This window comes from Planctobacterium marinum (assembly GCF_020687805.1).
GTDB classification, from domain to species: Bacteria; Pseudomonadota; Gammaproteobacteria; order Enterobacterales; family Alteromonadaceae; genus Planctobacterium; species Planctobacterium marinum.
In genome coordinates, this window is record NZ_JAJEWQ010000003.1 from 468,421 (window position 1) to 877,771 (window position 409,351).

Genomic DNA, 409,351 nt, shown 5'->3' on the forward strand with positions numbered 1-409,351 from the left:
TCTCAATTAATTAGCGTTTTTACTAACTTCTTCAATCACTTTTTGTGACACATTGTACTGATCATCAATGAAGGCAATCGCACCGGCATTTAAAATCACATCGTAATTTTCAGCTTCGGCTACCTTGTTGATGCCCTGCTGGATCATTCCCAATAAACGGTTGCGCTCTTCGTTAGAACGACGCTCCAGCTCGCGTTGCAACGGTTGTGCTTTGCCAACATACTCATCTCTTAAGCTGGTAATTTTTTGTTCTAACTCAGTGATTTCCTGCTGGCTCATTGTCGCCGTATCACGCTTTTGCTTTTCCAAATAATATTGCAGATCTTTTTCCATGCGATTGACTTCTTCGATACGGTCCTTGAACTCAGCATTGATACTTTGCTGGATCGTGGCCGCCTGAGGAAGACTTTGAAAAATCGCCTGTACATTGGCGGCACCAATTTTTTGTTGTGCATAGGCACTGCCACTGGCTACTGAGGCAGCTAAGGTCATTGCAACGGCGGTTAGTTTTAATGCTTTCACAGATTACTCCTTAAATTCTTATGCTAATTATCTTTGCAATTTAAAATATGATTAAAATGTTTGACCAATGTTGAACGAGAAGAACTTCACTTCATCACCGCTTTGCTCTTTCAATGCGCGCGAGAAGCTAAATACCATTGGTCCCATGGGTGACAACCACTGTACAGACAAGCCATAGGAAGCCCGATACAGACTGGGGTCAGCGAAATCCAGCAGGCGATCAGCACTGACGGAGTTCATGTTTAAATTTCTAAATTCATCGTAGTCAAATTCAGTATCCCAAACGGTACCCACATCCAGGAAGATACTGGAACGCACCTGGGAGTCGTATTCTTCACCGATAAATGGCGTAGGGACAATCAGCTCTACCCCACCGACAGCAATGGCATTACCACCTATGGAACGCTCGGTTACAAAGAGGGTATCGGATAATTCACCATTACCCACTGAACTGCCATCTGGTCCATTGTCAGTGGTGATACTTCTTTGTACTGCTCTTGGGCCGACGGTATTGTTTTCAAAGCCGCGTAACGTCCCCGAACCACCGGCTGTAAAGTTCTGTGTAAAGGGCAGGATCTGGTCACTACCGTTAATCGTGCCGTAACCGTTACCATACCCTAAACGCAGGCGGGTTAATACCGTCCAACGTTGATCATCAGATATTGGGAAGTAGAAACGCGTATTGAACTCAGCCTTGAAATAATTGGCATCGGAATTCGGCGTTGTGGCGGTCAGTGACAAGGTCTGATTAGAACCCGCTGTCGGATACAAACCACGGTTCAGGGTGCTCCGAATCCAGGCTGCGGACAATACAAAGGAATCGTAATTAATCGGCGCATCCGGGTTATTCTCGTCCACAAACAAATTGTAAAAACGGGCTGTTTGCTCATAGGTATCGCGTTGCGCCAGTTCTTCATTTTCATAGGTTAACCCAAAACGCAAACGGTTGTATTCATTGATTGGGAAACCAAAAGTACCACCAACACGATAGGTTTTGGTGTTGTATTGCACCAGACCAAAATCACCAGCATCCAGTTCGCTGTAGGATAAGGTGCCCCCCAGGCTGATACCATCAATGGTAAAATAGGGATCATTGTAAGTTATCGCAGCCTGCTTTTGGTAACGGTTGGTATTGATGTTAAAGCCCACCTGTTTACCGGTACCCAGGAAGTTATCCTGTGATACACCTGCCTGCAGACTCAGACCAGTGCGGTCACCAAAACCGATACCGGCATTAAACGATCCGGACGGCTGTTCTTTTAAGCTGAAGTCAACGTCAACCTTATCGTCTTCACCTGGAATGCGCACGGTTTCGAATTCCACTTCATCCACAAAGGTCAGTCGTCGGGAAATATTCGCTTTAGACACTTCCAACGCCTGGTTAGACAGGAAGCTACCTTCCATCTGTGTGACCTCACGGCGCAACACTTCGTCCTTAGTGATGTCGTTGCCCACAAAGTTAATGCGGCGCACATAAATACGCTTGCCCGGATCAACCGCTATCGTCAGTTTTACCGTTTTGTCGTCTTCATTAATGTCCGGGATAGTCGTTACTGAGGGATAGGCGTAGCCAAACCGCCCCAAATACTTGCTGATGAATTCTTCGGTGTATGTCACCAGAGCCTGGTTGTACAGGGTGTCACTTTTCAGCGGCAATAAAGCGCGAATGGTATCGCCATGTCCTAATAATTCACCGGTGACTTCAATTTCAGAGATATTGAACTGTTCCCCTTCGGTGACGTTGATGGCAACATAAATACCCTTTTTATCCGGCGTCATCGACACCTGAGTGGAATTGACATTGAACTGCAGATAGCCTCTGTCCAGATAGTGACTGCGCAGTGTTTCCATATCCCCTTCCAGGGTTTGCTTCTGATAGCGGGTCTCTGCCAGAAAGTCCCACCAGGGGGCATCAAAACCCAACTCAAAACCTTCCAGTAATTCAGCGTCACTGAATAACTCATTGCCCACAATATTGATTTGCGCAATTTTTGCAGCGTCGCCTTCTTCAAATAAAAACTTTAAATCCACACGGTTACGAGGTAGCGGCGTGACAATCGCAGATACATCAGCGTTGTATTTACCCACGCTGTAATAGAAATCTTTAAGGCCACTTTCAAGACCAGTCAATACAGTACGGTCTAAAGGTTCACCGATGCGAATGTTGCTGCCATCCAGACTTTCCTGCAATTGCTCATCTTTAATATCATCGTTACCTTCAAAAATGATATTACTGATAGTGGGTCTCTCTTTTACCCTGACCACCAGAGTATTGCCATCCCGCAAGACTTTTATGCTCTCAAAGTGAGTAGAGGAATACAGCGACTTAATGACCTGAGCGATCCTGAAACCGTTCATCGTGTCACCTACCTGCACCGGCATGTAGGTCAGGGCTGCACCTAATGCAACTCTTTGTAACCCTTCAATTTTGATATCATCGATGACAAATTCTTTGGCTGTATTTGCACTTACTGCTCCCGTGCAAAACACAAAAAGCAATGCAAAAAGTATCTGATTCAACTTCATTTATTTATATTCTTCCTGACTGAAACTTATTCAGCATTGTTAAAAAAAGCGTGAGTCCTACAAACGCCCGATGTCGTTTACAATCGCCACTGCCATCAACATAAAGAGTAAAATGCCACCTATGCGAAACCCAATTTCCTGAACCGATTCTGGTACAGGCTTTCCGGTCACCAGCTCTATGAAGTAATAAAGCAAATGTCCGCCGTCCAGGACGGGTAACGGAAGCAGATTAATGATCCCTAAATTAACACTAATGAGCGCTAAAAAGCTCAGGAAATACACCAGGCCATAACCTGCACTGGCACCTGCGCCCTGCGCAATAGAAATAGGGCCACTTAAATTTTTAACCGATACATCACCGGTTAACAATTTGCCGATCATCTCGACACTCAATGTCATTAAGCGCCATGTATTATCCATAGCAGCCCCCATGGCTGCAACCAATCCATATTGTTGGTTAAATATGTACTCCTCAGGCCAGGGTTCCTGTTGGGGTACCACGCCCAGATAACCCACATTCGGATTATCTTCACGAAAGCCCACCTGCACCATAACCGGGGTTTCCCGCCCCTCTCTGAGCACCATAACGCCCACGGTATCACCACCGCGCCCGGTGAGATACTCCCCTATTTGTTCCCATTTATCGATGGGAGTTCCGTCAATACTTAAAATTTTGTCATCTTTTTGTATCCCGGCTCGCGCTGCTGGCGAATCTTCGGCCACCAATCCTATAGTGGTGGTAATGGCCGGTCTGAAGGGTTCGATACCCAAAGCGCGAATCGCTGACTGAGTTTCGGGATCAAATTGCCAGCTTGACAGGTCAAGCTGATAACGCTTTTCCGTCATATTGGAGGCCGTATAGGTACCAATATCCATTGACGACTTGCCAATATGAGACACCAGTTCCAGATTGATCGCATTCCAGTCCCTTACTTCGCGCTCACCAATGCGATTAATTTGCGCATCTTTGGGCAACCCCGCCTGTGCAGCAATACTGCCCGAGGTAACATTACCAATGACCGGACGCACGGTTTCAACGCCCATCAGATACATCAGGTACAAGGCAAAAATAGCAAATACAAAATTGGTGAGGGGACCTGCGGCAATAATGGCGATGCGCTTTAGCACATGTTGGCTGTTGAAGGTAACGGCCTGATCTTGCTCATTAACATCATCCACCCGACTATCCAGCATGCGCACGTAACCGCCTAACGGGATCATGGCCACCACATATTCGGTGCCCTGCTTGTCGTGCGTTCGCCACAATGGCTTGCCAAACCCAACAGAGAACCTGAGTACCTTCACACCACAAAGCCGGGCAACGTAAAAATGCCCCCATTCGTGAACTGCCACCAGAATCCCAAGCGCCACGATAAACGCGGTCAGGTTTTGCAAAAAATCCAACATTAAAGCAGAGTCTCCATATAGTTCGTCGCAAACAAACGACTATGTTTATCACACTCAAGGATATCTGCAAGTGATGACAACTTGTTGTCAGGGGTTTGTTCTACCGTCGCTAAACACAGTTTAAAAATATCGGTATAGCGAATTTTTCTGGCCAAAAAAGCGGCCACAGCAACTTCGTTGGCGGCATTCAGGGCAGTCGTAGCAGCCTGGCCTTTATAAGCACAATCTATCGCTAATTGCAGACAGGGAAAACGCGCAAAGTCAGGCTTGAGAAACTGTAAGTCTGTCAGTTGTGAGAAATCCAGCGATGCCACCCCCGATTCAATACGTTCAGGCCAGGCCAGCGTATGCGCTATGGGAGTGCGCATGTCCGGCTGACCCATTTGCGCCAACACAGAGCCATCGGCATATTGCACCATCGAATGCACAATGCTCTGAGGATGAATAACCACCTCAATGTCATCTCCCGCCACACCAAACAGATAACAGGCTTCAATAAACTCCAGACCCTTATTCATCATGGTCGCGGAATCAACAGATATTTTTTGTCCCATAGACCAGTTAGGGTGCTTACAGGCTTGTTCCGGCGTAATATCGGCAAACGTTGCCAGGTCGCGTTGTAAAAACGGACCACCGGAGCCTGTTAACAAAATCTTGCGAATCGACTTTTGGCAAAAACCCTGTTGTGGCAGACATTGAAAAATTGCGTTGTGTTCACTGTCCACCGGCAGTAATACAGCACCGCTTTGCTGTACTGCATCCATAAATAAATTGCCGGACATCACTAAGGACTCTTTATTCGCTAACAATACGCGTTTACCCGCCTGCACAGCTGCATGAGTCGGCAATAACCCTGCCGCGCCCACAATAGCCGCCATGACCACCTGGACTTCTTCGTCTGCAGCGATCATGCAAAGTGCGTCATTTCCTAAATGTACCTGGCAGGCTAATCCCGTCTCTTCACTGTAGGCTTTTAATTTCGGATAATCGGCCTTACTACTGGTCACCAGGTGTTTCGGCTGATGTATCTTAGCCAGTTCCACCAGCTCTTTTACCCGGGAATGGCAACTCAATGCGAATACCCGGTATTTTTCGGGATGGCGTGACACCACATCCAGCGTGCTTAACCCGATAGAGCCGGTAGCACCTAAGACGGTGATATTTTGCGTCGTATTAGCGTTTGACTGGATCATGGCAAGAAGTTCAGCTTAGGCCATCCACATGACATAACACAGGGCGAAAATCGGAAAAGCCGCGGTTAAGCTATCGATCCGATCCAGAATACCGCCATGCCCGGGTAACAGGTTCCCGCTATCCTTACAACCGGCGCAGCGTTTGAACATGCTTTCATTGAGATCACCCAGGGCACTGACCGCCACTGTAAGACCGCCCACCAGGACATGCAACCAGATGCGCGATGGGTCGACGTGATAATGCATTGCCGCAAAAGCAATGATAGCAAAGGAGGCACCAACACCACCCAGTAAGCCTTCGATAGTTTTACCCGGGGACACATTGGGTCTGAGCTTGTGACGTCCGAATTTAACGCCCACAAAAAAGGCGCCCACATCAGCGGCCCAAACAATGCCTAAAACGTAAAAAATCAGAGACGCGCCATAAAGCGGATCGACGTCGAACAGGCTGGTGCGCAAGACCACCACGGCAACCCAGGTGGGTATCAGAGTCAGTAACCCAAAAATGCCTCGCAGTAATACACTGGAGCGCCAAACCAGACTGTATCTCGGGTAGGCAATGATCAAAAAGAGTGATAACGCCCACCAGACACCGGCGGCAATAAGAATATTTTTATATAAGGGAACCAACTCCCCCTGCACCCAGACGGCATCCACCGGCACCACAAAACTCAGAGCAATGCATAGCCCTGCCACAATAGCGGTGTAAATCGATTTTAATAAAGGAATGGTGAGGCCGGTCAGATTAGCCCATTCCCAGGCGCCCAACGCAATTACTGCCGCAAAAACCAGTTCAAATCCCCGGATTGGCAAAAACAGGATTGCCCCAAGCGCGAGTGGAGCCAATATCAAGGCGGTTATAATTCGTTGTTTTAACATAACCTGGAGTTCCTAGTTTTGACTCTCAATTTGTTCACCGGTCATACCAAAGCGCCTTTGCCTGCCGCAAAACTCAGTCACAGCCTTGGTAAACTCTGCGTCATCAAAATCAGGCCACAAGGCAGGGGTAAAGTACAACTCAGCGTAGGCCAACTGCCATATTAAAAAATTAGAAATGCGTTGTTCACCACCGGTACGGATCAACAAATCCACCTGCGGTAAATTCGATAACTGAATATGTTTGTTGAGATCCGCTTCGGTAATCTGGTTGATATCGCCGTTTTGCGCGCTAACTTCCTGATACAAAGCTTTGCAGGCATTGGCTATATCCCACTTACCACCGTAGTTAGCAGCAATATTGAGGACCATTGCTGTGTTGTCGGCAGTCAGCGCTTCAGCTTCCTGAATTTTGGCGAATAATTTTTTATCGAAGCGGCTTAAATCACCAATGACCTGCAACTTGACATTATTCTTATTGAGTTTTTTGGCTTCACTGCCCAGTGCCCAGACGAATAGCTCCATCAGGGCTTTAACTTCATCAGCCGGACGCAGCCAGTTTTCACTGCTAAAGGCAAACAACGTCAGGGCTTTGATATTGTTTTTCAGACAATAGCCCACCGCAGAACGCACCGCTTCGGCGCCTGCTTTGTGTCCAAAAGTCCGAAGCTTGCCTTTTTGTTTGGCCCAACGCCCGTTGCCATCCATAATAATGGCAACGTGCTGCGGCATAATGCCGTTTGGTTTATTTAGATCTGCCATTAAGCCAGCTTCTAAATTTCCATTAATTCAGCTTCTTTGGTTTTCAGCAACTCATCAACTTGTTTTACAAAACGGTCAGTAGCTTGCTGAATGTTGTCTTCTGCTGCGCGTGCTTCGTCTTCGGAGATCTCTTTTTCTTTCAGCAGATCTTTTACGTCGCCATTAGCATCACGACGGATGTTGCGAATGCTGATACGGCCCTGTTCTGCTTCTCCACGTACAACTTTAATGAGGTCTTTACGGCGCTCTTCCGTTAGAGGCGGCAGAGGAATTCGCATAGTGGTACCGGCAGTGATAGGGTTCAGTCCCAAATCAGATTGCAAAATGCCTTTTTCGACGGCCTGAATTGCACTTTTATCAAACACGGTCAATGCCAGAGTGCGTGAATCTTCAACCACTACGTTAGCCAGTTGGCGCAACGGTGTCGCTGCACCATAGTAAGATACCATCACGTTATCCAGTAAGCTTGGATGGGCACGACCGGTTCTGATTTTACTGAAGTTTACCTTTAGCGCGGAAATGCTTTTTTCCATGCGCTCTTTTGCATCTGCAAAAATTTCATCAATCATTTTCTTAACCTTAAATATTTTAGTTGTTGTCTATCAACGTACCTTCGTCTTCACCCATCACCACAGCTTTCAGACAGCCGGTTTTATTCATGTTAAAGACTTTAATCGGAATATTGTGATCTCGCGCCAGGGTAAATGCCGCCAGATCCATCACTTTTAATTCTTTTTCCAGCACTTCGCTGTAATTCAGGTGCTTGTGCAAAACCGCTTCGGGATTCTTATTAGGATCGTCATTATAGACGCCATCGACCTTGGTACCTTTTAATACTACATCGGCTTCGATTTCAATGCCGCGTAAACAGGCAGCCGAATCAGTGGTAAAAAACGGATTTCCCGTACCGGCAGAAAAGATAACCACACGACCGGATTTCAACAGGCTGATGGCCTCAGTCCAGTTGTAAGCATCACATACGCCGTTGAGGGGAATTGCGGACATCAGTCGGGCATTTACAAAGGCGCGATGTAAGGCGTCGCGCATTGCCAGGCCATTCATAACCGTGGCCAACATACCCATATGGTCGCCTACCACCCGGTTCATGCCCGCTTTAGCCAGCCCTTCACCACGAAACAGGTTACCACCACCGATAACCAGTCCAACCTGGATACCCAGTTCCACCAGCTCTTTAATTTCCGCGGCCATGCGGTCCAGGACTTTGGCGTCGATGCCAAAGGACTCATTACCCATCAGGGCTTCACCACTTAATTTTAACAGTATTCTTCGATAGGCTGGCTTAGAGCTGATACTCATGAAAACTTCTCATCCTCAATGATTGTCAGGGGATTGGGGAACAAAAACCGTTTCAGTAAACATTACCTGAAAAGCACCACAAAAGTGTTAATCATGCTTTAAAAACAACGTACTTAAAAAAAAGCACCTCTTTTGAGGTGCCTGTAGTTTATATGACAATGCTTTAATGCAAAAGCTTTTGTCAGATTTATTTACAAACAGCTTACTGCTTAGCAGCCGCCATTTGTGCCTGAACTTCGGCTGCGAAGTCTTCGGTCTTCTTCTCGATACCTTCACCCACTTCAAAACGGATGAAGTTGATAACGTCTGCACTGTTGTCTTTCAGCAACTGACCAACGCTCATGGAAGGATCTTTAACGAAAGGCTGACCAGTCAGGCTGATTTCGCCAGTGAATTTCTTCATGCGGCCCATAACCATTTTTTCTGCGATTTCAGCAGGCTTGCCGCTTTGCATCGCGATGTCGATTTGGATCGCTTTTTCTTTCTCAACAACGTCAGCTGGTACATCGTCAGGCTTAACGAATTGTGGGCTGCTGGCAGCAACGTGCATAGCAACGTCTTTAGACAAGTCTTCTGAACCGCCAGTTAGTACCGCGATAACACCGATACGTGCGCCGTGAACATAGGCGCCCAGGTTGTCACCTTCAACAGTAACAACGCGACGTACGTTGATGTTTTCACCAATTTTTGCAACCAGAGTATCACGCAGGTCAGAAACCGCAGCACCGTCGATTTCAGATGCATTCAGAGTTTCTACGTCACTGATCTTGTTAGCTGCAGCGAATTCTACCAATTTGTTACCAAACGCCAGGAAGCTTTCGTCACGCGCTACGAAGTCAGTTTCGCAGTTCAGTTCCATCATAGTGGCAACACCGGCGTTCACAGAAGTCAGGATCACACCTTCTGCAGCAATACGACCTGCTTTCTTAGCCGCTTTTGCCTGGCCAGATTTGCGCATGTTCTCGATCGCCGCTTCGATGTCACCATCAGTCGCTTGCAATGCTTTTTTACAATCCAGCATACCGGCGCCGGTACGCTCGCGAAGTTCTTTTACTTGAGCAGCAGTTACAGCCATCTGTATATCCTCAGGAATAAGTTTTAAATTTCATCGTAGAAAACAAGACCAGACGTCGGTCTCATTTTAAAAATATGGGGTAAATTCTATTTACCAGATTATTTTAAAACAGGGGCATAGCCCCTGTTTTCATCAAGTCTTACGACTTGTAACATGCATTTATGAATGCTGTGTTAAATCTTACTCAGCAGCTTCAACGAAGTCGTCGTTTTCAGCAATTGCTTCAAGATTTTGCTCACGACCTTCAAGAGTCGCATCAGCAGCAGCGTTCAAATATAGCTGAACCGCACGGATCGCATCGTCGTTACCTGGGATGATGTAATCAATACCGTCTGGGTCAGTGTTAGTATCAACAACAGAAACCACAGGGATACCCAGGCTACGCGCTTCCGCGATAGCAATGTGCTCGTGGTTAGCGTCAATAACAAACAGACAATCTGGTAAACCGCCCATGTCTTTGATACCACCCAGGCTGCTTTCCAGCTTTTCCATTTCACGAGTCAGCATCAATACTTCTTTCTTAGTCAGCTTGTCGAAAGTACCGTCCTGAGATTGTTGCTCAAGATCTTTCAGACGCTTGATTGACTGACGAACTGTTTTCCAGTTAGTCAACATACCACCTAACCAACGCTTGTTTACGTAGTATTGGTCGCATTTCAATGCAGCTTCTTTTACAGCTTCGCCAGCAGCGCGCTTAGTACCTACGAAAAGGATTTTACCTTTACGAGCAGAAACAGAAGACAAGTAAGACAGTGCATCATTGAACAAAGGAACTGTTTTTTCCAGGTTAATGATGTGAACTTTGTTACGAGCGCCAAAAATGAAAGGCTTCATTTTTGGGTTCCAGTAGCGAGTTTGGTGACCGAAGTGAACACCAGCTTGCAGCATGTCACGCATAGACACGTTTGCCATAATTAATTTCCTCAATTGGGGTTAGGCCTCCATACATCCCAATTTTCGATCCTGTTTCCCGTGAGAAAAGCCAGACACCCCGAAAATCGTGTCGATGTATGTGTGTTTTAAATAAAATTATACGCTGGAACACAACTCAGATTTTGAGCACATGTTTCAGGCGCGGCGCTTTATACCATTTATCAGCCCCTAACTCAACGTTTTTAAGGCTTTTATCTGGATATGGTGGCGACCTGGCTGTCCGCCTGGCTATACATCTAATGCCAGACCAGGTAAACTTACCGGCTTAAAATGTAATAAACCTTCTATCAGGAAAGAATCTTGACGATAACTATCAAAACCCCGGAAGAAATTGAAAAAATGCGAGTGGCCGGAAAACTTGCATCAGAAGTCCTGGAAATGATCGGTGAGCACGTCAAAAAAGGTGTGACCACAGACCAACTCAATACAATTTGTCATGACTATATAGTCAACGTGCAGGGGGGAATTCCTGCACCGTTAAATTATGGCAACCCGCCTTTTCCAAAATCTATCTGCACTTCGGTGAATCACGTTATTTGTCATGGCATCCCGTCGGACAAAAAACTGAAAGATGGCGACATTGTTAATATCGATGTCACCGTAATTAAAGACGGCTACCACGGCGACACGTCTAAGATGTTTGTGGTGGGCAAACCCAGTATTTTGGCAGAACGACTCATCACCATTACGCAGGAATGTCTGTACAAAGGTATCGAAATTGTCAAACCAGGTACACGTATTGGTGACATCGGCGCAGTGATCCAGGAACACGCAGAAAAACACCATTACTCAGTAGTGCGGGAATATTGTGGTCATGGCATAGGCGCCAGTTTCCACGAAGAACCGCAAATCCTGCACTACGGCAAAGCGGGAACCGGAGAAGTACTCAAGGAAGGCATGTGTTTTACCATCGAACCCATGATCAACGCCGGAAAGCGCTACAGCAAACTATTACCAGATGACTGGACCGTGGTCACCAAAGACCGAAGCCTGAGTGCACAGTGGGAACATACCCTGCTGGTAACCAGTGATGGTTGCGAAATTCTCACGCTTCGCTCTGACGAAACCATCGACAGAGTCATTAAAGCCGCTTAACTCATTCGCCACCATATTATTGCAGGGGACACAGCATTGGCATTTCAAAGTCTACTCAGCCAGGTGCGGTTAATCACCAGCCCCGGCAATACTCAGGCATTTAAAGAATGTATTAGTAACTCCTACGAGTGGTTGGAAAAGGAATTCGAAACCACCGATGTAAATACCCTGGTGACAGGGCGTGCGGCCTTTGTTGATACCGTTTTAAGCCATATCTGGCGCTTGTTGGATTTACAGGATGTGCCGCAACTGGCCCTGGTGGCCGTGGGCGGATATGGGCGCGGTCACCTGCAACCACATTCGGATGTTGACCTGCTTATTCTGTCTCACAAAGCGTTAGATAAAACCATCCAGGAAAAGGTGACGCAATTTATCACCATACTCTGGGACATCGGACTGGACATAGGTCAATCGGTCAGAACAGTAAAAGAAACCATCAAACTGGCCAAAGAAGATGTCACCATTGCCACCAATCTGATTGAATCCAGAGTGCTGGCCGGTAGCAAAACCGTTTTTGAAGATTTACACGACAAGATGCAGTCGAGGGCGTTTTGGCCCAGCAAATTGTTCTACACCGCCAAATACGATGAGCAGCAAATCAGGCATGCCAAATTCAATGGCACCAGTTATAACCTGGAACCCAATATTAAAGAGAACCCCGGATGTTTGCGGGACATCCAATGTATTGGTTGGGTCGCTAAAAAGCATTTTAGCGTGCTCAAAGGAAAAGACCTGGTAGATTACGGTTATTTTACCCGCGAAGAGTTAGATGAACTGACCGAATGTCGCACCCAATTATGGCGTATTCGCTTCGTACTGCACATTATCGCTGGTCGCAGTGAAAACCGTTTGTTATTCGATTATCAGCCAGAGGTGGCCCGTCGACTTGGCTACGGTGATGATGGCAAAGCCTCTGTCGAAAAAATGATGAAAGCCTTTTTCCGTGTAGTGCGCCGGGTACGGGAGCTGAATGAAATGCTGCTGGGCCATTTCCGCCATGAAATGTTGCGGGAAAAGCTCAAGGTTACCGCTGACATTTCAGCTGATTTTAATGTGTTAGGCGGCCTGATCCACGCCAAACACGATAAAGTTTTTGACAGTCCGGTCAAAATTATGGATTTCTTTCACATTATTTCTGACTATTCTGACATCACAGGACTGCACGCCACTACTTTGCGACTTTTACGCAATGCACGTCGGGTATATCAGGAGCAGGACATTTTTTTGTGTCAGTACCCGGAATGTCGCACGGTCTTTTTAGAGTTAGTCAAAAAACCAGAGTTCTTTGAGCTGGCCTGGGATCTGATGCATAAGCACGGCATCATGCAGAGTTATATTTCGCAGTGGAACCACATCGTTGGCATGATGCAATTCGACTTGTTTCACGCCTACACAGTAGACGAACATACTCACCGCCTGATTAAAAACCTGGCCCGTTACAACCGCAAAGAAAATGATCATGAATTTCCTCGCTGTGGCCGCATTATGCGCAACGCAGATAAACCTGAATTATTGTTTTTAGCCGGAATATTTCACGATATTGCCAAAGGCCGCAATGGTGATCATTCCAAATTAGGGGCGCAAGATGTTGAGCAATTTTGCCAGTTGCATGACATTCCCGAAAAAGACAAGAATCTGATTAAATGGCTGGTAGAACACCACCTGTTGATGTCGGTGGTTGCCCAGCGCCGTGATATTTATGATCCGGAAGTTATCCAGGAGTTTGCTGCGACAGTAAGAACCCAGGAACATCTGGAGCACTTATACGCCTTGACCCTGGCAGATATCAGAGCCACGAACAGTAACTTGTGGAATGAATGGAAGTCTTCGTTGTTGAGAGAGCTGTTCATCATGACCCAAAAAGCCCTGGAGAACGGCCTGGAAAACAAAGTGGACCTGCAGTCCCGGGAAGATGAGCACAAAGCCAGCGCTATGAAATCGCTGCTGGAAGACTATGAAGAGTCAGCGGTCCTGAAAGCCTGGGAAAACTTTCCGCCAGACTACTTTGCCCGCTTTAAACCGGAACAAATCGCCTGGCACACGCATATTGTCCTGCACAACCAATACAATGAACAATACCCATTAGTGGTCGCCGTAACCGATGGCACCGCAAAAAGTGGCACCGAGCTGATGTTATACGGCGCAGACCGCCCTCGCCTGTTTGCACAGGTGGCCTCTGTTTTAGACAGTCGCAACTGCTCGATTCAGGACGCCCAACTAATGACCACCAAAGATGGTTATATCTTTGACAGTTTTATTATTTTGGAACAGGACGGAAAACGCATAAGCTCCCCCAGCAGATTGAAAAGCCTGCAAGACGCTATTGTGACACAATTACAAAAACCTGGCGTAGAACACGTGAATAAACGCCGCATCCCCAGGCAGCTTAAACAACTCGCAGTACCCACCAAAGTACGCTTTTTTGGTAATCAGGATGACGTTACCATGATGGAGTTAGAAGCCTTAGATGCGCCAGGGTTACTGGCCAAATTGGGGCACATTTTTGTCGAACAGGATCTCTCGTTACACCACGCTAAGATCACCACCATCGGTGAACGAGCAGAAGATCTCTTTATTCTCAGCAATGGCGAAGGAAAATGCCTGAGCAATGAGCAACAGGTGGAATTAAAACGAAAAGTCACTGAGCGACTGTCAGACAATCACTAATTATTGAACCAACAGGAACTAAACACCGCATGAGCAATTTGTCAGACTTGCAAACCATCATCGAAGCAGCATTTGAAAAGCGCGCCAATATCACTCCGGCTACAGCAGATGACGCTGTTAAACTGGCCGTGCAACAATCCATCGCCCTACTGAATTCAGGTGAAGCGCGCGTAGCCGAAAAAATTGCCGGTGAATGGGTGGTTCATCAATGGCTTAAAAAGGCCGTATTACTGTTTTTCCGACTGCATGACAACGCCGTCATGGACGGTGCAGAAAGCCGCTTTTACGACAAAGTCCCGTTAAAATTCTCCGATTACAGCGCCGAACAATTTCAACAGGAAGGTATGCGCGTCGTACCTCCGGCCACAGTACGTACCGGCAGTTACATAGGTAAAAATGTGGTACTGATGCCCTCCTACGTCAATATCGGCGCCTTTGTGGATGAAGGCACCATGGTTGACACCTGGGCGACCGTAGGCTCCTGTGCACAGATTGGCAAAAACGTGCACCTATCTGGCGGTGTGGGAATCGGTGGCGTACTGGAGCCACTGCAGGCCAACCCCACCATTATCGAAGACAATTGCTTTATCGGTGCCCGATCTGAGATTGTTGAGGGCGTGATCGTTGAAGAAGGCGCCGTGATTTCAATGGGTGTTTATATAGGTCAAAGCACAAGAATTTACGACCGTGAAACCGGCGAAGTTCACTATGGTCGCGTACCGGCTGGCGCCGTTGTGGTACCGGGTAACCTGCCTTCAAAAGATGGCAAGTACAGCCTGTATGCCGCCATTATTGTGAAAAAAGTAGATGCGCAAACCCGCTCGAAAGTCGGCATTAATGCGCTACTTCGCGGCGCGGAATAACACCGCCAAAACACCGCTTAATGTGGGGCGGAATGACTTTCCTCCTGCCCCACCCATTTCTGCAGTCTGTTGATTTTTGCTATGGGATTCGATAGCAGTTCAACAGGCTTTAATTAATCTTAAACAACTGCTCCACCCAGGGCACGACTTCAGCTTCTGGCTCAAAGGTTTCCATGGCATCGACAATAAACAAGTCCGCCAGTGGGCTGCCCTGTAGCTCGGTGAGGATATCAAACATAGTGCGACCAGCACCGCCAAAGGTATCGCCATAACTGCTATCACCCAAAGCTGCGACTGCAAAGGATTTACCGGTCATTAATGGCATCTGATCGCGCAAATCCTGGGCAAAAAATTCAATGTTAGGTGGTAAGTCTCCTTGCCCGGTTGTAGAGGTGATGACCACCACATTTTCTGCGTCTTTAAAATCGCCAATTTCAGGCTCGCCAAACAGGGTGACATCGTGCCCCATCTCAACCAATTTCTCTTCACATTGTTCAGCAACATGCTGGGCGTTGCCGTATACCGAGCCGACAAAAATACTTACACTGGCCACCAGGTTCTCCATAAATGATTAATCGTTGTCTCGTCCAAGCCCCATTGCGTCCATAATTTCTCAAAACGGTCAGACAAACTGCAATTAAGTGTTATCTGTTCACCGCTATGGGGATGACTGAATTTAATTTGGTGGGACCATAATGCCAGACCGGGGAAATTACAAGACTCTCTTAAAAAACGATTGTGTTTATTGTCACCATAATTCACATCACCCACAATCGGATGTCGCAAATGGGACATATGGCGACGCAATTGATGTTTGCGTCCGGTCTGCGGCCCCAATAGTACCAGGCTGTAACGGGCGGTAGGATACTTACCCACCGAATGCGGTAATTCCACCTGTTGTAAACAACGAAATGCCGATATCGCCTCCTGTGCAGGCTTGTCCTGTCGGGCCTTTTTATCGGCAATCTTATCCAGCTTTTCCTGCAGAGGATGATCAACGATACCTTGCTCTGCGATATATCCACGTACCACCGCCAGATAGCGCTTTTCCATCAAATGTTGCGCCAGTTGCTCGCTGAGTAAGCGGGCGGTTTCTGAATTCAAAGCAAATACCAGGATGCCGGCCGTCGGTTTATCCAGGCGATGTACCGGAAATACATGTTGACCAATCTGATCACGCACCATCTGCATGGCAAACCGGGTTTCATGCCGGTCAATCATACTGCGATGCACCAGGAGTCCGGCGGGTTTGTCCACCACGACCATGCACTCATCCTGATACAACAGGGGCAACTGTTCCGGAATATGTAATTCAGGGCAGGACATAGGTTCAGAGGACAGGTTCATGGCACTTCGCAGACAGATTATCCAGGCTGGCTAAGATGCGCAAAAGCGCAGTCCTTACCTCATGTCCGGCCAACACTTCTTCAGCGTAGGGAGTGATATTGGCCACTGGTACGGTTTGCCCTGATGTAATAAGCAAACGCATTTTTGGCAAATAAATAAACTGCAGCCACTGCGAAAAGCTGATCTGGCCGACGCCAAAAGGATTGGTTACCTGAGCAACTGACAACTTATTGTATTGCCACAGGTTGAATTTTTTCAGTGTCGCCTCCAGTTCCTGCAACTGGTTTGACAGAGCCAGTTGAGCGCATTTGGCGTTTGAGTCTGTGCCAGTCAGAAACCACCTCCATTTACACGATAACAAATAGATTAGCATTACCCAGGTAAGCTTAATTCACAGTTGCGAATTTGAAGCTGTCGCCTGCGTGAAAAAGGGGCCAACGATCCCGGCCGCATACGCAGCACAATAACGCCGTCGACAGGATGCGCCCAGGGACTTGAGTAAAAAGCGTTTAGTTTGGGTATAATACCGCGATTTGCAATTAATTTCAGAGAGCTACATGACCAGAATCACTACGATAAGCGAGTTTTTATTAGAAGCCGGTACCGAATATCGCATCGTAGATATGGGCCGGGCTTTCAGATTGCTGGACAACCAGGCATTTTTGAATATCGAAACGGCAGCCGCACCGGCACCGTTGCCCAGGCAACAAATGATGTGGCTGGGCATTTTATTCTGGAATAAAAGTTTGTCCAGCCAACATTATATCTGGTTTATCAAACTGCCACTGGATGAACGAGGCAATGTTATTACTGCACAGCGCGACCAGTTTCTCAGCATAGTGGTTGAGGCCCTGGGCACGGAACTGTTAAACGACGACAGCGAAAAATCGCTACCCGATAATCCTTTTCTGTTTACCCCTAATCAGGCACAACTGGCTGACTTCAATAGTTTCGCAAAAAAAAGGCTGGGTCTGCCCCCCGGGCAATTTTATAACGATGCCAAAAACTATATCGCCCGGCCTGACTTGCATGACTGGCAAATCATTGCAGTTCAAGGTTTAAGTGACGTGGTGTTTAATCTCAATCTGGACCACAACGCCAAACACATCGAGCAAAACTTTGCCAGTTATGACCAGGTGGTTCAGCATTCATTGCTGGCATCAATGGAAAACACGGCATTGCCCGAAGCATTAAGCCAATTCTTGTTTCAGCAGCTAAAAGCCGCCAGGCCAGAAGAAAAAATCTTTAATCACCTGCTGCGAGCGTTAACTCATTTTGATGGTTTAACAGAGCTTCGCGCTAACCTGAAGGTTATCCTGGAACAATCTCTGAGTACTGCTGATACCCTGATTGTAATCGCCGGTCGCCACTGGCAGTTACTGGAAGATTACCCGTTTTTAACTGCGTACATGCAGGAAGCGGCCCGACTGGATTTACTGCCCGCCTTGTATTCCGACCTGGTACAAATTCCCGGACTCAGAGACATCATGCTGCAACGCCTCAGGGATCCTGAGCGCAGTGAGCTGCTGGCAAAAGGTATAAATCAATTATTTGGACGTAGCAATTAATGATATCCCTTGTCGATATTCTGTTTATCTTAATTATTGTGGTTGTCATCGCGCAATTTTGGCGGATAAGAGCCATCAGTGAAGCCGCCAATCGCTATCTGAGTAACTATTGTGAAAAACAAGGACTGCAGTTGATCAGTGTTGCCAGAGATAAAACCCGCTTCGGCCTGGTGCGTGGAAAGCCCGACTGGAAAACCCAATTTATTTTTGAGTTTTCCGGTAACGGAGAAGACAAATATCAGGGGATACTGGAAATGGAAGGGCTTCGCGCCTTGTCGGCCACAGTGCCTCCCTATCGCATGAATTAGCCCCGACGACTATTGCCCGGGACGGTCTCTGAACATCAGATGTCCGCTGATATGACCCACCTCAAGTTCTTTTACCAGGCGGTAGCCGGTGTCTTCAAAGAAGTGCATGTACTTAGGTAAGGTGGCATAGACAGCAACGCCGCTGCTGTTGGCATTGTCCAGCATAACCGACTCCACAGCTGACATCAGTAAATGACCCAGGCCGTGATGCTGTTCATCGGGATGAACACCAATAAACGACAATAAATGATAATGTTCTGCGGGCACATTCTGTTGAATTTTCTGGTCTTTTTCGATCATTTGTCTGGTAGAAAAAAAGCCTGCTGTTAACAACATTTTTAACCGCCAATGCCAAAAGCGCCCTGGCTCAAACGCCGAATCAGAATGAGTCAGGCAGGCAACCGCCAGCAACCGTTCTTTTTGAAATAACCCCACCATGGGTTGTTTTGCCATCCAGAACGCATTGAGCTCCTCCCGAATCGCTGAACGCAGGCGCTGTTCATAACCTTCTTTTTGAGCCTGAAAAATATCGATAAAAAGCGGATCATCATGATAGGCCTGATATAAGATAGAGCCTGCCACTTTGAGATCTTCCGCAGTCAGAAATACCGCTTTGATATTTTTATTGAGCGCCTGTGCTTCGCTGGTATTCATCACATTTCCTGTTACCGGTTTATTTGAATGTACAATAAGACACAACATTTGTTAACAAAGCGTTAACAATAAATCACAGTTTCGGGCAGTGGTCTGACAAGTGGACGTGACGAGCCTCAATAAAGGAAAAAGCTGGCTAAGCCAGCTTGATACCAGTGCCATTACATAATGGAACTGGTATTGTGTCATCAGGGAGAGATGGGGGGGCACTACTCTCCCATCAAAACATGCGGATAACTAAATAATCAGATTCGGTCTAATGCGGTTTCACCCCAACCTATCAGTAAACCGTTTTTGAACACTAACGGTGTGCATTCGTCTTTGGTGGTTTTTCCGTCACCGTGCATGCGTTGTGTGCGATAGAACAATACGGTGAAAGTTTCACCATCACGACGTAATGTTTCATTAAAGTCCGGCACACCTAATCGCGACTTGACCTGTTCAGTACCCAGATCCAACTCAAGGTTAGCAATGGTTTTACGGTTTTTGTATTCGCGGTCTTCCCAATCGACGTTATGACCGTCCCAACCATCACCGTCCACTGAAATCACACAACCGCCTAGTCCAAAGGCTAAAGGGGCGGCAACAACCAGTGCTAATAAATGCTTTTTCATTTTTATTTCTCCATTAAGGTGTGTTCTATTAACGCTGCAGTCACGGTATGTAGCGTCGCTTTTGAAACTGGAATTCAATATGCAGACCAGGTTTTCAAACCTTTGATTTATATAGAGTTATAGCTTGATTGTATGAATTTTGGCTTAATCAAAAGTGAATCAAATACCAAAACTTAGTGAATATCACCAAAAAAGAGTGAATTTATTAATTACAAAAAAGGCCGCTTATGCGGCCATTGTCGAATATGCGTGGCTTATCGCCATTGTCGAAGACGATATCCCACCAATGCATAAAACAGGATAAACAGATAACAGGGCAGCATGATCACATAGGCGGACTGACTGTCCCAACTGTCTGACAGCAAACCATACCCCAAAGGCATTACCGCGCCGCCGGCAATCCCCATAATTAAGATTGCGGAGCCTTTCGAGGTCAGTTTACCTAACCCCGCCAACGCCAGTGGCCATAGTGCCGGCCAAACCATAGCATTGGCCAAACCCAACAGTGCCACGCAGGTGATGACATCTGGTACGCCTTCAAAGCCTGCCCACGCCCATAGGAATGAAAAGTTTTGTTGTTCAACATCCGCGAATAAGATCATGGCCGTTAGCACTAATCCCAGTATGGCCGAAATCAACAATGCCTGTTGTTGCTTAAGAAACCTGGGGATCAATACCAGCCCTGCCAGGTAACCAGCTACCATACCAAACATGGTCAAAGAGGTCAGTGACGTGGCATTGGCGATCCCCAGTTTAGAACCGTACAGACCAATTGTATCACCGGCAATAACCTCAACACCGACGTAGAAAAACAAAGCCACAGCCCCTAAAACCAATTGCGGATAGTGCAATACTGAATCGGTGCTTGTGCTGCTTTCTTCCTGGGCATCATTAAGTGAAATTTCAGGCAAAGAAGACATCTTTAACCCGATAGCGAGCAATACCAATACCACTGCCATACCGATGTAAGGTGTCACCAGCCCGGTAGACATCATTTCGATCTGTGACAAGCGGTCAGCTTCACTCATACTCTCCAGTGCAGAACTGGTGATGTGGGCAAAGTCACCCAATACCAAAGCGGTAAATAATAGCGGAGCCAATACACCTGCCGCTTTATTCAACAAGCCCATAACAGCGATACGGGCAGCTGCACTTTCTTCCGGGCCGATTTTAACAATGTATGGATTGGAAGCGGTTTGCAAAATAGTCAGACCAGAGCCCATGATAAACTGCGCACCTAAAAACAGCGCAAACTCTCTGGAAAGTGCCGCCGGTACAAACAGTAACGCCCCTAGTGCAATCAACCCCAGACCGATCACCATGCCCATGCGGTAACCGGTTTTTTCCAACACCATGGCCATCGGTAAAGCCATGACGACGTAGGCCACATAGAAGCAAAAAGCCACCATCAGCGCCTGAGTCTCTGACAACTGACAGACCATTTGCAAAAAGGGGATCAGTGCTCCGTTTAACCAGGTTACAAAGCCAAACACAAAAAACAGGGTACCTATGATTAACATAGGGATAAGACTACTTTTTGTTTCTGGCATACTTTGAGTTTCACAATTACTGGTCATTTTTAGGCTCCTGCTCCGTTATATCTAATGTCGCCTGCTACAAACACTTTATCAATAGCAAGATCCTGATTGATTAAAATAAAATCGGCACGGTTTCCAGGTTTGATACTGCCAACGACATTATCAAGTCCAAGGTAACTGGCTGGCGTTTTTGCGGCCATAATAACGGCATCTTGCAATGACAACCCAAGATCTCGATGGGCATTCAATACCGCCTGCCACATGTCCAGACAGGAGCCCGCAAGCGTGCCATCCGGCGTTGTCAGCTTATTGTTCTGGCGTCGAATGACACTATCAAAATACGGGAGTTCGTCAGACTGGCTGCCTACGTGTGCCATGGCATCGGTCACTAAAAATACCTTGTCAATGCCTTTGCAATCGATCGCGAATCGGCTGGCGGCAGGATGTACGTGGTAGTGATCCAGCACCAACCCGGCAAATGACGATTTGTCAGCCAATGCCGCGCCTACCATGCCAGGTGCACGAGATTGCAATGGTGACATTGCATTATAAATGTGCGTGAATCCCGTCGCTCCGGCTTCCAGAGCAGCACAAGTTTGTTCATAAGTGGCATTGGAGTGACCCAGACACACGTGAATACCCTGCCCCACCAAATCTTTAATAACGTCCGCAGAGACATTATCGGGTGCCAGTGTAACCAGAACTTTGCCAAGATCTTTGCGACAAAACAGCGTCAGCTCTCTATCTGATATGGACCGGATGAAGTGCTCAGGATGCACACCCTTCTTCTTTTGGTTTAAGAAGGGTCCTTCAAAATGCACCCCCAGCACTTCTTCCAATCCGCTATCCAGGGCCTCAGCGACGGCATCTGCACTGCTTTGCATCACCGAATATTGATCCGTTATCAGGGTGGGCAACATCGCCGTCGTGCCAAACTGCCGGTGAGCGGCCACCATCTGTTCAATGGTCTGTAATGTCGGTGACAGATTCAGTAACTGACCGCCACCGCCATTGACCTGTAAATCGAATAAACCTGGCAATAACGTACCTGTAAAATGTTCCGCCTGCTTTTGTTGTGCAGGCTCAATTGCCACAATTTTTCCCGCACTGATCGAAACCAACGGCTGTTGTATCCAACCGCTGTCGGTGAGTGCGTTGTCTACGGTAAACTGCCTGTCTGTCATCTGATACAATCCTGTTTAGTGAGTTTCCGTTACTTTTTTCAGCCCGGGAGGCGCATCAGGGTTCATCCCCATAGTTTGTGCCACCTGTTCAACGTCAAGGTAAAAACGCAACATAACCAACAAAGGTAAAAGACGCGGTGACAAAGCGGAAGCATGGTGTGTCAAAGTCGCCATTCTCGCACCGCGATGACTGACATTGTTTACCTGCTCCTGATGCACCTGATGGGACTCATCCTGAATATCAACACTGATCACGGCAAGTTCGTTTTCTACCAGCGTCACCGGTCCGTGAATGAACTCAGCACTACTAAAAGCTTCAGCGTGAATACTACACACCTCTTTAAGTTTCAGCGCGATTTCTCTGGCAATAGCATAACCAAATCCTCGACCCAGTACGACACAGTGACGCAAGCCCCGTAAAAATTCGGATTTCAGTTGCCCCTGACCTTCACACACGTGACCCAAGGCTTCAGGTAGTTTGTGCAAATCATTGAGCAAGATCTCATCTTGCTTCCACACGGCTGTCAGATGTAACAAGGCAGACAGGGTTGCCAGATAACTTTTCGTGGCAGCCACGGCCAGCTCTTCTTCCGCTCTGACCGGCAACACCGCGTCGGCCATCGCGGCCAATGGTGAAAAACCGTCATTTACCAGTGCTACACAATAGGCGCCCGCCGCCTGGATTGCCCTGGTCTGATTCAGCAAATCAGGACTTTTACCAGACTGAGAAATGATAATTGCCAGCGTATTTTCCAGGGTTAAGGTTTTTTTGTATACCCCCCCTACCGACGGAGCCGCAAAACAAACGGGAATTCCCAATTCCACTTCAAATAAGTACTTTGCAAACACCCCGGCATGATCCGACGAGCCACGCCCTACCATCATGATCATCTTAATGTCCCTGGCTTTTATTTCCTGTACCAGGTTTTCAATAACAGGCTGGTTCGCTCGTATTTGATGCTGAATGATTGCTGGTGTTGATAACGCTTCACGCGCCATGATACTGCTCATAATAAGTGCTCTCTTTAAGTTTCAGAATAGGTGTTTGTGGTGTCTGAAGCCTGGCATTGCTTCGACAGGTGCAAGGCTTGTTTGGCGTATAGAATCGCGCCGACTTCCGGATCGTTTAACGCCGGTGACAGACGCTGCTGCAGATCAGCCGACAACTGCTGGGCAACCAGAGGAGATAACCCGCCAATCAGACTGAATCGGCAAGGGCCTTTGTCCAGTAATTTTAAACAGAGACTTTCAATATAGCCGACACCTTCCTGCAATAACTTTTTGGCTGCCGGTTCACCCAACTGCGCTTGTTTGAAGACCAGTGGCGCCAATACCGCAAACTCTTTGGGCATAGCATTGGCATAACGGGTGATTAGATCAGATTCATCCTGGCAACCGGTCAGTGCCATCACGGCAGACGCCAGTTCACCTTTGGGTTGTAAACCATCAATCGCTTCCAGACAGTGCTGCATCGCTTTCAGGCCATACCAGGCTCCGCTGCCCTTATCACCCAATAAAAAGCCATGCCCTCCCAGCGCATAATTTTGCTGCTCGGCAATCACTAATCCACAACTTCCGGTACCTATGATCACTACCCCGCCAGGCTCGCCTTTGTGTGCGCCAAGGCAGGCAATCTCTAAATCGGTGGTTAAATATACTCCGGCAAAGTCTACTTGCCATTGACTCAAAAACGCCTGCTTCAGGTGTTCAATATTCGCCCCGGCCAGCCCCAGGCCGGCAATGACCCGATGGTCATCCTTACTTTCCAGTCCCGCCTGCTCACGGGCCTGATAATAGGCAGTCATGACGGCATTTTGTGAGGCTTTCACTCCGCGCAACAAATTAGCAGCTCCGGATAATCCCTCTCCCAATGTTCTGCCCTGAGCATCTTGTAGGATGACACGGCACTTGCTGCCACCGCCATCAACACCCAAAAACAGAGTTTCTTCGGTAATCAATTTTTCTCTCCTGCTGCTGTTTATCGCTTAGATAGCGCACACAAACATGACAACGCTGTCATTTTTGGTCATGAAAACATCAGTTTCCCGATGCTAAAGGCAAGCTCGCAATGCGGCTGCGCTTTTGGATTTCAGGCAATACCGTCTGGCATTCAATCTGAGATTCGCCCTGCTTTAACGGTATCGTGTTATTCACTGGCAACCATTCCTCACCCTGCCAACGACACTGGACTTCCAGCCCTGGCCACGCCGTATTGACCTTCACCTGTTCGCCTTCAACCTGTATTCCCGGAGGGCCTAATCTGAAGGGCACATTCGCTAACAATGGACTGCTGAAATAGTTTGTTAGTGTCGCACTAAATCCCGCCCAGTCCTGAAGTTGCAGTTGGCGAAACGTTGCGGTTTCCTGAAACTCGAATGACTGTTGATATTGTGCCGGCATCTCCCAGCCAGCCTGGTGCCATGCACGTTCAGCAAAAGCCTGTAATCTTGGATACATCAAATAATTAAAAGTTCCCGGTGTACGCACTGCCTCAGTCCAGATTTGACTTTGCATTCCGGCAACGCGGGAACTGTTTTTGAATTCATTGACAGCCTGATAAGGTTGACCCATACGATCCAGCCACTGACTGGCGTTGGCGGCCAGATTCTCCGGCATAAACTGGAATACCTTGAATTCATCGGTATTCTTTGATGCCCAGTAATAGCCGGTTTCCTGCGGGTGATTCGCATAGGGGAAATCGAAGTACAGCACATCCGGGTTTGACAACACCGTGGTCCAGCCTTTTTCACTAAACTCATTGGTTATCTTGTGCCCACCCCAGAATAAAGTATCCCAGACATTCACCTGATGGCCTTGTTGTGCCTGCGAATCGATAACCTTATGCATTCCGTCGCTCCAGCCAGCGGCCTTTAAACCGTGCTGCGCGACGATATCAATCACTCTTGCCAGAAACATTGGCTTGATATCCTGTACGCCAGTTAAATCTTCACGTTCGGCAATCAGCTGACGGCACGCGGGAGAATTTATCCAGGCACCCGCGGTTTCATCAGCGCCAATATGGTAGGTTGTTAAAGGCGCATTCACTTGCTGATGCAACTGCTTTACTTTACCGATGACGGTATCAATGAAATGATAGGTCGAATCAATGCAAGGATTCACGGTATTGTCGTGATAAAACTGCACCGAACTGTATTTAGTATCGTCACCAAAATCCGACAGCAAAAACTCTTCTGCAGCGGCAATATCTTCACTGGCTTTGAATTTCCGGTAGCGAGACTCCATCGCTTTAACCGCGGCTCTGGCATGGCCAGGTAAATCAAAGGAGGGGATAATTTCGATATGCCGTGCGTGGGCATATTCCAGTAATTGTTGATAATCCTGTACCGTCAGATAACCATTCACCGTATTTTCACGGTGTGGACCACTGCCCAGTTGCGGCAACAAACACTGATCTTCCGCCGGGTCAAAACACCTGAATGCGCCTACATCAGTTAATTCCGGTAGTCCAGGAATTTGCAGTCTCCAGCCCTCATCGTCGGCCAGATGTAAATGTAGCTTATTCAGTTTCAACAGAAACATCTGCTCTAACAGCTGATACAGCGGTTTTTTACCCAAAAAGTTGCGTGACAAATCAACGTGCACACCGCGATAGTGATAACGTGGTGCATCGTCAATCGCGCCCAATGGCAATTGCAAACCGTGCAATGCAAGTAACTGAAACAAACTGACAAACCCGTACTGCAACGCCGTTTCATCAGCAGCGGACAACAAGATTTTATTCTCAAACAAGCTCAGTCGGTACTGAGACGGCAATAAACTATCATCTTTGTTAAGCACCAGTTGGGTTGCCTCTGCGTTAGCGCTTACCCCCGCCTGCGCCAATAACTCAGTTAGCAGGCTATTCTCAACAAAGCTCCCCCAACTTATCGCCACACCGTCTTGCAAAGACACTAGCCCTTGTGAAGACCAGTTCGCCTGTTTCATAGCCGGGATTATTCGGGGCGTAGCATCAGGTTGCGGGTTATTGCCCAACATGGCCTGGTAATGCCGGTAGTGCCAGTTTGCATCCGCCAAGGCTAATTTGTCATCAGCATGGCGACGATATTGCTCAGGTTTGATGTGAGGTACCAAATGAGGTAAGCGTTGCAATCCGGTTTCAGTGTCTGATTCTGGTTCAGTAGACTTTACCAGCAAGGCCTCACCGGTTTCCGACACCACAAAATAATTGGGCATAACGTCGGAGTGTGACGCATGCCAGAAGGCAGCTTTAAAACCAATGGTCTGTTCTGCTAACTGACTGAACTCCGTGCCGGTAAAGCGGATCTGATGTAAATCACCATTGATATGCTGAATATCCAATTGCTCATGATCATCCCACTTTATAGGTGCAATATGACTGAAATACAGAGCAAAGGGCGCAACTGAATTCCGCTGGGGTAATGACAGGCGAATTTGCCCGGTAAAACAGGGGCCTTTGAACAAGGTTTCACAATCGGTGTCATCCAGGTTAGACAGTACCTGGTATTGCACCTGTAAATTTTCAGATAAATCGGCTAATGACATTGCTCTGGCAGTTGCAGCACTTGAAGCTATCGCCCAAATACTCATGACAATCAACGTTTTACTTAGCAATCTCATTAACCAACACCTTACTTTCAGAATGTTTGTAAAAGCTGGCTCTGCGACATCAGCAACAGAGCCAGTAACACACTATGCCAGTTTTCTACATCCTTGTAGATATTACCCGATTAAGCGTACAATACGGGTAATTGACATACACACACTTTATTAAAACTTAAAGCTGGCTCCGGCAAAGAAGCGTCTGCCGTTAGAGCTTTGGGTACCACCTACGCGATGTCCGTCAGTAGCGCGCTCGTAGTAGTTTTCCCAGATCTCATCAGTGATATTCAACGCCTCAAACTTCAGCGTAATATCCTCGGTCACGTTCCAGCTAAACTGCGCATCCAACTGCGATTGTTCGTCGCGATAACGATTACCAAACTCAGTTAAGGCCAGGAAATACTCGGAGCGATGCGTATAGTTCAGACGCGCACTGTACAAATCGTTTTCATAGTACACACCCAGGTTATAAGACTCTTTTGAGTTGTAAGGCAAGTCAATCAGAGTATCACCGTCTTTTAATTCACTGACATCGTTATAGGTAACATTGAAGTAACCACCAAAACCGTTGTCCCAGGCGTGTTGCAATTGAATTTCAATACCTTCAACCGTTGCCGTACCCGTATTGATTGGGGTATTCAACTGATTGATCAGAACCCCATTCACTTCTTTGGCGATGATCTTATCAACAATAATGTCTGAGCGGTCTTTGGTGAATGCCGTTACAGCAAAGACAGACGCATCAGTGAAATACCATTCGGCACCAATTTCAAAGCTGGTTGCGCGCTCGGCTTTCAGATTCGGGTTACCGGCACTACCTGAACTGGTTTCCGGTGTCAGGTTGTAAGACGCTGACAATTGAAACGGTGAAGGACGTGCAATGGTTTTACCAGCAGCAGCACGTAATACCACGTCACTGGTTAAATCATAAGATACGTTGACGCTGGGCAACCAGGCTGAATAATCATCAGATTCGGAAGTGGGTGTGCCAGTGGCAAGATCATAACCTTGCGAATCCTGATCAGTAGTAACATAACGCAAACCGATGTTACCGCGAATGTTCTCATCTTCGAAATTAGCCATGGTGTACAGGGCAGTGATGTCTTCGTCAATGGCATAAGAAGCTTCGCTCAGGAACACGTTGTCGGTGCGGCAAAGTTCGGTTTCACCACCCACACACTCTGCCACAGCATACATTGCGTTGTACATAGCGTCTTTGTCAGGCATGAAGTAAGAAGCCGCAACACCATTAGTATTACTGTGCGATACATCAACCATATCACCTGACCAGAATTGGCTGGCCGGGCCAAGGCTACCCTCACCAACTGGGGCCAGGTTGTTTAGTGTAGTCCGGTAACGATTCTGTTCAAACGAGCGATTGCGAATTTTAAGACCCGATTTAATGCTGTTGACTGCGCCCCAACTGACGTCGTGGGTGTAATCCAACTGCAGATATGTTTCTTCGTCTTCAGACACGTTACTTTGGTCGAAGATGCCGCCTAACCACATTTCGTCGCCAGGGTTTTGTAACCAGGGGCTGGGGCCTACGAAATCAATATAAGGATTGGTGCTGTCGGGGTTGTAGTAGTTAAAGGCAGCACGTGGATCGGTGTGGTCTACCCAAAACTCTGTGAAGAAGTCGTTGTTGATACCTTCACCCACTGTGCGACCGATTTGCCAATGCAACTTACCTGACTCAGTATTGTAGTTACCTTCAAAATCAAGCAACTCAGTGGAGGCTTCTGAACCATCGCGGAAGATATTATCGTAAGCCATATGGCGCGCCCAACCTGGACGGTTGTCAACACCGAAAACCTGAATACTGTCAATCACTGCATCGCTGTTGACTGTACCAGGATTGGGGTTATCGCCCATCGCGAACACACCACGGAACGGGATACCGATCAGGTTAGAGTTCACATTGGACGCTTTTAATGTCGAGCTAAGATAATGCAGTGTCATGTCCAGATCATCACTGGGGGCCCACTGCGCCGTAATATCATAACCGATGCGTTCACGTTCCTGCTGGAATAATGCTGACCCCATACCCCAGGCAACCGCACCTTTTTGCGATGCTCCGGCGGGAGCTTCTAATGCCTCTTCAATACGGGCAACAGACGGGCCAAACCAACCAAAGTCTTCATTCGTTTCACGACGTACATTGCGCTCCTGGAAAGAAGCAGACACTAACACACCAAAGGTTTCGTCCTCGTTTTTCCAGCTGTAAAGGCCGGATAAAGACGGGTCAGTGTCTTCTGACAAATCATTGTATTGGGCTTCAACAGAGGCCTGCATGGTACCTGATTCAAGATCTAACGGCTTGCGCGTCCGTAAAATCACCGTACCACCGATTGCGCCTTCATCAATATCGGCCTGCGCTGACTTGTAGACTTCCAGACCTGCCACCATTTCAGACGCCAGCATTTCAAAGTTAAAGTTACGACCTGCTGAATCTAATACAAACCACTGTGCAGTACCTACTGCCTGGCCATTCAGCAATGTCAGGTTTTTATCAGGTTGAATACCACGAATCGTTACCCCCTGCCCTTCACCGAAATCACGGTCAATGGTGATCCCCGGAATGCGCGACAAAGATTCAGCCACGTTTTTATCCGGAAACTTGCCGATATCTTCTGCGTTGATGGCATCCACGATGGCGTTAGAAAAACGCTTCGCATTGATGTTGGCTTTTTGACTGCCACGAATACCGGTTACTTCGATAGTTTCGACATTATCAGCAGTCTCCTCTTGTGCCAGTGCAGGTTGAGCCAAAAGACTCAGTGCACCTGAAGCGAGAGCGACCTTAATGCCACGAGACAGCCTGGTAAGATTTGTTGTGTTCATGTTCCCATTTTCCTCAGTTTGCCGTTTTGACAACGTTGTCATTTTACTTCAAAAAATTTTGACTCGGTCGTCAGGTTTTCATTATTTCAGGTTAAAAAATGAAATGACAACGTTGTCAATTTCCCGTAACATTAATCTAACAAATTTTGCAATGCAACCATTTAATTGCTTTTTTTTTAGCTAAGTCGTTACAATCCATTCACAAGAGTGCGTTAAAACTGAGCAATATCAGCCGTTTCAGGGGATTTTTTGAAAGCAACAATAAAAGACGTCGCAAAATTAGCCGGCGTATCAATCAAAACCGTGTCGCGAGTCATCAATAAAGAAGACTCGGTTAAGCCCGACACCGAACTCAAGGTACAGGCCGCGATAGATGAATTGAGTTACCGACCGAATAGCTCGGCCCGTAACCTGGCCGCCACGCAGTCATTTGCCATCGGGTATATTTACGATAACCCAAATGCCTATTATGTCATTGATATGCAAAACGGTATCCTCAAGGAATGCCTGAGCAATGGCTTTGAACTTATCATTCACCCCTGCAATGCATCTGATGAGAACATTGTTTCTGAGGTCAAAGACATGGTTCGTCGCTCTCAGTTGGCCGGTCTGGTGTTGTCTCCCCCTTTGTCTGAAATGCCGGAAGTACTGGCGGCTCTGGACGAAATCAATATGAATTATGTGAGAATCTTGTCCGGCGCAGGTGACAAACAAACTACCGGCCCTTGCGTACTGGTTAATGACCGCAGTGCCAGTGAAAAGATCACAGAACACCTGATTACCCTGGCTCATCAGCGCATAGCCTTTATCACCGGAGACAAAGATCACCAGTCTACCGATGAGCGCTTACAGGGTTATAAAACCGCACTGCTGAAACACCAGTTAGCGGTGGAAGAACAATTAATTATCGACGGCCACTATTCGTTTGAGGCCGGCGTAGAAGGGGCAAAAACCTTACTGAGTCTGAACAATCCCCCGACGGCCATATTTGCCTGTAACGATGAAATCGCCGCTGGAGCATTATTCGCTGCGCGTCTGATGAGTTTTGATGTACCAAAAGACGTTGCTATCGCCGGTTTCGAGGATAACCCCTTTTCCCGCCAAACCTGGCCCAAGCTGACGACAGCAGCCCAGCCCACCAGCTTAATTGCCCGCAAAGCGACTTCACTGTTAATTCGCACTATAAAAAACAAGCGCAAAGGCGATAAAGAAGATATTCACAATCAATATTTTGAACCGGAGTTAGTGGTGCGTGAGTCAACGCACCTCAGTGATTAGTATGGCAAATTCAATTCTCATCGTAGGTGGTGGTACCGCAGGCTGGATGACAGCCCTGTACCTTTCACACAAACTGTCCAGCAATGTCAATATTTCCCTGGTGGAGTCTCAGGACATAGGCACAGTGGGTGTTGGCGAAGGTTCAACACCTTATTTAAAACAGTATTTCGAGGCCTTAAACATTGATGAAGCGCAATGGATGCAGGCCACAGATGCCACCTATAAATCGGGAATTCGCTTTGATGACTGGAGTCACGAATCAGGGTATGAAAGCTATTTTCACCCTTTTTTCAACGCATTTGATAAAAAGCCCGCTGAAATGTTTTTCTACAACTGTGGCCTTCGCCGCAGAGGCTTTGACGCTGACGCCAATCCGGACAACTATTTCACAGCCGCATACATTGCAGAGCAATTTAAAAGCCCCAAATTGATAAATCCGCAAGACACTTATGTGGACTATGCCTACCACTTTGATGCCACCAAACTCGGACACTTTTTACGGGACAAAGCCAAAGCCAACGGCGTCAAACATCATATTGCTAATGTCACCAGCGTTGGTACAGATCCATCCGGACAGATTAAAAGTGTCATGACAGACACCGGGCTAAAATTAACCGGTAACCTGTTTATTGACTGTTCCGGATTTAAGTCACTGCTAACGCAAAAAACCTTAAAGCGGGAATTTACCAGCTATCAGGACACCCTGTTTAACGATGCCGCCGTGGCTATTCAGACTCCACCTGACACGCCTCACAAATTTAAAACCCAAACCCGTTCGAAAGCACTGAAAAATGGCTGGATGTGGCAAATTCCATTAACCAGCCGTTGGGGAAATGGCTATGTTTACAGTTCCCGTCACACTACTGCGCTGCATGCAGAACACGAATTAAAAGCAGAATTGGGCTTAGCGCCTGATGCAGATGTGCAGGTCAGGCACCTGAACATGAAAGTGGGTCGCGTCAGCGAACACTGGTCCGGGAACTGCATTGCCATTGGATTGTCTCAGGGATTTATTGAGCCGCTGGAAGCAACGGCGTTGATGCTGGTTCAATTTGCGATACAAAACCTATCGGAAATCCTGGAAACCGGTAACTTTTCCAATGTCGATATTCGCCATTACAATAGCGAAATGAACCGCCTGTTTGACGGCGTCAAAGACTACGTATCCCTACATTACCTATTGAATACCCGCAAAGACAGTCAGTACTGGATTGATGCCAGAGAAGAAATTCAGGTGTCTGAGAACCTGAAGTTTTTGATCAAAGCCTGGGACAGAGGGGAAGACTTTGAAGCCGCACTGAAGAAAGTAGAATCTGAGTTAGTGTATTTGCGGCCGTCATGGTATTGCATATTGTCCGGTATGGGACGTCATCCGGAGCGATTACAAGCCACCAGCAAAGCAGGTCCGGTAAAAATATCTAAAGACTACTGTAATCGCATTACGCAAAAATACTTTAGTGATAATATTGTGCTTTAATTCAGGTACGTTACACAGAGTAGGATCATGTCCCCAGAAGTCATTGCTATTTGCCAACAACTTATCCGCGAAGGTAAGACGGTCTCCACCGGTATGTTGAAATCCCGTTTACCTGGCAACACGCCCTATTCCGAAATAATCAGGGCGGTGCAATATTGTAAACAAAACCCGGAGGCCATTTCTGAGATTAAGGCGACCCCAAAAGCTCAGACTGTGACAGCCCCACTCTCCGATGCTGAACGTATCAGCCAACTGGAAAACCGCATTGCTGCGATGGAACAGCGAATCGCGCAACTGGAACTATCTCACTGAGCCTCATAAGCCACGGGCTGCAGCGTATCCAGAAATTCTGCCAGGCTATTGGCCAGTATTTCCTGAGGCTCCTTGCCCACCTGCTCCAGGGCAACCTCGCCGGTGTCGTTAAGCACAGATAAAATAAAATCTTCTTCATCAGTAACCGCAAAAAACAAGGTTTCAGCCTGCCTTAAGCGACGCTTCATCATAACGTGTGCTATCAGGTTTTCCTGCAACCTTATAAAATCATCCTGATTCCAGGGCACCAGTAATTGCAGATCTCCGCGAGTTGTTCGGGCATTCAGGTTGTCACCGTAATAACGCGTGTAATAGCTTTCCAACTGCTTATCCGGTTGTAACCCCAACCCATCTACCAGCGCCTGTAAATCGTGGTTTTGATTTTGCCGAACAGGTTGCCACCGGACTTTGCCTGATTCATCCGGTTGTCCATCTTCGGCCGGAGAAGGCCATTGCGCATCACTGTCGAGCAGTAAATGGATGTTTTCCTGCGCCTGATATCTCAGCCATCGGTTAACAAATTTATCGAAAGAATCGTTGATGTCTGTTGTCATTCCCGGGTCACAATCTTAAAATTAGCGAATTAGTGGCAAGATTAACAAATAATGAAAGAAAATCCCTACCAAGATTCACTCAACAGCCTGTCATTGGGCAAAAGCGTTGACTATCCGGATTGCTACGATCCCACGCTGTTACAACCGGTAGCGCGCAGCCTGAACCGCATCCCTCTGGGCATTGAGACAACATTGCCATTTCACGGTGAAGACTTGTGGAACGGTTATGAATTTTCCTGGTTAAATACTAAAGGCAAGCCTTTGGTAGCACTACTGGAATGTCGTGTGCCGGTCACCTCCCCTAACATTATCGAATCAAAGTCCTTTAAGTTGTATCTCAATAGCTTTAACCAAAGTCGTTTTGAATCACAGGACCAGGTTCTTGCATTGCTGCAAAAAGATTTAAGCGCAACGGCGGGCTGCGAAGTGTCGGTTACACTTAACGATCTCGCTTCGAACAACTTACCGGTGGTAGAATTAGACGGAAAATGCATTGACCATCTGGATGTGGAGATTACCACTTACCAACCAGATAGTGGGTTACTGCGCTCAGACCCTGAGCAAATTATCGAGGAAAAGCTGGTCAGCCACCTGTTAAAGTCGAACTGTTTAATTACCAACCAACCGGATTGGGGTAGCTTATACATCCATTACAAGGGCCCCAGGATAGACGAAGCCACTTTGCTGCAATACATTGTGTCGTTCCGTGAACACAATGAATTCCACGAACAGTGTGTCGAGCGAATCTTTTGTGATCTGATGACAACCTGTAACCCCACGACGCTGTCTGTATTAGCCCGTTACACACGCCGTGGTGGATTGGATATCAATCCATTTCGCAGTACCTGCTTAGAGCAAATCGGCAATTTTCGCTTGGTACGGCAATAATTCGTCACATAATCATCAGGCTATACCTGTCAAGATATAAGAAATTGTGCTAACAATAAGTAATCAGGGATATTTGTTGCGTAAAAAGCGACAGCAATGCTGCAGAACACCAATGTAAACCCATCCGGTTTAGTTCAACTGTGCAAAGGTGCCCCTGAAGTATTACGGGAAAAAGAGTGGAAAACCAGCAAAAGCAAATCAAGCTGCTGAAACATCAGGTCGCTAACTTAAGCGAATTTATAATCCGACTTACCAAGGTGTACGACGGAGGCTTTCCTGAAATAGATACCAAGCTTCACACCTTGCGCAATCATTTAAAATCGTCTGCCAACTGGTTATACGCGGAAAATACGATCAGTGAATTAACCGGCCCGGTTTTAAAACACGCCGATGCTCTGCGCGCCTTCAATCATGATACGATCAGCCAGTTAGAGATATTTGCTAATCACTTGCTCAATAGCGACGCAACTGACGTTGAGTTTAAGCAGTTAGTCAACGACTACATCAGTGAGATTAATGGCAATAGTCTGAATATCGAATTTATTTCTGCGCGATTAAGACAGGGCATCGATCTGTTCAATGACCTGGTGGATAAACAATCTGATGAAACCGATACCAGTGTTCTGACCGATGATGAGATCACCCGGCAATTACACGACAAAATTTGTCTGGAATTTAAAGAGCTTATCAATCAGCTACTGTCTACCACGCCAGATGATCAAACTCTGAGAGACATAGCAATACAACTGAACAGCGGTCTGAGTCGTCAGGAATTAATGCAGTGTTGCCTGGTGATATTGCGCACCTTAACCGACGAACTCCTGCAAGAGCGAAAACAAGCCGAGCGTTATGTGGTGGGTTTACAAAAGTCCCTGACCGGTGTCGGCCAAAAAGTGGAGTCGTCCATTAAAGCCTCCCAGGAGCAATATCAGATAAAACTGGATCATTCGCGACAGTTACGGGCGCAAATCGATGACTTCGGCATTGAAGTACACAACGCTCTGGATCTGGCAATTTTGAAACAACAGGCCAACGAAATGTTGGATAAAATGGCCTCAACTTTGACCAAAAGAGAAGCCTGCGACAAAGATGAGCAGGTGTCATTGATGGAATTATTGTCTGGCCTGAAGTCTCAACTTACAACGCTGGAACGGGAAACCGAATCCTACAAGCAACGATTACTGGAGCAAAAATATCACAGCTATCGGGATTCTCTTACTCAGGTGCCCAACCGCAATGCTTACAACGAACGTGTTGAACTCGAGTATCGACGCTGGAAGCGGCATCAACATCCACTTTGCCTGGCAGTTGTAGACATAGATCATTTTAAAAATATCAACGACAACTTTGGCCACTCTGCAGGTGATAAAACATTGCAGGTTATCGCCAAAAATATAAGTAAGTGCTTACGCACAACGGATTTCTTTGCCCGGTGGGGAGGTGAAGAGTTTGTCGTGTTATTACCACAAACCCCATTAGACCAAATCAGAAAACCGCTCGAAACTATTCGCAAGCAAATCCAAAAAATCCCGTTTAAATTCAGGGAGCGGGCGGTCACAATCACGGCGTCTATCGGCGCCACCGATTTCGTCTCAGGTGACTCCATTGTTACCGCTTTTGAACGTGCCGATAAAGCACTTTATGAAGCCAAAAATAGTGGTCGAAATCGCTGTATCATCATCGAAGGATAAAAATGAATTCAGTTCAGTTAAATGCACTTGGCCCTATGAGCCAATTGTCCCAATTAGAAGTTGATCGTCTTAATTTTACCAATAACCGGGAGTTGCACACCCTGTTCAGAAACTGCTGTCTGGCCGTGCTTAACAGCGGTGCTGAGATTGACGATTTTAAACAAATGTTTGAACCCTACAAAGATTTTGAAGTAAACCTGATCCGTCGTGAGCGGGGGGTAAAAATAGAACTGATTAATCCCCCCCAATTGGCCTTTGTTGATGGCCACCTTATTCAGGGTGTCCACGAACATTTGTTCGCCGTACTGCGCGATCTACTTTACATGGGTGTTAAGCTGGAAAGTCATGAGTTAGATTTTACTGACTCATCCCATGTTACCCACGCGGTATTTGATATGTTGCGCAATGCCAGAGCACTTCCCTCGACCAACGAGCCCAACATGGTGGTGTGTTGGGGTGGCCACTCTATCGGCGATATTGAGTACAAATACACTAAAGAAGTCGGTTATCAGTTAGGCCTGCGCGGTCAAAACATTTGTACCGGTTGCGGCCCTGGTGCCATGAAAGGCCCCATGAAGGGGGCTACCATCGGTCACGCAAAACAGCGTATCACAACGGGCCGGTACCTGGGTTTAACCGAACCCAGTATTATCGCCGCAGAGCCTCCCAACCCGATTGTTGACGAACTGGTGATAATGCCGGATATCGAAAAACGTCTCGAAGCCTTTGTTCGTATGGCGCATGCGATAGTCATCTTCCCGGGCGGCGTTGGAACTTCCGAGGAGTTACTTTACCTACTGGGCATCATGTTACATGAGAAAAACAAGCAACAGGTGTTGCCAATCGTCCTGACAGGTCCGAAAGAAAGTGCCGGTTATTTTGAAGCCATTGACAATTTTGTCGCCCGTACTTTAGGCCCGGAAGCACAATCGTTGTATCGAATCATAGTCGATGATCCGGTGGAAGTAGCCCGTTATATCAAAGAGCAACAAGCCAATGTAAAGGAGTTTCGCAAAAATATCGGTGACTCTTATCATTTCAACTGGGCGTTAAAAATAGAGCCTGATTTCCAACAACCTTTTGTACCTAATCACGCTAACATGGCATCGCTGGATTTGCACTATGACCAGCCAAAAGCGTCACTGGCAGCCGCACTCAGACGCGCGTTTTCCGGTATCGTTGCCGGGAATGTAAAAGCTGAAGGTGTTGCAGAAATAGAAAAGCACGGGCCTTTTAAGCTCAATGGTGACAAAGATCTGATGGCGATGATAGATAAATTGCTGATCTCTTTTGTACAGCAACACCGGATGAAGATCCCCGGTGGCGATCCCTATGTTCCCTGTTATCAGGTGGTTGCGGAATCATAAAGCATCGGGTTTAACGGTACGAAATGTACGATTAACAGCGTTCATTTTATTGTCATTTTTGTTTAAAATCTCAACCAAATAGTAAGTTAATGGTAATACATGGCAAACAAGATCATTAAAGGTGTCGCTGTGAGCTTAGCGGTTTATACCGCCTTTTTTACAGGGGTAGTAATGTATTACCCTGACAAGCCTGAAAAAATGGATTGGGAAGATCGTCAGGATTTTAATAAGGTGCAGATAGAAAAAATATCAGATTCCGGGCTGGAAAATGGTATATCTCATAAAGAAATCCTGACTATGCTGGGTGGACCTGACATCAGCGAGGCTAAGATGTCGGGCGCCGATAAGATTCAGGTCATGTATTACCGCACCCAGCACAAGCGGGCGGATGGCATTACCTCGCAAGATGAATGTACACCGCTCTTGTTTAAAAATGATAAATTGGTAGCCTTAGGGGAAAAAGCAGAAAAACAATTTGAGAATGAGTACTGAGGCTGACACTACAGGCACTGCGATACCCGCTGAACCAATATCTCAGGTTATTTCTGCACTTTATAAAAAGCTGATCCGCCTTAACACCCGGTTTGACACGCAAACAGTATCAGCGCAACACATTGAGCTGACCGAGCAACTGGCTGAGCAGATTCTGGAATCATTGATCGCATCACCCAATCCCCTGCTGGCACAATTACACTTTAATAAACCTAACCTGCCGTATTTTTTTAATTTTCAGTTTAACAGCATTATTTTTGCAGCGCTGCTGGTGCTCAGGAATAATCTGAACCTCACCACCGCACAACAAATTTTGTGTGGCATCATTACCTGGACGATTACCGCTAAGGCTCAGATTGATGATGCACATACAAACGCCTCTGCCGCTCAGAACAATCAGGTCAAGGCACAGACAATTCGGGTTTTAAATCACTTTCAGCGTCAGATATGGGTTTCGCTGTTAACCAGTATCAGCGCCAGTGAACTGCCCAAATTAAGTGGCTTTATGCAGGCCAGAAATACCACCAGCCCACATTCTAATTTCCTGATCCTGGCGCTTTACTTTGCCACCTTAATAACCCGAAAATCCCATAAACCCGGATTGAGTTATACCCATGCGTTGCAAAAGATGGTGCAAAACAGTCACAGTATCGGGCTGGGACAACTGGAGCCTTTGCTGGATTATCCGGGGATATTTTTACCTGGCAGCGCGTTAACCATCAGCGGACATCAGCATGCTTTGTATCTGGGAAAACACCAAAGCGAATTCTATACCCTGGCCTACAATGCAGCGGAAAAGCGCTACAGCGATGATATCAGCGTCATCAGCGAAGCTCAGATCCAGAAAGTCGCGCCACCAATTAACCTGAATCACATTAAACTGGTAGAAAAATGGTGGGGACCTCAGTGGACGGAGGTGCAGGCCCTGAATAAAAGTCCGGATAGCCGTAAATTGTATCCCAAAGGATTTCGACCAGACCGCCCGCCCGAGTCACTGGTCGGTATTATCGAACACCTCAACCAACAGGATATTGAGGTGGATAAACTCATCCGTTTAATTCAGAACGAAGCCAGCTTTGCCGATCATATTCAAATGACCGCAACCCAACAATCCAGAGAAAACATAAAAATTAAAAGTGTGAAACACGGTTTGCTGATGAATGGCTTTGAACGCAGCCGCAGTGTGCTGGTTGAACGAGCACTGATAACCCGCCTGACGCAACATCATTTTCCGCTGCAAGATGTCATTTATCAGTTTGTTAAACTCTGGGCGTCTTTTGCTTCTGCGATAGCGCAGTATCATCCCCGTATGTTGCCCGAGCAGGCCAGCTGCTGGGTTTATTTTGCGGCATCCGGATTGTTCACACATGCCGAGCTGAAACTGAAACAAAACTGGCAGTTTGTCGACAGTGAAGCCAAGCGGGATAATCACAGAATAAAATTGAAAGAAGCGCAACTATTGTGGCATCACGCATACAAATTGGCGGCCTGCTGGGCACAGGATAAAGAACTGCGCGACGCACTGCGGGATATTCCGGTAAAACAGCCATTTCCCCCTACAGCACCTCGCACACTGGCCCATACCTTGTTAAACCTCAGCCTCAATCTGGCATCTTCTATATTCTTCAAAGGCGAAATCCCGGATTATGATTCTGACGAATATTTACAACATTATTGTACCAGGCTTCGCCTTGACGCCGCTGAATATGCAACAGTTATCGAAGAAACGATGAAAAATTCCCACACATACTGGCCTATATCCAATAAGTGCGTGTTCGAAAATGGCTAAATACTCAAAAAAGTGGTATAAAGGCGCAGATTTATTCTTTTCAAATTTCGTCAGTTTTAAGTCTACACTTCAAGTAGCTTAACCTTAATTAATCGGGAAAATTTAGATGACGCAACGAATTACTGTTATTCGCGGTGACGGTATTGGTCCGGATATCGTAGATGCCACCATTCAGGTGTTAGAAAAATTAGGCTGTGATTTTACCTACGACTACGCAGATGCCGGTCTGATGGCATTAGAGAACCACGGCGAATTGCTGCCTCAGGAAACACTGGATCTGATCGCCAAAAACAAAGTCACACTGAAAGGTCCGTTAACCACACCTGTGGGTGAAGGCTTTACATCAATCAATGTAAGCTTGCGCAAACAATTTAATTTGTATGCCAATGTCCGTCCGGTGCGCTCTTTTAAAGGCACCAAAGCACGTTACGAAGACATTGACATTATTACGATTCGCGAGAATACCGAAGGCATGTATTCAGGTCTGGGCCAGATAGTTTCTGCAGATGGTTCAGAAGCCGAAGCCATGAGCAAGATCACCCGTAAAGGCGCTGAACAAATCGTGCGCTTTGCCTATGAACTGGCACGTCGGGAAGGTCGCAAAAAAGTCACCGCTGTACACAAAGCCAACATACTTAAATCCACTTCAGGCCTGTTTCTGAAAGTTGCGCGGGAAATCGGTGAGCAATATCCGGATATCGAGTCTGCTGAGATGATCGTAGACAATACCTGCATGCAATTAGTGATGAATCCTCATCAGTTTGACGTTATGGTCACCACTAACCTGTTTGGTGACATTTTGTCTGACCTGTGCGCTGGTCTGGTAGGCGGTCTGGGTATGGCACCGGGTGCCAATATTGGGCAGGATTGTGCGATTTTTGAAGCGGTACACGGTTCAGCGCCTGATATTGCCGGCAAAAACCTGGCAAACCCCACGTCTGTCATGTTAGCGGCAGCCCAGATGTTAGATTATCTGGAAATGGGTGATAAGGCAGAGAAACTGCGCAATGCTCTGAAAGAAGTGATTGAAACCGGAGATCGTACGACGCGAGATCTGGGTGGTAGCCATGGTACTACTGATTTCACCCAGGCGGTTTTAGACAGAGTTTAACCGGCAACACACATTCGAAGGCCAGCTCGCATCTAATGCGTCGCTGGCCTTTTTTATGCTAGTCGTTTGCTGAAAAACTGTACTTTAGTACAGTTGCACCTGAAGCCAAAAAGGCGTGTAATTTTCTCCGAAGACTGAACGAGCAGTTTTCAACACGGAATTTAATCTTAAGGAGAAAAGCATGAAAGATATGTTCAAGAAAACCACCAGCGCACTACTGTTAACCGGTGCCATGTTAAGCAATCCAACCCTTGCAGCAATCGAGTCTGAAACCCATACGGCTGCTGTAATGCCGCAGGAACAACTAATCAACCTAAACACTGCCACTGTTGAGCAGTTGCAATCGTTGCCAGGTATTGGGCAGAAAAAAGCACAGGCGATCGTAGACTACCGTGATCAACACGGCGAGTTCCTGATCACTGAAGACATTCAGAATGTCAAAGGTATTGGTAAAAAAGCCTATCAGCGTCTCGAAACACTGATCAAGGTGTAGATGAGCGGTGCGCGCCGTCAGGCGCGCAATTTAACACAGCGGATTTTAGTTGCAGGCAAGGGAAGCCAAGAATTGTTTGAATTCGCCAGCAAGCTCTGGGTGCCTGAGTGCATATTCCACATTCGCCTTCATATAACCCATCTTACTGCCACAGTCATGGCTTTTGCCCTTCATAAAATACGCTTCCACGGTTTGCAGTTCCATCAGAGCCGCTATGGCATCGGTAAGCTGTATTTCCCCGCCAGCACCTGGTGCGGTACGCTCAAGTTGGTGCCAAATTTCAGCGGTTAAGACATAACGCCCCACAATAGCCAGATTAGAAGGCTCTTCGCCTTTTGGTGGCTTTTCTACCATCTGCGTAATTTTAGCGGTTTCACCCTCCTGCAGATCCACCCCATTAAGGTCAACCACACCAAACTTGTGTACCTGTTCTTGCGGTACGGCTTCTACCATTATCTGGCTGGCGTTAGTTTCATCAAAACGTTTTACCATATCGGCCAGGTTATCCACCCGCAAATCACTGCTGGCATCGTCTATGATGACATCCGGAAGTACCACGGCAAACGGCGCGTCTCCCACCAGAGGCCTGGCACACAATATGGCATGGCCTAGTCCTTTGGCGTGTCCCTGGCGTACGTGCATTATAGTGACACCAGGCGGGCAAATGGACTGCACATCAGCCAACAACTGTCGCTTAACCCGTTGCTCCAGCGTCGCTTCTAATTCAAAACTGGTGTCGAAGTGGTTCTCTATGCTGTTTTTACTGGCGTGGGTTACCAAAACAATATCTTTAATTCCAGCCTGAACACATTCATTAACAACATACTGAATAAGCGGCTTATCCACGATGGGTAGCATTTCTTTTGGAATTGCCTTTGTGGCGGGTAACATTCTGGTTCCCAATCCCGCAACAGGAATTACCGCTTTAGTCACTTTAGTCATATTAACTGAACCTTTTAACTGATTTTCCTCTGCCGATGGCATAATAATCTATACCCTGTGCCGCCATAGATTCCGGGTCGTATAGGTTACGCCCATCAAATATCACCGGATGATTTAAGCCTGCCTTAATTTGATTAAAGTCAGGGGCTTTGAACATTTTCCATTCAGTACAAATCATTAGGCCATCGGTACCTTGTAACGCTGCCATTGGGTCCTCAAACGTGAAGAGTCCCTCCGGTGAACCCAACTTCGACTTCAGAGCCTCATTGGCAATTGGATCAAACAAATGAATCTTTGCTCCTTTTTCCAATAATGCGCTCATCGCCACCAGGCTTGGCGCTTCTCTGATATCGTCAGTATTGGGTTTAAACGTCCCTCCCCATACAGCAATTGACATGCCAGTGAGGTTTTCACCGTAATGGCGATATACCATTTCTTCCAGTTTTATCTTTTGTCTGGCATTGACCGATTCGACACTTTGCAGAATGGCTGGGGTGTGACCGTAGTCCAATGAGGTTTTAATTAATGCGTTGACATCCTTAGGAAAACAAGAGCCGCCATAGCCACAACCAGGATAAATAAAGTGGTAACCAATGCGCGGATCCGAGCCGATGCCATTGCGTACCATTTCAATGTCGGCCCCAACCTGCTCTGCAATATTCGCCATTTCATTCATAAAACTGATCTTAGTGGCCAACATGCAGTTTGCAGCATATTTGGTCAACTCTGCACTACGACGATCCATTACAATGGTTCTTTTATGATTTCGGTTGAATGGTGCATAAAGATTGTGCATAACAGCCAAGCCTCTTGCACTATCAGAGCCCAAAATGATGCGATCGGGTTTTGAACAATCTGCGATCGCGGCTCCTTCTTTTAAAAATTCAGGGTTGGATACCACATCAAAGGCAATATCGGCATTGCGTGTTTGCAATTGAATGCGGATGGCCTCTTCCACTTTATCTCCGGTTCCCACCGGTACAGTAGATTTATTAACAATTACCGAATAATCAGTAAGATTGCGTCCAATGGTGTCAGCCACGTTAAGTACATATTGCAAATCTGCCGAGCCATCCTGGTCCATGGGTGTTCCAACAGCAATAAAAATGACTTCAGCCCCGGCTACAGCCTGACTGGCATCAGTAGTAAACAGCAATCTCTTCCCGCGAAAATTGTCTTTCACCAAAGATTCAAGGCCCGGCTCATAAATCGGGATTATCCCCTGCTTTAACGCATCGACCTTATTTTGGTCGATATCAACGCACGTGACAGTATTCCCTAAATCTGCCAGCACCGCAGCCTGAACCAACCCAACATATCCAATTCCAAAAACGGTGACTTTCATGCAGTTCTCCTGATATCCCCTGGTTGCCCAATCCCCGGCAACATCGAAACATTCACTTTATTCATTAACTTTGCCAATCTGTAACTACGCATTGCGTTACAAGCATTTCTGGCGCTATATGGCTATTCTGCTTTACGCCTCAAAACGCTCAATTTTACCGGATGAATATGTCAGAAAGGTTATCTCACGCTTCAACCTGGCATTAATTTAAAAAGGGTATTTAATAAGTCTTCTAAATTGACGCAATTTTTTGCGTCAGACTTTTGTTTACCTGCTCACTATCAAAGGCTTTTGAAGATGTCACCGCATTGTGACTCAGTTCGGCGTATTGTTCATTATTGTTACCTGCCGCCCTTTGAATTTTTTCTGCCAGATCGCTGACACTCCCGCAGCTAAACAAGTAGCCATTGTGGCAGTCGTCTATGTAGCCCTTCGGTCCTGCGATATCAGCAGCGATAACAGGAGTGCCACAAGCCAGTGCCTCAAGCCCCACCAGGCCCAGGCTTTCTGTATCTCGCTCTGTCGGAAAAATAAAGAAATCTAAATCAGAATATACTGATTTTAACTGCGCCTGTGGCACGTTGCCGGAAAAGCGAACCCGTTGTTCAATCCCAAACTCAGTCACCATTGCATTGAGCTTAGACGCCAGTTCACCTTCACCGACAATATTCAAAGAATACAGAGTGCCTTGTTCTGATAATTGCTGACAGGCTTGCAGGAGCGTTTCCAGTCCTTTGCCCGGGTCCAGCCGTCCCACAGAACCAATTTTAAGCACTCCGTCATGTTTGAATTGATGCTGTTGCTTACTTTCAGGATTAAAAATCTGTAAATTGACCCCACCAGACGGACTGACAAATATTTTACTTTCATCAAGCGGAAATACCTGCATTGCAACTTCTGCGAAATACTTAGAAGGCACAATAATCAGATCAGCTTTGAGCAACAAGGTTTTTGCCAGCCAGTTTTTTACCCGGTAATAAAACCTGGATTCAAACTCCTGCAAAATATCTCCCCCGTGAATATGCGCGATTAATTTACGCTTCACCAGCAGGTTGGCTAACAAAAAAGGAATGGCAGACTGAGCGACATAATGCACGTAAACGGTGGCTTGCGGCTTTGACAATACCACCCAGGTACCTTGTACTATGTACTTAATGTATTTCCAGATTTTTTCAAAGACATTTCGTCCCTGACCTGCGATCACCCCCAGGAATACCTCAAATCCGGCATTGCGCAATCCGGTCACGCAATTTTTAACGAAAATACCATACTGGGGAGAATGGGATTTCGGGTACATATTGGACAGAATGACCACTTGTTGTTTTGTATTTTTTTTCATGGTGAACCTGATGTTCGCGTATTGATGAGTTTAATTTGAAGCGCTTTTTTCACTGGCTTTCTGCCATTGTAATGCTTGTTTTCTGGATATCACCCGGGTTAACACATATTTACCTGTTATTGCAGCGGCAATCAGCTTTATCCAGCTTTTCAACGCTCCAGGTGCAATTTTGATAGCTTTGAAATAGCCGCGCAACGCAGCCCATCTGTGATCCAGTAATAACTTGAAGTCCGCTTGTTTTTGATGCAGTTCGGCGAGGCCCGCCGGAAAGTTAATGCTCTCGTATTCAGCACCATATTTGTCGATAATAAACTGCAAACCCTGCACTTTTTTCGATGGATTTCTGGAAATTCCCTGCAGGCTGATTTGATAATCCATTAAAATTTCCGTCTGAACCTGCCCCTTGAAGGATTTTGCCAAAGCCAGTAAGTAATCGAAATCCTGAAAGCTCTGCAAGCTCACATCAAATGGACTTTGCAGCGCAACAGCTCTCTTTACCATTATGGCCGAAGTACAAATACCATCCCCTTTGCGCAACAACGCACTATACAAATCAGGCTCACCGCGGAACTCGATAACTTTTCGATAACCGTTATAAAGTTCATTCATCCAACAAAACGTAAAATCCAACTCATGTTCACGCATGAAATCAAGTTGCCGTTCCAACTTGTTGGCAAACCAGACATCATCGTCATCATAGAAGGCAATGATATCGCCGTTGGCATTTTCTACGCCGGTATTTCTGGCAGCACAGGCGCCTAAATTATCTGCGTGGGCGACATAGCGGATACGGTGTTCTTCGGCTAAACCAGCAAAAAATGCCTGATTTTTATTGCGTTGTTCAGACTCCATGGGGTTGTCATCAACAACGATGACTTCCCAGTTTAGATAGGTTTGCGACCGAATGCAGTCAATAGTGTTATGCAGGGCGTCATTGCGTCCGTAAGTAGGAATAACGACCGTTACCAGAGGATGTTCTGTCATGAACTAAGTACTTCTTCAAAAACATTGAATTGCTGTCGGACTTTGCTCATTTCTCCGGCTAATACCTGATTTTCTTGTGTAAATGCCGCATTGAGCTTTTCCAGTTTGCTCATCACTACATCACCGGCGACAGCTTGCGTTAAATCAACACAATATTCCTGCTGTTTCACCAGGGCAGTTAATTCCTGATATTTCACTGCCCAACCTAACACTAAACAAGGAATATTTTGACGGTAAGCATGCACGACGGCATGGTATCTGGATGCGATAATATACTGCATTTGCGCTATTATATGTTCCAGTTGCAGCGCATTCATATCCTCTACCAGCGAAATCACTTTGTCATTTTCAGCAAAGCGTGATTTCAACGTATCAATAAATGTTTTATCTTCAAATGAATGCCGCAGTAAGTAAACAGTCTTTCCCTTGTCCAGCAAGCGTTGAATTAAGTCGCTAAACATCTGCTCCACACTATTCGCCGAACCATGCAACTTTACCTTTTGATTAGGCACTACCGCCACAGACGCGTCATTCGCTTTAAAATCAAATACAGGTGGCTGCTTAAAGACTCGCTTAGCGTCTATCTCTTCTGACTGCAACACTAAGTCTACGGATTTGCTAACGGACTGCAGCGGCGCCAGGTTTTGCAGATGTTTAATACCATCCATTTCCCGTGCAAATATGCGTTTAGGGTACTTAATCAGGGTGGGCGCAAACAGATTAAACAAGATTTTGGAAACGCCACTGAAATTAAAGGGGCCAAAAGATTGCGGCATTAATACAACCGGCACCTTCTTGCGTTTTGCCAAAGCCAAATCTAATAAATATTGCGCAATGCGCTGCGCTTCAAATACGGAAGACAAACCAAAGCCACTGATATCCATCAATAAATCCGCAGAACTGAACCGCTGCCAGGCCTGTTGTTCTAATTCTGTAGAATAATATTTGGTTTTAATCAGCGACTTAAAAATGCCATAACGTCGCAGCTTAAAACGCAAATCCCATGGCAAAATATCAAAGTTGTAAGTTTGTTTTTCCTGTTCACTGCGTACAAAATCCGGTGTGGAAAGCAATGTGATCTGAGCCTCGGGCATGCGTCGTCTGATTTCGTTAACCACTGTGAAAGTCATGGATTGAGCCCCTTTATTAAACAGCTCTCCACCGGTAATCACGACATTCATAAATATTCTAAATCCTTATTAATCAAGTTCTTTTATCCATTCAACAATCTCTTGTGCTGCATGGAATTCTGTCTTTTTGTAGGGTTCGGCACTGAAAGTAGCAGCTTTGTGCAGGGTCTCATCTAACCTGGCCAGGTCATAACAAACGAGGCCATACTGGCTATCGTCTACAAATTGCGCCAACTCTTTTTGATGATCGTCTTCGCGTTCGAGATTTGGTACTACCAGGATACGTTGCCCCGCTTCCAGTAATCGAAACACGCTGCCAGCACCGGCGTGCGTAACGATCAGATCCGCCTGCTGGTAGGCAGCATCGATATCTTCAATAAATTCGGTGCAATCAAAGTTTTTGCTCTTTTGTCCGTTTGCACATTGCACTGTGACCTCGTGTGATTGCAAAAACTGGCTTGTTTCTACCGCGGTAATCAGTGAATCAAAGCGGGTGGTGCCTACCGTTACCAGGATGTTCACAGGCGACCACTCCATCTTCCCTTGGGATACAGCGACTGCATCGACTTGTTTTGATAGTAAAACCGGTCAGCCATAAATCGACAAACATTACCGGAAAAAGAGCGTTGATAAAAACGACACCAACTCTCAACAAACAAGGTTTTAATACCAATTATCTTGCACCAAAAAAAGGCAGGAATTGCCAAACCAGGTCCGGTACTGATCGCCAGGCTCACACGGTATTGACGTCTTAGTTTGAGCAACTGACGCAAAACGCAAACAGAGCAACGAAGCATATCAAACAAGCTTAACAGTGGCCTGACGTCTTTTTTCCTGAATTCAGGGACATACCAGGTTTCCAGGACATTTGCAGAAGGCTTAACGCCTTCTTCACACAACGCAATCAGTTTAAGCGGCTTGCCATTGGCTTGATGCAGCTTGTCCATCAGTCGTTCTGCTTCTTCTTTGTGACCACCTACGCCGTATATAACCAGTACCGCCGAATCCATTGTTTATCCTAAAAAAATCCCACAAATGGTATTAAATTGATGATGATTTAACAATCAAAGGTCTTAAATCATCCATCTACTTTTTTTTGTACCTGGCTAACAGGTCGTAAACTTTGACTGTACGCAAAAATCGCACCAGCAAGAATTTCCAGCCGCTAAGTCGCAAATCATGCATTTCTTCCATCAGGGGTAACAGGTGCTTTTTCAGGTAAGACAGGTCATTTAGTTCTTTCGCTTTGGCAAATAGTTCATGACTTTTATCTGAAATCTGACTGCGCAATACCACAATGCGCTTTTGATTCCGGGTCAGGTGCGCGTCTGCTGGTAGTACCCGCTTAAGTGGTGCCCAATGACCAGCCTGCTGTTTTAGTAACAAGCGGTAACTCAAATATTCTCTTCGATGTCTCAATCCAGCTGCCTGAGAGTTGGCCGCATCGGTATCAGTGAGTTCATCTAATTGCACTTCAATATCGCGATATTGCGCTAAAATTTCAGTAATACGTTTATTTCGGGTAACAACCAAACTGGTTCCGCCATGCATATACTGAGGTAACCATGCATCTCCCACAGCAACATCGGCGGTTTCTGCCAGAACATCATCACAAAAATCACATGCGTTGTATTTAAACAAGCCATGCCCATAATTGGTACCAAACAAGTTTTGCACTATCTCGCTGTCTGACTGACTGCCATCAAGTCGGGTAGCCCTGACTCCTTTTTGATTAGCCTTTTTACCCGGAAGTTTTTCACGAAAATCCACCGTGGCCAACTCATCAGGTTTAACGCCTAATTGCCATCCGATCAATTCGGCAAAGGCCTTGGTTTTTAAATGCCCACAGACCACGCCAAGTGTAAACTTTATACGCTGTTTAAGCTCAGAATCTTGCTCACACAATCGCCTGATAGTCTTGATAAAACAGGGAATACCGGTAATGGCGTAGCGCCCCGGGTTTTGTCTGACAAAGTCCAGCACTTCGCTCAATTCAATAGGATAATATGCTGATTTTGAACCGGTTTTAATTTCTTCAGTCTTGCTGAACACTTTGTAAAAATAACTCAGTCCGCGTTCATTGGGTCGCTGATCTTCGGTGACCTGAATAACATAATCCACGTCACCCAATTCCAGCAAACGGGTTAATAACCACTTTCCAATACCACCCGAGCTGGCTTTTTGATAGAACTCCCCCGTAGTTACTTTACCGGCAAACACTTTGTCGAAGTGGCCGATACGGGAATTCCTGGGTAATGTGCCAAAATGTAGTTCAGCAATCTGATCTTCATTTAATCCTGCCGGCCCTGAGGGGCAAACCTTGGCTATCGTATCGTTCTCTGTATTTGACAAACCGTCTTCGGTTACCACCGGGATAAGTTGCCCGTAGCGATTAGCCTGCATTGATACAGCGGTGGACAAATGCGCGCACGCACCACACCCTATACAATAACCCCCCTGGGTAACTTTGCTGACAACATCCTGTTGCTTATTCGCTTCAGACACCTTACTTCTCCGCTCTTATTAACTGATAAAATCCTCTGGCCACCCAAGGCAGTCTCGGCCAGACAAAAAATGCTTTCAGCATCATCCAAAATACAACTCGGGTTTTATTGTGTACCACTAAGCACAAAAATGACGCACTACCATAAGACAACAAAGTCGCCCACGCTGCGCCCAAAGCGCCGTATAAGGGAATTAACCAAAGATTCAAAGCCACATTCGCCAGTGCCCCAATGCCCTGGGTAATGAGCGAAAACATCAGTACCTGTTCTATGTGGATCCACTTGCTAAACAGTGCCCGGTAAAACACGAACACACAGCTCCAGATATGAATTTGCAACACATAACCTGCCCCTGCATATTGCTCACCAAACAAAAGTAATATCAGTGGCTCAGCAATAACACTGAGCACGATAGCCAGTCCCATAGATAACAAGGCCAGGAAATCAAAAATCTGCTGTAATCTCTGCTGATAGCACTTTTCGTCGCGATCCTTCATTTTAATCAAGGACGGAAACAAACTGGCCACGATAGCCACAGGAATAAATCCCCAAATTTCAGATATCTGAGCCCCAACGGCATAAATACCGACTTCCGCAGCGGAATCCATCCACATCAACATGGTTTGGTCTATTTTGCGATAAATGGCGGCAAAAATAGCGCCAAACATTACCATCCAACCTTGTGACATCAAGGTTTTAGCTAACCCGGCATTATAAAATTTCGCCGAATAGGACAAGGATGAGCGCTTAATTATCAAAATGACTAAGGCCACAGCGCTTAACAGAGCTTCCAACGCAAACGCCGCACCAAACACAACAACACTGGCACCCGCTGCAATTAAACCCAGTTTAATAATGGCTACAGTGAGCAGACCGATGGTTTTTGCTATTGCGGTGTACTTACCCTGAACCTGGGATTCAAACCAGAAACAACTCACCAGAATGGGCTCAGCAAAAATATACAAGCCGGCGACGATGAGCAGCCAAAAGGACGGACTGTTAACCTGCTCGGTTAAAAACACAAAAACCAGTAAAACAGAGTAAGCGAAAATCGCTCCGAATAATTTGAGCAAAATTGCAGTACTGAAGGTTTCCTGTGTGGATTCCGGAAATTTGACAAAATGCCTGACCGTCAATCCTTCCAGCCCTAGGTGGCAGAGCATAGCCAGGATAGTAACCAGAGAAATGGTGTAAGATAGCTGACCGAACTTTTCTGGCCCGAGGTATCTGGATACCATGATACCAACAAACAGCGCTGCAAATATCCTTAATACTTTTTCCATCAATAACCACCCTGTATTGGTGGCTAATTTTTTAGCGCTTAAATTAAACATCTTCTATCTATATCAAAGCCGATTTTAGCATTTTTGCACCGCCACCGGATGGCTGCCCGGATAACCGAATAAATGCATGTGCAAAAGGCGCGAAATTATAGGCTAATCCGCTCAGGCTGTCACTTACAATGCTGTGAAATACTGTACCAAATTGCAATTCAGTGGCATAATCCGGCCCCCTCGGCGAGGAATACATTGCTCCTCACAATCAACAACCACTTCCATCAGGATAGATTTACAGAAAATGATGCCGGAAATACTGAAAAAAGCCATTAAGCAGCCTAAAAAAGCCGCTCGCGTGCTACATCACCGCATTCTGCAAAGAGTAAATGGTCAATCACAATTCAAGAAAGTCATTGTCATCGGCAGGGCCAGAACCGGATCGAACCTCTTATTGTCTTACCTGAATTCGCATCCCGCTATCCACATGGAAGGCGAAATTTTCGCCCATCAGCGCCACAAGACAGAACAACAAATTTTGAAAATGGTGTTCAACAAGCAACCTCAGGGAATAGAGGCAGCAGGCTTTAAAATTTTCTACCATCACCCGATGGACAATAAAGAACAGAGTAAAATTTGGGACATATTAAAAGCCGATCCCAGCATCCATGTTATTCAGTTACAGCGAACTAACATGCTGCGTATGCATATCTCCCGTAAAATCGCGATGCAATCCGATGTCTGGACAGCGTCAAAGAAAAGTGAAGTAGACAAGGTAAAGGTAAAAACCATCAGCTTTACCAAAGCAGAGCTGGAAGAAGGGTTCAACAAAACCAAAAACTGGGAGGCAAATGCCCAGGTGGATTTTGCCAACCACCCAATGCTGCAAATAGAATACGAAAAAATGATCAGTAATCCGGAACAGGAATTCCGTCGTCTTACTGACTTTCTGAGGGTTGAAGCTATGGCACCTGAAACGAAGTTACGAAAACAAAACCCGGAATCATTAAGTAACCTGATAGAAAACTACGCTGAACTCAAAGCGGCTTTTGCAGACACGGAATGGGCCGTATTCTTCGACGAGTAAGTCAGTCTTTAGTGTCCCTGATAAATGGCACGAGATCACGAGTGGTTTGCACTGAGTCCGCTTCAAGCCAGACTCAGTGACACTCATTGCCATACAATATGCTAAAAGCAGTTGTTGTCGTTATCCGTATACTTGCGCACTAAATAATCCCGTGCAGTGGCAGAGAATTGCAGTTGATATTCAGACAAACCAGTGCGATATTTTTGATTGATATACGTGTTAATATCCTGCTGTAAATCAAAGTAAATTTTACAGGGCTTGTCTGACAAACGCTGCTGCACCACATCCATTTCGTAGCGCCGCTGATAGGGCAGATCTGGTAGAAAAACCACATGCCCATCACGCCACGTATCAAAAACGCCTTTAACGGCCACCTCCGGATGAATCCACTGGCGATCAGTTACCACCAACGCGTAATCTTTCGGTTTATTGTCCTGCTTTTTCAAGCGAATAGTATTATTTAACGCCTGTTTTACCTCGGCAGTAACCATTGGATGACGAAACACTGATGCTTCAGTAACGGCAAGATACATGAGTACAATGCCCACAATAACCAGCGGAAGTCGCACTTTATTCACTTCTTTTTGCAACATCAGCAGTACTGCAGCCAGGATTAGCCCATAGCCCAAACCAACGAACCGGATGCCAAAAAAGTCAAACTGGAACATTGACCTCAAGGTTAAAATCATAACCAGATAGGCCAGGCCAACCGCGCCAAAAAACCAACTCCAGCGCTGTTGGTAATCGAGTTTATACCCGGATTTTTTCCAGCACCACAACCCAATCAAGACGGGTGGCAACATAAACGCAACGGCTTTTATACTACTTTTGATAAACTGAAAAAATATTAGTAGTTGAGATTCAGGGGCAGGAATACGCTCCATATCAAAGTCGCGTAAATAATAGCGATACAGGACAAACAACGCGGCGGCCAGAACAAATGCCGGTAGCAGTTTCCAGTTTTTTTGCTTCAGCAGTAAAAAACTACACAGAAATAACAAAACGCTAAAAGGTGCAAACATGTATCGGGAAAAACAACCGATGACAATGGCTATCAGGACGCCCAGGAAGTACTGAACTTTCACTTCGTCCTTTTCTTTGATGAGGTGTACCATCAGGCAATACAGGGCAAAAGCAAACAAAAAGCCAATTTCAGCACCGGACTCAATAGCAGACTGGATGGTAAAGGGGTTAAATGCCAACACCAGTGCTAAATTAACAGACCTGACCACCTGATGAAAACAATAAAAGGTCGCTACCAGCAAAGCCAGGTTTAGTATTTTACTGGCATAAAACAAATCCAGTCCCGTCAGCCAATGAACCGCATTTATTGCCAGTGGATAGGCGCATGGAAACAACCCGAATGGCTGCCCCCCCACATGGCATATCTGGCCAAACTGGGTATCAGCCATGGTCAAATAATTGATGTTATCTGGCGGCAAAAAACCATGAGTTAAGCCCGTCAGCAAAACCAGCAAAAAGGGAATGGCTAACAGTAAATAGCGCGAATAAATCATAATTTTAATTTGTTAAAAATGGCTGTGGGTATGAACCGGATTATGGTCATAATAAAAAACCAAAAGAATGGCGTGTGACTTTCATGGCTTTTTTTAGCGATCCGCTTGTAAATAATCTCGGCGACTTTTTCTGGTTGAGCCCAAAGTGCGCCTTTTTCAATATGAGCGGTCATTGGTGTATCGACAAAGCCGGGTTTAATATCCAAAACATGGACGCCGGATTTCGCCAATCGTTGCCCCAGTCCTTGCAAAAACACCGATACCAGCCCTTTGGCGGCGCCATACACATAGTTTGACTGACGACCGCGGATTCCGGCAACACTGGTAATTACAGCAATTGCACCATTTTTTTGCTGCTCCATGCGATTGGCGACCAGGGTCAGAATACCGATCGCACTGGTACCATTGACCTGAATCTCCGACAAGGTTTTTTGCACATCCTCCTGACATTCACCTTGATCCGGCAAACTGCCATGGGCAATAACACAAATATCAATAGGATCGGCGATATCCGCCAATTGCCGCTGTAACTTTGCGATACAATCATCCGCGCCGGCATCAAAGGAAACACAGGCGACCCCGGAAGCTCCCCGTACGCGTAAGTCCTGTTCAATTAACGCCAATTTGTCTTCGTTGCGGGCAAACAGCGTTAACTGATGTCCGTCATTGGCATACTGCTTCGCCAATGCTTCAGCGATAGCGGACGTGGCACCAAAAATCAGTATATTTTTCATCTGGATATCCCTAGTCGTTGTGATTGCAACGACGAATATAATTGCGTTGCTCCATATTTATCCCGAATGGCATTGAACTCTTGCCAGCGGGGGTAAGTGGCTTTGAAAAAGCGCTCTGTCATTCTCGCGTCTTTGGTCAAATAAAGACGGCCACCATAGTGTATAACCACCTCGTCCAGTTGGTTCAGTAACGACCAGATTCTGGCGTTAATTTTAAAATCCAGGGCCAACGTGTACCCCTCGACAGGAAATGACAGAGGATTATTATTATGCTTTCCAAACGCCTTTAATACTGCCAAAAAAGAACCTTGTTTTGATTTTGCAATCCTATCTAAAATGGCACTCAACCCCTCAAGGCCTGCGGTTTTAGGTAAGGCAAACTGATATTGGGTAAACCCGCCTCTGCCATACATTCGATTCCAGTTTGCGATGCCGTCCAGGGGGTAAAAATACGGATTGTAGTGCAACAGCTGTTCTTCCGGGCCGGCTTTTTCTTTACCGTAATACAAAAAATTAAATGCCTGCACACTTAAGGGGTTTAAGACAAAGTCCGGAAAGTGGCAAGGTATACTCAATTTGGGAGCCTGATGAGGCTCAAGCGCCCCCTGGTCTGCATGCTCACCCACCGAGATAATTGAGCGCCCTAACGCTTCTCCCGTTGCCAGGCAATCTATCCAGGCAACCGAATACTGGCTATCGACGTATTCGTCAAAGACCCGAAGCGATTCCGCAAGACAGGAGGTTTTGATGTTCTTTTGGCGAATATAAGCACTTTTAATGGGCTTTAGAGAAAAACTCACCTGAGTAATCAGGCCAGTAAGCCCCATGCCACCACAGGTAGCATGAAATAAATCGGCGTACTGCTGACGACTACACTGATAAACCTGATCCCCAATTTGCACGATGATTTCTGTAACAAATTCCGAAAAACAGCCGTCCAGGTGGTGGTTTTTACCATGCACGTCACTGGCGACAGCGCCACCGACAGTGATAAATTTTGTTCCCGGGGTGACTGGTAAAAACCAGCCTTTGGGTACGAAAGTGGTGAGTATTTCACCCAGCGTAACCCCGGCATCACAGGTGAGCAGTCCCGAATCATTATCAAAGCTGATAAATCGGTTTAAACAGCGACTACTCAGTACGCGATGGGCCAAAGCACTATCACCATAGCTGCGGGCTGCTCCCCTCGGAATAAAACCATACCCCGAAGGCAGTGCGATTCCTTGCTGAAGTGATTGCCTGGCCGGTGTGTGAATTTCAGCGGCTATCTCCGGATAATTACCCCACCCTGAAATTTGACTAATAGTCGCCATGTTTGATCAAACCTTTGCCATGGCCGGCTGGACAAAAACATATTTTTTATCCAGGTGATATTTAACGACATAACCGATGGATAGCCCTAATACCGCTCCCAGGTAGCGCATAAATTTGCTACCGTACATCATGTCAAACAGGATTTCGGTTCCCCAGAATATCAATGTGGTGATAACCCCCATGCTACTGTATAACAGGAAAGCTTGTGCATCTTTGGATTTGTTTTGCGCCTGAAACTGAAAAATGTATTTTTTATCCAGACAGTATTTCACTACCAAACCGATAAGTGTTCCGCAAAAAATGCTGAAATATAGCGAATAACTGCCACCGTAGGCTTGGCTCACTGCCTCCTGGCTGATAAGGTTGGCAGCCGTCGCGATCACGGCAAAAATGATATAAAGTGCGGCAATTTTCATCAGTTATTTTTCAACACAAAAAGAGTGATAGTAACAAACATGCAAAACAAAGTCTCAGTATTAGCCATGCTGAAATTAATGCGTCCCAAACAGTGGATTAAAAACTCGTTTGTCATCGCACCATTAATTTTTTCCGGCCTTTTTACCCAAACTGATGCGATTTTACAAGCTGCAATCGCGATGCTTTTGTTTTGCTTAGGCTCATCGGCCACTTACGTGTTAAACGACTACAATGATATTGAAAGCGACAGGAAACATCCCTCTAAGTCTAAAACTCGCCCTTTAGCATCAGGAACTGTCAGCCCGGGCCAGGCAAAGGTATTGATGGCCTTACTTTATGGGTCCGTCGCCCTTGCTTACTTTTGGCAACCAGCTGTAGTCATGGTAATTGTTGCTTATTTACTGCTCAATATGGCCTATACCTTTTATCTCAAATACCAACCTGTGCTGGATATATTCACCATCGCCATCGGCTTTGTATTAAGAGTCTACGCTGGCGCAGTGGCCCTTGCTGTCCCCTTATCTTCCTGGATGTTTATTACCACGCTGTCACTGGCCCTTTATCTTGCTGCCATTAAGCGACGCCAGGAGCTGGCTAAAAGCGGTGAGAAGGCGCGCTCAGTACTGCGCTTTTACAATACCCAATTAATTGATAAATATGCTGAAATGTCCGCCACCTGCGCGTTGTTGTTTTATAGTCTTTACGTTATTTCAGATCAACCCGACATGGTGTTCACCATCCCTTTTGTTTTGTTTGGTTTGTTCCGGTACTGGTATGTGGTGGAGTTAAACGAAGAAGGTGAATCCCCCACAGACGCCCTGTTTAAAGATACTCAAATTCAGCTGACGATCATTGCCTGGGTTATTGCTTGTGCATATGCGCTGATGGGAGCGAGCGCATGATTGATCTAAGTTATCTGATTACGCCTTTTTTTGCCTGGCTGTGTGCCGGATGTCTCAAATTTGCCATCAATACCATTAAAGCAAAACGCCTGGCGTTTGACCTGATTGGTTATGGTGGACTGCCCAGCAATCACTCATCGATTGTCAGTAGTGCGGTCTTTATTATTTGGTTTAAAGAAGGGCTGCAATCCCCGGCGCTGGTAGTTGCAGTAGCGCTGGCGTTCATCGTCATGCTGGATGCAAACAGTTTGCGACAACAGGTGGGTAAACAGGCGCAAGCCATTAATCAACTACTCAACGAGCAAGATGATATACCGAAAGTCAGAGAACGGATGGGACATAGCCGCATTGAAATTCTGGCGGGTGTTTTCACCGGAGCCCTGGCTGCCGGGCTTAGTTTTGTATTTTTTGAGACATTTGCCGGTTAAGCCCCGGGTTAAATGCGGCCGCAGTTAACATTGCCCAAAGCGGGGTCACCATACCGTTGTACAACACATGCCCCGCAATGGCCGATACCAGGATCAATACAATAAAGGCAATAAGGGCAGCGACCACCACAGCATTTTTAGGCTGAGTCAGCATTCGGGTAAACAATATTAAATAACCGCTATATACGGTCAGGGATAACAAGATCCCGAAGTTGATTTGCATATCCATCCAGTCGAATTCAACACGCCATATCCCAGCGCGTTGCATCGCCTGCATATCCAGCCCCAATAACCATTGCCAAATATCCGCAGACACAAACAAAGGCCAAATTTCCATTAACTTTTGATCGCGCCCGGAAAACATCACCCGCGTAATACCACCGTTTTCATAAAAAAACAGCACACGTTGAAACAATGGCTGCTCCTGAAGTTGCTCGCCCAAAATGACAATACCGGCAATCACAATTGACAGCAGCAGAAATCCATACGCCAATGCCCTGGCATCCAGATTAAATAAAATGATCAGGCAGGCACACACTATCACCCCTAAAAAACCACTTTTAGTACCAATCAATAAGGCAAGTGCCGACAAAAACAGAATTAACAAGACAAATTGCAGTAACGATCGTTTAAACGCTGTGGTCAACAGCCACGCAGCGCAAATGACAATAACCCCTGATACCGCGTTTCCTGAATAAAAGAACCCCTTAGCCCCAAAGCTTTGATAGGTAGATTGTCCAATTCCCACCAACGCAAACAACACATTCAACAAAATAATGCCGATACTAAATACCAGAATAAGATTGAGTTTATTTAGGGAAAGGTGTCTGAAGGAGCTGATCACCAATACCATAACAAACAAATAAATTACTTTTATGGCCTCCTGGAATGCCAGAAAAAACCAGACATTGTCCACCAGAAAAAAGCGCAATATAGCCCAACAGAAAATCAAAGCGGTACAGACCAGGCACCAAAAAAAACGACGTGGCTCAAACTGGAATGCAAACAATAGCATCAGGCCAAACAGGAACTGCTTGTAGCCGGCAGAAAGTAAGTTAGGTAAGCCCAGGGTTTTGACAAATAAACCATTGACGGTATCAATAAACAGGTAGATACCCAGTAAAAACAGCAAAACGTTCTCAAACAAATGCCGTCGCTCAGACTCGCTGTTTTGACCAGAGACATACCTCGCCTGAACATCAGATCCAGACGAGAAAAATTGATTAAGCCGACTCATACAAACCCGAAAGCAGGCAATTTATCGACGAGGAGTTATAAGGAATATCAGGGTAAACCAGGCGATGACCAAAAAACCACTCAGGAAGGCCGCCGCGATACAAATCAAAGCACGACGCGGAGCATGTTTCAGTTCAGGCGTATAAGGGGGATCGATGATGGTAAACACAAAATCAGTTCTGACTTCCGCCAACATTAACTGCTTGGTTTGTTCCTGAATGAGCTGATAAAACACCGTTTTCATTTCGATATCACCAATTTGCTGCACTTTGGCTTCCAGGTATTCAATGTTTTCCTTGGCAGATTGAATCTCTCTGCGGCGCATGTCACTGTTTAACTGATTGACCAGCAACGTTAACCATTCCTGTGCCAGGTGAGGAGAATAAAACTCCAGCGCCAGCTTTATGAGTCCGGTATTGGGATCACGCTCGACAGTCAGTCTCTGTAAAAAGCTTTCATATACTTCAAGATTAGTCGGCTCTGGCGGGCGACCATTGATAGACGGGCGAGTCCATGTTTGCGATTGCTCATCGTAGAGATCGGGATCTATCACCAACAGATTATTTTCAGCATTATACTCAGACGACGCCATCAAATCCTTTTTAATGTTGTATTTTGAGACAAAGTTGGCAATAAACTGTCGAGACTTAATAATCTCCAGAGCTACCGTCACCTGATCAGTAGATTCGCCCCCCAGAGAAATACCGGCTAAAGATGCTAAACCACCCAACTGCCCGGATAAGTTACTCAATCCACCACCACTGGCTTCCTCTGTTGGAGAGAGTGTAGTTTCGCTTAGGTAAGTGTTAGATATGGTTAATGTCCATAATGCTGTCAGCAACACCACACCAAAAGGAATTAAAACAATGAGCAGCTTTTTAGCTAAAAGAAACTTAAGCAGACTGTGTAAGCTATAATCCAATTGTGAGTTTTCCATTTATTGCTTTTCCTGTGAACTTGCCAAACTTTCTTCCAATCTTGATTCTAGTATTGCGACTTTTTGAATAAGACGAGTGACTGACATTTGTAATTTTGCCCTTTCTATGTCTGCAATCAATAGCTTTATCAATGTGACTGCAAGTGCAATCAGCACAACGATGATCGGCGGGTAACCTATACCCAGAGCATTACCAATAGAATCGTTGAGGGCGGGATTTATTCCATACAGCAAAACGCCCAGAGCAATCACAATCCATTTAATACCATCGCGCTGAATTAAATAATCTCTTCGAATCAGCCAAAAGATAGACATTGCGATACTCAATGCCAGAACGGCAGAGACGATTTGAGGATTAAAAAAAGTCATGTAATTGGTCCAGGTTGTCTGCTTACTATTTCTTATGAAATATTTTCGAGAAGCTTATTAATAGCGTACTGACCAGATAATAAAGAATTTTAAACCAAGAAGAAAAAATTCTGGAATTACCGTCATATCTTTTATCCATTGACACCTGTACTTCAATAACCTTTAGCCCTGATGCTTTTAACAACAGTAGAACGCCAACATCCTGATATTCCAGCAAACTTGCCCGTTGAGATATCAAAAGCGCCAACGCACTTCGATTGTACAATCTAAATCCAGACGTGATATCGCCAATCTTTATTCCAGAGATTTTACGAAAAATATTCCACACTACTTTTTTTGCAAAACTTGCTCTTCCCTGGCACGCCCCTATTACCACGTCTGGTGCCTCGAAGTCGCTAACAACCGCAACTAACTTTTCAATCTCAGAGCTAAGATGTTGACCATCAGCATCCATCGTAACAACAGCGGTATAGCCTTGCGTCTGTGCATAAATAAGGCCTGTCTGCGTAGCTTGCCAGGCCCCAAGGCTTTCCATATGGTTAAGGCAAATTACACCAGACTTCTTTACAATTTCTGCTGTACAGTCAGTGCTCGCATCATTTACAACTATAATATGAGGCTTGATACTTAAAGTTCTAATACCATCAATAACAGCTTGAATACTGTTTGCTTCATTTTTAGCCGGGATTACAATTGCCAGTCTAAAATCCACAGTACACCTCTATATTCCCAGGCACAGAATTATACTGAAATACCGAAGATTAGCGATTGAAAACTGAAGATAATGGAGACCAATAAGCATGTTAATTAAAGTATCCCTTCATTTTGTTAATAAACACTTGTGAATCAAACCTTTTAGCAAATTCAATACAGTCTTTTTTCATCTTACGCAATACCGACACATCAATGTTATTCAACTGTGTTTTGAGATCCTGAATAGTGGGGTTCTTCGGTAATAAAAAGCCATTATAGCCTTCAAGAACAGTTTCCTTAACACCTCCTTCAGCGACGCCAAACACTGGTTTGCCAGCAGCCATTGATTCAACGGGCGACATGCCAAAATCTTCATCCATTGGAATGTATATTGTCGCCAAAGACCTACCGATCAAAGCCTTTAACTTTTCTGCGCTTGTCCAGCCTGTAAATGAAATATTACGACTTTCTTTGGCCATATTTTGCAACTCACGCAATTGACTACCGCCGGATGCCACAACCAGTTTTTTATCAGGCATTTGCATAAACGCTTTGACAATTAGGTCAACCCTTTTATATGGCTCCAATCTCGCTGTTGAAAGATAGTAATCTCCGTCTTCCTGCCACTGAAATTCGGATGTTTTAATAGGTGGATACACAACCACAGCGTCCTTTTGTAAAAATCGCTGGAGTCTACCTCTCACATTTTCTGAGTTCGCAATTATTACATCCATACGCTCTATTGCTAACTCGAATTTCGGTTGAAACCAATTTACTAACGCATTAAAAGCGGGTTGTTGCCAAACTGGAATTTCTGCCAGGTAATGCTGCTTCAGGTCGTAAACGAATCTCGGAGGCGTGTGACAATACATGAAATTTTGGCCAATATTTCTGTTAGCTACTGCCAGAGGAGCATAACTACCACTGAACATAACTTTGTGATACTGATTAATATCATGTTTTAGGTTTGAAAACGCTCTAATGCCCCAAATTGCCTGCAAAACAGGGTGTCGAGCGGAGAGACCCAACGACTTAATTTCCCCATTAGCGATAGTTACGTCAGGAAAGTTGTGTAAATCAATATAACTGACTAACAAATCCGTCTCTGTTATATTGTTACATAACTCCAAAGACAGGGCTTCAGCTCCCCCTCTTGCCTGTAAATAGTCATACATCAGGAGCTTTTTCATATTCTTCTCCTAATGCCAATGAGATTTCTTTATAAAAGACCTTTTCATCAAATTTCAATGCATAATCTTTTCTATACTTTACATCTAAGGTGTTTTCTTTCTTACCATGATATAGTGCTACTGCACGTGCCAGCTTTTGTGTAGTTAATGGCAATTGGATTAGAGTACCAAGTCGCTTGTCTGTAATCGTTTCTAACAGTCCACCTTCAGCTACCCCAATAATGGGTTTTCCCGCCGCCAACGCTTCTATAGGGGCAATGCCAAATGCCTCGTTTTCAGGTACATAAATTAAACACTGCGCACGGCTGTAAAAATACCTAACCTGTTGCATCGACACCCAACCGACAAACTGGATATTATGAAAAGATTTATACTTTTGCTTAAACTCTTCGAGCAGCGTTCCTCCTCCAATAAATATGACTTTTATATTGGGTAATTGGCAAAACGTATCTGCAATCATTCTGACCCGTTTAGATTCCTCTAGTCGAGCGGTAGAAAGGAAAAAGTTCTCTCCAACGTTATCCTCAAATCCACTCAATGAAACTGGTGGGTACAACACTTCAGAATCAATTCCAATCTTCGAGAATTTATTTTTGGCCTGAATTGAATTGCTATAAACCCGCGAAGTTCCCCTGGTAGCCCTGATCAGCAATATTCGATAGAGCTTGATTACACTAATTGCCACCAATGCCTTGAACTTGCCATATCGCCTTTGTAACTCTTCAAAGGACCATTCTAAAAACACGGGAAACATGTGAAAGTAAATAATACTTTTACCCACATCCTGAGTTCTTAGTAAGCAAAGTGGAGCATATAATCCAGACAAAACCGCTGCATCACATTTTGGCAAGCAATAACGCATTGAGTAAAAACACAACAAACGGAGTGAATTTACTGGTCCAAGCCTAGATTTAAAACTACCCGCTATCAGTTTTCCACTTCGAATTTCCTCAAAGAAAAGTGTCGAATCAGCGTAGGCAGATTCAATATGAGCCTGATCTAAGGATTTTTGCAAAAGCAATGAAACATTTTCAGCCCCACCCCGCGCTATAAAGTGATCATAAACAATAGTTACAGACAACGATTCTTTCCTTTAACGATAAACGTAAATAGCAACATTATTGTCAAAAAACACTCTACACCAATCCGACTGTAAATTGCGCCCACACTGCCAAATGCAGGGACAAGTAAAAAACTAACAACCAAATAAAATAACAACCCCGCTATACACACTGAAGCATAGGAAGTTTCTGAATTCCATTGAATAAGTAGACTGGACAAAATTAGGTTAATCGCCAGAGGATATAAAGCCCAAAGGAATAATGAAATATTATGAAAGGAACTGACGTAACTAGCCGCAAAATATGCGAGAAACTGTAAACCTATATTGGACCATATTAACTGCCCCAAAGCCACCAAACCAAGTAAAATCAATATATACCGAAATACGAAGCCTGAATCGGTCGAATTTGTAAGAGAAAACCTTGAAGCAAGCTGGTTGAAGAAGAAGTAACTAATAGGGGTCAGAATCAGAACTGCCGCGTCAAATATTTGCACCGCAATATAGTAGTCTGCTACCTCGCTTTTAACAATTTCGAAAGAGTTCAGAATGGGAACGTCAACTCTTGTATATAACAAAATGGAAGCTTCAACGAAAAAGAATCTGAATACGATATTTGATGGGGGTTTCAGTTTAAATTTGAAGTTTTTGGTGTACCCTCTATCCAATGACATTAGTACAACCACTAAAGAGGCAATCAAGCTGGCAATAAATACCTCGAAAAAATCAATAGACTCAAAAAAGTAAATAGCCAATAAAATGAACATCAACCACAAACATCGCTGTATTGGCCAACAAAAAGCGTCTCTCAAATACCGTGATTGACCCCGATACATTGCGGAAAGTACCAACATCCAAGAGAACAGTACAAAACTCACAGCAATTACAGCTAATTTAGGATGCCAATAGCAAAGAACAAGTATGCTTATCAAAAATATTAACTGTAAACTCAAATACCAGTGAAAAAGTAGCTGTAATGCGTCGGTTTCCCCCCTGCTAGCTAACTTAAATGCGGTTTCTTTTACACCAAAGTTAAACAATACAAGTAATAACGAGAAGACTGAGTTGTAATATCCGTACTCAGCATAACTTTCTTTCGACAAATAGTTGGTTAATAGAAATAATACGGCATAACTACAAAGTATGTTGATAGCAGTTGACGAAGTATATAGCCAGAAATTTCTGATATTATTCACTTCTCATAACACTCCAGTTGTACAACTTGGCTTTTTTTGTATACAGATCACGGAAACATTATTCCGCTTGTAAAGAAAACCGTTGAAAAACACCTTGGTTAATATTGGCATTGAGTCAATGGGAACGTTATTTTTTCAGGTATTAAACAAATCTCGTCTATGTCGGAACAGGCTTGAATTTGCATTTGAGCTACCCCTGAGCCACCTTCACCAATAATACTTAGCCTGTTACTGAATACGGAAACTTCTTTTTGATCAACACCAAACGCTATCACCCCAGGAACAGGATAATGAACTTGTTTAAAGGGTTCTTTCGTAGCTTGTAAATCAGTTGGAATAAGCTCTGAGTCCCATGGTTGTTCTGAGTTAATATGCCAACCGGGAGCCATTTCAACCTTGAACAGCCGGGTACAATCAGGTTGTGTTACCATGGACACCTTTCCATTAGATTGTGCAAAATAATGTATGGTATCAGGTAGCCCTTTTTGTGTAGATTGCAGCACTTTTGCGGCATAAAACTGTCGTTGGTGCTGGGCTGAAACCAATTTGAGCATTGCCCCCTTTAATGCATTAGTATCATCGCGAAAGCCTAAATCACCAGTTCTTTGCCATAGCAAATACGCCACTTCATACATAACTGCCAGCGGGTTGAATATTTCGCCATCAATGTATTCTGGCTGAATTTTAACATTAAACGGTGACAACTGCTTTGACGAATTCACCATCTCCATTGCTTTCGGGTAAAGAGTCATAGCTTCTGATAACCAATTCTCATTTGAAGATATGTCATAAAGAGCGATCAAGGCGCGAACTAAAAATGCGTAATCTTCAAAAACAGCGCTGCCAGCAAGCAGAGTACCAAGACTGGCGCGATACAATTGCTCACTATCGCGATTTCGTCTAAGTAGTTCACTGGCAAGCTCTTGCGCCATAACTATAAAACGAGCATCGTTAAAAATCTTATAAGATTCAGACAAAGCCCAAATCAACAACGCATTCCATGAGGTTATCGCTTTATCATCGATGATTAAGGCAGTTTTTTCGTGAGTTTTAGAAAGTGAGAGTCTTATCTCTTTGAATTCAGAATTATAGGGGCGTTTAACATGTAAACCAAATAGCCCGTTTTTACGATATAAACTGACCCCGGCCTTACGCAAATTTGCTACTTTATCCACCGCTAATTGCTCTTCGGAATACAGATAATACCCTCCTTCACTCCCTTGAAATGCAGCATCGATTGCACTCGCGAACAGGCCATTTTCTGTCTTCATATTTGAATACAAAAAGTTGAAAATGTCTAACGCCACGTGCCTATAGTGCTTACCCTCTTCTAATTGTGAAGCCTTGCTATACACAAGGAGCATCAACGCTTGAGTATATAGCATTTTCTCGTAGTGCGGGACCGTCCACTCCTCATCGCTAACATATCTGTGAAACCCACCATTAACATGGTCATATAAGCCTCTGGATGCCATATTCTGTAATTGTAGATGCAGCATACCTTGTACATCTGGAGCTTGTGTTCTCCAAAACTCATCAATCATCAATAATAGCATGGCAGCTTCAGGAAACTTAGGCTGACCATTCAACCCACCATTAGCTTTATCAATCCTCGCTTTTAATTCTTCGCGATACTTTTTCCAGTCTGGCGTTGCAACTGTTTCAACTTTTTGGAATTCATACATTGTTCCTACAATTTTTAACATTAACGCTACATGGTTTTGCAATTGTTGTGGATACTCGCGAGCAGTATCAGCATAGCGTTGTAGTACTTTCATCAACTCTTCTGTATTTAAAAAAGAATCGATGTACAACAATTCAGCCTTGGTAGTCAGAACTGCAGTCACAGGCCAACCAGCGGTCCCTTTTGTTTTCTCGAGTGCGCTAACAAAATAACTGTCCAAATCAGGTTGCAACTCGCGATCCACCTTGACAGGTAAAAAACGGCTATTTAAAAGTCTGGCTACTTGCGGATTGTGAAATGATTCGTTCTTCATTACCTGGCACCAATAGCAAGTAGAAAACCCAATTGACAGAAAAATTAATTTCTCTTGCTGATGTGCCTTTGCCAAGTTTTCATCCGACCAACTATGCCAATTCACTGGATCTGAAGCATGTTGTAACAAATAAGGGGAGCCCTCTTTTATAAGTTGATTTACAAAGGGCCAGCTTTTTCGTTCGACACCAGAAATCTCAGGACCATTTAATATACGCTGTTGATAGAGCTCCAATAAGTTAGCATGCTCAGCCAAACTAATATCACTTTCCGGCGGGATATCAGGATAGGCCATTAGATTACTGCTATTTGAAAAAACCAATAACAGCCAAAAGACTAATTTAAGTAATGGTACTCTAAACAATAAAGAGCAGCTTAGCCAAAATTGAGCCTTCATTTCAGCCAACTACTCATTAACAGCATTAACTACCGGCTTTTTCTCCACATAAGACAGTCTAAGGGTCTGATTGCTCGCAATATTGCTGAATGTGGTACGATTACCGTTGGGCCATATTACTGTTACATTCGCTTTTTCATGGTTCAACAAACCAAAATGCAACAATTTACTGTGTACTGACATGTAACCTATGCTACCGCTGAGCTCTCGTGTCCTGGACCAGTTATCAGGCGTTGTTACAATTACTTTCGCGCCGATCGCGTCCAGGTTTACTCCCTCACCTGGCGCCCCTGTTAAATTTATTTTTAACCAATTTCGTTGATAACTTTCAGAGTTATTTATAAAAACTCGCGCCTTTTGGTGATAATCATTGGTCACAATATCAAGGTCACCGTCATTATCAATATCCAGATAAACAGCACTTCTCCCATTACTCATAAAGTCCAGTCCGCTTCCTTTACTTGCGTTATTTAACATCCCATTTTCGTTGATAAAAAATACGTTTTTTTCTTTATTTGATTTAGGAAACAACACATCCATGTTTTGGTTTTCAATGGGATCCTGATAATACGGATTCTCCCGACTGTATACCAAATAGTCATTCATGCCATTCAACACATACAGATCGTCATCACCATCGTTATCAAAATCAAAAAAGTCGGCATCCCATGACCATCCTGTTGAGGAGTATCCCCTTCCAACCTTATCACTCAATTCAAATTGAAGTTCGGGCTTCTTTCTAGACAAAAACAAATCATTGGCCTCAACCACCCGCATTCGAGCCAGTTTTTCAGGATTAAACTTCATTTCAGTATCGGCTGATGGTAATACATACTTTTCGTCTTTATTCATAGTAACAATGTTTGAGATATAAACATCTGACAAGGAATCCTGGTTTAAGTCACCAAGACCAATCCCCATAGTATAAGAAGGTTTATCGGTCCCCAACTTGGTGGCGACATCGACGAACTTGCCGTTACCCAGATTTTGATAGTAAGCATTCACTCCGAAATCGTTACCAACAATGAGATCCTGTAAGCCATCAGAGTTAAAGTCAGTATGCGTAACTGCCTGGCCCCAACCACGATTGTCAAGACCACTACCCTTAGTGACATCCAGAAATTTAAACCCACCCAGATTGCGAAATAGTTTGTTAGGCAAACCATTAATATTGCGGCGCCTTAAAGTTGGCAGAACGCCATTTAAGTAATTTCCGAAATAAGTAATGTAGATATCCAGCAACCCATCGCCGTCGTAATCAAAAACGGTTGCAGGCCCTCCCACTAATCCTTTTCCTCCCAGGTTTGCATCAATAGTTATATCTTCAAACGTGCCATCTCCCCGGTTGCGATAAACGCGATGCAAATCGTCGACATAGGTGATTAGCAGGTCTTGCCAACCGTCGTTATCAAGGTCAGCAATTATTGGTTGTCGCGGTTCTCCGGGAGTGTTGTCTTCTCTCGCCCACTCGATGCCTGAAGAAGCAGTTACATCATCGAAAGTACCATCACCACCATTGAGGTATAATTTATTCCCCAACCCGCCCAAAATGAGGATATCGTCGAAACCGTCATTATTGACATCACCGGCAGCAACTCCTGCACCACCAAATGCCGGCGGTATCACGATGGTACCCTTGCCCTCTTCTGTTTTTAAATAGCTGCGCAGTAATCGATTGAGCCAATCCGATGAGCGATGCATATAATCTACCCCACTTCTTGAGCTAATATCTGTAAATAGCAGCGTATCAGCCTGCACTTTCACTGCATCGCTTTTTACACTTAACAGCCCCTGAGAAATAGGAGCCAAGTCCTTCTTTTGGTTGTTTTCTCTGGCCAGGTACAGAACTTCATTAACAGCATCATTAAAGTGCTGTAGTTTTATCCGATCACTATTTCCTCGAGCACCAATATCACCTGTAACTCTGAGGAGCAAAACGCCATACTGTGCAATGTTTTCAACAATCAATTCTGCAGCAAACGGATCAGGCTCCAGGTATATTGGAAAACGCTTATCCTGCAGTGCATACTGTAAATATTGCCAATGAATACCGCTATCCCGGAACGCATCCATGTCATATGCCTCTACATGTACTTGTTGTTCACGTGGTAGTTGAGGAAAAAACAACGCATCTTCATATTCGTTGATCACATGAGGTAATATTTTCTGCGTATAAGCATACACGTCTGCTTCACGAATGAATTGACGATGATTTTCGAGCGCCAACTTCTGAGCACCGCGATAAATCTCAGAGGCAAATGTGATGACGTTTTCAGTAAAGCTCTGTCGAAACTGTCGGGCCTCACTACTGTTTTCAGGCCATCGATTTCGTGCAAAAAAAACCTGCAAATTTCTAATGAATAATTGATTGTTTAACTCATTATATTGCTGGTAAGAACGCAATTTCTGAGCCACTGTACGAATGAGGACCTCAGGTACAATAACTTCTCTTGCTGTTTGAGCGGGAGTTTTAGGCGTAATATTCGGCTCAGCTAATTGCGCCAGCAAAGCCCAGACGCTGGTTAAGGTGTTTTCATTAATTTCTTGCTGATTTTCTTGGCGTGTCTGTTTATCTGAAACCTGCAGTACACTAAGCAGGTAAAAATCCAGAGCTTCTGCCAGGGTGTCTGTAGCAGGTCCACTCAATGTTAAATACTCAAAATCCGATTCAGCCAAAAACAATTCTTGTTGAACTGCCAATAAAGATCTCAATGAATAGGCGATAGTGCTGTATTGGCGTTTGTCGTCTTTATGAATTGTCAAGTTTTGACCATTGCTTAGCGTCACTCTCCAATGGCCATCACTCAGCGCTTCCCACTTAAGTACTCTGTTGACAGCCAGGATTGCATCGTCTTTCGATACCTCGTCCCGACCAGCGATTTTTGCAGATTTTGATGCTGCTTGCCATGCGTCTTTCAACCACTCTTTTTGTAACAAGTTCTTTTTAAAACGAGCTTCATTGGATAGCGGCGTACCATAGATAAAATTCTCCAGTCGCGAAGCTGTTGCATAACACTTTGGATCACGAACATTTTCCAGTTCTTCAATATGACCAATGATACTATCAATATCTAACGTACCTTGTGCATACCCAAAAGTACTCACAATTAGAGCCTGAATTAGAATGAATATTGATCTAAAATTCAAAGTCAGCATACCTTTTCCTCACGCCTATTATCCATCATTGTTACACATTTAATTGGTAGCTACGTCGTCTAGCTCCGCAGCCATTTTTGCAATAGCTTCAACATCGTCTAAATTTTCTGTCGCCAGCTCCAGAAATCTCCTTGCCTCATTTTTGTATCCGCTTTGATAAAGAAGAGGAATAAGGTGTTTGTAAGCCCTTTCATTATTAGGTTCAATCTGAAGCGAACGAATAAACCAATGTTTAGCCTTTTTTAGTTCACCCAATTCTTCTTTCACTAATGCCATGTAGGTTACCGCATTGGCGAAATTTTGTTTGAGTTGGTAAGCTTTCTCAAATAGTTCAAATGCCGCCGGATATGCACCCTGCTGGTATTTCAACAAGCCAAAGTTAAAATGCAAATCAGCGTTTTCCGAATCAACACCGAGTAACCATTGCAATGCTTCAGCCGCTTCTTTATCTTCCCCCAGCCCGATAAGGGACAACGCAATTAGTTCTTCGATTCTCAAATTCGAGCCGAATTTGTTTCGAATGAAATGCAGTAAAGCTTTCGCTTCTCGATAGTTTTTAAACTTTAGGTAGGTTTCGGCCAATATAATATAAGGTCGCTCGTGAGGGTAGTTGCTTGTTTGCAATCTGGATTTTAAGTATTCAGCATATTTTAATGAGGGTGTACTCTGTAGAATTGATGTCAGTTTGTATACGTCTTTTTCCATTTTATCCATATCTGCTTTTTTATCCCACAGAGACATATCTATTAAACTGGGGGTTTTTCGGGTCAGTGGTTCCAATAATTTATTACGGTCACTGAATAGACCAATTTTGTGGTCTGTCATAACCACATTAATGACATCTTGTGTGCGACGTTGGGGCATATGACAACTGACACAAGATACTTCACTGTTATGGTGTTCTTTAGCTATCTCTACCTGATGACAAGTCAAACATTGATTATCGACATGTTTTATGAATTCAGACTCCGACGGCTTTTTGTGAGGATTATGGCAACTTATACATGTCAATTGACTATCGGATTCATTAAAACACTTGCTCTGAGCTAAACGATATGCGTGGTGGTTAATCTCAAATCGCTCCTCCTGCGCCATATTCTCATCGACAATATCAACATGCAGTAGATAACTGCCAAGTTCCTCTCCTGGTCTGAATGAATAGTCTGTTCGAGAGAAGTTTCGCATGCCAATCATGGAAGCTGAGGGTAATAAGTGGCATTGAAAACAAACTGAATCTCGTTTACTAGCGGGTAGTTTGGCTGGATTTACAACACTATTTTGAATTGCCGCTAAATTGGTATTTTCACTGTAGACCTGATTGATATGCGCTTGCCCCGGGCCGTGGCAACGCTGACAACCAATACCACTTTTCAACGCTTTTGGAAAGGTGTCTCGCTGCCAGTACTTGTCGACTTCCATTTCTTCCGCAGGAAATGCGTTATGACAGAACATACACTCTCGTTTAACTTGCCGGGAAAGGCCATAATGGTGTTTACTTTCATAGCCAGGTGACATTCCCCAAAATGCCCCGTCAGTATACCAATTAATGGGTAACAGATAGAGTTCATCGTTTTCATTGCGAAAGAGAAAACTCGTTGCTTTATTTCCGGAACCGAGCAGATAATCTACCTGCACCGAAATTTCATTAATTTTCTGCTTTTTCTCATCCAACTGGTATCGTTGAAATACCAGAGCCTCACCTTCCGAAACGAGGTTGTAATAGCGTTTCGAAGGAGCGTGGTAAAATGGCAGAGTTCGGCGCTTTTCTTCATTTAACCACCCCGAAGTCGCAAATGTAAAAGATTGAGACATACCAACATGTTGAAAGCCTTCGTACTGCTCTTTGTGACAATCGGCACATAAAACATCGTCTACATAACCCTCAAGGTTCGCTTCAACCTTTGGAGCAGCGAACGTACAACAGGTAAAAAAGTAGAGTAATAAAAAAGTGGCAACCTTTAACACGCCTGCCCTGCGCACACTAACTTTTTCTACAATACAGTACACCAAATTAAAACCCTGGCTACCAATCAGACTTAGCAGTGAGGTTATCACTGCTATATTTCAACGCCAGTAAAAGTGTTACTTTTTTCTAACTAAACCATGTGAACATCTCCACATGACAGTAATGAAAAGTAAAAATAGGAGTATGAGGTTAACCGTTCCACCTCCTGAACGACTTATGACATCAACAACCTCTATTTGTTCTTCTGCTACTGTCACCCTGACAATTGCTGTGGATGTTAACACACCATCACTTACTGAATATGTAATGATATCTTCTCCACTAAAGCTTGTAGCAGGAGTATAAGTTAGCGAATAATCGTCGTTGATTTGGACATTGCCATATTGAGCTTCTGCACTCAGTACAAACAACGTATCACCATCTGGATCTGAATCATTAGCTAACACGTTGACGGTTATGCTGGTTTCAAATTCGGTTAAAATACTGTCATCACTGGCAACAGGGTTTTCATTTCCATCGACAAAAACCGACACTACTGCGGTATCTGAAGCCCCCTGAGAATCAGTCACTTCATAAATAACAGTGTCGAGACCGCTATAAGATGGTTCAGGTACATATTTGACCAGATTGTTAGTCAATACGAAAACTCTACCGGAATTGGCTGTAGCACTGATAACAGTCAACACATCACCATCTACGTCTATATCGTTCGCCAGTACATCAATCTCAATTGCTGTTATATTATCCGTCTCAGCAAAATCGTCAAAAGCCCCAGGCGCACGATTACCTTTTATCTGAATAGTGACTACGGCATTTGCTCGTCCACCATTGCCATCACCTATAATGTAATTAACCATATCTCTGCCAGCAAAGCCTATTTTTGCAGTGTAGAGCAATCCGGTAGAAGTAATCTCGACATCTCCAATTTTAGCCTGTGCACTGCGAATAATTAAATCATCGCCATCGGCATCGCTATCGTTTTGTAACACATCAATTTCAATATCAGAATTCCAGGCTAACTGAACGCTATCGTCAACTGCAATCGGTTTAGTATTGTCGCTTATGAAAACAGCCACGCCACCGGGATCCGAGATTGCAGCGTTAGCGACACCGTCCTGGTCATTTGGCCCACCATCGCTAATAAGCAATTGCACGCACCAATGGCCTGCGGTTAATCCTGCCTTATAGTTACTTGCTCCAGGAGGAGGACAATTGCCTTCCGTACCTGCCGCAGAGAAAACTGCATTATTATCGTTGCTAACAAAAGCCCGCCAAAGTTCAGTTTTGGCATTGTACTTTCGGTATACGGCATTCTCCGGTATCGGCTGCGACTGAGGAAGTACAACACGGACGACCTGCCCTATCTTTTGTAAATCATATAGGACAAAATCAAATACCCCCCCAACGTTTTCATAGTTCCTGTCTTCTGGCAAATTATTGGCCAACAGTTCAACTCGCTCACCATGCTGATTTATTCGAGATTGGCGCTGAGCTATATCATCCACGACCACTTGAACACCATTAGAATCATTTGCCGAGGCAGTTTCACCCAGTCGCATGCATACACCCGGTTCAGACTCAACCAGAAACTCAGACTGGTTGCCAACCTGCGAAGCGATAACATTGCAGTCATCAATAGCATCTAAATAGTCTGGTATGCCATCACCGTCGCTATCGCCATACCCTTCCTGAGCATCCGGGATTAGATCACCATCAGTGTCGTCTGTTTCACTCAAAACATTGAGACTTTCCACAACTTCAAATACCACGCTTTCCGTAGCATCGAGAATCGGATCACCATCATCATTGACATACAGCGATACCTCATAACGCCCAATTTCCATTTGTGCTGCATTAAACTCAAAGCGCTCATCTACAGTACTCATATTGCTTATATCATCTGCTGTCCAATCAAACGATAGGGTATTCTGAGGATTGGGATCGCTGACATCTGCAACAATTGTTGTGGCTCCCGCATCTTTGGCTACAACGAATGTAGGAATATCGTCCTGCAACACTGAAAGGGATATAGACGGAGCAATATTATCTTCTGAAATGGTAACAATTGCGGAATGATTGGCACCAGTATTCTGATCATTATTCAGGCTTATGATTATTGTCTCATTAGCTTCAATATCGCCATCAAGGTGAACCTCAAAACTAGCTTGAGCTGATTGACCTTCAGTAAAGACTACGGTTCCTGTACCCATCGATGAATAATCAACACCATTGCCTTCAGCTGTTCCAGATAGTGTATAGTTCACCATATAGGGGTAAAAAGGAGCTTCGCCATTGAGCAGAAACTGAACTTCAAAGGTGCTTCCCTCTGCAGTTGTATCTATCGAACTCAATGAAATAATTGGCAAGATTGTAATCAATTGTTCTGCTGTTGAAGGAGTGCCATAACTGTCTTCTGTTTGCCAGTACAAAGTATGTACGCCGGGCGCAAAGTCCAAATCATCGTCCACAAGACTTACAGGTAGCAGATTGCCTTCGGCATCCACCGCAGATGCGGTTCCCGGATTAACTCGAGTAATAAGCCCGGTGGCGTCTGCTACGATATCCTCAGGTACAGTGATCACTGGCGCATTGATATCTTCGACGCCATTGATAGTCAAACTGACTCGAGCAGTATCATTTTTAGCTTCTATATCGCGAATAGAATAAGTCAACTTTACAGTACCAATAAAACTCGCCCCCAGCGCAACCTGGATCTGGTTGTCGACGACTTGTGCTGTTCCCAATGTTGTAGAAACACGTTGTAGCGTTAACTCATCCGCGTTCGTAGTAATATCGGGATCGATGTCATTAACCAATACATCCAGGGTATAAACCCCCGACTCCACTTGATCCAAAGTAATTTCGTCATTGATTGCATCTGGTTTGTCGTTAACTGCACCAACGTTGATGGTAACGGTAGCCAGTTCTGATGTTAACTCACCGTCACTAACACTAAAGTCAAATGCATCAACTCCATTAAAATCAGCAGAAGGGCTATAGACCCACCCATTATTATCCGCACTTATTGTGCCATTCGAAGGTGGATTAACAATAGTGAAGGTCAAATCATCCTGATTTTCATCAGTTGCATTCGCCTTGATAGTGACTGAGTTGTCCTCTTTGGTACTTACTTCTGAGCTAGTTGCCACAGGCGCTGTGTTGCTGTTAACAACTCGGATACTAAAAGACGGCAAGTCTGTCTGGTCCGTGCCATCAGAAGCACTGACTTGAATATCTGCATACTCCCCTATGTCTTCTTGCAGCGGTGTTCCGTTGAGAACCCCAGTTTGCTCATCAAAGCTCAGCCACCCCGGTAAATTTACAACACTAAACAACAGCAAATCACCATCAGCATCGCTGGCAGAAGGGGAGAAGCGATACACTTTCCCCTGCGTCACTGTCGTACGAGGACGACCACTTATCACTGGAGCGGAGTTCTGTGCTATAACCTCAATACTGAATTTAGGTAGAGCTACACTGTCATTAACATTATCTGTCACTTTGATTTCAATCTCAGAAAAGACGCCCACATCATCGGTGCCTGGTGTCCCCCGCAATCGCCCAGAATTGGGATTAAATGACGCCCATGAAGGTTTATTGACGACAGAGAATACTAAATCATCTCCATCGGCATCAGACACTGATGGTGTAAAACTATACTGTTCTCCATTGGCAACCGAAGTAATAGGGCTGCCAGAGATCGTTGGTGCGCTATTGAACGACAAAACTTCCACTGAAAAACTTGCCAGGGAAACACTATCTTGTCCATCACTTACTGAAATTACGATATTGCGGTACACACCAACATCAGACTGTAATGGTGTTCCCGACAACCTTCCAGTTAATGGATCAAACGATAACCAGCCTGGAGCATTGGCAACACTAAACAGTAGCGTGTCATCATTTTCATCAGAAGCTACGGGGATAAACTCATAGCTATTACCTGTTGTAACAGTTGTTTCTGGAGTACCTGAAATCTCTGGCGGCATATTATCGCAGATCTCACAGACCCTGATGCTAAAGGTGGGCAGTGATACGGTATTTAACCCATCAGTTACGGAAACAATGATCCCGGGAAAAGTACCAATATTCGCAGGACCAGGCGAGCCAGATAGTGCGCCTGACAAAACGTCAAAGCTTGCCCAAGAGGGTAAGTTACTAATTGAAAAGCGCAAATCGTCACCATCTTGATCGAGCGCTTCAGGGACAAAACTGTAAGCTTCACCCACTGGCGCAACCACTTTAGGTGCTCCCAGTATCTCAGGTGCACTATTGACTAAAACTTCAATTTCGAATGGTGCCAATTCAGCAGATAGCTCTCCGTCTGATACCTTGACTATTATTCCACCGTATATGCCTGCGTCTTCAGAGGATGGCGTTCCTGAAAGATTACCGGTACTGACATCAAAAGCTGTCCAGTTAGGGCGATTTTCAATACTGAAAGTCAAAACTTCAGAATCAATATCTGAAGCTTGAGGTTCAAAATTATAGCCTTTTAATACTTTCACTCGTCCCAATGGTATGCCAGATATCTCAGGTGCATCATTTACCGGCGTAACGTTGATAGTTACGTTGGCAATGTTTGAATCAGATTCACCGTCATTTGCAACATAACTAAAGCTATCGGTAATACCGGAAACATCTTGATTTGGTACATAGGTTGCTGTATTTCCATCAAGTAGAATTGTCCCATAGCTCACTGATTCAATAATACTGAATGTAACTGAATCACCGTCAGCGTCAGATGCCTCCAAAATTATTCCAACGCTCGCATCTTCAGCCACCGAAACAGTTTGATTATCTGCAACAGGAGCACTGTTAGCGTTTATCACTTCAATCACAAATGCTGGTAAACTGGCGCTCAGCTCTCCATCTGAAACGGAAATAACAATTCCCGGATATTCACCAACATCACCATTTCCCGGCACCCCAGACAGTACCCCCGTTTGTGTATCGAAAGCTAACCAGCCCGGTTGATTAGCTATCATAAACGTTAAGGAATCACCATTCGGGTCTGTGGCCGATGGTACAAATTGGTACGATTGATTCTCAATTGCAACCGTTGTAGGGTTGCCGCTAATCGACGGAGCGTCATTAATTTCGGTAACTTCAATCGAAAACGCAGCAAGCGAATCTGCCAATTGTCCATCTGAAACAGTTATAACAATATTTGAAAATATTCCAACATCTGAACTCGATGGTGTTCCAGTTAACACTCCTGTTGTGGTATCAAAAGCAGCCCATTCAGGTGAATTCACAATTGACCAAGTGAAAGAGTTACTATCTACATCTGAAACCTCTGGGTTAAACTCATAGCGACTTCCTTGAATCACCCTTGTTGCAGGAGTACCAGAAATTGCCGGCGCATCATTAACCGGGCTAACAATGATGCCAAACGATGGAAGTGAGATGGTTTCTAAACCATCAGTTACCGAAATCACAATACCACTGTAAGTGCCGACATCGTCGTTCCCAGGCACGCCAGCAAGGTTTCCGGTGTTTATATTGAAATTCGCCCAGGCTGGTAAATTAAGAATACTAAATGTCAGTGAATCTCCATCAATATCTAATGCCGACGGAGTAAAGCTGTAATTTTCATCCTCATTTACCTGAGTCGCAGGCAAACCCGAAATTGCGGGAGCATCATTAACATTGGTCACGGTAATACTAAAACCGGTTAAGTTAGCAGAATACGTACCATCTGAAACTGAAATCTGAACATCATTATAGATACCAACATTATCATTGCCGGGTATTCCTGATAGTTCACCGGATGTATCATCAAAAACGGTCCATTCAGGTTGATTTTGAATAGAGAAAGATAGGGCGTCACCGTCAACATCAAAAGAGACTGGCGTAAAACTATATTGCCCCCCTTGCTCCACTGTATCCACGGCGATACCAGAAATAGTCGGTTGATCGTTTACAGGAATAATAGCCAGACTAATATTGCTTGCTGCACCGTCCACCAGCCCATCGTTGGCTACAATGGTCAAGGTATCGTCAGAGTCGTCATTATGCGCGGAGAGGTACGACAACTCTGATGGTGAGCTTAACAAGGTAGTTAAATCAGCTACATCACCCATTAGCTTGAGTGTTCTACTCTCATCCCCAGAGATTGTCACATTATTATGACTCCCATCTCCACTTGCGATAAACAACGTGCCCTTTGTCACATTGAAGGTCAACGTCAATTCATCGTTCTCGGAGTCGGACAAAACCATACCAGTCAAATCCAGGTTGCTTCGCTGGTCTTCAACAACACTAATTTCAACAGGTGTACCTTCCAATGAAGGTAAATCGTTAACCGAAATTGAAGTACTGGTTGCAGATGATAAATTGCCACTAGTGGCGAGCAGGTTGAATGTTTCATTACCTGAATCAGAAACGGTGTAAGTAACATTTAGTCCGTCAGCGGCAGCCAGTCCAGCATTGAAATTTAGTGTCACTGTTGCAATATCAAAGTCAGAGTCATTGTCTGCACTTAGTTGCGCAGTGCCCTGTCCGTTGGTTTCACTCAGAACAACGCTTCCGTTGTAATCTTCATCTACAAGTCCCTGTGCATCAACTGCTGCCAGTACCGGTACAGTAGTAAAATCGGTGGAAGTTTTGGCGTTAATAGCGACGGGACTAGGTTCGGTCTGGAAGGATACACGTGTTGCGACAACATCTGAAATCACTTGTGACGATGCAGGTTGCATACTTGTCCGACTATCTAAGCTGACAGCTGCCTGCAAAACAAACGATTCGTTATCCTCAGTTGCCGTGTAAACCAGGTTGCTAAATGTTGCGATACCACCCGAAGCCATTGTGGAGTTGCCGGTTAAAGTACCGTCACTGGACTCAGATAGACTCACCTGGTTGTCAAAATCTGTATCAAGATTACCATAGGTATCCTGAGCACGAAGTACCGGCTGATTAGTAAGCGCGAGACCAGAAACCGAACCCGCTGGCTCGGTACTGAAAACCAACTCAGTGGCGCTGATATCAAGGGTCAGTGGGAAATTTGATGTGGATAACACACCAGTACTACCAATTCCTGAACTGTAATTCGCAACCTGAATGTCCTGTGTAGGATCAACGGACACTATCAAGGTTGAATTATCTACTAGCTCTGAGGTTTGATTAAGGAAAACATTTAACGTCAAAACGCCACTAGTTTCACCGTTGGCCACAACGATAGGCGACGAGAATGTAACCACTCCGTTATTATAAGCCCCTGATTGAGTTTCTCCTAAGGTATTTGATGACGTGGCATAAGTTAACAAGAAACTTACTGAGCTAACATCCATCGTGCCAGTTACGTCAAATGCAATACTGTTTATGGTTGTATCAACGCCATCATCACCCGAATCTTTCAGCCGCAAAGTATAGTAGCTTGCAGCGTTAGAAGTCGTGTTATTGGTCACTTCTAAATTGCCATTGATACTAAAAAAGGTAATGGTAGAGTCAAGGTCAAGCGCCGTAAAGCTCAACGTAATCTGAGCCACACTGGAATCGTCTTCACCGTCATTCAATGTAATGCCTATAGTGCGATTACCCTCCGTGGGGGAATTACTATTGGTATTGTTATATGTCAAAGCATTGAGCAAACTGGAAACGCGACTCAGGGTCGCTTTACTGTTGAAGTTCACGATAAAATCATTGCCCTCTGACACAGCGCTACCCAAGGTACCAATTACTGTGTTGTCTACGGTAACATTGGCGCCGCTATTTAAGCTGGCCAGGGTAACGGTATTGCTTACCGACAATAAATCTTCTGTGGATGCCCCTCCTGCCGTAATAGCGACGGTTAGACTCCCGCCATCGAGGTTGCCATCATCCACATCTGTAGCAACAGCATTGCTACTGGCATCTATTAATACCACTCCACCATTTTGCACAAAGCTAACAGTATCACCATCTAAATTGCTAATCACTGGCGCATCATTGACCGCTGTGACGTCTACACTAATCGACTGCAATTCCACATCACCACTTCCGTCATTATCATTGACTGTAATAGTAATGGTGGCCAAATCGGAACCACTCTGATCAGAGCTGGGAGCGTATTGAATGTTTGTTGAGCCTGACAAATAAGTATTTATTTCAGCTATGGTACCTGAAAGAGTTATAACATTATTGCTAATGGACACAGACACATTGCTGGGAACAGCAGTAAAATTGCTTGCGGGACGGCCCGCCGGTAAAGACAAGGTTCCTGAATCAGTTGAAATTTTCAGTATCAGGGACGCACTGTCTTCATCAGAAAGTGATAGTGAAGAAAGATCCAAATTACCCGGCTGATCTTCCTGGAAACTAAAATCAGTGGGAGGCAACGAGAAAACAATGCTGTCCAGCCCCGGCGCAAAATGGCCAGAACTACTTGTAATTGTAAAGCTGGTAATGCCTAACCACCCCCTAAGATCCACCAATGCTCCGGCGTCGTCAGCTGTAAAATCACTTGATGATAGAGTTATCGTCTCGCCTCTTTGCCCTGTAGGAGTCAATGTCAGACTCTGTGGTGCACTTCCAACTTTGAAAAAATACACCAAAGATTCCAGATTCACTTTCTGGTCAAACGATACAGTCACCAAGCTAGTTGCAGAATCTGCATTAGAATAAAGGGCTTCTTCTGTACTACCGCCAAAGGTGTCCAGGTCACTATTCACCCAATTCCCTGTATCCAGGGTCACGTTCATGGTTCTACTATCAACTGTCTCTGTATACACCAATGCAGAACCGATGCTACCGTCGGTCATATCAAATTCAGCAATCGTACCGGTGATCAGGCGCGGAGCATCATTTACCGACGTAATATTCACCGCAATATTCTGAGTATCAGCCTGCTCTGTGCCGTCACTTAATAGCAATGACAAAATCATTGCGGATACATGATTTTTGGGTGGTAAAATCGCAATGGCATCAGGGAAATCTAAATAATTGGTTAACGCCGCTGCCTGACCGCTTAATCGGATAGAGGTTGGCCCTAACGGTGTGACTGTGACATTATCGGCACTGCCCTTAGGAGAAACTACTCGACCTGTATTCATTGAAACCGTTAAAGTTAATGTATCATCTTCCGCGTCAGCAATAACAACTTCACTGAAATCGACTTGCCCTTTAACATCCTCCGACAAACTTGTTGATGCAGGTACCCCGGTTATAGAGGGTACGGCATTCTCAACAATAGCAATACTGATAGCCTGCGGAGTTATTTCACTGGCATTATTGGTTGTCACTGATTCAACGGCTATAGCAACCGTTTCGTTATCATCAGCCACAGAGTCACTAACTGCAGTCACAGTAAAACTACTACTGCTAGCGTTCGCCGAGATAGTGAGTGAATTCGAGGTAAGTCCGTTAATGCTGTAATCAGAATTCTCAGTTGCTGTCGAGCCGGCAAAAGACATTGCCAAAGTAACATCTGCAGGAGTCGTAAATGGTTGATTCTGTGCATCTGTCAAAGCAAGGGTAACCGTGGCCTGTTCCGCTGATTCTTCGGTGAGGTTCGATTGATCACTCGACAGTCTGATCCCTGGCAAGGTGACAAAGTTCCAGGTAGTGTTATTGGAAATCCCAGTAAAATTATTACCCGCCGTATCCTGTAACAGTCCAGAACTAACCTGCACCGCATAGTAGGTACCAACTTTTAAATCTGAATCTAATTCAATAGTCAGGGAATTAACACTAAAACTTGCGGTTCCAGGACCTGTCAAATTCCCTGCTGACACACTAAATGTCAATGTGTCGACTATATTCCCGTTTGGCGAGAGTTCGTATACCAATAGGCTGCCGGCAGAAGCACTGTTAAGCTGAACATTCTCACTAAACGTTAAAATCAAATTACTGTTATATGCAACCCCAATCGCGTCGTCCATTGGTGTCGTACTGGATAGCACAGGGCTAGTAGAGTCAGAAGTAAAACTCAGTTGCGTAGCTGCTGAATTATTATTCCCGGCAGAATCGGTAGCTATTGCGGAGGGTACATCGACGGTCACAGCGCCATCGGTCGAGGCAGCGATAGCCGCAGTATAGACCGAAGCACTAGTACTGGAAAAGTTACTCGCAGAACCATTTCCAATGCTGATATCATTGACGGTGAACCCTGAAACAGCTTCAGTGAATGTGAATGTGACGATAGTATTGCCTTGCGCCAGTGAGTCCTGAGCACTCAAAGAAAGACCAGGTGCTGTCGTATCGTAGTTAACAGAATATTGTGTTGCTGCACTGCTGGAATTACCCGCAGAATCCGTGCCCGCATCAGCTGCAACATCAATAGTAACCTGCCCTTCGGTGGTCGGAGTAATTGTTGCTGTATAGACCGCCCCACTATTCTGATTAAAATTACTGACAGTACCATTATTCACCGAAATATCACCGCTACCAAAGCCTGTCACTGTCTCAGAGAAGGTAAAAGTGGTAATAAAGGCGGCATTAACATCCGTGGACGGACTGCTAATAGTAACGGTTGGCTTTGTTGCATCGTACACCATACCATAGCCAGGTGCTGCCGTGTTGCCATTACCCGCAGAGTCCTGTGCAGAATTCTCAGCCAGATTACCGGTAACATCACCATCATTGCTGGGCGACACTGTTACGGTATAAACACTAGCACTATTGGCACTAAAATTACTTAGCGAAGCATTGGTAAACGTCAGATCATCAATGGTAAATCCGGTCACATCTTCACTAAAGGTAACAGTGACAGGAAATGATGAGTTGTAGGGGTTTGCCACGAAGTCAACGATACTGACAGTTGGTGCAGTATTGTCTACACTGAATGTGGGGGACGGTCCGGCTGAGCCTGCCTGCCTATCACCATTACGTGCTGTACCAGCCTCAATACTTATACCTAAAGTCCCGTCACCCGCGATGTTAGTCAGGTTCACAACCGGGCTGTTAGTTGTACCGTCAGTAACCGTAATAGTTGCACTGGCATCACCTGTTGCATTCAATGCAATACTCGTTGGTGTAAGGCTGGTTTGTTCTGAATTACTATACGTAATATCAAAAGTAACAGGACCGCTATTTACAATACCAGTACTGGGTGACCCGATAACTAAACTAGGTGTCGGAATTTCAGGTGACGATTCGTATACAATTGACAATTGTGTCGCCGCTGGATTTTTCACTGAACCATCAACCGCATCATCCACAACATTAGCAGGCAAATCGACCGTTACCGTGCCGTCAGCACTCGGAGAGAGTGTCGCTGAATAATTGCTTCCAGACCCAGCCAAATTACTGATTGTACCATTGCTTACAGACAGATCAGATTCAATGAAATTAACAACATCTCGGCTAAAGGATATAAACAAAGGGATATCAGAGGACGATGTTGGCGATGACTCGCTTGTACTAAGTAGTACAGTCAGCGGCACGACATTTAAAAAAGTACTTGAAGCACTAAATGTGGTATTTGCACTATTCACAGTGGCTGAGCCTTGGGACGTACTGCTATTGTATATACCGTCAGTATTGGCAGGTATTGCTACAGTGACATCAAAGCTACAGTTTGAGCCGGTCTGAAGTTCACCTCCAGAAAAACTCAAATTTGTCGTCCCTGTCACAGTACTAGAACCATTACATGGCGTAGATGGCAATGCTCCATTAACGACTGTACCGCTAATAATTGCCGACAGATCATGAGAAAACTGAATTGCCGTCGCAGCAGAGGCATTAGCATCATTGCTAATAGTATATCTGATAACCACATCAGAAGATGGTAGTGCAGGATCTGAGAGAAATTGGTGACTAATGCTCAGGCCAGTAACTGCAAAGTTACCGGAAACAGAAGCAGAGGTAACATTTGAACTTGAAACGGTTGCATTTACAATGGAGGTGGAGATCGTCACGGAACCGGCTCCAGCGCTGGACGGAACAAGTGCAGTGACAGTGATATTACATGATTCTCCTGCCGACATCGTAATGCCCGTTGCCGAAAGGTTGGATGTACCAGAAATTGATGAGCCGCTGCCACAAACATCATTTTGTGCACTGCTAACAGCCGCCAGCCCTGCAAGCGCTGTGTCTAAGTTAACCGTAAATCCAACATTTGTGGCATCAGCTGTAGCATTTTCACTGTAATTTAACGAAAAGTTTAATGTAATCGTTCCACCTGGAACGACGTTTCCTTCTGCGACAGAAAAGCTCATAGACGGAGCTGCTACTACAGACAATTGAGTACTCGCTTCGCCAATCCCCAAACTGGTTCCAGACACCGTTGCTGTACCACTTGACGACGAAAAACTGTAAGTTCCAGACTGAGCGTTGTCTGGCACAGTTAGCACCACATCAAATGTGCAATTCGCACCAGCACTAAGACTACCACTATTCATAGAAAAACCCGTAATCGTCCCAGAACTTTCACTTATTGTAGAAGAGGAAGAGCCTGAGCCACAATAGTTAGCAGTAGGTAAGGTTTTGGCAACGAAGCCAGCCAACCCATCCGTCGTAAGTACAGAAAAAGTGATGTCGGAAACAGGGTTTGCAGAATCGGTATTTGTAACGTTAAACCGCAATGTTACATCCTCTTCAGGTGCTACTGATGAAGACAAAAATTGCATAGACAGCAATGGCGCTTTTCTCACCCTGAGCGTTGCGCTTGCTGCTGTGGACGTAGTGGCAACACCTCGGGTCAAATTAATAGTACTGGAGGTAAATGTATAATCGCCCGCAGCAGCATTTGAAGGAACCAATACAGTTACAGAAAAAGTACATGTATCTTCAGACGCCAGACTAACATTGGTCACACTTAAATTAGATGAACCGGAGATTGTTGACCCTGCACCACAGAACCCTGAGGAAGGTAACACGGTTGCGACGAGGCCGGAAAGTGTTGCATTTAAATCAGCGGTGAAGTTCAACCCATCTATATTGTTTTCTCGGTCAATATTAACCAACTCAAAATCAAGTGTTATTGTCTCACCCGGGGAGGCCTCTTCAGAAAAACTCGCGGCCATTACTGAACCGTTGGTTATTGAATTTTCCACCGCTACCAAAGTACTTGCAGGACCACTTGTACCGGCCGAAGAAGATAGTGTACCGGTTTCAAGGTGATAACTACCAATTTCAGCAGGCGCTTTAACATTCACCGTTGCTGTACAGGATGCACCAGCATTCACTTCCACATCATTGGCCGTAACCGACTGGCCACTGGTAGAAATAGCAAACGATCCTAAGACGAAAGTGGAAATGGTTCTCAATGGACAATTGTGTGAAAACTCAGGACTCGTAGCTAATTCAAAGCCATTATTTAGAAGATGAGTAAAATCGACAAATGTTGCATTGGAACCACTATGGGAGTTGTCAATTGTATATGTAAGAGTGGTTATATCGCCCGGAGATACAGAGACCGGAGAGGCAGACAACGACAGTGAAGGAAGTGAGCTGGAGACAGTGATATCAGCATTAGCAGTAGTGTGGCTTCCTGCACCAGAAGTCAAAGTACCTGTCGTCAGGCTATGTGTTCCTACTGTTGTGCTTGTCACTACCAGTGAATAGGTACAGGAAACACCCGTTCCTATGCGACCACCTGAGAGGGAAATACTGGTGCCGCCCCCGGGTGCAGATATTTGAGCCGAGTGGCAATCGGTAGTCGCATTGGGTGATGCCGAAATTGATACTCCTGCCGGTAAGGTTGCACTGAATGCGGCTTCACTTAACGCAGTATCATTAGAGGTATTGTCTATTGTAAATGTCAGTGTAGAGCTGGCACCGGGCGCAATCGTTGAGGGAGAAAATGCTGCCGTAAAATTTGGATCTCCAGCCAAAACCTCACCTGGTTTCACCAAGCTCAGAAATAACACAAGCGCTGCTATAAAATTGCGATAGAATCGAGATTGCAGTGACATAATGATTTTAATTGTAATTCGAATATAAGATGGATTGCTGATTACTATAGAAAATAACCAGTGTTCACGCTACGATTTTGAAGTAAAAACTACAAATTTCATACTAATTACTCTGCACAGGTGTTTCTAAAATGACTAATTCCACAGTGTTCACATTATTTGCCTTTATTTTTAGTGGGTATTGTCACGCTGAGAGACTCATTCAGTATAACGGTAGTCTTATTTACGCTAATATATCGAATACCCTGAATTTAAAGGCAACTGTTGATCAATATTTGTGGCAAAACAATGAAGAGTTCATCAAATTCAGATTTGAGGAAAAAGATATTCCGGCGGCTCAATTAAATCAACTCGCACAAGCTCGTGCTCTGAACAGTATAAATATGACAACCATCCCAAAGCCTGATTCATTGAGATTGAATGAAAAGGTTTTAGTTGTCAGAGAGCTTATTGCCGACTCCAATTTTTTACGGTTTCACCTGGTGGATGGGCAAGGAGCAACCAGTTTTCAACTACAACTTAGTTTACCGGAGAGACTCTTTATAAAACACGAGCGAGAGATTGCCTATATGTTTGAAAGTGTTGAATGGCAACTATCTGAATTACTAACGTTATCGACTTCCCCTTGCATCAAAATTGAGAATATGCGCGGATTTAAAATTACGCAGAAACACGAAAATTCACTGGTACTGCGCAGCAACAATCAACATGAATACCTTAATGATGTGCTATTGATTATCAGCCTATTGCCACACACCTCAGGTAAACATAATCTTGAGGAACGCAGTAAAAGCGAACTAATGAACTCTAAATCTCTCGTTGAACTTAATTTACTAAAGACCTCGAACACCACTACAGAATCTGGAGAAAATACTAAAATCTTCGCTACTGCAGTCATGGCTAAAGAAAATACTAGTATAGATCTAATCCAATCTTCTAAAGTTATAGCCAATCGGGTAATTTTAACGCAACTAATCGCAGTAAAAGGGTTGCACAGCTTTTTAAGGTTGGAAGAGGAAATAGATAAAGTCATAGAGTATATTTATGTCGATGCGCCTCACTTTAGGCCGTAACTAAGTAGAAAAAATTCCATCTTTTTTGATAATAAAAATGGAAAATTATCTAAAACTGTTTATATTGACGGCATGAGCTTTACTCCAGACGTCACGTTGACATAATTCAAGAATACCGCAGGTCTTTTATATGCTTAGGTTATCATCAACTATCATTTTGTTGCTTGTTTGTACCTCGACGCTAGGCTCTGATTTGTTTGAGCTAAGCAAATCGGAACAACCAGATAAAGAATTAATCAAAGCGTCTATGTCGAGTTCGATGATTTCCTTTCAAATTGGCACCACCAGCCACGGAGGTACGGTTTCGATTTCAGGTCCTGACGGTATTTTCATGACCGAAGCGTTTGAAGGTCAGTCAACAACCATAAACTTACTTAATAGCTTGAAAAAATTGCCCCCGGGTCGATACACCTACACAATTAAGGCCCATGTTGGAAACCTTAGACTAGTGCAAGACACTATCGACAATGGCAGAGGGGAAGATAATTTCACTTATGCTGGTACCCCAATTTCTCATAGCGGCAGTTTTGTGGTGAATTCAGGTAGTATTCAATCCTTCTCGCAAATTAAAGAGGCAAGTAATAATGATGAGTGGTAATCGGAGTGTGAGAATATCCAAAATTATTGCTTACTTGCAGAGCGTAGTTGTAAGTTCACTACTGTTAAACAGTCAAACTATTCTGGCCGATCAGTTATTCAATGACGATATAGTAGTCAAAGGTAGTATTTGTGTAGGTGTCGATTGTAACTCCGGTGAGAACTTTAACTTCGACACTATCCGAATGAAAGAAAATAACCTCAGAATCAGGTTTATTGACACCAGTAGTTCTGGGGGGTTCCCTACCAGGGATTGGCAAATCACCGCAAATGACTCTGCAAATGGTGGATTGAATAAATTTTCAATTGAAAACATTGACGGTCAGACTGTCCCTTTTACAATTTTGGATGGTGCAGAGTCAAACTCCTTGTATATCCATATGAACAACCGTATTGGGTTAGGAACAACATCGCCAGCGATGCAGTTGCACTCCGTCACAGGAAATAGCCCAACAATAAGACTTGAACAGGATGGCTCTTCAGGTTTTGCTGCGCAGGCTTGGGATATTGGAAGTAACGAAACCAATTTTTTTGTGAGAGATGTAAGTAATAATTCCCAGTTACCTTTCAGAATCAGGGCTGGTGCACCAAATGGTGCGTTGTATGTAGATACTGATGGTGACATAGGGTTAGGCACCCTCTCTCCTGATGGCATTTTCGACCTTGCCCATCCATCAGATGCTAATAATCATGCTGTGTTGGTGTCCTCCTCAGGAAATTTTGGGATCAACATCGACAATAGTTTTTCCCCCAGAGGCTTGCTTGATGTGCAAACAACTGGGGTCTATCGCGCCTGATGGTTCAAAGCGATGGTAAAGTAGCAGTTGGACTAAGCACTGCCGGAACAGCAAATGGAATATTTGATGTGCAAACGTCAGGTGTGTCAAAGTTTTTGGTGGCTGACGACGGTGATATTGCAATTGGAAAGTCCTCTGTTTCAGGCTCGAACCGGCTAGAAGTTCGCAATAGTGGTAATACTAAAGATCTAATGGCCTTAACAGATACTGGTGAACTTGCGCTCGGTACGTTGTCATTTCCCACTGTTTCTTTGATTGAGCCGACACTTATATTAAAAGGGAAAGAAAGCACACATCACGGAATTTTAGTAGATACACCTACCACTGATTATACGGGTTCACTTATATTCGCAAAGAACGGTACTGCAAATTGGTTCTTAAGCTCGCGCAATAATTTTACCAACGGCAACGACAGGTTTGTGATATTTAACAAAAGTATTGTTGAGGTCATGTCATTTGAGCAAAGTGGAAAGATTGGACTTGGGGTGGTTTCAGTATCAGCAGGAAATGCAATTGAGCACAGCAATGGAGCAGCGCTCACGACTGGTGGCGCATGGACAAACGGGTCCAGCAGGGAAACTAAGAATCATGTTGTTGCATTGGCTTATGAAGATGCATATAAGGCCCTTGAGGAACTAGAGCCTGTTACCTTTGAATATAAAAAAGAACCTGGCGAAACATATGTTGGTTTTATCGCTGAAGACGCACCTGAGTTAGTTGCTACAAATAACAGAAAAGGGATAGCATCGATGGACGTCGTGGCCGTTTTGACTAAAGTCGTGCAGGATCAAAACAAGACAATTAGAGAATTAAATGAGCGACTTGCCAAACTAGAACGGGGCAGTAATTAAAATAAACAGGGCAACGTTCATGTTAATCATTGACAAAATACTTTGTAACTCCTAGAGATACTATCGCAAAGTTAAATTGTCCACTTCCCTCTAAACTGAAACAGACTTAATTGGAGTTTTCTGCAATAACTAATGCTGGAGACAACAATGAAAAAATCACGTGTTAGCGAGTCACAAATCATCGCGGTGCTTAAAGAATCCGATGCGAGCATGAAATTTGAGGATATCTTTCGTAAGCACGGGATAAGCAATGAGACCTATAACAACTGGAAGTCGAAGTATGGTGGTATGGAAGCTTCTGATGTGAAACAACTTTAAGAGCCTGAAGAAGAGAATGCTAAGCTCAAGAAAATGTATGCTGATGTGAGCCTTGAGAATCATGCGATTAAGGAGTTGTTCGAAAAAAGGGGTGGTGGCAGCAGTAAAACGCGAGTGTGCCCAATCGTTGATAACGTCTGGATAAAGCATACTCAAAGCCTGTCTATTTGTGGGCATTAGTCGTTCAACTTTTTACCGATAATAACGAGACTGGCGCAAAGTTGATGCTGCTGTCATTGATGCAATAATCGCTGAACTGAAAAATCCCCCAGAACTGGCTTCTGGAAGTTTTTCGGGCGCATGCGATTTAAAGGCTACCCGTTTAACCATAAGCCTGTTTATCGCGTATACTGTCAGATAGGACTGAATTTTAAAGCGCAGAACCAGGAGAGTACTGCCAAAGCGCATCACACAGCCATTGGAAGTGTTGGACCAGGTTAATCACCAATGGGCCAGTACTGATTTCGGATCGGGTAACAGACTGGTAGAGCATAATATTAAACTGCTCTACATTCAGCCAGGAAAGCCTCAATAAAATGGATTTGTAGAGAGGTTTAATGGCTCGTTCCGAAGAGAATTCCTCAACGCTTATCTGTTTGAAAGTATCAATTAAGTAAAGAAGATGGTCTGGTTCTGGTGGCTGAATTATAACGAATAAAGAACACATGTAAGTCTTGGTAACCTGCCTCCGGCAGCATACCGAGCAAATCTGGAAAACTTTAATTTAGAACTGTGTCATTAACGAGGAAGTGGACAAAATGTCTTCCTGCTCTTCAGAGAGACTTCCCAAGCTTATATCTAAAGCAGATGTTAAGATATAAGCTTGGGTGGACAGTAGTCTTACCGATGAAATTTAATTCAGCACAAATATTTAACTTTATCCGCTATTAATATAATGTACCTCTTTTATATCAAACTAATAAACTAAATAACTTGAATTTAACCGCTTTCGACTCTTATGAATTCAGAAAATCACCTTGACCTTTTTAGTGAAGCCTATACTAGCAATTTTGCTTACGACCTTGACAATCAGTTGATGTTACATTGGTACCCCACCAGAATAGCACCGAAATTAAATAGTGGCTCATTACTGGAGTTAGGGCTTGGACACGGTTACAGTACCAAAGTGTTCTCTAACCTGATAGATGATTACTCTGTTATTGATGGGTCAAGCTCAGTTATACAGCAGTTTAGAACTAAATATCCAGAGTTGCACAGCGTCAAAATTATCCACAGTTTTTTTGAGGATTTCGAATCAACAGATAAGTTTGACAATATTGTTATGGGATTCGTCCTTGAGCACGTGAACGATCCGACAGCAATATTAAAACAATTTCAGCGAATGCTATCCGAGAACGGTAAATTATTCATTGCGGTTCCAAACGCCACGTCTCTTCATCGGCAGTTAGGATTGGGCGCCGGATTAATTGAGGATATGTACCAACTATCAGCGGCGGATTTAGAGTTGGGCCATAAGCGTATTTTCGATGTTAATTCATTAACAGATACTATTGTTCAAAGTGGACTAAAAATAAAATCTATGGAAGGAATTTTTTTAAAACCTCTGACAACAGACCAACTATTAAAACTATTGTTACCTAAAGAAGTGTTAAATTCAATGATGCAATTAGGTGTTGAATATCCAGAACTGTCTAATGCTTTACTGGTTGAATGCACTGTATGAGGGTTGTTATAACTGGTCATACAGGATTCCTGGGAGCAGAATTATACAATGCATTTGTGCAATCTTTTGATACTTTTGGATTTGCTACTAGTAATGGCTTTTCTCTCACAGACGCCAATACTTTAGAAATACTCCCGGATAAATGTGACCTTGTCATTCATTGTGCAGCCAGAATGGATGTAGATGTCAACAATTTTGTTAATAGTATTGACGTTAATGTCAGAGGTTCTTTGCATATGGCCGAATATGCATTGGACAAAGGGGCAAAGTTAATTCACATCTCATCTATTTTTGCGATAGAGCACAATGATAATCAATACTATGATGGTTATGGAGCGTCAAAAAAGATTGCTGAAGATGTGTTACTACAGTACGCGAAACTAACCAAACTAGACCTATTAATTTTACGACTACCACAACTATATGACCTTGAAGGTAGAGCAAAGAAATCTCAAGCAATGCTTTATCGGCTCATAGACCAGGTTACCCTGCAACATAAAGCTGTAATTTACGGTGAATTGGATCCTCAGCGTAACTATTTGTATATCAAAGATATCCAAGAATTGATTTTAGAACTAAGCAGTTCACCACTATCCGGTTGCTACAATTGCCCTCACCCTAATTCAGTGAGCGCCACAAAATTAGTTAGGCGCATAGCTAAGGTACATAAAATAGAAGTTCCCATTGAGTTTTTGCAGCACAAAGAAAACCTGAAAACCATTCACGTTCCAACCACAAATTTAATTTGGGAACATGTTCGTAGTCTCCCCAAAAATAATATTCTTGATGATATGTCTATTATAATTGGGCGTTATCGTGAAAAATAAGTGTACAGTATTGGTTACTGGAGTCGGTGCAATAATTGGCTATGGAATTGTTAAGTCACTTAGGGCGAGCCTATATCAGTGCTATATTGTCGGTATAGACATTTATAGCGATGCCGTCGGCAAAGTCTGGTGTGATAGCTTTGTAGCAGGTGTTAAAGCCGATTCAAAAGATTTTCAGGATCATATCCAAAGAGTGGTTAAACAATACAGTATTGACCTAATCATACCTGGTATTGAACAAGATCTTCAGGCACTGGCTATAATACGGGATACGTTATCAGAACTGGGAGTCGTCGTAGCGCTTAACAGTTCCTACTGTTTAAACACATTTGGCAGTAAGCTGAATACCAGGCAGTTTTTGCTCGATAACTGTTTACCCGTACTTGAAACGCTGAGCGCCAAAAATGCGAACTCGATTGAAGTATCAAAGTCCCTGGGATACCCCTGCATAGCTAAATTAGACAAATCAACGGCAGGAAAGGGACAGCGAATAATTCATGATGAAACGGATCTAGCCCCCTTTTTAGGCCAAAGTGAGTATCTACTGCAACGATATGTAAACAGCAGTATTGTAAAGGAGTTTACGGCATCAGCATTCGGATTAGGTAACGGTGATTTCGTTAATTTAATTACTCTTGAGCGCACCTTGGGCTCTGACGGTGCGACGCATAAAGCGAAAGTAACCAGCAATGAACCATTTATTCAACAAATTAGAATAATCTGTAATAATAGTAGACCTGTTGGACCGACAAACTTTCAATTTATTTACGATGATAGTCAAAATGAGTACTTCCTCCTCGAGATAAACCCCAGAATCTCTTCAAGTTCATCATTAAGGACTGCGTTCGGAGTTAATGAAGCACAAATGTGTATCGACTACTATTTACATAAATGCATTCCTGAGACCTCAGTAATCAGGTCGGGAAAAGCACAAAGATATATAGCGGATAACGTTGAGTATGATAGCTCTGATTTCTGATGTCCATGGTAATTTACCAGCACTAGAGGCTGTTCTGGAAGATATACAACGTTATCCGGTGAAAGAAATCATTTCACTTGGCGATGTTGTTGGATACTACCCCATGATAAATGAGTGTATTGAACTATTGCGTGCGCAAAACGTTTCCAATGTAATGGGCAATCACGACTATTATTTAATTCACAATGAAAGCTGTAAACGATCAAAGACCGTTGATCAATTGATCAGCTTTCAAAGCGAGCTTATTAAGAACGAAAACTTATCTTGGCTAAGTCAGAGTCCACTGAAAATTGAACGTGAGAATAGCTCCTTTGTTCACGGTGGGTGGAAGCGAGGCTTCGAAGAATACCTATACCGCGTAGATCATGCATATTTTGAAAAGTTCGATTATCGCTATTTTTTTGCCGGACACACCCATGTTCAGTGTCTTTACCAATTTGAAAATGGTCAAACCTTCTGTAACCCTGGCTCAGTTGGTCAACCTAGAGACGGTAATCCTTGTAGCGCTTGGGCACTATTTGATAATGAAAAAATAACTCTACGACGAGTTCCGTACGACATTACTCCAGTGAAAAAAAGTATGGCTGCATTGGGCTTCGATGATAAACTTACAAAACACCTTCATATTGGTGGCAGGATTAATGGCAGCATTGATAAAATCACAGTGACTTAGTCAATAATCATTTACTATAAATATTACGAACAATGTAGTTTGGCCTCAGTTTGACTTCGCTATAAACTTTAGACAAATAAATACCGATTATTCCTTGACTACATAAAAGCACTCCGCCAATAAACCAAATAGACACCATCAGCGATGTCCATCCGGCTTCTATTGCATCTCCAAAAAATATCTTGCTAGACACTAAATAAAGGCCAAACACAAAAGCGGAAAAAGCCATTATAAATCCACTGTAAAAACTAATATGCAGTGGTACTGAGGAAAATGAAGTAATCCCCCGGCTCATAAGTCCTAATTTATGTCGCAGTGTATAAGTCGACTGCTCATTACTATTTTTATTTACTCTTAAAACGCGCTGTGTAAATCCAGTTATATGAAATATACCTGCGAGGAATAGCTCGTTTTCTTGATGCAACAGCAACGCATCAACATATCTCCTACTCATCAATCGAACTGTAAGTGGGCTTTCTTCCATGTTAATGCCAGACAAACGATTAAATAATTTATAGAATAGCGATCCTGTAGAGCGCTCTATCAATCCGCCTTTTCGATTTTGCTGTACGCCATAAATAGAGTCTATTTGCTCTTCTTTTTCCAAGAAAGCTTGATAAAAATCCGTTAGCAGTTCCGGAGGTTCTTCAAGATCGGCATCAATAAGAAAAATTAACTCACCGCTAGCATGAGCCAAACCTGCCTGTATCGCTTTGTGATGACCAAAATTGCGACTCAAATCAATAACTCGAACGCGAGAATCTGTTTGGTGCAAATCAATAGCAAGCTTCAACGTGTTGTCAGGTGAGCCGTCATTTACAAAAACGAGCTCAAAATCATCAGTTATTTTTTTAGCTGAATCTGTAATTCGCCGATAAAACTCTAATAAAAAGTGCTCGGAATAATAAAGTGTTGTAACTATGGACAGCTTTGCCATTGGGTTAGAGGCTCCATTAAGTTAAAAAACAGCCAAAAGGGTTACGTGTTCTAAATCGCAAAATAGCGCTTATATGCAACCCTCAATTAGTTTTTACATAAGTTGAGTAGCACCTAAAGAAAATAGTATGCGTTTTCTGTAAACGTTATCCGGGGGACAATTTCATTAGTAATGTAAAGCAATTTGCGCTTCTTTAAAATCAGATTAACGCATCTATTTTGTGTGGCGGAGAAATTCCCTTGCGTTAGAACCGCAATGAAATAGCAAATCAAGAATAGTTACTTGATGTTGGAACTCTCCGTGTAATTGAGGATAAAGGGGATAATTAGAATAATCCATCCACTGAACTTCCACGCCTGCTCGTTGAAACATGGAAACATCAAGGTAGTCTTTCGCAGCAGGTCCGCTCAAATAAACCTGACCTCCATTAGCTTTAACTATTTCCAATAGTCGTTGACTACTCCCTAAATTATTTGAAAAACGCCCACTGTCAGTAAGCTTAGTTTCGATCGAAAGAAACTCCCGAGCTATAGTCTTCGTTAGATATTGATTCAAATCAGATAAATTTCGCCATGATTTTTCGAAGTAGACGGTTTTCAAAAACTCAACGTAACGTCCAAAATAGGGGGCTTTTGAATAAGCGTGATAGATACTATTAAAGTGCTTTTTTTGCCACTGTTTATCACTAATTTCTACCTCACAAATCAATCGGCTCACATTACTCCCACAAGGCACTGTTAACCATTGCATTCCATTGCTAGTCTTTATCTTGTTGCGATTTCGCCAATCTCTGTTGGTATACTGAACGTTATCCATGAATACAAAGACATCCGAGGCAGCAATGATATCAAAGTATCCCTTCCATGGCAGATAATTAGATTGTACGATCGATACAACCGTTTTCATAATATGACCTTCTACACAGCTTAAAATGCGAACTGAAAAAAATTAACTATAAACTTACAATACCAGCTCGTGTTTCGATCCTCATCCCACCCTGACCATTTTTTGACCTTCGCCCTACACCATCTACTATTATCTGAGATAAGGTTTTTAACTGATTAAATGCAATTTCAATGATAGCTTTGCAATATTACAATCTTCATCAATTTCACAGGCGTTAAATAATTGTATCACCTTCTATTGTGTAGGGTAATGAACGCAAGTAAGTGGATGGTTAAATCAACAATCTGTAACCGACAACAGTTCTAAACCATAAAAGCAATGCATTAATATATAAAACATGAAACAGGCAACCGCTCTCTACCCCCATACTACACTCATATAGGCATTATGGTTGCCAAGCTAACTTTCACTATAAGAACGGCTACCAGACAAAAAACCGATTTATTACTATCAGGAGCAGCTTAACGTTGACATAAAAAAAGCATCACTACCAAAATAACCAAACACGACACTTTGCCCCTTTGTAAAACTTAAAGTAGTTGAATAGATTAAGACCCGGTAAAGTCATTGCTGACAATATCAACACATCATATTAAATAACGAATTTCCAGATACTCATGATGGATATTGATATTAATGATGGATCGTATTACAACCTACTTTTAAATGGTTTGGAACTTGTGTTAAACCTTTTCGCATATAGAATATATCTACTATTTCGGATACAGGGCTATATCCCAGTTGAGCCGTCATTAACACCTCTCGTAAGGTCGCCATATCACCACAATTCAAAAGTTCCTGAATCTGCACCAACAAATCATCCAATTTTTTCTGTGACAACTTTACTTCTTTGGCTTTCATAATCCTAGAGTGTGAAGTCGTTTCTACTGCGTTGCCAATAAGTAATTCTTCGAAGAGCTTTTCACCGGGCCGTAAGCCGGAATATGTTATTTCAATATCACCATCAGGATTAGAATCGGATTTAACATCGAGGCCCATTAAATTGATCATGTTTTCTGCCAAGTCTCTTATCTTTACCGGCTCCCCCATATCCAACACAAATACTTCTCCTCCGGTAGCCATAGCACCAGCCTGTATAACAAGAGAGGCAGCTTCAGGGATTGTCATAAAATAACGAGTTATTTCTGGATGGGTAACTGTAACCGGTCCGCCCAGGTTAATTTGTCTTTTGAACAGTGGAACCACTGATCCCGATGAGCCTAATACATTTCCAAACCTCACCATCGAAAAAACTGTCGTGTTGGAACTTTCTGCTAGCGTTTGCACGACCAGCTCAGCGAGCCGTTTGGAAGCCCCCATAATATTAGTCGGCCGAACAGCTTTATCTGTAGAAACAAGCACAAAGTGACCAATATTGTGCTTTTTCGCCAATTCTGCCACGTTTCTCGTCCCGATTACATTATTAACTAAACCGGCCTTTGTATTTTTTTCAACTAATGGAACATGTTTGTAAGCTGCTGCATGATAAACTGTATTGACCTTGTATACTTGGAACAGTTCCTCTAGTAATACTGTGTCCAGTACCGAACCTAATATTGGGATAAGATTGATCCCCGGGAACTTGTTCGTTATTTCATGCTCTACCGCATACAAATTATACTCCGCAACATCTAATAGAATTAAAGACTTAGGCTGTAATGCAGCAATTTGGCGACAAAGTTCAGAGCCTATAGAACCTCCGGCTCCTGTAACAATTACGTTATTATCAGAAATACACTTTTCCAATAATTCTGATTGAACTGGCACAGCCTCTCTTCCTAGCAAGTCGTTTATTTCAACCTCCCTTAGGCTAGCGTAATTGTATTTACCACTGACCAAGTCTGCACTACCCGGTATCGTTAACAGCTTTATCTTTAAAGACTCGACAGACTTTATGATTGACTTTCTTTGAGTCATTGTTGCACTTGGAATAGCTAGCAACACTTTTTTAACGTGATGAGTCTTTACCAACCCACTTAACATCTCCGGCGAATGCACTTTTACACCGGCAACTTCTGATGACTGCAAATATTTGGAATGATCAACAAAAGCTATCGGAAGATACTCTCCGCCATGCTGTAAAGATAAACATAATTGCCTGCCAGCAGAACCTGCACCATAAATAATGACTTTTTCCTTCTGCTGTTTCCCGCGCGAATTAATTAGGCCTCTAACGAATAAACGACTACCCGCTGTAAGTATTAAAATCAATGCAAGATAAATAAATGGGACCGAACGAGGCATTTCAGCTTTGAGCAAATAACTGGTGACGAGTAGTATAGTCGCTGAAAAGATGGCGCTCATCGCCAAGTTAGTTAATACCTTCACGTCTAGGTATCTAATTACGGCTCGATAGAGCCCAAGGTTTATCCAGACCCCCAGTGACAATAGGCTGGTAACAAACAGAACTATAAAATGCTCATTGGAAATCCAACGTTCCAAGGCCCCTTCGCCAACACGAACATAAAATGCTAAAAAATATGCGATACTGATGAACGCTACATCAACTGTTAATGTAACAAGCCGCTTCCAGACTCTTGGTATCTCAAAAAATTTAAAAAACAGATTCATGAAGAGTTTTCACAGTAAAAATAAAAAAGTCATAACAGTTACAGCATATGAGCACACACTAATATCGGTTTAGATTATGCTGGAATCGGTTACTCTGATTGTAATATCGAGCATAGCAGAATCACCCAAGCTCTTCGATTATATCTTATTAACCAAACAAGAAACAAACAATTGAATATCTGTTTTCCACACTTTACACCGAGATTTGTTGATCGAAATAGTAATGTTGTCCTCAATAATTAAAAGCCAAGCGATTATCGTTGAAGTCGATGTACAAACTTTAAAGTTTTGCACCCTATCGGTTTATTTACCATCATCATGATACCGTTAACGGGAGTAATTGGTAGTTTCTTATCCTCGCAAAATGCCGACCAATAAGGCGTGTAAACCTGGTTATAAACAACGGCGCCGGGAGCTTCGTTGACACTGATATTTACTCCACTATTGGTCAATTCAAATCCATACAGCAGTACTTCACTATTGTTAAATGACTGCCACCTATCCTCCTGAGCAATGATCACCGCGTGATACTGGACTTCGCGAAGTTCCTCATAGAAATCTACAGTTTTATAGGAATGATCTGATTCCGCTATCGCTTTTGGAATGAACACTCTATGCCACGGAGTTTGTAGCTCAAACACCCTGAGTCCTTTAACCAAATTTAAACCTGCGTGACTTTCTGTAATATAATTTGTAAAAAGTTCAGCGCTTGTAAAATCACCATCAAGGGTTAGTGAGGGTATGCTTAAGACAAGAGACATATTAGTCATCGTTCTAATTGCCTCGTCACCAGTTAACATAAACCTAACATTTGCCAAAGCCAGCATATTTAAGTCGTATGATGCCTTATCTTGATAAAAATTAAAAAAGTGGCTTTTTGGATAGTATGGTAATTTTTTTCTCTCCACCCCATAAGCCAGAAAATATGTCCTGCGCGCGGGAAACGCTGGCTGTAAACCATCAAACGTATCCATATCAAAATAAATAGGAGTCGCCCAGGTTATTGTTTTAGAATCAGTAACCGTTCGAAAGTGCTCATGCGGTAATTCCCGCAAGACAGAATAATGCTCTAAAAACGCAAAAGAGTTGTACTTTTGTGTGTATGACACACTGATTTGAGTGAGAAATACCCCACCTTTCCAGCCAAACCAAAGCAAACCGATGAATATAACTGCGTTAGTACAAAAACCAACACCACGTATCAGTGCATCATGCTTCTGAAGTGGTTTAACAAATCGCAAATACGTCCACCCCGACTTTTCCGTTGCAGCACTTGCCATCACAAAAGCAGTAAAGACTGAATTCATTGTCCAAATAATAGTCCATTGATAAGAAGCAACGACAGGGACATCTATTGCTCGAGCGGCAGCCTGCACAACAATTGGAAATAGAATGATCAATAGGAAGATAACAATAAGAGGTTTAAAACGCAGCTTTAAAACACAAATCAGCACTGCAAAAACAGCGACCGGGAACAGAAATGTTTTAATATGGGCGTAATCTCTTACATAGAGTAATGATCGAATTGCCCGCTCAAGGTGAAATAAAAAATCTGTGATAAAATCTACTTCTGGGTGGGTTCTTGCAAAAGTACCCAGTAACCGAGTAGAAAAATCAACAGCACCCAACACCGGATAGTATATTGCAGATGAGTTTACGAGAAATACGGCTATAGTGAAGATCATTAAAGTAAACCAGAGCTTATAACGAGCTTTCACAACAGTGATAAAGTTGGGCATAAGGAATAAAACAAATAGAACCGTGAAGCCAATTAAATAAAATACGAAAACAGGTTGTGACAACGTAGATCCGAGCAACACCGTAGTGAACCCAATCAAGTAGTTAGTAACCATTTTGTTAAAGTTCCCGAGACATGCAAGCGTGAGCCATACCGCAATAGAAAAGTCCCATCCCATTCCTCCGATAGTCCAGCCATAAGCACTTTCATGCACCACAACTGAAAACAGTGCCAAACTAAAGCTCAAGAACAAGTTAGCTTTTAAACAATTGGAAATGACCAAATAAATTCCCATAAAAAGACTCATCAATGAGAACAGTCTTATTACTAAATTGGTACTATAAATATCACAAAAACTAAGTAACCATCGATATACGGAAAAATGTTCATAACCATAACCAAAAACAACGCCGGCACCACCAGCAAACTGATGATTAAAATCACCATAATTCAGGTTTTTAACTGAATAATGCCAAGGTATAGTGCCTCTAATTTCATCCAACCAGCCTACAGCTGACATATCTCCTAAAAACCAATAGGGGTAAAGCAACAATCCAATACACAAAAAAGCCAAAATAACGAACAAAAAATGTGAAGGAAAAGAATTTGTCATTAGAAACGTTCGTTTAGGCATGATCCAGATAAATAGCAGAAGCAAAGAATAAAGTATCGCACACCCAACGCAGTAAAAAAATAAATTGTTCATTACGCCCGAGAGATGTCACAATTATCCGCTCACAAACAAACCCAATAATGTTCTACTTACTTTACCTCCAAAATCATTGCTATTGATTGGAATCTGAGAATAATCCCTATGAGTAAATGCGCTATTCCGTTTAATCAACCCTATCTAACCGGGAATGAAATAGCTTACATACAACAAGCTCTCAAAGAAAAACACTTGAAGGGGAATGGTTACTTCACTCACCAATGCCAGAAATTGCTATCTCAACTATTTAATAAAAATGATGTGTTGCTGACTCATTCTTGCACTGCAGCACTAGAAATGGCAGCGCTACTTGCTAATATTCAGCCAGGAGATGAAGTAATTATGCCCTCTTACACCTTTGTCTCAACTGCTAATGCGTTTGTGTTGAGAGGGGCCACACCGGTTTTTGTAGATATTCGACCTGATACATTAAATATTGATGAAAGTAAGATTGAAGCAGCAATAACCGACAGAACCAAAGCAATAGTGCCAGTTCACTACGCAGGTGTAAGCTGTGACATGGATTCGATTATGGCAACCGCCCAAGAATTCAATCTGATAGTCATCGAAGATGCCGCACAAGCGATCATGAGCTCTGCTGCAGGTTCCCCGGTAGGTACAAGAGGTGATTTAGCCGCCGTTAGTTTTCACGAAACTAAAAACATTCAATGCGGTGAAGGTGGAGCCTTGATAATAAATAACCAGAAATTTTTAGAAAGAGCAGAAATAATCAGAGAGAAGGGTACCAATCGCAAGCAATTTATACAGCGCAAAGTTGACAAGTACACTTGGTGTGATGTTGGCTCCTCTTATATTCCTTCAGATTTAAACGCTGCCTTCTTACTAGCTCAGTTGGAAAATGCTCAACACATTACCAACAAAAGACTAAAAATATGGAGCCAGTACAATGAGTTACTTTCTCCCTATGCTTCAGTTATACCTATTGAGTGCCAGCACAATGCACATATGTTTTATATGTTGCTTCAAAGCCCAATACAACGTGACGCCTATATAAGGTTTATGCAACGCCACAATGTATCTTGCAGCTTTCACTACACCCCATTGCATCAATCACATATGGCTAAAGGTTACCTCCTCCCCTCATCAGAGTTAAAATACACAGAAAAAATGAGCAATAACATAGTTCGTCTCCCACTTTGGCCCGGAATGACGGAAGAAATGGTGTCCTTTGTAGCTGAAGTGACTCTGAAATTCTTTGACGCCAATTACGCTATTTAGCTTATAAACCATTAATGTATGCCAGAAACACAATCTATCAATATGTGTTTAGAATACTTAGTAAAATCAGACTACATTTCAAAATGGATATAAACTATAAGAAAGTGTTCCACAACTTGAAGACTTTCGCGTCATTGATGTTGGCTAAGTTAAATTTTGGATTTTAATGTAACTCCTGTTTATTGGATCATTGTGCTTATATAAGTTCAAATCTTCCTTTTCATCGAAGCAATGAAAGGAATAATCTACAGCGGAAAAAGCTCAATCTTGCTTTTGATATAGGGATCTATATTATAGCGAGCAATCGGTTTTGCAGTATTGAAGTTATGTCACCTTAAAGTCAACATTGACATAACAGCACACAGTTTTGAACAATCATATATGAATAAAATGCGTAGTTAACGACATTTTTTCGTTTACTGCATTTGACAATTCAAAATACATTCAAATACGGAAGATATAATGACGCTAAGAATCATTGCAAAGTTGGACGTGAAACCACCTTACGTGGTGAAACCTGTCCATTTTGAAGGTTTGCGAAAAGTAGGAAAGCCGGCAGACCTTGCCCGAAAATACTTTGAACAAGGTGCTGATGAAATCATCTACATAGATATTGTTTCCTCCCTTTATCAAAGAGAAATTCTAATTCCTCACATTGAAGAAACCGCTGGAAAAATATTGGTACCCCTTGGTGTTGGAGGCGGTGTAAAGTCTTTAGCTGACTTTTCTAATTTGTTCCATTCTGGTGCAGATAAAGTTCTGATAAATACCGAGGTAGTACAAAATAATCCACAACTCATTGATGAGGCTTCTCACACATTTGGTGCACAATCGGTAGTACTGAGCGTAGAGGCTAAAAAACTGCCAACAGGCACGTGGGAATGCTATACCGACTGTGGGCGCATCCGCTCTAACAAAAATGTGCTTGACTGGGTAGTGGAAGCACAAGAAAGAGGCGCAGGAGAGATAGTGCTTCAGTCGGTAGACTGCGATGGTCGAAGAAGAGGTTTCGATCTTGAACTCATCGAAAAGGTAGTAAACCTGGTAGAGATTCCGGTAATAGCCGCAAGTGGTGCAGGTAGCCTGGAAGATATACTAAGGGTAGCTTCAATACCTAACCTGGGCGGTGTTGCAATAGCATCATTATTACATTACGACGAATACTCTGTCGAAGATATAAAGACTTTTCTTAGAGAAAACGGAATAGAGGTTTAAACATGTCAGAGCTAATTGGCATTGTAAGCAGCGGTAAAGCGGGAAACACATTTAGCATAAAGCAGTGCATAAAATACGCAGGGGGAGAATGCATAGACGTAACTGATGCAAAGACCTTGGACAGTGTTGACAAAATTGTTCTTCCCGGTGTTGGTGCATTTCATGATGCGATGGAGCAACTCGAAAGCTTGGGTCTTGTGGCTCCACTTCAGCAACAAATTAAGCAAAAGCCTACTCTTGGTATCTGTTTAGGAATGCAAATAATGGCCCGTGTCGGGTTTGAGCACGGTAAAACCGCCGGCCTTGGAATATTTGACGCAGAGGTAAAACCAATGATTTGTGAGGGCAAAGTCCCTCACATGGGTTTTAATAAACTTAAAATTGTGGGTGACCAAAAGATTTTAAAGGGTGTAGAAAACGAAACGTTTTACTTTATGCACTCATTTGAGCTGGTTAACTATACGGATATCATGAGCCTTTCAATTCACCAGGAGCACCAATTTGTATCCTCGATCGCTCAGAACGATGTTTTCGGAGTACAGTTTCACCCCGAAAAAAGTAGAGATGCTGGTGTGCAAGTATTCAAGAACTTTATTAACTATTAAACAAATTGGACAGGACAATGACCGAAACCACTGGTAAATATGGACTGCCTCTTAAGGTAGAGTTTTGCAAGCGTTGTACAATGAACAACCAGCGCCCCTCGTCTACCGTCGAGTTCAAACAAAAAGCAAACGAAAAAAAGAGAACCTTAGCATTTGATGAAGAAGGGGTTTGTGAAGCTTGTAGATACGCAGAGAAAAAGCGCTCAATAAACTGGGAAGAACGCCACAAGGAGTTACAAGAACTTTGTGACAGATTTAGGCGAAACGATGGCAGATACGACGTTGTTGTTCCCGGTAGTGGCGGAAAAGATAGTGTTCAAGCTGCACATATGTTGAAGTACAAATATAACATGAACCCGATTCTGATTACCTGGCCACCAGCGCTTTACACGCGAATTGGTCGACAGAACTTTGAGTCTTGGCTCAATGCAGGGTTTGCCAACTATACATACAATCAAAATCGGAAACTCCATAGGTTCCTAACAAAATCAGCATTTGAAAACTTAGGGCACCCTTTCCAACCTTTCATTCTGGGTCAGAAAAACCTTGCCCCGAGATTATCCGTTCTTCTTGATATCCCGTTGGTAATATTTGGAGAAAATGAAGCAGAATACGGAAATGCTATCGAAGACAACGAAAAACCTACGCGAGATTCCAAGTATTTTACATCTGAAGATGCAATTTCTGACTTAGTATTGGGCGGAGTACCGGCTGTCGATCTGATCAATGATTTTGGATTCAAGCTGTCGGATCTTGAAGCTTATTTCCCAGTAAGGCCAGAGGCAATAGAGGCCACTGGCACGGAAGTTCACTACCTCGGATATTATGTAAAATGGCATCCTCAGGAAACTTATTATTATTCAATTGAGAATAGCGACTTTCTGCCCAATTACCATCGTACAGAAGGTAGTTTTAGTAAGTACAGTTCTCTGGATGATAAAATTGACTGGTTGCACTATCACACGACTACAATTAAGTTTGGAATAGGACGGGCAACTTACGACTCAGCTCAAGAAATACGAAACGGGGATATAACAAGAGACGAAGGTATATCTTTAATCAAAAGGTTTGATGGAGAATTCCCTGAGCAATACATTCATGATTGTTGTGATTACATGGGTATATCTTTACAGAAGTATCACGATGTGATTGAGAAATTCAGAAGTCCTCACTTGTGGAAAAAAGTTAATGGAAAGTGGGAATTAACACAACCGATATGGAAAGAAGTTAGATAAAACGGAAACGGGACTGACACTCAACCAGTTCTATTGATTGAGTGGGGACTAATGAAATCAGTTCCCGTATTCGGCTGTCCCTTAATAGGGCTTGGACTGGTTTCATAGCGTTATCTTCTGGAGTGCTAACTAGATAATGACAGTGAAATTAGATGTCAGAAAGTAATAAAGTTACATGACATCTGACATTTTTCGCTAAACTTCTCAAAGAAGCAGGCTATTTCAATGTGGTATATCGTTAATAAATGCTCATGCCCAAGAGGAAATACACCAATACAGAACAAGAATCAGTAACTAAATGTCTCCAAATCACACATCTGTAGCAATCTTTCCTATCTAAAAAGAAAATATAGGGCTTCCCGAAATAAACGCACAAATGCCTGGAGGTTAACCGCAGATAAGTTGCTCGAACGATGCAACTACAGCAAATCGATATACTGATAAGATTATTGCAACTTCAGATTGCCCCATCGCAATGGACATTACCGGAAAATCAGGTGTAAATGTGTTGCAAAGGCTAGACGAACTTAGCTGAAGTATGAGTAAGGTATCGGATGCAAGCAGAAAGTTTAGAATATTGAGGATGCTTATGGTTTTCTTTGTGCACAAAGACTTTTAGTATTTAACACCATTTCCCAAGATAAACTTACAGAGAGTAACCAGTGAAAGATTATTGTTTTATTATCGCTGAAGCAGGCGTCAACCATAACGGTGACTTGGATTTAGCATTAGAGCTTGTTGATATTGCCGCACAATCAGGTGCGGATGCTGTTAAATTTCAAACCTTTAAAGCTGCGCAATTAGTAAGCCATGAAGCAGCAACGGCTGAGTATCAAAATAAAAATACAGGCCAGGTTGATCAGGCTTCAATGTTAAGTCAGCTGGAAATGTCTGAAGAGATGCATCACGCCATCATTGCCAGATGCCAACAAAAAAACATTGAATTTATGTCAACCGCTTTCGACATTGATTCACTAAACTTTTTACTTCAACACGGTATGCAGCGAATTAAAATTCCTTCTGGCGAAATCACTAATATCCCTCTCATCAGGGAAATCGCCCGGAAGGATGTCCCCATAATTCTGTCGACAGGCATGTCAAACTTATCAGAAATTGCAGATGCAGTAAAAGCGATATCCGACACTCGTGTCAAAATGGGTTGGCAGCAACCGTTATCAGAAATATTGACAGTGTTGCACTGCACCTCCAATTATCCCGCAAAGCCCTGCGACGTAAACCTCAGAGCGATGGCTACTATTGCAAAGGAATTAAATATACCAGTCGGCTACTCTGATCATACTCTTGGAGTTGCTGTATCTACAGGTGCAGTAGCAATGGGAGCGACCGTAATTGAAAAGCATTTTACCAAAGACAGAAGTTTACCAGGTCCTGACCAGGCTGCATCTCTCGAACCTGCTGAACTTTCAATTTTAGTTGAACAAATCAGAGTTATTTCAAAAGCCTTGGGCAGCAGTGAAAAGCGCCCGACTGAATCCGAGCTGCCAGTGAGAGAACTGGTTAGGAGAAGTGTGGCTGTAAACAAAAACCTTTGCAAGGGAGACACGCTATCAAGCGATGACCTGGTTTTGTTGCGACCAGCTACCGGAATAAAGCCAAGTGAGCAGGAATTAGTTGCAGGAAAAGTACTGCGACGAGACATTAGCTCTGCTTCAATACTCAAATGGGAAGATCTTAATGACTAGACGAGTATGTTACGTAACAGGTACACGTGCCGATTTCGGATTAATGCGTTCGACATTAAGAAAACTAGACGATGATAAGGAATTTGAACTACAAATTGCAGCAACTGGTATGCACTTAAACCCAACTTGCGGTTTTACATTTGATGAAGTGCAGAAAGAAGGCTTTGATGTCCATAAAGTCGAATCTTTCATGGAGGATGGAAGTCGTGAGTCGATGTCACTAGCGGTGGCGGATCAGGTAAAGGGACTAACCCACTTATTTTCAGAGCTAAATCCCCATTTAATATTAATTTTAGGGGACAGGGGAGAAATGTTGGCAGCAGCAATTGCAGCGCTTTACTTGTCAATCCCCGTAATTCACATTCACGGCGGAGAACAATCCGGCACAGTTGATGATGCTATTCGACACTCAATTTCGAAGCTTTCACATTTTCATTTTGTCTCCACAAAGGACTCACAAGCCAGGCTGATACGTATGGGTGAAAACCATGATAATATATACGTCACCGGAGCACCCGGGCTGGACGACATTCTGGCTCAAGATATTATTTCTAAACAAAAATTGCATAGCGAACTAGAAATTGACACAAATAAACAAATTGCTTTGGTGTTGTTTCACCCCAATGTTCAGGAAGACACGGTAGCAGGTGAGCAAATGGAAATATTACTAAACGCTATTCCAGAGCTACTCTTTCCAATCATCCTTCAACCTAATTCGGATGCAGGAAGTCATCTGATTCGCAATGCTATTTCGAACTTCGTCACCAACCATAAAGACTGTCGCTTGTTTTCTCATATAGAAAGACCACATTATTTAGGGCTATTAGCTCATGCAGATGTACTTATTGGTAACTCTAGTTCTGGCATAATTGAATCAGCAAGCTTTGGTATTCCCACAGTGAATATTGGAGATCGACAAAATGGTCGCGTGAGAAACGCTAACACCATAGATGTTTCAGTAAATGCAGCAAAAATCACAGATGCTATCCATACTGCAATGCAAACCGAAAGGAAAAAAGTAAGCAATCTCTACGGTGATGGTAATGCCGGGGAACGCATATTATCAATCATGAAGACAATTCCAATCAATGCATCAATCATTAAAAAAACAAACCAATACTAAATTGTTATTGGTTGGCGCGGGTGGCCACGCTAAAGTCGTTATTGAAAGCCTGAAAAGCGCTAATCAATATAGCAATATTGAAATCTGCGATGATAATCCAGAAAAAGAAGGCCAGTACATCTTAGGGCATAAGATCATTGCAAGCACACGGTCATTTGAGGAACCCTTCTATTTTCATGTCTGCATTGGTAATAATCATGCCAGAGAAAATTTGACCAACAGATATTTAAGTGCTGGAGGCAAGTTAATTTCCATTGCAGATAATAATAGTATTCTGGCTCCCTCAGCTTCAATTGGCGATGGAGTTTACATTGCAGCAGGAGCAATTGTAAGTGCAGAAGCCAAAATTGAGCGCGGCACCATAATTAACCATAACGCAATAATAGAACACGATAGTAGGGTGGCCGAGTATAGCCATATTGCTCCTGGCGCTACTGTTTTAGGTGGGGCAAAGGTAGGGAAAAAAGTATTTGCAGGCGCAGGTTCTATTGTGCTACCGGGGGTTTCGGTTACTGACGAAGTCGTACTCGGTGCCGGTGCAATAGCAATCAGAGATATTAATCAAAAAGGAAGTACCCAAATAGGTGTGCCTGCTCGAAACGTGCAACTTTAGGAGTGCATATTAAATGATGTCAAACTACACAGTTTATATAGGTTTGTATATAAAAGACGCATTAGAAGTCATTAATCGTAACAGCAAAGGGGCTGTGGCAGTTGTTGAAAGCGATGGTACGCTGATACAGCTTTTGACAGATGGTGATATTCGAAGGCTAATATTGGAAGGTTATGCCTTGGATACGAAGTTATCTGGCATAGTAATGAAACGACAAACTATCACCGTGGAAATAGGCACTGAAGCACATACTGCCAAAATGCTACTTGATGAACAAGAGATTGACCACCTTGTTTACGTAAATAAAGATAAAAGCGTCGCTGAAATAAAGCATAGGCGTGATCTTGACCCTATCTTACTTTCCAGCCCCCATATGGGCAAGGATGAATTAAGGTTCATAGAAGAAGCATTTAACACCAACTGGATTGCGCCTCTGGGGCCAAATGTAAATGAATTTGAAAAGCAAGTTTGTGAAATTACAGGTGCGAAACACGCTGTCGCAGTATCATCCGGAACGGCTGCTATACACCTGGCTCTGCTTAATTTAAATGTCCAGCAGGGCGATTATGTTCTTTGTTCTTCCTTAACCTTTGTAGCAAGTTGTAACCCAATTCTATATCAACAAGCCACCCCAGTTTTTGTTGATTCGGAGCCAAACACTTGGAATATGTGTCCCAAAGCTCTTTTAAAAGCCATGCAACATATACAAGACATGGGTGTTAAACCGAAGGCAATAATTGTTGTGAATCTCTATGGGCAAAGTTCCGATATGGATAGCCTGATAGAGATTAGTGAGCAATTTAATGTTCCGATTATTGAAGATGCAGCAGAATCACTTGGAGCCAAATATAAAGGCAAACACAGTGGCACTTTTGGTAAATTAGGTGTGTTCTCATTTAACGGGAATAAAATCATTACCACATCAGGGGGTGGTATGTTGATTTCCGACTCAAAGGAAATGATCGAACAATCACTGCACAGAGCAACTCAAGCTCGAAATAATGCGCCCTACTATCTTCACAGTGAAGTCGGCTTCAATTATAGAATGAGCAATATTTTAGCGGGCATAGGTAGAGGCCAGTTGAATGTTCTTGAGGAAAGAGTTAAAAGGCGAAGAGAGATTTACAACAGGTACGTTGAGGGTCTTAGCTCTATAACTGAACTAGAGTTCATGCCCGAATTGGAGGGCTATTATTCAAATCGATGGCTAACAGCAGCAACATTAAACCCGAACAAGACAGAGAAAAAGGTGACAGAATTACTGCAGCACTTAGCCAAGCAGAATATTGAAGCTCGTCACGTTTGGAAGCCTATGCATACACAGCCACTTTTTAAAGACGTAATATACTTTACTGCAACGGAGCACAGCGTCAGTGATTATCTTTTTGAAAATGGCTTGTGCCTACCATCAGGTTCCAACCTGACGGACACTGCTCAGGACCGAGTTATTCAAGAAATAAAACGCTTCTTTGAATAAACGCTCTATTAGGATATTTAGCGTAAAATCGGCGCTCAGGACGGAGATGAATAACTCTGGAGATTGGGCGCCTCCTATTGAATAGCGGAATGAAATGCTCCCGGTTGATGTCATGACGTTATCTTCTGCATCTAAAGCGTTTTTCAGCCTAGCCTTCTTTCATCTATTCAACAAACAAACCGATTGCACATATATTACGTAAACATCCGTCCACCCTATCAATAGGGTTTTAACATTCCATGGTAGCCGGACAGATATTTCGGCTTCATTTCTACGCTTTGTCAGCTCAGCAAGCAACAGGTTTAGCTAATCGAATGTAAGCGTCTACGCATCTTGTTCTCCACTTCCCTTAAATTGAATTAATCGTTTAGGCTGATAAAACCAAAAACACCAGTTTTCAAGCAGACAAAAGCTCGGATATCGCCTCCGGGGAACTAAGGAAATTGTTAACAGCAGTTTTGGAAAAAGTGATTGAAAGATTAATACTTCCCCTCACTCCCAGTTCCAATCAAAGAGTAAATCCATCGTCTACAATAATATTTTGACCGTTGATAAATTTCGATTGTTCGCCTAATAGAAAAAGCACCGTCCCACAAATATCCTTTGCATCAAGCATTCCCTTTCCCAATGTATTTTTACGATACGCATCAGAAAAAGACTGTGGTTGACGATCACACAGCCCTCCGGGGCTTACACTGTTAACCCTAAATCGACTATCATTTACATAATTAACAAAATACTTACCAAGGTGTATCAGTGCAGATTTAATTGCTGCATACTCTACCGGCATAGTCATTGGAGTACCTTCATAAATATCAAACTTAGGAGCGGTTACACCATAAATTGAGGATATATTTATCACTGAGATGGGCTTGCTATGCTTCATAAAATAATTGGCAGCATGTTTCAATACATTAAATGCCCCTCCCAGGTTTAATGCAGTATTCTCATTAAAGCTCTCGAGTGAAACATCTAAAACTGATTTCCCATATTCGCTATTTCGGGGATATGCAGAGTTGACTATCCCGGAGATATAAGTATCGCTTTTCAACAAGTGTTCTAGCGAAGAGTCATCGTTGATGTCAAGCTTTAGATACTCAAAATTCGGGTTAAGTAAACTTTGAGTAACCTTGTAATTTGAATGAATGTCACACCCAATTACCTTGTGTCCTTTACTTAATAAATCATCACAAATCGCTTTACCTAGCAATCCCAGACAACCTATAACTACCGTTGCACTCTCATTGTTGCTCATCTCTTTTCCCTTCTTTCACTAAAACTTCAGCAAACTTGAAATCCATCCAGTCATCAATATCTACAGCCCGCTCTTTTGGCACCTCAATTGTACATATATTACCATCAAACAAACTTTCGTTATTCAATATGTATTCAGGCGTAGTCACATACACAACCGTTGTAATATCATAAGATTTAGGTGCATCCTGACGTCTTTCTACTGATGAATCATGGGAGATAAAGCGCTCAAAATGCCCAACCTGATTTAGTTTTCCCATATTAAAATATGGAGAACGGCTAGACGGTGTGATAGCCAGACATAAATCACTATCCTCTGACTGTTCAAACTTTTCTAAGGCTAAGAGAATATCGGTTGAAATTCGCAACGGGCTCGTCGTAGGCAAACTAACGAACCTATCAAATGAACCGTAAACCTCTTGAACATAATTTACGGCATGCTGCCATGCAAACCACTCGGGGCTATCATCACAAGCCAACTCTGCTGGACGGTGAATGATAATTGCACCTTCACGCTCTCCTTCTATAGCTATACTTTTATCATCTGTAGATACGAAAACTTCGCTTATACCAGGGACCTGCCGAGCAACACGAATTGCTCGCGCTAACAATGATATGCCTCCAAGACTTTTTATGTTCTTACCAGGTAGTCCTTTACTCCCCCCCCTTGCAAAAATAAAAGCATGCACGTGTTTCAATTTGCCCCCCAAAACTGTTTAATTTGTTCGATAGTTTTAATAGTGCTGCTGGCTGAATTAAAATCAGCAAGCCTTGTCCTCGCTGGATGGCTTTTATCAACGAAGCTAGATAGCATATCTTTATACATTTGATTGCCATCATCATATTTTTCATCTATTACTTCAGGCAACTTATTTCGCCTATTCACCGTCAAGTGTTTTTGCATTAAATCCCAGCACATACTAGCCTCAGTCCCGACGACTGTTAAAAGTCTACTCGGAGTTTTCTGCAAAAAATCCAGATGCAAGCTTATGTGAGGTGCCAGCTCCGATGAAAACACAACATTTGCACAATCTTCAGCATCAATGTCTAATGAACCGGTATTATGAATGTCGGCCCACTGCACCCTAAGAGCGCCAAAAAGTTCTTGCAAATAGTCAACTTCATGACTCAACTCCAGCAGAACTCCCCCCCCCAAGCTAGCTTGAGCAGAAACTGAGTTTCGATAATCGGAGCCTGGCCGCCAGTCAGGTAAAAATTGTCCCACGCAACAACTCACATAAAGGATATCACCAAGTTTACCTTGCTCAATAATTTCTTTAGCCTCTTTAAATAGTGATAGGAATCTCAAACAATACGCCACATAAACGTCAGAACCTGTAGCCTTTATGTAGCTTTCAAATTTTTTTAATTCACTCACGCTGGAGGTAAGTGGTTTTTCTATTAAGACAGGAACTCCTGCTTCAATGAAGGGGATAGCAAGCTCTAAGTGCCGAGTAGCAGGCGTAGCAATAACTACAAAATCCAATTCACCAACAGGCAATTCCTTCGATGAACAAAAATAACGATCACAATTACTCGGTGGACTGTCTAACGCTCTACTTTGAGTTGGGGCAGCATATACTTTGCATTGAGGCCACAAATACTTGATATTTCTTCTGTGCCTTGTACTAATGTTTCCTAAACCTAAGACTGCTGCTTGCATATTAATCCTGTGGAAAACTAATTTGTATACTATATGAAAGAACCAAAGTATTGGAACAAACCCTCATTCCAGACCATAGTTCAACGAACTCATTAGGTGCCACTATATTTTGCATGTAACGTACCCACTTAACCACTTTTGAGATAGCCCACTTTATGGTGTGTATTATCCTAAATTATTGTTTCAATCACCGATTCCCATACAATTTTTTGCGTGCTCACGCGACGAATGAGAACCTTCCAACCTTCAGTAATGCCAGAAACGGCCACTCTCATAAATAATCAGCCAGGCAAAACGACAAAACATCACCTTTCACTTTTTCACTAAAATAGTCGTAAATTGTAAGCATCCCTGATTTTCTGAAACTTCCATTTTATCGAATCAATTTTTGAATTTGTCAGCTACCTTGAGCTTATCCTGGCACCACAAAGTTGTAGTTCCTTTAATACGCAGAAACCTTACTTGGACACTAATATTTCGGTTTCTTGAAAGCACCCTCCCTTCAGTATCTGTTGGCTCTTTCTGCGCCTCTGTAAACGGGTTATGCGGTTTCGTGTTGCGCAGCCTTTGTTACCGTTCGATTCTTGACCCAATTTTTCATCTTATTTCGATAAGGTACTTCGATAAAAATATTTAGAAAATGAGAGAACACAATGACAATTGCAATCACCAACATTAAAAGTAAAGTGCCTGTTGCCAAAGAGACGATTTGACTTGCATCTGGAAGTAGATAGTAATCCCCTCCGACTCTTGCCACAAAATCCTGAAACACGAACTGCAAACTCATATTGACAGCACTAAAGACAAATGTATGCGACATGTATACGGCATAGGACAAATTTCCAAACATCTGAAATGGCCTGGTACGGAGGACAACGCTAATCCCTCCCTTACCATACAAAAAGGGAAAAATAACCACAAAGAACACCAATGAGGCCATTTTAGCGCTGCTGAATGACTCTGCGGCAGATACATATGCAATACACACTCCCAGAGCGACGCATTCGAAAAAAGTGAATAAAGCTCTACTATTCAGACTACTAAATGATACATGAAGATAAACCTTATATAGCAGGACCCCCACAAAAAAACCGAAAATACAGCGATAAATAGCAAGTTCGTGAGAGGACTCCATGCTTAATGGTGAGACATATAATTGATAGCCAAACCAGAGAATAATCATACCATAAACAACCCGCCTAAACTTTGTAACACTCAGTAAAACAACTAAACCAAAAGCTATGTACGCAGCAAATTCAACACTTATACTCCAACTAGGCGCATTCCAGCTTGTATCTGGGAAAAAAGGCAAGGCATGTAGCAAAGTAAATTCGAGCACCAGTCCCAAAACATACCTGGTCCCTTGAAACGCTGAGTAATTAAAACTCGCGCTCATCGTTGATAGAACAAGCAGCAAAAGCTCAACCATTAAAAACAGAATTACCATTACAATGTGGAGGGGAAATAGCCTCCCCAAACGAAGCAGAATAAAGTCTCTTAATTGATTTAAATCGGAGATTCGTTTCTCGTAATTAAAAGCGATAATAAATCCACTCAACACGAAAAAAAAATCTACGAATAGCCACGAATTTTCAATGAATTTTATATCACTGAAAAAGTTTATGGCGTCGAAGTGAAACACGGCAACTAACAGTGCAGCTATCCCGCGCAGACCATCAACTTCCAAAAACCTTAACTGTCTCATGTTTACCTTTTACTTTTGATACATTGACTCGACAATTAAAAAAACGATTATTATGAGCCATTTATTTGATAATTAATATCTTCGCCTTCCGTTGACTATGCCTTGATTTATATTAATGAAACCTAAACTTTAAACACCATAACGCCGTATGATCATTGTCAAGAAAGGCAGAGCAGAGCGAGCCGATACTTAGCTTCGAAATTATATCGATTGAGCCAGTTAAATAAATCCTTTTTGTTTATTATTTATCTGCAAGGAAGGGGGACCAGTAACCAGATGAAATACCTATTTTTGTAGGAATGTACGATAATCCCACTATTTACTAAGTTATTTCTTCACAGATTAAAGGTGTCGTTGCAAAAGTTTTAAAGTACAATAATTAGTTCAAAAATGGATGATTCCCTATCCTAACCAAAAGGAATCTATAGCCATCAAGTATAAAGGAACAACGATGTATGAAAATAATCCTTACCGGCGCGTCTGGATTCATTGGAAGTAAGCTGTTTGACAGCTTAAAAGAAGCACATGAAGTAATAGGGACCAGTAGAGCACCGTCTAAATCACTTTCAAAATCTCCTGAAAATTCTGACCTGGACGGCTGGGTGAAACTAATGAATGGAGCAGATGCAGTTATACATTGTGCAGGAAGAGCCCATATTTTAAATGATAAAGCCCCTGACCCATTACAAGAATTTAGGGAGGCCAATGTCGAGTTCACAGAATGTCTGGTAGATGCTGCGCTCAAAGCGAATGTGAAACGATTTATATTTTTCAGTTCTATTGGGGTAATGGGGGATTGCTCTTTGGGTAAGCCATTAAAAGAGTCGGATGACTTAAACCCTACCATGCTTTATGCCATTTCAAAAAGAGAGGCAGAGGATCTCCTTAAAGCAAAATGCCAAAATACTTCAATGGAATTTGTGATTGTACGCCCTCCATTGGTTTATGACGACGATGCACCCGGGAATTTTGCCCGATTAATAAAAATTGCCAATACCAGTGTTCCCTGGGTTTTTGCAGCCATCAAAAACAAAAGAACAATGGTGTATCGTTACAACCTTGTAAGCTTAGTGCATACTTTGATTAACCATCCAGCCGCCGCCAACGAAACTTTCTTCGCCGCAGATGACGGTTTCATAAGTACCAGCGAAATAATTGAAAACCTAAGATTAGGGATGAATAGGTCTCCACTGATTTTTCCTTTGCTCCCATCAGTTATACTAAAACATTTATTTAAGATTATAGGTAAGGAAGCAATGTACCATAAGCTTTTTTCAGACTTTGAAGTATCCAATGAAAAAGCCAAACAATTGCTTAACTGGTCGCCAGTGTATTCAGCGCATGAGGCATTAAGGGAGACAGGAAGACAATTTATCAATGATGAGAGATAAGCCTTAAATGAGAAACGTAAACTTAGTTGTTGTAGCTCACCCTGATGATGAGATTTTGGGTTTCGGTGGTGCAGGTGCAAAATTAGTAACTAAAGGGGAATCTGTTCAGGCGGTCATATTGTGCGGTAATGTGAATGCCAGAGATAGAAGACCAACAGATGAACAGCTATATCAAGATATGCTGGCAGCAAATAAAAAACTGGGGTTTGAAGTACCTGTATTGGGAACTTTTCCAAACATTAAGATGAATACGGTTGACCATTTAAGCATTGTACAATTTATCGAAAAACAAATAATGGAGTTTCAACCCAACAGAATATTTACCCATCACCCATCTGACTTAAATGATGATCACGTTCATGTATCCAAAGCCTGCCTGGCTGCAAGTAGACTATACCAACGACGAAATGACGTAACCCCACTCCAATGCTTAAGCTTTATTGAAATTCAGTCATCCACAGATTGGAGCTACGAATATCAGGGGGCAAAATTTAGTGCAAATCATTTTGTAGAAATTAATGACACCATTGATAAAAAAATTGAAGCACTAAGTTGTTATAGAGGTGTAATGCGTGATTTTCCTCACCCGCGAAGCCCTGAGGCTTTAAAAGGGTTAGCCGCATATCGCGGTGGTCAATCAGGTCAGTTGTATGCAGAAGCGTTCCAGACCATTTTACTCAGGGAGTTTATTTAAATGTACCGTTCGTATTTTAAACGCTTGCTGGATATTCTCTTATCTTTAACAGCATTTATATTCTTATCTCCTTTATTTATTATAACTGCAATATTAATCAAGCTTTTCGACCCAGGCCCGTTAATTTTTAGTCAAATGCGAGTGGGAAGAGATGCTAAGGAGTTTCGATTCTTTAAATTTAGAAGTATGCCCGTTAACACAGGAGATATTCCATCTGATAAGATTGGAAAAGTGAAATTAACCTGGATAGGTAAACTTATAAGACGTACGAATATAGACGAGTTGCCGCAGCTTTATAATATTTTAATTGGTGACATGAGCATAGTAGGCCCAAGACCACCTATTCCAGCGCAAAAGGATCTTGTTGAAGCCAGAAAGCTGAACGGTTCAATAGGTCTACGCCCCGGCTTAACCGGGCTGGCACAGGTAAATTCCTTTGATGGAATGACAGTATCACAAAAAGCCGAATTCGATGGAATTTATACTAAAAACTTTGGTTTTTTGCAGGACTTGAAAATCATCCTCAACACAATTTTGTATCTATTCAAACCACCACCAACCTATTAAGGATCTCATTACGTGAAATTTGGATTTGTAACATGTGTCCAACTCGGTCTTTCTTGCATGGATGCTATTTATCGCGTCGGGCAATCATTAGATTTGGTAATTACGCTAAACGATAGTCAAGCCAGACAAAAATCTGGAAGAGTGTACTTGGATGATTTTTGCAACAAACATCAAATTCCATTGCTTAAATCTAATCATATTAATGATGAAAGTTGTATAGCCGCGATAAAAGCACACAAAATCGACTGGCTTTTCATAATAGGGTGGTCACAAATTGCAAATAGTGAAATTTTAAACGCACCAAATAACGGTGTGTTAGGTATGCACCCTACCCTCCTTCCCCAAGGAAGAGGTCGCGCTGCAATTCCCTGGGCTATAATTAAGGGTCTTAATAAAACAGGTGTAACACTGTTCAAATTAGATACAGGTGTTGATACTGGTGAAATAATCGCCCAAAAAGAAATTCTGCTGGATACCAGCACAACGGCCGCCTCTCTATATACTGAAGTAAACCGGTGTCATATTCAATTAATCGAAGAAGTCATTAATCCCCTTAGTAAAGGAGAGTTGTCTTTACGAGTGCAGGATGAATCGAAAGCAACAATATGGCCCGGAAGAAAACCTGAAGATGGTGAAATAAACCTGAAAGGTTCTGTTGTAGATGCAGAGAAATTAGTTAGAGCTGTTACAAAACCCTATCCCGGGGCGTTCTACTTTAACTCAGAGGGCAACAAAGCCATCGTTTGGGAAGCTGAAATCAGTAAAGAAAGGTTTTGTTCTCTAAATGACAAAGCACACCTCCAATTTTACGATGGGATACTCATTTTAAACAAAATTGAAGTTGTAAATACCCCATATGGATAACAATTGAAGTATTGTAATTGTATAGGCTACGGGAACTGTGAATTATAATATCTATCCTAAAGTGTATAAGTCCTGACCTAAACTGACACTTCTATTTGAAAAACAGAGAGTAACCCGTTTTGATATAGGTGCTGAATCTAAAATCAAAACAATAGGTAACTCTCTTGTTAATACTAACAATCCAATTATTAAACACAAAGCAGGTTTGCTTAATCTGGCCGAAGAACTCGGGAATGTCTCTAAAGCTTGTAAGGTTATGGGCGTTTCTGTGCCTGTTGAGTATGCAAAACGGGCAGCATAATATGAAGAACCTCATCGAAAAATTGGTACTAATTCAGGGGAAAGGTCAACCAAAAGCCTTTCATATTAATCTTTTGAAAAACTCAGTTTCATATAGGGCAGCAAATTTGGCAGACGCTTCAACAGGTACAGAAATCCAGATTTCTTTAAAATCAAAGCAAAATTGCCTATCACTGCTTGCCTTCTTTTGAATTCTTCATCGTATAATGTTCTGTCTATCATATAATCGATGATAGAAACATCATCATCCAGCTTTAAATTCAATGCTTGATAGTTATTTTTTGTAAAAGCTTTAACCTCTCTTTTTTTCACGAAATTTAAAGAATCCCAAAGCCCTACAATTCTGTTATTAGCTTCGAATGCTTGTATGGTTTTTCGAAACACTTTGTATGTGATTTTTTTATTTATAATAATTGGTATTCTTACGTGAGACTCATAAGGGAAGGAGTAATTGGGACATAAGACCACAATCCTACCGCAATCCATTAAAAGTGAGGAAGCCCACATGAGCATATCCCTCCAATCATTTAAATGCTCAAAAACATTAATACAATAGATTAAATCAAACTTTTTATTACTTTCGAATTCTTCATATTTAAGATTGTGAATATTCAAGCCTTTTCTTTGCACCAGGAAATTGAATTCCTTCAAAGCGGAAAAACCGTCACTAAATGGCTCAATCCCCTCAAATTCAACACAAGAAAACGATTCTGATAATTGCGCTAATAACAAGCCACTTCCACACCCTACTTCTAGTACACCTGAGCCAGGTTTTAGCGTTTTCACCTCATCAGAAATAAATCTAAAACCAAATTCGGCCTCTGCTATCCATGTTTCAGTGCTTGGTAATTTCAGTGCTTTAATTTGTTCAAATAATAAGGGCAATCTATTTCCTGTTGATATAAGTTCAGAATGACTGATTGGACTCAAGTTTAATTAAATAAACAGTATATTCAGCGACGAATCAACATTTAAAATACTGACGAGGTCAAACTCTTTAGTCCACTGTAAGCTTACTTTGATAAATTAAATGTTAAACTTTTTTACGAATTATTGCCCGTGTAACCTTTGTCGACTAATGCTAACAATAGAGATTAAGCCGCATCAAAGTATGAATGCACCACTGCTTTAAGGGTTATAGACACAGCTCTCAAAGATTTCATATTCCTTTAAATATATCACTTACTACACACTTGCAATTAATTACTTAGCTTATTTAGGCCTAACGATAATTGAAGACTGAATGCTTTGCTTCCTTTTTACCTATTGAGCTTTGTTAAAATTTATTCTATGAATGAGCACTTCACCTGGTTTCGATAAACTCATCAGGCGTAATATTATAAAAACTTTTTGCCCAACGGTCTGTAAGGGAACATCGACAGTCATTTTTTCAGTCAAAGAAATGTTACGTTGAAAGATTGGACGACCACTTTCACCGTCATATAAACCAAGTAATATAATAGAATTCAGCGATTTATCGTTCTTCTTATCTTTAGCAGATAAATCCAAACTTAGACTCCCCTCTTGTTCTATTTCAAACAGCGGAGACCACACCTTTTGATTTATAATATCAAGCTTAATGTGGTTATTTGTAAATACTAAATTGTGTACATTATAGGTATTACTCACCCAAAGCCCAGTATCAATGCCCTTATAAACTGTAAATGAACAGCACCTCTCGTTCCCTGGAAGCTTTTTGAAAACTAATCTGACGTCATTGGCATCTGCTTTGTATTTTGAATCTTCGTTATCGTTAACAAAATCTATTAATTTTGCGTCAGGGTAATTATAGTGCTGAGTATCACCCGGAATTGTGTACAAAAATCGAGCAGCTCCATACTGACGAATTCCCTTTAGGTTATCAACCACTGATTGTGATAAAAATATTGGATAGTCACGACCTGTATGGGTAACCAAGCGGGATATTTGCTCTGGCAATGTTTGTTTAGAATACGAGTATAGTCTGTTTTGCCACGCCAAAACTATACCACCAAAAATTAAAATAATGCAGAAAGTAAGTGACGAATATACAACTTTGATATTATAGGTTATTCGATTAGGCGTGGATACGCTCAGAGGCGTACGATGCAGCACAGAGGCACAAAAGCAAAATATAATGATCCATGGGAGACTGTGATCTGGAAAATAGTCCACTAAAAGACCAATCGACACAGCAAGAATAAAAAGCATAAGTGAGTAATTATGACGAATTCGCTTTAATACCGAAATATACAGTAAAACTACAACTATTAACCCTAACATCCCCGAATCGATTAATATCTGCAGAGGGAAAGAGTGAGCGTTATTTTCAAAGCTAGCACCTATGGATTCATTATATATTCGGAACCCCCCATTACTAATTCCCCACCAAGGATTCTCTTGGATCAATTGAGTCGCTCGCTCCCATATTATTAAACGATCAAATCCAATAAATGACCCGGAAAAGTCTATACTAAATGAACCGGCAGATATTGGAAAACCAAGCCTGACACTCTCCAAATAGGGCAAAAAAGCTCCAACTTTATTGACCACATGAGTGGGTACGAATAAAAAAAGCAGGTGCAGCAAAGCAATGAATAACAGCCCCATTAATATAAGTAATATGGGCCTATTTTTTGTCGAGTATATTAGCAAAGCAAAAACATATGCAGAGAACATCAATATATAAATTCGAGCTCCGCTAATAACTCCAGCAATAAGATACAAACACAGCAGGGTTATATAAATTAACGCTTTGTTTGAATTGGATTCATAAACAGCCCTGATAGACAAATGCAAAAAGACGATACTTATCATTGCAGCTATAGCACCAAAATCAGTACTAATTGCAAAAATGCTTCTAACATTTGAGGCAGTATCAATATTTCCAGAGATGAATATATTGTTTATCATCGTAGCAACAGGTGAACTATATTTCTGCAATACACCAACAAATACGATAAATAGAAGTGCCATAACCAAACCTAAGTTCTTAAGTTTAGAGCTGCATTGGCCTCCTGTGGAGGGGGCTTTGCTCGGGGTCAAAAACAATAAAATAAAAATCAGACAAAAAGATTGAATAACGAGAAATGGCAACCCTCGTGAGGAAAACGTAGAAAATGATTCAAACCTGAAAAAATTAATACCAAGAGAAATTAAGCAAAGTACCAGGTAGAGCATGAACAAAGACACTTCAAGCTTGTATCTTTGCCATAAAAATACATAGTTATTTCTTAACAAGGCTTTGTAGATCAGTACTAAAACACCGGAAAACAAAACTAATAGAGTTAGAGATATTTTATCACCGCCTCCAATAGGTATTGGCCCCAGTGTCGCTAACAACATTAAAACTAAAAAACTACCTACGTGACTGAATTCTGAACCATTGTTTTCACAATTCCGCGTGGTTTTCATTATTCTTGTCCTGCCTCTTTTTACTACTATAATGCGACAATCATTAGCCCTTGATTATTACTCCTAACACATATCAGTAAACAAAAGTAAATATAGCCAACCCCCAGCCTGCAAATTACTTGAGCGTAGACTGCAGTCTGAACATAAAATTAAGACACCTTGTTTATCTAAAGCCAAATAAAGCAGCAGGAACCAAAGCAAAAAATACTAGATATCCAAGCTATAAATCTGTAATTCACCAGTATTCTTAAAACAAACACTTCGACTAAGCATCTGCTGTTTTGACTTGCTTTTTATAATCTCTGACAATTGCGCGTGCATGTTGTTCAACTTTTTCAAGCAGTTGTTCCGGGTGGAAGTGCTCAGTATATTGTTTATGTGCGTTAGTTGAGTGTTCCTCCAACTTTCCTTTATTTTCGTAATAATAGCGAAAACACTCACAAAGCCCTCTATCATCCAAATAAGTCAAACCAGACTCGTTATGTTTTAACACCTGACTTGCAAAACCTTCTAAGCTTGAAATTAAAGGTCTTCCCGCCGCACTGTACTCCATAAACTTGTTTGGCAAATGCTCTTTAAAATTATCTGTCTTGATATAAGGCGCCAATAACAAGTCCGACTTTTGTAACAGAGAAAACACTACTTTAGCGTCTAATCGGCCGGGTATGATTACGCGAGGATTATCCTTAAACAACCACTTTACCGCTTCCAACTCCTCTCCAGAACCGCATAAAATTAATCTCAATGGAATACCAGATTGCTCAGCAAGATCGCATGATCTTTTCACCGTGTGGAAATCAAACATTCGACCGATTGTGCCAGCAAACGTGACCAGAAGCTCTCCTTCCTTAAGTTCAGACTGCCTAATTAAAGCTAAAGCTTCTTGCGTATGCCTTTCTTCCAATTTAGGGATTTCAAAGGGGATAAAACTGACGAAATCGTTATCCTTTTTAGTTCTACCCGCATTTTTTAATCCCCAGTTTAAGAAAGACTCATTTGCAGCCATTAAGTTAGTAGCAAGTCTTATTGACAGAGTCGAAAGCCCTTTGTAAGGACTCATTAACAATTTATACAGGAAATATTTACCGCCAGAAGTGGCTTCAAAAAACACATCCGGCCACAAGTCTCGAATATCCAACAGAGTAGGGACACCGGCAAGCTTACCATAAAGGGTTACAGCGAGACTCGACTCAGGGGTGGGGTGCGAGCAAATCACCAAGTCCGGCTTTGGAATTTTCCTTAAATAAAAGAAAAGTTTCCAGCCAAACACGAAGTGATCAAAAAAGCGGGCTATCGAAATATTCTTCTTGTAGCCTGTACTGTGCAACATTGTTGCGGCCTTTTCCATCAGAGGTTCTGAATCAAGATTTATAGTTTGACGATTTTTTTTGTTGTTATGGTCAAAGGAAGAAAACACCCATTCAACATTCACACCTCTGTTTATTAACCATTGTACCAACAAACCTGAGCGCCATAACCTTCCACCCTTTCCGTCACAAGGCAAGGTCTCTGAGTTCCGCACAATAATCACGCGGAATTTAGACACCTGCTACCCCGCTAAGCAAGTTAATACCTTCTGGTAGTTTGTTTCCAAAATAATAACTTGTGATAGCTACCCTTTCTCCAGACATTATTGGGGCTCCACGATGTAATCCTCTTGTATTTGCTAGCAGCATAGTGCCAGCTTTGCAAGTAACCTTGACCTCGCTTAAACCTAACATTTTAGTTACTTTCTCAATTTCAGTGTCAGTGAAACGATATTGACTAGACGGTAGACCTGTCGCTTTACAAAAACGATGGATTGACTCTCTGGTATGTGTTCCTTTTATATACGTTAAAGGTCCATTTTCAATTTCGACATCTTTTAAAAATAAAAACGATTTAAACTGATTGGTGTAGGGAGAATCTCTATGCCAGCCGCCTCCAGAACCCAAATTATTGTGGTTATTAGCTCTGGCCGTAACTATATTTGCCATGAGAACTTTATTGTTAATTTTCGGATATCCTTGAACAGCATGATACATCCTATCCACTGGAGGATTATTTGAGAAAAACTCAAATGACTTGTCTACTCTTTCTATCCCAAACAAGCGTATATCGGTTCCATGATCGTAAGAGATAATCGAATCAGAATATGCAGCAAAATTTGCCTTCACTCTTTCAGAAAGAGCATTTGCAACATCTGAACTAACATAATTATTAATAATACAAAAACCTTCGGTTTTTAAATGATTATACCATTCTAGGTTAAGCCTTGTACTTAACACTGCTTTATTGAGTACTGCAGCAAGATCACTAATTAATAACTTTAAATTTCCCATGAACCCCTCTTATCTAAACACGCATCCTAGTTTCAGGCACTAGCACATTTAAGCGTACAAAAATTAAAAACATCAACTGTATAAATGTCAGGCTTATAGGGTTAGCCAAATCAGGGAAACCATCGACTGTTGTTTGAAAAACAGACATAAGAAACAGCACTGGTAACAGCGCAAGTCGAGACTTGTTTGCAAAAATTCCATCTAAAAGTCTCACAACAAATAGCGAATATAATAACCCCAAAAAAAGTCCCAGCGGAAAAAGAGGCAAATAGAACATGGAACCTAATAACCCCGGCGTGGCGCCATTTCTATCATTTGCATTAATATAAATAAGTTCCGAATTAATTCGTCCTGTCGATGCTAACTCTGGTCGTGGTATATCTAGACCAAATAACACGCCAATACGAAATTGCAAGTTTTCCAGATTCCCCATAATTGCTGCGACCTGAAATGAAAAGTCTGCAATGTGTTCGTCCATCACCTTCGCAAGACTGAAAAGAAATATCGAAATTCTAGCCATCACAGCCTCAATGAAAGAACCAAAACCATCGTGTAGTAAATAGTCAACCGCTCTTTCAAAACCAATCTTGTTCGCCGTACCGAACAATACGAGAACAAAACCAATTACAAAGAAATAAAAGAGGCTTTTGAACAGGACCCTCATACCTGGTTGCCTCTTCATTGAGACGAAGTTCGGAGCAATATTGCTCGCTAAGCACATAAAAACAACTACGATTGCGACCATATCGAATGAGACGCTGGCGGATAAAGCTATCCCCACTCCCGAGAGTAATAAAGCCAATTTATTGTTATTGTTTAGGTTCCTTTCCTGGTGAAGTACTGCAATGCAGTAAACGATAAAAGCATTGATATAGAGTCGTATTAACATTAAATAAAGCATATAGGGAGCAGAATCAGAAAGGGGGTCTCCTTTATGTCGATACTGAAATCCATAGTCTTGCTGAAACAAAAATGAAAAATACAGAAATACCACTGCAACAAAAAGACTTACCAGCCCACTTTCAAGCAAGGTGAAACGTATATCTACAAAACCAATTCTAAGCTTTGGTAAATAACGATACAATAAGGCAAATAAAACCCCAAAAAGTATCACAAACCATATGGCCGCATGCATGTTGGGAGAGCCATCTAAATAGTCCAGGTAAAAGAATCCTGTCGTCACACCAAACAAGTAGGGCACAAAATAATACAGGACAAAATAAAGCATTAATACACTTAGCCCTACCCTCACATTCTAATCTCCTGCAGCCTTTGAGATAGCACGTATGTAGTAAAACGAGTGGTATTAAAAATTAGGAAAGATAAAGCAACTCCTTGCATACCGTTTGAAAGCAAAATAAAAATACTTAAGGCATAGGTACAGAGTGAAAGGAATTCTATCTTTAATATTTTTCCAAGATCACAGTTCCAATAATTGTAGTGTACCATCGGGCTAATGAGATTGTATAAAGCGTAACCTGCGACCAAAGAGAACATAGTAATATTATCAAGAACTAATAAATTGAAATAATTATTAAGTATTAAGCCGACTAACGCGGCGGTGATTGCAAAACCAACAGAAAATATTATATTTTTTGTATTAAAAACCAACTTCAATGGCTCATTTACTAACTCAATATATTCTGGTTTCTTCTTAGTGAGATAGAGATAATCGTAAACAACCACCAATATAACACAGATATTACAAAGTAATACGTATTGGTCTAAGTACATATTAAACTGATAAGAAACTACAAGTCGATCCAGATACAACACATTCGATACTAACAGTGTATAAGCAATGAGGCTTCTGTTTTTTAATAAGTAGTGCTTGAAATAAAATTTTATCGAATAAAACCTCGAAATACTTTTTAGTTTGAATTCAGAAAAACACAATACCAATAACAGGATTGTTCCAATATAAATCATCAAAAAAAGATACACGAAATATTGACGATGGTCTGATATGTAAATCATCGCAGCAAAGCACAGAATGGGAAAATAAAACTTCACCAAACATATCAAAGACCATAATAGGTATTGCTTTTGGTAAATACACAATCGTTGAAACTCGTCGTACATTTTCTCGGCACAACAAGCAATACTGAGCATAAAAGCAAACAATAAGTCTTCAGTCATTACAAAACAAAACACAAACAACAGCACATAAAACAACTGAAAATGAGCTCTAATATAATTGATATACCTCAGTCGAGTTTTACCTGTTAATTTCTGCGATGAGTCCTTCCCAAGCAGCCTTTTATAAAAATCTTTGTGCGCTTCAGAATTAAGGAAAACCAAACCAAACTGAACAACGGTTATTATCAAGGCATAATTCGCAGATAAATCACCTTTGCCGAAAGACATGAGCAAAAATAAGAATAAAGGCCTAGACAGAAGTGATAAGACTCTGGAGGTGAGAAAGATTGAATATTCAAAACGAAGAAGTAAATTGTTGTCCATATAACCACCTGGCGGTATCAGTATTTATCTTATATAAATACTAAATATCCAACACTGTGAAAGTGGTTTCAGAGGCTTGAAAAACCTTTATTAAAGTCTCTTGTGCTCTCAACTGCCCGTCCATTCTGCCCTTAATATCCACTAATTTTCCTTCTAGTGGGACGACATACTTATGTACCTTTCGGTATCTATGGTCCAACATTGCAGTGGAATGAAAACCAACAAGATCAAAATCAATGACATCAGAAGAAAGCTTAGAAAGTGCACCACTTATGGACCAGCCAATATCAACAACATCTTGGGTGTTGTCATCAGAGCGTGGATGAGGCGAAAAGCAAAACTCATCATAGCGGTCACTAAGCTTACATTGCAATGATTTTAAAACCATCACTTGTGTATCTTTCTTGACCCCCATAGAAGCTAAATGTTGCCCCACAAAGACTAACTTTCGCCTCTCAACTAGAAAACTTGGTTCAAAACTTTCAGGGCTTAATCGGGATGTAAACAATTGAATGTCAGGTCTTCTGGCTCTTACAAAAGCAGGCTCAGTGGTGATCCTACCGGCTTTTTGTAAGTTCTTAACAAAATAGCGCAGCACCATTTTTTTAAACGATGTCATTCCACCATCATCAAGATATTTTACGTCGTAATTGTAGTCATCCGCGACGAGGTTAATAATACCATCCTCTGCAATAAATACTCTCTTTCCGATTAGATTTGCGCAACTCAACACACAAAGCTGAATAAAGCTACGGAAATCACCGAGTACCAATGCATCTGACTTGAACAAAGCAAAAATACTGTAAAGCAAAAAGCTAACGCGATTATTCACACTTTCAGTTTGAGTGCTGCCCTCCAACTGACCGCGAATATTCCAGTGAATATTTTGGTAGTTTTCGAGTTCAGAGCACCCTTTTGCAACTGATTGCTGATAAGGTGTTTCTGTTAAAACAAGATAACGCATTTAACTCACCAGTTTTTCACAACCAGAAAACACATCTACCCACCCAATTCTTCAAAGACGTATGTCATTTTCCTGATATTCCAGGACATGCTTTAAATCGTAAAGTACATGATTAGTTTTAGCTAGCTTAGTTATCTCAGCTCGCCCCATATCACGGAATTGATTGTGATTAACCGCAAGAATAATTGCATCATATGCCCCTTCTTCAGGCTTCGGAACCAGCTCAATAGCATATTCATTCCTAATTTCTTCGGCCTTAACCATAGGATCGATCACATCCACTTCAACACCAAACCCAGTTAATCGATTGTAAATATCAATTATCTTAGTATTACGAACATCAGGGCAGTTTTCTTTAAAAGCAACACCCATAATTAAAATTCGCGCTCCATTAACATGAATACGCCTTTTTAACATGGCATTTATCAACTGCTGCACAACGTGCTCAGACATACTTTCGTTGATGCGTCTCGCTGCGAGAATAAGCTCAGGATGATAACCAACAGACTGTGACTTACGAACTAAATAATAAGGGTCAACTCCGATACAATGACCACCTACCAACCCTGGTTTAAAATTCAGAAAGTTCCACTTGGTTGACGCAGCCTTTAAAACATCTTCCGTATCAACACCAAGCCGACCAAATATCTTCGCAAACTCATTAACGATTGCGATATTAATATCTCTTTGTGTATTTTCGATAACTTTTGATGCTTCGGCTATTTTGATATTCTTAGCCTTGTAAGTACCTGCTGTGACAATGCTACGGTATAGCTCATCAACAAAGTCTGCTGTGGTAGGAGTTGACCCCGACGTTACCTTAGTAATATCGGTCAACCGTCTTACTTTATCTCCTGGGTTTATTCTTTCAGGACTATAGCCGACGAAAAAATCCTGATTAAATGTCAGACCGGATGTTCTTTCTAAAACTGGTACACAATCGTCTTCGGTAGCCCCAGGGTAAACGGTTGATTCATAAATAACAATGTCGCCATTTGAAATTACTCCTGCCACCAATTCTGATGCCTTGATCAATGGAGTAAGGTCCGGTTGCAAGTGCTCATTGATTGGCGTTGGTACAGTGACAATGTAGACGTTAGCTTGCGGAAGCTTTTCTCTATCAGTTGTCAAAGTTAAGTTGGAGGCAGCAACAATCTCTTTTTCAGTCACCTCTAATGTTTCATCAAAACCGTTTTTCAGCTGAGTTACACGGTTTGAATTAATATCAAAGCCGATTACTTTATATTTCTTTCCAAACTCAACAGCTAACGGCAGACCTACATAACCCAAACCAATTACCGCGATTACAATATGTTCCCTTTCCATCGTGAATTAGTCCTTTTGAATAATCTCAGTTCGTTTATAAACTTCAATCATAATTAACAAGAAAAATGATAAGATGAGTGATACAACAAAACCGACTAAAGCGATCATCAGTTTGCTCGGCGAATCTGGAACCCCCGACAGTCTAGCAGCCCTTGATATTTTAACCAAGTCAATCGATTCCATACTGACGTTAACATATTGCTGAAGCACTTGCTTTTTGGAAGTCAGGCTTGCCATTTCTGTAATAAACTCATCATCTGATTGCCTGACTTTCAAGTTTTCCAATTCTGGATCGTTTTTGATAAACTCTTTCTCTTTCAGAAGCTTAATAGCTTCTTCGCTATATTTAAGTGGGTCTTCTCGAGATTCGAGCGACTCTCCCAGTGCCTTCAAATACTTTTCACCCATTAAATATAAGGGTAGCGTTGTGTTATTGTCAGTGAGTTTTATGTTTGTAATTTTTTGACCGGCAGGCTGATTTAGTTCTTCTAGCGGAGTGGGTTTTTCAATACCCAATTCCGCGGCTATTTTCCTAGCTTCACTAATCATACTAATCTGCTGTTCAATGTCTCTAAGAGTATTCACCCTTAAGATTTCAAGTTGACGATTTATCTTTCCTATTTTTTCCTGATTTTCCGAGGTCAAGCGGCGGATGGTAAACTCTCTGTGATTTCGAGCATTGGTGCGCAGACTTTCGATTTCCAGTTCAACAGCGTCTATACGAGCGTTAATTAAAGCTATGGCTTCTGTTTGGTAATAGTTTCTTAATTGTTCATTGAGGAAATCTGTATATTGATTAAGGAAGTTAACGGCAAAATGTTCATCGTGCCATTTGAGTTTAATTTCCAAGGCAACAAGTTCATCTGTTGATTCATCATTACTCCCCTCATACTTGCCCTCAATGGAAAGGTTGCTCAACAATTGAGCCATGAAATGAGCGTCACTAAAATCATTTTCGATTTCTTGAGAGCCTACAACATAGTCATCGAGAAACTTGCCTAAAATGACATCGGACTCAACAATTAACTTAGTTTGAGCCAGTACATTTATTGTAGCAACTGACTCTCCCACTTGATTCGCTATTTGCTCCAAAACACTTTGCGGGGGTGAAACCAACAACAAATGTTTAGTGTAGTTTTTTTTCATAACAGAAGAAACAACGACGGTCATTGCAACGCCAACTATCAAAAATAAAAGAAATAATTTCCAACGTTTCAGCGCTACAAAAAAAACATCCCCAAGAGTTACGTACATATTTTATTTACTTTATTCCGAAATTGAGCGGGCGCAATATTACTAAAAGCCCGTAATAAACTCAACTCCCCATATTCATAGAAGGTGCTTATTCAAAGGGGCAATAGAGGTTACGACTACTGTTAATTTCGATATTGGCATGTAATCGATCTGGCTACTTTTTCTATACTAAACACAGAAATCAAACGTTCATAATTGCGCCTCCCCATGGTTTTTAACCTGTCATTATCATTGTGTAGTTCTTGCAAAACCTTAACTAATTCTGAAACATTTCCAGTTGGACAAATTACACCGTTTTCACCAGCAGAAACAACATAAGACATTCCTGAGCCTTCAACATCAGAAACCAAAACAGGAAGCTTGTAATTAGCGGCTTCTAATAAAACAACCCCAAATGCTTCTGTTCTCTCTAAAGATGGTAGTAATAATATATCCACGGTTTTCAATATATCGTTCTTTTTCGCTTCACTCGCCGCACCATGCCAGCGCACCCTCTCATCAAGGTCCAATAAGGAACAAAGATTTTTGAGCTGATTTTTTAACTCACCATCTCCTATGATATCCAATGTCACGTCTATTCCCATCTCAACCAACTGACTCAGTGCGCCTAAAACTTCTTTGTGCCCCTTGTAATATACTAACCTACCTAGCATGCACATTTTAAAACCATTGCTTTTCTGCACTTCAGCATCGTTTAATTTTGAATCAGTAAGCTTAATACCCAAAGGAATTACCTCACACTTATGATGAAATGGTTTTAATGGGATACTTGAATACATGTATGGGGCTGATGTAGCGATCACTGTATCAGCTTTTTTAAGTAACTGGACTTCAAATACTCGATAAATTGGATAGCATAAACGAACCAGCTTAGTGGGAGTTGAACCAAGTACATCGGCGTGCCAGTGTATAATCAACCTCGCTTCTTTTGCAAATAAATCCTTAAAAAGTATTATCCAGAATGCCGATAAATTTGGCATGTGAATATGTAAAATGTCAGGTTTTATATTTTTTATCGCTTTGAACAATCTGATTGGGTAAATGGGTGAAACTGGTGCAAATATGAATTGCCCATAACTCTTTGCTTCTATTACCTTACAACCTTTCCATGTGTACTCGCCTGATTTAGATTGCAAACTGTCCGCATGTACCAGAGCAGAGACTTCCAATCCCTGATTAACTTGCTCTTCCATAAGTTGCGACATGAAGGTCTCAATTCCCCCATACCTGGGGGGAAAGTACTTTCCGATGTGCAGTACTTTCATTAATCTACCTGCAATTGTTGTTCACATTGCTTTTTCAGTAAATTGGCATTGATGTTTTCGGGGTGGTAGCGTAACGCACGATTAATCATTCCCATCGCGTCACGACATTGCCCCTGAACAACATCTAGTTTAGCCATAACAGCGAGTAGATCTGCTTTATCCTGATTGCGACTGGCAAGCTCCAACGCTTTAATGCCATAATATTTAGCTTCGCCTTCTTTGCCCTGGGAATTTAATAAATCGATGTAGGCAACAACAGTTCCAGTCTGAATTCGACCTAGCTTTTCAGCCACCTGGAAGGTGATTTTAAACCACTTGGTGGCATTGACTCTGTCTCCTTTTTTTAGAAATTTAACAGCAAGGCCGCTGTACATCCGGGTATTTTCACCTTCCTGACGTAGTTCATGTCGGTAAAACTCAATTGGATCACCCCACAAGGTGACTCTGTCATGAGTAACGTAGGTAAAAAATAACACAACACAACAAGTAGCCAGCAAAACAAGGGCTTTGAACCGGCTGAACAGTATCGACCACAAATAGGCCACCAGTATGGTCAGTGCCACATTTGGCAGGTAAGCGCGATGTTCAAAAGAAAGGTCTCTGATGGGGATTAAGCTTGATTCCACTAAATGCAACACAAAATACAATAGAATTGAGAAAGCGATAACCGGATGTTTTGCGCGCAACTTATACGCAATGCTAAGCGCGGCTATGGTGAGACCAAACCCTAGCCAAACCAACGAAGATGACCAGGTTAAATTTTCCCAACCGTATTCAAGGCGCAATGGAAATGGATAGAAAAATTTACTGATATACATCCAGATAGCAAAAAATTGATGGGTCAGGTATTCCCATCGGGTATAAAAGTCTGTTTCCCGGGATGCGCTATCAAGTAAACTGACATACTTCCCACCGTTAACAAAGTCCACCAAATGCAACAAGAATAAACCCACCAAACCGGCTAATAACAATCCAGTGATCCGTCGTGGATCAAGTTCTTTAAGCAATAGTATTTCGATCAGTAGTATGGCAATTGGAAACGTGGCAATGTTTTGTTTTGTATGCAAACCTAAAACAAACAATACAACGGTGGTCAAAAGCCATAACACCTTGTTAGAGTCTGAAATTCTGAACTTGATATAACAGCCTAACCCCAGAATATAAAATAGCGCGGTCAACATCGCTAGTCGCTGTATTACATACACTACAGATTGCGAATTCAAAGGTAAGATGGCAAAAATTATCGCTGCGACCAAGGATAAATAAACGGTTTGTTTTTCAGATAATTTCAATGCTGCACAAATTGTTTTTGTAAAAAAAAGCACGGCACAAACCACAAGTAAATGGATAACGATGTTACTTAAATGGTAACCAGGCACCTCAGTACCGTAGAGTTGATAATCCAGGGCCAGAGTCAGGTAACCCACTTCACGCATTGAGTACCATTTACTGATCTCATTGAAGTCAAGGGACTGAATAACCGGGTTATTTGCAATTGAATCATAATCGTCGAGGTAAAATGGCACGCTCAACGAGGGAAAGTAAGCCAGTCCAACAAGTATGACTATTAGCGCAAAAAACAAATAATAAGCTCTGTTCGTTTTCATATTTTTATAGCCGGGAGTTATTAACAAAAAACAGTATGCGAAGGTGTGATGGTATCGGATTCATCAGATGTTGAAATTTGAAACTACAAAAAAGCGGGCCATAGGCCCGCTTTTAAACTAAATAGTAAATAACTATTAGTCGATCAGGACACGGTCACCACGAGAGTTGTAACCGGCAGTTACGTCAATCGCTGCTGAATCCGCGTTGATAGTCAGAGTCAGAGCCAGACGGTCACCGCTATTACCCAGACCACAAGACTCAAGCGCTGTAAGCACTGCACCACCAATACTGGTTACTGCATTGCCAGCTGCTGAAACGCTTAGCTCGCCACAGTTAGCAGTTTCACCGCTATCTGAAATTGCAGACAATTCGATACCTGCATCAACAGATGAAGTGTTAGCAACATAGATGAACTGAGTCAGACCAGAACCGTAAGGCATGAACTCGATAAATGCAGAAGTACCGCCCAGTGTCCACGCACCGATTGAGCTGGAACCCAGGTTCAATGTACCTGGAGTTGCAGGCTCAGCGCCAGCACCGTCTACGTCAAAAGAATAAGAAACAGTAGTTTCTGCATTGTAAATGCTCTCAGTAAGAGCAACGTCACCAGGTACGTCGAACTGCCATGTGGAGATACCGTTATCAGCATCACCAGACAGAGTCAGTGTCAACTCGTCCATGTCATCATTCAATGACTCAGTAGCAGTAGCAGAACCAGCAGCAACTGTGTTGTCTACAGTAGCAGTATCGAAGTCACCGTCTGAATCCAGAGTCCAGTCGAAGCTACCAGAAGTAGTCACAACTGAAGTTACCGCTGTTGCAGTAGTAGTCATCAGGTGAGTACCAGTAGTTACAGTAATGTCGAACTCGTCTAACGTGGCATCGCCATCGCTGTTAGCGGAGAAAGAGTAACGAGAATTAGTTACGTCAATTACACCGTTCAGGTCGGTATCACCTGTTGCACCCAGTGTCCACTGGCTGGCAACAGATGCGATAGTAGTAGCAGCACCAGTATCAAAGTTTGCATTACCACGCTGAGCTGAAGAAGCAACTGAGATTGAACCAGCAGCTGTATCAGTAACGTCTAAAGTAATACCAGTCAGGTAGTAAGCAGTGCTACCTGCCAATACGTTATCCGCATCAACACTGATAGTAACAGACGTGCTAGTAACATCAATAACACTGGTCAGACCTGCACCAACACGTGTAGCACCAGCAGCATTTTCAAGACCAACTGTAGAAACTGTAGTTGCAGTTGTGTCAATAGTTGCACCAGAGAAGGTGAAAACCAATACGTCGTTATCGTTGTAAGCTACAGATGGAGTCCATCCAACGCGCAATTCGTTGCTGTCAGCAGAGTTAGGTGTATTACCTACTACGATTTCACCTGCATTAGCCACAAGGCCTTGAGAAGAAATCACCTGTTGGATACCAGCAGCAGCGCCGTTATCAACAGAAGTAATAGTTGCAGCGTTTGCACCGAAAGTTCCAGCAACAGCAGCAGCAATTAGTGTTTTTCTAAGAATAGAATTCATTTATCAATTCTCCAATTTCATGAAATTGGGAGCATTAGCATTTTATAAGTGTGCTTGCTCCGGTTCCAGTTCCTTAATTTTACCTAGGGTTTAAGGATCGCGACTGAAGGCATCATGCCAAGTCGCTTCCTCTGACAATTCTTATGTATGAGTAAGGCTATGTCAACAACAAAATGCAATAAATCAGTGTTTTACAGCACAATTATTTAACAACTTTCGTTCATTGCACAAATTGTACATTCTGTACCTGGTTTTGAAAATCAGAAAGCAATTTTTGCCACTCTTCATTTGACTCCAGCACTTTCGGTGTGACCAACATTACCAGCTCAGTTTTCGTAGAAGTCTTACTTTTGCCTTTGAATGCCTCGCCCACCAAAGGCAGCTCAGATAAAAACGGTACCTTAGTGTCACTGTCAGATGCATTTTCACTGATCAGCCCTCCGAGAATGACAGTCTGACCGCTGGTGACCACAGCTTCTGTAGACAGCGTCCTCTGAAAAATAGATGGCGTACTACTATCGGCGGTGGCTGCCACGGTATTACTGATATTTAGATTAATGTTCATTATCACTACTCCTTGTGCGTTCACCGTGGGAGTAACAGAGACATCGACACCGGTATCTCTGTACTGAACATTTGTAGAAGTCACACCATCATCCACTACAGTCCCCGCCTGAACAGGAATTTGAGTCCCCACATTAATAGCAGCCGAGACCCCGTCTCTGACCAACAATGACGGATTCGATATCACATTAACAAAGCTATTTTCTCTAAAAAATGACGCTGTTACCTGACTGGTACTGTCTCCCAGCCAGGTAAAATTGGTACTACCAATTGCCTGAGTAAAAGAACCAAATGTACCAGAGCCTGATACTTCAGAGTTGTTTCTCAACGCCCACTCTACACCGTAACGAAACTCATCAGACAAGGTAACTTCAGCAATCATTACTTCCAGAATGATTTGTTTGGGTAATATATCCAGCTTGTTCAGTAAGGGTAGTAAGTTATTGTATGTGCTACCTGTGGTGCTAAAAATGAGCGAATTACTGCGTTCGTCCACCACAAAGGATACATTAGAACTACTAAAGGTTGTTTTTTGAGCTTCGCCTTGCTGTGTCTCAGCTTCCAATTGCTGAGCATTAGCGCCACTATTCGTCCTGTTTTTTCGCAACGAAGGTCCACCCAATGTGAGTAATTGGCCGACACTTTCACCGATATCCGCAGCCCGGGCATATCTGGGTGTATAAACAAAATACTGAACATTCTCGCCTTTAGAAGGTTGGTCCAGAATATTACTCCAGTACCGTACCCGGTTTAACAACGCTTCATCAGGTGAAAAAACGGCGATCGCTGCCACTTGCGGTAAAGGCACCAACAATACATTTTTGTATTGCTCATAGCCCACTCCCAATACGATACCTTCACTGCGCAAAACATCGGCAATTTGCAACAAATAGTTTTCTGTTGAGATGTATTTCAGCGAAAGTAAACCGATGTGCTTTCCTCTATTGGCGGGGACATCTAAAAGATTGATAAGCTCTATCGCCCTGACAACATTCAGTCGATCTGACAACACAAATAAGGAACTTTGCTCCACATCCGCAGTAATTTCGGCATCAATCATTTTGCCCAGGGTTCTTTCGACTGCCAATTTGATGCCGTATTTCAACGGAATAATTTGCAGAATTTGACCATTAGTTTGTGGAATAGATTCCAATGTATTGCCGATGCCAATCGCCGCTTTCGCTCTGCTTAGTGCAGCTTTTTGAAAGAAAAATGTATTGCTTTCGAAATCAATACTAATCTGATTTCGGGATAGCAGTTCAGCCACCATATCGTACACCTGTGCTTTCGTAACAGTTTCTGAAACATTCAGAGTCAATGTCTGTTTGTCATTTTTCACATCAGGGCCGATTACATAATTAGCTTTTAGAATTTCACCGAAAATATAATGAATAAAACTGGCTACCGGCATGCTATCCGCAGCAAAAGTTACCGTTGCCTCGTTTTTTTCAAAGTAATCAATGGCTTTGCGGGTAACAACATTTTGCTTTTCAGAGCCGATGCTTTGCAGTCGCTTAAACCCCTGAGTGCGCTCTTCACGCTCGGCTTCAACGGCACCGTCAACGTCTTTTAGTTTGCCATTTTCATCGTATAAATAAGACTTTCCAATCCGGGTAGGTTCGAACTTTTCACTGGACTGCTGTGTAGTTGAACAGGCAGTCAAAACCATAATTATGATAGTTGAGCAAATGCTGTGTTGTAGTATTTTATCCATTGCGATGAGTTACCTTAAGAATCTTGTTTAAATAATTCGAGGTGGATTTGTGAAGTACCACTGGTCAATTCAATTTTGTTTTCAAAAATTGCGGTTAATTCAAAATCGCCAATCTGATTGTTCAGTTCTAATTTGCGAAACTCACTGGCCCTAGTTTCGTAGTTGATTAGCTGCACCACGGCAAAGATATCTCGCTCTTTGAATATCCCGGCCAGTGAAATTTGGTGCTGATCATCAAAGTTGCTGAAATTAGGCAGTAACGTTTTATCAATAACTTTTTCTTTCGCGACTTGCGTTTCTTCTTCAATGCTGTCCTGGTTTATTTTCTTTCTGTCTGGTAACAGCGTGTCGAACAAAGCGATGAGGGTTTCATTATTAACCTTTTTCTGTTCCGCGATCGATATCTCAGGTACCTGATAATCCTGAAGGTTTGAGTTAGACGAAATATTGTTTCCCCCTAAACTCCCGACAACCGAAAACAATAATGGAATTAACCAAAAGCAGGCCAAAACTTTTAATGTTGTACTGAGGGCTATTTTATTCATCATTCACCAAATAATATATCCGTACCGTAAAATGACCTGATGCATTACCCAGCAGTTTCCGACTCAAAATTTGTCTTTGCACAGATAACTGGAAGTCACTGGTGACAACACCAAATCCGAGATTTTTGATATCGCTATGTAACAACATTACCCTTTCCAGATCATCATCAAATACAACTTTCAACAGCGAACTTGAAGGAACACCTGTGGTAGATCCCGACCACTCCAGACTCTCAATCTTCGCGTCCACGGCTTTAGCCTTTTCCTCCAGACGTTGTTGAAAGTCAAACTGAGCCTGTTCTGCACTTTGCGCTACTTCAAACTGCGCTTTTGCATCACTCAAACGACTATCAATTTCAGCTTCCTGCTCCTGCATTTTGTTAACTTCACGGATCACGGATTTGCCTTTGCTCAATCGCTCCGACAGTTGTTCAATTTCAGACACCTGAGACTCGGTATATTCATCCAGTGGCATAAACACAAATTTGATGATCACTAAGCAAGCGACCAAAAGCAGCATAAGTTGTTGTCTATTCATTATTCGTCCCCTGTGCAGAAGCAGCATTTACTGCTGCATTTGCCTGAAACGTAATATTCACATTGAATCTTTGCTGACCACGAAAGTTTTGAACTGCATTGGCGAAGGATGCGGACTTAATATAGGGCAGTCGTTTTACATAACTCAAACTGTCTGTGGCCACTTTAGATTGCAATCGGACCCACATTCCCTCGTTAGTTGTGCGGATTTTTATTATAGATATATCCTTTTGCATCACTTCTCCCAGAAAACGCCACATCTGCATATCAATATTTTGCCCGGCATCCTGATTAGCGAATTCTGCAAATACTTTTCTTTTTTCCAGAATGGATTGCCGGGTTTTAATTACGCTGGCAATGTTTTGATCTGCAATGTCTTTTTCCAGTTGATTAATGTTAAAGGCATAAAATCCAATCAGACTGAAATAGTAAAGTAAGGCCCCACCAAAAGCCCCCAGTAAAATGGACGGCCAGTTAAACATTTTGGCGATTTTCTGCCTAAATTGCTGCGCTTTAACAATCGCTAAGCCGTGTGACTTTGATATTTTGAATAGCTGTTCATATAGACTGTGCGCATAATCCGTTTCCTGAATTTCAGTACTGGCGATAACGGGGGCACCGATGGACATCAAAAAGTACTCAGCAGATTTAAACGCCCCCAATCTGGCTGCGGTGTAATTACCATTAATATCGTTAAACGAAAATACACTGCTACCACACCGTTGAATCTGGAATAAACGATCTTTATCAAATTGAGCCAACAATAATGATTCAGGTAACCAGGCGAACAGTTTGTGGCTAAAACGCTCAAAAAGGTGAGATTGAGGCGTCCAGATTTTTACTACTGAATCATGCTCTCGTATCTCAGGCTCTGTCAACATAGCTACTGACGCGACTTCCTGGCGAATGATTTCTCGCAGGTCACTTTTATCCGTTACCGGGTACTTCTTAAGGACTTCGGTTAAATTCTCCCGCGCAATAAGCAGCACCGGAAAAGGGGCTTTGAGAAATACGTCATCATCAACTGGTTTAAATTCTTTATCGATTATCCGATAAAGTTGCTGCCCCCGGATAAAAAACAGGTTGTTGCGTAAATAAGAATGCACCAACTTCATCGTTATTCCGCCACTATTTCCGCCATAAACGGCTGTATGTCAAAATTCATCATTAACCTTGTTTTTCTCACTATTTCCAAATCGTCATGTTTAGCCGTTATTGTTAGCACAAGAAAGTTGCCTGGCAAGAAGCTTACATCATACTCGCTATCCCTGCCGGTTATCTCCTGCCAGCTTTGATGATTTGCGTTTCCGGCTTGTTTTAGCGCAATAATTTGCTGTGCCTGTTCCGCACCAAATAACCTTTCCAGCAATCCATTCGGTGAATTGTAAAGGTTAAATTGTAATGTCGGTAGTTGTGTCATTTCGGCGGACTTAATAGCTTTATTTCCTGAGTCCACCATGCGCAACTCCTTCAGAGACGGTACGATACCACCACGCATTTCAGGAGTTAGCACGGTTAAATTGCCACCTCCCTGATACTCTGTAATTAACTTGGCACTGCTTTCGCCCAGTAATTTATCCAGATACTGGCCACCGTACATAGAACTCACTAAACCGTCGTCATCCTGTACCGTGAATGTCAGGTTGCCCTGTTTAACCGGCGTACTGTCAAAGCGATAATCGGCTTCTTTTACTCCACTGGTATTATCTTTAACTGATACCAGTAAATCATACTTCAATTGCTCTTTGAGGCTATGCGCCTGTAATACCAACTGTGCCTTTTGCTTCAATGCTATAGCGGTCTTGATCTGACTCCGGGAATCCTTACTTAATTCAATGGTCAAAATTAATAACATTGCGGTGATTAACAAAACCTGAACTAAAGCAACGCCCCGCTGCTGTCTGATGTTATTCATTGCCCTGCCCGTAATTTTGAATGTATTCAGGGATAAACTGTAAAACGGGAACCTCTAACAGGGAGTTGCGATTGTCAATCGCAATGGTGATCCGGATGATGTTAGGGGTGACCATTGAGTCTCTGCCGCTGTAGGCACCATACCAGGCCTGGCTGAATCGGTCCGGGGACTCCAGAGCTGTAAAATATTCATCCACATGTCGCCAGCCAAAGTATTCGAATTGCAACTCATCGAACCTAAAATCAAATCTTTTTTCGTAGGTATATTGATGGTCCGCCTCGTAATTAAAAAACGGGGATTCAACGATAGGTTTTTCGCGATACACCAGGGTTCTGGATTCGCCGTCGGCAACCACGCTCAATTCAAAAATAGCGGCATTCCCGGGTTGGCTTATGGCGTGTTCAGTGACACTGCGAATGAGTGTACTTGCCCCTTCAAAATAATGCCCCCAGACATTTTCTTCAAACTTCACCATGTGCGGTCTGATATTTTTAATAATTGAATGGATTTGCACTATGTTTTTCGCGGTTTGTAATTTCTCATCAAACTGCCCCATTTCTTTGTGCCAATACACAGAGTACTGGCGATAAGCCATGGTTCCGATGAACAATACCATGATAAGGATGGTCATGGTGATAAGTAGCTCAACCAGAGAAAAACCAGTCGATTTTGAGGACTTCATATTGCAGTCCAGGTGGTTGTCTTAAAGGAAAAATCGTCACTGCGAAATTTACTATCAACAGACAGGCTCACTTGCCACAATACCGCATTACCCACAACGTCACCTGAACCACCGCTACTCATGCCTACCGCTGTGTAAGAGTTGACAGCCGCAGACTTCAATGTTTTAGCCTGCCAACGGTAAGTGACTCCCAGAAAATAACCATTTCCTGAAGTATCGCCATTTTTGATCTGCAACCCGATGTGTTCAGCCAAAAGCGGTGCAAAACTGGTAGATAAGGTATAGTCTTCTGCAGTCTTTTTACTTTTGACGGCACCGTAAAAAATGCCTGAACAGGCACTGATCACCATAAACAAAATAAAAGAGGCGACCAATACCTCTATCAGCGAAAAGCCGGCTGTCTTTTTATTGGAGTTCACAGCGACTGTAGACCTAAGGTGATACGTCGGCCATTGAGCACATAAGACAGCTGACTTCCGGAAAAAAAACCAGCAGGATTTATGTGTAATTCTCCGTCCTGAAAGGTCAGATACTCAAACTGCAAAATATGAACGCTTTTATTTTCTCTTAGTAATCTCAAGGAATTAGCGGTTGATTTTACTGTTAGTTGTTTTTCGTGAATAAAAGCCTGATGACTGCTTTGCCTTAAAAATGACTTTAGTCTTATTTGTTCAGCTTTGGCTTTGAATTTAGTGATGGAATCAATGGTCAGCCCACCAACAAGGCTTATTGCCATAGCAGAGATCGTTATCACGATTAACAACTCTATTAGCGTAAAACCGGAAGACCTCTGCATCGCTGACAAGCCTGACTAAAGTGAAATATCATTAACAGAAACAACACTGAGTAACATAGTGATAACTACACTACCTACAATCCCACCCATCACCAGTATTAACAGGGGTTCGAGGATATTTGTCACTCTATTGGTCCAATTTTCAAACTCAGTTTTGGAACGCACCGCAATTTCATCAAAAATCCGTTCTAATTCGCCGCTTTCTTCACCCACTTCAAGCAGCGAAACATAAAAGTCGGGGTACAGTGGAGTCATGCCAAGACTGGTAGAAATAGCACCACCTTTTTTGATTTTTTCATTGGCGATTTCAAGGCTCTTGCGGATGATGGCATTTTTGATATTTCTGGTTGCTGAAGCAATGGCAACATCGACTTTGACACCGGCCGTTAACATCAAAGACATGGCTGAATTGAACCTGATACATTCTGTCTGTTTGATAAGATTTGATAAAACAGGTAGTGCAAATGCTCGCTTTGCAATCAGGCTTTTCAACGCCGGATCATTGCGTTTGTGATACAGATAAGCGCCGACAATGGCCGCTAAAGCCACCAACCACAACTGATATTTCAGCATCCAGTTACTGGTATTGATCAAAAGTGCGGTGTATACCGGTATGTCATCGCCTTCAGCAAATATAGACGCCATTTGCGGCACAATATAATTGAATACAAACACCAGACAGGCAATACAGACAAACAGGATCACGGCAGGATAAGTCAGCGCCTGAGTAACCTTGGCTTTGAGTTCTTTTTTAAACTTAAGATCGTTGGCCAATCCTTCAAAGACCTGCGGCAACTTACCGGATTTTTCCCCTATCGCAATCAGATTCAGATACAGAGAGTCAAAGACTTTGTCTTTGGTATCAAATGACTCAGCTACACCTTTACCCATTTTCAGGTTCTTAAGTATTTCATTAACCAGATTTGCCAAACCACCGGATTTACGGTTTTTAGCAACAATCTTAAGACCCTTATCAATTTTCACCCCGCTATTGAGCAGGATTGATAACTCAGAGGTAATAAATTCCAAATCATTTAAGGTGACCGAATCTTTACGCCAGGGAAACTTAATGACGCCTGAGTCAGCGATTGGCTTGACATAAGTCACCAGCATACCTCGTTGCTGTAACTTACTTCGCGCTTCAGCGATATTTTCCGCCTCTAACTCAGACTCTTCAACATGACCATCCTTATCATAAACCTTATAACTGAAAAACGGCATCAGGAGCATACCCTTAATACTTCGTCAATCGTTGTCAGTCCCTGTGAGGCTTTCAGTAAGCCGTCCTCTAAAAGCGTTCGATTGCCGGAGGCCTTGTTGTGCGCCCTCGCTTCCGGAATAAAATAACTGTCTTTGTCCATCGCGCGAATAGCGTCGTCACAAGGTAAATACTCCATGATTGACATTCGGCCTTTGTAGCCATTGTTATCACAATGTTCACAACCGACAGCTTTCACAAATTTCGGAGAAGCGATGTTTGCCTTTGCCAATAGCTCCGCTATATTTAAGCGTTCATGCAATTCAGTTTCATCATCTACCACAGCACAATGAGGACAAACCTTTCTTACCAGACGTTGCGCCATCACAGAAATAATCGCAGCATTGAGCAAAAATTCCTCCACACCCAAATCCACTAAGCGGGTATATGCGCTGGGCGCATCATTGGTGTGTACCGTAGAAAATACCAGGTGACCGGTAAGCGCTGATTGCATAGCAATGCGCGCGGTTTCCTGGTCCCGAATTTCCCCCAACATAATAATGTCAGGGTCCTGACGTACAATACTGCGTAAACCCGCAGCAAAATCAAAACCTATTTCAGAATTCACCTGTACCTGATTGATACCTTCTAACTGATATTCCACAGGATCTTCCAAAGTGATAATTTTAACATTGTCACTATTCAGTTCATTGAGAAAGGTATAGAGGCTGGTAGTCTTACCACTACCTGTTGGGCCAGTTAATAAAATAACACCGGCTGTTGATTTCAGATCCTGGCTTATCTTTTGACGAATATCAGGGGAAATACCCAAAACATCCATGTCATAGGTGACTGAGTCTTTGCGCAAGAAACGCAAAACCACACTTTCGCCTTTGTTCAGCGGCAATGCAGAAACACGAATATCCAGTTCAATGTTGGCAATTTTGGTTTCAATTTTACCGTCCTGAGGACGCCTTTTTTCCGCGATATCCATATTTGAAAGGATCTTAATACGCGAAATAACCGGTAAACTGAGGGTTGAGGGTAGTACCCCATCATCATTTAACACACCGTCAACGCGATAGCGTATGCGGTAACGCCCAGCCACAGGTTCCAGATGTAAATCGGAAGCTTTTAGTTTAAGTCCTTTAGCAATCAGACTGTTTAACAGGTTTACTGTCGGCGCTTCAGACGCCAACTCTCTAAGGCGATCTTCTTCCAGTTCGTTCAGCGTATGGCTTTTTTCAGCGGTTTCCTGATTGAAGTGCTCAGCGATTAAGCCATTTATCAGATCTTTAGATGCGATCGAAAACTGAGGCTCATAATCATTTTGCAGTAAGTATTGGTTAACTTCCCAGTCAAACGGATCCGCACATATAAAATGAGCGTTTTCCGGTAAAGGGAGCCAGCTGTGTTTAACCAGATACTGAACATCAAGCGCTGCGGCCCACTCAGGGAGTTCATAGTCTTCGCTCAACACATCAATATCTGTAAGTAACTGGACTGATAAAAGACTTGAAAATAAATTGGGAAGCGCGTCTTCTGACAAACTTCCCATGTTAACCAACAGTTGTTCCAGCCTACCACCAAATCGCTGTTGGTAATTTTTGGCTTTTTCCAGATCTACCGTTGAAACCTGAAACTCCTCAACCAGTAATTTTTCCAGATTCATCCGCTTACTACGATATCCTGATTTTCACCGTCGCCACCTTCGCGGCCATCTTTACCGAATGATTTAATGGCATAAGGACTGCCTTCGCCACCTGGTACCTGCAATTGATACTCATTTCCCCAGGGATCCAATGGGATCTCTTTGCGGATGTATGGACCATCCCAACCGGGTTTACTGCTATTGCGCAATTCTTCAAGATTTGACGGATAATCGCCAACATCCAGGTAAAAAGTATCCAGCGATGTCTCGAACATTTGCATCTGTGCTTTAGCGGTACTTTGCTTGGAGCTTCCAATTTTTGAGAACATCTCGGGAGCAACCAAAGAGCCCAACAAACCAATAATGACTATAACAATCAATAACTCAACAAGCGTAAAACCAGAATTAACTTTCATAAACTTCCTCTTAAGACTGACACACATCTTAAAGTGCAACTATTAACTAAGGCTGAATAAAAAAGGCTTAATTAAATGAAGGCCTTTTTAACAAAAATTTGCGGATGAATTTACTGACTCTCCAGGCGTGTTTCAGTGCAAAAAAGTACACCACAAACAACATCATGAACGTGGTAAACATGAAGCTTTCCGGCCACTGATAGTATTCACCACATAAGCCAAATGCCGCCAGTATAAGAGAGATCAGAGTGATGAACACCAGAGCAGATCGGGCTGATAATCCTAAACGCATCACAATGTGATGAACGTGTTCTTTGTCAGGTTTAAACGGGGAGCGTCTTTTTAACAGGCGACGGATGGTAATCGCACACATATCAAGAAACGGCACAGCAATCAGCCACAATGCTGTTACCGGCCTGAAGGTAGTTTGCTCTCCTTGTGTACCGATAACCAAAAGCCAGACAATACTTAACCCGACAAACATGCTGCCAGCGTCTCCCATAAAAATTTTCTTTGCCCGTCCGCCAATAATGCCCAGATTAAAGAATAAAAAAGGCACAATAGAAGATGCCAGAATTAGCGGTAAAACAAATAAAGGTTCTCCGCCAAACATCATAAGCAAGGCAATACCGGCAAACGCCACGAGACTAAGCATACCGGCTAAACCATCAATACCATCGGTCATATTAAAGGCATTAATGGCAGCAATAGTCGCAAGTATCGTTAATGGGTAACCAAACCAACCTAGCTGAGTACTTAAACCGAATAAAATATCACCAAAGTTTGTCAGGTGAATCCCCGCACCATAAACCATCAGTGATGCAATTAAGATCTGAGCAATAATTCTGACGCCAACGGAGAGATCTTTGTAGTCGTCCAGTGCTCCCAGTAATACGATAAGGCCGGCCGAAATCAAATAAATATTAATCAACTGACCTTGTGGCAATAGCACCGAGCTTGCCGTTAATACGCCTAAGTAAACGGCAATCCCGCCCACCAAAGGCACTTCACCGGAATGTATTTTCCGGTGATTAGGAATATCCACCAGCCCTACCTTTAGCGCAAAAGGTTTAACCAGTTTAATTGCTGTGTAACAGCCTAACGAAGCCAGCAGCAGTGCAAGAATTGTTGTAGTTGTTATCATGTTATCCCCTATAAGCTGCCAACTGCGGCAATAGTCACTGCAAATTGATACATAATCTGTGAAGCACTCGTCCATAAGGTCAGATTATCCACATGACTACTATCAAAGGGCACAACTATGGTATCTCCCGGATTAACCGCAAAATCTTTTTTGCCGGAAGATTGATACCAAAAACCGTCTGAATCCGGAATAACGACTGAACCATTAGCCTTTATAATGTAAGTTCTTTCTTTGTCTGCAAAACCTTTAAAGCCACCACTTTGATTAATGTAAGCGGTATAAGAAGCGTCATCTTCGTACAGGTGGCTAGTGGGTACGTATACCTCGCCAATGACATTCACCGTATTATTCAGACCCGGCACCACTAAAACATCGTCATCTTCCAGGGCGATATCCCTTGCCTGACTTGCCATAACTTTTGGTAAATCAATAACTAATCTGCCAAGGGCCTTAACACTAGTTAAGTCTCTCAATAATTTTTGTATTTCGCTGTAACTGACTAACGAGCCAGCGCCGCTGTCTTTACGCAGACTTTCAGAAGCAATTTCCTTGCGCAGGTCTTCGGTGAGACGTCGTAAATTTTCAGCCTCTTGCAAACGCAAAGATTTTCTGAGAAACACTGACGCATTAGGGTCTGCGTATTGAGTCAACCCTCCGGCGCGTGCCAGGACACTGGACAAGGTTTCTCCACGACTGATGGTATAAGTCCCCGGAAATGTAACCTCTCCTCTTAACTCGACACTGAGTTGTTCCTGCCATTCAGGATTTCTGAACACGTTAATACGATCCCGGCTTTGCAAATCAAACTGCACCTCCCCAGCCACTACTCTTTGCGGGCTGAACTGGATATTGTTAACCTGTAAATCGCCACTTTCGGTTTGATTATATCTAGTGATTTCGGATTGCTGTGAAAACGCGGATTCTGAAAGGCCACCGGCGGCTAAAAACACATCCGACAGATTGCCATTATCAGGTAAAGGATACAGTCCAGGGTATTGTACGGAACCCGAAATTTCCACCAATTTTAAGGGACGCTCAAATGAAGCATGGATACGCAATTTTTCGATAATAGGTGCTAATAGTCGGGTACGGGAATAAGCGGTGGCATCGTGGAATTTACCCAGATTTTCCATTTCTAACTGCGTCAGCCTGATTAGTGGCTCAGTTGAGTTTGTTGGGTTCAGCGTATCCTCTTCGCTTTCCAATTCTTCCAGCTCGGCCGCCTGATAATTAAAACCGATTTGCTGCCAAAACAACCGTTCTTCGATGCGTTCCTTCCAGGCTTGTTTTTCTTTGTCTTTTAAACCTGATTTGGTCAACGCCAAAGACTGAATATCTTCATCACCAAGACTGGTGGACTCTACCTGAGAAAAGAAAACAATGATGTCTTCTTTGCTAAGCCTAAAGTCATGGTTGCTGTCACCGGCTAATAGTTTCGCTGGCTGGAATTGCATAATTTGTAGATTTTCACCGGTCTGATAATCCCTGAGTATCAGGGCATAATCTAAATCCACTTCGGCTAACAGATCTTTTTTGCGATTGCGGATAAGATTGCTTAGCTTAAGGTTCTCATACCATTGCACCGGTCCCGGACGCGCAACAGCGCCCACCAGGGTAACAGCACTATCGAGACTATCAGACACCCCTGACACATCAATAACATCGCCACTCTCGACACGAGTATTCATTTGCGATGAACTCACTGTCAACTGTGTAATAGCCCCATCAGAAACCCGCTGAACATTGACTTCACCCTGATAGGCATCAGAGGCGAATCCTCCGGCAAGTTTAATAGCCTCAGCAAAGGTGGTATTGTTTTTTAATTCATAGATAGCGGGACGTCTTACATTGCCCTTGATGGTAACCGAAGATTCGATCGTTGGAATAAAGACCACATCACCGGGCTGTAACAAGGCATCATTTTTGGTATTGCCATTAGTCAATAGCTCATACAGGTCCAGAGTAGAAATAGTTTTACCGGCGCGCTTCAACTGAATATTGCGCAATGAAGCAATATCATTGACACCACCACTTAAAAATAACGCCTGAGTCATGGTAGTCAGAGAACTCACCGTATAGGCGCCGGGTTTATAGGCCTCACCAAGAACGAAGATACGCATACTGCGCAATTGCCCCATGCTCACATGGGACTCCACACCTAACAAATAGCGGGAAATTTCTGCTGAGATAAAGGTTTTCGCCTCGCTGAAAGTCAATCCGGCAACATTCAATGGGCTCATGGAAGGGATCACTATCAATCCTTCACGGTCAACCTGCAACGTATAATTCTTGTTCTCTTTTCCGTAGATTTGGATCTCGAGCGTATCACCAATTCCCAATAAATAATTTGCCGGAACCGGGGAATCTGTGGCAGGTGCAAAAGTAGACGGACTACCTGCGAATAATTCATACCCGTAAGGTTTTAGCTCCTGGCTTTCGATTTTCAAAAACCTGGCGATGGGATCTTCGTAACTGACCGGGTTTCCCAGCTCATCAAACTCAGTGCCTCTGGGATACACTGTCGTATCTGTGGTATCTATATTGGGTTGACTTGCTGCACCACTGCCGGATAGGTAGGACTGGATCATCGAATAATCCATACCTAATTGTTGAGCCAAAATCCGCTGTTGTTGCACCGGCAAGCGTTTAAATTGTTCAATTTGCTGTGCGGTTGGCGCTTGATTATATTGCGCATTGACAATGAATGCCGTCATACCTAACAGCAATGCAAATAGTGTCGTTAAAACTCTTTTTTCCAACATATGAGTTCGAATCCAATCCTGTGCTTAATTATTGGGCTGAAGACTTTTTTATAATTATGATTGTTTACGTGCAGGTTACATCACACAAAACAACGCGCATTTTAACTCAATTGTTTGAGAAAAATCTCTACAATTTGTATTTAAAAACGCAAAAAAGGCTCCTCAAGGGAGCCTTCGCAAAATAACAGCGTATTTCGGTTATTTTTCTGCCAGCTTTTCCCACTTATTAGTTTTAAACGTTAGGAGCAGGATAACTATTCCAATTGCAATACTAAATAAGCTGATTTGCAGATAAAGGTTGGGCATTTCAGCCACGTTCTCCGGATCAAAGTTACCCGCCAACAGGCCGGCAACGACGTTACCTATGGAGTAGGTTAAGACAAATACCCCCATCATCTGTCCCGCGAAGCGCTTTGGTGATAATTTACTGACCGCACTCAACGCTACCGGGCTCAGGCACAATTCACCAACTGTATGCAGGAAGTAAGTGGCCACCAACCAGTATGGTGCTACCTTTAAACCCGCAGCCGCATATTGCGCAGCAAAAAACATCACGATAAAACCAGTGGCCATTATGACCAGACCCAAGGCACATTTAAATCCGTATGAAGGACGAATCATGCGTTTAGCCAGATTTATCCACAAAGCAGCAACAAACGGCGACAAGGTAATAATGAATAACGAATTTAAAGACTGAAACCAACCCGTAGGTATTTCAAAGGTGCCAATGAGTCGATCAGTATAATCGCGACCAAACAGATTTAGCGAGGAACCTGCTTGCTCGAACCCCGCCCAGAAACAGATGGAAGCAATACAGACCAAAAACAATGCCCCGAGACTACGCTTTTCGTTGCCATTGAGGTTGCCGGTGAAAAAGATAAAGGCGAAATAAGCCAAAAATACAATCGTAATAATGGTCACAACATATTGCGCTACAATAACCGGATCAATCGTCAGTGCTCCGCTCATCATCGCCAATATAACAACTGCAAGTCCGACCAAAAAAGCGCCAATGGCAGACCATGCCATTTTGTTACCTTTCGGTGACAGAGGCTCCAGCGGTTTTGCGCCGGCACCGTCCAGGCGACCGGCCGTCTTGCGAAATTGAATAATACCAATCCCCATCCCGATAGCCGCGGCACCAAAGGCATAGTGATAACCGTATTCAACCTGCAACCAACCACACAAGAAATAGCCAAACACTGAGCCCAGGTTTATCCCCATATAATACAAGGTATATCCGGCGTCCCGACGCTGATCTTCAGCGCTGTATAACATTCCGACCATTGCACCAATGTTAGGTTTTAGCAAACCAGTCCCCAAAACCACCAGCACTAAACCCAAAAAGAAAGTCTTATCACTGGGTATCGCCAATACAATATGGCCGGCCATAATGATCCAGGCACCGTACCAAACCGCTTTTTGGCCGCCAATTAATCGGTCTGCCATCCAGCCGCCAGGTAGCCCCATAAAATAAACAGCTCCGGTATACAAACCATAAATGGCGGTTGCCGCAGCGACGGTAATACCTAGCCCACCTTCCTGCATCGCCGCAGTCATGTAGAGCACCAGTAACATGCGCATGCCGTAATAACTCATGCGCTCCCACATTTCAGTGAAAAATAGGGTTTGCAAACCAGCCGGATGACCAAAAAACTCTCTCGGTTTCTCAGCGGTTGAGGGGGAATTGAGGGTGGATTCACTCATTATCGATTTCTGCCTGTTAGGAATAATTTTTGGATATGTTCTTATTGTGATTTGTTATCTGAATGTATTGCCTGGGTTAGTTTTCCTTGCAGAAGGCACTAACCGCAGCGTCGTGTTATACAAGAAGTGTCGGCTAATCTCAAGCCACATCTGTCAAATGTTACAACCTTGTTAACAAAACAAACCGGAATTTTGCACACAGATAAGGTGCCAAAGGAAAACTTTGATAGAATCATCAACAGATTAGTATTCAGGAAAACTTAATGAAATTTTATTTCACCCATCGCTCTTTACCAGAACTGCAAAACAAATCCCTGTCAGAGCGATTAGAGGCGCTGCAAAACGCGAACAACAAACTGACGCCGCCTGAGCGATTGTTGCTTAATCTGTTTAAGCTATTCGTGCTGGTGCCGGTGTTTGCTTTGATATTGCGGGCTGGTGAAGATTGGAAAACGCTAATCTGGGCGGCGCTGGTCATTGCGTTATACCCATTATTGATTCGGCCAATCCAATTTAATATGTGCCGAAAATACCTGAAATGAACAGGCACACCGAGGTGCCTGCCAATGGGATTTATTGTAATCAGAACTCTTCGAGTAACGCATCCAGCTCAGCGTCTTCTTCACTGGTCAGTTCAGGCTCCTGCACCTTACCGTCGGTGACCTTGTGTGCCAAATCCTGGAAATACACATCTTTTACAAAAGCATAGCTATCCAGTGAGTCATAGATAAGTTGCTCCTGCGCCATAAGCTGTGCCCGGGCTTCCAATGCTTTGATTGCACCAGAAAACACCGTGAAGTAGATATTTAAGTCATCGATGGGCCAGTAAGAAGAATCGACAATATCACCGGACGTACTTCGTACATCACTGGGACCCATTCCCGGTATCATCAGATACGCACCTGTGTCCACTCCCCATTTACCCAGAGTTTCCCCGAAGTCTTCCCGCTTTCGCTCTAACCCTAAATCGTTTGCGACATCAAACAATCCCAAAATACCAAAAGTGGAGTTCAGAGCGAATCGACTCAGACTCACCAGTGAATCGGACATCTTACCCTGCAACAGATTGTTTAACGTATTGCCCGGCTCATCCAGGTTTCTGACTGCGTTATACAAACTGCCTCGCACCAGCTCTGGTGTGTAATCAACGTAGGCTACGGTAACAGGTCTGAGTACATGTTTATCTAATATGTCCCAGTTAAACTCCCAAAACGTCCGGTTGACAGATTCTAAGGGATCTTTATTTGACGCTTGTGCCTGCTCCTGCACCTGTTGATTCGAGGCACAGGCAGAAGTCAGCAATAGCAACACGAGAATACCGAAAAATTTGCTCTTCACTATAATTCCTTGTCTATCAAAATGGCTTGTTCAATGGTGTTCCCCACAACAATAGGAACCGTACTTTGCCCCTGCAAATCACCGGCCTCGGCAGTCACCATATTATCACTGGAAATACGGGCAATAACGCGCCCCAAAGTCAAACTGGACAACTGATAATTTGGCAGCATGGCATTAGCATCCGCCAATGTGACAGAAATTGAGCCCGAGGCGTTCAGATTGTCTACAGGGAGCTTAACAACGGCTGCCGGCATACGGTTGTCAGATTCAGCATCCTGAACAAATACGAATAGTTGCCCGTCGGCCGGAACCTTGTCACGTAATATAGGGGCAATGGAAACGGAAACAAGTATTTTTGTTTCTGCCTGCTCCATTGCTCCACGCTGAGCTTCCGAACCAGTACGCAACTGCGCCAATTGCTGCTCAATCGTTGCCTGCATCGGGTCGTTTTCATCCAGCCGCGCCCGTAGCTCCTGCCAGACGTCAATTGACTGTTGAGTTTTGTTATTGCGGGACAAAGTCACCGCCAGTAAGCCCAGCACATTATCGTCTTCCGGTGAAATTGTTCGCAAGCGCAATAAAATACGTTCTGCTTTGCGCATATTTTCTGACTCAGCGGTGACCAGTAACGCCTGAGCCAGACTAAACAGTGCGCCAGGTCGTTCGGGTTCAATGGCCAACGATTTATTGAACGCATCAATGGCCCCTTCAAAATCTGAGAAAGAAGACAACACGCGTCCCAGTAATAACCATCCCACAGCATCGTCCTGTTGCCTGCTGAGTTTGGTTCTTAGTGCCAATGCAAACTCCGCCAACTCCTGACGAGATATCTGTTCATCAGCCTGTACCACAATACGCTGGCCCAACTCGGGTAACTTTTGCTGCGCCTGTAACCAGGACTCCACCTGACTCAATTGGTTATTGTTGATATATACCCAGGCAGTGGTAACCAAAATGACCAAAAACATGGCGACATAAACCACCAAACGCATTCTTTTATTTTCAGTGGATGTAATGCCGGAAGCAGAATCTAATTCATCCGCTAAATTCAATTTAGCTTCAATAACCGCCTCATCATAGTCTTCTGCTGTTAATAACGATTCCGTTTTTTCCTGTTGTAACTCATTGAGTCGTTGCCGGACTATTTCCGGGTTACTGACCGCGGATTCTTTTTGCTTTTCGGTTCGTGTCGCCCGCCAAAACGGGATCACTAAAAACAATACAAAAAGGATGAGCAGACCTGTCGCGCCTGCATAAAACACCGTCATTGCGTATCCTTTAGCGCTGATTCAGCGCGTTTTAATTTTTCAATCTGCTGGTCATCAACAGACCCCGTAATGTTCTGCGCTACATTCTGCCCGTCATTCCGACGCCGTTGATAAATAAAATATCCAAAACAAGTGAGCACGAACAACACAGGACCAAAATACAACCAAAATGTCACCGGGGTCATTGGTGGCTGATAATGGACAAATTCGCCATAGCGTACCTTCATAAATTCAATCACTTGTTGTTTATCATTACCTTCCAGTAATAACTGATGCACCTTGCGCTTCATGTCATTGGCGATCAGTGCATTGGAATCCGCGATATTTTGATTTTGACACTTCGGACAGCGCAGTTCTTTGGTGAGCAACAGAAAATCAGCTCTTTGCTGAGGGTTTTCAAACTGATATTTTTCTTCGGCGTTGGCAACCAGGCTAAATACTAAAACCCCAAAAAACAGAACCCATCGGCTAACCATTTTTCTGCTCCAACATAGCTTGTTGATAAAGCGCTAAGAATTTGTCTTGCCAAACCCGCTCATTTAAATCGCCAACATGATGCAAAAGTACCCGACCGTGCATATCCACCAAAAAGGTTTCCGGTGCCCCGGTTACACCCAGATCCATAGAGTAGTCGCGGTTTACGTCGAAAATATTAAACTGGTAGGGATTGCCCAACTGATTTAGCGTTTGGCGTATATCAGTACGGATTTGCTGCAGGCTTTTCCCGCCAAAGTCCGGGTCCAGGTCCTGTTCAAAATACAAGCCTACAATTCTTACCCCCTGTTCCCGAAGAGACGTTAAAAAGGGTAACTCAATGGCACAGGTCACACACCAGGTACCCCAAACGTTAATTAAGGTCACCTGATTTTCAAATACCTGTCGCGTATAAAGCTGATCCTCATCCATTACATCTGGCAGAGAAAATTCAGGCAGTTGCCTATCGACCTGTGTGGATACCTCGTACCTGGCTTCGGAAAACAGCCCCTTGACCAGAAAGAAAGTCAAAAGCAGAAATAGCACCAGAGGTAAAAATAAAAGTAAGTACTTCTTAACCAAAATCAGCTCCTGTACCTGCTATTTGTCGGTTTTCTATATTCTTAGCTTGAGTTGCTTTGCTGACACAGACCAGGCGATAACGTTTGTCCATGATGGATAGTAGTGCACCCAAGGCCATTATGGCCGCACCCAACCAAATCCACAGAACAAAGGGTTTAACATACACTCTTAGGCCCCAGGAGCCATCAGTAAACTCGTCCCCTAACGCCACAAACAAGTCTCGAAGCAGGTTGCTGTCAATACCGGCTTCGGTCATTACATTGCGCTGCACCGGATAAAAGCGCTTCTCCGCCAGCAACTCAGTAACAAATTCGCCGTTTCGGATCACCGTCACGACTCCGCCATCCGCGCTGTAATTTGGTCCTTCGATGTGCCGTACCTGCTTAAAGGTAAACTGATAATTCTGCAGCTCCACACTGTCACCGATGTTCAGCCGGACTTCGCGCTCCTCACTAAAATTGCTGGTCAGGGTTATACCCAGTAAGGTAACGGCAAATCCAAGGTGGCCCAGCACCATCCCCCAGTGACTGCGGGACAACTTGCGTAAATTTCGCCAGTTGATTTGCTGATTGGTACGCAACAAAATTTCCTGGATGGTAGTGAGCACGATAACAAATACCAAGAAGGTCCCCAATACCGCTAACATAGAGAATCGTTCAAAGCTGGTCAGCAGCAGTGCAGTCATTACCAAACCCAACAATACTGCCCACAAAAGCTGACTCTTTAAATCACCGATAGCCTGGCGCTTCCAGCGACTCATTGGCCCCATTGCCAGTAATACAACAAACGGCACAATTAACCAGGTAAACATCTGATTAAAAAATGGTTCTCCCACTGAAATAGACCCCAGCCCCAGCTCCTTGTGCACCAAAGGCAGCAAAGTACCTAATAACACAACAATGGTGGCCGCAGTTAAAAAGACATTGTTGCCTATCAGCATCATCTCTCGGGAAACCAACTGATAACGACTGTTACTCTTTAACATAGAGCTGCGCATGGCAAACAGCGCCAGCGAACATCCAATAACCAGTACCAACAAGCCAAGAATAAACAATCCCCGTTCGGGATCACTGGCAAAGGAATGCACTGAAACGATAATGCCGGAACGCACCAAAAAGGTCCCCAGCAAACTTAGCGAAAATGCAGAGATCGCCAACAATACGGTCCAGGCTTTGAACACCTTGCGCTTTTCAGTTACTGCCAAAGAGTGGATCAGCGCGGTACCTGCCAGCCAGGGCATAAATGATGCGTTTTCCACCGGGTCCCAAAACCACCAGCCACCCCAGCCAAGCTCGTAATAAGCCCACCAGCTTCCCAGCGTAATCCCCAGGGTTAGAAACCCCCATGCTGCCAGTGCCCACGGCCTTGCCCATCGCGCCCAGGTGGAATCCAGACGGCCAGCCATCAATGCTGCAATGGCAAATGCAAACGCCACGGAAAATCCGACATACCCCATGTACAACATAGGGGGATGAATAATCATACCGATATCCTGCAGTAAGGGATTCAAATCCCGGCCATCGACAGGGAAATAAGGTAATAAGGATTCAAAAGGGTTGGAGGCCAGAATTAAAAACAAATAGAAGCCCAGGGCAATCGCTCCCAGTACACCCAAAACTCTTGCGACCATGATAAGCGGTACCCCGCGGCTGAAAATGGCGACGGCACATGTCCACCCCGACAGCATCAACATCCAGAGTAAAAAAGAACCTTCATGCCCGCCCCAGACTGCCGTGTATTTGTAGTAGACAGGCAACAGGCTATTGGAATGATTCGCCACATATTTGATGGTGAAGTCATCAGTCACAAAGGCATGAGTCAGTGCCATATAGGCCAGTAAGGTAAATGCAAACATGGCGAATGCCATCGGTTTTGCCATGATGAGTAAACGCGGCTCACCTCGAATTGCGCCAACAATGGGATAAAAACCCAGACACATTGAGGCCATCATGGCCAGGATTAAAGATAGTTGCCCCAGCTCAGCGATCATCAGTTGCGACCTTCAGCATCATAGATCTGTTTTGGCTTTTCATGCCTGATACCTTTCATTGCTTCAGCCAACTCGGGCGGCATATATTCTTCATCGTGTTTGGCCAGGACCTCATCGGCCATAATGGTATTAGCATCCAGTAATTTTCCGGTGGCTACAATACCCTGCCCTTCGCGAAACAAATCCGGTAGCAATCCTTTATAAATAATCTTGACCACTGGCCCAACATCCACCAGGTTAAAGGTGACCGCCAGCTCCTTTTGGTCGTGTTCCACAGAGCCTTCAACCACCATACCACCTACCCGCAGACGCTGTCCGGGTACCGGCAAACGACCGTCTTTACCATTGATAATCTCGCTGGGAGTATAAAACAAATCAATATTTTGATTTAACGAATACAACATTAAACTCACGGAAATAGCAATGAGAGCAACGATGCCGGTCACCGCCAAAAGGCGCTTTTTACGTCTGGGATTCATGACTCTGTTTAGGCTCCAAAAAGTAAATTTTAATGGTTACGAATTATCTGGCTGACTGGACTTTTTCGCAGCTCTGGCGGTTTTTATTCTCTGTGCCCGGGCCAGCTCCTGTTGCGCCTTACTAAACAGCAACTTGCTTTGCCAATGCCCTGCAAACCACATGACAATGAGTAAGAAAAATGAAATACCGAACGCCATCCAGACATAGAATCCATAACCGCCCATGGCAAAAAACTCACCGATACTGGCAAACTGCATAACTACTTCACCCCTGCCTTTTTCACCATTTTTATCACCCAGGGTCGTCGGATTTCCCGCAAAAAGATCTCATTTTGCAATCGGCGACACACCAATCCGGCACACAAAATGGCCAATGCCACTATATTTAACAATAAGGGCCACAGCATTTCAGGTGCCATTGAAGGCTTGGCAAATTTGGTTATTGTGGCCCCCTGGTGCAGGGTATTCCACCACTCTACCGAAAAGTGAATAATTGGCAGATTAATAACCCCCACCAGCGCCATCACAGCAGCCGCTTTGCCGCCCTGAAGCTTATCCTGAAAGCTGGCATAAAGTGCCATTACGCCGAAATATAAAAACAACAAAATCAATTCCGATGTCAGCCGGGCGTCCCACACCCACCAGGTGCCCCACATGGGTTTACCCCATGTAGCTCCAGTCCAAAGAGCGATAAATGTCAGGCAGGCCCCGATGGGGGCGATACTGACAATCGCCATATAGCAAGTTCTTACCTGCCAAACCAAACCAATGAAAGCGCAGACTGCCATCCCGGAATAGAACCCCATCGACAAGATGGCAGAAGGCACGTGCAGATAGATAATTCTGAACGCATCCCCCTGCTGATAATCGGCAGGGGCAAACAGCAATCCCCATAGGGTACCAATAAGCAGTGCAAAAGCACCCACCAGCAGAAACCAGGGGGCAAGTTGACCAGCCAATTTATAAGTGGCTTCTGTCTTAGCGTAAGGATGTAACCATTTCCACATTAATGATGACTCACTTTGATAGCATAACTAATTGCGTAGGGACATAGCGCAAGAGCAAAAATCAACATGGCGCCGATAATGCCTAATTGCCCATACCAGGTCAATTGCAGCGCGGCATTGTTGATGGCTGCAGTAGCAAAAATTAGTAACGGGATAAATACCGGTAACAATAACACCGCCAGTAACACACCGCCCTTGTTGATAGATAAGGTTAGTGCCACGGCAATGGCGCCAACCAGACTTAACAGCGGCGTGCCTACCAATAAGGTACAGAGTAACGCCCAGTACATATTGAGCGTCAGGTTAAGAAACAAAGCCAGCAAGGGAGAAATCAAAATCAAAGGAACAATAACGAACAACCAGTGACAAAAAAGACGTGTCATCAGCATCATGGTGAGACTGGCTGGTGACAATAAATATTGCTCTAACGTACCATCCTGAAAATCGTCGCGGAACAAATGCTCAAGCCCTAACAGTGCACTGAGCAAGGCAGCCACCCAAATGACCCCGGGGCCAATTAGTTGCAAGGTATCAGGACCGGGGCCAACACCCAGAGGAAACAAACTGACGACAATCACGCTAAACAGCAGCGGCATCATCATTTCGGCGCTGCCTTTTGCCAGCAGTGAAAATTCTTTTTTGAATATGGCGCAGATCGGGTGCATCAGAGTTGATACTCCAGGCGCAGTTCCTTGATCTTGATATCTGATGCCAACTGCCAATGTGAGGTAAACAACAACATGCCTCCCTCACTAATATGTTGTCGAAGTTTGTTTTCGAGCAACGCTCTTGAGTCCACGTCCAATGCATTGAAGGGTTCATCCAGAATGAGTAAGCTCGCCTTTTTCATCCAGATACGGCACAGACTCACCCGTCTTTGTTGACCGGCAGACAGATTGGCCACAGGGATATCCTCAAGCCCTGCCAGTCCTAATGTTGCAAGCAGCGGATAAGGATCGATTGTCTCGGCCAGTTGCTGAACTCCGGCCCAGAATTTCAGATTTTCGATGGCACTCAGGTGTTGATTTAACGCCAACTTATGCCCCAGATACAATAAGCTGCGGTTGTAGTCCTGAGTACATTGCGAAATTGGCTCATCATTCCAGTGAACGGCCCCCTGCTGAGCCTGCGATAAACCGGCCACAATGCGCAATAAACTGGTTTTACCCGCCCCATTGTCTCCGACGATGTGCCATGCCTCCCGGCTACATACCTGAAAGGACAACTGCGAAAAAAGTTCTCGATCTTGTTTAATACACTGCAGATCTGAAACGGTGAGACGATCCAAGCCCAATGCTCCTAATTAATGCCGCGAGAATATACCATATTTCTGCCGGGTATTTTTATGCTATAGCAATAATTTCTTCTGTGTTCTGATATAGAATGACAATTCCACTACAATTTAAAATTGTAAGAACTGAAAATTCAGTAATTTATTACAAATGCCGATAGACTGTACGTATGAGCACGTTTTCTGGTTCTGGTGTTGTAACCGCAAATATTCAACAAGCCTCGAATTCAAATTCGACAGGCACACTATCGTCCAGTTTTCAGTCGGTTAGTAGTACAGGCACTGTGGCTATAGTACAACAGACCAGCAACGCCCAGCTCACCTTAAGCACAGCAACAGGCAAGCTGACAGTACCCGCGCCAAAGATACCCTTGCCCCTTGAATCAGGTAAAGCAATATCCTTTAAGTTAAATCCTGACACATCAGCAAATTTGCTCGATATTAGTGCCAAATACCTCAAACAACGCATTGCTTTGACACCTCAGCAATCTCAATTGTTACTGCAGCAAATCACCCAAAATCCCGCCAACATCGCAACACCGGTAGAGGTTAAGGCGAATGTTGTTGCTATTCAGGCCAGTAGTATCCAGGTCAGTGTTAATGGCGAGACCTTGAACTTGCCGGTCAAATCACCACAACGATATACCCTGCAAGAAGTGCTTAAACTGCAAGTTCACGCTGGCACACTTGGCTGGGAAGCCAGGATAAACGCAGGCGCAACACAGGAGTCATTGAGAGTATCACCCGAAGACGTCGCAAAAATATTACAACAGGTTACACCTAACAAAACGCTGGAATTGTCTTCCAACGGACGACAAGCCGTTCACCCGGTGCTGAATAAACTCACCGAAAGCCAGCTGCCCGAATCTATTCCAAGGATACAAGTACGTAACCAGGAAGACCGGTTACTTGTCCAACTGGATTTTGGCACCAAACCACTGGCCACAATTCCATTGGAAAAAGCTCAGATGAATCAACTGAGACAATTAATGCAAAATCTTCAGACGTTAACTGACACCCCGTCGATGGAGCGCGCGACACAAGCAAAAGTCACGGCTAATAATCTTTCATCGGCAAATCCGGTCTCAGACAAGAGCCAAGCCATGACCTATAAAATACCTCACGACAGGCAAGCACAACCGGTGTCACCGGATATTGATAAAACAATTGCAGAAAGCCAAAAACAGTTTACCCAACTTAACGTAAACAAAGTGATTCCGGAAATAAAAATCAGCGAACAAAAACAGCAGCAAACACAGAGCGTAAAATCAGCTCCGGAACCAAACAGCGACAATGATGTAAAAGCACCTAAATTATCCAATGCTGCACAACAAATATTACAGACGTTAAAAACACTGCAATCCAGTTCCATGCCCAACATGCAGGAATTGGTACTTAAGAATATTGAAAAATTGATGGTATCACTCAGTACTACCCGGGAATCATCACAGCCGCCATCATCACCCACTTCGACTATAAAACCAGAAGTAATATCAGCAGCCCTGCGCAGTCAGGCAAATCAGGTTTTAAACACCATTCGCGGCTTATCCGAGCAAGTGACCAACAGCTCAGAAACCCAGTTACAAAAACTCGCACCGGCGGTGGATGAAATACTAAAAAATCTGAATGTGAATGAAGAGCTAAAGCATTTTGTTCGCAAACAGGTATCGTCCTCTGGAACCGATGTGAATAAAGCAGCCACATCGTTACCAGACATGCAATCTATCCGTCAACTATTACAATCCCCGGCACTTCCCATTACACCGGTAAGTATAATATCTCCTCCCGCAGGTGGCATGGTGGCTGGTTTAATTAATCTTTTGCAAGTATCTCTGGCGGCACGACTGAGTCGCAACAATAACGAACTCACTGAGAAAATAGCAAACAACATCAGCAATATTGTTGCCGGCAGTGGAAAACAGTCCACGACTGGCAAAACGTCAGGCACAGGTGTAAAAGACTTATCTCAGATTGATCAAAAGCACAATCTGGTAAAGATGTTGGGAGATCTGGTTAATCACCATTCAAAACAAAAACTGCAAAACGCAGAGCGTACCTTGCAAGGCCAGGAAGCCTTTTATTATGTGTTGCCGTTTCGACAAAGTGAACAACATGCCAGCCCTGAAATTTTAATTACCCGGGACAAGCCTGAGGAGCAGGACAAGCACAATAAAACTACCGACAACAAAGCCTGGTTACTCACGATGAAACTGCCGGTAGGCGATTTGGGCGAACTGTTAACCAAAACAAAAGTCAATGACGACGCTATCAAAGTAGACTTTTATGCATCCAACGATTCGCTCAAAGACACCGTAATGGAATATCTTCCGTCGTTAAAAAAACGCTTCGACACATTGGGGCTCAACCTGGAAATTGGTCGCTGTGAACGCGGTCATATTCCTGAGCAACTAGCGCAAAACCCTTATCAGATATTGCAAACCAGAGCCTGATATGAATACAGATTCAGATAAACAAAACAAACGTGCAGTTGGACTAAAGTATGACGGTAGTGATGCACCGACTGTAGTAGCCAAAGGGTTTGGGGATTTAGCCGATGAGATCGTCAGCCTGGCGAAACAAAGTGGGGTATTGGTTCACGAAGATCCCTTCTTAAGCGAACTCCTGGCCCGCATGGATCTGGGACAGGAAATTCCAGAAAATCTCTATTACGTCATTGCCGAACTCATTGCTTTTTCTTATCTGCTACAGGGTAAGACCCCGGAAAATTGGCAGCCGAAACCGGGACAGTTATCCTATAAAACATAGAAATAGCTAACGTTCAATCTCAAAATAACGGAGATCTTAGACTTACACGCAAATCAATGTTGAGTCTCCCTTGCAATTTCAAGTAAGTATTGCCCGTACTCAGAATAATCAACCTCTTTACCCAATCGAATTAGCTCAGTATTGCTAACCCATCCTTTTCTGTAGGCCATTTCTTCCAGACAAGCTAACTTAAAACCTTGCCTTTCTTCAATGGTCTGAACAAATTGACTGGCCTTAAGCAAACTATCTGGCGTGCCTGCATCCAGCCACGCAAACCCTCTCCCTAGAATTTGAACCCTCAATTTATTTTGCCGCAAGTAATAATTGTTGATATCTGTAATCTCCAGTTCTCCTCGCTCCGAAGGTTCCATAGTTTTAGCGATTTCAACGACATCGTTGTCAAAAAAATATAAGCCTGTTGCTGCAAATCGACTTTTGGGAAATTCCGGCTTCTCTTCTAATGACAATACCTTGCGTTCATTATCAAATTCTATTACACCAAATCTTCCAGGGTCTTTAACCTGATAACCAAAAATCGAAGCTCCATTCTCAAATTCCATTGCTGACTCCAACTTGTTAAGGAAGCCTTGCCCATAGAATATATTGTCGCCTAAGATGAGACAAACCTTGCTATTAGCAATAAAATTGGCGCCGACTTTGAAAGCTTCAGCGATGCCATTGGGTTCTTCCTGAACCGCATAAGTTAAACTCACACCAAATCGAGTCCCATCCCCCAACAATTCTCTAAATAAAGCCTGATCTCTTGCGGTTGTGATGATGAGAATTTCTCTAATGTTAGCCAACATAAGTACCGACAAAGGGTAATAAATCATCGGTTTGTCATAAACCGGTAGTAATTGTTTTACTGTGCCTTTGGTAACCGGATACATTCTCCCACCAGTTCCTCCTGCTAAAACGATTCCCTTATAGTCCATTTGTTTTATGTTCCAGTGCGTTCTTAATCCAGATTTGGTTTTTAAGGTACCATTTGATGGTCAATTTGAGTCCTGACATTAAACTCACTTGCGGTTTCCACCCCAATTCTCGTTGTAATTTACCGTCATCCAAAGCATAACGACGATCATGCCCAGGGCGATCCTGGACAAACTGGATCTGATCTACATAGGACTCTTTTGATGGCATCATCTGGTCCAATAAAATGCAAAGATGATTGAGTATTTCAAGATTAGTGATTTCATTATTGCCGGCTATGTTATAACTCTGCCCGATTTTTCCGTTTAACATAATGGAAATAATCGCATTTACATGATCATCGACATACAACCAATCTCTGATTTGACTACCATCTCCATATAACGGTAGTTCTTTTCCTTGAATGGCATTGTTTATCATAAGAGGAATAAACTTTTCGGGATATTGGTATGGACCATAATTGTTAGTACAGAAGCTCAACTTCACTGGCAGCCCATACGTCCGATACCAGGCATTGACCAAATGGTCGGCGGACGCTTTAGTTGCTGAATATGGTGAGCTAGGATTATAACGTCCTTCTTCAACCATTGCAGGGGCACCACTACTCAAATCACCAAACACTTCATCAGTGGATATTTGGTAAAAAGTAAAAGATTCTCGGTTTTTTCCTCTTAGCTTTTCCCAATACTCCCGAGCAGCTTCCAACAATACAAATGTGCCCATTATGTTAGTTTGCAAAAAAACCTCAGGCCCGCTGATCGACCTATCGACATGAGATTCAGCAGCTAAATTAATAATTGCGTCAGGTTTAAAGTGGTTAATAATTTCAGATATTCTTGCTTTGTCAGATATATCAGCCTTAAAAAATTGGTAACGATCACTACGTACTGCATTGGAATGTGTATGATTTGTCCCTGCATAGGTCAGTTTATCTATGTTTAATATTGAAAATTCGGTTGTGGATAACAACTTTTTCACCAACCTGGAACCAATAAAACCAGCACCGCCAGTTACAATTATTCTTTTTAAATTTTCCATAACCCCTAATGTACCCTGTCCCTATTGCGATATTTCACAACTTTGCATTTGAATTTCTAGCTTTAATTTAATCATATAAAAAAAACCGCTTTACATATTGGATTGGCTCATTTTGCTGTGTGAAGGCTCATCACCAGCTCGGCCTCCGCGCGAGGTAAGTCACACTCCTGCATAATTTCTTCAATGGAGGCGCCGGAAGCCACTAATTTACTGGCTTTGGTGTAGAGACGGGAATTAGGGTCTTCGGTCTCCAATGTTTGCAGCTTACTCTGTAAGGCCTGCACATTTTGCTGCAATTCATTAAACTCAAATTGTCTGACCATGTCTTCCGGTTCTTTGTGTTGCAGTGAAGTGAGTTTTTGTGACATGCCCTGAGTCGCCATTCGAAGCTCATTGAGAAACTCTTCCTGTTGTTTCTGTTTTTGCTTGAGGTTGCGAATTTCACTTTCCAGCGCAGCAATGCGCGCATTTTCAGTCCGTTGTTTGAGAGCAAAAATCCCCCAAACAACCACATTGAATAGCAGAGCACCGATAGCTATGACAATCGCTTTGTTGGCTACCCAAAATTCCATTATCAATCCTCTTTATCAGCGCAAATCAATGGTTTAATCACCATACTACTCTCTGTTGTAGATATCCTCAAAGCGAACAATATCGTCTTCACCCAGGTAAGCACCACTTTGCACTTCGATCACCTTCAGTGGCAGTTTGCCCGGGTTGCTCAGTTGATGTTTTACTCCCACCGGAATATAAATAGACTCATTCTCCGCAAGAATTTTTTGTTCTTCGCCTAAAACCACAAGAGCGGTACCTTCAACCACCACCCAATGTTCAGCCCGGTGATGATGGAGTTGCAGGGATAATGAGGCGCCGGGTTTCACCAATAGCTGCTTAACCTGATAGCGTTCACCGTTTTTAATGGCATCATAGCTGCCCCATGGTCGGTGCACAATCCGGTGATGCAAACGCTCCTTTCGGCCCTGTTGTTGCAGTAATTCCACCACCTGTTTAACACCCTGCGACGCTTTTTTATCGACAATCAATAAGGAATCGTCGGTATCAACAATCAACAGATCATTCACGCCCACTATCGCCGTTAGTTTTTCGTGAGAATGCACCAGACAGCCCGAGCTATCCTGACTGATAACATCTCCAATCAGCAAATTATCGTCCTGATTTTTTTCTGCCTGTTGCCAGATAGACTCCCAACTGCCTATATCGCTCCAGCCCACATCCAAGGCAACAGACACCACGCGGTCTGATTTTTCCATTAACGCATAGTCTATGGAAATATTTTCACATTGCGCAAAAGCCTCCGGGTCCAGTCTTAAAAAGTCCAGATCCTGCTTCGCAACAGCAATCGCCTGAGCAGTATTCTCTACAATGCGACTTTCGGTTTGGTTGAGTTCGGCTAACAATACATCAGCACAAAACATAAACATGCCGCTGTTCCACAGATAATTGCCATCCGCTAAAAATTTGCATGCGGTATCCAGGTCAGGCTTCTCTACAAACCGGTTTACTTCAAAGCCATTGCCAACCGGCTTGTCAGAAGTATGAATATAGCCGTATCCAGTCTCTGGTTTATCAGGTGTGACGCCAAAGGTAACCAGATAACCACCTTGACAGATTTCGATTCCTTGCTCCAGCGCCTTAGTAAACCCGCTAACATCATTGATCATATGATCGGCAGGGAATACCGCTATTATAGCGTTTTCATCAATTCCCCTGGCCACATGAGCCGCAGTAGCAATGGCGGCCGCCGTATTTCTGGCAACGGGTTCTAATATGATTGCCCGTGGTGTAATGCCCACGGCCTGTAATTGTTCTCCTACAATAAAACGATGTTGTTCACTGCAAACTATAATTGGATCACCAAAAGAATGGGTTCTCATTGCAGCCAGTTGCAACATGGTATTACCCGCCCCCGTTATGTCGATAAACTGTTTGGGGTATTGTTTTCTCGACATTGGCCACAATCGGGTACCGGCGCCGCCGGAGAGGATCACCGGGATTACGCTTTGTTTTTCTTTAGGTAACGTCATTTCTTTTTTTAATTTCCTATTAACGACGAAATTTCAGACACTTTCTGCTTTACTAATCCCGCATTGCGATGTGATTCTACATTGAGTCTGAGTAACGGTTCTGTTGCAGAGCCTCTTAAATTGAATCGCCAATCTTCAAATGTCATGCTTAAGCCATCGAATGTATCATAGCTTTTGGCTTTTTTCTGATATGCCAGCATCACTTTATCTAATTCATCTGTGACATTCGCAACTTTAAAATTGATTTCACCCGACGCAGGAAACTGTTGTCTCATTGCGGCCACTTCCTCAGACAGCGTCTTCCCGCTTTGACTCAACAATTTTACTACTAACATCCAGGGGATCATGCCACTGTCGCAATAACCAAATGATTTAAAATAATGGTGGGCAGACATCTCTCCGCCATAAATGGCATCATTTTCGCGCATCGCAGCTTTGATATAGGCATGACCGGTGAGACTTTTCACCAACCTGCCCTGATACTTTTCGACGATATCCCGGGTATTCCAATATACTCTGGGATCGTGAACGATAGTGCCGCCGGGGTTATCCAGTAAAAAAGATTTTGCCAATAGCCCGACAATATAAATGCCATCAATAAACTTACCTTGCTCATCAAACAAAAAACAGCGATCAAAGTCGCCGTCCCAGGCAACTGCAAAATCAGCCTTATGCTCAAGAACTTCCACAGTGGTTTTATAACGGTCAGTTTCCAACAAAGGATTTGGTATACCATTGGGAAAGGTCGCATCAGGTTCGTGAAAAAGTTTACTAAACTGGATGGGTATCTGATTCAGTGCAAAAGCCTCTTCAAGGGCATCTATTACATGCCCTGCCACACCATTGCCGGCATTCACTACTATTTTTAATGGCTTCACTTTGACCGGAACAATGTAACTCATCAGGTGAGCCACATAAGCTGGCAAATGATTATAAAGTTCCAGTGTTCCTTTTACCGCCACAGATGGAAAGCACTCGTCCTGAGTGTATTGTTTTACCTGTAAAAACTCATCGTCTGAAAAAGGCCTTGCCTGCTTACCTACAAATTTAATGCCGTTATATTCAATGGGGTTATGGGAAGCCGTGACTTCGATTCCCAAATCCGTGTCTAAATGCTGACAGGCGAAATACACTTCCTCAGTACCGGTTTGGCCGATGTCATAAACCTTAACGCCCTGGTGTAGCAGCCCCTTTATCAGTGCCTGCTTCAGCCTGGGGCTGGATTCCCTGGCATCACAACCTATCACAGCGCTCGCCGCTGATTTTACCTTTGCCAGAGATTGTCCCACCCGAAAAGCTATTTCTTCGGTTAATTCAACATCAACAACACCGCGAATGTCGTATTTCTTAAAACACGCCACATTTTACTCCAACACAAAAAAGCCGTCCCAAAGACGGCTTAGCACTGATAATCAACATCAGTCCGATGATTACATCTTGGAAATTTCGTCCCATTCGTCATCGGTCAGTAATTTATTAAGGTCCACTAAAATGAGTAATTCGCCATCGCGATTAGAAACGCCCTGAATAAACTTAGCACTTTCTTCGGTGCCTACATTCGGTGCACTGTCGATTTCTGAAGAACGCAGATAAACCACTTCCGCCACGCTGTCCACCAGAATACCGACCACCTGTTCGTCAGACTCAATGATCACGATACGAGTGTTATCGGTGATATCTGTCGGTGGAAGACCAAATCTGGCACGGGTATCAATGACAGTGACGACATTACCACGCAGATTAATAATACCTAATACATAATCAGGTGCGCCCGGTACAGGGGCAATTTCGGTATAACGCAATACTTCTTGCACCTGCATTACATTAATACCGTAAGTTTCTTCTCCTAAACGATAGGTTACCCATTGCAGTACCTCGTCGTTTAAATCTTCAGCTGTATTTGAACTTCTTTCATCACTCATATGAGGTGCTCCAGTATAAGCGTGTTAACCTGTTAATCGTTACTACCAAGCCCTTTATTAAGCATTTTAATCAATTGCTTAACATCGAGCATAGCACACATTTTTTCTTTAACCATGCCGGCAAGCCAGGGGCGCTTACCGCCAATGTCTCGCCACTTAACATCTTCAGACTGCAATGTTACCGTATTAACCAACTCTTCACAGGCTAATCCCCAGCCACTATCGCCTAACATGATAAGATATTGATATTTTATCGAATCTTCCAGTATTTCATTGCACTTTTCGGGCATCACCCACTTTGCTGTATCGACCACATTCAACTTTTCTTCACGATAAAGCATGACGCCCATAAACCAGTCAGGCTTTCCGAATAATGGACCGGGCTTCTCCAGGTTGTGAATTCCGCCTAATTCCGTCAAAGGAACCGCCAGGGTTAATCCTGCAACATTAAAAAACAACGACTGAAAACTGCCGGCTATGACCCGCTCATTGATCTCTGTGTCGCCGCCGCCGGCACCTTGCTCAGTCTGCAATTCCGGTTGCGTTTCAACTTTCGGCTCTGCCGGTGTTGGTACAATTACTGGCGCAGTTTTTGTTTCAATAACTGGAAGCGGCTTTTCTACCGAAGGTGCCGCCTTTGGCAATTCCGGCTTAACCCCTTCCAATAACCGGGCAACTGCCTGCTTTTGTACAGTATCTTCAGACGGGGCTTGATCCTCTGTCAGCAAAGCAGAGAGATACTCTTCCATCACATCTTCATTCGCAAAGGACCCGCTCATCGGGAAGGCTCCATAGATTCAACGTAACTGAGTAGACTATTATACGCAAAAACCCCTCTGGATTTAGGACAAAATACCGAAGGTGGCGTTTGTGCCTGACTGGCCTCCCGGAACCGGGTATCCACGGGTATTACGCTCGACCAGACCGACGTACCATAAGTGGCCCGTAGTTTTTTATAGGCGTCCAGCGCGGCGTTAGTACGCTTGTCGTACATAGTCGGCACAATTGTATGATTAAATTTGGTATTTTGAGATTTTTCCATTATCTCCAGCGTGTGCATCATACGGTCCAGGCCTTTCAGTGCCAGAAACTCGGTTTGTACCGGCACCAGAATACGGCTACAGGCGGCCAGTGCATTGACCATTAGCACCCCCAATACCGGCGGACAATCGATCAACGCAAAATCAAATTCGTCTTTTAACAGGTGCAGCGCTTTCTTTAACACCAATCCCATACCGCCTTGCGAACCTAACTTTCGGTCTAACGTTGCTAATGCCATAGTCGCAGGCAAGATAAACAGCGAGTCTAATTTTGTAGGACAAAGGCAATCCAGTACGCGATCTTTGGTGAGGTTTTTACCTGCCAGAAAAACATCGTAAACACTGGCGCTTAATTCTTCAGAATCAATTCCAAAATAGTAACTCAGCGAGGCATGAGGATCAGTATCCACCAAAATCACCCGCTCACCTCGTTGTGCTAACAATCCTCCGAGGGTCACTGTGGTGGTGGTTTTTCCAACGCCACCTTTTTGATTTGCTACAGTCCAAATGATCACGAATACGGGCTCTTTAAAGACAATTAATATAATGTGATAAGTAATTGTGCATTATGACTGAATTACATCTCTTTCTGAATCATTTCTGCAAAATCCATTAGTGCGATGCTTTTCTCGGCAATCTTTTCACTGGCAACCGCTTGCGGCATACCATAGACCACACTGGAACGCTCATCTTGCGCCCAAATAGTCGCACCACGAGCTTTAAGTTTTTTACAACCTTCTTTTCCGTCAGCGCCCATTCCGGTGAGAATGATACCAAGGACTTCTCCGCCATACAGCCTGGCAACAGAAGAAAACGTCAGATCCACACTGGGTTTGTAAGTAACCAGATCAGAATTGTGTACATCGGTAATGGTAATGGTGGTTCTGGCTGCAGTACCATCCAATAGCATCTGTCGTCCGCCCGGCGCCAGATAAGCGACACCAGGTGTAAGTACATCACCATTTTGAGCTTCTTTAACCTTGATTTCACACATGTTGTTCAACCTTTCGGCAAACGCAGAGGTAAAGGTACCCGGCATGTGTTGCACCAGTAATATAGGATGCGGAAAATCGGCGCGAAACTTTGTCAAAATCGTTTGCAGGGCCACTGGTCCTCCGGTGGAGGTGCCAATAGCTAACAATTTATAGCGCTTACCTGACGCCCTGTAAGCACTACCAACAGATGAACTTGTAACGGGCTCTTTTACCAGTTCAGTGCTGTCTTTGCGTTGTCTTAAAAAGAATGACGTAGGTGCGCTTTTTTCCGACGGACTTGATGCTGGCGCACGCATTGCTCTCATGCGTAATTTACGTGGCCCTAATGCCTTGACCCGCTGTTGTAACAGATCCACCGCTTCTTTTCTGTCGCGGGCAATATCTTCAAACCGTTTAGGTAAAAAGTCCATCGCCCCGGCTTCCAGCGCGTCCAGTGTCGCCTGAGCACCTTCGTAAGTCAGAGACGAAAACATGATGATGGGTACCGGCTGAGACCGCATGATCTCTTTAACCGCACTGATACCATCCATAACCGGCATCTCGATATCCATAGTAACGACATCGGGATTCAGCCGCTTCACTGATTCAATGGCTTCTTTCCCATTGCGGGCATCCCCGACAACTTCCAAATCAGGGGATTGGTTTAATATTTCCGAAACCCGCCGGCGAAAGAAAGTGGAATCATCAACAACCAGGACTTTATATGGCATTACAGATAGTCATTTCGCAGTTTTGGTTTTACCTACTTTAAAGCCTTTTTTGCATAGCGTTTTAACAAGCTGGGTATGTCCAGAATCAGTGCAATACCACCATCACTGGTGATTGTCGCCCCCGCCATTCCCGGAGTACCTTGTAATAACGCATCCAGGGGTTTAATTACTACTTCTTCCTGACCAATCAATGAATCAACGACAAAACCCACTTGTTGGGTACCAATTTGAACGACCACAACATGCCCAGATGCTCTGTCTAATTCACCTGGTTTGCGCCTTAGCCACTCGCGTAAATAAAACAACGGGATCGCCTTAGAGCGCACAATCATGGTTAGTTGTCCATCAACCGTATTGGTTTTACTTAGGTCCATGTTAATAATTTCATTAACTGAGGACAGCGGCAGTGCAAACGTCTGCTCACCGACAATAATCATCAATGTCGGCAGAATAGCCAACGTCAGCGGCACCTTAATTTCCAGGCGGGTTCCTTTACCCAGCTCGGAATCAATACTCACAGAGCCGTTCAGCTGGTTAATTTTGGTTTTAACCACATCCATGCCCACACCGCGTCCGGAGATATCGGATATCTCGGTCTTGGTGGAGAAACCTGGTGCAAAGATCAGGTTGAACGCTTCAACATCCGACATTCTGGCAGCTGCGTCGGCATCCAAAACACCACGCCGAATGGCGATTTCTTTTAATTTTTCCGGATCCATTCCCTTACCATCATCATCGATGGTTAGCAAAATATGATCACCTTCCTGGGAGGCTGCCAGGGTCACAGTACCTCGTGCCGGTTTACCTGAAGCGACACGGTCATCAGGCATTTCAATACCGTGATCGACTGAGTTTCTCACCAGGTGAACCAACGGATCCGCCAGAGCTTCAACCAGGTTTTTATCTAAATCGGTTTCCTCACCCTTCAGTTCCAGTGCGATATCTTTTTTCAGGCTTCGGGCCAGGTCGCGTACAACTCTGGGGAAACGGCCAAAAACCTTCTTAATGGGCTGCATTCGGGTCTTCATAACCGCACCCTGAAGATCGCCGGTGACGACATCCAGATTCGCGATCGCTTTCGACATGTTTTCATCGTTAAGATTAATGCCGAGGCTGAGTAACCGGTTGCGCACCAACACTAACTCACCCACCATATTCATGATCTGATCCAGGCGTTTTGTATCAACCCTGACTGTGGTTTCTGCAGGTGGCGCCGCAGCGGCAGCTTTTTTATCTTCTTTCTTAGCTGCTGGCTCCATTTTAGCTGGCGCAGGCGCCGGAGCAGCTTTTGGCGCAGCAGCGGCTGGAGCGGGAGCAGGCGCTGCTTTAGGCGCAGGTGCCGGAGCAGGTTTAGGGGCCGAAGCGGCTTTTGGCGCGGGCGCAGGCGTCACAGGTTTGCTGTCTGCCTCCTCGGCACCGGGACCTTTACCTGATCCGTGTAATTGATCAAGCAACGCTTCAAATTCTTCATCGGTGATATCGTCGTCATCACCTACAGCGACTGCAGATGCTGGTGCCGGAGCCTTAGCAGGCGCCGGTGCGCTCGCTGGTTGTGCACTGCCGGAATCGGATTCACCGGCAAACTTGCCTTTTCCATGCAACTGGTCAAGCAGCGCTTCAAACTCTTCATCGGTGATGTCTTCATCACCGCCGGCACTATCCGCAACCGGAGCTGGCTTCGCTGAAGCCGCGGCCTCTTCTTTTTTACCTGGTGCACCACCGGAACCGTGCAATTCGTCTAATAGTTGTTCAAATTCATCTTCGGTAATTTCATCAATACCGCCGTCGTCAGTTGCGCTGACACTGTCAGTGTCAAAATCAAAAAACTCGTCATCATCGTCGTCTGTATCGTCAACAGCCGGTACTTCAGGGGCCGGGACCGGTGCAGCGGCTTCATCAGCACTTTCCGGTTGGCTTAACCTATGTAATGTATCCAGCAAGGTTTGATCAGCCGCCTGGAGTGGTTCTCTTGCTTTGACGTGTTCAAACATCTCAACAACCACATCGGTCGCCTGAAGGATGACGTCCATCAGTTCCGGCGTCAGTCGACGTTGACCGTTTCGCATAGTGTCAAAAACGTTTTCTGCGCCGTGGCAAATATCCACTAATTCGGTTAGCGACAGGAAACCCGCTCCACCTTTTACGGTGTGATAGCCTCTGAATATTGCATTAAGCAAATCCGCATCTTCAGGATTATTTTCCAGATCGACGAGTTGCTCTTGTAATTGTTCCAGAATTTCTCCGGCTTCCACCAGGAAGTCCTGAAGTATATCCTCGTCAACATCAAACGACATGCATCAACTCCACGTTAAAAACCCAGGCTCGAAAGCAGATCATCTACATCGTCTTGTCCCTGTACGACATCATCTCTGTCCGCAGCGTCAATAATCGGGCCTTCTGCTTCACTTGCATCTGCCTTCTTCGATTTTTCTACTTTGCCGACGACTTTTTTAAGCTCGGTTTCAGGTTCACCAAACACAGTGAGCATGTTAACGAGACTGTCTTCAACTTCTTTTACCAGTTGAATTACGCGCCGAATAACCTGCCCGGTCAGATCCTGATACCCTTGCGCCATCAGAACCTCAGTTAATAAATCGTTCAATTGCGAAGAATCTTTACTGGCTTGTTCCAAAAAACCGTCAAGTTCATGGCAAAGTGACTTAAATTCACCGAGTTCCAGCTGGCGGGTCATGAGTTTTTTCCACTCAGGCAGAATATGGCTGATGCTTGAATTGATCTTTTCGGCTATCGGCATACTACTTTCAACTGCATCCATGGTTCTGTTTGCAGCCTGCTCTGTCGTTTCGATAACGTAATTCAAGCGAGTTTGTGCATCCGGGATGTCTTCGTTTGCGAGATCAACGATTCGCGAATCAATGTTAAAGGTATTCAATGAATCGTGAAGTTGGCGGGTCAATTTACCCACCTCAGCAAATAACTCCATGGAATCCTGGATTTTGCTGGCTTCAAGTAAGGCCCTGGCGGCCTCATCATCCCCTTGCTCTAAAAATGCAACTAACTGCTTAGCATCTTCAAGCGAAATGGGAGAGCTTTTCTCATTAGTCATTTCAGCTCCGTTTTATCTCAGGACTGTCCTGAACTAACCAAGACGCTCAAAAATTTTGTCGAGCTTCTCTTTTAGCGTAGCAGCGGTAAACGGCTTAACAACATAACCATTTACACCGGCCTGGGCAGCAGCAACAATTTGTTCTTTCTTCGCTTCGGCAGTAACCATCAATACCGGTGTGTGCTTCAGCTTGTCATCGGCCCGAATTGCTCTCAACAAATCGATACCTTGCATGCCTGGCATATTCCAGTCGGTGACTACAAAATCAAAATCACCTTGTTGTAGCATTGGCAAAGCCGTGCTGCCATCATCAGCTTCCTGGACATTGGTAAAGCCGAGATCTTTCAACAAGTTTTTGATGATTCGTCTCATTGTAGAAAAGTCATCAACAACGAGAATTTTCATGTTTTTATCCAAAACCGCCTCCAGTGAGGATTCAATCAAATTTTATTATTATACGCTATCCAGCTTGCCATGCCTGCATTCTGGACTTCAATCTAAGCATAGCCTGACTATGAATTTGGCTCACTCTGGATTCACTAACATCCAGCACTTCACCAATTTCTCTTAAATTCAGTTCTTCATCATAGTACAGAGACAAAACAATTGCCTCACGTTCTGGCAAAGTTGTGATTGCATTTGCCAGTGCCTTTTGGAAGGAACCTTCCATCAGGTCGTCAAAGGGAGTATTTTCCCCTTTGTTCTTATCGGTGGTCAGTACGTCTTCGGTAACACCTAAATCTTCTATGCCAATTATCTTACCGGCATTTACCTCGGACAACATCTGATGGTAATCCGCCAGTGACACCTGCATTTTTTCAGCAACGTCAACATCTTTGGCGTCACCGCCAATTTCGCGTTCGACTTCACTGATGGCTTCAGCGATAGCACGACCGTTTTTGTGTACCGAGCGGGGTGTCCAGTCGCCTTTGCGAATTTCATCCAGCATCGCGCCACGGATCCTGATGCCGGCAAAGGTTTCAAAACTGGCCCCTTTGGTACCGTCAAAATTTCGCGATGCTTCTAACAAACCAATCATACCGGCTTGTATTAAATCTTCGACCAGAACACTGGCGGGAAGTCGGGCCATAAGGTGATGAGCAATACGCTTAACTAAAGGTGCATGTTTTTCGACAAGTAACCTTTTGTCATCATGTTGTTTGTAAGCGTTTGCTTTGCTGTTCACGCCTGATTACTCGCTGCCTGCCGTTTGACCAGTTGTTCAATAAAAAATTCCAGATGACCACCAGGTTGCGCCGGGATCGGCCAGGAAAGCGCCTGCTTAGCCAGGTGGGTAATTGCAAGCGCTGCCGGTGATCCGGGAAATACGTCAACAATGGCTTTTTGCTTGCGCACTGCCTTCCGGATGTTTTCATCATAAGGTACGGTAGCCACCAGTTCCAGCGCGACGTCAAGAAATCGGTTAGTCACTTTTGACAGTTTAGCGTAAAGTTCCTGACCTTCTCTGGCATTTCTGACCATATTAGCCACGATCTTAAATTTAAAGACACCGTGATCGCGGTTCAGTATTTTCATCAGAGCGTATGCATCTGTCAGGGAGGTGGGTTCGTTACAGACCACCATCATAATATCTTGCGAGGCACGGGAAAAACTCAACACCATATCAGAGATACCTGCGGCCGTATCGACCAGCAGTACATCAATTGGAATTTTTAACTCACTAAATGCCCGAATTAGACCAGCATGCTCGGTGGGTGACAACTCGGCCATGTTTTGCGTGCCGGAGGTGGCAGGTGCGATTAAGATGCCGTGCGGGCCTTCAATCAGGATATCTTCTAGGGAGCACTCGCCAGACAATACATGGGATATGTTCTTGCCTACCCGTAATCCCAGCATAACATCGACATTAGCCAGACCCAGGTCAGCATCAAGAACCAGTACTTTTTTACCCAGCTTAGCCATTGCAATTGCGGTATTCAGGGTGACATTAGTTTTCCCTACACCGCCTTTACCACCGGTTATTGCTATGACTTTTGTTAAATTATTTTGGCTCATTTTTCTTAAACTACTCGCCTGGTCCTCAATCATACTGCTACTGCTGAATGTACTGTTCTTTGTTTTGAAGTATGCGGCAATTCATATTTTTTATAAAGCTTTGCTGCCAATGAAATTATATATTTCGCATCTGCTATTTTTATATCTTCTGGCACCTTTTGTCCATCAGTCAAATAAGCAACCGGTAATCTTTCCTGAATTGCGACACTGATAGCCTCACCTAAGGAGAAGCATTCATCAATTTTGGTAAAGATACAACCTTGTACCGGCAATTTATTATAAATACGCAAAGTATGCTCCATGACGTGTCTTTGCGTGTTGGCCTGCAATACCATGTACATTTTGATATTAGCACAAGATGCTTCATTTAAAGTATCTAACTGCTTGATTAATCTTGTGTCTCGCTGTCCAAAACCAGCTGTATCAATTAATACTAACCTTTTATTCCTAAATTGATATAAAACGTCGGATAACTCTTGTGCGTTTGCTGCTTTTTTAACCGTGCAGCCAATAATTTTACCGTACGTGGCTAACTGCTCATACGCCGCAATCCTGTAACTGTCGATTGTTACCAGTGCAACCTGATCAGCGCCGTAACGTTTTGCATACTGAGCCGCCAGTTTAGCAATGGTGGTGGTTTTTCCTGTGCCTGTGGGACCAAGAAATGCCATCACGCCACTTTGCGTCAGAATATCGTTACGGGTTGTCTTAAGTCTATTAGCCAAAAGTTTGAGGATAAACAACCAGGCTTCTCTTTCATTGGCACTTTCCGGCGCGTAGGAAACCACATCTTCAGCCAGTTCAGAGCAAATGCCCATGGCTTCCAGGCGGTCAACTAAATAAGATTGCAACGGATGACCTCTGCGATGCTCCTGTTTTAGAAGTCCCCCTACCTGGAATTGCAACACATTGCGCAATGATCTCAACTCTTCCTGAATAGATTGGATCGCTTTGTCACCTGATTGCAGACTGACTGAAGTCGAATTATTCTGGGATGGTTTTTCTTTAACCTGTTGCATGCTGTCTGGTGCGGCCGCACTGGCTACCGCCGGACGCGCGGGTTCTGCAACAAGTTGTGTTTTTGCTTTCGAATAGGTATTGGTTTCAGGTTCACTGCTGAATCCGGCGACACCTTGTTTTTCCAATAGCTCTTTGAGGCTGTCAGCGCCGGAATCGCCAATAATTTCGCTCAACGTAGGCGTCCCATTGCCCGAGGGTTTCGCCAAAGTGGGTGCCTGTTGCGACTCTGTCATTTTGGGTGCGGGCTTTTTGACAGGCTCATTATCATAGGCGGCAACAATTTCAACACCGTCAGCGACTTTTTTATTGGACATGATAACCGCATCACCGCCCAGCTCCGCTTTAACCTCATTTAAGGCCTCGTGCATTGTTTTCGCAAAAAATCTTCTAATTTTCATTTCATCACCTCAGGTATTGGTGCCTGGTTATTGTCCTATCGCACTGACAATTTTTATTTGTTTGTCGTCCGGAACCTCTTGATAAGACACTACATGCAATCCTTGTACCACATGCTTAAGGAATCTTGACAGAACGGGGCGTAGCATTCCTGATGTCAGTAACACGGCGGGCTCACCCGCCATCTCTTGCTGTTGCGCCGCCTGATTCAATGAGTTTTGTAAATTCTCCGCCAGGCCAGGTTCTATACCAGCTCCATCTTGTCCGCCTGCCTGCAACGACTGATGTAACATCTGCTCCAGCTCCGGAGAAAGCGTGATAACCGGAATTTCTTTAGTACCGCCATTGATTTCCTGAACAATAAGGCGTTTTAGTGCGATGCGAACAGCAGAAACCAGAACGTCGGGATCTTGACTCTTAATGCCATACTCAGAAAGGGTCTGAATAATAGTGCGCATATCGCGAATTGGCACACCTTCGTAAAGTAGCGTTTGTAATACCTTCACCACCGTGCTGAGTGGTAAGATATCTGGTACCAGGCCTTCCACCAGTTTAGGATTAGATTTCGCCAACATATCCAGCAACTGTTGTACTTCTTCGTAGCCCAATAACTGATAAGCGTTGTTAGTCAGAAGCTGACTAAGATGAGTAGCCACCACCGTGGCGGCATCAACGACGGTGTAGCCCAGGGTTTGTGCGTGTTCCCGCTGAGAAGGCTTGATCCACAATGCGTCCAACCCGAATGCGGGATCTTTAGTGGCTGTGCCGTTTAATTTGCCAAATACCTGCCCGGGGTTAATGGCCAGCTCTTCATCGTGATGAATATCTGCTTCGCCCACATTTACCCCCATCATGGAGATGGTGTAGTTGTTTGGTGTCAAATCCAGATTGTCACGGATGTGCACTGGCGGAATTAAGAAGCCTAACTCCTGCGATAGTTTCTTGCGCACCCCTTTGATACGCGTTAACAATTCGCCGCCCTGGGTTTTATCCACCAGCGGAATCAAGCGATAGCCCACTTCCAGACCAATCGTATCCACCTGTTGTACATCATCCCAGCCCAACTCTTTAATCTCTGAAGGCTGCGGAGTTGAGTCTTTTTTCTTCTCAACCACCGCAGGTTGCTCTGCTTCTTTTTTGGCACGATACTGCTGATAGTAAGCATAGCCACCGATAATGGCACTGAAGCCTAAAAACGCCAGATGCGGCATACCAGGAACAATACCCATAACAAACAAAATACCGGCAGTAACATACATGGCTTGTGGATTTGCCAGCTGATTTGTTAACTCGCTGCCCATCTCCTGGGTGTCATTCTCCCGCGTCACAATTATGGCGGTTGCAACAGACAGTAACAGGCTCGGAATTTGCGCTACCAGGCCATCACCAATAGTCAGCAGGGTGTATATCTCAATTGCGTCACCGAATCCCAGGTCATGCTGGATCATGCCGATAAACAAGCCCCCAACAATATTGATCAGCATGATAAACAAACCGGCGACAGCGTCACCTTTTACAAACTTTGAAGCACCGTCCATCGACCCGTAAAAGTCCGCTTCAGCGGTGATTTCTTCCCGGCGTTTACGCGCTTCATCAGAATCTATGTAACCTGCATTTAAGTCTGCATCAATGGCCATTTGCTTACCTGGCATAGCATCCAAGGTAAAGCGAGCACTTACTTCAGATATACGCCCTGCACCCGCGGTAACCACTTTAAAGTTGATGATCAGTAAGATGGCAAACACCACAATACCCACTGCAAAGTTACCGCCAATAACCACTTCACCAAAGGCCTGGATCACCTTACCGGCGGCATCCCCACCTTCGTGACCTTCCAGTAATACCACCCGTGTTGACGCAATGTTAAGGGCCAGTCGCAATACTGTGGCGATTAACAGTACCAGCGGGAAAATCCCGAAATCTACCGGGCGCTGAGTAAACACACACACCAGGATGACGATCAGCGACAAGGCAATGTTAAAGCTAAACAGGACATCCAGCAGAAATGCCGGCATAGGTAAAATGACCATCCCCATAATGGCTAAAAGCACCATAGGCGTCCCCAGCCCGGAGGTAATTTCTTTTAATTTGTTTTGGTCTATGCGATTGAAATAGGTGGCTACTGACATATCTGCATGTTAATTATTTGACACAACTGCGGGTATTCAGCAATAACCAGGCCAACACCGTAATTTGGACAGACTATCCCCTTTAAGAAGGTAAGAATGGTGCTATTAGTGCCTGAGTTCCGGTGGAATTGGCAGATCCTTAGCTAATGGTTTAGGGCGATGACCACGGCCCGATTTAAACCGTTTTAGCTGATAAACATAGGCCAACACCTGCGCGACAGCCTGAAACAACTTTTCGGGAATTTCTTCATCAATTTCCGTGGTGTAATATATGGCCCGGGTTAACGCAGGAGAGGCCAGCAAGGGAACGCCATTACCTTCTGCGATTTTACGAATATGCATCGCCAGTTCATCTGCCCCTTTGGCTACGACATAAGGCGCTCTGTTGCCTTCCTGATCATATTTAAGTGCCACAGAATAATGAGTCGGGTTGGTGACCACCACATCCGCTTTGGGCACTTCCTGCATCATACGCCTGGCGGCCGCCTGATACTGTAATCGCCGGATGCGACCTTTAACCTGCGGATCCCCCTCTGCATTTTTACGCTCGTCTTTGACTTCCTGTTTACTCATTTTCATTTGTTCATTGTGGGTATAACTCTGATACGGCACGTCAAAGGCCGCAATAGGGATCAGGGCACAACAAATGATAATAAAGGTCCAGCCAATTAAATCCAGGGCGTGAAACAGGCTATTGGGAAACAATTCCTGATCCAGGTGCAAGGCTTCTTCCATATAATAAGCCAGCATCACATAAGTCACGGCTGCTACTATGCCAAATTTGGCAATAGCTTTGAGTAACTCGACCAACCCATTGACCCCAAACATACGTTTTAAGCCATTGATAGGACTCAGGTTTGAGGCGCGAAAGGAAGCGGTATACCAGGTAAAATTAAACCCACCCAGAGCAATACTGCCATAGACACCCGCAGCGCTGACTATCAGCAAAAAGGTCAGGATGGGTACCGCAATAGCGTCCAGTGCCCACCCCAAAGAATTAAGCATATGGGTGTAGTCGTAGGCTTCATCGTGACTCAGATCAAAAAAGCGATGCATAATACCCAGCAACGCCCGTCCAATGCCTTCAGCCAGAAAAAATAAGGTAACGGCACTAAAAATCAGCACCAGTACGGTAGATAACTCGCGGCTGCGAGCCAACTGACCTTTTTTACGGGAGTCTTCGAGGCGTTTTGCCGTGGGTTCTTCTGATTTGTCTTCATCAGCCATTGCTTACACTCCTTCTACCTACCCAGGACACACATTCAACAGATTGCACATCAGCTGTTGTGCTCTGTTCCATTGTTGCCCGAAGTGATTGGTGAAGTTGTTTAAGGTTAACCAGATAATGATCAGGCCACCAATTTGCGCAAAGGAAAAACCAATAGTGAAGATATTGAGCTGTGGCGCAGCTTTGGTCATTACGCCAAAGGCGAGGTTAATGATTAGTAAGGATACAATAGGGGCTAAAGACAGGGTCAGCGCCGCAATAAACATCCAGGCGCTCCAGTTGACCATGGCTTTGAATTGTTCTGCATTCCACCAGGCTTCGCCAATCGGAAAGGCTTCAAAGCTCATTACCAGCATCTGAATCATATTCAAATGGCCATCAAAGGCTAAAAACAGCAATGTAGCTAAAATCAGATAAAACTGACCGACCGCAGGAACGTTGATGCCGTTGACCGGGTCAACAATGGAAGCGAAGCCCAGTCCCGTTTGCATGGCCACAACCTGCCCGGCAATCACGAAGGTTTCCAGTACCAGGGTTGAAATAAAACCAATAGACAAGCCAATAATAACCTGTTGAATGCCCATAACAAAAGTTTCAACAGAAACCGGATCTTTCATGGGGACAGGTGGCACCAAAGGCATGACCATTATGGCCAGAGTCACGGCCAGCAAGACCCGAATGGGGGTTGGAACTGTTTTAGCACTGAGCGCAACCATTGCTCCCAACATGCCACTGATGCGCATAAAGGGTAACGCATAATCAGCAATGGCCTGGATGATTTCGGCTTCGCTGAAATTCATGACGCTAGCCGACGACTTCCGGAATGCGGGCGACAATCTCAAAGGTAAAGTCCATGAGTTTGTTCACCAGCCAATGGCCGCCCCAACTCAGCGCCAGTAAAGTCACCAACAGTCGCGGCAGAAAGTTAATGGTTTGTTCATTGATGGAGGTGGCCGCCTGAAATACCGCCACACATAAACCCACAATCATACTGGGTACAATAATGGCGGACACCAGCAGGATCACCATAAACAGAGCGTCGTTCAGAATATCAACAAAGACCTCAGGACTCATAGCGCCTTACCCCATACCGTAACTGTTGACCAGGGTGCCAAACACCAGATTCCAACCGTCCACTAAGACAAACAGCATCAGTTTAAAGGGTAACGACACTATCATGGGGGACAACATCATCATACCCATTGCCATGAGGATTGACGCCACCACCAGATCCAGGATCAGAAAAGGAATAAACAGCATAAACCCTATTTGGAAAGCGGTTTTCAACTCACTGGTGATAAACGCCGGAATTAACACTGTCATGGGGACTTCTTCCGGGGAGCTCACTGAGTCTTCAATATTCGCCATTTGCACGAAAGTTTGCAGGTCTTTGATTCGGGTCTGCGACAACATAAAAGCACGAATGGGAATTATGGCTTCATCAATAGCTACTCTGGCGGTCATTTCCTCCTTCAAATAGGGCTGCAAGGCTTTGTCATTCATCTCTTCAAATACCGGTGCCATAATGAACATTGTCAGGAACAACGTCAGGCCAATCAGTATCTGATTGGAAGGTGATTGTTGCAGACCGATCGCCTGGCGCAAAATTGACATCACGACAATAATGCGGGTAAAACTTGTCATCATGATTAAAAACGCAGGCAGCAACGACAGCGCCGTCATAATTCCCAGTACCTGCAGGGTCATGGTGTAATCCTGCGTACCATCGGGATTGGTGGTAACCGTCAGCGCCTGAATTCCAGGATTGGCCCATGCTGATTCAGGGAATATTGCTACCGTCAACAGCAGTAACAGGCTAAGTGTTTTTATCATTGGTTTCGCCCTGAAGCTTTTTTTGTTGTTGTAAAAATCCGGCAAATGTTTGTTTTAACGACTCTTCTTTGCGAATTGCAGAAATTGGGGTCTCCAGTTTCGCCAGGTGATTTATATTGTGGCTGGTCACGCCCACCAGATGTTGCTCGTCACCAACCTGAATAACGGCTATCCGCTCCCGGGTGCCTACCATCATGCTGGCAACCGTTTTGATTTGCCCACCAGAACTTTGCACACCGGAAAAACGGCGCATAATAAAAGCCAATAACAGGATTACGGCTATCACCAATAGCAATGAAAATCCTACAGATAACCAGGCAGACAGTGAGGTGCCAGGGGCGCTGTCTTGCGCGAAAGTAAAAGGGGAGACTGCCATCAGAAAACTGAATAGCAGCCATACTAACGTCGGAAAATAAGAATTATTTGAGCTTTTTAATACGTTCGATTTGACTGATAACATCCGTTAATCGGATCCCGAATTTGTCATTGACCACTACAACTTCACCGTGCGCAATCAGCGTACCATTTACCAGTACATCAAGTGGCTCACCTGCCACCCGGTCTAACTCCACCACTGAGCCCTGGTTCAATTGCAATAAATTTCTAATACTGATCAGGCTTCTGCCGACTTCCATTGATATAGTGACAGGAATATCCAGAATTGTATCTAGTTTTTTCTCTTCTTCTCCGGAAACGCCACCCGATTCAGAAAATTCATCCAATTCTGCCACCTGTACACCGGACATACCAGAAGCGGCATCGCCAGAAATTGAATCCTCAGATTCCGACTCGGCTTGTTCGGCCATTGCCGCAGCCCAATCGTCCATTGCATCATCTTCACCACTCATCTTGCTTTCCTCTTACTCTTTACAACACTAAATCATCTTCAAGGGTTTGCAGTTCGGCGTCAGAATCTATTCTGCGCCCACCTTTAGTTAACAGGTGTAACTGCGATTTAACCGAAACCGGTCTGGGAATACGCTCTACAATTTGCAATGCGATATTTTCCCTGGAGCGTCCCAATTTACTGCGGAAGGTAGGTAGACCTTCTATCAATACGGTAATGTATTCCGGCATATCTATGGGGATCACATCACCCACTTTCATTTTTACAATGGCTTCCAAAGGTAGCTCTAAATCCAACATATGGGTCGTCAGAGCGACGTTTACACCCAAAATTTCATCGCGCAGTGCTTTACTCCAACGCAAATCGGTGTCTTCTTTATCACTTTGAACACCGGCATCCAGCAACTCGCGAATAGGTTCTAACATGCTATAGGGCAAAGCGACATGGAAGTCGCCACCGCCACCGTCCAACTCAATGTGAAAGGAGCTAATCACCACCACTTCGGTGGGACTGACAATATTGGCCATTGCCGGGTTAACTTCCGAATCCAGATACTCGAATGACACATCCATCACCGGTCCCCAGGCTTCTTTGTAATCCTCAAAGATTATTTTCAGCAGCATCTGGATAATACGTCGTTCCGTGGGTGTAAACTCCCTTCCCTCAATCTTAGCGTGGTAACGACCGTCGCCACCAAAGAAATTGTCCACCAGGATAAACACCAGTCGGGCTTCCATGGTGATCAGACCGGTGCCTTTTAATGGACGAAAACGCACCATGTTCAGGCTGGTAGGAACAAACAGGGTGTGAATATACTCACCAAATTTAATCATCTGGATACCGTTGATTGACACCTCTGCAGAGCGCCGCATCATGTTAAACAGACTGACCCGCATGTGCCTTGCAAATCGCTCGTTCACCATTTCCAGGGTAGGCATCCGACCCCGAACGATCCTATCCTGCGACGAAAAGTCATATTCCATCGCAGAGGAGGACATATCCGATTCTTCTACATCCTCTTCTTCAACTTCGTCGACCCCATGCAACAGGGCATCAATTTCGTCTTGTGATAATAAATCGCTCACTGTCTCAGCCTCTGATAACTATCTCGTAATTTACTGCATTACAAAACCGGTAAATAATACCTGCTCGATTACAGGATTACCGGCAATTTCCTGCATCGCTTTTTGTACTTCGCGCAATGACTGCTCTTTCATAGCAATCTTTCCGGCTTCGGTAACCAGATCATCCGCATTGGAGCTACTGAATACCCGCAATAATGTGCCTTCAATCATAGGTATATGCATTTTTGCCGTTTCCTCGGCATCAGTGCCCCGCACCATTAATTGCACTTTAATTTGCACTAACCGGTCGCGTCCGGAGCCGGGAACATTGAATACAAATGGCCGAGGCATGGCAACATAAAGTGCCGTGCCAACATTCGTGCTACCAATACCACTCACCTGCTGTTGTTGCTGCTGTGCAACTTCTTCGGTTTCTAATTCATCCAGGGCAGATTCATCGCTACTATCTCCCAACAGAAAAAATGCAGCCGCGGCACCAATGATCACTACGACAGCGGCGGCGATTATAATCATCATCTTGCCTTTTTTCGGGGCGCTTTCTTCCATTTGTAGTTCTTGTTCAGCCATTTTCTGGTTCTCTGCTAGTTAATTAGCTTTATTATGGATAACACCCTATGTGTAACGCAACATCCTGGCGCAATCTATCCACGATTTAAGCAAAATAATCAATTCCTTCCGGTTTATCGACGGTTACTGAGCTAACATCGCTATTAGATTCGGCTTCCAGGTCATCCATTGCTTCTTGCCCTTTACCTGAAGCAAAGTTTTGTCCATCGCCCTCTCCTTTTTGACCCTGCTGTTCTTCATGCACCGAAGACTGGCCTAATTCAATCCCCTGCTGTTCCAGTAATTCTTTCAAGCGGGGCTGGTTTTGTTCCAACACTTCACGAGCGGCCTGAGATTGAACCACCATACTCACGGAGGCAGAATCGCCTTGCATACTAATTTTAATTTGCATCTGACCCAGCTCAGGTGGATCCAGTCGGATATCCGCCACCATATTCTTCTGGTTCATCATCACCTGAACTTTATTGGCCAGCTCCTGGGCAGCTTCCGGCTTTTGGATATTTACAGCCTTGTCGAAGGCTTGATTTTGCAAAGTTTGCTGCTGTGTTTTTTGTGCCTCTACCTGAGCCGCATTTGACTCACGCGTAGCCAGGCTGTTGTTAAAGCTGGTAAGCATGCTTTCCCGGGTTTGTGTATCCAGTCCACTTTGTGTCTGAGCCACACTTACCATCTGTTGCAACGCACTACCTATACGCTTTTCTAGTGCAATGCCATCCACGGCGCCAGCTTCAGCCTGGATCGCCTCTGCCACGACTTTACTGATATTAATACCAGGTTCATGCCCTGCTTTTAACTGCTCTTTAAATTCGGCGGTCACATTTTTCAGACTATCCAGAAACTTCTTACCCGCCTCGGTTTGCCCAACATCAGAAGACTCGATTCTGCGAGTCAGATTATCAATGGCGGCAATTTTACCTTCAACAGATTCAGAAGCCTTGTCTAATTCATTTAACAGCTGAGTCAAATTCAACTGCTCCGGTTTAATTGTTTCCTGATCTGACAAGGTACTGGAAGCTGTATTTTCTCCACCTTGCAGGCTCACTTCAGGTTCAGGTTGAGGCGAAGGGATAGGCGCAGTTTCTGTGTCTGTTCTGAGCTCATCTTCCACTTCTGTTACCAGTGTCTCGTTGAGTAACTCCGCAGGTGTTTGCCCCTGGCCTTCATGCTCAGTATCTTCTGCACCCGACTGCGCCCCTGACGTTGGCGCCGACTGCGCAGCCAACTCTTCCAGGCTTACTGTATTTTGACCGCCAGGTTCATTATTTTGTTCAGCCAATAACATTAGCAATGCCACGTCCTGGGGGTCGGGCTCTTCTACTTTCAATATGTCAGACATCATTTGCTTTAGTGCCAGATCATCGTTGAGCAACTGCTTAATTTCTTCATCTGACAGGCTACGGATAGTTTTATCCATCGACTTCATTTGATGCATATCGAGAGGCTGCCCGGCATTAAGCAGTTTGTCTTTAAGCTGCTGTCGCCAATTTTCGGTTTCGGCCGTCAGCAAATTGTCATCGCTACTCGCTTCCGAATCGATTCTGGTTTGAGCATCATCTGAACTCCCAACATCAATAGTGTCATTCGGAATATCTTGCAACAAAACCGACTTGCCACCGTCAGGTGATTCAGGAGCAGGAGCATCTGTTTCAACGTCGGGCTTTACCGTATCCATCTCAATTTCAGATTTTATCGTATCCACTGCCTGAGTTTGTGGTTCGGCGCCGGAATGACCATTCAGTTTTTGAATGATACTGACCCACTCATCATGCAATTCATCACCTTGCTGCTTTTTACCCGGGGTCGAATTACCCGCTTCAGCGCCATCGCTGCCAGGTGATTTTTGCAGTACAAATCCTGACTCAGCCTTGTCGCCCGGCACAGCTTCAATGGCTTTGCTGGATTTTCCTGATTCAGACTTTACGTCACTGTAACCGCGATAACCGGCGTCCGAAGCACCGGCATCAGACCCGCCAATCATGATCTTGGCAAATTCACTACCAGTCCCTGAAACTTCAGGGCTCACATCACCGACAAACAGTTTATTGGCGGCAACATCATTATTAGAAGCGGCAACTTGTTGCATATTTGTTCACCTGATTAAGCCAGAAATTCCGCTTTATGCGGTCAGAACAGCGATTTACCGTCAAATTTCTGTGGTGTTTAAACTCTGAAACAACTGAAAGCATAAAGCAGGCCAGTTTTTGAAGAATAGTCAGGGTTGGGATAATGAAATTGGAATTTGCTAACTAGAAAGCGGGTTTTGCTGAACGTAAAAACTTTTGCAATGCAAATTCGTCGAGCATGTTTTGTTCCTGTCGGTTCAGTTTTGCCTGCAGGGCTCTGGCGTTTTTGTCCAGTAACATCTCAACCGCTTTGCGTTTTTTTTGTTGTTCCAGCCACAACTGCTTTCGTTGTTCCGCAGCTTTTTTAGCATCATGAATAATTTGCTGTTGCTGTGCGCAAGCTCTGTCGAGTTTAGTAATAAAGGACTGATGATGAGAAAAAGACAAGGCTTCCAGACCATTGGCGGCCTTTTCCTGAATTTTCTTAAAGTAATCCAGTCGATATTGCATTAACCCATCTAATCTTTCCTGATTTTGTAATACGTAAGCCTGAGCTTTTTGAAAATCAGACGCGGCTTTTTCTTCTTTTTCGGTTTCCCATTTAGCGACCATTTGCAGTTGCTTCGTCATCAGGCTTTAGCTCCAAATTTCTGTGCTAACTGCACCATACCGGTCAGGCTCTCATCATAGGGGATGATATCCTTCATACCCTGTTGCAGAAAAAGATTGATCACAGGCTCGGCCTTGATTGCCAGATCTATTCGAGGATCCGTCCCTCTGTTGTAGGCACCAATACTGATTAGATCCCGATTTTGTTGATAGGTAGAATATACCTGCCTGATACGACGCGCCGTCTGCAGATGTTCCTCGCTGACCACTTGTGGCATTACCCGACTAATAGAAGATTCAACATCTATGGCTGGATAATGACCAGAATCAGCCAGGGTTCGGGATAATACGATATGCCCGTCCAAAATGGCACGGGCTGCATCTGCTATCGGATCCTGCAAGTCATCGCCTTCGGTCAGCACTGTATAAAACCCGGTAATTGACCCCTGGTTTTCGGCACCATTCCCCGCTCTTTCTACCAGCGCTGGCAATCTGGCGAATACCGAGGGTGGGTACCCTTTAGTTGCCGGTGGCTCACCTACCGCCAGCGCAATTTCCCGTTGGGCCATGGCATACCTCGTCAATGAGTCAATCAACAGCAAGACGTTCATACCCTGATCGCGAAAATACTCAGCGATACTCACGGCCGTTTCACAGCCTTTTAAACGCATTAAGGGAGATGTATCTGCCGGCGCGGCTACCACGACAGATTTATGGCGCTCTTCTTCGCCCAGAATCTCATGAATAAACTCTTTCACTTCCCGGCCCCGTTCACCCACCAGGCCAACCACCACCACATCGGCCGTGGTTCCTCGCGTCATCATGCCCATCAAGACACTTTTACCAACACCACTACCGGCAAACAGGCCCATTCGCTGTCCCATGCCCACCGTTATCATTGCGTTAATTGAGCGAACACCAACGTCCATGGGTTGTTTAATGGGTTTACGGATTAGCGGATTCATGGGAGGTCGCGTAAAAGGCACATATTCCGTGGTTTTTAGGGCACCTAAGCCATCGATAGGATGACCGTTGCCATCCACCACACGACCCAACAATCCCATACCCACTGCGATACCTTGCTGACGCGCCAATGGTTGAACCCGGGAACCTGGTACTATGCCTTTTACAGCTTCGGTAGGCATCAAATATGTAACGCTGTCACCAAAGCCCACCACTTCTGCTTCAATCTCGCCGTCTATTGTCTGTACCAGACACTGACTGCCCACCGGCAACTGGCAACCAACGGCTTCCAGAGTCAATCCGATGCCACGTACCAGTTTGCCCGCGGCCACTGTCGTTGATTGTGGTACCTGTGATTGCAGTTCTTTAATTTTGGAAAGAATTCGTTGCGTCATAGCATCCGGCCGGAAAATTATTTGGTCTCTCTTTCTTTGAGGCCCTGTTCTAATAAAAACTTGTCCAGGGTTTCCCTTACCCGGCGTTCGATGGAAATATCGACCGCATTAGAATCCGTTACTATTTCGCAGCCGCCTTGTGACTGGCTAACACTTTCCACCAGAATCCAGTTGTGCTGCTGAATTTCTTCATCGGAAAAATGTTGTTTAACCAGTGTCAGATCCTCCGGATGCAGGTGTATCTGGTAGCCATTTTCTCTGACCGGTAACACCTTGAGGCCAGACTTCAATGCTTCGAAAATGACGTTATCATTGAGCTGTACTTCCGTGCGTATCACAGAGCGAGCCAATGCCACGGCCAGTTGTGTCAATTCTTTTTCAAGTTCAGTTTCCACTAAAGATAAGGGTTCTTGTAGCGAAGCATTGAGTGACTGCCAGGCCTGCATTTGCTGCTGAATAATGTCGCGCCCTTCCTGCAAACCTTCATTAAGACCCTGCTCATAACCTTGCTTTTGGCCTTCTTCAATACCTTTGGCAAGGCCCTCTTCATGACCTTTCAACTGACCTTCGTCCAGTCCCTGTAAAAAACCTTCTTCGTAAGCTGCCTTGCGGATGGCTTCTATTTCTTCTGCCGTAGGAGGTAGAATTTCTTCCTCCTCTTCCGGTGGCTCCCACTTCCAGTCAGATGTTTTATTGAAAGCGTTACTTTCACTCTTAAACCTGGGCGACGGATCTTCTACATAAGGAATATCAAAGGCTTTAAATTCCTCATTTTGTTTATCATCAACAAAATCAACCATCTCACACCACCACTAATTGATTACAGGAACTCTTCGCCGCCACCGCCGCCAAGCATAATTTCACCGGCGTCAGCCAACCTCCTGGCCACAGACAGGATTTCTTTTTGTGCCGTTTCCACTTCGCTTATCCGTACAGGCCCCAAGGCTTCCAGGTCGTCCAGTAACATTTCTGCGGCACGTTTTGACATATTGCTGGCAATTTTATCACGCAAGCCCTCATCGGCACCTTTGATAGCTTTGATCAGTACGTCTTGCTGAACTTCACGCAAGATCGACTGAATAGCCCGGTCATCAACATCTGCCAGGTTATCAAAGACGAACATCAAATCCTGAATTTGTTGGCTCATTTCCTCATCCTGTTCACGGATGGCATCCATTAACTGGCCTTCGATGTTGGTATCCAGGTAGTTCATGATATCTGCGGCAGATTTCAGGCCGCCCATTTTGGCTGCCTGGGTACCGGCCTGGCCGGCAAATTGTTTCTCCATAATTTCGTTTAACTCCTGCAATGCAGCTGGCTGTACTTCTTCCAGGTTGGCAATACGCATCATCAAATCCAGACGAACTTTTTCCGGGAACTGCGACAAAATTTCGGCAGATTGTTCGGGATCCAGATAGGCCAATACAATGGTTTGGATCTGCGGGTGCTCGTTCCGGATAATGCCGGCCACCTGTTTGGAATCCATCCACTTGAGTGAATCCAGACCTTTCGCACCACCACCCACTAATATCTGATCTATCAGGTTGGCAGCTTTAACTTCACCCAAGGCAGCCGTCAGGGCTTTCTTCACAAAGTCATGACTGTGGAAACCAATGGTACTGTAGTTTTGAATCTCTTCGATAAAGTGCTTATGGACTGCGGTGATCCTCCCCTGGGTCATGTCATCCATGGTGGCCATGGCCTGACCCAATTTTTGAACCTGCTTAGGCTCCATGTGTTTCAGGATTTGCGCCGCGTCTTCCTCTGAGAGGCTGAGAAGCAAGATTGCTGCTTTCTCTACCCCTTCCAGCTTACCAACGTCGTAGCCAATATCTTCTGCTTCTTCAGCCATAACTTATTCATCCAACATCAACCATCCGCGCACTACCTGCGCTGACAGTTCAGGTTCATTAGCAACCAATGCACGTACGGCTTTTAATACATCTTCATCTTTATGCAGGTCTGGTAACATCAAAGAACCATCTGCGGCAAAGCCTACTGCATCTTCATCAAACTCCTGAGTTAACATAGTGATGGTTTCATCACCCAAGTCAAGACTTTGATCCACATTGAACTCTTCTTGTTCAGTCGTGTCTTCTGGGTAAATCAGACGTTTCAACATTGGACGCACAATCGCCAGAATCAATACAATAATAATCAGACCACCCATTACTAACTTCAAGGCGCGCATTGCCCATGGTTGTTCCCATAATGGGATTTCTTTTTCCAGGCCTGTATCAATACGACTAAATGGAATGGTAACTATTTCCAGTGAATCACCACGGGTGACATCAAAACCGATACCACCCTGTAACAAGCGACGCAGATTTAACAACTCTTGTTGGGAGCGTGGTTCATTGGTTTCATTGCCTTCAGCATCAGTCGTATTTTTATAATCTACCGCAACCGACACACTCAGCCGACGAACAACGCCAGTTTGCTGCTTGGTGTGGCTGATGGTGGTGTCCAGCTCAAAATTACGTGTGGCTTCTTTATGGGTTCTGCCTGGCGAAGTTCTGGTGGAATTTGCACCGGCATTGTTCTGAGGAATATTGGCATCCAACGGAGGCTGATTGGTTAATGCGCCGGGTACACCGGCAATCATACTACCCACACTGTTTTCTTCTACCGTCATCTCACTGCGTACTGCCGGTAAATCGGGGTTGTAACGTTTTTGGGTTTGCTCAGTGGAGGTAAAATCCATGCTGACATCCACCTGAGAGGTGTAGTTACCTAGACCTAAAACCGGGATCAAAATAGAATCAATTTTACCCTGATATTCCGCTTCACGCTGCTTAACGATTTCAAACTCTTTTCTGGAACGGGCGGAAATGGAATCCTGTGAACCCGAATTTAATAAGCGACCATTGCTGTCAGTTACCGTGACACGATCAGGATCAATAGTTTCTACCGCTGAAGCCACCATATCCACGATGGCATCCACTTCTTCACTGTTAAGAATCGCACCACGGCGCATAGTTATAACCACTGTGGCACTGCCGCGAGATTGTTTGCGGGCAAACACATTTTCACGAGGCATAGCCAACAAGACTTTGGCTTTATTGACGTTAGCCATGTCTTCGATTGTGCGGGCAATTTGTTGCTCACGGGCGTGTTTCAGGCGTTCCTTTTCAACGCGTTGACTAACACCAAACCCCATATCCTGCATAATAATGTCAGTACCGGAATTCGGAGCCTGAGATAAACCTTGTCTGGCTAAAGACAATTTAATGGCTTCATACTGGTCTTCCGGAACCAAAATCGTGTTGCCTTCCAACTGATAGGGGATCTGTGCTACATCTAAATGATCCAGCGTCTGGATCAGTTCATCAGTGGGAAGTTTCGCCAGCGGACGATAGTCCGGTTCTTGTGCCCAAATCACGATAAAGATGGCAATCGCCACACATATCACCAGGGCTACTACCAGGATAATCTGGCGCAACATATCTACGCTGCCCAAAGCATCCATAAAGCCGGATTTCTGTTCTGCCGATTCCAGGTCCAGGTTATCGCCTGGTACGGTTAAGTCTGTAGTTGCGTCAGCCATCTGTTATCGCTCCGTTATACCGGCATTTGCATAATTTGCTTGTAAGCTTCCATTACTTTATTGCGCACCTGCACGGTAGCCTCAAAAGCAATGCCTGATTTCTCTTTTGCCACCATAACATCCGCAAGACTAAGTGTGGTGTCACCCATTTCGAAACGGTTACCCATTTCTTTCGCGTGCAATTGCATGTTATTCACACCATTAATCGCTGAACTGAGCATGTCGGCAAAATTTTCACGGGAAGGATTGGTTTGCAAGTCTACAGAGGGCGTCAACTCAGTTTTCGTTTGAGCCGCCAACATTTGCATTTCTCTGTATAAGGAATCTGCTTTGATATCCATCACTCTCTCCAGGAATCTGTCACTTTGACAATTTCCCTTTGTAAAGCAATGATGATGCCAACAATGTTTTATTGTTATTTAACAGCTAGTTAGGCGTTGACATGGATAATTTTGACAGTGCTTCAGGCATGACAGGACCGCCAGTGACAGAAAAATGTCACCGGAGGTTTAGTTATGTAAATAGGTGTTTTATCAAGCCGGTAGGTCGATACCCATTTCCCGCATTTTTGCCAGTTTGTAGCGTAAGGTTCTGGGGCTAATTCCCAGCTTTTCGGCAACATCCTTGCGCTTGCCATTGCAGGAAATAAGCATTTCCAGAATGATTTGGTTTTCCTGGTGTTTAAGTTCCTGCCCCAGCAGGTCGCTACTTTGCGGTTCCGACTCTGCAGAGGAAGCTATCTCTATGTCATGAATATGATTGTCCAGCATCAGTTCGTGCTCTGTGATGAGGTTTCCGTCACAGAGAATTAAGGCTCTTTGAATCACATTCTCCAGCTCCCTGACATTTCCCGGCCAGGGATGTAGCAATAGCTTTTGCCTGGCGGCAAAGCTGATATCCGGTATCCGGTACCCCTGGCGCAGTGCATGGCGCTCTACCAGGTGTTCCGCCAATGGTACAATATCCCCAACTCGCTCATTAAGCGGTAACCAGTGCAGCGGAAATACATTCAGTCGATAATAAAGATCTTCCCTAAACAAACCGTTTTGTACCGACTGCATTAGGTCCCGGTTACTGGTGGCGATCACACGCACATCCAGTTTTATGGTCTTACGACTGCCTAAGCGCTCTACTTCTCGCTCCTGCAAGACCCGCAACAATTTGGCCTGCAACCCTAAATCCATTTCGGTCACTTCATCCAGCATAATAGTACCTTGCTGGGCTTGCTCAAATTTACCGATCGAGGTTTGTAGAGCACCAGTAAAAGCGCCTTTTTCGTATCCGAACAAGGTAGCTTCCAGCATGTTTTCAGGAATAGCGGCACAGTTAATTGCTACAAATGGGCCGTCTGCCCTGCTACTTTGTTCGTGGATGTAGCGCCCCAACACCTCTTTACCCGAACCACTGGGTCCTAACACCATCACAGTAGCATCTGTTTTCGCCACTCTTTGTGCTAGTTGCAACAGGCGCTGACTGGACTCGTCACCCACTACCGGCTTGAAGCCATCTTCTGACTGGGCCGGTGCATATCGGGCAATAAGGTTTAACAACACATCCGGCTCAAAAGGCTTAGCGATGTAATCTGTTGCCCCGGATTGCATCGCCGTTACCGCGTCGTCAATTTGAGCGTAGGCCGTCATCAAAATGACAGGGAGGTTTGGAAACTTGTTTCTCACTACCTGTAATAACTGAATACCGGACATACCGGTCATCTGTATATCACTGACGATAAGATCGACTTTAACTTCATTAATGCGAGAAATGGCTGTTTCTGCGCATTCACAGACAACAACTTTATAACCACCTAACTCAAGCGTATCGTAGAGTGCTTCCCGTAATCCCTGGTCGTCTTCCACCAGCATTACACATTTCTGGTTCATGCGAATTCTCCTGCCATATTCACGGAGCCTGTTGTCTCAGATAGTTCTGATTGGTCTGATTGCTTAAGACCATGCTCATTTGCTTTATTGCTTAGCAGCGCAACCGGGAAGCGCAACGTAAAAGTAGCGCCACCCGCATCATTATTTTTTGCTGTTACCTGACCTTTGTGACTGGTCATTACCGCCCTCACTACCGCCAGGCCAAGCCCTGTCCCCTGGGTTCGGGTGGTAAAAAAGGGTTCAAACAACTTTTCCCGATCTTTTACTGGTATTCCCGGCCCGTTGTCACAAACCGATAACGCCAACCAGGAGTCGTCTTGACTAAGGCCAATATCGATACTTGTAGCCCCCACCGATTGGGCGTTTTGCAGCAAATTATTTAGTGCGCCAGAAATCGCCGTTGAATTACCGAGGATTACATAATTGCCATTCGCGGAGTGGCAGTTAATCTTCAATTGCAGATCGGTTTTTTCTTCCAGGGTGTCACAGGAGAGTTGTTGGCAAAGTGTTATTAAGTCCACTTTTTCAATGATATTTTCAGCACCGCTTTTGGCAAACAGCAACATATCGTTAATTTGCTTTTCAAGGTCTTTAAGTCGGGTAATTAGCTTTTCACTAAATCGTGTCTGCCTGGTACAAGCCAATCCGGTAGATTGCAGGTTTCGCGCGTAAAGCAAAGCTGCTGACAAAGGGGTTCGCAATTGATGGGCCAGTGAAGCCATCATTTTCCCCAGCGAACTCAATCGGTGCATGTGGCTAACTTTGGTCTGCAAAGCACGGGTTTCAGTGAGGTCGGTCAGGTGAATAAGTTGCCCGGGGATACCGGGAATTTTGGATATGGAAAACTTCACTTTACGTCCGCTGACCAGCGACACTTCCAGGCCATCATCTTTTTGAGGCACAAAATAATGACGAATTACCTCTCGCCAGGGCATGGCGTGAATATCTTTCTGAAAAAGTTTCCTCGCGCCTTTATTCGCTAATTCCACAACCCCCAAGCGGTTGATAAACACGATCCCCGCCGGAATAGCCTGAAAGGCAGCACGTAACTCTTCTGACAGGCAGGCACCAGAATCAGATAAAGATTCAAATCTTAAATTACCGGCCTGACCGGACTGTTGAATATAACCTGACTGAATGTTGTTCACCTGCATGTCAAAAATAAGTCATCAATATGAATGACCATCCAATGCACAGGTTGTGCCAACTATTATTTATTTAAAATTCAGTAAGTTAGGGAAGGTTTCAGTTACTAACAAGTGGTAGTGTTTGTAAGTAACGGAGTCAATTTCTTGTCAATTCAGCAAAGCAACCCAGTTATCATAGCTGCTTGGCAATATTGTATTTACGCATTTTTTCTACCAAAGTGGTGCGACGCATGCCTAAAAACTCCGCCGAGCGGGCCACTACCCAATCATGCTGGTCCAACGCCTGAGTGATCATATTCACCTCAAGATCTGAGAGGTACTCCTTAAGATTTACCCCTTCTGCCGGTAAATCGGGGTCAATAAACCGTCCGTTTTCGACGGTTGTATCCACATCATCGTCGTAATCGTCTCCATCATCACTAAACAAACTGTTCAGAGCTTCGCGCTCCAACAATTCTTCAGGGTATTCAGGATTAAACTCTTCAACGGAAATGTGTTGATACTTGATGGGCAGATCTTTGACATCAACCACCTGGTTAGGGCAAAGGATGGTGAGTCGTTCTACCAGATTGGATAATTCACGTACGTTACCCGCCCACTTGTGCTCCATCAATGACGCCAGTGCTTCTTCAGTAAACTTGATGCTTTTGCTGGCTTCGTTTTCAAAGCGGGACACCAATTCCTGCATCAGCAGTGGTATATCTTCTTTTCTTTCTCTGAGTGCCGGGCTGTCGATTGGAAAAACGTTCAAGCGATAAAACAAGTCTTCACGAAACTTGCCAGCTTCTATCATATCTTCCAGATTGCGGTGAGTTGCCGCAATAATGCGCACATTACAAGGAATGGGTTTGGTACCGCCCACTCTTTCATAGGTTCTTTCCTGCAGCACACGTAACAGTTTCACCTGCATTTGCAGTGGCATGTCGCCAATTTCGTCTAAAAATAAGGTACCGCCCTCGGCCAGTTCAAAGCGGCCTTTACGGGAACTGACCGCGCCGGTAAATGCACCTTTTTCGTGACCAAACAATTCGCTTTCCAGTAATTCACCGGGAATAGCCCCACAGTTTACCGGAATAAACGGCCCTTCTTTGCGCTGCGACAAAAAGTGTACGTTTCTGGCTACCACTTCTTTACCTGTGCCGGACTCTCCCAGCACAAGCACATTGGCATCTGTAGGTGCAACCTGCTCTATCATCCGGCGTACATTCTGAATTTCCTGACTTTTACCCACCAGACTCCGAAATAGCTTGGTTTTTTGCGTGCTTTTGTTTTGTCCCGGCTTGCGTCGCACATATTCCTGACAGCGATGTAATAACTTGGTTAAAACAGGATAGGTAATGGGTTCTTCCAGTAAGCCCATAACATTAGGAATGGACACCAACTTTTCTGAGTTGCCTACAGCGATAAAAGGAAAGGCAGGAAATTTTTCAATAACATCGGACGCCAGCTCGCCGGCATCGCCATCAATCAGTACAGCATCTAATGCTGCTTCGCGTTTCAACGTTGCAATTGCCTGTTCGAAACTGGCCGTCTCAGATTGATCACCTAAAAAGCTGATCACGGTGGAAAGATTATTTCGTCTGGACTCTTGCGAACTTATAACCAGAATGCGACTCATTGAAAATCCGTAATACCGATAATGTTATTATTGCTTTTTGCCTAGTTTGCTTCTGATCGCGAAGACTTTCAAGTAAGTAGATGAAATATCTACATTATAAGCAACAAATTAAACAAAAAGACGAATAAAAAGCATACCCGCAGCACGTTTCCGGGACTATAAGACATAAGTATGATAAAGGCGCTGAACGCGCCTTTAAGGATTTGGGTTAGTAAATCAGCCGATGATTATCCCAATAAGGATAACACCTGACTTTGTTGCTGATTAGATTGCGCCTGCACCGCAATGTTAGCCTGACTCAGTATATTATTCGCTGCCAGATCAGATGCAGCCTGAGCAAAATCCGTATCCTGAATACGGCTGCGTGCAGCAGCTTCGTTTACCGTTGATTCGGTTAACTGGCGGGCGGTACTTTCAAAACGATTTTGAATCGCACCAAACTCAGCTCTGTTACTGCCGACAGTTTCAACAGCGTCATCAGCAGAGTCTAATGCTGCCTGAGCACCTGACTGAGTACTGATATCTGCACTTAAAATGCCAGATAAAGCACTGCCTAAATCACGGGTATTTACGCCAATAGTTTGACCGGCCTGAGAGCCCGACTGAAAATTAATGGTACTGTCAGCGGTAAATAGCTGATTGCCATTAAAGTCAGTATTCTCCAGGGTGCTACGGATATTATCCTGCAACTGGGTGACTTCTTGCTGCAACGCGCTGCGATCAGCATCTGTCAGTAAACCATTGCCCGCCTGAATCGACAGTTCCCGGATTCGGTTAACATCGTTTGTTACCCCGGATAAAGCCGCATCGCCAACCTGTGCCAGCGAAATACCATCGTATACATTATTTAACGCCTGCTGGTTACCGCCAATCTCACTGGTGAGACGGTCAATAATCTGCTGTGCCGCTGCACCATCAGACGCACTGTTAATCTGACGACCACTGGCCAGACGCTCTAAAAGATTGTTTTGTCGTTCCTGCACCTGCTGTAAAATCGAGTTGCCGGAATTATTTGAGACTATGCCTACCATACATACCTCCTATACCTCACAAGTAAGGATAGCAGAAAATGTTCATTTGTTAACCATAATTATTGTGAATAGGTTATCAATTTGAACATCACTGCAACTGAACCACTAAACAAATGTTGAATCAGTAAATTTCATACTTTTCAGCCAACTAGACTAAATTAAGGCCTAATAATAAAATCAGACTGAAGAACAACAAAATCATGTCGTTACAAAAATGTTGGCAAGCTCGAATATAAATAAATGAAAAAAGATAAAATTGCAGTTTTAGGTTTTGAGTATGTCGGCTTGCCACTTGCTGTTGCTCTTGCTGAAAAGTATTTCGTGACTGGTTTCGATATATCTTCCAGGCGAATAAAAGAGCTTACATCAGGGTTCGATAGAAACAGAGAATTGTCTGGAGCAGCTCTAAATAAAAGTTCCTTGCTTTTTATTCGAAATCTATCGGACCTGGCAACCTCAAACATATATATTGTAACTGTTCCAACCCCCATATACTCAGACCACAAACCTGACCTGACGTTTCTAAAACAAGCATCCATACTGGTCGGTAACTATTTACAAAAAGGGGACATGGTGATTTTTGAATCTACGGTGTACCCTGGTGTTACCGAATACGAATGTTTACCGCTTTCAGAGGAGCATTCACAATTGAGTGTTATTACTGAATGTGGTTTGGGCTACATTGCAAAACGGATTACTCCGAGTGACAAAGACATAAACTTTACAAATATTACCAAAGTCACATCTGGGGCAAAGCGAATTGACGCAATCTACAGCTACGTTATAACTGTTGGCACCCATTTAGCGCTTACGACCAAAGTAGCGGAAACTGCGAAAGTAATCGAAAACACTCAACGAAATTTAAATATTGTATTAGTCAACCAACTGGCCCAACTATTCGCCATATTGGAAATAGACGCAAAGTTAGTGCTTGATGCAGCTAAGACAAAATTGAGCTTTTTGCCATTTCAATCCGGCTTGGTAGGAAGTCATTACCTGGGTGTTGACCCTTATTATTTGTACCAAAAATCGGAAACGGTAGGGTATATACCCGATATAATATTAGCAGGTGGACGACTGAATGGTTGCGTGTAGAGTATGTGGCGCAACAGATAACAAAAAAATGAGTAAGCGAAAAATAACTTTGCACACAGGTAAGGTCCTTGTTCAAGGAAATCTCCCTGACATTCAGAAATCCAAAGTGATAGATACGGTGAAAGAACTGGAAAATTATGTCAGTTCAGTTTCAATATATGATCCTCTTGCCGATATAGAAGATGTGCAATCAAAATTCAACTTAACTGTTTTGGAAAAAACAGTGGATGCAGAGTTTGATGCACTGGTATTAGCGGTTACTCATGAAGAGCCGATACAAAATATTTACGAATTCGTTAACACTCTAAAATCAAAGTATTTGATATATGATCTGAAAGAAGTGTTACCTGAAAAATATACCGCAATGAGGTTGTGATGAAGAAATTTGCATTGATCGGTGCTGCAGGATATGTGGCCCCCCGACATATGAAGGCCATCAAAGAAACAGGCAATCAACTCGTTGCTTGCTTAGACCCTAATGACAGTGTTGGAATTATTGATTCATACTTTCCTGAAGCGTCTTTTTTCACTGAATTTGAACGATTTGACCGTCATATCGATAAGCGCAAACGCAATGAAGATGCGGTAGATATGATATCCATCTGTTCCCCAAATTACTTGCACGATTCCCACGTTCGCTTTGGGCTGCGTTCTGACTGCAATGTAATCTGTGAAAAACCGCTGGTACTAAATCCATGGAATATTGATGCGTTGCAAGAAATTGAGAAAGAAACCGGTAAACAGGTAAGCACTATTTTACAGTTGCGATTACATCCCAGTGTCATTGCCTTAAAACAAAAGTTAGCAGCCACAAAGCCAAACAAAAAACTCGATGTAGATCTGACATACATAACGTCCAGAGGTCAGTGGTATCATCGTTCATGGAAAGGTAATTTAGATAAGTCTGGTGGCATTGCCACCAATATCGGGGTGCATTTTTTTGATTTATTGCATCATTTATTCGGTCACGTACAAGACTGCCAACTACACATGTCTACCCCAACAACAGCTGCAGGATATCTGGAGTTCGAATTGGCTAGAGTTAGATGGTTTTTGTCTATTGATGTGAACTCATTACCCGCTGAAATTAGATTAAAAGGGCAACGCACATACAGAAGCCTTCAACTGAATAATGAAGAGTTCGAATTCTCCGGAGGCTTTACAGACTTGCACACCGAGAGCTATAAGCAAATTTTAAAAGGGAAATATTTTTCGTTAGAAGATAACCGTGTAGCAATTGAAACTGTCGCCAAAATTCGCAATATGCCATGCACCAGTAACCAACACTTTACTCATCCTTTTGCAGGAAACGGATAACCATGACGTACCAAACTCATGAGAGCGCAATTGTTGATAAAGGTGCTGTAATCGGCAGCGGTACAAAAATCTGGCATTGGACACATATTTGTTCGACAGCCAAAATAGGAAAGAACTGTAGCTTAGGTCAAAATGTATACATTGGGCCAAACGTAGTTATTGGTAATAATGTAAAAATACAAAATAATGTCTCAGTATATGAAGGTGTCATACTTGAGGATGACGTCTTTTGCGGCCCCTCGATGGTTTTTACAAATGTTTATAATCCGCGCTCTGCCGTTAACCGCAAGGAACAGTTTCGAAAGACAATTGTAAGACAAGGAGCTTCATTGGGAGCTAACTGCACAATCGTATGCGGAAACGAAGTAGGTAGTTATGCTTTTGTAGGCGCAGGGTCAGTTATCAATGAAAGCGTACCTGATTTTGCACTTGTCGTGGGTGTTCCAGGAAAACAAATCGGCTGGATGAGCACATGGGGAGAAAAACTTGATTTACCTTTGGTCGGTGAAAAAGAAGTCAAATGTCCTTTCACCGGAGAATATTACCGTTTAATCAACAATGAAGTTTTCAGGGTTTAATAAGTGCAATTCATTGACTTACAAGCGCAACAAAAGGTATTGAAGCCCCAAATTGACAAACGCATTCAAAAAATACTTGCTCATGGAAAGTATATTTTGGGGCCTGAGGTAGAAGAATTAGAGCAACGATTAGCTGAGTATATTGGCGTCAAGCATTGTATAAGTTGCGCAAACGGAACAGATGCATTGCAATTAGCATTAATGGCTAAAAATATTGGCCCGGGAGACATTGTTTTTACAACAGACTTTTCATTTTTTGCTACAGCTGAAGTCATTAAGTTAGTTGGTGCAACTCCTTGGTTTGTTGATGTAGATTTACAGTCTTACAATCTTTGCCCAAAAGCCCTCGAATCAGCCATTAAAGACTGCAACAATCAGCATCCGAATAAAGCTAAAGCGGTGATCTCAGTAGACATCTTTGGGCTTCCCGCCAACTACCCCCAAATTGAAAGAATCTGTAGAGAACAAAATATACTCTTAATTGAAGATGCAGCCCAAAGTTTTGGAGCGAGTTTAAATGGTGTTAAATGTGGTGCATTCGGCAATATCGCATGCACCAGTTTTTTTCCTGCGAAACCCTTAGGCTGTTATGGCGATGGAGGAGCAATTTTTACAAACGATGATGATACTGCCGAAACATTGCAAAGCTTAAGAGTGCATGGAAAAGGAGAGAATAAATACGACAACATAATGGTAGGTATGAACAGTCGGCTTGATACAATGCAGGCGGGAATTCTGCTCGAGAAATTACAAATTCTTGATGAAGAAAGAGAAAGACGTTGTGAAAATGCCGGCTATTTTAACCTCAAACTTGCCGAGTCGTACCACACCCCAACGCTCCAGAATAATATTCAACCCGCCTACGCTCAATATACGCTGCGCGCGAAACAGCTTCCCAGATACGCAGTCCTAAACAACCTTAAAAAACAAGGTATTCCTCACGCAATTTATTATGAACGCCCGTTAAGCCAACAGCAAGCGATGCGGGGGTGTCTTAAAAGTAAAACGAGCAACGCAGTACAAATTTGCCAGCAAGTTTTCAGTATTCCCTGCCACGCTTATCTTAGTGAAAAAGAGTTAGGCTCCATTGTGGAGGCATTGACAACATGAAATTGCTCACCGTCGTTGGTGCGAGGCCCCAATTTATCAAAGCAGCGGTAATTTCAAGGAATATTGCTGAACATAACCTAACGCACACGAAAATCTTCGAGGAGATCATTCATACCGGACAACATTATGATGATGCAATGTCAGATATGTTCTTTCGCGACTTAAAGCTCCCAAAGCCAGTTGTGAATCTAAACGTAAATAAGGGTACACACGGTGAAATGACTGGACAGATGCTTGAAAAGTTAGAGCAACAGATGCTGCAACGGAAGCCGGACTGTGTGCTCGTGTACGGTGATACTAACTCAACTTTGGCGGCGGCGCTCGCTGCAGCAAAACTAAAAATACCAATTGCTCACATCGAAGCGGGACTGCGTTCTTATAATCGCAATATGCCGGAAGAGATTAACCGGGTAATGACTGACCATCTTTCAAGTATTCTATTTGGCCCTACACAGCAAAGCATTGATAATCTCACGAAAGAAGGGATTACTAAAAATGTAAGCCTTGTTGGCGATGTTATGTTTGACTCTTTTAAGTACTATCATAAACAAATTTCCGACGAAGCACGTCAATTGTTTATGGCAAAGCACAACCTTCGCCATAAGGAGTTTATTCTTGCCACTTGCCATAGAGCTGAGAATACAGAAAGTAAACAGAAGGTTATCGAAATATTAGAGACGCTTGGGAAGTTAGCGAAAGAATTTAAAGTTATATTTCCAATGCACCCAAGAACACAAAAACACATTGAACAATACAATCTTTCTCATTTGCTTGAGAAGATTTTAGTTCTTCCCCCTGCTACATATGAAGATATGATAATTCTGTTGGAGCAAGCCAGATTTGTCATAACCGACTCTGGCGGTTTACAAAAGGAAGCCTGGTTTTCTGAGACGCCGTGTATAACTTTGCGCACTGAAACCGAATGGCCTGAAACACTAATGAACAATAATAACAGGTTATCTCCACCAGTACTGACGGATATTTTAAGCGCCTGTCTTCAAGCTTCCAAACACACCTTTATTCCATCATTAAATGCTTTTGGTGATGGAAGCACAGGCAGAAAGATAGTAGATAAACTTTTGAGTTATTGTAATCATTAACTCCATAGTTGTTAGTGGAAGAGCAATCTAGTTCATTCAGTGTTTTACTATGATAATACACTTTCACATAGTCGCTAAATACTATGACGATTGAGCTTGTAACTGCTATTAACAAAATATATTTACTGCTATGTTTTTGTAAAAAGCAGCCGTGTGGTGTTGATACGTCGTGAAATTATGGTGCTAACTTTACCGAAGGAGCATCTAAACGGCTCAACTTACCATCCGCCAAAAGAGATAGTGAAGAAACAAAACTTTTCAATGGTTATGTCGTTTGAAAATACAACTTAAAAGATAAAAGATGCTTAAAAATATAAACTTACATATTCATTCAAACGAAGAAGAGCAAGATTTAATTGAATCTGAATTAGCTTTAAAAGTAGATGAGAATTCCAAAGAGTCTAAAAATGCCTTACAGCGATTCATTCCTTCTCTAGCTCAAATAGTCAGCAAACACTCACAACAACGCTATTCCATTCTCTGTACCAAAAATAATGAATTTAATATTGTCGATCTCGGACTAGGGCGAGTGATATATGGATTCCATCCCAAACAGGAATCCTTAGATCAAGTTGAGTACTTTAAGAGAAAGAGTCCCTATGTGAGCTTGTTGGAAAGTGAGAATAAGTGTCAGCAACAATCTGAATCACCAAACCCTCTGAGCATTAGAGGAAACTCACAGTACAGCACTTTACAAAGCTACTCACCACTGCCAAAACAAGTAAACTGCCTTGTTATCTTTGGAATAGGTTTAGGATTTCATATTGAAACCTTACTTGACACCCATGACATTAAGCACCTCATTATTTACGAGCCTGAAATAGAGTTTTTTACATGCTCCACGATGATTGCACCATGGAAAAAAATATTAGAAATAGCAAAAGATAAAAATACTACGCTCTATATCCAGCTTGGAAAAGACGGCCGAGAGATTGTATCCGACATATCTCAGCTTCGGGAGCATTTTTCAATTAAAGGCTTCTATTTTTTGCAACATTACCAACATCCAATCTTCAATAGTATTTCGAGCCAATTAAACCAACGGAGCTGGTTGGATATCGAGGAAAAAGGAGTTTATTTTCAGCACAATGAGTCTTACCTGAATTATACCCCACCTTGGTGCCCGCCTATTGATATAGAAACACTTTCATGCGTGTCAGAGAAAAGCTCGTTATTGAAAAAAAATCTAGACGCACTTAAAAAGTTTTTTCCAGAAATTTATCGAGATTTCAAAGATTATATTCCCAAAATATGGATCCCTGTTAAGTCCCCTAATGGTGACATCAATATAGTCAAAAAAGACACGTTAACAAACTGGCATGGCAATTCCCCCAGAGATGAATCGTACTTAAACTTCGAAAACTTCAAAACACACCCAAATCGAGACGGTTTAATCCTTGGATACAATGGTCAAAAGCTAGCCCACTATAAACACTACCAATTTGTAAGAGCCACGGAGAAATTGCTTACTGATATTGAAGAGCAAAGCGGAGCCCTTCCTCAGAATATAAGTTCTATTATTCTGTTCGGGTTAGCTACGGGTTATCAACTGGAATATTTACTCGATGAACACCGGGTTGAAAGGTTATTCATCTGTGAACCCAATTCTGATTTATTTTACAGTTCACTATTTGCTATTGATTGGGCCAAGATCTTAGAGTCTTTCCGAAAAAATAATGGAAGGATTTATATAAATATTGGGGATGACGGCAGCAATCTAATGAAAGATCTTCTTAATCAGTTTTACTCAATTGGTCCCTATTTGCTAAATAACACTTACTTTTATCAATGCTATTACAACTCCGGGCTAAGCAAAGCTATCGCAGAACTCCGAGAACAATTAAAAATAGTCATAGCAATGGGCGAGTACTTTGATCACGCATATTATGGTATTTCACAGACTCTTGAAGGAATCAAAAGGGGCTATCCCATAATGAAAAGTCGCCCGGACCAATATCTTCACAATGACGATAAAGAAGTGCCTGTTTTTATAATTGGCAATGGACCTTCTCTCGACTTTAGCATTTCAGCAATAAAAGAATATCAAGATAAAGCCATCATTATTTCATGTGGAACTGCATTAAAAGCTCTTAAAAATAACGAGATAAAACCTGACTTTCATGCAGAGATTGAACAAAACAGGGCAACTTATGACTGGGCTTCTATGGTCAACGATAGAGCGTTATTAAAGTCTATTCCACTTATTTCCTGTAATGGTATTCATCCAGATACTGCCGATTTATACCAAGAAGTTTTTATCAGTTTTAAAGAGGGAGAGTCATCTACCGTCTCAGTCACTGAACTGGTAAAAAAGAACACTTTTGAATTGTTAAATTTTGCTTTCCCTACAGTTGCCAACCTTGTAGCTAACTGGATTGTCAAACTAGGATTCAAAAATGTTTACTTTCTCGGGGTGGATCTTGGCTGGGTGGATAAAAAATCTCATCACTCCAAGCATTCTGATTATTATGACAATATGGGAAATGAATCCCTCGACTATCACAAGGACTACAATTTATCAATCGCCATTCCCGGAAACCTTCAACCCGAAGTGCTGACTAAACACGAGTTCAAAGTGGCCAAACAAATTTTAGAAGGTGTGTTAGCCAATGCTGACAAGTCCATTGATTTTTTTAATTGTAGTAATGGCGCAAAAATAAACGGTGCCACTCCACTCCGAGTCGACGACATACTTATAACAACGACCCAGAATAATAAGTTTCAAGCAATTAATAATATTAAGAATAACTGTTATTGCTCGGGTGATGAATTAGATTTGTTGAAAAAGTTCACCCAACACTACGATAAAGACAAATTTATTTCAGATATAGACAGTTTCATAACACTCAATGAGAGTGAAATAAATTGCTATGAAGAAGCAGAAAACCTGATTAACATGCAAAAAGAAGTGCTTTTTAAATCATATCGCGATGGTGACTCATTACTATTTTACTATCTATATGGTTCTGTAAATTATGCTAATGCTGTAATGTCAAAGTTACTGCTAGCGAAACATAATGAAGGGGAACTAGTCCCACAATTTGAGAAGTGTAAAATGCTTTGGTGTGACTTTCTAAAGCAGATACGACATCAGGTTGATAGCGGTTTAAATCCCTTTGATCGTTCAGACTTCAAAGTTTTTGCAAGAGAAGCATTACTCAATCGGGTCAACTGTAACAACAAAAAATTGGCGATTATCTCCGACAACAACGCATTTCACGATAGTATTCTCTACCACGTAAACGAGCAGTTAAAATGGCCTTTAGAACTCGAGTCAATTCAAACGAAATACACCAACCGATACTCAACCTTAACATATGACTATTGCATCGTTGAGTTACCAAGCCATTGCAACAGTTTGTCAGAATCACAAGCTTGGATAGAAAAGTCATTAAGCCATATTCACAGCAGAACCAAAATCATAATCGTATTAACACTAAGTAGTTATCACCTCTGCCGACAATTAGCCGAAACTCACCCGAATGTTTTGTTTCTATCACTAGAAGGTTATGATTTGGCAGATTTTAATATCCTAAGAACCGACACTCTGTATATAACCATAAATGCACTTCAGGCCGCTCTTCAGGATCATACAGCAAATGTCATTATTCCTAAAACGCAGATAATTAAAGAAGAAAAAGTCAAATTTAAAACGAGTTCCGCATTATTCGGATTTCACCCGGATGATCTTGTACACGACTACTATTGGTATTTGACTGTCAACATAGACCAAAGAAATACATTCAAAACTCTTAGCCCAAATGGCACAAGAGGATTACAAATAAGCTCCCCCCCCGAAATAGAAAATCGAATTGGAAGAACTTTTAGCAAATCCGAGTATGAAAACTTGATTCAAGCATGTATGGACTCTGTACCTTCTTTAAATGTTTAATGACTTAAAAGAAGACATTGTTCTTATGGGACTTATACCAGAAGTATTATGGGTTTAATTTGAAACACCTTAAAAATAAAGCACAAACCGAAGAGAATAAAATCAATCATTTGCTTTCGGACTTATCTGAATTAACCAAGCAACTTCGATATGGACAGAAAGATAACCATCTGCCCATAGAGACGTTGGTAAAAGCGTTTTTTAAACGGGAACTAGAGCTGACCTGTACAAAAATGTCCCATCTTTTGTGCATCTTTTTGAGAAAGAAGGGGTACAGATGCCAAGCAGTTTGTTTATTAGCTCTAAATGAAGCCACTCCCTACGAACGAGGTCACACCTTAGTAGAAATATATTGTATTAATAAGTGGATCCTGTTTGATCCAAGTTATAAAAAAGTATTTATATCTGACTCCAAATCCATAGGTGCGAGAGAACTTTTGAAACGACGTCAGGTTGATAAAATTCCACTTACTGACATTCAGGTAAAGGCTTCTATTGGTGAGTATGCATGGTGTGGACAAGATCTTTCAGAACTTTATTTAGCGCGAACAAATAATAAAATGATTTACCTCAAATGGCTGAAAAATATGAGTGATCAGTTACTGATATATAAAAAAGGCTTCTGGTTTTTTGAAAGCGGCCCAAATTCACAGTTAATTGAGTCGTTAAATTCTACATATAAACCGATAGATCCTGCAAAATTTAATATGGAGTTTTATCAATGAAAACTTGTCTAGTATTAGGTGCATCCGGAAATGTCGGTCGTATATTGGTACCATTGTTAGCAACAAATTATAAAGTGATCGCTATTTCAAGAGCACCTAATCCGTTCAAATCCGTCTCAAACGTGGATTATATCCAACACGACACCCGCACTTTTGATTTCGAGAGCTTTATTGATATTAAATTTGATACTGTTTATTTTTTAATTCAGTCTCCAAACTTTCGGCAATTTCCAGCTGATAATAAAATCCTTTTTGATATCAATGTAAAGTTTCTTTTTAGCTGTGTAGATTGGGCTCAATCCCACAAAGTAAGGCATTTTTGTTATTTTTCGAGCGGAGGAATCTACCAACCACAGCTCGATCCTATTTTTCCATCAGTGAGCAATATTGGTTTGTTTGAGACTGACTTTTACCAAACGACAAAACTAATAGGTGAAGAAATATTGACCAATTACTCTTGTTTGTTTAAACAGATGACTATCTTCAGACCCTTTTTTATCTACGGACCACATCAACGAAAAGACATGCTTGTCCCCAGGCTTATAGAACAAATTAAACATTTCAAGCCTATTACAGTTGCCGGCAAAGAGGGAATAACGATTAATCCAATCAATGCCTATGACGCTGCTATGGCCGCTATAAAGTCAATTGAAATTGGCAGTGGATTACACCGATTTAATTTAGCCGGAACTCAAAAACTGTCTTTAGTAAGTTTATGTCAAATAATTGCCGAAAAGCTGGATGTAAAATTAAACATTGAGCACCAACTCGACAGGCAAGATAACAAAAATTATATAGCTGATATCAGCGAGTTAATTGAGTCACTTTATACACCAACAGTTGATATTTCTTCCGGTATTGACGAACTCATTTGTAATGGTACTGGCAACTGAAAACTCTGCTCTAACCAACGGCGTATATTTTCTAGCCCATAGTTCGCAATAACATCAATAATGGAAAGGTGAGAAACAAAATCTATCCCTCCTGGCTGCAAGTAAACTGGATGTCGAATGGATTGAAAATCAAAAGATATACCACTATCGGAAAACGAATCGGGGATTATAAAGTCTGTACATCCTGTGCCAGACAGATAATGCGTGGCACTACGTGCAATACATAAATGTAGGACGATATCGTTTCCTAATAAATCTCTTTCAATATCAAGCTCGGAGCTCCTAATGTAGTTGCATGCTAATTTAAAGTTTTGAGATAACTGCAACGTCAAGTGAATGTTATAATCTGCAATGTATTTAAATTCAGCCACCTCTTCCAGTAAAGGGGTAATAACAGATTTCATTTCATCAAAAAACTCAGCTTTCCGATAGGCAGACTCCAATGTCCTTTTTACTTTTGATATGTTGAAAGAACCGTGATCAATTTGAATATTTGCTACACTGGTATTCAGTATATTCTTTCTCACGATAGGTAAAGTAAACCACTTTACCTCTCCACAATTTAAAAATTTATTACGCGATATCCAGCTTTTTCCCCCGGGCATTTGAACATGATCGAAAAACACAAACTCGTCACAATTTCGAATCTTATGAAACAAACCTATCCATGGAAAGAAAGTAGGTTGATGAATACAAATCCTTTTCATAATGACGCAAACTCATCATATAATGGGGAACCTTTGTAGGTGCTCAAATTTATATTAGGAACAACATCGTGCAATTGAAAACAATGCTCGGGGAATTGAGCCTGCAGTTTTTTACCCAACTCACCTAAAATACGTTTCGGTTCAGTGGCTAACTCTGAATACTTGATTTTAAATTGTAGGCGCTCATCACATATCGAAAGGCCTGACTTGAAAGCTTCATTAAAACTATTTATCTGACCTAATATTTGTTGTTTTGCCGGAAGTGACTTTAGTTCTTCATAGTTAACAGGATACGAGCCAAGCCAGCAACTCTCGTCTCCATAATATGCAAGCCTTCCATTATATATGGAAACGGCAGTATCAAACTTATCCCTCTCGACAAATATATAAAATGCATTGGGAATTGATTTTATGAACTGCTCCATGTGAAAAACAATATCAAACCCCTTTACAATCAAAGGGGCCTGAAAAACATTTGCAACCATCTGAAGCTCTTTGTGCAAAGCCAACCAGTCAATATTGGGCCGTTGCAATTCCGCATTATAATTTGATGGGTCTTCCATCAGAAAATGCTTTTGCCAAAAATAGGAAAATTCGTGAGGCTCGTCCACATTTTTAGTTTTACCATAAAAACTTTCAAGCCCATTAGTTTCACGTTCTTCAAAATTTAGAGATTTATAGAGCACAGCGCCCACAAGAGGATTATCCCAAAAACGTGCGACAATATTATTTATCACTGAAAAACCAAAATGATATCGCAAAACTTGGGTCATAAGCGTTGTACCACTTCGATGCATGCCCAGCACAAAAATTAATGGATAATTTTTCTCTATTGGGTATTCGAATGTTTTCTGCCGCAAGTACTCATTGATATTTACCAGTAGGTTCTCAGTAGAAATGTCCTTATTTACATTTCCAGATTTTCGCATTATTGCTTCTTGAAGCCTAAAACTCATGATATCGACAGCTCAGATAATTAAGTCTGATAATTACCCCCCTCTATGATCAGAGGGAGCAGGCGTGAAAAAGTCTACTACTTTCAACGGTGCGGGTTTAAAAGAGTTACCATCGGCTTCCCATACATTTGTATAAGCACTCCATAAGTCACACTTCTGACACACAGGGTTAGACTCCAACTCTTGATTTAAATGTGCTTCGCGAAAGCTTTGCATTTTCTCTGAAGCGTAAATCTCTTGTAATGTATGGTCATTGATATTCCCAATAACCATTGAGTCTTTTTCGGTCTTATGCCAATTAAATGCATAGCATGCTAAAACGTCGCCATTCGAACGAATAGAAGTAGAGTACCATGGAGCAATACAAGGATATCGATTTTCGTTAGGTGTTTCTTCGAAGTCTGGGGTCATGCCGTGAATAGGCTCTCCCAAGTTATACATGGGACGAACAAAGGCTTTATCAGAATATGGAGTGAAAGCCTCCAAAAACTGATCTCTTAACTTTTCATTCTCTTTCGTTCCAATCATAAATACTTGGATAAAAATGTCTTTTTGGCTCAGACCTAATTCTGCTCTTTTCTTGTAAAAATTCCTAACATTCTCACTCACCCGGTCAAATGTATTGGTTTGCGTCACAAACTCATGCCTCTCCTTAGTTCCTTCGTAGAGGCTTAATTGAATATTTTTTAATCCGGAAGTTAGTACTTGCTCAGCGACTTTACCCTTAAGTAACAAAGCATTTGTGGAGATAATAGAATTAATCTTAGGTTTACTCTTCGAGAGATAACGCAAACATTCTCCGAGATGGCGATATTCCAATGTTTCACCTATAGCAGAGATATCTATACTGTAATAGGAGTCGTTAGGTAAGGAGTCGACTAGCTTTTTGAATGTACTGAACTCCATTTCTGAACGCTTCTTGTACATCTCTCTAACTGTATCAGAAGAAAAAGGACACATTCGACAACTGAACATACAAGTCTTTTCATTAAACGAAACGTTGATCACTCTTGGCAACTTTCCACCAAACAGGAATAGCTTTTGCCCAGCCATAGTATGCAACAAAAAATTTTGTGCAAAAGAAAAAATGGACTGCACATTTAGCAACCTCGACCATATTCCGGACTTGTTTTTATATGACATTAAGAATATTTCTCCGATACAATTTCAAATACACAATCACTCCCCTGGTACCTGGCTTTAAAAAACGATTCAGTATCCACACTTTTACCAAGCTCTATTTCTCCTTCCCCTGCTATTCCGATGGGAAGCAAATCACAATCCAAGATTTGCTCTACCACTTCGTTCCTGGTAGTAATTATGTCAGTGTAATGATTAGTTATCGGTAAGTTTTGCTTATAATTTAGCGTATTCTCTCTTGCTTCAACAGCCACTTGAGCAGGATCATAATCAGATGTTGCGTTATGCAAAGAATTTTCTAAGAAATCATACCAACCGTCACCATTCATGTTGATATACATACGCCCCCCCGGTTTTAATACCCTGGCCAACTCCCGTAAGCTTTGTTTCCAATCTGTTAAGAATAGAACTCCGTAACAAAAAACAAAATCGAAGGAGTTATTCTCATATGGTAATGACTCCACACTCCCTTTTTGAATCCGGACGTTTCGCTTGTTAAGTAATTCAAAAATCTTTTGGGCTGTTATAACCCTCATATCACTAAACTCTATGGATTCCACACTTGTATTTAGCTCTGCAAGCGCAATTGACCACTGCCCAAAACCAGCACCAGCATCCAATACTTTGTTTGCATTATAAAAACCAAGCTTTTCTAGTCTCCGGCGATATTTGTCTACACCTTCTGAATAAACTCTGGAAACAAAATCTAAATCGTTCTTTTCCAGGTTAATTCCAGCTTGATTCGTAATTTTAATTAATTGCTCAAAAGATAATGCCATCTCTTTTATCTCTTTAAGTGATTGAAATGATGATACACGTTTTGTAACGCATTGAATGTACCCGCCCCTTCAAATATTTGCCTGGATAATGCGCTTATATCATTGAAATTGGGACGACTCTTTTCGTACCAGTCCATGTAAGGCGTATTCAAATAAACATGAATAGGATGAAAGTCAAAGACACACAAACCTGTACACTGCTTAATCAAGCTTACCGAAAAGTCTTTGTCCGTCATAAAGCAGATATCATCCTCCCATCCATGGGGCACTTTAATTAGACCATTCCAAATCGCCCAAGGCCTCATCTCCAAATCTTGATGAAATGGGACAAAATGGTTACAGTCGTATAACAAACCTTTGCTCTTGAACATATTTTGAAGTGTACCGCTTTGGAACAAAGAATGGCTTCTTATTGATTTGGCCTCTGGGACCAATTCCAAAAGTTCATCAAGAATTCTCTCGGCTCCACCTACATCACCTTTACCATCAAGTAACGAATTAAAATTGGGGTGAATCCCAACCTCCATTAACTTATTACTCCTTATTCGATCTAATAAGGGAGTATTATGTGTTACGAACCAAGTGGCTTTAATCGATTTACATTCCAACCAGTCGAGCACAAAACTAAGTACGTCATCGTGAGCCCAATCCATATCAAATGTTAAAAAACATTTGTTCTGCCACGTCAAATCATCATTTAAACGTATTTCATTTATGGTTTTAAATAGCAATACAATACCCTATCATCTTTCATGAAAGTGGTGCCGATAATAACAATCAGGATGTGTTAGAAGATAAATCCTATTCGGTGAGTCTTGTTCTATATGCTCCGAGGGTGTGCGCCGATCGTTTTCCAGCAACTTTCCGCCTTCATACGACTTCCATTGAGTCCATTCTGAATCGGATATATATCTACAGGCGTTAAAAATAGTCTGATCATAAGCCTCATATACCAAACCAAAATCGTCTGGTTTTCGGTTATCCCAGAAGCTTAAATTATTGTAACCAGTGTGATCTCCATGAGAAGAGGTGCCTAATATCTTAATACCGAAGTAATCTTCAATGATCATTATTTCTTTGCGTAGTGAACTTTCGGGATTTCTATTACAAATTCCTTGTAAATCAGCGAGTTCAGTATGCAGTCCAATTTCATGCCCATCTCTAATCATCCTCTCAATAAGATTAATTAAAGAAAACTCAAAAAGATTATATGTCGGAGAGTGAATCCTGAGAAAAAAAGTAGCTTTAACCCTCAGATCTTGCAGAATATCCAAAAAAAATGTTGCTTTTTCAGGTTTCAAATCAACATCAACCCTGTTAATTACGAACTTTTCCGGTTGTGTTTCACTGAAAAAATCTTTGACGGGTATTATCTGATACCCATTTAAAAGTGCCGTCTCTAAAGTTGATTTGTAAGTTGCGAACGTAAAATTCACAGATACCCCCACCCAATCAAAATAATCCCCTTAACTCACCTTGTCAGTTATAACACTCTGCCGCGATTGCAAAACTTCCCAGACTCCTTAACCGATAATTTGACAAAGTAATTACTATCATTCGTCGCATGTGCATTACCGAGAGAAGTTCTAATCAGTTTTAAGTATCCTTGCTGTGCTCAACTGCGACAATTTTAGCAGGCACACCAAAAGCTTTGGTCCCCGGTGGCAAGCTTCGATTTACTAAACTGTGCGCGCCTACAACACAACCGTCGCCAATTGTCACGCCTCTGGTAATAACTGTATAAGGACCGATATAACAGTTATTTCCTACACTAACAGGATCTTGCTCTGGTTCGGCCTCTCCACCTGAAATAGCCCATTTTACCGTGTCATGTGTGTAGATTTGCACCCCTGCAGAAATAGAGCAATGGCTACCGATAGAGAGTCCTCCTCCACTGCCATCTAGCAAAGTGTTGGGTCCTATCCAAGTGTTTTTACCAACTTTTACCTCTCCCAAAACCAAAGCGCTATCATAAATGCTGACGCCGTCTTCAAATCCCATTGCTTTAGCCTTTTCCCAGCGATTGCTGACATAATCACCAAAAGGTAGTACACGCTTCCAAAGCTTATAGTAGGCTTCGCGTTGCCTTCGTAAGTAGTAGCGGAAACAATGATTAAGAATTTTTGTCAGCATTAACCACTAGCCTTGGTTTAATCGCTTACTGGCAATAATCGTGATCCCTGACTCATCTAAAAAGCACCTCTGCACTTCTAAATCGGCTTTTTGACAATAACTGTTTATCTCTTCCGGGGTATGTCGATGGCAATTTGTAGGCCGAAACCAATCAAAGTTTATGTGATTCATTTCATCTATTGTGTATTCGGGACGGTAATACATTTTGCATATTTTATAGAAGAATAGCCTTTGTAAATTTTGCTTACCGGCCTTTATTCCCAAATAGGGAATATCTTGAGGCACGTCTATTTCAATATCTAAATCACCCAAAATCTGTCCCAATTTAGTCAGGGGTTCGAGTGCTTTCCAGGCATCTTCATCAGACATAGAAGATAGATGTTCACGTATCAAATCGTCGGTGAACTCTCGCACAGGGGCTTTTTTGCGATAAACATAAAACATAAAACTGCCGCCGGGCTTTAAATGAGTCGCTAGCTTACAAATAGCATTTTCGACACAATCAGTATGATGCAAAACACCTTCTGAGAAAATAATATCAAAAAGGCCCAACTCATCAGGAATAGATTCCAGCGGCGACTTTAAAAAACTAGCAGTTATAGATTTTTCTAAAAACCTCTGTCTAGCAACCTCCACTGAATCAGATATATCGATCCCCGTATAGTCATGTTTGTCCAAAAATGATTCGAATAACAAAAGGCCAGAACCGCCTGCGCCGCAACCAGCATCAAGAACCCTTTTCTTTCCACCAGAGAATAATTCTTCAAGCCTAGCGTGGTCATTATCGAAATATTTCTCCATCAACCAGCGGCGCCATTCTGTTTGTACCGCCTCTGACTCATAGGTATCTCGTTTTTGCCACTTAAACTTAAACGTTTCTTGGGTTTGTTTTTGCTCTTTGGATAAGGTTTCAGCCATGTGTTAACAATTCCTCCACATTTAATAAAGACCAAATCAACAAACGGCGATTTTGACTGCCACTGAAGTGTTCCTCTAGCAGTGTATTTACCGCTCTTTTGTCCAGATATTGATAGATATTGGCTTGGTCGTTACAAAGTTTCCGTCTAACGAAATCAATGCTGTCGCCTTTGAACCAACTAGAATCCGGAGAACTGAAACCTTGTTTAATAGCATCAGTAATTTCCGAAGGAATATAACGTCGCATCACATCCCTAAGCATTTTCTTTCCATCACGTGTTTTTGAATAATATTGGCTTTGTTTATCACCAAATTCATTTTCATTCACCCGAATAACTTCATCCAGGTTACTCAATTTAAAATTAACCGGGCAGTTCATAGCAAAGTCCACCAAATCATTATCCAGAAATGGGACTCGGGTTTCTAATCCATGAGCCATACTGAGTTTATCTTCGACTAATAACAAACCATGCAAAAAGGTTTTAGCTTCAAAATACATGGAATGATTAATGTAATCTTGGGGCCTTTCTAGATACAAATCATGATTTTGAAATACATCTCGGAAGATATCTCTTGTCCAAACCTCAGAAACCTCATCCCAAATTGGCGAAAAAACTTTTTTGATTTCTTTATTGGGGATAAGTCTTTGCCAAAATAGATAGTACTGATCAATGTAATGCTCAAAATCTCTATTTACAGCTGCCCGATAATATCGCCAGGGGTATCCGGCAAAAAGCTCGTCACCTCCAGCCCCAGATAGTGCAACTTTTACAAATTTACTTGCTAATTGAGCGGTATAAAAATTTGGATAGCTCTGGCCAACTCGCGGCTCTTCAAGGTGATATGCAAAACGAGTCAAACAACGTTCCATATCACCAGATTTCAAAACCATCTCGTAATGTTCAGTCTTGAACAACGCACTCATAGCTTCAGCTTTTATTCGCTCGTCGTAGGTCAGCTCCATTCCAGAAGCAGAACTAAGATCAAAACCACAAGTAAATGTTTTTATATATGGTAAATGCTTTGCTGCAAGGGCAGTCAATGTTCCAGAGTCCATACCACCTGAAAGATAAGCCCCTACTTCAACATCGCTTACCAATTGTCTGGATACTGCCTGCAGTATTAAACGGTCCAACTCCTCTCTATACTCTTTATAATCGCAAACATAATCAGGCTCTTTAAAAGCGAAGTCCCAATATTGTATTGCTTTTAGGCGAGGTTTTCGTTGTTTTAGATCCAATGTTGCATAATGACCCGCTGGTAGAATCTTGATGTCCTGCTCAAAAGTACGATCTGTAAAAATGTTCTGAAATGTAAAGTATTCGAGCAACGCTTTTTTATCCAGAGACGAGCGATAGCCCGGATGTGCTTTTATAGCTTTTTGTTCAGAGCCAAAACTAAACCCCTCTCCTTGCTCGCAATAGTATAACGGTTTGATTCCATATCGATCGCGAGCAATGAGCAATGTTTTATCCTTTCGATCCCACAGAGCTAATGCAAACATACCGTTAAATTTATTTAGTGCCGTCGTACCCCATTCGATCAAGGAATTGAGCACAACTTCGGTATCGCTATCACTGCGAAACCAATACCCCAACTTTTCCAGATCAGCTCTCAATTCCCGATAGTTATAAAGCTCACCATTGTAGGATAATACATAACGATGCTCTACAGACACCATCGGCTGTGAAGCAGCTTCGCTTAGGTCGATAATCGCAAGGCGCCGGTGCCCCAACGCCACATTTCCTTCCAGCCAATGTCCCTCCCCGTCAGGTCCACGGTGCGCAATTGAATCCGTCATCGCAACGATTGCTTTTAATTTAGTTTCCTCACCATTGAGGTTTAAGTACCCCGCTATTCCACACATAGTGATTCTAGGGAACTGTTAAGCAAATCGAAAATATTGACAATGTAATTACAATCCGACTCGGTCATTTTGTTATGCAAAGGGATAGCCATTGCGTTCTCATGGCAATGTTGTGCACCTGGAAAATCTTCGGGCTTATAACCAAAGTGCTTTAGATAATAACCCTGCATATGGACAGCATGCGTGCCAGGCCGTGTAGATACACCTTTTTCCTGCATAATCTCCATGATCTGATTTCGACTTAACGGGGCCTTTTCTGGTAAAACATGTACTACATATGACTGCCAACCGTGCTGAATATTTTCACCTTGGAAAGGTAAAACTAGCCAGTCGTACTTAGACAGTTTGTCGTTATATATACTTGCGAGTTGTTGACGTTGGCACAATAGAGTTTTTAATCTCGATAACTGCACCACACCCACAGCTCCCTGAATATCTGTCATTCGATAATTGAAACCCAACAAGTTAAAATCAGACAAAATATGGGGTTTAGGTCCCAAGTGCCTGGCTTCTTCTGAAATTTCCGCACCGTGATTTCTAAGTTTAGTGAGTAATTCCGCTAATTCCGCGTCCCGAGTAAGTATCATGCCCCCTTCGCCTGTCGTAATGACCTTTCTGGGATGTAGCGAAAAAGCCGCGGCATCACTGTGTGTACCGGCGAAATCACCATTGATAGATGCGCCTGTAGCACAAGCTGCATCTTCAATAATTCGGACATGAGAAGGTAGTACCTGTCGAACAGCAGCTACATCAACACACAAGCCAAATAAGTGAACCACAATAACGGCTTTGGTTTTGTCAGTTACATTTAACTTGAGTAGCTCGGGGGTCACATTATTCGTTTTTGGGTCTACATCCACCATGACAGGATTAGCACCACAATACAAAATAACATTTACAGTTGAAATCCATGTAAAAGCTGGTACGAGAACATCATCCCCTGGTCCAATGCCCATTGCAACTAACAGTAAATGTAGGGAAGTGGTACAACTGGTTGTTGCAATACCAAATGGTGCTTTATGATACTCCGCAAAGCGTCTCTCAAACTCAGCAACCTTCGGCCCTTGGGTTAACCACCCCGTTTCAAATGACTCCCTGGTTGCGAGCCATTCTTCCTCCCCTGCAAAAGGCGATGAAATGGCGATGATATTTTTATTCAACGGAAAACTCCTGAGCCAGTCGCCAATCAATAAGCTGTTTTAAGCCATCTTCAAGGCTAATTTGATAGTTAAATCCTAAATCCTGGCTGGCGGCTATGGGACATCCAATTCGATTTTGCACCAAACGCCGAGCATCTTCCTCCGAATAAGGTTTGAATTGAATTGCTAAATCGGAGTCTCGTAAATTCAAAATTAATTCACAAAGCTCCCTAATAGTTGTCTGGACCCCGGTCCCGACATTATAAAACTGATCTGTTGCCGCAGATTCCAACGCCAATACATTGCATCGGGCAACATCCTGCACGCTAATAAAGTCGTAAGCCTGACTGCCATCCCCATTGATGATTGGCGTCTCATTTGCGTCAATTTTATTCAGCATAATTGGAATAACACCCGTATAAGCTGCTGTTTGATCTTGGTGAGGCCCATAAACATTCATATAACGAAGCCCGACATAATCAAGGCCATAGCGATCAAACATTGCGCGGCACATTGCTTCTCCAGCAATCTTCGTCGCGCCATAAAAATTACGGTTGTTGAAAGGATGCGCTTCGGTCATCGGCACTTCCGTTGCGTCACCATAGACCGATGCCGAAGACGAATAAACCAGCTTCTCGATATTATTATTGACGCAAGCTTCAAGTACATTAAACGTTCCTTGAATATTCACATCAAAAGCTGTTCTGGGGAAGTCCCGACAATGTAAAAGCCACATTGCAGCGAGATGAATAACACAATCATGCCCTTTTACAGCGTCATTTAGTATGTCGACTTCCCTAACATCCCCCCCATTTGGGTAAATACTGCATCGTGGATCTTTTAGGCTTCCCAATAAATACTCACGTTTTCCTCTGGCAAAATTATCGTATACTGTTACCGCTCCAACGTCAGTCTTTAATAACTCCTGGACTACGTGACTCCCAATAAAGCCTGCCCCACCGATCACCAAAACCTTTTTGTCTTTTAATCTCAATCTACTACCCCAACTTGATGACCCAAAAATCGAAAATTGTACCTTAATAGTGTTATCGGACTATTATTCCTAATTTTGAATTTAATGCTCATATATTGCATTACAATGAGGGCACGCTGGTTTCAAAATTAGTTACGCTCTGTAAACCACAAAGTAAAAGTCTTCGTACACCAACTCAAACTCTGAGAAGTCGTAATAATCTGCATGTGAACTTAGCGCTTTTTTGTCACAAACAATATGTGTCAAGCCATATGCCGAAACATTTCTCGTTAAATCTCGATTGAGGTACGGATATTGATAAATGTATTTGTCCCACAAGGATTCATCGGCCAGGCCTCCAGGTTGCCACCAAAATGTTTTGCACCCCGTCCGCGCATTCAAATCCGCCCCCAATCTCATGGTAACAGGAAAAACAACTGACTTTTCATCTATCTTACAGGCTACAATCATTTCATCTATAGTGGTAAACCCTACGACTTTCTTCATACGAGTGAAAATTAGAAATATTATAAATGAAGTGAGAAAATAGCCCCAGAAAAAGCCCCAATCAGGTTGCTGAAGCAACCAATCAACAATGACATAAAATGATAATAAGTAAGTGGGATATTCTATATAACGATATGATTCACCAATAAAAGACAGTTGCGGAAAAGATATGAAAAAGTAACAAAGAAATGGCACCGTAAAAAAAACAACCCAAATGATATCTACATCATAAACCAGTATTAGACCTAATGAGAAAAAGTAATGAAAATTCAGAAGTACAGTGCGCAATGGCTCACCATTGAGCTTTAAAATTTTACTTTTACTAAACTGAACCAGTGACATCTTATGTGTTTTAGAGTGACGAACTTTTTGCCAGTACCTTTTTAGGTATTCCACCTGTAAATAAACGGACCTTAAGTGATACTTCCCCTCCCACAAAACCGGAAGAAAAATGCTAATCGCAAGGTGATAAACAAAAAACATCTCTTGCAAAAGACAGAACAATACAATGTCAAAAATCACTACCACTTGACGGGCGAATATTGAACTACTAAATGCCATGGCACCAAATAGCACGGAGAAAGACCACCATAAGTTAAGAGATTGTAAACCTCCTGTCTTATCTTCGCCGATGTTGCTGACATATAAAAATTGAAATAAATAACTTGCACTGCATAGTAGCAACCCAAAATAACGTTCGCTAAACTTTAAATAGGCAATATTAGGTCCAGTGAAAATTGTATTTATTGGACTAATAAGAAACAACGTCAAGGCTACCCAAGCTGCGCTATTACTTGATGGATTGTTACTTGGGTCAATTGAAAATTGTAACACCTCCTGTGTGAAAAACATCCAAGTCACCGCAATTAAAAACAATATAAGATTTGGAAAGTAAGGTATCTTTCGCACGAAAGAAGGCTTTAGAAATAAGAAGAAGCGGTGAAAACCCAATGGATAATGCATTGGACCCGGTATCAGGTAACGTGCAACTTTTTTCGCATAAAATTGTTTTTTCACCGCCTCAAAAATCGATATGTGAACCGAAGAATCTCCGACGAATCCTCTTTTAAACCAAGAACGATAAAGTCGTAAAAGCAACAATCTTTGAACAATGGCTAACAACAATGCCAAGCATAAGAACATAGTTTTCTCGTTAATTATGCATTAGCTGAAACGGTAATACATCTGAACATCCGCGTTATTTCAGAATCAACAAACATGAATAATTTTGTCTCTTTCAATTCCATAATTCTCCAATAATGTATTTTTAATGGAGTCAGCCCAAACAGCAGAAGCTATTACAACTGGCAAATGTTGGTATTGTTTAACTTGATCCGGCATACAAATTTGCAGTCCATGAATTTTATAATTGTAATCATTTGCATTCTTATCAAACCAAGCTAACACTCCAATATTATTGTCGCGCAACAAATGAAAAACTTCTTGCCCCAACTCCCCAGCTCCATACAGGCACACTTTTGTTAGATTAAGTTTTCGACATAAAAAGACTAACTGTTCCGCATCTCCATCTATAAAGCGTATCATTCTGGCCTTGAGAAGAGTAAAAAAATCAATTGTCACAGTGAATTGTCCTTGCTATTTCAATAGGATCATGCCACTTTTCTGCATATTTTCTGCTCGCTACAGCTAACTCTTGACGTTTCTTTAGATCCATTGTTATCAAGTTTTTGATATCTTTTTTAAGGGTCTCTGGGTTTATATTTATAATGGGTAAGTCTTCCCTCATTTTTTCAGGGATGTGTACTAGATCTTCCTCTCGAATATAGGCCGCGGCAACCTTACCCATAGCCATTAATTCCAGTGCTAGAGCCCCATACCAACCAGCATAAATTTGCTCGATTATTATATCTGCCTGTTTGTAAACATCTTTAGCAACTTGATGTGGAAGGTTTTCAACTAAAAGCAATTCAAACTCTACCCCTTCCGATTTAATTTCTTCCAAAGCTGATAATATCGCTTCAGTACCCTTGATGCCTCGATGAGAAGGTGCATGAAGGACTTTTATCGTTCCATTTCCCTGACCAATCATCGGAAAATCAACAGGATTAACACTGGCATAGCCAATAAATTTAGTACCAGATGGTAATACCCAACAAAGATCTGGGTTCACAGTATAAACCTGATCTGCCAGTTCAAAAAATTTGCGGATCCACTTTTTTTTTAATTGATCTTTATGTCTAGAGAAATAATCCGCTCCAACATGGTGCGCAAACGTATGCTTGAAATGAGTTCGACAATAATCACCTTGTCTAGCGTCACTCCCTTGATAAGTTACAGTAACTTTACACCCCCAAACCTTTGCCCATTTCACATCCCAGAATTCAAATGGTGCTGTAATCACATTCCACAATTTCTTTTTCCACTTATGGACTCCTGTATCCCCATCATTTATTGGAACCCTTGATGGAGCAAGACTTGCGCCAAATGAATAATGTACTTCGTCATATCGAAAGGGAATAAGCATTGCCCAATAGAGCTTTTTAATGGGTAGTATAAGTTCTGACCAGCGACTTTTTTTGAGCAGAATAATATCACAAGGATAGCCAAAACGGTTTCTTGAAGCGCTCATAGTATGACTTATATAGCCCAAGGATTTTTCAGCTGAACTAATCCCTTGGGGATTTCCTCCAATTGGATGAGGGCAATGCAGTATTTTTTTAACTTTATCCAGCTTATTAATCATCGTATCACCCTGCTATCACTTGAAAATAAAGTCATTCGAAACCACTTCATTTGCCAATGCTAACGACTTTGGAGTACCAATATCTATTAAAGTTTGTTCATTAACAAAACAATTGGCTCTTCCTAATAATGTAGGCAAATAGTCACGACAAACATCGTTTTCATACTCCGGCAGATGCAATACTTCCTGCAAGCAAGGTTCGCTCAAAAACATTACTGCCGCATTCGCCAAGGATCCTTCCCAAGGAGCTTCGGGTTTTTCAACATAGTTGAGTAACTCCATCTCTCTATTAATTTCGACCATTCCGCAACTTGACGGAGTGCTTGTATGGAATAGCATTAAAGTCGCTTTAACGTGTGCTGCTCGGTTCAGGAAAGTTGCTTTGAAAGCGCGCCAGTCAGTCAGGCACAAATTATCCGCGTGAGCAAAAAGAATATCTTCTCCTCGCCAAAACGAATAATTTGCTTTTAAGGTTCCTGCCGTCCCCAATAATTCAGGTTCATGAACAACCGTTACTCTATCTATCCACTTTGACTTTCGAATATGACTTTCGACTAATTCTGCGAGGTAATGCGTATTGATAAGTACTTCTGAAAAACCATTCGTAAATAACTGTGCCAACCAAATATCAAGAATAGGTACACCACCAACTTTCACCAAGCACTTTGGAATATGATGTGTCAATGGCTGTAGTCGAGTTCCATAACCACCAGCAACCAGAATTGCTTTCATAGAGATTCCAATGATTGCATTAATCGTTCAACATCATTAGGCGTATTCCCCAAACAACTCACATGAATAGCTGAAGCGACCATTGCCACAAAGGAGGCCTGCCATAAAGTGGCACCTGCTTTTAGCAATAATGCAGAACACACCAAGGTCAGATCCCCGGCCCCCGCAACATCTAGCGGGTTTTTATTTAATGCCGGTAAAGAATCCAAATGATGTTTTGGCTCTGTAGCATCTAGAATTAATGTCCCTTCAGCTCCAAGTGTTATTAGTACGTTTTTCACATTTAACCGTTGGGATACATTTTCAATAATCTCGGCCAATCCAACGTCATTATCCATGATACCAACGGCCAATCTGGCTTCAAGCTCAGTGGGGGTTACTAAGTCCAATGAAGTGAACTTACTCAAATCCCCGCGTTGTGAAGATGTTTGACTATCAGCAGCCACAAACACGTTTTGTTTGCGAGCAATATCCATGAGGTTGGCTACCATATCCCCATTTAACAAGCCATAGCTGAAATCAGAAAAGATTACTACATCATAGTTAGCAATTTGGGACTCAAACAGCTCCACAAATTGCGTAAACAATTGCGGTTCAAGAGAATGGCCTCTGAAATTATTTACGCGCAACAAAGTTTTATTTTGAGATCGATAACGACGCTTGGAAGTGGTTGGCCTTGAATTATCTACTATCAAGTATTCTCCAATTCCATGCTGTTTAACCTGTTCTTTAACCCACGCTCCTTGTTCGTCTTCACCACAAATAGAAAAAAAGTCGACATGACAGCCAAAAGACTTAGCATGCAAAGCAACAATAGCAGCGCCGCCAACAAACTGTTTTGTATTGGTAGGTTTTACAACAATAGTCGGGTCTTCACGTGACAATCCCACCGGGTCACATTCAACATACTCATCAACGATAATATCCCCAACCACCGCGACTCTTAGGGATTTAGTCTCACCAATAAGTTGAATCAGATTCGAACAGGCTACTTTATGCCTTCCTGCAAACTTACGAAATGCATCCGTAAAAACAGGTGAATAATACTGTTTACCATTTGGAATATAGTTAACGGCACCTGAGAGGCTTTCCCCGGAATTAAAGATTAGTTTACCCTGCCACTTGGATACAATGTCCTGCTCAATATTATAGCGGTGTTTAAACTCATGTCCCTTTACAACGATGTCAGGCTTAATTTTTTCTAATGTCTGAACTAAATCATCAACCAATGTGACTTCATCGACCAAACTAATTGATTTAAGCGCCATTATTCGGTCATCATCGCCTAAAATATGAGAACCTGCTTGTGACTTTTTGAACACCCCTACAACCACTTTTTGCCCTAGCTCTGAAGCCATTTTAAAAAGTCTGATATGTCCGGGATGTAAAACATTAAAAATACCAGAGATAAAGACAACTTTTGGTGATTTTTTATTAGTTTCCAGCAACGAAAAGTCCAATAGTTTTGTTATAAAAATATTTGAGTAAACACTGTCATCTAACAATAATTTAATGTGTTAAATGCCAATTAAGGACAAAGGCTTCCTTCAAAGCTTGCTCTGCGGATTCGGAGGTAAAACCCAGCCTATTTTCCTGTTTATCGACCTTCAGCGTCGTATTTTTAGGACATTGTTGTAAGGCGAGTTGCGCAATAACGTTTTCTTCTGGCAACTGTAGCAATTTTCCTATAAACCTGAGGGCAGAATAGTAACTGATGTCATTAGATGCTGACAACTGATAAACCCCAGGTTTAAAATTAGCAACAAGCGCTACAAGAAATTGGCAGACTCGCTCGATATATACCGGAGCAAAAACCATATCCTTGTACACCGCAACTTTTTCTCCATTCAATAAACTTGTAATGAACTTCCGAAAAAGGGGATATTGACCGTCAATGACCTTTGTCAAGCGCACTATTGCCACTGAATGAGAATGTTCTTTTGCTACTAACTCCATCAGTACTTTACTTTTTCCGTATTCTGAAAAAGGGGAAAAAATGGCATCTTTGTTGACGTAAGGCTCATCACCTGAAAAAACCTGATTCGTAGAGAATAAAACCCAATGCCTTACTCTCAATCGCCCCATTAAAAATTGCACTGCGTGACAATTTATTAATTGAGCACGAACGGGATCAGTATGACAGGCTGCAATATTAGTCATCGCAGCAAACACCAAACAAAAATCATATTCTTGCTGTAATATAAATTCAGACATATTTTCAACTTCTTCCAAGTCAAGAAAGTGGTATCTGTGATTATGTCTGCTTGTCTGATGAATTGCGCAATTCAAATGAGAAATACAGTGAGTTACAAAAGCGCGAGCTAGTTTTGATTCGCTACCAATGACTAAAATACGGATTTCAGGGGTTATTGTCATTGAAAAATAACCTTCCTTATCTTAGATTAGTGTGCTTAAGCTTGTCTTCGGGTATGATTAAAGTGAACTCCACGCTAAAGCGGGTAATTCTTCCTGTTCCCGGTATCCCCCCGTGCAATAAACGATCATGAAAAATAATATATTCTCCTGAATTAAGCGGTAAATTATACAAGTCTAATGATTCTAACTCATGGTCAATAACAGGCTTATAGATTCCATCTTTAAAAACTGCATGATAACGCCAGTCATTTTTTTTATGCGAATTAGGTACTACCCTCAAGCCATTAAGACCAGGTTCTGTAAACAGCGCTAACCAAAGTTTTAGGCGAAAGCAATTGGCAGGCATCTTGCCATGCCCAAGTTTCCAAAACCATTCGTCAGCATGAACAGGGCCAACATCTGGCTTACCGGGTCTCACCAAGCGCCAATATACGTTTTCATATGATAAATTTTCTTCATCTGATATCAAAAACTCACCAAAAATATTCCTGAGATCGCTATAGAAGTTCGTACCCTTGAATTTGCTTAGTAACTTCTCATCAAAAATGCGGCGCTGCTTGCACCATATTTGTTCATGGGCTAATTCAAGCTTCTCCGCCAGGATATGATATGAAGATAAGCATTGATTCTTAAAATGATGCCAATGCTCAGGGGACACCTCCGCAATAACGGCTAGAAATTGTTCTTTCACCAACTCCTGGATGGTCATCAAGTCCCGTCGATTAACTGAGGCAATCTTGTAGCCAGGTCCAAATTCAATCTCTCGCAAAAAGCTGGAACAAACATCAAAATCAAAAGTTTTCATGGCTTTCTCAGCGAATCAATATATTCAAACAACGCCGGTGCAGCGCGCTCAAACACAAATTGTTCAGCACACTTTTTATTATGTTCTCGAAATTTCGTCACTTGTACCCGATCTAATTTATTAATCGTTTCAGCCAATATTTTCAAATCAACCTCAGTGTCAAACGCAACACCCAAATTAAACTTCTGCACATAATTGTACATTTCTTTTGAGCCCGCTGTGACCAGCATCAAACCTGCCCCCAAATATTCAAAAAACTTGTTGGGTAAAGAAATAGCATGCTGGTTTTCCTGGTTTTCCAATAAATGTATACCTATATCATAGTCAGCAATGAACGGGATAATGTCTTCAAACGCCACTGGCGGCAATAGAGTTACAGATGAGGTTTTCTCAACTAACGATTTTAAAGCTTTAAAATACCCCCTATCATAGGGCTTTAACATTAAATGAAGCTCAATACCCGGAGATAAATATGTTCCTAACTCAATGAGTTTTTCGATATTCCGGTCTTTATGAGCTGCGCCATGATAAATAAGCCGTAATTTCGAGCAGCCATCAGAAGTTTTTATTCCTGTTTCACCAGCTTTTTCGAGAAATGAGCGCAATGGAAAACTCGGAAAGTTGTAGAATTGAGCACCATATACCTCTTGATATTTTTTAACAACGAGTTCAGAAACCGTTATTTTACAGGGAAACTTGGGAACCAAGGTGCGGCACCAATAATCATATATAGGCGCATCATAGGCTCTAAAAGACGCATCTTCGGCGAACATTAACGGATAAAACTCTCTTGCATCATAGACAATAGGCTGAGGACAATGCTTAAACAGGCATAACAAACTAATATCGTGCACAAAAATATAGTCGTATTCCCGCAAGCAACCTGGGGGGAGATTGCTAAAAATCCTTTTTTCCTCAATGCGTGCCGCTATCCCAACTAAATGAAACCTGACCAGAATCCTTAGGAAATACTGCATTAATTTGGACACGCTGCGTTTTAACACAAAGAAGTGATTTATTTCAGGAAATGGATGAAAATCTTTTGATAAAATATCCACCTCATTATGTTTAGATAAGTAAGTAAACAATCGCTTTGGACGCGGGCAAGTATGAAAACTATCGTAAAACGCGATTAACACCTTTTTATTCTTAATGCTCATATAGCAACTACCACTTGCTCTTTTCTTACTCCCTGGCGCAAGCACTCATTCAACATTTCAGTAATCATTGCTTCTGAACAAATCACTACAACATCATTTTTTGCTACATTTTTAAGTTCTGTAGTGGGAAAAACTTGTCGCTGCCAATACTGATAAGGCTGATGATTCGCCCGAATATCTATCCATATAAAATCATCACATTCATGTGCCTGTAAAAACTCGATAATTTCCACTCCCATCGCCCCTGCCCCATATAAATATACTTTTTCCCAGCGACGGAAACGAAGATAAAAAGCAACGTAAACACGAAATGGAACGACGAATAAAATAAAGCGTTTAATCAAATCAATCATAGCTTTGGTGCCTCCAATAAATTAAAACTCGTTACTATTTAAGTTCTGGAGTTTTCATCTTCACGCATATTTAATTCAGCATTTGTCAATTCAGAGAGTTCATCGGAGTGAACCTGATAGTACTGATTGGCAGCCTCTGCCAACCCTGACCTAAATAATGGTTTGTAATAGCCCGGTTTTAAAAACCTCGACACAGGCGAAAACGTTGGCTTCAACCTAAAATCAATTGACCAGCGAGTTATACAATCGTTATTAATTTCCTGGCCATGTAATAAGCCCAGGCTAAAAATTAATACCTGATCTCGGCTTAACGTAATGGGGGTTAATTCGAACTGTTCAGATTTCTGGATAACTTTGGGTGCATAAAGAAATCCCATTTTATTTTCATTTGAGCCTTTCGATACTTCCTTCGAATAGGTTTGTTTTACGTTAACGTCGCCCATCAAATGACTTTTGGCAACGACATTCAATGCCCCTTTTTCAGTAACTTGAGTTAAATTTACTGAATTCGACATTTCATAAGCGCAGTTGCCGTAGAATGTGTCTCTGTGCAAGCCTATGTTATCACCAACATGCCCTGGTCTCGCTATACGCAAGTATGGATGCACCTGTATATCAACATCCAGCCCATAAACAGCTTCAAAAATTTCTCGATTGTCTTTTACCAGGTGTATATGCACAGCTGATCGGCCAAGGATTTCGAAAAGTCGAAATTGCAGAGCTTTATGCGCCTCATTATTACGGACATGTAAATGATATTCTTCTAAGGTTACGGAGGTCTTAAACTCTTCCGTCAAAATAGATTCGAATTTCTCACGCAACACCTCAATCACTGAATATTGCAAACCACCCAGCACGACAAACCCATGCTCAGCAAGGTAGTTGTTTGCTTCTCTTCGACTATGAATATCGAAATCATACATAACTAAAAAGGCCCCTTAAACCATTCACCAGGCACATCATGATGTTCGGGCACTGTTAAACTATTTAATGCTTTCTCAATTTCGGTAACGCAGCACATTTTGCAGGCTTGGGTGACTATGTTTCTGGCGTCGGGATGAAAGCTTTTGGTCAGACCATAACTGGTGGGTTCGGGAAAATCCGGCATGGCAATACGGGCCGGTGCGGTTTTGAGCAGTGAAAATTGCTTTTCTGCACTGCGGGCAACAATTTCTGCGGAAACGGAACAGGTTAATGCACCAGTATCAAGTGCCAGAACGCGGCCAGTTTTAGCAATCGAAGCTTCAATTGTTGCCCAATCGATAGGCTGCACAGTTCTCAAGTCGATAACTTCCGCAGAAATCCCTACAGACTGCAAAACCTCCGCAGCACGCAACGCTTCTACCACCTGGTATGAAATGGCTACTAGTGTAATATCTGTGCCTGTTCTTAAAACTTTGGCTTTTCCGAGGACATCATCTTGCCAGCCAGCCGGTACGTTGCCCTCTTGATGGTGCAACCAGCGATGTTCTAAAAACACCACCGGATTAGGATCAAAAATACTCGCCAACAACAAACCTTTCGCGTCAGCAGCTGTAGCAGGCATCACCACTTTTAAGCCCGGAATATGCGCAAACCAGGCCTGTAAGTTCTGGGAATGTGTAGGTCCCTGTCCCCATCCCCTACCTAACATTAATCTTATGGTGATTGGCACCGAGCGCTGTCCACCAAACATGTAAAACCATTTCGCAGCAGCGTTTACTAGCTGATCCATGGCCAATAAGAAAAAGTCCAACCTTTGATGCACCATGACAGGTTTCATATCATTTAATGCGGCCCCAATGCCAATACCCAACATGCCATTTTCAGATGTGGGCATATCAAATACTCGCTCTTCCCCAAACGCCTCCTGTAACCCCTTAGTGGTACCAAAGATGCGCTTGGGATCGTCAACCCCGAGGCCATAGCAAAGTACTTCGGGATCTTTTTCCATTGCCAAGTGCATGGCTTCATTGATTGCTTGGGCGAAAGTTAAGCTGCGTTCACCCATTAGCCACCTCTGCAATGTTTATGTTAACGCCTTGAGCAAATACTGGCGAATAGGCTTGTTCAGATGGAGGATAGGGACTAGTTTCGGCGAATTGGAACGCGTCCTGTATCTCAGTTTCTAATTGCCGGATCATCACCTGCAATTTTTCTGCATCGAGAATTTTTGCTTTGTAGAGCTGTGTCTTGTACAGCTCTATGGGATCTCTTTCTTTCCACGCCAAAAACTCTGCCTCGCTGCGGTAGCCAATATCATTATCATAATGAGGCCCACAATGTTCTCGCCAGCGATAAGTGTGCAACTCCACAAACGTGGCTGATTGCCCCTGACGACAAACATCAATCGCCGTAGTGAGGACGCGATGAGTTTCTGCCACAATATTGCCGTCCCCCTCCTGGCTGTGCAGGCCAATCGTGCTGGCGATGTCACAAATTTTACGACCTTGCGGCTGCCGAACCTTCAGTGGCGAATAAACAGAATACAAATTGTTTTCACAAACAAAGAGTACCGGTAATTTTTTGACAACCGCAAAGTTTGCAGCCTCGTAAAAAACCCCCTCTTCGATAGCACCATCACCTAAAAACACCACTGTGATATCATTTTTGCCGCGCAACTTCTGTGAAAGAGCCAGGCCAACACCAATAGGAATAGTATTACCTACAATGGCAGTGCTGCCTTTAAATCCGACCTTTTCATCAATTAAATGCATCGAGCCTCCACGGCCTTTGCAGCAGCCGCTTTGTTTACCATAGATCTCAGCCAGCATTGCCTTTAAGTCACCACCTTTTGCCAGGTAATGCGCATGAGCCCGATGTGTAGAAACTGCGAGATCGGATTCCGATAAAAGGGTACCAATAACTGCGGGAACGCACTCCTGACCAACGGACAGGTGCGTGGGGCAGCGCATTTTGCCCTGTGGATATCTCTTGGCGATTTCCTCTTCTACCATGCGAATACGCAACATACTTTTAAGGACGCTCAACTTATATGCACCATTCATATTTTCGAATGTCACTGCACTTTCTTGTGTTTCGGGGCTTGAATTTTTCATCAGATAGCGTCTCTCATGGGATAAACCAGTAATAATCGCCTGTATAGCCAACCTCTTGAAAGTAGGTTTTCCATTCATCAACGTGCATCATTGTTTTTGCGGTCAGATTCCAGGCCTCCATTCGCTGTTTTTCCTCTTCATTGCGATAAGCATCCACGGTGATAAAGCTGCCTTTTCGAGTGACTCTTTCTATCTCATGCAAAGCCATTGTGAGTTGAGGCAGATCAAGGTTGTGCAAAGTGGTAATGGAAAATGTGAAATCAATGGACTTATCATCGAATGGCAGCGAAACCGCACTGCCCACCTGCAATGCATGGGCAATTTCAGGTTTACAGTTTTCGATAGCATATTCAGAAACATCAATGCCGTGTATCTTTAATCCTGGAATCATTCTGTCCAGGTCGTATAACATAAAGCCTTTCGCACAGCCTATGTCTAACAAAATATCGCCGGCTTTGATACCAAAGTGCTTTTGGAAATCAGGCACAACCTGCTCCCAAAACCTGGAATGATAATGAAACCCACCGTAACCATGAGAGCGCTCCCCATCGAAAAAGGCTTTACCAAACTGACGCGCCAAAGCTCTGTCTGCCTCGCTTTTCTCCTGACCTCGTTGCTCGACATTGCGCTTTGAGCGAGGATAATGGCGCATTAAATCAATTTCCTGTCCCATCTTATCCTCCTATTTTTGGAAAAATGCCGCTATTTTTTGACATACATAATCCACTTGTGTGTCAGTTAGCTCAGGATAAATGGGCAGACTCATAATTTCTTTGGCCTGCTTTTCGGTCACAGGGAAGTCACCTTGTTTATAGCCTAATGAACGTGCTGCCTCCATAAGGTGCAACGGGATTGGGTAATGGATTTTGGTATCCACGCCATGCTCTTTAAGAAACGCCATCAATGCATCACGCTCTGGTACACGGATCACGTAGTTGTGAAATACCGCAGCATCCTCGGTTCGCACCTTAGGACAACTTACCAGCCCTTCCAACTTATCTGTATATCGCGCCGCGATACTCCGAAAACGGTCCGTCCACTCGGGTAAATAGGCAAGTTTTACATTGCCAAATGCTGCCTGGATTGTGTCCAGACGGCTATTGACTGACCATTGTATTGAATGGTCGCGATTCTCCAGACCATGGTTGCGCAGTTGCCTCAAATCACGGTATAAACTTTTATCATCCGTACTGATAAACCCGGCATCCCCCAGCAAACTGAGATTTTTCAGTGGGTGCAAACTAAAGCAACCCGCAAGTCCTAATGAACCCACTTTCTTGCCTCGATAGGTAGCCCCAATAGCCTGAGCCGCATCCTCTATAATCACAATATCCCGGTCACCGATAACGCTTGCAATTGCATCAATATCTGCCGGATTACCTGTGAGATGAACAGGTACAATGGCTTTGGTAGATGGAGTAATCACCGCTTCAAGTTTGGAAGGGTCAAGATTATAGTCATCACCAACATCAACAAATACCGGTTTGGCCCCAACCACAGAAATGGCTCCGGCACTGGCTATAAATGAATTAGGCACAGTAATCACTTCATCGCCTGGCCCGATATTTAATGCTTTCATCACAAGAATCAGCGCATCGGTACCGTTGGCAACAGTGACAGCATATTGGGTGTCACAGTATTCAGCTAGCTGCTGCTCAAACTTCTCTACCTCTTCCCCTAAAATAAACTGACCGCTTCGTCCTAAGCGCACAAACTCTGCCACTAGCTCCGATTCGACCGCCTGAAACTGCGCGCCCAAATTGACAAATGGCACCTGCATTATTGCTCTCCGTAAAAGGCTTTGATGGAACTCACCATAAATTGCAATTGCTCTTGAGTAATAAACTCATGTACAGGCAAAGACATGCAATTGGCACCGAACTTTTCTGCCATGGGGAAATCGCCTTTTTTATGCCCAAGGAAATTGGCAGCTGGTTGCAAATGCATCGGTGTCGGGTAGTGGATTTTTGCATCAATGCCTTGTCCCTGAAGATGTGCGATAAGCTCATCTCTACATTCAAACAGCCCCATATACAAATGGTAAACCGAGCGCTTATTAGGATTGCGCTGAGCAAATTGGATTTGAGGCATTCCAGCTAATTCTTGATCCAACCAATCAGCATGCTGTTGCCGTTTTTCGGTGATATTGCGGATCTTATTATCCAGCAGGTATTGCGCAACCACTGCCTGAACAGTATCAAGACGAGAATTATAAGCAAACACTTCGCAAGTATCCCTGCCCACCAGACCGTGATTGCGAATCAAGGCGAGTCTTGTAGCTAATTCTTTGTTATTGGTTACGATAATCCCGCCATCTCCCCATACATTAAGGTTTTTCAGTGGGTGCATACTAAAGCAAGTCAGCTCAGAAAATTGCGCCATGCCTTTACCATTGAGCGTAGCTCCAATACCGTGACAGGCATCTGCAACAACTTTGATATCATGTTTATTTGCTATCCCATTGATACGCTCCATATCACAGGGCAATCCCGCCCAGTGCACTGGCATGATGGCTTTGGTATTTGGGGTTATAGCGGCTTCAATCAAATCTGCATTGATATTAAAATCATCACCCGCATCCACGAAGACTGGCTTTGCCCCTGCGGTAACAATGGCTCCTACCGTTGCGTAAAAAGTAAATGGTGTCGTAATGACTTCATCACCTTCACCGATTCCCAACACCTTGAGCGACAAAAACAAAGCGTCAGTGCCAGAACCCACACCGATCCCATATAAACCATCGTTATAACTGGCGAAATCTCTTTCAAATTTGTCTACGGCAGCGCCCAGTGTAAAATCGCCATCCTGAATAACTTTTTTTACACGACTCCAGATCTCTTCATAATCGGCAAATTGCTGTGGAAGATAATTGTGATTGATGGGATATTGGCCAGTGACTCGATACTGCTCTGGGTAAAAATTACGCACTGCTTTAATCCTTATGAATGTAATTTAGGGGTAACTGTTTAATCTCTTCCAGGTTTTTACTTACCCATTCGATAGTGGCATCAATACCTGAAGACAAAGTTGTATTAGGCTGCCATGCCAGTTGCTGTTTTGCTTTACTGTCATCCATCAAATAACGTAAATCCTTGCCAGGCCTGTCAGGAGCCATCTCCACAAAATCGTCGAACTGGATGTGCATTTTATCGCAAATCATCTCAACTAATGCTTTTATTGAAACAAATTCACTAGATGAAAAGTGATAGCTTGCCCCAACAACGCCCTTACGCAAGGTGGCCAATACAGCGCTGCTGACATCAGCACCGTAAATGAAGGCTCTGATGGCCTTTCCACCGCCATGGAGTTGTAACTTTTGTCCCGTCATTGCGTAAATAATAGTACGGGGAATTATGCGGTAGAGCTGCTGCCCTGGCCCATAAAAATTGGAATAGCGAGTAAAGATTATCGGAAAGTCATACTGATTGAAGTAAGTTCTTAAACTCATATCAATTGCCGCATGAGATACGGCGTAAGGCGTGCTGGGCAGATAGTGATTGTTCTCCCCAATCAGGCTTTCAGATGAGCCATACACTTCGGGCGTAGAAATTCTGACATAGCGCTGTAGCCAGGTTTGTTTGCGCAAAAACTCATGTAATTTCACCTTAGAGATAAAATTTGTCTGATACCATTGTAATGGGTCCTGCCAACTCTCTGCGACCATTCCTTGACCAGCAAAATCCACTATGAATTCAGGCTTTTTTTGGTTCAGCAGGTCGCAAATCGCCTCAAAATCACGATTGATATCCAGCTTGTTAAACTCATAATCTGGATTTCCCGGGAGATCTCGATAAGGCAGAAAAATATCCGACGGCTCAGCTGAACGATTAACCCCAACAACGGAATATTCTGCATTAAGGGCTGATGCTATAAATTGACTTCCTGCAAAAGAATTCGAACCTAAAACGAAAATAGTCTCAGACACGTTTTAATTCCTGATTCAGGTGTTGCATCAGCATATGCCCAACTATTAACTGGGTATCTTCTGCTATCTGCATATCATCAACCGCAAAGTGAATAGCAACATCTGCCAAAGCTTTGGCCTTACCCCCACCGAAGCCTAAAATTGCAAAGCTTTGCATATTTTTCTGTTTGGCCGCTTCCAAGGCTCGAATGATGTTTGTTGAATTGCCACTGCCAGATAAAACAATGAGTATATCGCCAGCTTCAGCTTTAACCTGTAGTTGATGTGCAAAAATATTGTCATAACCAATATCATTCCCAAGACAAGTCAATACCGACGTATTAGCAGTCAACGCTTCAACTTTCATTGCTCGGCCATCTGGGGCAATACCATACAAAAAATCATTAGCTAAATGCACTGCATTACCGGCACTACCACCATTGCCACACAAGTAGACACAACGACCTTGCTGCACTGCTTCATATAGAGCCTTAGCCAAAACCTCAACCGGTGACCAGTCCATTTCACCAGTAGCTTTACGCAGCGTTTCAAGATAATTTGCTATCAGGTTTTTCATTCTACAATTTTCTCATAGGAGCCATTCTGTTTCCTTAGTTGTTCTAGCCAGACAACTACCTACGCCAAGCTTCTGGCCTGCATCCACTTTAAGTTGTGAAAGTGAGGTTCATTCTTAAGCGATCCTTGGTTATACGCCTCGATAATTTCATCAATGGCGTCATCTACGGTTTTTAAAGGCTTAAATCCGGCAGCCAGAAGTTTATCTGAATTGATACGGTAGGAACGCGGATCATTGGAGGGTGTAACTACTAGCTCAGCAGCGACCTTTTCAATCACTCGATTAGCAATATCCATGATAGAGATGTTTTCAAATCCTGCGTTAAACACCCCTGTGAGTTTCGGATTATCCAGCAAAAATAAATATAAGTCGGTAATGTCATCAATATGAATATTGGGACGGGTTTGGTCACCACCAAAAACAGTAATCCGTTTATTCTCCAAGGCCTGCATAGTAAGCATATTAACCGACACATCAAAGCGCATTCTCTTTGACAATCCACACACTGTGGCAGGACGTACAATCTGAACAGTCATTTCGTCACTGTAGCTCAACAGTACTCGCTCAGAAACCATCTTGGTCTTGTTGTACTCAGAAATAGGCTCAAGAGACAAGTCTTCAGTCACCTGATGTTCATTTTTCACACCATAAACACTGCCGGACGACGCATAAATAAAATGTTTGACACCCTCTCGTTTTGCCTTATCAGCCAATTGCATTGTGGCTAAAGCGCTGACTTCCCATGTAAGTTTAGGGTTGAGATCTCCACAAGGGTCATTGGCAATTGACGCAAGGTGTATAATGGCATCAATACCAGTTAAATCAATTTTTGCTGTTTCCCTGACATCCTGTTTCAAAACCTGCAGCTTTGGATGTTCGGACAAAAAATTACCAAACCATTGAGTGTCTATTGCTAGTACATCGTACCCCTTCGCTAACAGTTTCGGTACTAATACCGTCCCTTTATAACCACAAGCTCCTGTAACCAGTATCTTCATTTTTTATTTTCTCTAATACCGAATGCCGGTTTACTAAAATTATCAATCCAGAAAGTCAAGTTAAGCACGTATCACACGCCTCAAAGTAATGGTCACTTGCTCTAATAAACCTTGTTCAGTTTAATCACGTATCGTATTTACACTGTTAAAACATCTAGTTGACGAAACAACTCTTTCTATAAAAACTTTCACCGAATTTATACATTATTATCGGCAACAAATAGACAAAAATTAACACTATCCATTTTCTCCCCTAACCAAGTTTTCAAAAGCCTCCACCAGTATCTCATACTCATCATCTTCCCATATGAACAGTTGTCCTTTCCTGGCGTCTGGGAAACTACCGCCAATTGTAAACCCTCTATCGATAAATGACTGACTGCTACTATGGGCATAATCTTCCACTACCTGTTTGAACATGATGTAATTACACACAGGATTTAATGCACACAGATGCGTCGGACCATTATTTACACCAGTATTAAGAAAACTCATTTCATAAAGAGCCATTCTTAGTTCGACGTTAAAACAGGCTAAATTAAAGTGGAATGCCTCAGGAAATGAGACCCAAGAATTATCAGTATCAGGAACAAGCACTGGCGTGTAACCTTTTTCTGAAAGATACTTCGAGAATGCCCTCCAGGCAGGCACATTACTGTTCCTCTTGGGCTTAATTTCAGACTCTCTGAGAGTAATCGTGACTACTTGTTTTTCAGGCCATTTCACACCAAGATGATTAAACCAATTCTTTACGTAATTTAAAGCTGGTGATGAGGCTCGTAAATGTAGACAATCATGTCCCGCATGCCATGCTTCAAAAAGGTGAGTGAACTCCCAACAAGCGACAGGTACTTCTACATTGTAATTTTCAGGGAAGACATATCTGGCCTGATTTAAAATAGCCTGGGCTTCTGCTCGAGATGACGTAACAGCGACACCTGAACAAGAAGGCAGTAAAGCACAAGACTGCATCAATAATTGTCGTTTCCTCCAGTCGTGCTCTTCTGTAGAAATAATTCCTTTTCCCGCCATGTTAAAGTCATTATTGGTAGCATTTACAATTACAACGTGAACTTTAGTCAAACCAGCGTTTATCCGAGCAATCTCAGCAAGACATAGAAACCCTAAAATATCGTATGTTGTACGTGCTACATTCAGGTCATAAAAAGCATATAAGACAGATTCTGGAGACATTTCGAAATGAAGTGGCATATTGCAAAATTCGGTATGATTAACTAATTTATTTTTGTTATGTTGAAACCACAAAATTCTTTCTGGAGCAACACCTAACTCTTTTAACTCTTTGGAAATTTCCAAAATCGCCCAGGAACCCACAACAATATAGTCAAATTCGTAATCAGTAATTTGCTCAGGTTTAATACAGGGTGAAGACCAGAAATCAGCGCATTGTTTATTTTTATCAACTACTTGCAATATCTGATAGGAGTGCAAATAGTTGTCATAAAAATACTTAGCGCTGGCCCCTGTACCGTAAAGCAAAATTTTTTTCATATACAATTCTTCTGAGCTATCATTAAATCTTACAACTTTCCGTTTTTGTCGCTTCTGAACATTTAAAAAACAGTGCCATTTTGCAACATACTCAAATCCCAATCTTTAACAGGCGTACGCCAATCACCATAGTGGGCAGTGAGATAATCTTCGACATCTGAAGGAATGCGAATTGTCATGTCTGCAAACTTGGCTGCTACGGTTTTCAGCAAATGCCTTGAAGGCATACGAATACCCCTAGAAGAAAGCACGTAATCCATGGTATCTCCATCAACATACTTAATGAAGATATCCATCATAGGTAACTTAACGTCTGTATTCACTGCGTGAACTTTAAAACTACGAATACTGCCTTTAGATACGGCACCAAATTCATTAGTTGAAAAATGCGAATCCACCTTCCATTGACAACCAAAGTGGCTTTGCAGCTTCTTACAGGACTCTTTAAGAGCACTATTCACTTCATCCACATCATCGGCGTTGATGGCAATATCCAGATCATCATCCCATGGAATCAGTTGCTTATCTCGATAGATGCCTAATAATGTACCCGCATCAACGTAGTAGTTTAAGTTTTTGGAATTGAGGTGAGTAGTCACTATCGATAACATCTCCATAGTGTTAATTAGCAGTTTCTCTGATTGCCCTAATGTAATAGGTTTGATTAGTCTCGCTGGTAATACACAAATCTTATCTGGTGGTACATTAAAATCCGAAAATAGTTGCTGCTGTATCCGCTCGAAAAACTCACTTGCAATCATGACTAAATCAAATTGATTTAATAGTAGTACTTCAGGTGATTGCACTGTCACACCATTTTGTATTGAGCCATGCTTGCTTAAGTCATTATCGATAAATCCCAATAGCTCTACTTCATTTCCCAGATTTTCAGCAGCACTTATTCCGGCGAGTCCTGCGCCAAAAATATAAACACGCTTCCCGGCCCACACTTCACTATTTTTATTCATAACGGCTCACCTACCAGGGATGACTGTAACTTTTCGACTCAGATATTCTGTCAAATCGTAGCCATCCCAAACAATCGAGAAATTCAATGCCTGCCCTACAGGTACCACCCTGTCTACAGTGTTTATCGGCAATTCATTAATTAATTTGATCAATAGGGTCTGGTCAATATTGAAATGACTTATAGTCTGGCACTTTTCATCAATCACATTCGTCAATTGCTCAATCGACTCTATATTGATCCAGTACAACAGGCCCTCACCATTGTGCCAATCAAGAACTTCCGTTGAAAAAGCACTGAGTTGCAATACTGTAAGTTGTGGCAATCTCACTACCTTTAATAACTCATTCCTTGCAGCGCACATTTGCTGCGCAACTAAGTGATTAGTTGTGCGTGCGGAAGAGTAATTTTCTTTTGTAAGGTGACGATACACCTTGTCGATAAGATCTTCAGGCAGATTACTTTTACCGACGGAAAAAATCACTTTAGGAGAAGAGCAAGCTAGCTGCGAGAAAGCCTGGATATCTCTGGCTAATCCATTTGCTAGCTGATGATAATCTGAAACTCCTTGCAAATCTAAAAGGCAAATCGAATACTTGTCTGAGAATACAATATCGCGACAGCTAACCTTACTCGTAATAGCCTTGATCGCACGAGTAGTTGTGTCACTCCCCCAGATCATTCTTGCGTCGGACTCCAGTGAGATCGCTTTTGTGATCTGGTCGTTATGAGGGTAAGTGATAAAAACATTGTTTGACGCTATATTCGGATAAGCTTGTGAATCTATTATGGAACCTATTACATTAAGTAAAATGGTTCTTTCTTCAGACTCCTGTTGCGATAAACGAATGATATTAAGATTGCCCATCAATAATGAGATCAACCAACTGTAGGCAAATTGAATATCCACATTTGCGGGCGTAATGTGAAATACCGTTCCGACAGGTTTATAGATGTACGCGCTATTTCCCAGAAACTCCGATTTTATGCTTTCAATATTTGATTTCCTTAACCAATAACCTAAGGCAACCAAATTCGGCTGGTTGGCTGAATCAGAGCCTTTAAGCAATGCCTGACTGAGAGCATTTACAAACGAAATAATTTCTTCAGAAAAAGGCGATAACTTGCCTGAAAATTGCTGTTCCGAGGGTTGAAGTACATATGTTATTTCAGGGAAATGTTTAAGCCTGTGTATCACTGCACCCCCTCACTTCAGTTTTAGGCAGTCTCCCTAGCACCTGAAAGTATTTCCCCTTGCGACCACAGAGACAATCATCAACCCCCAATACCGAGCCAAGATCTTCTGTTAATAGTGAATTTCCAGGATAACTACCAGGAACAATAGACAACACTTGTAGCAGCCCTGGATTATTATTATCTATAACCTTGAGCGTTTGCGGATCCCGCACTACCACATCGGCATAAATGGGGGCATGCAAATGCCCCGCTTCACATTCAACAAAAATTGAACCTACCTGTTCGGCCATGCCATAGAAATTATGCACTTTTTCGATGTTGAGTGTTTTGCGGCAGACGCGCTTAAATTCCTCGTTACTGACTTTTTGTGCTTCCAGTTTTTTCCAACCTCCGCTGTGCAGCAATATCCCGCTATTGAGATTGAGCGCATTCTCACTTTTACGCAGTGACTGTAAGAAATGCTGCCACACCATAAAGGTAAAGCCAAACAATAATACCGGCTGGTTTTTATGCGTTTCAGCAAAAGCTTGTACTACCTCTATGTTTAGTGACATATCTTCATTTAAAGCATATATCGGCTGTCGACCAAACATAGAAAGCCCCTGAATACCGGCTCCCCGGGCAGAGTAACTATCCTTACTTTTAAGTACGCCGGGATGATCTATGATCAGCATTGGCATTCGCTTTTTGCCGATAAAATCCTGGAGCACTTTAACCAGCACTTTTGACTGACGCCGACTGGTATCCTGATCCAATATGACCTTTGCCGGAGTCTGACCTGTCGTACCAGAGGAATACAGGATTTTAAACACCTGCTCCTGGGGAATGCTCTGCAATGTCAGATATTTAAACAACCTGACCGCCAAATAGGGGAAATCTTCAAGACTATCCATTGAAGCATCTGAGAACAGGTTGCTATAAGCTTCACAATGTTGAAGGTGATGATGATGCAGACTGGTTAATGTTTGCCGCATTTTTATCTCTTTATCTGCCTGGTTTAAGGCAAAGGGATTCATTTCAAACCAGTCTTCAGGAATTAACTCAGACATTGCCCTGACTCTCTTCAAATAACTGTTTCAGAGCCGGATAGTCCGTTTTCTGATTAGCGTTTACCGGAAAACTATCCAGTTTCATTACCTTGATAGTACTGACATGAAGTGTCAATGCTTTGCTCAGAAAATTCCTGACTTCGTCTGCTTCACCAGAAATAATAGCCACATAAAGCAAATCATCCTTACCGGTTACCTTGGCAGATACATCATTCGCTTCCAGAACTTTTTCCACCTCATCCAGGCTGATGCGCAAGCCAAACACTTTTACAAATCGCTTTATTCGACCTGTAATAAAATAATCACCATCACCATCTTTACGGGCCAGGTCACCGGTTTTAAGTTTTGATTGCGGTGCAAAAGAGGCTAACTCTGCTCGTCCACTGGCGTATCCCAGCATAACATTAGGGCCTTCGTATACCAGCTCCCCTTCCCCTTCGATAACGGGCGCACCACTATCATTTATCAGAGTAAATTGTCCACCAGGAATGGCTCGCCCAATCGCCCCCGTTTTTTGGCGAAGCAGTTCAGGATCCAACCAGGCCATTCTGGCCGTAGCTTCAGTTTGGCCATACATCACATAAAATGGCTTATTATACTTTCCTGACCAGTCAGCAAACAATTCCAGGATTTCGTGTTTCATGCGTCCACCGGCCTGAGTTAAATATTTCAGATGTGGGTATTCTTTTTGATGAAAGCGCAATTTTGCCAACATTTCATAGGTATAGGGCACTCCTGCCAAACTGGAAATCTTGTGTTCTTTAAGCAGTGTCCAGAAATTTGCACTCACAACGGAATCATTATTAAGTACGCAACAAGCGCCCTTTAACAAATGGGTATTAATAACTGATAAGCCATAGGAGTAATGACAGGGTAACGTGGTAATGGTGATATCTGAGTCCTGTATCGGTAAATACTGTGCGATCGCATCAGCATTGGCCTGCAAGTTATCGTAACTCAACACCACCTGTTTTGCCGTACCCGTGCTGCCTGAAGTAGACAACAAAATGGCTACCCGAGGGTCTATTTCTGCTTGTGTGTATCCGGTTAGGTGATAATCGGCCTCCCGAATTAGCATATGAGGTTGAAATTCAGTTGCCAGCTTCGCCAATCGGGCTTCATCAATATCCCGTTGCAGCAACATAACCGGTACTTTTTTCTGCAGGCAAGCCAGATAGTTAACCACAGTATTGAGGGTATTGCTGCATAACAAAATAGCCAGTTCACCTTGCCCTGGCAATTTGTCCTGCGCTTCCTCAATCAACTGCTGAAGCTGGGAATAGGTATAACAAGTCTGCTCAACGACGAATGCAATGCGCGGATGATATTCGGGAGGAAACTGCCAATACATAAAGACTCCGGTTGCCACACCATTAGGGCAGTGTCAAAGCGCCGTTGACGCCTATGTCTTGACCTGTGATATAACCAGCATCCTCTGACAATAAAAAACGAATACTTTTTGCCACATCGCCAGCCGTAGCAAACCGATTTAAAGGGATTTGCGCCAGCAATGCCTGTTTTTTATCAGAAGGGTAATGCGCCGTTAAGTCAGTTTCCACAAACCCAGGTGAAACAGTGTTTATCCTGATTCCAACAGCACCCAACTCTTTGGCCGCTGACAGGGTCAGGCCCGCTAAACTGGCCTTACTCATAGCATAGGCCGACTGACCTTTGGCCCCCTGCTGGGCAACGATTGAGCCCACATTGACAATGCTCCCTTGCCGATTTCGGGTCATCAGGCGTGCTGCCAGCTGAATATGTTCATATACCGCTGAGACATTAATATTGAACAAGTTGTTCATGTCCTTTTTCGCTGTCATGGCGATTGCCTGTTCAACCATAATGCCGGCATTGTTCACCAGGCCGTCCAGTCTGCCAAATTCCGACTGGATTTGCCTGAATTGCTGTTTAACAGCATCACTGTCAACCACGTCGTAGTGCAACCAATGTAATCGGGCAGTATCGCCGTCTTCAAATGAATCGCGCAATTGTTGAAATCCAGCTGCTGTCCGGCAATTAGCCAGTACTGTCGCCCCGGATTCCAGACAACATTTAACTGTTGCAGCGCCAATACCGCGCGATGCGCCGGTAACCAGAACTATTTTATCTTGCAACAAAGACATAAGCTTAAACTAAAACTGAACTTCGTATCGGGTCAATATTTCCTGTGCTTTAGCCACAGAGCTCATGTCAATGATGTCATCGGTATCTAGCATCACATCGAATACTCCTTCAATTTCTGCGATCAGTATCATATGTGCAGTTGAGTCCCATTCAGCAATAGTGTTATAGGTTAACTCAGGTGACACCTGATTGAGCTCAATGTTAAGGGCTGAAGCGAATGCCTGAAAAAGCTTTTCCTGATTATTCATTTACGCTGTCTCGAAAGTAAGTTTTTTAATGTGCCTGTCGATTGGATATAGCGCTCTCGCTCCAGGGCAATAATTGTGTATTCTCTATCCTTATCGACCTCGGCATAGCCAAGTTTACCATTGTAACTGAGTGCCGCTGAATTTTGGCTTTTAACTTTAGCCGTCACCTGGTTCACTTTTAGATAATCAAAACAATAATCCAGTAGCACTAACGATGGGGCAAAAGCCAGAATGTTAGAACGATAGCGTTCATCTCCAATATAGATACCGGGCTCCAAAGTTATCGCTTCAGTGACCGGCTTGCCATCGCATGATTTTAGATTTGCCGCACCAATATAATCAGCGCGGTATTGAATGATAAAATGCTGTTGATCTTGCCGCTCACTGATATTCTGAAACCAGTTTAATTGTTGCTGCTCATCGATAATTTCACCGGATACCATTTGCTCACGGACAAAATCGGAGTTACGCCACTGCCGCAACAGCTCCAGATGTGGCTTTTCTATCGGCAACATATTCACGCCATAGCCAGAGAGTTGGTTACGCATCATTCAATCTCATGTAATCCGGCCAGCTGATCCAGTAGTCTTGCGGTGCCCTGCATATCACGGTGTTTTTCAGCCTGTTGATACATAGTTTGCAATAGTTCAGGTTTTGACCACAAAGCATCGGCCAGCTCAACAACTTCAGAAATTGCCATATCCTGTCTGAAATCAAAGCTCTGGCACCAGCCCTGCTGTTCAGAAGCCTTTGCAGCATTTAACTGATTATCCGCCACAACCAACAACAATGACGGACACTGCATCGCCAACAATTCAAATTGGGTAGACCCGGCTGCAGAGATGGTTAGCAAGCTATTGGAAAAAACAGAAGCCAGGTCCTGGCAATCAATCACCAACTGAACACTTATCTGCCCTTTCTGAACATAGTTTTTAATCTCTGCCAGTTGGTTGTTGTCGCTGGTCGCTACCAGGCGAACAGGCATATTCACATTTCGCTCATTTAATGCTTTTAAGAACAACAATGAAAGCCCTTTTACATCCGTGCCGCCCATCACCAGAGTCAATGATCGTCTGCTTGTCAGAGGTAACGGCAGCTCGCTAAAAAACTCCTGTCTCAGCAATCGAAATTTATCCCCCAGACAAAGCTTAGCTTTGGGCGCAGTTTGCTCGTAAGTTAATGCGTTGGCACCACCGGCACTATTGATTATCAACCTGACATTAAGCGTACCGCGATCATTGCAATCATCAAACAAAACTGTACTGCCTGGTAATTCAGACAACTGATTAATAAAGCTGGCGGAGAATTTGTAACTATCCAGTACGATTAAATCATCATTTGTCACAGTCACATGCTCTTGCAGCCATTGGAGTTGCTCAGTTTCAGATAAACCAGATGGGATTTCCTGAATCATAAAGCGCCAGTCATGCCGCTTCATACAAAAGGGAATTGTTTCAGCACAGACAACAAAAACACATTCGACATATTGCTCAGACAAGGCTTGCGCCAGCGCCATGCAGCGCATCAAATGGCCCATCCCCGCGGTTTCTGAAGCCTCTGTTAAAAACCAGGCTTTCACGGTTTGTCCACGAATGTCCAGTCCATTGCCTGGCCTTTTTGCAAGTCACATTCAGCTGTTTTACCCAATATTTCATTAAAATATTTAGGTGCAAGCCCCATAGCAGGTCTGACAATTTTTAAATTTTTCCGGGTGAACAACTCACCTTTTTTGATGTTCTCACTCACATAAATTGAACGTCGATAACGCTTTGAATTTTGCTCAGCGAGCGTGCCACCATAGGTCACTTCACCTTGTGCCTGCCAGGCCCGTTGAGTCTCTTCAGCCAGTAATTTAAATTCCGCAGGCTCCAACGAAAATTCAGCATCCACACCACCAGCATTGCGATCCAAAACAAAGTGTTTTTCGACTACGCAGGCACCCAATGCAACACTGGCTATAGCCACCCCGATTCCACGAGTGTGATCAGACAAACCGACCGAACAGCCAAATCGCTTCTGAATATCGGGCATTGTCACCAGGTTGGTGTTTTCAGGCGTTGCCGGATAGGTACTGGTGCATTTTAACAGCACCAGCTCCCTGCACCCATGAGCGTATGCAGTATCTACTGCCTCTTCTATTTCCTCCAGAGAAGCCATGCCTGTTGACATGATTAACGGCTTTTTCTTGCTGGCAGCACAGGCGATCAAAGGGATGTCAGTTAATTCAAAAGAAGCGATTTTAAAACAAGGCACACCAAGCCCATCTAAAAAGTGTACAGCGTCTTCATCAAAAGGAGAACTAAACGCCAGTAAGCCTTTTGCCTGAGCATGCTCAAACAATGGCATATGCCATTCGTAAGGTGTGGCGGCTTTTTGATATAAGGTGTGCAGTTTTGCCCCGGCCCATAAGCTGTCTTTTTCGCCAATCACAAAATCGCTATGCTCACTATCCAGTGTCATGGAATCAGCGGTATAGGTTTGCAATTTGATAGCATCAACACCCGCCTCGTGCGCGGCGTCGATCATCGCAAGCGCAGTATCGAAGCTTTGACTGTGATTGCCGCTTAACTCGGCAATAACCAGTGGTTTTCCAGTGCCGATACTAAAATGACCAATTTGAAACTGTTGTTTAAATTGTCTGGCCATACTCAATCCGCTTTTTCAAAAAGTGACAACACACTCTCAGTTAACTCTTTCGCAGGGATTGGGGTTGCGGACCGTTCTGTAGCATAATCAGGCATCAGTGTCCTTGCATCTACTTCGCCAACAATCACCAGGCTTGGGCAGTTTACTGTCGTCGCTAACCACTGCGGCGCCGAGGGCACGGTAATCAACAGGTCACTGCTCTTCAGCATAGACAGCGTCTTGCGCATAGACTGCGAGCCATCAAAGCCCGTCCAGACATGAAACCCCGCCTTTTCCAGCGATTTTTTCAGTTCCTCCCCATAGGGATAACTTCTCTCTGCGGTTCTGGCATCAGTAGCTAATGCGATAACCATCTGCTTTTTCTTAATTTTGTCCAGCGTATGGTTGGCTTCAACATCGATGCTCATATTCATTTCAATGTCAGCAAAACCACAACAATGTCTCAGGTAAAACTCCGGATAGCCAAAATCGGGGACAGTGCCAAACTCCCACCAGGGGGTATGCCAGCGCGCCATACCAAAGAAGGTACTGCTCATATAATTTGCCGGATCGTGGACATAGTCATGTTGCAAGGTTTGCTTATCCAGTTGGTCGATAAGATCTGCCACCGAAATCGACATGAAATTGCCCTGCAGGTTTTCTCCGGCATCTTTCAGGAAGCGGGCCAAAAAACAAGGCATAAACCAGGTATCCAGATTAATAATCTGTTGATACTCTGTGCCGATTATCTTTTCAGCCAACATCAAAAAGCGTTCCATGGCGGGGATGATATTATCCGGCCATTCCGCCTTTTCCATTTTTATAATTTTGACATCGGGCTCAGCCAGCTGAATTACGTCAGCGCCTGCTGAAAAAGTTAACACTGAAATTTCAGCCTCGGGATAGCGGGATCTGATATAACGAATGGCAGGAATACCGATGCAGGTGACATCACCTAATCCGAGCATCCTGATAATAAGAATTTTAGCGGGATCAGCCACTTGTATGCTCCTTAACGATCCTGAACATAAGCGCGATACATTAGCTCCGCCCTTATCCAATCTTCTTGTGTATCAATATCTTGAACTAAATGCCGGGGTAATACAACGGGATAACTGTTTGCCGAAAATACGACTTTACCCGATAACCAGGACTCTCCCTTCCCCCAATAAAACTGACCGGCATCATGATACACCTCTTCCAGATCCTGCGAGCGCTTGTTGATAAATTCCGGCATCATAGGTTTAACCCCGGCCGCATCCTTTACCAATGCTCTTTGCACCGGGAAAGGAAAAGTAGTCACTGAAAACGCAAAATCTAACCGCTCATTGGCTTCCAGAGCCTCTAACCCCTGTTTAAGGTAAGATTGTTCTATAAATGGTGCAGTCGCATAAATGCAGCACACATACTCAGGGTTAAAAAAGTGCTCACGGCAATATTCGATGGCGTGATTGGTAACCGGACGTGTGCCAACAATATCATTAGATAAGTGCTCTGGTCGTAAAAATGGCACTTCGGCACCGAGAGATAAAGACAATGCTTTAATTTCTTCACAATCAGTAGACACGATAACCTTGTCAAACAACTGGCTGTTAATGGCAGCTTCAATGGAGTAATTAATTAAAGGCTTTCCGGAAAATAGCCTGATATTCTTCCCCGGAATTCGTTTACTTCCACCTCTTGCGGGTATGACTGCAAGCTTCAAACTAAAACCTCTTTTAATGATGCAACGACATAATCCTGTTCGGATTCTGACAAGTCCGGATAAAGAGGCAAAGTTAATGCCATTTTGTAATATTGTTCAGCAATCGGGAAGTCACCTGCATTAAACCCTAATTGCCGATAATAAGGTTGCAGATGAATAGGAATGTAGTGCACATTGAGTGCAATCCCCCTTTCACGCATCATATTAAACACTTGTTTTTTATTATGATGCTGCAGTTCCACCACATAAATATGCCAGGCTGATTGAATATGTGCATAAAAAGCCGGTAATTTGAGTGGAAGATCCACCAATAATTTCTGATAGCGTTCAGCCAGCTTTTTGCGCTGTTGGATAAACTCATTCAACCTGTGTAACTGAGATATACCTAAAGCTGCCTGAATATCACTCAGGCGATAGTTAAACCCTAAATTTTGTTGCTCATATTCCCAGGGTTCGCCAATAAACTGCGAAAAGGAAGAAACATCACGAGTGATGCCATGCTTTGCAAAAGAACGTGCAACAGCGGCTATCTGCTCGTTATTAGTCATCAGAGCACCGCCTTCCGCGGTAGTAATCGATTTCACCGGATGAAAACTGAAAATACAGCAATCAGAATATTTGCAGTTTCCCACCGGCTCATTTTCGAAACTCGCCCCCAAAGCATGAGAGGCATCTTCGATAATGGCAATGTTAAATGGTTTGAGGATTTCGCTTATCAGCTTCATTTCACAGGATAACCCGGCGAAATGCACCAATATTACCGCCTTTGGCAAACGCCCACGTTGTTTTGCCTGATACAATTTGGCTTGCAAGGCTTGCGTGTCGATATTTCGACTGTCAACGTCAATATCGACAAAGTCGATTTCTGCACCGCAATAAAGAGCACAGTTTGCCGAAGCAACGAAAGAATTGGGTACTGTCCATACAAGATCTTTTTCCCCAATATTCAGAGCCAGACAGGCGATATGCAATGCTGATGTACCGCTATTTACCGTTACAGCATGTGCCGCTCCGGTATATTTGCAGAGCGCCTCTTCGAACTCCAGACCTTTAGCACCTTGTGTTAAATGGTGATTTCGCAATACATCACAGACCGCTTCGATATCGGTTTCTATTATGTTGTGTTTTCCATACTGGATCATGAGTTTTCTTTGTTGAGGCGAATTATTTCATCATGGCTTAAAAAGTGCGGGTTAGTGCCCGAATTGTATTCAAATTTATCGTCAACCGGCTCGCCAGTTTCCCCCAACTTGTTTTCAGCATAGTTAATGTCTTTGTCAAAAAAGATAATGGGTGGTGTAATGACGTAGTGATCGTGAAACTCCAGTGAATGATGTGCCACTTCTTCTGGCACCATGACTTCGTGTAACTTTTCCCCAGGTCGAATACCAATCACGTCAAACTGCTCGTTACCGCTCATGGCATAGGCCAAATCAGTAATCTTTACTGAAGGGATTTTCGGCACAAATATCTCACCACCACGCATGCGCCTGAAACTCTTATCTACAAAAGCAATCCCCTCATCCAGGGTTATCCAGAAACGGGTCATTTCGACGTGTGTAATAGGAAGTTCAGAAACCCCTTCCTTTAGAAGTTTTTCGTAATATGGAACAACGGAGCCCCTTGAACCAACCACATTACCATAGCGCACCACAGAAAAACGCGGCCCCTTGGCACCACTAATGTTATTGGCCGCGACAAACAACTTATCAGACGCAAGCTTAGTTGCCCCATAGAGATTGACCGGATTCGCCGCTTTGTCGGTAGAGAGGGCAATAACGCGATTAACATGGGACTCAATCGCAGCATCAATCACATTTTGTGCACCGTGAATATTAGTCTTGATGCATTCATTCGGGTTATATTCTGCAGCCGGTACCTGCTTTAGCGCGGCGGCGTGTACCACATAATCCACATCACGCATCGCTGCCTTAAGGCGCTCCTTATCGCGAACATCACCAATAAAATAACGCATGCATTTGGCATCGTACTTCTGCTGCATTTCAAACTGTTTGAGTTCGTCCCGGGAGTAAACAATAATTTTTCGAGGCTTGTATTTTTCAAGGAGATGGGACACAAAACGGTGGCCGAAAGAACCTGTACCACCGGTAATTAAAACGCTCTTACCATCAAACATAAGATACCTTTAAACTTGACCCAAACGGATTATTGATGGGCAACTTTTATAATTATTTTTTGTATTTTTTTACAGCTTTGCGATTTCGTAAAAAACCCACCAGAACGTCTTGTTGCTCATTCTTGAGGCCATTAACAAGAGTAGTCAGTTCGTTGTTAGTTCGCAAGAGCTCTTGCAATAACGTTTTATCTACCGCAGCGTTATCTTGTAAAAAACTGACGATAAGTTTTTCCCGGGCCTCGACGACTTCCTGCAGTTTTTCAGCATCCAGCTCCTCAGCCATTAATACTGACTTAATGGCATCTGAGTTTTGTCGGAGCGAATCCGGCTCCCGGTCAGAAAATTTAGGTATGTTTGTCTTCAAACTGCTGCTTGGCGTTTTTGACGCTGAGCTTCGTATGCTTCCTGTTTGGCAGATTCAGGAATTTCAGCCCAGGCATTCTTAATAGGTAGCATGAGGTTAATCACTTCATCCATGATCTTCAAGCTATTCTGAATATTGGCGTCTGTTAAACGGCGGATCATATAATCATACAAAGCATAGAGGTTTTCGCCTACTTCACTTTTCACTTCTAAATCAATGGTATCCCGCAGATTCACCAGGATTGATGTGGCTTTGGACAAATGCAAAGCCTTTGATTCAAACTCCTTGCGTTCGATACTTCCTTTGGCCATGGCAATTTTTTCCAAAGCCCCCTGCATCAGCATCAATGTGATTTTATGAGGATCGGCGGTTGATAAGTCCTGTTTTAAACTGCCTTTCTTATAAGCCTGTATACCTTTTAAACCCATTTTTCACCTTTACCACTTAAATTCCGCCCAATGCAGCAAACAATGCATTACCGGTATTATTTAATGAAGAAACGGTTTTATCCAGCGCAATATATTTATTACGTTGGATTTGTTCGAATGATAACATTCTTAACTCAAATGCTTCGCGCTCGTCCGCCAAAAGCTCTTTTTCATCTTTCAGCTCTGATTCTCTGTCTCGTAGTAAACCACCAAATGTGGTGTACTCGTAGAGAAAATCGTATAACGTTTTCGCTACGCCATTATTGCTATTAGTAAAGACATCAGCCACTTCATCGAAGCTGTCCTCTAATGCATCATCCAACCGCTCTTCGCCGCTGCCAATGCCAAACTCATCTACGGCACTGATTTCCAACTTACCATCATCATCAAAGGATAAACCAAAGTTAAAAATACTGCCCAAATTATTACCAGAAACACTGGTCGTCAAAACATTGGCGATCCCGTTCTGCAATCCCCGTACCATAAAATCACCCGCTAACGCACCATCGTCTTCCAGTTCGGATTCACCATAGCGTGTCAATCGGGTTATTTCATCGATTAGAGAATTATAGCTATCGATGAAATCCTGAATCTTAGACTTAAGGCCTTCTTTATCGTTTCCGATAGTCACCGATGAAGCAGCAAAACCGGTGGCGGTACTGGCATCAGTTTCTGACACCTCAAAAGCTTCGAATGAAACGTTCGGAATAACATTCTCAAACTCATTAGTACTGCTTTCAACCAGAATGTTGTTCACATAAGCCTGAGCGTTAACCGCTGCTACAGGCGCATTGGTGCCGGCATTTGTACTCAGGTCCTGGTCGGCGGCCAGCGCCGAAGAATGGCTGGTCACCGAGGTAAGTTCTGCGGCGTCACTGTCATTGACAATGCGCAGGTCGTCACCGTTACCAGTAATCAGAGACTCGAAAATAATCTTGGGACCTGAAGCAGTGCCGGTGTCCAGTAAGATCGCATTAACCAGCTTGGTGGTACCGTCGCTTTGAATATTGTCTTCGGAATTGTTGATGGCACTGACATACTGCTGCAATGTCATTCCCGACGTCACGTCAACCGAGAAACTATCGCTGGAAGTGGCAAAACTGAAGGAAACTGTGGTATCTGCACCGGTATACAGGGTATCCGTCGTGGACGAAAACTCACCATCAGCAGTACGATATTCGGTACCTGCCGCTAATTGTGCGACAGATATCTTATAACTCCCCTCCAACGCACTGGTGGACGCTTCCATTGTAAATGGACCGGTTTCACCTTCTTCGAGAGAAGTGGGATGATCTATGGTGGGTTCACGAGCGTTCAGGTTGTAGTTGTTTTTCAACTCTTCAACCGCATCCTGGAACTCGTCCACTTTAGATTTTAAGGAACCTATAGCAGAAATAGTGGCATCCAGAGTTTCTTCACGTTCATTTAAACGCTCTTCTTTGGGAGCCCGCTCAGCTTCTATCAACTGAGTAACCAGATCATCAAGCGCTAAGCCTGAACCAACCCCTAAACTCTGAATGCCCATGATTTACCTCTACTAGACTTCTTTGCTAAACAGTACTCCTACGGCTTCACCCACATCAGACTGTAACCCTCTGATTCGGTCTGACAATGCCAGTACCTCTTCCGAAGGAATTTGTCTGATCAATTCTCCCGTATCCGAATCTGTTACCTGTACGATTGAACGATTAGAGTCATCGTTAAACGAAAAGTTTAGATTCGTTCTTTGAGACTGCACAAAATCTCTGACTTCAGATACGGCATTTTCAATGTCCTGTATCGAAGCACTTTCACCTTCACTATTGTTATCGACCTGAGAATTTGAAACATTAGGCACTTCGCGAAAATTTGAACGACTGGCGGCGCGACTTTCACCACCATTTGCGTTGTCACTTTCGGCCTGTAATTCCTCTCGGCGTCTTACAACAGCGGGTTGTGTATTTTGTGCCAGATTAGCATTAAAACCTGATTGTGCTAAATCAATTTCCATCTTTCACCTCCTGTTAGGTAAAAGCGATTGCAATCCCGGTCAACGGCATTGCAATCAGGCAAAATCAATACAACAGCAACTATCCTAACAATGCTAAAGCCGTTTGCGGACGCTGATTCGACTGACTCAACACCGACACACTGGCCTGCTGGATAATTTGATTTCTGGTTAAGTTTGCTGTTTCAGAAGCAAAATCAGTATCCTGAATACGTGAACGCGCGGCGTTCAGGTTTTCACTGACACTGGCCAGATTTCGAACTGTTGACTGAAAACGGTTCTGTAAAGCACCTAAAGAAGCTCGTTGCGCACCTATTGCAGAAATCGCTGTATCTATCGACGCTAATGCACCCGATGCACCAGCTGCAGTTGAAATATCCACTGTGCCAACTCCCAGACCTGATGCACCAAAACCACCAGAACGGGAAAGATTCACTGCAATACTTTGACCTGCATTTGCACCTACCTGAAAAGTTGCAGAGAAACTGCCATTCAGTATATTAACATTCGCAAATTGTGTATCAGTACCGATGCGTGACAATTCTGAAATCAACGCCGTTACTTCCTGTTGCAAAGCGGTTCTGTCTGCAGAAGAGTTAATGCCGTTTTGCGCCTGAATGGCCAACTGACGAATTCGTTGCAGTGACGTTGTACTTTCGGTCAGTGCACCTTCAGCTACCTGGACCAAAGAAATCGCGTCGTTGGCATTTCGAACAGACTGATCAATACCCTGAATTTGGCTGGTTAATTCTGCAGAGATTTGCAGACCCGCCGCATCATCGGATGCCCGGTTTATACGAAAACCGGAAGACAATCTTTCGAATGATGTGTTTAATGCTTCATTTGAGCTAAATAATTGACGTTGCGCATTTAATGACGAAACGTTTGTATTTACAAAAATACCCATGTTATACCTCCTGAGAACCAATTAACTATAGAGAGAGCCACTGGTTCGCCTACTTTTGTCAGTCGAGAGTGCTGACGTTAAACTTGTTTTGCCCTTAGTGTTTCGACCTCACTCGAAACCTTAAAAACAAAACCCGCAATACCCCTCAACAATAGGTATCGGCAATCTCTTGAGGTTCTTTAGAAATTTTTTTATTTTTTTTAAAGTTTTTTCGAACCAAACATAAACCATTGTTTTAATAGACTTTTTATTACAATAGAAAATAAGGCCATGCGCTGGTTTGGGGAGACATATCATATGTGATTGCCTGGGACAGACATAATCCAGAACTTAAATCCGGTTAAAAAATTACAGATATTTGATTTTTTGGCATGGGATGTGCTTTGTATTCTGCAAGTGACAGATATCACTCAATTGTTCAAAGTTTTGACACAGATGATGATGTTACATGAAGAGAAATAAAAACAGCCAGGTCACAGGACCTGGCCAAATTGCTCACGTTAGGAGAACGAGCAATAGGGTTTTGTCGCCCGACTACAGGATTTGGGAAGGAATACTGGCCTCTCAACCATACTTCTACACTCTCGATCCTGTTAGTCGGCGTTTTCACTGATTTTTATAGTGTTATTTTTTCAGTGAAACAAAAACCGGATTGTATATCGGATTTTAAGCCGATGGTGACACCTGATGCCGGACTGAATCCTGGCTTGCAGCGTGCCGTTATCGGTATGATTACCGACGTTAGAGTTTGTCGCCCGACTGCGGGATTTGGGAAAGAATACTGGCCTCTCAACCATACTTCTACACTCTCGATCCTGTCAGTCGGCGTTTTATATTTATTATAGGTCAGAATTTATGTCAGCACCGTGGCTTGTTAAATTTCCCGTTGCCTAAATGATTCGCCCCTGTATTTGTTGTTTTGTCGGAATATGTTCCGATGTTAATGTTTGTCGCCCGACTGCAGGTTTGGGAAGGGATACTGGCCTCTCAACCATACTTCTACACTCTCGATCCTGTTAGTCGGCGTTTCCTGAGGCGGCCTCTCATCTCCTACCCTCATTAAAAACGCTACCCTGGTTACTCAGTGACACGTCAGGAAATCCATTAATTTTCACTGCGTCAATGCTATGTCACCTGATTCAGTTACCTGAAAACGAATAATATTAAAAAGCTAAGCCGGAAGTTAAAAAGGTATAAGAGCCATACTGTTTTAAACTTTCAAAAGTGTACTTGCGCTCAACTTTTGTCAGTGCTTTTTATATGTAAATTCTACCCATTGGATTTACATATAAAGATTATTCGCTGAACCCTGTATTTTGCACCTCCTCTTTTGTGATAATTTGTTGTTGTCGACCGACTTTTACTGTCAACAGTTATCAAACTCTTTAATCTTGGCACAGTTACTGCTTTATATTTATTGTCAGTTAATTTTTTGACTGATAAATAGCTGGGAAACTGATTAACAAAGTCCTATGCTATAGAGTGAGCGAAAGCTCTTCGTCGACTTGCGGGATTGATGGCCTATACCTCAATACCTCACACTACCTCCTGGCGTTGGTCTCGTAAGTCGGCGACTTAATCTCTTCCCTGAGATTGAGGGTTCAAAAGCGAGCTTTCTTATCTACCTAACTCTATCCCAATAAACTTAGCGCAGATTGCGGTCTTTGGTTAGCCTGTGACAGAACCGTTGTACTGGCCTGTTGAATGATCTGATTACGTGTCAGCTCGGCAGTTTCAACGGCAAAGTCAGTGTCTTTGATCCGTGATCTCGCAGCAGACAAGTTTTCAGATACGTTTGCCAAATTACGGATTGTTGACTGGAACCGATTTTGTAAAGCACCCAGCTCTGCACGTTGCGCACCAATTGACGAGATAGCCACATCAATATTGGATAATGCGGCAGACGCATTGGCGGCACTGGTTATATCAACTGTGCCCACGCCCAGACCAGAGGCACCAAAACTTGCGCCATTGGCTGAAGATAAGTTGACAGATATTGTTTGTCCAGCATTAGCCCCCACCTGAAACTGTGCAGAGAAAGTTCCCGACAATATATTGTTTCCGGCAAACTGAGTATCCGTGGCAATTCTGGATAACTCGGCGACCAGCGCCGTCACCTCTTGTTGCAGGGCAGTTCTGTCTGCTGATGAATTAATGCCATTTTGTGATTGAATTGCCAGGGTACGGATACGCTGCAACGCGGTAACCGACTCAGCTAATGCACCTTCAGTGGTCTGCACCAGAGAAATCGCATCGTTGGCATTGCGAACAGATTGATCCAAACCTTGAATCTGGGTGGTCATTCTGTCTGTGATCTGCAGACCGGCGGCATCATCAGCAGCTCTGTTGATACGAAAACCCGAAGATAAACGCTCAAAAGATGTGCTAAGTGCATTACCAGAGTTAAATAACTGACGTTGTGAATTTAATGATGAAACATTGGTATTTACGAATAAACCCATTTTTTTTCTCCTAACGATTTTAATATTAATTTGAGCGTTTGCTCGTTTGCTAAGTAAGGTGTTTTTATTGTTCTTTACTTAGCCAGGCCCGGCTTATTTTTGTTTTTGATTGCTCAGTGCCTTTGCCTATGTATCGTCAGTACTAAATTTTTCCTTTAACTTTTTTTTGACTATTTTTTGTTTATTTTATTTTTCCCTTTATTTTCAATACGTTAAACCACATACAAATGTCACTTTTTTGACGCTAAATTCCCATTAAATCACCGACACAAAAAAGCCAGCACGTTGGCTGGCTCTTTATTATTCTTGCTCAAAAAGTTCTCACACTACCTCCTGGCAAGATATCCTTTTTTAGCTTATCCCAACAGAGATAACGCTGACTGAGGACGCTGGTTTGCCTGCGCAAGTACCGAAGTACTGGCCTGCTGAATAATCTGATTCCGTGTCAGATTTGCAGTCTCAGTTGCAAAGTCAGTATCTTTGATACGCGACTGAGCACCAGACAAGTTTTCAGAAACCGTGCTTAAGTTACGGATAGTAGACTGAAAACGGTTTTGCAGAGCACCTAATGAAGCACGCTGAGCACCAATTGTAGAAATTGCTGTATCAATGGCAGTTAGCGCACTTGACGCACCCGTAGCAGTAGATATGTCGACCGTACCCACACCCAAACCCGATGCACCAAAGCCACCTGAACGTGACAGGTTTACACCAATAGTTTGACCCGCATTGGCACCAATCTGGAAAGTGGCAGAAAATGAACCACTTAAAATATTGTTGCCCGCAAAGTTGGTGTCAGTACCGATTCTGGACAGTTCAGCTACCAAAGCGGTAACTTCCTGTTGCAAAGCCGTTCTGTCCGCAGAAGAGTTAATACCATTCTGAGACTGAATTGCCAGCGTACGAATACGTTGTAATGAAGTTGTCGTTTCTGATAATGCACCTTCAGCGGTTTGCACCAGTGAAATGGCGTCATTAGCATTACGAACAGATTGATTAAGACCTTCGATTTGAGACTGAAAACGATCAGTGATCTGTAAACCGGCAGCATCATCTGCGGCGCGATTGATACGGAAACCTGAAGATAAACGTTCAAATGAAGTAGATAACGCGTTACCTGAATCAAACAGCTGACGCTGAGCGTTCAGTGAAGAAACGTTGGTATTAACGAATAAAGACATGAAGTCTCTCCTACACTCTCGATCCAGCTATATTGGGTAAATATAGATCTGGGATCTGACCTGTGGAACAGGTCTAAAAGTTTAAAACAACAACAGCTTTAAATATGGGTAATATCATAAAACTGTTGCACTGGCTCTCTCACATAAGGTTATCGCCTGCAGTTCTTAAACCTTGAACAAAAAATGACATTTTTTTTAATCTTTTGTATTTAAAGACTTTTATTGAAAAATTAGCCTAAAAATAGTGAGCCAAGGCAGGAATATTCACGACCAGGATGAAAACCCAATGTACCGCTGTGGTTACCTGTGTTATTCCGTGGAACATAGCAGAATGGAATTTTTTTGAGTACTAATAAAAGACGAAAAAAGCCGAAGCATTTATGCTTCGGCCAGCTGCCCGGACGTTAGGAAAAGTGAGCAAAACTTTGGAAAATGTGCCTCTGTAATACAGCATTCGCTCATCAGAACAAAGAAATCACATTTCCTGCAGGACGGCTAATTGCCGACCTTGTATTCTTTGTGGCTCGCAATGCCTCCCGACAACACAAATCACAATCAAAATAGCGGGCGGGCTATTAACCCACCTCGGATACTCAACCCACCCTGGATGATTAACCCAACAGTGACAGCGCGGATTGCGGACGCTGATTAGCCTGTGCAAGTACCGTGGTACTGGCCTGCTGGATAATCTGATTACGCGTCAGGTTCGCTGTTTCAGTGGCGAAGTCCGTATCTTTGATACGTGAACGGGCACCGGACAGGTTCTCTGATACATTACTCAGGTTACGGATTGTAGACTGGAAACGGTTTTGCAAGGCACCTAAAGATGCACGCTGTGCCCCGATGGTTGAAATAGCCGTATCAATTGCAGTCAATGCACCTGAAGCACCTGTAGCCGTTGAAATATCAACTGTGCCAACACCTAAACCTGATGCGCCAAACCCACCGGTACGGGACAGGTTGACACCAATAGTTTGTCCGGCATTGGCACCAATCTGGAACGTCGCGGAAAAGCTACCACTTAAGATGGCATTACCGGCAAATTGTGTATCGGCACCGATTCTGGATAGTTCGGCTACCAAAGCGGTAACTTCCTGCTGTAAAGCGGTTCTGTCAGCAGATGAATTGATACCGTTTTGAGACTGGATGGCCAAAGTACGAATACGTTGCAATGACGTGGTGGTCTCGTTTAACGCGCCTTCCGCCGTTTGTACCAGTGAAATCGCATCATTGGCGTTACGCACTGACTGGTCAAGGCCCTGAATTTGTGAGGTAAAACGGTCGGTGATCTGTAAACCGGCGGCATCGTCTGCAGCGCGATTGATACGAAAACCGGAAGACAAACGCTCAAATGAAGTTGATAGGGCGTTGCCTGAATCGAATAATTGACGCTGGGCGTTCAATGAAGATACGTTAGTATTAACAAATAAAGACATTTGTCTCTCTCCTACACTCTCGATCCGGATCAGCTTGTGAGGTATTTGGGCTTTACCGGTGACTGTCGTCGTACAGTCAAATCGTTAATATTCAACAATCACCCGTTTATTGGTTTTATTAAGTGATTGTCACTGGCTCTCTCACTTAGGGTTATCGTACTGGTAAAAATTTCCTTGAAGGTTTTTTGTACTTTTTTGAGAAATATAGATAAAACAGTGACTTGTAATGTTGAATTTAGTGGGTCAGCCGAGCTGAAAACTGGCGTGCGGAAAAACACAATCAATATTCCCGCTCAAGGCGATAAATTGTTACTATCCGCAAAAAACAAATTTATCGCTATGCATTACACCGTTACTAAAATCTCAGGCACAGCCACTCACAGCGCTTTCACGGATCTTTGTTTTTGGCGGGGACATCTGTATTGCTGTTTTCGGGAGGCGTTAAATCACATCAGTAATGATGGCCACATTGCTATTCTGAAACTGGACCTAAAAGGTAATGTACTGGCAAAAGATACGATTCGCGAAGTGTCATCTGATTTACGCGACCCTAAATTATCAGTAACACCACAAAACACCCTCATGCTGCTGGCCTATCAACGCACCTTTGGTGCCATGGGCAAGCACCTTCACAGCCAGCCGCTGGTGTATCAATCTACTAATGGAAACAGTTGGTCTTCGAGAACAACATTGGGTAACAAAAATTGGTGGCTTTGGCGAATACGCTGGCATCAGCAAAGACATGCAACCAGCTCAAAAACGCAACACCAGGCCTTTGGCTTTGCCTATAATCGCGCAGCGAACAGTGTACACCTGTATTCCGGTGATCCTGTCGGTTCATTTCACATTCATCAGCCAGACGTGTTGAGTTTAGAAAAACACAAACTGGGATACCCAAATGAAAGTGATTTGTTTTTTTCCAACAATACCGCCTGGGCAATTGTGCGCAGAGATGCCGATTCCTGCAGCGCACAATTAGGTTATTCAAACTGGCCCTTTAAACGGTGGCAATGGCACGACCTTGGGTTTTATCTGGGTGGCCCTTGTATGCTGCCCGGTGATAACGGGGAAGTGTGGCTGGCCGGCAGAATCTGGCAAAACCAACGATTCTCAACGGCATTGTTACGATTAAACCTGAAGGATAAACAGCTCAGGAAAATAACCACATTACCATCGGCTGGCGATAACAGTTATCCGGGATTGGTACTGCACAACAAGACTCTCTTTATGTCTTACTATTCCAGTCATGAAGATCAAAAAAGCCAGATTTACCTGGCTCAATTTGAAGTCAAAGATGAGTAAATTACACCGACTTATATATAATCAAACAGCGATAAATTGGTTACCCTTCCAAAGGTTTGTTGCGCCGCCTGCAAGGCGGTTTCCTGTTTACTCAGCTCTGAAATTGCTTCAGCGTAGTCTACATCTTCAATTTTAGAACGGGCATCTTTGTTTGCAATTTCAAGGTCCAGATTAGACTCATAAACAGAAGTGGCAACCTTTACACGTCCACCTATTGTAGCCACGGTGTTAGACACTTCCTTGAGACCATTGTCCAGTCCCACCAATGCATCATTTAGCGCTTCAGAGAGGGCGTCACCACTGACTGTCGGATCATTTAACGCTGCTACAATTTCATCCAGCGTCACAGCCAGGTTTTTCTTTTCCGGCTGAGATAAAGTAAATTCCACGGTACTGGCAGCCCCACCGGTAACCGTAAACTCAACCCCTTTAAAGGTAAAGGGCTCACCCGAAGTAAAATTAAGGGTAGTTGCGTCCGGATCGTCAAAGGTTATCTGATTCCCGGCCCCATTCACTGTACCGGTGAAAACGTTATTTGCGGCGGTAACCGCATCATAATTAGCTTTGTGAAAATTATCGAACTCGCCCTGTTGAATAACCTTTACACTGGCATTCGCTGTCCCACCGGTAACGGTTCCGGTTAATCTCGCCAGCACATTCTCAAAAACATCTTTGCCAGAATCACTGCCCGCCACCGTGACATTATTGGATAACTGCAACTTGTTTTGTCCGTCATCCCCTTGAAACACATAGCGATTTCCGGTGGCGGTTGCATTGTAAACAAACGCCGGAGAGTCAGACTGATTACCGGCAAAAATGTAGTTTCCGTTGGCATCCTGACTGTTCATTAAATCAAAGATCTCGTCGCGGATCTGTGCCAGCTCACCAGCGATAGCGGTGCGGTCTTCGTCGGTATTAATACCATTACCCGCCTGCACCACCAGCACTCTGGCTCTGTTGGCCGAACTGGTGACATTACTCAGTACCGCTTCTTCCTGCGACAGGGAATTTTGTAAAAGTGTATTGTTGCGATTGTACTGAGTGATCTGATCTAACTCTTCAGTCAGACGCAACACACTGGCAGCCCCCACAGGATCATCCGATGGGGTAATCAGTTTTTTGCCGCTAGATAACTGCAACTGGGTTTCAGATAAACCGATTTGATTATCAATCACGCCATTGATGGCCCGATCAAATATTTGGTTGTTCGATATCCTCATGACATTCTCTCCACGATGATCAATATCCCCGCGATGATCAATTGCCTAAATTGTGCCATTAGCTCACTGCACCTAAGATAGTTTGGAACAAACTTTGTGCTGTGGTCAAGACCCTGGCGGATGCAGCATAAGCTTGCTGGAAACGGATCAGATCGGCCGCTTCTTCATCCAGGTTCACCCCGGAAACAGAGTCCATCCATTCTTTTGAAAGACGCTCCATTGCCACAGCAGCATCATATTCGACATTGGCACTGGCCGTTTTTGAGCCAATATCGGTAACGATACCGGCATAGGCTTCGTGAAAGGTAATCTGTGTGCTGTTGCCGTCATTTCCCCGCAGCATGGTATCTGCTTCCTGCAATGCAGCAAGCTCAAGACCATTACTGTTGTCATTAAAGCCATTGGTGTTGTACGCAATGGTAAAGGTGTCGCCTGCCTGTGGCACACCCTCGATGCTCAGATCATATCCAGGATAATCATCCTGGCCGGTAAAACCGGCATCCCATGGTGTTGCCGCTGCCTGCTGCAACAGGTTTTCCAGGGATGTAGCGTTATTCACCGTCGCCAGCACAGTGCCGGCGGAATCCCGTACTTCAAAACTATCAGCTGCTGTAAATACAATCGTTGTCGGCGCGCCATCCCCACCGCCATGTGGTGATGCACCAGGTCCCTGAATACCACCCGCGCCATCAAATGCAGAACCGTCGGTACCGGCACTGACCTCAGTGTTAGTAACCGTAATTGACGAAACCGATGCTGTACCCAGGTTATTCAGATCAGACTCAACCCGAATTGGCGAAGCTAACGCTAAATCTTCGGGCCGGTTGGTGGCCATCGCAATGGCCCCTGCAGCCTCTTTAGCGGGTTGCAATAAGAATTGATCACCTGCGGCGTAACCTGCGCCATCCGGGAATTCAAGTTCTAAATCTCCCCCAATATTACCTGCCGGAATGGTGGTAAAAGTGCCGCCTGCTGCGGCAACCCCTGTCACCGTCTGGGTAATGGCTGTACCGCTACTATCGGTAACCGCAGAGCCGTCTGCATTTAATAATGCGATAGTAATATCGACGGTATCAGGTGGACCTGCTGTAACCGCATCAATGGTAATCTGATAATCAGCAGACGTAATGTCACCACCGCCACCATCGGGAATACGGGCATTGACCCCAGTGGTTGTAGTGTTGTCTTCATAAGTCAAAGCACCGAATACAGGCGTGGTGAACAGGTCAGTGCCCAATTCATTATCGAGATCCATGCCCAATTTGTTCTGTTCATTCATTGCATCTGTCAACGCCAGGGCGATTTGTCCAAGCTCACGGACATTGGGTTCCAGTACATCATCCCGATAGCGAATCAAACCACCAATCTGACCACCTAAATCATCATCACTGAGTGGTATGGTAATATTCTCTTTTCCGGCAACCCTCAACTCCAGGTCTTTATAGGTGGGATCGGGGTTTCCATTTTCACTGAATACATTGAACGAACCATCTTCTAACACCAGCGCCTGACCGGTACTCATAAACACCAGTGTTGAGCCATCTGTGCGCTGTTGCGTAGTAACTTCAACTAATTCAGACAATTCCACAATGGCCTTGTCGCGCTGGTTTTTGACGGATTCTGAACCGGAGGTTTGCGGCGCAAATTGCGTTGCTTTAATTTGCGTATTCAAATCTGCGATCTGTGCAATAAGATCATTGGCCTGTTCCAGTTTATCATCCAGCTCCTGATTAACCACCTCAACACTGTTTTCTAGATAACCGTCCAGGTTATTAAACTGTTTGACCATGGCTTCAGCTTCAGCCAGTACTATTTCCCTGGCGGCCACATTATTCGGATCATCATTGGCTGTTTGCAAGGCAGCAAAATAACGGCTCATCCCCTCTGCCGCACTGATAGCTTCACTGGCAAAGATGTTGTCCAACTGATTGAGTTTGTCCAGGTATTGCTCAGCCTCACCTAACGCAGAGGTATCGCGAATATATTGTTCCTGAGCGAATTTATCGACAACGCGCTCCACGTTCCCCAATAACACACCGCCAACACTTTGCTCTTCAAGCGCGCCGCGTTGCCGTATATAACCTTCAGTATTAACATTGGCAATGTTATTGGCGGTAGTATTTAGCAACCCTTGCTGGGCATTTAAGCCAGAGGTAGCAATAGTAAAAATATCCGTTTGGATCATAACGCAGACCTCATTGTATTAATTTGGCGGTCCTCGCCGCTTAACCGTTGACTGTTGTACACTGACATCACTTTTTCAGCGTAGCTGGGGTCCGTGGCGTACCCGGACTTTTGTAATTCACTAAAATAGGTTTGAGGATCGTCGGCTTTTTCCAGCGCCTGTCGGTATCTCGGACTGGACTGCAAAAACTCGACATAGTCGTTCATAGATTCTTCAAATGAGCCGTAAGAACGAAACGCTGCTTTAGTTTTGTGGGCTGTCCCATTATCAAACTCCAGCGTATCAATATAATTTTTATCGCCCTGCCAACCCCGACTCGCTTTAACCCCAAATAAATTATGGGAATTTTGACCGTCACCTGAATGAATTAAATACTGGCCCCAGCCGGTTTCGACTGCGGCCTGAGCCACCATCGCTTTGGGATCTAAGCCAATTTTTTCAGCTGCCTGCTCAGCGATGGGCATCAGATTCTTAACAAAGTCTTCGGGCGACTCGAATCCGGGACGTTTTTCCGGTGCCAGATTAGCAACCGCATGATTTCCAGGTATTGCGGAACTTTGAGCCATACTCACTTTGGCGCGACTAAAGTCATTAATGGAGGACAGGTTGCCATCATTGCGAATTGCGTTAGCTGGCATGACATTACTGCCCTGAGGATCCAATTGTTGCACAATCAACTCTGCCAGGCCGACACTACCAGAGGCTGACATATTCGTTGCCAATTGTTGATCGTGCATGTCGCGATAAAATCGCACTTCCTGGGAATTAAACGGGCTGTCTTCATCCGCCAGCACATCTTCTGCGGCCCGCATGGATTTCAGCATCATTTGTACAAAAATAGCTTCAAAATGTTTGGCGGTTTCTTCTAACGCTTGCTTGTCATTTTTTTGTGCCCCCTGACGCAACGCATCAAGGCTTTGCACGTCGTAAGCATTTCGCGCCTGCTGAATTTGTGTTTGCACGTGATTAATAGAGTCCATCATGTCACCCTAAATAATCACCAGCTCACCCTGAAGGGCACCGGCTTCGCGTAATGCTTCTAAAATGGCCATCAGATCACCAGGCGCGGCACCGACTTCATTCACGGCCCGAACCAGGTTATCAAGACTGACCCCCGGGTCAAACTTGAACATGCGGGTATCGTCAAGATTCACATCCACAATTGACTGCTGTGTTACCGTGGTATCGCCTTCTGCGAACTGATTAGGTTGCGAAACGGTTTGTGTCTCGGCAATGGTGACCGTTAATCCACCATGGGTAATTGCAGCCGGTTTAAGCCGGACATCTTCGCCAATAACAATGGTGCCGGTGCGACTGTTGATAACGATGCGCGCCGGTGCATCAGCAGGTTCAAATTCGAAATTCTCAATAGTGGCTAAAAAGCCAACCCGGGCGCCCACTTCACGTGGCGCAGAGACCCGTACAGAGGCAGCATCAATCGGGGTTGCAATAACATACCCTTTATCAGGATCGGCACCCAATCGTTGATTGATTGTATCCGCCAGGATTTTAGCCGTAGAAAAATCGGGATAATTGAGGTTCAGGGTTAAAAAGTCGCCGTTCATCAAGCCACTGGGAACGGAGCGCTCCACGACGGCACCATTGGGAATGCGACCAACTGTAGGTGTATTGGCGATAATTCGGGAGCCATCAGCACCTTCTGCCCCAAAGCCGCTGACCACTAAACTGCCCTGCGCGACGGCATAGACTTTGCCGTCCATACCTTTGAGGAAGGTTTGCATCAGCGTACCGCCGCGCAAACTTTCCGATTCACCGATGGAAGAAACTGTGATGTCAATTTTTTGGCCCGGCTTGGCAAATGCCGGTAGATCTGCATGTACCGCTACCGCAGCCACGTTGGAAATCTTAGGGCTGACGTTACTTGCAAGAGCGATCCCAAAGTTAGATAGCATGGCGCGAAAGCTCTGTTCAGTAAAAGGGCTTTGCTCGCCGGTACCCGGCAAACCAACCACTAAACCATAACCGATTAATTGGTTGCTGCGAACGCCGGAAATAGAAACCGCATCTTTGATTTTTTGCGCATAGGTTGAAGTGCTCAACAACATTGCTGTCAGCGCTAAAACGATGGTAAAACGATTCATGATGTAGTTCCTCACTTGCCTCAATACGTCAAAAAATTAAAAGGGCCACCAGGTAGAAGCAAAAAACTTGCCAAGCCAACCTTGTTGCTGCACCTGAGAAAAGCTACCCGTGCCACTGTATTGAATTCTGGCATTAGCTATTTTGGACGATAAAACTTCATTCGCCGGATTGATGTCAGCCGGTCTGACAATACCGGTCAGGCGTATATACTCATCACCATTGTTTAACGTAAGCCATTTTTCGCCGCGAATAATCAGATTGTTGTTGGGCATCACCTGCACCACAGTTACGGAGATGTTGCCGCTAAGATTATTACTTTGGTTCGCTGAGGCATCGCCTTCAAAGTCGTTAGTGGCACCTAAATTCAGTTGAAAATCGCCACCCAAACCCAAATTTAAGTTACCACCACCAGGTCCGGTGATGGGGTCAAAGTCAATCTCAGATTCCCGTTCCAATGTGGTGCTGGCGGATTTAGTCGCCGAGGTATTTTCCCGCAGAATGACGGTAATAATATCGCCAATACGTCTGCCCTTAGCGTCTGAATACAAGCTGTTGGCATGCATAGCGTTGAATATGGAGCCATCATTGGAGATTTGCTCCACAGGCATTTCTGGCACGACCGGCGCAAAAAAGGGATCATTGGGCCGCGGATCGACGGGAACAGTAGATTGACAGGCCGTCATCAGTAATGCAGTCGAAGCAATCAGAGCCTGTTGGGCATTGAGCATTTTCATCTTAGATCACCTCTATAATTGCTGGATAACCTGACCTAACATTTGATCCACCGCTGAAATTACTTTGGAGTTCATTTCATATAAGCGCTGGCTCTCAATCAGGTTGACCAATTCTTCCGTCACATTAACGTTGGAGGTCTCCAAAGCACCTTGTTGGATAGTGCCCAGTCCATTCAGTCCGGGAACTCCCTGTATAGGCGCACCACTGGCGGCTGTTTCGACATAAAGATTTTGCCCAATGGGTTGTAAACCCGCAGAGTTGACGAAATCAGAAATATTCAGCTGGCCCACAATAGTAGGTGCCGCCTGACCTCGCACCTGCACTGACACTTCACCATCCTGAGAGATAGTTATTTGCTGCGCATCTTCCGGAATAGTAATGGCTGGTTGTAATTGGAAGCCGGCACCAGGGGTCACAATCTGTCCGGTATCGTCCAGGGTAAACTGACCATTCCGGGTATAGGCAATCGAACCGTCCGGCTGCAAAATTTCAAAAAAACCTCTGCCCTGAATCGACATATCCAGCGAGTTTTCAGTCGTCAGCATGTTGCCCTGGGTGTGTGCTTTTTGCGTCGCAACCACCTTACTGCCCGCTCCCACCATCAAACCTGACGGCAATTCAGTATCCGCAGATGAGCGACCACCAGGTTGGTTAATGTTCTGGTACAGCAAATCTTCAAATATTGCCCGGTCCTTTTTGAAGCCGACCGTACTGGCGTTGGCCAGGTTATTTGAAATGACAGACACGTCTGTTTGTGCCGCGTCTAATCCTGTTTTACTAATCCACAATGCCGGGTGCATAAATCACCTCCTCATTTATTTCGAAAGCCTTATGCTTTCAGATATATTCAAAATCGTTGTTGCCTGATGCGGTTAAGCCATTACATGATCATCATCAGTCGCGTACCGCGCTCATCAATTTCTTCTGCCTGCTTCATAAACTTCACCTGCATTTCGTAATGACGTTGCGACTGGATAATGCCCATCATCTCTTCAATGGGATTGACATTACTGGCCTCCAGGAAACCGGTTCTGATACCAACGGTTAAATCCTGGTCAGCCTGTTCGCCATCTGGCAGGCGAAACAAGCCATCCTGGCTGCGTTCTAAATTATTCAGGTCGGGTTTAACTAATTTGATGCGACCTACCGGCTCCAGCACATTGGCAGGAGCGCCCTGAGGTCGAACAGAAATGGTACCGTCTTGCGCAACATTCACGTTAGAAAGTGGTATAGGCAGGAAAATGGGTCCGGCTTCACCCACTATCTGATTGCCCCGGGTATCCAATAATTCTCCATTGGTCCCCATTTGCAGGCTACCATTTCGGGAATAGGCCTCACCGCCATTTTTATCCAGTACTGCAAACCAGCCGTTACCTTCAACGGCAATATCCAGATCGCGGTTAGTTTGAACCATGGCGCCCGGATCATAGCGATTGGCCGGACTTTCCGTCATGGCAAACACCCGCGTCGGCAAACCGTCGCCGAATGCCGGCATGGCACGGGCCTGTTCCATCATTGCTTTGAAACCGGTAGTTTGCGCATTGGCCAGGTTATTGGCCCGAACCGCGCTTGCCAGAAGGTCTTGCGAGGCACCCGAGGCGGCAATATAGAGCATTTTATCCATGACAGTTATTTGACCTGTTATTAACTTAACAGGATAAAAGCATTAATCATGCCAGGAAGATAAGAACGGATAAAATAAAGGCCACAGAACAGTGGCCTTTGATAACAGAACAAAGAATAGCTTATCGAATACCCAGAATAGTCTGATTCAGAGCATTGTTAATCTCCAGTGCTCGCGAGTTCGCCTGGAAGTTCCGTTGAGCAATGATCATGTCAATCAGCTCTGTGGTCAGGTTAACATTCGATTGTTCCAGTGCGGAGGAGTTGATATCGCCGAAAGTACCTGTGGTAGCCTCACCCGCCAGGGCTTCGCCAGACAAGATGCTTTCTTTCCAGGACGCATTACCATTTTGAGTCAGGCCCTGCTCGTTAGAAAAACGCGCCAATGCAATACGACTGATAGGCTCAGAGGTACCATTGGAGAAAGTTGCACGCACCAGACCGTCCGGACCGATATCAATGCCTGTTAAGCGCCCTACCGGCAAACCATCCTGCTCCAGTGAAGTCACTTCAAAAGAAGATGCAAACTGGGTGGGTTCGTTGTCGCCAATTCCGTTGGTGTCCAGATTGAAATTGATTGCCAGCGTCTGCGCTGTATCAGCACCTGACGTCAGCCCGGTCAGGGCAACCGTTGTTGGCAATAATATGTCACCGGCAGTCCCTGTTGGTAAAGAAGAGCCATTAGCGGCTTGCACCTGAGTAAAATCACCACTGGAATCAAAGACTAAGCGGGTTGCCCAAACACCTGTAGTGCCGGTAGCTCCACCGGGTCCGGTTAAGGATTGTCCAAAGCCCACATAGTTTTGGTCTACACCGGCTACCGGACCATCATTTGGGATAGTTGGATCTGCAGGCACCGTACCGTCGGGGTTGGTATAGTCGTAAAACTCACCATCGACTGAGGTTACCACTAACCATTCATTGCTGGCGGCGTTTTCGTCTTTAATAAAATAAAAAGTTTGAATATGAGATTCGCCCAATGAGTCATAGATAGTAATCGATGTAGACGCATTATAGGTAGTAGTGTCATTGGGGTTAAAATCATCGGGGTCCAGCGCCGGATCACCAGCCGGCAGATTCATTCTTAAATCCACCTCTGTAGTCGCCGATGGATTACCCGATGAATCGGGGATCTGCACCGGCTCAGCAGTACTCAGCGCGATAGAAGAAGAAGTACCATCACTGTTAACCGGGAAGCCCAACAAGTTGTCTCCCTGCGAGTTAACCACAAAGTTATCTTCATCCAGCTTGAACTGACCTGCCCGGGTATAGGTAAAGTCTTGTGACGATATATCCGGCACCGTCACGAAAAAGCCGTTTCCGGTAATGGCTAAATCTAGTGCGGTGTTAGTAAACTGCAAACTGCCCTGGCTGAATTGCTGGGCAACTTCCTGCGTGACTACACCATCGCCGACTTTAGTACGACCACCACCTAAAAGTGATGACGCAAAAACATCGCCAAACTCGGCACGTGATTCTTTGAATCCCACGGTGTTAACGTTGGCAATGTTGTTTGCCGTGGTATCCAGGTCTTTTTGAGCGGCAGCGACACCACTCAGGGCTATATTAAATGACATTGCTCGTTCTCCTGTTAATTAGCCGACATTTATAATATCTGATAGGCGGATACTCTCATCACCCGCCAGGTTGAGTACCACGCCTGAAGTACCGGCACCGGCCAGACTGACGCTTTCTACTCTGCGATTAATTCCGTATGGGATAGATTCGGTTTGACCGTTAACCTCACCCTCAATTTTGATTTTGTAGGAGCCGGGCGGCAAAATATTGCCAGCATCATCGGTTCCGTCCCAACCAAACTCAATATTACCAGCCTGCTGACTGCCCACATCAATGGTGCGCAATACCTGGCCAATACTGTCTTCGACGATGATTTTCATGTCTTTGACGTTTTCCGCGGCAACGGCTGTACCTGTCACCTGGGCGTTCATCTGAACATTCAGTTGGGTGTTTAAGCCATCTACCGTACCAGTGGCTTCAACTTTGTATTTTCCACGCGGCATGTGGTTTCCATCTGCGTCAGTGCCATCCCAACCAAAGGAAATAGCTCCTGCATCATGATTACCACCGTCAATCTCACGCACCACTTCGCCATATTCATTCAGGATTTGAATTTTCATGTCTTCCACAGGAGCATCGGCAATAATGGCTCCACTGACTGCACCGTCCTGCCAGGTAGTACCCACACTGGACTCAGTTAACACTGTTTGTCCGATGAGACTGGTGGCCTGTAATGCCTGATTGGAATTCATTGATGCTGCAAACTCATCAAACTTATCGTTTAACTGCGATAAGCTGTCAGCCATAGTAAAGCTGGTCATCTGCGCCACCATCTGGTCGTTATCTACCGGCTTGGTGGGGTCCTGCATTGCGAGCTGTTCAGTCAGCAAAGAAAAGAAATCTTCCTGTGTTAACTGGGAATTGGCATTGGGATCAGCAACAGGTACCCCTTCGTCCTGCCAGTAAAGACCATCGTTTAATAATCTGTCTCGAATAGCGTCCATATTCTTCTCCTATCGACCCTGACCAAGCATCATAACCCGACGGAAAATACGTTTAGTTGTATCCGCCACCTGCACATTTGCTTCATAAGCTTTAGATGCTGACAACATATCTGCCATAGACTCCACAACATTGACATTGGGCTTGAATATGTAACCGTCTTCATTGGCCATAGGGTGATTGGGTGAATATTCCATTTGCAATGGTTTTTGACTTTCCACCACACCAAGGACATTCACTTTGGTTCCCAATGGGGACTGTGCATCACTGGCATTTTTCATTTCGGCTGCGAAAACAGCATGCCGTGCTTTGTAGGTTTCGCCATAAGACGAGCTGACGCTGTTTGCGTTAGCAACGTTACTGGCGGTCGTGTTTAATCGGATACCTTCTGCATGCATACCTGATGCAGCAATATCCATGACATTAAATAAACTCATTATTGCTGCCCTCCGGTCAGTGCTTTTTTCATGCCTTTAAACTTGCCGTCTAAAAACTGCAGGCTGGCCTGATAACGCAGGCCGTTGTCTAAAAAGTTATTCTTTTCAATTTGAGATTCGACTGTGTTGCCATCGCCAGTGTCAGGTTGTGTAGGTACCCGAAAAGTAATTAAGCGATCGCTTTGCATCTGGCCTTCAATGTGGCCAGTGGAAGTGCGGTTTAAGTGCATACGCTGTTCGTAGGATGCACTTTTCATCGCTTCCTGAAAATTAATATCACGCGCCTTGTACCCCGGAGTATTTTGGTTTGCCAAATTACCGGCGATCAGTTCCATTCGATCCTGTCGAACAGACACTGCGCGATGATGCAATGCGGTTAACTTATCTAAACTGATGGCCATGATGACTCTCCACAGCGTCAAAAAACTTACAGTGGAGTGAAAGCAAAGCACATGCCAAAAATGAAACTCAACAGAGGAAAAGTGAAAATGAGCAACTCAGAGCCGGAGTTGAAACGCCCGGCTCAGTGCCTTAAAGCCGTGACCGGTTACTTTCGGGTGTAGTAAAGGCCGGGGTTACAGCGGACCATATTAAAATCTGACGACAGGCCTGCCATAGATTCAGAAGCGCCCAGGAACAACACGCCATCTTTATTAAGCACTGTCGCTATTTTTTGTAAAATGGCACTTTTAACATCCGGAGCAAAGTAAATCAGTACATTGCGGCAAAACACCATGTCAAAGCGGCCAAGATTTGCATAGCTATCTAACAGGTTCAACTGGCGGAAATTCACCATGCGGGTAATTTCAGGTTTGATTCGCTTGTTGCCTTCGGGGGTATCTTCAAAAAATTGGCGCTTGCGTTCATCTGACAATCCCCGGGACAAAGACAGGTTATCATACGTCGCCTGCTTGCACTTTCTCAGCATTTCAGTAGACAAATCTGTACCGGTTATTTGTACCCCCGGAAAACGACTGTTTTGCTTTTGATATTCCGCCGCCGCCATCGCAATAGAATAAGGTTCCTGACCAGAGGATGCGGCAGCACACCATATCTTAACCGGCTGACGACTTTCAGAAAATCGGGCAAACAACTCCTTGTTCAACAATTCGAATGGATACCGATCGCGAAACCACAGGGTTTCGTTGGTGGTCATCGCATCTATTGCGTCTTCACGCAGCCCGCGATTGCGGCCATTAATAATGTCGTTAACCACCTGGCTGAGTGATGGCTCTTCATATTTACGCATTAATGGCGCTAACCGGCTGCGCACTAAGTATTGTTTATTTGGACCTAAAACAATGCCACAACAACGCTCCAGAAATTCGCTGAATAAGGTGTAGTCGTCTTCACTTAAGGTTTTATTCACCACGAACCATTATTCCGTTGCAGATTTATCCAACCATTTTTTAACCGCGGTGGCTAATTCATCGGGATGAAATTTAGCGATAAAATCGTCAGCCCCCACCTTTTTCACCATCGCCTGATTAAATACACCACTTAAAGAAGTGTGTAATACCACGTGCAGCTTCGCCAGTTCTGGCGTGCTCTTAATTTCTGCAGTCAGGGTGTAACCATCCATTTCAGGCATTTCTATATCACTGACAATGACGCCTACTTTGTCGGTGACATCGCCGGTTTCAGCCGCAATTTCTTTTAGTCGCTCCAGTGCTTCCCGTCCATCTTTGGCCGCTTCGATTTCAAGTCCCAAAGAAGACAGCGCTTTTTTAACCTGACTGCGGGCAACTGAAGAATCGTCGGCAATGAATATGATCTTGTCATCCAGACTGGCATCGTGCCTGGCCAGCTCTTCTACCATGTCCTCTCTGACCACTTCTCTGGCAGGCGCAATTTCATTGAGGATCTTTTCAACATCCAGAATTTCGATCAGCTCGCCGTCTACTTCTGTTACTGCGGTTAAATAGCTCGCTTTCCCGGCGCCCTCGGGTGGCGGTAAAATGGCTTCCCAGTTGATATTGATGATACGTTCCACCGAAGACACCAAAAAGCCCTGCACTGAGCGGTTGTATTCAGCGATGACGATGAAGCTGTTTTTAATGTCTTCAATTTTTCTACCGCCAGTGGCCATGCTCATATCAATAACCGAGATAGTTTGGCCTCGAATATGCGCTACGCCACGTACCAGCGCATTGAGTTTTGGCATCGAGGTGAGAGGCGGGCATTGCAGCACTTCTCTGACTTTGAATACGTTAATCCCGTAGCGTTGGCGGTTATTCAACTTGAACAGTAGCAACTCAAGTCGATTTTGCCCCACCAGCTGAGTTCGTTGGTTTACAGAATCTAAAATTCCCGCCATATAGCACCTCTAATTTATCCAATCAGGCACGATATTTGATTATCTTGTTCACGTGATTGAAATTTATCCGCACAGCGTTATTTTTTTGACGCTGTCTACTGTTTTTAGAAATTGTCTTTAAGCATAGCCAAATTGGAAGAAAGTGAACATGAAAAATTTCGCCAACATCAAGAAAACTCTAAAACTTTCCCTTTTGGGATGGTTTATAACAACCAATATAGCGGCTGCGCAAGAAAAACATTTAATGCATGATTTAGTCAAAGAAACCGCTGAAATTTATGTTTATCAAAACGCTGACGTTGAAAACATTAACGATGTCGAGATCACCATTAGGGATGTCGACGAGCGTGTGCACATCCCGGTCTGTCCGGTTGATCTGGTGGCCAGTAGTAGTACGCAATCGCTACAACAATCCAATATTACGGTAAAAATCAGTTGTCCCAGCAACGGCTGGTTTTACTACATGAGTGCTCAGGTGACTGAGATGCAGGAAGTGGTCGTAGTGGCCGATACAATATCACCAGGCACCTTGTTAACAGAGAACAATCTCAGTATCGAAAAAATTGACAAACGGCGTTTACGCGGCGGCACCTTCAGTGACAAAGACGAAGTCATTGGTGCCAGGCTAAAACGACGGACCCGCGATGGCAGCCCTGTCACTGCAAATATGTTGTGTTTTGTGTGTAAAGGTGATGCCATAGTGATTACTGCAAAATTAAGCGGTCTGGAAATCAAAACCAGTGGTATTGCGCTCCAGGATGGCAACATAGGCGATACCATATCGGTTAAAAATCGCCGCTCTAAGAAACAGATTGAAGCTCAGGTGGCCAATGTCAACGAAGTTCAGGTGCATATCTGATCCGCCTCTTTTTTAAAGGGCTCAGCGTGCCGGTATGTTGCCTTTGGGCAGTTTAGTTTCAGCCACTTTGTATACATGAAGTTGTTGATTTTATAGAGACTTTTATGTGTGCTTAGATTACACTGGATAAATCGAAATCCAGTGCATAAAAAAACGACAAAATTGTCGGTTTTTTATTAAAGTTAGTAATGTCGATGCCGATACACTAACTGAGGGTATCAAAAGTATTGGAAATTAATCATGGCTATTAACAATGTAAATGGTGCTGGCCAGAAACCGCAGTTGGAGAGTCAGCGACTCAATCAACAGCAAACTCAACAGGGCCAGAGTGCCAACACGGCACAACAGGCGCAAACTGCATCAGCAGCGCCGCGTCAAGATTCTGTGTCTTTAACACAGTCTGCACAGCAGCTTGCTAACGTGCAGAAAAAGGGCAACGATGCTCCTGTAAATCAGGACAAAGTAGATAAACTGAAAGCAGCTATCCAGAACGGTTCTTACAAGATCGACGCAGAGCAATTAGCCTCCAAGATCTCTAAAGCTGAGTCGGACCTGTTTGGCTTATCCAAAGGTTAATGAATGTCAGACATGACTAACGCGCTTACGCAACAAATTTCATTGCTGCAGGCATTGAAAGAAAAGCTTGATAACGAGCTGGAATTAATTGTTGCTCGTGACGCTGACGGTCTGCTGACATTGGTTAACGAGAAATCAGATTTACTGGAACAGATTGCTGAAAACGACAAAGTACTGCAGTCAGCCAGATTGTCATCCGGTGAATTCAACGATGCTCAACGTCAATTAGCTGAAAATGGCAAAGCCCTGTTACTTCAGTGCCAACATCAAACCAACGTCAATGCAATCGCGGTTGAAAAAAACCAGATCCGTTTACAACGGCTGCGGGATGTCATGATGGCGACGCGCAATAAAGAATCTATGACCTACACGAATAAAGGTAAAACCCAGGGCGGAATGCTCGGCAGCGGCGTTAAAGCCTGATCCTACCCACCTTTATACGACTTCTTCCCAATATCATCTGACAGTGACCTGGTGTTTTTCATCCACTATAATTGTGACTTTATTTCTTGTTGGTGAAGTTCCATTAAAAAACCTCCGGTAAAGGAGGTTTCAGGTGGAGTTACTTTTATGTAGTCGCCTTACTCTGTGTTAGCTGGCCGCAGGTCGCAATATGACATCAAGCCGTGTTAACACGCCCGGATTAGTAATAAACGACGTCTTTGACTTTGCGAGGCCGGGCAGTTGATAAATAAATGTCGTAAACTTTTTGAAAATCCAATGACAACTCTGTCGCGTAAACATCCTCGCCCACCGGGTATGATTTGATGACTTGTGCACCGCGAATAACCCCTTCTACAGAGGCTTTTAGCTCATTGTCCCGCAAGACCAAATTAGCCAAAGACTGCTCAGTGTCAATGCGCTGACCATATACCTGCTCTGCCAGTTCTTTATATGCGTCTAATTTGGATGCTTTAATAGCCATCAACATTTTAACGGAATCATTGTTGCCCATCTGCGAACTGATAGGAGCATACCCCACCGCAGTTAGTACCGGATATTCTTCAGGTTGTACATACTCCCACTCCACCTGTTTATCACTGTAATACATAGACTCCAATGTCTTACACCCGGAAACACTCAGAGCAAGCACACTGACAATGAGTGCCTTATCAATCCTGTTTACAAATTTGCTTATCATAACTCACCTAAATCTATTGCAGCCATACTGTTCAGCAGGCACTAAGCCAATATCCATGAATGTTAAAATATTGACATTGATATTCTGTCAGCTTTTCAAAGCAAGTTTTTTGCCAAACCAGCATAGTTTACCGGGCAGATTAATAAATAGTGGTACGTATCCTGCTTCAAGTGGGGCAATATATTTAGAAAGGGGCAATAGCGTAGTTTTTTGACACTATTAAAATGTAGATTCTATGCTCAGCCCACTGTATGGATCTGTTCAGACTCATAACGAGGTTACCATGTACAAGCTAATATTATTCTGTTGTGTTTCAATCCTTTCCTGTGGCGTGCAATCGGCCTGGTTTGAATCAACAGGTCAGGCCGTCATTCACAATGACAACAAAACCCTGGCAAAACAGCAGGCTACACATGAAGCCATCAGACAGGCACTGTTGTTTGCCGGTGCCTCGGTGCGCAGCGTACAAGAGATGACGGACGGTTTACTACAAAATGACCGCCTCGAAATTCGCGCCAGTGGTGAAGTCGCCAGCGTAGAATTAATCAGTGAACACTATTTTGACGACTATGTAGAAGTCGCTATTCGAGCGGATATTTTTCCACAGCGTGATCAATGCAGTGCTTCTGATTATAAAAAAAGCATCGTTACCAGCAAACTACACATAAGTGCCTTTCGGCAGGCTGCCATAGGTGGACTGAATAATGTTTCAGGCCCAATTTCTGAGCGCATTAAATCCAGTTTTGATACATTTTCTCAGCGAGCGCTGATCAGTAAAATCGAGCCCTACACCTTTTTCCCGCAGGCTCATGAACTAAAAACACAGTCCATGTTGTTGTCGGCCGAATCCAATGCTCAATACGTGCTCATCGGAGACATCATTGAAATTAGTCTGGATAGCAATGAACAAACTTACCTGGATGTTGCCAGGTTTTGGGAGAAAAAACATCCGGAGCGCAATCTGGCGATCCGCTTTGTGTTAATTGACGGGACAAAAGGTGACATATTGCTGGATAAGATTTATCGAACCTCTTCGGTATGGGAATTCGACAGCCATCAAACGCTGGAAACCAATAGTAAAACCTTGTGGCAGTCACCGTTTGGAAAGGTCACCGAAGAGTTACTACGGGAATTAACCGCAGATATCGACAACCTAATCGCCTGTAACCCCACTTATGGCAGAATTATCGCCATCCACAACAACAGCCTGTCGGTTAATCTCGGGACTAAGCAAGGTGTTCAAAAAGGCGATGAGCTCTCAGTGTTCCAAATGAGGCAATTTTTCTCCCCGTCAGGTATGCCGCATATCCAGTATTCGATTCACCCTTCTAAGGTAACCGTCGCCGAAGCCTTTTACGACTCCTCGTTACTCAGAGTATCCGATGGTACTCCGCTGGCCAATATTCAGCCAAACGATTTTGTGGTCAGAAGATAAGGGTTTCAAAGCGGTTTTGAATGGGTAATAATCATCGTAAGGCTTTGTATCTAATATAGAAAGCTGTAACCAAAACCTGTGTGTCCCCATAGTTTAACCGGATAAAACAAGAACCTCCTAAGTTTTAGATCTGCGTTCGAGTCGCGGTGGGGACGCCATTCGTGCAGCCCTTTAAATACGGTAAATCCCACATTTTTAAAGGCGTTCAGCATTTCATCAAACGACACACCAAAAACCTAAAAAGGTCAAAAAACAGCCAAAAAGGTGTAGAAAGTTATTCTGCGTGGGCACAATGTTGGCATTCATTAGCCTGAGATGCGCTACCTTTCCTTGACTGAAAGTGTATCTAAAAGTGTTATTTTGTTTTTCTGTAACTCAATCCTTCATAAAAATACGCTGCAATCTGGTTTCGTTGTTTTTGAACATTTACATCTAACTCTTTGTAATTATGAAGTTTTTCATCTCCTGTAGAGTACCTCTAAAAAGTATTTGTTAAACTGTCACTTATTTACCATGATGGCGTACACACCACCCACAACAGTTAAAATATAATCCATTGAAGAAGTTAATAATTAACCAGGAAACAACATGAAAATGGTAAATTTACCTCTCGCAGTTATTCATTGACTTTAAGGATGTCGCTTTGAACAACAAGTTGATCGTCACTACAGGTTCCATATTAATAGCATCTGGTCTTTTCTTTTACATCTCAGTTGAACCTGTAGTGGAGAAGACATCCCTGGAAATTTCGAATGCCACGGATAACAATAATAATTTATCAGAAGGCTTAGCCTCTGTGAGCCATGACTCCTCCAAATCGCAAGCGCAGGAGTCAGCTCAAATCGTCGAAGACAATACCGGTGACCTGGAAGTTCAAAAAGTTCCAACTGACAAAGAGCTTGTTGACTTTGCGATTGAAAAAATTATGGAAACTGACTTTGGCTTGAGACCTGATCGTTATTCTATTGAACAACTGACAATCATTGGAAAATACATTAAAGGCATACCACTTACTCGAGAAGAATTAGAGATTAACCTGACTTACTTCCTCGATGGCAGTCTTCGTATTGAAAATGAAAATCCTGAAGGTCCTGTAGGGGGGGCAGATTTTGAGGGCAAAGAAGAGTGGGTTGATGCACATGCTTACAACGAGGGTTTTAAGTATTGGAATAGCTTAGTAGCAGATGGTGATGCACAAGCTGCCAGACTCCTTGGTCGCTATTACTCTACAACTGGATATACGGATGATGCAATAGCAACTTACAAATACATTATTCCTCACCTAAAAACCCAAAGAGACAAAGGTTACATAACATATCAATTAGCAAACGAGTTGAAAGAAAAAGAACCGTTTACCGCTGCAGTGTATTACTGGTTATCAATTTCAGATTTCAATTCCAGTCTAACAAACGGAGAACTGCAAAACATTTTGAGCCAATACGATAACGGAGAGATACAGGAGAAAACAAAGGAAATTTACAAGAATTCAGGTTGGAATAATGATTGAGATCTAGCGGGACGGTTATGAAAAAGATTCTATTAAAAATGTTATTTGCAAATCACCAGTACACTTGAGTCAGTAACTAAATCTTGCAACCATCGTTAAAGCATCAAATCTCTTGCACCGAAAATGCACAACCTGTTTTGAGTTTGACGGGAAGTGTGGCCACATTACGATTCAAATCAGTGACCATCTTTCCCCTTATTTCAGGCCATTAGACCCAGCAGCATTGTAGTCAAACAGGTGAACCGAGATCAGATACTCAATTCCTTTTTCATGAGTTTCACAAATTGTTTTTGTGTTTGAATATCAGCTCGGGGACGGCACAGTTCCCACCAATTTTTTACTGTATCCAGTTCCAGTGCCAGCATAGATTTAACATGACAATTTTCAACCGCCACGACTTTTTCACGGCTGATACCCAACTTATCGGCTATTTGTTGTTGCGTCAGGCTGCTTTCCAGGCGTAATCCTCTTAGCACCTCAGAACGTTCAATATGTAATACATCTGTACTTTTAATCGCCATGGCTTACTACTACTTCCTGATAGTGAGTTGTCTGCTGGTTAATTAGTCAGTTTTTTAACCAGAGATATAACTCTATTTCGATATGTTTACTTACCGTGAACGTTAACCAAAAACAGCTAAAATAACAACACAAACAGGATATTTTTTTACCTTTCAATATTTCCATATTGTCTCCGTGCCAGGTAACAATAAAAGCAAGTAACGCAACACCTTGAATGACCCCAATTAATACCAATATAAATAGAAAATGTAGTTAGTAAACAGGTTGAGTTATGACTGTTGAAGAGGATTTCAGTGCATTTTTAGCTGAGGTCGCTGATGTGAAACAGCTAAAATCAGACGATAAGGTATTTCTGAAAAGGCAGGACGGCAATGAGCTGGCCAGACGATTACGCAGAGATGCCATCAAAAGCGAACAACGGCGCAGTAACAACTACCTTACCCTCGCAGACATCGACCCAATAGCCCTAAATGATCCGATTCAGTTTAAACTGGAAGGCGTTCAGGATTTGGTTTATAAAAACCTCAGGCTGGGGAAATACGCGATAGAAAGTACCTTAAATATGCAATCTATGACCCTGGACGTAGCACATAAAGAGGTGTTTGAATTCATTACTCAGAGTCATTTACGTGGATTAAGATGCGTGCTCATGCGGCACGGCCTTAACGAAAATCGTAAACCCTTTCCCGGTTACCTCAAAAGTTATCTCAACGTTTGGCTACAGCAAATCCCGGAAGTGCTCGCCTTTCATTCCAGTCAACTACAACATGGCGGACTAAAGAGCACCTACGTGTTGTTGAAGAAAAACAAGCAACAAAAAGCCGACAACAGAGAACGTCACAAACTCAGGTAGTTTAAATTTTTGTTTTTGTGTTATTTGACTTCGCTGTTTTATGCTCTACAGGTTTAAGGGATGGCGTGTCTTTGGAAGAAACAGACGTGCTGATGATAGCGCTTACAATGAGCACTATCACAGTTAACAACACACCGGTGAGTCCGAAACCTTTGCTGGAACGATTCATAACCTACTCTTATTTTTGTTTTTGTTGTTGAGGTTTATCCGAAAATGACCATCGCATTTTATCCTTCAGGTAATCCTATCCGTCAGGTGATATTTCTACGTTCCTGTAGCGTATGATAAGACATACTCATAGATTACTATTTGAGCAATCATAAACAATATAGATTTCACAAACAACCAGGAAACCCTACAAAATTGGTGATTTTTTACTAATAATTCGATTTTTTTAGTCAAAAATCACCGAAAGTGGACGAGAGGGTAAATTTCCTCTCGCCACATTAATGTCAGCCTAAAGACTTTCTGGCATTGCGGAACATACGCATCCAGGCGCCGTCCTCTTGCCAGTCTTGTGGATGCCATGAATTTGCCACTGTGCGGAATACCCTTTCCGGATGCGGCATCATAATGGTTGCGCGGCCGTCCTGGGTGGTGAGTCCGGTAATACCATCCGGGGAACCATTCGGGTTCATCGGATACTGCTGTGTGACCTTACCGGCATAATCCACATATTTAAGGCTGACCAAATTCTGTGCTGCGGTTTGCACATCATTATTTGCAAACACAGCCCGCCCTTCACCGTGAGAAACAGCAATCGGAATTACAGAACCGGCCATACCTTCAAAAAATATAGATGGGCTCTTTTGCACTTCTACCATAGAGAATCTGGCTTCAAAACGCTCTGAGTAGTTTTGCACAAAGTGCGGCCAATGTTCTGCGCCGGGGATCAGCGATTTCAAATTGGAAAGCATCTGGCAGCCGTTACACACACCTAAGGAAAAACTGTCGGGTCGCTCAAAGAAGGTCTGAAACTGCTCTCTTACCTGCTCATTAAACAGGATAGTTTTTGCCCAGCCTTCACCGGCACCCAGTACATCTCCGTAGGAAAATCCACCGCAAGCCACCAGGCCGTTAAATGCCGACAGCGAAACACGGCCGGCAATCAGGTCGCTCATGTGAACATCGACACTGTTAAACCCGGCACGGTCAAACGCCGCCGCCATCTCAACATGAGAATTGACGCCTTGTTCCCGCAGTATCGCCATTTTGGGCGCCTTTCCGGTAGAAATGTAGGGAGCAGCAACATCTTCTGAAGGATCAAAGCTCAATTTAGCGAATAGTCCGGTGTTTTCCGGGTTGGCTTTGAGTTCATGCTCCTGTTGCGCGCATTCAGGGTTGTCGCGCAGTAATTGCATGTTGTAAGTGGTCTGTGCCCACAACATACGGAAGTAAGAACAGCTGTTTTGCAGTAAAACCTGCTCGTTCTGACTGATCACAATATCCTGACTGTTGTTTACAGTTGCCACTTCGTGCACCATGTCGCCTAGTCCGGCTTCAGCAAGAACTGCCATAACCTGGTCAACGTCATGTCCTGCCACCTGAATCACGCCACCCAGCTCTTCGTTAAACAAAGCACTGTTGGCATCACCGCTGAGTGAATCCAGAGAAATTTGTAATCCGCAATTTGCTGCAAATGCCATTTCCACTAAAGTGGTAAACAATCCTCCGTCGGAACGATCATGGTACGCGTGTAGTAACCCTTTGGTATTTAAGGTTTGCAACGCGTCAAAATAAGCTTTAAGCGATTCTGCAGAATCCACATCAGGTACCGATTTGCCCACTTTCTGATATACCTGAGCCAAACAGGAGCCGCCCATGCGGTTTTGACCACGTCCTAAGTCAATAAGTAATAATCGTGAGTCTTGCAGTGTTGTCGATAACTGTGGTGTTAAGGTTTTTCTGACATCTTCGACTTTGGCAAACGCAGTAATAATGAGTGATAATGGCGCGGTTACGCTCTTGTCTTCATCGCCATCCTGCCACTGCGTTTTCATGGACATGGAGTCTTTGCCTACCGGGATAGTTAGCCCTAGAGCCGGACATAACTCTTCACCTACCGCTTTTACTGCCTCGTATAGCCCGGCATCTTCACCAGTATGCCCGGCAGCAGACATCCAGTTTGCCGATAATTTAATGCGCTTTAAGGATTCAATATTTGCAGCAGCAATGTTGGTTATGGCTTCACCCACGGCCATTCTTGCTGAGGCGGCATGGTCCAGCAGTGCGATTGGCGTTCTCTCGCCCATAGACATGGCTTCGCCATTGTAAGTATCAAATGCGGCGCAGGTTACGCCAACATCTGCAACCGGGATCTGCCAGGGTCCCACCATCTGATCACGAGCCACCAATCCGGTCACTGTGCGGTCACCGATAGTCACCAGAAAGGTTTTCTCGGCGACGGTGGGCAGGCTAAGTATGCGCTCCGCAGCTTCAGATAACGGCAATTCCGCAGCGTTAAAATCATCGCCTTCAGCCTCAGACGAAGTCACATCACGGTGCATCTTGGGTGGTTTGCCCAACAGTACATCTAAAGGTAAATCCACTGGCTCATTACCAAAATGAGCATCAGTAACTCTCAGGTGCTGCTCTTCGGTGGCCACACCCACAACAGCGTATTGGGCGCGTTCACGCGCACAAATCTGCTCAAAAATTTCCAGTTTTTCAGGCGCCACCGCCAGTACATAACGCTCCTGCGATTCATTACACCAGATCTCCAGTGGTGATATACCAGGCTCGTCATTGGGTACATTGCGCAATTCAAAATCACCACCACGTCCGGCATCATTAACCAGTTCAGGGAAGGCGTTCGATAAGCCCCCTGCGCCAACATCGTGGATAAACAGAATGGGATTGTCTTCGCCCAATTGCCAACATCTGTCGATCACTTCCTGGCAACGTCTTTCCATTTCCGGGTTATCGCGTTGTACCGAAGCAAAATCGAGGTCTTCATTAGATTGGCCGGAGGCCATAGAGGAGGCCGCACCACCGCCAAGGCCGATGTTCATGGCTGGCCCACCTAGCACAATTAACTTGGCGCCGGGTGTAATGTCGCCCTTTTCAATGTGTTCAGCTCTGATATTGCCCAGGCCACCAGCAATCATAATTGGCTTGTGATAACCGCGAACTTCTTCGCCATTAAAGCTGTTCACCTGATTCTCATAGGTACGAAAATAACCCAGAATATTAGGTCGACCAAATTCGTTGTTAAAAGCAGCACCACCAAGAGGGGCTTCTAACATGATAGATAAGGCCGTGACAATACGATCCGGTTTTCCGTAATCGATTTCCCAGGGTTGTGGCAAAGCCGGAATATTCAAATTGGAAACCGTAAAACCCACCAGTCCCGCTTTGGGTTTGGCGCCAATACCAGTGGCACCTTCGTCGCGAATTTCACCGCCCGACCCTGTGGCCGCTCCCGGAAATGGCGATATTGCAGTGGGGTGATTATGGGTTTCTACTTTCATCAAAATGTGAATATCTTCCATGTGATAGCGATATTCACAGTTTTCAGCATCGGGGAAAAAACGTCCGGCATAGGAGCCAGCCATAACAGCCGCGTTATCTTTGTAGGCCGAATACACATAGTCTGAACATTGTTCGTAGGTGTTCTTAATCATTTTAAATAATGATTTGTCCTGCACGACACCATCGATTGTCCAGTCAGCATTAAAAATTTTATGACGACAGTGTTCCGAGTTCGCCTGAGCAAACATCATCAGCTCGATATCATTGGGGTTGCGCCCAAGGGTCTGATAATTTGCCACCAGATAATCAATCTCATCTTCTGCCAACGCCAAACCTAAGGTCAGGTTGGCGTCACTCAGCGCCGCCTTACCACCGGTGAGGATGTCCACCTGAGAAAAAGACACAGGCGCGGTTTCAGCAAACAAAGTTTCAGCCTGAGCCAGAGAGCTCATTGTCACTTCCGTCATGCGATCATGCAGTAAGGCGTTTATCGCAGCCTGTTGCTCTTCATTAACGGCTTCTGAATAGGAAAGATAATAAGCAACACCACGCTCCACTCTTCTGACTTGTGTAAGCCCGGTGTTGTGCAGAATATTTGTAGCTTTGGAAGACCAGGGAGAAATCGTACCCAGTCGTGGTGTCACCAATACGGATACCTCATCAGCACACTGCTTCTGCATGGGAATACCATAAGTAAGCAATTGCTCAAGCACCTGCATTTCTGCGTCAGTTAGTGGATTTGCGGTATGGGCAAAATGCACGTACTGTGCACTGACGTCAGCCACCGGCAAATTTTGCTCGCGAAATTGATTAATGAGTTTTTTAACTTTGAAGTCGGAAAGTGCGCTGGCACCATGCAAAATTAACATGCGATATCACTACCCAGAATGACAGTTTCCTTTGATTTAAAGGAAATCAATTGATAAAAAGGACATAACCTCAAACTGCAATATGCAGAATCAGGTATTAATGGCGGCTGGATTATAGAGCAAAAGCAAACTTTTTATAAGTTGCCAGACCAAAAACCAGGACAGTTTTCACTTATTTTTAGTATTTTTTTGTTTTAATGAAAAAAGTTTTCCAGATTGCGCTAATCATCGGCCTGACAGGTGGTTGTCAACAACAATTACCCGACGCCAATTTACTGCATGTCAGTCAGCAGGGCGTGTTAAAAGTGGGCATGCAGTATGGCCCCACTACCTATCTCAATGGCGCAGTTGAACCGCTTGGTTACGAATATGAAATGGCCAGAGGCTTTGCCGATTATCTCGGCGTGAAATTGGAGGTTTTTCCCTATTACGCCAGCACGTCGCTATTGCGCGCGCTGGACAAAGGCAATATTGATTTAATCGCCTCCAATCTGACCGTTACAGACGCCAACAGAGCGTACTTTAAGTTTGGTCCGGCCTACCAAAACGTTAGTGAAAAGCTGGTCTTTTTGCAGGGTAATGTTCGGCCCAGAAGTTTTGACGATTTAGCCGGCACCCTGGTTATTGCCAGCGATACCAGCGACAGCCACGTAATCAGCGAGGTAACACAAGCCTACGAAAACCAGCTCGCTGCGCAGTGGCAATTTGAACTGACCGACGAACAGGACGAACTGGAACTACTGGAAAATGTGGTAAATGGGGTTATTGATTACACTATCGTAGACTCCAATCTGCTTTCGTTAGTGCGCAGAAAACATCCGGAACTCAGTGTCGGATTTTCAGTGACCGAAACCCACCCCATCGCCTGGGTAACATCAGTTAAAACTGACGACTCACTCAATGGCGCTTTAATAGAGTATTTCGGTAACATCAAACAAAATGGGCAACTGGCGGCGTTAGAAGATAAATACTTCGGTCATGTCCGCCAGTTTAATTATGTCGATACCACACTCTTTCTCAAAGCGGCAAAAGAGGTATTACCCAAATATGAAGCCTGGTTTCGGCAATACGCGGGCGACATTGACTGGCGTTTACTGGCAGCAATGAGTTATCAGGAAAGTCACTGGGACCCAAGAGCCAAATCACCTACCGGTGTACGGGGCATGATGATGTTAACCTTGCCCACCGCCCGGGACTGGAAAGTTACCTCCCGCCTTGATCCGGAACAAAGCATTCGCGGTGGCAGCCAGTATTTTAACAGCTTACTGAGCCGGATCCCCGATCGCATCCAGTATCCCGACCGGCTCTGGTTTGCCCTGGCGGCCTACAATATCGGCTTAGGGCACCTGGAAGACGCCAGGGTATTAACTGAGAGACAAGGAGCTAACCCAGATTTGTGGGTGGATGTGAAAAAGCACCTGCCTTTGTTGCGCCAAAAACGCTATTACAAAACGACGCGCTATGGATATGCTCGCGGCCATGAAGCCCTCAATTATGTCACCAATATTCGTCGTTATTACGACAGCTTAGTATACTACTACGATGAGCACCCGGATCCGGCCAACACTGAAGTCAGCGAATAACAATGACCGGAGCAACGACTGAAAATCACAATTTGTTACCGATAATGTCAGCTTAGCTTCACAATTTCCCTTGTAATTTGAAATAAAAGTCTCAAATATAACGTTATATGTAACGGTTATGAAACAAAAGTGCGCTACATTAGGTCATAGTTAATGTGACTTATTGCCATTCTGGTTAGTCACTATAAAAACAAAGAGGTTATTTACAAAACAAGGAGTTTTATATGAAAAGAAACAATGTAACCCAAAGACGAAATATAAACTGCGCAACCCGCAGAAAACAATTGTTAAAAAAGCTACAGCGCAAAGTTAATATGCGCCGACAAGACTTTCAGTCTCAGTTAGAAATGCAGGAGCTGGCAACTGCCGGCTAGGCATTTCTATCCGCTTCCTGAGCAGCCCGCTTTAATGCCTTTTTCTCTTCTCTTCGACGCTTAAAAAAATCCGAAATCACGCTACTGCATTGTGCCTCAAGCACTCCCGATGTCACGCTTATCTGATGGTTTAACTTGTCATTGCGCACCAGATCCATAATGCTGCCACAGGCACCGGTTTTATAATCAGAAGCACCATATACCAGCCGCTCGATACGTGAATGGACCAGTGCACCCGCACACATCGGACAGGGCTCCAGTGTGACATACAGTGTTGTGCCCGGCATCCGGTAATTGTTAAGTGCACTACCCGCCTGACGCAAAGCCATCATCTCGGCATGGGCTGAAGGATCGTTAAGCGTAATACTCTGGTTCCAGCCTTGCGCGATCACTTCGCCATCTTTAACCAAAATAGCGGCCACCGGGATCTCTCCGGCGGCTTCTGCGTTAGGCGTTAATGCCAGCGCCTGCGCCATGTAATAGTCATCATCTTTTATTTGCTTTAGCATTTTTTCGTCATTCAGGTCATACTTTGGCGAATATAGCCAAACTCAATAAATTCAGGATACTTGCAAATCTGATAAAACATTGTTTTATATAGGCTTTTTATTTTGGCCGAAGATTTGCTTTCAGGTTGCGAATATTCATGAAATTATCACACGATTCATATTTTAAGGGGAAATAATTATGAATGTCACCGCTGTTGCGATTATCTCAATTATCTTTGGGTGTTCCATTGCCTTAGTCGGCATGATTTTAAAGCACCGCAGTCAGTCAAGACTCAATTCCGTAGACAGCGAGCGTCTGCAGGCAGAAATTTCGCAACTCAAAGAGCGTGTGGCCACTCTGGAAAAAATCGTCACTGACGAAAAGTACCAACTGAAAAAAGAATTTGATTCACTGAGCTGATTGCTATCCGGAATTACTCAGTTCCGTAAAAAAAACGGCCCTGTACCAACTCTGGTACAAGGCCACTTCCGATCAGCACCTTAGCAGGGCTGCTATACCATTAATGAACGACGCTTATTCCCACTCAATAGTGGCCGGCGGTTTTCCGGAGATGTCGTAAACTACGCGTGAAATGCCATCGATTTCGTTGATAATACGATTAGACACCTTACCCAAAAAATCATAAGGCAAGTGCGCCCAGTGAGCGGTCATAAAGTCTATGGTTTCCACCGCCCGCAGTGATACCACCCAGTCATATTTACGGGCATCGCCCATTACGCCAACTGAGCGTACCGGCAGGAATACAGTAAAGGCCTGACTCACTTTGTGATACAGGTCGGCAGCGTGCAATTCTTCGATGAAAATCGCATCGGCTCTGCGCAGCAAATCGCAATATTCTTTCTTAATTTCGCCCAGTACACGTACACCCAGACCCGGGCCAGGGAACGGATGGCGATATAACATGTCGTAAGGTATACCTAACTCAAGGCCAATCTTGCGTACTTCGTCTTTAAACAATTCCCGCAATGGTTCCACCAGTCCCAGTTCCATATCTTCAGGTAAACCACCGACATTGTGGTGAGACTTGATCACATGAGCTTTACCCGTTTTGGAGCCTGCTGATTCGATAACATCCGGGTAAATAGTGCCTTGCGCCAGCCATTTAGCATTCTTCAGCTTTTTAGACTCTTCATCGAATACTTCCACAAAAACATGACCAATGGTTTTGCGCTTGGCTTCCGGATCTTCAATACCGTGTAACGCATTGAGAAAACGTTCTTCGGCTTGCACTTTGATAATATTCAGACCAAAGTGATCACCAAACATATCCATCACCTGCTGACCTTCGTTCAGGCGCAGTAAACCATTATCCACAAAGACACAGGTCAGGTTGCTGCCAATGGCGCGGTGCAACAGCATCGCAGTCACCGATGAATCAACACCACCGGATAGACCCAGCACAACTTCTTGATCACCCACCTGTTGTTTAATGCGCTCTACGGCATCCTCAATGATGGAAGCCGGCGTCCACAAGGCTTCGCACTGACAAACATCCTGTACAAAATGCGACAAGATACGCATTCCCTGTTTGGTGTGGGTTACTTCCGGGTGAAACTGTACACCGTAAAATTGTTTTTCAGCATGGTACATACCGGCAAACGGGCAGGTATCTGTTTGCGCCATCAATTCAAAGCCTTCCGGCAAAGCAACCACTTTGTCACCGTGACTCATCCAGACATCTAGTAGTGGATTACCTGCGCTGTTGAGATGATCTTCGATTTTCTCTAACAACGGAGACGGATTGACCACTTCAACCTGGGCATAACCGAATTCACGCTCTGTACTGCCCTGTACCTTACCGCCCAGTTGTTCAGCCATGGTTTGCATACCATAACAAATACCCAGTACAGGTACGCCAGCCTCATAAACCCACTGTGGCGCTCTGGGAGAATCCGCTTCATGCACTGACTCTGGGCCGCCAGACAAAATAATACCGTTAGGCGCAAACTCTTTGATACTTTGTTCATCGACATCCCAGGCCCACAGTTCACAGTAAACACCAATCTCACGCACTCTGCGTGCGATCAATTGGGTGTACTGAGATCCAAAGTCCAGAATCAGGATTTTGTGTTGATGGATGTCTAAGTTCATTTGATAGTCTTCCGAATTCAGTTAAGTGTGAAACGAGAAAAAAGAGGTATTAATTGGAGCCAGAGTTAACGTGATGATAAAACTCTGACTCCATTATTATTGGGGCTTAGCCCATACGATAATTTGGAGCTTCCTTAGTGATGGTAACATCGTGAACATGCGACTCGCCCATGCCCGCAGACGTGACTTTCACAAACATCGGCTTGGTGCGCATTTCATCAATAGTTTGGCAACCTGTCAGGCCCATAGCAGAGCGCAAGCCCCCCATTTGTTGATGTACTATGTTGGCAATCGGTCCCTTATAAGCAACACGTCCTTCAATGCCCTCAGGTACTAACTTCTCAGCATTTTTGCTGTCCTGGAAGTAACGATCTGAGGAACCATTGCGCTGATTCATGGCACCCAATGAGCCCATGCCGCGATAAGATTTATAGTAGCGTCCCTGGTATAGTTCTACTTCGCCTGGCGCTTCTTCAGTACCGGCTAACATACTGCCTACCATTACCGAGCTGGCACCAGCGACTAACGCCTTGGCGATATCACCAGAGTAACGAATACCACCATCAGCAATAACCGGAATATCCAGATCTTTTAAAGCCTCAACGGCGTCTGACACGGCGGTAATTTGCGGTACACCACAACCGGTAACAATACGCGTGGTACAGATAGAACCCGGACCGATGCCCACTTTCACCGCATCTACACCGGCTTCAGCCAGATCTTTGGCACCTTCGCCAGTCGCCACATTACCGGCAATAATTTGCAGCTCAGGATATTTAGCACGAACCGTTCTGACGCGTTCCAATACCCCTTCAGAGTGCCCATGAGATGTGTCGATAAGTAAAACATCTACACCAGCATCCACCAGTAGCGAAATTCGCTCATCAGTACCTGGCCCTACGCCAACCGCAGCACCAACGCGAAGACGACCTAATTTGTCTTTACAAGCATTAGGTTTACTTTCGGCTTTTTTGAAATCCTTAACGGTGATCAAGCCTTTGAGCTTGAAATCATCATCAGTTACCAAAATCTTTTCAATGCGATGCTCATGCATCAATTCCAGTACCTGTTCCGGATCGGCACCTTCAGTCACAGTTACCAGGCGCTCCTTTGGCGTCATAACACTGGAAACAGGTTGATCTAAGTGTTGTTCAAAACGCAAATCCCGTCCGGTAACGATACCCACCAGATTGTTGTCTTTATCAACAACGGGAAAACCGGAAAAGCCGTGCAAAGCACTCAGTGCGTTAACATCGGCAATAGTGGCGTCAGGATCGATAGTGACCGGATCAGAAACCACGCCACTTTCGTATTTTTTAACACGGCGAACGTGGTCTGCCTGCTCTTCAGCAGACATGTTCTTATGAATAAAACCCATACCGCCTTCCTGTGCCAAAGCGATAGCTAATGGCGCTTCGGAAACCGTGTCCATAGCAGCTGACACCAGCGGTATATTGAGAAACACCTCACGAGTTAGTCGGGTGCGTAGGTTTGCAGTATGAGGTAAAACGGAGGAATGTCCGGGAACCAATAAAACGTCATCAAACGTTAAAGCTTCTTTGGCGATGCGCAACATGTAACTACCTATATGAGTATTTTGTTGCGGCGCAATTGTAGCTGCTTTAGTTAATCAGGTAAACTTAAAAACTCTATCTGTAGTAAAGTTTATTTTTACCCCAACCTGAAATTCTGAGCCAATTACATGCAAAGTCGTAGCGATATTTTTACAGTCAGCAAACTCAACCGGTTTGCCAAACACATTTTAGAATCAGAAATTGGCAGCATCTGGATATCAGCAGAGATATCTAATTTTGTCGCAGCAAGTTCAGGCCATTGGTACTTTACCTTAAAAGACGCCAGAGCCCAGGTTAAAGCAGCGATGTTTAAGGGTGCTAACCGCAAAGTACGGCAGTTACCAAAAGAGGGGGATAAAGTCCTGGTCAGGGGCGATATCAGCCTTTATGAGGCCCGTGGTGATTATCAACTCATCGCCTCTCACCTTGAACCAGACGGACAAGGCGACTTAAAACAACAATTCGAACAACTGAAAACCAGACTGGCCGATGAAGGCTTGTTCGCGCAGGAAAGAAAAAGGGCACTGCCCCCCAGGCCACAACGCATCGGCATCATCACCTCCCCCACCGGTGCAGCAATCAGAGACATCATTACGGTGTTCAAACGGCGCAATCCCGGCATTGAATTAACGGTATATCCGGCGCTGGTGCAGGGAGACGGTGCAGCCGTCTCATTGCGCAACGCATTAAAACAGGCCAACGCACATCAGTACGTTGATGCATTGGTCATTGGTCGTGGTGGTGGTTCAATGGAAGATTTGTGGTGTTTCAACGATGAACAGTTAGCCCGTGACATCACCCAAAGCGCAATCCCGGTGGTCAGTGCGGTAGGTCATGAAATTGACTTTACCATTTGTGATTTTGTCGCTGATCTCAGGGCTGCGACGCCATCGGCAGCAGCAGAATTATTGAGTTATTCTAATGCCGAAACCCAAAATCAGCTGTTGAATATCAGGCGGCAGCTTAGCGCAGCTTTTGTGAATCTGTTGCACACCAAACGACATGCACTGCAACAGCGTCGCCATGAGCTGAACCGGTTACACCCGGAATCCAGATTAAGAGAGCAATGGCAGAGTCTGGACCGATTGCAAACCGCTTTGCAGCGCGCTACGGAAAAGTGTATGTCACGACACAGAGACAAACTCGTCGCTCTGAACCACCGCATTGTTAAAAAAAATCCGGACCAACATATCACACAATTACAACATTCACTTGCCCGGGATAAGAAGCATTTGCAAAGTGCATTTCAGCATCTTTTGCAGTCTAAACAACAGCAATTTATCAATCAGTGTCATTTGCTGGATACCGTAAGCCCGCTGGCGACATTAACCCGCGGATATTCAATAACTTACAAAGATAATTCGATAGTCAAAAGCAGCCGACAATTACAAAAAGGGGACAATATTTGTACAAAATTAGTTGACGGAGAGGTGTATAGTCAGGTTTCATAATATGACATAGAATCAATTAGGGTACTCGTGAAGCGATTTCTCTGGCGATTTTTAACCTCTACATTGGCATTTCTGTGTTTGACACTGCGTGCCGAGCTGCCCCCACCAGAGAAAATCACCTGGTTAATTAACGATGCCCCGCCCTTTTTTATCACTCAGGGTCAACACAAACTCACCGGCATATGCGATGTGACGCTTTCTGCACTGCAACAGGCATTGCCAAACATCCAACATGAAGAGTTGATATTACCTCACACACGCATTGGCAAATATCTGGACGAAGGGCAACACGCCTGCTTTCCCTGCATGATTAAACGCGCTCACGCCACCGACAGGGCCACCTATTCAGATGGTACAGTTGTTTACCCACCGCATGTATTAGTGCTGGCACCACAAATTGAGAATAAAGCAGGAATCACAGGCAAGGCTGTTATCTCACTGACCCAACTACTCACGGACAACGAGTTAATCTTCGCCAGGCATGGTGGCCGGCAATTTGGTCCGTTACTGGATCAGGTATTGTCGCAACTCAGCGATAAGTCAGAGCAACTCATCTTACGCAATGAAGGAAAAAGCACAACTTCGGTGTTGCGCTTGTTACAAATACAACGGGCCGACTTTACGATTGAATATCCCGCTATCGTCAATTTTTTTAACACCACAGAACAACAGAACCTGAAGCAAGTACTAATTGCAGAAAATCAACATCAACCTGTGGTAGGTGCTGTTGGTTGTGCAACCCATGCAGATGATAATTTTGCGCTTCGCGCACTGACCAGCATTAATGGTGCACTGCGTGATATCGTCGTCAAACCGGAATACCAACACAGTGTCAGCCGCTGGTTTACCTCCAACCAGCAGTATCAACAGTGGTATCAGGAATTAGTGGTAAAGCACTAATCAACCCGCTTTAACCTTGCCTGGAATATTGCAACAGTGCAATTCCGGTGAGGATAAGCAGGCCCGACAACAGCAATTGCCAGCTGATTGCTTCGCCCAACAACGCAAACCCGGCCAAAGCGGCTAATAACGGTACCGTCAACTGAGACAAACCAGCCTGCAAGCCGGTTAACCGCGGGAGCACGTAATACCATACCGCATAACCTGCACCGGATGCCAACGCTCCGGATAAAATCGCTAATATTACGCCCTCTTGTGTCGCCCAGGACTGTGCGGTAGGCAAAAACAGTAAAAGTAAACACAAGGGCAAGGTACGCATAAAATTTGCCGTTGTATCAGCCAGCGGTTGGCGGCTGTGTGTTCCAAGGTGGGTATATAGTCCCCAGGCCGCTCCGGCAATTGCCATTAATCCAATACCGAGGGGCGACGGATTGCTGACTCCAGGCACTAACAGTACAAATAACCCCGACATGGCCAGAAGTACACTCATCCATTGCCTGGCTGCCATTGTATGACCAGCCCTCAGATACAAAGCGATCAAAGTAAACTGTACCACACTGAACAGTACCAGTGCCCCGGTGGCCGTATCCAGTGAGACATAGGCCAGCGAGAAAAACAGGGCGTATACAAACAGGGCAACCGCACCGCGCCAGCTACCTGCTGATAGCAGCGATTGAGCGGATCTGGTGGTGGTAAAACACAACGCAATCAACAGCAGGCAAACCGCCCCGGATAACAATCTGATCTGGGTAAAATAAACAGGCTCTATCAGATTATTCGCCAGTGCAAGGCGACATAACACTGAGTTACCGGCAAAGGCCAGCAAGGCCAAAAATGTGTAAATTAAGGTGTGCAATACTAAGCCTCAAAAACAAAACGGGATCATCATGACCCCGCTTAACCGTATTTTCTTTCTCAGCTGATTACTTTTTGTGGTGTTTCATCAATCGCTGACGCTTGCGGAGCTGCGATTGAGTGAGCTTGTTCTTTTTCCCTTCATACGGGTTCGCACCTTCCTTAAATTCTATTTTTATCGGTGTTCCCATCACTTTCAGAGATTTACGGAAATAATTCATCAGGTATCTTTTGTAAGAATCGGGCAAGTCTTCCACCTGATTGCCGTGTACCACGATTCTGGGGGGGTTGTACCCACCGGCATGGGCGTATTTCATTTTAACCCGGCGGCCACGCACCATCGGCGGTTGATGATCTTCTTGTGCCATTTCCATTATGCGGGTAAGCATCGAGGTATTCACCCGCTTTGTGGCTGATTTATAGGCTTCCTGTACCGATTCATACAGATGCCCCACACCAGTACCATGTAATGCAGAGATAAAATGCAATCGTGCAAAATCAATAAAGCCTAGACGAAAATCTAATTCCCGTTTAATGTCGTCCTTAACCTTAATATCCAGCCCGTCCCACTTGTTTACCGCTAAGACTAAGGCACGCCCGGCGTTCAATACAAAGCCAAGCAGGGATAAATCCTGGTCCGAGATGCCTTCGCGGGCATCAATGACCAGTAACACCACATTCGCTTCTTCAATTGCCTGTAATGTTTTGATAACCGAAAACTTTTCTACGGCATCACTGATTTTGCCCTTTTTACGAACCCCGGCGGTATCAATTAAAATGTAATCCTGATCTTCGCGCTGCATTGGAATATAAATACTATCACGCGTGGTACCAGGCATGTCATAAACCACAACGCGCTCTTCTCCGAGAATGCGATTGGTCAGTGTTGACTTACCAACGTTGGGTTTACCCACAATTGCCAATTTGATGGGCAACGACTGCAATCGCGCCAGTTCCGCTTCAGCGTCCTCTTCGTCCAGTTTTACCTTTTCCGGAATGCGCATATCTGGATACTGTTCCGACATTGGCACCAACGCGGTTTCCACCAGAGAAGCCACACCACGACCATGAGAGGCGGCAATTTGATAGACATCGCCTAATCCCAGGGAATAGAATTCTGCAGAGGCACTGTCGCCGTCTATGCCATCCACCTTATTGGCTACCAGTAAGGTTTTCTTGCCCTGAATACGCAGATGTTTAGCAATGCCCTGATCTGCCGCTGTCAGGCCAGCACGAGCGTCCACGAGAAAGATAACCACATCGGCCTCATTGACGGCCATCAGTGATTGCGAGGCCATTTCGGCATCAATCCCCTGCTCGTCACCACTGATACCACCGGTATCAATTAGAATAAACTGCCAGCCCTGAAATTTTGCCTGACCGTATTTGCGATCACGGGTTAAGCCCGGATAATCCGCTACCAGTGCATCCCGGGTGTTAGTCAACCGGTTAAATAAAGTTGATTTCCCTACATTAGGGCGCCCTACTAAGGCGATTACTGGTAGCATGAATAAAACTTCCTAAAATACAAAAACCCAAAACTGGGCCGGTAATATCAATCTGTAATACAAAAACGGCTCTTAAGAGCCGTTCGCAAACTTGTCGATTTTGGTCAGGCTTACGGTGTTCTGATTGCCGCGATATCGCCTTCACGCGTGACCGCATAAATGATATCACCACTGACTACCGGCTCAACGTAAACAGAATTATCTTCGTCATCACCACCAAAATTCAGACGGGCGACAATTTCACCGGAGGCTTTGTCCAGCCAGTGCAGGAAACCATAGCGATCACCCACCACAATATAATCTGACACCGGTGTGGCGGAGGTCAACTCCCGCTCCCGCAAAGAAGGCTGCGACCAGCGTTCAATACCGTTGCGTCTGTCCAGCGCATAAACCTGACTACTGGCGTCAACTACGTACAGTAAATTGCCATCGATGGTCATGCGGCGATAAGAACGATATTCACGTTTCCACAATACCCGACCAGAGCGCAGTTCCACCGCTGCCAGCGTGCCGTTGTAGGATACAACATAAACAATACCGCCGAACACCAATGTCTGGCTGTCGATATCCACCAGGCGTTCCAGTTCAGTAGCCCCGGTTGCAGCTGCAACGGTTTGTTCCCACAACACCTGACCATTTTCAATCAGCACCACGGCCACTTTACCGCTTGCCGTGCCCACAATAGCACCACCACTGGAGATCGAAGGTTGCGCGACACCACGCAATGTCAGTGTCGGTACTTCTGATTCATAAATCCAGCGCTGCTCGCCGGTTTCCGCATCCAGCGCATGCATGACGCCGGCTCCGGTATTAACTACAACGACACCTTCGTCAACAGCCGGAGAAGCCAATACTTCACCTTTGACTTTGGATTGCCAGGCAACCTTACCGGTGTCAACGTCAATGGCGAACACCAGTCCATTTTCGCTACCCAGAAAAACCTTTTGATAGGCCGCCGTGATACCACCAGACAAGCGCGCTGAAATGCCGTCCGCCCAAAGCTGTGTTACCGAACTGAACATGCCTTCATCGCGATAATCCGCCAGATCAATTTTCCATAACTGCTTGCCACTTGTTTCGTCGAACGCTTTAACTATGCCCTGACGACTGGCAGCAAATACCTTGTTGTAAGCAACAACCGGCGTCAGTCTGGAAAAATAATAATCAACGCCATCGCCGACTGAATCATCCCAGACGATGGCAGGCTTAAAACGTTCATTGATAGGTTTGAGTTCCCGAACTTCTGCTTCTTTGTCGTCTTCAAACCAGGTGGTCGGGTCCATCCAGGTGGGAATAACAGAACAGCCAGCCAGATTGCTCAGCAATACCAGCAGCGCCACTCTGCTCACAATTTTTTTAACAGTCATACTTAACTACTTACTTTTGCGTTGAGATGATCTATCTTCATTTGAATCAGAGTTGGATTGCCATCCGTTAGCTCCAATGCTTTGCTGTAGCTTTCCTGCGCTTCGTTATACAGCGACTGCTTTGCCAACACGTCACCTTTAACGGTGTAAGCCTGAGCCTGAAACGCTTCAGAGCTAACTTTGTCTAAGGTCGCCTTAGCGGCATCGTATTTTTCCAGTTCGCCCTGAACGCGGGCCAGGCGCAATAACGCCAAATCCTGAATGGCGACATCTGCAACATTATCGGCGGCCCACTGCAGTTGTTTTTCAGCTTCCGCCAAATCATCGTGTTCAACCGCCACCTTGGCCAGTTGTAAGGCCGCCATAACCGCATAAGTGGTGTCTTTATTGGCATCGATAAATTGCGTTAGCACAGAAGTATCGGTTTCGTTGGCAGCCAGGGCATCCATCGCCACATTGTAGGCGTCGTTTGCCTGTTCCTGTGCCTGTAACTGTTGACCGTTATAAAAGCGCCAACCCCACAAACCACCAAGACCTAATGCGGCACCAACGATAATTGGAATACCGTTCTCTTTCCAAAACTTCTTAATGGCTTCGATTTGTTCTTCTTCTGTACTGAAATGATCCATCAGTGTCCTCTGATTAAATTTCGTATGCTAATCTGGCCTTAATTAAACCAGCTTTAATTCTAAATTCTGTTGCAAATCTGCCTGAGCTACTTCTTCTTGTTGCCCATCTGACAAGGATTTTACAATCACTTTTTGATTTTCCAGTTCCTGCTCACCGACGATAATGGCAAATCTGGCATTAACTTTATCAGCGCGTTTCATTTGCTTCTTAAAGTTACCACCCCCCATGTGGGTTTGTATGCGATGTTCAGGAAACGCGTTCCGAAGGGTTTCGGCAAGCGTAATATTAAAAAGTTCCGCTTTTTCCCCCATGGCCGCCAAATAGATGTCGGTAGGTGGATTAATGGTATCCGGTTCAACGCGTTCTGCCAGGATCAAAGCCAGACGCTCCATCCCCAACGCAAAACCCACTGCCGGGCTGCTTTTTCCGCCCAGTTGTTCCACCAGGCCATCATACCGACCTCCGGCACAGACTGTACCCTGCGCACCCAGAGTATCGGTTACCCACTCAAACACAGTGCGGTTGTAATAATCCAGACCTCTGACCAGGGTAGGGTTTACGCGATATTCAATGCCATAGGCATCCAGGCGAGCCTGTACTGCGCTGAAATGCTGTTGTGACGCTTCATCCAGATACTGGTGCAACGAAGGTGCATCGGATAGCAAGGCCTGTATATCAGGATTTTTGCTGTCCAGAATTCTCAAGGGGTTGGAATCTAAGCGACGCAAACTATCTTCATCAAGCTTGTCTTTGTGGCCACTTAAATAGTCCACCAGTGCCTGTTTGTAATTTTCGCGGGCTTCGTTAGAGCCAAGTGAATTGATTTCCAACCGGACATCATCGGCGATGCCAAATTCTCGCCACAATTTTGCTGCAACAGCGATAACTTCCGCGTCCGCATCGGCCGATTCAAAACCATAGGTTTCAATGCCAAACTGGTGGAATTGTCGGTAACGGCCTTTTTGCGGGCGTTCATGGCGAAACATCGGGCCCATGTACCAAATTTTTTGTTGCTGATTATAAAGTAAACCATGCTGATTACCGGCTCTGACACAACAGGCAGTGCCTTCGGGGCGCAATGTCAGACTGTCACCATTGCGATCGTCAAAGGTGTACATTTCCTTTTCTACGATATCGGTAACTTCACCAATTGACCGCTTAAACAGATCCGTACTCTCCACAATCGGCGTACGGATTTCCTGATAACCATAACTGTTAGCAGCGGCTCTCAGCTTAGCTTCGATCCACTGCCACAAGCCAGACTGCTCTGGTAAACAGTCATTCATTCCACGTACGGCTTGTATCGTTTTACTCACGGCTTACTTCTCAAACTCAATTTGCGACTTAAAAGCCCGGCATTATAGGCCTTCCGGCATCAAACAACAATGACTGAATCTTTGTTGTGGCTTTTAAACTCAGGATTGCACCTCAGTGGTAGGGATTTTATTATTTTCATCCAAAATGGCGGCTTTAGCACGGATCCGCTTTTCCAGCTGATCCACCAGGTCATCGTTAGCCAGACGCTCACGCTGACGCTTGCCGTCCAGGTAAAAACCACTCATATTGCGTGCACCGGTCAACCCTAAATCGGAAACCTCAGCTTCACCCGGACCATTCACCACGCAGCCAATAATGGAAACATCCATGGGTGTCAGAATATCCTCCAGGCGTTCCTCCAGTGCATTAACGGTACCAATAACATCGAATTCCTGCCGCGAACAACTGGGACAGGCGATAAAATTGATGCCGCGAGAACGAATTCGCAGAGACTTTAAAATATCGAAGCCCACTTTAATTTCTTCCACCGGATCGGCTGCCAAAGAAATGCGAATGGTATCGCCGATACCCTCAGCCAGCAGCATACCCAGCCCCACAGCACTTTTTACGGCGCCGGCGCGAAAGCCACCTGCTTCGGTAATACCCAGGTGCAGGGGTTGTTCAATGCGCTGTGCCAGTATGCGATAGGCACCAACCGCCAGAAAAACATCTGACGCTTTAACACTCACCTTAAACTGGGAAAAATTGAGCTTATCCAGAATGTCTACATGGCGCATCGCTGACTCCACCAACGCTTCCGGTGTGGGCTCGCCGTATTTTTCCTGTATGTCTTTTTCCAGTGAGCCGGCGTTAACGCCGATTCGGATCGGAATATTTTTGTCTCTTGCGGTTTCAACAACCGCCTTGATACGTTCCATGTTGCCAATATTACCCGGATTAATACGCAGACAGTCCACGCCGTATTCGGCTACTTTCAGGGCAATACGGTAGTCAAAATGAATATCAGCCACCAGAGGCACTGATACTTGTTGTTTTATCTGCCTGAAAGCCTCGGCCGCGTCCATAGTAGGCACAGAGACTCTGACTATTTCACCGCCAACGGCCACGATACGATTGATTTGCGCCACCGTTGCCGCCACATCTGTGGTGGGTGTATTAGTCATGCTTTGAACCGCAATTGGCGCGCCATCGCCAACAGGTACATTGCCGACATTGATGCGGGTGGATTTTCTGCGTTTAATGGGAGATTCAGCATTCATGAACTCGACTCTCCTATTGTGAAAGTAGCGGTGCGGCCCGCCGGGAATGAACTCATATCATAAGGTTCGCCATCGACGGTAAGTGTAACCGCCTGCGGCGCCCCCAGTTTTACTTCAAAGGGTGGAATACCGCTTACCGGCATCACCCGACCGGCGGACTTAATGCCATAAGCAATGGCTTCACCGGTGGCATCCACCAGATTCATCCAACAATCTTCGGTGAAGGTAAATACTAACTCCACCTCGGTGCCACTCATTGTCAATACCGCAGATTCTTCCGTACCGGCTGCGGAAACAACGCCTTCATCAGTCTGGTTGATATCATCACTATATTGCCCGGATAGCCCATCCACAACAGGCGCAGGGCTTGCTTCCGGTGCCGTGGTCATTACATCGTTACTGGTATCGGGCACAGCGGTAGTCATCGGGTTATTTGCTGTAACTGTTGCTGAAGAGTCATCCTGAATTTCAGCGGGAGCTGCCCCGGCTGTGCCTGTATCTTCACCTGTTTCGACATCTTCGACGGGTGACGCTTCTGTCATATCGGACTGCGTTGTGTCAAAGGTCGTTGCGCTACTGATTTCAGGCTGTTCTTCAGGCAATTCTGGCTCAGATGTATTGGGTGTTAAATCACGCTCGTTAAAACGCTCTTTCTCAGTTACGCCCGGGGCAACAGACTCGGCTGAGACAGGTTGTACTGTTTCCAATTCCGTCGCCGTGTCTGATACCTGCACATCACTGCTACCGGGCTGCTGAAACCACCACACGACCGCCATTGCGATAATAATAAAAAGAATAAAATAGCTAAACATCATCAGGCGGGCATCACTGGCCTGATGAGCGACTTTTTGGGAAAAGCTCTGTAGTTTCGCCGGTTGCTTTCCGGGATTTGCCAACTCATCGAATTCAGCCAGCAATGGCTCAGGTGCTAAATCCAGAAAACGCGCATACAATCGGATATAACCCCGGGTAAACGTCATGGAAATAGAATGATCAATTACATCACTTTCCAGGTCAGCGATCACCGAAGGTCTCAAATGTAACTTATCAGCCACTTCGTCAATACTCAGATGACGCGCTTCGCGACAAGATTTAAGTTTTAAACCAGGTGCGGGAAGACGTGGGTCTTCCTGAATTTCTTCTGCCATAAATGCCCAAATTCTATGTGTTAATTAGGGTTTGAAACGATTAATCGTTGCCCTATTGATAAACCTGACACGTCACTAATGCGGTTCCACTCCACCAGCGACTGAACTCTCACGTCATAAATGCGGGAAACCTGGTATAAGGTCTCGCCCTTTTTTAAGACATGGTAGAGAATACCAGCATTAGCCACTTCTGTTGTCTTTGCTGTTTCCGGCACCGCGCCACCAGACACCAGTGCCGGAGTCAGAATAATAGTTCGAGGCTGCCCGACTCTGTCCGGGTACAAGGTTTGCAGCATATCTGCATATCCTTGAGCAATATTGGCATTACCCAGGCCATTTTCAATCTCAATGGCCAGATTTAGTGTATCAGCTGTCACCGGTACCACTTTTTCATATTGGCGATAGGCTATTTTTGCTTCCTGCCATTGTTGTTTGGCAATCAGCAACTCCACCAGCATGTACCAGCTCCGGGCCCGGCCAGGTTGATGTTGCAACGCACTGCGCAGATAATCCATCGCCTCAGATGTTTTGCCCTGTCGATGACTGCAAATGGCGAGGTTTTCATAACTCTCGGCGGCGCGATTGTAACTTTTAATATTAACCGCTTTTAGCAAGTTTTCTTTGGCTTCGCGGTACTCACCTACTTCACATAAAAACGCACCATAGGAATTGATCAGGTCCGGATTATTTTTGTCCAGATGCATAGCCTGTTCGTAATATTGCCGGGCAATTTCCCACTCAGACACCTGTTGATAATAGTAGCCCAGGGCGAAATGCACATCGCCTAGTCGCGGTGCAAACTCTAACGCTTTATCAAGATTGGTTTTAGCCTGCACATAATTGCCGTTTTTCAGGTAAGTTAACCCCAGTGAAACCCGGGTTTTAGCCGCTTCTATCTGGTTAACTCCCTGAGCCGCTGGCACAGATGAAGTGGTGGTTTGGCTGGCACATCCAGCCAAAAGCATCATGGATAGCAATACTATGGTGCGCATTGTGATTCGCTTTTAATTGTTTTTAGTTGAGCCTGACTTCAATACTTTCACCCTTCATGCGTTTTTTCAACATACGTTTGGTGCGATCGACAACATCACCCACCAGTTGGCCGCAGGCAGCATCAATGTCGTCGCCCCGGGTTTTGCGCACTACCACAGTATAGCCATGACCCATCAGCACTTTCGAAAAACGATCTATCCGCGAATTGCTGCTTCGGGTATACGGCGATCCCGGATACGGGTTAAAGGGGATCAGATTAATTTTGCAGGGGGTACTCTTCATTAACTGCGCGAGTTCCTCAGCCTGTTCCATGCTGTCATTGATGCCATTTAGCATCACATACTCAACGGTTACCTTACCGCGATTAGCGTTGGATTTTTGTAAATAGCGCCTTACCCCGGCTAAAAATTCCGCTATCGGATATTTTTTGTTTACCGGAACAATTTCATCGCGCAACAAATCATTAGGTGCATGCAGTGAAATGGCCAATGCCACATCAATTTGATCGCCCAGTTTATCCAACGCAGGGACGACCCCCGAGGTACTCAGGGTGACCCGTCGTTTAGACAAACCAAACCCCAGGTCGTCCAGCATGATATCCATAGCGGGTACCACATTTTTCAGGTTAAGCAGAGGCTCGCCCATCCCCATCATGACCACATTGGTCACAGGGCGCTCGTTTGTATCCGGCGACAAACCGATGAATTTAGCGACACGCCATACCTGTCCGATAATTTCAGACACGGTTAAGTTGCGGTTAAATCCCTGCTGCGCCGTTGAGCAAAAGGTACATTCCAGGGCGCAACCCACCTGTGAAGAGACACACAAAGTGGCTCTGTCTTCTTCCGGTATCCAAACTGATTCCACTTCCTGGCCACCTTTGAGCAGCAAGGCAAATTTAATGGTGCCGTCTGTGGCTTGCTGGAAAGTGCTGATTTCTGGCGCCACAATCTCACATCGCGCCTGCAGCTTAGCACGCAGGTTTTTGTTCAGGTTGGTCATTTTGGAGAAATCATCTTCGCCCTGCTGATAGATCCATTTCATCAGTTGATCCGCACGGAAGGGCTTTTCTCCGATTTCTGCGAAAAACTCACGCAAAGACTTCCTGTCAAAATCCAACAAGTTTACTTTTTCTTCGCTGACGCTTTTCACTGTCATTAATTACTACCTCAACAAAAACCACTGACAAATTTAAAATGCCAGTATTGTATATTTTTCAACCTTCTCTTGCCATGAGTTAATCACAGAGGCAAGAAAAAGGGAGCCAAGGCTCCCTTTCACAATGCAAAGAACTACCTGAGGTAGTTCTTAAAATCTTATCTGGTGCGTGGGCACACTTCTTCGTCTGCGAAGAAGTAAGCAATTTCACGTGCAGCAGACTCAGGTGCGTCTGAACCGTGAACCGCATTTTCATCGATAGATACAGCGTAATCAGCGCGCAAAGTACCGGCCAATGCTTCCGCCGGGTTAGTAGCGCCCATGATTTCACGGTTTTTAGCAACCGCATTTTCACCCTCAAGCACCTGGATCATTACCGGGCCAGAAGTCATGAAGTCAACCAAAGCCGGGAAGAAAGGACGCTCTTTGTGTTCAGCGTAAAAACCTTCAGCTTTTTCTTTGCTCAGGTGTAACATTTTAGCTGCAACAATGCGCAAGCCTGCAGATTCAAAACGATTGTAGATTGCACCGATAACGTCTTTAGCTACTGCATCGGGCTTGATAATGGAAAAAGTGCGTTCTAGCGCCATTTTTACCGCTCCAATTTTGTGGTTAAATTTAAATCGGCGCGAATTATATGCAATTGTGCGTCGCATTCCTATGGCTGTGTCAGAATTTTTGTCAAAAATTCGATTTTAATGGTGTAAAAAATGTACAACAGCCGCTTTACTTCGAATTACCCGACCAATTCCCGCAACCTGGGTACCGCGTAAAACAGGTTGTCGAGCGCCTTATCTATTTCGTCCTGTGTTGTATAGCGACCGAAAGAAAAGCGAATAGAGGCATGAGCCAGTTGCGGGTCAATGCCCATAGCGGTTAGTACATAAGAGGGTTCCAGACTGGCTGACGTGCAGGCAGACCCTGACGACACAGCAATATCCTTGAGTGCCATCAACAAAGATTCGCCATCGAGATGTTCAAAACTGACGTTGACAATACCCGCCACCGACTGATTTTGTTCACCATTGATCACAATATCAGCCAGATCGCTAAGCCCTTCTATAAAGCGCTGCTTTAGTTGTGCAATTCGCTGCTGCTCCTGCTCAAGGCAATCTTTGGCAATGGCAAACGCCTGGCCCATACCGACAATTTGATGTGTCGCCAGCGTACCCGAACGCATTCCTCGCTCATGTCCCCCACCGTGGATCTGCTCCATGACATGTACTTTTGGACGGCGTCTGACATACAGCGCGCCAATGCCCTTGGGCGCATAAATTTTGTGGCCGGAAAACGACATCAGGTCAACCGGCAAATTGCTGACATCGATGCTCACTTTGCCGGCACTTTGCGCTGCATCCACATGGAATAAGACCTCGCGTTCGCGACACATTTCAGCGATGCGCTGAATATCCTGAATGACGCCGGTTTCGTTATTCACGTGCATCACCGATACCAACAAGGTATCCGGACGAAAGGCATTACTCAGCTCGGTGAGATCTAACAAACCATTTTTTTGCGGCGTCAGGTAGGTCACGTCAAATCCGGCTTTTTCCATTGCCAGACAGGTATCCAACACGGCTTTATGCTCAGTGGCCGAGGTAATTATGTGTTTACCTTTATGCTGGTAATAATCTGCCACGCCTTTAATGGCCAGATTATTGGATTCGGTGGCACCTGAGGTAAACACAATTTCTCTGGGATCCGCGTTGATCAGACCTGCGACCTGCTCTCTGGCAGCCTCTACGGCTTCTTCTGCCTGCCAGCCAAACCGATGCGAGCGGGATGCCGGATTGCCAAATACGCCATCACGAGTCATGTATTTCATCATCACGTCAGCAACGCGTTCGTCTACCGGGGTTGTAGAGGCATAATCCAGATATATTGGGGTATTCATAGTGTTATAACTGTAAACTAATTTCTATTTTGTCACTCTTGAGATGACGAGACTTATCAGCATCTTGTCGTTCAGCGACAGATCGAACGGCGGCATTAGATACCAGTTCACCCAGGGTGATACCATCCAGAAAGAGTTCGATGCGTTCACTCAGGTCTTGCCACAAGTTGTGTGTCAGGCAGCGATGGCCATTTTGACAATCCGCCTGCCCCTGACACCGGGTCGCATCGACGGTTTCATCAACGGCTTTAATGACTTCTCCAACTGCGATATCGCCAGCGGCCCGGCCCAGCAAATAACCGCCCCCCGGCCCACGAATACTGGTTACCAGTTTTTCCCGACGCAAGCGTGAAAACAATTGTTCCAGATAGGATAAGGAGATTTCCTGACGTTCAGAAATGTCAGCTAAGGGCACCGGACCTTTTTCTGAATGCAAAGCGACATCCAGCATTGCTGTTACGGCATAGCGACCTTTCGATGTTAACTTCATAACCGGGTTCCGGGTTAAAACTGCAGCGATAGTCACATAGCTGGAATTAGCAGTCAAGATAATACCCGACTATTTTAGTCAGGTATTATCATTTTTTAGATGATGGGGTCAAAATCATCATTCAGGAAATCGGGTAACTCCAGTTCCGGAATCTTCTTGTCGCAAACATTGCCGCCCATTTTATTGATCTCGGTGCACATGCCTTCCACTTTACTGTCTACAAGATGAAGATGTTCCAGCATCAGTCCGATGGCATTGGCAACCGGATCAGGATTGTCCTGCGAAACGGCGTACGCATCAAAGCCATACTTTTTGGCAATTTTCTCCCGTTGCGAAGCGGACTGCCCCGAGGCTTTTGACACCACCCGACCCGGAATGCCCAGTACAGTTAAGCCCTCTGGTACATCCCGAATGACGACAGAATTTGACCCCACCTTCGCATTTTTACCGATAATGATTGGCCCCAGTACTTTTGCACCAGCCCCGACCACTACACCATCTTTTAACGTGGGATGACGCTTGCCAACGTTCCAGCTGGTGCCTCCCAGTGTAACCCCGTGATACAGGGTAACATCGTCACAAATTTCAGCGGTTTCACCAATTACCACCCCCATACCGTGATCAATGAAGAATCGCTTGCCGATAGTCGCCCCAGGATGGATTTCGATACCTGTCATCCAGCGAGCAAAGGTGGAGATAAAACGCGCCAGCCACAACCAGTTTTTACGCCATAATTTGTGACTAATACGATGCAACCAAATAGCGTGGAGCCCCGGGTAATTGGTCAGAACGTCAAAATTATTGCGGGCAGCCGGATCACGATGATAAACACTGGCAATGTCTTCTTTTATTCTGGCGAACATGTGTGATTCTCTTTATTTGACCGATTTATCAATGGAAGTCAGTATCCCTCTTAGTATATTCAACTCCTGACTTTCCACCCTGGCGCGATTGAACATCCGGCGCAGTTTCATCATCACCTGCCCGGGATGTTGCGGTATGATAAAGCCAGTCCCGGATAAGGTTTTTTCCAGATGCACATAAAAACGCTCTAAATCGTCGGTCAGGGGATAATCTTCCAGCGCCTGTTGTTCTGCTGCATCCGCAAGCAGTTCACCGGTTTTCTCCAGGGTCGCCATGCGAACCTCATAACAAATAGTTTGCACGGCGGCCGCCAGATTGAGGGAGCTGTATTCCGGATTTGCCGGAATAAACACATGGTACTGGCATTGCTGCAATTCTTCGTTACTCAGGCCATTGTTTTCCCGCCCAAACACGATAGCCACCGGATATTGCTCCGACTCCTGTACTGTTTTACGGCCGCATTCCCGGGGGTTCAACATAGGCCAGCTATGGGTTCTGGAACGGGCACTGGTACCAATGACCAGACCACAATCCGCAATCGCTTCCGATAATGTCGATACGGTTTTGGCATTGGCTAACACGTCACCAGCACCGGCCGCTAACGCACTGGCATGGCCGTCCGGTGGGCTAACCGGATCCACTAAATACAAATCTTTCAATCCCATGGTTTTCATGGCACGGGCGGTGGACCCAATATTGCCCGTGTGGGACGTATTAACCAGCACAATTCGGATGTTATTCAAGACACGAACTCTTCAAACTAAAACAAGGGCGCAGATAATAACATAAGCGATTAATGAAAAATTGTGTTTATTTTGCACAGCTTTTCTGTTAGATTCCGCGCCGAAAATTCGCGTAGCCCTGAATTGGGTTGCCGAATAGCTCTTTTTAAAACCAGATGGCTCATTTATACAGGATATCGCTATGCATCCCATGTTGAATATTGCGGTACGCGCTGCTCGTACTGCCGGTAATATCATCGCCCGAAGTTATGAATCTCGGGACAACCTAGAAATAGAAACAAAGGGAGCAAACGATTTTGTCACCAAAATAGACAAAGAAGCGGAACAGGCCATCATCTCCAAAATCAAACAATCTTACCCGGATCACACTTTTGTAGGCGAAGAAAGCGGCCTGACAGAAGGCAATGAAGATTTCAAATGGATTATCGACCCCTTGGACGGCACCACCAATTTTGTTCAGGGGATTCCTCACTTTTGTGTATCTATCGCACTGCAGTACAAAGGTAAATTAGATCAGGCGGTGGTCTTTGATCCGTTGCGTGGTGAGCTGTTTACTGCCAGCCGCGGCAATGGCGCCCAGTTGAATGGCTTCCGTATTCGCGTTGGCCAGCGCAAAGAACTGCAAGGCACGGTATTAGCCACTGCATTTCCGTTTAAAAATAAAGCTTTGCTGGGTGAATCCTTAGAAAAATTCAGCAAAATCTTTAATGAAGCGGGCGACGTTCGCCGTTCTGGATCAGCAGCCCTGGATATGGCGTATGTGGCAGCGGGGCGTTTTGACGGCTACTGGGAGCAAGGTATCAAGCCATGGGACATTGCAGCGGGCGAATTGTTAGTACGCGAGTCAGGCGGTTTGGTGTCCGATTATAGTGGTGGGCATCAGTACTTCAAAACTGAACAGGTTGTTGCCGGAAATCCGAAAGTCGTTCAGGCCATTGTCAAACACCTGAAATAGTATGCCGGGCTGCCGCACACTATCGTGCGGCAGCCTGGGCTAATTTTTCTGCTTTAAGCGCACCCGTAATTGTTCTTGCTGGCTTTGCTCCAGTTGCTTGATGACATTTTCAAAAGCCTCTGTATTACCAGCTTTGACGAAAGCCGGTACCAGATTTAGCGCCTGCCAGTAATCATTGCGGCTTTGCAATGCCTCAGCCACTAGTACCGCCACCGATTTATCCCTGGCAAAATGTTGCGCCAACAATTGGTAACTTTTTGCTTTCAGCTTGCTGTTCTCTGACGCATTTTTCAATAACATGAGCTGCTCATCCTGAGCGAAACTTGTCACGATACTGTCTAAAAACGACATAGTATGCTCTGTGACGGGTAGCTCAAACAGATAATTGCCCGTTTCGATATCGCCTAACATGGTGGCCATATGCGCCACCATCGCGGAATAGTCTTGCTTTAAATCTGCTGACGGATCTTTAAACTGCTCAATACTCCAGTCTTTAAAACCGGTCTGCAGGTACAAAGGCAACCTGTTGAAAAAGGTTTTAAAAATCGCGTCGCCTTTCTGACCGGTGAAGGTATTTAAGTCGGCCGGCGTGAATTCGTCCCGCTGCCACTTTTGATACACATCTTCAGCAGCTTCACGGGACTGAATCGTCAGAAAGGTGTTTTTGGCTTCAGCGCTGATATCGATCAGGGTTTGAGGTTTTTCAGCGTCACTCTCTGGCAGTAATACCAACACCGCATCGGAGCGTTTCCATTTATTGAGCTGGTGCAGTTGTTTGGCAGTAAAGTCCTTTTGCCACTGCAACTCCTTGATAAATTGACTAACCAATAAAATGTCTTTGGCAGATGTCGGATTGTCTGGTAACGCGTTGTTATCCCTGAGCTCTGATTTAACAGTATAGGAAACGGTTAGCCATTCCTGTTGTGTAATGTTGATACTTTGACAAGGCAAAGCAATAAGCAAGGGACTAATGGTCAGCAAATAGCGCAGATACTTCATCAAACAACCCGCATGTTGTATGGCTCGTTTTCAAGATAGCTAACAGAATATCAATATTCATAAAATAGACAACTTTTTAGCCAAAATAAGAAATTCAGCGCTGAACAAACATAAAAAAACCGGGAAATTCCCGGCTTTTAGTTATGTTTAATACGGCTACAGCTTAGCTAAACGGCGTAGATTCCAGCTCTTCCCCTTCCTTCTCTACTTCCGCAGGTATCAAATCTTCTTTGCTGATACCCAGCATCAGGGCCACTAAACTGGCAACATAGATGGAAGAGTAAGTACCAATAACGACACCAAACAACAATGCAGTCGCGAAACCATGGATCAGTGCCCCACCAACAAAAAACAAGGCTAACAACACGAATATGGTGGTCAATGAGGTGATCACGGTACGATTCAGCGTTTGCGTTAATGAGATATTGATGATTTCTTCCGGTTCGCTTTTTCTCACTTTACGGAAATTCTCGCGGATCCGGTCAGAAACAACGATGGTATCGTTAAGTGAATAACCAATAACCGCCAGTACCGCAGCCAGTACCGTCAGGTCAAACTCCAACTGTAAGAACGAGAACAAGCCCAAAGTCAGCAATACGTCATGGGCCAGTGCCACCACAGAGCCCAGTGCAAAACGCCATTCAAAGCGCATTGCCACGTAAACAAGGATACACAGCAACGCCACCAACATTGCCAATCCACCCTGCTCCGCCAGTTCCTCGCCTACAGATGGGCCCACAAACTCAACCCGGCGAATATTACTGGTGGTTAATTCCAGTGCCTGCATAACCTGATTACTCAGCTCTGACGCTTTCACATTTTCACGAGGCGCCAGACGGATCAACACTTCCGAGCTACTACCAAAGTTTTGTACCACAGCATCCGGAAACCCGGAGTTTTGTAATCTCGCTCTGATGTCGCTTAAGTCGGCCTGCTGCTCGTAGCCCACTTCAACCAGGGTTCCGCCGGTAAAATCCAGTCCCCAATTCAGTGAATTCGTCGCCAGGCTCAGCACAGAGAGAAGCATCAAAATCACTGAGAAAATCAGTGCGGGCACCCGCAATGACATAAAGGAAACCGTATCTTTTAAATTTAATAACTGCATAACTGTTCCTTAAATCGAAAGCTTGCTGAGACGCTTTCCGCCCCAAATGCTGTTGACGATGGCACGGGTCAGGATGATAGCGGTAAACATTGACGTCACAATCCCTACCATCAGAGTCACCGAGAAGCCTTTGATTGGGCCGGTACCTACTGCAAACAAAATCAGCGCAGCAATCAGGGTGGTAATGTTCGCGTCTAAAATCGTGGAAAAGGCACTGTCATAACCGTGATGAATGGACTGCTGGGGACTGCGACCATCGCGCAACTCTTCCCGAATCCGCTCAAAAATCAGCACGTTCGCGTCTACCGCCATACCAACCGTCAGAACAATACCCGCCATGCCTGGCAAGGTTAATGTGGCCCCGGGGATCAGTGACATAACGCCGATAATTAAGATCAGATTTGCCGCCAATGCCACGTTGGCAACGACACCAAAGCCCTTGTAGTAAATCAGCATAAAGGCCAGCACAATCACAAAACCCAGTACAATGGCATCGGTACCCTGGCTGATATTCTGTTGTCCCAGGCTTGGCCCAACGGTGCGCTCTTCCACAATCTGGATTGGCGCAATTAACGCCCCGGCACGTAACAACAGGGCCAGATTTCTGGCTTCACCTGGCGTATCCAGTCCGGTAATACGGAAGCTGCTGCCCAATACCGCCTGAATAGTTGCAACACTGATCACGCGCTCTTTTTTCTCGAATTTTAATTTGCCTTCAGCGGTGCGTTCACGGGTCGGCTCATATTCGATGAACACTGTGGCCATGGGCTTGCCCACGTTATCACGGGTGCCGCGAGTCATTTTACTGCCGCCTTCCGAGTCCAGACTGATGCTCACTTGCGGACGTCCGTACTCGTCAACCCCGGAATTGGCGTCTACGATGTGATTCCCGGTCAGCATTACCCGTTTTTTCAACAATACCGGTGTGCCGTTTTCATCTTCGATTAATTGAGAGCCCGCCGGAACCCGGCCTGAAATGGCACTGTTCAGGTCGTTGTCCTGGTCCACCATACGCAACTCGATGGTTGCCGTAGCATTAAGGATCTGTTTCGCCCGCGCAGTATCCTGAATACCTGGTAGTTGCACTACGATACGATCAGGACCCTGACGCTGAATAACCGGCTCAGCAACGCCCAGTTGGTTCACGCGATTTCGCATGATAGTGATGTTCTGTTTAATGGCGTAATCTTTGGTTTCGGCCAGTGTTTGTTCGGACATTTGCGCCACCAGCGTCAAATCATCCTGATCCGAGTATTGCCAGTCGCCACGGCTGTTGCGCAAAAAGAATTTAGCTTCATCTTTAGTGGCTTCATCGCGAAACTGGATTTCAACAACGTTGCCTTCTTTGACAACGCGGCGATAACGGATATTTTCTTCTCTCAGCGCTGTGCGAAAATCCGATACCGTATCTTCCAGCTTGGTGTTCAGGGCGGTATCCATATCCACTTCCATCAGGAAGTAAACACCACCGCGCAAGTCCAGGCCCAGTTTCATCGGTGACGCACCAAGGGACTTAAGCCACTCAGGTGTGGCAGGTGCCAGGTTAATAGCGGCGATATAATCGTCGCTAAGGGCAATATCTAACGCTTCCTGAGCCTGTAACTGGGTGTCATTGTCTGCCAGTCTGACCAAAATCTTTTGGTCTTCCAGCGCGACACTCTTAGTGGCAATGTTGCGCTCAGCCAATATGCTTTGAACCTGATCGAGCAGATTAGTATCAACCGGCGCGGTGCGCTCAGCTGAAATTTGTACGGCCGGGTCCTCACCATAGAGGTTTGGTGAGGCATACAGCGTAAAAAACGCCACTACCAAGAAAACTAATGTCGCTTTCCAGACGGGCGTATGATTTAAAATTGCAGTTCTGGGATTATTCATAGATACCGGTACCCAAGTCCTTATCTGTGGTTAAAAGAAAAACCGGCTTAGATGTTTTTCATCGTACCTTTGGGTAACACAGCTGAAACCGCAGATTTTTGTACAACGATAGTGACATTGTCGTTCAGTGCGATTTCCATAAAATCTTTGTCATCGGTGACCTTGTTGATGCGCCCCACTAAACCACCCTGGGTTAATACCTCATCACCTTTACTCAGAGAGCCAATCAAATTTTTGTGTTCTTTTACCCGCTTAGCTTGTGGGCGGTAAAGCATGAAGTAAAAAATCAGACCGAAAATACCCAACATCACCAGCATTTCCATGCCGCCACCACCAGGTTGACCTGCAGACTGTGCATACGCATTCGAGATAAAGAAATTCATAGTTACTATTCCCTAAAATTGATTAATCTTGTTCTAATGACGGGACTGGTCGTCCCAACTTTTTATAAAAATCGGCGACAAATTCATCGAGCTGATTGTTGTCCAGCGCGTTTCTCAAGCCCTCCATAACTCGCTGATAATAACGCAGGTTATGGATAGTATTCAGGCGCGCACCTAACATTTCATTACATTTGTCCAAATGGTGTAGATATGACCTGGAATAATTTTTACAAGTGTAACAGTCACAAGTTTCGTCCAGCGGTCCGGTATCCGTCTTGTGACGGGCATTGCGGATCTTGATCACGCCCTCGGGTACAAACAGGTGACCATTGCGGGCATTCCGGGTGGGCATAACACAATCAAACATATCGATGCCACGGCGCACAGCTTCAACGATATCTTCAGGTTTACCCACGCCCATCAGGTAACGGGGTTTATGCTCAGGAATCTTCCAGGCGGTGTGATCCAACACCCGAATCATATCCTCTTTGGGCTCTCCTACAGACAATCCGCCGATAGCGTAACCATCAAAGTCAATATCCACCAGGCCTTGCAGAGAAATATCCCGTAGGTCTTCGTACATCCCCCCCTGAACAATACCGAATAGGGCGGAAGGATTACCCTCGTGAGCCGCTTTACTGCGTTTTGCCCAGCGCAGAGAAAGTTCCATGGATTTGCGCGCTTCTTCGAAGGTTGCCGGATAAGGCGTACACTCGTCGAAAATCATCACAATGTCAGATCCGAGATCCCGTTGTACCTGCATCGACTTTTCCGGTGTTAGCAGAATTTTTTCGCCGTTAATCGGCGAACGAAAGGTAACACCTTCTTCAGATATTTTGCGCAACTGACCCAGACTAAAAACCTGAAAGCCACCTGAGTCAGTTAATATGGGTTTTTGCCATTGCATAAAATCATGCAAGTCACCGTGTAACTTCATGATCTCGGTACCCGGGCGCAGCATCAGATGAAAGGTATTGCCCAAACAAATGTGCGCGCCGGTGTCGTCCAGCTCTTCGGGCGTCACACCTTTCACCGTACCGTAGGTACCCACCGGCATAAAAGCGGGCGTTTCCACGACACCGCGTTCAAATTTAAGGCGCCCTCTGCGGGCTTTGCCTTGCTTATTTAACAATTCAAATTGCATGATAAATCTTGCTTTGATGAAACATGAACGTGACCCCAAATAATAAGGCGATCACAAAATTTCCGGATTATAAACGAAATCCACTGTCGGGTGGTAATCATTAATCCGCCTTATGGCTGGTGGCACCTTTCTAAAAACATGGCATCGCCATAACTAAAGAAGCGATATTTCTCCTGCACAGCAACATTGTAGGCCTTTAAAATATTCTGTTGACCGCAAAATGCACTCACCAGCATGATCAGCGTTGACTCAGGCAAATGAAAATTGGTCACCATAGCATCCACCACTTTAAACTGATATCCAGGATAGATAAATATTGAGGTATCAGAACTAAAGGCCTCGATCAGCTTATCGTCTGAAGCTTGTGCTGCTGATTCCAGCGAGCGTACCGATGTGGTCCCCACCGCGACGACCCTGCCACCATTGGCCTTGGTTTCCAGTATTGCGTCAACAACCTCCTGGGGTACTTCGGCGTATTCAGAATGCATCTGATGTTCTTTGATATTTTCCACTCTTACCGGCTGAAACGTGCCGGCACCGACATGCAATGTCACAAAGGCGGTTTTTACCCCCTTTTGTCTGAGGGCGCTTAATAGTTGCTCATCAAAATGCAGTCCTGCCGTGGGTGCCGCTACCGCGCCCGGCTTTTGATTGTATACGGTTTGATATCGTTCTTTGTCTTGCTCTTCATCCGGACGTTCAATATAGGGCGGCAATGGCATATGACCATGGGCCTCCAGCAAATCGAATACCGATTCGCTATGTAAAAAGCGCAAGTGGAACAATTCGCCTTCACGCCCCAACATTTCAGCTTCCAGTGCCTCTTCCAGCAGCAGAATATTGCCCGGCTTTGGCGACTTATTAGCACGAACATGGGCCAGGACCTGGTGCTCATCCAGTACCCGCTCAATCAGCACTTCTACTTTGCCACCAGACGACTTTTGCCCCAACAGACGAGCCGGAATAACTCGGGTATTGTTAAACACCATTAAATCACCGGGCTGTAACAACTCAAGAATGTCGGGAAACTGTTTATGACTTATCTCACCGGATTGCCCTTGCAGGTGCAACAAGCGACTATCTGTGCGATTTTTGGGCGGATAGTTAGCAATGAGTTCTTCGGGCAGGTGAAAGTCAAAATCTGAAAGCTGCATAGGGGTTCCTTATTTCAAGGTGGGCGATTTTACGTTTTTGCGTAAAAACGCGCAAATATTCCGGAAAATTCGGGAGATTGAGCAAATTTCAGACTTCATAATCCCGTAACATTTTCGCAATAGACTCCGCGCCATCGGCGATTTTCAGCGTAAACGTTGAAGAAAAAAGAGCATTAACTATGATTCCAGGGAAATTCAAAAACCTAAGGACCAAAATACTCTCCCTGATGGGAGCCAGCATTTTAGCGGTAGGTGTTATCGCGTTTGTCATCTCCACTCTGTTATCCGGAAAAATAGCACAATACAGCGTATTAATTGAGCACGAAGTCAATGCAACCACACTGGCAGATTCTATCAATCTGAATTTCAAGCGACAGGTACAGGAATGGAAAAATGTACTGCTCAGAGGTCACAACGACGACGATCGAAACAAGTACTGGCAGCGATTTCAGGAAAGGCATGAGCAGGTTCAGAAAGACGCAAAGAAATTCCTCGACCTCAAAATCGATGATAGCTACCTGTCGCGAATGCAGGAGTTCATCAACGTCCACCAAAACCTTGAAGCGCAATATAAACAAGGCTATCAGGTATTTTTGCAAAGTGAGTTTGCTCACAAGGTAGCAGACAAGGCGGTCAGGGGAATCGACAGAGAACCCACTAAACTACTGGAATCCTTGTCAGAGTCATTGCGAAACAGCGGCCTGGAAAAGAGTCAGACATTAAGCGAAAGGGCGGAATCCACCACATTTTGGGGTGCAACCGTGATACTTCTGGCCATTGTAGTCAGCATGACGCTGTCGGCACTTTTCATGAACTACAAAGTGGTTTATCCCATCACCACCCTTATCCAACACCTTTACAAGGTGAGTAAAGGCAATTTTAAAGATGAGCTGAGCTTTTTTCGGGACGATGAAATCGGACAGATGTCCAAAGCCATTGAGTTACTGCGTCGCAGCCTGAATGCCACCTGTAATGAAATGGCCACTGTACAGGGTAATCTGGATCAGGTGTCTGCGAGTTTGCACGACAGTGCCAAAGCCATTGACATGGGCGCCAAAGACCAAAACCGGGGCACAGACAGAGTCAGTGTATCAATGCAGAGTATGACGGAAATGGCACGCAGAATAACGGATAGTGCCAATGAAGCTTCCGTAGCGGCTTCACAGGCTGACGAATATGCCTCCCAAAGCATCACGGTAATGCAGGAGACTATCGATACCATTACCCATTCTTCCGGGCAAATTAATGATACTGCCAGTGTGATTAATAAGTTAGATGAAGACGCCAGAAATGTCGGAACCGTACTGGACGTGATCAAAAGCATTGCCGAACAAACGAACCTGTTAGCACTGAATGCCGCCATTGAGGCTGCCAGAGCCGGTGAACAGGGGCGCGGATTTGCTGTTGTTGCCGATGAAGTCCGCACCCTGGCGGCAAAAACCCAACAATCCACCGAAGAAATTCAGGATATTATCGCAAATGTGCAGACGGGGGCTAAAAACGCAGTATCCGCCATTCAGTTGGGCGAAAAAAATTCACAGGTTAGTGTCGATAAAGTGTTGGAAGCGGATAAAAATCTGAAATCAGTAACCGGTGCTATTAAGCAGATAAACGAACTGAACAAAGAAATAGCCGACGCCATTGCAGAGCAATCTGATGTGGCCATGGAGATAGAACAGAATATTCTGGGGCTGGCGGAAATTGCTGCCGTTAATGAACAACACGCTGAAAGTTGTAATCAGGATAATGTCACGCTATCAGAAGTGAAAAACAGCATGGCGGTACTAATCGCTCGCCTGATGGGGCAAAAAGTATAACGCAAAAGCCCCCCCGGATGACTGAGTTACCGCTCAGTCATCTTTCATCAGGGTCTTGGCGATATCTTTTAACCTGTCCCGCTCGATTTTTTTAATATCCATAACAAACATGATCTGTAACAACAGATCTGCCCCTAAAATCCCTTTGTTAACTTTGTTGCGTAGATTGTCAGCAGACTGGACTACAGCTATCTCTGCCAACTTGTCACTCAGGTCCTGGTAACGAATCCCTTTTAAACTCATTTCCGATTTAATCAGACGCTGCACTACCAATCGCCAGTTTACCGATTCCATTATCCACTCCAAAAATCACGTTTGTGATTTATAATTTACAAATAATTACGTTTTTATTCAAACAAATAATTTGACTGATGGGAAAATAATAGCCTATGCTAGTCACCAGACTAAATAACCCGGAGAGGAACAATGCATTGGGATCTTGACCAGTTAGAAACGCTCATTGGTAAAGAATCAGATTTAGTTGTCACACGCGAAAATGATTGCCTGCTGATAGCAAACCAGGATGGAATCGACGCATGGCTTGCCATCAGCGGCGAACAGATTTTAGTGGAATCATTACTTTTTGCTACCAGCGAAGTTAACAATCCAGCCGAATTAAACGACGCCATATTGCGCACCCATATGATGTTTCCATTGACCACAGTGGGTATCTCAGATATTTCAGGTGAAAGTTACTACACCGCCTTTGGCTCCCTTAGTGCACAGTCCAAAGAATCCAGTGTCCTGATCGAGATTCATACCCTGTTCGACAATGTTGAAGCCTTTATCGATGCCTGGCACGAATATTTAAATTAACCCATTTCATCCATCTGAGGAGATGTACTATGTCTGTTTGGAGAAAACTTGTCACTGCCGTAAAAGGCGGTGTCACTGAAGCTGCCGAATCAGTGGCAGATAATCAGGCTATCCGAATCCTGGAACAGGAAATCCGCGAAGCCAAAGAAGAACTGCGTAAATCGGATCACGCCCGCACGCAAATTTTAGCGAAATGTAAGCTGGCGCAGCAAAAAGTCGACGGTTTGCAAAAGTCTATCAGTGAATATGAAGAGCACGCCCGCAAAGCGATTGACACAGATCGTCAGTTGGCGCTGGACTGCGCTCAACGTGTTACTGAATTAACCGAACAATTGCAGACGGAGCAAACTTACCTTGACCAGTTCAAAAAGTCTGAGGTACAACTAGCCAATAACATCAGTCAGGCGAAAGCGAATTTACGCCGACTGGAGCAACAGGTTGATATGGTCAAGGCCACTGAGTCTGTGCAAAAAGCACAGGTGGCAGTGTCTTCCCGTCACCTTGGGGCAAACAGCAAAATGAAAACGGCGACAGAATCATTAGATCGCATTCAGAAGCGCCAGAACTTGCGTGCCGCCGAACTGGAGGCCGCAGAGGAACTGGCAGCCGATGAAAGCACCGATGATCTGGAAAAGCGCCTACAGGCTGCCGGTGTCAAAGGTGGTAGCAATTCAGCAGAAGATGAGTTGAGTCGAATTTTAGGAAAATGATATACAAACTACGCAAAGTTTTAATGCGTTACTTTACTCAAATGCGCTGGCACACCATTGTGCTGGCGCTTTTGCTTTACGGAATAAGCAGTTGGTGGTTTATGCAACTGGCCGGAGAAAGTGCATTAACCAACCCGACGGATTTTATTTACTGGATGGTGGTGACCGGCTCTACCGTGGGTTATGGCGATTATTCCCCCACCACCGTCGCCGGTAAATACGTCGTTGCGTTTTACATCATTCCTGTTGGCCTGAGTATCTTTGCGTTTGTTTTGGGACGAGCTGCTGCGTTTGTATCTGCACAGTGGCACAAAAAAGCGAGGGGGTTAAAACCTGTGCATTTATCAAATCATATTTTGTTAATAGGCTGGAACGGCGAACGCACGTTGCATCTGTTAAAGTTGTTGCTTCGCGAACGCGAGTACACCGGTGACGATCAGTCTATTGTATTGTGCGTAAAGGTAGATGTTGAAAATCCAATGCCAGACCAGATTGAGTTCGTCAAAGTGAACTCCTTTAGTCAGGACGCTGATATGGACAACGCCAGCATCGACGCTGCGGCGACCATCATCGTGGACAATCCTCAGGATGACCTCACCATGACCACCAGCTTATACGCCAGTCATCGCAACCCCAATGCCCACATTCTGGCCTATTTCCAGGATGAAAGTCTGGTCAAGCTACTGACAGAACACTGCCCCAATGTCGAATGTATGCCCAGTGTCGCGGTGGAAATGCTGGCCAAGTCGGCATTTGACCCAGGTTCCAGTAAATTGCATTTTGATCTGCTGGACGTGTACGCCGGGCAGGCTCAGTATTCAGTAGCGGTACCACAACTGGATAATTCCATCAGCACTGCCACCTTATTTACAGAATTTAAAAAACAATATAACGCTACTCTGATCGGCCATGCCAAAGCAGAAAATTTAAAGGAAATTGAACTGAATCCGGCATTAGACACCCATATTTCAGGCGGCGATAAACTCTATTACATCGCCGATAAACGCATTACCGATATTGAATGGCAGAAACTTTATGTTTAGTAAACTGTTTGGCTCTAAAGAAAAGAAACTGTCTCCCACAGAAAAAGCGCCGGAAATAATGGGCCTGTACCTGGGCGGCTCTTTTGAACTGGATGCCCTTAAACTTAAACTCCTGCAGCCACAACTGATCATTGAAAACGCCGCCAGTCACCACCTGATCCAGGCGGTGGGAGAAGTCAATCTGGATACCGGTGGCAAGATCCTGCGCTTCTACACTGATGATGATGCATATTTACAAGTGGTAATGGATGGCGGCGACACAGAAAATCATATTACAGACGTCAAGCTTTGGTATTTTTATGATACCAAAACCGTGGGCTCTGAAAATCAGTGGCAGAGTTTACTCAAACAGGAAATTTCACAACCGGAATATTCACTAGAAGGCTGTCAATTCCAGCGCGTTTGGGACGCCGTTGGCGAGGAATCACCGCCGGTAGCCATGACCGAAAAAACCTACGAAGAAGATGGTGATACCAGCACCACGGATCAATTTGTTATGCTTTACGAGCGTGACCTGGGCGATGACAACTTTGAAGCTCTGAAGGTGTCTGGTGAAGAGAAAATCATTAATAATAATCATGACCGTTGCCTGGTGATCAGCACCGGTTTTAATATTAATCCTGCAGATTTACGAATTAACGGCTAAAACAAGGAGCACACAATGACCGACACTATTTTGGAGTCCATCGCAGGCCTGGCTAACTTTGGGATTTATTTTGTTATCTCAATCCTGATGTTATTCGTGTTTAAGTTTATTTTTACGGCAATCACGCCACATGATGAATGGTTGCTGGTGAAAGAAGAAAAAAATGTTGCTGCCGCGATAGGGTTTGGCGGGTCTATGGTGGGCTTTAGCATTGCGCTGGCCGGCGCCGTGTCCAACTCAGCCAATCTCATCGACTTTGTAGTGTGGGGCATTGTGGCAATCGTAGCGCAAGGCCTGGCATTTGCCCTGTTGCGCTTTACCTTTATGCCGCGCATCGTGAAACGCATAGAAGACAATGAAGTGTCTGCCGGTGTTATGTTGGCGGCGATGTCGTTGTCTGTTGGTTTGTTAAATGCCGCCTGCATGAGTTGGTAACAGGAGGTTACTATGACTACAGAAACCAAATCCGGTGCCAAACGAAGTCGTGCCTTAAATCGGGAACAATACCGTAAACAGCATCAAATCAAACCCCTGTCTGTGGGTATTGCCTCGGTATTTTTGGCCGCAGCCTGCAGTGACAACCGTCAGGAAGCGATGGTATTTACCAGCCTGAATGATTGTCAGTATCAGCTCCCTGACTACGCCGAGCAATGCCAGATGGCCTACGAAAAAGCCCTGGCAGAAGCGGCAGAAACAGCCCCTAAATATGGTTCACAAGCGGATTGTGAGCACGAGTTTGGCTCAGATCAGTGTGTGGTGTATCGCAATGAGTCGGGCAACAGCTGGTTTATGCCACTGATGGCGGGCTATATTATCCGGGATTTGCTGGAACCCAGACGCTACTCACAACCCTTATTTACCTCCTACTCCCGGTATTCACCCTACCGATATCGCTGGATAGGTGCAGGTGGTTACGATTATGGCGATTTTCGCAAACGAGAATTAAAAGTATCGAAATCTTACACCAAACCACCAGCTGTCAACCGTACCATCAATCGCGGTGGCTTTGGTTCTTCGGTGAGAGCTAAATCCAGTTGGGGTAAAAGCAGTAGTCGCAGTGGATGGGGTGGTTAACCCCAGCAACGCTGTATGATACGTATACCAACACAAGAACGCCCTCACTGGCGCAAGCAGGCTGATGAGTATGGTTTCAGATTCCATACTATGTACGGCCAGGCCTACTGGGATGAAACGGCCTACTACCAATTTACGCTGCAGCAGATAGAGCAACAAATCGAAGACCCCAGCGCGGAACTGCATCAAATGTGTTTGCAGGCGGTTGATTTGGTGGTCAGCGATGAATACTGGCTCAATAAGTTCCAGATCCCTGAGGCTTTTTGGCAAAGTACTGCCGACGCCTGGCGCGACCAAACGCCTTCTTTATATTCCCGGTTGGATTTGGTATTTCACAAAGACAAACCTGTTAAGCTGCTGGAAAACAATGCCGATACGCCCACCAGCTTATACGAATCCGGTTTTTGGCAATGGCTGTGGCTGGAAGATATGGTAAACAGCGGCAAAATCAGTAAATCAGCCGACCAATTTAATTCGCTGCAGGAAAAACTCATCGCGCAATTGCAGGTTATTCAGCACTGGTACAAAGCAGATACGTTGCATTTTGCCTGTTGCCAGGATACCGAGGAAGACCGGGGTACGGTTCAGTATCTGCAAGATTGCGCCAGTGCCGGCAATATCAACAACCGGTTTCTTTTTATCGAAGATATTGGTTTAGCAGACACCGGGTATTTTACCGATCTGGAGGATAACGCCATCGCCTTGCTATTCAAACTCTACCCCTGGGAATTTATGATGCAGGAAGAGTTTGGCTCAGCCATCATCGAATCGCCGACGCAATGGATTGAACCCATGTGGAAGGCTATTTTATCCAACAAAGCCCTGTTGCCACTGCTGTGGAAAATGTTCCCCAACCACCCCAACCTACTGCCCGCCTGGTTTGAAGAAGATCTGGCGAGCGCCAGTGAATCCAAACTGGTAAAGAAGCCGCTCTTCTCCCGTGAAGGGGCTAACATTTCGGTGCTGGAAAACGGCGAGGTACAACACAGTGTCGATGGACCATATGGCGAAGAAGGATTTATCTACCAGAGTTGGTACCCACTCCCTAAGTTTGGTGATAACCACACACTCATCGGCTCATGGTTAGTGGACGATCAGCCGGCCGGTATTTCCATCAGGGAAGATATCCAGCCGATTACTCAGGATTTATCTCGCTATTTACCGCATATTATTTTGTGACACTTTTTCCAAATATCCGGCATCCGAACGTGCCAAAATAAGGTATAAACAAGCGTGCTACTCTCACTACAGGAGCCATTTTTGAGTTCACCCTACAGCCTCGAAGAACAGCTGAATTTTACATTGCGCCTGTTCGTATTATTGACGGTACTGGAATTGCTCAATTTAGTGACCGGGCGCCAGTTAAATCACCTGGCGCTAGTGCCTCGAGAAATTGACGCTCTGGGAGGCATTTTTATCAGTCCGTTTTTGCACGGAAGCCTGATGCATTATGCCTCTAACATTATCCCCATCTGCCTGTTCAGCCTGTTGGTGATGCAATATGGCCGTAAGGTCTGGTGGCAGGCCAGTGCTTTTATCCTGGTGTGTACCGGAATATTAGTATGGCTGTTGGGCAGAGACGCATATCACCTCGGCTCTTCCGGTATGGTGTACGGCTATTTCGGCTTTTTATTATTTGCCGGCTTTATCAGCCGCAGTATTAAGTTGATACTGATCTCCCTGTTAGTGGGCTTTTTTTATGGCGGACTCATTTTCGGCGTATTGCCCATGCGGCCTTATATTTCCTGGGAATCCCACCTGTTCGGCTTTGTGGTGGGTATCGGCGCTGCGCGATTATTTGTGAAAAAAGTCAGAAAATAGGTCAAATTCCACCGGCAATACCTGCAACTTTGGTTCAGGCAGCGGTATAATCCAGTCACTTTAAAAATATGCAAATCCCATGACCCAAGTAAATAAGCAAAACTCTCACCAGCAACCACAACAGGGCGGCTTTTTTGGCAACCTGCTGTTTAATATCATTTTACCCACCCTGATCCTCACCTATCTCAGCAAACCTGAGTATCTTGGACCGGCTATGGGTATCGTTGTCGCCTTGGCGTTCCCCATTGGATATGGCATCAAGGATCTAACCTCTTCCGGAAAAATAAACCCGTTTTCCGTCCTGGGCATCATTAGTGTCTCCCTGACTGGTGGTTTTAGCTTAATGGAGCTGGACCCGCAATATATAGCGGTTAAAGAAGCGGCGATACCAGCTGTCATTGGTATTGCAGTGTTAGTGAGTAATCGCACTCAATATCCATTGGTGAAGACTTTTATTCTGAATGAACAACTGATTAATCTGCCACTGCTCAATAGTGCATTAGCGGCAAAAAACAACCTGCAAGCCTTTGAACGCAAAGTGGCACAAAGCTCTATGATAGTGGCCGGTTCGTTCTTTTTATCCGCCACCTTAAATTACATTCTGGCAAAGGTTTTACTGATAAGCCCACCGGGTACGCCGGAATACAATGAAGAGCTGGGTAAAATGACAGCGATGAGTTATCCGGTGATAGTGATCCCCAGCATGATTGTTTTGTTCATTGCGCTGTGGTTTTTATTCAGCCAAATGAAAAAACTCACCGGTCAGGATATTGAAACCTTTTTAAACGAAGCACAACAAGAGCAACAAAAAGGCTAACCGAGGCGGTTATACATAAGGTCTGTTGCACTTTACAGTACAGATTTTGTTCTGAACAGGCGTGTTGTAGTCACGAAACAGACCCTAATCACAGAAAAAGGCAATAACCATGACAATTACCGGCAAATTTGACGTTACACTGACACCAATGGAGCCCCATATCCAGGGACAACACGGCGTTAATCTGGGCCGTATGGCCATCGAGCAGGTTGAAGGAAGTCTTGAGGGCAAGCAAGGCAGTTTTGTACTTCAACACTTTGGCGTGATGTGCGCAGGAGAGAACCGCCTGATATGATACCAGTTCCATTATATATTTACCCACCTCAGTGGGTGATGAAAGGCATTTAGACAAGGCGGATGTTTGCAGGTCTAGCGGGCCTAAATCAAAAACATCCAACACGGTATAAATGCTTTTCAGCCCCATCGTAGACGCGCCTCAGGAACATTATTTCTTTGTTACCAACATGGATGTTGGTAAGGGGCGAGAGCAGGATGCGTTAAGCTTTGTGCGAAGTTCACAAGACCACCAGTATTCTTTCATTCGCACGCCTCGAACTAATGTCCCTGAGGCTGCGCTGAGAGGGCAAATATATAGTGGAACTGGTATTGTCAGTAGTGCCAGATTCAGGTACCGCAGAACTAACAGGGTTAACGGGCAAGATGCATATTCGAATCGAAGGTGGCGTACACTTCTACGACTTCGCGTATCAGCTCGACTAGCTCAGCATCAGGAAACCCGTTTTTCAGTGGCCACCAGATAGACGCCGGTCATCACCAAACTGATACCGATAATATGCGCAACACCAAAGGGTTCCTGTAACAACGCAACGGCAAACAATGCGGTAATCACCGGCCCAAGCCCCCCTAAAATACTGACGTGTTGTGGGCCAATACGACTGATAGCGGCAGCAATCAGCAATGACGGGATCACGGTACACAGAATCGCCAAAACCAACACATGAAGATAAACCTGCCAGGGCAGGTTCACTATCTGCACTTCCCCCATGATGGTCAGGTGTAGTGCAACAGACACTGAAGCCACCAGCATTGCCAGACAGGTAAACGCCTGAGAGCCAAGGTTTGCAATACCGGTTTTACTCAGTATCAGATACCCACCAAATGCCGCAGCACTGATCAAGACCAGGCTTCCCCCCCACAAGACTTCAAGCATGTTACTCTGAATTTCGACGCCCAATACCACCAGAATACCCAACCAGGTTGCCGCCAACGCAAAAATGGTATTGCGTCCGGGAATGGTTCGCCAGATAAGCCAGCTAAACAACATCACAAAACCAGGATAGGTGAACAAAATGAGTCGTTCCAGCTGAGCACTGATCAACGTCAGGCCCATCAGATCCAGTAAGCTGGCCAGGTAATAGCCCAGCACACCCGACCACAAAATCACCCATTTGTTGGTGTGTATCTTTGTCCATGAAAGTGCATGGCGTTTGTGGGAAAAACCTAAGATCAGTAAATATACAGGCGCTGAAAACAACATTCTCAAGGCTATTACCTGATAGGCGTCCACGTCGTATTGATAAGCCAACTTGATGACAATGGACTTAAAAGAAAACAAAATAGTGCCAAAGATAGCCAACAGGATACCCAGTGAGCGTTGTCCGGAAATAGATTGGTATGGGGATAACATGACGATCCGTTGAAGTTGCGAGCGCGCAACTATACTGAAAAAGACAATGCAGGGTAGCAATTTCGCCATTAAAACCAAAATACAGATATGGCATAGTCAATAGCTGAAGTTCAATGACCAGGAGGCTACTTATGACTGACTTTTCAGGACACGATGCCAACAATACCGATACCTGGTGGCGGGGGGCCGTCATTTATCAGATATATCCGCGCAGTTTTTGCGATGCCAACCAGGATGGGATCGGCGATCTACAGGGCATTATCAGCAAACTGGATTATATTCATTCACTCAATGTGGATGCCATCTGGATATCGCCTTTTTTTACCTCACCAATGAAAGACTTTGGTTATGATGTCAGCAATTACCGGGAAGTAGATCCGATATTCGGTCAGCTTGACGACTTTAAAGAACTGCTCCGTCAGGCCCATGCCCGCAACATCAAAGTGATAATTGATCAGGTGTTAAGCCATACTTCCGATCAACATCCCTGGTTTGTTGAGAGTCGTCAGGATAAAAACAACGCCAAAGCTGATTGGTATGTGTGGCAGGACCCATTGGGAGATGGCACACCGCCCACTAACTGGCAAAGTGTGTTTGGTGGCTCTTCCTGGCAATGGGACAGTCGTCGCCAGCAGTACTATTTACATAATTTTCTGGTCAGCCAACCCGACTTAAACTTCCACAATCCAGAGGTGCAACAGCAAATGCTGGAAGAAATGCAGTTCTGGCTGGACCTGGGTGTGGATGGATTTCGCCTTGATACGGTGAATTATTACTTTCACGATGACCAATTGCGCAACAATCCGGGACTCAGGCAGGACAGGCGCAAACTGTTTAATCCTTACGACTTTCAGTCTCATCTGTACGACAAAAACCGTCCACAAAGCATTGCCTATACACAGCGCATGCGCCATCTACTAAATCAATATCAGGCCCGCATGTTGATGGGTGAAATTGGTGATAAAAATGCCGAAAAAATGATGCAGGACTACACCGGCGGCCAGAATAAACTGCACACGGCGTACAGTTTCCGGTTGTTAAACGAAGAGTTTGGCGCACAATATTTCGCCGATGTTATTGCTCAGCAGGAAACCTTACTCACGGATGGATGGCCCAGTTGGGCATTTAGCAATCACGATATTACCAGGGTGCTGTCCCGCTGGGGAGACCGCTTTGAACAGCAGGATAAATTAGTCAAAACCTTGTTGGCTTTTTTGTTTTGTTTGCGCGGCAGTGTCTGCCTCTACCAGGGCGAGGAGTTGGGCCTGCCGGAAGCGACGTTAACGTTTGAACAACTACAGGACCCCTGGGGCATTACCTTCTGGCCCGAATTTAAGGGGCGCGATGGCTGCCGCACCCCAATGCCATGGGACAGCAACGCGCCAAACGCCGGGTTTACTGACGCTTCCCCCTGGTTACCCGTTGCCCAAAGTCACTATCCACTAGCCGTTCAGACGCAAACCCAGGCCCCCGACTCAACACTTAATTTCACCCGGCAATTTCTGGCTTTTCGCAAGACCCAGGCTGCACTTATTTGCGGTGATATCCACCAGATAAACGCTGACGGTGAGCTGCTCAGCTTCCGTCGCGTTGACGATACTATGGTATTGCAATGCCTGTTCTGGTTTAGTGACCAGCCGCGACAGATAACAAAAACAGGGAACATTCTTAGTCAGAGCGATACCCTGGTGATCGAAAACGACCAGCTGACGTTTAAAGGACCGGGATATGTTATTTTTCAGGAAACGCCCGTTCAACCTGCTGATACACAATGACAATTGACGACTGCAGCCATTGAAAGATAACCTGAAAGCAACTCACAAAAACAACGAGTAATTATGTCAGAAGAACAACACATACTTTTAAAAGCATTGACGATTACCGATTACCAACAGGTAAAAACGCTGATGGATGAAGCCTACCCGGATTTGGGCGGAGCCTGGCCACGTCATACGCTGGAGCGCCTGGTGAAGCACTTTCCGGAAGGGCAAATAGGTGTGTTTGAAGGCGAAACCCTGGTGGGCTTAGCCTTTTCTCTGCGCGTGGATTACCAAAAGTTTTCCAACCCTCACACCTACGATGACATCGTAGACAGCAACGATAATGTTAAAGGCAATGACGATGGCGACGCCATTTATGGCCTGGATGTGGTAATCGCGAAAAGTCACAGAGGTATGCGTTTGGGTCGACGATTATACGATGCGCGTAAAGATGTCTGTCGACAATACAATCTGAAAGGCATACTGGCCGGAGGTCGCATCCCAAACTACCACCAACATGCGGAGCAACTGACGCCACAAGAATACATCAACGAAGTGGCGAATCACGCCATCTATGATCCGATCCTCAGTTTCCAGTTATCCAACGACTTCCGGGTAATCCGGTTGTTGCGCAAATACATTCCCGAAGACGAAAAATCCGGCGGTTTTGCCACCCTGCTGGAATGGAACAACATTTTGTATGAACCCGCGCAAACGGTATTTACCATGCCGAAACCGATAGTACGGGTGGGCGCGGTACAGTGGCAGATGCGGGAAGTAGACTCACTGGAAGAGCTGCTTTCTCAGGTAGAATACTTTGTAGACACCGTGTCTGATTATCAGAGTGATTTCATCGTGTTCCCGGAATTTTTTAATATGCCGCTGATGGGCCTGAAAAAGGAAGTAAATCAGCAAATCGAGGCCATCCATTATCTGGCTACCTACACCAACCAGATTGTGGAAGCCATGTCGCAAATGGCGGTGGAATATAATGCCAATATCATTACCGGCTCGATGCCGATAATGGAAGAGGGAGAGTATTACAACGCGTCTTTCCTGTGCCATCGCAGTGGCAAAATTGACGAGCAACGCAAAATTCACATCACCCCGCATGAACGCAACGACTGGGCATTAAAGGGCGGCTCGGATCTACAGGTGTTTGAAACCGACGCCGGACGGGTCGGCATTTTGATTTGTTATGATGTGGAATTCCCGGAACTGGGTCGCTTGCTGGCAACCCAGGGGTTAGATATCTTGTTTGTGCCCTTCTGGACTGACACGAAAAACAGCTATTTGCGGGTGCGACTGTGCGCTCAGGCCAGAGCCATCGAAAACGAGTGTTATGTGGTGATTGCCGGTAGTGTAGGCAACCTGCCACAGGTGGAAAGTCTGGATGTACAATACGCACAATCTGCGGTGTTAACTCCGTCTGATTTTCCCTTTCCTCATGACTCGATTCTCAATGAAGCTACCCCCAACACTGAGATGTTGTTATTTTCCGATCTGGATATGACCAAGCTGAAAATATTGCATAGCGAAGGCACGGTGCAAAATCTGAAAGACCGACGAGATGATCTCTACAAGGTGAGCTTTGTGAAAAAATAACCCGGTAATCAGCGTCAGGTGCGGGATTCCGCACCGAAGCTTAACAGGTGGCCGTCCGGGTCCTGAATGCTGAATTCCTGCATGCCATACTCGGTTTGTTTAAGCGCGGTTGGTTGAAACTTTTTCTTCAGCAAGGCATCGTGTAGGGCTTTAATATTGGCGGGATAAAAATAAAAATTAACCGCCCAGTTATGATTCAGCAACGGGTCAATCGCGGCGTCTGCCTGCGGCGCAGATTCTGACTCAGACAGCATAAATTCGGTACCATCAGCGGCAATGATACCCCAACGAAAGTGAATGAGTTCTTCCATCGGGCTGAGTAATTCAAACCCCAGTGCATCCTGATAAAAGTCCAGACTTCTGAATATGTCTTTGACATTCAGCATGGGGGTCATCTTTCCGGGTCCGGTCATCAGTGTTTCCCTTTTTAACGTTTGCCTTCAAGCACTTCTCTCATGCGTTCCTGAGCACATTTAATCAACATATCGGGTTGGAATTTGGAAATAAAGCGGTTGCAGCCCACTTTCTCCACCATCGCCTCATTGAAATTACCACTTAACGACGTGTTCAGAGTAATAAACAGGTCTTTTAATCTGGCATCCGCTCGCACTTCAGCGGTTAACATATAACCATCCATTTCCGGCATTTCAGCGTCAGTAAACATCATTAATATTTCATCGTTGATGGATTTACCCTGGTCTGCCCACTGTTTTAATAAACGCAGCGCCTGCAAACCATCCTGACGCTCTATCACCTCAATACCCACCTGCTTCAGCGATTCTTTGATCTGCTGTCTGGCAGTGTTGGAATCGTCAACAATTAAGACCCGCTTGCCTTTCAGATGTTCATTGACTTCATCATCCAGAATTTCTTTGGAGACCTTAATATCATAGGAAACGATTTCAGCCAGCACCTTCTCGACATCGATGATCTCAACTATCTGCTTGCGACCTTCTAAATCAATTTGAGTAAACGCCGTCAGGTAGTTGTTTTTACCCGCGCTGTTTGGTGGCGGCAGGATCTCAGCCCAGGACAAATTGGTGATACTCAAAACCGGACCGATTAAAAACCCCTGCACGGTGCGGTTGTATTCGGTGATAATCACATTGCGGTTATCACCCAAGGGCGATGGCGGCATTTTTATCGCCCGACGCAAATCCACAATGGGCACTGACAAACCACGCAGACTGGCAACTCCACACAAGTGTTCATGCGACCCAGGCATCTGAATCATTTGCGGCACGGGGATCACTTCCCGTACCTTAAACACGTTCATAGCAAAAATCTGTTGTGAATTCAGACGAAAAAGTAAAAGCTCGAGGCGGTTTTCACCCACTAACTTTGTACGCTGATCAACAGAGGCAAGAAGACCTGACATTTCACACCTGTAAGCAAAGCCCAGAATTGACTGCGACTTCGTGAATTAGATTTTAAAACTTTACATCTAATGTAGTATTCGGGCAAATGTGAATGGCGATTTTTACAATTGAACCCCTGACCAGGAAAACGTATGCTGCAGACTTCAGGATGTTTTTTGAACCCGAGGTTTAGGTGTTAAAAAGGGCAATACTCATCAGTCAGGTGCTTTTCGGCTTGGTTTCGTTGTCGTTATTGGCAAGGGAAACACCAACACTGTCATTGTGCATTGACCATTACCCACCTTTGCAAATCGTACTGGAAAATGGTCTGGCAACCGGCGAAAATGTCGAAGTGGCACGACAGTTCGCACAAAATCTCGGCTATCAACTCACGTTTACCACTGATATTCCCTTTAAACGCTGCCTGCAATGGTTGGAAGATGGCGAAGTTGACCTGATGATAGGCCTGCTGGACTCAGCACAACGACAGCAAAACTACCACATGTTTTTGTACGACGATCACACCATCAAGCGCTTTTTTATCCGCAATGAAGCGGAGGATATTTTAGACTTCTCAGACCTTGCGGGTCTCAATATCGCCGTGGTCAGAGGCGCGAGACAATTTGACCTCTTCGATAATGCGCCTGGTGGTTATTTTAACCGGGTTGCAGTCAACACCTTACCCGCCGCCTTCGGCATGTTAGCCAAAGGCCGAGTCGATGCCGTCGTTTGTACTGATTATTACGGTACCAACATTGTAAAAAGTCACCCTGAATTTACAGATTCCATAAAGCAGGCCAGTTATCAGGTAATCAATGGGACCAAAGTTTATATCGCGCTTTCCCGTCAGTCCGAATTTGCCTTTGATGCCCAACGCATGAATCAAAAGGCAATTGAGATGTACTTATCCGGTGAGTTTGAACAATTGATGCAAACCTTCCAGCGCCACAACCCTCAGTGGTATTAGCAAAATTTGAAATAAAATACCAACGCGCCCGGTTTTTATTGTCAGATAATCTAACCGGACAGAACCAATGAGAAAATTGTTAGTATGGTGTTTTGCTTTATTGTTTAGTGCAGCCAGTGCGGCTGACGAACCTGTGTACCGTTCCTTTTTCGGCGATGAGGCCATTGATGGTTATGACACTGTCGCCTACTGGACAGATAGTCAGGCTATTGAAGGCAAGAAAGAGTTTACCTATGAATACAAGGGTGCAAAATGGCGCTTCGCATCACAGAGCAACATGCAGTTGTTCATTGCTGATCCGGAAAAGTACCTGCCTGAGTATGGCGGTTACTGTGCCTGGGCTATGGCTGATGATCGCCTGGCAAGCGTAGACGGTGAAGCCTGGACACTGTTTGATGGCAAACTTTACCTGAATTACAACAAGAGCGTCATGGAGGACTGGCGGGAACAAAAAGCGCTGTTTGTTGAGCAAGGCAACGGATTTTACAAAGAACGATTCCCCGAGCAAGCGCAATCCGCCTGGTATTAACGCCCCCCTTCAAACTAAATGTCGCTGCGCCTGCTCCTGTTAAAGTCTGCAGGCGACAGCCAGCACGGTGTATTGCAATTGCCTTTTGACCAGGCTGGAATTCGCTATGTATCCCATATTCATCAATAGCTGCCGTTAATCAATCATTTATCGTGAGAATTTTGTCGCTTTTCACACAAAACTCATTCCTTTGGTTATACTCTGAAAGTACTGAGAAATTGAATGCTGCCCGTTTCCCGACCAAAAGGGAAACTCACTGAACACAGCCTCTAAAGGACCCGCGTTTGACCAAACCTGATTACACCATTACAGCGTCCCGTTTTGGCTATAGCAGCCTCTATCTGGCACTTTTTATTGGTTTTATCGCCACGGGATACATCCTCTCGTTTGTTACCTTTCAGTCACAGGTAATGCCCATCTGGTTACCCGCAGGCATCGCTCTTTCGGGTTGTTTTATCCTTGGACCGCGTTTTTATCCCGCCGTATTACTGGGCTCATTTATTTTTAACTGCTCGGTTACCCCCGGCTTTCAACTTACCGCGGTGTTTACATCGGTGGGCCTGCAAAACTTAATTATCGCATGTGGTGCTACACTACAGGCGATTGCAGGCGCACTGCTGCTCAGGTACTGGACCGGCAACCCTCTGCACGTGGATAGCGCCAGAGTCGTCAAATTCATTGTATTTGTTGGCGTCTTACTCAATTTGTTATCTGCCAATATCGGCGTCTGGTCATTAAGCGAATTCAATCCCAGTTACAATCACGATGACTATTGGACCAATGTGGTTTTCTGGTGGTTGGGAGACTCGCTGGGTGTTTTGATGGCAACGCCATTGCTTCTGTGCCTGATGGAAATCAACAGTGTAAAACAACAAATACGACAAGCCCGTTTTGTGGTCATTTCGGCTGTGATTTGTTTGTTTGTGTCGGTAGTTTCAATCTCCTGGTTTTTTATCGAAAAAGAAAAGAATACATCGCTCAACTGGTTGCAAAAGGAAGCCCAGCAAATTGAAAACCAGGTATACAGAGAGCTTACAAAAACCATAGTGCAACTGGGAGAAGTATCCACCTTTGTTCAGCAAAATCCGGCACTCAGTAAAACTGAATTTGAAGACAAAGCCAAAGTCTATACAGCCAATTCAGAGGTGCTTAGCTCTATCTCCTGGAACCCGATTATTGACGCTGAAGATGTGCAACAGCACGAGATGCTACTGCAGCAAATTTATCAGCATGATGTCTCTATTGAAGGTCGCCCTCTGACCCCGTCGGACCCGATTAATTATATAAAATATGTATATCCGGAAGAAGGCAACCGCAGTGCTATTGGCTACAATGTATTTTCCAACCCGGTGCGCAAAAACACTTTAAACACCATTTTGCAAAACTTTCAGCCTCGCGCCACTCCGATCGTACATCTGGTTCAGGATGAGCTGCCCATTCCCGCATTTTTGTTGTACTTTCCGGTTATTCAAAATCAATCGACACAGCTCAGCCAGGCCAGTATTAAAGGCATGGTAACTGGCGTGTTTTACACCAAGATTCTGATGAAACAGGCCCTCAATGCCACGGATAAAGAGGTGTTTTTTGTCGAAACCTTTGAAGCAGACAAAGACATTCCGTTTTTCAAAAACTTTGAAGGAAACGATAAAGCGGTTGCACATAACTACTTCAAAACGATTGATATCAACCTGATTGGACAATCCTGGAAAATCAAACTCACCCTGAATCAGGGGTATATCTCAGCCCGTCAAAACAATGCCTTTGGCCCGCTGTTTTTATTGCAGGTGTTCACAGTAGCGGGCATCATTCTGATCGTGTTGATGATGAATTCGCAACAACAGTTTCTGGACAACCTGGTGGACGGCAAAACGGCCTCTTTGCGGGAAGCGACGCTAAAAGCCAAACAGGCCAGCCAGGCTAAAAGTCGATTTTTAGCCAATATGAGCCACGAGATCCGAACCCCGATGAACTCAGTAATTGGTTTTGCACAACTTGCCAACACCAGTGACAACGTGGACGAGATAAAATTTTATCTCAATAAAATCAGCACCTCCTCGAAATTACTGCTTAACATCATTAACGATATTTTGGATATCTCAAAAATCGAATCGAATAAATTTGAACTGAGTGTTGAGACCTTCAGTGTGTCTGAGTCAATTCACTCTGTCAGCGAGATGTTTAGTGCCTTAGCAGAAGACAAAAACCTGTACTGGCGGTTTAAAAGTGCCATCCCGCAAGACCTCTGTGTACTTGGCGACAAAACCCGCTTCGAGCAGGTATTGATGAACCTGTGCAGCAACGCACTTAAATTTACCAGTACAGGGGGGATATCGTTGCTCTGCTGGCTCACCGATTCATCAGCTGGTTATGCCAGTTTAAAAATAGATGTAATCGATACCGGAATTGGTATTTCAGAGGAAAAGCGCAAAGAGCTGTTCAAACCTTTTGTTCAGGCAGACTCCTCCACGTCCAGGCATTTTGGCGGCACCGGTTTGGGGCTTGCCATATCAAAAGAATTAAGCCAGCTTATGCAGGGCGATATTACTATCTCTGCACATCATCCACAGGGTTCAATTTTTAGTTTCCGATCCCGCTTTTTGTTGACCGATGAGAAACCACCTCAATCTGAGGTCAGAGAGGATATCGACGTTAGTTCACTGAATTTACTGGTGGCTGAAGACAATGAAATTAATCAGCAGGTCATCGCGGCCATGTTGCAACAACTACGGGTTAACTTTCACATTGTGAGCAATGGGCAACTGGCAGTCGAGGCACTTGCTGAACAGAATTATGATGCCGTATTAATGGATTGCCAAATGCCGGTGCTTGATGGTTACGAAGCCACAAAACGACTCAGAAGTAACCGCAGTACGCAAGATCTTCCCATCATTGCGTTGACCGCCGATGCGGATTCTCAGAGTCGTGAATATGCGCTGTCAATTGGTTTCAGTGCCCACGTGACCAAACCGGTAACCATTGACGCACTGCGTGAATGTTTAGCCAATGTGGTTACGGACAAGCAACAATCAGACCTGAATAGTAGTATCTGATACCGGTTTTGAGAGTACTGATAGTCTGCCCGCACCGCGCAAAAATGCTATGCTCACCTTTGCTGATTAACAAAAGGATACGATTATGTTACCGCTGAAAGGCTTGCGAACAGGACTTCTGATACATTGCCTTGTGCTTTGTGGATATGCATTTGCGGCGCCGCCAGCAGATGAAGCAACCGCGTGCGTTATGGCACTTTACCAGGGTGGCGATGACACTATGACGCTGGCAGAAATGCGTCAGCAATGCGCAGTAAAAACCGCCGCAGAACAACCGGTTAAAGACTCAGCCACCACCAAGGCCGCATCGGAACAAGTTAAACCCGGCCTGATCAGCCAACGGCTTTACAACGAATCCCGTACCCAGTTCGAACCTTTTGTGATCACACCGCACCGCATGAACTACGTGTTACCCGTATACAGCACCAACACCATTAACCGCTTACCCTATGAAAATGTTAACGGCTATCAGGAAAATCTGGCTGAAGTTGAAGCTAAATATCAATTGAGTTTTAAGGTCCCCCTGCTACAGGAAGATCTGTTTATCGATGGTGATGCCTTGTACTTTGGATTTACTTTGCAGGCCTGGTGGCAAATTTATGCCGATAACATTTCAAAGCCGTTTAGAGAAACCAACTATCAACCGGAACTGTTTTACCTCGCACCGCTGGAGTGGCATCCGTTAGGAGGCAATACTGCCTTTGTGATAGGCGCAGAACATCAGTCGAATGGCCGGACTCAGGGCCTGTCCCGTAGCTGGAACCGAATTTACGGACAATTTCTGTTCGAGAAAAACAATTTTGCGTTGTCATTTCGCCCCTGGACCCGCGTTTCCGAAGATGAAAAAGCCTCCCCGTTAGATCCCAAAGGCGATGATAACCCGGACATTGAAGATTACATGGGCCATTTTGAACTGGGCATGTTATATCAATGGCATGACATGGAATTGATGTTTCAGGGACGCAATAACTTCTCAACACACAATGGTGCAATTGAACTGGGCCTGACCTTCCCACTGTGGGGCAAACTTCGGGGATACGCTACCGCATTTAATGGTTACGGAGAAAGCCTGATTGATTACAACCACAAACAAACACGCTTTGGTATCGGAATTGCCCTGAACGACATATTGTAACGGTAAGAAAGTGTTGTACTCACAAAGGTAGTTTAGCGGAGATATCCGTTGCAGAAATTATCAGCTGAACTGTCTGCCGGTGTTATGCGTTGTTAAAGTCAAAGCAATTCCGGCAAACATTTTTTCGATTCATGGCTGACAAGTCACCGTGCAACCATTACAATTCAATGAATTTATCAAAGATATACACACTATTTTTACAATGAATATAGCTAAAATCGATCTCAATTTGTTGGTTTACCTGGACGTTTTATTACGGGAAGGCAGTGTCACCAAAGCCGCGAACAAACTCAGTATCACGCAACCTGCAATGAGTAACGGTCTGCGTCGTTTGCGGGATTTGTTTAATGATCCGATTTTAGTGCGTACCAGCGAAGGCATGACACCAACAGAACGGGCCCTGCAATTACAACCGGTGATCCGCGATGTTCTGAGTAAACTGGAAGCTACCATTCAACCCGAAACCGAATTTGAGCCAGAAACCAGTGAACGGACTTTCCGTATTATGGCCAGCGATTATGCAGAATCTACGCTGCTGATGGTATTGCTGGAGCAGCTTCAGGCTTTGGCACCTCACATCTCCTTAGACGTGATAACCCCCAGTGATGTGACCTACCATGATGTTGAACAGGGCAAGGTTGATATGGCAATCAACCGCTTTGAAGAATTGCCTTTGTCGTTTCATCAAAAAGTGGTCTGGTACGACAGCTTTTCCTGTGTTGTGAATGCAAAACATCCCTTTATTGAAAGTTTTGGCAAAGATGAATATCTGCAATCCAAACACATCTGGGTCAGTAAAACCGGCTTTGGTGTCGGTGTTGGTATTGATCCCAAAGAAATACAAAAGCTGGGGTGGGTAGATGCCGAGTTGCAAAAACAAGGTTGTGTCCGGGATATCAGTGTCTTTACCCGCCATTACCATGTGGCGCTGCAACTGGCTAAAAAGTACAACCTGATTGCCACACTTCCCACCCGGGTAGCCAAACTGTACGGTGATGATCCGGCGGTTAAAGTCATTGACCCACCGTTTGATGTGCCGCCTATTGCATTAAAAATGGCCTGGAGTCCGTTATTACAACACGACGCCGGCCATATCTGGTTACGTCGCTTAATCACCCAGGTGGCCGAAACCTTATAGTCACCATTTCATTCATGAAATTTATAACAATCATAGAGGTCATAAATTTTTATTAAGGTATTCAGCGGGCGTAAACTGAAAGAAAACACAATCAGCAACACCACTTGTTACCATGTCAGGTGTTGCGACCCTACAGTTTGAGGAAGTTGTAATATGACCACCAGCAAGGGCAATGTTCCCGCCGACTACATCTCAGCAGGCAAACTCGCTGTTCATCCAGCACTTTGGCAATTCATCAACAGTGAAGCGCTGCCACCCGTTAAACTGGCGCAAAGTGATTTCTGGCAAGCGTTTGAGGCGCTATTGCTGGAGCTACAACCCGTTAATAAAGCACTGCTGGAGAAACGCGAATCACTGCAGCAGCAAATTGACAGTTGGCACAATCAACATCCGGAAATGGAGTTTTCGGCTTACAAACAATTTCTGAAAGACATCAATTATCTGGTGGCAGAGCCAGAAGATTTTCAGATCACCACGCAAAACGTGGATCCGGAAATCGCCACCATGGCGGGACCACAGTTAGTGGTTCCTATCAATAACGCCAGATATGCCCTGAATGCAGCAAATGCCCGCTGGGGTAGTTTATACGATGCTCTGTATGGCACAGATGTGTTGCCCGGCAAAGCCGACACATCGCTGGCCTATGATCCGGTGCGGGGTCAACAGGTAGTGGAATGGGTAAAAACCTGGCTAGATAAATCCTTTCCGTTACAACACGGCTCTCACCGTGATGTTGTTGCCTATAGCGTTTCCAACGCTGAATTAACAGTTACCATGCAAGATGGCGCCAGCCAAAAGCTGGCAAACGATGCACAATTTATCGGATTCCAGGGCAAGGCAGCCAGCCCCTCTTGTATTTTGCTGAAAAACAATGGACTTCATGTTGAAATTCAGATTGACGGCAAACATCTGGTGGGTGAAGGCGATCCCGCCAACGTTAAAGATGTAGTGTTAGAAGCAGCTCTGACCACGATCATGGATTGCGAAGACTCAGTGGCTGCAGTAGACGGCGAAGATAAAACCCTGGTGTATCAAAACTGGGCTGGGCTTATCCGTGGTGATCTGAAACTCGAGATGCGCAAAGGCAACAAAGTGATCACCCGCTCTTTAAATCAGGACAGGCAATACACGGGCAAAAATGAAGAGTCCATTCGCCTGCCTGGCAGGAGTCTGATGTTTGTGCGCAATGTGGGCCACCTGATGCGCAATAACGCTATCTATATTGACGGAGAAGAAGTCTACGAAGGTTTAATGGACGCCGTGATCACCTGCCTTATCGCCAAACAGGACGTAATGCAGCAAGGCCAATTCAGCAACAGCAAAACCGGAAGTATTTACATTGTAAAACCCAAAATGCACGGCCCCGAAGAAGTGGCGTTTAGCCATACTCTGTTTAGTAAAGTGGAGCAGATTCTGGCGCTACCGGCGGATACTATAAAAATCGGCATTATGGACGAAGAGCGTCGCACCAGCGTCAACCTGAAAGCCTGTATCGCTGCGGCAAAATCAAGAGTTGCCTTTATTAATACCGGCTTTTTGGACCGCACCGGTGATGAGATCCACACGTCTATGCAATGTGGGCCTTTCGCACGCAAAACGGAGCTTAAGGCCATGCCATGGATTCAGGCCTATGAAAAATCCAATGTCGCCAAGGGCCTGGCCTGCGGTCTTGCCGGAAAAGCCCAGATTGGCAAAGGCATGTGGCCAGAGCCAGATAACATGGCCAAAATGATGACCGCCAAAACCGGCCACGTGCAATCCGGAGCCAATACGGCCTGGGTTCCCTCTCCTACCGCTGCCACCTTACATGCGCTGCATTATCATGAAATATCGGTGGCTTCTATGCAGCAGCAACTGAGTGAAGTGGACTTCGATGGCTTAGATGACATTTTAAGTATCCCGGTAAAACCGGATGTAGCCACCCTTAGCGCCAATGATCTGGAAGCGGAACTGGACAACAATGTGCAAGGCATACTGGGTTATGTAGTGCGCTGGGTACACCAGGGAGTAGGCTGCTCCAAAGTACCGGATATCAATAATGTGGGCTTGATGGAAGACAGAGCAACCCTGCGAATTTCCAGCCAGCACATCGCCAACTGGTTGGAACATGGCATTGTCAGTGAAGCACAAGTTAAAGCCAGCATGGAAAAAATGGCAAACTTGGTGGATCAACAAAACGCCAACGACAGTGAGTACATCGCCATGTGTCCTGATCCAGAACGTGCCATTGCCTATCAGGCCGCTATGGAACTTATTTATGAAGGAAAAGGGCAGCCCAGTGGTTATACTGAGCCAGTTCTGCATCGCAAGCGCCTGGAAATGAAAGCCAGCCAAGCTTAGTTAAACGCCTCTTCGGAGGCGTTTTTTATAGTTATTTTTCCATCAGTGTTTTCGCTGCAACTCACATTCACACATCAAAACCACAAAATACCCACCATTCACAAAATAAATATTCATTATTTTCATAGAGTTAACCAAATTTCAATCTAATTTCATGCTATCCGGAAGACGATTACAGATTAAACCCCCTTAATCCCAGCCACACCAACATTCACCAAATGAATATCGCAAATCCATTTTATCTATTAGATGAATCGCGAATTGTTACTTAAAGTAATCATCAACGGATTCGGAATTCTATTGAAAACTTTCAGACTGGATTTCACCGAATCTCTGAATAAAAACAAGTACCCTGACCAGCAGCTACAGCTGAAAGAAAACGAGGAAGTAAACATGTCTCTCTACAGTAACGATATCGAATTAGTACAAGCCGTCATTGCAGCGCGTGGCAAATCCTGGGAAGCGATAGACGCTGAATCCGTAGCGAGAATGCGCGCTCAGAATAAATTCCAGACAGGTCTGGACATCGCCAAATACACGGCTGACATCATGCGTGCTGACATGGAAGCCTATGACGCTGACAGCTCCAAATACACACAATCATTGGGCTGCTGGCACGGCTTCATCGGCCAACAGAAAATGATCTCCATCAAAAAGCATTTTGGTGGCAGCACAGAGCGTCGCTACCTGTACCTGTCAGGCTGGATGGTGGCCGCATTGCGTTCTGATTTCGGTCCGTTGCCGGATCAATCCATGCATGAAAAAACCTCAGTACCGGCACTAATTGAAGAACTGTACACCTTCTTGCGTCAGGCGGATGCCAGAGAACTAGGTGCCCTGTTCCGCGAACTGGACACTGCACGTGAGGCGGGTGATAGCGCCAAACAAGCTGAAATTCAGGACAAAATCGACAACCACCAGACTCACGTAGTGCCTATTATTGCGGATATTGATGCTGGCTTTGGTAACGAAGAAGCCACTTATCTGTTAGCCAGAAAAATGATTGAAGCTGGTGCTTGCTGTCTGCAGATTGAAAACCAGGTTGCCGACGAGAAGCAATGTGGTCACCAGGACGGTAAAGTCACCGTGCCTCATGCAGATTTTCACGCCAAATTACGCGCCCTGCGTTATGCATTCCTTGAGCTGGGTGTCGACAACGGTGTTATTGTAGCTCGCACAGACTCTCTGGGCGCCGGTCTGACCAAAGAAATCGCAGTAGTGAAAGAGCCTGGCGATGCCGGAGATATCTACAATTCCTTCCTGGACGTTGAAGAAATCGCAGTAGAAGACATGCAACAAGGCGATGTTGTATTCAATAAAAACGGTAAGCTGGTGCGTCCTAAACGTTTACCTTCCGGCTTGTATCAGTTCCGCAAGGGTACAGGTGAAGACCGCTGCGTATTTGACTGTATCGGAGCCTTAAATGCCGGCGCAGACTTATTGTGGATTGAAACCGAAAAACCTCATGTAGGTCAGATTGGCGGCATGGTTAACCGGGTGCGCGAAGTCATTCCTAATGCCAAGTTAGTGTACAATAATTCACCGTCATTCAACTGGACGCTGAACTTCCGTCAACAGGTATTTGATGCCTGGTCAGACGCAGGAAAAGACGTATCAGCCTACATTCGTGCTGACCTGATGAATGCTGAATATGACGATACCGAATTGGCGGTGGTTGCCGATGATAAGATCCGCACCTTCCAGGCAGATGCAGCACGCGACGCAGGCATCTTCCATCACCTGATCACTTTGCCGACTTACCACACAGCCGCGTTGTCTACGGACAATCTTGCCAAAGAATACTTTGGTGCGCAGGGCATGCTGGGCTATGTTGCCGGTGTTCAGCGCAAAGAAATCCGTCAGGGCATTGCCTGTGTTAAACACCAGAATATGGCGGGTTCAGATATGGGTGATGATCACAAAGAATACTTTGCCGGTGAAAATGCCCTGAAAGCGTCAGGTAAAGATAACACGATGAATCAGTTCAGCTAAGCGACCAGCAAGTCATTAAATACAGAAACGGTCCGGCGTCAGCCAGACCGTTTTTTAATACGCCCAGATTTGCGGGATTCCAATGTGCAAATACATACTATTTTCAACAAATAACAAAACAAACATTAACAAACCATAATTGCCCTTTACAATCGTTCAAATTCCCCTATTTTTAATAGCTTCTGCCGGGTATTGCACTGGCAATAAAACGTGTTAGGATGCAGCGTTTTTCTGTCTCATAGCGCTGAGCAGCTGTTTAAAATTTTGAGGAACTACCTATGTCAAAAGTATTAATCATCGGGGCCGGTGGTGTCAGCACCGTCACAGTAAAAAAATGTGCCAGATTACCGGAGCATTTTGATGAAATTTATCTGGCCAGCCGAACCCTGAGCAAATGTGAAGCGTTGCAAAAAGAATGCGGCGAAGACCGGGTAAAAGCGGTATTTGCAGTGGATGCTGATGACAAAGATCAAGTGGCTGCCTTAATTAATCAAATCAAGCCGGACCTGCTGGTAAACCTGGCTCTACCCTATCAGGACCTGCCTATCATGGATGCCTGTCTGGAAACTAAGACAGACTATCTGGATACGGCCAACTATGAACCTAAAGACGAAGCCAAATTCGAATACTCCTGGCAGTGGGCTTATCAGGACAAGTTTAAGGATGCCGGTATTATGGCGCTGTTAGGCAGTGGCTTTGATCCGGGTGTTACCAATGTTTATACCGCCTATGCCGCTAAGCATTACTTTGATGAAATCCACTACCTGGACATCGTCGATTGTAACGGTGGTGATCACGGTCAGGCGTTTGCCACTAACTTTAACCCGGAAATCAATATCCGCGAGATCACCCAACGTGGTCGCTTCTGGGAAAACGGCGAATGGAAAGAAACCGATCCCCTGAGTGTACGTGAAGATCTGCACTATCAGAATATTGGTGAGCGCGCTTCTTACCTGATGTTCCATGAAGAGTTGGAATCACTGGTTAAGCACTTCCCCACTTTAAAACGTGCCCGCTTCTGGATGACCTTTGGTGAAGCTTATCTGAACCACCTGCGCGTACTGGAAGGCATTGGTATGACTTCAATCGAACCTGTTGAGTTCCAGGGCCAACAGATTGTTCCGTTAGAATTCTTAAAAGCAGTATTGCCTAACCCGGGCTCACTGGCGGAAGGCTACACCGGCATGACCTGTATCGGTACCTACATTACAGGTATAAAAGATGGCAAAGAGAAAACCATCTTTATTTACAACAACTGTGATCACGCCGTATGTAACGAAGAAGTTGGCGCCCAGGCAGTTTCTTACACCACAGGCGTACCCGCCATGATTGGTGCAGCACTAATGCTAAATGGCACCTGGAAGAAGCCAGGCGTCTGGAATATGGAGCAATTCGATCCAGACCCGTTCATGGACATGCTGAATCAACACGGCTTACCGTGGCACGTTATGGAATGTGACGCCAGCCCCTTCAGCAAATAAGCTAAGCCTAACCAAGGGTCAGAGACTTTGAAAACCAAAAAGCGTGGCGGTTTTCATTTGCAACAACTCTGACCCTATGATTTCTGAGCTATGATTTCTGACTTAACATCTCGTCTGAGGTAACCCACAATGATCGACCCTATGCTCTCTCCTGAAATTCCTTCTCCCAGCTATGTTTGTGAAGAAGCGAAGCTAAAACGCAATCTTGAGTTAATGGCGCGCGTGCAGCAACAATCAGGCTGTAAAATCATCCTGGCTCTGAAAGGCTTTAGCATGTGGTCTACCTTTGATCTGGTTGGCGAGTACTTACACGGCTGTACCGCCAGTTCAGTGTGGGAGGCTAAACTGGCTAAAGGGGAAATGGGTAAGGAAGTTCACGCTTACGCACCGGCTTACAAGCCAGAAGAAATCACTGAGTTAAAACAGTTGGTCAATCATATTTCTTTTAACAGCCTGACCCAGTGGCAGCGTTATAAAAGTGAATTTGTGGCAACAGATATCTCACCTGGTATCCGGGTTAATCCTGAGCATCAGGAAGCCGAAACCGAACTTTATGATCCCAGCGCGCCAGGTTCACGACTCGGAATTCGGGCCGCAGATTTAGAAGGTCAGGATTTATCGGGGATTGAAGGTTTTCACGTTCACAATTTATGCGAGTGCGATTCCTTTGCGACTGAGCGTACCATCAAAGCCGTAGAAGAAAAATTTGGCAAATGGCTGCCGGGTTTAAAATGGATTAATCTGGGTGGCGGTCATCTGATGACCAAAGCCGGTTACGATGTCGAACACCTGATTTCAGTGCTGAAAACCTTCCGGGAAAAATATGATGTCGAACTAATCCTGGAACCTGGATCTGCGGTCGCCTGGCAAACCGGGCCACTGGTTTGTGAAGTGGTGGATATTGTTGAAAATCAGGGTCCAATTGCAATACTGGACATTTCTGCCACAGCACACATGCCAGATGTACTGGAAATGCCCTACCGGCCTGTTGTGCGCAATGCCGGAGAGCCAGGAGACAAAGCTTACACCTATAAATTGGGGGGCAACTCCTGCCTGGCTGGCGATGTGATCGGCAGCTATAGTTTTGAGCAGCCTTTACAACCCGGTGATCGACTCATTTTTGAAGACATGATCCACTACACTATGGTGAAAACCACATTTTTTAACGGTGTACAACACCCTCACATCGGTATCTTAAAAGAAGACGGTCAGTTTAAATTAGTGAAATCCTTCTCCTATGAGGAATTTCGCGCCCGCCTTTCCTGATTTTGGTGCAATCCAATCCGTCATAATCCCGATTTTCCCCTGATAAAACAGTGTCAGGGGACATTTTCTGCCAATTAGGTTAACCAGCCGAAAACAGGGTGTTAATTGTTTGTTTATTGCACAAGGCTGGTGCTGATAAGCCTTTGATTTGGGAAATATTTCCCTGATAAATTCGGCAATAAAAGCGTAATTCTAATGAAATCATTTAGTTACAATCCTGGCCCATCATTCGCATTAGTGTAATCGAGGAAGATCACTGACCTTCTGCGTTTTAATTAGCCGGATTGTTCTGCCTTCCTCCCCGCTCAGTGCAATGGCGTACTGAACGGAGAAACCAACGAAGGAGCAGGTTATGATGCGGTTGAAGAATTATCTATTTTGGGTTGTATTATCGTTCACCCCTTTCATACTAACAGCAAAAGAATCAGTGGTGGTTCCCTATTACGATTCGGTGGAGGATCAATACGCCAATGACTTGCTGACCCAGGCTCTTGCCAGTCAACAACACCCGATTAGCGCACGTAATTATGGCTATGATGTCACTGGCACACGATTAATCGAGGCATTTGACGACCGGGAGCTGGACATTCTCTGGCTACCCAAAGAAGAAGCCGAAAACACGCAGCACCATATCGTTGCTGTACCGATATTCAGAGGCCTGATGAGCTATTATAAGATGGTTCAAAGTACCTACCAGCAAAACCTGCAACCGGAAAGTCAATTAAAACAACTGGAACTGGGGATGTTCAGAGACGATGCGCAGGCGGCCTACCTTGAACATTCGGGCTATCAGATTGTTAATGTAAAACACCTGGATAACCTCACTGAGATGCTTTACGGTGAAAGATTTGATGCCATATTAGCGCCGGCAGCGCGTATCGATGCAAAATCCGTTGCTGATTTTAAATTGCTACCGGGTCTTATTGCGATTGATAGTCCATGGTATTTTGTAGTGCACAAGAGTCGCCCGGATCTTGCTAAAAAACTGCGTGAAGGTTTAACGGCTATGTTACTGGATGGTTCTATGGATGAGCTTTTGCTCAGTACTCCCTGGATGGCAAGCCTGTACGAGCAGTTACAAAATGAGGATGCATTAATTTTCTCGCTGCCTTCAGGTACTGAGGCCAGTGCAGAACTGGCTTCAGAGTTTTGGTTGTCCTTTGATAAACAGCCCTTGTTATCAGCATTGAATTAACGGAGTTTTAAGTGACGGCCCTAAGCAGGCCGTCACAAAACCCGAACCCGGGTTTAGAATTGGTAAGTCTGAGTCCTGGTCAACAATTCATTGGGCGATAACTTTTGCAAAACACACTGTTTTACGTCCTTCAGATTAAACACATACACCTTGTCCAGTTCATCTCTGGATCGCTCTCCCTGTCCGCGGCTAAACTCCTTTAAAACAAAATTGAGTTTTTCAGTGTCATCCAGTGATTTTAAACCACTGCCGTAATCACAAAGGGTTTCAGCCACCGTCGCTTCAAAATCAGCCAAAAACCGTTTTACCATCTGATTTTGCGCTTCTTCCATTTTAGCCTCCCGGCGCGCTTCTTCTTCTTCTAGCTCTTTGGCTTTTTTCGCGAACTCCGCTTTCTTCGTGTCGAGTTTTTCCAGTTCAGAGCGGATTTCTTTTAAATCTTTTTCCAGTGCCTTTTTGCGTTCCGGCTCAGCATGACGCATTTCAAATTCCAGGTCGCGGATGTTGCGTTCATACTCCCGACTTTGCCACGACAGATCCCGTTCCTTTTCTCTTAAATCACGACGTCGCTCACGATGTTCGCGCATCACTTCTCTGGTGCGCTCCTGTACCTCTTCGATATACTCTTCCATCTCCTCGTCCACTTCAAAAGAAAATGAAAAATTACTACCATGGGGGTCTACCTCGATGTCGGGAGCCGGTGGAGCCTCGGGTACATCAAAACCTTCCATCATGCCTTCCAGGCTTTGTACCATATCGCCAAAATCAAAGCTAAAATGCATGTTTTTTGAGGTCGATGTATAAATATCAAACACCAGTCCTTGCCCGGCCAGATACCCGGTTTCAATCTTCCTGAAGCGAATGCCATCACTGCGAGTGTTTTGCTTCAACGATGTGGTGAGAATATTTTGCATAATTTGCGCGTCTTTATGGACGGCATCAAACTTGTCCTGCGCGTTTGCCGCTGTCATCAGCGATAAGCAGGCGATAACACTGGATACTAACATTGATTTTTTCATGTTCTGATACTCCATTAGTTGTCAGAATGGGTTTGTTCGTAAGGTTCAGACAGCCAGTCCGGATTCTTGCTGTCTGACTTAAAATCAGATTTGAGACGGTTAATTTGACGAGCGTAGAACACCTGGTCATCAGCCCGTTGCTCATTAACATGCTTGATTAACTCTGCAAAATCTTCTCGTCTCTCGGTGCGACTGGTGGCCAGCAGATAGTTGGCCAACTGGGTATTCATCTGCATTTGCTGTTGCTGCAGGTGATCTGCCTGCTCGTCAAACTTGCTATTTTGCAAAGCGGCGTATTCAGCAATGCGTTCATTAACCAGTTGTTCGATTTTTTGTTGCTCTACAGCACCAGAAAAGCTGATGGTCATACTACCCTGATGCACAGTGACTTCCATTTTGAATGTCACCAACAAGATTGCCACGAGGGACATCGCCATAGAAGCCACAGGCAGACCTTTCCAATGCCACCAACTCTCGCCCTTACTTTGTTCAAAACATGCGTCCCGGGACCATTCTGGTACCTCCTCGTCATTAAACTGCTGGGCCATAAACTGCAAACGTCCATGCACAGCCACCCGATCTGAAAAAGCGGGATCTTCCAGGCACCAACGCTCAAATTGTTGCTGTTCATCCGCAGTTAACTCCGCTTCAGACCATTTGGTAAAGAGGGCTTCTTTAGCACGGTTAAGTTCAGACATACTCCACCTCTAATAACGATTTCAGTTTTTCTAATGCACTGTAAAGTCTTGATTTCACGGTATTGCTTGAGACATTGAGCTGTTCTGCTATTTCATCAAACGTAAACTGACCAAAAAATTTCAGCTCCACCACCGCCTTTTGCGCTAAGGGTAATTGCGCCATCGCCTGGATGAGCTGTTGGCTATCGCGATTGCCAAACAACACCTGTTCCGGTGCCGCTGATTCACAAACCATTTCAGGCGCATCATCTAATGCCTGTGTCGGTTTTTTACGCCGGTAAAACTCGACGCAGCGATAACTCGCAATGCGAAACAACCAGGCTTTAAACGCGCCTTCGCCCCGGTAAGATGTCAGATTTCTGAACACTGAAGTAAAAATTTCCTGCATTAGGTCCAAAGCATCTTCGCGATTACTGGTCATACGAATACCATAGTTATATATGGACTTTTCATAGCGTTTGACCAGCTTCATCCAGGCCCCGCGATTGCCCTGCAACGCCTTTTGAATTAATTGTTCATCCGTTTTTTCAAACACGCTTATTGTGTCCCAGGTGAATGTGTTGTGTTGTTGTTACTCTTAAAGTCGAGAGGGATTACTGAAAAGTTGAGGCAAACAGAAAAAAATATAGTTTTGCTCGCCTCCTGCATTTTATAACCGTTTCGGGGTTATTTGAGCTTTGGTACAGGCATGATGGGTGAGATGATTTCAGCAATTTTGCGAAACAGCTGCATTCGGGTAGTGCCATTGCGCCACACCAGGCCAATTTCGCGGAAGGCATTTTCTTCGGCATCCAGCGCGCGCAGTGGTGAACCTTGTAAAATCCCCTCTGACAACGCCATACCGGGTAAAAAGGTGATGCCCATTTTACAACCCGCAAGTTTGATTAAAGTGTGAATACTGCTGGCCGCTAAGGCACTCACCTGTTCGGCATGCTTCAACCCGCAGGCACTCACCGCATGGCCAGTCAGACAATGCTCGGACTGCAAAAGAAATACGCTGTTTTTGGGTAGCGATGAGATCTCCAGGGGGTTGGGCAGCTGCGCTAATACGTCTTCATGTCCCACAAGGTGGAACGGATCATGTCCCACTACCAACTGTTTGCAACCCGGGGTTTCCATTGGCAAGGCTAAAACCAGTAGATCTAACACGCCGTCATTCAATTGTTTTAACAGGTTTTCAGTGGTGTCTTCCTGTAATTGCAGATTCAGGGCCGGCAGTGAAGCCCCGATATCACCAATCATTCGCTCAAAGATAAACGGGGCAATCGTTGGGATAACCCCAACTTTTAGATTTCCGGCTTGCCAGTCACCAGCGCTGGTTGCGTAATCCACCATTTCACCGGCTTGCTGTAACAGGATTTTGCTGCGTTCAACAATTTCTAAACCAAATGACGTAAAAATGAAGGTTTTATGGTCCCGCTCCAGTAGTTGACCATTCAGTTGCTCTTCCAAATTCTGAATAGCAGTGCTCAGGGTGGACTGACTCACATGGCAGCGCTGAGCGGCGCGATTAAAGTGCTGCTCCTGATGCAGCGTTACCAGATAATGCAGGTGTTTCAGATTAGGCCATTTCATCGCGTATACAAACCTTTGACTTGTTATCATCTGTTCAAGTATTCAGGTAATAATCAATTTAATCAATTAATATCCGTAAATTTAATCCAAAAAAATAAGGGCACCTATGTGCCCTTATTTTATATTTAGCTAAACCCGAAGGTATGCGTTAAGGTTTTCTTAGTCTGTGGCTGCTGGCCAACCTGTAGCAGCCAATTAACATTAACAGCAGCAACCAGGCCAGGTTAACGGCACCACCTGATTTCTTAGTGACGTTAACATTTTCCACGGGTTTTGCCGCAACTGTCACACTAACAGTCCCTTCATCGGTCAATTCACCATCACTAATAACGTAAGTAATCGCTACTGTGCCACTGAAACCCGAGGCCGGTGTAAATGTCAGGCTTTGGTCCGCATTAATCACCACACTACCTGAACTGGCCTGAGCGCTCACAACGGTCAGCGTATCGCCATCAACATCCATATCATTGTCCAGCACGGAGATGGTGACAGCGGTTTGATATTCCGTGGTCACACTATCATCCATGGCCTGAGGAGACTGATTACCATCAACCACGACGGAGACCGTCGCTGTATCAGTTTCACCAAAGCTATCCGCTACCACATAGGTGATTGTCGCCAGCCCATCAAATCCGTCGGCAGGTGTGTATAACAATGTGTTGTTGGCCGTAATTGCCACATCACCAACATCAACAGTCGCCGACTGTATTGTCAGGGTGTCACCGTCCACATCCGTATCATTGGCCAGTACATCAATTTCTATCGGCGTATCATCGGTGGTTGTAGCACTGTCACTTCTGGCACCCGGAGCCCGGTTGCCATTGATGGTTATTGTGACTTCACCACTACCGGTACCGCCATTACCATCACTCACACCATAGACCAGCACTTCAGTACCAACAAAACCACTATCCGGGGTATATAAAATGGTATCGCCAGAAGTAATTTCCGCGGTCCCAAAGCTACCATCCACGCTTTCAATCGTTAAGGTATCGCCATCAACATCGGTGTCGTTAGCCAGTACATCAATTTCGATGCTGGTATTCCATTGCATCATCGCCTCGTCATTTTGAATATCCGGCAAGCTGTTGCCCGCCAGTACTACGGCGACACCACCTGGGTCTGCAATAGCGCCATTGACCAGGCCATCATCATCATTGACGCCGCCATCCAGAACGCGCAACTGCACACACCAATGACCTTCTGTCAGACCAACCACCCAGCGCGTGCTGCCCGGAGGAGGACAAACACCTTTGGAGCCGCGAGCTGAGAATATCTGGTTGTTATCGTCGATGACAAAGCCTGTCCATTGCTCTGATCTGACACTGTATTTACGATACAGCGCATTGCTCGGCACAGGACGGGTTTGCGGTAACACAATGGAGGCTATCTGGCCTTCTTCTGGTAAGTCATACAAGATGAAGTCGAATATGCCGCCGATATTGGTCGCCTCTGGATCTTCCGGTAAACCGGCTGATTGCAGTTTCACCGATTCACCACGACTATTGAATCCGGTGCGACCAACAAAGGTTTCATCGACAATGACTTCCACACCATTAGAGCTGTTCAGCGCAGAAATAGAACCCTGACGCAAGCATACTCCTGGCTCACTTTCTGCCAGGAAACCATCCTGGGTTGAGGCCTGCTCTGGCACCACATTGCAATCGTCAATGGCATCTAAATAGTCAGGAATACCGTCGCCGTCAGAGTCTGCATAACCTTCTTGCGAGTCAGGAATCAAATCGCCATCGGTATCCAGGTCATCCGAAAGAACGGCCAGTGTATCCACCACTTCAATATAGACATCCGCGGTATTTGACAAGATAGGATCACCATCATCGCTGGCAAACAAAGTAACCTGATAAATACCCGTGGCAACACCGGCCGGGTCAAACAGAAACTGATTCGGAGAATCACTCAAGTTTGACAATCCGGTACTGCTCCAGTCGGTGTCCACCGTGTCCTGACGGTTTGCATCAGTAACCGTTGCACTGATAGTGACATTACCTTCGTCTTGCGCCACGGTCAGACGATTATCCCCTGACTGACTTACCATCAATCGGATTTCAGGCGCTATGTTCGCCTCAGAAATAGTGACAACAGAGACATTGTTTGCGCCAACGTTCTGATCACTATTGAGGGTAAAAGTGATGGTCTCGTTGGTTTCAACTTCATCATCAGCGAACACATTAAAGGTAATGATCTGCTCTCTGCCACTGCTGAAGGTTACACTGCCACTTTGCGCGTTGTGATCTTCACCAACAGTGGCCGTACCGCCAACAGTATAATTAACCGTCAATGGATAAACAGGTGCATCACCGTTGAGTAACACGCGCATTCTGACCGCGCTGTCCTCGTTAACCACCTTGTCTTTGCCCAATGAAATTAACGGATTAACATTCAGTACCTGCGAGTCAGTTGTCACGCTACCAAAGCTATCTTCGGTGCGCCAGAAGACCTTACGGGTGCCTGGTTTAAAGCTGTTGGAAGCCCGCACTAACGTCACCGGCAACGGATTACCGTCAGCATCAACGGCTTCGGCAACACCTAAATCAACTTCAGTAAACAAGCCGTCGGCATCAACCGTCAAATCATCAGGTACAGTCAGAACAGGCTGGCCAATTCCGGCAACACCATTGATTGTCAGATTAACCCGGGCCTGAGCACTGCGACGGGCGTTATCCCGAATAGCATATTGCAGATCCACATCACCGATAAAGCTGAGACCGGGCTCAAACTGTATCTGGTTGTTCACGATACTAACATTACCGAAATCAGCCTGCACACCTTGCAGTGTCAATGCATCACCGGCCGTAGCAATATCCACATCAGTATCATTTGCCAATACATCCAACAGGTAAATACCGGCATCGTTCTGTTCAAGTACAATGCTATCGGCTACAGCTACCGGACGATCGTTGACGCTATTTACGGTAATACTGATAGTTGCCTGCTCAGAATTGCTTTCGCCATCGCTGGCCTGATAAACAAAGCTGTCACTGCCGTTAAAATTAGCCGCTGGTGTATAAGTCCAACCACTGGCAGTTTCGTTCAGTTCACCATTTTGCACATCAGTGATGACAACAAAGCTAAGTGCATCACCATCGCCATCGCTGACAGCTGGCGTAATGGCAACACTGGCGTCCTCGTCAAGTGTCACACTGCTGTTACTTGCCACCGGAACGGCATTAGCTTCAGTCACGGTAACGGTGAAGGCATTAAGGCTGGCACTGTCAGTGCCATCGGAAACCGTCAGAATAATGCTGCCGGTAGTGCCAACATCCTCCAGATCCGGGGTACCCGTCAATGCACCAGTCGCAGAATTTACCGACAACCAGTTCGGCAAGCCTGTGGCACTGAAGGTCAGACTGTCGCCGTCAATATCCGTTGCTGTAGGCGTAAAGCTATAGTCATTACCCTGCGTAATAGCAGTGCGTGGAGAGCCGCTGATAGTGGGCACATTGTTACGCGCAACAACAGTGATCGTGAAGCTCTCCAGTGAGCTACTGTTTTGACCATCCGAGACAATAATAACGACATTGGCGTAGCTACCTACATTTGCAGCAACCGGTGTGCCTCTCAATGTCCCTGTGCGGGTATTGAATGCAGCCCAGGCTGGACGATTAGCAATACTGAATACCAGGGTATCACCTTCCGCATCGGTCGCTGTCGGTGTAAACCGGTATTCGTCGTTCTGGAAGACCGAGGTGGCTGGTGTACCGCTAATGACCGGCGCGTCATTGACTTCCAATACCGTAATAGAGAAGGCGTTAAGACTGGCGCTAAATTCACCATCGGAAACGGATATAACAATTCCTGTGGTCGTACCCACATCAGCAATACCCGGTGTGCCACTCAATGTCCCTGTGCTGCTATCAAAGTCTGTCCAGGCTGGCTGGTTGACAATACTAAAGGTCAATGTGTCGCCATTAACATCTGATGCTGATGGCGTAAATTGATAACTCACACCTTCGGTCACTGTCGTAGCAGGTAAACCACTAATGGTTGGCGCCACATTACCGCAAACCGCACAGACCTCAAGGTCAAATGCTGCGAGGGATACCGTATCGATGCCATCACTGACGCTGATCACAATACCAGTGTAAATGCCGATATCATCGCTGCCTGGGATGCCACTTAAGGTACCGGTTTCAGCATCAAACGTTGCCCATTCTGGTTGATTTTCAATACTGAAAATCAGGCTGTCACCGTCAGAATCGCTGGCCACAGGTGTAAAGCTGTAACTCTGACCTGGCTCAACGGCATTCACGGCTACGCCACTGATCACCGGTTGTGAGTTAGCTAATACCTCAATGTTAAAGCCGGTCAGTACCGCAGTATCTGTGCCGTCAGAAACACTAATAGTAATATTGCCATAAATACCCACATCAGTGGTGCCTGGCGTACCCGTCAGGGTGCCGGTGTTACCATCAAAGCTTGACCAACGCGGTTGATTTTCAATTGTGAAGGTTAAGGTATCTTCCTCAACATCTGACGCCTCTGGGGTAAACTCGTAGGCCATTCCCACCCTGACAGACATTGCTGGTGATCCGGAAATTTCCGGCGCATCGTTCACCGCAATGATGTCGATGGTTACCGTAGCTTCATCAGAGGTATCCACACCATCAGTGACGCTAAAGCGCAGAGTATCCTGTATGTCTCCCACATTGGCATTGGGCGTATAAGTGACACTGTTGCCTTCTACAACTATCTCACCCGAAACCGGTTGCTGAGTAATAGTGTAAGTGAGCGTATCACCATCTTCATCGCTGGCTTCCAGCGTAAAGGTCACCGGTGTATCTTCATTCGTTTCTATTTCACTATCAGTAGCAACGGGTGCTGTATTGGCGTCAGGGTCAACCACTTCAATAGTGAATGTTTCTAAGCTGGCCTCCAATTCGCCGTCAGAAACGCTGATGCTGATATCGGCAAAGGTGCCAAGATCCTGCTCAGCCGGTACACCGGACAACAGACCAGTGGTTTCATCAAAATCAGCCCAGTCAGGCAGGTTAGTGACACTGAATGTCAACGAATCATTATCAATATCAGTGGCTTCAGGCGTAAAGCTGTACTCGCTATCGAATGCCACCTGAGTCGCAGGTTCACCGGTGATGGTCGGCGCATCGTTCACCGCATTCACCGTTATTGTCACTATCGCAGCTTCAGAAGTCAGCAAACTATCAGAAGCCTGATAGGTAAAGCTGTCTTCGCCGTTAAAGTTACTGACAGGCGTATAAATAGCGATGTTATTGATTATCTCCACAGTGCCGTTTACCGGTGCGGTTACGACCGAATAACTCAGCGTATCGTCATTAAAGTCGCTTCCCAACAAAGTTATTTCAGTAGCTACGTCTTCATCGGTGGTAGCGATAACAGCTTCCACAACCGGCGCTACGTTAACATTCGGATCGATAACTTCAATCGAGAATGCCGCCAGCGAGGCTGATAATTCACCATCACTCACCGTCAGCACAATTCCACTATATTCCGCAATATCACCAGAAGTAGGTGTACCGGTTAATGCACCCGTTGCGGTGTCAAGGGTTAACCATGCTGGCAGATTTTCCACGCTGAAACTCAATGTGTCACCGTCAGCATCGCTGGCTTGTGGCACAAAGCTGTATGGCGTATCCACTTCAACCAATGCCGATGGCGTACCGCTGATCACCGGCGCTTCATTAACATTAACAACAGTGATGGAAAAAGCCTGTAAGCTGGCTGTTGCAATACCATCGCTAACGGACAGAACGATGTTGCTGTGGGTTCCAACGTCTTCTGCATCAGGCGTTCCGGCAATATTTCCGGTTGCGCTGTTCAGTGCCAACCAATCTGGCAGGTTAGTGGCGCTAAACGTAAGATCATCACCATCGTTATCAACAGCGACAGGTGTAAAGCTGTATCGGCTACCTTCGTTAACACTGGTTGCCGGCGAACCTGTAATCGCAGGTCGGTCATTGACTGAAGCGATTATCACCGTAATTGTTTGTGTCGCAGAAAGCGCACCATCACTTACGGTAATCTCAAGAGAGTCAGTCCCGCTGGCGTTCAGATTAGGGTTATAACTCAAGGTTGCACTGGTACCACTACCGGTTATAGAAGCTACGCCAAGAGCAGGTTCAGACGTTATCGACCAGGTAAGCGCAGAGCTATCTACGTCAGTCGCTGTGACGGTTACCTGGGTAGATTCATCTTCATCAATACTGATGCTGCTGGCGCTGGTAATTACCGGTGCATCATTGACGTTTGCAACAGCGATAGTAAAGCTCTGGGTATCAGTAGCACTGCTGGTATCGGAGACACTCAGCACAACGGCATGACTTCCTACCTCGTCATTGGTAGGTGTTCCGGACAACACGCCTGTCGCACTATTGAACGACAACCAGCCTGGTATTGTTGTGGCCGCCATAGTCAGGCTGTCACCCGCATCAACATCGCTGGCAATCAGCGTATAACTGTAGGCACTATCTTCTGTTGCCGATGTCACTGCAGTTGAACTGATCACCGGAGCGTCATTGGTATTAATAACGGTAATGGTAAAGCTTTGGGTCGCCGAAAGGTTACCGGTATCGGTAACGGTTAGCACCACACTATGACTACCCACGTTGGCATTTGTCGGAGTACCAGTCAATACACCGGTACTGGCGTTGAATGTCAACCAGGTGGGTAGAGTTGGCGCGGCAAACGTCAGACTATCACCGGCATCGACATCGGTAGCAGAGATTGTGTAGCTGTACGCAGTATCCTCTGTCGCTGACGTTACTTCAGATGAGGTAATTACCGGGGTTTCATTGACACTGGTAACACTAATACTGAACGTCTGGTTGGTCAGAGTTGTAGCACCATCTTCACCACCGTCGGCCAGTGAGAAGACAAAACTATCAGAGGTGGTTTCACCACCATTATGGGCATACTGAATATTGCCGTCGGCCAGGTCTTGCTGAGTGAAAGTGCTATTAACTGTCAGCGCTTCACCAGAGTCTGCCGTATTGTCATCGTCCGCATCCAGGAACAGGGTGCCGTTGCTGACTGCCGACGTAACCGTAAATGTAAGCCCAGTACCGGTATCATCCGGATCCGAATCCGCCAGTTGGGTTGTGGTTATTACTCCGGTGCCACCCTCGTTTACAGTGAGCCCCAGATTAGTACCAATGGTCGGTGCATCATTAACCGCCGTAATGGACAGAATCGCGCTGTCGGTATCAGAGGAGAACGCACTGTCGCCACCTGTAGTACTCACATCTGCTGTACCGCCATTACTGCCGGAAGCTTCATCCCAGGCTCTGAAGGTAAAGGAGACATTGCCGTTGAAATGCTCGTCCGGCACAAACCGAACCTTATTGTTGGCAGAAGAAGATGACAACAGGCGCGCCGATGTGGTGCTGGTCAAATCTACTGACGCCCCGGTAGTGCTGCTAAAGTTATTCCAATTAGCACCATTATCAGTGCTGTATTGCCAAACCCCATTGCTGTTATCAACCTGAGTAACCACGATGGATTCAGTAGTTTGCGCAGCTTCAATATTATCGATGCTGCCATTGACTACAATAGCAGACACCGACGTTCCCACATTGTCACCATCGGCAACATCTTCCGTCACCGCAGTCAACACAGGAGATTGCGTATTATCCAGAGTTGGCGCATCGTTGACCGGTGTTATGGTCACCGTCGTCGTATTACTCACACCAGTACTAGACAACTGGCTGTCACTGAAACTCCAGTCCAGTTGTACACTGGTTATGGGATCTTCTGAACTATTGCTATAGGCAATATTTTGTATAACTTCATTCACCAGTGCGGTTGTTGGCGTAGTCAGGTCACCACTAAAGGTCACTGTCATCGTTCCGTTGCTGGACGCATAACTGGCAAACTTATCACCGATACTATTGGTTAAATTCGTACCAGAGACAGCCACCTGAGAACCAGATGCCACACTGAAGGAATCGTCAGTGTTTGCACCACCGTTTCTGGCAATGGTTAACGTAGATCCCGTGTAATTACCATTACTGCTGTTTAGCGCATCATTCTCGCTATCGGCAACTGTAGCATCACTGTCCAGGGTTACTGCTGAACCATCTTCGGTAAAGTTAGCTGTTCCACCCAGGTTACTGAAAACAGGAGCAGTGTTATCGTCATCGCTAATGGTTACCGTAACCTGTTGCGCTGTATCTTCAAATGCACTGCCGCCACTGACACTATCAACATCGATGATGATGGTTTCATCACCTTCGCTGTCGCTATCGTCTACGGACGTTATCACTGTTGCAGCATCAGCCGATGTATTGCCCTGGCTAATGGTAATGGATGTACTTGCATTGTTATTGTAATCCGCACCACTTGCAGCTGCTGTAGCAGTCCCTGAATAGACCAGGCCAACCGTAACATCCTGGTAAGTGGCATTACTCAAGGTCACAGTAGCGGTAGTGGTACCGCCGTCCTCATCAATCGAACTGTTGTTGACGCTTAAGGTCACGGTAGGTGCAGATTCTGCATCTGTAATAGTTATTGTTTGGGTCTGACCGGAAAGAAGTGTCGCTGCACCAGTTTGAATGCAATCAAACGATACAATGACAGTTTCGTTACTGGCAGCATCAAACAGGTCGTCAGCCACCCCGGTTATGGTCACCGTGTTACTTGAGTTTCCTGCACTGATGGTAATTGACGATCTACTGCGCGTATAGTCAGTTGTGTTGGTGGCGGTACCTGTAAAGCCTAACGTGAAACCAATATCTTCCGGCCATTGGTTATTCAAACTGTTAGTTAAGGTTGCCGTTATTGTTGCGACACCGCCATCTTCAGCGATAGTGGTTAAGTCAGATGACAAGGTCACATCAGGGGTATTGGCATAGATAGCATCCCCTGCCTGGCTAATTGCTGTAGTAAAGGCAGTATTGCTGTTTGCTGAACTATCAGTTAACACAATACTCACCGGGACAGCAGATGCCGCGGCATAATCTGTACCGCCATCAGACACCGTAAAAGTAGCCGTGTAGGTGGTATTATTGGTTTTGCTCAGGCTACCTAAGGTGTACCCAGCCACCGTGCTGGCCCCCAGGGTATAGGTGTCGGCATCAGAACTCACCGTTATCGTGGCTGTGACAGTATCACCAACTTTATGGGTGCTGTTAGGAATACTCACCGCGGTGATAGTTGGTGCTGTGGTGTCTTGCACTGTGATATTAAATGTTTGCCCTGTTACAGAGCCTGAGTTTTGATCAGCAACACTAAAGGAGAAGCTATCGCTGGTATTTACCCCTCCGGCATGCACATAGCGCAAATAATCGTTATCAATATCATCCTGAGTAAAGGTACTGCTGTTGCTCAGACTACTGTAATTGTTGCCATCTGATAACTGCAATGCACCTAAGGTAGGTACTGCGGTAACGGTATAGGTTATGTTGCTGGCCGCATCTTCTACATCGCTGGTTGAAAGCGCAGAGCTGCTTATTGTCAGATTGCTACCCCGCTCCACTGTTACACCTGTATTGGTGTCAACACTTGGCACATCATTCACCGAACTGACTGTTACAGATGCCGAATCACTTACTGTAGAGAAAGCCGACGTTCCACCAGTCGTGGATGTATCCGCCGTTGAACCTGCGCTGCCAGTAGATTTATCCCAGGCCCGGTAAGTGATTGTGGCCGAACCATTGTAATTTCCAGAAGGCACAAAGCGCACCTTGTGTGTGCTGGCGCCTGACAAGGTACCATCCAACAAGCGCGCCGCAGTTGATAAATCCACCGAGCTACCTGTAGTCCCAGAGAAGTTGTTCCAGGTGGTGCCATTGTCTGTGCTGTACTGCCAAACACCATTAGTGTTATCTACGGTAACAACGGCTATGGCTTCAACTGCCGAACCATCAACATCTGTAATGGAGGCGTCAGTGACCATAGTGGCGACGGCTGTACCAGCGTTATTGGTATTACTGGAGTCATCGTCATCACCATCTGCGCCACTGCCATCATCATCACCCGCATCTTCGGTGATGGCTGTTAAAGCGGGAGATGCGGCTGAATTCAGTACCGGTGCATCATTTTGTGCAGTGACAGACACCAGAACCTGATTAGTACCCGTGCTATTAGCTGTACCATCATTGAAAGTCCAGTCCAGGGTCACGCTGGCATCCGGCGCCTCTGAACCATTGCTGTAGGTGATGGCCCGCATTATTGAAGCAACAATGGCAGTAGTCGGGACATTGCTGGCATCAGAAAAGGTTAGGACCAGCGTACCACTACCGTTGGTGGTCACGGTACCGTACACCAGGCTACTGTAAGTCAGGTTGCCTGAAGCAGTAAGAGCGCCAAGCAGGCCGCTTGCAGCAAATTCATCATCTGCATCGGCACCACCATTGCGGGCAATCGTTAAAGTTGCCCCACTGTAGTTACCTGCTGCGGTATTCAGCGCATCAAGCTCAGTATCGGCAATAGCAACATTGTCGTCCAGCACCACCGCTGAGCCATTTTCGGTGAAGGCCGGGTTATTGTCGAGATTAGAAAATACCGGAACATCATTGGCGCTTTCAAAGGTAATATCCGTATCACCACTATTATCTGACACTGCAAGAATGTTGAGGTTGCCGCCGGCACTATTTGACAAGGTAATAGCCACTTCAACGGCGCTGAAATCTGTGGCATCCGTATCTAGCTGCAATGTATTGGCGCCGTTAAAACGCACATTGGAAGTGGTTAGTCCGGTGACCCCGGTAACTTTAACTGTGTCCCCTTCAGACAAATCAGTAATGGTATCCCCTGTCAGGTCTGAGGCTGAACCACTGAAAGTATCATTACCATCTGACCCCGTCATTGAATCTGTGCCAGCTCCGGGAGAGAGCGTGTCAGCGCCAGCACCACCATTTAAGGTGTCGTTACCGGCGTTACCATTAATAACATCGGCACCGTCTCCACCGGAGAGGTTGTCGCCGCCGGCACTGCCGTTGATAGTTTGAGAGCTGGCAGAACCGGTTACGGTAAAGCTGTCGCTGGCAGACGTAGTAACATTCAGTGTTTTTGTGCTTACATCAGAGGCAGGAATAGTAATAGTAATGCTACCGCCGCTGCCGGTGGAAAACGTTTCGATGGCTGTTAAATTTCCGCCTGTCACACTGCCGGTGGCAGTGAATGTTAAGGTATCAGTACCCGAGCCCGTAATGGTGCCGCTAAAGGCATTAAGCTGCGCCACGGTGAGTGTTAAATCATTGGTGGCGCCATCAAGAGTTAAATTGGTGAATCCAGACAAAGTTGCTGATGCAATATCTGCAGTACCATCAACCACTAACGTGTTAGCTACATCTGTATTTGCGGTAAACGAACCGCTAAAGGTAGTTGCGCCTACGTTTAACGAGATAGCATCAGAAACTGAACTTGCTGTAAAAGTATTACTATTGTCAGACCCTACAGTTATGGTGCGAGAATCAGAACTATCATCTTCGATAGTATAAGTTTCTACAGTCGTCGAGTTAATTGTGAGGTCACCAGTCCCACTAATTGTAATCTCCTCTCCGCCTACGCCAGTACCTGCAGCGACTATTGTGGCATTATTTAGTGCATTATATTGGGCAGCAGACAGTGTAACACTAGCCCCGGACGCCAATGATAATGATCCTATGTCAGTAAGCGTTCCCCCAGAAACATTCGCCGAGTCTGCTAATAATAATATGTCTCCATTGGTAGTTTGACCTTCTAAGGTTCCGGTATAAGTGATACCAGGTACCGAAAATGTCACGGTATCAGAAGTGCTGGTAGCAGAGATATCGGTACCTGTATCGTTGCTACCCAGGGTAATCGTTCGGGTATTTGATGTATCATCATTAACAACATAGGTTTCAACGGCTGCGCTGTTAAAGGTACTAATATCGCCGTCACCCGACACGGTGATTTGTTCTGTGCCTGGCGCGGTGACAGTCCCGGAAAAATCAGCAAGATCTGCGGCTGCCATTAATAAAGTGGCATCTGATGCCAGCGTCAGGTTTTCAAAGTTGCTCAGCGTAGCACCCACGATATTCGTGTTATCTACAACACTTAAAGTATCTGTACCATCACCCGCATTTAATATCCCTGAATACGTCGCTGCGCCAAGCGTGAGAGTATCACTCCCTGTCGAGCCGGTAATATTTTGCGTTAGCGAACCTCCGCTGGTACCCAATGTGACAGAGTTCGCTACACTAAGCACGTAGGTTTCTATATCGGCATTTGCAGTGAATCCGTCTGTAGCAGCACTGATGGTAATCTGGTTAGTACCAGTAGCGGTAATAGTGCCTGTGAAAGCATCGTGCTGGTCTTCGGTCATCGTTACCGAAGCACCGGAATCAACTGTCAGATTTTCTATATTATTCAAGGTAGCGGAGACGATGCTACTGCCATTGCCCATCTGAACAGTATCGTTTGTTGTTCCTTCACCCGTCAGAGTGCCCGCGAAAGATTGGGTGCCAATGTTGAAAGTCACGGCATCATCTGAAGAATTAGCGGTAATGGCTCCAGAGGTGTGCCCTGAACCCAAAGTAATAGTGCGGGAATTAGTTGAATCGTCTCCCACCACATAGCCTTCGACGGCCGTTGTAGCAAGTGTGGTGACATCACCGTCATTATTCACATTGATTGTTTCACTGCCATTGGCAGTAATTGTGCCCGAGAATTGTACTAGTTGAGTGGCGTTAACAGCTACCGTAGCACCATCTGCCAGTGTCAGGTTTTCGAAATTTGAGACCGTAGCGCTATCTACGTCAGCGCCATTTCCCAGACTCAAAGTGTCAGTGCCACTACCACCATCCAAAGTGCCTGTAGCAGTGAATGAGGTGGAAATAGTATCGGCAGAAGTACTTCCCGTGATGTTTTGCCCTGCAGCACCATGTATGATTGTCATTCCAGCGCCCAATACATAGGTTTCCACATCGGCATCAGCGGTGACTGAAGCATCGCCATCGGCGGAGCTAATCGTGATCTGATCAGAGCCTCCAGAGGCAGTTACGCCTGAAGAAAAGCCATCGTGCTGCGCTTCCGTCATGGTGACTGAACCAGTAACATCCACAGTTTCAAAACCGGCGATACTGCCGGCTGAGGCGATCGACGATCCTGTTGCCATTTGCAGAACATCAGATTGGCCTGAACCACCATCCAGATCACTGGTGGCAGATAGGGTAAACGTACCAATATTGATCGTCTGGCTGGCAGCATCTGAACCCGTCACATCCTGCCCTGACGCGCCAAGGGTAAACGTGTATACATCGTTTAACGTATAGGCTTCAATATCCGCATCACCGGTGATAGTATCGTCTCCATCAGAAGTACTTAGTGTGATAGTTTCGGTACCTGCGCCTGCGGTGATACCGCTGGTGAATCCTTCGTGATCGGTTTCTGTCATCGTGGCAGAAGCATCGTCATTTAGCGTCAGAGCTTCAAAGCCGGAAAATGAGGCTAAAGCCGTAAAATCCGCCGACTGATTAGTCGCGATAACAATGGTATCAGCGGTCGTCTCTCCAGCTGCCGCGGCTGTAGAGCCCGTCATATGCGAGCCGTCAGTTATGGTTAAAGTCTCATCACTGGAATCAAACGTGAAGGAGGGGCTAATATTTGTGGGCGTACCACCTGTGCTAAACCCAGCTCCCGTCGTTGAAGCAGTGGTGAAACTTACCGTATGGGCAGTACCGGAGGTGTAAGTAGCCACAGAGCCGTTGGTGCCATTCCCATTGCCGGAATCATCAACGATGTCTGTGCTGGCACTTAAATCTAACCTAAAGCTACCCTCACCTGAAGGTGTTACGGTAACCGTGTATGTGGTATCAGCAACCGCAGTAGCAATGCTATCAATGGACCCTGTAGCATCGCCTGTAACATTGGTGATCTCAAAATCACCAGTAGTTACGTTATTAGCATCTTCATTAAAAGTGACAGTAAATGCAACAGAGGTGGCATCATCCGCACTGCTTTCGGTAATGGATTGCACCACTGGCGGAGAAACATCGGATGTTGTTTGGCTGACAGGACCTTCAGGTGACGCCTGTAAATTAGGTGATGTCTCGTCATCTTCTGCTACAACATAAATATCGTATGCCGTGCCTTCTGCCAGGCTGCTCAATACAAGTGTGTCGGCAGCAGCAGTTACCGCCTTACTGTTACTCGCTGCTACAGTCACAGCACCATAATTAACTCCTGCCTTTACTTCGCTGGAACTTGGTGCCGTGGCTCCGTCTGGAATTGCAATAGCGTATACGGTACCCGCTTCATTAATATCAACGTTTATTGTGATTGAAGTACCATTTTCAGATGCGACATTGGATGAGGAATCGTTCGTCGGTGCTGTAGCATCGGGAACAGTAAAGTTGTAGGTTGTAGTATCTGCAATACCTGCAAAGCTATTGCCCGCAGAATCATCGATAGCAGCAGCATCAATTTGAATATAATAGCTGTCCTGCTCGGTCAAATCAGAGCTGGGATTAATAGTAAGCACGGCGCCGGTAATATCAATCTGACCATCACCAATCGCTATAGTGAAATCAGCATTATCCCCCGAGTCATAAATAGTCACATTACCGGAACCAGCGGCAATATTTTCATTAAACGTGATGACGAAATTAGAATCCGCAGAAACCGTTGTGTTGCCATCGGTTGGACTAAATGTGCTAATAGTCGGATTATTTGCGTCGATGGCATCACTACTCCCTGTAATGGCAGTGGTAAAGGTGTTACCAGCGGTACCCGCAGAGTTGGTTAGCTGAACACTTTGAGTAATGTTGCTGCCAGCAGCAACATCGGTACCGCCATTTGCAACAGTAAAAGAAGCGGTGTAAGTAGTGTCATTGGTTTTCGCTAGTGAGCCAAGTGTAAAACCATTAATATTCCCGCTGATACCACCAGAACCGCCTGTGAAATCATCGGTATTGGAATCCACAGTAATAGTGGCAGTAACGGAGTCACCAACCTTCATGGCGGTATCGGGTATTGATACCGCCGTAATATTTGGGGCAGATATCAAGGTAGTGATATTCAGGGCTGACGAAGGTGATGCCTGTAAATTGGGCGTCCCTTCATCGTCTTCAGAGACAACGTATACATCGTAAGCAGTATTCGACGCCAACCCTGTAAGATTGAAGGAACCAGAAAAAGGATCCCCACCTGTCGCCGAACTATTTGCTGAAGCTACTGTGGCTCCGGTGTAGCTTACCCCAGCCTTGACTTGAGCAGAAGTTGGCGCTGTCTCCCCATCGCCGATGGCAATAGCGTAGACGGTTCCTTGTTCGTTCAGGTCGAAATTGACTGTGGTTTGAGAATCAGTAGTTCCAGATACTGAAGGGCCTGAATCATTAGTTGGGGCATCGGAATCACCGCCACCAGCCGCACAGTTGTTCTGAGTGAAATAAGTGCCGCCATTGGATGAGGTACAGGTTGTCTCTCCAATACCGGCTGTTGTCTGACATGAACCGCCATGAAAACAAGAGCCTCTGCGTCTTCTGGAAAACTCAACCCTCTCTTCGCCAGATATCGTTGTTGCGATGGTTTCCAAGCTATTGAGTAAATTCTGTTCCTGCAAAAAATCTAAAGTTGCTTTTTTATGCCATGCTTCAGGATTATTTCCGGTTTGTTCATGATTTGCGGCAGATTGAGCTTCTTTTCCATTTTCAGAATTGTTTTTTTTAAAAGCAGAAAACGGGGATTTTCTCGCAGCAAGGGTATTCTTTTCTTTAGCAACAGAAGGTGGTGTTGATACCCCCTGCACCATTTGACTATGATTGTAGGATAAAGTGCGTGCGACACGCTGAACAGAACGGCTCGTACTGGCGAAAGCCGGGGCAGCCAGCATCCCTGGTAAAAGCAACCCAATGGCCTTAACGCGTAGTTTTTTATCATTCATAATTAATCTTCCACATAGTCATAAAGATGCTGATTTAGAACATCATCACCAGAAGTTATTGCAGCGAAATGACCATCATTTATTACAGCAATATCGTAAATTTGGTTAACATCCCCGGTAAACTTTAATTCCGCGATTAATTCACCGGTATTGGCATTTAACAGCCAAACTCCACAAAACGTATCATTAAGATCAATAAAGTCTCTTATGGGCATGTAGGTTTTTCGTTCTGTCTCTCGCATGGCGCTTAAACCCACAAAAAGCAGCTCACCGTGAAAACACATTCCCCGGCAAAAACCCGGCAATGGTTTAAATACCTCAATATTTCCAGTTTCACGATGAATGCGCTTGATACAGGCTCGACCAGATTCGCAAAAATAGACATAATCACCATTTACTCGCGGTGAATGGGGCATATACAAGCCACTGGCCAATACCTGGTTAGTTTCAATATCAATAACTGCGCCATTCAACTCTCGCTCATACCAATCATCCTTAATGTCTTTTTGACCACAAGTCGTAACATATTTTGGCATTCCATTAAGCATCGCCATGCCATTTAAATGGCAACGGTCTTCAGGTTTTAACGCTGAAATAAACTCAGGCTTCCAGTGAGCGATAAAATTATATTCAGGGTCGAGTGAGCACAAACAGGAGAAGGCGGTATTGACTATCCATAATCGATCACTGCCCCAGGCTATGTCATGAATATTAATACGCCCGGTAGTAATAAATGCTCTTTGGGCATACATGGCATCCGCAAGCTTTAATTCGCTTATTTTTTTATCTCGGCTTTCAATATATTTTGCGGCTCTTTGCGGATGCTTCTCATACAGCTTTCGGCTAAAAGTCTGCAAATTGTCGTAATGACCGTCTTTTATTTTGGGAAGAAAAAAGTCTGCACGCTTAAAATTAATAACCTGCGTCAGAGTCCCCAAGGTTAAGGTATTTTGATCTACATGTAACCCCATGGGGCGTGGAAAGAACTCTAATTGTGTATTGAGTTCCCCGTCGAGCGCGCGAACCAGAATAAGTCTGTTAGAATCATAGCTGGTCATAGCCAGTGTAATATTAAGGGCCTGCAAAATCTGAGGGAAATTGTCTGAACATTCGCTGGAAAAGTCTCTCAACTCTTCCAGGTCTTCTGAAATTTCATTTACAGAATCAGGTTTATGGTGTTTTGGCTCAACTTCCATATCTACTTTTTGACGTTTTTTGGATCAATTTTACAATATAACTTCGGTTAACATCATCATATTACGTTCTATTACAATTTCGTCTCTACAAAATACGATGCTTTATTGTTTAACGGCATTGGTCTTTTAAAAATTAATACTAATGCAATGAAAAACAGACATTTGAGGCCAATTTGGCAGTTTAATTAGTGATATAAGATTAACACACAGAACTTACCACTGTCCCTTATAAATGTGTATATTTTTACATTTAACCTTTTGTTTTCTTTGTACAAGTATCGTAGGGCAGGCTCTTAAATTCAAGACTAATACAAAAATATTTGACACCATTCGCTTTTTAATCTGATCGCCAAGGCCTTTAAAAAAACGCTACACAGATAAAGATGCACTTGGCAAGCTATAGGGTTCGTGTCTACCTTGCGTGGAATCCTGGCTCACCCCCTGAATGTAGATAGTAATAAAAAGGAGAATACCGCTAAATCAAGCATATTAAGTCTTGCCCAAAGCAACATCGCGTAAAAACAATAAGAACATTTTTTGTAAAGTAGTAATCAGACCAGTTATCAACAAATTACACGGATAACTCAAGTGTTACTCTTATTTCATCTCCGAAATTACGTCGGCGACCGCAAAAGTAGTGGACGAGGAAGTACCTTCGTACAAAGATTCGGAGATACCATCAGAAGAAGTCGTGATAAATTCATGAGGATAGAAACCAACAACACATTCACCATAGTTGGAAAACGATGCTTTTTCACCTGAAGAATCACGAGAGCCGATGATCATTACACCATTAATCTGACTCAAGGCAGTCTCTTGACAGGCATTTTTATTTTTATTTCCCGCCGCGGCAATTATTAGACCGGGTGTTCCACGCTCTAATTGCCAGTCCAACAACCTCTTTAAGGGTTCAGGTAAATAACGTAGTGTCCAGCTGGCATTGACAACATCTGACGCCATCAACTGCGACAAGTAAAATGCCAAAACAAAATTAGATGTTTTGGCTTGTGTTAATCTTAACAACACAAATTCTGCGTCCGGCAATAACCCGGCCGGGATGTTACCTGTCTTTTGTGCAGCTAAAAGCCCCAATGCCATGGTTCCGTGAAAATCAGCTTCACTTCGAGGAGATGCATCCAGAGATTTATTGTCCAGGTCGTACTGAAATACCACTTTGGTTTTAGCCAGAGCGGGATGATTCAGGTTAAAACCATCGTCAATAATGGCAACCCTGGAAGTAACAAGAGACTCTTTGGTTTTATTGGCGGGGTTATTAAATGTTTTTGCAGAGGTTTTATGTAATGAGCCAGACGCTTTGTAATAACGCAATTGGATGAAATCAGGCTGAACATTCAGCACCAAAGGCATCAATTTGACTTTATCGATTGCGGTTTGCAGGTCCCAGTCAGGTAATGATAAAAGCAGGATAACTGTCTCGTCAAACTCTGCCAACGTAGTTTCGATTGAAGTACCTGATATTATTTCGCTCCAATCATTTTTAAGCAATTCCTTATTTCCTGTCACCACCAAATGTTTAGAGACTGCTACCTTTAGCTTTCTGGCTCCCGCATCAATGCCCGACGAAACCTCATAATAAGCAACATTTTCAGGCCCCGACTTTTGTTTTTCTTTAACTGCCAGCACCACCTTGCTCCCTAAATTTTCATATTCTATGGTTGAGGGAAACTGATGCCTGGACAAGGCTCGAGCTTCAACCACCTGACTGATTAAAGAGAAGGCTATTACCATCAATATTCGTAACAAGGCTATCATTTTTTCCATAAGGATGAGTGCATAAGTATCCAATTAAAGAAACATTTTTAGCAAAGGTGTCATATTAGACCAATAAAAAAATGCCTTATACTTTGCAGTATAAGGCATTTCACCTCCGTTGTTCAGCGACTGTATTCTGAAAAACTTAGCTTCTGGGAGGAAAAATTCCGTCCAGCGCCATCATAAAGTTGACCGTTAAAAAAGGTTGCCTATTTTCATGGGCACTATTCCCTCCGGTATTAGATATGGCAGAAGTAGACATATACTCCCCTGCAATCGGTGTAGTTGCAAAGGCCGATACTCCCGCACTACCAATTCTCATATTAGCAGGTACCACTGTAGAACCTGGCCCTGCAGTATTTTGAGGATTATCACCGTTTACTTTGCCATGAGAATGGGAAGGCAATTGAGACTTGTAAAGCTGCACAGCCTGATAGCCTCCAAACTGACCATGTTGCCTTGGGGTCAACCCAGGCCCCGTACCATCTCCCAACGGCACCCTGCTTTTGAGATTGGGAATGCCCATAGTCACTCGCCAATCACCACCATAGGTGGAGCCGATAATTGCGAATAATGCCTGGTACTGGGATATCGACATTAACTGCCCCTGACATAAGGCCCAATCTGCAATCGCAAAGTTGAATCCGGCCATTTGGATTTCTCCAATAAATGGATTTGCCATTTGAAACTCCTTGAATAAATTTGGTTAACGTTACGAGCGGCTCGGATAAAGACCCTGAATACAAATGATAAAACTCAGGCAATTCCAAGGCATCATATTCTCATGAGATGTGCCGCTACCGCTGTTTTGAACCTGATTATCGGCCATCTCAATAGGCGTATCACCCGCAGCAAATGTTTTATAAGCTAAACCTGTCTGGTTGGTCATATTAGCTAAAACATTATCCACTGGAGTATTTGAGGTAGCATCGTTATTACTCGCTTGAAGTGTATGAGTGTGAGCAGGCATTTCACCTAAGGTCAACGACACTGCTTCCAAACCATATCGCTGCCCTATTGCTCTTGGTGTCAGGCCCGGCCCTATGCCTTGGTGCACAGGAATGCGGCCTCGCAAATCTGGCAAACCAAAACTAGTGCGCCCATCGCCACCATAGTAAGTACCCAGCAATGAATACAGAGTCGAATTGCTACTAATACTCAATATCTGACCGTCACAAAAAGACCACTTGGCTGGGGCATAGGTACCCCCAAAAATTCGAATTTCTCCGTAATAACCTTCTGACATGATTCGCTCCTGTTAATTGCGGGGTGGGAAAAGACCAGAGATACACAATACAAAATTAACTACCTGAGTCGGCTGTAAATTGGTATGTGCCTGGTTGCCACCTGCAGAGGTAGGCAGTGACTGCTGGTTTAACTCAACAAGGTTATTTGCAGGAGTGTAGACGTTAGCAGGTACACCAGACATAGTCGCGATGGCAAATGCCCGACCTGAGATCCCGGCTTTATCGCCTTCGGCATCAGTTACAGCCAGAGCGTGGCTGTGACCAGGCATTGTGGCCGTGGTCAGCACTACATCTTCTAGTCCCGCCTTTGCCCCGAGGTCATCAATGCCAGGATTCAAGCCCATTGGGGTTCTGCCACGTAAGTCAGGGTAACCAAAAGTAGATTGTCCGTTGCCACCGTAGGCTACGCCCAATAAGGCAAATAAAGCGCTATTTTGCGAAATCTGGGTAATTTGACCATCACACTTGGCCCAATCAACTGGTGCCCAGTTGAAGCCTGTAATTGAGATTTGCCCCAGAAAAGGGTCAATCATCGCCATAAAAATTCTCCTAATCCTAAATAAGTTGAATCCGAAACGAGTAAATGTTCAAACGAATACGGTTTAGTTGCTAAGTTTTGACCGATCGTAGGAACAGCAAAATTCAAGGTTTTCGGCATCGTTTGGGCTGCCATAAAGGCATACTTCACCGAGAGTATCGTGCTTTAATATATAGTGATGTTCCGGCGTTGCCTGTTTGGGCTCAACTTTAAACACGACTTTAAATGCTTCCCATTGTTCACCGTTGCAAGCACCTTGTTCGCACTTAATCATAGGAGCTTCAAACGTTTCTATAATCTCACCTTCACCATCAGAGACCGGATTTCCATCGACATCAGATAACTGAAGGGTGAATGTTTCCTCGACCAACTTGGAAACATCCTTATAACGAAAATTCTCCATACCACCTCCTTAAAACCAATTAAAATTCTTTATTTACAAATAAAAACAGATAACGCCTACATCACGATGTGGAGTACACTTTTTTATTCCAGCTGATGCACTTAAAGCGTAGACAACAAAGCTTTTTACATCCAAAAATGTGAGCGTTTTATTTTCACTTTAAGACGCTGAATTTAAAAACAGCTATAAACACACTGACAATTTACCATTAAACAAAAACCAACCATTAAAATTTACGAAACTCCTATCCATGAGCTAATTTCAATTTAAGAAAACGTTGTTTGAAAAACATTCAACTCAGGCTTCCAGGTCATTAAAATGTACATATCATCTTCCTGTTCAACCACAAAACCCAGCTTCACATAGAGCTTAAAAGCACCAGGATTGTTGCGCGCCACGGTTAACGTCATTGGCACCTTCGATTGCTCTGCGGCAACCATCAACGAACGGATAATGACTTCACCAAATCCGAGGCCCCTGGCCTGAGGTAAAAAAGCGATTTCCACAAGTCTTACTTCATTGTGGCCAAAATCTACGGTCACTTTGCCAATAAGCTCGTGGTGTTTCTCAATGACAAAATACATTGCATTGGGATACTGCTGACCATAACCTTCGGTCTGGGCTCGTAACTGCATCTCAACAATCTGCTTTATATAATCTTCTTCAGCGTCAATGAGTAACAGATCCTGACGCACGGACTCATGAAGCATGGCCAGAAACGGTTTATCTTTATCTTGAGCAGGCCGCATATGAAGGCCTTCGGGTATATTTAAATTGTTCACCAACTAAACTCTTTTTTTACCTTTAAAAACACACATAGTTAAAATCAAACACTCATAAATAGCTTATTAGCTTCTTCGATTTTAATTTGCTCGTAACTATTTGCCTGGCGACTAAACCAGTCTTCAAATTCTTGCAACGTTGGATAGCCATTGGTCATAAAATTCATTATGTTGAAACAAGGTATTTCAAAAAAATTACAAAATGCCACATCCTGTTCAAACTCCTTCTGCAGTCCTTGCGCATCGTAATGAGGTGTGGACATCAACCGGTATTTACTCCAGAGTCGGGGTAAATATACCAACCCTTTCTCGCTCTTTTCGTCTGCTTGTAAAACCGGTTGTTTTGCAAAATAATCGGGTAGTTGCACCTCCCAAACAGGCGCTTCATTGATCACGTACCGGTACTTTACAATGTCACCTGACCCGCCCTGGAAATGCATTCGGGCGCTAGCAGTACATAAGCTGCTTTGCTGTAAGTCCAGGTAGTGTTCTTTGTAAACAATAATATCTGTTACCTGATAAAACCGGTCGATAATGCCCTGTACTTCGGGAAGCTCGAATTCAAAATTCAGAGGTTCCTGCTCACCACGATGAATCGCGGCTGCGGTCTCGCGATTTAAATGGAGTAAATCGGCCAATTTAAAGGGAAGGCCAGATTTATCCCCAAACGATCCGATTTTTTCGGCGTCGAAGACGGAGGCCGGCTCACCCATCCAAATACTGGTTCTGATGTTTTCGGGGATCAACTTGCCGTCAGGTTTCAAAAACTGCTGTAAGTGAGAAAAAATGGTAACTTGAGGTTCTCTGCACAGAAAGCCACTCATGGTCTCTGAAATGAGTAAATCAAAGCGATGGTCTTCTGGTGGACACCACTTGGTGGCATCAGCACAATGGATCGTCACCCTATCTTCGACATCCAACTGTTGCAGTACTTTTTGCAATGCCGTGACGTTTTCAGGATGAATATCGAGGCAAGTCACATGGACAGGGACTTTTTTCAATCCCGGTAGCAGTGGTGTCAGAATAGAACCCCATGGTCCCGTGCCAGCATAAAGAATTTTGATGGGTTCAATATACCCTTCGCCACTGCTCAAACGAGACGCCAAAATATCTGTTATAGCTGCCTGATTTGCCAATAAAAAGGTCTGGGTTCTGATGGGTTCCACCTGGCATTTAGCGGCCTGTAATGGTGATATTGCAACACCTGCGCCTGTGTCGATGTCATCCCAATTGTTCATGTCGTCATCGAGGACGATGTCAGTCCAGGCACTGTAGATATCCGCCATTTGCTTAACAACCGGCATCAAGGCGACAAAGTCTTTCTCCCCCTGAAGCAGTTTTTTAGTGAGCTCTGCTAAACACTGTGCAGTTGGAGCAGTTTGGCTAGTAATTAGACTCGCTTCGTCAAATTGAGACATCAGCCAATCATTGGGTTGTATATCCATCACCAAATGCAGGCGTTCGGTTTCACTGTCATTTATTACTGAATGTTCCAAATTGGCATTTACATACCACAGTTCCCCCACCTTCATATCCAGAGGCTTTCCATCGGAATAAAACTGAACTTCAGCGGCGGTAAGAATTGGGATGTGTAATCTTGCGGCTTGCTTTTCAATACACAAATCGTTATCACGGTGCGGAAGAATCTTAGCACCTTTACCTAACATCATAAGCCGCACAGATTTTTTGGGGGCTTGTATCTGAGACAACAACTCATTAATAACAGGTAATTTTTCCAGAACGGGTAAATTTACCCAGACGCCATTACTGTGGATTTGATTTGCTTGTAAAATAACGTTGGCATTTTCGTGATCCGCGAGTGCCCTTAGTGGCAAGAGCCGCCATTCTCCATGATAAACATCAGCATTAACATGGTCTGACCAGTATTCATCCGCCAATGTAAGCAACTCTCGCTTTAGTTTCTCAGCATCAAAACTCAGTAACGTGTCTAACTTCTGTGACGCTATCGCCAAAACAGTCTCCTTACCTGATCCATGTTCAATAAGTCATTCAACTTGATGCACTGCACTACTCGTATACGCGCGTCGAATTGTGAATAAAACTAGACCCATATTGGTATATTTGCCAATATTTTTTAATATTTATTAAAATGCGTTATTTTTATAGCACGACTCCTATTTCAATCCACATTACGCCTCATTACAAACTTGGGGGATAGAGTAAGATAATGAGCCTGACTCAAGAAGATATCGGTTATTTAACGTCTCTCAGTTGCGGGAAATGTGACATGCAACACGAGAGGATTGCGTATCACAGGAACAGTAAAATACCGCTAAGCAATGCCGTTGCCGAGCATGGTTTTGCGCGGGTTGGGCTATGTCCTACCGCAGGGCGACTTGTGAATCTTACCTGCGCTCACACCTCATCTCGATGCAAATTAGTTAACCTAATCAAAAAAATACCAGACGACCTGGTAGCACCACAGACGAGAGAGGGTTGGATTAGAGATATAAAAGACATCGATTTTAAGATTGTCAGCCTTGATGTACAAAAAAGTGATTTGGAAGTCCGTCACGCCAAGGTGAAAAAAGCACAGCTTAGCAACGAGACCCCGGAAGGTAAGTCAGAAATCAAAGAGATTGAAAAGCGTATTGAACAGGTAGTCACAAATTACCATGTCCAGGTCACCGCGATGAGTAACTTGCAAGAGAAGATAAATCGCACAATCAGTGTTAGAGAGTGCTGATACAACTACTTCCCATTGATCCAGCCGGTGATGCCGTAACTATAATTCTCAGCAAAGGGGGTTACATAGGTCACTGATTGAGGCAATGTCACATCTAGCAATACCAGGCTATTAAACAAAGGCAACCAGGTTTCAGAGGAAGTGATATCCGCTGAAAAAATGGCAAAAGTCCGCCCCAATCGGGATGCCAATTGTTAGAAAAGTTAAACACGTAAGCAATTTTGCGAACTTCTGCCTGGTTCACGTCATAATGGGCGGTTAAAAAGCTGCCTGATAGTCGGTCAAATCAACCATTATTTAATGCATCGTGCACAAGCATTAAGGGCGTAACCAACACAGCATATTGGGAAAGGAGCCAGGCTCATTCAGCGGCTTACACATTCCAAAATAGGAAAGCAAAGGCTGACCATAAAACCCCCCGCTCTGGAAACATTCGATAAGATTTTTTGAAGAACCGCGATATCCAGCTTCGTGGAACACCACTTCGGGAGGCAAACCAATTGCTTCCAATGCCGCCCAGGACCAGGCAATCGCCGCGATTTCCTCACCATCGCTTTGACCTGAATCATTTACATTTTCGTTTAAAAGGTGGCGGGTTGCCGCAGGTTGAACCGCTATGTGACCAGCTTCGTGCAATAAATCACCGGGGTATTCTAATTTTTCGCTATCCACCCACAGCTGTCCATTATGGATGGTTACGCCCGGGAGGAATGTCTCGCCATCAATCCCGGTAAGCTTCACCTGAACCCCCACCTGCTCAAGAAATGTAATTATTCGCTGCAAAAGTTCAGTACCTGAAGTTGATGGTTGCATCAGAGTTCCTTTTCATGTTGATGGCGTTCAATAGCAATAAGCATTTGAGGACTAAACTATAGACGATTAAAAGGGGTAAATAAAAATCAAATGATAGAGGGTTAAACTAAAACAAATCAATGGCTGATTCTTTGGCAATGGCCACTTCCTCCTGAAGTTCACCTTCTTCAACCAATTGCTCGTAGCAATACACGGCATTGCGGCCGTGCTCTTTGGCGTAATACATGGCCTTGTCAGCCCGCTCCATTAGCACCTGTTCGTAATCTTCCTGCGAGGCTTCTGCAAACCCGATACTCACTGTAATTTTACCCACCAATGGGAACCTGTCTTGCTCAACTTCCAGTCGAAAGTCGTTGAGTTTTTTGAAGGCATCCGAGCGGGTAGCAGGCTCTAAAATGATAACGAACTCTTCCCCTCCAAAACGAAAGACATAATCAGAAGAGCGAAAATAGCCAGACATTTTCTGCGACAGCGTGAGCAAAACCTCATCGCCACAGACATGCCCGAAGACGTCATTCACCTTTTTAAAGTAGTCTATGTCAATGATAACCAGCCAGGGTTTATCCTCAGCATGAGCCTCACGGGAGGGAAAATTAGTGTGTTGGCGTTTCTGGCGGCTCGCCTGCTTGGCCAACATTTGGCGCAAATGCCGTTCAAAAGAGTGTCGATTTAATAATCCGGTGAGCTTGTCTTTTTCGCTTTCCACCAGCACCCTGAGGTAATTGCCATAAATCCGGGCGAAAGCACTGATCAATGACTTGTTTTCGGTAGTGATGGTTTCAGCACGCAAGTGCAACGCTAACTTTTTACCTGCCCCTGCAACCGGCACCCATAACTCCGTCATCCCATCCCGGGTTTCGGTAACGGAGCGTTTCAGGCTATCTATTGAAGTGACGAGTTGTGTGGCGGGTTGCATCAGGGTTTGATTTGCATACCAGACAAAGTGAGGCTCGACGGACTGCACTTTTAGTTCGAGTAAAACGGTGATGATGGGATTGGGCCAGCTCCGTTCTAACTCGTATAAACACGCTTTTTCAAAATACACGTATTCGGCAATAGTAGACAACAGACTGATCCCGACGGAATCCAGGTCTTTTTGCTCAGTTAGTGACACCACCGAATCGAGTATTTGCTTGTTCATCGACCATTCTCTGTGAAGGTAATGACCCAGCTTAAGCCCTAACCATAAGTTCTCAATTAAACTTTAGTATGATATCGCAGTGCCGGGTTTACTTGCTCAACACTATCTGTTCATGAAAGAACTTTCGGTAGTTAATCTTAATATCCTCGGCGCGCACCGCGCTGGCGATTTTTTCCCGACAATGCTTGTCTGCCAGATTAACGTCTTTGGGCGCCACAAAGTGATTGGACCGAAATGAGAAAAAGGTTTTCACTTTTGGTGATAAGGGCGCATTCTCATTGTGTTCAGTGACTAACGAGAGCTTTTCGGAATCCAGTTTCACCAGACTGCCCACCGGATGCACACCAATATATTTAATGAATTTGTTCACCAAGGCTTTGTCCAATTCCGTCTCACTGCATTTCAGCAGTATTTTCAGCGCCTGATTAGGCGGCATGCCCTTTCGATAACAACGGTCAGCGGTCATGGCATCGTACCCATCGACAATGGCAATCATACGTCCGTATATGTTGATGTCGCTGTCGTTCAGCCCCATTGGATAACCCGAACCATCCAGGCGTTCATGATGCTGCGCCACCACGTGAAATAGCCGTTTCGAGATCCCCTCCATCTTTTTCAGCACTTCCAGCCCTTTAACCACATGACCTTTCATGACGTCCATTTCTTCGTCGGTTAGTTTGCCGGGCTTGTGTAGTATCTGGTCAGGAATTTCAATTTTACCGATATCATGTAACATGCCCGCCAGGGCCAGCTCCGATACCACGTCGTTATCCAGCTCAAGATATTGTGCGAACGCCCCCATTAAAATTCCGACATTGAGCGAATGCTCCAACAGGTAAGCATCTTTCTGACGCAAGTGGATCATACACAACAGTGCGTTGGGATTTCTGTCCAGTGAGTTGACAAATTTCTCGCTGACGTCTTTGATAGGCTGAAAGTTAACCGGAAGCCCCGCCTGAATTGAGTGCAGTAATTTTTTCTGAAGCTTTTTAGCCTCTTCATACAATGCACTGGCCTGGGTTAATTCGTCTTCAAGAGAAACAGAGCCTCTGACATGCTCCGCTCGTTCGGTTTCGTTGGTGTCGGTGTCAACGTCTCGCTCAGTATCTCTTGCCACATCACTGCGCTCCATGTCCACAATGAGTGAAATAATACCTTTGGTTTTTAATATCGAAATGGCGTTTTCGGTGGTGACTTTGCCCTGAGTCTTTATTTTCAGATCACCATCTTGCTGATGTACCGCCTCGACGAACATTCCCACTGCGAGCTTATCTATGGGGACTACGACTAATTTGTTCATCAATCTGACACAACCCTTGTTATTCACTATTCAATACTGTGATACCGATTATTGCATCACTTCGCCCGACATCAAGCCCCATTTGCAGAACCTCAATGTCTTTTTAGTATACTTAAAATTGTAGTTATTAAAGCCTGCTGACAAAGTGATTTTTTTTCGGGATTGCTATTAATTTCGCTGTTACTCAAAAAACACATTGAGATAATATAACATATCCTATAAGCTGACCTTGTCTAACATCGGTATCCTATTTTTAGCCCACTATTTGTGTATCCTGATACCGCAACAATTCATCAATAGTTCACTTTTTTGTCATCTGTTACACTTTAATGTAATACAACTTTCATGATTTTTCACATACGCTTTTTGACTTTACCCTGCGGTAACTCATAACACCACAAAAGCAGCAGAAAAAGCCACCACCCAACGTGAAAATTTATTTACCCAACAACGACTTATATCCGTCATAAAAGCGCCAAACTTGTCACAAATTAGCGCATTTTTTTACACAAAAACATAAAATTTGTGTCATTAAGCCCGCCTATGCTCTCTCAGGTTTTGTGCTACCACGTGTAGCACGATCCTCAAACCCAACATTGATAAAATTCAGGAACATAAACATGAAGACGAACTGGATTGCACCAGTCAGTGCTTTAGCATTGGCTGTATCCGCTGCGACTCATGCCCAGGTATTACCCGAAGCGCAAAGTAATAGCGCCTGGTATACCGACGGTCAGGCTCAAATCAGCAGTAAACTGGCCAGAGCGCCAAAACAAAAAGCGAAAAATGTCATTTTATTTGTGGGTGATGGAATGGGTGTTTCAACCCTGACCGCTGCCCGTATCTTACAAGGCCAACAGCAAGGTAACTCCGGTGAAGAGGGTTACCTGAGCTTTGAAACCTTTCCTTTTTCTGCACAAGTAAAAACCTATAACGTTGATGCCCAAACGCCCGATTCAGCCGGTACTATGACGGCCATGATGTCAGGCCTAAAAACCGATGTTGGTGTTATCGGGGTCGATGAAGATATCGTTCGTGGTGATTGCGCGACCGTTGCGGGTAATGAAGTGGTTACTGCTCTTGAACTGGCGGAAATTAAAGGTCTATCTACAGGCATTATCTCTACTGCCCGTATTACCCATGCCACACCTGCCGCCACTTATGCCAAATCAGCGGATCGCAACTGGGAAGATATCTCTGATATGCCAGCAAGTGCGGCAGGCAACTGTGCCGATATTGCCGAGCAGTTGGTTAATTTCGAAAATCATCTGGAGAATCGTTATCCGGGCATCGATGTTGATGGTATCGAAGTTGCGCTGGGAGGTGGTCGCCGCCACTTTTTGCCGAACGACGAAGCATTCAACTCCCCGGATGCTGCCAGCAGCATTGAAGGTGATCGTACCGATGGCCGCGACTTAACAGCTGAATGGCAGGCGCAATATGAAAATGGTGTCTACGTCTATGATCAGACAGGCTTTGAATCTATTGACGCCAATTCGGTTGAGCGTATTTTTGGTTTGTTCAACGAATCACACATGCAGTATGAAGCGGATCGCGGCAACGATATCGCCGGAGAGCCCTCAATTGCCGAAATGACCTCAAAAGCCATCGATGTGCTGGATAACAACGACAAAGGCTTTTTTCTGATGGTTGAATCGGGTCGTATAGATCACGGCCATCACGCTGGCAGCGCCTACGGTGCACTGACTGACGCCATCGCATTTGCCGATGCAGTTCAGGCCGCTATGGATGCCACTGATCCTGACGAAACCTTGATTTTGGTTACGGCTGATCACAGCCATGTATTTACCATCGCAGGTTATCCCAAACGCGGCAACCCGATTTTGGGACATGTGGTAGCCGTAGGCGCAGACGAGCCCTCTTTGGCTGCTGACGGCTTGCCTTACACCACAGTAGGTTACACCAATGGATTGGGGTATCGCGATCTGGGCACTGAAACCGATGCCGATGCCACCTATGCACTGGATGCAATGACAGGCCGTGTCGATACCTCCGCCATTGACACCACACAATCCGGTTATCACCAGGAAGCCACGATCCCACTGGGTTCTGAAACTCATGCTGGTGAAGACATCTCCTTACATGCCATGGGCCCTGGCTCTCAATATGCGCAAGGCGTGATTGAACAGAGCGTGGTATTCCATCTGATAGACCAGGCGCTTGACCTGGTAGACTAAGGAAGAATTAAAAATGAACAAGTTTATCTATACATTAATTGCAGCTTCCGTTATCGGTCTATCAGGCTGCTCCGGAGATGATGGTGATCAGGGCCCGGCGGGTCCACAAGGTACACAGGGACCGGCAGGCCAGGACGGTTCAAATGGTACTGACGGAACTAACGGCACGGATGGCACAAACGGTGCTGATGGTACTGATGGTCTGAATAGCCTGATCAGTCAGACGGCTCTGCAGGTTGGTAATGCAAATTGTCGCAATGGTGGCGTGCAAATTGATTCCGGTCTGGATAGCAACAACGACGGAGTTTTGGACGCCAGTGAAGTGACCGCAACCGAATATGTGTGTTCTCCAACACTACTGGCCCTGGATGACACGGCCCTGGAATCCAGCCGCACAAACGATTACTTTATTGCGGGCCAGGCAGAAATCAGCACGGCTCAGGCGGTATGGGCTGATGTTACTGACCCTACTGCTCAGCGCGCACTTAAACATGCCGAGGCAAAAGGATTAGTCGTAGAGAAAATCGCGGCACGTGACATCGCCGATGTCCGTGGCAAAGCGAAAAATGTCATCCTGTTCGTGGGTGATGGCATGGGCATTTCTACGGTTACCGCTGCGCGTATTCTTGACGGTCAAAACAAGGGACTGGATGGCGAAGAACACGTACTGGCCATGGACAACATGCCGTTTTCAGGTTTTTCAAAAACCTACAACGTCGATGCGCAAACACCGGATTCAGCCGGTACTATGACAGCCATGGTAGCTGGTGTTAAAACCGATGTAGGTGTAATTGGTGTCGCCGAAGGCGTAGAGCGCGGCAGCTGCGCTTCTGTAGCCGGTAACGAACTGGTTACCGCGCTGGAACTGGCAGAAATTGCCGGCAAAGCGACCGGTATTATCTCTACCGCGCGTATTACTCACGCAACACCCGCAGCCACCTACGCAAAATCCGCCGATCGCAACTGGGAAGACATCTCAGATATGCCCGAAACTGAAATTGCCTGTGAGGACATCGCTTCTCAGTTAGTGAACTTTGAAGCCAACCTGGAAGCGCGCTTTGATGGATTAGACGTAGATGGTATCGAAGTGGTGATGGGTGGCGGTCGTCGTCATTTCTTGCCCAGAGACGCCGCGTTCAATTCTCCTGATGCAGCCAGCGATGTGGAAGGTGACCGAACGGATGGACGCGATTTGACCGCCGAATGGCAAACGACTTATGCCGATGGCATATACGTGTATGACCAAACCGGATTTGATGCTATCGATGCTGCAACTACAACCCGGGTATTTGGTCTGTTTAACGAGTCACATATGCAGTATGAAGCAGACCGTGGAAATGATATTTCGGGTGAACCTTCAGTCGCTGAAATGACCGCAAAGGCGATTGACATCCTGGACAACGACAGTGATGGTTTCTTCCTGATGGTGGAATCTGGTCGTATCGATCACGGGCATCACGCCGGAAGTGCCTACGGGGCGCTGACAGACACGATTGCTTTCGACGATGCCGTACAAACCGCCATCAATATGACCAGTGACAGTGACACGCTGATCGTGGTTACCGCTGACCACAGTCACGTATTTACCATTGCAGGGTACCCTAAGCGCGGCAACCCGATACTGGGCAAGGTAGTGCCGGTTGGCTCAGAGGAAGTCTCTTTAGCTGCTGATGGCATGCCTTACACCACACTGGGTTACACCAACGGTTTAGGTTTCCAGGATCTTGGTAGTGAGACAGACGCTGACGCAGCATACGCTTTTGCACCGGTGACCGGTCGCGTGGACTTAAGCGATGTGGACACTACTGCGCCAGGATTTCACCAGGAAGCGTTAGTGCCCTTGACGTCAGAAACGCATGCGGCTGAAGATGTTGGCATTTATGCCAGTGGTCCCGGCGCACATCTGGTGACAGGTACCAATGAACAAAGTGTCATCTTCCACGTGATGGATTACGCGGCAGATTTTGTGAAAAAAGCCAACGACACACTCAATTAAGCACAGCTTAATGTGTTAGCAATAAAACGGGACCATACTGGTCCCGTTTTTAACCCAATCAAGCAATTTAACACTATTATGAAACCCGCAATTAAGTTAATCATTGGCGTTTTTTCGCTGCTAATGCCCGTTCTCTCGGGCGCCCAAAGCCTGTTAAGCGCGAAGTATGAAATCGCGATCACCAGCCAGGACCATCCCGAAAAGGTCAGACACTTTACGCTATGGCGCAATAAACATAATCAGGTCATACACCAGCATAATGACCAACAGGTGGCCCAATACTGGACCCTGCAAAACAACCACAAGGTAAAACTGATCACCTTGTTTGATAGTCATCAACGGGGCATTGAATACGCAGCAGCAGACATTAAAGGCCACCAGCAACGTGACTGGTCAGAGAAATGGCAATTGTTGAGCAACGATTTTCTGCGTGAGTTGCAACTGGTTCGCACTTATGATGATGAACAATTTGGCAAAGTGGCAGTACTCAGTAAACAGGCAACCGAAAATCGTTTCACCGTAGAATGGTTGCCCGAATTGTCATTAGTAAAATCAATCACTAACGACAGTGCACAAAGTAAGGAAACCTGGGTTTTGCACTCGGTTTCCAGTGATGCGCAACACGTTGAACAACAATGGCAGGCATGGGCTCGTTACTATCTGACCGACTATGCTGACATTGGGGACAATGAATCCGATCCGTTTTTAATGCAAATGATCAACCTTGGATTTGTCGAGGAAGCCGCTTCCGGTTTTTACAATGACAAAGGTCAGCCGATTAAAGGTCAACACAGCCATCATCACTAAAGGCTGAAACACAGAGAGCGCGCTACCGGCGTTCTCTGTCTCCTTGCATAACAACTTGCAAACATCAGTTTGCAGGCCGGCAAGTTGTGTTATTGTAGGCTCTGTTGCCCCCTAATTTCACAACAAATTTTTATCGCCGCGCATGCCATCAGAACAATTTTTCACAGCACTCAAGGCTATAGGTCAGCGGGCTGAAAGCGAGATCAGCAAGACCGACTATTACCACATGCGTATTATTGGTCTTGCCGGTCACGGCAGCTTTTTGTTGGGTGTCTACTGTGCTGTGCAGCAGTATATGCTACCAGCCGCTGTCCTGATGGCATGGTCTTTAATGATTAGTTGGCTGTTAATGCACCACATCGGTCATGGCGGATATAACAAAATAGCCGGTATTCCCAGACGCTACCATTCAAAGCACTATGCTCAGGGGTGGCGACGCTACATTGACTGGTTTGACTGGATTAAACCGGAAGCCTGGAATTATGAACACAATTACCTGCATCACTCTTTTACCGGAGAACTAAAAGATCCGGACCTCGTAGAGGAAAACCTGGACTGGCTGGCCAAAGCAAAACTGCCGGTGCCATTGAAAAAGCTAATCTTGTTGTTTTTCGCACTCACCTGGAAAGTCACGTATTATTCAGCCCGCACCCTGTCATTTCTTCGGGGCCACAACAAAGTCACCTTTGCTAATTTTCTGGATATTCGCCAGAAATCCCAGCGAGTAATGTGGCTGCAATTGTTCCTCCCCTACGGACTTTTTCATTTTGCCTTGTTGCCACTGCTCGTGGAGTGGTGGTTCTCAGCGGGTGGGTCATTTCTGCTTTGCCGGATCGTCGCAGAGCTGCTGCACAATTTACATACCTTCATTATCATAGTTCCCAACCATGCCGGTGAGGATTTATGTCGCTTTCACGATATCCAAAAACAACAGCGACGAGGCGATAGTTATTATCTGCGACAGATTTTGGGTTCAGCAAACTATCATTGCGGAAATGAGTGGCTGGATCTGTCGCAAATGTACCTGAATTACCAGATTGAACACCACCTTTTTCCGGCACTTCCCATGCGCCAATATCGACGCATTCAACCTCAGGTCAAAGCACTGTGTTTACAGCATGGGGTACCCTACATTCAGGAAAGTGTCTGGCAAAGACTGAGTAAAATGGTCGCCATCGCCACCGGATGCCAAAAAATGCAAACTACGGTGCCGGTTAATATTTCACAGCGGTGAGTATTCTTTGGCTAACTGCTTGATTTTTAGGCTGTCATTGGGATGTCACAGTTTTGCTGCTTGCGCCTAAAGATCACGCGCTATAAACTGCCAACATAAGGCCGTCCGGACCAGCTCCGGCAGCGTTTATACCTTCATTCACGGATTAAAAAATAATAAGCATGTCTGAACACGCAGTAGAATTAAAAGGTACGGGGTTTACCTTGTCGGTGGTGAAAATTACCCACCCGGATCTGGAAAAAGTCAAAGCCGAGTTGTCTCAAAAAATCGCACAGGCTCCGCAGTTTTTTAATCTTGCTCCTGTGGTCATTAATCTGGAAGCCAGTGAGGTGATGCCAGATTTCGCCTCACTCAAGTCATTATTAGCCGATTTAAAACTGTTGCCCGTTGGTATTACAGGTTGTCCGGACGCTCATAAACAGGCGGCAAACGATGCCGGATTTGCCTTACTCAATGCTCCAAAGAAAGCCTCTCAGGGCGTGACTCAGAGCAACGAGACGCCTGCGCCTCAGGTAGTCGAGAAAGTAGTCAAAGTGGCGGAATCCGTGCCCAGTCGTATTGTTCAGCAAACGTTGCGCTCAGGTCAGCAAATTTACGCCAAAGGCGGTGATTTAATTGTTATTGGCTCGGTCAGCAACGGAGCCGAAGTTATTGCTGATGGCAATATTCATATTTATGGCGCCCTGCGAGGCCGAGCCATAGCCGGTGCGTCTGGCAACAATGATGCAAGAATTTTTTGCCGAAAGCTCCAGGGCGAATTGATCAGTATCAACGGTCACTATTGGACCTCAGATCAACTTCAGGCGCATTGGGAGCAGTCGGTGTGTATTTCATTAAATGGTGAACAACTGTCGGTTTTATCATTAGACATTTAATTTAGGAACATATATGTCACGAGTTATCGTAGTTACTTCCGGAAAAGGCGGTGTTGGCAAAACTACCAGCAGTGCCGCCATCGGTACCGGTCTGGCTCTGAAGGGCCACCGAACTGTTATCGTGGATTTTGACATCGGTTTGCGAAATCTGGACCTTATCATGGGGGTTGAGCGCCGCGTGGTCTACGACTTCGTTAATGTCATTAACGGTGATGCCAACCTGAACCAGGCATTGATCAAAGACAAACGCGTGGAAGGTCTGTATATACTGCCCGCTTCGCAAACCCGTGACAAAGACGCACTAACCCGGGAAGGGGTCGAAAAGGTTCTGGAAGAGCTCAGACAAAGTTTCGATTTTATTATCTGCGACTCACCGGCGGGTATTGAGCAGGGTGCCTTGATGGCGCTGTATTTCGCCGACGAAGCCATTGTCGTCACCAATCCGGAAGTATCCTCGGTGCGTGACTCGGACCGAATTCTGGGAATTCTGGCATCGAAGTCTCGTCGCGCTGAACAGAATATGGAACCGGTCAAAGAGCACCTGTTGTTAACCCGATACAACCCGACCCGGGTAACCGCGGGCGAGATGTTGAGCGTTGATGACGTCAACGAAATCCTGGCTATTTCACTGTTGGGAGTTATTCCCGAATCACAGGCGGTGTTAAAAGCGTCCAATATTGGTGAGCCGGTGGTAATGGACCAGGAAAGTGATGCTGGCCTGGCATACCAGGATGCCATCGCACGACTTTTAGGTGAAAAACTGGATTTTCGCTTTTTAACAGAAGAGAAAAAGGGCTTGTTGAAGCGCTTATTCGGGGGGTAATCAGCGATGTCATTATTAAACTACTTCCGCCCCAAGAAAAAGCCCGCCGCCTCAGTGGCCAAAGAGCGACTGCAGATTATCGTGGCTCATGAACGTAAAAAACGGGCAGGACCCAGTTGGTTACCGCAAATGGAACGCGACATTCTTGCTGTGATCAGCAAATACGTGGAAATTGGTCCGGACGCCATTTCAGTGCAACTGGAACAAACTGAAGATGATCTGTCGGTGCTGGAACTGAATGTCACCTTGCCGGAATAAGGGGTTCCGGCCGACAACGCGTTAATCCGAAAATCCGGCGGTGATGGCCTGCAGTTCGCCGCTTTTTTTCATTTGATACAAGGTGCCATCCAGCGCTCTTCTAAACGCCTTCTGCCAGGGATATTGGCCTGAGGCGATACCTGGTTCTGAATAGCCAATATAGCCATCATCTCTGCCGGCAATTGCCGCCTGAAACAAACGCAGATGAGTTTCGGACTTGTACTGTCCGGAGGTTTTAAGCTTTTTCATGTGATACTGATAGGCCAGCTTTTCCATCAGAATGCAATCGTTGCGTCCCGATGCCACCATCATCAACAGTAAATTTGCCCCATCCACTTCGTGATAGTTAATGGCTTTTTGATGCAACAAAGTGCGAAACTCCGCACCGCCCCAACCATCGTATCCCCGCATGTTACCAATGGTTTTCCCGATAAAATCCGACGGCCACTGCAGTGATGTTGCGCTGTTAACTTTGCTGTTGCAGATAACCAATACGGTTTCTTCGTACAATGGATAAGAATAAGGATAAAGATAAGGCCAGTCATGGGCGTGAAAATAAGTTGGCGAGAAAGCAAAACCCTCGCCTCGCTCCATCAGATGTTTGCCGCGATTCCAGGGCACGGGTTCAAAAATAACGCTGTAGTCTGCCATTTTATCGAATGCAGCGGTGAGAATTTCAATATACAAACCCTGCACCCGACCATCTTTGACATAGCTATAGGGCGGATAACCGTCATCCACATGGATTTTCACTTCAACTTTGGCCTGGAGGCTCAAACTCATCGCCAACAGCATAAACCACAGACTACAACACCTGAACATGTACAATCCCAAAATCACCCTATCAGGAGTAAAAGTTAGTTTCAGTATAGAGGGAATGAAGTCACTTGTCTGGCCAGAATAGCAGATTTATCTCCAGGTTGTGGATCAGGTTCCCGTCGCAGCTCTGTGTTCGGTATTTGCCAATAAACCAGCGTCATGGCAGGGCGGTGAGGACAGATCAAGGGCACACAACTCTGTTGTCCACAGCGGTTCCATATCAGCCACGTCTGGCACTGAGATTAAATCTACCAGTGATTTATCTTCCAGAGGACCAATAACCACCCTAAATCGGGTCAGACTGCTGTCGGGGCTTTCAACAATATGGGTGTTGTAATTGCGATAGATCATACTGCGTTCATAGGCATACTTTAAATCATTGAAACTACCCGCCACCGCGTATACCTCGGCACGGCCCGGTTCAACCAGAATAGTAGTACGCCTGGCAGATGGCGTAGAAAGGTTGCCCTCAACGACTGACAATGTTTCATGATTTACTGCTGCAACCGAGGCGTCCGAAGGGTCGGATAGCACACCATCGGAGTGGCTATCTGCAGCCTGCTCTGCCACTAAAGTGGCTTCAACGGGTTCGTCACAAATTGCCTCATCCGTCAAATAACGATGAAGTGCGCAGTCTTTATCCATTACCGCTGATAGGGCGTGATCGCTTAAGCCTTTGCCGGTGATCAGGTAACTGATCCCACCAACCGCTAACAGCTCCAGTGAAGCACATCCGGAAACACAGGTAACGGCCACACACAACGAGGAGACCTTGATTAGCTTTTGCATACGTTTTCCACAACGTCAGTTTCCTGACAATTTACTGATTCAGGGGTAATTGCTCATTAAACAGGCAATGTTCGGGCCAAAAATTAGAAATCATTGTTCTGAACACGCAACCTGGTTAGACTCATATCACATCCAATAGCAGTAATTCTGTCCGGTTGTTACGCTCACAGCCGTACCTGAGCCGCAGTTTTACGCACACATATCAACCATCCATGCAAAAAAATTACAGTCTGGTGACCGGCTACATTATGGCGGCGATAGTCATTTCCATCTGGAGTGGTTTTATCGTTGTTTCCCGTTATGGCGCCACTAATGCATTGCTCAACTATGATTTGATCGCCCTGCGCTATGGGGTCGCTACGCTGGTATCCATACCCGTATGGTGGTTTTTCTCGGCAAGGATAAACTTTTTCCATTATCGCTACCTGTTGCTCGCTCTGTTCGGCGGGCTTTGTTACGCGTTTTGTGCATTTAGTGCCTTCGCTCTGGCTCCGGCCAATCACGCTGCAGTGTTTTTACCCGGTTTTATGCCGGTGGCCATCAGTCTGTGCATATGGCTGATTCTGGGTACCAGGGTGCAGGGCAAGCAGTTAATCGCGCTTGGAATTATCTCGGCCGGCATTGTTTTACTGGCGTTAAATACTCTGACGGTGAGTGCAGATACCCTCAGAGGCGATCTGTTGTTTATGGGCGCGGCATTCAGTTGGGGGGTTTTTAATGCCCTTTTAAAAAAGTGGCACCCGGACCCCTATGCCACCGTTGCTGCAGTATCTTTGTTTACTTCCGTCGTGTACTTACCACTGTTTCTGATGTACCTGCCTTCAAATCTGGGCAGTGCTCCGGACGCAGAAATTTGGCTTCAGGCCGGATATCAGGGCGTTTTAGCGGCTGTAGTACAGTTGTTATTGTACGTTAAGGCAGCGAAAACTATTGGAGCCAATAACATGGCCGTAACTATGGCCTTTGTGCCTGTTCTTGCGGCTTTGCTGGCTGTACCGGTTTTGCAGGAGCAGATCACCGTATTTATTGCGGTGAGTTTGTTGTGTGTAACCGGTGGGGCCATTTATGGCAATATCCACGGCAACAAAAATCGCCACAAAGACGAAATCAATTAGACGAAATTAAATAATGGCTTTGATGCCTGCTGCTGGCAGGCATTGTCGGTCGTTTCTTTTTGCCTGAGTGAAGTTACGGCAACCGGGGCGGTTGCACCGCCAAGTGACGTTAATTCAGGGACGTCCATCGCCGCTTTCAGACCGCTCATTGTTATCGCGTCGGTCACCATTATTTCGGCCATTGCGCTGTGCATCCGCAGCGAGAAACACGTTGCGCTGCAATTCACTGCCAATCGCAGTATTGCGGCGAATAATATCAGACAAACGCGTGTCCTCGACCCGCTTTATCTGGTCCTCTGATAAGCTGTTCTGATACCAGAAGCGGTCGCCGTCGCGAAGTGCCACAAACTGACGTTGCAGGATGTAAAAAAACAACTCCCCCACCATCGCATCTTCATAGTGGTCTTCAGCCAGACCACCCACCCACATATCTATATCGTCAACCGTTTCATAAGCGGCTGCCAGGGCGGTTTGTACCAACACATCGGAGCTAATTTCAGAAAAGTCGGATACCGGCACCAGGCCCATGTCCTGCCGGGCCTGATTGTAAGAGGCTAGTCCGTGGTCCCGACCGCGCTGAATATTCAGCGACACCAGATCAAAACCACCAGCGCCTGGCGGGCCAAATAAAAAGTTACGTACATCATCTATGACATAGTTGTCGATCGTCTGACAAACCTGACTTGCCAGTCCCCTCAATATCGGTTCCAGCCCCTCGTTGATGATTTCATCGGGGCGGAAAAACGCCTCTCTCAACGACAGGTGCCCGGCTGCAATTTCTTCTCCGTTTTCATCTAACCGCAGTATTTGTGGGCTCAATAAACTATGCCCCAGACGATAGGCTGCCGTGGAAAATTCGTTGGCAATGTCAGCATTGAGCGTGGCATCGTAACCCCGATAAGCAGGAATGCCGTTGCGGCCCAGCAACAGGGGTAAAAATTCACGGTAGGTGATTACCTGCATCTGTGCCGTTATGATATCTCTGGCAGCCTGATAGATTTCCTCACCACTTAAATCAGGCTGATCACGTCTGATCCGACGAGCCTGACGATTGTGCTCCCGGACAAAAAGCGTGTGCATGGTGGTTAATCCCACCTGCTCGTTGGCCCTCACATCTCCTGCCAGAAACAATGTGTTTGCCGTACCACCGGCATTCGCTAATCCGGACTCATTAAAAGGCAGTAACCGTCCTTCACTGGTTTTTAGCTGGCCCGAACCATCTGACAGACGCAACGCCTCAGCCCGCTGCGCGGAAGATCCATAAACGTTAGAAGCATCTATCCAGGCCGTTATCTCGTTGATTTGCTGCCTTGGATTCTCCTGGTCGGTACCTGATTCAAGATCATAAACGGATCGGTTAAGGGGAATTTCCGCAATACCTGTACTCAGGGGATCAAAAAAACGATCCCCGGCCGGGACAAGGATGTTGGCCGGTTCTTCCGGATCAATACCATCGGTCAAATCGATATCATGGTCGAGGAATTGCCCCCACTGCCACATAAAATCGGTGACTGAATGACTATTGGGGACAACGTGGTCTTGCGCGAACACCAGATTGCTGATCAATCTGGGCGAAGGGCGATTTTCACCGGCCAGGCTGCTGATACCATCGCTGTACCCACTGCGTGTATAGCGCTGTAACACAGTATGAGTTGCCCCCATAGCGGAATTCTCAATATTATTATTACGACCATCAATGGCTCTGACCTCAAAAACCGGGGTTTCTGGCTGGGGCCGCGCATCGCGCTCAATATTGCGTACCGGAGAAACCCGATTGGTTTTATTTTCGGAATTAACCTGTGTTGCGTTTGCTGCTTGTTCCGGGTTTTGCTGAGCCAGTGCTAAACTGCCGGTCATGGTGGTGACAATGTATAGTATCAGGGTACTTAGTCGCATCTTGTTCTCCAAACTGCGGATTGTTTACCCTATACAACGCGTACAATTACCAATGGTTGACATTGATTTACGAAAAACTGACAAAATATTTTATTAACTGAGAATCAGAGAAGGTGATATGAAACAATTGAGCTTATTTGGCAATATCGCCATCCTGTTTAGTGCTTTTTACAGTCAACTGTGTTTTGCCCATGGCGATGCTCATTATCTGGGTAACAGTGCCGTTCTGGTACAAACTGAACAAAAAAAATCCTGTTTGATCCATTTTTCCATAACGATTTTGGTATTTATCAACTGGTACCGGAAGCAATGCACAGCGCCATCATGGCCGGTGCACCGCCCTACGACAACATCGACGCAATCGTGATAAGCCACGCCCATGAAGATCACTTTTCGGCTTACGATGTAGCTGAATACCTCTCTAAATTTCCAGACACGGTCTTAGTCGCTCCCCAGCAAGCGATTGATATGCTGAAAGAATATCGGGTGCCCAAACAACAGCTCCATGCCTTTAATCTGGATTTCAAAGCAGCGCCTGAGCAACAATTCATTAAGGGAATGCAGATCAGTGCCTTACGCATTCCTCATGCCGGATGGCCAGGCAGAAAAGATGTTCAGAATTTAATCTTCAGAGTGCAGTTGGGTGACAATTTCTCAGCAATGCATATGGGGGATGCCGATCCGGATGATAGCCATTACCTCCCCTACGAGGCGTTCTGGCAAGAGCAAATGACGTCCGTGAATTTTCCACCCTATTGGTTTTTTATGTCTGCGGAAGGCAGAGATATCCTGTATGAAATTTTGAATGTGAAAAAGCACATAGGGGTTCATGTGCCCAAACAAGTACCCAAATACCTGAAAGACAGTGATTACCGGTATTTTTCTACGCCAGGAGAAGTGCAAAGTATTGAATAACCCAGGTTATTTTTGACATAATTCAGCAATAACAGTGCACTATCTTAGACTGTTACAAAAAGCGATAACGCGCAAATTCCATACAAACCGTTCGAAACGCCTGGTTTTTCACCATTTGAACGTAAAATAATCAGATTAGTGGCAATATCCCTGATCTATTTTGCAAAAATGGTGTATACTGCCGCGCAATTTTTTTTTAACTCCAAAAAGTGAAGCCATGACAGACTTAGCTAAGTACAGAAATATTGGTATCTTCGCTCACGTAGACGCGGGGAAAACAACTTCTACAGAACGTATTCTTAAACTTACCGGTAAAATCCATAAAACCGGTGAGGTACATGACGGTGAATCAACTACCGACTTCATGGAACAGGAAGCAGAACGTGGTATTACCATCCAGTCAGCTGCAACAACCTGTTTCTGGAAAGATCACCGCTTAAACATTATCGATACTCCAGGACACGTTGACTTTACAGTTGAAGTATACCGTTCACTGAAAGTACTTGACGGTGGTGTAGGTGTATTCTGTGGTTCAGGTGGTGTTGAGCCACAGTCAGAAACTAACTGGCGCTATGCTAACGAATCTGAAGTATCTCGTATCATTTTCGTTAACAAACTGGACCGTATGGGTGCAGACTTCTACCGCGTTGTTGGTCAGGTTAAGAATGTATTGGCGGCTAACCCGCTGGTAATGACTCTGCCTATCGGTATCGAAGACGAATTCAAAGGTGTTGTAGATGTACTTTCTCAGAAAGCGTACATCTGGGATGATTCTGGTCTGCCAGAAAACTACGAAGTAGTTGATATCCCTGCAGATATGGTTGATAAAGCGGCAGAATACCGCGAGCAATTGATCGAAACTGCGGTTGAGCAAGACGACGATCTGATGATGGCTTACATGGACGGCGAAGAGCCTTCTATCGAAGACATCAAGCGTTGTATCCGTAAAGGTACACGTGATCTGGCATTCTTCCCAACTTACTGTGGTTCTGCTTTTAAGAACAAAGGTATTCAGTTGGTACTAGACGCCGTTGTTGATTACTTGCCTTCTCCAACAGAAGTTGATCCTCAGGATCTGACTGACGAAGAAACTGGTGAGCCTACTGGCGAAGTTGCAACAGTATCTGTTGACGAGCCGTTCCGTGCTCTGGCGTTCAAAATCATGGACGACCGTTTCGGTGCATTAACCTTTATCCGTATTTACTCTGGCAAGCTGAACAAAGGTGACACCATCCTTAACTCTGCAACAGGTAAAACTGAGCGTATCGGCCGTATGGTTGAGATGCACGCAGACGAGCGTACAGAATTAACTTCTGCACAAGCGGGTGACATCATCGCTGTTGTCGGTATGAAGAACGTACAAACTGGTCACACGTTATGTGATCCTAACAACCCTTGTACGCTTGAGCCGATGATCTTCCCTGAGCCAGTAATCTCTATTGCTGTTAAGCCTAAAGATAAAGGCGGCAACGAGAAGATGGGGATCGCTATCGGTAAACTGGTAGCTGAAGATCCGTCCTTCCAGGTTGAAACTGACGAAGAGTCTGGCGAAACCATCCTGAAAGGTATGGGTGAGCTGCACTTAGATATCAAAGTAGACATCCTGAAGCGTACTTACGGTGTTGAGCTGGAAGTAGGTCAACCTCAGGTTGCTTACCGTGAAAGCATCACTGCGCCTATCGAAGATTCTTACACTCACAAGAAGCAGTCTGGTGGTTCTGGTCAGTTCGGTAAGATCGACTACCGCATCCGTCCGGGTGAGCCAAATTCTGGCTTCAAATTCGAATCTGTGGTTGTTGGTGGTAACGTTCCTAAAGAATTCTTCCCTGCCATCGAAAAAGGCTTCAAGTCTATGATGGACCAAGGTGTTCTTGCTGGTTACCCGGTACTGGACGTTGAAGTTGAGTTGTACGACGGTGGTTTCCACGCAGTTGACTCCTCGGCTGTAGCCTTCGAAATCGCTGCTCGTGGCGCATATCGTCAGTCTATGCCTAAAGCTGGCCCGCAATTGATGGAGCCAATCATGAAGGTTGACGTATTCACGCCAGACGATCACGTTGGTGACGTAATCGGTGACTTAAACCGTCGTCGCGGCATGATCAAAGACCAGGAAGCTGGTGCAACAGGTGTACGTGTTAAAGCTGACGTACCTCTGTCTGAAATGTTTGGTTATATCGGTCACCTGCGTACTATGACTTCAGGCCGTGGTCAGTTCTCTATGGAGTTCTCACACTACATGCCTTGTCCTAATGCAGTAGCTGAAAAAGTTATCGAAGAAGCCAAAGCGCGTAAAGCAGCTAAATAAGTGCTTCTGACAAGCTGAATCAAAAAGCCCCGGCAAATGCCGGGGCTTTTTTTATGCAGAATCGGTTAAAAACAAGAACAGTAAAACAGGCTTACCCCTGGCGCATAACCTCCTGCCAGTCGTTTTCCAACTTTGCAATCAATTGCCCCAGTTCCTGACCTGATTCATAAGGGTTTGTTTCCCAGCCTTCAAGTTGACCGTCAAACTCGACCGCTTTGTCTTTCAATAAATGTAACAAGTAACTCAAATTTGGGGTATTCGGAACAATACTTATATTGGCCCAGCAGCGCCATTTATTCAGATGTTGCTGAAACGCATCTATATCGGTATCAAAACCTTCACAAGCAAGGAGTTCCGCGAGTTTTTTAGCGCCCGACTCAGAGCTATGTTCAAGGTAAAATGATAAGGAAACCCGCGTGTTGATATCCAGATTGCGATGTTTTAATCCAATGGTTATTTCTCTAATCCATTCTATTACTGATCTGTTTTCTGGTATCATTCGTGGCCTCCGGACAGTTTTACTGTCGCCTGTAAACGAGTCGAATATAATAATTAAAAATCAGTGACATTACTGATGTCAGCAGAGAGTTAGGTATACATTTTAATACCTTAATAGTATATCACGTTATACGCCCCCCTCGCCGGCCATACCCCAATCAGCGTGACATTGCATTGTTTTTGAATTAACTGCGCAATAAAATACCCTGTATCGGATTAATCCTGCGGTGGCGCAATGAACAGAAGACAAAAGACGTGTGAGCTACATTCAGAGACAAGTGTCGCAAACAAGCACACAATTGAAGCATTTTCTCTCGCCACCAGCCAAAACCTGAAATTGAATCTCAAAGCGATTTGGGAAGAACTCGCGCGTCAATCAAGAGGCCAGGAAAATGTCCTGTGTTTCCCTTATCATTTGATCCGGCAACAAAGTGAGCAACAGGCTGTTGCTTGCCGCCATAGCTATTCAGGTACCCCCTTAACACGCAGTGAATCCCGTCACATCCAAAGTATTGAAGTTGAAATTCTGGCTCTGGATACGGCATTTAAGTGCAGCTCGTTTAATGTCGGTAACGAGTTTTATGCCGACATCAACCGGTTACTGCTTGCATTAAAAATTATTTTTCAGGAGTTTAAAGACAATATCAATGCGGACTACCAGGCGCGTCTTGTGCTATTTGAACAACACATCACGCAGTTGATAGCAGAATTAGTCGAACTCATCACTCATAAATGATTGGTCACAACCGCGGTTCGCTGTGATTTAGACCAAAAATTCACTTAAATTCCTAATAAAAATTGGTTAATTTCACAAAACCGTCTTCGAAAATCACTATCCCTTTGTTTTTATTGAATTTTATATATGGCCTCAGATTTGCTGACCAGAGTATGACGTAGAAAAAGAAAACGAGGAAGCCCCTATGTACTCAGATGAAGATCTCAACGAAGCAATCGGAAAGGGTATCTTTAGCACCCAATCCGTTAACGAATTCAGACAGCACTTTGCGCAATCTCGCAATATCCATCAGGTTGATGAAGAAAACTTTCGACTGCTCAGCGGTTTCAATGATGTTTTTGTGGTTATTGCCAGTGCCCTGCTTCTGGCCTCATTGACCTGGCTGGGCTTTGAAAATCAGCCGGTTTTAGGCGCAATCGCATTAGCCGCCGGCTCCTGGGGGTTAGCAGAAGTATTTGTTAAACGAAAACGCATGGCGCTGCCCGCCATAGGGTTGTTGATTACCTTTCTGGCGGGGCTATTCGCAATACCGGTTACCCTGTTCGGTGCTGAGCAGCAGGTGCATGAGGCTCAGTTTATCGCCGCCGGACTACTGACAGTCTTTGGCGCCTGGGTTCACTGGCAACGATTCCGTGTCCCGGTAACAGTTGCAGCAGGTATGATAGCGCTATTGCTGGGCACCTTTGGGGTATTATTCCTGCAATATCCAGAAATACGTTACTTTTATCAACCTTATCTTGCCGTTGCGGGGTTATTGACCTTTGCTGTTGCAATGTATTGGGATGCCCGGGACCCGCTAAGACAAACCCGTAATTCAGACATCGCTTTCTGGTTGCACCTGTTATCAGCGCCGCTGATTGTGCATCCCATATTTAGCACGCTGGGCATATTTTCAGGGGTAACTGGTTACTCTACCGCGCTGTTAGTGTTAGCTCTGTACGCGCTGCTGGCATTAATATCTATTATTGTCGACAGACGGGCGATCATGGTTTCAGCTCTGGTATACGTGGTGTACGCAATGAGTGGTCTGTTGGAAAACTATGGACTCGTTAGTTATAGCATGGCTTTGACTGGTATCTTTATCGGCGGTAGTCTGCTGTTGCTGTCGGCCTACTGGCAGCAAACCCGTCACGCCATTGTTGCTCTGTTGCCGGGCAAAGCGCAGAGTTATTTACCGTCACTGCAATAGCGAAAAGGCAATTGCGCGGCGCCTGTCGCGCATTGTCAATTTTTAACTGAACCGTTATGGGTGTCGCTACCTTGAATATCAGAGACTGGCACATCTGAAATTTGAATACCGCAGGAGCCTAGACCGGACTCGTCAGGCAGGCAGGCAAACTATCCGCACAAAGCCACAGGCCCTATAGATATTTTTTTAACATCGCTGTCAATATATCTCGTTTTATCGGCTTGGTAAGGTAATCGTTCATGCCGGCTTCTTTGCCCTTTTGCTTATCTTCTTTCATCGCATTGGCAGATAAGCCAATTATCGGAATGTCGTTGTAACCTTTATCCCGAATCGTTTTTGTTGCCGTATAACCATCCATTTGTGGCATCTGAATATCCATCAAAATGGCATCGTAATGGGGGAAATTGCTAATTTTACTGACGGCGACAACACCGTTTTCTGCTATATCAAAAGTCAGGCCCAATGTTTTCAAAAGCTCCCCGGCTACCACCTGGTTGATATCGTTATCTTCCACCAACAGGATATGTCCGTTTAAACGCGTTTCATGATATACAGTGGCGGCTGCACTGTCGGTAATATCGCTGCGTTCAGTGACAAAATCAGAAATAAAATTCTTAAATTGCAACGGGCTGAATGGCACGGCTAACGCCAGGTAACGGGCGTCCGTCATGTTTAAGGTATCTGAAATTAAAGTATTAATAATGATGCCAATCCGTATCCTGTTTTCCAGTAAACCCGGTAATTCACTTAAGAACTGTCGCAAATCCGCAGGAGACTCAATATCAATAAGTAAATGTGTTATATCCTGTCGTTGCAATAGCGTAGCCAGTGCCTGTTTCGCAACACGTTTGTTTCTCAGCCCCACACTGTCGCAATAGAACTCATCAATAAAATTTTTGTCAGTGACATAAATACTGTTTTCCGGCAAACAGGGCAGACCATCCAATATAGACGGTTGCTTTTTAAACGCACTGAGGGGTAATTGCACATAAAAGCAACTCCCCTTGCCGGGCTCTGATTCAGCGTCTATCTTTCCGCCCATCAAATTTAGTAGCTGAGTCACAATAGAGAGCCCCAACCCTGTACCACCATATTTTCTGTCGGTTGAACCATCTGCCTGCTCAAAAGGTTTGAAAATTTTCTCTAACTGCTCTTCATTCATGCCGATACCGGAATCTTTCACCGCGATACGCAACTGCAATTCATTGCCCTGAGTATTCAACTCACCGCCAAATCGAATTTCGATTTGGCCATGTTCCGTAAATTTGACGGCATTGTTACAGATATTCATCAGGATCTGTGAAAGTCGCAGTGGATCACCCACGACTTTGTTGGGCAGGTTGGGGTCAATATCCAGTTTGATCTGTAAGTTCTTTTCTTTTGTTCTCAGCGAAACTACCGAAATTAAATTATCAATAAAGCCATGCAGCTCAAAACTGCTTTTTTCGATTTCCATTTTACCGGCTTCAATTTTGGAAAAATCCAGAATGTCGTTGATTACCGTCATTAGTATTTCACTGGAATAGGACGCTTTTTCCAGATAAGAGCGCACCTCCTGTTGGTTCGTCTTTTTCGTGGCCAAATCGATTAATCCAATTATACCATTCATGGGGGTGCGAATTTCATGACTCATATTCGCCAAAAACATACTTTTGGAAATCGTTGCTTTCTCCGCTTTTGATTTCGCCTGCATCAATTCCTGATTCAGTTGCGTCATGCGGTCATTGGTATTCTGCGTCTCTGCGAGTAATTGTTGTGTTTCATTATTCTTGTCGCTAAACACCTGTGCCGCAATTGCCAAGGCGCCTATTTCATCTTTGCGCTCTAACCCAGGAATAGCACCGACCTTTTCATTTCTGGCCAGTTTGTTAAAGACTTCGGTAATAGACCTGATGGGCGTTAATATGCTTAAAACCGTATAAACCGCCGCGGCAAAAGCCAGCAAAATGGCAATGATAGAAAATAGATAACTATGAATTTCAGCTTTTTGCACCAGCTGTTGAGATTGTTGTCGGTTGCGTTCCAGCGTCTGTGCGACGTCTTCCACCAACGTAGTGCTGAGATACAGAAACTCGTTCGCCGCCCCGGCCATCACCACGTTCACCAAAAACAAATTTCCCTGAATTAACTGAGTCAGGGCCAAAAAATCACTACGTGCCGTTTCAATTTCTTTGAATTGTGCAGCGCGTATTGTCTCGGGTAACTCACTGAGTCTGGACTCAAGAAATAACAAGCTGTCATTAAACTGATTAATATGAACACTACTGGGTTGCACTGTATAGCGGATAGAAGCAATTTCTGCCTCACTGACATGCCAAAGTAATTGTTGAATGAGCGCGTGAAGCGATGGCTCATTTTTGATACCCATTAACCGGCTCTTTATCTCGTCCAGCCGTTTAATAGTGCCTTGCTTTAACAACTCTTCGCGTTTTGCACGGGCAGCCACCACCTGTTCGAAATTGGACTGATAATCCTGCAAGTGTGCCTGCATTCTTTGTAACAGGTTATCATTCAGCAAACTGGGTAAATCAGACTCGTGTAGTGCTTCAAATCGCGCAAGGTTCGCGTTGATTTTATCCATAGTTCGGGTGAACCGGGTAACCGCTGACGGACTTCCGGTATTGATAAACAACAGTACGGTGCGTTGCAGGTTTAACAGATCATATTCTATTTCTTTCACCTGCTTTAGATCAGCAAATGACAGCGCAGAATTATCCAGTGCCGTACTTAATTGCAACTGACTCTTTTGGTTGAGAAAGGTCTGCAGTAAAAACAGAACGATCAATGCAGCGATAACAAATATCAACTGTGAGCGAATTGATCTTAACATCCAGAAAATCCTTACCCGGTAATAAACTCATACCATTTTTGCAAACTGTATTCGTAGGTCGGCATCACGGTATTCCATACAGCTACATTCCCCAATCGCTCGGTATAGCTGCCCCCGGCTCTGATTTGTCCTTGTTTTACAGACACTTTGCCATCGTGTCCTCTCAGGTCTGTCTGTGCGGGTAGCCCCCCGTACCAATAATCCCATTCAGCCTGACTTAGAAACCCGGCTGAACGCTGTGGATTGGAAATATAGTAGCCCTGTCTCGCAATAAATGCTCCAGGCCATCCGGAGAGCCACCAATTCATATAGTCATAAGCAGCTTCCTTTTCCCTTCCTTTGGTGGCGGCTGACAGGCACATTACCCCGTGCCAGCCCCGATAACCTTCTTTCGGCGCGGCAAATCTGACCGGTATATCCTGTCCATTCAGGCTTGAAACTGCCGGTGAGAACATACTTTCAATGACCACGCGGCCAGACTTCATAAACTCTACAGACTCAGGTACCGATGTCCAAAAACCATTGAAATGGCCATCCAGTTTTAGGTTGAGAAGCACAGTAAACAATGCATCCATTTCCGATTCAGTGATAGCGCCGATATCGTTGAAGGTCACTAAACCTTTGGCCTGAGCTGCCAGAGCTAAGTCAAACAACCCAATGGTGGGATCATTGACAATAGCAACCTTCCCCTTAAATTCCGGGTCCAGAAGCCAGCCCCAACTTTCGTTATCCGCTTTAAAGCGGTCTGGCATTTTGTTAACCACATAACCAAATGAGTCAACATTATGGACGTAGGGCAAAAAACTAATTTCATCCGTGTGTTGTGCTGACAGTGAACCGTCTTTTTGCACATGGAGAATTTTATGCGGTGCATCACCGGCACCAATTTTCGCTTTTTCCGAAATTTTACCGGTTTTGGTTAAATCGTTGATTTCATCCCAGTAGCGCAATCTGCGCTTTTCTATGGGTTGAATGGCCTGAGAACGCCATAACACATTGATGCTGTTAGACCACTGCTCATACAGATCAAAACTCTGTGGATTTACCGAAGCTTTTTGCGAAACGGCGGCACTACCTTTGGGTTCAAACATCAGGCGAATTCCCAGATCAGCTTCCGCCTGTTCTCTTATTGCTTCTCTGAGAGTGACATGAGTCCCCAACACCCGAAGAACAGGCTTAGGCTTACCGATCGCAAAAGGCGCAGCACCAGCAGATACCGTCGCCAATGCCCCTTTGAGAAAATGTCGTCTTGTTGTTGACCCCGAACTTCCAGTGTCTTTTGGTTCCGCCATGTGTAAGCACCAATACTTTTATCACCGATAAAGCGTGGCACTGCGTAATGAATTTCGCAACTATCCATTAGTATATATTCGCTGACTGAACAACAATTCCAATGTCACAACAACCATCAGAAACAATTTGGAAATATTTTTCACATCACAATAATAGCGTTCCTTTAAAAAGGGAGTGGATAGCGTTTTAACAGATTAACCACTTCACTGTGCAACTCATCAGACAGACTCACATCAAATGCGTTGAGATTCTCCTGTAGTTGCGCCATGCTCGTGGCTCCGATGATTGTGGCAGTGACACCGTCCACCTGATCACACCAGGCTAAAGCCAGCTGCGCTGCCGTCAGCCCATGTTGCTCAGCAAGCGATTTGATTTCGGTAACGGCCTGCTCAACAACAACACTATCTCTGAATAAGCCATTGCGTTGCGCTATCGTCCAGCGACTACCTTCAGGTCTGGCCCCATTGAGATACTTTCCGCTCAATACACCGCCCCCCAATGGTGACCAGGGTAAATAAGCAATATCTTCGTGAATACATTGTTCAATCAGGTATGGCCAATCTTTGGTGTGCAACAGGTTGAATTCGTTTTGGATCGAGACCATGCGCGGCAAACTGTACCTGGTGCTGAGCTTCAAATACTCACTGATGCCCCAGGTCGTATCATCAGAGAGTCCGCAGTAGCGAATTTTCCCGGCGTCCACACACTGTTTTAAGGCCTGCAAAATTTCCAACATTTGACCGGAAGCTGCCTGAGAGTCAGTATCAGAAAATTTGACCTCGCCGGGCCAATGATTGCCAAAGTGCGGGTGACGACGGTTTGGCCAATGTAACTGATACAAGTCAATATAGTCTGTTTGTAACCGTTGCAAAGAGGCATCTACAGCGGCAATCACAGCTTCACCAGAAATTGGCGAACCGTCGCGAATCCAACTGAGGCCCGGGCCAGCTATTTTCGTGGCCAACACCAGATCTCGACGCCTTTCTTTGTTATTGTTCAACCAATTCCCGATAATGGTTTCAGTGGCGCCATAGGTTTCAGATCTGGGTGGAATCGAATAAAGTTCGGCGGTATCGATAAAATTAACGCCATTTGCCACGGCATAATCTAGTTGTTGGTTTGCCTCTTGCTGGTTGTTTTGCTGACCCCACGTCATCGTTCCCAGGCAAACTCTGGACACCTCTAACCCGCTACTACCTAATCTGGAATATCGCATTGTGACTTCCTGTAATGTGTATGAAATGAAGAAATATATTGAGAAGTATGAATGTCGCCAGACCGAGAGACCAGAAGGCCTCTGGAGTAGTTACTAAGCTGCCTCTGCAGCAGTTTGCGCAGCAACCAATTTGGCGTAATGGCTATTTGGCTGAGCAACCAACTCTTTGTGTTTCCCTGTCTGCACAATCTGACCGTCATTCAGGACGACAATCTTATCAGCATTCATGATAGTTGACAGCCTGTGTGCAATGATTATGGTGGTGCGCCCCTGCATCAGTGTTTGCAGAGCGTGCTAAGCAAGTTGCCCAACGGCCTTGTCGTTACAAACCTTCGAGTATTGAGATGTGTTTGTGATTGCTTTTCAACCAGAACTCATGTTTAAAGCAATTAACTTTTATCGTTTTTTTGTTTCTCCTGAATTTTACTCAGTACTGACTTTTCCCGCTTTTTACCCAGGCTCTTAGCTAATTTCTTCATACTCACGGTGCGATCATTTTCGTCCACAATATCAATGCCTAAAAGCGTTTCCAGAAGGTCTTCCATGGTAATAATACCTTCCAGCCCGCCGTACTCATCAACCACCAAAATCATATTGGCACGTTGGCTTAAGAACTTGTCAAAAGCTGATGATAATGGCATGCCAGCCAGCATCACGATCATGTCTTTTTTGTATTCAAATAACTGTTTCTGGCCATTGCCACGTGCCTGTGCCAGCAGCAAATCCGACTTCATCACAAAACCACTGATTTTTTCAGGCTCATTTTCTTCATAAATAGGGATCCGTGAAAACTCGTTATTGTCGTGCTTGTGAAAGTAGGTTTCGACGGTCATACGCTCGGGTAGTGAAAAAACCACGGTTCGATGGGTCATGGCGTCTTTGATCTTTAGCTCATGCAGGTTCAACAGGCTCTGCATAAAATTCATTTCGTGAACGGCTAACTGACCTTCCTGTGCTGAAATTTCCGCCATAGCCAACATCTCCCCGCGGCTTAAGCCACGCAATGGGCTTTCTTCTTTAAAGCCGCTGGTTAATTTTTCTGACATTTTTACAAAGGGATAAAGCACGATAATCAGATACTTGAGGAAAAACGCTGTAAGTGGCGCTAGTTGTCGCCAATAGGTGGCACCTAATGTCTTTGGAATAATTTCCGAAAAAACTAAAATCAGTAGGGTCAGCACAGCAGAAATAATACCCAGATAGGCATCGCCAAACACCACGGCGGCTTGCGCCCCTGCCCCTGCGGCCCCCATCGTATGAGCAATGGTGTTGAGAGTCAGTATTGCAGATAACGGCTTATTGATGTCAGCTGACAAATCTCTCAACAACTTTCCCGTTGGTTTGCCATCCCGCTCCATTAAAGAAATATAAGCCGATGAAACACTCAGAATTACAGCTTCAGCAACAGAACATATAAACGAAAAACCCAAAGCAATCAGTACGTATGTGATCAGTAGTAGCACTACTTTTTCCTTTCCAATCTGTGAATCAATTAAAACGCTTCTGCATAGTAAGACAATTTTGAGGCTTTTTCAGCGAAAACAAGATTATTACTATTTTGTAGTAATTAATACTTGCCATCTTCATCCAATTAATACTACATTGTAGTCATAATTATTTTGAGAACAGTACTATGGCTGACAAAGAAAAGTTTTTGGGGGAATTTGAACAGGTGGTGCTGTTAGCTTGCTTGCATCTGGGAAAAGAGGCGTATGGGGCCTCCTTGCGACAATTATTACAGCAAGAAATTCAGCGAGATGTCGCCATTGGAGCCCTCTATTCAACGCTGGAAAGACTGGAGAAAAAAGGCATGGTTACCTCCCACTTTGGTGAAGCCACTGCAGAGCGGGGTGGTAAACCCAAACGCTTTTTTGAAGTAACGGCGAAAGGACAGCAATCTCTAAAACGCGCCAGGGAAGCAATGGATACCCTTTGGCAAGGGATTTCAATTCGCACTTATAGCCGCTAACGATAACACCATGGAAAATTCAAACAGTTCAGATCCACGTCCTCCGGCACTGGCTAATCGTATTTTGAATCTGGTGGTACCTGCTCATCTCAGAGAGAGCATAACAGGTGATCTGGAAGAAGAATTTACAACCTTGTTGAAATACAACAAGCAAAACGCCACACGCTGGTATTGGAGACAAACGATGCAAACCTCACTACATTTTTTCGCACAATATCTTGCCACTGAATCGCTACTTAAAAAACTGGTGATTGCTGTTACCCTGGTGCTGTTTCCGACACTGGTATTGATGATTTCATGGTTGAGTAATATGGACCATGACACCTCAGAACATATCTGGCAGAGCCTGTTACAGGGCCAGGTACACACTTTTCTTTTTGAAGCTGAAGTTTTATCTCTTGGCACAGACAAACTGCTCTCTGACTTCGATTTGGGCATGTATTTCAATACGCCAGCCACTCTCTGGACCCTGTTTGCCCTGGCGGCACTTTATATACGCAATAAACGTGCAGATTTCTCTGCTCATCAAGCTGCCGCATGGTGCACAATGTTAATGCTGCTTCCCTACTTGTTTGGACTGATCTATATCGAGATCATTCAACCCCAAGCCCGTCATGTAGGACCTCCGGTAGCATTCATGACCCTATCCATTGTTTACCTGATTCTTCCGATGGCGTGGTTTATTCTGAGCAAATCTAAAAAGTAAGACAGGCTCACAAAAAAAGATGCAAACCGAGCAATTATTAGAGGACGTTGAGCAGGAAGAAGGTGCTCAGGGCTGGTTGGCCACATTTGCCGATCTTATGTCGCTACTTATGTGCTTTTTTGTTCTGTTATTGTCCTTTTCTGAACTGGACGTGCAGAAATTCAAACAAATCGCCGGTTCTATGAAATATGCCTTTGGTGTGCAAAATAAAATTAATGTTCAGGATATCCCTAAAGGTACCAGTGTAATAGCTCAGGAATTTCGCCCAGGTAAACCAGACACCTCGCCAATGACACGCATCGAACAGGTAACCTTTGAGCAACAACACAGCTTTACAGAAGATATTGCGCCATCCAAAAGTAAAGTTGAGCATAACAGTGATAATTTAAATGGGCAGCATAAACCTGAGCCAGATGTGCTACGCAACAAAGTCAGAAACGCCTTGAAAGACCAGATTAACGCCGGACAATTCGAACTGGATAATCAGGGACAGCAACTGGTTATTCGGATAAAAGAACATGGTTCCTTTGCTTCTGGCAGTGGATTTCTGCAACCAAAATTAAAAACCACATTGCAAAAGCTCAGCGATATTTTAGCTGATATACCTGGCCAATTAATGGTGTCAGGTCATACGGACAGTCGCCCATTAAATAATGAGTTATTCCGGGACAACCTGGAACTTTCTGCGGTCAGGGCTATTTCGGTGGCACGGGTGCTAAACTACAACGGACAACTAAACAACCTCATCGTCAGGGGCATGGCTGCCAGCCAGCCACTGGTGCCCAATGATAGCCCGGAAAATATGCGCCAAAACCGGCGGGTTGAAATCACCATATCGCAAGGTAAAGCCACAGAGTCCGCATTTTTGCCTCTGTTACCCGAATAAATGAAATGTTAAGAGAGAATTCTGTAAATGGATAAAGGCTCAGTCATCGGCATATTCCTGGTTATTTTTGCGATTGTTGCCGGTATATCCACCGGCGGTGAATCCATCAGCAACTACATCAGCCCCAGCTCAATCGCCATTGTTATACTGGGGACCCTCGGGGCAACTATGTTGAGTGTCAGGCCGAAAGTGTTTCTCAATGCCACGGGCAATATCTGGCTGGCTTTTAAAAGTAACAGTCACAATATGGAAGAGACTATCGACGTCTGTATACGAATGGCGGATAAATCCAGAAAAGGCGGTTTATTAGCACTGGAAAATGAACAGCTTGATGATCCTTTTGTAGCCAAAACAGTGGATATGCTGGTAGACGGTTACGATCATGAAACCATTGATGCCTTGCTTAATAAAGAAATCTATCTCACCCGGGAGCGCAACCAACAATCAGTAAAAGTAATGAAGACCTTTTCTGAGTTTGCTCCCGCCATGGGCATGGTGGGTACCTTAATTGGTCTGGTTGCTATGCTGCAAAATATGGAGGACCCAAAAACTATAGGCCCCAGTATGGCAATAGCACTGTTAACCACACTATATGGCGCCTTGATTGCCAATGGCATTACAACGCCTTTAGCGAAAAAGCTCAACGCCCGCAGTAATGAAATATTGCTCTATCAAACCCTGGTCAAAGACGCTGCGCTTAAGATCATGCAGGGGCAAAACCCCAAAGCTACCTATGAATTTCTGCAAACCTACGTGGAAACTCACAGGCGCAAATCATCAGATGAACTTAAACAAATCATTTCAGGAGGGTAATCCGCTGACTTTTTAAACCTGTACCTCGGTAGGCTTTATTCAGATGAAAAATTGCTTTAGCCTAAACGAAGTGTTTCTTTTTTTTGTTGCATTAAGGGTTATTGATATTAACAAAATGCTGGAATTTAAAAAGCTCAATCCCCTCTATTGCAAATGGATTATCGCCCTGACTTTTATTTTGAACCCCATATCTTCTGAGCTATACAGACCCTGGATCTATAAAAATAATGTCTGGGATTTTGGTGTTGCAAACTCAATGACCAGTTACCTGGGATGTATAACACTCATCTTCCTTGCCATTTATTTAGATAAACTGCAACCAACTCTCAAAACCATTGTTGCGGTTACTGGCGGGTGTGTGCTCTACGAGTGCATTCAACCCTTTTTTAAACTGGGTGTGTTTGATATTGGCGACATCGTCGCCGTGCTGTTGGCTAGCTTGTCTGTCATTGTTATCTTGCCCACCAAAATCATCCCCATAAAAAGCAAGCATCAAACAACTACCAATAACTAATTTCAAACAGTCGTTTAAATTTTTAACAAGCCTGCTACACTCAGTTATCAAGCTGACCATTCAAGGATAATCATGTTAAAAGCAGAATACCAACAACGTGGGCCTGTGCCTCAGGACGTCATTCAGGCAATTGAATTTGAAGCGCCTGAATTACAAGCAGATGAAGTCTTACTGGAATTGCAGGCCTCCCCTATTAATCCTTCTGATGTGCTTACCTTAACCGGCTTATATGGCATTTTACCGCCTTTACCGGCAATTGGCGGTAATGAAGGTGTCGCCAGAGTGGTATCGCTGGGAAGTAATGTCACAGGCCTGGTCGAAGGCCAGTCGGTATTGCTACCTGTAGGGCTTGGCACCTGGTCAACTCATATTGTTGCGCCGGCTAAAAAGCTCATCCCATTGCCTGAAGGAGCGGATCCGCAACAGCTTTCAATGCTTTCCATAAATCCACCGACGGCGGCATTAATGCTATCAGAGTTTGCCGATTTAAAACCCGGCGACTGGGTTATCCAAAACGCAGCCAATTCAGCGGTGGGCAATTACTTGATCCAACTGGCTAAGTTAAAGGGCCTCAGAACGATTAATATTGTACGTCGCGAATCACTGATACAGCCTTTACAGGATATCGGCGCAGATCTGGTTTTGGTGGACGGCGATGATTTACCTAAACGAGTTCGCAAAGCCACCGACAAAGCCGACATTAAACTGGCTATTGACGCAGTAGGCGGAGCGGCATCTAACCGACTAGCTGATTGCCTGGCCACTCAGGGTACGCTGGTAAACTATGGCATGATGAGTGGAGAAGCGGCGCAGGTTTCGTCTGCAAACCTGATTTTCAAAGATATCACTGTAAAAGGTTTCTGGTTGGCTTTGTGGTTTCAACACGCCAGCAACGAAGCACAGCAAAAGCTGTATAACGAATTAGCGATGCTGATAGCTACCGGCAAACTATCAGCCCCCATTGACAAGGTCTTCAAGGTGGCAGACATTAAAGAAGCGGTTGCTTATGCCGCACAAGGCGAACGCAATGGCAAAGTACTGGTAACCGCATAAAAGCTCTACGGCGACTTTAACAAGTCGCCTTATTTACTTTCTGACATCGACAAACTTTTACTCCTTTATTTTTATTGCTCCTCAAACTTTTTCATATTGATTGACGACTTACATAACAATTCCCTGACAAAAGGTCATTGTTATGAAAAGTTTAGCCAAAATCGTTATTACGTCTGCTACCGGTTTATTAATCTCCATCTATGCACTGGCAAATCAGACATTACCTGCAACATACGCCGCTGCCATTAACGATTGTCAAATCGTTAAACACATTGCGCTGTCGGAAGAAGAGACCAAAGCCTGGTTGAAAATCCAGTCCCTGGAAGAACAGATGAAATCCATCCACCAACCCTTAAAATCGGTTGAAAAACAGCTTTCAGGTTATGGTAAAGAAATTGAGGAACTAACCAGATTAGCCATCCAGGAGACTGAACAAACACTGTACATCGACAAAGAACTGATGAAAGAGCAGCAAATTGTGGCCGATAAGCTGTCAGCTTTGATGACGGTCCATGAGGCAGATTTTGAAGTGTTGGGCAGTCTGGGAGAACAAATTAGCGCCGAAGCCGATATATTTAGCGACACTATTGAAGATGCTTTTACCGGGCTGGATTACCAAAGGGTTGAGATCTATTCTGCAAAAGAAGGTCCAAATCTGGACTACTGCTCTGCAGATAGCATGATGTGATCACTATAACGCTTGTAACAGGGCGGTTTCCCGCCCTGTTGTTCCGTCTTATAGCAGGCTGATACCCGGACTGACCACCGAAGATTCAGCAGTGCGCGCTCTTGCAACGTTTGCAGAGTACTCGGTACTACTGATGGTATCCACATAGTGCCATTCACTTACCACTTTATCAGCCGTAAAAGTCAGAGTCATAAAACCCCGGTCCATGGCATTCACGTATTGCAGATCCTCGACTAACTGTTGAATACCAGCTTCCGTTGCCGCCAAATCTTCGGGAGCGATACCCAGATACACTTCCAGACCGGGAGAAGACACCGAAGGCGTCGCAAACTCGACACCGACAATATCCCCATTAACATCTTTTAAGTTGTTAGCCCAGGCGTTATGAGTATCACCGGCCAATACCACCAGGTTTTTATTCAATTGTTTGGCGGTTGCTAACACGACTTCCCGTTCGTATGCGTAACCATCCCATGCATCCAGGTTGTATGGAATAGAAGGTAAACTTAACAGAGTCATCACCTCAGGTGTTAGCCGTGCACTGTTTGCTTGCAGATACGCCAGTTCCTCTGCCGTCAGTGTAGGATCTCCGGCTTGTGCACGTTGAGCCAATATCGCAATCTGCGCCAATTCAGCAAATTGACTCACCGACAGTTGTTGAGTGGCGATCGCCGCAGGTAGCATCATACGGCCCATCAACACCTGCTGGCCCAGTACTTGCCAGGTAGCTGTAGACATAGTCATAGCACCTTGCAACCACTGCAATTGTTCCGCGCCCAGCATAGTGCGATTGGTATCACTAACATCAGCAGTGAAGCTGGCGGCATCTAACGCGCCTGTAGCAGGGTCTATATAATTGGCGTAATCGAGTTGCTGATCTCTCGCCACAACACGCGTATCCAACATATACAAGTCCAACAGATTACCAAAATTAAACTGCCGGTTAATGACTTCATTATTATCTTCGATTACCGGTCTGATTGGCATCCATTCGAAGTAAGCCTGTAGCGCGCCTAACTTACGCTCCTCAAAGTCTCCTTCTTCGACCTGATGGTTTTCAGCACCATCTCGCCAGGTGTCATTGGTAACTTCGTGATCATCCCACACTGCGATAAACGGTACTGCGGCGTGTAATTTTTGCAGGCTCAGATCTGTATGGTATTGTGCATAACGCGTGCGATAATCACTTAGAGACACTAATTCTGTTTCAGGTAATACTTCCCGGCCCATAGCGGCAGCATTTTCACTGGCATAACCATTCCGGCCATATTCGTAAATATAGTCGCCTAAATGCAGCACCGCATTTAGTCCTTCTTGCTCCGCGGCTAAATCATAAACATTAAAATATCCAGCCGGAAAATTTGAACAAGACATAACAGCCAGTTTAACAGCAGAAACATCGCCTTCAGGTAAGGTTTTAGTTACGCCAACGGGTGATGTACTTTCTCCGCTGATAAAGCGATAGTAATAGGTACTATTCGCTGCCAGATCAATCGCATCGATTTTCAATGTATAGTCGGTATCGGCTGAAATGTTAGCAGAACCATTTGTGACCAAAGTCTGAAATTCAGCATCACTGGCCACTTCCCAACTGACGGGCAACTCCCCATCAAAGCCTTCTTCAACCGGGGTAACCCGGGTCCAGAGTATGACTGCAGACTGTGTCGGATCGCCACTGGCAACCCCGTGTTCAAATGCAACAGGTATTGGTGTGGGCTCAGGTACGGGTGTCGGTTCGGGCACTTCAGGCAACGACAAATCGTTACCATCAAAACAGGCCATCAATCCGGAAGATACAATGGCTAAACCCACTCCCCTGGAAGTGAGCTTTAAAAAATGACGTCGGGACAGAGTATTTATTTTCATGGGTCTTTTCTTATATATTAGGGTTTTAAGAACGTATCATGACCCGATCTGATGACAGCTATGTTAAAAACAAATAACTAAATTCACACTTACAAGACAGCGTTTACGGATACTTCAATTTTAAAATGAGCTTAGAGTCCAGTTCAGACTTTCGTAGCGCATCTTGCCAGACCAGGTCAAATAACTCCTCAAAGCTGCCATCGGATTGCATTTCTTTCAAGGCTTTTTCTAAATCCAGGGCCAAATGCGCATTCTCTTTGCTAAAATAAAAGTTAAAACTGATGGGGTAATACAGCGCGATACTGGGAGAAACGATCATGTCTTTTTCCCGAAAATGTTCTAATTCTGACCAGGCCTCGAACACACTACGCGGCAAGTAGTCTACCCTACCCAGCTCCAATAACTTGAACAAACCAGCATAAGAACTGGTACCCTGAACGGTAAAGCCGTTTGCTTTGAGGATTTGATAATCAAGCCAGTCTGGTGACAAACCGGCGACATTTCGTTGTAACTTAACCCGGTCCAATTGTTTAAACTTTTCCAGGTTATTTTGCTGAATAAAAAGCAAACGATAACCGAATAAACCTTTATATATATCGAAATTAACTTCTTTTAAGTTCTCTTGTCGCTCTGCGGTAGAAATAGCCCAAAAGACGTCAATACCAAGTCCTTTTTCTACCAGCTTTAAACTGCGTCCTCTGGGCATTTGCAACTCGCCTGGATAAAGATCGTATTCTGAGAGTGATTCTGAGCGGGAAAATGCCAGACGCAACAATTGCAACGGGTAGCCCGTTCGTTCATCAAAATGTGCCTCTGCTTTGGGGTAGTACAACTTATTCGCCTGCGCCTGCACAGCACAGGCGATAACACCTAACAACAGCAAAACTAAGGCTTTACGCTTCATGAAATGTCCATCACTTAAGTTTTAAACTCAACATTCCTAAGTGTAGCAATTAATTGCGGTAAATTAATTTACGAAGACAGCAAGGGTATAAACAATTTCTTGATAGGCCGCAGTAACAGACCAGAAACATACATTGAGCTAACTTTGACGAATCGCCGCAGTTAGCTCGTGATAACGGGGAGAAAAATTACATAAATGGTTCTTTGTAGAGAATAATCACAGCTATTACCAAAATTGCTAAAGAAATAAAGACCTTGATCATATCGTTTAGCACCTTCGAAACTGCATCAGACATGTTTACCTCACATGCAAAAACCGTTTTGAGATCGAAATAATAATCCTAAATCTCCGTCTCAGCACTAAAATAAAATAACCAAAGATCAGATAGTTACAACTCTCCTTCTTTTACAATAATCAGTAAACGAGACTCAACATAATACCCCGATTGGTTGGCTTGCTCCTTTAGATTAGCGCAGCTAATCGCTAGTTAAGATAAAACAGAACTCTCACATGGGGGTGAAGCCCGTCTCGGACGAAGCGAATACCTGGAGCTTTGTCAGGGCTGAACGACCCGGCAAGGGTGACGGTCATCAGGGATGTGTTTACGACGAACCTGCACAAACAACCATTACTTAGCCCGGCCGAACGACTGCACATGGGTGAAACCCGTTTAAAAATAGCGAATACCTGGAGCTATTTTAGGGTTGAACGCGAGACAAGGGGACGTCGAGCTGGAAGCCCCTACCATGGAAGGTTTAAACCTCATAGCTTAAACACAAACAAAAATAGATTACTTCAAGTTACTAAAACGCTGGCTGCCATAAGCTACATGGATGTAGTGAATGTCGTTTTTGCAGGAGCAAAAAACGACCTTCAGGGACGTTTGTCCCCCGTACACTAATCAGAGTGCATGTGATGAAGTTAAGTTGATGGGTTAGGTTTCTCTTGTGAATTAGCGCAGCTAATCGCTATTTAGGGAGAGGGCTATCCGGCTGTATTGACACAGCAACTGAACTTTTCGGAATGACAAATGCAAAAAAGGGCTACCCAAACGGATAGCCCTTTCTCTAACCAGGAGCCTGGCGGTTCCCTGCATGGATGCAGGAGATTAGAGCAACGCAGGACGCAGTTGCCGAGTGCTACTCTCACATGGGGGTGAAGAGGGTGTTTACAGCTGCGCAGCAGCGGCCCTCTGAACGACCGGAGCTCTGCGACGGGCCGGGAGTCCACTTCGTGAAGCGCTGACCGTGAGGTAGTGACACCAACCTTCGATTTGATGAAGGGTTACCCTGGATAAGAATAAATGTGCAGGACTGAATAAATCGCAGGCAATAAAAAAGGGTTACCTTGCGGTAACCCTTCTTCAAATTGGGAGCCTGGCGGTGTGCTACTCTCACATGGGGAGACCCCACACTACCATCGCCGCTAATACGTTTCACTGCTGAGTTCGGAATGGATTCAGGTGGTTCCGTATCGCTATGGCCGCCAGACA

353 protein-coding genes, 1 rRNA gene and 5 pseudogenes are annotated in these 409,351 nt (G+C 44.6%); 110 read left to right on the forward strand and 249 right to left on the reverse strand.

The window, feature by feature from the left end; translation table 11 throughout:
• Positions 1-6: 6 nt before the first annotated feature.
• The 10 genes from LJ740_RS11800 to rpsB all read right to left on the reverse strand — a co-directional run bounded on the left by LJ740_RS11800 (position 7) and on the right by rpsB (position 10,590).
• Positions 7-522, reverse strand: a complete 516-nt coding sequence (locus LJ740_RS11800; protein ID WP_377306809.1) for an OmpH family outer membrane protein — start codon at positions 520-522, stop codon at positions 7-9.
• 51 nt (positions 523-573) lie between these two features.
• A complete protein-coding gene (gene bamA, locus LJ740_RS11805; RefSeq protein ID WP_229529292.1) occupies positions 574-3,048 on the reverse strand; it encodes an outer membrane protein assembly factor BamA in 2,475 nt (824 codons plus the stop codon).
• Between the two features lie 57 nt (positions 3,049-3,105).
• Positions 3,106-4,455: a sigma E protease regulator RseP gene (rseP, locus tag LJ740_RS11810; protein WP_229529293.1), complete on the reverse strand. Its 1,350-nt coding sequence runs from the start codon at positions 4,453-4,455 to the stop codon at positions 3,106-3,108.
• Positions 4,455-5,648, reverse strand: coding sequence for a 1-deoxy-D-xylulose-5-phosphate reductoisomerase (gene ispC / locus LJ740_RS11815; RefSeq protein ID WP_229529294.1), 1,194 nt, complete (start codon positions 5,646-5,648; stop codon positions 4,455-4,457). The genes rseP and ispC overlap by 1 nt, the downstream gene beginning before the upstream one ends.
• Before the next feature lie 15 nt (positions 5,649-5,663).
• Positions 5,664-6,527, reverse strand: coding sequence for a phosphatidate cytidylyltransferase (locus LJ740_RS11820; RefSeq protein ID WP_229529295.1), 864 nt, complete (start codon positions 6,525-6,527; stop codon positions 5,664-5,666).
• A gap of 12 nt (positions 6,528-6,539) precedes the next feature.
• Complete coding sequence (gene uppS, locus LJ740_RS11825) at positions 6,540-7,286, reverse strand: polyprenyl diphosphate synthase (protein WP_229529296.1); 747 nt, start codon at positions 7,284-7,286, stop codon at positions 6,540-6,542.
• 11 nt (positions 7,287-7,297) lie between these two features.
• Positions 7,298-7,855, reverse strand: a complete 558-nt coding sequence (gene frr, locus LJ740_RS11830; protein ID WP_229529297.1) for a ribosome recycling factor — start codon at positions 7,853-7,855, stop codon at positions 7,298-7,300.
• A gap of 19 nt (positions 7,856-7,874) precedes the next feature.
• The gene (gene pyrH / locus LJ740_RS11835; protein WP_229529298.1) at positions 7,875-8,603 is read right to left on the reverse strand and encodes a UMP kinase; all 729 of its coding nucleotides are present in this window, start codon (positions 8,601-8,603) and stop codon (positions 7,875-7,877) included.
• Between the two features lie 202 nt (positions 8,604-8,805).
• Entirely contained in the window at positions 8,806-9,678 is an 873-nt protein-coding gene (gene tsf, locus LJ740_RS11840; RefSeq protein ID WP_229529299.1) for a translation elongation factor Ts, read from the reverse strand.
• Positions 9,679-9,858: 180 nt separating this feature from the next.
• Positions 9,859-10,590 (reverse strand): 30S ribosomal protein S2, encoded by a 732-nt coding sequence (gene rpsB / locus LJ740_RS11845; RefSeq protein ID WP_229529300.1) that lies wholly within the window; start codon positions 10,588-10,590, stop codon positions 9,859-9,861.
• 321 nt (positions 10,591-10,911) lie between these two features.
• Between rpsB and map the strand changes: the two genes are divergently transcribed.
• The 3 genes from map to dapD are packed head-to-tail and all read left to right on the forward strand — an operon-like array spanning position 10,912 to position 15,236.
• On the forward strand, positions 10,912-11,706 hold the full coding sequence (map, locus tag LJ740_RS11850) for a type I methionyl aminopeptidase (protein ID WP_229529301.1): 795 nt from the start codon (positions 10,912-10,914) through the stop codon (positions 11,704-11,706).
• Positions 11,707-11,742: 36 nt separating this feature from the next.
• Positions 11,743-14,373 (forward strand): [protein-PII] uridylyltransferase, encoded by a 2,631-nt coding sequence (glnD, locus tag LJ740_RS11855; protein ID WP_229529302.1) that lies wholly within the window; start codon positions 11,743-11,745, stop codon positions 14,371-14,373.
• A 38-nt stretch (positions 14,374-14,411) separates the two neighbouring features.
• Complete coding sequence (dapD, locus tag LJ740_RS11860) at positions 14,412-15,236, forward strand: 2,3,4,5-tetrahydropyridine-2,6-dicarboxylate N-succinyltransferase (RefSeq protein ID WP_229529644.1); 825 nt, start codon at positions 14,412-14,414, stop codon at positions 15,234-15,236.
• Positions 15,237-15,345: 109 nt separating this feature from the next.
• Here dapD and LJ740_RS11865 read toward each other — a convergent pair whose 3' ends face one another.
• Genes LJ740_RS11865 through LJ740_RS11875 form a run of 3 tightly spaced genes read right to left on the reverse strand, consistent with a single transcriptional unit; the run spans position 15,346 to position 16,944 of the window.
• Positions 15,346-15,789 carry a flavodoxin domain-containing protein gene (locus LJ740_RS11865; protein ID WP_229529303.1) on the reverse strand — a complete coding sequence of 148 codons (444 nt, stop codon included), beginning with the start codon at positions 15,787-15,789 and terminating at the stop codon, positions 15,346-15,348.
• Positions 15,777-16,583, reverse strand: coding sequence for a tRNA pseudouridine(65) synthase TruC (gene truC / locus LJ740_RS11870; RefSeq protein WP_229529304.1), 807 nt, complete (start codon positions 16,581-16,583; stop codon positions 15,777-15,779). Before truC ends, LJ740_RS11865 begins: the two co-directional genes overlap by 13 nt.
• On the reverse strand, positions 16,567-16,944 hold the full coding sequence (locus tag LJ740_RS11875) for a YqcC family protein (protein WP_229529305.1): 378 nt from the start codon (positions 16,942-16,944) through the stop codon (positions 16,567-16,569). The genes truC and LJ740_RS11875 overlap by 17 nt, the downstream gene beginning before the upstream one ends.
• Before the next feature lie 196 nt (positions 16,945-17,140).
• Here LJ740_RS11875 and LJ740_RS11880 point away from each other — a divergent pair, with 196 nt between their 5' ends.
• A complete protein-coding gene (locus LJ740_RS11880) occupies positions 17,141-18,151 on the forward strand; it encodes a DUF3549 family protein (protein ID WP_229529306.1) in 1,011 nt (336 codons plus the stop codon).
• Positions 18,152-18,153: 2 nt separating this feature from the next.
• Positions 18,154-18,459 carry a DUF3301 domain-containing protein gene (locus LJ740_RS11885; RefSeq protein WP_229529645.1) on the forward strand — a complete coding sequence of 102 codons (306 nt, stop codon included), beginning with the start codon at positions 18,154-18,156 and terminating at the stop codon, positions 18,457-18,459.
• Positions 18,460-18,468: 9 nt separating this feature from the next.
• Here the strand turns inward: LJ740_RS11885 and LJ740_RS11890 are convergent, their stop codons facing one another.
• The 8 genes from LJ740_RS11890 to LJ740_RS11925 all read right to left on the reverse strand — a co-directional run bounded on the left by LJ740_RS11890 (position 18,469) and on the right by LJ740_RS11925 (position 29,874).
• A complete protein-coding gene (locus LJ740_RS11890) occupies positions 18,469-19,113 on the reverse strand; it encodes a GNAT family N-acetyltransferase (RefSeq protein WP_229529307.1) in 645 nt (214 codons plus the stop codon).
• A 245-nt stretch (positions 19,114-19,358) separates the two neighbouring features.
• A complete protein-coding gene (locus LJ740_RS11895; RefSeq protein ID WP_229529308.1) occupies positions 19,359-19,727 on the reverse strand; it encodes a DUF3192 domain-containing protein in 369 nt (122 codons plus the stop codon).
• 254 nt (positions 19,728-19,981) lie between these two features.
• On the reverse strand, positions 19,982-21,304 hold the full coding sequence (locus LJ740_RS11900; protein WP_229529309.1) for a sugar MFS transporter: 1,323 nt from the start codon (positions 21,302-21,304) through the stop codon (positions 19,982-19,984).
• A 2-nt stretch (positions 21,305-21,306) separates the two neighbouring features.
• A complete protein-coding gene (gene nagA, locus LJ740_RS11905; protein ID WP_229529310.1) occupies positions 21,307-22,449 on the reverse strand; it encodes an N-acetylglucosamine-6-phosphate deacetylase in 1,143 nt (380 codons plus the stop codon).
• A 15-nt stretch (positions 22,450-22,464) separates the two neighbouring features.
• Entirely contained in the window at positions 22,465-23,463 is a 999-nt protein-coding gene (gene nagB-II, locus LJ740_RS11910; protein WP_229529646.1) for a glucosamine-6-phosphate deaminase NagB-II, read from the reverse strand.
• 11 nt (positions 23,464-23,474) lie between these two features.
• Positions 23,475-24,407, reverse strand: coding sequence for a BadF/BadG/BcrA/BcrD ATPase family protein (locus tag LJ740_RS11915; protein ID WP_229529311.1), 933 nt, complete (start codon positions 24,405-24,407; stop codon positions 23,475-23,477).
• 79 nt (positions 24,408-24,486) lie between these two features.
• A complete protein-coding gene (locus LJ740_RS11920) occupies positions 24,487-27,048 on the reverse strand; it encodes a family 20 glycosylhydrolase (RefSeq protein ID WP_229529312.1) in 2,562 nt (853 codons plus the stop codon).
• A gap of 150 nt (positions 27,049-27,198) precedes the next feature.
• On the reverse strand, positions 27,199-29,874 hold the full coding sequence (locus tag LJ740_RS11925; protein WP_229529313.1) for a TonB-dependent receptor: 2,676 nt from the start codon (positions 29,872-29,874) through the stop codon (positions 27,199-27,201).
• 249 nt (positions 29,875-30,123) lie between these two features.
• Here LJ740_RS11925 and LJ740_RS11930 point away from each other — a divergent pair, with 249 nt between their 5' ends.
• The 3 genes from LJ740_RS11930 to LJ740_RS11940 are packed head-to-tail and all read left to right on the forward strand — an operon-like array spanning position 30,124 to position 32,941.
• Positions 30,124-31,152, forward strand: coding sequence for a LacI family DNA-binding transcriptional regulator (locus LJ740_RS11930; protein WP_229529314.1), 1,029 nt, complete (start codon positions 30,124-30,126; stop codon positions 31,150-31,152).
• 1 nt (position 31,153) lies between these two features.
• Positions 31,154-32,629, forward strand: coding sequence for a tryptophan halogenase family protein (locus LJ740_RS11935; RefSeq protein ID WP_229529315.1), 1,476 nt, complete (start codon positions 31,154-31,156; stop codon positions 32,627-32,629).
• Between the two features lie 27 nt (positions 32,630-32,656).
• On the forward strand, positions 32,657-32,941 hold the full coding sequence (locus LJ740_RS11940) for a hypothetical protein (RefSeq protein ID WP_229529316.1): 285 nt from the start codon (positions 32,657-32,659) through the stop codon (positions 32,939-32,941).
• On the opposite strand, the gene syd is transcribed toward LJ740_RS11940, so the two are convergent.
• On the reverse strand, positions 32,935-33,495 hold the full coding sequence (syd, locus tag LJ740_RS11945; protein ID WP_229529317.1) for a SecY-interacting protein: 561 nt from the start codon (positions 33,493-33,495) through the stop codon (positions 32,935-32,937). The genes LJ740_RS11940 and syd overlap by 7 nt on opposite strands.
• A 51-nt stretch (positions 33,496-33,546) precedes the next feature.
• Between syd and queF the strand changes: the two genes are divergently transcribed.
• The 7 genes from queF to LJ740_RS11980 all read left to right on the forward strand — a co-directional run bounded on the left by queF (position 33,547) and on the right by LJ740_RS11980 (position 41,326).
• Complete coding sequence (gene queF / locus LJ740_RS11950; protein ID WP_229529318.1) at positions 33,547-34,383, forward strand: NADPH-dependent 7-cyano-7-deazaguanine reductase QueF; 837 nt, start codon at positions 33,547-33,549, stop codon at positions 34,381-34,383.
• Positions 34,384-34,559: 176 nt separating this feature from the next.
• The gene (locus LJ740_RS23305; protein ID WP_229529319.1) at positions 34,560-36,074 is read left to right on the forward strand and encodes a GGDEF domain-containing protein; all 1,515 of its coding nucleotides are present in this window, start codon (positions 34,560-34,562) and stop codon (positions 36,072-36,074) included.
• 2 nt (positions 36,075-36,076) lie between these two features.
• Positions 36,077-37,441: a nucleotide 5'-monophosphate nucleosidase PpnN gene (gene ppnN / locus LJ740_RS11960; RefSeq protein WP_229529320.1), complete on the forward strand. Its 1,365-nt coding sequence runs from the start codon at positions 36,077-36,079 to the stop codon at positions 37,439-37,441.
• Between the two features lie 99 nt (positions 37,442-37,540).
• Positions 37,541-37,933 carry a DUF3192 domain-containing protein gene (locus tag LJ740_RS11965; RefSeq protein ID WP_229529321.1) on the forward strand — a complete coding sequence of 131 codons (393 nt, stop codon included), beginning with the start codon at positions 37,541-37,543 and terminating at the stop codon, positions 37,931-37,933.
• Entirely contained in the window at positions 37,923-39,722 is a 1,800-nt protein-coding gene (locus tag LJ740_RS11970; protein ID WP_229529322.1) for a hypothetical protein, read from the forward strand. The genes LJ740_RS11965 and LJ740_RS11970 overlap by 11 nt, the downstream gene beginning before the upstream one ends.
• A 106-nt stretch (positions 39,723-39,828) precedes the next feature.
• Positions 39,829-40,833 (forward strand): isocitrate dehydrogenase, encoded by a 1,005-nt coding sequence (locus LJ740_RS11975; RefSeq protein WP_229529323.1) that lies wholly within the window; start codon positions 39,829-39,831, stop codon positions 40,831-40,833.
• Positions 40,834-41,014: 181 nt separating this feature from the next.
• Positions 41,015-41,326 carry a ComEA family DNA-binding protein gene (locus LJ740_RS11980; RefSeq protein WP_229529324.1) on the forward strand — a complete coding sequence of 104 codons (312 nt, stop codon included), beginning with the start codon at positions 41,015-41,017 and terminating at the stop codon, positions 41,324-41,326.
• 45 nt (positions 41,327-41,371) lie between these two features.
• Here the strand turns inward: LJ740_RS11980 and galU are convergent, their stop codons facing one another.
• From galU to LJ740_RS12025, 9 genes are all read right to left on the reverse strand, one after another.
• Positions 41,372-42,268: a UTP--glucose-1-phosphate uridylyltransferase GalU gene (gene galU, locus LJ740_RS11985; RefSeq protein ID WP_229529325.1), complete on the reverse strand. Its 897-nt coding sequence runs from the start codon at positions 42,266-42,268 to the stop codon at positions 41,372-41,374.
• Between the two features lies 1 nt (position 42,269).
• On the reverse strand, positions 42,270-43,613 hold the full coding sequence (locus LJ740_RS11990; RefSeq protein ID WP_229529326.1) for a UDP-glucose dehydrogenase family protein: 1,344 nt from the start codon (positions 43,611-43,613) through the stop codon (positions 42,270-42,272).
• Positions 43,614-43,845: 232 nt separating this feature from the next.
• On the reverse strand, positions 43,846-44,952 hold the full coding sequence (locus tag LJ740_RS11995) for a glycosyltransferase family 4 protein (RefSeq protein WP_229529327.1): 1,107 nt from the start codon (positions 44,950-44,952) through the stop codon (positions 43,846-43,848).
• Between the two features lie 30 nt (positions 44,953-44,982).
• Complete coding sequence (locus LJ740_RS12000; protein ID WP_229529328.1) at positions 44,983-45,936, reverse strand: glycosyltransferase family 2 protein; 954 nt, start codon at positions 45,934-45,936, stop codon at positions 44,983-44,985.
• Entirely contained in the window at positions 45,933-47,117 is a 1,185-nt protein-coding gene (locus LJ740_RS12005; protein WP_229529329.1) for a polysaccharide pyruvyl transferase family protein, read from the reverse strand. Before LJ740_RS12005 ends, LJ740_RS12000 begins: the two co-directional genes overlap by 4 nt.
• 18 nt (positions 47,118-47,135) lie before the next feature.
• On the reverse strand, positions 47,136-47,588 hold the full coding sequence (gene pssE / locus LJ740_RS12010) for a PssE/Cps14G family polysaccharide biosynthesis glycosyltransferase (RefSeq protein WP_229529330.1): 453 nt from the start codon (positions 47,586-47,588) through the stop codon (positions 47,136-47,138).
• Positions 47,585-48,076: a PssD/Cps14F family polysaccharide biosynthesis glycosyltransferase gene (gene pssD / locus LJ740_RS12015; protein ID WP_229529331.1), complete on the reverse strand. Its 492-nt coding sequence runs from the start codon at positions 48,074-48,076 to the stop codon at positions 47,585-47,587. The genes pssE and pssD overlap by 4 nt, the downstream gene beginning before the upstream one ends.
• Before the next feature lie 76 nt (positions 48,077-48,152).
• Entirely contained in the window at positions 48,153-49,571 is a 1,419-nt protein-coding gene (locus LJ740_RS12020; protein WP_229529332.1) for a Coenzyme F420 hydrogenase/dehydrogenase, beta subunit C-terminal domain, read from the reverse strand.
• A gap of 1 nt (position 49,572) precedes the next feature.
• Positions 49,573-50,904: a flippase gene (locus LJ740_RS12025; RefSeq protein WP_267498238.1), complete on the reverse strand. Its 1,332-nt coding sequence runs from the start codon at positions 50,902-50,904 to the stop codon at positions 49,573-49,575.
• A 244-nt stretch (positions 50,905-51,148) separates the two neighbouring features.
• Between LJ740_RS12025 and LJ740_RS12030 the strand changes: the two genes are divergently transcribed.
• Complete coding sequence (locus LJ740_RS12030; protein WP_229529334.1) at positions 51,149-51,931, forward strand: sulfotransferase domain-containing protein; 783 nt, start codon at positions 51,149-51,151, stop codon at positions 51,929-51,931.
• Positions 51,932-52,032: 101 nt separating this feature from the next.
• On the opposite strand, the gene LJ740_RS12035 is transcribed toward LJ740_RS12030, so the two are convergent.
• The 4 genes from LJ740_RS12035 to LJ740_RS12050 are packed head-to-tail and all read right to left on the reverse strand — an operon-like array spanning position 52,033 to position 55,912.
• Positions 52,033-53,448 (reverse strand): hypothetical protein, encoded by a 1,416-nt coding sequence (locus tag LJ740_RS12035; RefSeq protein ID WP_229529335.1) that lies wholly within the window; start codon positions 53,446-53,448, stop codon positions 52,033-52,035.
• Positions 53,445-54,182, reverse strand: coding sequence for an SDR family oxidoreductase (locus LJ740_RS12040; protein ID WP_229529336.1), 738 nt, complete (start codon positions 54,180-54,182; stop codon positions 53,445-53,447). Before LJ740_RS12040 ends, LJ740_RS12035 begins: the two co-directional genes overlap by 4 nt.
• The gene (locus LJ740_RS12045) at positions 54,179-55,495 is read right to left on the reverse strand and encodes an FAD-binding protein (protein ID WP_229529337.1); all 1,317 of its coding nucleotides are present in this window, start codon (positions 55,493-55,495) and stop codon (positions 54,179-54,181) included. Before LJ740_RS12045 ends, LJ740_RS12040 begins: the two co-directional genes overlap by 4 nt.
• A 6-nt stretch (positions 55,496-55,501) precedes the next feature.
• On the reverse strand, positions 55,502-55,912 hold the full coding sequence (locus tag LJ740_RS12050) for a GtrA family protein (protein WP_229529338.1): 411 nt from the start codon (positions 55,910-55,912) through the stop codon (positions 55,502-55,504).
• A gap of 39 nt (positions 55,913-55,951) precedes the next feature.
• Here LJ740_RS12050 and LJ740_RS12055 point away from each other — a divergent pair, with 39 nt between their 5' ends.
• Complete coding sequence (locus tag LJ740_RS12055; protein WP_229529339.1) at positions 55,952-56,815, forward strand: decaprenyl-phosphate phosphoribosyltransferase; 864 nt, start codon at positions 55,952-55,954, stop codon at positions 56,813-56,815.
• A complete protein-coding gene (locus tag LJ740_RS12060; protein WP_229529340.1) occupies positions 56,812-57,243 on the forward strand; it encodes a divergent PAP2 family protein in 432 nt (143 codons plus the stop codon). The genes LJ740_RS12055 and LJ740_RS12060 overlap by 4 nt, the downstream gene beginning before the upstream one ends.
• On the opposite strand, the gene LJ740_RS12065 is transcribed toward LJ740_RS12060, so the two are convergent.
• The 11 genes from LJ740_RS12065 to LJ740_RS12115 form a co-directional block, all read right to left on the reverse strand.
• Positions 57,209-58,480, reverse strand: a complete 1,272-nt coding sequence (locus LJ740_RS12065) for an O-antigen ligase family protein (RefSeq protein ID WP_229529341.1) — start codon at positions 58,478-58,480, stop codon at positions 57,209-57,211. The two genes, LJ740_RS12060 and LJ740_RS12065, sit on opposite strands and share 35 nt — an antisense overlap.
• Positions 58,481-58,501: 21 nt before the next feature.
• Positions 58,502-59,416 (reverse strand): Wzz/FepE/Etk N-terminal domain-containing protein, encoded by a 915-nt coding sequence (locus tag LJ740_RS12070; RefSeq protein ID WP_229529342.1) that lies wholly within the window; start codon positions 59,414-59,416, stop codon positions 58,502-58,504.
• Positions 59,417-59,785, reverse strand: a complete 369-nt coding sequence (locus LJ740_RS12075; RefSeq protein ID WP_229529343.1) for a DUF2304 domain-containing protein — start codon at positions 59,783-59,785, stop codon at positions 59,417-59,419.
• A 25-nt stretch (positions 59,786-59,810) separates the two neighbouring features.
• Complete coding sequence (locus LJ740_RS12080; RefSeq protein WP_229529344.1) at positions 59,811-60,497, reverse strand: glycosyltransferase family 2 protein; 687 nt, start codon at positions 60,495-60,497, stop codon at positions 59,811-59,813.
• Between the two features lie 91 nt (positions 60,498-60,588).
• Entirely contained in the window at positions 60,589-61,668 is a 1,080-nt protein-coding gene (locus LJ740_RS12085; RefSeq protein WP_229529345.1) for a glycosyltransferase, read from the reverse strand.
• Positions 61,646-62,749 carry a glycosyltransferase gene (locus tag LJ740_RS12090; RefSeq protein ID WP_229529346.1) on the reverse strand — a complete coding sequence of 368 codons (1,104 nt, stop codon included), beginning with the start codon at positions 62,747-62,749 and terminating at the stop codon, positions 61,646-61,648. The genes LJ740_RS12085 and LJ740_RS12090 overlap by 23 nt, the downstream gene beginning before the upstream one ends.
• Positions 62,740-63,924, reverse strand: a complete 1,185-nt coding sequence (locus LJ740_RS12095; RefSeq protein ID WP_229529347.1) for an oligosaccharide flippase family protein — start codon at positions 63,922-63,924, stop codon at positions 62,740-62,742. The genes LJ740_RS12090 and LJ740_RS12095 overlap by 10 nt, the downstream gene beginning before the upstream one ends.
• 98 nt (positions 63,925-64,022) lie before the next feature.
• Entirely contained in the window at positions 64,023-66,215 is a 2,193-nt protein-coding gene (locus LJ740_RS12100; RefSeq protein WP_229529348.1) for a thioredoxin domain-containing protein, read from the reverse strand.
• 111 nt (positions 66,216-66,326) lie between these two features.
• Complete coding sequence (locus LJ740_RS12105; protein WP_229529349.1) at positions 66,327-69,473, reverse strand: CRTAC1 family protein; 3,147 nt, start codon at positions 69,471-69,473, stop codon at positions 66,327-66,329.
• Positions 69,474-69,512: 39 nt separating this feature from the next.
• Entirely contained in the window at positions 69,513-71,438 is a 1,926-nt protein-coding gene (locus LJ740_RS23310; protein WP_229529350.1) for a cytochrome c3 family protein, read from the reverse strand.
• A 117-nt stretch (positions 71,439-71,555) separates the two neighbouring features.
• A complete protein-coding gene (locus LJ740_RS12115; protein WP_229529351.1) occupies positions 71,556-85,193 on the reverse strand; it encodes a tandem-95 repeat protein in 13,638 nt (4,545 codons plus the stop codon).
• 212 nt (positions 85,194-85,405) lie between these two features.
• Here LJ740_RS12115 and LJ740_RS12120 point away from each other — a divergent pair, with 212 nt between their 5' ends.
• From LJ740_RS12120 to LJ740_RS12160, 9 genes and pseudogenes are all read left to right on the forward strand, one after another.
• Positions 85,406-86,347 carry a hypothetical protein gene (locus tag LJ740_RS12120; protein WP_229529352.1) on the forward strand — a complete coding sequence of 314 codons (942 nt, stop codon included), beginning with the start codon at positions 85,406-85,408 and terminating at the stop codon, positions 86,345-86,347.
• A 130-nt stretch (positions 86,348-86,477) separates the two neighbouring features.
• A complete protein-coding gene (locus tag LJ740_RS12125) occupies positions 86,478-86,945 on the forward strand; it encodes a hypothetical protein (protein WP_229529353.1) in 468 nt (155 codons plus the stop codon).
• 7 nt (positions 86,946-86,952) lie between these two features.
• A complete protein-coding gene (locus LJ740_RS12130) occupies positions 86,953-87,741 on the forward strand; it encodes a hypothetical protein (protein WP_229529354.1) in 789 nt (262 codons plus the stop codon).
• Positions 87,741-88,592, forward strand: a complete 852-nt coding sequence (locus LJ740_RS12135) for a tail fiber domain-containing protein (RefSeq protein WP_229529355.1) — start codon at positions 87,741-87,743, stop codon at positions 88,590-88,592. Before LJ740_RS12130 ends, LJ740_RS12135 begins: the two co-directional genes overlap by 1 nt.
• A 147-nt stretch (positions 88,593-88,739) precedes the next feature.
• Positions 88,740-89,652 (forward strand): annotated as a pseudogene (locus LJ740_RS12140) (integrase core domain-containing protein).
• A gap of 216 nt (positions 89,653-89,868) precedes the next feature.
• The gene (locus tag LJ740_RS12145; RefSeq protein WP_229529356.1) at positions 89,869-90,594 is read left to right on the forward strand and encodes a class I SAM-dependent methyltransferase; all 726 of its coding nucleotides are present in this window, start codon (positions 89,869-89,871) and stop codon (positions 90,592-90,594) included.
• A complete protein-coding gene (locus tag LJ740_RS12150; RefSeq protein ID WP_229529357.1) occupies positions 90,591-91,421 on the forward strand; it encodes an NAD-dependent epimerase/dehydratase family protein in 831 nt (276 codons plus the stop codon). The genes LJ740_RS12145 and LJ740_RS12150 overlap by 4 nt, the downstream gene beginning before the upstream one ends.
• Positions 91,411-92,400 carry an ATP-binding protein gene (locus tag LJ740_RS23315; RefSeq protein WP_229529358.1) on the forward strand — a complete coding sequence of 330 codons (990 nt, stop codon included), beginning with the start codon at positions 91,411-91,413 and terminating at the stop codon, positions 92,398-92,400. Before LJ740_RS12150 ends, LJ740_RS23315 begins: the two co-directional genes overlap by 11 nt.
• A complete protein-coding gene (locus LJ740_RS12160) occupies positions 92,381-93,073 on the forward strand; it encodes a metallophosphoesterase family protein (RefSeq protein WP_229529359.1) in 693 nt (230 codons plus the stop codon). The genes LJ740_RS23315 and LJ740_RS12160 overlap by 20 nt, the downstream gene beginning before the upstream one ends.
• Positions 93,074-93,080: 7 nt before the next feature.
• Here the strand turns inward: LJ740_RS12160 and LJ740_RS12165 are convergent, their stop codons facing one another.
• The 4 genes from LJ740_RS12165 to LJ740_RS12180 all read right to left on the reverse strand — a co-directional run bounded on the left by LJ740_RS12165 (position 93,081) and on the right by LJ740_RS12180 (position 99,838).
• On the reverse strand, positions 93,081-94,010 hold the full coding sequence (locus LJ740_RS12165) for a glycosyltransferase family 2 protein (RefSeq protein WP_229529360.1): 930 nt from the start codon (positions 94,008-94,010) through the stop codon (positions 93,081-93,083).
• A gap of 213 nt (positions 94,011-94,223) precedes the next feature.
• The gene (locus LJ740_RS12170) at positions 94,224-94,916 is read right to left on the reverse strand and encodes a WbqC family protein (RefSeq protein WP_229529361.1); all 693 of its coding nucleotides are present in this window, start codon (positions 94,914-94,916) and stop codon (positions 94,224-94,226) included.
• Between the two features lie 633 nt (positions 94,917-95,549).
• Complete coding sequence (locus LJ740_RS12175) at positions 95,550-97,487, reverse strand: polysaccharide biosynthesis protein (protein ID WP_229529362.1); 1,938 nt, start codon at positions 97,485-97,487, stop codon at positions 95,550-95,552.
• Between the two features lie 254 nt (positions 97,488-97,741).
• Positions 97,742-99,838, reverse strand: coding sequence for a hypothetical protein (locus LJ740_RS12180; RefSeq protein WP_229529363.1), 2,097 nt, complete (start codon positions 99,836-99,838; stop codon positions 97,742-97,744).
• A 201-nt stretch (positions 99,839-100,039) separates the two neighbouring features.
• Here LJ740_RS12180 and rffA point away from each other — a divergent pair, with 201 nt between their 5' ends.
• The 8 genes from rffA to LJ740_RS12220 all read left to right on the forward strand — a co-directional run bounded on the left by rffA (position 100,040) and on the right by LJ740_RS12220 (position 109,144).
• Complete coding sequence (gene rffA / locus LJ740_RS12185; RefSeq protein ID WP_229529364.1) at positions 100,040-101,173, forward strand: dTDP-4-amino-4,6-dideoxygalactose transaminase; 1,134 nt, start codon at positions 100,040-100,042, stop codon at positions 101,171-101,173.
• Between the two features lie 462 nt (positions 101,174-101,635).
• Complete coding sequence (gene hisF / locus LJ740_RS12190) at positions 101,636-102,388, forward strand: imidazole glycerol phosphate synthase subunit HisF (RefSeq protein ID WP_229529365.1); 753 nt, start codon at positions 101,636-101,638, stop codon at positions 102,386-102,388.
• A gap of 2 nt (positions 102,389-102,390) precedes the next feature.
• Entirely contained in the window at positions 102,391-102,993 is a 603-nt protein-coding gene (gene hisH, locus LJ740_RS12195; protein ID WP_229529366.1) for an imidazole glycerol phosphate synthase subunit HisH, read from the forward strand.
• 17 nt (positions 102,994-103,010) lie between these two features.
• Positions 103,011-104,228 (forward strand): N-acetyl sugar amidotransferase, encoded by a 1,218-nt coding sequence (locus LJ740_RS12200; protein WP_229529367.1) that lies wholly within the window; start codon positions 103,011-103,013, stop codon positions 104,226-104,228.
• Positions 104,229-104,890: 662 nt separating this feature from the next.
• Positions 104,891-105,931, forward strand: a complete 1,041-nt coding sequence (gene neuB, locus LJ740_RS12205; protein WP_229529368.1) for an N-acetylneuraminate synthase — start codon at positions 104,891-104,893, stop codon at positions 105,929-105,931.
• The gene (neuC, locus tag LJ740_RS12210; RefSeq protein WP_229529369.1) at positions 105,924-107,054 is read left to right on the forward strand and encodes a UDP-N-acetylglucosamine 2-epimerase; all 1,131 of its coding nucleotides are present in this window, start codon (positions 105,924-105,926) and stop codon (positions 107,052-107,054) included. The genes neuB and neuC overlap by 8 nt, the downstream gene beginning before the upstream one ends.
• Positions 107,020-107,667 carry an acetyltransferase gene (locus tag LJ740_RS12215; protein WP_229529370.1) on the forward strand — a complete coding sequence of 216 codons (648 nt, stop codon included), beginning with the start codon at positions 107,020-107,022 and terminating at the stop codon, positions 107,665-107,667. Before neuC ends, LJ740_RS12215 begins: the two co-directional genes overlap by 35 nt.
• A 13-nt stretch (positions 107,668-107,680) precedes the next feature.
• On the forward strand, positions 107,681-109,144 hold the full coding sequence (locus tag LJ740_RS12220) for an aminotransferase class I/II-fold pyridoxal phosphate-dependent enzyme (RefSeq protein ID WP_324255610.1): 1,464 nt from the start codon (positions 107,681-107,683) through the stop codon (positions 109,142-109,144).
• 508 nt (positions 109,145-109,652) lie between these two features.
• Here LJ740_RS12220 and LJ740_RS12225 read toward each other — a convergent pair.
• The 4 genes from LJ740_RS12225 to LJ740_RS12240 all read right to left on the reverse strand — a co-directional run bounded on the left by LJ740_RS12225 (position 109,653) and on the right by LJ740_RS12240 (position 113,766).
• A complete protein-coding gene (locus LJ740_RS12225) occupies positions 109,653-110,399 on the reverse strand; it encodes an oxidoreductase (RefSeq protein WP_229529371.1) in 747 nt (248 codons plus the stop codon).
• The gene (locus LJ740_RS12230) at positions 110,386-111,087 is read right to left on the reverse strand and encodes an acylneuraminate cytidylyltransferase family protein (RefSeq protein WP_229529648.1); all 702 of its coding nucleotides are present in this window, start codon (positions 111,085-111,087) and stop codon (positions 110,386-110,388) included. Before LJ740_RS12230 ends, LJ740_RS12225 begins: the two co-directional genes overlap by 14 nt.
• 5 nt (positions 111,088-111,092) lie before the next feature.
• The gene (locus LJ740_RS12235) at positions 111,093-112,061 is read right to left on the reverse strand and encodes a Gfo/Idh/MocA family protein (RefSeq protein ID WP_229529372.1); all 969 of its coding nucleotides are present in this window, start codon (positions 112,059-112,061) and stop codon (positions 111,093-111,095) included.
• Between the two features lie 541 nt (positions 112,062-112,602).
• Positions 112,603-113,766: an acyltransferase family protein gene (locus LJ740_RS12240; protein ID WP_229529373.1), complete on the reverse strand. Its 1,164-nt coding sequence runs from the start codon at positions 113,764-113,766 to the stop codon at positions 112,603-112,605.
• A gap of 455 nt (positions 113,767-114,221) precedes the next feature.
• On the opposite strand from LJ740_RS12240, the gene LJ740_RS12245 reads away from it, so the two are divergent.
• From LJ740_RS12245 to LJ740_RS12265, 5 genes and pseudogenes are all read left to right on the forward strand, one after another.
• Positions 114,222-115,157, forward strand: a complete 936-nt coding sequence (locus tag LJ740_RS12245; protein ID WP_229529374.1) for an NAD-dependent epimerase/dehydratase family protein — start codon at positions 114,222-114,224, stop codon at positions 115,155-115,157.
• 7 nt (positions 115,158-115,164) lie between these two features.
• Entirely contained in the window at positions 115,165-115,851 is a 687-nt protein-coding gene (locus LJ740_RS12250) for a PIG-L deacetylase family protein (RefSeq protein ID WP_229529375.1), read from the forward strand.
• Positions 115,852-116,418, forward strand: a complete 567-nt coding sequence (locus LJ740_RS12255; protein ID WP_229529376.1) for a sugar transferase — start codon at positions 115,852-115,854, stop codon at positions 116,416-116,418.
• A gap of 57 nt (positions 116,419-116,475) precedes the next feature.
• Complete coding sequence (locus LJ740_RS12260) at positions 116,476-117,282, forward strand: formyltransferase family protein (protein ID WP_229529377.1); 807 nt, start codon at positions 116,476-116,478, stop codon at positions 117,280-117,282.
• Positions 117,283-117,433: 151 nt separating this feature from the next.
• Positions 117,434-117,550, forward strand: a pseudogene (locus tag LJ740_RS12265) (helix-turn-helix domain-containing protein); the annotation flags it as partial.
• Between the two features lie 98 nt (positions 117,551-117,648).
• Here LJ740_RS12265 and LJ740_RS12270 read toward each other — a convergent pair.
• The 25 genes from LJ740_RS12270 to LJ740_RS12390 form a co-directional block, all read right to left on the reverse strand.
• Positions 117,649-118,467, reverse strand: a complete 819-nt coding sequence (locus tag LJ740_RS12270; protein WP_229529378.1) for a class I SAM-dependent methyltransferase — start codon at positions 118,465-118,467, stop codon at positions 117,649-117,651.
• 378 nt (positions 118,468-118,845) lie between these two features.
• Positions 118,846-120,975 carry an O-antigen ligase family protein gene (locus LJ740_RS12275; protein WP_229529379.1) on the reverse strand — a complete coding sequence of 710 codons (2,130 nt, stop codon included), beginning with the start codon at positions 120,973-120,975 and terminating at the stop codon, positions 118,846-118,848.
• Positions 120,976-121,240: 265 nt separating this feature from the next.
• Positions 121,241-122,521 (reverse strand): glycosyltransferase, encoded by a 1,281-nt coding sequence (locus tag LJ740_RS23320; RefSeq protein WP_229529380.1) that lies wholly within the window; start codon positions 122,519-122,521, stop codon positions 121,241-121,243.
• Complete coding sequence (locus tag LJ740_RS12285; protein WP_229529381.1) at positions 122,514-123,296, reverse strand: phytanoyl-CoA dioxygenase family protein; 783 nt, start codon at positions 123,294-123,296, stop codon at positions 122,514-122,516. The genes LJ740_RS23320 and LJ740_RS12285 overlap by 8 nt, the downstream gene beginning before the upstream one ends.
• A 13-nt stretch (positions 123,297-123,309) precedes the next feature.
• Positions 123,310-124,524: a hypothetical protein gene (locus LJ740_RS12290; RefSeq protein ID WP_229529382.1), complete on the reverse strand. Its 1,215-nt coding sequence runs from the start codon at positions 124,522-124,524 to the stop codon at positions 123,310-123,312.
• Positions 124,525-125,799: 1,275 nt separating this feature from the next.
• A complete protein-coding gene (locus tag LJ740_RS12295) occupies positions 125,800-126,723 on the reverse strand; it encodes a hypothetical protein (RefSeq protein WP_229529383.1) in 924 nt (307 codons plus the stop codon).
• Between the two features lie 51 nt (positions 126,724-126,774).
• Positions 126,775-128,049, reverse strand: coding sequence for a Vi polysaccharide biosynthesis UDP-N-acetylglucosamine C-6 dehydrogenase TviB (gene tviB / locus LJ740_RS12300; protein ID WP_229529384.1), 1,275 nt, complete (start codon positions 128,047-128,049; stop codon positions 126,775-126,777).
• Positions 128,050-128,055: 6 nt separating this feature from the next.
• On the reverse strand, positions 128,056-129,303 hold the full coding sequence (locus LJ740_RS12305; RefSeq protein ID WP_229529385.1) for a GumC domain-containing protein: 1,248 nt from the start codon (positions 129,301-129,303) through the stop codon (positions 128,056-128,058).
• Between the two features lie 122 nt (positions 129,304-129,425).
• The gene (locus LJ740_RS12310) at positions 129,426-130,568 is read right to left on the reverse strand and encodes a glycosyltransferase (RefSeq protein ID WP_229529386.1); all 1,143 of its coding nucleotides are present in this window, start codon (positions 130,566-130,568) and stop codon (positions 129,426-129,428) included.
• Positions 130,568-132,175 (reverse strand): tetratricopeptide repeat protein, encoded by a 1,608-nt coding sequence (locus LJ740_RS12315; RefSeq protein WP_229529387.1) that lies wholly within the window; start codon positions 132,173-132,175, stop codon positions 130,568-130,570. The genes LJ740_RS12310 and LJ740_RS12315 overlap by 1 nt, the downstream gene beginning before the upstream one ends.
• A gap of 135 nt (positions 132,176-132,310) precedes the next feature.
• The gene (locus LJ740_RS12320) at positions 132,311-133,711 is read right to left on the reverse strand and encodes a hypothetical protein (RefSeq protein ID WP_229529388.1); all 1,401 of its coding nucleotides are present in this window, start codon (positions 133,709-133,711) and stop codon (positions 132,311-132,313) included.
• 220 nt (positions 133,712-133,931) lie between these two features.
• Positions 133,932-135,989 carry a secretin N-terminal domain-containing protein gene (locus LJ740_RS12325; RefSeq protein WP_229529389.1) on the reverse strand — a complete coding sequence of 686 codons (2,058 nt, stop codon included), beginning with the start codon at positions 135,987-135,989 and terminating at the stop codon, positions 133,932-133,934.
• Positions 135,990-136,003: 14 nt separating this feature from the next.
• Entirely contained in the window at positions 136,004-136,534 is a 531-nt protein-coding gene (locus LJ740_RS12330) for a hypothetical protein (protein WP_229529390.1), read from the reverse strand.
• The gene (locus LJ740_RS12335) at positions 136,527-137,072 is read right to left on the reverse strand and encodes a hypothetical protein (protein ID WP_229529391.1); all 546 of its coding nucleotides are present in this window, start codon (positions 137,070-137,072) and stop codon (positions 136,527-136,529) included. The genes LJ740_RS12330 and LJ740_RS12335 overlap by 8 nt, the downstream gene beginning before the upstream one ends.
• Positions 137,065-138,186, reverse strand: coding sequence for a hypothetical protein (locus LJ740_RS12340; RefSeq protein WP_229529392.1), 1,122 nt, complete (start codon positions 138,184-138,186; stop codon positions 137,065-137,067). Before LJ740_RS12340 ends, LJ740_RS12335 begins: the two co-directional genes overlap by 8 nt.
• Positions 138,187-138,188: 2 nt before the next feature.
• Complete coding sequence (locus LJ740_RS12345) at positions 138,189-138,986, reverse strand: hypothetical protein (protein ID WP_229529393.1); 798 nt, start codon at positions 138,984-138,986, stop codon at positions 138,189-138,191.
• Positions 138,979-139,668 (reverse strand): type II secretion system protein, encoded by a 690-nt coding sequence (locus LJ740_RS12350; RefSeq protein ID WP_229529394.1) that lies wholly within the window; start codon positions 139,666-139,668, stop codon positions 138,979-138,981. The genes LJ740_RS12345 and LJ740_RS12350 overlap by 8 nt, the downstream gene beginning before the upstream one ends.
• Complete coding sequence (locus tag LJ740_RS12355) at positions 139,665-140,087, reverse strand: type IV pilus modification PilV family protein (protein ID WP_229529395.1); 423 nt, start codon at positions 140,085-140,087, stop codon at positions 139,665-139,667. Before LJ740_RS12355 ends, LJ740_RS12350 begins: the two co-directional genes overlap by 4 nt.
• On the reverse strand, positions 140,084-140,464 hold the full coding sequence (locus LJ740_RS12360) for a type II secretion system protein (RefSeq protein ID WP_267498240.1): 381 nt from the start codon (positions 140,462-140,464) through the stop codon (positions 140,084-140,086). Before LJ740_RS12360 ends, LJ740_RS12355 begins: the two co-directional genes overlap by 4 nt.
• Positions 140,465-140,479: 15 nt before the next feature.
• Positions 140,480-141,685, reverse strand: coding sequence for a type II secretion system F family protein (locus LJ740_RS12365; protein ID WP_229529397.1), 1,206 nt, complete (start codon positions 141,683-141,685; stop codon positions 140,480-140,482).
• Complete coding sequence (locus LJ740_RS12370; RefSeq protein ID WP_229529398.1) at positions 141,685-143,334, reverse strand: GspE/PulE family protein; 1,650 nt, start codon at positions 143,332-143,334, stop codon at positions 141,685-141,687. The genes LJ740_RS12365 and LJ740_RS12370 overlap by 1 nt, the downstream gene beginning before the upstream one ends.
• Positions 143,331-143,729 (reverse strand): type II secretion system major pseudopilin GspG, encoded by a 399-nt coding sequence (gene gspG / locus LJ740_RS12375; protein WP_229529399.1) that lies wholly within the window; start codon positions 143,727-143,729, stop codon positions 143,331-143,333. The genes LJ740_RS12370 and gspG overlap by 4 nt, the downstream gene beginning before the upstream one ends.
• A gap of 67 nt (positions 143,730-143,796) precedes the next feature.
• Entirely contained in the window at positions 143,797-144,873 is a 1,077-nt protein-coding gene (gene wecA, locus LJ740_RS12380) for a UDP-N-acetylglucosamine--undecaprenyl-phosphate N-acetylglucosaminephosphotransferase (RefSeq protein ID WP_229529400.1), read from the reverse strand.
• Positions 144,874-144,881: 8 nt separating this feature from the next.
• Positions 144,882-147,635 carry an SLBB domain-containing protein gene (locus LJ740_RS12385; protein ID WP_229529401.1) on the reverse strand — a complete coding sequence of 918 codons (2,754 nt, stop codon included), beginning with the start codon at positions 147,633-147,635 and terminating at the stop codon, positions 144,882-144,884.
• Between the two features lie 198 nt (positions 147,636-147,833).
• Positions 147,834-149,342 (reverse strand): peptide MFS transporter, encoded by a 1,509-nt coding sequence (locus LJ740_RS12390; RefSeq protein WP_229529402.1) that lies wholly within the window; start codon positions 149,340-149,342, stop codon positions 147,834-147,836.
• Positions 149,343-149,605: 263 nt separating this feature from the next.
• Between LJ740_RS12390 and LJ740_RS12395 the strand changes: the two genes are divergently transcribed.
• Positions 149,606-149,884 carry a DUF6170 family protein gene (locus tag LJ740_RS12395; protein ID WP_229529403.1) on the forward strand — a complete coding sequence of 93 codons (279 nt, stop codon included), beginning with the start codon at positions 149,606-149,608 and terminating at the stop codon, positions 149,882-149,884.
• 40 nt (positions 149,885-149,924) lie between these two features.
• On the opposite strand, the gene LJ740_RS12400 is transcribed toward LJ740_RS12395, so the two are convergent.
• Genes LJ740_RS12400 through ccmA form a run of 10 tightly spaced genes read right to left on the reverse strand, consistent with a single transcriptional unit; the run spans position 149,925 to position 157,768 of the window.
• Entirely contained in the window at positions 149,925-150,680 is a 756-nt protein-coding gene (locus LJ740_RS12400; RefSeq protein ID WP_229529404.1) for an MlaA family lipoprotein, read from the reverse strand.
• Positions 150,680-151,948 carry a c-type cytochrome biogenesis protein CcmI gene (ccmI, locus tag LJ740_RS12405; protein WP_229529405.1) on the reverse strand — a complete coding sequence of 423 codons (1,269 nt, stop codon included), beginning with the start codon at positions 151,946-151,948 and terminating at the stop codon, positions 150,680-150,682. Before ccmI ends, LJ740_RS12400 begins: the two co-directional genes overlap by 1 nt.
• Entirely contained in the window at positions 151,945-152,424 is a 480-nt protein-coding gene (locus tag LJ740_RS12410) for a cytochrome c-type biogenesis protein (RefSeq protein WP_229529406.1), read from the reverse strand. The genes ccmI and LJ740_RS12410 overlap by 4 nt, the downstream gene beginning before the upstream one ends.
• Positions 152,417-153,004 carry a redoxin family protein gene (locus tag LJ740_RS12415; protein WP_267498241.1) on the reverse strand — a complete coding sequence of 196 codons (588 nt, stop codon included), beginning with the start codon at positions 153,002-153,004 and terminating at the stop codon, positions 152,417-152,419. Before LJ740_RS12415 ends, LJ740_RS12410 begins: the two co-directional genes overlap by 8 nt.
• Positions 152,997-154,994 (reverse strand): heme lyase CcmF/NrfE family subunit, encoded by a 1,998-nt coding sequence (locus LJ740_RS12420; protein ID WP_229529407.1) that lies wholly within the window; start codon positions 154,992-154,994, stop codon positions 152,997-152,999. The genes LJ740_RS12415 and LJ740_RS12420 overlap by 8 nt, the downstream gene beginning before the upstream one ends.
• Positions 154,994-155,473, reverse strand: a complete 480-nt coding sequence (ccmE, locus tag LJ740_RS12425) for a cytochrome c maturation protein CcmE (RefSeq protein ID WP_229529408.1) — start codon at positions 155,471-155,473, stop codon at positions 154,994-154,996. The genes LJ740_RS12420 and ccmE overlap by 1 nt, the downstream gene beginning before the upstream one ends.
• Positions 155,474-155,509: 36 nt before the next feature.
• Positions 155,510-155,731, reverse strand: coding sequence for a heme exporter protein CcmD (ccmD, locus tag LJ740_RS12430; RefSeq protein WP_229529409.1), 222 nt, complete (start codon positions 155,729-155,731; stop codon positions 155,510-155,512).
• A 2-nt stretch (positions 155,732-155,733) separates the two neighbouring features.
• Positions 155,734-156,480, reverse strand: coding sequence for a heme ABC transporter permease (locus tag LJ740_RS12435; RefSeq protein WP_229529410.1), 747 nt, complete (start codon positions 156,478-156,480; stop codon positions 155,734-155,736).
• Positions 156,480-157,145 (reverse strand): heme exporter protein CcmB, encoded by a 666-nt coding sequence (ccmB, locus tag LJ740_RS12440; protein WP_229529411.1) that lies wholly within the window; start codon positions 157,143-157,145, stop codon positions 156,480-156,482. Before ccmB ends, LJ740_RS12435 begins: the two co-directional genes overlap by 1 nt.
• Positions 157,145-157,768 (reverse strand): cytochrome c biogenesis heme-transporting ATPase CcmA, encoded by a 624-nt coding sequence (ccmA, locus tag LJ740_RS12445; RefSeq protein WP_229529412.1) that lies wholly within the window; start codon positions 157,766-157,768, stop codon positions 157,145-157,147. The genes ccmB and ccmA overlap by 1 nt, the downstream gene beginning before the upstream one ends.
• Positions 157,769-157,941: 173 nt before the next feature.
• Here ccmA and LJ740_RS12450 point away from each other — a divergent pair, with 173 nt between their 5' ends.
• Together LJ740_RS12450 and LJ740_RS12455 are read left to right on the forward strand one after the other, a co-directional pair.
• Positions 157,942-160,221 carry a flagellar hook-length control protein FliK gene (locus LJ740_RS12450; protein ID WP_229529413.1) on the forward strand — a complete coding sequence of 760 codons (2,280 nt, stop codon included), beginning with the start codon at positions 157,942-157,944 and terminating at the stop codon, positions 160,219-160,221.
• A gap of 1 nt (position 160,222) precedes the next feature.
• Positions 160,223-160,537 carry an EscU/YscU/HrcU family type III secretion system export apparatus switch protein gene (locus LJ740_RS12455; RefSeq protein WP_229529414.1) on the forward strand — a complete coding sequence of 105 codons (315 nt, stop codon included), beginning with the start codon at positions 160,223-160,225 and terminating at the stop codon, positions 160,535-160,537.
• A gap of 53 nt (positions 160,538-160,590) precedes the next feature.
• Here LJ740_RS12455 and rfbA read toward each other — a convergent pair whose 3' ends face one another.
• From rfbA to LJ740_RS12630, 35 genes are all read right to left on the reverse strand, one after another.
• Entirely contained in the window at positions 160,591-161,472 is an 882-nt protein-coding gene (rfbA, locus tag LJ740_RS12460) for a glucose-1-phosphate thymidylyltransferase RfbA (RefSeq protein WP_229529415.1), read from the reverse strand.
• Positions 161,462-162,508 carry a dTDP-glucose 4,6-dehydratase gene (gene rfbB / locus LJ740_RS12465; protein ID WP_229529416.1) on the reverse strand — a complete coding sequence of 349 codons (1,047 nt, stop codon included), beginning with the start codon at positions 162,506-162,508 and terminating at the stop codon, positions 161,462-161,464. The genes rfbA and rfbB overlap by 11 nt, the downstream gene beginning before the upstream one ends.
• 107 nt (positions 162,509-162,615) lie before the next feature.
• Positions 162,616-163,080: a DUF2802 domain-containing protein gene (locus LJ740_RS12470; RefSeq protein WP_229529417.1), complete on the reverse strand. Its 465-nt coding sequence runs from the start codon at positions 163,078-163,080 to the stop codon at positions 162,616-162,618.
• Positions 163,081-163,125: 45 nt separating this feature from the next.
• The gene (locus LJ740_RS12475; RefSeq protein WP_229529418.1) at positions 163,126-164,553 is read right to left on the reverse strand and encodes a mannose-1-phosphate guanylyltransferase/mannose-6-phosphate isomerase; all 1,428 of its coding nucleotides are present in this window, start codon (positions 164,551-164,553) and stop codon (positions 163,126-163,128) included.
• Between the two features lie 8 nt (positions 164,554-164,561).
• Positions 164,562-165,914 carry a phosphohexomutase domain-containing protein gene (locus LJ740_RS12480; RefSeq protein ID WP_229529419.1) on the reverse strand — a complete coding sequence of 451 codons (1,353 nt, stop codon included), beginning with the start codon at positions 165,912-165,914 and terminating at the stop codon, positions 164,562-164,564.
• 69 nt (positions 165,915-165,983) lie between these two features.
• Complete coding sequence (locus tag LJ740_RS12485) at positions 165,984-166,475, reverse strand: chemotaxis protein CheW (protein ID WP_229529420.1); 492 nt, start codon at positions 166,473-166,475, stop codon at positions 165,984-165,986.
• Positions 166,476-166,507: 32 nt separating this feature from the next.
• Complete coding sequence (locus LJ740_RS12490) at positions 166,508-167,254, reverse strand: chemotaxis protein CheW (RefSeq protein ID WP_229529421.1); 747 nt, start codon at positions 167,252-167,254, stop codon at positions 166,508-166,510.
• Positions 167,251-168,030: a ParA family protein gene (locus tag LJ740_RS12495; RefSeq protein WP_229529422.1), complete on the reverse strand. Its 780-nt coding sequence runs from the start codon at positions 168,028-168,030 to the stop codon at positions 167,251-167,253. The genes LJ740_RS12490 and LJ740_RS12495 overlap by 4 nt, the downstream gene beginning before the upstream one ends.
• Before the next feature lie 62 nt (positions 168,031-168,092).
• Positions 168,093-169,220, reverse strand: coding sequence for a protein-glutamate methylesterase/protein-glutamine glutaminase (locus LJ740_RS12500; RefSeq protein WP_229529423.1), 1,128 nt, complete (start codon positions 169,218-169,220; stop codon positions 168,093-168,095).
• A gap of 32 nt (positions 169,221-169,252) precedes the next feature.
• Positions 169,253-171,514: a chemotaxis protein CheA gene (locus LJ740_RS12505; protein WP_229529424.1), complete on the reverse strand. Its 2,262-nt coding sequence runs from the start codon at positions 171,512-171,514 to the stop codon at positions 169,253-169,255.
• Positions 171,515-171,528: 14 nt separating this feature from the next.
• Positions 171,529-172,287, reverse strand: a complete 759-nt coding sequence (locus LJ740_RS12510) for a protein phosphatase CheZ (RefSeq protein ID WP_229529425.1) — start codon at positions 172,285-172,287, stop codon at positions 171,529-171,531.
• Between the two features lie 33 nt (positions 172,288-172,320).
• Complete coding sequence (gene cheY, locus LJ740_RS12515; protein ID WP_229529426.1) at positions 172,321-172,704, reverse strand: chemotaxis response regulator CheY; 384 nt, start codon at positions 172,702-172,704, stop codon at positions 172,321-172,323.
• A 43-nt stretch (positions 172,705-172,747) separates the two neighbouring features.
• On the reverse strand, positions 172,748-173,473 hold the full coding sequence (locus LJ740_RS12520) for an RNA polymerase sigma factor FliA (protein WP_229529427.1): 726 nt from the start codon (positions 173,471-173,473) through the stop codon (positions 172,748-172,750).
• Positions 173,470-174,336 (reverse strand): MinD/ParA family protein, encoded by an 867-nt coding sequence (locus LJ740_RS12525; RefSeq protein WP_229529428.1) that lies wholly within the window; start codon positions 174,334-174,336, stop codon positions 173,470-173,472. The genes LJ740_RS12520 and LJ740_RS12525 overlap by 4 nt, the downstream gene beginning before the upstream one ends.
• A complete protein-coding gene (gene flhF / locus LJ740_RS12530; RefSeq protein WP_229529429.1) occupies positions 174,333-175,721 on the reverse strand; it encodes a flagellar biosynthesis protein FlhF in 1,389 nt (462 codons plus the stop codon). Before flhF ends, LJ740_RS12525 begins: the two co-directional genes overlap by 4 nt.
• 27 nt (positions 175,722-175,748) lie before the next feature.
• Positions 175,749-177,848, reverse strand: coding sequence for a flagellar biosynthesis protein FlhA (gene flhA / locus LJ740_RS12535; RefSeq protein WP_229529430.1), 2,100 nt, complete (start codon positions 177,846-177,848; stop codon positions 175,749-175,751).
• 105 nt (positions 177,849-177,953) lie between these two features.
• The gene (gene flhB / locus LJ740_RS12540; protein ID WP_229529431.1) at positions 177,954-179,075 is read right to left on the reverse strand and encodes a flagellar biosynthesis protein FlhB; all 1,122 of its coding nucleotides are present in this window, start codon (positions 179,073-179,075) and stop codon (positions 177,954-177,956) included.
• An 18-nt stretch (positions 179,076-179,093) separates the two neighbouring features.
• Positions 179,094-179,876 carry a flagellar biosynthetic protein FliR gene (fliR, locus tag LJ740_RS12545; RefSeq protein ID WP_229529432.1) on the reverse strand — a complete coding sequence of 261 codons (783 nt, stop codon included), beginning with the start codon at positions 179,874-179,876 and terminating at the stop codon, positions 179,094-179,096.
• Positions 179,877-179,880: 4 nt separating this feature from the next.
• Complete coding sequence (gene fliQ, locus LJ740_RS12550) at positions 179,881-180,150, reverse strand: flagellar biosynthesis protein FliQ (RefSeq protein ID WP_229529433.1); 270 nt, start codon at positions 180,148-180,150, stop codon at positions 179,881-179,883.
• A gap of 6 nt (positions 180,151-180,156) precedes the next feature.
• Positions 180,157-180,909, reverse strand: coding sequence for a flagellar type III secretion system pore protein FliP (gene fliP / locus LJ740_RS12555; protein WP_229529434.1), 753 nt, complete (start codon positions 180,907-180,909; stop codon positions 180,157-180,159).
• Positions 180,893-181,285 carry a flagellar biosynthetic protein FliO gene (gene fliO, locus LJ740_RS12560; protein ID WP_229529435.1) on the reverse strand — a complete coding sequence of 131 codons (393 nt, stop codon included), beginning with the start codon at positions 181,283-181,285 and terminating at the stop codon, positions 180,893-180,895. The genes fliP and fliO overlap by 17 nt, the downstream gene beginning before the upstream one ends.
• Positions 181,286-181,328: 43 nt before the next feature.
• Positions 181,329-181,757 carry a flagellar motor switch protein FliN gene (fliN, locus tag LJ740_RS12565; RefSeq protein ID WP_229529436.1) on the reverse strand — a complete coding sequence of 143 codons (429 nt, stop codon included), beginning with the start codon at positions 181,755-181,757 and terminating at the stop codon, positions 181,329-181,331.
• 19 nt (positions 181,758-181,776) lie between these two features.
• Positions 181,777-182,841, reverse strand: a complete 1,065-nt coding sequence (gene fliM, locus LJ740_RS12570) for a flagellar motor switch protein FliM (protein WP_229529437.1) — start codon at positions 182,839-182,841, stop codon at positions 181,777-181,779.
• 30 nt (positions 182,842-182,871) lie between these two features.
• Complete coding sequence (gene fliL, locus LJ740_RS12575; protein WP_229529438.1) at positions 182,872-183,408, reverse strand: flagellar basal body-associated protein FliL; 537 nt, start codon at positions 183,406-183,408, stop codon at positions 182,872-182,874.
• 85 nt (positions 183,409-183,493) lie between these two features.
• Complete coding sequence (locus LJ740_RS12580; protein ID WP_229529439.1) at positions 183,494-185,491, reverse strand: flagellar hook-length control protein FliK; 1,998 nt, start codon at positions 185,489-185,491, stop codon at positions 183,494-183,496.
• Positions 185,492-185,654: 163 nt separating this feature from the next.
• The gene (gene fliJ / locus LJ740_RS12585; RefSeq protein ID WP_229529440.1) at positions 185,655-186,101 is read right to left on the reverse strand and encodes a flagellar export protein FliJ; all 447 of its coding nucleotides are present in this window, start codon (positions 186,099-186,101) and stop codon (positions 185,655-185,657) included.
• Positions 186,101-187,438, reverse strand: coding sequence for a flagellar protein export ATPase FliI (gene fliI, locus LJ740_RS12590; RefSeq protein ID WP_229529441.1), 1,338 nt, complete (start codon positions 187,436-187,438; stop codon positions 186,101-186,103). Before fliI ends, fliJ begins: the two co-directional genes overlap by 1 nt.
• Positions 187,439-187,455: 17 nt before the next feature.
• Positions 187,456-188,238, reverse strand: a complete 783-nt coding sequence (gene fliH / locus LJ740_RS12595; protein WP_229529442.1) for a flagellar assembly protein FliH — start codon at positions 188,236-188,238, stop codon at positions 187,456-187,458.
• A gap of 20 nt (positions 188,239-188,258) precedes the next feature.
• Entirely contained in the window at positions 188,259-189,290 is a 1,032-nt protein-coding gene (fliG, locus tag LJ740_RS12600) for a flagellar motor switch protein FliG (RefSeq protein WP_229529443.1), read from the reverse strand.
• 3 nt (positions 189,291-189,293) lie between these two features.
• Positions 189,294-190,985, reverse strand: coding sequence for a flagellar basal-body MS-ring/collar protein FliF (fliF, locus tag LJ740_RS12605; protein WP_229529444.1), 1,692 nt, complete (start codon positions 190,983-190,985; stop codon positions 189,294-189,296).
• Between the two features lie 14 nt (positions 190,986-190,999).
• Positions 191,000-191,326: a flagellar hook-basal body complex protein FliE gene (fliE, locus tag LJ740_RS12610; RefSeq protein WP_229529445.1), complete on the reverse strand. Its 327-nt coding sequence runs from the start codon at positions 191,324-191,326 to the stop codon at positions 191,000-191,002.
• A gap of 192 nt (positions 191,327-191,518) precedes the next feature.
• Positions 191,519-192,865, reverse strand: coding sequence for a sigma-54-dependent transcriptional regulator (locus tag LJ740_RS12615; protein ID WP_229529446.1), 1,347 nt, complete (start codon positions 192,863-192,865; stop codon positions 191,519-191,521).
• Positions 192,862-194,019, reverse strand: coding sequence for a sensor histidine kinase (locus LJ740_RS12620; RefSeq protein ID WP_229529447.1), 1,158 nt, complete (start codon positions 194,017-194,019; stop codon positions 192,862-192,864). The genes LJ740_RS12615 and LJ740_RS12620 overlap by 4 nt, the downstream gene beginning before the upstream one ends.
• Before the next feature lie 166 nt (positions 194,020-194,185).
• Positions 194,186-195,631, reverse strand: a complete 1,446-nt coding sequence (locus LJ740_RS12625) for a sigma-54 dependent transcriptional regulator (RefSeq protein ID WP_229529448.1) — start codon at positions 195,629-195,631, stop codon at positions 194,186-194,188.
• A gap of 227 nt (positions 195,632-195,858) precedes the next feature.
• Positions 195,859-196,662, reverse strand: coding sequence for a flagellin N-terminal helical domain-containing protein (locus LJ740_RS12630; RefSeq protein ID WP_229529449.1), 804 nt, complete (start codon positions 196,660-196,662; stop codon positions 195,859-195,861).
• A gap of 240 nt (positions 196,663-196,902) precedes the next feature.
• On the opposite strand from LJ740_RS12630, the gene LJ740_RS12635 reads away from it, so the two are divergent.
• From LJ740_RS12635 to LJ740_RS12675, 9 genes are all read left to right on the forward strand, one after another.
• Complete coding sequence (locus tag LJ740_RS12635; protein ID WP_229529450.1) at positions 196,903-197,757, forward strand: nucleotide sugar dehydrogenase; 855 nt, start codon at positions 196,903-196,905, stop codon at positions 197,755-197,757.
• A gap of 28 nt (positions 197,758-197,785) precedes the next feature.
• On the forward strand, positions 197,786-198,133 hold the full coding sequence (locus LJ740_RS12640; RefSeq protein WP_229529451.1) for a UDP binding domain-containing protein: 348 nt from the start codon (positions 197,786-197,788) through the stop codon (positions 198,131-198,133).
• Positions 198,133-199,074, forward strand: a complete 942-nt coding sequence (locus tag LJ740_RS12645; RefSeq protein WP_229529452.1) for a Gfo/Idh/MocA family protein — start codon at positions 198,133-198,135, stop codon at positions 199,072-199,074. The genes LJ740_RS12640 and LJ740_RS12645 overlap by 1 nt, the downstream gene beginning before the upstream one ends.
• A 2-nt stretch (positions 199,075-199,076) precedes the next feature.
• On the forward strand, positions 199,077-199,652 hold the full coding sequence (locus tag LJ740_RS12650; protein WP_229529453.1) for an N-acetyltransferase: 576 nt from the start codon (positions 199,077-199,079) through the stop codon (positions 199,650-199,652).
• A gap of 3 nt (positions 199,653-199,655) precedes the next feature.
• Complete coding sequence (locus tag LJ740_RS12655; protein ID WP_229529454.1) at positions 199,656-200,762, forward strand: DegT/DnrJ/EryC1/StrS family aminotransferase; 1,107 nt, start codon at positions 199,656-199,658, stop codon at positions 200,760-200,762.
• Positions 200,759-201,862: a non-hydrolyzing UDP-N-acetylglucosamine 2-epimerase gene (wecB, locus tag LJ740_RS12660; RefSeq protein WP_229529455.1), complete on the forward strand. Its 1,104-nt coding sequence runs from the start codon at positions 200,759-200,761 to the stop codon at positions 201,860-201,862. Before LJ740_RS12655 ends, wecB begins: the two co-directional genes overlap by 4 nt.
• Before the next feature lie 301 nt (positions 201,863-202,163).
• Entirely contained in the window at positions 202,164-205,754 is a 3,591-nt protein-coding gene (locus tag LJ740_RS12665) for a 6-hydroxymethylpterin diphosphokinase MptE-like protein (RefSeq protein ID WP_229529456.1), read from the forward strand.
• A 59-nt stretch (positions 205,755-205,813) separates the two neighbouring features.
• Complete coding sequence (locus tag LJ740_RS12670; protein WP_229529457.1) at positions 205,814-206,479, forward strand: transglutaminase domain-containing protein; 666 nt, start codon at positions 205,814-205,816, stop codon at positions 206,477-206,479.
• The gene (locus tag LJ740_RS12675) at positions 206,476-207,372 is read left to right on the forward strand and encodes an NAD-dependent epimerase/dehydratase family protein (protein WP_229529458.1); all 897 of its coding nucleotides are present in this window, start codon (positions 206,476-206,478) and stop codon (positions 207,370-207,372) included. Before LJ740_RS12670 ends, LJ740_RS12675 begins: the two co-directional genes overlap by 4 nt.
• Here the strand turns inward: LJ740_RS12675 and LJ740_RS12680 are convergent.
• The 51 genes from LJ740_RS12680 to LJ740_RS12930 form a co-directional block, all read right to left on the reverse strand.
• A complete protein-coding gene (locus LJ740_RS12680) occupies positions 207,306-208,079 on the reverse strand; it encodes a WbqC family protein (protein ID WP_229529459.1) in 774 nt (257 codons plus the stop codon). The two genes, LJ740_RS12675 and LJ740_RS12680, sit on opposite strands and share 67 nt — an antisense overlap.
• A complete protein-coding gene (locus LJ740_RS12685) occupies positions 208,076-209,008 on the reverse strand; it encodes a sulfotransferase (protein ID WP_229529460.1) in 933 nt (310 codons plus the stop codon). Before LJ740_RS12685 ends, LJ740_RS12680 begins: the two co-directional genes overlap by 4 nt.
• Before the next feature lie 60 nt (positions 209,009-209,068).
• The gene (locus LJ740_RS23325) at positions 209,069-210,133 is read right to left on the reverse strand and encodes a radical SAM/SPASM domain-containing protein (protein WP_229529461.1); all 1,065 of its coding nucleotides are present in this window, start codon (positions 210,131-210,133) and stop codon (positions 209,069-209,071) included.
• 44 nt (positions 210,134-210,177) lie between these two features.
• On the reverse strand, positions 210,178-210,954 hold the full coding sequence (locus LJ740_RS12695; protein ID WP_229529462.1) for a class I SAM-dependent methyltransferase: 777 nt from the start codon (positions 210,952-210,954) through the stop codon (positions 210,178-210,180).
• Between the two features lie 5 nt (positions 210,955-210,959).
• Positions 210,960-211,607 carry a polysaccharide deacetylase WbmS family protein gene (locus LJ740_RS12700; RefSeq protein WP_407676418.1) on the reverse strand — a complete coding sequence of 216 codons (648 nt, stop codon included), beginning with the start codon at positions 211,605-211,607 and terminating at the stop codon, positions 210,960-210,962.
• 90 nt (positions 211,608-211,697) lie between these two features.
• Positions 211,698-212,390, reverse strand: coding sequence for a polysaccharide deacetylase family protein (locus LJ740_RS12705; RefSeq protein ID WP_229529464.1), 693 nt, complete (start codon positions 212,388-212,390; stop codon positions 211,698-211,700).
• Positions 212,391-212,550: 160 nt separating this feature from the next.
• Positions 212,551-213,087, reverse strand: a complete 537-nt coding sequence (locus tag LJ740_RS12710; protein WP_229529465.1) for an acyltransferase — start codon at positions 213,085-213,087, stop codon at positions 212,551-212,553.
• A 6-nt stretch (positions 213,088-213,093) separates the two neighbouring features.
• Positions 213,094-214,005 carry a class I SAM-dependent methyltransferase gene (locus LJ740_RS12715; protein WP_229529466.1) on the reverse strand — a complete coding sequence of 304 codons (912 nt, stop codon included), beginning with the start codon at positions 214,003-214,005 and terminating at the stop codon, positions 213,094-213,096.
• Positions 213,998-215,872: an asparagine synthase (glutamine-hydrolyzing) gene (asnB, locus tag LJ740_RS12720; RefSeq protein ID WP_229529467.1), complete on the reverse strand. Its 1,875-nt coding sequence runs from the start codon at positions 215,870-215,872 to the stop codon at positions 213,998-214,000. Before asnB ends, LJ740_RS12715 begins: the two co-directional genes overlap by 8 nt.
• Positions 215,860-217,032: a DegT/DnrJ/EryC1/StrS family aminotransferase gene (locus LJ740_RS12725; protein ID WP_229529468.1), complete on the reverse strand. Its 1,173-nt coding sequence runs from the start codon at positions 217,030-217,032 to the stop codon at positions 215,860-215,862. Before LJ740_RS12725 ends, asnB begins: the two co-directional genes overlap by 13 nt.
• Positions 217,025-218,005 (reverse strand): NAD-dependent epimerase/dehydratase family protein, encoded by a 981-nt coding sequence (locus LJ740_RS12730; RefSeq protein ID WP_229529469.1) that lies wholly within the window; start codon positions 218,003-218,005, stop codon positions 217,025-217,027. The genes LJ740_RS12725 and LJ740_RS12730 overlap by 8 nt, the downstream gene beginning before the upstream one ends.
• A gap of 132 nt (positions 218,006-218,137) precedes the next feature.
• Positions 218,138-219,634: a hypothetical protein gene (locus LJ740_RS12735; RefSeq protein WP_229529470.1), complete on the reverse strand. Its 1,497-nt coding sequence runs from the start codon at positions 219,632-219,634 to the stop codon at positions 218,138-218,140.
• Between the two features lie 66 nt (positions 219,635-219,700).
• The gene (locus tag LJ740_RS12740; RefSeq protein WP_229529471.1) at positions 219,701-220,072 is read right to left on the reverse strand and encodes a hypothetical protein; all 372 of its coding nucleotides are present in this window, start codon (positions 220,070-220,072) and stop codon (positions 219,701-219,703) included.
• Positions 220,062-221,195 carry a glycosyltransferase family protein gene (locus LJ740_RS12745; RefSeq protein WP_229529472.1) on the reverse strand — a complete coding sequence of 378 codons (1,134 nt, stop codon included), beginning with the start codon at positions 221,193-221,195 and terminating at the stop codon, positions 220,062-220,064. Before LJ740_RS12745 ends, LJ740_RS12740 begins: the two co-directional genes overlap by 11 nt.
• Positions 221,196-221,210: 15 nt before the next feature.
• Positions 221,211-221,927: a nucleotidyltransferase family protein gene (locus tag LJ740_RS12750; RefSeq protein ID WP_229529473.1), complete on the reverse strand. Its 717-nt coding sequence runs from the start codon at positions 221,925-221,927 to the stop codon at positions 221,211-221,213.
• Positions 221,924-223,375, reverse strand: a complete 1,452-nt coding sequence (locus LJ740_RS12755; protein ID WP_229529474.1) for a PfkB family carbohydrate kinase — start codon at positions 223,373-223,375, stop codon at positions 221,924-221,926. Before LJ740_RS12755 ends, LJ740_RS12750 begins: the two co-directional genes overlap by 4 nt.
• Before the next feature lie 61 nt (positions 223,376-223,436).
• A complete protein-coding gene (locus tag LJ740_RS12760; protein WP_229529475.1) occupies positions 223,437-224,303 on the reverse strand; it encodes a sugar nucleotide-binding protein in 867 nt (288 codons plus the stop codon).
• 16 nt (positions 224,304-224,319) lie between these two features.
• A complete protein-coding gene (locus LJ740_RS12765) occupies positions 224,320-225,108 on the reverse strand; it encodes a phytanoyl-CoA dioxygenase family protein (protein ID WP_229529476.1) in 789 nt (262 codons plus the stop codon).
• Positions 225,105-226,268, reverse strand: a complete 1,164-nt coding sequence (locus tag LJ740_RS12770; protein ID WP_229529477.1) for a glycosyltransferase family protein — start codon at positions 226,266-226,268, stop codon at positions 225,105-225,107. Before LJ740_RS12770 ends, LJ740_RS12765 begins: the two co-directional genes overlap by 4 nt.
• Positions 226,265-226,621 carry a hypothetical protein gene (locus tag LJ740_RS12775; protein ID WP_229529478.1) on the reverse strand — a complete coding sequence of 119 codons (357 nt, stop codon included), beginning with the start codon at positions 226,619-226,621 and terminating at the stop codon, positions 226,265-226,267. Before LJ740_RS12775 ends, LJ740_RS12770 begins: the two co-directional genes overlap by 4 nt.
• A 38-nt stretch (positions 226,622-226,659) precedes the next feature.
• Positions 226,660-227,544 carry a 2OG-Fe(II) oxygenase family protein gene (locus LJ740_RS12780; RefSeq protein WP_229529479.1) on the reverse strand — a complete coding sequence of 295 codons (885 nt, stop codon included), beginning with the start codon at positions 227,542-227,544 and terminating at the stop codon, positions 226,660-226,662.
• Positions 227,545-227,546: 2 nt separating this feature from the next.
• Positions 227,547-228,611: an alpha-ketoacid dehydrogenase subunit beta gene (locus LJ740_RS12785; RefSeq protein WP_229529480.1), complete on the reverse strand. Its 1,065-nt coding sequence runs from the start codon at positions 228,609-228,611 to the stop codon at positions 227,547-227,549.
• Positions 228,604-229,659, reverse strand: coding sequence for a thiamine pyrophosphate-dependent dehydrogenase E1 component subunit alpha (locus tag LJ740_RS12790; protein WP_229529481.1), 1,056 nt, complete (start codon positions 229,657-229,659; stop codon positions 228,604-228,606). The genes LJ740_RS12785 and LJ740_RS12790 overlap by 8 nt, the downstream gene beginning before the upstream one ends.
• A gap of 13 nt (positions 229,660-229,672) precedes the next feature.
• Complete coding sequence (locus LJ740_RS12795) at positions 229,673-230,332, reverse strand: class I SAM-dependent methyltransferase (protein WP_229529482.1); 660 nt, start codon at positions 230,330-230,332, stop codon at positions 229,673-229,675.
• Between the two features lie 9 nt (positions 230,333-230,341).
• Positions 230,342-231,439 carry a DegT/DnrJ/EryC1/StrS family aminotransferase gene (locus tag LJ740_RS12800; RefSeq protein ID WP_229529483.1) on the reverse strand — a complete coding sequence of 366 codons (1,098 nt, stop codon included), beginning with the start codon at positions 231,437-231,439 and terminating at the stop codon, positions 230,342-230,344.
• Complete coding sequence (locus LJ740_RS12805) at positions 231,439-232,587, reverse strand: DegT/DnrJ/EryC1/StrS family aminotransferase (RefSeq protein WP_229529484.1); 1,149 nt, start codon at positions 232,585-232,587, stop codon at positions 231,439-231,441. Before LJ740_RS12805 ends, LJ740_RS12800 begins: the two co-directional genes overlap by 1 nt.
• Positions 232,588-232,591: 4 nt before the next feature.
• Complete coding sequence (locus tag LJ740_RS12810) at positions 232,592-233,584, reverse strand: GDP-mannose 4,6-dehydratase (protein ID WP_229529485.1); 993 nt, start codon at positions 233,582-233,584, stop codon at positions 232,592-232,594.
• Positions 233,577-234,140: an SIS domain-containing protein gene (locus LJ740_RS12815; protein ID WP_229529486.1), complete on the reverse strand. Its 564-nt coding sequence runs from the start codon at positions 234,138-234,140 to the stop codon at positions 233,577-233,579. Before LJ740_RS12815 ends, LJ740_RS12810 begins: the two co-directional genes overlap by 8 nt.
• Positions 234,141-234,199: 59 nt before the next feature.
• A complete protein-coding gene (locus LJ740_RS12820) occupies positions 234,200-235,138 on the reverse strand; it encodes an NAD-dependent epimerase/dehydratase family protein (protein ID WP_229529487.1) in 939 nt (312 codons plus the stop codon).
• A gap of 237 nt (positions 235,139-235,375) precedes the next feature.
• Positions 235,376-236,650, reverse strand: a complete 1,275-nt coding sequence (locus LJ740_RS12825; RefSeq protein WP_229529488.1) for a hypothetical protein — start codon at positions 236,648-236,650, stop codon at positions 235,376-235,378.
• A 62-nt stretch (positions 236,651-236,712) separates the two neighbouring features.
• Positions 236,713-237,618 carry a LicD family protein gene (locus LJ740_RS12830; RefSeq protein WP_229529489.1) on the reverse strand — a complete coding sequence of 302 codons (906 nt, stop codon included), beginning with the start codon at positions 237,616-237,618 and terminating at the stop codon, positions 236,713-236,715.
• A 6-nt stretch (positions 237,619-237,624) separates the two neighbouring features.
• Complete coding sequence (locus tag LJ740_RS12835) at positions 237,625-238,815, reverse strand: acyl-CoA reductase (RefSeq protein WP_229529490.1); 1,191 nt, start codon at positions 238,813-238,815, stop codon at positions 237,625-237,627.
• On the reverse strand, positions 238,799-239,863 hold the full coding sequence (locus LJ740_RS12840) for a LuxE/PaaK family acyltransferase (RefSeq protein WP_229529491.1): 1,065 nt from the start codon (positions 239,861-239,863) through the stop codon (positions 238,799-238,801). The genes LJ740_RS12835 and LJ740_RS12840 overlap by 17 nt, the downstream gene beginning before the upstream one ends.
• Positions 239,856-241,214 carry an AMP-binding protein gene (locus LJ740_RS12845; RefSeq protein WP_229529492.1) on the reverse strand — a complete coding sequence of 453 codons (1,359 nt, stop codon included), beginning with the start codon at positions 241,212-241,214 and terminating at the stop codon, positions 239,856-239,858. The genes LJ740_RS12840 and LJ740_RS12845 overlap by 8 nt, the downstream gene beginning before the upstream one ends.
• Before the next feature lie 22 nt (positions 241,215-241,236).
• Positions 241,237-241,986, reverse strand: a complete 750-nt coding sequence (locus LJ740_RS12850) for an SDR family NAD(P)-dependent oxidoreductase (protein ID WP_229529493.1) — start codon at positions 241,984-241,986, stop codon at positions 241,237-241,239.
• A 9-nt stretch (positions 241,987-241,995) separates the two neighbouring features.
• Positions 241,996-242,235: an acyl carrier protein gene (locus tag LJ740_RS12855; protein ID WP_229529494.1), complete on the reverse strand. Its 240-nt coding sequence runs from the start codon at positions 242,233-242,235 to the stop codon at positions 241,996-241,998.
• The gene (locus tag LJ740_RS12860; RefSeq protein WP_229529495.1) at positions 242,232-242,786 is read right to left on the reverse strand and encodes a GNAT family N-acetyltransferase; all 555 of its coding nucleotides are present in this window, start codon (positions 242,784-242,786) and stop codon (positions 242,232-242,234) included. The genes LJ740_RS12855 and LJ740_RS12860 overlap by 4 nt, the downstream gene beginning before the upstream one ends.
• Positions 242,783-243,814 (reverse strand): UDP-2,4-diacetamido-2,4,6-trideoxy-beta-L-altropyranose hydrolase, encoded by a 1,032-nt coding sequence (pseG, locus tag LJ740_RS12865; RefSeq protein ID WP_229529496.1) that lies wholly within the window; start codon positions 243,812-243,814, stop codon positions 242,783-242,785. Before pseG ends, LJ740_RS12860 begins: the two co-directional genes overlap by 4 nt.
• The gene (pseI, locus tag LJ740_RS12870; RefSeq protein ID WP_229529497.1) at positions 243,811-244,881 is read right to left on the reverse strand and encodes a pseudaminic acid synthase; all 1,071 of its coding nucleotides are present in this window, start codon (positions 244,879-244,881) and stop codon (positions 243,811-243,813) included. The genes pseG and pseI overlap by 4 nt, the downstream gene beginning before the upstream one ends.
• Positions 244,882-244,883: 2 nt before the next feature.
• Positions 244,884-245,861: a glycosyltransferase family 9 protein gene (locus LJ740_RS12875; protein WP_229529498.1), complete on the reverse strand. Its 978-nt coding sequence runs from the start codon at positions 245,859-245,861 to the stop codon at positions 244,884-244,886.
• A gap of 11 nt (positions 245,862-245,872) precedes the next feature.
• A complete protein-coding gene (gene pseF / locus LJ740_RS12880; RefSeq protein ID WP_229529499.1) occupies positions 245,873-246,565 on the reverse strand; it encodes a pseudaminic acid cytidylyltransferase in 693 nt (230 codons plus the stop codon).
• Positions 246,562-247,707, reverse strand: a complete 1,146-nt coding sequence (gene pseC, locus LJ740_RS12885) for a UDP-4-amino-4,6-dideoxy-N-acetyl-beta-L-altrosamine transaminase (protein WP_229529500.1) — start codon at positions 247,705-247,707, stop codon at positions 246,562-246,564. The genes pseF and pseC overlap by 4 nt, the downstream gene beginning before the upstream one ends.
• A complete protein-coding gene (gene pseB / locus LJ740_RS12890) occupies positions 247,704-248,702 on the reverse strand; it encodes a UDP-N-acetylglucosamine 4,6-dehydratase (inverting) (RefSeq protein WP_229529501.1) in 999 nt (332 codons plus the stop codon). The genes pseC and pseB overlap by 4 nt, the downstream gene beginning before the upstream one ends.
• Before the next feature lie 52 nt (positions 248,703-248,754).
• On the reverse strand, positions 248,755-249,066 hold the full coding sequence (locus LJ740_RS12895) for a hypothetical protein (RefSeq protein ID WP_229529502.1): 312 nt from the start codon (positions 249,064-249,066) through the stop codon (positions 248,755-248,757).
• The gene (gene fliS / locus LJ740_RS12900; protein WP_229529503.1) at positions 249,063-249,494 is read right to left on the reverse strand and encodes a flagellar export chaperone FliS; all 432 of its coding nucleotides are present in this window, start codon (positions 249,492-249,494) and stop codon (positions 249,063-249,065) included. The genes LJ740_RS12895 and fliS overlap by 4 nt, the downstream gene beginning before the upstream one ends.
• Before the next feature lie 16 nt (positions 249,495-249,510).
• Positions 249,511-251,019 carry a flagellar filament capping protein FliD gene (fliD, locus tag LJ740_RS12905; protein WP_229529504.1) on the reverse strand — a complete coding sequence of 503 codons (1,509 nt, stop codon included), beginning with the start codon at positions 251,017-251,019 and terminating at the stop codon, positions 249,511-249,513.
• Between the two features lie 12 nt (positions 251,020-251,031).
• Positions 251,032-251,484, reverse strand: coding sequence for a flagellar protein FlaG (locus LJ740_RS12910; protein ID WP_229529505.1), 453 nt, complete (start codon positions 251,482-251,484; stop codon positions 251,032-251,034).
• A gap of 79 nt (positions 251,485-251,563) precedes the next feature.
• A complete protein-coding gene (locus LJ740_RS12915) occupies positions 251,564-252,388 on the reverse strand; it encodes a flagellin N-terminal helical domain-containing protein (RefSeq protein WP_229529506.1) in 825 nt (274 codons plus the stop codon).
• A 1,631-nt stretch (positions 252,389-254,019) separates the two neighbouring features.
• Positions 254,020-254,850, reverse strand: a complete 831-nt coding sequence (locus tag LJ740_RS12920) for a flagellin N-terminal helical domain-containing protein (RefSeq protein ID WP_229529507.1) — start codon at positions 254,848-254,850, stop codon at positions 254,020-254,022.
• A gap of 356 nt (positions 254,851-255,206) precedes the next feature.
• A complete protein-coding gene (locus tag LJ740_RS12925) occupies positions 255,207-256,031 on the reverse strand; it encodes a flagellin N-terminal helical domain-containing protein (RefSeq protein WP_229529508.1) in 825 nt (274 codons plus the stop codon).
• A gap of 611 nt (positions 256,032-256,642) precedes the next feature.
• Positions 256,643-257,467, reverse strand: a complete 825-nt coding sequence (locus LJ740_RS12930) for a flagellin N-terminal helical domain-containing protein (RefSeq protein WP_229529509.1) — start codon at positions 257,465-257,467, stop codon at positions 256,643-256,645.
• A 306-nt stretch (positions 257,468-257,773) separates the two neighbouring features.
• Between LJ740_RS12930 and LJ740_RS12935 the strand changes: the two genes are divergently transcribed.
• A complete protein-coding gene (locus LJ740_RS12935) occupies positions 257,774-258,769 on the forward strand; it encodes a hypothetical protein (RefSeq protein ID WP_229529510.1) in 996 nt (331 codons plus the stop codon).
• Positions 258,770-258,780: 11 nt separating this feature from the next.
• Here LJ740_RS12935 and flgL read toward each other — a convergent pair whose 3' ends face one another.
• From flgL to LJ740_RS13000, 13 genes are all read right to left on the reverse strand, one after another.
• Entirely contained in the window at positions 258,781-259,989 is a 1,209-nt protein-coding gene (gene flgL / locus LJ740_RS12940) for a flagellar hook-associated protein FlgL (protein ID WP_229529511.1), read from the reverse strand.
• A gap of 58 nt (positions 259,990-260,047) precedes the next feature.
• The gene (gene flgK / locus LJ740_RS12945) at positions 260,048-262,174 is read right to left on the reverse strand and encodes a flagellar hook-associated protein FlgK (protein ID WP_229529512.1); all 2,127 of its coding nucleotides are present in this window, start codon (positions 262,172-262,174) and stop codon (positions 260,048-260,050) included.
• Complete coding sequence (flgJ, locus tag LJ740_RS12950) at positions 262,171-263,154, reverse strand: flagellar assembly peptidoglycan hydrolase FlgJ (RefSeq protein ID WP_229529513.1); 984 nt, start codon at positions 263,152-263,154, stop codon at positions 262,171-262,173. Before flgJ ends, flgK begins: the two co-directional genes overlap by 4 nt.
• Before the next feature lie 9 nt (positions 263,155-263,163).
• A complete protein-coding gene (locus LJ740_RS12955) occupies positions 263,164-264,276 on the reverse strand; it encodes a flagellar basal body P-ring protein FlgI (protein WP_229529514.1) in 1,113 nt (370 codons plus the stop codon).
• A gap of 36 nt (positions 264,277-264,312) precedes the next feature.
• Complete coding sequence (flgH, locus tag LJ740_RS12960) at positions 264,313-265,005, reverse strand: flagellar basal body L-ring protein FlgH (RefSeq protein ID WP_229529650.1); 693 nt, start codon at positions 265,003-265,005, stop codon at positions 264,313-264,315.
• An 18-nt stretch (positions 265,006-265,023) separates the two neighbouring features.
• A complete protein-coding gene (gene flgG / locus LJ740_RS12965; protein WP_229529515.1) occupies positions 265,024-265,812 on the reverse strand; it encodes a flagellar basal-body rod protein FlgG in 789 nt (262 codons plus the stop codon).
• 80 nt (positions 265,813-265,892) lie between these two features.
• The gene (locus LJ740_RS12970; protein ID WP_229529516.1) at positions 265,893-266,636 is read right to left on the reverse strand and encodes a flagellar basal body rod protein FlgF; all 744 of its coding nucleotides are present in this window, start codon (positions 266,634-266,636) and stop codon (positions 265,893-265,895) included.
• A 121-nt stretch (positions 266,637-266,757) separates the two neighbouring features.
• The gene (gene flgE / locus LJ740_RS12975; RefSeq protein ID WP_229529517.1) at positions 266,758-268,212 is read right to left on the reverse strand and encodes a flagellar hook protein FlgE; all 1,455 of its coding nucleotides are present in this window, start codon (positions 268,210-268,212) and stop codon (positions 266,758-266,760) included.
• Positions 268,213-268,230: 18 nt separating this feature from the next.
• Complete coding sequence (locus LJ740_RS12980) at positions 268,231-269,157, reverse strand: FlgD immunoglobulin-like domain containing protein (RefSeq protein ID WP_229529518.1); 927 nt, start codon at positions 269,155-269,157, stop codon at positions 268,231-268,233.
• Between the two features lie 9 nt (positions 269,158-269,166).
• Positions 269,167-269,592: a flagellar basal body rod protein FlgC gene (gene flgC / locus LJ740_RS12985; protein ID WP_229529519.1), complete on the reverse strand. Its 426-nt coding sequence runs from the start codon at positions 269,590-269,592 to the stop codon at positions 269,167-269,169.
• On the reverse strand, positions 269,592-269,993 hold the full coding sequence (gene flgB / locus LJ740_RS12990; RefSeq protein WP_229529520.1) for a flagellar basal body rod protein FlgB: 402 nt from the start codon (positions 269,991-269,993) through the stop codon (positions 269,592-269,594). The genes flgC and flgB overlap by 1 nt, the downstream gene beginning before the upstream one ends.
• A 146-nt stretch (positions 269,994-270,139) precedes the next feature.
• Entirely contained in the window at positions 270,140-270,964 is an 825-nt protein-coding gene (locus LJ740_RS12995; protein ID WP_229529521.1) for a CheR family methyltransferase, read from the reverse strand.
• 6 nt (positions 270,965-270,970) lie between these two features.
• The gene (locus LJ740_RS13000; RefSeq protein WP_229529522.1) at positions 270,971-271,909 is read right to left on the reverse strand and encodes a chemotaxis protein CheV; all 939 of its coding nucleotides are present in this window, start codon (positions 271,907-271,909) and stop codon (positions 270,971-270,973) included.
• A 244-nt stretch (positions 271,910-272,153) separates the two neighbouring features.
• On the opposite strand from LJ740_RS13000, the gene flgA reads away from it, so the two are divergent.
• The 3 genes from flgA (at position 272,154) to flgN (ending at position 273,767) form a co-directional block, all read left to right on the forward strand.
• Positions 272,154-272,768 (forward strand): flagellar basal body P-ring formation chaperone FlgA, encoded by a 615-nt coding sequence (gene flgA, locus LJ740_RS13005; RefSeq protein WP_267498242.1) that lies wholly within the window; start codon positions 272,154-272,156, stop codon positions 272,766-272,768.
• A 240-nt stretch (positions 272,769-273,008) separates the two neighbouring features.
• A complete protein-coding gene (gene flgM, locus LJ740_RS13010; protein WP_229529524.1) occupies positions 273,009-273,344 on the forward strand; it encodes a flagellar biosynthesis anti-sigma factor FlgM in 336 nt (111 codons plus the stop codon).
• A gap of 3 nt (positions 273,345-273,347) precedes the next feature.
• Complete coding sequence (gene flgN, locus LJ740_RS13015) at positions 273,348-273,767, forward strand: flagellar export chaperone FlgN (protein ID WP_229529525.1); 420 nt, start codon at positions 273,348-273,350, stop codon at positions 273,765-273,767.
• Positions 273,768-273,987: 220 nt separating this feature from the next.
• Here the strand turns inward: flgN and LJ740_RS13020 are convergent, their stop codons facing one another.
• Positions 273,988-274,485 (reverse strand): LPP20 family lipoprotein, encoded by a 498-nt coding sequence (locus LJ740_RS13020; RefSeq protein ID WP_229529526.1) that lies wholly within the window; start codon positions 274,483-274,485, stop codon positions 273,988-273,990.
• 283 nt (positions 274,486-274,768) lie between these two features.
• Here LJ740_RS13020 and LJ740_RS13025 point away from each other — a divergent pair, with 283 nt between their 5' ends.
• Entirely contained in the window at positions 274,769-275,920 is a 1,152-nt protein-coding gene (locus LJ740_RS13025) for a flagellar assembly protein T N-terminal domain-containing protein (RefSeq protein WP_229529527.1), read from the forward strand.
• A 643-nt stretch (positions 275,921-276,563) separates the two neighbouring features.
• Complete coding sequence (locus LJ740_RS13030) at positions 276,564-277,427, forward strand: hypothetical protein (RefSeq protein ID WP_229529528.1); 864 nt, start codon at positions 276,564-276,566, stop codon at positions 277,425-277,427.
• 248 nt (positions 277,428-277,675) lie between these two features.
• Here the strand turns inward: LJ740_RS13030 and LJ740_RS13035 are convergent, their stop codons facing one another.
• Entirely contained in the window at positions 277,676-277,948 is a 273-nt protein-coding gene (locus LJ740_RS13035) for a RodZ family helix-turn-helix domain-containing protein (protein WP_229529529.1), read from the reverse strand.
• Between the two features lie 272 nt (positions 277,949-278,220).
• Here LJ740_RS13035 and smrA point away from each other — a divergent pair, with 272 nt between their 5' ends.
• Positions 278,221-278,802 (forward strand): DNA endonuclease SmrA, encoded by a 582-nt coding sequence (gene smrA, locus LJ740_RS13040; protein ID WP_229529530.1) that lies wholly within the window; start codon positions 278,221-278,223, stop codon positions 278,800-278,802.
• A 1-nt stretch (position 278,803) separates the two neighbouring features.
• Here the strand turns inward: smrA and LJ740_RS13045 are convergent, their stop codons facing one another.
• Both LJ740_RS13045 and purL read right to left on the reverse strand, forming a co-directional pair.
• The gene (locus tag LJ740_RS13045; RefSeq protein WP_229529531.1) at positions 278,804-278,971 is read right to left on the reverse strand and encodes a hypothetical protein; all 168 of its coding nucleotides are present in this window, start codon (positions 278,969-278,971) and stop codon (positions 278,804-278,806) included.
• A 283-nt stretch (positions 278,972-279,254) separates the two neighbouring features.
• On the reverse strand, positions 279,255-283,142 hold the full coding sequence (gene purL, locus LJ740_RS13050) for a phosphoribosylformylglycinamidine synthase (RefSeq protein WP_229529532.1): 3,888 nt from the start codon (positions 283,140-283,142) through the stop codon (positions 279,255-279,257).
• 197 nt (positions 283,143-283,339) lie between these two features.
• On the opposite strand from purL, the gene mltF reads away from it, so the two are divergent.
• Together mltF and LJ740_RS13060 are read left to right on the forward strand one after the other, a co-directional pair.
• A complete protein-coding gene (gene mltF / locus LJ740_RS13055; protein WP_229529533.1) occupies positions 283,340-284,725 on the forward strand; it encodes a membrane-bound lytic murein transglycosylase MltF in 1,386 nt (461 codons plus the stop codon).
• Positions 284,726-284,949: 224 nt separating this feature from the next.
• Entirely contained in the window at positions 284,950-285,099 is a 150-nt protein-coding gene (locus LJ740_RS13060; protein WP_229529534.1) for a hypothetical protein, read from the forward strand.
• Here LJ740_RS13060 and tadA read toward each other — a convergent pair.
• Positions 285,096-285,608: a tRNA adenosine(34) deaminase TadA gene (gene tadA / locus LJ740_RS13065; protein WP_229529535.1), complete on the reverse strand. Its 513-nt coding sequence runs from the start codon at positions 285,606-285,608 to the stop codon at positions 285,096-285,098. The two genes, LJ740_RS13060 and tadA, sit on opposite strands and share 4 nt — an antisense overlap.
• Before the next feature lie 178 nt (positions 285,609-285,786).
• Here tadA and LJ740_RS13070 point away from each other — a divergent pair, with 178 nt between their 5' ends.
• Positions 285,787-286,008, forward strand: coding sequence for a hypothetical protein (locus tag LJ740_RS13070; protein ID WP_229529536.1), 222 nt, complete (start codon positions 285,787-285,789; stop codon positions 286,006-286,008).
• A gap of 114 nt (positions 286,009-286,122) precedes the next feature.
• Here LJ740_RS13070 and guaA read toward each other — a convergent pair whose 3' ends face one another.
• Both guaA and guaB read right to left on the reverse strand, forming a co-directional pair.
• A complete protein-coding gene (guaA, locus tag LJ740_RS13075; RefSeq protein ID WP_229529537.1) occupies positions 286,123-287,700 on the reverse strand; it encodes a glutamine-hydrolyzing GMP synthase in 1,578 nt (525 codons plus the stop codon).
• A 106-nt stretch (positions 287,701-287,806) separates the two neighbouring features.
• A complete protein-coding gene (gene guaB, locus LJ740_RS13080) occupies positions 287,807-289,276 on the reverse strand; it encodes an IMP dehydrogenase (RefSeq protein WP_229529538.1) in 1,470 nt (489 codons plus the stop codon).
• Between the two features lie 126 nt (positions 289,277-289,402).
• On the opposite strand from guaB, the gene xseA reads away from it, so the two are divergent.
• Together xseA and LJ740_RS13090 are read left to right on the forward strand one after the other, a co-directional pair.
• Entirely contained in the window at positions 289,403-290,725 is a 1,323-nt protein-coding gene (xseA, locus tag LJ740_RS13085; RefSeq protein WP_229529539.1) for an exodeoxyribonuclease VII large subunit, read from the forward strand.
• Between the two features lie 27 nt (positions 290,726-290,752).
• Positions 290,753-291,625, forward strand: a complete 873-nt coding sequence (locus tag LJ740_RS13090; RefSeq protein ID WP_229529540.1) for a hypothetical protein — start codon at positions 290,753-290,755, stop codon at positions 291,623-291,625.
• A 10-nt stretch (positions 291,626-291,635) separates the two neighbouring features.
• On the opposite strand, the gene LJ740_RS13095 is transcribed toward LJ740_RS13090, so the two are convergent.
• The 14 genes and pseudogenes from LJ740_RS13095 to trmJ form a co-directional block, all read right to left on the reverse strand.
• On the reverse strand, positions 291,636-292,481 hold the full coding sequence (locus LJ740_RS13095) for a DMT family transporter (protein WP_229529541.1): 846 nt from the start codon (positions 292,479-292,481) through the stop codon (positions 291,636-291,638).
• Positions 292,482-292,548: 67 nt separating this feature from the next.
• Entirely contained in the window at positions 292,549-293,988 is a 1,440-nt protein-coding gene (der, locus tag LJ740_RS13100) for a ribosome biogenesis GTPase Der (protein ID WP_229529542.1), read from the reverse strand.
• 110 nt (positions 293,989-294,098) lie between these two features.
• Positions 294,099-295,355 (reverse strand): outer membrane protein assembly factor BamB, encoded by a 1,257-nt coding sequence (gene bamB / locus LJ740_RS13105; protein WP_229529543.1) that lies wholly within the window; start codon positions 295,353-295,355, stop codon positions 294,099-294,101.
• Between the two features lie 2 nt (positions 295,356-295,357).
• Entirely contained in the window at positions 295,358-295,984 is a 627-nt protein-coding gene (locus LJ740_RS13110) for a YfgM family protein (protein WP_229529544.1), read from the reverse strand.
• A gap of 42 nt (positions 295,985-296,026) precedes the next feature.
• A complete protein-coding gene (gene hisS / locus LJ740_RS13115; RefSeq protein WP_229529545.1) occupies positions 296,027-297,301 on the reverse strand; it encodes a histidine--tRNA ligase in 1,275 nt (424 codons plus the stop codon).
• Between the two features lie 99 nt (positions 297,302-297,400).
• The gene (gene ispG / locus LJ740_RS13120; RefSeq protein WP_229529546.1) at positions 297,401-298,522 is read right to left on the reverse strand and encodes a flavodoxin-dependent (E)-4-hydroxy-3-methylbut-2-enyl-diphosphate synthase; all 1,122 of its coding nucleotides are present in this window, start codon (positions 298,520-298,522) and stop codon (positions 297,401-297,403) included.
• The gene (locus LJ740_RS13125) at positions 298,519-299,670 is read right to left on the reverse strand and encodes a RodZ domain-containing protein (RefSeq protein ID WP_229529547.1); all 1,152 of its coding nucleotides are present in this window, start codon (positions 299,668-299,670) and stop codon (positions 298,519-298,521) included. The genes ispG and LJ740_RS13125 overlap by 4 nt, the downstream gene beginning before the upstream one ends.
• Positions 299,671-299,690: 20 nt before the next feature.
• Positions 299,691-300,662, reverse strand: a complete 972-nt coding sequence (gene pilW, locus LJ740_RS13130; RefSeq protein WP_229529548.1) for a type IV pilus biogenesis/stability protein PilW — start codon at positions 300,660-300,662, stop codon at positions 299,691-299,693.
• Between the two features lie 22 nt (positions 300,663-300,684).
• A complete protein-coding gene (locus LJ740_RS13135) occupies positions 300,685-301,821 on the reverse strand; it encodes a bifunctional tRNA (adenosine(37)-C2)-methyltransferase TrmG/ribosomal RNA large subunit methyltransferase RlmN (RefSeq protein ID WP_229529549.1) in 1,137 nt (378 codons plus the stop codon).
• Between the two features lie 158 nt (positions 301,822-301,979).
• Complete coding sequence (gene ndk / locus LJ740_RS13140; RefSeq protein WP_229529550.1) at positions 301,980-302,411, reverse strand: nucleoside-diphosphate kinase; 432 nt, start codon at positions 302,409-302,411, stop codon at positions 301,980-301,982.
• A gap of 155 nt (positions 302,412-302,566) precedes the next feature.
• Positions 302,567-303,715: pseudogene (locus tag LJ740_RS13145) on the reverse strand (IscS subfamily cysteine desulfurase); the annotation flags it as partial.
• 4 nt (positions 303,716-303,719) lie between these two features.
• The gene (iscR, locus tag LJ740_RS13150; RefSeq protein WP_229529552.1) at positions 303,720-304,205 is read right to left on the reverse strand and encodes a Fe-S cluster assembly transcriptional regulator IscR; all 486 of its coding nucleotides are present in this window, start codon (positions 304,203-304,205) and stop codon (positions 303,720-303,722) included.
• A gap of 95 nt (positions 304,206-304,300) precedes the next feature.
• Positions 304,301-305,068 carry a serine O-acetyltransferase gene (cysE, locus tag LJ740_RS13155; RefSeq protein ID WP_229529553.1) on the reverse strand — a complete coding sequence of 256 codons (768 nt, stop codon included), beginning with the start codon at positions 305,066-305,068 and terminating at the stop codon, positions 304,301-304,303.
• A 12-nt stretch (positions 305,069-305,080) separates the two neighbouring features.
• Positions 305,081-305,812: a tRNA (cytosine(32)/uridine(32)-2'-O)-methyltransferase TrmJ gene (trmJ, locus tag LJ740_RS13160; RefSeq protein WP_229529554.1), complete on the reverse strand. Its 732-nt coding sequence runs from the start codon at positions 305,810-305,812 to the stop codon at positions 305,081-305,083.
• A gap of 181 nt (positions 305,813-305,993) precedes the next feature.
• Between trmJ and suhB the strand changes: the two genes are divergently transcribed.
• Entirely contained in the window at positions 305,994-306,767 is a 774-nt protein-coding gene (gene suhB / locus LJ740_RS13165) for an inositol-1-monophosphatase (protein WP_229529555.1), read from the forward strand.
• Between the two features lie 39 nt (positions 306,768-306,806).
• Here suhB and LJ740_RS13170 read toward each other — a convergent pair whose 3' ends face one another.
• The 6 genes from LJ740_RS13170 to queA all read right to left on the reverse strand — a co-directional run bounded on the left by LJ740_RS13170 (position 306,807) and on the right by queA (position 313,427).
• Positions 306,807-307,766: a hypothetical protein gene (locus tag LJ740_RS13170; RefSeq protein WP_229529556.1), complete on the reverse strand. Its 960-nt coding sequence runs from the start codon at positions 307,764-307,766 to the stop codon at positions 306,807-306,809.
• A 163-nt stretch (positions 307,767-307,929) separates the two neighbouring features.
• Positions 307,930-308,871 carry a protein translocase subunit SecF gene (secF, locus tag LJ740_RS13175; protein WP_229529557.1) on the reverse strand — a complete coding sequence of 314 codons (942 nt, stop codon included), beginning with the start codon at positions 308,869-308,871 and terminating at the stop codon, positions 307,930-307,932.
• Positions 308,872-308,880: 9 nt separating this feature from the next.
• Positions 308,881-310,725, reverse strand: coding sequence for a protein translocase subunit SecD (secD, locus tag LJ740_RS13180; protein ID WP_229529651.1), 1,845 nt, complete (start codon positions 310,723-310,725; stop codon positions 308,881-308,883).
• 68 nt (positions 310,726-310,793) lie between these two features.
• Positions 310,794-311,129, reverse strand: a complete 336-nt coding sequence (yajC, locus tag LJ740_RS13185) for a preprotein translocase subunit YajC (RefSeq protein WP_229529558.1) — start codon at positions 311,127-311,129, stop codon at positions 310,794-310,796.
• Positions 311,130-311,151: 22 nt separating this feature from the next.
• Positions 311,152-312,273: a tRNA guanosine(34) transglycosylase Tgt gene (gene tgt, locus LJ740_RS13190; protein WP_229529559.1), complete on the reverse strand. Its 1,122-nt coding sequence runs from the start codon at positions 312,271-312,273 to the stop codon at positions 311,152-311,154.
• A gap of 110 nt (positions 312,274-312,383) precedes the next feature.
• Positions 312,384-313,427 (reverse strand): tRNA preQ1(34) S-adenosylmethionine ribosyltransferase-isomerase QueA, encoded by a 1,044-nt coding sequence (queA, locus tag LJ740_RS13195; protein ID WP_229529560.1) that lies wholly within the window; start codon positions 313,425-313,427, stop codon positions 312,384-312,386.
• Positions 313,428-313,606: 179 nt separating this feature from the next.
• Here queA and LJ740_RS13200 point away from each other — a divergent pair, with 179 nt between their 5' ends.
• Positions 313,607-315,244 (forward strand): methyl-accepting chemotaxis protein, encoded by a 1,638-nt coding sequence (locus LJ740_RS13200; protein ID WP_229529561.1) that lies wholly within the window; start codon positions 313,607-313,609, stop codon positions 315,242-315,244.
• Between the two features lie 33 nt (positions 315,245-315,277).
• On the opposite strand, the gene LJ740_RS13205 is transcribed toward LJ740_RS13200, so the two are convergent.
• Complete coding sequence (locus LJ740_RS13205; RefSeq protein ID WP_229529562.1) at positions 315,278-315,538, reverse strand: DUF6471 domain-containing protein; 261 nt, start codon at positions 315,536-315,538, stop codon at positions 315,278-315,280.
• A 132-nt stretch (positions 315,539-315,670) separates the two neighbouring features.
• Here LJ740_RS13205 and LJ740_RS13210 point away from each other — a divergent pair, with 132 nt between their 5' ends.
• From LJ740_RS13210 to LJ740_RS13260, 11 genes and pseudogenes are all read left to right on the forward strand, one after another.
• Positions 315,671-316,060 carry a DUF2170 family protein gene (locus LJ740_RS13210; protein WP_229529563.1) on the forward strand — a complete coding sequence of 130 codons (390 nt, stop codon included), beginning with the start codon at positions 315,671-315,673 and terminating at the stop codon, positions 316,058-316,060.
• A 29-nt stretch (positions 316,061-316,089) separates the two neighbouring features.
• Complete coding sequence (locus tag LJ740_RS13215; protein WP_229529564.1) at positions 316,090-316,770, forward strand: PspA/IM30 family protein; 681 nt, start codon at positions 316,090-316,092, stop codon at positions 316,768-316,770.
• Positions 316,767-317,813, forward strand: a complete 1,047-nt coding sequence (locus tag LJ740_RS13220; RefSeq protein WP_229529565.1) for a potassium channel family protein — start codon at positions 316,767-316,769, stop codon at positions 317,811-317,813. The genes LJ740_RS13215 and LJ740_RS13220 overlap by 4 nt, the downstream gene beginning before the upstream one ends.
• On the forward strand, positions 317,806-318,459 hold the full coding sequence (locus LJ740_RS13225; protein WP_229529566.1) for a YjfK family protein: 654 nt from the start codon (positions 317,806-317,808) through the stop codon (positions 318,457-318,459). Before LJ740_RS13220 ends, LJ740_RS13225 begins: the two co-directional genes overlap by 8 nt.
• 15 nt (positions 318,460-318,474) lie before the next feature.
• Positions 318,475-318,894: a DUF350 domain-containing protein gene (locus tag LJ740_RS13230; RefSeq protein ID WP_229529567.1), complete on the forward strand. Its 420-nt coding sequence runs from the start codon at positions 318,475-318,477 to the stop codon at positions 318,892-318,894.
• Positions 318,895-318,906: 12 nt separating this feature from the next.
• Positions 318,907-319,533 (forward strand): DUF1190 domain-containing protein, encoded by a 627-nt coding sequence (locus LJ740_RS13235; protein ID WP_229529568.1) that lies wholly within the window; start codon positions 318,907-318,909, stop codon positions 319,531-319,533.
• A gap of 15 nt (positions 319,534-319,548) precedes the next feature.
• A complete protein-coding gene (locus LJ740_RS13240) occupies positions 319,549-320,712 on the forward strand; it encodes a glutathionylspermidine synthase family protein (RefSeq protein ID WP_229529569.1) in 1,164 nt (387 codons plus the stop codon).
• Positions 320,713-320,793: 81 nt separating this feature from the next.
• Positions 320,794-321,354 (forward strand): rhomboid family intramembrane serine protease, encoded by a 561-nt coding sequence (locus tag LJ740_RS13245; protein ID WP_229529570.1) that lies wholly within the window; start codon positions 320,794-320,796, stop codon positions 321,352-321,354.
• 79 nt (positions 321,355-321,433) lie between these two features.
• Positions 321,434-322,171 (forward strand): VC0807 family protein, encoded by a 738-nt coding sequence (locus tag LJ740_RS13250; protein WP_229529571.1) that lies wholly within the window; start codon positions 321,434-321,436, stop codon positions 322,169-322,171.
• A gap of 109 nt (positions 322,172-322,280) precedes the next feature.
• Positions 322,281-322,463: pseudogene (locus LJ740_RS13255) on the forward strand (DUF3224 domain-containing protein); the annotation flags it as partial.
• 314 nt (positions 322,464-322,777) lie between these two features.
• Positions 322,778-322,891: a DUF3224 domain-containing protein gene (locus LJ740_RS13260; RefSeq protein WP_377306741.1), complete on the forward strand. Its 114-nt coding sequence runs from the start codon at positions 322,778-322,780 to the stop codon at positions 322,889-322,891.
• Positions 322,892-322,898: 7 nt separating this feature from the next.
• Here the strand turns inward: LJ740_RS13260 and LJ740_RS13265 are convergent, their stop codons facing one another.
• A complete protein-coding gene (locus tag LJ740_RS13265) occupies positions 322,899-323,819 on the reverse strand; it encodes a DMT family transporter (RefSeq protein WP_229529572.1) in 921 nt (306 codons plus the stop codon).
• A gap of 131 nt (positions 323,820-323,950) precedes the next feature.
• Here LJ740_RS13265 and LJ740_RS13270 point away from each other — a divergent pair, with 131 nt between their 5' ends.
• A complete protein-coding gene (locus tag LJ740_RS13270) occupies positions 323,951-325,594 on the forward strand; it encodes an alpha-amylase family glycosyl hydrolase (protein WP_229529573.1) in 1,644 nt (547 codons plus the stop codon).
• A 63-nt stretch (positions 325,595-325,657) separates the two neighbouring features.
• A complete protein-coding gene (locus tag LJ740_RS13275) occupies positions 325,658-327,184 on the forward strand; it encodes a carbon-nitrogen hydrolase family protein (RefSeq protein ID WP_267498244.1) in 1,527 nt (508 codons plus the stop codon).
• A gap of 14 nt (positions 327,185-327,198) precedes the next feature.
• Here LJ740_RS13275 and LJ740_RS13280 read toward each other — a convergent pair whose 3' ends face one another.
• Entirely contained in the window at positions 327,199-327,597 is a 399-nt protein-coding gene (locus tag LJ740_RS13280; RefSeq protein WP_229529574.1) for a VOC family protein, read from the reverse strand.
• 14 nt (positions 327,598-327,611) lie between these two features.
• Positions 327,612-328,562, reverse strand: coding sequence for a chemotaxis protein CheV (locus LJ740_RS13285; protein WP_229529575.1), 951 nt, complete (start codon positions 328,560-328,562; stop codon positions 327,612-327,614).
• A gap of 173 nt (positions 328,563-328,735) precedes the next feature.
• Here LJ740_RS13285 and LJ740_RS13290 point away from each other — a divergent pair, with 173 nt between their 5' ends.
• From LJ740_RS13290 to LJ740_RS13335, 10 genes are all read left to right on the forward strand, one after another.
• Entirely contained in the window at positions 328,736-329,509 is a 774-nt protein-coding gene (locus LJ740_RS13290; RefSeq protein WP_229529576.1) for a substrate-binding periplasmic protein, read from the forward strand.
• A 67-nt stretch (positions 329,510-329,576) separates the two neighbouring features.
• Positions 329,577-330,038: a YHS domain-containing (seleno)protein gene (locus LJ740_RS13295; protein ID WP_229529577.1), complete on the forward strand. Its 462-nt coding sequence runs from the start codon at positions 329,577-329,579 to the stop codon at positions 330,036-330,038.
• A 284-nt stretch (positions 330,039-330,322) separates the two neighbouring features.
• Positions 330,323-333,088 (forward strand): CHASE domain-containing protein, encoded by a 2,766-nt coding sequence (locus LJ740_RS13300; protein WP_229529578.1) that lies wholly within the window; start codon positions 330,323-330,325, stop codon positions 333,086-333,088.
• A 190-nt stretch (positions 333,089-333,278) separates the two neighbouring features.
• Complete coding sequence (locus tag LJ740_RS13305; RefSeq protein WP_229529579.1) at positions 333,279-334,223, forward strand: phospholipase A; 945 nt, start codon at positions 333,279-333,281, stop codon at positions 334,221-334,223.
• Between the two features lie 202 nt (positions 334,224-334,425).
• Positions 334,426-335,361 (forward strand): LysR family transcriptional regulator, encoded by a 936-nt coding sequence (locus tag LJ740_RS13310; protein WP_229529580.1) that lies wholly within the window; start codon positions 334,426-334,428, stop codon positions 335,359-335,361.
• A 153-nt stretch (positions 335,362-335,514) separates the two neighbouring features.
• Positions 335,515-337,701 carry a malate synthase G gene (locus LJ740_RS13315; RefSeq protein ID WP_229529581.1) on the forward strand — a complete coding sequence of 729 codons (2,187 nt, stop codon included), beginning with the start codon at positions 335,515-335,517 and terminating at the stop codon, positions 337,699-337,701.
• A 393-nt stretch (positions 337,702-338,094) separates the two neighbouring features.
• On the forward strand, positions 338,095-339,693 hold the full coding sequence (locus LJ740_RS13320; RefSeq protein WP_229529653.1) for an isocitrate lyase: 1,599 nt from the start codon (positions 338,095-338,097) through the stop codon (positions 339,691-339,693).
• 278 nt (positions 339,694-339,971) lie between these two features.
• Positions 339,972-341,174, forward strand: a complete 1,203-nt coding sequence (locus LJ740_RS13325; protein ID WP_229529582.1) for a saccharopine dehydrogenase family protein — start codon at positions 339,972-339,974, stop codon at positions 341,172-341,174.
• A gap of 129 nt (positions 341,175-341,303) precedes the next feature.
• Complete coding sequence (gene nspC, locus LJ740_RS13330; protein ID WP_229529583.1) at positions 341,304-342,440, forward strand: carboxynorspermidine decarboxylase; 1,137 nt, start codon at positions 341,304-341,306, stop codon at positions 342,438-342,440.
• A gap of 352 nt (positions 342,441-342,792) precedes the next feature.
• On the forward strand, positions 342,793-343,635 hold the full coding sequence (locus LJ740_RS13335; RefSeq protein WP_229529584.1) for a transporter substrate-binding domain-containing protein: 843 nt from the start codon (positions 342,793-342,795) through the stop codon (positions 343,633-343,635).
• Positions 343,636-343,688: 53 nt separating this feature from the next.
• On the opposite strand, the gene LJ740_RS13340 is transcribed toward LJ740_RS13335, so the two are convergent.
• From LJ740_RS13340 to LJ740_RS13400, 13 genes are all read right to left on the reverse strand, one after another.
• Entirely contained in the window at positions 343,689-344,654 is a 966-nt protein-coding gene (locus LJ740_RS13340) for a hypothetical protein (RefSeq protein ID WP_229529585.1), read from the reverse strand.
• Positions 344,655-344,668: 14 nt separating this feature from the next.
• Positions 344,669-345,352 (reverse strand): hypothetical protein, encoded by a 684-nt coding sequence (locus LJ740_RS13345; protein WP_229529586.1) that lies wholly within the window; start codon positions 345,350-345,352, stop codon positions 344,669-344,671.
• Positions 345,345-345,887, reverse strand: coding sequence for an RNA polymerase sigma factor (locus LJ740_RS13350; protein ID WP_229529587.1), 543 nt, complete (start codon positions 345,885-345,887; stop codon positions 345,345-345,347). Before LJ740_RS13350 ends, LJ740_RS13345 begins: the two co-directional genes overlap by 8 nt.
• Before the next feature lie 131 nt (positions 345,888-346,018).
• Complete coding sequence (locus tag LJ740_RS13355) at positions 346,019-346,927, reverse strand: hydrogen peroxide-inducible genes activator (protein ID WP_229529588.1); 909 nt, start codon at positions 346,925-346,927, stop codon at positions 346,019-346,021.
• Between the two features lie 148 nt (positions 346,928-347,075).
• Positions 347,076-362,768, reverse strand: a complete 15,693-nt coding sequence (locus LJ740_RS13360; RefSeq protein ID WP_229529589.1) for an Ig-like domain-containing protein — start codon at positions 362,766-362,768, stop codon at positions 347,076-347,078.
• Between the two features lie 2 nt (positions 362,769-362,770).
• Positions 362,771-363,964, reverse strand: a complete 1,194-nt coding sequence (locus tag LJ740_RS13365) for a TIGR03032 family protein (protein WP_229529590.1) — start codon at positions 363,962-363,964, stop codon at positions 362,771-362,773.
• A gap of 597 nt (positions 363,965-364,561) precedes the next feature.
• The gene (locus LJ740_RS13370) at positions 364,562-365,746 is read right to left on the reverse strand and encodes a S8 family peptidase (RefSeq protein ID WP_229529591.1); all 1,185 of its coding nucleotides are present in this window, start codon (positions 365,744-365,746) and stop codon (positions 364,562-364,564) included.
• A 136-nt stretch (positions 365,747-365,882) separates the two neighbouring features.
• Complete coding sequence (locus LJ740_RS13375; protein ID WP_229529592.1) at positions 365,883-366,419, reverse strand: phage tail protein; 537 nt, start codon at positions 366,417-366,419, stop codon at positions 365,883-365,885.
• A 30-nt stretch (positions 366,420-366,449) separates the two neighbouring features.
• Positions 366,450-366,983 (reverse strand): phage tail protein, encoded by a 534-nt coding sequence (locus LJ740_RS13380; protein WP_229529593.1) that lies wholly within the window; start codon positions 366,981-366,983, stop codon positions 366,450-366,452.
• Between the two features lie 12 nt (positions 366,984-366,995).
• On the reverse strand, positions 366,996-367,523 hold the full coding sequence (locus tag LJ740_RS13385; protein ID WP_229529594.1) for a phage tail protein: 528 nt from the start codon (positions 367,521-367,523) through the stop codon (positions 366,996-366,998).
• A gap of 63 nt (positions 367,524-367,586) precedes the next feature.
• Entirely contained in the window at positions 367,587-367,925 is a 339-nt protein-coding gene (locus LJ740_RS13390; RefSeq protein ID WP_229529595.1) for a DUF6916 family protein, read from the reverse strand.
• Positions 367,926-368,191: 266 nt separating this feature from the next.
• Positions 368,192-368,707, reverse strand: coding sequence for a GNAT family N-acetyltransferase (locus LJ740_RS13395; protein ID WP_229529596.1), 516 nt, complete (start codon positions 368,705-368,707; stop codon positions 368,192-368,194).
• Positions 368,708-368,751: 44 nt separating this feature from the next.
• Positions 368,752-370,680 (reverse strand): aspartyl/asparaginyl beta-hydroxylase domain-containing protein, encoded by a 1,929-nt coding sequence (locus LJ740_RS13400; protein ID WP_229529597.1) that lies wholly within the window; start codon positions 370,678-370,680, stop codon positions 368,752-368,754.
• 275 nt (positions 370,681-370,955) lie between these two features.
• Between LJ740_RS13400 and LJ740_RS13405 the strand changes: the two genes are divergently transcribed.
• Complete coding sequence (locus LJ740_RS13405; protein WP_229529598.1) at positions 370,956-371,414, forward strand: hypothetical protein; 459 nt, start codon at positions 370,956-370,958, stop codon at positions 371,412-371,414.
• A 94-nt stretch (positions 371,415-371,508) separates the two neighbouring features.
• On the opposite strand, the pseudogene LJ740_RS23460 reads toward LJ740_RS13405, so the two are convergent.
• From LJ740_RS23460 to LJ740_RS13420, 4 genes and pseudogenes are all read right to left on the reverse strand, one after another.
• Positions 371,509-371,676: pseudogene (locus LJ740_RS23460) on the reverse strand (2OG-Fe(II) oxygenase family protein); the annotation flags it as partial.
• A gap of 56 nt (positions 371,677-371,732) precedes the next feature.
• The gene (locus LJ740_RS13410; protein ID WP_229529599.1) at positions 371,733-372,227 is read right to left on the reverse strand and encodes a hypothetical protein; all 495 of its coding nucleotides are present in this window, start codon (positions 372,225-372,227) and stop codon (positions 371,733-371,735) included.
• A 106-nt stretch (positions 372,228-372,333) separates the two neighbouring features.
• A complete protein-coding gene (locus LJ740_RS13415; RefSeq protein ID WP_229529600.1) occupies positions 372,334-373,368 on the reverse strand; it encodes a GGDEF domain-containing protein in 1,035 nt (344 codons plus the stop codon).
• An 88-nt stretch (positions 373,369-373,456) separates the two neighbouring features.
• Positions 373,457-374,668 (reverse strand): HD-GYP domain-containing protein, encoded by a 1,212-nt coding sequence (locus LJ740_RS13420; protein ID WP_229529601.1) that lies wholly within the window; start codon positions 374,666-374,668, stop codon positions 373,457-373,459.
• Between the two features lie 620 nt (positions 374,669-375,288).
• Here LJ740_RS13420 and LJ740_RS13425 point away from each other — a divergent pair.
• The 7 genes from LJ740_RS13425 to minE all read left to right on the forward strand — a co-directional run bounded on the left by LJ740_RS13425 (position 375,289) and on the right by minE (position 382,859).
• Positions 375,289-376,866, forward strand: a complete 1,578-nt coding sequence (locus LJ740_RS13425; RefSeq protein WP_229529602.1) for an alkaline phosphatase — start codon at positions 375,289-375,291, stop codon at positions 376,864-376,866.
• 13 nt (positions 376,867-376,879) lie between these two features.
• Positions 376,880-378,862, forward strand: a complete 1,983-nt coding sequence (locus LJ740_RS13430) for an alkaline phosphatase (RefSeq protein ID WP_229529603.1) — start codon at positions 376,880-376,882, stop codon at positions 378,860-378,862.
• Between the two features lie 78 nt (positions 378,863-378,940).
• Positions 378,941-379,669 (forward strand): hypothetical protein, encoded by a 729-nt coding sequence (locus LJ740_RS13435; RefSeq protein ID WP_229529604.1) that lies wholly within the window; start codon positions 378,941-378,943, stop codon positions 379,667-379,669.
• A gap of 142 nt (positions 379,670-379,811) precedes the next feature.
• A complete protein-coding gene (locus LJ740_RS13440; protein WP_229529605.1) occupies positions 379,812-380,903 on the forward strand; it encodes a fatty acid desaturase family protein in 1,092 nt (363 codons plus the stop codon).
• Positions 380,904-381,064: 161 nt separating this feature from the next.
• A complete protein-coding gene (gene minC / locus LJ740_RS13445; protein WP_229529606.1) occupies positions 381,065-381,778 on the forward strand; it encodes a septum site-determining protein MinC in 714 nt (237 codons plus the stop codon).
• A 13-nt stretch (positions 381,779-381,791) separates the two neighbouring features.
• Complete coding sequence (gene minD, locus LJ740_RS13450) at positions 381,792-382,601, forward strand: septum site-determining protein MinD (protein ID WP_229529607.1); 810 nt, start codon at positions 381,792-381,794, stop codon at positions 382,599-382,601.
• A 6-nt stretch (positions 382,602-382,607) separates the two neighbouring features.
• On the forward strand, positions 382,608-382,859 hold the full coding sequence (gene minE, locus LJ740_RS13455; RefSeq protein WP_229529608.1) for a cell division topological specificity factor MinE: 252 nt from the start codon (positions 382,608-382,610) through the stop codon (positions 382,857-382,859).
• A 21-nt stretch (positions 382,860-382,880) separates the two neighbouring features.
• Here the strand turns inward: minE and LJ740_RS13460 are convergent, their stop codons facing one another.
• Both LJ740_RS13460 and LJ740_RS13465 read right to left on the reverse strand, forming a co-directional pair.
• Positions 382,881-383,642 carry a transporter substrate-binding domain-containing protein gene (locus LJ740_RS13460; protein WP_229529609.1) on the reverse strand — a complete coding sequence of 254 codons (762 nt, stop codon included), beginning with the start codon at positions 383,640-383,642 and terminating at the stop codon, positions 382,881-382,883.
• A 144-nt stretch (positions 383,643-383,786) separates the two neighbouring features.
• A complete protein-coding gene (locus LJ740_RS13465; RefSeq protein WP_229529610.1) occupies positions 383,787-384,467 on the reverse strand; it encodes a hypothetical protein in 681 nt (226 codons plus the stop codon).
• A gap of 212 nt (positions 384,468-384,679) precedes the next feature.
• Between LJ740_RS13465 and LJ740_RS13470 the strand changes: the two genes are divergently transcribed.
• On the forward strand, positions 384,680-385,582 hold the full coding sequence (locus LJ740_RS13470; RefSeq protein WP_229529611.1) for a DMT family transporter: 903 nt from the start codon (positions 384,680-384,682) through the stop codon (positions 385,580-385,582).
• A 114-nt stretch (positions 385,583-385,696) separates the two neighbouring features.
• On the opposite strand, the gene LJ740_RS13475 is transcribed toward LJ740_RS13470, so the two are convergent.
• Positions 385,697-387,478, reverse strand: a complete 1,782-nt coding sequence (locus LJ740_RS13475; RefSeq protein ID WP_229529612.1) for a peroxidase family protein — start codon at positions 387,476-387,478, stop codon at positions 385,697-385,699.
• Between the two features lie 118 nt (positions 387,479-387,596).
• Here LJ740_RS13475 and LJ740_RS13480 point away from each other — a divergent pair, with 118 nt between their 5' ends.
• From LJ740_RS13480 to fusA, 3 genes are all read left to right on the forward strand, one after another.
• Positions 387,597-387,845 (forward strand): hypothetical protein, encoded by a 249-nt coding sequence (locus LJ740_RS13480; RefSeq protein ID WP_229529613.1) that lies wholly within the window; start codon positions 387,597-387,599, stop codon positions 387,843-387,845.
• Positions 387,773-388,393 (forward strand): MBL fold metallo-hydrolase, encoded by a 621-nt coding sequence (locus LJ740_RS13485; protein WP_229529654.1) that lies wholly within the window; start codon positions 387,773-387,775, stop codon positions 388,391-388,393. The genes LJ740_RS13480 and LJ740_RS13485 overlap by 73 nt, the downstream gene beginning before the upstream one ends.
• A 217-nt stretch (positions 388,394-388,610) precedes the next feature.
• Positions 388,611-390,698 (forward strand): elongation factor G, encoded by a 2,088-nt coding sequence (fusA, locus tag LJ740_RS13490; RefSeq protein WP_229529614.1) that lies wholly within the window; start codon positions 388,611-388,613, stop codon positions 390,696-390,698.
• A gap of 91 nt (positions 390,699-390,789) precedes the next feature.
• Here fusA and LJ740_RS13495 read toward each other — a convergent pair whose 3' ends face one another.
• A complete protein-coding gene (locus LJ740_RS13495) occupies positions 390,790-391,197 on the reverse strand; it encodes a ribonuclease E inhibitor RraB (protein WP_229529615.1) in 408 nt (135 codons plus the stop codon).
• A 234-nt stretch (positions 391,198-391,431) separates the two neighbouring features.
• Between LJ740_RS13495 and LJ740_RS13500 the strand changes: the two genes are divergently transcribed.
• Both LJ740_RS13500 and LJ740_RS13505 read left to right on the forward strand, forming a co-directional pair.
• A complete protein-coding gene (locus LJ740_RS13500) occupies positions 391,432-391,932 on the forward strand; it encodes a hypothetical protein (RefSeq protein WP_229529616.1) in 501 nt (166 codons plus the stop codon).
• Positions 391,933-392,116: 184 nt separating this feature from the next.
• Positions 392,117-393,121 (forward strand): DUF2339 domain-containing protein, encoded by a 1,005-nt coding sequence (locus LJ740_RS13505; RefSeq protein WP_229529617.1) that lies wholly within the window; start codon positions 392,117-392,119, stop codon positions 393,119-393,121.
• Between the two features lie 172 nt (positions 393,122-393,293).
• On the opposite strand, the gene LJ740_RS13510 is transcribed toward LJ740_RS13505, so the two are convergent.
• From LJ740_RS13510 to LJ740_RS13530, 5 genes are all read right to left on the reverse strand, one after another.
• Complete coding sequence (locus LJ740_RS13510) at positions 393,294-395,951, reverse strand: ATP-binding protein (protein ID WP_229529618.1); 2,658 nt, start codon at positions 395,949-395,951, stop codon at positions 393,294-393,296.
• Positions 395,952-395,962: 11 nt separating this feature from the next.
• Positions 395,963-397,243 carry an ABC transporter substrate-binding protein gene (locus LJ740_RS13515; protein ID WP_229529619.1) on the reverse strand — a complete coding sequence of 427 codons (1,281 nt, stop codon included), beginning with the start codon at positions 397,241-397,243 and terminating at the stop codon, positions 395,963-395,965.
• A 164-nt stretch (positions 397,244-397,407) separates the two neighbouring features.
• Complete coding sequence (locus tag LJ740_RS13520) at positions 397,408-398,460, reverse strand: aldo/keto reductase (RefSeq protein WP_229529620.1); 1,053 nt, start codon at positions 398,458-398,460, stop codon at positions 397,408-397,410.
• A 93-nt stretch (positions 398,461-398,553) separates the two neighbouring features.
• On the reverse strand, positions 398,554-398,688 hold the full coding sequence (locus LJ740_RS13525; protein WP_324255611.1) for a hypothetical protein: 135 nt from the start codon (positions 398,686-398,688) through the stop codon (positions 398,554-398,556).
• Positions 398,689-398,849: 161 nt separating this feature from the next.
• Positions 398,850-399,923 (reverse strand): CNNM domain-containing protein, encoded by a 1,074-nt coding sequence (locus LJ740_RS13530; protein ID WP_229529621.1) that lies wholly within the window; start codon positions 399,921-399,923, stop codon positions 398,850-398,852.
• 170 nt (positions 399,924-400,093) lie between these two features.
• Here LJ740_RS13530 and LJ740_RS13535 point away from each other — a divergent pair, with 170 nt between their 5' ends.
• From LJ740_RS13535 to LJ740_RS13550, 4 genes are read left to right on the forward strand one after another with little or no spacing between them, the layout of a single operon-like run.
• Entirely contained in the window at positions 400,094-400,429 is a 336-nt protein-coding gene (locus LJ740_RS13535) for a PadR family transcriptional regulator (RefSeq protein WP_229529622.1), read from the forward strand.
• A gap of 10 nt (positions 400,430-400,439) precedes the next feature.
• A complete protein-coding gene (locus tag LJ740_RS13540) occupies positions 400,440-401,135 on the forward strand; it encodes a permease prefix domain 2-containing transporter (RefSeq protein ID WP_229529623.1) in 696 nt (231 codons plus the stop codon).
• Between the two features lie 19 nt (positions 401,136-401,154).
• Positions 401,155-402,021 (forward strand): flagellar motor protein MotB, encoded by an 867-nt coding sequence (locus LJ740_RS13545; RefSeq protein ID WP_229529624.1) that lies wholly within the window; start codon positions 401,155-401,157, stop codon positions 402,019-402,021.
• A 27-nt stretch (positions 402,022-402,048) separates the two neighbouring features.
• The gene (locus LJ740_RS13550; RefSeq protein WP_229529625.1) at positions 402,049-402,834 is read left to right on the forward strand and encodes a motility protein A; all 786 of its coding nucleotides are present in this window, start codon (positions 402,049-402,051) and stop codon (positions 402,832-402,834) included.
• Positions 402,835-403,138: 304 nt separating this feature from the next.
• On the opposite strand, the gene LJ740_RS13555 is transcribed toward LJ740_RS13550, so the two are convergent.
• Positions 403,139-403,327 (reverse strand): hypothetical protein, encoded by a 189-nt coding sequence (locus tag LJ740_RS13555; protein ID WP_229529626.1) that lies wholly within the window; start codon positions 403,325-403,327, stop codon positions 403,139-403,141.
• A 93-nt stretch (positions 403,328-403,420) separates the two neighbouring features.
• On the opposite strand from LJ740_RS13555, the gene LJ740_RS13560 reads away from it, so the two are divergent.
• Positions 403,421-404,401: a zinc-dependent alcohol dehydrogenase family protein gene (locus LJ740_RS13560; RefSeq protein WP_229529627.1), complete on the forward strand. Its 981-nt coding sequence runs from the start codon at positions 403,421-403,423 to the stop codon at positions 404,399-404,401.
• A gap of 142 nt (positions 404,402-404,543) precedes the next feature.
• Positions 404,544-405,089 carry a hypothetical protein gene (locus tag LJ740_RS13565; protein WP_229529628.1) on the forward strand — a complete coding sequence of 182 codons (546 nt, stop codon included), beginning with the start codon at positions 404,544-404,546 and terminating at the stop codon, positions 405,087-405,089.
• Between the two features lie 48 nt (positions 405,090-405,137).
• Here LJ740_RS13565 and LJ740_RS13570 read toward each other — a convergent pair whose 3' ends face one another.
• Together LJ740_RS13570 and LJ740_RS13575 are read right to left on the reverse strand one after the other, a co-directional pair.
• On the reverse strand, positions 405,138-406,955 hold the full coding sequence (locus LJ740_RS13570; protein ID WP_229529629.1) for an alkaline phosphatase D family protein: 1,818 nt from the start codon (positions 406,953-406,955) through the stop codon (positions 405,138-405,140).
• Between the two features lie 103 nt (positions 406,956-407,058).
• Complete coding sequence (locus tag LJ740_RS13575) at positions 407,059-407,859, reverse strand: transporter substrate-binding domain-containing protein (RefSeq protein ID WP_229529630.1); 801 nt, start codon at positions 407,857-407,859, stop codon at positions 407,059-407,061.
• A gap of 510 nt (positions 407,860-408,369) precedes the next feature.
• Here LJ740_RS13575 and LJ740_RS23150 point away from each other — a divergent pair.
• Entirely contained in the window at positions 408,370-408,495 is a 126-nt protein-coding gene (locus LJ740_RS23150; protein WP_267498245.1) for a hypothetical protein, read from the forward strand.
• 738 nt (positions 408,496-409,233) lie between these two features.
• Here LJ740_RS23150 and rrf read toward each other — a convergent pair.
• Positions 409,234-409,349, reverse strand: a 5S ribosomal RNA gene (gene rrf / locus LJ740_RS13580).
• Positions 409,350-409,351 lie beyond the last annotated feature (2 nt).

Bases quoted from the DNA above. Each gene is read 5' to 3' on its own strand.
- bamA (WP_229529292.1), bottom strand. From the start codon at position 3,048: ATGAAGTTGAATCAGATACTTTTTGCATTGCTTTTTGTGTTTTGCACG.
- rseP (WP_229529293.1), bottom strand. From the start codon at position 4,455: ATGTTGGATTTTTTGCAAAACCTGACCGCGTTTATCGTGGCGCTTGGG.
- ispC (WP_229529294.1), bottom strand. From the start codon at position 5,648: ATGATCCAGTCAAACGCTAATACGACGCAAAATATCACCGTCTTAGGT.
- LJ740_RS11820 (WP_229529295.1), bottom strand. From the start codon at position 6,527: ATGTTAAAACAACGAATTATAACCGCCTTGATATTGGCTCCACTCGCG.
- uppS (WP_229529296.1), bottom strand. From the start codon at position 7,286: ATGGCAGATCTAAATAAACCAAACGGCATTATGCCGCAGCACGTTGCC.
- frr (WP_229529297.1), bottom strand. From the start codon at position 7,855: ATGATTGATGAAATTTTTGCAGATGCAAAAGAGCGCATGGAAAAAAGC.
- pyrH (WP_229529298.1), bottom strand. From the start codon at position 8,603: ATGAGTATCAGCTCTAAGCCAGCCTATCGAAGAATACTGTTAAAATTA.
- tsf (WP_229529299.1), bottom strand. From the start codon at position 9,678: ATGGCTGTAACTGCTGCTCAAGTAAAAGAACTTCGCGAGCGTACCGGC.
- rpsB (WP_229529300.1), bottom strand. From the start codon at position 10,590: ATGGCAAACGTGTCTATGCGTGACATGCTGCAAGCTGGTGTTCACTTC.
- truC (WP_229529304.1), bottom strand. From the start codon at position 16,583: ATGAACCTGTCCTCTGAACCTATGTCCTGCCCTGAATTACATATTCCG.
- LJ740_RS11880 (WP_229529306.1), top strand. From the start codon at position 17,141: ATGACCAGAATCACTACGATAAGCGAGTTTTTATTAGAAGCCGGTACC.
- LJ740_RS11890 (WP_229529307.1), bottom strand. From the start codon at position 19,113: ATGAATACCAGCGAAGCACAGGCGCTCAATAAAAATATCAAAGCGGTA.
- LJ740_RS11895 (WP_229529308.1), bottom strand. From the start codon at position 19,727: ATGAAAAAGCATTTATTAGCACTGGTTGTTGCCGCCCCTTTAGCCTTT.
- LJ740_RS11900 (WP_229529309.1), bottom strand. From the start codon at position 21,304: ATGACCAGTAATTGTGAAACTCAAAGTATGCCAGAAACAAAAAGTAGT.
- nagA (WP_229529310.1), bottom strand. From the start codon at position 22,449: ATGACAGACAGGCAGTTTACCGTAGACAACGCACTCACCGACAGCGGT.
- LJ740_RS11920 (WP_229529312.1), bottom strand. From the start codon at position 27,048: ATGAGATTGCTAAGTAAAACGTTGATTGTCATGAGTATTTGGGCGATA.
- LJ740_RS11925 (WP_229529313.1), bottom strand. From the start codon at position 29,874: ATGAACACAACAAATCTTACCAGGCTGTCTCGTGGCATTAAGGTCGCT.
- LJ740_RS11935 (WP_229529315.1), top strand. From the start codon at position 31,154: ATGGCAAATTCAATTCTCATCGTAGGTGGTGGTACCGCAGGCTGGATG.
- LJ740_RS11940 (WP_229529316.1), top strand. From the start codon at position 32,657: ATGTCCCCAGAAGTCATTGCTATTTGCCAACAACTTATCCGCGAAGGT.
- syd (WP_229529317.1), bottom strand. From the start codon at position 33,495: ATGACAACAGACATCAACGATTCTTTCGATAAATTTGTTAACCGATGG.
- queF (WP_229529318.1), top strand. From the start codon at position 33,547: ATGAAAGAAAATCCCTACCAAGATTCACTCAACAGCCTGTCATTGGGC.
- ppnN (WP_229529320.1), top strand. From the start codon at position 36,077: ATGAATTCAGTTCAGTTAAATGCACTTGGCCCTATGAGCCAATTGTCC.
- LJ740_RS11965 (WP_229529321.1), top strand. From the start codon at position 37,541: ATGGCAAACAAGATCATTAAAGGTGTCGCTGTGAGCTTAGCGGTTTAT.
- LJ740_RS11970 (WP_229529322.1), top strand. From the start codon at position 37,923: ATGAGTACTGAGGCTGACACTACAGGCACTGCGATACCCGCTGAACCA.
- LJ740_RS11975 (WP_229529323.1), top strand. From the start codon at position 39,829: ATGACGCAACGAATTACTGTTATTCGCGGTGACGGTATTGGTCCGGAT.
- LJ740_RS11980 (WP_229529324.1), top strand. From the start codon at position 41,015: ATGAAAGATATGTTCAAGAAAACCACCAGCGCACTACTGTTAACCGGT.
- galU (WP_229529325.1), bottom strand. From the start codon at position 42,268: ATGACTAAAGTGACTAAAGCGGTAATTCCTGTTGCGGGATTGGGAACC.
- LJ740_RS11990 (WP_229529326.1), bottom strand. From the start codon at position 43,613: ATGAAAGTCACCGTTTTTGGAATTGGATATGTTGGGTTGGTTCAGGCT.
- LJ740_RS11995 (WP_229529327.1), bottom strand. From the start codon at position 44,952: ATGAAAAAAAATACAAAACAACAAGTGGTCATTCTGTCCAATATGTAC.
- LJ740_RS12000 (WP_229529328.1), bottom strand. From the start codon at position 45,936: ATGACAGAACATCCTCTGGTAACGGTCGTTATTCCTACTTACGGACGC.
- LJ740_RS12005 (WP_229529329.1), bottom strand. From the start codon at position 47,117: ATGAATGTCGTGATTACCGGTGGAGAGCTGTTTAATAAAGGGGCTCAA.
- pssD (WP_229529331.1), bottom strand. From the start codon at position 48,076: ATGGATTCGGCGGTACTGGTTATATACGGCGTAGGTGGTCACAAAGAA.
- LJ740_RS12025 (WP_267498238.1), bottom strand. From the start codon at position 50,904: ATGTTTAATTTAAGCGCTAAAAAATTAGCCACCAATACAGGGTGGTTA.
- LJ740_RS12030 (WP_229529334.1), top strand. From the start codon at position 51,149: ATGATGCCGGAAATACTGAAAAAAGCCATTAAGCAGCCTAAAAAAGCC.
- LJ740_RS12035 (WP_229529335.1), bottom strand. From the start codon at position 53,448: ATGATTTATTCGCGCTATTTACTGTTAGCCATTCCCTTTTTGCTGGTT.
- LJ740_RS12040 (WP_229529336.1), bottom strand. From the start codon at position 54,182: ATGAAAAATATACTGATTTTTGGTGCCACGTCCGCTATCGCTGAAGCA.
- LJ740_RS12045 (WP_229529337.1), bottom strand. From the start codon at position 55,495: ATGGCGACTATTAGTCAAATTTCAGGGTGGGGTAATTATCCGGAGATA.
- LJ740_RS12050 (WP_229529338.1), bottom strand. From the start codon at position 55,912: ATGAAAATTGCCGCACTTTATATCATTTTTGCCGTGATCGCGACGGCT.
- LJ740_RS12055 (WP_229529339.1), top strand. From the start codon at position 55,952: ATGCAAAACAAAGTCTCAGTATTAGCCATGCTGAAATTAATGCGTCCC.
- LJ740_RS12060 (WP_229529340.1), top strand. From the start codon at position 56,812: ATGATTGATCTAAGTTATCTGATTACGCCTTTTTTTGCCTGGCTGTGT.
- LJ740_RS12065 (WP_229529341.1), bottom strand. From the start codon at position 58,480: ATGAGTCGGCTTAATCAATTTTTCTCGTCTGGATCTGATGTTCAGGCG.
- LJ740_RS12070 (WP_229529342.1), bottom strand. From the start codon at position 59,416: ATGGAAAACTCACAATTGGATTATAGCTTACACAGTCTGCTTAAGTTT.
- LJ740_RS12075 (WP_229529343.1), bottom strand. From the start codon at position 59,785: ATGACTTTTTTTAATCCTCAAATCGTCTCTGCCGTTCTGGCATTGAGT.
- LJ740_RS12085 (WP_229529345.1), bottom strand. From the start codon at position 61,668: ATGAAAAAGCTCCTGATGTATGACTATTTACAGGCAAGAGGGGGAGCT.
- LJ740_RS12100 (WP_229529348.1), bottom strand. From the start codon at position 66,215: ATGGCCTATCCTGATATCCCGCCGGAAAGTGATATTAGTTTGGCTGAG.
- LJ740_RS12105 (WP_229529349.1), bottom strand. From the start codon at position 69,473: ATGCTGACTTTGAATTTTAGATCAATATTCATTCTAATTCAGGCTCTA.
- LJ740_RS12120 (WP_229529352.1), top strand. From the start codon at position 85,406: ATGACTAATTCCACAGTGTTCACATTATTTGCCTTTATTTTTAGTGGG.
- LJ740_RS12125 (WP_229529353.1), top strand. From the start codon at position 86,478: ATGCTTAGGTTATCATCAACTATCATTTTGTTGCTTGTTTGTACCTCG.
- LJ740_RS12135 (WP_229529355.1), top strand. From the start codon at position 87,741: ATGGTTCAAAGCGATGGTAAAGTAGCAGTTGGACTAAGCACTGCCGGA.
- LJ740_RS12145 (WP_229529356.1), top strand. From the start codon at position 89,869: ATGAATTCAGAAAATCACCTTGACCTTTTTAGTGAAGCCTATACTAGC.
- LJ740_RS12150 (WP_229529357.1), top strand. From the start codon at position 90,591: ATGAGGGTTGTTATAACTGGTCATACAGGATTCCTGGGAGCAGAATTA.
- LJ740_RS12160 (WP_229529359.1), top strand. From the start codon at position 92,381: ATGATAGCTCTGATTTCTGATGTCCATGGTAATTTACCAGCACTAGAG.
- LJ740_RS12165 (WP_229529360.1), bottom strand. From the start codon at position 94,010: ATGGCAAAGCTGTCCATAGTTACAACACTTTATTATTCCGAGCACTTT.
- LJ740_RS12170 (WP_229529361.1), bottom strand. From the start codon at position 94,916: ATGAAAACGGTTGTATCGATCGTACAATCTAATTATCTGCCATGGAAG.
- LJ740_RS12175 (WP_229529362.1), bottom strand. From the start codon at position 97,487: ATGAATCTGTTTTTTAAATTTTTTGAGATACCAAGAGTCTGGAAGCGG.
- LJ740_RS12180 (WP_229529363.1), bottom strand. From the start codon at position 99,838: ATGACAAATTCTTTTCCTTCACATTTTTTGTTCGTTATTTTGGCTTTT.
- rffA (WP_229529364.1), top strand. From the start codon at position 100,040: ATGAGTAAATGCGCTATTCCGTTTAATCAACCCTATCTAACCGGGAAT.
- hisF (WP_229529365.1), top strand. From the start codon at position 101,636: ATGACGCTAAGAATCATTGCAAAGTTGGACGTGAAACCACCTTACGTG.
- hisH (WP_229529366.1), top strand. From the start codon at position 102,391: ATGTCAGAGCTAATTGGCATTGTAAGCAGCGGTAAAGCGGGAAACACA.
- LJ740_RS12200 (WP_229529367.1), top strand. From the start codon at position 103,011: ATGACCGAAACCACTGGTAAATATGGACTGCCTCTTAAGGTAGAGTTT.
- neuC (WP_229529369.1), top strand. From the start codon at position 105,924: ATGACTAGACGAGTATGTTACGTAACAGGTACACGTGCCGATTTCGGA.
- LJ740_RS12215 (WP_229529370.1), top strand. From the start codon at position 107,020: ATGCATCAATCATTAAAAAAACAAACCAATACTAAATTGTTATTGGTT.
- LJ740_RS12220 (WP_324255610.1), top strand. From the start codon at position 107,681: ATGATGTCAAACTACACAGTTTATATAGGTTTGTATATAAAAGACGCA.
- LJ740_RS12225 (WP_229529371.1), bottom strand. From the start codon at position 110,399: ATGAGCAACAATGAGAGTGCAACGGTAGTTATAGGTTGTCTGGGATTG.
- LJ740_RS12235 (WP_229529372.1), bottom strand. From the start codon at position 112,061: ATGCAAGCAGCAGTCTTAGGTTTAGGAAACATTAGTACAAGGCACAGA.
- LJ740_RS12240 (WP_229529373.1), bottom strand. From the start codon at position 113,766: ATGAGACAGTTAAGGTTTTTGGAAGTTGATGGTCTGCGCGGGATAGCT.
- LJ740_RS12245 (WP_229529374.1), top strand. From the start codon at position 114,222: ATGAAAATAATCCTTACCGGCGCGTCTGGATTCATTGGAAGTAAGCTG.
- LJ740_RS12250 (WP_229529375.1), top strand. From the start codon at position 115,165: ATGAGAAACGTAAACTTAGTTGTTGTAGCTCACCCTGATGATGAGATT.
- LJ740_RS12255 (WP_229529376.1), top strand. From the start codon at position 115,852: ATGTACCGTTCGTATTTTAAACGCTTGCTGGATATTCTCTTATCTTTA.
- LJ740_RS12260 (WP_229529377.1), top strand. From the start codon at position 116,476: ATGGATGCTATTTATCGCGTCGGGCAATCATTAGATTTGGTAATTACG.
- LJ740_RS12275 (WP_229529379.1), bottom strand. From the start codon at position 120,975: ATGAAAACCACGCGGAATTGTGAAAACAATGGTTCAGAATTCAGTCAC.
- LJ740_RS12285 (WP_229529381.1), bottom strand. From the start codon at position 123,296: ATGGGAAATTTAAAGTTATTAATTAGTGATCTTGCTGCAGTACTCAAT.
- LJ740_RS12290 (WP_229529382.1), bottom strand. From the start codon at position 124,524: ATGCTTTATTTTGTCCTGTATTATTTTGTGCCCTACTTGTTTGGTGTG.
- LJ740_RS12295 (WP_229529383.1), bottom strand. From the start codon at position 126,723: ATGCGTTATCTTGTTTTAACAGAAACACCTTATCAGCAATCAGTTGCA.
- tviB (WP_229529384.1), bottom strand. From the start codon at position 128,049: ATGGAAAGGGAACATATTGTAATCGCGGTAATTGGTTTGGGTTATGTA.
- LJ740_RS12305 (WP_229529385.1), bottom strand. From the start codon at position 129,303: ATGTACGTAACTCTTGGGGATGTTTTTTTTGTAGCGCTGAAACGTTGG.
- LJ740_RS12310 (WP_229529386.1), bottom strand. From the start codon at position 130,568: ATGAAAGTACTGCACATCGGAAAGTACTTTCCCCCCAGGTATGGGGGA.
- LJ740_RS12315 (WP_229529387.1), bottom strand. From the start codon at position 132,175: ATGAAAACGAACAGAGCTTATTATTTGTTTTTTGCGCTAATAGTCATA.
- LJ740_RS12320 (WP_229529388.1), bottom strand. From the start codon at position 133,711: ATGAATTCTATTCTTAGAAAAACACTAATTGCTGCTGCTGTTGCTGGA.
- LJ740_RS12325 (WP_229529389.1), bottom strand. From the start codon at position 135,989: ATGGATAAAATACTACAACACAGCATTTGCTCAACTATCATAATTATG.
- LJ740_RS12330 (WP_229529390.1), bottom strand. From the start codon at position 136,534: ATGAATAAAATAGCCCTCAGTACAACATTAAAAGTTTTGGCCTGCTTT.
- LJ740_RS12335 (WP_229529391.1), bottom strand. From the start codon at position 137,072: ATGAATAGACAACAACTTATGCTGCTTTTGGTCGCTTGCTTAGTGATC.
- LJ740_RS12340 (WP_229529392.1), bottom strand. From the start codon at position 138,186: ATGAAGTTGGTGCATTCTTATTTACGCAACAACCTGTTTTTTATCCGG.
- LJ740_RS12345 (WP_229529393.1), bottom strand. From the start codon at position 138,986: ATGAATAACATCAGACAGCAGCGGGGCGTTGCTTTAGTTCAGGTTTTG.
- LJ740_RS12350 (WP_229529394.1), bottom strand. From the start codon at position 139,668: ATGAAGTCCTCAAAATCGACTGGTTTTTCTCTGGTTGAGCTACTTATC.
- LJ740_RS12360 (WP_267498240.1), bottom strand. From the start codon at position 140,464: ATGCAGAGGTCTTCCGGTTTTACGCTAATAGAGTTGTTAATCGTGATA.
- LJ740_RS12365 (WP_229529397.1), bottom strand. From the start codon at position 141,685: ATGCCGTTTTTCAGTTATAAGGTTTATGATAAGGATGGTCATGTTGAA.
- LJ740_RS12370 (WP_229529398.1), bottom strand. From the start codon at position 143,334: ATGAATCTGGAAAAATTACTGGTTGAGGAGTTTCAGGTTTCAACGGTA.
- gspG (WP_229529399.1), bottom strand. From the start codon at position 143,729: ATGAAAGTTAATTCTGGTTTTACGCTTGTTGAGTTATTGATTGTTATA.
- wecA (WP_229529400.1), bottom strand. From the start codon at position 144,873: ATGATAACAACTACAACAATTCTTGCACTGCTGCTGGCTTCGTTAGGC.
- LJ740_RS12385 (WP_229529401.1), bottom strand. From the start codon at position 147,635: ATGTTGGAAAAAAGAGTTTTAACGACACTATTTGCATTGCTGTTAGGT.
- LJ740_RS12390 (WP_229529402.1), bottom strand. From the start codon at position 149,342: ATGAGTGAATCCACCCTCAATTCCCCCTCAACCGCTGAGAAACCGAGA.
- LJ740_RS12395 (WP_229529403.1), top strand. From the start codon at position 149,606: ATGAAATTTTATTTCACCCATCGCTCTTTACCAGAACTGCAAAACAAA.
- ccmI (WP_229529405.1), bottom strand. From the start codon at position 151,948: ATGACGGTGTTTTATGCAGGCGCGACAGGTCTGCTCATCCTTTTTGTA.
- LJ740_RS12410 (WP_229529406.1), bottom strand. From the start codon at position 152,424: ATGGTTAGCCGATGGGTTCTGTTTTTTGGGGTTTTAGTATTTAGCCTG.
- LJ740_RS12420 (WP_229529407.1), bottom strand. From the start codon at position 154,994: ATGATCGCTGAGCTGGGGCAACTATCTTTAATCCTGGCCATGATGGCC.
- ccmE (WP_229529408.1), bottom strand. From the start codon at position 155,473: ATGAATCCCAGACGTAAAAAGCGCCTTTTGGCGGTGACCGGCATCGTT.
- ccmD (WP_229529409.1), bottom strand. From the start codon at position 155,731: ATGCAGTTTGCCAGTATCGGTGAGTTTTTTGCCATGGGCGGTTATGGA.
- LJ740_RS12435 (WP_229529410.1), bottom strand. From the start codon at position 156,480: ATGTGGAAATGGTTACATCCTTACGCTAAGACAGAAGCCACTTATAAA.
- ccmB (WP_229529411.1), bottom strand. From the start codon at position 157,145: ATGCACCCGATCTGCGCCATATTCAAAAAAGAATTTTCACTGCTGGCA.
- LJ740_RS12450 (WP_229529413.1), top strand. From the start codon at position 157,942: ATGAGCACGTTTTCTGGTTCTGGTGTTGTAACCGCAAATATTCAACAA.
- LJ740_RS12455 (WP_229529414.1), top strand. From the start codon at position 160,223: ATGAATACAGATTCAGATAAACAAAACAAACGTGCAGTTGGACTAAAG.
- rfbA (WP_229529415.1), bottom strand. From the start codon at position 161,472: ATGGACTATAAGGGAATCGTTTTAGCAGGAGGAACTGGTGGGAGAATG.
- rfbB (WP_229529416.1), bottom strand. From the start codon at position 162,508: ATGGAAAATTTAAAAAGAATAATTGTAACTGGCGGTGCTGGTTTTATT.
- LJ740_RS12470 (WP_229529417.1), bottom strand. From the start codon at position 163,080: ATGGAATTTTGGGTAGCCAACAAAGCGATTGTCATAGCTATCGGTGCT.
- LJ740_RS12475 (WP_229529418.1), bottom strand. From the start codon at position 164,553: ATGACGTTACCTAAAGAAAAACAAAGCGTAATCCCGGTGATCCTCTCC.
- LJ740_RS12485 (WP_229529420.1), bottom strand. From the start codon at position 166,475: ATGAGTGATGAAAGAAGTTCAAATACAGCTGAAGATTTAAACGACGAG.
- LJ740_RS12490 (WP_229529421.1), bottom strand. From the start codon at position 167,254: ATGAGCGGGTCCTTTGCGAATGAAGATGTGATGGAAGAGTATCTCTCT.
- LJ740_RS12500 (WP_229529423.1), bottom strand. From the start codon at position 169,220: ATGCCATATAAAGTCCTGGTTGTTGATGATTCCACTTTCTTTCGCCGG.
- LJ740_RS12505 (WP_229529424.1), bottom strand. From the start codon at position 171,514: ATGTCGTTTGATGTTGACGAGGATATACTTCAGGACTTCCTGGTGGAA.
- LJ740_RS12510 (WP_229529425.1), bottom strand. From the start codon at position 172,287: ATGACTAATGAGAAAAGCTCTCCCATTTCGCTTGAAGATGCTAAGCAG.
- LJ740_RS12525 (WP_229529428.1), bottom strand. From the start codon at position 174,336: ATGATTGAGGACCAGGCGAGTAGTTTAAGAAAAATGAGCCAAAATAAT.
- flhF (WP_229529429.1), bottom strand. From the start codon at position 175,721: ATGAAAATTAGAAGATTTTTTGCGAAAACAATGCACGAGGCCTTAAAT.
- flhA (WP_229529430.1), bottom strand. From the start codon at position 177,848: ATGTCAGTAGCCACCTATTTCAATCGCATAGACCAAAACAAATTAAAA.
- flhB (WP_229529431.1), bottom strand. From the start codon at position 179,075: ATGGCTGATGAAGACAAATCAGAAGAACCCACGGCAAAACGCCTCGAA.
- fliR (WP_229529432.1), bottom strand. From the start codon at position 179,876: ATGAATTTCAGCGAAGCCGAAATCATCCAGGCCATTGCTGATTATGCG.
- fliQ (WP_229529433.1), bottom strand. From the start codon at position 180,150: ATGAGTCCTGAGGTCTTTGTTGATATTCTGAACGACGCTCTGTTTATG.
- fliP (WP_229529434.1), bottom strand. From the start codon at position 180,909: ATGATAAAAACACTTAGCCTGTTACTGCTGTTGACGGTAGCAATATTC.
- fliO (WP_229529435.1), bottom strand. From the start codon at position 181,285: ATGGCAGTCTCCCCTTTTACTTTCGCGCAAGACAGCGCCCCTGGCACC.
- fliN (WP_229529436.1), bottom strand. From the start codon at position 181,757: ATGAGTGGTGAAGATGATGCAATGGACGATTGGGCTGCGGCAATGGCC.
- fliL (WP_229529438.1), bottom strand. From the start codon at position 183,408: ATGGCTGAACAAGAACTACAAATGGAAGAAAGCGCCCCGAAAAAAGGC.
- LJ740_RS12580 (WP_229529439.1), bottom strand. From the start codon at position 185,491: ATGCAACAAGTTGCCGCTTCTAATAATGATGTTGCCGCCAATAAACTG.
- fliJ (WP_229529440.1), bottom strand. From the start codon at position 186,101: ATGACGAAGCAACTGCAAATGGTCGCTAAATGGGAAACCGAAAAAGAA.
- fliI (WP_229529441.1), bottom strand. From the start codon at position 187,438: ATGACGCAACGAATTCTTTCCAAAATTAAAGAACTGCAATCACAGGTA.
- fliH (WP_229529442.1), bottom strand. From the start codon at position 188,238: ATGGTTGATTTTGTTGATGATAAACAAAATGAGGAATTTAAAGCCTTT.
- fliG (WP_229529443.1), bottom strand. From the start codon at position 189,290: ATGGCTGAAGAAGCAGAAGATATTGGCTACGACGTTGGTAAGCTGGAA.
- fliF (WP_229529444.1), bottom strand. From the start codon at position 190,985: ATGGCTGACGCAACTACAGACTTAACCGTACCAGGCGATAACCTGGAC.
- fliE (WP_229529445.1), bottom strand. From the start codon at position 191,326: ATGGATATCAAAGCAGATTCCTTATACAGAGAAATGCAAATGTTGGCG.
- LJ740_RS12615 (WP_229529446.1), bottom strand. From the start codon at position 192,865: ATGAACCAGAAATGTGTAATGCTGGTGGAAGACGACCAGGGATTACGG.
- LJ740_RS12620 (WP_229529447.1), bottom strand. From the start codon at position 194,019: ATGCAGGTGAACAACATTCAGTCAGGTTATATTCAACAGTCCGGTCAG.
- LJ740_RS12625 (WP_229529448.1), bottom strand. From the start codon at position 195,631: ATGAGTCGCATTCTGGTTATAAGTTCGCAAGAGTCCAGACGAAATAAT.
- LJ740_RS12630 (WP_229529449.1), bottom strand. From the start codon at position 196,662: ATGGTAGGCATAGTCTCAAATAATTCCGGCAACTCGATTTTACAGCAG.
- LJ740_RS12635 (WP_229529450.1), top strand. From the start codon at position 196,903: ATGAAAAAAGATAAAATTGCAGTTTTAGGTTTTGAGTATGTCGGCTTG.
- LJ740_RS12640 (WP_229529451.1), top strand. From the start codon at position 197,786: ATGAGTAAGCGAAAAATAACTTTGCACACAGGTAAGGTCCTTGTTCAA.
- LJ740_RS12645 (WP_229529452.1), top strand. From the start codon at position 198,133: ATGAAGAAATTTGCATTGATCGGTGCTGCAGGATATGTGGCCCCCCGA.
- LJ740_RS12650 (WP_229529453.1), top strand. From the start codon at position 199,077: ATGACGTACCAAACTCATGAGAGCGCAATTGTTGATAAAGGTGCTGTA.
- wecB (WP_229529455.1), top strand. From the start codon at position 200,759: ATGAAATTGCTCACCGTCGTTGGTGCGAGGCCCCAATTTATCAAAGCA.
- LJ740_RS12665 (WP_229529456.1), top strand. From the start codon at position 202,164: ATGCTTAAAAATATAAACTTACATATTCATTCAAACGAAGAAGAGCAA.
- LJ740_RS12675 (WP_229529458.1), top strand. From the start codon at position 206,476: ATGAAAACTTGTCTAGTATTAGGTGCATCCGGAAATGTCGGTCGTATA.
- LJ740_RS12680 (WP_229529459.1), bottom strand. From the start codon at position 208,079: ATGAAAAGGATTTGTATTCATCAACCTACTTTCTTTCCATGGATAGGT.
- LJ740_RS12685 (WP_229529460.1), bottom strand. From the start codon at position 209,008: ATGCGAAAATCTGGAAATGTAAATAAGGACATTTCTACTGAGAACCTA.
- LJ740_RS12695 (WP_229529462.1), bottom strand. From the start codon at position 210,954: ATGGCATTATCTTTTGAGCAATTAATTAAAATTACGAATCAAGCTGGA.
- LJ740_RS12700 (WP_407676418.1), bottom strand. From the start codon at position 211,607: ATGGATTGGGCTCACGATGACGTACTTAGTTTTGTGCTCGACTGGTTG.
- LJ740_RS12710 (WP_229529465.1), bottom strand. From the start codon at position 213,087: ATGCTGACAAAAATTCTTAATCATTGTTTCCGCTACTACTTACGAAGG.
- LJ740_RS12715 (WP_229529466.1), bottom strand. From the start codon at position 214,005: ATGGCTGAAACCTTATCCAAAGAGCAAAAACAAACCCAAGAAACGTTT.
- asnB (WP_229529467.1), bottom strand. From the start codon at position 215,872: ATGTGTGGAATAGCGGGGTACTTAAACCTCAATGGTGAGGAAACTAAA.
- LJ740_RS12735 (WP_229529470.1), bottom strand. From the start codon at position 219,634: ATGTTCTTATGCTTGGCATTGTTGTTAGCCATTGTTCAAAGATTGTTG.
- LJ740_RS12745 (WP_229529472.1), bottom strand. From the start codon at position 221,195: ATGATTAATAAGCTGGATAAAGTTAAAAAAATACTGCATTGCCCTCAT.
- LJ740_RS12750 (WP_229529473.1), bottom strand. From the start codon at position 221,927: ATGAAAGCAATTCTGGTTGCTGGTGGTTATGGAACTCGACTACAGCCA.
- LJ740_RS12760 (WP_229529475.1), bottom strand. From the start codon at position 224,303: ATGACAATAACCCCTGAAATCCGTATTTTAGTCATTGGTAGCGAATCA.
- LJ740_RS12765 (WP_229529476.1), bottom strand. From the start codon at position 225,108: ATGAAAACTTTTGATTTTGATGTTTGTTCCAGCTTTTTGCGAGAGATT.
- LJ740_RS12770 (WP_229529477.1), bottom strand. From the start codon at position 226,268: ATGAGCATTAAGAATAAAAAGGTGTTAATCGCGTTTTACGATAGTTTT.
- LJ740_RS12775 (WP_229529478.1), bottom strand. From the start codon at position 226,621: ATGATTGATTTGATTAAACGCTTTATTTTATTCGTCGTTCCATTTCGT.
- LJ740_RS12780 (WP_229529479.1), bottom strand. From the start codon at position 227,544: ATGTATGATTTCGATATTCATAGTCGAAGAGAAGCAAACAACTACCTT.
- LJ740_RS12785 (WP_229529480.1), bottom strand. From the start codon at position 228,611: ATGGGTGAACGCAGCTTAACTTTCGCCCAAGCAATCAATGAAGCCATG.
- LJ740_RS12790 (WP_229529481.1), bottom strand. From the start codon at position 229,659: ATGAAAAATTCAAGCCCCGAAACACAAGAAAGTGCAGTGACATTCGAA.
- LJ740_RS12795 (WP_229529482.1), bottom strand. From the start codon at position 230,332: ATGGGACAGGAAATTGATTTAATGCGCCATTATCCTCGCTCAAAGCGC.
- LJ740_RS12800 (WP_229529483.1), bottom strand. From the start codon at position 231,439: ATGCAGGTGCCATTTGTCAATTTGGGCGCGCAGTTTCAGGCGGTCGAA.
- LJ740_RS12815 (WP_229529486.1), bottom strand. From the start codon at position 234,140: ATGAAAAACCTGATAGCAAATTATCTTGAAACGCTGCGTAAAGCTACT.
- LJ740_RS12820 (WP_229529487.1), bottom strand. From the start codon at position 235,138: ATGAAGATACTGGTTACAGGAGCTTGTGGTTATAAAGGGACGGTATTA.
- LJ740_RS12825 (WP_229529488.1), bottom strand. From the start codon at position 236,650: ATGAAAAAAATTTTGCTTTACGGTACAGGGGCCAGCGCTAAGTATTTT.
- LJ740_RS12830 (WP_229529489.1), bottom strand. From the start codon at position 237,618: ATGAATAAAAATAGTGAAGTGTGGGCCGGGAAGCGTGTTTATATTTTT.
- LJ740_RS12840 (WP_229529491.1), bottom strand. From the start codon at position 239,863: ATGTCTGAGTTAATTCCTGAAGACTGGTTTGAAATGAATCCCTTTGCC.
- LJ740_RS12845 (WP_229529492.1), bottom strand. From the start codon at position 241,214: ATGTATTGGCAGTTTCCTCCCGAATATCATCCGCGCATTGCATTCGTC.
- LJ740_RS12850 (WP_229529493.1), bottom strand. From the start codon at position 241,986: ATGTCTTTGTTGCAAGATAAAATAGTTCTGGTTACCGGCGCATCGCGC.
- LJ740_RS12855 (WP_229529494.1), bottom strand. From the start codon at position 242,235: ATGAATAATCAGGAAAAGCTTTTTCAGGCATTCGCTTCAGCCCTTAAC.
- LJ740_RS12860 (WP_229529495.1), bottom strand. From the start codon at position 242,786: ATGATGCGTAACCAACTCTCTGGCTATGGCGTGAATATGTTGCCGATA.
- pseI (WP_229529497.1), bottom strand. From the start codon at position 244,881: ATGGCCAGACAATTTAAACAACAGTTTCAAATTGGTCATTTTAGTATC.
- pseC (WP_229529500.1), bottom strand. From the start codon at position 247,707: ATGATCCAGTATGGAAAACACAACATAATAGAAACCGATATCGAAGCG.
- pseB (WP_229529501.1), bottom strand. From the start codon at position 248,702: ATGTTTGATGGTAAGAGCGTTTTAATTACCGGTGGTACAGGTTCTTTC.
- fliS (WP_229529503.1), bottom strand. From the start codon at position 249,494: ATGGGTTTAAAAGGTATACAGGCTTATAAGAAAGGCAGTTTAAAACAG.
- fliD (WP_229529504.1), bottom strand. From the start codon at position 251,019: ATGGGCATTCAGAGTTTAGGGGTTGGTTCAGGCTTAGCGCTTGATGAT.
- LJ740_RS12910 (WP_229529505.1), bottom strand. From the start codon at position 251,484: ATGGAAATTGATTTAGCACAATCAGGTTTTAATGCTAATCTGGCACAA.
- LJ740_RS12915 (WP_229529506.1), bottom strand. From the start codon at position 252,388: ATGGGTATTTTTGTAAATACAAACGTTTCGTCATTAAATGCGCAACGT.
- LJ740_RS12920 (WP_229529507.1), bottom strand. From the start codon at position 254,850: ATGGGTTTATTCGTAAATACCAATGTTTCATCATTAAATTCACAACGT.
- LJ740_RS12925 (WP_229529508.1), bottom strand. From the start codon at position 256,031: ATGTCTTTATTCGTTAATACCAACGTTTCTTCACTGAACGCTCAGCGT.
- LJ740_RS12930 (WP_229529509.1), bottom strand. From the start codon at position 257,467: ATGTCTTTATTTGTTAATACTAACGTATCTTCATTGAACGCCCAGCGT.
- flgL (WP_229529511.1), bottom strand. From the start codon at position 259,989: ATGAGGATATCGAACAACCAAATATTTGATCGGGCCATCAATGGCGTG.
- flgK (WP_229529512.1), bottom strand. From the start codon at position 262,174: ATGATCCAAACGGATATTTTTACTATTGCTACCTCTGGCTTAAATGCC.
- flgJ (WP_229529513.1), bottom strand. From the start codon at position 263,154: ATGGACTCTATTAATCACGTGCAAACACAAATTCAGCAGGCGCGAAAT.
- LJ740_RS12955 (WP_229529514.1), bottom strand. From the start codon at position 264,276: ATGAATCGTTTTACCATCGTTTTAGCGCTGACAGCAATGTTGTTGAGC.
- flgH (WP_229529650.1), bottom strand. From the start codon at position 265,005: ATGCTCAATGCCCAACAGGCTCTGATTGCTTCGACTGCATTACTGATG.
- flgG (WP_229529515.1), bottom strand. From the start codon at position 265,812: ATGCACCCGGCATTGTGGATTAGTAAAACAGGATTAGACGCGGCACAA.
- LJ740_RS12970 (WP_229529516.1), bottom strand. From the start codon at position 266,636: ATGGATAAAATGCTCTATATTGCCGCCTCGGGTGCCTCGCAAGACCTT.
- flgE (WP_229529517.1), bottom strand. From the start codon at position 268,212: ATGTCATTTAATATAGCCCTGAGTGGTGTCGCTGCCGCTCAAAAAGAC.
- LJ740_RS12980 (WP_229529518.1), bottom strand. From the start codon at position 269,157: ATGGACGCTATTCGAGACAGATTATTAAACGATGGTCTTTACTGGCAG.
- flgC (WP_229529519.1), bottom strand. From the start codon at position 269,592: ATGAGTTTATTTAATGTCATGGATATTGCTGCATCAGGTATGCATGCA.
- flgB (WP_229529520.1), bottom strand. From the start codon at position 269,993: ATGGCCATCAGTTTAGATAAGTTAACCGCATTGCATCATCGCGCAGTG.
- LJ740_RS13000 (WP_229529522.1), bottom strand. From the start codon at position 271,909: ATGGCGGGAATTTTAGATTCTGTAAACCAACGAACTCAGCTGGTGGGG.
- flgA (WP_267498242.1), top strand. From the start codon at position 272,154: ATGCATGATTTAGTCAAAGAAACCGCTGAAATTTATGTTTATCAAAAC.
- flgM (WP_229529524.1), top strand. From the start codon at position 273,009: ATGGCTATTAACAATGTAAATGGTGCTGGCCAGAAACCGCAGTTGGAG.
- flgN (WP_229529525.1), top strand. From the start codon at position 273,348: ATGTCAGACATGACTAACGCGCTTACGCAACAAATTTCATTGCTGCAG.
- LJ740_RS13020 (WP_229529526.1), bottom strand. From the start codon at position 274,485: ATGATAAGCAAATTTGTAAACAGGATTGATAAGGCACTCATTGTCAGT.
- LJ740_RS13025 (WP_229529527.1), top strand. From the start codon at position 274,769: ATGTACAAGCTAATATTATTCTGTTGTGTTTCAATCCTTTCCTGTGGC.
- LJ740_RS13035 (WP_229529529.1), bottom strand. From the start codon at position 277,948: ATGGCGATTAAAAGTACAGATGTATTACATATTGAACGTTCTGAGGTG.
- smrA (WP_229529530.1), top strand. From the start codon at position 278,221: ATGACTGTTGAAGAGGATTTCAGTGCATTTTTAGCTGAGGTCGCTGAT.
- LJ740_RS13045 (WP_229529531.1), bottom strand. From the start codon at position 278,971: ATGAATCGTTCCAGCAAAGGTTTCGGACTCACCGGTGTGTTGTTAACT.
- purL (WP_229529532.1), bottom strand. From the start codon at position 283,142: ATGTTAATTTTGCATGGTGCCAGCGCACTTTCCGACTTCAAAGTTAAA.
- mltF (WP_229529533.1), top strand. From the start codon at position 283,340: ATGAAAAAAGTTTTCCAGATTGCGCTAATCATCGGCCTGACAGGTGGT.
- LJ740_RS13060 (WP_229529534.1), top strand. From the start codon at position 284,950: ATGAAAAGAAACAATGTAACCCAAAGACGAAATATAAACTGCGCAACC.
- tadA (WP_229529535.1), bottom strand. From the start codon at position 285,608: ATGCTAAAGCAAATAAAAGATGATGACTATTACATGGCGCAGGCGCTG.
- LJ740_RS13070 (WP_229529536.1), top strand. From the start codon at position 285,787: ATGAATGTCACCGCTGTTGCGATTATCTCAATTATCTTTGGGTGTTCC.
- guaA (WP_229529537.1), bottom strand. From the start codon at position 287,700: ATGAACTTAGACATCCATCAACACAAAATCCTGATTCTGGACTTTGGA.
- guaB (WP_229529538.1), bottom strand. From the start codon at position 289,276: ATGTTGCGCATCGCCAAAGAAGCTTTAACGTTTGATGACGTTTTATTG.
- xseA (WP_229529539.1), top strand. From the start codon at position 289,403: ATGCAAAGTCGTAGCGATATTTTTACAGTCAGCAAACTCAACCGGTTT.
- der (WP_229529542.1), bottom strand. From the start codon at position 293,988: ATGCTACCAGTAATCGCCTTAGTAGGGCGCCCTAATGTAGGGAAATCA.
- bamB (WP_229529543.1), bottom strand. From the start codon at position 295,355: ATGACTGTTAAAAAAATTGTGAGCAGAGTGGCGCTGCTGGTATTGCTG.
- LJ740_RS13110 (WP_229529544.1), bottom strand. From the start codon at position 295,984: ATGGATCATTTCAGTACAGAAGAAGAACAAATCGAAGCCATTAAGAAG.
- ispG (WP_229529546.1), bottom strand. From the start codon at position 298,522: ATGAATGCTGAATCTCCCATTAAACGCAGAAAATCCACCCGCATCAAT.
- LJ740_RS13125 (WP_229529547.1), bottom strand. From the start codon at position 299,670: ATGGCAGAAGAAATTCAGGAAGACCCACGTCTTCCCGCACCTGGTTTA.
- pilW (WP_229529548.1), bottom strand. From the start codon at position 300,662: ATGCGCACCATAGTATTGCTATCCATGATGCTTTTGGCTGGATGTGCC.
- LJ740_RS13135 (WP_229529549.1), bottom strand. From the start codon at position 301,821: ATGACAGTGAAAAGCGTCAGCGAAGAAAAAGTAAACTTGTTGGATTTT.
- ndk (WP_229529550.1), bottom strand. From the start codon at position 302,411: ATGGCGCTAGAACGCACTTTTTCCATTATCAAGCCCGATGCAGTAGCT.
- iscR (WP_229529552.1), bottom strand. From the start codon at position 304,205: ATGAAGTTAACATCGAAAGGTCGCTATGCCGTAACAGCAATGCTGGAT.
- cysE (WP_229529553.1), bottom strand. From the start codon at position 305,068: ATGTTCGCCAGAATAAAAGAAGACATTGCCAGTGTTTATCATCGTGAT.
- suhB (WP_229529555.1), top strand. From the start codon at position 305,994: ATGCATCCCATGTTGAATATTGCGGTACGCGCTGCTCGTACTGCCGGT.
- LJ740_RS13170 (WP_229529556.1), bottom strand. From the start codon at position 307,766: ATGAAGTATCTGCGCTATTTGCTGACCATTAGTCCCTTGCTTATTGCT.
- secF (WP_229529557.1), bottom strand. From the start codon at position 308,871: ATGCAGTTATTAAATTTAAAAGATACGGTTTCCTTTATGTCATTGCGG.
- yajC (WP_229529558.1), bottom strand. From the start codon at position 311,129: ATGAATTTCTTTATCTCGAATGCGTATGCACAGTCTGCAGGTCAACCT.
- tgt (WP_229529559.1), bottom strand. From the start codon at position 312,273: ATGCAATTTGAATTGTTAAATAAGCAAGGCAAAGCCCGCAGAGGGCGC.
- queA (WP_229529560.1), bottom strand. From the start codon at position 313,427: ATGCAGCTTTCAGATTTTGACTTTCACCTGCCCGAAGAACTCATTGCT.
- LJ740_RS13200 (WP_229529561.1), top strand. From the start codon at position 313,607: ATGATTCCAGGGAAATTCAAAAACCTAAGGACCAAAATACTCTCCCTG.
- LJ740_RS13205 (WP_229529562.1), bottom strand. From the start codon at position 315,538: ATGGAATCGGTAAACTGGCGATTGGTAGTGCAGCGTCTGATTAAATCG.
- LJ740_RS13210 (WP_229529563.1), top strand. From the start codon at position 315,671: ATGCATTGGGATCTTGACCAGTTAGAAACGCTCATTGGTAAAGAATCA.
- LJ740_RS13215 (WP_229529564.1), top strand. From the start codon at position 316,090: ATGTCTGTTTGGAGAAAACTTGTCACTGCCGTAAAAGGCGGTGTCACT.
- LJ740_RS13220 (WP_229529565.1), top strand. From the start codon at position 316,767: ATGATATACAAACTACGCAAAGTTTTAATGCGTTACTTTACTCAAATG.
- LJ740_RS13225 (WP_229529566.1), top strand. From the start codon at position 317,806: ATGTTTAGTAAACTGTTTGGCTCTAAAGAAAAGAAACTGTCTCCCACA.
- LJ740_RS13230 (WP_229529567.1), top strand. From the start codon at position 318,475: ATGACCGACACTATTTTGGAGTCCATCGCAGGCCTGGCTAACTTTGGG.
- LJ740_RS13235 (WP_229529568.1), top strand. From the start codon at position 318,907: ATGACTACAGAAACCAAATCCGGTGCCAAACGAAGTCGTGCCTTAAAT.
- LJ740_RS13240 (WP_229529569.1), top strand. From the start codon at position 319,549: ATGATACGTATACCAACACAAGAACGCCCTCACTGGCGCAAGCAGGCT.
- LJ740_RS13250 (WP_229529571.1), top strand. From the start codon at position 321,434: ATGACCCAAGTAAATAAGCAAAACTCTCACCAGCAACCACAACAGGGC.
- LJ740_RS13265 (WP_229529572.1), bottom strand. From the start codon at position 323,819: ATGTTATCCCCATACCAATCTATTTCCGGACAACGCTCACTGGGTATC.
- LJ740_RS13270 (WP_229529573.1), top strand. From the start codon at position 323,951: ATGACTGACTTTTCAGGACACGATGCCAACAATACCGATACCTGGTGG.
- LJ740_RS13275 (WP_267498244.1), top strand. From the start codon at position 325,658: ATGTCAGAAGAACAACACATACTTTTAAAAGCATTGACGATTACCGAT.
- LJ740_RS13280 (WP_229529574.1), bottom strand. From the start codon at position 327,597: ATGACCGGACCCGGAAAGATGACCCCCATGCTGAATGTCAAAGACATA.
- LJ740_RS13285 (WP_229529575.1), bottom strand. From the start codon at position 328,562: ATGTCAGGTCTTCTTGCCTCTGTTGATCAGCGTACAAAGTTAGTGGGT.
- LJ740_RS13295 (WP_229529577.1), top strand. From the start codon at position 329,577: ATGAGAAAATTGTTAGTATGGTGTTTTGCTTTATTGTTTAGTGCAGCC.
- LJ740_RS13305 (WP_229529579.1), top strand. From the start codon at position 333,279: ATGGCACTTTACCAGGGTGGCGATGACACTATGACGCTGGCAGAAATG.
- LJ740_RS13310 (WP_229529580.1), top strand. From the start codon at position 334,426: ATGAATATAGCTAAAATCGATCTCAATTTGTTGGTTTACCTGGACGTT.
- LJ740_RS13315 (WP_229529581.1), top strand. From the start codon at position 335,515: ATGACCACCAGCAAGGGCAATGTTCCCGCCGACTACATCTCAGCAGGC.
- LJ740_RS13320 (WP_229529653.1), top strand. From the start codon at position 338,095: ATGTCTCTCTACAGTAACGATATCGAATTAGTACAAGCCGTCATTGCA.
- LJ740_RS13325 (WP_229529582.1), top strand. From the start codon at position 339,972: ATGTCAAAAGTATTAATCATCGGGGCCGGTGGTGTCAGCACCGTCACA.
- nspC (WP_229529583.1), top strand. From the start codon at position 341,304: ATGATCGACCCTATGCTCTCTCCTGAAATTCCTTCTCCCAGCTATGTT.
- LJ740_RS13335 (WP_229529584.1), top strand. From the start codon at position 342,793: ATGATGCGGTTGAAGAATTATCTATTTTGGGTTGTATTATCGTTCACC.
- LJ740_RS13340 (WP_229529585.1), bottom strand. From the start codon at position 344,654: ATGAAAAAATCAATGTTAGTATCCAGTGTTATCGCCTGCTTATCGCTG.
- LJ740_RS13345 (WP_229529586.1), bottom strand. From the start codon at position 345,352: ATGTCTGAACTTAACCGTGCTAAAGAAGCCCTCTTTACCAAATGGTCT.
- LJ740_RS13355 (WP_229529588.1), bottom strand. From the start codon at position 346,927: ATGAAATGGCCTAATCTGAAACACCTGCATTATCTGGTAACGCTGCAT.
- LJ740_RS13360 (WP_229529589.1), bottom strand. From the start codon at position 362,768: ATGAATGATAAAAAACTACGCGTTAAGGCCATTGGGTTGCTTTTACCA.
- LJ740_RS13365 (WP_229529590.1), bottom strand. From the start codon at position 363,964: ATGGAAGTTGAGCCAAAACACCATAAACCTGATTCTGTAAATGAAATT.
- LJ740_RS13370 (WP_229529591.1), bottom strand. From the start codon at position 365,746: ATGGAAAAAATGATAGCCTTGTTACGAATATTGATGGTAATAGCCTTC.
- LJ740_RS13375 (WP_229529592.1), bottom strand. From the start codon at position 366,419: ATGGCAAATCCATTTATTGGAGAAATCCAAATGGCCGGATTCAACTTT.
- LJ740_RS13380 (WP_229529593.1), bottom strand. From the start codon at position 366,983: ATGTCAGAAGGTTATTACGGAGAAATTCGAATTTTTGGGGGTACCTAT.
- LJ740_RS13385 (WP_229529594.1), bottom strand. From the start codon at position 367,523: ATGGCGATGATTGACCCTTTTCTGGGGCAAATCTCAATTACAGGCTTC.
- LJ740_RS13390 (WP_229529595.1), bottom strand. From the start codon at position 367,925: ATGGAGAATTTTCGTTATAAGGATGTTTCCAAGTTGGTCGAGGAAACA.
- LJ740_RS13405 (WP_229529598.1), top strand. From the start codon at position 370,956: ATGCAACACGAGAGGATTGCGTATCACAGGAACAGTAAAATACCGCTA.
- LJ740_RS13410 (WP_229529599.1), bottom strand. From the start codon at position 372,227: ATGCAACCATCAACTTCAGGTACTGAACTTTTGCAGCGAATAATTACA.
- LJ740_RS13415 (WP_229529600.1), bottom strand. From the start codon at position 373,368: ATGAACAAGCAAATACTCGATTCGGTGGTGTCACTAACTGAGCAAAAA.
- LJ740_RS13420 (WP_229529601.1), bottom strand. From the start codon at position 374,668: ATGAACAAATTAGTCGTAGTCCCCATAGATAAGCTCGCAGTGGGAATG.
- LJ740_RS13425 (WP_229529602.1), top strand. From the start codon at position 375,289: ATGAAGACGAACTGGATTGCACCAGTCAGTGCTTTAGCATTGGCTGTA.
- LJ740_RS13430 (WP_229529603.1), top strand. From the start codon at position 376,880: ATGAACAAGTTTATCTATACATTAATTGCAGCTTCCGTTATCGGTCTA.
- LJ740_RS13435 (WP_229529604.1), top strand. From the start codon at position 378,941: ATGAAACCCGCAATTAAGTTAATCATTGGCGTTTTTTCGCTGCTAATG.
- LJ740_RS13440 (WP_229529605.1), top strand. From the start codon at position 379,812: ATGCCATCAGAACAATTTTTCACAGCACTCAAGGCTATAGGTCAGCGG.
- minC (WP_229529606.1), top strand. From the start codon at position 381,065: ATGTCTGAACACGCAGTAGAATTAAAAGGTACGGGGTTTACCTTGTCG.
- minD (WP_229529607.1), top strand. From the start codon at position 381,792: ATGTCACGAGTTATCGTAGTTACTTCCGGAAAAGGCGGTGTTGGCAAA.
- minE (WP_229529608.1), top strand. From the start codon at position 382,608: ATGTCATTATTAAACTACTTCCGCCCCAAGAAAAAGCCCGCCGCCTCA.
- LJ740_RS13460 (WP_229529609.1), bottom strand. From the start codon at position 383,642: ATGAGTTTGAGCCTCCAGGCCAAAGTTGAAGTGAAAATCCATGTGGAT.
- LJ740_RS13465 (WP_229529610.1), bottom strand. From the start codon at position 384,467: ATGCAAAAGCTAATCAAGGTCTCCTCGTTGTGTGTGGCCGTTACCTGT.
- LJ740_RS13470 (WP_229529611.1), top strand. From the start codon at position 384,680: ATGCAAAAAAATTACAGTCTGGTGACCGGCTACATTATGGCGGCGATA.
- LJ740_RS13475 (WP_229529612.1), bottom strand. From the start codon at position 387,478: ATGCGACTAAGTACCCTGATACTATACATTGTCACCACCATGACCGGC.
- LJ740_RS13480 (WP_229529613.1), top strand. From the start codon at position 387,597: ATGAAACAATTGAGCTTATTTGGCAATATCGCCATCCTGTTTAGTGCT.
- fusA (WP_229529614.1), top strand. From the start codon at position 388,611: ATGACAGACTTAGCTAAGTACAGAAATATTGGTATCTTCGCTCACGTA.
- LJ740_RS13495 (WP_229529615.1), bottom strand. From the start codon at position 391,197: ATGATACCAGAAAACAGATCAGTAATAGAATGGATTAGAGAAATAACC.
- LJ740_RS13500 (WP_229529616.1), top strand. From the start codon at position 391,432: ATGAACAGAAGACAAAAGACGTGTGAGCTACATTCAGAGACAAGTGTC.
- LJ740_RS13505 (WP_229529617.1), top strand. From the start codon at position 392,117: ATGTACTCAGATGAAGATCTCAACGAAGCAATCGGAAAGGGTATCTTT.
- LJ740_RS13510 (WP_229529618.1), bottom strand. From the start codon at position 395,951: ATGTTAAGATCAATTCGCTCACAGTTGATATTTGTTATCGCTGCATTG.
- LJ740_RS13515 (WP_229529619.1), bottom strand. From the start codon at position 397,243: ATGGCGGAACCAAAAGACACTGGAAGTTCGGGGTCAACAACAAGACGA.
- LJ740_RS13520 (WP_229529620.1), bottom strand. From the start codon at position 398,460: ATGCGATATTCCAGATTAGGTAGTAGCGGGTTAGAGGTGTCCAGAGTT.
- LJ740_RS13525 (WP_324255611.1), bottom strand. From the start codon at position 398,688: ATGAATGCTGATAAGATTGTCGTCCTGAATGACGGTCAGATTGTGCAG.
- LJ740_RS13535 (WP_229529622.1), top strand. From the start codon at position 400,094: ATGGCTGACAAAGAAAAGTTTTTGGGGGAATTTGAACAGGTGGTGCTG.
- LJ740_RS13540 (WP_229529623.1), top strand. From the start codon at position 400,440: ATGGAAAATTCAAACAGTTCAGATCCACGTCCTCCGGCACTGGCTAAT.
- LJ740_RS13545 (WP_229529624.1), top strand. From the start codon at position 401,155: ATGCAAACCGAGCAATTATTAGAGGACGTTGAGCAGGAAGAAGGTGCT.
- LJ740_RS13550 (WP_229529625.1), top strand. From the start codon at position 402,049: ATGGATAAAGGCTCAGTCATCGGCATATTCCTGGTTATTTTTGCGATT.
- LJ740_RS13555 (WP_229529626.1), bottom strand. From the start codon at position 403,327: ATGCTTGCTTTTTATGGGGATGATTTTGGTGGGCAAGATAACAATGAC.
- LJ740_RS13560 (WP_229529627.1), top strand. From the start codon at position 403,421: ATGTTAAAAGCAGAATACCAACAACGTGGGCCTGTGCCTCAGGACGTC.
- LJ740_RS13565 (WP_229529628.1), top strand. From the start codon at position 404,544: ATGAAAAGTTTAGCCAAAATCGTTATTACGTCTGCTACCGGTTTATTA.
- LJ740_RS13570 (WP_229529629.1), bottom strand. From the start codon at position 406,955: ATGAAAATAAATACTCTGTCCCGACGTCATTTTTTAAAGCTCACTTCC.
- LJ740_RS13575 (WP_229529630.1), bottom strand. From the start codon at position 407,859: ATGAAGCGTAAAGCCTTAGTTTTGCTGTTGTTAGGTGTTATCGCCTGT.
- LJ740_RS23150 (WP_267498245.1), top strand. From the start codon at position 408,370: ATGGGGGTGAAGCCCGTCTCGGACGAAGCGAATACCTGGAGCTTTGTC.